At 61.5% G+C, this 461,373-nt stretch carries 377 protein-coding genes, 2 tRNA genes, 1 other RNA gene, 28 pseudogenes and 1 riboswitch (2 of these 409 cut by a window edge); of the genes and pseudogenes, 221 read left to right on the top strand and 187 right to left on the bottom strand.

The window, feature by feature from the left end; translation table 11 throughout:
• Positions 1–70, bottom strand: the 5' end (the start) of a protein-coding gene (locus tag BLW71_RS42785) for a DUF6566 family protein (protein WP_091800768.1). Its footprint begins 245 nt before the window's first position; only the first 70 of its 315 coding nucleotides appear in the window; the start codon lies at positions 68–70; the stop codon falls past the left edge of the window.
• A gap of 296 nt (positions 71–366) precedes the next feature.
• On the opposite strand from BLW71_RS42785, the gene BLW71_RS12520 reads away from it, so the two are divergent.
• Complete coding sequence (locus BLW71_RS12520; RefSeq protein ID WP_091796588.1) at positions 367–747, top strand: TraR/DksA family transcriptional regulator; 381 nt, start codon at positions 367–369, stop codon at positions 745–747.
• Positions 748–972: 225 nt separating this feature from the next.
• Here the strand turns inward: BLW71_RS12520 and BLW71_RS12515 are convergent, their stop codons facing one another.
• Positions 973–1,776, bottom strand: coding sequence for a family 1 encapsulin nanocompartment shell protein (locus tag BLW71_RS12515; protein ID WP_091796587.1), 804 nt, complete (start codon positions 1,774–1,776; stop codon positions 973–975).
• Positions 1,769–2,830 carry a Dyp-type peroxidase gene (locus BLW71_RS12510; RefSeq protein WP_091796586.1) on the bottom strand — a complete coding sequence of 354 codons (1,062 nt, stop codon included), beginning with the start codon at positions 2,828–2,830 and terminating at the stop codon, positions 1,769–1,771. The genes BLW71_RS12515 and BLW71_RS12510 overlap by 8 nt, the downstream gene beginning before the upstream one ends.
• Before the next feature lie 678 nt (positions 2,831–3,508).
• Between BLW71_RS12510 and BLW71_RS12505 the strand changes: the two genes are divergently transcribed.
• Positions 3,509–3,940 carry an ester cyclase gene (locus tag BLW71_RS12505; RefSeq protein WP_091796585.1) on the top strand — a complete coding sequence of 144 codons (432 nt, stop codon included), beginning with the start codon at positions 3,509–3,511 and terminating at the stop codon, positions 3,938–3,940.
• A 74-nt stretch (positions 3,941–4,014) separates the two neighbouring features.
• Here BLW71_RS12505 and BLW71_RS12500 read toward each other — a convergent pair whose 3' ends face one another.
• The 7 genes from BLW71_RS12500 to BLW71_RS12475 form a co-directional block, all read right to left on the bottom strand.
• The gene (locus tag BLW71_RS12500; RefSeq protein ID WP_286161988.1) at positions 4,015–4,239 is read right to left on the bottom strand and encodes a hypothetical protein; all 225 of its coding nucleotides are present in this window, start codon (positions 4,237–4,239) and stop codon (positions 4,015–4,017) included.
• A 257-nt stretch (positions 4,240–4,496) separates the two neighbouring features.
• Complete coding sequence (locus BLW71_RS40855; protein WP_143048329.1) at positions 4,497–4,688, bottom strand: hypothetical protein; 192 nt, start codon at positions 4,686–4,688, stop codon at positions 4,497–4,499.
• Between the two features lie 269 nt (positions 4,689–4,957).
• Entirely contained in the window at positions 4,958–6,043 is a 1,086-nt protein-coding gene (locus tag BLW71_RS12495; protein ID WP_091796584.1) for a lysylphosphatidylglycerol synthase transmembrane domain-containing protein, read from the bottom strand.
• A 59-nt stretch (positions 6,044–6,102) separates the two neighbouring features.
• Positions 6,103–6,627 (bottom strand): universal stress protein, encoded by a 525-nt coding sequence (locus BLW71_RS12490; protein WP_091796583.1) that lies wholly within the window; start codon positions 6,625–6,627, stop codon positions 6,103–6,105.
• Between the two features lie 256 nt (positions 6,628–6,883).
• Entirely contained in the window at positions 6,884–7,057 is a 174-nt protein-coding gene (locus BLW71_RS41620; RefSeq protein ID WP_177205021.1) for a hypothetical protein, read from the bottom strand.
• 130 nt (positions 7,058–7,187) lie between these two features.
• Positions 7,188–7,421, bottom strand: coding sequence for a hypothetical protein (locus tag BLW71_RS12480; protein ID WP_091796581.1), 234 nt, complete (start codon positions 7,419–7,421; stop codon positions 7,188–7,190).
• Entirely contained in the window at positions 7,336–7,578 is a 243-nt protein-coding gene (locus tag BLW71_RS12475) for a hypothetical protein (RefSeq protein WP_286162048.1), read from the bottom strand. The genes BLW71_RS12480 and BLW71_RS12475 overlap by 86 nt, the downstream gene beginning before the upstream one ends.
• Before the next feature lie 515 nt (positions 7,579–8,093).
• Here BLW71_RS12475 and BLW71_RS12470 point away from each other — a divergent pair.
• Together BLW71_RS12470 and BLW71_RS12465 are read left to right on the top strand one after the other, a co-directional pair.
• Positions 8,094–8,933 carry a sensor histidine kinase gene (locus tag BLW71_RS12470; RefSeq protein WP_177205020.1) on the top strand — a complete coding sequence of 280 codons (840 nt, stop codon included), beginning with the start codon at positions 8,094–8,096 and terminating at the stop codon, positions 8,931–8,933.
• 362 nt (positions 8,934–9,295) lie between these two features.
• Positions 9,296–10,015, top strand: coding sequence for a Crp/Fnr family transcriptional regulator (locus tag BLW71_RS12465; protein ID WP_091796578.1), 720 nt, complete (start codon positions 9,296–9,298; stop codon positions 10,013–10,015).
• 156 nt (positions 10,016–10,171) lie between these two features.
• Here BLW71_RS12465 and BLW71_RS12460 read toward each other — a convergent pair whose 3' ends face one another.
• Positions 10,172–11,674: a carbohydrate porin gene (locus tag BLW71_RS12460; protein ID WP_091796577.1), complete on the bottom strand. Its 1,503-nt coding sequence runs from the start codon at positions 11,672–11,674 to the stop codon at positions 10,172–10,174.
• Between the two features lie 1,327 nt (positions 11,675–13,001).
• Between BLW71_RS12460 and BLW71_RS41615 the strand changes: the two genes are divergently transcribed.
• On the top strand, positions 13,002–13,142 hold the full coding sequence (locus BLW71_RS41615) for a hypothetical protein (protein ID WP_177205019.1): 141 nt from the start codon (positions 13,002–13,004) through the stop codon (positions 13,140–13,142).
• 117 nt (positions 13,143–13,259) lie between these two features.
• Entirely contained in the window at positions 13,260–14,918 is a 1,659-nt protein-coding gene (locus tag BLW71_RS12450) for an NRAMP family divalent metal transporter (protein ID WP_091796575.1), read from the top strand.
• A 114-nt stretch (positions 14,919–15,032) separates the two neighbouring features.
• On the opposite strand, the gene BLW71_RS12445 is transcribed toward BLW71_RS12450, so the two are convergent.
• On the bottom strand, positions 15,033–15,341 hold the full coding sequence (locus BLW71_RS12445; protein ID WP_091796574.1) for a DUF4148 domain-containing protein: 309 nt from the start codon (positions 15,339–15,341) through the stop codon (positions 15,033–15,035).
• Between the two features lie 438 nt (positions 15,342–15,779).
• Here BLW71_RS12445 and groES point away from each other — a divergent pair, with 438 nt between their 5' ends.
• Both groES and groL read left to right on the top strand, forming a co-directional pair.
• Positions 15,780–16,070: a co-chaperone GroES gene (groES, locus tag BLW71_RS12440; RefSeq protein WP_007178996.1), complete on the top strand. Its 291-nt coding sequence runs from the start codon at positions 15,780–15,782 to the stop codon at positions 16,068–16,070.
• A gap of 54 nt (positions 16,071–16,124) precedes the next feature.
• On the top strand, positions 16,125–17,765 hold the full coding sequence (groL, locus tag BLW71_RS12435; RefSeq protein WP_091796573.1) for a chaperonin GroEL: 1,641 nt from the start codon (positions 16,125–16,127) through the stop codon (positions 17,763–17,765).
• 173 nt (positions 17,766–17,938) lie between these two features.
• Here the strand turns inward: groL and BLW71_RS12430 are convergent, their stop codons facing one another.
• Both BLW71_RS12430 and BLW71_RS12425 read right to left on the bottom strand, forming a co-directional pair.
• Entirely contained in the window at positions 17,939–18,799 is an 861-nt protein-coding gene (locus BLW71_RS12430) for a hydroxymethylpyrimidine/phosphomethylpyrimidine kinase (protein ID WP_091796572.1), read from the bottom strand.
• 404 nt (positions 18,800–19,203) lie between these two features.
• Positions 19,204–20,640, bottom strand: a pseudogene (locus tag BLW71_RS12425) (ISNCY family transposase).
• A gap of 597 nt (positions 20,641–21,237) precedes the next feature.
• On the opposite strand from BLW71_RS12425, the gene BLW71_RS12415 reads away from it, so the two are divergent.
• The 8 genes and pseudogenes from BLW71_RS12415 to BLW71_RS12380 form a co-directional block, all read left to right on the top strand.
• A complete protein-coding gene (locus tag BLW71_RS12415) occupies positions 21,238–22,263 on the top strand; it encodes an ISAs1 family transposase (RefSeq protein ID WP_091796571.1) in 1,026 nt (341 codons plus the stop codon).
• Between the two features lie 212 nt (positions 22,264–22,475).
• On the top strand, positions 22,476–23,750 hold the full coding sequence (locus BLW71_RS12410; RefSeq protein ID WP_091796570.1) for a lipopolysaccharide biosynthesis protein: 1,275 nt from the start codon (positions 22,476–22,478) through the stop codon (positions 23,748–23,750).
• A 331-nt stretch (positions 23,751–24,081) separates the two neighbouring features.
• Positions 24,082–25,167 (top strand): annotated as a pseudogene (locus BLW71_RS12405) (IS5 family transposase).
• Positions 25,115–25,549, top strand: a pseudogene (locus tag BLW71_RS12400) (IS21 family transposase); the annotation flags it as partial. The pseudogenes BLW71_RS12405 and BLW71_RS12400, both read left to right, overlap by 53 nt.
• Before the next feature lie 42 nt (positions 25,550–25,591).
• Entirely contained in the window at positions 25,592–27,133 is a 1,542-nt protein-coding gene (locus BLW71_RS12395; protein ID WP_091796569.1) for an IS3 family transposase, read from the top strand.
• Between the two features lie 18 nt (positions 27,134–27,151).
• Positions 27,152–27,412, top strand: a pseudogene (locus tag BLW71_RS12390) (IS21 family transposase); the annotation flags it as partial.
• 12 nt (positions 27,413–27,424) lie between these two features.
• Positions 27,425–28,192, top strand: a complete 768-nt coding sequence (istB, locus tag BLW71_RS12385; RefSeq protein ID WP_091796568.1) for an IS21-like element helper ATPase IstB — start codon at positions 27,425–27,427, stop codon at positions 28,190–28,192.
• Positions 28,193–28,280: 88 nt separating this feature from the next.
• Positions 28,281–28,529 (top strand): annotated as a pseudogene (locus tag BLW71_RS12380) (transposase); the annotation flags it as partial.
• 144 nt (positions 28,530–28,673) lie between these two features.
• Here the strand turns inward: BLW71_RS12380 and BLW71_RS12375 are convergent.
• The 3 genes from BLW71_RS12375 to BLW71_RS12365 all read right to left on the bottom strand — a co-directional run bounded on the left by BLW71_RS12375 (position 28,674) and on the right by BLW71_RS12365 (position 32,302).
• Positions 28,674–29,630, bottom strand: coding sequence for a glycosyltransferase family 2 protein (locus tag BLW71_RS12375; RefSeq protein ID WP_177205018.1), 957 nt, complete (start codon positions 29,628–29,630; stop codon positions 28,674–28,676).
• 207 nt (positions 29,631–29,837) lie between these two features.
• Positions 29,838–31,097: a SidA/IucD/PvdA family monooxygenase gene (locus tag BLW71_RS12370; protein ID WP_091796566.1), complete on the bottom strand. Its 1,260-nt coding sequence runs from the start codon at positions 31,095–31,097 to the stop codon at positions 29,838–29,840.
• Complete coding sequence (locus BLW71_RS12365; protein WP_091796565.1) at positions 31,076–32,302, bottom strand: carboxylate--amine ligase; 1,227 nt, start codon at positions 32,300–32,302, stop codon at positions 31,076–31,078. The genes BLW71_RS12370 and BLW71_RS12365 overlap by 22 nt, the downstream gene beginning before the upstream one ends.
• A 77-nt stretch (positions 32,303–32,379) precedes the next feature.
• Between BLW71_RS12365 and BLW71_RS12360 the strand changes: the two genes are divergently transcribed.
• From BLW71_RS12360 to BLW71_RS12350, 3 genes and pseudogenes are all read left to right on the top strand, one after another.
• Positions 32,380–33,357: an IS5 family transposase gene (locus tag BLW71_RS12360; protein WP_091796501.1), complete on the top strand. Its 978-nt coding sequence runs from the start codon at positions 32,380–32,382 to the stop codon at positions 33,355–33,357.
• Between the two features lie 445 nt (positions 33,358–33,802).
• Positions 33,803–34,152 (top strand): annotated as a pseudogene (locus tag BLW71_RS42250) (DUF2384 domain-containing protein).
• 250 nt (positions 34,153–34,402) lie between these two features.
• Positions 34,403–35,688, top strand: a pseudogene (locus BLW71_RS12350) (IS1182 family transposase).
• 265 nt (positions 35,689–35,953) lie between these two features.
• Here BLW71_RS12350 and BLW71_RS12345 read toward each other — a convergent pair.
• The 5 genes from BLW71_RS12345 to BLW71_RS12330 all read right to left on the bottom strand — a co-directional run bounded on the left by BLW71_RS12345 (position 35,954) and on the right by BLW71_RS12330 (position 41,117).
• A complete protein-coding gene (locus BLW71_RS12345) occupies positions 35,954–37,522 on the bottom strand; it encodes an amino acid adenylation domain-containing protein (protein WP_091796564.1) in 1,569 nt (522 codons plus the stop codon).
• A gap of 309 nt (positions 37,523–37,831) precedes the next feature.
• Positions 37,832–38,092 (bottom strand): hypothetical protein, encoded by a 261-nt coding sequence (locus BLW71_RS40845; RefSeq protein ID WP_143048328.1) that lies wholly within the window; start codon positions 38,090–38,092, stop codon positions 37,832–37,834.
• Positions 38,093–38,902 carry a DUF6875 domain-containing protein gene (locus tag BLW71_RS12340; protein ID WP_091796563.1) on the bottom strand — a complete coding sequence of 270 codons (810 nt, stop codon included), beginning with the start codon at positions 38,900–38,902 and terminating at the stop codon, positions 38,093–38,095.
• A 116-nt stretch (positions 38,903–39,018) separates the two neighbouring features.
• Positions 39,019–40,836 (bottom strand): serine aminopeptidase domain-containing protein, encoded by a 1,818-nt coding sequence (locus BLW71_RS12335; protein WP_091796562.1) that lies wholly within the window; start codon positions 40,834–40,836, stop codon positions 39,019–39,021.
• 2 nt (positions 40,837–40,838) lie between these two features.
• Positions 40,839–41,117, bottom strand: coding sequence for an acyl carrier protein (locus tag BLW71_RS12330; protein WP_091796561.1), 279 nt, complete (start codon positions 41,115–41,117; stop codon positions 40,839–40,841).
• Positions 41,118–41,910: 793 nt separating this feature from the next.
• Between BLW71_RS12330 and BLW71_RS12315 the strand changes: the two genes are divergently transcribed.
• The 7 genes and pseudogenes from BLW71_RS12315 (at position 41,911) to BLW71_RS42245 (ending at position 47,701) form a co-directional block, all read left to right on the top strand.
• A complete protein-coding gene (locus BLW71_RS12315) occupies positions 41,911–42,888 on the top strand; it encodes an IS5 family transposase (RefSeq protein WP_091796501.1) in 978 nt (325 codons plus the stop codon).
• Between the two features lie 709 nt (positions 42,889–43,597).
• Positions 43,598–44,574 (top strand): annotated as a pseudogene (locus tag BLW71_RS12310) (bifunctional aspartate transaminase/aspartate 4-decarboxylase); the annotation flags it as partial.
• Between the two features lie 113 nt (positions 44,575–44,687).
• Positions 44,688–45,314, top strand: a pseudogene (locus BLW71_RS12305) (aminotransferase class V-fold PLP-dependent enzyme); the annotation flags it as partial.
• A 103-nt stretch (positions 45,315–45,417) separates the two neighbouring features.
• Positions 45,418–46,563 (top strand): ISAs1 family transposase, encoded by a 1,146-nt coding sequence (locus BLW71_RS12300; RefSeq protein ID WP_091796559.1) that lies wholly within the window; start codon positions 45,418–45,420, stop codon positions 46,561–46,563.
• Positions 46,563–46,904 carry a hypothetical protein gene (locus tag BLW71_RS12295; RefSeq protein WP_143048327.1) on the top strand — a complete coding sequence of 114 codons (342 nt, stop codon included), beginning with the start codon at positions 46,563–46,565 and terminating at the stop codon, positions 46,902–46,904. The genes BLW71_RS12300 and BLW71_RS12295 overlap by 1 nt, the downstream gene beginning before the upstream one ends.
• 232 nt (positions 46,905–47,136) lie before the next feature.
• Complete coding sequence (locus BLW71_RS42780; RefSeq protein WP_353615885.1) at positions 47,137–47,277, top strand: transposase; 141 nt, start codon at positions 47,137–47,139, stop codon at positions 47,275–47,277.
• A gap of 36 nt (positions 47,278–47,313) precedes the next feature.
• Positions 47,314–47,701 (top strand): annotated as a pseudogene (locus BLW71_RS42245) (IS4 family transposase).
• A gap of 138 nt (positions 47,702–47,839) precedes the next feature.
• On the opposite strand, the gene BLW71_RS12285 reads toward BLW71_RS42245, so the two are convergent.
• The 4 genes from BLW71_RS12285 to BLW71_RS12270 all read right to left on the bottom strand — a co-directional run bounded on the left by BLW71_RS12285 (position 47,840) and on the right by BLW71_RS12270 (position 53,340).
• Positions 47,840–48,772 (bottom strand): hypothetical protein, encoded by a 933-nt coding sequence (locus BLW71_RS12285; protein WP_091796556.1) that lies wholly within the window; start codon positions 48,770–48,772, stop codon positions 47,840–47,842.
• Positions 48,773–50,007: 1,235 nt separating this feature from the next.
• Positions 50,008–50,802 (bottom strand): hypothetical protein, encoded by a 795-nt coding sequence (locus BLW71_RS12280; RefSeq protein WP_143048326.1) that lies wholly within the window; start codon positions 50,800–50,802, stop codon positions 50,008–50,010.
• Positions 50,803–50,840: 38 nt separating this feature from the next.
• Positions 50,841–52,373, bottom strand: coding sequence for a flippase (locus BLW71_RS12275; RefSeq protein WP_177205017.1), 1,533 nt, complete (start codon positions 52,371–52,373; stop codon positions 50,841–50,843).
• A 43-nt stretch (positions 52,374–52,416) separates the two neighbouring features.
• Positions 52,417–53,340, bottom strand: a complete 924-nt coding sequence (locus BLW71_RS12270) for a glycosyltransferase family 2 protein (protein ID WP_091796553.1) — start codon at positions 53,338–53,340, stop codon at positions 52,417–52,419.
• Positions 53,341–54,354: 1,014 nt separating this feature from the next.
• On the opposite strand from BLW71_RS12270, the gene BLW71_RS12265 reads away from it, so the two are divergent.
• The 9 genes and pseudogenes from BLW71_RS12265 to BLW71_RS12220 all read left to right on the top strand — a co-directional run.
• Positions 54,355–55,242: a polysaccharide deacetylase family protein gene (locus tag BLW71_RS12265; protein ID WP_091796552.1), complete on the top strand. Its 888-nt coding sequence runs from the start codon at positions 54,355–54,357 to the stop codon at positions 55,240–55,242.
• Positions 55,243–55,453: 211 nt separating this feature from the next.
• The gene (locus tag BLW71_RS12260) at positions 55,454–57,697 is read left to right on the top strand and encodes a polysaccharide biosynthesis tyrosine autokinase (RefSeq protein ID WP_091796551.1); all 2,244 of its coding nucleotides are present in this window, start codon (positions 55,454–55,456) and stop codon (positions 57,695–57,697) included.
• Between the two features lie 212 nt (positions 57,698–57,909).
• Positions 57,910–59,139 (top strand): hypothetical protein, encoded by a 1,230-nt coding sequence (locus tag BLW71_RS12255; protein ID WP_091796550.1) that lies wholly within the window; start codon positions 57,910–57,912, stop codon positions 59,137–59,139.
• Between the two features lie 57 nt (positions 59,140–59,196).
• Positions 59,197–60,405 carry a glycosyltransferase family 4 protein gene (locus tag BLW71_RS12250; protein ID WP_091796549.1) on the top strand — a complete coding sequence of 403 codons (1,209 nt, stop codon included), beginning with the start codon at positions 59,197–59,199 and terminating at the stop codon, positions 60,403–60,405.
• A 671-nt stretch (positions 60,406–61,076) separates the two neighbouring features.
• Positions 61,077–62,264 (top strand): DUF1972 domain-containing protein, encoded by a 1,188-nt coding sequence (locus tag BLW71_RS12245; RefSeq protein ID WP_286161987.1) that lies wholly within the window; start codon positions 61,077–61,079, stop codon positions 62,262–62,264.
• Between the two features lie 1,097 nt (positions 62,265–63,361).
• Positions 63,362–63,967: pseudogene (locus tag BLW71_RS12235) on the top strand (transposase); the annotation flags it as partial.
• Between the two features lie 320 nt (positions 63,968–64,287).
• Positions 64,288–65,471 (top strand): IS3 family transposase gene (locus tag BLW71_RS12230; RefSeq protein ID WP_091793237.1). Its coding sequence is split into 2 segments (ribosomal slippage): positions 64,288–64,552 and positions 64,552–65,471, totalling 1,185 coding nucleotides; the frame shifts between segments, so codons are not numbered across the junction.
• Between the two features lie 105 nt (positions 65,472–65,576).
• Positions 65,577–65,741, top strand: a pseudogene (locus tag BLW71_RS42925) (IS110 family transposase); the annotation flags it as partial.
• A pseudogene (locus BLW71_RS12220) lies at positions 65,740–66,000 on the top strand (transposase); the annotation flags it as partial. The pseudogenes BLW71_RS42925 and BLW71_RS12220, both read left to right, overlap by 2 nt.
• 43 nt (positions 66,001–66,043) lie before the next feature.
• On the opposite strand, the pseudogene BLW71_RS12215 reads toward BLW71_RS12220, so the two are convergent.
• A pseudogene (locus BLW71_RS12215) lies at positions 66,044–66,361 on the bottom strand (IS110 family transposase); the annotation flags it as partial.
• A gap of 227 nt (positions 66,362–66,588) precedes the next feature.
• Between BLW71_RS12215 and BLW71_RS12210 the strand changes: the two are divergent.
• The 9 genes from BLW71_RS12210 to BLW71_RS12170 all read left to right on the top strand — a co-directional run bounded on the left by BLW71_RS12210 (position 66,589) and on the right by BLW71_RS12170 (position 76,944).
• Positions 66,589–67,545, top strand: coding sequence for an IS110 family RNA-guided transposase (locus BLW71_RS12210; protein WP_091796547.1), 957 nt, complete (start codon positions 66,589–66,591; stop codon positions 67,543–67,545).
• Positions 67,546–69,734: 2,189 nt separating this feature from the next.
• Complete coding sequence (locus BLW71_RS12205; protein ID WP_006047743.1) at positions 69,735–69,905, top strand: rubredoxin; 171 nt, start codon at positions 69,735–69,737, stop codon at positions 69,903–69,905.
• A gap of 269 nt (positions 69,906–70,174) precedes the next feature.
• Positions 70,175–71,587, top strand: a complete 1,413-nt coding sequence (locus BLW71_RS12200; protein ID WP_091796546.1) for a FimL-related protein — start codon at positions 70,175–70,177, stop codon at positions 71,585–71,587.
• 251 nt (positions 71,588–71,838) lie between these two features.
• Entirely contained in the window at positions 71,839–72,417 is a 579-nt protein-coding gene (locus BLW71_RS12195; RefSeq protein ID WP_007178990.1) for a YqgE/AlgH family protein, read from the top strand.
• Entirely contained in the window at positions 72,414–72,854 is a 441-nt protein-coding gene (gene ruvX, locus BLW71_RS12190) for a Holliday junction resolvase RuvX (protein ID WP_091796545.1), read from the top strand. The genes BLW71_RS12195 and ruvX overlap by 4 nt, the downstream gene beginning before the upstream one ends.
• Complete coding sequence (pyrR, locus tag BLW71_RS12185) at positions 72,841–73,395, top strand: bifunctional pyr operon transcriptional regulator/uracil phosphoribosyltransferase PyrR (RefSeq protein ID WP_091796544.1); 555 nt, start codon at positions 72,841–72,843, stop codon at positions 73,393–73,395. The genes ruvX and pyrR overlap by 14 nt, the downstream gene beginning before the upstream one ends.
• Before the next feature lie 196 nt (positions 73,396–73,591).
• A complete protein-coding gene (locus BLW71_RS12180; RefSeq protein ID WP_012431924.1) occupies positions 73,592–74,617 on the top strand; it encodes an aspartate carbamoyltransferase catalytic subunit in 1,026 nt (341 codons plus the stop codon).
• 124 nt (positions 74,618–74,741) lie between these two features.
• Positions 74,742–76,022, top strand: a complete 1,281-nt coding sequence (locus BLW71_RS12175) for a dihydroorotase (RefSeq protein ID WP_091796543.1) — start codon at positions 74,742–74,744, stop codon at positions 76,020–76,022.
• 61 nt (positions 76,023–76,083) lie between these two features.
• A complete protein-coding gene (locus tag BLW71_RS12170) occupies positions 76,084–76,944 on the top strand; it encodes a lysophospholipid acyltransferase family protein (RefSeq protein WP_091796542.1) in 861 nt (286 codons plus the stop codon).
• Between the two features lie 128 nt (positions 76,945–77,072).
• On the opposite strand, the gene BLW71_RS12165 is transcribed toward BLW71_RS12170, so the two are convergent.
• Complete coding sequence (locus BLW71_RS12165; protein ID WP_091800762.1) at positions 77,073–77,951, bottom strand: symmetrical bis(5'-nucleosyl)-tetraphosphatase; 879 nt, start codon at positions 77,949–77,951, stop codon at positions 77,073–77,075.
• Positions 77,952–78,155: 204 nt separating this feature from the next.
• Here BLW71_RS12165 and BLW71_RS12160 point away from each other — a divergent pair, with 204 nt between their 5' ends.
• The 16 genes from BLW71_RS12160 to BLW71_RS12085 all read left to right on the top strand — a co-directional run bounded on the left by BLW71_RS12160 (position 78,156) and on the right by BLW71_RS12085 (position 96,875).
• Positions 78,156–79,067: a GDP-mannose 4,6-dehydratase gene (locus tag BLW71_RS12160; protein ID WP_091796541.1), complete on the top strand. Its 912-nt coding sequence runs from the start codon at positions 78,156–78,158 to the stop codon at positions 79,065–79,067.
• A 293-nt stretch (positions 79,068–79,360) separates the two neighbouring features.
• Positions 79,361–80,422 (top strand): dTDP-glucose 4,6-dehydratase, encoded by a 1,062-nt coding sequence (rfbB, locus tag BLW71_RS12155; protein ID WP_091796540.1) that lies wholly within the window; start codon positions 79,361–79,363, stop codon positions 80,420–80,422.
• A gap of 10 nt (positions 80,423–80,432) precedes the next feature.
• Positions 80,433–81,326 (top strand): glucose-1-phosphate thymidylyltransferase RfbA, encoded by an 894-nt coding sequence (rfbA, locus tag BLW71_RS12150; protein WP_091796539.1) that lies wholly within the window; start codon positions 80,433–80,435, stop codon positions 81,324–81,326.
• Positions 81,311–81,862, top strand: a complete 552-nt coding sequence (gene rfbC / locus BLW71_RS12145) for a dTDP-4-dehydrorhamnose 3,5-epimerase (protein ID WP_091796538.1) — start codon at positions 81,311–81,313, stop codon at positions 81,860–81,862. The genes rfbA and rfbC overlap by 16 nt, the downstream gene beginning before the upstream one ends.
• A gap of 7 nt (positions 81,863–81,869) precedes the next feature.
• A complete protein-coding gene (rfbD, locus tag BLW71_RS12140; protein WP_091796537.1) occupies positions 81,870–82,769 on the top strand; it encodes a dTDP-4-dehydrorhamnose reductase in 900 nt (299 codons plus the stop codon).
• Between the two features lie 103 nt (positions 82,770–82,872).
• Positions 82,873–83,784 carry a glycosyltransferase family 2 protein gene (locus tag BLW71_RS12135; RefSeq protein ID WP_091796536.1) on the top strand — a complete coding sequence of 304 codons (912 nt, stop codon included), beginning with the start codon at positions 82,873–82,875 and terminating at the stop codon, positions 83,782–83,784.
• Between the two features lie 46 nt (positions 83,785–83,830).
• Positions 83,831–84,613, top strand: a complete 783-nt coding sequence (locus tag BLW71_RS12130; RefSeq protein WP_091796535.1) for an ABC transporter permease — start codon at positions 83,831–83,833, stop codon at positions 84,611–84,613.
• Between the two features lie 13 nt (positions 84,614–84,626).
• Positions 84,627–85,373 carry an ABC transporter ATP-binding protein gene (locus tag BLW71_RS12125; protein ID WP_091796534.1) on the top strand — a complete coding sequence of 249 codons (747 nt, stop codon included), beginning with the start codon at positions 84,627–84,629 and terminating at the stop codon, positions 85,371–85,373.
• Between the two features lie 166 nt (positions 85,374–85,539).
• The gene (locus BLW71_RS12120; protein WP_091796533.1) at positions 85,540–87,990 is read left to right on the top strand and encodes a glycosyltransferase family protein; all 2,451 of its coding nucleotides are present in this window, start codon (positions 85,540–85,542) and stop codon (positions 87,988–87,990) included.
• Between the two features lie 44 nt (positions 87,991–88,034).
• Positions 88,035–88,967, top strand: coding sequence for a CgeB family protein (locus tag BLW71_RS12115; protein ID WP_177205016.1), 933 nt, complete (start codon positions 88,035–88,037; stop codon positions 88,965–88,967).
• Between the two features lie 407 nt (positions 88,968–89,374).
• Entirely contained in the window at positions 89,375–91,282 is a 1,908-nt protein-coding gene (locus BLW71_RS12110) for a rhamnan synthesis F family protein (protein WP_218157117.1), read from the top strand.
• A gap of 127 nt (positions 91,283–91,409) precedes the next feature.
• On the top strand, positions 91,410–93,308 hold the full coding sequence (locus BLW71_RS12105) for a rhamnan synthesis F family protein (RefSeq protein ID WP_218157116.1): 1,899 nt from the start codon (positions 91,410–91,412) through the stop codon (positions 93,306–93,308).
• Between the two features lie 54 nt (positions 93,309–93,362).
• Entirely contained in the window at positions 93,363–94,424 is a 1,062-nt protein-coding gene (locus BLW71_RS12100) for an NAD-dependent epimerase/dehydratase family protein (RefSeq protein ID WP_091796529.1), read from the top strand.
• Positions 94,425–94,788: 364 nt separating this feature from the next.
• On the top strand, positions 94,789–95,184 hold the full coding sequence (tnpA, locus tag BLW71_RS12095) for an IS66-like element accessory protein TnpA (RefSeq protein WP_177205015.1): 396 nt from the start codon (positions 94,789–94,791) through the stop codon (positions 95,182–95,184).
• Positions 95,181–95,432 (top strand): IS66 family insertion sequence element accessory protein TnpB, encoded by a 252-nt coding sequence (gene tnpB / locus BLW71_RS42775; RefSeq protein WP_091796527.1) that lies wholly within the window; start codon positions 95,181–95,183, stop codon positions 95,430–95,432. Before tnpA (BLW71_RS12095) ends, tnpB (BLW71_RS42775) begins: the two co-directional genes overlap by 4 nt.
• Before the next feature lie 259 nt (positions 95,433–95,691).
• Positions 95,692–96,875, top strand: a protein-coding gene (locus BLW71_RS12085; RefSeq protein ID WP_091793237.1) for an IS3 family transposase whose coding sequence is annotated in 2 segments (ribosomal slippage) — positions 95,692–95,956 and positions 95,956–96,875 — 1,185 coding nt in all. Because the reading frame shifts where the segments join, the coding sequence is not laid out codon by codon here.
• A gap of 382 nt (positions 96,876–97,257) precedes the next feature.
• Here BLW71_RS12085 and BLW71_RS12080 read toward each other — a convergent pair.
• From BLW71_RS12080 to BLW71_RS12070, 3 genes and pseudogenes are all read right to left on the bottom strand, one after another.
• Positions 97,258–97,587, bottom strand: a pseudogene (locus BLW71_RS12080) (transposase); the annotation flags it as partial.
• 43 nt (positions 97,588–97,630) lie between these two features.
• Positions 97,631–98,899 carry an IS256 family transposase gene (locus BLW71_RS12075; RefSeq protein WP_091796526.1) on the bottom strand — a complete coding sequence of 423 codons (1,269 nt, stop codon included), beginning with the start codon at positions 98,897–98,899 and terminating at the stop codon, positions 97,631–97,633.
• A 306-nt stretch (positions 98,900–99,205) separates the two neighbouring features.
• Positions 99,206–100,186, bottom strand: a complete 981-nt coding sequence (locus BLW71_RS12070) for an IS110 family RNA-guided transposase (protein ID WP_286161986.1) — start codon at positions 100,184–100,186, stop codon at positions 99,206–99,208.
• 149 nt (positions 100,187–100,335) lie between these two features.
• Here BLW71_RS12070 and istA (BLW71_RS12065) point away from each other — a divergent pair.
• The 4 genes and pseudogenes from istA (BLW71_RS12065) to BLW71_RS12050 all read left to right on the top strand — a co-directional run.
• Positions 100,336–101,077: pseudogene (istA, locus tag BLW71_RS12065) on the top strand (IS21 family transposase); the annotation flags it as partial.
• A 116-nt stretch (positions 101,078–101,193) separates the two neighbouring features.
• Positions 101,194–102,435, top strand: coding sequence for a tyrosine-type recombinase/integrase (locus BLW71_RS12060; RefSeq protein WP_286161985.1), 1,242 nt, complete (start codon positions 101,194–101,196; stop codon positions 102,433–102,435).
• Positions 102,432–103,373 (top strand): tyrosine-type recombinase/integrase, encoded by a 942-nt coding sequence (locus BLW71_RS12055; RefSeq protein ID WP_091796524.1) that lies wholly within the window; start codon positions 102,432–102,434, stop codon positions 103,371–103,373. Before BLW71_RS12060 ends, BLW71_RS12055 begins: the two co-directional genes overlap by 4 nt.
• Positions 103,366–104,361, top strand: a complete 996-nt coding sequence (locus BLW71_RS12050; RefSeq protein ID WP_091796523.1) for a tyrosine-type recombinase/integrase — start codon at positions 103,366–103,368, stop codon at positions 104,359–104,361. The genes BLW71_RS12055 and BLW71_RS12050 overlap by 8 nt, the downstream gene beginning before the upstream one ends.
• Before the next feature lie 70 nt (positions 104,362–104,431).
• Here BLW71_RS12050 and istA (BLW71_RS12045) read toward each other — a convergent pair.
• Positions 104,432–105,160 (bottom strand): annotated as a pseudogene (gene istA / locus BLW71_RS12045) (IS21 family transposase); the annotation flags it as partial.
• A 122-nt stretch (positions 105,161–105,282) separates the two neighbouring features.
• Here istA (BLW71_RS12045) and tnpC point away from each other — a divergent pair.
• The 3 genes and pseudogenes from tnpC to tnpA (BLW71_RS12030) form a co-directional block, all read left to right on the top strand.
• Positions 105,283–106,284 (top strand): annotated as a pseudogene (gene tnpC, locus BLW71_RS12040) (IS66 family transposase); the annotation flags it as partial.
• Positions 106,285–106,308: 24 nt separating this feature from the next.
• Positions 106,309–106,503: an IS66 family insertion sequence element accessory protein TnpB gene (gene tnpB, locus BLW71_RS40840; RefSeq protein WP_177205014.1), complete on the top strand. Its 195-nt coding sequence runs from the start codon at positions 106,309–106,311 to the stop codon at positions 106,501–106,503.
• A 231-nt stretch (positions 106,504–106,734) separates the two neighbouring features.
• On the top strand, positions 106,735–107,466 hold the full coding sequence (gene tnpA / locus BLW71_RS12030) for an IS66-like element accessory protein TnpA (protein ID WP_177205013.1): 732 nt from the start codon (positions 106,735–106,737) through the stop codon (positions 107,464–107,466).
• 55 nt (positions 107,467–107,521) lie between these two features.
• On the opposite strand, the gene BLW71_RS40835 is transcribed toward tnpA (BLW71_RS12030), so the two are convergent.
• Positions 107,522–107,932 carry an LbetaH domain-containing protein gene (locus BLW71_RS40835; protein ID WP_177204929.1) on the bottom strand — a complete coding sequence of 137 codons (411 nt, stop codon included), beginning with the start codon at positions 107,930–107,932 and terminating at the stop codon, positions 107,522–107,524.
• A gap of 718 nt (positions 107,933–108,650) precedes the next feature.
• Complete coding sequence (locus BLW71_RS12025) at positions 108,651–109,385, bottom strand: SGNH/GDSL hydrolase family protein (RefSeq protein ID WP_177205012.1); 735 nt, start codon at positions 109,383–109,385, stop codon at positions 108,651–108,653.
• A gap of 796 nt (positions 109,386–110,181) precedes the next feature.
• Between BLW71_RS12025 and BLW71_RS12020 the strand changes: the two genes are divergently transcribed.
• Both BLW71_RS12020 and BLW71_RS12015 read left to right on the top strand, forming a co-directional pair.
• A complete protein-coding gene (locus BLW71_RS12020; RefSeq protein WP_091796501.1) occupies positions 110,182–111,159 on the top strand; it encodes an IS5 family transposase in 978 nt (325 codons plus the stop codon).
• 429 nt (positions 111,160–111,588) lie between these two features.
• On the top strand, positions 111,589–111,987 hold the full coding sequence (locus BLW71_RS12015) for an acyltransferase family protein (RefSeq protein WP_177205011.1): 399 nt from the start codon (positions 111,589–111,591) through the stop codon (positions 111,985–111,987).
• A 96-nt stretch (positions 111,988–112,083) separates the two neighbouring features.
• Here the strand turns inward: BLW71_RS12015 and BLW71_RS12010 are convergent, their stop codons facing one another.
• Positions 112,084–113,061, bottom strand: a complete 978-nt coding sequence (locus tag BLW71_RS12010; RefSeq protein ID WP_091796501.1) for an IS5 family transposase — start codon at positions 113,059–113,061, stop codon at positions 112,084–112,086.
• 62 nt (positions 113,062–113,123) lie between these two features.
• Here BLW71_RS12010 and BLW71_RS12005 point away from each other — a divergent pair, with 62 nt between their 5' ends.
• The 3 genes from BLW71_RS12005 to BLW71_RS11990 all read left to right on the top strand — a co-directional run bounded on the left by BLW71_RS12005 (position 113,124) and on the right by BLW71_RS11990 (position 117,501).
• Positions 113,124–113,798, top strand: coding sequence for an acyltransferase family protein (locus tag BLW71_RS12005; protein ID WP_353615889.1), 675 nt, complete (start codon positions 113,124–113,126; stop codon positions 113,796–113,798).
• Between the two features lie 788 nt (positions 113,799–114,586).
• A complete protein-coding gene (locus BLW71_RS12000) occupies positions 114,587–115,636 on the top strand; it encodes a polysaccharide pyruvyl transferase family protein (RefSeq protein ID WP_091796519.1) in 1,050 nt (349 codons plus the stop codon).
• A gap of 275 nt (positions 115,637–115,911) precedes the next feature.
• A complete protein-coding gene (locus BLW71_RS11990; RefSeq protein WP_091796517.1) occupies positions 115,912–117,501 on the top strand; it encodes a hypothetical protein in 1,590 nt (529 codons plus the stop codon).
• Positions 117,502–118,202: 701 nt separating this feature from the next.
• Here the strand turns inward: BLW71_RS11990 and BLW71_RS11985 are convergent.
• Positions 118,203–119,303: pseudogene (locus BLW71_RS11985) on the bottom strand (UbiA family prenyltransferase); the annotation flags it as partial.
• A 364-nt stretch (positions 119,304–119,667) separates the two neighbouring features.
• Here BLW71_RS11985 and BLW71_RS11980 point away from each other — a divergent pair.
• From BLW71_RS11980 to BLW71_RS11965, 4 genes are read left to right on the top strand one after another with little or no spacing between them, the layout of a single operon-like run.
• A complete protein-coding gene (locus BLW71_RS11980; RefSeq protein WP_091796516.1) occupies positions 119,668–120,513 on the top strand; it encodes a glycosyltransferase family 2 protein in 846 nt (281 codons plus the stop codon).
• Entirely contained in the window at positions 120,510–121,466 is a 957-nt protein-coding gene (locus tag BLW71_RS11975; RefSeq protein ID WP_091796515.1) for a UDP-glucose 4-epimerase family protein, read from the top strand. The genes BLW71_RS11980 and BLW71_RS11975 overlap by 4 nt, the downstream gene beginning before the upstream one ends.
• 7 nt (positions 121,467–121,473) lie before the next feature.
• Entirely contained in the window at positions 121,474–122,505 is a 1,032-nt protein-coding gene (locus BLW71_RS11970) for an MraY family glycosyltransferase (RefSeq protein ID WP_091796514.1), read from the top strand.
• A gap of 5 nt (positions 122,506–122,510) precedes the next feature.
• A complete protein-coding gene (locus BLW71_RS11965; RefSeq protein ID WP_091796513.1) occupies positions 122,511–124,388 on the top strand; it encodes a polysaccharide biosynthesis protein in 1,878 nt (625 codons plus the stop codon).
• 375 nt (positions 124,389–124,763) lie between these two features.
• Here BLW71_RS11965 and BLW71_RS11960 read toward each other — a convergent pair whose 3' ends face one another.
• The 3 genes and pseudogenes from BLW71_RS11960 to BLW71_RS11950 all read right to left on the bottom strand — a co-directional run.
• Entirely contained in the window at positions 124,764–125,153 is a 390-nt protein-coding gene (locus tag BLW71_RS11960) for a GtrA family protein (RefSeq protein ID WP_091796512.1), read from the bottom strand.
• A gap of 3 nt (positions 125,154–125,156) precedes the next feature.
• On the bottom strand, positions 125,157–126,104 hold the full coding sequence (locus tag BLW71_RS11955) for a glycosyltransferase family 2 protein (RefSeq protein WP_091796511.1): 948 nt from the start codon (positions 126,102–126,104) through the stop codon (positions 125,157–125,159).
• Between the two features lie 172 nt (positions 126,105–126,276).
• A pseudogene (locus BLW71_RS11950) lies at positions 126,277–126,769 on the bottom strand (glycosyl transferase); the annotation flags it as partial.
• Positions 126,770–127,752: 983 nt separating this feature from the next.
• Between BLW71_RS11950 and BLW71_RS42235 the strand changes: the two are divergent.
• From BLW71_RS42235 to BLW71_RS11925, 5 genes are all read left to right on the top strand, one after another.
• Positions 127,753–128,067, top strand: a complete 315-nt coding sequence (locus tag BLW71_RS42235; RefSeq protein ID WP_286161984.1) for an integrase domain-containing protein — start codon at positions 127,753–127,755, stop codon at positions 128,065–128,067.
• Between the two features lie 54 nt (positions 128,068–128,121).
• Positions 128,122–128,631, top strand: coding sequence for a helix-turn-helix domain-containing protein (locus tag BLW71_RS42230; protein ID WP_286161983.1), 510 nt, complete (start codon positions 128,122–128,124; stop codon positions 128,629–128,631).
• 3,221 nt (positions 128,632–131,852) lie between these two features.
• Positions 131,853–132,836 (top strand): hypothetical protein, encoded by a 984-nt coding sequence (locus BLW71_RS11935; protein WP_091796509.1) that lies wholly within the window; start codon positions 131,853–131,855, stop codon positions 132,834–132,836.
• A 701-nt stretch (positions 132,837–133,537) separates the two neighbouring features.
• Positions 133,538–134,200 carry a nuclease-related domain-containing protein gene (locus BLW71_RS11930; RefSeq protein ID WP_091796508.1) on the top strand — a complete coding sequence of 221 codons (663 nt, stop codon included), beginning with the start codon at positions 133,538–133,540 and terminating at the stop codon, positions 134,198–134,200.
• A gap of 544 nt (positions 134,201–134,744) precedes the next feature.
• Positions 134,745–135,215 (top strand): hypothetical protein, encoded by a 471-nt coding sequence (locus tag BLW71_RS11925; protein WP_143048324.1) that lies wholly within the window; start codon positions 134,745–134,747, stop codon positions 135,213–135,215.
• 673 nt (positions 135,216–135,888) lie between these two features.
• On the opposite strand, the gene BLW71_RS40830 is transcribed toward BLW71_RS11925, so the two are convergent.
• Together BLW71_RS40830 and tnpA (BLW71_RS11920) are read right to left on the bottom strand one after the other, a co-directional pair.
• On the bottom strand, positions 135,889–136,206 hold the full coding sequence (locus BLW71_RS40830; protein WP_143048323.1) for a hypothetical protein: 318 nt from the start codon (positions 136,204–136,206) through the stop codon (positions 135,889–135,891).
• 393 nt (positions 136,207–136,599) lie between these two features.
• Positions 136,600–136,997 (bottom strand): annotated as a pseudogene (tnpA, locus tag BLW71_RS11920) (IS200/IS605 family transposase).
• Between the two features lie 164 nt (positions 136,998–137,161).
• Between tnpA (BLW71_RS11920) and BLW71_RS11915 the strand changes: the two are divergent.
• A pseudogene (locus BLW71_RS11915) lies at positions 137,162–138,117 on the top strand (IS30 family transposase); the annotation flags it as partial.
• 58 nt (positions 138,118–138,175) lie between these two features.
• On the opposite strand, the gene BLW71_RS11910 reads toward BLW71_RS11915, so the two are convergent.
• Together BLW71_RS11910 and BLW71_RS11905 are read right to left on the bottom strand one after the other, a co-directional pair.
• Entirely contained in the window at positions 138,176–138,544 is a 369-nt protein-coding gene (locus tag BLW71_RS11910) for a hypothetical protein (RefSeq protein WP_091796506.1), read from the bottom strand.
• A gap of 9 nt (positions 138,545–138,553) precedes the next feature.
• Positions 138,554–139,648, bottom strand: coding sequence for an integrase domain-containing protein (locus tag BLW71_RS11905; RefSeq protein WP_091796505.1), 1,095 nt, complete (start codon positions 139,646–139,648; stop codon positions 138,554–138,556).
• 2,173 nt (positions 139,649–141,821) lie between these two features.
• Between BLW71_RS11905 and BLW71_RS11900 the strand changes: the two genes are divergently transcribed.
• Positions 141,822–142,445, top strand: coding sequence for a hypothetical protein (locus BLW71_RS11900; protein WP_091796504.1), 624 nt, complete (start codon positions 141,822–141,824; stop codon positions 142,443–142,445).
• A 63-nt stretch (positions 142,446–142,508) separates the two neighbouring features.
• Positions 142,509–143,324 carry a nuclease-related domain-containing protein gene (locus BLW71_RS42225; RefSeq protein ID WP_286161982.1) on the top strand — a complete coding sequence of 272 codons (816 nt, stop codon included), beginning with the start codon at positions 142,509–142,511 and terminating at the stop codon, positions 143,322–143,324.
• On the opposite strand, the gene BLW71_RS11890 is transcribed toward BLW71_RS42225, so the two are convergent.
• Positions 143,261–144,361 carry an MraY family glycosyltransferase gene (locus tag BLW71_RS11890; RefSeq protein ID WP_091796503.1) on the bottom strand — a complete coding sequence of 367 codons (1,101 nt, stop codon included), beginning with the start codon at positions 144,359–144,361 and terminating at the stop codon, positions 143,261–143,263. The two genes, BLW71_RS42225 and BLW71_RS11890, sit on opposite strands and share 64 nt — an antisense overlap.
• Positions 144,362–144,632: 271 nt before the next feature.
• Here BLW71_RS11890 and BLW71_RS11885 point away from each other — a divergent pair, with 271 nt between their 5' ends.
• Entirely contained in the window at positions 144,633–146,180 is a 1,548-nt protein-coding gene (locus BLW71_RS11885) for a methyl-accepting chemotaxis protein (protein ID WP_091796502.1), read from the top strand.
• Between the two features lie 505 nt (positions 146,181–146,685).
• Here the strand turns inward: BLW71_RS11885 and BLW71_RS11880 are convergent.
• A complete protein-coding gene (locus tag BLW71_RS11880; protein WP_091796501.1) occupies positions 146,686–147,663 on the bottom strand; it encodes an IS5 family transposase in 978 nt (325 codons plus the stop codon).
• A 145-nt stretch (positions 147,664–147,808) separates the two neighbouring features.
• Here BLW71_RS11880 and BLW71_RS41610 point away from each other — a divergent pair, with 145 nt between their 5' ends.
• Both BLW71_RS41610 and BLW71_RS11870 read left to right on the top strand, forming a co-directional pair.
• Positions 147,809–148,201 (top strand): hypothetical protein, encoded by a 393-nt coding sequence (locus tag BLW71_RS41610; protein ID WP_177205010.1) that lies wholly within the window; start codon positions 147,809–147,811, stop codon positions 148,199–148,201.
• 1,425 nt (positions 148,202–149,626) lie between these two features.
• Complete coding sequence (locus tag BLW71_RS11870) at positions 149,627–150,361, top strand: Crp/Fnr family transcriptional regulator (RefSeq protein ID WP_091800751.1); 735 nt, start codon at positions 149,627–149,629, stop codon at positions 150,359–150,361.
• 63 nt (positions 150,362–150,424) lie between these two features.
• Here the strand turns inward: BLW71_RS11870 and BLW71_RS42220 are convergent.
• Positions 150,425–150,722: pseudogene (locus BLW71_RS42220) on the bottom strand (IS3 family transposase); the annotation flags it as partial.
• 47 nt (positions 150,723–150,769) lie between these two features.
• On the opposite strand from BLW71_RS42220, the pseudogene BLW71_RS42215 reads away from it, so the two are divergent.
• Positions 150,770–151,536: pseudogene (locus BLW71_RS42215) on the top strand (transposase); the annotation flags it as partial.
• Positions 151,537–152,190: 654 nt separating this feature from the next.
• On the opposite strand, the gene BLW71_RS11860 reads toward BLW71_RS42215, so the two are convergent.
• From BLW71_RS11860 to BLW71_RS11825, 8 genes are all read right to left on the bottom strand, one after another.
• The gene (locus tag BLW71_RS11860) at positions 152,191–152,925 is read right to left on the bottom strand and encodes an ABC transporter ATP-binding protein (protein WP_091796500.1); all 735 of its coding nucleotides are present in this window, start codon (positions 152,923–152,925) and stop codon (positions 152,191–152,193) included.
• A gap of 29 nt (positions 152,926–152,954) precedes the next feature.
• Positions 152,955–154,895 carry a branched-chain amino acid ABC transporter ATP-binding protein/permease gene (locus BLW71_RS11855; protein WP_091800748.1) on the bottom strand — a complete coding sequence of 647 codons (1,941 nt, stop codon included), beginning with the start codon at positions 154,893–154,895 and terminating at the stop codon, positions 152,955–152,957.
• 8 nt (positions 154,896–154,903) lie between these two features.
• Positions 154,904–155,779, bottom strand: a complete 876-nt coding sequence (locus BLW71_RS11850) for a branched-chain amino acid ABC transporter permease (protein ID WP_091796499.1) — start codon at positions 155,777–155,779, stop codon at positions 154,904–154,906.
• Positions 155,780–155,875: 96 nt separating this feature from the next.
• Positions 155,876–157,093 (bottom strand): ABC transporter substrate-binding protein, encoded by a 1,218-nt coding sequence (locus tag BLW71_RS11845; RefSeq protein ID WP_091796498.1) that lies wholly within the window; start codon positions 157,091–157,093, stop codon positions 155,876–155,878.
• Positions 157,094–157,318: 225 nt separating this feature from the next.
• On the bottom strand, positions 157,319–158,341 hold the full coding sequence (gene galE, locus BLW71_RS11840) for a UDP-glucose 4-epimerase GalE (protein WP_091796497.1): 1,023 nt from the start codon (positions 158,339–158,341) through the stop codon (positions 157,319–157,321).
• Positions 158,342–158,353: 12 nt separating this feature from the next.
• A complete protein-coding gene (locus tag BLW71_RS11835) occupies positions 158,354–159,502 on the bottom strand; it encodes a glycosyltransferase family 4 protein (RefSeq protein WP_091796496.1) in 1,149 nt (382 codons plus the stop codon).
• 36 nt (positions 159,503–159,538) lie between these two features.
• Positions 159,539–160,369 (bottom strand): glycosyltransferase, encoded by an 831-nt coding sequence (locus BLW71_RS11830; protein ID WP_091796495.1) that lies wholly within the window; start codon positions 160,367–160,369, stop codon positions 159,539–159,541.
• On the bottom strand, positions 160,366–161,628 hold the full coding sequence (locus BLW71_RS11825; protein WP_091800745.1) for an oligosaccharide flippase family protein: 1,263 nt from the start codon (positions 161,626–161,628) through the stop codon (positions 160,366–160,368). The genes BLW71_RS11830 and BLW71_RS11825 overlap by 4 nt, the downstream gene beginning before the upstream one ends.
• 292 nt (positions 161,629–161,920) lie before the next feature.
• On the opposite strand from BLW71_RS11825, the gene BLW71_RS11820 reads away from it, so the two are divergent.
• The 5 genes from BLW71_RS11820 to BLW71_RS11800 all read left to right on the top strand — a co-directional run bounded on the left by BLW71_RS11820 (position 161,921) and on the right by BLW71_RS11800 (position 167,755).
• Entirely contained in the window at positions 161,921–163,315 is a 1,395-nt protein-coding gene (locus BLW71_RS11820; protein ID WP_091796494.1) for a phosphomannomutase/phosphoglucomutase, read from the top strand.
• Positions 163,316–163,545: 230 nt separating this feature from the next.
• Positions 163,546–164,547: a lipopolysaccharide heptosyltransferase I gene (waaC, locus tag BLW71_RS11815; RefSeq protein WP_091796493.1), complete on the top strand. Its 1,002-nt coding sequence runs from the start codon at positions 163,546–163,548 to the stop codon at positions 164,545–164,547.
• 49 nt (positions 164,548–164,596) lie between these two features.
• On the top strand, positions 164,597–165,481 hold the full coding sequence (kdoO, locus tag BLW71_RS11810) for a Kdo hydroxylase KdoO (RefSeq protein ID WP_091796492.1): 885 nt from the start codon (positions 164,597–164,599) through the stop codon (positions 165,479–165,481).
• Between the two features lie 82 nt (positions 165,482–165,563).
• Entirely contained in the window at positions 165,564–166,880 is a 1,317-nt protein-coding gene (waaA, locus tag BLW71_RS11805; RefSeq protein ID WP_091796491.1) for a lipid IV(A) 3-deoxy-D-manno-octulosonic acid transferase, read from the top strand.
• Positions 166,881–167,137: 257 nt separating this feature from the next.
• Positions 167,138–167,755, top strand: a complete 618-nt coding sequence (locus BLW71_RS11800) for a Fic family protein (protein ID WP_286161981.1) — start codon at positions 167,138–167,140, stop codon at positions 167,753–167,755.
• Positions 167,756–167,759: 4 nt separating this feature from the next.
• On the opposite strand, the gene ureG is transcribed toward BLW71_RS11800, so the two are convergent.
• The 15 genes from ureG to urtA form a co-directional block, all read right to left on the bottom strand.
• Entirely contained in the window at positions 167,760–168,413 is a 654-nt protein-coding gene (gene ureG / locus BLW71_RS11795) for an urease accessory protein UreG (protein ID WP_091796489.1), read from the bottom strand.
• 11 nt (positions 168,414–168,424) lie between these two features.
• Positions 168,425–169,105 (bottom strand): urease accessory protein UreF, encoded by a 681-nt coding sequence (locus BLW71_RS11790; RefSeq protein WP_091796488.1) that lies wholly within the window; start codon positions 169,103–169,105, stop codon positions 168,425–168,427.
• Positions 169,092–169,781: an urease accessory protein UreE gene (gene ureE, locus BLW71_RS11785; protein WP_091796487.1), complete on the bottom strand. Its 690-nt coding sequence runs from the start codon at positions 169,779–169,781 to the stop codon at positions 169,092–169,094. Before ureE ends, BLW71_RS11790 begins: the two co-directional genes overlap by 14 nt.
• 2 nt (positions 169,782–169,783) lie before the next feature.
• Positions 169,784–171,490, bottom strand: a complete 1,707-nt coding sequence (gene ureC / locus BLW71_RS11780) for an urease subunit alpha (RefSeq protein ID WP_091796486.1) — start codon at positions 171,488–171,490, stop codon at positions 169,784–169,786.
• Between the two features lie 55 nt (positions 171,491–171,545).
• Positions 171,546–171,851 (bottom strand): urease subunit beta, encoded by a 306-nt coding sequence (locus tag BLW71_RS11775; protein ID WP_091796485.1) that lies wholly within the window; start codon positions 171,849–171,851, stop codon positions 171,546–171,548.
• A 35-nt stretch (positions 171,852–171,886) separates the two neighbouring features.
• Entirely contained in the window at positions 171,887–172,189 is a 303-nt protein-coding gene (gene ureA / locus BLW71_RS11770; protein ID WP_011487082.1) for an urease subunit gamma, read from the bottom strand.
• A 175-nt stretch (positions 172,190–172,364) separates the two neighbouring features.
• Positions 172,365–173,168, bottom strand: coding sequence for a transporter substrate-binding domain-containing protein (locus BLW71_RS11765; RefSeq protein ID WP_091796484.1), 804 nt, complete (start codon positions 173,166–173,168; stop codon positions 172,365–172,367).
• A gap of 261 nt (positions 173,169–173,429) precedes the next feature.
• Positions 173,430–174,485: an acyltransferase family protein gene (locus BLW71_RS11760; protein WP_286161980.1), complete on the bottom strand. Its 1,056-nt coding sequence runs from the start codon at positions 174,483–174,485 to the stop codon at positions 173,430–173,432.
• Between the two features lie 83 nt (positions 174,486–174,568).
• Positions 174,569–176,257, bottom strand: coding sequence for a hypothetical protein (locus BLW71_RS11755; protein ID WP_091796483.1), 1,689 nt, complete (start codon positions 176,255–176,257; stop codon positions 174,569–174,571).
• Between the two features lie 393 nt (positions 176,258–176,650).
• Positions 176,651–177,532, bottom strand: coding sequence for an urease accessory protein UreD (locus BLW71_RS11745; RefSeq protein WP_091800739.1), 882 nt, complete (start codon positions 177,530–177,532; stop codon positions 176,651–176,653).
• A 116-nt stretch (positions 177,533–177,648) separates the two neighbouring features.
• Entirely contained in the window at positions 177,649–178,341 is a 693-nt protein-coding gene (gene urtE, locus BLW71_RS11740; protein WP_091796481.1) for an urea ABC transporter ATP-binding subunit UrtE, read from the bottom strand.
• A gap of 45 nt (positions 178,342–178,386) precedes the next feature.
• The gene (urtD, locus tag BLW71_RS11735) at positions 178,387–179,250 is read right to left on the bottom strand and encodes an urea ABC transporter ATP-binding protein UrtD (protein WP_091796480.1); all 864 of its coding nucleotides are present in this window, start codon (positions 179,248–179,250) and stop codon (positions 178,387–178,389) included.
• Positions 179,247–180,431, bottom strand: coding sequence for an urea ABC transporter permease subunit UrtC (gene urtC, locus BLW71_RS11730; RefSeq protein WP_091796479.1), 1,185 nt, complete (start codon positions 180,429–180,431; stop codon positions 179,247–179,249). Before urtC ends, urtD begins: the two co-directional genes overlap by 4 nt.
• Before the next feature lies 1 nt (position 180,432).
• Positions 180,433–182,094: an urea ABC transporter permease subunit UrtB gene (urtB, locus tag BLW71_RS11725; protein WP_091800736.1), complete on the bottom strand. Its 1,662-nt coding sequence runs from the start codon at positions 182,092–182,094 to the stop codon at positions 180,433–180,435.
• 201 nt (positions 182,095–182,295) lie between these two features.
• Complete coding sequence (urtA, locus tag BLW71_RS11720; RefSeq protein WP_091796478.1) at positions 182,296–183,594, bottom strand: urea ABC transporter substrate-binding protein; 1,299 nt, start codon at positions 183,592–183,594, stop codon at positions 182,296–182,298.
• A 309-nt stretch (positions 183,595–183,903) separates the two neighbouring features.
• Between urtA and BLW71_RS42210 the strand changes: the two are divergent.
• Positions 183,904–184,012 (top strand): annotated as a pseudogene (locus BLW71_RS42210) (aminotransferase class III-fold pyridoxal phosphate-dependent enzyme); the annotation flags it as partial.
• 82 nt (positions 184,013–184,094) lie between these two features.
• On the opposite strand, the gene BLW71_RS11715 reads toward BLW71_RS42210, so the two are convergent.
• The 6 genes from BLW71_RS11715 to BLW71_RS11690 form a co-directional block, all read right to left on the bottom strand.
• On the bottom strand, positions 184,095–185,303 hold the full coding sequence (locus BLW71_RS11715) for a DUF3443 domain-containing protein (protein ID WP_286161979.1): 1,209 nt from the start codon (positions 185,301–185,303) through the stop codon (positions 184,095–184,097).
• 311 nt (positions 185,304–185,614) lie between these two features.
• Entirely contained in the window at positions 185,615–186,064 is a 450-nt protein-coding gene (locus tag BLW71_RS11710; RefSeq protein WP_091796477.1) for a DUF2844 domain-containing protein, read from the bottom strand.
• Positions 186,065–186,210: 146 nt separating this feature from the next.
• Complete coding sequence (locus BLW71_RS11705; RefSeq protein WP_091796476.1) at positions 186,211–187,563, bottom strand: DUF3443 domain-containing protein; 1,353 nt, start codon at positions 187,561–187,563, stop codon at positions 186,211–186,213.
• A 15-nt stretch (positions 187,564–187,578) separates the two neighbouring features.
• Positions 187,579–188,046, bottom strand: a complete 468-nt coding sequence (locus BLW71_RS11700) for a DUF2844 domain-containing protein (protein WP_091796475.1) — start codon at positions 188,044–188,046, stop codon at positions 187,579–187,581.
• Positions 188,047–188,317: 271 nt separating this feature from the next.
• A complete protein-coding gene (locus tag BLW71_RS11695) occupies positions 188,318–188,641 on the bottom strand; it encodes a rhodanese-like domain-containing protein (RefSeq protein WP_091796474.1) in 324 nt (107 codons plus the stop codon).
• Between the two features lie 65 nt (positions 188,642–188,706).
• Positions 188,707–189,360, bottom strand: a complete 654-nt coding sequence (locus BLW71_RS11690) for a protein-L-isoaspartate O-methyltransferase family protein (protein WP_091796473.1) — start codon at positions 189,358–189,360, stop codon at positions 188,707–188,709.
• 281 nt (positions 189,361–189,641) lie between these two features.
• Between BLW71_RS11690 and BLW71_RS11685 the strand changes: the two genes are divergently transcribed.
• The 6 genes from BLW71_RS11685 (at position 189,642) to BLW71_RS11660 (ending at position 196,581) form a co-directional block, all read left to right on the top strand.
• Complete coding sequence (locus BLW71_RS11685; protein ID WP_091796472.1) at positions 189,642–190,721, top strand: LacI family DNA-binding transcriptional regulator; 1,080 nt, start codon at positions 189,642–189,644, stop codon at positions 190,719–190,721.
• Positions 190,722–190,724: 3 nt separating this feature from the next.
• Positions 190,725–192,212 carry a sugar ABC transporter ATP-binding protein gene (locus BLW71_RS11680; RefSeq protein ID WP_091796471.1) on the top strand — a complete coding sequence of 496 codons (1,488 nt, stop codon included), beginning with the start codon at positions 190,725–190,727 and terminating at the stop codon, positions 192,210–192,212.
• The gene (locus BLW71_RS11675; RefSeq protein ID WP_091796470.1) at positions 192,193–193,206 is read left to right on the top strand and encodes an ABC transporter permease; all 1,014 of its coding nucleotides are present in this window, start codon (positions 192,193–192,195) and stop codon (positions 193,204–193,206) included. The genes BLW71_RS11680 and BLW71_RS11675 overlap by 20 nt, the downstream gene beginning before the upstream one ends.
• Before the next feature lie 99 nt (positions 193,207–193,305).
• Complete coding sequence (locus BLW71_RS11670) at positions 193,306–194,268, top strand: substrate-binding domain-containing protein (RefSeq protein WP_091796469.1); 963 nt, start codon at positions 193,306–193,308, stop codon at positions 194,266–194,268.
• Between the two features lie 79 nt (positions 194,269–194,347).
• Complete coding sequence (locus BLW71_RS11665; protein ID WP_091796468.1) at positions 194,348–195,397, top strand: sugar phosphate isomerase/epimerase family protein; 1,050 nt, start codon at positions 194,348–194,350, stop codon at positions 195,395–195,397.
• Between the two features lie 32 nt (positions 195,398–195,429).
• Positions 195,430–196,581, top strand: coding sequence for a Gfo/Idh/MocA family protein (locus tag BLW71_RS11660; protein WP_091796467.1), 1,152 nt, complete (start codon positions 195,430–195,432; stop codon positions 196,579–196,581).
• A gap of 39 nt (positions 196,582–196,620) precedes the next feature.
• On the opposite strand, the gene BLW71_RS11655 is transcribed toward BLW71_RS11660, so the two are convergent.
• The 3 genes from BLW71_RS11655 to BLW71_RS11645 form a co-directional block, all read right to left on the bottom strand.
• Positions 196,621–196,881 (bottom strand): hypothetical protein, encoded by a 261-nt coding sequence (locus tag BLW71_RS11655; RefSeq protein WP_091796466.1) that lies wholly within the window; start codon positions 196,879–196,881, stop codon positions 196,621–196,623.
• A 235-nt stretch (positions 196,882–197,116) separates the two neighbouring features.
• On the bottom strand, positions 197,117–198,286 hold the full coding sequence (locus BLW71_RS11650) for an ABC transporter substrate-binding protein (RefSeq protein WP_091796465.1): 1,170 nt from the start codon (positions 198,284–198,286) through the stop codon (positions 197,117–197,119).
• Positions 198,287–198,320: 34 nt separating this feature from the next.
• Complete coding sequence (locus BLW71_RS11645) at positions 198,321–199,262, bottom strand: CysB family HTH-type transcriptional regulator (RefSeq protein WP_091796464.1); 942 nt, start codon at positions 199,260–199,262, stop codon at positions 198,321–198,323.
• A 219-nt stretch (positions 199,263–199,481) separates the two neighbouring features.
• Between BLW71_RS11645 and BLW71_RS11640 the strand changes: the two genes are divergently transcribed.
• From BLW71_RS11640 to BLW71_RS11600, 10 genes are all read left to right on the top strand, one after another.
• The gene (locus tag BLW71_RS11640; RefSeq protein ID WP_091796463.1) at positions 199,482–201,161 is read left to right on the top strand and encodes a nitrite/sulfite reductase; all 1,680 of its coding nucleotides are present in this window, start codon (positions 199,482–199,484) and stop codon (positions 201,159–201,161) included.
• A 22-nt stretch (positions 201,162–201,183) separates the two neighbouring features.
• The gene (locus tag BLW71_RS11635; RefSeq protein ID WP_091796462.1) at positions 201,184–201,723 is read left to right on the top strand and encodes a DUF934 domain-containing protein; all 540 of its coding nucleotides are present in this window, start codon (positions 201,184–201,186) and stop codon (positions 201,721–201,723) included.
• The gene (locus tag BLW71_RS11630; protein WP_091796461.1) at positions 201,720–202,466 is read left to right on the top strand and encodes a phosphoadenylyl-sulfate reductase; all 747 of its coding nucleotides are present in this window, start codon (positions 201,720–201,722) and stop codon (positions 202,464–202,466) included. The genes BLW71_RS11635 and BLW71_RS11630 overlap by 4 nt, the downstream gene beginning before the upstream one ends.
• Positions 202,467–202,576: 110 nt before the next feature.
• The gene (gene cysD / locus BLW71_RS11625; protein WP_091796460.1) at positions 202,577–203,539 is read left to right on the top strand and encodes a sulfate adenylyltransferase subunit CysD; all 963 of its coding nucleotides are present in this window, start codon (positions 202,577–202,579) and stop codon (positions 203,537–203,539) included.
• Between the two features lie 21 nt (positions 203,540–203,560).
• Positions 203,561–204,874: a sulfate adenylyltransferase subunit 1 gene (locus BLW71_RS11620; protein WP_091796459.1), complete on the top strand. Its 1,314-nt coding sequence runs from the start codon at positions 203,561–203,563 to the stop codon at positions 204,872–204,874.
• A 54-nt stretch (positions 204,875–204,928) separates the two neighbouring features.
• The gene (gene cobA / locus BLW71_RS11615) at positions 204,929–205,684 is read left to right on the top strand and encodes a uroporphyrinogen-III C-methyltransferase (protein ID WP_091796458.1); all 756 of its coding nucleotides are present in this window, start codon (positions 204,929–204,931) and stop codon (positions 205,682–205,684) included.
• 673 nt (positions 205,685–206,357) lie between these two features.
• The gene (locus BLW71_RS11610; protein WP_091796457.1) at positions 206,358–209,042 is read left to right on the top strand and encodes a type VI secretion system Vgr family protein; all 2,685 of its coding nucleotides are present in this window, start codon (positions 206,358–206,360) and stop codon (positions 209,040–209,042) included.
• A complete protein-coding gene (locus tag BLW71_RS11605; RefSeq protein WP_286161978.1) occupies positions 209,039–209,728 on the top strand; it encodes a hypothetical protein in 690 nt (229 codons plus the stop codon). The genes BLW71_RS11610 and BLW71_RS11605 overlap by 4 nt, the downstream gene beginning before the upstream one ends.
• Positions 209,725–210,234: a hypothetical protein gene (locus BLW71_RS40815; protein WP_143048321.1), complete on the top strand. Its 510-nt coding sequence runs from the start codon at positions 209,725–209,727 to the stop codon at positions 210,232–210,234. Before BLW71_RS11605 ends, BLW71_RS40815 begins: the two co-directional genes overlap by 4 nt.
• Positions 210,235–210,266: 32 nt before the next feature.
• The gene (locus BLW71_RS11600; RefSeq protein ID WP_091796456.1) at positions 210,267–210,518 is read left to right on the top strand and encodes a PAAR domain-containing protein; all 252 of its coding nucleotides are present in this window, start codon (positions 210,267–210,269) and stop codon (positions 210,516–210,518) included.
• A gap of 281 nt (positions 210,519–210,799) precedes the next feature.
• Here the strand turns inward: BLW71_RS11600 and BLW71_RS11595 are convergent, their stop codons facing one another.
• The 5 genes from BLW71_RS11595 to lptF all read right to left on the bottom strand — a co-directional run bounded on the left by BLW71_RS11595 (position 210,800) and on the right by lptF (position 215,898).
• Positions 210,800–211,012 carry a hypothetical protein gene (locus BLW71_RS11595; RefSeq protein WP_091796455.1) on the bottom strand — a complete coding sequence of 71 codons (213 nt, stop codon included), beginning with the start codon at positions 211,010–211,012 and terminating at the stop codon, positions 210,800–210,802.
• 392 nt (positions 211,013–211,404) lie between these two features.
• Positions 211,405–212,966, bottom strand: a protein-coding gene (locus tag BLW71_RS11590; protein ID WP_091796454.1) for an IS3 family transposase whose coding sequence is annotated in 2 segments (ribosomal slippage) — positions 211,405–212,528 and positions 212,528–212,966 — 1,563 coding nt in all. Because the reading frame shifts where the segments join, the coding sequence is not laid out codon by codon here.
• Between the two features lie 299 nt (positions 212,967–213,265).
• Entirely contained in the window at positions 213,266–213,637 is a 372-nt protein-coding gene (locus tag BLW71_RS11585; RefSeq protein ID WP_091796453.1) for a sirohydrochlorin chelatase, read from the bottom strand.
• Positions 213,638–213,648: 11 nt separating this feature from the next.
• Positions 213,649–214,797: an LPS export ABC transporter permease LptG gene (lptG, locus tag BLW71_RS11580; protein WP_011487122.1), complete on the bottom strand. Its 1,149-nt coding sequence runs from the start codon at positions 214,795–214,797 to the stop codon at positions 213,649–213,651.
• Positions 214,798–214,800: 3 nt separating this feature from the next.
• Positions 214,801–215,898, bottom strand: coding sequence for an LPS export ABC transporter permease LptF (lptF, locus tag BLW71_RS11575; protein WP_091796452.1), 1,098 nt, complete (start codon positions 215,896–215,898; stop codon positions 214,801–214,803).
• A 137-nt stretch (positions 215,899–216,035) separates the two neighbouring features.
• Here lptF and BLW71_RS11570 point away from each other — a divergent pair, with 137 nt between their 5' ends.
• The 3 genes from BLW71_RS11570 (at position 216,036) to BLW71_RS11560 (ending at position 218,890) form a co-directional block, all read left to right on the top strand.
• On the top strand, positions 216,036–217,562 hold the full coding sequence (locus BLW71_RS11570; protein WP_091796451.1) for a leucyl aminopeptidase: 1,527 nt from the start codon (positions 216,036–216,038) through the stop codon (positions 217,560–217,562).
• Positions 217,563–217,620: 58 nt separating this feature from the next.
• Positions 217,621–218,037: a DNA polymerase III subunit chi gene (locus tag BLW71_RS11565; RefSeq protein ID WP_091796450.1), complete on the top strand. Its 417-nt coding sequence runs from the start codon at positions 217,621–217,623 to the stop codon at positions 218,035–218,037.
• A 94-nt stretch (positions 218,038–218,131) separates the two neighbouring features.
• Positions 218,132–218,890: a DUF2486 family protein gene (locus BLW71_RS11560; RefSeq protein ID WP_091796449.1), complete on the top strand. Its 759-nt coding sequence runs from the start codon at positions 218,132–218,134 to the stop codon at positions 218,888–218,890.
• Positions 218,891–219,068: 178 nt separating this feature from the next.
• Here the strand turns inward: BLW71_RS11560 and BLW71_RS11555 are convergent, their stop codons facing one another.
• Positions 219,069–219,407, bottom strand: a complete 339-nt coding sequence (locus tag BLW71_RS11555; protein ID WP_091796448.1) for a c-type cytochrome — start codon at positions 219,405–219,407, stop codon at positions 219,069–219,071.
• Between the two features lie 110 nt (positions 219,408–219,517).
• On the bottom strand, positions 219,518–221,191 hold the full coding sequence (gene ilvD / locus BLW71_RS11550; RefSeq protein ID WP_091796447.1) for a dihydroxy-acid dehydratase: 1,674 nt from the start codon (positions 221,189–221,191) through the stop codon (positions 219,518–219,520).
• A gap of 173 nt (positions 221,192–221,364) precedes the next feature.
• On the opposite strand from ilvD, the gene BLW71_RS11545 reads away from it, so the two are divergent.
• Complete coding sequence (locus BLW71_RS11545; protein ID WP_091796446.1) at positions 221,365–222,351, top strand: LysR family transcriptional regulator; 987 nt, start codon at positions 221,365–221,367, stop codon at positions 222,349–222,351.
• Positions 222,352–222,478: 127 nt separating this feature from the next.
• Positions 222,479–223,384: a prolipoprotein diacylglyceryl transferase gene (gene lgt, locus BLW71_RS11540; protein ID WP_091796445.1), complete on the top strand. Its 906-nt coding sequence runs from the start codon at positions 222,479–222,481 to the stop codon at positions 223,382–223,384.
• Between the two features lie 112 nt (positions 223,385–223,496).
• Here the strand turns inward: lgt and BLW71_RS11535 are convergent, their stop codons facing one another.
• The 5 genes from BLW71_RS11535 to BLW71_RS11515 form a co-directional block, all read right to left on the bottom strand.
• Complete coding sequence (locus BLW71_RS11535; RefSeq protein ID WP_091796444.1) at positions 223,497–224,228, bottom strand: SIMPL domain-containing protein; 732 nt, start codon at positions 224,226–224,228, stop codon at positions 223,497–223,499.
• Between the two features lie 187 nt (positions 224,229–224,415).
• Positions 224,416–224,874 carry an EVE domain-containing protein gene (locus BLW71_RS11530; protein WP_091796443.1) on the bottom strand — a complete coding sequence of 153 codons (459 nt, stop codon included), beginning with the start codon at positions 224,872–224,874 and terminating at the stop codon, positions 224,416–224,418.
• A gap of 143 nt (positions 224,875–225,017) precedes the next feature.
• Positions 225,018–225,199, bottom strand: a non-coding RNA gene (ssrS, locus tag BLW71_RS11525) — 6S RNA.
• 135 nt (positions 225,200–225,334) lie between these two features.
• Positions 225,335–225,649: a cell division protein ZapA gene (locus tag BLW71_RS11520; protein ID WP_091796442.1), complete on the bottom strand. Its 315-nt coding sequence runs from the start codon at positions 225,647–225,649 to the stop codon at positions 225,335–225,337.
• On the bottom strand, positions 225,646–226,002 hold the full coding sequence (locus tag BLW71_RS11515; protein ID WP_091796441.1) for an ATPase: 357 nt from the start codon (positions 226,000–226,002) through the stop codon (positions 225,646–225,648). The genes BLW71_RS11520 and BLW71_RS11515 overlap by 4 nt, the downstream gene beginning before the upstream one ends.
• 207 nt (positions 226,003–226,209) lie before the next feature.
• Positions 226,210–226,466, top strand: a riboswitch (cobalamin riboswitch).
• A 91-nt stretch (positions 226,467–226,557) separates the two neighbouring features.
• Between BLW71_RS11515 and BLW71_RS11510 the strand changes: the two genes are divergently transcribed.
• The 6 genes from BLW71_RS11510 to cobC are packed head-to-tail and all read left to right on the top strand — an operon-like array spanning position 226,558 to position 232,852.
• Positions 226,558–228,429 carry a TonB-dependent receptor domain-containing protein gene (locus BLW71_RS11510; protein WP_091796440.1) on the top strand — a complete coding sequence of 624 codons (1,872 nt, stop codon included), beginning with the start codon at positions 226,558–226,560 and terminating at the stop codon, positions 228,427–228,429.
• Between the two features lie 39 nt (positions 228,430–228,468).
• On the top strand, positions 228,469–229,533 hold the full coding sequence (locus tag BLW71_RS11505) for a FecCD family ABC transporter permease (protein WP_091796439.1): 1,065 nt from the start codon (positions 228,469–228,471) through the stop codon (positions 229,531–229,533).
• Entirely contained in the window at positions 229,533–230,369 is an 837-nt protein-coding gene (locus BLW71_RS42205) for an ABC transporter ATP-binding protein (protein WP_286161977.1), read from the top strand. The genes BLW71_RS11505 and BLW71_RS42205 overlap by 1 nt, the downstream gene beginning before the upstream one ends.
• A 36-nt stretch (positions 230,370–230,405) precedes the next feature.
• The gene (gene cobT / locus BLW71_RS42200; RefSeq protein WP_091796437.1) at positions 230,406–231,467 is read left to right on the top strand and encodes a nicotinate-nucleotide--dimethylbenzimidazole phosphoribosyltransferase; all 1,062 of its coding nucleotides are present in this window, start codon (positions 230,406–230,408) and stop codon (positions 231,465–231,467) included.
• 33 nt (positions 231,468–231,500) lie between these two features.
• Complete coding sequence (locus tag BLW71_RS11490) at positions 231,501–232,277, top strand: adenosylcobinamide-GDP ribazoletransferase (RefSeq protein WP_091796436.1); 777 nt, start codon at positions 231,501–231,503, stop codon at positions 232,275–232,277.
• Positions 232,262–232,852: an alpha-ribazole phosphatase gene (gene cobC / locus BLW71_RS11485; protein WP_091796435.1), complete on the top strand. Its 591-nt coding sequence runs from the start codon at positions 232,262–232,264 to the stop codon at positions 232,850–232,852. Before BLW71_RS11490 ends, cobC begins: the two co-directional genes overlap by 16 nt.
• A gap of 28 nt (positions 232,853–232,880) precedes the next feature.
• Here the strand turns inward: cobC and BLW71_RS11480 are convergent, their stop codons facing one another.
• The 4 genes from BLW71_RS11480 to cobU are packed head-to-tail and all read right to left on the bottom strand — an operon-like array spanning position 232,881 to position 236,413.
• On the bottom strand, positions 232,881–233,792 hold the full coding sequence (locus BLW71_RS11480; RefSeq protein ID WP_091800728.1) for a cobalamin-binding protein: 912 nt from the start codon (positions 233,790–233,792) through the stop codon (positions 232,881–232,883).
• A 59-nt stretch (positions 233,793–233,851) separates the two neighbouring features.
• Positions 233,852–234,931, bottom strand: coding sequence for a threonine-phosphate decarboxylase CobD (gene cobD / locus BLW71_RS11475; RefSeq protein WP_091796434.1), 1,080 nt, complete (start codon positions 234,929–234,931; stop codon positions 233,852–233,854).
• A complete protein-coding gene (cbiB, locus tag BLW71_RS11470; RefSeq protein WP_091796433.1) occupies positions 234,924–235,859 on the bottom strand; it encodes an adenosylcobinamide-phosphate synthase CbiB in 936 nt (311 codons plus the stop codon). Before cbiB ends, cobD begins: the two co-directional genes overlap by 8 nt.
• Positions 235,859–236,413, bottom strand: a complete 555-nt coding sequence (cobU, locus tag BLW71_RS11465; RefSeq protein WP_091796432.1) for a bifunctional adenosylcobinamide kinase/adenosylcobinamide-phosphate guanylyltransferase — start codon at positions 236,411–236,413, stop codon at positions 235,859–235,861. The genes cbiB and cobU overlap by 1 nt, the downstream gene beginning before the upstream one ends.
• Before the next feature lie 274 nt (positions 236,414–236,687).
• Here cobU and BLW71_RS11460 point away from each other — a divergent pair, with 274 nt between their 5' ends.
• Positions 236,688–238,148: a cobyric acid synthase gene (locus tag BLW71_RS11460; RefSeq protein ID WP_286162046.1), complete on the top strand. Its 1,461-nt coding sequence runs from the start codon at positions 236,688–236,690 to the stop codon at positions 238,146–238,148.
• A gap of 143 nt (positions 238,149–238,291) precedes the next feature.
• Positions 238,292–238,708 carry a DoxX family protein gene (locus BLW71_RS11455; RefSeq protein WP_091796431.1) on the top strand — a complete coding sequence of 139 codons (417 nt, stop codon included), beginning with the start codon at positions 238,292–238,294 and terminating at the stop codon, positions 238,706–238,708.
• 79 nt (positions 238,709–238,787) lie between these two features.
• Here BLW71_RS11455 and BLW71_RS11450 read toward each other — a convergent pair whose 3' ends face one another.
• Positions 238,788–239,207 carry a PaaI family thioesterase gene (locus BLW71_RS11450; RefSeq protein ID WP_091796430.1) on the bottom strand — a complete coding sequence of 140 codons (420 nt, stop codon included), beginning with the start codon at positions 239,205–239,207 and terminating at the stop codon, positions 238,788–238,790.
• Between the two features lie 210 nt (positions 239,208–239,417).
• On the opposite strand from BLW71_RS11450, the gene BLW71_RS11445 reads away from it, so the two are divergent.
• The gene (locus tag BLW71_RS11445) at positions 239,418–240,056 is read left to right on the top strand and encodes a ParA family protein (protein WP_091796429.1); all 639 of its coding nucleotides are present in this window, start codon (positions 239,418–239,420) and stop codon (positions 240,054–240,056) included.
• A gap of 184 nt (positions 240,057–240,240) precedes the next feature.
• Here the strand turns inward: BLW71_RS11445 and panD are convergent, their stop codons facing one another.
• The 4 genes from panD to BLW71_RS11425 form a co-directional block, all read right to left on the bottom strand.
• Positions 240,241–240,627 carry an aspartate 1-decarboxylase gene (gene panD / locus BLW71_RS11440; protein WP_012432059.1) on the bottom strand — a complete coding sequence of 129 codons (387 nt, stop codon included), beginning with the start codon at positions 240,625–240,627 and terminating at the stop codon, positions 240,241–240,243.
• A 51-nt stretch (positions 240,628–240,678) separates the two neighbouring features.
• Complete coding sequence (panC, locus tag BLW71_RS11435; protein ID WP_091796428.1) at positions 240,679–241,512, bottom strand: pantoate--beta-alanine ligase; 834 nt, start codon at positions 241,510–241,512, stop codon at positions 240,679–240,681.
• A gap of 187 nt (positions 241,513–241,699) precedes the next feature.
• The gene (locus tag BLW71_RS11430; RefSeq protein ID WP_091796427.1) at positions 241,700–242,569 is read right to left on the bottom strand and encodes a segregation and condensation protein A; all 870 of its coding nucleotides are present in this window, start codon (positions 242,567–242,569) and stop codon (positions 241,700–241,702) included.
• 4 nt (positions 242,570–242,573) lie between these two features.
• Positions 242,574–242,759, bottom strand: a complete 186-nt coding sequence (locus tag BLW71_RS11425) for a DUF3460 family protein (RefSeq protein ID WP_007175923.1) — start codon at positions 242,757–242,759, stop codon at positions 242,574–242,576.
• A 576-nt stretch (positions 242,760–243,335) separates the two neighbouring features.
• Between BLW71_RS11425 and BLW71_RS11415 the strand changes: the two genes are divergently transcribed.
• Together BLW71_RS11415 and BLW71_RS11410 are read left to right on the top strand one after the other, a co-directional pair.
• Positions 243,336–245,171 carry an autotransporter assembly complex protein TamA gene (locus tag BLW71_RS11415; protein WP_091796425.1) on the top strand — a complete coding sequence of 612 codons (1,836 nt, stop codon included), beginning with the start codon at positions 243,336–243,338 and terminating at the stop codon, positions 245,169–245,171.
• Between the two features lie 28 nt (positions 245,172–245,199).
• Complete coding sequence (locus BLW71_RS11410) at positions 245,200–249,504, top strand: translocation/assembly module TamB domain-containing protein (protein ID WP_091796424.1); 4,305 nt, start codon at positions 245,200–245,202, stop codon at positions 249,502–249,504.
• 106 nt (positions 249,505–249,610) lie between these two features.
• On the opposite strand, the gene metG is transcribed toward BLW71_RS11410, so the two are convergent.
• Both metG and BLW71_RS11400 read right to left on the bottom strand, forming a co-directional pair.
• The gene (metG, locus tag BLW71_RS11405) at positions 249,611–251,743 is read right to left on the bottom strand and encodes a methionine--tRNA ligase (RefSeq protein ID WP_091796423.1); all 2,133 of its coding nucleotides are present in this window, start codon (positions 251,741–251,743) and stop codon (positions 249,611–249,613) included.
• A gap of 389 nt (positions 251,744–252,132) precedes the next feature.
• Positions 252,133–252,786 (bottom strand): YiaD family glycine zipper/OmpA-like lipoprotein, encoded by a 654-nt coding sequence (locus BLW71_RS11400; protein ID WP_091796422.1) that lies wholly within the window; start codon positions 252,784–252,786, stop codon positions 252,133–252,135.
• Between the two features lie 349 nt (positions 252,787–253,135).
• Here BLW71_RS11400 and apbC point away from each other — a divergent pair, with 349 nt between their 5' ends.
• The 5 genes from apbC to BLW71_RS11375 all read left to right on the top strand — a co-directional run bounded on the left by apbC (position 253,136) and on the right by BLW71_RS11375 (position 258,943).
• Positions 253,136–254,224, top strand: coding sequence for an iron-sulfur cluster carrier protein ApbC (gene apbC, locus BLW71_RS11395; RefSeq protein WP_091796421.1), 1,089 nt, complete (start codon positions 253,136–253,138; stop codon positions 254,222–254,224).
• Between the two features lie 141 nt (positions 254,225–254,365).
• The gene (locus BLW71_RS11390; RefSeq protein ID WP_007175917.1) at positions 254,366–254,899 is read left to right on the top strand and encodes a superoxide dismutase family protein; all 534 of its coding nucleotides are present in this window, start codon (positions 254,366–254,368) and stop codon (positions 254,897–254,899) included.
• A 367-nt stretch (positions 254,900–255,266) separates the two neighbouring features.
• Positions 255,267–255,836 carry a dCTP deaminase gene (dcd, locus tag BLW71_RS11385; RefSeq protein ID WP_007175915.1) on the top strand — a complete coding sequence of 190 codons (570 nt, stop codon included), beginning with the start codon at positions 255,267–255,269 and terminating at the stop codon, positions 255,834–255,836.
• 87 nt (positions 255,837–255,923) lie between these two features.
• The gene (locus BLW71_RS11380; protein ID WP_091796420.1) at positions 255,924–258,209 is read left to right on the top strand and encodes an arginine/lysine/ornithine decarboxylase; all 2,286 of its coding nucleotides are present in this window, start codon (positions 255,924–255,926) and stop codon (positions 258,207–258,209) included.
• A gap of 2 nt (positions 258,210–258,211) precedes the next feature.
• Positions 258,212–258,943, top strand: a complete 732-nt coding sequence (locus BLW71_RS11375; RefSeq protein WP_091800722.1) for a lysozyme inhibitor LprI family protein — start codon at positions 258,212–258,214, stop codon at positions 258,941–258,943.
• Between the two features lie 36 nt (positions 258,944–258,979).
• Here the strand turns inward: BLW71_RS11375 and BLW71_RS11370 are convergent, their stop codons facing one another.
• Positions 258,980–259,906 carry a bestrophin family protein gene (locus tag BLW71_RS11370; protein ID WP_091796419.1) on the bottom strand — a complete coding sequence of 309 codons (927 nt, stop codon included), beginning with the start codon at positions 259,904–259,906 and terminating at the stop codon, positions 258,980–258,982.
• A gap of 70 nt (positions 259,907–259,976) precedes the next feature.
• A complete protein-coding gene (locus BLW71_RS11365; RefSeq protein ID WP_091796417.1) occupies positions 259,977–260,819 on the bottom strand; it encodes an EamA family transporter in 843 nt (280 codons plus the stop codon).
• A 190-nt stretch (positions 260,820–261,009) separates the two neighbouring features.
• Here BLW71_RS11365 and gcvA point away from each other — a divergent pair, with 190 nt between their 5' ends.
• Both gcvA and BLW71_RS11355 read left to right on the top strand, forming a co-directional pair.
• Complete coding sequence (gcvA, locus tag BLW71_RS11360) at positions 261,010–261,930, top strand: transcriptional regulator GcvA (RefSeq protein WP_091796415.1); 921 nt, start codon at positions 261,010–261,012, stop codon at positions 261,928–261,930.
• Between the two features lie 544 nt (positions 261,931–262,474).
• The gene (locus BLW71_RS11355) at positions 262,475–263,626 is read left to right on the top strand and encodes a porin (protein WP_091796413.1); all 1,152 of its coding nucleotides are present in this window, start codon (positions 262,475–262,477) and stop codon (positions 263,624–263,626) included.
• Positions 263,627–263,769: 143 nt separating this feature from the next.
• Here BLW71_RS11355 and BLW71_RS11350 read toward each other — a convergent pair whose 3' ends face one another.
• From BLW71_RS11350 to BLW71_RS11330, 5 genes are all read right to left on the bottom strand, one after another.
• The gene (locus BLW71_RS11350) at positions 263,770–266,595 is read right to left on the bottom strand and encodes a 2-oxoglutarate dehydrogenase E1 component (protein WP_091796411.1); all 2,826 of its coding nucleotides are present in this window, start codon (positions 266,593–266,595) and stop codon (positions 263,770–263,772) included.
• 493 nt (positions 266,596–267,088) lie between these two features.
• Positions 267,089–268,630, bottom strand: a complete 1,542-nt coding sequence (locus BLW71_RS11345; RefSeq protein WP_091796409.1) for an efflux transporter outer membrane subunit — start codon at positions 268,628–268,630, stop codon at positions 267,089–267,091.
• Positions 268,627–269,703, bottom strand: a complete 1,077-nt coding sequence (locus tag BLW71_RS11340; protein WP_091796407.1) for an HlyD family secretion protein — start codon at positions 269,701–269,703, stop codon at positions 268,627–268,629. Before BLW71_RS11340 ends, BLW71_RS11345 begins: the two co-directional genes overlap by 4 nt.
• Before the next feature lie 11 nt (positions 269,704–269,714).
• Complete coding sequence (locus BLW71_RS11335; protein WP_091796405.1) at positions 269,715–271,340, bottom strand: MFS transporter; 1,626 nt, start codon at positions 271,338–271,340, stop codon at positions 269,715–269,717.
• 104 nt (positions 271,341–271,444) lie between these two features.
• A complete protein-coding gene (locus BLW71_RS11330) occupies positions 271,445–272,119 on the bottom strand; it encodes an antibiotic biosynthesis monooxygenase family protein (RefSeq protein WP_091796403.1) in 675 nt (224 codons plus the stop codon).
• A 422-nt stretch (positions 272,120–272,541) separates the two neighbouring features.
• Between BLW71_RS11330 and BLW71_RS11325 the strand changes: the two genes are divergently transcribed.
• The gene (locus BLW71_RS11325) at positions 272,542–273,474 is read left to right on the top strand and encodes a LysR family transcriptional regulator (RefSeq protein WP_091796401.1); all 933 of its coding nucleotides are present in this window, start codon (positions 272,542–272,544) and stop codon (positions 273,472–273,474) included.
• On the opposite strand, the gene mug is transcribed toward BLW71_RS11325, so the two are convergent.
• Entirely contained in the window at positions 273,435–273,965 is a 531-nt protein-coding gene (gene mug / locus BLW71_RS11320) for a G/U mismatch-specific DNA glycosylase (RefSeq protein ID WP_286161976.1), read from the bottom strand. The two genes, BLW71_RS11325 and mug, sit on opposite strands and share 40 nt — an antisense overlap.
• Entirely contained in the window at positions 273,962–274,987 is a 1,026-nt protein-coding gene (locus BLW71_RS11315) for a GlxA family transcriptional regulator (protein ID WP_091796397.1), read from the bottom strand. Before BLW71_RS11315 ends, mug begins: the two co-directional genes overlap by 4 nt.
• Positions 274,988–275,495: 508 nt before the next feature.
• On the opposite strand from BLW71_RS11315, the gene BLW71_RS11310 reads away from it, so the two are divergent.
• The 7 genes from BLW71_RS11310 (at position 275,496) to BLW71_RS11280 (ending at position 283,646) form a co-directional block, all read left to right on the top strand.
• A complete protein-coding gene (locus BLW71_RS11310; RefSeq protein WP_091796395.1) occupies positions 275,496–276,074 on the top strand; it encodes an AraC family transcriptional regulator in 579 nt (192 codons plus the stop codon).
• Between the two features lie 76 nt (positions 276,075–276,150).
• A complete protein-coding gene (ilvB, locus tag BLW71_RS11305; protein ID WP_091796393.1) occupies positions 276,151–278,016 on the top strand; it encodes a biosynthetic-type acetolactate synthase large subunit in 1,866 nt (621 codons plus the stop codon).
• 122 nt (positions 278,017–278,138) lie between these two features.
• Entirely contained in the window at positions 278,139–278,438 is a 300-nt protein-coding gene (locus tag BLW71_RS11300; RefSeq protein ID WP_091796391.1) for an ArsR/SmtB family transcription factor, read from the top strand.
• Between the two features lie 231 nt (positions 278,439–278,669).
• Positions 278,670–279,107 (top strand): MarR family winged helix-turn-helix transcriptional regulator, encoded by a 438-nt coding sequence (locus BLW71_RS11295; protein WP_091796389.1) that lies wholly within the window; start codon positions 278,670–278,672, stop codon positions 279,105–279,107.
• Between the two features lie 39 nt (positions 279,108–279,146).
• On the top strand, positions 279,147–280,694 hold the full coding sequence (locus BLW71_RS11290; RefSeq protein ID WP_091796387.1) for an efflux transporter outer membrane subunit: 1,548 nt from the start codon (positions 279,147–279,149) through the stop codon (positions 280,692–280,694).
• Between the two features lie 44 nt (positions 280,695–280,738).
• The gene (locus BLW71_RS11285; protein WP_091796385.1) at positions 280,739–281,992 is read left to right on the top strand and encodes an HlyD family secretion protein; all 1,254 of its coding nucleotides are present in this window, start codon (positions 280,739–280,741) and stop codon (positions 281,990–281,992) included.
• A 94-nt stretch (positions 281,993–282,086) separates the two neighbouring features.
• Positions 282,087–283,646 carry a DHA2 family efflux MFS transporter permease subunit gene (locus BLW71_RS11280; protein WP_091800719.1) on the top strand — a complete coding sequence of 520 codons (1,560 nt, stop codon included), beginning with the start codon at positions 282,087–282,089 and terminating at the stop codon, positions 283,644–283,646.
• Positions 283,647–283,688: 42 nt separating this feature from the next.
• Here BLW71_RS11280 and BLW71_RS11275 read toward each other — a convergent pair whose 3' ends face one another.
• The 5 genes from BLW71_RS11275 to zwf all read right to left on the bottom strand — a co-directional run bounded on the left by BLW71_RS11275 (position 283,689) and on the right by zwf (position 290,281).
• Complete coding sequence (locus tag BLW71_RS11275; protein ID WP_091796383.1) at positions 283,689–284,222, bottom strand: cytochrome b; 534 nt, start codon at positions 284,220–284,222, stop codon at positions 283,689–283,691.
• Positions 284,219–285,280, bottom strand: coding sequence for a catalase family peroxidase (locus tag BLW71_RS11270; RefSeq protein ID WP_091796381.1), 1,062 nt, complete (start codon positions 285,278–285,280; stop codon positions 284,219–284,221). The genes BLW71_RS11275 and BLW71_RS11270 overlap by 4 nt, the downstream gene beginning before the upstream one ends.
• A 755-nt stretch (positions 285,281–286,035) precedes the next feature.
• The gene (locus BLW71_RS11260; protein ID WP_091796378.1) at positions 286,036–287,952 is read right to left on the bottom strand and encodes a bifunctional transcriptional regulator/glucokinase; all 1,917 of its coding nucleotides are present in this window, start codon (positions 287,950–287,952) and stop codon (positions 286,036–286,038) included.
• The gene (gene pgl / locus BLW71_RS11255) at positions 287,930–288,637 is read right to left on the bottom strand and encodes a 6-phosphogluconolactonase (protein WP_091796376.1); all 708 of its coding nucleotides are present in this window, start codon (positions 288,635–288,637) and stop codon (positions 287,930–287,932) included. The genes BLW71_RS11260 and pgl overlap by 23 nt, the downstream gene beginning before the upstream one ends.
• A gap of 180 nt (positions 288,638–288,817) precedes the next feature.
• On the bottom strand, positions 288,818–290,281 hold the full coding sequence (gene zwf, locus BLW71_RS11250; RefSeq protein WP_091796374.1) for a glucose-6-phosphate dehydrogenase: 1,464 nt from the start codon (positions 290,279–290,281) through the stop codon (positions 288,818–288,820).
• Positions 290,282–290,825: 544 nt separating this feature from the next.
• Here zwf and BLW71_RS11245 point away from each other — a divergent pair.
• From BLW71_RS11245 to BLW71_RS11230, 4 genes are all read left to right on the top strand, one after another.
• Complete coding sequence (locus BLW71_RS11245; protein WP_091796372.1) at positions 290,826–292,073, top strand: ABC transporter substrate-binding protein; 1,248 nt, start codon at positions 290,826–290,828, stop codon at positions 292,071–292,073.
• Positions 292,074–292,273: 200 nt separating this feature from the next.
• Positions 292,274–293,212: a carbohydrate ABC transporter permease gene (locus BLW71_RS11240; RefSeq protein WP_091796369.1), complete on the top strand. Its 939-nt coding sequence runs from the start codon at positions 292,274–292,276 to the stop codon at positions 293,210–293,212.
• Positions 293,202–294,059, top strand: a complete 858-nt coding sequence (locus BLW71_RS11235) for a carbohydrate ABC transporter permease (protein WP_091796367.1) — start codon at positions 293,202–293,204, stop codon at positions 294,057–294,059. Before BLW71_RS11240 ends, BLW71_RS11235 begins: the two co-directional genes overlap by 11 nt.
• 103 nt (positions 294,060–294,162) lie before the next feature.
• A complete protein-coding gene (locus BLW71_RS11230; protein WP_091796365.1) occupies positions 294,163–295,278 on the top strand; it encodes an ABC transporter ATP-binding protein in 1,116 nt (371 codons plus the stop codon).
• Positions 295,279–295,356: 78 nt separating this feature from the next.
• On the opposite strand, the gene BLW71_RS11225 is transcribed toward BLW71_RS11230, so the two are convergent.
• Entirely contained in the window at positions 295,357–296,274 is a 918-nt protein-coding gene (locus tag BLW71_RS11225) for a LysR family transcriptional regulator (protein WP_091796363.1), read from the bottom strand.
• Between the two features lie 122 nt (positions 296,275–296,396).
• On the bottom strand, positions 296,397–297,056 hold the full coding sequence (locus BLW71_RS11220; RefSeq protein ID WP_091796361.1) for a glutathione S-transferase family protein: 660 nt from the start codon (positions 297,054–297,056) through the stop codon (positions 296,397–296,399).
• Between the two features lie 283 nt (positions 297,057–297,339).
• Here BLW71_RS11220 and fliD point away from each other — a divergent pair, with 283 nt between their 5' ends.
• Positions 297,340–298,848: a flagellar filament capping protein FliD gene (gene fliD, locus BLW71_RS11215; protein WP_091796359.1), complete on the top strand. Its 1,509-nt coding sequence runs from the start codon at positions 297,340–297,342 to the stop codon at positions 298,846–298,848.
• 96 nt (positions 298,849–298,944) lie between these two features.
• Here fliD and BLW71_RS11210 read toward each other — a convergent pair whose 3' ends face one another.
• From BLW71_RS11210 to trxB, 3 genes are all read right to left on the bottom strand, one after another.
• A complete protein-coding gene (locus BLW71_RS11210; protein WP_091800716.1) occupies positions 298,945–299,565 on the bottom strand; it encodes a trimeric intracellular cation channel family protein in 621 nt (206 codons plus the stop codon).
• Between the two features lie 13 nt (positions 299,566–299,578).
• A complete protein-coding gene (locus BLW71_RS11205) occupies positions 299,579–300,337 on the bottom strand; it encodes a Smr/MutS family protein (RefSeq protein ID WP_091796357.1) in 759 nt (252 codons plus the stop codon).
• 179 nt (positions 300,338–300,516) lie between these two features.
• Entirely contained in the window at positions 300,517–301,518 is a 1,002-nt protein-coding gene (gene trxB, locus BLW71_RS11200; protein WP_091796355.1) for a thioredoxin-disulfide reductase, read from the bottom strand.
• Between the two features lie 345 nt (positions 301,519–301,863).
• On the opposite strand from trxB, the gene BLW71_RS11195 reads away from it, so the two are divergent.
• Both BLW71_RS11195 and lolA read left to right on the top strand, forming a co-directional pair.
• Positions 301,864–304,176, top strand: a complete 2,313-nt coding sequence (locus BLW71_RS11195) for a DNA translocase FtsK (protein WP_091796353.1) — start codon at positions 301,864–301,866, stop codon at positions 304,174–304,176.
• Between the two features lie 422 nt (positions 304,177–304,598).
• Entirely contained in the window at positions 304,599–305,336 is a 738-nt protein-coding gene (lolA, locus tag BLW71_RS11190) for an outer membrane lipoprotein chaperone LolA (RefSeq protein WP_091800713.1), read from the top strand.
• An 81-nt stretch (positions 305,337–305,417) separates the two neighbouring features.
• Here lolA and BLW71_RS11185 read toward each other — a convergent pair whose 3' ends face one another.
• Positions 305,418–306,338, bottom strand: coding sequence for a LysR family transcriptional regulator (locus tag BLW71_RS11185; protein ID WP_091796351.1), 921 nt, complete (start codon positions 306,336–306,338; stop codon positions 305,418–305,420).
• Between the two features lie 172 nt (positions 306,339–306,510).
• Between BLW71_RS11185 and speB the strand changes: the two genes are divergently transcribed.
• Positions 306,511–307,500, top strand: coding sequence for an agmatinase (gene speB, locus BLW71_RS11180; RefSeq protein WP_091796349.1), 990 nt, complete (start codon positions 306,511–306,513; stop codon positions 307,498–307,500).
• Between the two features lie 94 nt (positions 307,501–307,594).
• On the opposite strand, the gene cytX is transcribed toward speB, so the two are convergent.
• A complete protein-coding gene (gene cytX / locus BLW71_RS11175) occupies positions 307,595–308,911 on the bottom strand; it encodes a putative hydroxymethylpyrimidine transporter CytX (RefSeq protein ID WP_091796347.1) in 1,317 nt (438 codons plus the stop codon).
• A gap of 358 nt (positions 308,912–309,269) precedes the next feature.
• Here cytX and BLW71_RS11170 point away from each other — a divergent pair, with 358 nt between their 5' ends.
• From BLW71_RS11170 to BLW71_RS42920, 5 genes and pseudogenes are all read left to right on the top strand, one after another.
• Positions 309,270–310,583: a replication-associated recombination protein A gene (locus tag BLW71_RS11170; protein WP_091796345.1), complete on the top strand. Its 1,314-nt coding sequence runs from the start codon at positions 309,270–309,272 to the stop codon at positions 310,581–310,583.
• Between the two features lie 101 nt (positions 310,584–310,684).
• Entirely contained in the window at positions 310,685–311,980 is a 1,296-nt protein-coding gene (serS, locus tag BLW71_RS11165; RefSeq protein WP_091796343.1) for a serine--tRNA ligase, read from the top strand.
• Positions 311,981–312,141: 161 nt separating this feature from the next.
• Positions 312,142–312,231, top strand: a tRNA-Ser gene (locus BLW71_RS11160).
• A 181-nt stretch (positions 312,232–312,412) separates the two neighbouring features.
• Entirely contained in the window at positions 312,413–312,829 is a 417-nt protein-coding gene (locus BLW71_RS11155) for a hypothetical protein (protein WP_286161974.1), read from the top strand.
• Positions 312,830–312,857: 28 nt separating this feature from the next.
• Positions 312,858–313,575, top strand: a pseudogene (locus BLW71_RS42920) (Shedu immune nuclease family protein); the annotation flags it as partial.
• A gap of 8 nt (positions 313,576–313,583) precedes the next feature.
• Here the strand turns inward: BLW71_RS42920 and BLW71_RS42770 are convergent.
• A pseudogene (locus BLW71_RS42770) lies at positions 313,584–313,688 on the bottom strand (recombinase family protein); the annotation flags it as partial.
• 506 nt (positions 313,689–314,194) lie between these two features.
• Here BLW71_RS42770 and BLW71_RS11145 point away from each other — a divergent pair.
• The 4 genes from BLW71_RS11145 to BLW71_RS11130 are packed head-to-tail and all read left to right on the top strand — an operon-like array spanning position 314,195 to position 320,289.
• Positions 314,195–316,705 carry a type VI secretion system Vgr family protein gene (locus BLW71_RS11145; RefSeq protein ID WP_091800707.1) on the top strand — a complete coding sequence of 837 codons (2,511 nt, stop codon included), beginning with the start codon at positions 314,195–314,197 and terminating at the stop codon, positions 316,703–316,705.
• Positions 316,706–316,758: 53 nt separating this feature from the next.
• Entirely contained in the window at positions 316,759–319,656 is a 2,898-nt protein-coding gene (locus tag BLW71_RS11140) for a calcium-binding protein (RefSeq protein WP_091796341.1), read from the top strand.
• A gap of 15 nt (positions 319,657–319,671) precedes the next feature.
• Positions 319,672–320,028, top strand: a complete 357-nt coding sequence (locus BLW71_RS11135; RefSeq protein WP_091796339.1) for a lysozyme inhibitor LprI family protein — start codon at positions 319,672–319,674, stop codon at positions 320,026–320,028.
• A gap of 9 nt (positions 320,029–320,037) precedes the next feature.
• The gene (locus BLW71_RS11130) at positions 320,038–320,289 is read left to right on the top strand and encodes a PAAR domain-containing protein (protein WP_091796337.1); all 252 of its coding nucleotides are present in this window, start codon (positions 320,038–320,040) and stop codon (positions 320,287–320,289) included.
• A gap of 164 nt (positions 320,290–320,453) precedes the next feature.
• Here the strand turns inward: BLW71_RS11130 and BLW71_RS11125 are convergent, their stop codons facing one another.
• Complete coding sequence (locus BLW71_RS11125) at positions 320,454–320,660, bottom strand: hypothetical protein (RefSeq protein WP_091796335.1); 207 nt, start codon at positions 320,658–320,660, stop codon at positions 320,454–320,456.
• 344 nt (positions 320,661–321,004) lie between these two features.
• On the opposite strand from BLW71_RS11125, the gene BLW71_RS11120 reads away from it, so the two are divergent.
• Positions 321,005–321,589, top strand: a complete 585-nt coding sequence (locus tag BLW71_RS11120) for a hypothetical protein (protein WP_286161973.1) — start codon at positions 321,005–321,007, stop codon at positions 321,587–321,589.
• A gap of 178 nt (positions 321,590–321,767) precedes the next feature.
• Here the strand turns inward: BLW71_RS11120 and BLW71_RS11115 are convergent, their stop codons facing one another.
• The gene (locus BLW71_RS11115; RefSeq protein ID WP_091796331.1) at positions 321,768–322,787 is read right to left on the bottom strand and encodes a helix-turn-helix domain-containing protein; all 1,020 of its coding nucleotides are present in this window, start codon (positions 322,785–322,787) and stop codon (positions 321,768–321,770) included.
• 195 nt (positions 322,788–322,982) lie between these two features.
• Here BLW71_RS11115 and BLW71_RS11110 point away from each other — a divergent pair, with 195 nt between their 5' ends.
• The 7 genes from BLW71_RS11110 to BLW71_RS11085 all read left to right on the top strand — a co-directional run bounded on the left by BLW71_RS11110 (position 322,983) and on the right by BLW71_RS11085 (position 328,016).
• Positions 322,983–323,345, top strand: coding sequence for a hypothetical protein (locus BLW71_RS11110; RefSeq protein ID WP_177205006.1), 363 nt, complete (start codon positions 322,983–322,985; stop codon positions 323,343–323,345).
• Between the two features lie 92 nt (positions 323,346–323,437).
• On the top strand, positions 323,438–323,614 hold the full coding sequence (locus BLW71_RS41590; RefSeq protein WP_177205005.1) for a hypothetical protein: 177 nt from the start codon (positions 323,438–323,440) through the stop codon (positions 323,612–323,614).
• A gap of 43 nt (positions 323,615–323,657) precedes the next feature.
• Positions 323,658–323,924, top strand: a complete 267-nt coding sequence (locus BLW71_RS11105; RefSeq protein ID WP_091796329.1) for a transposase — start codon at positions 323,658–323,660, stop codon at positions 323,922–323,924.
• A 201-nt stretch (positions 323,925–324,125) separates the two neighbouring features.
• Positions 324,126–325,427: an NAD(P)/FAD-dependent oxidoreductase gene (locus BLW71_RS11100; RefSeq protein ID WP_091796327.1), complete on the top strand. Its 1,302-nt coding sequence runs from the start codon at positions 324,126–324,128 to the stop codon at positions 325,425–325,427.
• Entirely contained in the window at positions 325,424–326,278 is an 855-nt protein-coding gene (locus BLW71_RS11095) for a DUF1365 domain-containing protein (RefSeq protein WP_091796325.1), read from the top strand. The genes BLW71_RS11100 and BLW71_RS11095 overlap by 4 nt, the downstream gene beginning before the upstream one ends.
• Before the next feature lie 12 nt (positions 326,279–326,290).
• Positions 326,291–327,502: an SAM-dependent methyltransferase gene (locus tag BLW71_RS11090; protein ID WP_091796323.1), complete on the top strand. Its 1,212-nt coding sequence runs from the start codon at positions 326,291–326,293 to the stop codon at positions 327,500–327,502.
• A gap of 1 nt (position 327,503) precedes the next feature.
• The gene (locus BLW71_RS11085; protein ID WP_091796321.1) at positions 327,504–328,016 is read left to right on the top strand and encodes a chalcone isomerase family protein; all 513 of its coding nucleotides are present in this window, start codon (positions 327,504–327,506) and stop codon (positions 328,014–328,016) included.
• 42 nt (positions 328,017–328,058) lie between these two features.
• Here the strand turns inward: BLW71_RS11085 and BLW71_RS11080 are convergent, their stop codons facing one another.
• The 3 genes from BLW71_RS11080 to BLW71_RS11070 all read right to left on the bottom strand — a co-directional run bounded on the left by BLW71_RS11080 (position 328,059) and on the right by BLW71_RS11070 (position 331,642).
• A complete protein-coding gene (locus BLW71_RS11080; RefSeq protein WP_091796317.1) occupies positions 328,059–329,129 on the bottom strand; it encodes an alpha/beta hydrolase in 1,071 nt (356 codons plus the stop codon).
• A gap of 88 nt (positions 329,130–329,217) precedes the next feature.
• Positions 329,218–330,543, bottom strand: a complete 1,326-nt coding sequence (locus BLW71_RS11075) for an Nramp family divalent metal transporter (RefSeq protein WP_091796315.1) — start codon at positions 330,541–330,543, stop codon at positions 329,218–329,220.
• Positions 330,544–330,664: 121 nt separating this feature from the next.
• Positions 330,665–331,642, bottom strand: a complete 978-nt coding sequence (locus BLW71_RS11070; protein ID WP_091796313.1) for a ferritin-like domain-containing protein — start codon at positions 331,640–331,642, stop codon at positions 330,665–330,667.
• Positions 331,643–332,045: 403 nt separating this feature from the next.
• On the opposite strand from BLW71_RS11070, the gene map reads away from it, so the two are divergent.
• The 6 genes from map (at position 332,046) to BLW71_RS11040 (ending at position 336,545) form a co-directional block, all read left to right on the top strand.
• Entirely contained in the window at positions 332,046–332,831 is a 786-nt protein-coding gene (gene map / locus BLW71_RS11065; protein WP_091796311.1) for a type I methionyl aminopeptidase, read from the top strand.
• Between the two features lie 172 nt (positions 332,832–333,003).
• On the top strand, positions 333,004–333,537 hold the full coding sequence (locus BLW71_RS11060; protein ID WP_091796308.1) for a GNAT family N-acetyltransferase: 534 nt from the start codon (positions 333,004–333,006) through the stop codon (positions 333,535–333,537).
• Between the two features lie 341 nt (positions 333,538–333,878).
• A complete protein-coding gene (gene minC, locus BLW71_RS11055) occupies positions 333,879–334,721 on the top strand; it encodes a septum site-determining protein MinC (protein ID WP_091796306.1) in 843 nt (280 codons plus the stop codon).
• 102 nt (positions 334,722–334,823) lie between these two features.
• Positions 334,824–335,639, top strand: coding sequence for a septum site-determining protein MinD (gene minD / locus BLW71_RS11050; RefSeq protein ID WP_006048490.1), 816 nt, complete (start codon positions 334,824–334,826; stop codon positions 335,637–335,639).
• 14 nt (positions 335,640–335,653) lie between these two features.
• Positions 335,654–335,908: a cell division topological specificity factor MinE gene (minE, locus tag BLW71_RS11045; protein WP_091796304.1), complete on the top strand. Its 255-nt coding sequence runs from the start codon at positions 335,654–335,656 to the stop codon at positions 335,906–335,908.
• Positions 335,909–336,233: 325 nt separating this feature from the next.
• Positions 336,234–336,545 carry a YXWGXW repeat-containing protein gene (locus tag BLW71_RS11040; protein WP_091796302.1) on the top strand — a complete coding sequence of 104 codons (312 nt, stop codon included), beginning with the start codon at positions 336,234–336,236 and terminating at the stop codon, positions 336,543–336,545.
• A gap of 236 nt (positions 336,546–336,781) precedes the next feature.
• Here BLW71_RS11040 and BLW71_RS11035 read toward each other — a convergent pair whose 3' ends face one another.
• Positions 336,782–338,308 carry a chloride channel protein gene (locus BLW71_RS11035; RefSeq protein ID WP_091796300.1) on the bottom strand — a complete coding sequence of 509 codons (1,527 nt, stop codon included), beginning with the start codon at positions 338,306–338,308 and terminating at the stop codon, positions 336,782–336,784.
• A gap of 210 nt (positions 338,309–338,518) precedes the next feature.
• Here BLW71_RS11035 and waaC (BLW71_RS11030) point away from each other — a divergent pair, with 210 nt between their 5' ends.
• Positions 338,519–339,523 (top strand): lipopolysaccharide heptosyltransferase I, encoded by a 1,005-nt coding sequence (gene waaC, locus BLW71_RS11030; protein ID WP_091796298.1) that lies wholly within the window; start codon positions 338,519–338,521, stop codon positions 339,521–339,523.
• 536 nt (positions 339,524–340,059) lie between these two features.
• Positions 340,060–340,197 (top strand): hypothetical protein, encoded by a 138-nt coding sequence (locus BLW71_RS41585; protein WP_177205004.1) that lies wholly within the window; start codon positions 340,060–340,062, stop codon positions 340,195–340,197.
• A gap of 35 nt (positions 340,198–340,232) precedes the next feature.
• On the opposite strand, the gene BLW71_RS11025 is transcribed toward BLW71_RS41585, so the two are convergent.
• The 5 genes from BLW71_RS11025 to BLW71_RS11005 all read right to left on the bottom strand — a co-directional run bounded on the left by BLW71_RS11025 (position 340,233) and on the right by BLW71_RS11005 (position 345,660).
• Positions 340,233–340,412, bottom strand: coding sequence for a hypothetical protein (locus BLW71_RS11025; RefSeq protein ID WP_091796295.1), 180 nt, complete (start codon positions 340,410–340,412; stop codon positions 340,233–340,235).
• A 201-nt stretch (positions 340,413–340,613) separates the two neighbouring features.
• Positions 340,614–341,921 carry an MFS transporter gene (locus tag BLW71_RS11020; protein ID WP_091796293.1) on the bottom strand — a complete coding sequence of 436 codons (1,308 nt, stop codon included), beginning with the start codon at positions 341,919–341,921 and terminating at the stop codon, positions 340,614–340,616.
• A gap of 488 nt (positions 341,922–342,409) precedes the next feature.
• Complete coding sequence (locus BLW71_RS11015) at positions 342,410–342,871, bottom strand: energy transducer TonB family protein (protein WP_286162044.1); 462 nt, start codon at positions 342,869–342,871, stop codon at positions 342,410–342,412.
• Between the two features lie 431 nt (positions 342,872–343,302).
• Positions 343,303–344,709 (bottom strand): argininosuccinate lyase, encoded by a 1,407-nt coding sequence (gene argH / locus BLW71_RS11010; protein WP_091796287.1) that lies wholly within the window; start codon positions 344,707–344,709, stop codon positions 343,303–343,305.
• Positions 344,710–344,847: 138 nt separating this feature from the next.
• Positions 344,848–345,660, bottom strand: coding sequence for a helix-turn-helix transcriptional regulator (locus BLW71_RS11005; RefSeq protein ID WP_091796285.1), 813 nt, complete (start codon positions 345,658–345,660; stop codon positions 344,848–344,850).
• A gap of 169 nt (positions 345,661–345,829) precedes the next feature.
• On the opposite strand from BLW71_RS11005, the gene BLW71_RS11000 reads away from it, so the two are divergent.
• A complete protein-coding gene (locus tag BLW71_RS11000) occupies positions 345,830–346,582 on the top strand; it encodes a class I SAM-dependent methyltransferase (RefSeq protein ID WP_091796283.1) in 753 nt (250 codons plus the stop codon).
• Positions 346,583–346,701: 119 nt separating this feature from the next.
• Here BLW71_RS11000 and ppc read toward each other — a convergent pair whose 3' ends face one another.
• Positions 346,702–349,941 carry a phosphoenolpyruvate carboxylase gene (gene ppc, locus BLW71_RS10995; protein ID WP_091796281.1) on the bottom strand — a complete coding sequence of 1,080 codons (3,240 nt, stop codon included), beginning with the start codon at positions 349,939–349,941 and terminating at the stop codon, positions 346,702–346,704.
• Between the two features lie 402 nt (positions 349,942–350,343).
• On the opposite strand from ppc, the gene hemC reads away from it, so the two are divergent.
• Genes hemC through BLW71_RS10980 form a run of 3 tightly spaced genes read left to right on the top strand, consistent with a single transcriptional unit; the run spans position 350,344 to position 354,553 of the window.
• Positions 350,344–351,342: a hydroxymethylbilane synthase gene (gene hemC, locus BLW71_RS10990; RefSeq protein WP_091796279.1), complete on the top strand. Its 999-nt coding sequence runs from the start codon at positions 350,344–350,346 to the stop codon at positions 351,340–351,342.
• Positions 351,342–353,360 carry a fused uroporphyrinogen-III synthase HemD/membrane protein HemX gene (hemDX, locus tag BLW71_RS10985; RefSeq protein ID WP_091796277.1) on the top strand — a complete coding sequence of 673 codons (2,019 nt, stop codon included), beginning with the start codon at positions 351,342–351,344 and terminating at the stop codon, positions 353,358–353,360. The genes hemC and hemDX overlap by 1 nt, the downstream gene beginning before the upstream one ends.
• A 2-nt stretch (positions 353,361–353,362) precedes the next feature.
• On the top strand, positions 353,363–354,553 hold the full coding sequence (locus BLW71_RS10980) for a heme biosynthesis protein HemY (protein WP_091796275.1): 1,191 nt from the start codon (positions 353,363–353,365) through the stop codon (positions 354,551–354,553).
• Between the two features lie 171 nt (positions 354,554–354,724).
• Here BLW71_RS10980 and BLW71_RS10975 read toward each other — a convergent pair whose 3' ends face one another.
• Positions 354,725–355,189, bottom strand: a complete 465-nt coding sequence (locus tag BLW71_RS10975) for a hypothetical protein (RefSeq protein WP_091796273.1) — start codon at positions 355,187–355,189, stop codon at positions 354,725–354,727.
• Positions 355,190–356,072: 883 nt separating this feature from the next.
• Positions 356,073–358,049, bottom strand: coding sequence for a hypothetical protein (locus BLW71_RS10970; protein WP_143048320.1), 1,977 nt, complete (start codon positions 358,047–358,049; stop codon positions 356,073–356,075).
• Between the two features lie 81 nt (positions 358,050–358,130).
• Between BLW71_RS10970 and BLW71_RS10960 the strand changes: the two genes are divergently transcribed.
• Positions 358,131–359,501: an IS30 family transposase gene (locus BLW71_RS10960; RefSeq protein WP_091793389.1), complete on the top strand. Its 1,371-nt coding sequence runs from the start codon at positions 358,131–358,133 to the stop codon at positions 359,499–359,501.
• Positions 359,502–359,530: 29 nt separating this feature from the next.
• Here the strand turns inward: BLW71_RS10960 and BLW71_RS42765 are convergent, their stop codons facing one another.
• The 3 genes from BLW71_RS42765 to BLW71_RS10945 are packed head-to-tail and all read right to left on the bottom strand — an operon-like array spanning position 359,531 to position 362,344.
• Positions 359,531–359,680: an AAA family ATPase gene (locus BLW71_RS42765; protein WP_091796266.1), complete on the bottom strand. Its 150-nt coding sequence runs from the start codon at positions 359,678–359,680 to the stop codon at positions 359,531–359,533.
• A gap of 45 nt (positions 359,681–359,725) precedes the next feature.
• The gene (locus BLW71_RS10950; protein ID WP_091796264.1) at positions 359,726–360,448 is read right to left on the bottom strand and encodes a hypothetical protein; all 723 of its coding nucleotides are present in this window, start codon (positions 360,446–360,448) and stop codon (positions 359,726–359,728) included.
• Positions 360,449–362,344: an SIR2 family protein gene (locus tag BLW71_RS10945; RefSeq protein ID WP_177205003.1), complete on the bottom strand. Its 1,896-nt coding sequence runs from the start codon at positions 362,342–362,344 to the stop codon at positions 360,449–360,451.
• Positions 362,345–363,149: 805 nt separating this feature from the next.
• On the opposite strand from BLW71_RS10945, the gene BLW71_RS10940 reads away from it, so the two are divergent.
• Positions 363,150–364,043, top strand: coding sequence for a hypothetical protein (locus tag BLW71_RS10940; RefSeq protein ID WP_143048319.1), 894 nt, complete (start codon positions 363,150–363,152; stop codon positions 364,041–364,043).
• Positions 364,044–364,337: 294 nt separating this feature from the next.
• Here the strand turns inward: BLW71_RS10940 and BLW71_RS10935 are convergent, their stop codons facing one another.
• From BLW71_RS10935 to BLW71_RS10925, 3 genes are all read right to left on the bottom strand, one after another.
• Complete coding sequence (locus BLW71_RS10935) at positions 364,338–365,657, bottom strand: MFS transporter (protein WP_091796259.1); 1,320 nt, start codon at positions 365,655–365,657, stop codon at positions 364,338–364,340.
• A 154-nt stretch (positions 365,658–365,811) separates the two neighbouring features.
• Positions 365,812–366,570: an SDR family oxidoreductase gene (locus BLW71_RS10930; protein ID WP_091796257.1), complete on the bottom strand. Its 759-nt coding sequence runs from the start codon at positions 366,568–366,570 to the stop codon at positions 365,812–365,814.
• A 51-nt stretch (positions 366,571–366,621) separates the two neighbouring features.
• Positions 366,622–368,061 (bottom strand): aldehyde dehydrogenase family protein, encoded by a 1,440-nt coding sequence (locus BLW71_RS10925; protein ID WP_091796255.1) that lies wholly within the window; start codon positions 368,059–368,061, stop codon positions 366,622–366,624.
• A gap of 253 nt (positions 368,062–368,314) precedes the next feature.
• Between BLW71_RS10925 and ppa the strand changes: the two genes are divergently transcribed.
• Positions 368,315–368,842: an inorganic diphosphatase gene (gene ppa, locus BLW71_RS10920; RefSeq protein WP_091796253.1), complete on the top strand. Its 528-nt coding sequence runs from the start codon at positions 368,315–368,317 to the stop codon at positions 368,840–368,842.
• 272 nt (positions 368,843–369,114) lie between these two features.
• The gene (locus BLW71_RS10915; RefSeq protein WP_091796251.1) at positions 369,115–371,214 is read left to right on the top strand and encodes an FUSC family protein; all 2,100 of its coding nucleotides are present in this window, start codon (positions 369,115–369,117) and stop codon (positions 371,212–371,214) included.
• Between the two features lie 30 nt (positions 371,215–371,244).
• Here the strand turns inward: BLW71_RS10915 and BLW71_RS10910 are convergent, their stop codons facing one another.
• Positions 371,245–371,571: a GIY-YIG nuclease family protein gene (locus BLW71_RS10910; RefSeq protein WP_091796249.1), complete on the bottom strand. Its 327-nt coding sequence runs from the start codon at positions 371,569–371,571 to the stop codon at positions 371,245–371,247.
• Between the two features lie 9 nt (positions 371,572–371,580).
• On the bottom strand, positions 371,581–372,750 hold the full coding sequence (locus tag BLW71_RS10905) for a GNAT family N-acetyltransferase (RefSeq protein WP_091800703.1): 1,170 nt from the start codon (positions 372,748–372,750) through the stop codon (positions 371,581–371,583).
• Positions 372,751–372,883: 133 nt separating this feature from the next.
• Between BLW71_RS10905 and BLW71_RS10900 the strand changes: the two genes are divergently transcribed.
• Both BLW71_RS10900 and glnK read left to right on the top strand, forming a co-directional pair.
• A complete protein-coding gene (locus tag BLW71_RS10900) occupies positions 372,884–374,572 on the top strand; it encodes an NAD+ synthase (RefSeq protein ID WP_091796247.1) in 1,689 nt (562 codons plus the stop codon).
• Between the two features lie 136 nt (positions 374,573–374,708).
• Positions 374,709–375,047: a P-II family nitrogen regulator gene (gene glnK / locus BLW71_RS10895; protein WP_006048444.1), complete on the top strand. Its 339-nt coding sequence runs from the start codon at positions 374,709–374,711 to the stop codon at positions 375,045–375,047.
• Positions 375,048–375,310: 263 nt separating this feature from the next.
• Here glnK and BLW71_RS10890 read toward each other — a convergent pair whose 3' ends face one another.
• The 5 genes from BLW71_RS10890 to BLW71_RS10870 form a co-directional block, all read right to left on the bottom strand.
• The gene (locus BLW71_RS10890) at positions 375,311–376,462 is read right to left on the bottom strand and encodes a porin (protein ID WP_091796245.1); all 1,152 of its coding nucleotides are present in this window, start codon (positions 376,460–376,462) and stop codon (positions 375,311–375,313) included.
• A gap of 589 nt (positions 376,463–377,051) precedes the next feature.
• Positions 377,052–377,831 (bottom strand): ABC transporter ATP-binding protein, encoded by a 780-nt coding sequence (locus BLW71_RS10885; protein WP_091796244.1) that lies wholly within the window; start codon positions 377,829–377,831, stop codon positions 377,052–377,054.
• A 45-nt stretch (positions 377,832–377,876) separates the two neighbouring features.
• Positions 377,877–378,590, bottom strand: coding sequence for an ABC transporter permease (locus tag BLW71_RS10880; RefSeq protein ID WP_091796242.1), 714 nt, complete (start codon positions 378,588–378,590; stop codon positions 377,877–377,879).
• The gene (locus BLW71_RS10875; protein ID WP_091796240.1) at positions 378,587–379,276 is read right to left on the bottom strand and encodes an ABC transporter permease; all 690 of its coding nucleotides are present in this window, start codon (positions 379,274–379,276) and stop codon (positions 378,587–378,589) included. The genes BLW71_RS10880 and BLW71_RS10875 overlap by 4 nt, the downstream gene beginning before the upstream one ends.
• Before the next feature lie 300 nt (positions 379,277–379,576).
• Positions 379,577–380,353: an ABC transporter substrate-binding protein gene (locus BLW71_RS10870; RefSeq protein WP_091796238.1), complete on the bottom strand. Its 777-nt coding sequence runs from the start codon at positions 380,351–380,353 to the stop codon at positions 379,577–379,579.
• A gap of 612 nt (positions 380,354–380,965) precedes the next feature.
• Here BLW71_RS10870 and BLW71_RS10865 point away from each other — a divergent pair.
• Positions 380,966–381,676: a pirin family protein gene (locus BLW71_RS10865; RefSeq protein WP_091796236.1), complete on the top strand. Its 711-nt coding sequence runs from the start codon at positions 380,966–380,968 to the stop codon at positions 381,674–381,676.
• A 171-nt stretch (positions 381,677–381,847) separates the two neighbouring features.
• Here BLW71_RS10865 and BLW71_RS10860 read toward each other — a convergent pair whose 3' ends face one another.
• Positions 381,848–382,393, bottom strand: coding sequence for a Spy/CpxP family protein refolding chaperone (locus BLW71_RS10860; protein WP_091796234.1), 546 nt, complete (start codon positions 382,391–382,393; stop codon positions 381,848–381,850).
• Between the two features lie 220 nt (positions 382,394–382,613).
• Between BLW71_RS10860 and BLW71_RS10855 the strand changes: the two genes are divergently transcribed.
• Together BLW71_RS10855 and BLW71_RS10850 are read left to right on the top strand one after the other, a co-directional pair.
• On the top strand, positions 382,614–383,339 hold the full coding sequence (locus BLW71_RS10855) for a response regulator (RefSeq protein ID WP_091796232.1): 726 nt from the start codon (positions 382,614–382,616) through the stop codon (positions 383,337–383,339).
• Positions 383,323–384,642, top strand: a complete 1,320-nt coding sequence (locus BLW71_RS10850) for an ATP-binding protein (protein ID WP_091796230.1) — start codon at positions 383,323–383,325, stop codon at positions 384,640–384,642. Before BLW71_RS10855 ends, BLW71_RS10850 begins: the two co-directional genes overlap by 17 nt.
• A 122-nt stretch (positions 384,643–384,764) precedes the next feature.
• On the opposite strand, the gene BLW71_RS10845 is transcribed toward BLW71_RS10850, so the two are convergent.
• Both BLW71_RS10845 and BLW71_RS10840 read right to left on the bottom strand, forming a co-directional pair.
• Positions 384,765–385,031: a double-stranded DNA-specific endonuclease gene (locus tag BLW71_RS10845; RefSeq protein ID WP_007175813.1), complete on the bottom strand. Its 267-nt coding sequence runs from the start codon at positions 385,029–385,031 to the stop codon at positions 384,765–384,767.
• Positions 385,032–385,175: 144 nt separating this feature from the next.
• Entirely contained in the window at positions 385,176–386,867 is a 1,692-nt protein-coding gene (locus BLW71_RS10840; RefSeq protein WP_091796228.1) for a sensor domain-containing diguanylate cyclase, read from the bottom strand.
• A 709-nt stretch (positions 386,868–387,576) separates the two neighbouring features.
• Between BLW71_RS10840 and BLW71_RS10835 the strand changes: the two genes are divergently transcribed.
• Together BLW71_RS10835 and BLW71_RS10830 are read left to right on the top strand one after the other, a co-directional pair.
• On the top strand, positions 387,577–389,328 hold the full coding sequence (locus BLW71_RS10835) for an ABC transporter permease (RefSeq protein WP_091796226.1): 1,752 nt from the start codon (positions 387,577–387,579) through the stop codon (positions 389,326–389,328).
• Between the two features lie 19 nt (positions 389,329–389,347).
• The gene (locus BLW71_RS10830; protein ID WP_091796224.1) at positions 389,348–390,694 is read left to right on the top strand and encodes an ABC transporter ATP-binding protein; all 1,347 of its coding nucleotides are present in this window, start codon (positions 389,348–389,350) and stop codon (positions 390,692–390,694) included.
• A gap of 121 nt (positions 390,695–390,815) precedes the next feature.
• Here the strand turns inward: BLW71_RS10830 and BLW71_RS10825 are convergent, their stop codons facing one another.
• The 3 genes from BLW71_RS10825 to BLW71_RS10815 all read right to left on the bottom strand — a co-directional run bounded on the left by BLW71_RS10825 (position 390,816) and on the right by BLW71_RS10815 (position 393,343).
• On the bottom strand, positions 390,816–391,385 hold the full coding sequence (locus BLW71_RS10825) for a hypothetical protein (protein ID WP_091796222.1): 570 nt from the start codon (positions 391,383–391,385) through the stop codon (positions 390,816–390,818).
• Positions 391,382–391,960 (bottom strand): hypothetical protein, encoded by a 579-nt coding sequence (locus tag BLW71_RS10820; protein ID WP_091796220.1) that lies wholly within the window; start codon positions 391,958–391,960, stop codon positions 391,382–391,384. The genes BLW71_RS10825 and BLW71_RS10820 overlap by 4 nt, the downstream gene beginning before the upstream one ends.
• A 324-nt stretch (positions 391,961–392,284) precedes the next feature.
• Positions 392,285–393,343, bottom strand: a complete 1,059-nt coding sequence (locus BLW71_RS10815) for a sigma-54 interaction domain-containing protein (protein WP_091796218.1) — start codon at positions 393,341–393,343, stop codon at positions 392,285–392,287.
• 372 nt (positions 393,344–393,715) lie between these two features.
• Here BLW71_RS10815 and BLW71_RS10810 point away from each other — a divergent pair, with 372 nt between their 5' ends.
• The 6 genes from BLW71_RS10810 to otsA all read left to right on the top strand — a co-directional run bounded on the left by BLW71_RS10810 (position 393,716) and on the right by otsA (position 398,469).
• Positions 393,716–394,033: an ElaB/YgaM/YqjD family protein gene (locus BLW71_RS10810; protein ID WP_091796216.1), complete on the top strand. Its 318-nt coding sequence runs from the start codon at positions 393,716–393,718 to the stop codon at positions 394,031–394,033.
• A 47-nt stretch (positions 394,034–394,080) separates the two neighbouring features.
• Positions 394,081–394,350, top strand: coding sequence for a hypothetical protein (locus tag BLW71_RS10805; protein ID WP_091796214.1), 270 nt, complete (start codon positions 394,081–394,083; stop codon positions 394,348–394,350).
• A gap of 307 nt (positions 394,351–394,657) precedes the next feature.
• Positions 394,658–396,058 carry a sigma-54-dependent transcriptional regulator gene (locus BLW71_RS10800; RefSeq protein WP_091796213.1) on the top strand — a complete coding sequence of 467 codons (1,401 nt, stop codon included), beginning with the start codon at positions 394,658–394,660 and terminating at the stop codon, positions 396,056–396,058.
• A 135-nt stretch (positions 396,059–396,193) separates the two neighbouring features.
• Entirely contained in the window at positions 396,194–396,463 is a 270-nt protein-coding gene (locus BLW71_RS42190) for a hypothetical protein (protein WP_091796211.1), read from the top strand.
• 153 nt (positions 396,464–396,616) lie between these two features.
• Positions 396,617–396,829: a hypothetical protein gene (locus BLW71_RS10790; RefSeq protein WP_091796209.1), complete on the top strand. Its 213-nt coding sequence runs from the start codon at positions 396,617–396,619 to the stop codon at positions 396,827–396,829.
• Between the two features lie 212 nt (positions 396,830–397,041).
• Positions 397,042–398,469 (top strand): alpha,alpha-trehalose-phosphate synthase (UDP-forming), encoded by a 1,428-nt coding sequence (gene otsA / locus BLW71_RS10785; RefSeq protein ID WP_091796207.1) that lies wholly within the window; start codon positions 397,042–397,044, stop codon positions 398,467–398,469.
• Positions 398,470–398,617: 148 nt separating this feature from the next.
• On the opposite strand, the gene BLW71_RS10780 is transcribed toward otsA, so the two are convergent.
• The 5 genes from BLW71_RS10780 to BLW71_RS10760 form a co-directional block, all read right to left on the bottom strand.
• Positions 398,618–400,075 carry an MFS transporter gene (locus tag BLW71_RS10780; protein ID WP_091796205.1) on the bottom strand — a complete coding sequence of 486 codons (1,458 nt, stop codon included), beginning with the start codon at positions 400,073–400,075 and terminating at the stop codon, positions 398,618–398,620.
• A gap of 125 nt (positions 400,076–400,200) precedes the next feature.
• Entirely contained in the window at positions 400,201–400,704 is a 504-nt protein-coding gene (locus BLW71_RS10775; protein ID WP_091796203.1) for a YbhB/YbcL family Raf kinase inhibitor-like protein, read from the bottom strand.
• A 162-nt stretch (positions 400,705–400,866) separates the two neighbouring features.
• Positions 400,867–401,313, bottom strand: coding sequence for a very short patch repair endonuclease (locus BLW71_RS10770; RefSeq protein ID WP_091796200.1), 447 nt, complete (start codon positions 401,311–401,313; stop codon positions 400,867–400,869).
• A gap of 54 nt (positions 401,314–401,367) precedes the next feature.
• Positions 401,368–402,648, bottom strand: coding sequence for a DNA (cytosine-5-)-methyltransferase (gene dcm, locus BLW71_RS10765; protein ID WP_091796198.1), 1,281 nt, complete (start codon positions 402,646–402,648; stop codon positions 401,368–401,370).
• Between the two features lie 290 nt (positions 402,649–402,938).
• Entirely contained in the window at positions 402,939–403,265 is a 327-nt protein-coding gene (locus BLW71_RS10760) for a hypothetical protein (protein WP_091796196.1), read from the bottom strand.
• A gap of 176 nt (positions 403,266–403,441) precedes the next feature.
• Between BLW71_RS10760 and BLW71_RS10755 the strand changes: the two genes are divergently transcribed.
• From BLW71_RS10755 to BLW71_RS10745, 3 genes are all read left to right on the top strand, one after another.
• A complete protein-coding gene (locus BLW71_RS10755; protein ID WP_074763400.1) occupies positions 403,442–403,633 on the top strand; it encodes a CsbD family protein in 192 nt (63 codons plus the stop codon).
• Positions 403,634–403,843: 210 nt separating this feature from the next.
• A complete protein-coding gene (locus BLW71_RS10750; RefSeq protein ID WP_091796194.1) occupies positions 403,844–404,065 on the top strand; it encodes a hypothetical protein in 222 nt (73 codons plus the stop codon).
• 234 nt (positions 404,066–404,299) lie between these two features.
• Entirely contained in the window at positions 404,300–405,007 is a 708-nt protein-coding gene (locus BLW71_RS10745; protein WP_091796192.1) for a glutathione S-transferase N-terminal domain-containing protein, read from the top strand.
• A 326-nt stretch (positions 405,008–405,333) separates the two neighbouring features.
• On the opposite strand, the pseudogene BLW71_RS41580 reads toward BLW71_RS10745, so the two are convergent.
• A pseudogene (locus tag BLW71_RS41580) lies at positions 405,334–405,456 on the bottom strand (cysteine hydrolase); the annotation flags it as partial.
• Positions 405,457–405,699: 243 nt separating this feature from the next.
• Here BLW71_RS41580 and BLW71_RS10735 point away from each other — a divergent pair.
• Positions 405,700–406,773: an acyltransferase family protein gene (locus BLW71_RS10735; protein ID WP_091796189.1), complete on the top strand. Its 1,074-nt coding sequence runs from the start codon at positions 405,700–405,702 to the stop codon at positions 406,771–406,773.
• Between the two features lie 208 nt (positions 406,774–406,981).
• A complete protein-coding gene (locus BLW71_RS10730) occupies positions 406,982–408,010 on the top strand; it encodes a methyltransferase domain-containing protein (RefSeq protein WP_091796187.1) in 1,029 nt (342 codons plus the stop codon).
• A 66-nt stretch (positions 408,011–408,076) separates the two neighbouring features.
• On the opposite strand, the gene BLW71_RS10725 is transcribed toward BLW71_RS10730, so the two are convergent.
• The 3 genes from BLW71_RS10725 to BLW71_RS10715 form a co-directional block, all read right to left on the bottom strand.
• On the bottom strand, positions 408,077–408,286 hold the full coding sequence (locus tag BLW71_RS10725) for a hypothetical protein (protein WP_091796186.1): 210 nt from the start codon (positions 408,284–408,286) through the stop codon (positions 408,077–408,079).
• Between the two features lie 78 nt (positions 408,287–408,364).
• Positions 408,365–409,108, bottom strand: coding sequence for a YoaK family protein (locus BLW71_RS10720; protein WP_091796184.1), 744 nt, complete (start codon positions 409,106–409,108; stop codon positions 408,365–408,367).
• 175 nt (positions 409,109–409,283) lie between these two features.
• Positions 409,284–411,200, bottom strand: coding sequence for a TonB-dependent siderophore receptor (locus BLW71_RS10715; protein WP_286161972.1), 1,917 nt, complete (start codon positions 411,198–411,200; stop codon positions 409,284–409,286).
• On the opposite strand from BLW71_RS10715, the gene BLW71_RS42185 reads away from it, so the two are divergent.
• Complete coding sequence (locus tag BLW71_RS42185; protein ID WP_286161971.1) at positions 411,160–411,744, top strand: hypothetical protein; 585 nt, start codon at positions 411,160–411,162, stop codon at positions 411,742–411,744. The genes BLW71_RS10715 and BLW71_RS42185 overlap by 41 nt on opposite strands.
• Positions 411,745–411,787: 43 nt before the next feature.
• Here the strand turns inward: BLW71_RS42185 and BLW71_RS10710 are convergent.
• Both BLW71_RS10710 and BLW71_RS10705 read right to left on the bottom strand, forming a co-directional pair.
• Positions 411,788–411,862 (bottom strand) — tRNA-Arg (locus BLW71_RS10710).
• A gap of 250 nt (positions 411,863–412,112) precedes the next feature.
• Entirely contained in the window at positions 412,113–412,304 is a 192-nt protein-coding gene (locus BLW71_RS10705; RefSeq protein ID WP_007175738.1) for a rubredoxin, read from the bottom strand.
• A 351-nt stretch (positions 412,305–412,655) separates the two neighbouring features.
• Here BLW71_RS10705 and BLW71_RS10700 point away from each other — a divergent pair, with 351 nt between their 5' ends.
• Both BLW71_RS10700 and BLW71_RS10695 read left to right on the top strand, forming a co-directional pair.
• Positions 412,656–413,057, top strand: coding sequence for a DUF4399 domain-containing protein (locus tag BLW71_RS10700; RefSeq protein WP_091796180.1), 402 nt, complete (start codon positions 412,656–412,658; stop codon positions 413,055–413,057).
• A gap of 192 nt (positions 413,058–413,249) precedes the next feature.
• Complete coding sequence (locus BLW71_RS10695; protein ID WP_091796178.1) at positions 413,250–415,187, top strand: ATP-binding cassette domain-containing protein; 1,938 nt, start codon at positions 413,250–413,252, stop codon at positions 415,185–415,187.
• A gap of 55 nt (positions 415,188–415,242) precedes the next feature.
• Here the strand turns inward: BLW71_RS10695 and BLW71_RS40805 are convergent, their stop codons facing one another.
• Entirely contained in the window at positions 415,243–415,479 is a 237-nt protein-coding gene (locus BLW71_RS40805; protein WP_143048318.1) for a hypothetical protein, read from the bottom strand.
• Between the two features lie 54 nt (positions 415,480–415,533).
• Between BLW71_RS40805 and BLW71_RS10690 the strand changes: the two genes are divergently transcribed.
• The 3 genes from BLW71_RS10690 (at position 415,534) to BLW71_RS10680 (ending at position 420,722) form a co-directional block, all read left to right on the top strand.
• Positions 415,534–417,519: a DNA topoisomerase IV subunit B gene (locus BLW71_RS10690; RefSeq protein WP_091796176.1), complete on the top strand. Its 1,986-nt coding sequence runs from the start codon at positions 415,534–415,536 to the stop codon at positions 417,517–417,519.
• A gap of 64 nt (positions 417,520–417,583) precedes the next feature.
• On the top strand, positions 417,584–419,908 hold the full coding sequence (gene parC, locus BLW71_RS10685) for a DNA topoisomerase IV subunit A (RefSeq protein WP_091796174.1): 2,325 nt from the start codon (positions 417,584–417,586) through the stop codon (positions 419,906–419,908).
• Positions 419,909–420,263: 355 nt separating this feature from the next.
• The gene (locus BLW71_RS10680) at positions 420,264–420,722 is read left to right on the top strand and encodes a CopD family protein (protein WP_012432243.1); all 459 of its coding nucleotides are present in this window, start codon (positions 420,264–420,266) and stop codon (positions 420,720–420,722) included.
• A 170-nt stretch (positions 420,723–420,892) separates the two neighbouring features.
• On the opposite strand, the gene BLW71_RS10675 is transcribed toward BLW71_RS10680, so the two are convergent.
• The 6 genes from BLW71_RS10675 to BLW71_RS10650 all read right to left on the bottom strand — a co-directional run bounded on the left by BLW71_RS10675 (position 420,893) and on the right by BLW71_RS10650 (position 428,730).
• A complete protein-coding gene (locus BLW71_RS10675; RefSeq protein ID WP_091796172.1) occupies positions 420,893–422,101 on the bottom strand; it encodes a chromate transporter in 1,209 nt (402 codons plus the stop codon).
• 159 nt (positions 422,102–422,260) lie between these two features.
• A complete protein-coding gene (locus BLW71_RS10670) occupies positions 422,261–424,621 on the bottom strand; it encodes a bifunctional diguanylate cyclase/phosphodiesterase (protein ID WP_091796170.1) in 2,361 nt (786 codons plus the stop codon).
• 487 nt (positions 424,622–425,108) lie between these two features.
• Positions 425,109–426,026, bottom strand: coding sequence for a PhzF family phenazine biosynthesis protein (locus tag BLW71_RS10665; RefSeq protein ID WP_091796168.1), 918 nt, complete (start codon positions 426,024–426,026; stop codon positions 425,109–425,111).
• 201 nt (positions 426,027–426,227) lie between these two features.
• Complete coding sequence (locus BLW71_RS10660; protein WP_091796166.1) at positions 426,228–426,692, bottom strand: RidA family protein; 465 nt, start codon at positions 426,690–426,692, stop codon at positions 426,228–426,230.
• Between the two features lie 67 nt (positions 426,693–426,759).
• Positions 426,760–427,956 carry an aminotransferase-like domain-containing protein gene (locus BLW71_RS10655; protein ID WP_091796164.1) on the bottom strand — a complete coding sequence of 399 codons (1,197 nt, stop codon included), beginning with the start codon at positions 427,954–427,956 and terminating at the stop codon, positions 426,760–426,762.
• 72 nt (positions 427,957–428,028) lie between these two features.
• Positions 428,029–428,730, bottom strand: coding sequence for a VOC family protein (locus BLW71_RS10650; protein ID WP_091796162.1), 702 nt, complete (start codon positions 428,728–428,730; stop codon positions 428,029–428,031).
• Positions 428,731–429,004: 274 nt separating this feature from the next.
• Between BLW71_RS10650 and BLW71_RS10645 the strand changes: the two genes are divergently transcribed.
• Together BLW71_RS10645 and htpG are read left to right on the top strand one after the other, a co-directional pair.
• Entirely contained in the window at positions 429,005–430,459 is a 1,455-nt protein-coding gene (locus BLW71_RS10645) for an aminotransferase-like domain-containing protein (protein ID WP_091796160.1), read from the top strand.
• Between the two features lie 164 nt (positions 430,460–430,623).
• Entirely contained in the window at positions 430,624–432,528 is a 1,905-nt protein-coding gene (htpG, locus tag BLW71_RS10640; RefSeq protein WP_091796158.1) for a molecular chaperone HtpG, read from the top strand.
• Between the two features lie 124 nt (positions 432,529–432,652).
• Here htpG and BLW71_RS10635 read toward each other — a convergent pair whose 3' ends face one another.
• On the bottom strand, positions 432,653–432,922 hold the full coding sequence (locus BLW71_RS10635) for a hypothetical protein (protein ID WP_177205001.1): 270 nt from the start codon (positions 432,920–432,922) through the stop codon (positions 432,653–432,655).
• Between the two features lie 273 nt (positions 432,923–433,195).
• Here BLW71_RS10635 and BLW71_RS10630 point away from each other — a divergent pair, with 273 nt between their 5' ends.
• From BLW71_RS10630 to BLW71_RS10595, 8 genes are all read left to right on the top strand, one after another.
• Positions 433,196–435,004 (top strand): tetratricopeptide repeat protein, encoded by a 1,809-nt coding sequence (locus BLW71_RS10630; protein ID WP_091796154.1) that lies wholly within the window; start codon positions 433,196–433,198, stop codon positions 435,002–435,004.
• 48 nt (positions 435,005–435,052) lie between these two features.
• On the top strand, positions 435,053–436,876 hold the full coding sequence (locus BLW71_RS10625; protein ID WP_091796152.1) for a tetratricopeptide repeat-containing glycosyltransferase family protein: 1,824 nt from the start codon (positions 435,053–435,055) through the stop codon (positions 436,874–436,876).
• Positions 436,877–437,047: 171 nt separating this feature from the next.
• Positions 437,048–437,731, top strand: a complete 684-nt coding sequence (locus BLW71_RS10620) for a chorismate--pyruvate lyase family protein (protein ID WP_091796150.1) — start codon at positions 437,048–437,050, stop codon at positions 437,729–437,731.
• A complete protein-coding gene (locus BLW71_RS10615; RefSeq protein WP_091796148.1) occupies positions 437,731–438,204 on the top strand; it encodes a DNA-deoxyinosine glycosylase in 474 nt (157 codons plus the stop codon). Before BLW71_RS10620 ends, BLW71_RS10615 begins: the two co-directional genes overlap by 1 nt.
• On the top strand, positions 438,201–439,133 hold the full coding sequence (locus BLW71_RS10610) for a class I SAM-dependent methyltransferase (protein ID WP_091796146.1): 933 nt from the start codon (positions 438,201–438,203) through the stop codon (positions 439,131–439,133). The genes BLW71_RS10615 and BLW71_RS10610 overlap by 4 nt, the downstream gene beginning before the upstream one ends.
• 432 nt (positions 439,134–439,565) lie before the next feature.
• Positions 439,566–439,805 carry a DUF3311 domain-containing protein gene (locus BLW71_RS10605; protein ID WP_091796141.1) on the top strand — a complete coding sequence of 80 codons (240 nt, stop codon included), beginning with the start codon at positions 439,566–439,568 and terminating at the stop codon, positions 439,803–439,805.
• On the top strand, positions 439,805–441,355 hold the full coding sequence (gene mctP, locus BLW71_RS10600) for a monocarboxylate uptake permease MctP (protein ID WP_091796139.1): 1,551 nt from the start codon (positions 439,805–439,807) through the stop codon (positions 441,353–441,355). Before BLW71_RS10605 ends, mctP begins: the two co-directional genes overlap by 1 nt.
• A 177-nt stretch (positions 441,356–441,532) precedes the next feature.
• Entirely contained in the window at positions 441,533–442,654 is a 1,122-nt protein-coding gene (locus tag BLW71_RS10595; RefSeq protein WP_091796137.1) for an FUSC family protein, read from the top strand.
• 115 nt (positions 442,655–442,769) lie between these two features.
• Here BLW71_RS10595 and BLW71_RS10590 read toward each other — a convergent pair whose 3' ends face one another.
• The 5 genes from BLW71_RS10590 to BLW71_RS10570 form a co-directional block, all read right to left on the bottom strand.
• On the bottom strand, positions 442,770–443,186 hold the full coding sequence (locus BLW71_RS10590) for a VOC family protein (RefSeq protein WP_091796135.1): 417 nt from the start codon (positions 443,184–443,186) through the stop codon (positions 442,770–442,772).
• A gap of 249 nt (positions 443,187–443,435) precedes the next feature.
• A complete protein-coding gene (tal, locus tag BLW71_RS10585; RefSeq protein ID WP_091796133.1) occupies positions 443,436–444,389 on the bottom strand; it encodes a transaldolase in 954 nt (317 codons plus the stop codon).
• A 292-nt stretch (positions 444,390–444,681) separates the two neighbouring features.
• On the bottom strand, positions 444,682–445,902 hold the full coding sequence (locus BLW71_RS10580; RefSeq protein WP_091796132.1) for a benzoate/H(+) symporter BenE family transporter: 1,221 nt from the start codon (positions 445,900–445,902) through the stop codon (positions 444,682–444,684).
• Between the two features lie 48 nt (positions 445,903–445,950).
• Positions 445,951–447,126 carry a vWA domain-containing protein gene (locus BLW71_RS10575; RefSeq protein WP_091796130.1) on the bottom strand — a complete coding sequence of 392 codons (1,176 nt, stop codon included), beginning with the start codon at positions 447,124–447,126 and terminating at the stop codon, positions 445,951–445,953.
• 112 nt (positions 447,127–447,238) lie between these two features.
• Positions 447,239–448,081: an AAA family ATPase gene (locus tag BLW71_RS10570; protein WP_007175711.1), complete on the bottom strand. Its 843-nt coding sequence runs from the start codon at positions 448,079–448,081 to the stop codon at positions 447,239–447,241.
• Positions 448,082–448,541: 460 nt separating this feature from the next.
• Here BLW71_RS10570 and BLW71_RS10565 point away from each other — a divergent pair, with 460 nt between their 5' ends.
• Together BLW71_RS10565 and BLW71_RS10560 are read left to right on the top strand one after the other, a co-directional pair.
• Positions 448,542–448,910, top strand: coding sequence for a c-type cytochrome (locus BLW71_RS10565; RefSeq protein WP_007175710.1), 369 nt, complete (start codon positions 448,542–448,544; stop codon positions 448,908–448,910).
• A 58-nt stretch (positions 448,911–448,968) separates the two neighbouring features.
• Positions 448,969–449,352, top strand: a complete 384-nt coding sequence (locus tag BLW71_RS10560; RefSeq protein WP_091796128.1) for a c-type cytochrome — start codon at positions 448,969–448,971, stop codon at positions 449,350–449,352.
• Between the two features lie 129 nt (positions 449,353–449,481).
• Here BLW71_RS10560 and BLW71_RS10555 read toward each other — a convergent pair whose 3' ends face one another.
• The 3 genes from BLW71_RS10555 to rsxB all read right to left on the bottom strand — a co-directional run bounded on the left by BLW71_RS10555 (position 449,482) and on the right by rsxB (position 451,588).
• Positions 449,482–449,916: a DUF1841 family protein gene (locus BLW71_RS10555; protein WP_035551992.1), complete on the bottom strand. Its 435-nt coding sequence runs from the start codon at positions 449,914–449,916 to the stop codon at positions 449,482–449,484.
• Positions 449,917–450,084: 168 nt separating this feature from the next.
• Positions 450,085–450,729 carry an endonuclease III gene (gene nth / locus BLW71_RS10550; protein ID WP_091796126.1) on the bottom strand — a complete coding sequence of 215 codons (645 nt, stop codon included), beginning with the start codon at positions 450,727–450,729 and terminating at the stop codon, positions 450,085–450,087.
• Positions 450,730–450,748: 19 nt separating this feature from the next.
• Positions 450,749–451,588, bottom strand: coding sequence for an electron transport complex subunit RsxB (gene rsxB / locus BLW71_RS10545; RefSeq protein WP_091800700.1), 840 nt, complete (start codon positions 451,586–451,588; stop codon positions 450,749–450,751).
• A gap of 225 nt (positions 451,589–451,813) precedes the next feature.
• Here rsxB and BLW71_RS10540 point away from each other — a divergent pair, with 225 nt between their 5' ends.
• Positions 451,814–452,446 carry a TetR/AcrR family transcriptional regulator gene (locus BLW71_RS10540; protein WP_012432273.1) on the top strand — a complete coding sequence of 211 codons (633 nt, stop codon included), beginning with the start codon at positions 451,814–451,816 and terminating at the stop codon, positions 452,444–452,446.
• A gap of 115 nt (positions 452,447–452,561) precedes the next feature.
• On the opposite strand, the gene BLW71_RS10535 is transcribed toward BLW71_RS10540, so the two are convergent.
• Both BLW71_RS10535 and BLW71_RS10530 read right to left on the bottom strand, forming a co-directional pair.
• Positions 452,562–453,839 (bottom strand): polyhydroxyalkanoate depolymerase, encoded by a 1,278-nt coding sequence (locus tag BLW71_RS10535; protein WP_091796124.1) that lies wholly within the window; start codon positions 453,837–453,839, stop codon positions 452,562–452,564.
• Positions 453,840–454,019: 180 nt separating this feature from the next.
• Positions 454,020–455,900, bottom strand: coding sequence for a glycoside hydrolase family 15 protein (locus tag BLW71_RS10530; RefSeq protein WP_091796122.1), 1,881 nt, complete (start codon positions 455,898–455,900; stop codon positions 454,020–454,022).
• 228 nt (positions 455,901–456,128) lie between these two features.
• On the opposite strand from BLW71_RS10530, the gene BLW71_RS10525 reads away from it, so the two are divergent.
• On the top strand, positions 456,129–456,374 hold the full coding sequence (locus tag BLW71_RS10525) for a hypothetical protein (protein ID WP_091796119.1): 246 nt from the start codon (positions 456,129–456,131) through the stop codon (positions 456,372–456,374).
• A gap of 231 nt (positions 456,375–456,605) precedes the next feature.
• Here BLW71_RS10525 and BLW71_RS10520 read toward each other — a convergent pair whose 3' ends face one another.
• Positions 456,606–456,758 carry a DUF3096 domain-containing protein gene (locus BLW71_RS10520; protein ID WP_073429502.1) on the bottom strand — a complete coding sequence of 51 codons (153 nt, stop codon included), beginning with the start codon at positions 456,756–456,758 and terminating at the stop codon, positions 456,606–456,608.
• Positions 456,759–456,990: 232 nt separating this feature from the next.
• Between BLW71_RS10520 and BLW71_RS10515 the strand changes: the two genes are divergently transcribed.
• Positions 456,991–458,283 carry a lactonase family protein gene (locus tag BLW71_RS10515; protein WP_177205000.1) on the top strand — a complete coding sequence of 431 codons (1,293 nt, stop codon included), beginning with the start codon at positions 456,991–456,993 and terminating at the stop codon, positions 458,281–458,283.
• Between the two features lie 118 nt (positions 458,284–458,401).
• Here BLW71_RS10515 and BLW71_RS10510 read toward each other — a convergent pair whose 3' ends face one another.
• On the bottom strand, positions 458,402–461,373 hold the 3' portion of the coding sequence (locus tag BLW71_RS10510; RefSeq protein WP_091796109.1) for a DNA translocase FtsK. Its footprint extends 1,471 nt past the window's final position; 2,972 of the gene's 4,443 nt are visible here — the last part of the coding sequence; the start codon falls outside the window, past its right edge; it ends in the stop codon at positions 458,402–458,404.

The raw sequence follows: 461,373 nt of genomic DNA, 5'->3' as shown, positions 1-461,373 counted from the left end.
CGCCGCGCTCGTTAAGTTCAGGCCGCACCACGATTTCAAACTCGCCGTAAGAAACTGTGCATATTGGCATCGTTTTCTCCTTTGCAGCGTTCGTGATCGGCATCCGCCCGCATTCAGCGCGCATGCTTCTCAGAAGAAGCCATCATGCCGCAATTCCATCATGCCGACAGCGGGATATTCGGCCTGAACGGCAAAGCGCCGCGCGCATGCCGTCAATCGCTCCCATCGGCGAAGCCCAGCTTCACTTGGGCATGACTTGCTCGTAGACTTCAAGACGAGAAGCTGAATGGCCACGCATTTCGGGAGTTGGGTGAGTGACGCTTCACGCTACCGCGTGCAAAGCGAATCGACGCAAGGGAGAGAATCATGGCGGAGCAACAGGGTGAGTTGAGTGAGGGGTTCATCGCGCAGCAGTGCGAGCGCCTCGAGGCGCTTCGCCGGGAACTGCTGGGCGGGGAGGAGAACACGCTCGCCGACGAGCAGGCAACGCAGGACCAGCATGGCGATGAGGCGGAGGAGTACGAGGACGAAGCGCAGTCAATGGCCCAGAAGGAGGTCAACCAGGCGCTGCGTGACGTGAACGACCACCGCATCGCGGACATCGAGCGCGCGTTGCAGAAGATCAAGGAAGGCACCTACGGGCTTTCCGACGGGAGCGGTCTGCCGATACCGAAAGCTCGGCTCGAAGTTACGCCGGAAGCTATTTTCACTGTCGAGGAACAGAGTCGCCGCGAGGCCGGCAAATGATGGCCTTCCGGTGATACGTGTCGGTTCGATCCGCCAATGCTTAACACTGGAAAATCAATATTCCCTTCTGCGCAGTCCGTTCATAAAATGCATGGACGGATTCAGGGTTCGTTATGCTAACCATGATGTGATTGAATCACTGCGCAGAGGAAGGCGCTGAATGCCGGACCAGAACGGCATTCAGCCGGGTGAGGCCTTACCGGAACATCGAGCCGCTCAACCTGCTCATTCCACCTGCGTCACTGAAACCGATGCTTCGCTCGTCAGCATCAAAAATGTCAGTGTTTCGCGCAGATAAAGTCGCACCACGGTGTCCGTATGGCTCGTGTAGCCGATAGACAGGTCTTCGCCGAGGTGTAACTCGAAGTCGCCGCCGCGTGTGGACAGCACGCTGCCGCCGGCGAGCGCGGGTGCCCAGATGATGTCGCCGTTCACAATCCGCTTGATGTGCTCGATAACCGGATAACCCTGGTCGCGTGCCTCGCCCAATGCGGTGTACGCATCGGCGCCGAGCAGCACGGAATAGGGGCCGTCCACGCCGGCGAGCCGCAGTTGTTCGAGAGCGTTACTGATGGCGTTCGGATAGTCGCTAACGTCGGCCGGCAGGGCGAGCGGCGGATTGGACGAACCATCGCGAATCCCGCCGATGCCCGCAGCCTGATAGCCGTCGAAAATCGCGCGGTCTTCGGCGTAGGCGAGTTGTTTTGCTGCTTCTTTCGCGGGCTGCCAGTCAGCATCTTTCGCGCCGCGCACGACACTGTCGATTGCCTCGCGCTGCAATTCGAACGGCACGGTCAACTCGACGAGGCTCTTGACCTCCGCCAGTTTCGCCACGACGCCCTGCTGCGGCGCGGCGATCGCGGTCTGATGCCCGGTGCCGACGCCCGACAGTTCGGTGCCGCCAGGACCCTTGACGTCGACCACGCGACGGCCGGCGACGCTGCGTCTGAAGGTGCGCGCCACTTCGTCTTCGATCTGCGACCAGGCAGCACGGGAGATTGGGGCGAGCTCGCGATGCAGGTTACTCATATTGGGACGTTCCCTTGAGAGAGCCAATGTTCAACGAGCCGGCTTCATGCGGCTCTGCGGACGAAGACGTATCGGTCTGCTGTTCGACATCGGCAGCAGCGGCGGTTTGTGGATCGCGGTCTGCGAGTTCTTCAAGCAGGGTCGCCGACGGGACGAAGAAGAGGCCGCCGGTCACCGCGCGGCTATAGTCGAGCAGCCGGTCGTAATTGCCCGGCGGCCGCCCAACGAACATGTTTTCCAGCATCTGCTCGATCGGCGCGGGCGAGCGGGCATAGCCGATGAAGTAGGTGCCGAACTCGCCCGAGCCGGGTTTGCCGAACGGCATGTTGTCGCGCAGTATCTTCACTTCCTTGCCGTTCTCGGTGAGGGTGGTGAGCGAACTGTGCGAGCAGGACGGTTTCACCGCTTCGTCGAGTTCGATGTCGGACAGTTTCGTGCGGCCGATAATGCGTTCCTGAGTCTCGACGGAAAGCGCGTTCCAGCCCGTCATGTCGTGCAGGTATTTCTGCACGACAACATAACTGCCGCCCTCGAACTCCGGATCTTCGTCACCGATCAAGGTAAATTCATTGGCGGCGCGACCCGTCGGGTTTTCCGTGCCGTCGACGAATCCCACCATGGCGCGCATATCGAAGTAGCGAAAACCGTGAACTTCGTCGATCACGGTGATTGCGTCGCCGAGTGCGCCCAGTAGCTGCGTGGCTAGCTCGAAACAGAGATCCATGTGGTCGGCGCGAATATGCAGCAGCACGTCGCCCGCCGTGCCGACTGCCCGGCGCTCACCCGAGCCGAACTCCCGGAACGGATGCAGGGAGGCGGGCCGAGGGGCGCCGAACAGGGTGTCCCACGCGTCGGAGGCGAAGGCGCACACGCACGACAGATTGCCGGCGGGAACCCGCTTGCCGACAGAGCGCACGAGAGCGGCGACGTCGCCGCACCATGCGCGTACCTTTTCTGCCTGGTCGTTGCGGGCTTCGATCGTCGCGACGATAAAGATCGCGCTGCGGGTGACGTCGTTACAAATGGCTTGCGGCTCTGGGATGTCGTTGGGCATCGGGTTGGGTATGAATGGATCGTTGCGAATTCCGACAGCAGTACAGCGAATGCTTTTCCGACTGCGCGATTGCCTGCTCGAGGCAAGCGGGAATCTTTGGTTCGAATGACTGAAGCAGGTTGGCTGTTGTACCGCTTCGCGCGACCATTTAGCCTCACCTCACCAGGATGAGGAGCACCAGTGCGCGACGCAGTTGACGTTCACGATTTTCACAGATCTTATACCGCCCAGGCTGTTTATGAAACTTCATCAAGGCTTTGGCGTTCAATTTCTATGAGCGTGTTTTGTCGGTATCGCATTGCGACGTTAATACTCGTTTCCGATGCTTCATATCGCATTCGGCGCCTTCTCATTCTCTGTCACATCATTATCATGCGTTCATTCCGGGCTTAAGGCTGCATGTCGATCAGGAAGAATACCTTCTTTCTTCTGCGCTTGTCTTTTAGGTGCCATGCGCATCCATTTCAGGGCGGTTGAGCAAGCGAGTATCTCTAATGCCGCACAAGCAGGCCCTCAGGAAAGCATTCGTGTCGCGACTATCACTGTTTCGGCAAGACAGATGTGTCGCGGGCATTTGCACTGCCATGTCCGCTCGCCGGCACGTCGCTGAATTAGACAGGGAAAGCGTGTAGTATCGTCAGTCGACGCTTTACCGCACATTCGTCAGGAGTATTGGAGATGACCTTGCCCGCCGATGAACTTCTTGTTCGTCAAGCGATTGAAGGGTTCTATCGCGCATTCGAGCAGAAGAGCGTTGCCTTGCTGCGGCAGGTCGTTACGCCTGATTGGGAATATATTCCCGAGCCCGTCGGCGCTATTGCGGGACCGGACCAGATGGTGCAACTGTTCTACGACATCGCTAAAGCGCTGCCCGATATGAAGGTGACTATTCTCGACGTGCTCGTTCATGGCGACCGCGTAGGCGTTCGCGCGGAGATCAGCGGCACTCAAACCGGAACACTGCTTGGCATTGCGGCGAGTTCTAAACACATCAGATTCGCCATTCACTCTTTTCACCAGATGCGCGGAAGTCTGATTGCGAAAACGTGGCACCTAGAGGATTGGCTATCCGTGTTCCGGCAACTTGGCACGTTACCGCCAACTCTGTGAGGGGCGTTCAGTTCGCGGAGAGGTGCGTCGTTGAGTGCACTACGCTACCGGTACAAAGACTGCGTACGCTGCCTTCAGGATCGGCGCGTCGCGTCGTCTATCTGGTTGATCATCGACAGCAGGCGCGTCACTCTGCGAGCGCCATCGGGAAGCAATGACTGAGCGGTTTCGAGTGCGGTAATACGCTGGCGCCAATAGACCATGCCGAGCGCACTATTGGCAACGAGTTGCGGCAATATGTGTTCGAGATGAACGAGATCTTGTTCAAGCTGATGGTGCGACACATCGGTCCTTTGCATGGAGGAGAGTCTCCGCAATACTGATGTTTCGGCCAATGTCGGACCGGTCCCTCCGCCGCTGCGCGCACAGAGCCTTACTGCATAACGTGGTCTGATTTCGCGACCATCTCATTCTTATTCAGTCAGCCTGCTTTTCACTTTCCCACTGGAACTTGACGATACCTGTAATGGGATACTGTGATGATTAACATCATCCCGACTAGAACGCCCCACATAGCTGTGGTCATCTTTCCCTCCTCAACTTTGGCTGACCGGGATCAACTGTCTGCCAACGCCACTGAATAGCGCCACTTGCTCGCGTTGGAATCAATGCGAGCGTCATTGATGCGCCGTTGTTCCGCGCGTGCCCGGTCCGCCTGTTCGAGCAGAAGTGCTTGTGCCTGACGAGACAGAGCATATTCGCTCATCGTGCCGCTCGTACGTGGTGCAACTTTGATTTGTGATCGCATGGTCATTCCAGAACAAGGGGCGCCGAACGCGACCCGTACACTGACTGTATACCCTTCGGTCGGCGCAAGCACGCTTTCATTTACAAAGGTTGCAGCCGCAACGGTCAGACCCCACTCCTGACTGCCGCGAAATGCAGGCACTTTCGCCGTTTATGACGATTCGTAGCCCGAAGTGAGCTTTCGAATAGGATCGCCGGCGAGGCGTCCGCACCTGTTTGCGCCAGCGTACCGCGAGTGGGATCGCTGATTTCGCAAGCGAGCGGGGCCGCCTACTGAAGCCGGATCTCCCGGCGCGCCAGCCAGATGCCGGGCAGCATCGGCAGCCAGAAGGTCAGGGCGCGCAACAGAAGCGTGGCGGCGAGCGCCGCTTCCACCGACACGCCGAGCAAACTCAGCATGCCCACGGAGGTGGCTTCGAAAGTGCCGAGGCCGACCGGAATCGGACCGATGGTGGCCACCATCGACGCGATGATGAAGCTGACGAATACGACCCAGAACGGCGGCACTTCGCCGATCGCATGGAACGCGAGCCAGAGCGTCAACGCATCGAATACGAAGATGGCCAGTTGCAGCCCGACGGTTCGCAGTAGCAGGCGAGGGTTGTGCAGCAGCAGCGTGGGCGCGTCGGTCAACTGCCGAAGCAGGGTGGTGACACCCAGCCATTTGCTGAGCCATGCGATCGGCGCGCGTTGCCCCCATTGTTTGAGTCCCAGCACGGCAGCCGGTACCGCCACCGTGATCACGACGAAGATCGCCACCCCTGCGATCAGTGCCATGTTCAGCCGATGCTGCAGCCACAGCATGCTTGCGCTGGCAAGCACGACGAGCAGGTAGGCGATGTCGTAAGACACCATGCCGACCAGCATGGCGGCCATCGCGATTCCGCCTGGGACATGCCGGCCGCTGAGACCGCGCACCACCAGCATCGTGCCGCTGATGCCGCCGCTAGGCAGCACCTGATCGGTGAATACCTTGGCGATGCCCAGTGGAGTCAGGGTGCGTAGAGACAGCGGATGTCCGGCTTCGCGCAATGCCTCGCGCCACACGAACGCCGCGCTGACATAGGTGCCGCACTGAAGCGCAAGCGCGACCAGCATCCACCCGGGGCGAGCAGAGCGGATCAGTTCGGCCATCTTCTGTAGTGAGCCGAGGTGCAGCACCACCAGAACGACCGCGATACAGCCCGTCAGCCCGACGATCCAGAACATGACGGAGCGCAGCCGCGATGTTTTGCCGAGCAAGCCGGGAGCGATGCGCACGAGGCCGGTCTCGACGCCGGGCTTCGCCGTGGGCGGCAGTTCGCCGCTTTCCGGCATGAGCGGGGCGCTGGCGGCGCGGTGCTGCGGAGTACTCATGGGTCGAGACGCCATAGAGGGCCGTGCGGTCCTGGCTTGTCGCAGTGACCGCGCCGCGGTTAGCGGCGCAATTCGTACATCGCCGCGGCGACGTCGGCGTGTCCGTGTCTGGCGGTCGGCGCGACGGTGGTTTGCGCTTGCCGGCTCGGCACCAGCAACACCGGCAGGTGCGCACCGCGCACGACACGTTCGGCCACGCTGCCCAGAACCATGCGCTTGAATCCCCGCCGCCCGTGTGTGCCTAGCACCAGCAGGTCCGCATTGAATTCGTCGGCCGAGATGCGGATCCGTTCCGCGATGTCTTCGCCGATCGGTGCGACGTCGACGATCCTCGGCTCGCCGGCCACGTTTTCATGCTTCATCCGCGCCAGAGCGTCCGCGAGCAACCGCTGGCCTTCCTGCATGCAGGCGTCGCGCAAGATGGTCGGATCGTAGCCGGACGCGTCGTATGGCATCAGTGGGTTGTCGATCACATAGAGCGGCTGCAACTGTGCGCCATTGTCGCGAGCGATTTGCAGCGCGCTGGCGAATGCATGTTCGGACGTCTCGCTGCCGTCGATCGCTACCAGAATGCGTTGATACATGTCGGCCTCCAGGAATTGGCCAGGATGGCGAGCCCCGCCGTGGGATTGGATTGTCTGCGCTCAAAGCGCCGCAGCGTGAACCTTGCCGTCGACGATGACGCATTTCTTCCGACAGTTTATTCCGCTGGCCCCGGTCTGAACATCGGCAGCGTAACAGCCGGTCGGAACCCGTCAGAAGTTTGATGTCGATCAGCTTTTGCACGGGGGCATCGGGCGCTGCATCGTGCACGCCGAGGTCCGAAAGTGCGGCGGCGCGCTACTTCAGATTGTTGAGCTCGGCACGCGCTAGCGTCTCGACGGATTCCCATGCGAGATCTTCACGTTCGAAGACCGTGTCGAGTTCGATGCGCTCGCCGCCCTTCGATGCGCCCTTCGGAAGGATACGTACACTTGCCACCCAGCCATCGGCTATATGATCCTTGACGCTCATGTACGCGTCGTGTGTCGTGCTTGAAATGATTCTTTCTGCCATAGCGCCGTCCGTCTGATTGAACGATAGCCATACTGGTTGTCGTCCGTGCTGGTTAAGGCTTGCGGGTCACCGATAAGCGTCGGCGCTGCTACATGCCGAATTTATGCTCCGCAATGTATTTGTCGCCATAGGCAAGTGCGGCCGCATAGCCTTCCTCGCTCGTCGAAAAGATGCCGACCTCGTAGTGCTTATCCGCTGAAGGAAGCGTGCCTTCCACCGCATGCCGAAGGTGAAATTTAAATGTGCCGTCCTGCAGTTCCAGGCATTCGGGAGTGAATGTGTGGATGCGCGCTTGATATAACTTCTGAATGTTTTGCCTCATGACCTGCTCCTGCCTTTGGTGCATTTAAAGCTTTTCGCTTCCAATCGATCCGGTGCTTTCCGGATTCGACGAGAGCCGCGGTCCGCGTGGCGCCCCAGTCCGTTGGAAGTTGTTTGGCTTTGCCGCCAGACCACCTATCGCGGGTCTGCACGACCAGATAGCGAATCGCCCCGTCGGCGTCGTCGTAGATGACATCCGATACGTGACCGACGCTGCGTTCGCGGTTTCACGCACGCCCCTCGAACCACCACGCTACGCGTCCGCACGCAGAAATGCGGTACGACAACGTACAGACGGCTGTCTATGTTCGAACGCACAATCCATGTTGATCGTCACAGACACAGCCGTGCAGTCGGACAGGCATACTCCCGCCGACTGATGGGGATTACCAGGTGTCTTTCCCTTTTGGGGCTCGACCGGATTCCATGTCAATCGGTCGCTCTTGCCGATCTGAACGCCACCGTACAGACTTACCGAACCGCATTTGCGATGCTGTTCTTTCAACCTGCCCACCGCCCGCGGATTTCTGAATCGTGTCAGGCGAGGCAGGCACTAGCGAACCGCGCGGTGCCGGTGCCTTGCAAGCAGCCCTGCTGCTTTCCCTGAACACTCGGCCGATACGCATCTCGCTTTGCTCTTCGTTGCCCAATGGGCCGCGAAATGGGGATCAACATGTCAGCACATCTGGCGTCCACCGAATTCTCTTCGGTTGGTTCTGCATTGAACTGTCTGGTCGTGACCGACGCGATGATGAAGCCAGCTAGCCGTGCTTCCGCGGGTGGCTTCCTGACGGGAGCGTATGCGACGGAGCAACCTGTCGAAGCGGCACCATTGAGCAATGAGATTCTGGCGATGGTGGCGCACGAGTTGCGCGGTCCGTTGACGCCGCTTCGGATGGCCAGCGAGTTGATCCGCAGCGCCTCGGCCGAACGTCCGGAGATACTCCGGCTGATCGATATGATCGATCGGCAGGTCAATGGAATCGCGCGGCTCGCGCAGGATTTGATGGATGCAACCCGCGTCGATCGGGGCGCGCTCCGGCTCAACAAAGTCGATCTGGAGATTGCCACCCTGCTCGCTGACAGTTGCGAGATTACGGCCGCCGCCGCCACGGCAAAGAATCAGGCTTTTAGCGTGTCGATTCCAGACCGGACCTTGCGCGTTGAGGGTGACCCCGTGCGTTTGACGCAGGCCGTCAGCAACCTCTTGCACAACGCGGTGAAATACACGCCGGCGCGCGGCAATATACGCATGACCGTGCTTGCCGAGGGAAACAACGTTGTCATCAAAATCAAGGACGATGGGACGGGGATCTCGCCCGTCCTGCTGCCGCACATTTTCGAGTTGTTCGCGCAATCCAGCAGAACGATCGCCTTCAGCGCGGGCGGCCTTGGCATTGGCCTCGCGGTTGTGAACGCGATTGCTCAAGCTCACGGCGGGGCGGTTTCGGCAGCGAGCGCAGGTCCGGGGCAAGGCAGTGAGTTCACGCTCAAGCTGCCGATCGTCGCGTAGTCACGTCTGGCAGCAGGTCTTTTTATGTCAGCGTATAAGTGAAGCGCGCGATCGCTTTTCAGCCTGTGAACTGAGGTTGACGGGCGAGCGGGGGCGTCATTCTCGAAGTTCGTGCGATGCGCGTCCACGGTTGCGCCGTCATGCGGTGTCACGCCAGGGCGCGGATCTGCGCCGTCATCTCGACGCGACTTATAATCCATTACATATGGGCCAGACTTCGGGCGCGTGAAGCTTGCCGCCCGTTTTCGTGCTTCGGCACTGTCCGTCAAGGCGTTGGAGCATTCCTCCTTCTATCGATATTTACCGTCAGGAAATCGTCGGCGAAAGCGGCGCGGTTCCGGGCGAGCTGCGGAGAGTGCGAAATGGCCCAAGGTCATCAAGAAAACGAAAATCATCTGCTGGCCGTGCTGCCTGACCTCGAGTGGGAGCGACTGGCGCCGCATCTGGTGCTCGTGGATATGCCGCTTGGCAACGTCGTCTACGAATCGGGCGATCGGCTCAATTACGTTTATTTTCCGACCACCTGTATCGTGTCGCTGCTGTATGTGATGGAGGACGGTGCATCCGCCGAAATCGCGATCGTCGGCAATGAAGGGCTCATCGGCATCGCGCTTTTCATGGGCGGCGAGACCACACCCAGCCGGGCAGTCGTACAAAGCGCAGGCAAGGCTTATCGCCTCGACGCCCAGATACTGAAAGAAGAATTTCATCGCGCCGGCCCTGTGCAGCGCCTCCTGCTGCGCTATACGCAGGCGTTGATCACGCAGATGGCGCAGACGGCAGTCTGTAATCGACACCACTCGATCGATCAGCAGTTGTGCAGGTGGCTTCTGCTCAGCATCGACCGCCTCTCTTCAAACGAACTGAAGATGACGCAGGAACTGATCGCCAATATGCTGGGCGTGCGCCGATCCGGCGTCACCGAGGCCGCGCTGAAATTGCAGGACGCGGGGTTGATTCGCTACAGCCATGGTCATATCGAGGTGCTGGACAGGCCCGGACTCGAAAAACGTGTGTGCGAATGCTACGGCGTGGTGAGGCGCGAATTCGACCGGCTGCTGCCCGCTTTGAAAGCGTTATGAGGAACGCGGTCATTCGTTTTCAGATTGCCAAGGGATTTCCCTGACGACGGCCGCGCTCCGGCCTGGCCAGGTCGTCGTGCACGTGCTTTTGGGGTGTCATCCTTCTGGACCCTCGCGAGTGTTTCGTACAACGCGGAAGGTCCCAATTGCAGCGGGTCAGAACACGATAGTGGCGCGCACGCCCACGACCGCTTCATTGCCGACCCGCTCCGAAGGTTTCTCCGGATTCGGGATGCCACCCGCCGGACGGAACGCGTATTGGAAGTCGGCCTGCATCTGCCACCACGGTGTGACCTGAAACTGGTAGGTCGCCTCAATGATGGTCTCGGCGCTGCGCGACGGATAGCCCGGCGTGGTCAGAGAGGCCGTGTCGCTGGCAAGGCCCTGCGCGTGTGAGCCGATTTTCGCGTAGCCCACCGCCAACCCAACGATGTCGTTGTCGCGTCCTTTGAACGGCGCCTTCAATGTCACGCCGGCGTTCACGCCAAGGTCAACCAGGTTACGGTCACCCGGCGCGCCCATGATTCTGGCAAACACGCCGACCGATTGCGGACTGTCCGCGCTCGGGCGCCAGATCATCTGGTCGGCAACGGCGTAGAAACTGTAGTTGCCCCGGTGACGCTGCGGGACACCCGTGGTCGCCGGGCTCGCAAGCGACACACCAGTGTTGTCGAGGCGCTGGTCGGCGAATTGTCCGGTGTTGTACCAGAAGCCCAGCTTGTAGGTGCCGGGGAGGCCGGCAGATTTCCGGTCAGAAGGGTCAGACGGTGCCGGGTTGAGCGCGTACTGCACTTCACCAATGAACAGCGCGCCGTTATGCAGGTTGAAGTTCGTGCCGTGACTGTTCTGTTTCTGCGGGTCGCCGACATCACTGCCCGCGGGGTTACCGTCGAACACGCCGGCCAACACTGTCCACGAGTCGGACGGTTTGGCGCGTACCCGCAAACCCAGTGACGAAAGCGGGTAAGCCGGGCCACCCGCCGGCATGTCGACCGAGGGGAGCACGGGCCATCCGAATGTCGCGTTCATGAACGGCGTCGCGAACTGGCTCACCATGAACTCCTGGTCGAGACTTTGCTGACCGACTTTGACATCCACCTTGCCGCCGGACAGCGATTGCTGATACCAGAGTTCCCACAGGCGGGTCGTCGCATCGGCTTCGATGCCGCTCGCACTCTGCAGCGTTAGCAAATTGCGCTGGGTGAGGTTGGTGCCATGAATCTGCAGTGCCGAAACGTTGAACGTCCCACCCGGCAGCCCGAACGCCCTTTGCGTATCCACCACGACAGCAAGTTGCGTCAGCCCGTCGTAGGCGCCACCGCGTTTGACGCCTCCGGAGAGGTTATTCAAGTACTCGCTGGTTTCTTGCAGACTTAAGGTTACACCGTGGTCGCCGAGCCAGGGCCGCAAGCCACCCATGTCACCGAAAAGTGCCGCACGGTCCCAGAAACCGGTCGGCGCCGGCGGGGTTTGTTCCGCCTGAGTCGCGTCCGTTGCGAGCGGCGAAGACGACGGCGCGGACTCGGCCGGCGTCGTGGCAGGCGAGGCTTCGCCGCTCGCCTGGGCCAGCGCGGGCTGCACAATGCCGAGAGAGAGCAGGCAGGTCAGGCTGAGGGGCGCGCTGAACATCAGCAATGTGGTCTTGAGGGTTTTCTTCATAACAAGTGGAGTCGAGATTGTCAGGCGGATCAATCCGCTTATTTGATCGATATGACGCACCATGTGAGGCAGGGCCGTGACCGGCCCTGGTTCAGGAGAACCACCAGCTCAGCCGTAACGAGCGCCCAAGTTCATTGCCGACAGAGGAAGTGCACAACATCGCGACCAACGCGAAAGCAGCGACCGTGACGGCGACAATCGCGTACCCGATAGGCGTGAGGGGGTTGCCTGTATAGGTGCCCGAAGTGCGGAACGCACGGCTATTTTTTCGGCCCGGCATGCCGCTGCCGAAAAACGTAACGAATGATTTGATGAACATAAGCGCACCCCCGTCCTGCCCGGCCAAGCCGGGCGACGTGTGACGACGTGACTGCGTCTCGCAAGCGGACTTGCGATAAGCGGCCAAACAAAGGGAGCGTGCTACTGACAGACCGGCGCAAAACCAGTCAGTAAATGAAGCGCGCTAACCCGACAAAAGCGAGTTAGCGGCGAAGGAGTGATCCTGCGGCGGCTATCTCGCGGTGACTTCGCCGGCCCGGGCCGGCATCGTACTTTCACTACTAGAGCATGTGTCCACGCGGGACTCCTTTTGATGAGACGGGCGGATTGTATTCGGCACGCGTGGCAAACGGCAAGTAAAAAAACCGTAACGAAAAGCGCACTCCGAATCTGCCGCCAATACAGCGGGCAAACGGTTCTGCTTCACATCCGCAGAAGCAGGCATTTTCTTTCGTATGCCTGTCGTTCCTGTCATTCGGAAAGGCTGAGTGGTGCGGGGAAATTATATTGGTGATGCTTAGCAAATCATGTTGACTTTGGATTAAGGCGCCGCCTAAAATTCGCGCATCTTCACAAATGGGGCTAATGCCTTGGACACCTGCAGTAGTCGACCTTCGAATAGTTTCGCTGCCTGACCGGCAGGACGTCCGCGCTCTCTTTTCCCAGCCGCCGTCTTGCCTTCAGGCAGACGGTGCGCGCCGTAGTATCCCTCTCCCGTGCACCTTGATTAGCGCCATGTGGACGCAGCGTTTGTGCGCGTCTACATGGCACCGCGCCGCGAGCGTTGGCTCGTGGCAGCGTTCGTTCGTGCCTGTTCGATTCAGGCGAGAACCAACGCGTGGATAAGCACGCGTGTCGCAAGCACGCGTACCAGAACGCCGATAAGGAGCCGCCATGCCGGACAGTGACAGTTATCCCTTATGCCACTCACCTTTACCTTTGCCTGAGGAAAGCGAGTAGACGTTCGTCGATGCGCGCATAGTGCGCCCGACCTCCATGTCCGCTGGCTTTCCGAGAACCGCGTTGAGCCAACGCCTGGAGAAATATCATGAACTTCGGCCTCCTTCTGTCGAAACTGCCGCACGTTGAAGAGTCGCGCGTCCACTACGACGCCATGCTGGCGCTGCATGCCAATGAACCGCACAGGTTCGCTGCATTCTGGCAACGCCTCAAAGCTCTCGTTTCGTAAGCCACTGCGCTATTTCTGCCATACCCACGCGGCTCCGTCGTTCGACGGTGCACGCCCAGACGTATGGCCGAGGCGCGCAATTTCCTTTTAATAATCAGAATGGGGAAAGAAAACAAAATGGCCACTCCAGCTAACGTTTCACCGCCACGCAGCGCCGTGCTTGACTCTGCGCACATTGGCGACATCAAGGGTGCGTTGGGCACCATCGCCCACCACGACACTGCGCCGCGCACCAACTGGTGGGCACGCTTGCGTACGCTGCTTGCCATTCTCGGCCCCGGCCTTATCGTGATGGTCGGCGATAACGACGCCGGCGCCTTTGGTACGTACACCCAGGCCGGACAGAACTATGGGACCACCTTGCTGTGGACCATGCTGCCACTGGTGCCAGTCCTCTTCGTCAACCAGGAGATGGTGCTGCGACTCGGCGCCGTCACTGGTGTCGGCCACGCGCGCCTCATCTTCGAACGATTCGGTAAATTCTGGGGCGCGTTCAGCGTTGTCGACCTCTTCATCCTGAACGCGCTCACTATCGTGACTGAGTTCATCGGCATTACCTTCGTGCTCGAATTCTTCGGCGTCTCCAAGGTTCTGGGCGTCTGCATTGCTGCGGCGCTGACCATGGCTGCTGTCAGCACAGGCAATTTCAGGCGCTTCGAACGCTTCGCCCTGGTGCTGTGCCTGCTGAGTCTCTTGCTGGTGCCCGTGCTGGTGTCGGTTCACCCGCCGGTTGCCCAGATGACGCGAGACTTCCTGATTCCCAACTGGCCTGCCCACTCGAAACTGAGCGACGTGATGCTGCTCGTCATCGGCATTGTCGGTACTACCGTCGCGCCGTGGCAGCTGTTTTTCCAGCAAAGCTACATAGTCGACAAACGCATCACGCCGCGTTTCATGAAGTACGAAAAAGCAGACCTGTGGATTGGCATTGTGTTCGTGCTGATCGGTGCGGTGGCGATGATTTCGTTCTGTGCCGCGCTGTTTGCCGGGAAGCCCGAGTTTGGCAATTTCACGGACGCGGGTGGCGTCATCGCCGGCCTGGACAAATACGTGGGGCGCACGGCGGCCGTCATCTTCGCCGTGGCGCTGCTCGATGCCTGCATCATCGGCGCGGCGGCGGTATCGCTTTCGACCGCATATGCCATCGGCGACGTGTTCAAGATTCGCCACTCGCTTCACCGCGGCGTGACGGACGCGAAGGGCTTCTACCTGGTGTACTTTGCCATTGTCATGCTGGCTGCGGCGCTCGTTCTGATTCCCGGAAGCCCACTCGGACTCCTGACTGAAGCCGTGCAAACGCTTGCTGGCGTGTTGCTCCCCAGTGCGACGGTGTTCCTGCTGCTTCTGTGTAACGACAAGGCTGTGCTGGGTCCGTGGGTCAATTCGAGGAAGCTGAACCTGTTCACGGGCGCCGTCATCTGGGTTCTGGTGATGCTGTCGATCATCCTCACCGCTTCTGTCATGTACCCAGATATCTCCGGCCAGACCATCCTTGAGGTGCTCGGTGGGGGCACGCTGCTTGCGATCGCGGGCTATGCCGCAACGACCGGGTTTCGCAAGCTTCGCCAGGAGCCGGCGGATGGCGAAACTCACAGCGACGTGTCGGGCGATCCGAAGGAGGCCCGTGACACGTGGCGCATGCCACCGTTGAACGAGTTGCCGGCGCCGCGGCTGACGTTGTCCAGCCGCATCTGGATGAGTGTGCTGCGCGGCTATCTCATCGTCGCTGTCTGCCTCGTCATCGCTAAAGTCGTGCAGATGACCCTGCTGCGGTGAGCGAACCACTTCGCGTCGGCGAACGTCCGTTAAGCGTCGTGAACGGCAGACTTTTTCGCTTCGCGAGGTCGGCCAAAGCGCGTCGGGTGAACTAACGCTCAAACGAACTGGCCGTCAGGCGGGCGGCGCCTGCTGGCATTCCGCCTGGAACCAGCTGTCGACCTGGCGCTGTGCCGCTTGTAGATCCTCCGGGTAGTGCGGGTCGAACCACGGTGACGGGTCGTAGCCCGCTTTCCTGAGAGCTGCCAGTTCGCTGCGGTTTCGCTCCGCGGTCGGAGGGGCGTTGTTCTTGAGCGCGGCCAGGTCACGGCACTGCGATGTGCTCAGATGCGCTTCGCTTTGCGGGATGCTGCCCGCCGCGCAGCCAGCGAGCAACAAAGCCAGCGCGGAAAACGTCAGCCACTTTTCCGGTAGGTTTTCCATGTTGCGTCTCCTTCCATTCAATCGTCACAATGCTGCGGCGTCGAACGGCTGAAGCGACTGCCGTGTCGGCGGGGAGCTTTGCGTACGACCTGGTTAGGGCTTTCCCTGGGGAAGCCGCCGTAACGCGCGGTCGAATGCAGTTATTCAGGGCATTGCGTTGCACTGCTCACGCGATACGGGTGATAACGATTCGTTCCTAAGTCTCTGTTTTAGCGGAAAATCGCCGGTCGAGGCGCGGTCCGGATGTGCATTGGGAATGCACGCTCAGCGAACAGCGTTCAAAGTTAACTGAATCTCCGCACCCTCCCTTCTTGAATTTGTCACCACCCGTCCATATAATTAGCACTCGCTGCACGAGAGTGCTAACAACATCGCCGGTTGGCTCAGCCAGCCGGGTTTTCTCAGCGTTCTTCAGTCTCAATCAAGAGAGGAGTATGTATGAACCTTCGTCCTTTGCATGATCGCGTGATCGTCAAACGTCTGGATCAAGAAACCAAGACTGCGTCGGGCATCGTGATCCCCGAAGCCGCAGCGGAAAAGCCGGATCAAGGCGAAATCCTGGCAGTCGGCCCGGGCAAGCGTGACGATAAGGGTGCCCAGATCGCACTCGACGTGAAGGTTGGTGACCGCGTTCTGTTCGGCAAGTACGCAGGCCAGACCGTCAAGGTCGACGGCAACGAACTGCTCGTGATGCGCGAAGAAGACATCATGGCCGTGGTGCAGAAGTAAGCGCAAGCCGCTACTTTTCCCGGTCATATCCCAAAGAATTCAAGGAGTTAGAAGATGGCAGCTAAAGACGTCGTATTCGGTGATTCCGCCCGTGCCAAGATGGTTGAAGGCGTGAACATCCTCGCGAACGCTGTGAAGGTCACGCTGGGCCCGAAGGGTCGCAACGTTGTGCTGGAACGCAGCTTCGGCGGCCCGACGGTCACCAAGGACGGTGTGTCGGTCGCGAAAGAGATCGAACTGAAAGACAAGCTCCAGAACATGGGCGCGCAAATGGTCAAGGAAGTGGCTTCCAAGACCAGCGACAACGCAGGTGACGGCACCACGACCGCAACGGTCCTGGCTCAGTCGATCGTCCGCGAAGGCATGAAGTACGTTGCATCGGGCATGAACCCGATGGACCTGAAGCGCGGTATCGACAAGGCTGTGACGGCCGCAATCGAAGAGCTGCGCAAGATCAGCAAGCCGTGCACGACCAACAAGGAAATCGCACAAGTTGGCGCGATTTCGGCAAACAGCGACTCGTCGATCGGCGATCGTATCGCTGAAGCGATGGACAAGGTCGGCAAGGAAGGCGTGATCACCGTCGAAGACGGCAAGTCGCTGCAAGACGAGCTGGACGTTGTCGAAGGCATGCAATTCGACCGCGGCTACCTGTCGCCGTACTTCATCAACAACCCGGACAAGCAAGTCGCCGTGTTGGAGAACCCGTTCGTGCTGCTGCACGACAAGAAGGTGTCGAACATCCGTGATCTGCTGCCGGTCCTGGAACAAGTCGCTAAGGCTGGCCGTCCGCTGCTGATCATTGCAGAAGACGTCGAAGGCGAAGCACTGGCAACGCTGGTTGTGAACAACATCCGCGGCATCCTGAAGACTGTTGCTGTCAAGGCTCCGGGCTTCGGCGATCGTCGTAAGGCCATGCTGGAAGACATCGCGATCCTGACCGGCGGTCAAGTCATCGCTGAAGAAACCGGCCTGACGCTCGAAAAGGCAACGCTGGCTGAACTGGGCCAGGCGAAGCGTATCGAAGTGGGCAAGGAAAACACCACGATCATCGACGGCGCTGGCGAAGCTGCGAACATCGAAGCACGTGTGAAGCAAGTTCGCACGCAAATCGAAGAAGCAACGTCGGACTACGACCGTGAAAAGCTGCAAGAGCGCGTTGCCAAGCTGGCAGGCGGTGTTGCAGTGATCAAGGTCGGCGCTGCGACCGAAGTCGAAATGAAGGAAAAGAAGGCACGTGTCGAAGACGCACTGCACGCAACGCGCGCAGCTGTGGAAGAAGGCATCGTGGCAGGTGGCGGCGTCGCGCTGATCCGCGCACGTACGGCTATCGCTGGCCTGAAGGGCGCTAACGCCGATCAGGACGCAGGTATCAAGATCGTGCTGCGCGCGATGGAAGAGCCGCTGCGTCAGATCGTCACGAACGGTGGCGAAGAAGCCAGCGTCGTGGTGGCAGCAGTTGCTGCTGGCCAAGGCAACTACGGCTACAACGCAGCAACCGGCGAGTACGTCGACCTGGTCGACGCTGGTGTTGTCGACCCGACGAAGGTGACGCGCACGGCGCTGCAAAACGCAGCTTCGGTCGCAGGTCTTCTGCTGACGACCGACGCAGCTGTTTGCGAACTGCCGAAGGAAGATGCACCGATGGCTGGCGGCATGCCCGGCGGCATGGGCGGCATGGGCATGGACATGTAATTCCGGATTGGGCCTCGTTTCGGGGCCCGGTTGGGAGCACATGGGGAAGCGCGCCGCGAGGCGTGCTTCCCAAAAGAAAAAACCCGCACACAATGCGGGTTTTTTTATGGGCGCTCGCCGTAGACTCAGGCGCCCGGATTACTGAACGCGGCCGGCGAGCCGCGTGCTGGCGCTCAATGCCGCGCTTCGCCCGGCGCCGCGTCCTTGCCCGCCGCGGGCGGCGTTTCGTCGTCGCTGCTGCGCGCCCAAAAGAAACGGTCCGGCATATACGCGCCCATGCCCGGCCGGAACGCGTTGCGCACGGCCTGGTACAAATACTCCTGCGCCTCGCGCACGGCTTCAGCAGGCTCCTGGCCGTTCGCCAGCAACGCGGCAATCGCCGAGCCCAACGTATCCGTCAGCCCCATGATCCGGTGGCTGCCACGGTCCCACATGTCCTGACGCAACTGGCCGTCTTCGCTGAAAAGCGTGTTGACGTGGCGGTGCGTGCCGGTCTCCGTCGACAGAATATATTCGCAGCCTTGCGACAGCAGATGCGAGATGGCGGCGTCGAGGCTCGGCGCCTCCGCGTCGCCGTCCGGCTGGGCGAGCGCGAGCAGCGTGGCCGCGTCGGCGACCAGCAAGGTGGTTTGCGGCGCCAGCAGATCGGCGATTGCTTCGCGCAGTTCGTCAGCGGAGAGGACGTGCTCGTCGTCGAGCGTGAAGTCGGGGGCGAGAATCAGCGGAATATCGTCGTAATCGGCGACGACTTCGGCAATCGCGCTCACCACTTCCGCGCGAGTGCAGGCCCCCACCTTGAACGCGGCGATTGGCATGTCTTCGAGCAGCATGCGGGCCTGGGTCGCGACCTCTTCGGGGTCGAGCCCGGTGACTTCGTCGCAGCTCGCCGAGTCACGCACGGTGTAGCCCGTCAGCACGGAGACGCCGTGGCAGCCCATGCTGGCAAGGGTCATCAGGTCGGCTTGCAGGCCGGAGCCGCCGGTGGGATCGGAAAGGCCGAAGGTGAGGACGATCGGAGGCGTATCGCTGGGCATGAAGATTGATAAAAAAGAGCTGAAACTGGGAGCAAAGGGTGCGCAATCACTTCAATTATGCGGCCTAAACCGCCGCTGGGGCGTTTTTTTGCGTTCTTCGGGGGGCGAAAGCGCCGGAGGCGCAGGCTAGAGGCATTCCATCACATACAAGTCGGCGTGAGCAGCTTGTAAACTATCGCGGCTTGCCGTTTACTCTTGATTTTTGCACGACGCGCGAATGGCACAAGCAACGGAGAGTCAGGCGGCAATGGAATTCGGGCGTGTCGAGGCCAGTCTGAAGTGTCGTAGCGGCAGCCAAGTAGAAGTGTCGTATCTGGCACCGGTTTCTGCTTTTGTCATTACCGGGTTGAGGTGCCATGCAGCGTTGAAGGAATTGACTGAACAGGCAGGGCGCGTCAGTCCATTCAGTGGGTGCTTGCAGACCGCGGCTTCGGTTTGTGAACCTTGACTGCGATCGTGACCGGCTCTGCCGCCACCTGCTTGAGTGCGGCACTGATGTCGGCACGCGTGAACTCGCGCTGCTTCTTCGTGCCGGGCTCGCGCTGGTTGAGTTCGGCCGGCAGCCCGCGGTTCGTGCGCGACGGTGAACCCGACGCGCGCCGATCATCGCGCTGCGTCTGCAGCGCCTAGGAGACCTGCAGCGCGTGCCCCAGCCGTTTGTGCTCGATCACCGCGCCCTGGTCGATCTCCGACAGCCTGTCATAGGGCATGCAGGGAAGGGCCGTGTCGTTCGCCCTGGCCTCGATCCGCCCGTCCGGATACTCCCACACCTCGATATACCGGTGAATGAGTTTGCGGTTGGCGACCGTGTCTTCGAGCAGATACATCACGCGGTCGTACCGTACGGTCAGTGACTTCGTCACGCGCCGCAGTTCGCGCCACGTCAGCAGCGTGTCCAGATTCTCGTCGTCACGCAGCGGCCTGTGCGCATCGAACGTGCTCTTCGGCGGCCTGGCAAAGTGGGCGTTATAGGCCGCGATGAAGGCGGGCGCATACGCGTTGGCCGCCTCAACCGTGCTGATCCCGTGCAGCCGCATTTCCTTCACCAGCCGGTCCTGCAGCGTCAGGTGGGCGCGCTCGACGCGGCCCTTGGCCGGACTGCTGTTCGCGCAGAACGTATCGATGTTCAGCTCGTACATCGCCCGGCCAAAATGCGTGCCACCGCGCTCACCGTTCTGCGTATGCGTCGGCCGGAAGACGCTCGCACGGTCGCTATAGAATGCCACCGGTTTGCCGTAACGCTCCAGGTAGCCGCGCGTCGCCTCGAAGTAGCTGAACGTCGATTCGGTGGCCATGAAGTGCAGCGCCATCAGCCGGCCGGTCGCATCGTCGACGTACACCAGCAGCGTGCACTGCGGGGCCCGCGCCTCGAACCACGGATGCTCACTGCCGTCGATCTGCACCAGCTCGCCGACACCCGCCCGCCGTGCGCGAGGCTAATAGATCTTCGGCGGGCGCTGCCGGCGCGGGATCCACAGCCCGGCATCGGTCATGAGGTGCCGCACGGTTTCAGTCGCCAGCCGCAATCCGTGGCATTCGGCGAGTTTCTCGCAGGCCAGCGTCGGACCAAAATCGGCATAGAATTCACGGATGAGGGTCAACGCACGATCCGCCACACCGGCCGGCAACTGATGATTGCTGGTGCGCTCACGTCGGCGGGAAACCAGCCCGCGTGCACCTTCGGCCCGATACCGGTTAGCCAGACGCTCAATCTGCCGCCGGCTGAGCCCCAGACGTTCAGCCTCACGCCAGGGCATCAGCCGTCCGTCGACGACCGACTGGATCGCCCTTAACCGGTCTACCTCGCGCATGCTCATGGTGATCATCCCGGTACGGTCCATGATCGGCTCCAGCCATCGCCAGTGGAGCTTCAGCATGAGCCCGGAGAGGCCCGACTGCGACATCTCTATTTAGCTCAGATGCGACATTACTACTTGGGGCTAACAGGGGGTATCGATCTGGGCGACAAGCGCTTGAACCAGCGGGCAATCCTGCTGGCCGAACCACCGCCGGGGGAATCCTGCTGCCAGCAGTGCGCGCGCGTGCGGTGGCTGGGCCGCGACGGCAGCAGCTTATCGGTCTTTCGCGCAAGACAAGCTGGAATGGACCGACATCGTGGAGCTGCACTGGCAGTCCTCTGCCGAGCGGATGCGGGCATGCGACGTAGTGCTGTGCCTAGATGACACGAATGAGTTGATCTTCAACGGTGAGGACATAGTGCAGGGCCGGAGCATCAAAAGTCAATTACTTTCAACGAACAACGTGAGGGGGTTGTAAACCGCGAGTAACCGGCGTTTACTGTCGATTTTTCGGGGACGACAGATGCGCAAGGAAGTGGCTGCGCTGGTGGCGACGTTTGCAGACTTGCCGGACCCGCTGGTGATTGGACGCTGCGATCACGATTTGCTGGATATCGTGGTGCTGGCACTGTGTCGGTGATGTCAGGCGCCGAAGGCTGGGACGACATCGAAGACTGGGGTGTGGAGCGCCTGGCATGGCTGCGCCAGTATCTAAAGCTGCGTAACGGTATTCCAGGTCACGACACAATCCGGCGAGTGTTTGAGGCGCTGTCGCCTGCGGCGCTCGAAAGCCGGTTTGTCGAATGGGTCCAGGGCGTATGTGGTGCTGTCGACGGACGGGTGATTGCAATTGATGGCAAGGCGTTGCGCGGCTCGCGTTCGGTGGCGCGCGACACCCGTGCGCTGCACCTGGTGTCGGCGTATGCGGCCGAGATGGGGCTGACGCTGGGACAGCAGCCGTGTCAGGCCAAATCCAACGAGATTGAGGCGATCAAGGAATTGCTGCCGGCACTGGCGCTCGAAGGTGCAGTGGTGACGATCGATGCGATCGGCTGTCAGACCGAAATCGCCAGGCGGATCGTCGACGGCGGCGGCGATTATGTGCTCGCCGTCAAAGACAATCAGCCGACGCTGGCCACCGCGCTGCGCGAGTTCTTCGCCTGCCTGAATCAACCCGGCTATCCGTCACGGCCATGCGATACCCACGAAACCGTCGACAAAGGCCATGGCCGGTTCGAGACGCGCCGCTGCGTGGTGGTGGGCGAGCTCGCGTGGCTCGACGCCATCGAATTACGCGCACGCTGGCCGAATCTGCGCTCGGTGGCACGTATTGAGTCCCAGCGCGAGACGCACGGCCAAGTCCAGACCGAAACGCGCTACGTGATCAGTTCGCTGCCGGCCGACGCCCCGCGCATCATGTACGTCGCACGTACCTACTGGGCTATCGAGAATGGCCTGCATTGGTGCCTGGATGTCACCTTTGGCGAAGACGCCAGACAGATCAGGTTACGCAATGCCGCTCTGAATTTCTCCTTCCTGCGCAGGCTTGCCATCAACCTGTTCCGTGCCGATTCATCGCGCGCGCTCAGCCTGCCCCGAAAGCGTAAAGCCGCTGCCTGGAATCCCGACTACCTCGCACAGGTCTTGAAATTACAGCCGATTTGATGCTCCGGCCCTGGCCTGACAGCGGCCATCGTGACAAAGTAACCAGGATAAGCTTCAGCCGGCGAGCTTATTCCCGTCATGCGTTCGGTTCCGAACTGGGCCGGGGTTGGCCCGGACGTAAACTACTGCCGAGCGTTCCCTTCCTTTCGAGATATCCGAGACTCAAACCGTGAGCAGACGCATCGACTCAGGTGAACGCTGGAGAGGTGATTTTGAAATCGATCTGGCGACTCCTGCTTTCCTCGATTACCGGTGTTGCATGCGAAAAACTCGTGGGTGCGGCGGCGGCCATTGCCGGCAATCATCTTTTCGCCAACTTCTACGGACCACGCCTATTTGGGGAGCTGCAGTTCGCGCTTTCCCTCTCCTCTGTCGTTGGAAGCATAGCGCTAGTGTTTAGCGCGCAGGCGGTGGCGCCCATGCTCGGCAAAAGTTTGCGTCTCCGTCATCTTGTTTTCTATCGAACCTTCCGGCTGCGTCTCAGTTCGACGCTCAGCGTGATGCTCCTGTTCGCCGTGGGAGCCTGCCTCATCATGAACCGCACGAGTGCAGAGTTCGCGGTCGTCGCCGCCATGCTGCTCATCGTCGAACCCTTTGCTGTCGGTACCCTGATGGCCTACGCGGAACGGCGGCCGTGGACCGCCACTCGCGCCAGAACGCTGGCGAGCGGTGTCAGGGTGCTTTGGCTCTACGCTGCCGCACATGTCTCGGCGGGAGCGGTCGTTGCATCGGTGGCATGGCCGATCGAAGCTTGTATTGCTACGCTGGGTCCATTCTACCGTTATCGCAAGCTTGCCTTCCGGGCGCCGAAGTCGCTCCGTGGCGACAGCGCGGTAAAGCAGGAGCTGCTCGTGCGCGGCGTCAAGTTCTGGCCGGCGATCGCGGTAGGTGTGCTGATTCTCCGACTGGATCGCATTCTGCTCTCCGTGTTGATGTCGAAGGCCGATCTGGGAATCTATTCCGCTGCTGCGTCTCTGGTAGAGCAATGGAATTCGGTTGGCGCGGCCCTCGCTCTGGCACTCGCCCCGAGTATGGTATTTATCGCCAGAAACGAGGCGCAGTTGCGTGCAAAGGCACTGAGGCTGGCTCTCTATCTGGTCTTGCTGGCTGTTTTCGCGTTCATCTGCAGCCTCGCTGTCGGTCACGCCGCCTTCTTGATGATCTATGGCGAGAGCTTCAAAGCCGGGGCGCCCGTGATGATTTTCTCCACGGGATGTTCAATCGTTGTATTCGCCGACGCCGGGCTCACCACATGGCTGATTGCCGCTCGCCGCTATCAGATGATTCTGGCGAAGCAGGGGCTGACGCTAGGGGCGATCCTCGCCTCGCCCTTCGTGGTGCCGCACGCAGCGGTCATGTATGCGCCCGCTACAGCGACTGCCTTGGCGATGGCTATCTTTTGGTGCGCGGTGCACGGGCGCAACGCGTATCGGGCAAGCCGGCTTTCCACTGCCGCAGTGGATTCGCTTCCGCGGACCCGTGGCTAAGGCCTGTCGCGAGACAGCCTCAACACGAGATTTGCATGATGAGAACCGCCGCGTCGCGGCTGCTGACGGTTGTCATCGTAAAGCATTTCGGTGCTGATATATCCGAAGCGCCCCATCGCCACGCCCGTATTGGTGTGCTAGTTGTCCCACGTCGAAAAGACCGGTAGGAAAAACGGCTCTGCGCGTGCTCGACCTGTGCAATTCTCGCGTCCATTGGATACTCTTGGGGACTCAGTCGAGCACTAGCAGGCTGCGGAAATACCGACGCTGATGAGTCAGCGGATGAGACGGCTGAAACATTATTGTGATGAAGCCCTAACCCCGAGAGATGATGCGCGGCGCTGATACCTTCACCGAGAGCCTGTTCACGATGCGCAAGCTGGAAGACTTTGTTCCCGCGAGTCACCCGCTGCGCGCGATTCGCAAGATGGCCAATGCTGCGCTGGCGAAGATGGAGCCGTTGTTTGCCCGCATGTACGAGGCCGACATCAAAGGCGGCCGGCCCAGCATTGCGCCGGAGAAACTGCTGCGGGCGATGCTGTTGCAAGTGCTCTACAGCGTGCGCTCCGAACGACAGTTGATGGAGCAGGTCCAATATAACCTGCTGTTCCGCTGGTTCATTGGGCTGTCGATGGACGACAGCGTGTGAGTGCCGACCGTGTTCACCAAGAACCGGGAACGGCTGATTAAACATGACGCGGTCATCGAGTTCTTCAATGAGGTGCTGGCCATTGCACAGCAGAGGGCGTGGCTATTAGGCGAGCACTTCAGCGTCGACGGTACGCTGATCCAGGCCTGGGCCGGCCATAAGAGCTTTGTGCGCCGTGACGATGACGACCAGGCCAACGGCGATGTGGGCAACTTCAAAGGCGAGAAGCGCAGCAACGACACCCATGAGTCGAAGACCGATGCCGATGCACGACTCTATCGTAAAGGCGGCGCAGCCAGTGAATTGCGCTACATGGGCCATACCTTGAGCGACAACCGCCACGGTCTGGTGGCCGATGCCGTGGTGACGATCTCTGATGGTTATGCTGAGCGCGAAGCCGCCAAGGTCATGATTAACGATGCCAGACAGGCGCTCGATGCCCCGGCCTGTGAGATCACGCTCGGAGCTGACAAGGGCTATGACGCCCAGGAATTCGTGGAGACCTGTGTGGACATGAAGGTCACGCCGCATGTGGCGCAGAATAAGTTGCGTATTTCGGACGAACGTGACCGGCCGTTTCGGGATGGTGACCGGCGATTTCGGCAACGTGACCGGGCATTTCGGGAACGTGACCGAGCGGACCGGAAGGCAGGATTGGCGTTGCGCATGACATCAACTACGTGGACTATGCTCGCCGGCTTTTGCCGGAGAGAGCATGCCCGCGCACCGGATGAACATGCGCATGATCAAGGACGTTTTACGACTTAAATTTGACGGCGGCTTCTCGCACGATCGGATCGCCGCGTCACTGGGCATATCCAAGGGTGTGGTCGCGAAGTACATAGGACTGGCCGGTGCCGCCGGGCTGGACTGGGCAAGCGTCTGCGATATAGACGAAGGCGACCTCGAGCGGCGGCTTCTCGGCAAGCCCACGGGGCCAGCAGGCTACGCCCAGCCCGACTACGGACGCCTCCATCAGGAGCTGCGTCGCAAGGGCATGACGCTGACGTTGCTGTGGGAGGAGTACCAGGCCGAGTTCGCGGACCGGCAGACCTACCGCTATACGCAGTTCTGCGAGCACTACAAGGCGTTCACGAAACGCCTGAAGCGCTCGATGCGTCAGATTCACCGCGCCGGCGAGAAGCTGTTTGGGGGGAGGCGGACAAATTCTTGGACTACCTGGAGGTAGTTCATGTTCTCATACGAAGCTCGCATTCGAGCGGTTCGACTTTACTTGAAGCTGGGCAAGCGCATCGGAGCCACCATTCGGCAGCTGGGCTATCCGACCAAGAACTCTCTCAAGGCCTGGCATCGCGAATATGAGCAGTGCCATGATCTACGGGCGGGCTATGTCCGTTCGAGGCCGAGGTATTCGGATGAGCAGAAGAAGGTGGCCGTCGATCATTATCTGAGCCATGGCCGCTGTGCTGCCGCAACTTTGAGGGCGTTGGGTTATCCGAGTCGCGAGACGCTTGCAGCCTGGATCGAAGAACTGTGTCCAGATATCAGAAAACGTATTGTTGGCCGAGCCGTTGGTAGCGTTCCAAAGTCGCAAAAGGTGAAGCAGGCCGCAGTCATCGAGCTGTGCACCAGAGAGCAAAGCTTACGCGTGGTTGCCGAGAAAGCCGGTGTGAGTCGGCCAACACTGTATAACTGGAAGAACCAGCTACTCGGTCCAGAGGTTCCAGCATCTATGAAACGCAAAAAGAAACCAGCATCGGACCATGAGCGTGCGCAGCTGGAACAACAGGTCGAATCGCTTCAACGCGACATCCGACGGCTGCAGCTTGAGCACGATATCCTGAAGAAGGCGAACGAACTGATAAAAAAAGGGATGGGCATCAACCCGCAACTCCTGAGCAACCGGGAGAAGGCGAAGCTGGTTGATGCCCTGAAGCAGACCTATGCGTTGCCAGAATTGCTAGCCGCTTTGGGTCTTGCCCGTAGCTCTTACTTCTATCACCGTGCACGGCTGTTGGTCGCTGACAGGCATGCTGACGCGCGTCGCGTCATCGCGGACATCTTCGAACTCAATCACCGTTGCTACGGTTATCGCCGGATTCGCGCGGCATTGATCAGGCAGCGGGTCTTCATCTCGGAGAAGGTAGTGCGTCGTTTGATGCGACAGGAAGGTCTGGCCGCCGCCACGACCAGGCGATGTCGCTACGGCTCCTATCGTGGAGAAATTAGTCCCGCGCCGGAGAACATCATCAATCGTGACTTCTACGCCGCTGCTCCTAACCAGAAATGGCTCACGGACCTTACCGAATTCCAGATCCTGGCCGGCAAAGTGTATCTGTCGCCGGTTATCGACTGCTTCGATGGTCTCGTTGTGAGCTGGTCAATCGGTACGCGCCCGGACGCCGAACTCGTCAACACCATGCTGGATTCGGCAATCGAATCAGTGGCTGGCTGCAAGGAGCGGCCCGTAGTTCACTCGGATCGTGGTGCGCACTATCGCTGGCCAGGATGGCTCTCGCGTATGCAGTCTGCCAGACTGACTCGCTCGATGTCGCGCAAAGGATGTTCGCCGGACAATGCTGCCTGCGAAGGTTTCTTCGGCCGCCTCAAGACAGAATTGTTCTATTCTCGTGACTGGCGAACCACGACCATTGATCAATTCATCGAGACCGTTGACTCGTACATCCGCTGGTATAACGCAAAACGGATCAAGCTCTCGCTCGGCTTCCTCAGCCCCGTCGAATACCGGCAAAGTCTTGGAATCGTGGCATAACTCAGTCCAAGAAAATAGCCGCACCCCCAAATGGGGAGTATCCATCCGACGCTGACACACGGCTATCGGGCGTGCCTCGGATTGCTCTCGCTCTCACGTCGCTATGGCCGAGAACGTCTCGAAGCCGCCTGTGCGCTAGCACTGGAGCTGGGTGTGCACCGTTACCGCCACGTGCGCGACATCCTGATCAACAACCGCGACCGCGCTGCAGTGGCAACGCCTGCCGACTGGATCAGCCCGAGCCACGCGCATCTACGCGGCCCCGGCTACTACCAATAAAGAAAACCCACCATGATGATGCAACAGACACTGACGCAACTGCGCACCCTGAAGCTGGACCGCTTCGCTGACGGCCTGGAAGAACAACTGACGCAGCCCGGTGCGGCCAGCCTGAGCTTCGAGGAACGCCTGTCACTGCTGGTCGACCGGGAAGCCAGCTGGCGCGATGATCGCCGTCGTAGCCGACTGCTCAAGCAGGCGCGCCTCAAGTATCCGCAAGCCGCCATTGAAGATCTCGACACGCGTGCTGGCCGTGGCGTCGATCCGCGCTCACTCACGAGTCTCGCGCTCGGTGACTGGGTCGAAGCCGGCTACAGCCTGCTCATCAGCGGTCCAACCGGCGCTGGGAAGTCGTGGCTTGCGTGCGCCCTGGCCCAATACGCTTACCGGCGCGGGCATTCGGCGTTGTATCTACGCGTGCCGCGACTTGGCGAGGAGCTTCGCGTTCTGCACGGCAATGGCGGCTTCACAAAATGGCTGCTGCAGGTCGCCCGCGTTGACGTGCTCCTGCTGGACGATTGGGGAATGGCTCCCCTCGACGCGATGGTCCGAAACGATCTGCTCGAGATGATCGATGACCGCTCGGCGGGAAAGGCGACCATCATCACCAGCCAGTTACCGATTGAGCACTGGCATGGATGGATTGGCGACGAGACCATCGCCGACGCAATGCTCGACCGCCTCATGCAGCGTCATCACCGGATCACGCTCACCGGTGAATCCCTCAGAAAGTCATCCCCTAAACCCAGCGTCCTGGAGCCCGAACTCGACCAGAACTAACAAGAAAATCTACAATCAACACCGCGCAACGCCCAACCCCGCCGAATCGGTCACGTTCCCGAAATCGGCGGTCACGTTCGCCGAAATACGCAATAAGTCGGGACGCCATTCGGCGGAGCCGGATGCGATTGCCCAAAGCGCGGGCTACGCCATCTCGCAGCAAAAGCGCAAGCTGATCGAGCAGGGATTCGGCTGGGCCAAGACGCATGGGGGCATGCGTCAGGTAATGGTGCGCGGCCTGAAGAAAGTGGATCAGATATTTGTGCTGACGATGGCGGCGTACAACCTGGTTCGTATGCGCACCTTGGGACAAATCCGTGCGAATGAGGCGCAATAAGCTAAATCGGGGCTAAAAACGGCACCGACCAACCACCAGAGACGGGAATCGGGTAATCAATTCCCGGATGGTGAAAAAAACGACTACAGCTTCCCCTTCGGGAGGAAAGCCGCTCGTGATTGCTTCGGGTATTTCCGCAGCCTGCTAGGCTGAAGCGCCTGTCAACACACGCTTGCCGACGTTCCTGAAGAAAGCGCGCGCGGCAAACCACAGGCAATCCCGCCGCCTGTGCTTTCCCAGTGCCAGTGCCAACAGAGCGATCTTGCAGAAAGTCTGCGTATAGCGCCATAGATCCGGGAGCCGGTCGAGGTGGGGCCACAGGAAGAAGCGTAGCAATTGCGGATCGATCTTCACGCCGGCATCCGCCCAGTTGTGCAATGCGATGGAAAGGTGTGCGCGCCGCTGTTCGTCACGTCTGGCCTCGCTGATCTGCGAAGCATGCATACGGTGCCGGATCAGCGGCGTGCCAACGTTTGAAAACCTTCCATGTCGCGCCAGCAGCGACCATAGCCGATAGTCCTCTGCGCACTCGTAGGTCGACTCGTACCATAGTCCAAGCTGCCGTAGCGCATGCCCGCGCATCATGACCGTGGGATGGCCGAAGCATGGACCGAACAGCAGGTACGCCTTACACATGAGATCGCTGCGAGGAAAACGTACCCGGCCCGAGTACGCGCCAAACTTGATCGAATCACCGCCGCAGGCGACGAGCGTAGGGTCACCTGTCAATTCGCCGAGCTGGATCTGGAAACGGCCTGGCACAGCGATGTCGTCCGCGTCCATGCGGGCGATGAACTCCCCTCGCGCCTTTTCCAGACCAAAGTTCAACGCAGCGACGATTCCGCGGTTAGGCGTGTTGTAAAGAATAATCCGTGAATCGCGCTGAGCATGCGCGTCCACGATCTTTCGCGTACCGTCACTCGAGCCATCGTTGATGACCAGTAATTCCAAGTCGGAAATGGACTGTACGAGGATCGAGTTGATGGCCTCGTCGATGTACTTCTCGCCGTTGAATACCGGCATGACGACAGAAATGTAGGGCCTCTTCTCGGCTGGCGATTCCAGTTGCTTCAGCGACGGTTCGTCAATTGCCGGCTTCATCGCTTTCTCCGTGTTTTTTCGCGAGTCCGGAAGACTCGCGCCTGGTAACCGCTGCAGCGCGGGGAGACCCAGTGACCGGGCCACGTACAGGTCGATATTCACTCGTACGTTTCTCGACAGTTGAAATGCCACTTGCTCTGTCATGGGCATGGATTGTACCCATCATCGCATGCTGGAAATTTTCGCCTTGAATCCTCGAGTCTGATTTTACTGCCCTACGGGATTGACGGCGGAGTCACCGGCGGCCGAACTGCTATTCAAGCGCTTCCTCGCGTCCTTTCTGTACGCTTTTGTGATATGCCGTGTGACTCGCGGCGCCGCGTATTTAGACCCATAAATGAAGCGCATGGCAGGACCAAAGCTGTACGCAGAGGCCGGACCAATGATATAGAGTCCACGCATGGTGGATTCGAAATCGCGAGTCAAGTCCGGCACCCCGTCGGCCGCCGAAATTGAGTCAATGATTTCCCTGGAAAGGAAGGTGTGCCGTCTGATATCGGTCTTGAATCCCGTGGCGGCAATCACATGATCCGCAGCAAGGGTCGACTCCTTGTCTTCACTCTTTACACGCAAAATCACCCGATCGTTGTCAACACAGGCGTGACGCACTTCGCTGCCGAGCAGCACTTCGATTCTGTCGACCACCCGGTCACGAAGCCACCACGCACCCGAGGGACCCCAGGAAGTCTCCACGATTCTCTTGCGCCGCTGACGATCCAGCATGCGAAATAAAAAGGGATATTCAGAAATAATATGAGAACGCCATCCGGTGCCGAGCCCCCCGTCGGGACTAAGTAGCCGTGATATCACTCCCCGTGTGTGATTCGGCTTGCTGTTCCAGGTAACAGACGAATCCCTTACAAGAACGCGAGTTCGGGCGCCAGTCTCGTGAAGAAGCGCCGCTAGTCCCAGTGCTGACTGGCCGCCGCCAACGACCACGATGTCCTTTTCTTTGGCCCAGCTTAGGCTGCCGTATATGCCCGAATGGGACAGGTACTGTTTGGGAAGCCCTTGGAGCACCGCCGGAGTTTGCTCGAAGCCCTTGAGACCTAAAGCCATCGCGACTCTGCGTGCCGTCAATGCGGTGCCGTCACTCAGGCTTAGGTGAAACAATCCTTCAGCATGGTGCATGTTGCACACGTCTACCGGCCTGACGTGGCCAACCAGATGTTTTTGAAACCAGAGCGCATAGTCCACAAACGTTTCCAGTGGAAAGTACATGCCCACCCGCTGATATGGAAGACCATGCTGCCGGCAATAATCCGCCACCGTGTAAGCCTGTGTGGGTGCATTCAGACTCGAAGCAAATGCCTCCGAGCGCATCAACATGCCTGGCGGCATGACCTCCTTCCAGGCTTGCATCGGCTGTCCAAGGATATGATGAGGGACGCCAGCCGCGCTCAGATACGCCGCGAGGGATAAACCATACGGCCCCGCGCCAATGATTACGGTATCGGTCGATGGCATTCATGTCTCCCTTCGAGGCTGTCCTGACTGGCGATAGTCTGGTTTCGTTTATTCCACCGCCGCAAAAACCGCTGCAGCGGGTGGTCAAGGCAGTAAAACTTCAGAGCAGGCAGAGGATCACCCCAACGAAAGTAGCCATCCAACGTTTTTGCGCCAGGAGTCAGTAGGTCAAGTGGCGGCGTGTCGACGATTGTGGCTCGCCACACCAAGGGCGCGCGATTGAATGGTTCGGACAAGGGCGGAAGTCCCAATTCGTGGCGGTACGCGGCTAGTGGAATATTGACCCCGCATAGAGTGGCAATTTCGCCCTGCCAATCGGTTCTACCCACGGTGGGTTCGATCATGACAAACCTCTTGTGCAGATCGTCCCATTTGTACTCCATGCTGCCCATCCCATCCATGCCGGCCTGTTCTGCAAAGGCCAATGTCATGGGTTCAAGAATGTCGCGCGCTTCGGGCGCCGCAACGCACGTTGCCGTACTGCCTACATCGCGCGGATAGCAAGAGAGCTTGCGACCGGTAAAAATGCCGGCGACGTGGCCATCGGCACCGCGATAGAACAGCGTGAAATAGATGCTGCTTTCCGGGCCTTCTATCCATTCCTGGGCGACGATTCCGCCTGGCGTGATCAGCATGGTGCTCGCACGGTCCAGCGCGTCGTCCAGCGAACCGACCCGGACCGCTCGCTCCTTGTGTCCGCTCAGCACGTTTCGTTTATCGTCTGGTTTGAGCACACACGGATAACTCAGTTGACCCAGAAGGCCCAGATCGGATCGGTTCTCGAGAATGGCGGTACGAGGAACCGGAAAGCCATGCAGCAGTGAAAAGGCGTGAAACGACGCCTTGCTGCTCAAACGCTTCACGGTTTCGTCGACTGGGATACGGAAACGAAACCACTTCGAGAGTACGTGCCGATTTTCCGAAACCGAGTGAACGGCTTCTTCGGCAGTCAATATCAGCACGGGACGATGATCGAACTGCTTGCCGAGCTCGATCATATCTTCGACGAACTCCGGCCCGGTAAAGCTTCTGATGACACGGCTTCGGGCATAGCGCGACCATAGGGCAGCCCGGTTGCTATTGGTATCTACAGCGACAATTGGTAACCGCTGTCGGGCAATCGATCTCACCACTCCCAGCCCATTCAGTTCGCCTCCGATAATGACTGCGGCCACCCTGTTATCAGAAACGTACGCGCTGGACATGAGATTGGTTCCTTTGTTCGTTCTAAGGCTACGCTGAAAAAGGTCAACGGCATTGGGCGTTCAATCGTTAGATGTGCATGAAACAACAGACCCTTGCGATGGCGGCCGATCAAGGCGCCGGATTTGAACAGTACCGTCGGCCAACCAAACGCGATGTGTTCCTTGAGACGATGGAGCAGATCGTGCCGTGGGCGCAATTGTGCGAGGTTGTCGAGCCGTACTATCCGAAGGGTCAAGGCGGTCGCCCGCCAGTGGGTCTGGAGCGCATGCTGCGCATGCACTTTGTGCAGCACTGGTTCAACCTGGCGGATGAGGCGTGCGAGGAGGCGCTGCTGGACAGCACCGCATTGCGGCGATTCGTCGGGATTGACCTGGGGCGCGAGCGGGTTCCCGATGGCACGACGCTGTTGAAGTTTCGCCGGCTGCTGGAGCGCAACAAGCTCGGCGAGCAGTTGTTCTCCAAGGTCGGCGAAGTACTGCAAGGGCATGGGCTGAAGGTTGGCACCGGCACGATCGTGGATGCCACCATCATCGGTGCGCCCAGTTCCACGAAGAATGCGGACAAGGCACGAGACCCCGAAATGCATCAGACGAGGAAGGGCCAGCAGTGGTACTTCGGCATGAAGCTGCACATCGGTGTGGATAGCCAGACGGGACTGGCACACAGCGCGGTAGTGACGGCGGCAAACGTGCATGACAAGCATCCGCTGCCGGCGCTACTGCACGGCGACGAGCGGCGTGTGTACGGCGACAGCGCCTATGCGAGCCAGAAGGAACTCATCGCCAGCAAGGCGCCGAAAGCGAAGGACTTCACCAACCAGCGTGTGCGCAATCGCAGTGGTGAAGTCGATGAAACCAGGCGCTCGAAAAACCGCAACAAGTCGAAGATTCGTGCCCGGGTCGAACACGTCTTTGCGGTGGTCAAGCGGCTGTGGGGCTTCGGCAAGGTGCGCTATCGCGGCCTCGCGAAGAACGCCACGCGTGCCTTTACTGCACTCGCGCTGGCCAACATCTACATGAGCCGCGCGCGGCTGATGGCACAGGTGCGTCCATAAGCAGCCGAAATGGGTCGAGAGCCCCGCTTGCCAGGCCCTTCAGGGCCGGGAAATCGAACCGGTCGCATCGCTGATCTCACATTCCGGAATTCAGCATCAAGCTGTCGGCGAAAACGGTGGCTTCTTCAGCGTAGCCCTAAGCCTATCCTCTGCTCACAACGTCATCGGTACGCAAACGCACATTGCGAATTACCCGGGCGTCCGTGGGTTCACTGTTATACGTTCATCGCCTCGCCCCGATGCAACAATCGGCGGCGGGCGCTCATACTCGCAAGCGGCGTGTCGTTTCCGATCACCTAGATGTTCACGGCAAGATCTCGACTGATCGGTGCGCTTGGCACCCTCTGATTTCTCATCGCTTCTCTGCTACTATTGTGTGCGGAGCGTCATTGATGAGCCCCGAACTGTTCTTCGCCCGAACGCCGGCGCCAGCTTCGAGCAGTTTATGGCGTCTCTGCGTGATCCAGACAGCGCTGCGTCAATCGTGTCCGCACGTCGCTTTGGCGAGGCTCTTCATATTGACCTGCAGACGCTCGCTCAGCAGGCACTCGTGCATCGCAATACGCTGAGCCGTCGCCCGCCTCCGAGCGTGTCCAGCGATTTCTGCGGGAAGCACTTCGCGTTATCCAGGCGGCCACCGATATCTCTGGTGCCGTCAATCAGGCGCTCTTCTGGTATCGAAACGAGCCATTAGCTGTTTTTGACTACAGGACTGCAGAACAGCTGGTATCGGATGGCCGCACTGACGACCTGCTTCGCTACGTTTTATCTTTCGAAGCAGGCGCGGCAGGATGATCCTTAAAGGAATTTCCCAAGTGACGGCATATCGCATGCACGTTCCGAAGTGGGCGGTTGCACCGACACTGGAAGACGGCGTTCCGTATATCCGCGTCGCAGACTTTCCGGGAAATAAGCTGAACACTTCGGGCATAAAGTAGACTAGGAGTCTGCGCGGCAGAAGTTGCGCGGTCATCCGATTGCCTGTTGTAAGTGTTGTCGGCAGATGACGACGAGCTAACTTCCCTACGATCCACAACAGCAGTTCCTGCTGCCCCATGCGCTGCAAGATTGGCTGCCTGAAGGCCACCTTGCTTACTTCATCAGCGATACGGTCGACTCGCTCGACCTGTCCGCCTTCCACGCGCGGTATGCCGGCGGCGGTGCGCGCAACCAGCCCTTTCATCCGGCGATGATGGTCAAGGTGCTCGTTTATGGCTACGCGACCGGTGTGTTTTCCTCGCGCAAGCTGGCCAGGAAGCTGCATGAGGATGTCGCGTTCCGGGTCCTGGCGGCGGGCAACTATCCGGCGCACCGGACGCTGTGCGACTTCCGCGCCTTTCACCTCAAAGAACTGTCGGACTTGTTCGTGCAGGTGGTGAAACTGGCCAGGGAGTGCGGCCTGGTTAAGCTCGGCACGGTCGCGGTCGACGGCACCAAGATCAAGGCCAACGCATCGCGCCATAAGGCGATGAGCTACGAGCGGATGAAGAAGCTCGAGCTTGAGCTGAAAGAGCAGATCGACGCTCTGCTGGCAAAAGCGAAGGCGGCCGACGTCGCCGAGAAAAATGAGCCGGAGCTGGATATCCCGGCCGAGATCACGCGGCGCGAGGATCGCCTGGCGGTGATTCGCGCTGCACGCGCACACCTGGAAGAGCGCCAGCGTCAGACTGATATCGCATCGCGCGCGGTCGCAGTGACGACGATGCGCCGCCGGACGCCGACGCAGAGCCGAAAAAGAAGTCGCGCTTCAAGTACAAGTTCGGCGAGCCGAAGCCCGACGCACAGGAAAATTTCGCCGATCCGGAAAGCCGGATCATGAAGCATGCCGGCGGCGGCTTTGACCATTCCTACGACGCGCAAGCTGCGGTCGACGAGGCTGCCCACATCATCGTCGCGGCCGAACTGGGCAACAGTGCCGCCGACAGCGGCCAATTGCCAACCGTTCTTGCTGCCGTGCTGCGCGACGCCGGCGCCGATCCCAAGCAAGTCCTTGCCGACGCGGGCTACCGGGCGGAAGCGACGTTCGAACAATTGCGCGAGCATCCGGCCGAGCTGATCGTGGCGCTCGGACGCGAGGGCAAACAGGACGCGAAGATCGATGCCAGCAAGCGGCCGCTGTGCGCCGCGATGGCTGAAAAATTCACGTCTGCCGAAACACAGGCCGCCTATCGCAAACGCAAATGGCTATCCGAGCCGCCAAACGCCTGGGTAAAAAGCGTGTTCGGGCTCCGCCAATTCAGCATGCGCGGACTGGCCAAGGCCCAGGCCGAGTGGAAGCTCGTCTGCACGGCGTTGAACCTGCGCCGAATGGCGAAAATGATGTACGCGTAAGCCCCGAAAGAAGGCCATTTTACGCAATATCGTCGTCGATCACGGCATTCTTTGGCAGGTCGGCGCGCCAAACCGAAGGCGGTCGCGATGCAGGACGCTGCGGCGTCCCGCTGTCAGCTCAAAACTAGTCTGCCGCGCAACCTCCTAGGCTCCTACTCGTCTTGTCCGTTGACCGTCCGACTATCGTCAACGCATGGGTGTCATGCATCGAGTACGACGGCTGCAGCGTGACTACTACTCTGCACTGGGGTCCAGTGCATAAACGTCATGCGGTGACATCGCCGCGTGCACACTGTCCGGCGAGTGCCTTTCTGTCGATTTTACCGTTCACTGTAAGCGGGAACGCGTCAATGACAACGATCCGTTGCGGCACCGCGTAGACCGGCAAGCGCTGCCGGCACGCCCGCAGAACAACCGCGATCTCAAGCTGGGGGTTTGTCACGAAGGCGACGAGGCCGGTTGCTCGCCCGACTTCGTCGAGCGGCCAGGGGACAACCGCGCACAGCGCAGCATGGCTGGACGCTTGCACGACATGTTCGACTTCTTCTAGCTCGAGCCGGTTGCCGCGAATCTTTACCTGCGTATCGAGACGTCCCTGAAACACGATTCCGTGTTGCGTCGTTGCGCGCGCGGCGTCGCAGGATCGATACCAGCGATGCGCACACAGACCCGGATAAGTCTTCGCAATGAACCTTCTATTGCCGGGTTCGTCAGTCGACAGATAGCTGCCAGCAAGCTGCGGGCCACCAATCAGCAATTCGCCCGTCTGCTCCGTAGCTACTGGTTCGAGCTGGGCATCCACGATCAGCAGTTCCACCCCCGGGAGCGCCCAGCCAATCGGGATGACCGTGTGCTGCGGGTCGTCGAGAAGTTCGGTGGTGACCTCGAAGCACGTGCTGGCGATGGTCGCTTCAGTCGGCCCGTACATGTGCAGGAGCCGGCCGTTCGGCGTGGCCCGCATCCACGCCTGCGCCAGCGAGCGAGGCAACGGCTCGCCGCCGAACATCGACACTCGAAGACTTGGGAATGCACCCGGTGTCAGCTTGCGCATTTGCTGCATGAAGCCGGCTACTGAAGGCACGCTATTCCAATGTGTAATCTGGTGAGTCTGGATGAAGCCAGCGTTATAGACGGGATCGACGGTTTCAGGCACGTACAGACAGCCGCCGTTCGCCCAGCAGACGAACATGTCGTGCACGGATGGATCGAAGCTCAACTCGCATAGCTGCACATAACGCGCATCGCGCACTTTATCGACCAGTTGCAATTGGCCCTTCACATACGCATCGGCATTCGCATGCGTGATCGGCACACCCTTCGGTGCTCCCGTTGAGCCCGACGTAAAGAGTATGTAAGCGATGTCGTGCAGGGCGCCCTGATGTTGCACATACGGCGCGGCTGGCAGCGGCGAAAGAGCGGGGGGCAGATGCGATTCGTCCGCGTCTTCGTCGAGCAGGAAAATTTGTGGGCGTTCGTCGAGCAAGGACAGCACTTCATCGAGTGACGCGGCGCAACCCCGATCGACCAGCATCAACGGCGCACCGGACCGCTCGATGATGGCTGCGATCCGCGTAGCCGGCATCTTTGGGTTGAGTGGCACATAGGCCATACCGGCGTCGAGAATTCCCAGCACGCCAACATAGGCGGCGACGCTGCGATGTCCAAACAGCAAACATCGGCCCGTGTCGCCGCTCCGTGCAACCGCTGCCAGTCCCGCAGACACGCGACGTGCCCGAGTTTCTATTTCGCTGTAGCTGTAAAGACGCTCATCGAGCCATAACGCAGGGCTGTCCGACCGGTCCGTAGCAGAATCGAAGAAGTAGGATTGCAACATCTGATGGACTCCGTAGCACACAAATTCTGACCATTTTTTAGTAAGGCAATCGAAGCCCACCAAGGGGAGTCAGTCGGCGTTTCGCCTTGCCGACGTCGTCTTCCAATGTTTTGAGCATATTTCCCGCGCTACGAGGCGGTCAAACTGGTCCACATGCGAGCCAGAAGGGTTTGATGCATCTATAAGCATGCCTCAATGTTCAATCTCCAATAGATCAGTTCATGTTGTGTTATTTAATTAAATCATGGAATACAACGCTGCGCTTGAGTCTCAACGTTATTGATTTGCAATGGTGCGATCTGTGCGTCATCAAACCAAACCGGCCTGAAGAAACCATGTCCGGACGGGGTGAGTCTGCCGCAGAAGATCAGGCGGCGGGAAGATCGGCTGGCAGATGACTGGCAGCCGCGGGTACAGCAGATCGTGAGTGTCTCGCGAACGGTCGAACGCCGAAACCGCACTGGCGGCTGGGATTGCAGCAATTAGACGGCGTTGTAGGTCAGCACCACCGCCATAAGCGCTGCAACCTGCCAGATGGCCATGCGGCGCAATGCCTTGAATTTCGAACACTTACGACGTTGCTCCTGCGGAAGGAGAAGTTAACAACCCTAGAGCCGTCGCCGCGGATGTTTGCCGCGCATCGAAATCTTCATTCCCAAGCAATTTAGACTTGAGTTCTTCGATGCGATCTTCTATGCGAGTCGCTTCGCTAGGCGGCAATAGATCGCCCACGCCGCGCAGATAGCATTCGAGTTCGTGGATGCGAATACCGAGCGCCCCTGATTGACGGTCAATGAATGAAATATCGTGTGACGCGATCGACCGAATGACAAAAATCGGTACATCGGATCGCATAGGGAAAATCATTTGCGAGTGAGCACCGCGAACGGCGCTTAGCGGATGGAATTCGCCAAGCATCAATCCAGCGTTCATATAAAACGGCTTCAACATCGAGTGCGCGCAGTCTATGAACTTGTAGTACGACTCCTCCCGAAGATTTCTTGGAAAGACGCACAGCGATAGCAGATCCGAGCGTCCCGATATGTTCCCGGCAACCCTGTTAAAAAAGTATGTCAAGCGCATCATGACGTCGATGAATACATCGAAGCTCATCTCGCCGACATCTAATGCACAGAAGTGCATTGCCCTCGCTTCGTGGGCGGGCCGCGCAAACGGGCAAACCGGCCCCCTGCGCCCCAAATCGGGATGCGGTTGCATGATGAACCGCTGGATCCATGCGAGTCCGGCCCCGAAAGTCGCGCGAAGAGGCGCGTCCGAAATCGAGTCGATCTCGGTGGACGGGCATATCGATCGCTCTATTTCCAAGAGCGCTCTGGCCGTCGCCCCTTGTATTAGGTCGAGCTCACTAATATCGATCACTTTGGGTCACCGACTAATGTGGATCATGATTGCTTCTGAGAAGCATGCTGGCGAGCTATCGCCTGTTCCGTTGATAATCCGACGGCAAACGCCACTCCGCGTCGGATTGCAACCCCTTACGGCGAACATCCATCAGCTTCGGTCCATGCCACGGGCCTAGGTACCGGCGTGCCGGCATCGAGCGCCCTCTCGCGCAAAAATTCCTCGCAATGAGCCATCACGACGTTACGCGCTGTGTGCGAGAACAACGAGTGATCCACTCCCTTGAAAATCTCTACCGTAACGTTCGTCAGCTTTTCGAGTTGGCGACCGCCCGGTCCAAAATGAATCTCGAGCTCATCGCGCCCCGCATCGAGCGAACCATACACCAGCGACGTTTGCACGCCCTTGCGCTCAAGGCCCATGATGAAGTGGCGGATCTCACCAGTCGAAGTATTGATGCCAAACCGGCCTTCGAACGGACTCATGGCGACCGAAGTCAGGCGCGCGTTCCAGCGGCGTGCCAGCTCCTTGGCCTTCACTAGCCCATTTGCGCGTCCGGTAAGCAGCCGGAGCACCTTATGGGGGCTGCGGAACGCACGCCAGTACGCCCGATTCGATTCGAAAGGGAGAGCGCCCGGCTTCGTTTGTGGGGCGCCCCATAAGAAAAACGGCAAGTTAACCAACATGCAGCCCACCACACGAGGATGCGCTAACGCCGTGTGAATGCCGACGTATGCACCCGAGCAGACGCCGAACATGACGACTTCCCGGTGTCCGGCCGCCATCAGCCATTCCACTCCTGCTGTCGCGTCGGTGACCGAATGTAGGGTGTATTCGGCTTCCAGCGTCGGCGCGTTTTCGTGACGAAGACTATCGCCGATGCCGCCAAGATCCATGCGTAACGAGGCGATTCCTTGCCCGGCAAGCCGTCGCGCCATCAGTACGGCCAGCCGTCCGTCGCCGATGCGATGACTGGCCCCGGCATTGACGAACAGCACAGCGGGAGCGGACTCGAGCGCGCAGCGCGGCTGGCAAAATACGCCGACATAGCGCCCGTCTCCGAAGACAACTGGCGTTTCATGACCGGCCGAAAAATTGATCCGTGCGTCGGCGGCCGGAGCAAGTATCTCAACAGCGGGCGCCGCCATCGTCCCGGACGGGAAGCCGAGCCATTCGAGCGCACTGTCGAATGCTCGCTGGGGGGGGGCGCTAAGCCGAGCGTCGACCAGGAACTTGTCGTACTCAGGAAAAATCTGAACGTCTGCTCTCGCACCGTGACCGCGGTAACGCTCGACCAGCTGGTTCATTGATACGCTGTCGCAAATATCATGCAGCAACACGCGGGGCGCGGGGGCCCGCGCGCGGTGGACGAGGTTGACCTTAGCGAGTTGCTCGAGCGTGTCGGTGTACAGCTGAAATCCGAACGCGCCCACGGCGCGCCCGTAGTCGTACGGCTCGGCGCTTTCGCTACCCATTGGGGACTTGAGCCAGCTTTGATGCTGCATGCCCAGTTCCCGTATATATCGCTTGCCAGCGATGACGGGCACCATCAAAACCAGGCTATCGACGCCGTCCAGTTCTTCGGCCGCCAGGACGGCCAACGTCGCTCCTAGACGCAGCCCGCACAAAATCAGGCGTGTCACGCCGGTCGTGGCCCGCAGATACTGCGCCGCAGCCTTGACACTATCGATCCATGTGCGAAAGCGCTGCGGGTCTTCCTCATTACCGCCCGAATCTCCGGCTCCCGGATAGTCGAAGCGAATAACCGGAATCCCGCAGAACACCGTCAATGCAATGGCAAAGTCGCGCCAGCCGCGGTGGACGCATAGCGCGTCGTAGCCGAACGGGCTGCACAGCACGACGCCCGTCGTGGCGCTGCGGCTTGCCGGCAGGTGCAGCCACCCGTAGCAGCAACCAAAGGTGACTGGCCTCATCGTAGGATTGCCTGCCATGGTTATGGCCGCGCAGCCACGGACTCCCGGCGTGCGGCCAACTTCTCCGGTACGAGCGGAGCAAGCGCGCACGCGATCGAATCGATACATTGAAACAGCTTAAACGTAATCAACTCGCCAGGTACTTCTATGCCCAAAGCGTCTTCAACGGCCAGCATCACACGGACCGTGCCGAGCGAGGACAATCCAGCGGCGTAAAGGTCGTCCGTGTCGCTCAATGTTTCGACCGGCACGTCAAGGCACGCGGTTTCGGAAAGAACTCGGCGCAACTCGGCTTTCATCTTATCCCCTTTAACAGGCCGTTGAAATATCCGTCGTTGATGCGCACGGACGCAATACGACGGATGCAGATTTCGCACAGGCCCTCGATACATCGCTTGACGAATTCGTTTTATGGCCTTTCCCCGAGCATATTTCCCGCGCTACGAGAGTCTCAGTGTTATTGATTTGAATGGTGCGATCTGTGCGCCATCAGACCAAACCGGCCTGAAGAAACCATGTCCGGAAGGGGTGAGTCTGCCGCAGAACATCCGGCGGCGGGAAGATCGACTGGCAGCGATGGCCGCCGCTAGGCTCAAGATTGCGGCGCGGGCTGGACAAGATGCGAGAACGCAACCTAGCACATTGGTCACGCTGCACGCGAGACTGGACGCCAGTCGGCGCCGTCACCCTCGATGCGGAGCGCGAGTCAGTCGTCACGATGGCCTCGCACGCCAGATTTAAACAGCCGTTGGCTGCATGACTGAGGCGACAAGTACCTTGGCACACGCCGCTACGAATGGAACAGGTCATCGACGATGCGCCGCCCCCGCGCTATAACCACCCATGAGCGCATCCGCTTCGCTGCGAAATGGCTTACCTCGGGATTCCCCAAAACGCAGCGGCGGAAAAACGGCTCCTGCGGCACCCGCCTTGCAGATCCTCACTACCGCCAGATATCCGACTCTTCCCGTAGCGGTGCACCCGCCCTTCCGAGTGAAGTCTGCCTCAACGGCCACTTCGACGTCGAAACCTTGATATTAGGGCTACGCTGAAAAAGGTCAACGGCATTGGGCGTTCAATCGTTAGATGTGCATGAAACAACAGACCCTTGCGATGGCGGCCGATCAAGGCGCCGGATTTGAACAGTACCGTCGGCCAACCAAACGCGATGTGTTCCTTGAGACGATGGAGCAGATCGTGCCGTGGGCGCAATTGTGCGAGGTTGTCGAGCCGTACTATCCGAAGGGTCAAGGCGGTCGCCCGCCAGTGGGTCTGGAGCGCATGCTGCGCATGCACTTTGTGCAGCACTGGTTCAACCTGGCGGATGAGGCGTGCGAGGAGGCGCTGCTGGACAGCACCGCATTGCGGCGATTCGTCGGGATTGACCTGGGGCGCGAGCGGGTTCCCGATGGCACGACGCTGTTGAAGTTTCGCCGGCTGCTGGAGCGCAACAAGCTCGGCGAGCAGTTGTTCTCCAAGGTCGGCGAAGTACTGCAAGGGCATGGGCTGAAGGTTGGCACCGGCACGATCGTGGATGCCACCATCATCGGTGCGCCCAGTTCCACGAAGAATGCGGACAAGGCACGAGACCCCGAAATGCATCAGACGAGGAAGGGCCAGCAGTGGTACTTCGGCATGAAGCTGCACATCGGTGTGGATAGCCAGACGGGACTGGCACACAGCGCGGTAGTGACGGCGGCAAACGTGCATGACAAGCATCCGCTGCCGGCGCTACTGCACGGCGACGAGCGGCGTGTGTACGGCGACAGCGCCTATGCGAGCCAGAAGGAACTCATCGCCAGCAAGGCGCCGAAAGCGAAGGACTTCACCAACCAGCGTGTGCGCAATCGCAGTGGTGAAGTCGATGAAACCAGGCGCTCGAAAAACCGCAACAAGTCGAAGATTCGTGCCCGGGTCGAACACGTCTTTGCGGTGGTCAAGCGGCTGTGGGGCTTCGGCAAGGTGCGCTATCGCGGCCTCGCGAAGAACGCCACGCGTGCCTTTACTGCACTCGCGCTGGCCAACATCTACATGAGCCGCGCGCGGCTGATGGCACAGGTGCGTCCATAAGCAGCCGAAATGGGTCGAGAGCCCCGCTTGCCAGGCCCTTCAGGGCCGGGAAATCGAACCGGTCGCATCGCTGATCTCACATTCCGGAATTCAGCATCAAGCTGTCGGCGAAAACGGTGGCTTCTTCAGCGTAGCCTTAGTATGTGCGGCTCATAGGGTCGCCCAGGCGCTTGCAGGAGCAGCAGGCAGCGACGAACTGAACATCCGGCAGCGCGCATCCATGTTCATTCAGGAGTGGGGCGGGCTGGAGGCTTTCGGACTGCCGGCGGTCAAGCGGCTAGAGGCTCAACTGCGCGCGCTCTCGATGCAGATCACCTACTTCAAACCCCACGCATGGATTGCAATACCGGCACTTCGCCATGTCGCCGGAGAGCTGCGCCATGCGGGCCTGCTCTCCCGTCGGGACATGCCGTCGATCTTGAACCAATTGCACGCGCCGCTACCGCCCCGACCTCTCCTCGACGCGCAGGTTCGTCCCCAAGGAATTCGACGGCCACTTGAGGCGCCGAACGCTTATTGGGCAGAAGCCGAAAAGCTGTGGTATGACCAAGTCGGCGACGATGTTGCGGCTTGGGCAGACCGTGCCAATGAGCATGTCGTGGGTGAGGTTTCGCGATTCAAGATCTTTGAAGCAAGGCGCGCCGAGTATCGGCTTTACCGCATCCGAGCGCCTCGACTTCGGGGCGATGGCGACGCCTTTGGGGACTGGTATCAGCGGAACGTCGTCAATGTCGAAGCCACGGTGGAAAGCGGCTGGCAGTATTCGAAAAAGGAACTCGACAAGCTGCGCGACCCGAAGGTGAAGGCGTTCTTCCTCGTGAACCCGAGCAACCCGCCTTCGGTGAGATGGACGATGAGAGCCTTCAATACATCGCCGACATCGTCAAGGAACGCCCCGATCTGATCCTGTTGACCGACGACGTGTACGGCACCTTCGCCGACGACTTCGTCTCGCTGTTCGCGCTCGCGCCGAAAAACACCATCCTCGTGTACTCGTACTCGAAGTATCTCGGCGCGACCGGCTGGCGTCTCGGCGCGATTGCGACGCATCGCGACAACGTGCTCGACAAGCTGATCGCCGAGCTGCCGAAGGACACGAAGAAGCAGTTGCACGAGCTTTATGAATCGATCACGACCGAACCGGACAAGCTCAAGTTCATCGATCGGCCGGTCGCCGACAGCCGCACTGTCGCGCTGAATCACACGGCGGGGTTGTCGACGCCGCAGCAGGTGCAGATGGTGTTGTTCTCGTTGTTCGCGCTGTTGGACACGCCCGACGCGTACAAGAATGCGTTGAAGCGTCTGATCCGCAAGCGCAAGCAGGCGCTGTACGAACAGGTCGGTATTTCGTTCGAAGGCGACGATCCGAACCAGGTCGACTACTACACCATTCTCGACATCGTGTTCCTCGGCAAGCGCATGTTCGGCCGTGAATTCGTCGACTGGCTACTGAAGAACACCGAGCCGTCCGAATTGCTGTTCCGCCTCGCGCGTGAAGCGCGAGTCGTGCTGTTGCCGGGACGCGGCTTCGGTACGCAGCATCCGTCCGGACGGGTGTCGCTGGCGAATCTGAACGAGTCGGACTATCGGCAGATTGGCCGCGCGATGCGCAAGCTGATCGAGGAGTACGTCGAGCGTTATAACGCGGCAACCGGCAAGAAGCTCGATAAGACCAAGGTGAAGTGACAAACTCCTTGCGCAATTGCGCAGATCGGTGAATGATCGGACGAACGGCCCCGCCAGTGTCATTGCTGGCGGGGCCGCTTGTCACTTTGCGTCCTGACGTTCACGTACCGATCATGCCGACTTCATCCTCCCTCTCCGTTTCTACCGCAGTGCCTTGTCCGGTTGTCGAATCGCCCGACGCCATTCTTCCGGAAGAGCCGTTACTGATGATGGGCGCCGGCCCCGTGCCGATTCCCGCGGCGGTTGCTAGGGCCAATACGGTGGTGATCAATCACCTGGGCAGCACGATGGTGAAGGTGATCGGCCAGGTGAAGACTATGGCGCGCTACGTGTTCCAGACGAATTCGAAGTGGGTACTCGGCGTAGCCGGTCCGGGTTCGGCCGCGATGGAAATGGCGATCTCCAATCTCGCGTGGGAAGGTACCCACGTGCTAAGCATCAAGAACGGGTTTTTCAGCGAGCGGATGGCGGAGATGGGGCGGCGCGTCGGCGCGCGCGTGACGACCCTGGACTTCGCCGACCGTTCGGTGGCGACTCTCGAGCAGATTGCTGAGGCGATCCGCCGCGAGCGCCCGGAGATTGTGACGGTAGTGCAGGGCGAGACGTCGAACACGGTGTGGAATTACCACTTGAAGGACATTGCCGCGCTGGCGAAGGCCGCGGGCGCGTTGGTCATCGTCGATGCGGTGTGCACGTTGAGCACGATGCCGCTGGAGATGGACGCGTGGGGGATCGATGCCTAGGGCCGGAGCGCCAAAACCCGCTTACAAGCAATGAGTTATAGCAACGAGTTGTAAACTTGGCGGAAAACGCGTTTACTTCTGGTTTTTCAGAGTAGCGCAAATGAGCCTGGGAAAACATCTGAACAGTCTGCTGTCGGCAATAGAGGATCCCCGCGTCGTTGGACGAACGTGGCACAAGTTGATCGACGTTCTGTCGATTGCGCTGTTCTCTGTGCTGGCCGGCGCACAAGGGTGGGACGAGATGGAAGAATGGGGGCTTGCCAACGAAGCGAGGCTTCGGCAATACATCGAATTGCCCCATGGCATCCCGGGGCACGACACCATCCGACGGATCTTCGAGGTGCTCGATCCGAAGCAACTGGATGCGTGCCTGCTGAATTGGGTAGGCGAGGTGTGTCCGGATCTTCATTCGGTCATCGCAATCGACGGCAAGAGTGTGCGTGGTTCGGGCTCGCACGGCAAGGGTGTGCGTGCCTTGCATAGCGTGACGGCCTACGCGAGTCTAAGTTGGATGGTGCTGGCGCAGCAGCGTTGCGAGGAGAAGTCAAACGAGATCACTGCCATTGAAGCTCTGCTGCCCGTCCTGTCGCTCAAGGGCAACCTGGTAACCATAGACGCCATCGGCACTCAGGTGGCCATCGTCCAGAAGGTCACTGAGCGTGGTGGCGACTATCTGCTGGTTGCGAAGGATAACCAGCCCGGTCTTGCTCAGGCCGTTGAAGACTATATGCGACTCGGCAAAGCCCGCGATTGGGCGCACATGAATCCATCGATCTCTGAGACGCTGGATAAAGGGCATGGTCGCCTTGAAACCCGTCACTGTGTCGCAGTGGCAGCGCCGGACTATCTCAGCGAACTGGACCGCTGGCCCAGGCTTAAGAGCCTGGTGCGTATTGAGCGGACACGCGAGATCGCGGGCCAGGTCAGCTCGCAGACGCAGTACCTGATCAGCTCCGCAGCACCCGACGCCAAATACGTACTTGAGGCGAGCCGCATGCACTGGGCCATCGAGAATGGTTTGCATCATTGCCTTGACGTGACCTTCCGCGAGGACGCCAGCACCGTGCGCTCGCGCAATGCGACGGCCAATTTCGCCACTTTGCGCCGCATCACTTTGAATTTGCTGCGCATGCGGCCCGAATCCGGTAAGAAAAAGCGCAGCGTGGCCGCACGTCGCAAGGTCGCCGGCTGGAATCCCGACTACTTATTTGAGTTACTCCAGCTCACGCGACTTCCCAGAATTTGATGCTCCGGCCTTGGGACATAGTGGGGCTGGGGCCGTTGTCGTATGAAGCGCAGCTCGGCATGTACGTTCACGCGACCTGCGCGGTCACGCCGCAGCGTGAACCGTTGGGCGTGTTGACCGCCTGGATCTGGGCGCGTGAGCGCCACCGCGCCGGTGGTGTGCGTGACGGCGAGAAGGAAAACACGCGCTGGATTCAAGGATGCGAACGATTGGCCGAGCAGGCGGCCGATCCGCCCGGCACGCAGTTGGTACGCGTTGCGGACCGGGAGTCGGACATCATCGCACTGATACGCCGAGCGCACGATCTCGGCTGTCTGGCGGACTGTCTGTTTCGCGCCTAGCGCAATCGCGCGTTGGCCGAGGGCCAAAGGCTCTGGGATTGCGCCACGCAAGCTGAAACGCTCGGTGAAATCCGTTTCGCGTTGCCTAGTCGCCAGCGACAGCAAGCGAAGGAAGTTCATCAGCAAATATTGAGTCGGCGGATCGATCGGCCCGGTGCCCAAGGCGGTGAGGTGTCGATCAGTTGCCTGGTCGCGCGCGAAATAGACGCGCGGCCGGCTTGACACCGATCGAATGGCGCTTGCTGACCAATCGCGACGTGCCGGATCTCACCGAGGCCGCGCGGCCGATCGATTGGATTGGTATCGCGCCCGCTGGGAGGTGGAAACCTTCTTTCATGTGTTGAAGAGCCGTTGCAGAGTCGAAGCGCTATAGCTGAGCACGATCGAGCGCATCGAGCGGGCACTGGAGATGTTCATGGTGGCGGCGTGGTGCATCGCTCGTCTCATGCGGTTAGGCCGCACTTGCACGAACCTCGATGCCGGACTGCTGTTTGAGCCCAATAAAAGGAAGGCCGCCTTCATCCTGAACAAGAAGCCCCGACAAACCGCCGCAGCTGAATGAACTGGTACGGCTCGTCGCCATGCTCGGCGGCTTCCTCGCGCGCAAAGGCGACGGCGAGCCTGGCGTCAAAACCATCTGGCTAGGCACGCAGCGAATAGTAGACTTCGTTGCTGACATCAGATCAGATACAGGCGCGAGGTTGAGCACCACACTTGCTTGTAATGGAATGGGCTTGAAGTTCGCCTTGTCCCGGACAATTATTCTCATAGTCGCGGTCGGACGATATCTCTGCTGACATTGTATGATCGGACGAATCCCAGCTCATCTACCCTTTGGGACTGCGTGAACCGCCCCGGGGCGGTTCAGCGCCAACTGTAGTCCTCTCAAAAAACGCCACTTAAGAAAGTGGCGTTTTTCATGATGCAAGCCTAAATCAGATAACCGTAGCTGCCAACGCTGCCGATGGTTTCTGGATCGAGGTGAAGGTAAAGGTCTGCCACTCCGTCGTCAGAAAGACGAAGCGTCCTTGGCCAACGCCAGTGTTGTTGGGCCATTGCGCGGTCATAGACTGCCACCAGTCGGCGCCAAGGGACAGAATGAAACTCGTATTGATGTTCGGATCGGTCGCGCCGGCCGGAGAGCTGATTCTGGCTTCGACTGTAACGACAACACCTTGCGTCCCTGCAGGAATTGGTACTCTATTGGGCGGAACGAACTGAAATGCCTTGGTCGGATCGAGGCCTAAAGTCGTTACCCCGCTCGAATTTGAAATCTGCGAGGGAAAGTCGGTGTTGCCCGCAAAGGTCGGGAGGTTCAGTGCGCCACCAATCGAGCCTTCATTCTGCACCAGGGTCAGCTGGCCGGATGAGTTCAGGACATAGGTCTTGAAATTACGCAGCTGAGCCGTATCTGCCGTCGCTGTGGTTCCTGGCCCGGCCGCAAACTGAATCTCGCCCCAGCTAGTCATCGCCGTGAAGTCGGACGGTGGCGTGGGCTGCCAAATGACAGGAGCCGCGGCCCAGTCATAGCTTAGCGGAACACCGTTCGGATTAGCCTCATGAGCCATCAGCATCTGCGCAGCCGCTTCGCCGACCGTGCTTTGCAGGGTACCGGTAGCTGCGGTGCTGGAGCTGGCTGCGGCAGGCGCGCTGGCGGAAGAAGTGGGGGAAGTAGAGCTGGCGCCCCCGCTACTCTTTCGCCAGCGATTGGCAACTGCATCGGGATTAGACGAATCGCTGCCGCCACCGCCGCACGCGGCGAGGACGAGAGCACCGCCGCCCGCGACGAGTGAGGTCAGAAATTTGCGACGCATTGCGATTCGGGGGGCGACTGCGGTGTTTATAACTTGCTTGTTGTTCAGAAGCATTAATCTTTCCAATTGGTCGTGCGCTTTTGCCGGGGCGAACCCAGTCCTGCGGCATCAGCCGCACGCACGTTTCTCTAAGGCGGGAGAGACCGACGCGGAAAGACAGATCGCAAACGTTTGCGCTGTCCCGCGCTCGACGGTCGCGCGCGGCGACCCCGAAAGGCATCTCGGCGAATACAGACGAACTACGGGATTGGAGTAACCAGATATTCCGGAAGCACTCACTCACCTCGCGTCTCGATGGGACCCCCGGCGGGCCGATGAGGCACTGAGCAAAGTCGGTAGAACTTATCGACTTGTATTAATAATATCTGAAGAGATCGGCAGTTTCTACCGTGACGTTGTTACACGATGTACGTTTGTAACTTGTTATTGTTAGGAATCATTTTAATTTCGCCTAAAATTTTAGTTTTAGTTCGGGGCGCGCAAGCTAATTCATTTATTTACTATTGTTAGTATAATATTAAGATATCCTACTGGATTTGTAGTCGGCGGGAGCGAATCCAATTCGTATGACGAATTGTTATAAAGAAACGGCCGTTCGCGTGCTGGATGAGCTGTCGGTCGTAATCCATCCACCCGTAAGGCATGTGCGCGACCATCCGCGCCGATGTAAAAAATGGGTTTTAAGCAGACAATATAGCTGTATAAGCCGAACGTATTTTGGTCGGGCTTTCATGTAGTCGCGGGCTAATAATCATCTGATGTAAGCGAAAACCGAGCACAATCAATCAGGTTGCCAGAACCAGTCGATGTGACCGAGAAATGACACTTTGTAAGCGGGTTTTACAAAAATTTTTTTTTTAAAACCCGCGGCGCTCTTGCCGACCCACGCCAGCAGATCAAATGCGCGGTATTAACCATGGGTGGTCATTGACGAATGGCGAACGACATTTCTGCGGGGAAGAGTCAAGCTCGCCGGAGCAATGCCTACAAGATAATCGGCAGGAGAAGCGGATTTCGCGTTGTCTCCGCTTACGGATATTTGCGGCGTGATCGTCTACGAACATTCGGCCGACGCCAATTCTTTCGGAACAACCCGCCGTTGCTGCGCTGACGGTACAGACATTGTCTGTCCAATAATCATCAGCTCGGCGCACACATCTCTTTGCAGCATCGTTTTTAAACGGTGCGCAGGTCATTGGGACACCCGCCGAGGCAGGGTCGCCCCGATGCCACAAGGCTCGATAGCCGCTAACCGAATCCTGCCATTGCGATCTGAAATAACGCGAGTCTTAACACTGGATCTCTGTAGAAAGAATCCGCGCGTCCTCACGAGTGATCGTCGTCATCGTGAAGCATTTCCACTGCGTACCGACATATTCGAAACGTCCCTCTCCAACGCCAAGATTCGTACGGTAGTTGTCCCACTCCGAGTCCATGGCGAGCCAATAGTCAGCCCCTACCGAGAGGACCAATCGCTTGCTCAGGTCCGCAACCTTGCTCCCCGGCTCAGGATCAAGCTTTGCCTCTAGTGTCACAATCACGCCCCGAACCGCTTGCGGGTCAATTGCCGCTCTGGCGGAGGCCGGCCAAAAATGAAATGCGGCGAACGGGTTCGTGGTGACGACTGTATTGCCCTGTTGGTCGCGCCCAGTGTTGGCTTGTGTGTGCCGATTGTACTTATAGTCGGTCCTGAACTGGGCGCCATCGAACGAGTTCTCCGACTGGACAAGCTTCAGTTTTCCAGATGTCGTGAGCACGTAAGTTCTCAGGTTTCTAAGCGATACACGTAGGCTGATCGGATCGGTACCACTGGCACGAAATATCTGGCCCCACCCCGTCATGGCGCGAAAGTTACGCGCCGTAGCGCTGATGCCGTAAACGACGGGCTGGGTCCGCCAGTTATACGATGCAGGAACTCCATACGGTATGGCTTCGTGCGGAATCTTCATCTGCTGCACCGCCTTTCCGATAGTGATCGTGAGCGGTGCGGCATCATCGGCCAGAGCAGCAGGGCTCGTCATCATCGCGAGACATGCTGCGCCTGTGCTCACGAAGCCTGGGAAAAGATTCCCTGAATGTTTCATGTGAATCTCGGTCATCAACACAACACGAAAAGTTTGTCTCAGGCTTCAGTCTTGTCGATGCGCTTATTGTGGATCCGTCGCGCAATCATGCCTAGCGCGCGCCTGGCCATCTGTCGCAATAGGGCGCGCTCCGTCTCAAGAAGTGCATATCGATAGAATGCGAGCGACAGCACCGCGAGACATATCGCGCCGTAGACCACTCGCCAGCCTATGCCGTCAACTAAGATCGCTCCGCCCACGGCCAGTGTTTGCAAGGTGCAAACCAGTGCTAGCCGCCATATCGCCCCGATGGGCACGCTGGCCACGAAACCGCTCACCCACAGCAGCAAAACGAGGTCTAGCAACATCCGTAGACTCCAGATTACCGCCGCGCCTTCGATGCCATACCGTGACAGCATCCATTGCAGGCAGAGGATATAGACGGGCAGTTCAATGAGGTGCAGTATGGCGGTAATATCCGAGCGTCCATTCGCCTGAATTAGGTTCGACGGTACTTTCGCGAGACTATTGACCAGCAATCCGAGAGCAAGCACTTGGAGTACGAACGCGCTTTTCTGCTCGAAAACCGGTCCCAGCCAGAGACGTAAAAGCGGATGTGCGACGATGACGATGACCAGCACGAACGGAAATACGCAAGCGGTCATCAGTTTCGTGCCGAGGCTCATCATCTCCTCTCCCGCCATTCCGTCTGCGCTGAGCGCAAGCCGCTTCGACATCAACGGGAACAGAACGCCCAGAATACCTTCGGAAATGAAGTTCAGCCGGAACACCAGCTCGTAGGGCGTCGTGTAGAACGCGACAACCGCGGCGCCGAGGACCGAACTGATAAAAAACCTGTCCATGTACTCCATGACAGGGGACAGCATGTTAGACAATGCCGTCCAGCCGCCGTAGGAGAGCAGGTCCTTCAGGTTGACCGCAGTTGTGTGCGTCGAGTTCGACGACGGCAACTCCCTGTACACCGCCACGGCATAAGCCAGCGTCGACGCTGCGCGTCCGACAAGCAGCACAGCCACCATCGCGTCCAGTCGCACTGAGAATGGCAAAACACATACAGGCCCGACGAAGGTCCAGATGCCTTGCAGGACGCGAACGCCGTTGGTCACGTCAAAGCGTTGAAATGCCTCGAGGACGCCACGCAAGCCACTCGTCAACACAACGAGTGGAATGGCGAAACCCAGCATGAGGAACGAGCCGCGTGTCTCATTCAGATAGGCAGGCTTGACCTTCAACCAGGCAATGAATGCATCGTTGAAGAAAAGCACCATGACAGGTCCGATCAGACTTATCAGAAACATCATGATTAATGCACTGCGGACTATGGGCTTGACCTCGTGAGGTCGACCGCTTCCCAAGCTACGCGAAACATGCAGCGTGAGGGATCTCCCCAGGCCGAAGTCGAAAATCGTTAGATAGCCGATTACGGTCCATGCGATTGTTAACAAACCGAACCGTTCGGTGCCTATCCGGCTGATCACGAGCGGAATGCAGACAGCTCCGACCACGAAGGGAAGAAGGGGGCCGCTAATGTTGTAAATCAGATTCTTGACCAGCGAGTGAGGTGAGGACATTCGGATATCCCAGAAGTTCAGATCCGGTGGTGACGACATGCATTCAGAACCGGTTCAACAGGATCCCAACACGGGTGAGAACATTGTCCAGTCGGTTCTGCATCACAATTTCGCTCGACAACGCGAGCGCGATTCGCGGACGCAGACTGCGCTTCGCGCGGAGCGTGAGTTCCATGAGGCGGCGCTTGTCGCCTGACAGGTATTGGCCGTATAGCGCAAGGAAAAGTCTGTTCTGCTCAGACGGAAATCTACCGTTTAAACCCCTGAAAGTGCGCTCATAGCGCATCCTGATTCGCCCAAGAATGTTGGTCCACGCGCCTACCTGATTGTTTCCGTGCTGCCGGTATTTAATTGCAGAGCGGTCGTCGAAAATCACGCGACCGAACGCCGATACCGCGAGATAACACCACCAGTCGTGCATCAGGATTTCGCGCACCGACTCGGTCGAGATCACCAGATCTCGGGCCGACCGGTTCATGACGCCGGTGCATCCATACACGATGTTTTGAAACAATGCGTTCTTGAAGCTGATGTCCCTGAACAGTCTCTTCGTAAACCCAATATGGCGCAGACCTTCATCTACTACCTCCAGCTTTGAGCAATAGAGCAACGGTAGATGGCTGTCTCCTTCGGCACGTAACGCTTCCACTGCATTGGCAAGCTTGCATGGCTCCCAGAAGTCGTCTTGATCGGAAAACGCGAAGTAATCGCCTGAACTATCCGCCTGCTTTAGCGCGGTCAGGAAGCTTCCGGCTACGCCCCGGTTATCGCCGGCGATCCAATGGACGTTTTCGTGGCGCGAAGCAAAGTCGCGTACGATAGACATGGTCGAGTCGCGTGACCCGTCGTCCCTGACCAGCAGCGTAATGTTCACGTCATCCTGCGACAGGATGCTGTCTAGTTGTTCGGCAAGATATTTTTCGCCGTTGTAAGTAGATAGTATTACGGTTACCCGATCTTTGAGCATTGTGTTTCCGCTCCACCGATTTCATTGGACCATTGTGCACACAAATCCGAAATTGCCAGACGCGAGTTCGCCCGACTCCCGTTCAAATCGTCAATATTCGTATGACATAAAACGAATGTCTGGCAATCCGAAGTCTCTGCGCGGGAAGTAGTGTTGTTTGATCAACTCTGCCAGACCCGCTAAGGGATGCTTCATGTTGATCTGCTCGCGCTGGGGATGCCGGAAAGAGGTCGTCATTACAGCGTCTCTCGGACCCATCCCCGCCTCGTTGGAATTGGCAGGATTCAACCTTCGAGTTGCTAGGTTCCTGCAACCCATTTCGATATCAGCACCTTGCTGTTCAAGCCTCGGTGGATTGTCAGATCAGACCTGGTGCTTTGGGCAGAAACGTAAAGTGCCGCGTAAATGGATTTGACGGGGACGGGTGCGAATCTTTGCGTCTAATCGCTTGTATTAGAGTGGGTTGTGCAGTCAATTTTTAAATGAGTGTAGTGGTGGACACAACCTCTTTCAGTGCGCTCGCGCACAGTGCCGGATGAAGCGATGGGTAGCGACTACATCGACACGTTATACAGTCTGCAACGTACGTCGACCAATCTCTATTGCCTGTCTGCTTCCCTTGGCACTGTGCGTCAGCGCACTGAGAGAGATGATGCCCGCTGCTAGAATCGACTCCTAACTTCTGTGTGTAACGAGTGCAGGGGTAACCGATCCGGCAGGAAGACGCACTATCCGGACTTGTCATATTAATCCGCGCGACACTCGGCATACCTGCCGAAATGCACATACGTGCTCGGGAGGATGACTTCGATAAAAGGCTTCAGCGTCATCATCATCGCCGTCCGGCGCGCGAGGCACATCGGGAAGCTGTTCCGCGATAACGTCGAAATGTGACTGGGATGGGTGCAGCGGGTTCCTCGAAAAATACGGCCATCAATTCTGCCGACCGCAAGGGCGCGCCGCGTCGCTTGGGCATGCCCGTGCGTATCAGGTTATCTGTCATCAGAAAGGGCAATGACGATGGGAAAGAAGGCGGTTCTAAAGGAAGCCCTTGTCCACCTCGTGATCTGGATAGGCCTTGCACGTGCGGCGCGCATGCTGCTATGGCGTGACCGTGTCGCGATACTGCTCTATCACGATCCCGATCCGGCGACCTTGGATCGGCACCTCACGTACCTCAGCAAGTTTTGCGACCTCGTACCGCTTGAAGATTTTAGCCGACCGGGAAAGGGCCGTCCGCGAGCGGCGATCACGCTCGACGACGGGCATGAGGGCAATGCCAAATTGTTGCCGATTTTCATTAGACATAAGGTGCGTCCCACAATTTTTTTATGCAGCCGTATTGTTGGCCGGCCCCGCATGCACTGGTGGATGCATCCGGGCGCTGAACGCGCGGGCCTCGAGCGCCTGAAGCGACAGTCGAACGATGCACGCGTCGCGGAACTAGAGGATGCGGGTTTTCGCCAGGACGGCGACGATCGGGCGACCGGGCTAACAGTCGGGCAGATCGAGCAAATGCGGCCCTTCGTGGACTTTCAGTCGCACACGCGATTTCACCCGATTCTCACGCAGTGTGATGACACCGAATGTGCCGAGGAGATTGCCCGCTCGAAGCACGAGGTGGAGGCGCTCGTGAAACGCCGCTGCGAGCACTTTGCTTTTCCTAACGGCAACTATGGCCCGAGAGAGATTGAATTGGTAAAAGCGGCTGGGTACAAAACTGCGCGCACGTGCGACATCGGCTGGAACGATCAACTGACCGACCCGTTTCGTCTGCGGGCGATGATTATCGGCGATGAGGCGTCGATCGCCATGTTCGCGGTTCAATTGACGGGTATTCCGCGCTTGCTCAAGTACGGGTTTCGCAGCAAGCGATGGGACGGACGTTTTCCGCAATTTTGATCGCGGTTGAAGCGGTGGTCGGCAAATGTGCACCTTCGCGCAGTTCCTCGGCGCGTACGCAGCTAGAGTGTTACTGGCAATGCAATAGTCGGACTTGTGGGCGGGTTCGGGCTGCGCTGCGAAATCGTCGCGGCGAGCTAGTGGTCGGGTAATCGACGGATTGAACCAGGGCGCCTGGGTGCGCTATGGGTTGTGTTCTGATGAGGTTCGGATGAAAACGAAAGTCCAGAAGCATGTCCAGCAACGTCCGTCGACCGACGCAATCGACTTTCTCTCTGCTATCGATTCCGTGCTCGATCACAAAAGGTTGATTGCAGCCGCAACTATCGGTGTTTTTCTGATTGGCTGCGCATACGCGTTTCTTGCGCCTCCAGTCTATGAGGCAAATGCGTTGATCAAGGTCGCTGATGCCGACAAGCAGCCGCCGGCGTCAGCAGATACGCTGAGTTACTACGTTGCGCCCACTTTCAACGACAACGCATCGGCCGAAGCCGCGATTCAGGTTATCGGGTCGAGGCACATCGTTGCGCAGGCGGTGGCCAACGATAAGCTCTATATAAACGCGGCGCCGCACCGTTTCCCACTGATCGGGCTGGCGATCGCCCACTACACCGATGGCCTTTCTGATCCAGGACTATTAGGGCTTGGAGGCTACGTCTGGGGCGGTGAGAATATCAAGGTGGGTGCTTTTGATGTTCCCCAAAAATTTGAAGATAAGAAATTCACCGTTCGTGCGCTTGCCGATGACCGCTACGACCTGGTTGGTCCCGGACTGGAGTTCAGTGTCGTTGGACGCATTGGCGTGACGGAGCGATTCGGCACGAAAGCGGGGCCACTTACCGTACGCATTGAGTCCATACACAGCAGGCCGGGAGGTGAGTTTATCGTCACCCGAAACTCTGAACCCGTGCTGGTAGAGGAACTGCAAAAGAAGCTCAAACTTGCCGAGGCGGGCACGAAGACGCACGTGGTTAAGCTGTCCATGCAGGGCACCGACCCAATAGTTCTGGCCCGAACGGTCAAAGAGATCTCCGATCTTTATGTGAACTGGAGCAACGAGCGCAAGGCCAGACTGGCGCATGATGCGCTCGCCCACATTAGCGAAACGTTACCGGAGATGGAGAGGCAGGTCACGAATTCGGAAACCGCGTACAACAATTTTCGCGATGCGAATGGGATGCTCGATCTCAGTGAAGAGGGGCGACTGTTACTGAAACAAATCGCGGATAACAATGCCGCGCTGCTCGAACTTAAGCGCAAGCGTCAGGCGCTATCCGCAACGTTCGCTAGGGGGAACGCGAACGTCGTGGCGGCGGACCAGCAGATTGACGCAACCCAGCGCGCAATCGATGCGCTGAATGTCCGCGTGCGCGCCATGCCTCAGACCGAGCAGGGTGCGCTGCAATTGATGCGCAATGTTCGCGTCAACACCGACGTGTATGTTGCGATGCGCAAGTATGCGGAAGAGATGCAGGTTGTGAGCGCCGATAAGGCGGGTTCGGCGGAAATCATTGATCCCGCAGAAGTCCCTGCCCGTCCCGTCAGGCCAGTGAAGTGGCTGATTATGCTCGGCTCGCTCTTGCTGGGCGCCGTGGTTGGAGGGGGGGGGGCCATAGTGTGGGATCGGTTGCGCCGGGGCGTGACAGATACCGATGAAATTGAATCTGCAAGCGGATTAAATGTCTATGCGACGATTCCGGTGAGCGACAGGCAGGAAGAGATCATGCGCAGGGCTGACCGGGATTTGCCGCAGCAGCTGCCTCTCGCGGCAAGCTATCCGCGCGATCCCGCCATTGAAAGTCTGCGCATGTTGCGATCCGCCATCCAGTTGTTGTTGCTCGGCGCGCCGAACAACGTGATCATGCTCGCGGGCCCGCTACCCGAGATAGGGAAGTCGTTTCTCGCAACTAACCTCGCGACGGTGCTCGCCGCGGGGGGCAAACGGGTGCTGTTGATCGATGGCGATCTGAGAAAGGGGCAACTCTACCGGTATCTCCGCGTTCCAAAGAGTGAAGGGCTCAGCGAGGTGCTGTCGGGTCACAGGCGGTTCGACGAAGTCGTCACACCGGGAGGAACGCCCAACCTCGATCTTCTTCAGACAGGAAGCTACCCGGCAGCCGCTGCGGATCTACTGACGACGGGACGCTTCAGCGAGTGCGTTCGGGATGCGTCGCGGGCTTATGACATTGTCCTGATCGACACACCGGCGGTACTGGCTGTGTCCGACGCAGGCATGATGGCTCCAGTCGCCGGGTCGGTTTTCCTGGTTGTGCGCTTTGCGGACACGCTCGTCGGTGAAATCGATGCAACGATTAAGCGTCTTGGCCAGGCCGGCGCTCGCATCAGCGGGATCGTGCTTAACAGGGTGAAGGTGCGCAGTAGCAACTACGCAATGGCGAGGCGGTACGGCACATATGCCAAGGTTGCGCATCACTACGATTCCAGTGCGGAGTGAACGGCTCTGCGATGGGTCAGCCGCGATTTACCGCTCGCAGGTAATCCAACGGTCTAGGCGAATCGGGCGACGTCCACATTCCAACCGTCCGGGCCTGGATTCGTCTTCCGGCGGTGTCGGTTGGACCGCACAAGTGTCAGAGTAAAGCTTACGCCAGAGGGGCGCCGCGTCCCCGCGCTATCTGGCCTGCGTCATATTTCTTCGGAGATGGAATGAATGTGAGATCCGTCAGTGGGGAGTACGCGCGGAGCGGCTTCTCCTACCAATCGCTTTTGCTTTGGGAATTCAGCTACGTAGCGATTCTCCTGCTTTGGGCCTTCACGGGTCAGGCTGACGCCCTGAAGCTGGTCGCCAACGGGTTCGCATTTGCAGTGGTATTGCGGGTCGGCGTGGTGTTGCTCGCGCAAACCAGCCGGCTCGATCGTGCCTCTTGTGTCCTGATGTGCTTCGTCCTTTTTTTCGCAGTGGCCAATCTGATTGTCAACGTCGGTGAGGCGCAAATCGGCGAGACCATCAAGATACTGTCCATTTTCATGTTCTACTTTGCGGGGCAAACAACCGACGAAGAATACTTCGAAAACACCCCTAGCTTCTCGCTAGTTGCGCTATTTGTTGCGGTGCCTGTACTCAGTGCACTCTTCGATTTGTATCGCGGGGGCGCGGCGCCGAACAGCGAACTCAACGAACAAACGCTCTCCTTCTTCGCGAACCGGAACAACGCGGTCGCGTTTACTGTCATCAGTTCATGGACATTGATGCTTGCGGGCGTCAAGCGCTGGCTCATCGTTGGTTATCTCGCCGCGTGCGTACTCGCGTTCAAGACGTTAGGCGCATTGATGGCCATCGCGATGGCACTCTATCTCGTCTATCCCGGTTTCAACATACTGCGTAACCTGATCATCGGAGCCGCAGTCGCAGGGTTCTATGTCAAATTTGACGATGACCTCGAGATACTGGCGCGGGCGAGCAATGCATGGCGCTCGCTCAATAGTGTGCTAGCGGAGTCAAACGGAGTCTGGGGCCTTAGCAGACTGGACTACGGGCAGATCTACACTGCCGCTGGAACGAGCGACATCTCGCTGATCTTCCGGCTGAAGCACTGGGTCAATCTAATAGGCCTATACATGGATGGCCCACTGGTCAATCAGATTTTCGGTTTTGGTGTTGGGAGCAGCGTGGAACTCACAGAGCAGAAGCTTGTGCCACACAACGACTATCTCAGATTCTTTTTTGAGCTCGGTCCTGGATTGTTAATTTGCTTCGTTTTACTGAATCTTATGATTTTGAGAAGGATTGGCGCGCATTTTATATCAATCCCCGCGATCTTTCTTTTTATTTATTTCTTCTCGGACAATCTGGTCAACAATTTTCTGGTGATGTCGTTTTTCTATTTCACAGCAGGCGCCATATCCAGCAGCGCACGGCGCTCCCGAGTTAACTAGTCCGATGACATGCGTGGCACCGAAAGTTGCCGACGCAGATGAAGCGTTGAGGGAATAATGAACACGCAATTGAGTGTCTTGAACGTGTCGCAGAATCACTTTGTTAGAGGTGGGTCGGATCGGTATTTTCTGTCGCTTGGCGATCTTCTTTCACGACAGGGGAATCTTGTGGTCCCATTTTGTGCAAGGAGCGAAAAGGACCAGCCATCGGAGTGGTCAACGTACTTTCCGCCGGGGGCAGATTTCGAGTCGCCGTCGGTACTGGACGTCCTGAAGTATCATTATTCGCCGGCTGCAAAAAACAATCTCCGGAAGCTCGTTTCCGGTAACCGGTTCGATATTGCCCACCTCCACATTTACTACGGCAAGCTGACTTCGTCAATTTTGCCGGTACTAAAGGACGCGGGCATCCCGATAGTTCAGACCGCGCATGACTACAAGCTGATATGCCCAGTATACAGTTGCAGCCGTGGCGGGAAGGCCTGCGAGGAGTGCCGCGGGAAAGAATATTGGCGAGCGATGGTGTATAAATGCAATCGGGGTTCGTATCTGCGAAGTGCGATATCGATGTCGGAGTCGTACGTCTCCCGATGGTTAGGCAGCGTCGATACGATTGACAGGTTTATCGCGGTAAGTCAATTCAGCGCTGCGCGGATGGGTGTGAACGGAATTGATCCGAGCAGAATCTCCGTCGTACCTAACTTCATTGACGTTGAGCAGTTCACGCCCCAAACGGAAACCGGGCGTTACTTTGTTTACTTTGGGCGGATTGAGCATTCAAAAGGGATAGGGACGCTAGTCAAGGCATTCATGCAACTGCCAGATATCCCACTAATGGTGATCGGGGAGGGAGGTTTGCTTCCCGAGGTTCAGGCACTGGCTGCCACAAGCCCCAACATCCACTTTGCCGGATTCAAGAACGGCTCAGAACTATATTCGTTGGTCGGGCAGTCCGTTGCATCGATCCTGCCGTCGGAATGGTACGAAAACTGTCCGATGGCCATTCTCGAAAGCTTTGCTTTGGGGCGGCCAGTCATTGGTACACGTATTGGCGGCGTACCGGAATTAATCTCGCAGGGCGAAGATGGCTACCTTATCGATCCGGGAGATGTGGATTCGCTTTGCGCGGCAGTACGGGGACTCTGGGAGCGGCGCGGCGACCATGAAATGGGCCGGGCAGCGCGACGCAAAGCGGAGCATGAGTTCTCCTCCGAAATACATTATCGGCGAATTCGAGACGTGTATGACTCGCTTCGTGGCACGTAGAGTGAAGGGAGCTGGAGGTGCCGCTTGAGGGGGGCGGATTTCCCTTTCGAGCTTTTGCGCGCAAGGAGAGCGTGGAATAGCTCGGCACGCTTTGGCCCCGGCGAAAGCGGTTTCAGACAGGCTTTGCGGGAACCCTAGACGCACCCGCAGCGACAGACCCAACTGATGTCGCTCGCGAGACGCTCTGACTGTGCGCCGTAGCGATTTCGACTTCTTCGTCGCGTAACCCTATGCAACGGCGTTATGGGAACGCAATATGCGTCGCTTTCTGCTGGTGCGAATTTTGTCGTGATACCTGACTCACGCGTCTCGCAATGCACCGAGACGAATTTAGTTTGAGCGTCTGATAGCGCACACAGAAGGAAGTCCGCGCAGGCATATCCTTGCAACAGGATCGATGTCAGAACTTGGCGCGCTCATGCGCTCGTAGATGTCAACTAGCTGAATGCTGTCGGCGCATCCATAACCAACGCCCGATCAACGGTGGCTTAAAAACCGAACACCTGCTCAATCTCGCCGCGAGGGCCCAAATCGCAGGCGAGGCGCGTCGTTTCTTACAGCAAATAGCAATGATCATCGGGTCAATAGTCAGCGTTTTGCGATTTATCCGATGTGAGTTGCATTTGTTTGATTTCCGTTTCGCGAATATTGTTAATGTTTAGTAATACGAATTGTTTGATCTGATTTTCGTGCAAATCCACGATGGAGAAGAGTCGATGAGAGCAAACAAGTCCCTTGCAATTCTCGGTACTCGAGGTATTCCCGCGTGTCACGGTGGATTTGAAACATTCGCAGAGCGACTCGCCCTTCACCTTACGCAGCGCGGCTGGGATGTCACGGTCTATTGCCAAGGTGACAGCGCCTTGGGGAATCGGGTCGATGACTCATGGCGTGGCGTTCATCGGATCGTCTTGCCAGTGAAGCGCGAGGGAGCTGCAGGGACAATAGAGTTCGACTGGGCCTGCGTGCGAGACGCAGTCAAAATGCAGCCGGGCGTTGCCCTGACGCTCGGCTACAACACGGCCATCTTTTGTGTGTGGATGAGACTGCTCGGTGTAAAGAATGTGATCAATATGGATGGTCTTGAATGGCGGCGTGACAAATGGCGCCCGCACGAACGGGCGTGGCTATGGCTCAACGAGCGTATTGGCTGTTTGGTCGGCAATCATCTGATAGCGGATCACCCGGCCATAGCTGACCACTTAGCGACACGCGTGCGTCGCACAAAAATTTCGACTATCACCTATGGTGCTGATCGCATTGAGAAGGCAAATGAAAAGCTCTTGGGCGATCTCTCATTGTCTCCTTACAACTACGGAATCTTGATTGGAAGGCCAGAACCGGAGAATTCGATATTGGATGTTGTGCGGGCGTTTTCGCAAAGAAAGCGCAACGCAAAGCTGGTTGTGCTGGGGAAATATGAGCCGACTAAGCACAAGTATCATCGCGAAATTATGGATTCAGCAGGGAGCGAGGTGCTCTTTCCGGGGGCAGTCTACGACACGGAGACACTGCGCTCATTGAGATTTCACGCGCGGTTTTATCTTCACGGCCACAAGGTAGGCGGCACCAATCCGTCGCTTGTGGAGGCGCTCGGCGCCGGTAATGCGGTGATTGCACACGACAATGTCTTTAACCGCTGGGTTGCCGGAGTGGGCGCCCGATATTTCTCGTCGCAATCTCAGTGTGCGGATCATATCGGCGAACTCCTGGCTGACGATGCCGATCTGGCGAAGATGCGCGCGAGCAGCATCGAACGGTTCTCAAACATGTTTGAGTGGAGCGGAATTCTGGAAGAATATGAGGGCTTGCTCGTGCAATATTGCCGCCCAGAAACTGCACCCGCTGCGACTCTTTAGCTTACGGGCGAACTCGGATTGCAATGCGCAAGGTAAGGCTGTAACAGCGATCGCTAGTATCAATGAGAGCGTGGAAATGGGGCCTGTCATAATGAAGAAGTGAATAGCCTTCCGCCGCGGCGGGGATTTCGTCGCGTTCACGAAATCCGTGATGCGGCTTGGCATTGGAGCGACGACGAACGTTGGTGCATCCGTCGCAATCGCACAATCTTCTTTCGCACTACGACCTCTGTTTTCACCTGCGCCGTCAGGGCCTTGGTACTCATGGTTTCTCAGACTTACTGCATGGGTATCCGGATTCGCGAAGGCGTGCGATCTGGATGCGCTACCCGATCCGCTGCTTTCCGAAGACGTCCCCGCCTGTGCCTCGCTCCCATCGCCCTCGTGTTCCGTCCCAGAAATAGACTTAGATAATTTTGGATTGTTCTATGATCGAGTCGTCATCGACGGGAGCCGATCATGGGACGCAATGGGATCGAGGTTATGGTGAAGTAACGGGAGGGGAACAGTTGCTATCCATGAGTCGTTCGCGTTCATTGCCTCATTCTCTGGTGTGTCGGGCAAAGATTGTCCTGATGGACGCTGGCGGTTACACGACCAAAGAAATTGCGATGCAAGGCGAAGTGACGCCGACGGCGATCACACACTGGGAGAATCCGTTTGTCGCTCAGGGGTTTTGCGGGTCTACATGATAAATTTTGCCTAGACCGACCACGCACGCATGACGACGAGGCGGTCGCGAAATTACTGGCCAAGGTGTTGCGTGAGAAGCCGGACGGTGCGACGCACTGGAGCGCGCGTTCTGCGGCTGCGCATACGGCAATTTCGAAGAGTTCGGTTGCCCGCTACATGTCGCTCTTCAATATATAGTCCCATCGTTCAAAGAGCCTCAGGCTGTGTATTGAGTCGGACCTGAACAATCTTCAAAGCCTTGCGGTGTGAGGCTTTGAACCGCAAATACCGTTGTGGGAATTGCAGGAACCTGGCACATTTACGCGTGAATCCTGCATTTTTCGGCGAGGCGCGATGGGCCGAGGCCGTGTAAAAACGCGTGTGATCACCTAGACTGAATCAACCTGCTGAAACGAGAGGCGCAGATGGGGCGATTTGTCGAAGGTGCGGAGCGTAGTCAGACCACACTATTGCCAGAGTGTCTCGATGACTTCATCGCTGAAGACAACACTGTGCGGATTGTTGACGCATTCGTCGAAGAACTCGAACTGGCGTCCCTCGGATTCGAAGGAATCACGCCGGCGAGCACCGGCCGACCTTCTTACCACCCGGGTGTGCTGCTCAAGATCTATATCTACGGTTATCTCAATCGGGTGCAGTCTAGCCGACGCCTGGAGCGGGAGTGCCAGCGCAATGTTGAATTGATGTGGCTGATCGGCCGGCTTGCGCCAGACTTCAAGACGATTGCCGAGTTCAGGCGAAGCAATGGCGAAGGCATTCGCAACGTGTGCCGTCGCTTCGTGATGATATGCCGGGACCTGAAGCTGTTCACACAAGCGGTCGTCGCCATCGACGGCAGCAAGTTCAAGGCGGTCAACAGCCGCGACAATAACTTCACGCCCAACAAGTTTGCACGACGTCAGGAGCAGATCGAGCAAAGCATCCAGCGTTATCTGGACGCGCTGGAGACCGCCGATCGCACCCAACCAGCCGAGGTAGAAGCGAAGACTGTACGGCTACGGGAGAAGATCGAGACTGAACCGCCCCGGATTTTGTGGAGGCACCAACTCTTGAGAGTGATTCATCGGGTTTTGCCCGACCCCGAAGGAAGAAGCGCACGACTGCTGCGGGCAGATCCGGGAAGGAACACGATGACGAGGCAGCGGTGGTCGAGGTCGGCCCATTATCTCATTATCTGGTGCACTGAGCCCGTTTGAGAGTTGGACCCGCAACCCTGCGAGCACCCCGAATTGTGACCGAGGGCGCGAGTCGCCCTGCCGGAGCACGCTGAGCTTGCCCCCGAAAAACGAATCCCTTGCTGAGCAGGTAAACTCAAGCAAGGAGAAGAACGATGACAAGCAAGGCAAAGCGGGCACAGTACACGCTCGAGTTCAAGCTGGAAGCGGTACGACTGGTCAAAGCCGGGCAAAGCATGGCAGCAGTGGCGGCGACACTGGGTGTGGTTGAACAGACGCTGTACAACTGGGTGAAGGCTGACCGGGAAGGCAAGCTGGCGGGCGCAGGCACGAAGCCTGTGAGCCCGGAACAGATGGAGCTGGCGCGGCTGCGTGCGGAGGTAGCGCGCCTGAAGATGGAGCGAGACATATTAAAAAAGTGCGCAGCGTACTTCGCGAAGGAATCGATGTGAAGTACGCGTTCATCGAGCACAATCGACGCCGCTGGCCAGTCTCGGTCCTATGCGAAGTGCTGGAAGTCAGTCCCAGCGGATATCATCAGCGCCGGCAACGCACCGCGCACGACAAGCCGCACCGTAGCCGCGTAAGCAACGATGCGCTGCTCGCGCAAGTCAAGGCGATTCACATGCAGGTCAAGGGCGAATACGGCTGGCCTCGCATGTGGAAGGAGTTGCTCACGCAAGGCGTGCGCGTGGGCAAAGAACGGGTTCGCAAACTGATGGCGCAGCATGGCATTCGAGCCCGCCACAAGCGCAAGTACATCGCGACGACGAACTCGAACCACGATTTGCCGGTGGCGCCGAATCTGTTGGAGCGCGACTTCACCGCTAACGCACCGAACCAGGTCTGGACGACCGACATCACGTACCTGGCGACAGCCGAAGGCTGGGTCTACCTCGCGGCCATCATCGACCTGTTCAGCAGGCAGGTGGTGGGCTGGTCGATGCAGCCGCACATGAAGGCTGAACTGGTCACGGACGCATTGCGAATGGCGTGGTTCCGGCGTCGCCCTGACGCCGGCGTAATCGTGCATAGCGACAGGGGCAGCCAGTATTGCAGCGGCCTGTTTCAGGACGCGTTGAAGGCCTACGGCATGCGTTCGTCGATGAGCCGACGTGGAAATTGTTGGGATAACTCGCCGACGGAAAGTCTATGGGGTTCGCTGAAGGTAGCACGCATGCACGGACGACACTTCCCCACCCGGCGGGCAGCAATGGATGAGGTGATTGACTGGCTGGGTTTTTACAACGCGCGCCGGTTACATTCAACGCTCGATTACGTCAGCCCCATGACATTCGAAAAGAACTGGTTCGCGGCTCATAGAGGCGAAGCCGCATAATTCACCCAGCTATGGGATTCGTCAAACGGGGGCAAGGTCACGCTTACCAGATTCCGATACCGAGGGTTGTCGCCGCTGCTAACCTCTATCGTGCAGGAGGGCAGCATGCAGGTACTCTATCCGCGCTGTGCCGGGCTGGACATACATAAGGACATGATCGTCGCCTGCGTTCGTTGTATGTCTGCGCCAGAGCACCATGAAGTGTAGAGCTTTCGCAGTACCACTGAGGGATTGCTGGCGCTGTCGGACTGGTTGAGCGTCCATGGCTGTGATTCCCTTCTTCGCTTATCCCCCCGAGGTGCGTCGAATCGTTTATACGACCAACGCGATTGAGAGCATGCACATGCAGTTGCGCATGATCGTCAAGAACCGCGGTCATTTCCCCAGCGACGAAGCCGCCAGCAAACTGCTGTATCTGGCCTTGCGCAACATCGAAAAGGATTGGAAGATGCCGCCTATCACTTGGCGGCAAGCTGTCAATCATTTCGCCATTCTGTTCCGCGAGCGATTCACCTTCGCCATGAGCTGAGATTTTTTAATCGACCTCAGCACACAAAATTCCTGACACCTCCCATGGCCGGGCGAGACGCCACCTGGCAGATCCCCTCAGCGTCGAGAAAATCGTTCTTGTTGCTCTTCACGAAAGGCCGCACGTAGTGCGGCGAAATGAGTTTCGCCTGATGTCCGAACGTAGCAAGCTTGCGCGCCAAATGATCAGCGCCGGCACAGGCTTCCGTGACAACCTTGCAGGCGTGAAACGTGGCGAAGAACTCGACCAACCGTTTGCGATTCACCTTCTTGCGAAACGCCGCCTTTCCGCGTCGGTCCTGACCGTGAAGGTGAAACGAATGCTTGCCCAAATCGATTCCAACCAGCGTCACACTTTGCATGATGGGTCTCCAGAAACAAAGCACCCTACAGCGTAACTCGCATGTAGGGTGGGAGTGACCATCTTGTATCTTTCTGCTCACGGACGGCGGTCATGCAGCCTGATAACCATCATGGGCCAGAAAGCCCGTTAATGAGCATTCGGCGCATGACTGCTACCGTTCTTCGATAAGCCCGAACAGTTGCTTGAATTCGAATTCGCATTCACAAGAATGGGATCCGGGGAACCATGTCTGAAATAATCGCTGTCGGAATTGATGTGGCGAAAGCCACCCTTGATGTCGCCTTCGGAGTTGCAGGAACCGTCATCACCTATCCCAACACACCAACGGGCCATGAAGAGCTGCTCACCGCCCTTGCTGAGTGCCACGTTGATCTTGTGGTACTGGAAGCCACAGGAAGCTACGAGGTGGCGGTTGGTTGCGCGTTGCAAAGCGCCAGCTACGCAGTTGCTATCGTGAATCCCCGGCAAGCCCGCGACTTCTCGAAGGCAATGGGAAATCTCGCGAAAACCGACCGGATTGACGCGCGTGCTCTGGCGCAGCTTGCCCAGGTGCTTGCGCAGCGAAGCGACAGGGACAAGATAGTCAAAGTCCTGCCTTCGCCGCTGCAGCAGGAGCTTCAGGCCCTCGTTGCCCGTCGTCGCCAGATCGTCACATTGCTGACATCAGAGCGACAACGACTTGGAATCAGCCACGAAGCCGTGCGCGGCAGTCTAACCGCCGTCATTGACTTTCTTCAAGCTGAGCTCAAGGCTATTGAAGCTGCCCTGGCGAAGCACGTCAAGGCGCATCACACCGGTCTGGTCGAACTGCTATCCAGTGTTCGCGGAGTAGGCCCCGCTACCGTCGCCACGCTGATCGCCGATGTGCCAGAACTTGGCAAGCTGACGCGGCGTGAGGTCAGTGCGCTGAGCGGGGTAGCGCCCTTCAACCGCGACTCGGGAGCGTTTCGCGGCAAACGAATGATCTTCGGCGGCCGTGCCGCTGTCAGGCGCATGTTGTACATGGCGACGTTAGCGGCCGTACGCTTCAATCCGGTAATTGGGGCTTTCTATCATCGGCTCGTCGCCACCGGCAAGCCGAACAAGGTTGTTCTGGTTGCCTGCATGAGAAAGCTGCTGACTATCCTCAACGCCATCGCAAAAACAGGAAAGCCGTGGGATGAATCCATCCACACGGCTTGACTGGTAAGACAGTTGCTCACTATTCCTGACACCTCCCACAGCGTTGCCGCTGCAGCCTCCCCTAAGAACCGTACGTGCAAGTTTCCCTGCATACGGCTCAAGCATTCCAAAATCACACGGAAGTTTGACCGGCACTCTCACGTTAGCACCTGCGCATTGTCTTGCCAAGGTTCTTCCGCTGACGCGGAGGGCGCAGACACCGCTAACGTTGCTCTCTCATGCTTCCCTCTATGAAGTCTTTCGGCAGCTTTACGCTGGAACACCGGACGGAAGTCTGCCCGCTGTCGCGTGGGGTGATGTTGCAACCCCTATCTGGACCATTACAGTCCGGCTTTCGCTTTTTCCGTCTTCTAATACCCACACAGTCAACGACTCACCTTGCGGTTCGTCTGCCACGAGGGCAACTATACGGGCTTACCACGTTCCCGCTTCATCACACGACCGGGTTAGGGTCCGCCTTTCCGCTGGCGGGTATTTCGACGACATGCTCCGGCCTATGAACGGAGCATCCACCCGCGCACCGTTTTGGTAAATGCCTGACAGCAGCTTTGGCACCCTCCTTATGACAACGTTTATCAGCGATTCACATGTGTTATCCACACCGGCCAGCCTTGCGTCTCAGCCCCGTCGCTGCTCAGAGCCTCTACGCGTCATCTCACGGCGACGCATACAGATGGACTACGTTGTCGGAAGAGCTTCATCCCGCATCGTTACCAACGCAAGATGCCTTCCTAGGCTACCGCTGGTCGTACAGCGGGTCCGCTATCGTACGAACATGTTCGCGCGATTGGACAATGATGAAGCGGACACGCGCTGCGCTCGCCACCGACAAGCCTCGTGCTTCGTGTCGCACCATAGGCGTAAGACTACCTCAAAATATAAGCGTTACCTCGTGTCCGCTTTCGCGGGGGCCGGCCCACAACCATCCACGCATATCGCTATGCCACGAGATCGGGAAATTCCTTGCTAATTCGGATCATGACTGCGACGGGGGCGAGAATCGTGCCGTGACTGGCTGGCCAAATCCTCAATTATCGAGCAGTGAAGCTGGTAACGGGGGCGTATGATTGCGTCCGGAACGGCACCGCAACCTTGTCCGCTGCGCTCAATGCAGCGAGTTGGGAAGGCATTGCTCAATCCATCGCGCCTCCGGCAGCAGGAATTTCCGGGGTTCCTCGGGCATATTGACTAGGTGGTGCCGGTCAACCTCGACGTGCATCGGGTCTTCGACAACTACGCGACACAAAAGCATCCGAGGGTCAGTGCGTGGCTCGCCCGGCGTACGCGCTACCACAGCATTTCACGCTGATCTAATCGAGTTGGCTGAATCAGATTGAGCGCTTATTTGGTCTGATTGCGCCGCAGGCGATCCGTCGCGAGCAATTCAGAAATGGGCGCAAGCTCTTTGCCAGCCTCGAGCGTTATGCCGAGCAGTACAACGAGTACAAGCGGCCGTTCGTATGGACCGCAACAGCCGATTCCGTTCTTCAGGAAGTGGCTCGGCTACGCGACGTTATTTCTGGGACGGAACATTAAGGAGCGAAAGAAGTGTCTTCCTGTCCCGAAGCTGCGGTGGAAGCCGCAGATCGGCATTGACGTGCCATGATGAATTTTCGAACGTTCATCAACACCATAAAGGTGGCTCTCTTTCATTCTCTGGGCATCCAGGTTAGGTATGGAAGAGCGCGGGTGCCGGAAAACGCGCGGAACTGGCTGCCGGTTGTGCTGGCATAGGCGGGCGGCTTTCCTTCGGTATCGATGGTGTTGGCCACCCTAAAATTACCGCTGCCCTGCGCGCCAAGGATCACTATCCCGCCCGATGGCGCCTAAGGCGCATGTCCGTAGCGGCCCATCCGCAATGGGGGCGACCTCGATCAACTAACCTTAAGGATTGGTTGCTGTGGCCAAAGTAGGTCGGACCGTGGAAATGCAAGGCTGACGATATCCTTGGGCGCAAAGCCCGCCATGCGAGGCGAGGTCGTATCCAGCAGATTCCATCAAGTCGAGCGGACGCCGTCCCGCACAGAAGTCAATGTATAAGACTGCAACCACTCGTACCAGCCAAAACATCGAAACCCTGCCTTGCGGAACGGGAGGTGTTCATACACGTGTGTCATGCTAGGCATTGGGGCGGCAACACGGTACCATCATGGCTCCCGTTTCCACGGACTCTACGACGCGACACAAGAATGGAATATCAAAGCTGGATGTGCCTGATTTGCGGCTGGATTTACGACGAAGAAGCCGGTTTGCCGGACGAAGGCATTGCGCCGGGCACGCGCTGGGAAGACGTTCCCATTAACTGGACCTGTCCGGAGTGCGGTGCGCGCAAGGAAGACTTCGAGATGGTCCAGATCTGAAGTTCGGGGGCGGCCGGCATGTCGGCCTTGGGGGGCGCGCCGCGTGTCTGCGGCGCGGCGTTGGCAGGTGTTTCGCGGCCAGCGCGTCGCGCCGGATCGAACGCGCGAGGCGTGCTCTGAAGTGTGCCCCAATGCGTCGATACGGAACGTCCTTGGGCGCGCCGTGTCGCAACGTTAGTCTGTCATTGTCCTGTCGCCGGTTCGCGCGTTAGCCGATCAGTCGGCGCGCGGCGCGAAGCGACGGCCCGTCAGCTTCGTGTCGCCTGCCCATGACCCTTCGATCCGCTGCACCCGTTTCCTTCGACGCTTTGCCGAATCCGCGCGGCGGCGCCGTCCGTCCCGCCGAACTCGCCCTGGCCGAGGCGCTGCTGGCGTTCGAACAGCACAGCGAGAGCACTTCGGCGCTGCTGCGTGCATCACATGCATTGCGTGGAGCCGGCTGGCTCAGCGCGCAGCGCTTCGCCGACGCGCTGGTGCGGCTTTCTCCCCTCGCGGAGGGCGACCCGTCCGACGCGGCAAGCGCGCGGCCCGTCTTCGGCGCGGCTTTACGCGAGTTCCGCGGCGCGCTGGAGCGTCACAATCTGCGCGAGCTGTCCTGCTCGCCCGTTCTGTTCAACCATTACCGGTCACTCTGCACGCACCTGTCCGAGCACACGCCCGGCACTACCGTCGCGTTCGAAGATCTCGCGTTGACCGCGCGGCCGGTGCCGCCCGTCTCGCTTCACGCGCAGTCCGCTGACCAACTGGCGCATCTACGGGCACGCTATGAGCGCGCGCTCTTGCCGGTGCTGCGCTCGCAGGCGAATACCGGCAGTGCGGCGGCGCTTGCCGTCACCAACGCGGCGCTCGACGAACTGGACGCCGTTTTCAGCGAACTGGCCGGCCCGGATCCCTACGATTTCTGGCGCCTCGCCAAGGCCTGCGCCAAGGCCTTGCGGGTCAGCGGCCGGGCCGCGGCGGAAACCGACGCGCGGCGTTTCTACGCGCGTTGCAATCTCGCGCTGGCCGATCACGCGCGTGGGATCCAGCTTGCGCCACGCTCTCTCGTGCGCGCCACGCTCGCGCTGCTGTGGCGCGATTACGCCTTGTTTGGCGCCGCGGCGGAAGACGCCGATCAGGTCGAGGTGCTGCACGACTATGGCTTGACGGTGGACTGGCACGTCGCGGGCACCCAGGCTTCGGAAATGCTTTGGGAGGCGGGTGCGGTACAGGCGCAGGCGATCAGCGCGACCCGCAGCGCATTGACGCGCGAATTGGGCGTGCTGACCGTCAATGCGAACGCGTACGAAGATTTTCTGCAGACGGCGGACGCCTCGATCGCCGCGCTGACCGAGCATGCCCGTGCGGCCGACCAGCCGGAGAAGGCCGACCCCAGCGAAGCGCTGCAAGCCGGCGACGCCGCCTACCGTCTCGGCTCCGCCGCGTGCGCGCTGGGTCTCGGCCATGTCGCGCTGCTGGCCGACGCGCTGGGGCTCGCGTGGCGGCGTCGCGCGCATGCCGGTGTGTCGACGCCCGCGGTGCGCGCCCATGTGATCGTCGGCGCACCGGCGGCGAGCACGCTCGAGCAGGCCGCGGAGGCGCTGCGTGCCACGCTGCACAAAGTGGCGGCGGGTGTCGCACCGGCTGGCGGAAATGCCGCGCTGGCCGCGTTGACCCGTTCGATCGAACAGGGCGGCGCATGAGCGGCCGCCGTCGCAGGTTCGGCGCGCTGGCCCATTGGTAAGCGCCTGCACCGGGCCGCCATGGCGCAACCCGGCGGCACGCAACAGCCGTGCCGCAAAACAGCGCGAAGCCGCACCGTGGCGAGCGCCCGCGTGCGTGATAGAGTGCAACTTGATTCGCCGTCGATGGCTCGCGGCACGCTCCATGGCACACATCGCGGTTCCACGCTCAAAGCCCGCCATCCTGCATCGTCTTTGCTAAAATCCGAACTATGTCCAAGAGTACCGATCGCATCAATCTGACCAACCAGTTCCTGATCGCCATGCCGAACATGGCGGATCCGACGTTTTCAGGAACGGTGGTCTACCTTTGCGATCACAGTGAGCGCGGCGCGCTCGGCCTCGTGATCAACCGGCCGACCGATATCGACCTGCAAGCGCTCTTCAGTCGCATCGATCTCAAGCTCGAGATCGAACCCCTTCTCCATGTGCCCGTGTATTTCGGCGGCCCGGTGCAAACCGAGCGCGGCTTCGTGCTGCACGATCCGAAAGACGGCAATGCGTACACCTCGTCCATGTCGGTGCCGGGCGGTCTCGAGATGACCACGTCGAAAGACGTGCTCGAAGCCGTGGCGAGCGGCACGGGTCCCGAACGTTTCCTGCTCACGCTCGGCCATGCCGGCTGGGGGGCGGGGCAGCTCGAAGAAGAGATTTCGAAAAACGGCTGGCTGACGGTCGAAGCCGACCCGAAAATCGTCTTCGACGTGCCCGCCGAAGAGCGTCTCGAAGCCGCATTGGCGCTTCTCGGCATCAACCTGTCCATGCTCTCGGGCGAGGCGGGTCACGCATGAGTCTGCCGGCCGGACGTGAGGCGACGCTGCTTGCGTTCGACTACGGTGAAAAACGCATCGGCGTGGCGGTCGGCAATTCGCTGACGAAGAGCGCGCGGCCGCTCGTGATCGTGCAGAATCGCAGCCGCGAATACCGGTTCGAAGCGGTCGGCAAACTGATCGCCGAATGGAAGCCGGACGCCTTGATTGTCGGCTTGCCGATGTATCCGGACGGCACGCCGCACGAAATGACGCAACTCGCGAGGCGCTTTGGCAATCAGCTGAACGGCCGCTTCAATCTCCCGGTCACGTGGATCGACGAACGCTATTCGTCGGTCGAGGCGAAGGCGGAAATCCGCGCCGGCAACGGCCGCGCCGACATGCTCGACGCCGAAGCCGCGAGCATCATCCTCCAGCAATATCTAGACGGACTTTCCGACGATCATGAGTTCCATTGACGCCGAAGCGCTTTATCGCGCGTTGCTCGACCAGATTCGCGCGGTGTACGGCGACAGGCTCGGCGCCGCACAAGACGGCGCTGAAGGCGCCGTGCTGGCCGGCATCTATAGCGGCGGCGCGTGGCTTGCCGAACGGCTAGCGAGCGACCTGAACCTGCCGAGCTTCGGCGTGGTGAACGTTGCGCTGCATCGCGACGATTACGCGAAGAAGGGCCTGCATTCGCAGGCAAGCCCGACCTCGCTGCCGTTTTCGGTCGACGGCCGCCATATCGTGCTGGTCGACGACGTGCTGTACACCGGCCGCACGATTCGCGCGGCGCTCAACGAGCTGTACGACTACGGCCGCCCGGCGTCGGTCGAACTGGCGGTGCTCGCCGATCGTGGCGGGCGCGAATTGCCGGTGGCGGCGCGCTTTGTCGGCGGCGTGGTGAACGTTCCTGCCGACGCCACGCTCGTGCTGGCCCGCACGGACGGCGGCGAAGCAGGCGGCGCGCCTCATTCGCAACGTTTTACTTTTCACACAGAAGCACGCGTCGATTGAATGCGGCGCGAGGTGCGCGAGGCGCGCATCGAAGCCGTGGCCATTGGCGCATCGCATCGAGCCATCACACGCCACGCAAACTGGATTTTTCGAGTCGGTCGCCGCAGCCTCGCGCGCGAGGACCGGTTCGGGATCATCACACGCAGTCAGCATCGACACCGATCACGTTGAAGCCCGTATTTGAAGCAGGTAAATCATGAACACCGCCACCCAGGCTCCCAAGGATTCCGCCGATAGCGCCACCGAGCGCTTCCGTTATGGCTTCCTGAAGGGCAACCCGCAGCTCACGAAAAACGGCGAGCTCAAACATCTGTTGTCGATCGAGGGCTTGCCGAAGGCGATCGTCAATCACATTCTCGACACCGCCGACCAGTTCGTCAGCGTGACCGATCGCGAAGTGAAGAAGGTGCCGCTATTGCGCGGCAAGTCGGTGTTCAACCTGTTCTTCGAGAACTCGACGCGCACCCGCACCACCTTCGAGATCGCGGCGACGCGTTTGTCCGCCGACGTGCTGAATCTGAACATCAACGCGTCGTCGACCAGCAAGGGCGAGTCGCTGCTCGACACGATCAACAACCTCTCGGCAATGCACGCCGACATGTTTGTCGTGCGCCACGCGTCGAGCGGCGCGCCGTATCTGATCGCCCAGCATTGCGCGCCGCACGTGCATGTAATCAACGCCGGCGACGGCCGTCATGCGCACCCCACGCAGGGGCTGCTCGACATGTACACGATCCGCCACTACAAGAAGGATTTCACAAAGCTGCGCGTGGCGATCGTCGGCGACATTCTGCATTCGCGGGTCGCGCGTTCGGACATTCACGCGCTGACCACGCTCGGTGTGCCGGAAGTGCGCGCGATCGGTCCGCGCACGCTGCTGCCGGGCGGCCTCGAACAGATGGGCGTGCGCGTGTTTCACAACCTCGACGAAGGCCTGAAGGACGTCGACGTGATCATCATGCTGCGTCTGCAGAACGAGCGCATGAGCGGCGCATTGCTGCCGTCGGCACAGGAGTATTTCAAGAGCTGGGGCTTGACGCCGGAGCGTCTCGCGCTCGCCGCGCCCGACGCGATCGTGATGCATCCGGGCCCGATGAATCGCGGCGTCGAAATCGATTCGCAAGTGGCCGACGGCCCGCAATCGGTGATTCTGAACCAGGTGACCTTCGGCATCGCGGTGCGCATGGCGGTGATGGGGATCGTCGCGGGCAATCACGACTAATTCCGAAAGACGCGGTGCGCCGTCACGCATGGGCGTCACGGCGCGGCGTCCCGAAAGCACAGTGCGGACACGCGGCATATCACGCGGAACGTAGCTGAACGTTAGGCTGAACATAAGGCAGCGCATGAAGATTCATATTCAAGGCGGCACGCTGATCGATCCGGCAGCGGGCACCGAACAGCAGCAGGACATTTTTATCGCAGCGGGCAAGATCGTCGCCATCGGCAACGCGCCCGCGGACTTCAACGCGGCGAAGACGATCGACGCCCGCGGCCTCTGTGTCGTGCCGGGGCTGGTCGATCTGTCCGCGCGTTTGCGCGAACCAGGCTACGAACACAAGGCGACGCTCGAGTCCGAAATGGCCGCGGCGCTCGCCGGCGGCGTGACGAGCCTCGTCTGTCCGCCGGACACCGATCCGACGCTCGATGAACCGGGCCTCGTCGAGATGCTCAAGTTCCGGGCGCGCAATCTGAACCAGGCGCACGTCTATCCGCTCGGCGCGCTCACGGTCGGCCTCAAAGGCCAGGTGATCACCGAGATGGTCGAGCTGACGGAGGCGGGTTGCATCGGCTTTTCGCAGGCCGACGTGCCGGTGGTCGATACGCAGGTGCTGATGCGCGCGCTGCAATACGCGAAGACCTACGGCTACACCGTGTGGCTGCGTCCGGTGGACGCGTATCTTGGCAAGGGCGGCGTGGCCGCGAGCGGCGCGCTGGCGTCGCGATTGGGGCTGTCGGGCGTGCCGGTGTCGGCGGAAACCATCGCCCTGCACACCATCTTCGAGCTGGTGCGCGTGACGGGCGCGCGGGTGCATCTGTCGCATGTCTCGTCGGCGGCGGGCATTGCGCTGATGCGTGCCGCGAAGGCGGAGGGCTTGCCGGTCTCGTGCGATGTCACCGTGAATCACGTGCATCTGATCGACCTCGATATCGGTTACTTCGACGCGCAGTTCCGGCTCGATCCGCCGCTGCGCCAACAGCGCGATCGCGAAGCGATCCGCGCGGGTCTGGTCGACGGTACGATCGACGCGATCTGCTCCGACCACACGCCGGTCGACGACGACGAAAAGCTGCTGCCGTTCGCCGAAGCGACGCCCGGGGCGACCGGCCTGGAGCTGTTCCTGTCGCTGACGGTGAAGTGGGCCGACGAAGCGGGCGTGCCGCTCGCCAAGGCGCTGAATCGCATCACCACGGCGCCGGCCGACGTGCTCAAGCTGGAAGCGGCGGGGCGTATCGCCGTGGGCGGCGCGGCCGATCTCTGCGTGTTCGATCGCAACGCGCATTGGCGCGTCGAGCCGCGTGCGTTGAAGAGCCAGGGGCACAACACGCCGTTCCTCGGCTACGAGTTGCCGGCGCGCGTGCGTGCGACCATCGTGTCCGGTCACGTCGCATTCGAACAGCGCTAATGTCCGCAGCATTGGGCCGTTCAGCGGCCCCCTCATTGGCTCGTTAAGGAACGCCCCGACCATGAAGCTCGCGTTACGCAAGGCCCGCCTCGTCGCTCATCTGCTGCACGGCATGTGGATCGTGGCGACGCGCTTTCCCAAAGCCGGCGCCGACGTGCGGCACGCGCTCAATCGCGAATGGTCGCTGAAGATGTTGCGCCTGTGCGGCATGCGGCTCGTCGTGCATAACGATAGCGAGCGGCTCGACCGCGGCGCGCTGGTGGTCGCCAACCACATTTCGTGGATCGACATTTACGTGATCAACGCGTGGCGTCCCACGCCGTTTGTCTCGAAGGCCGAAATCCGGCAATGGCCGGTGGTCGGCTGGCTCGCGCAGCAGCTGGACACGGTGTTCATTCAGCGCGAGAAGCGTAGCGACACGAAGCGGATCATGCACGAACTGTCCGACCGTCTCGGTGCAGGCGAATTGATGTGCGTGTTTCCCGAGGGCACCACTTCCAATGGACTCGCGGTGCTGCCGTTTCACGCGAACATGTTTCAGGCTGCCGTGTCGGCGTCCGTGCCGGTGCAGCCGCTGTGCATCATGTATGAGGACGCGCAGGGCCGGCAGTCCACCGCGCCGGCCTATATCGACGATCTGTCGCTCGCCGATTCGTTGAATCTGCTGCTGCGTGGCGGACCATTGACCGCGCATGTCTACGTGGGCGCGCCGCTCGCGCCGGGCGCGGACCGTCGCACGCTGGCGGCGGAGGCGGAAGGCGTGATTGCGCAGGCGTTGCGGCAGATGCAAAGCGGCGCCGCGGTGAGCGGCGCGGTGATCGTGGAGCGGGGCGCCACACCCGCCTCCACGGTAACGTCGATCGAACTGGCCGACCAGACGAATCAGGTTAGTGAGGTCGATCAATCAGGGCGTTCGGCCTAACGGCGTTGGGCCGGGTCGCTGCGCTTATGTGGCGCCCTTGGTTGGCGCGCTCAATTGCCGCTCCTGGTTGTCTTCCTCACTTGTCCGCGCGTCATTGTGGCGCTTAGTGGCCGTCCTTAGTGACTGCCTTAGTTGCCGCCGCCCGGCGCGCGACAGTTATCACAATCGACCTGCGTCAGCGTGCGTTCCGCGGGATTCCGCGCGAGTCGCACGGCAGACAGTTTTTCACCCCACACGCAGCCTGAGTCGAGTCCAATCAGGTTGTCGCGCAAGGTCAAGCCGAGCGCGGCCCAATGACCGAACACGACCGTCACGTCGGCAGTCTCGCGCGACGGCACATCGAACCACGGCATGCAACCGGGCGGCGCCGCGTTCAGGCCGCCGCTGCTGCTGAAATCCATCGTGCCTTCGGCGTTGCAGAAGCGCAGTCGCGTCAACGCGCTGCACGTCAGGCGCAGGCGCTCGATGCCCTTCAGTCCCGGCTTCCACCGGTTCGGCTCATTGCCGTACAAACCGGCGAGCGTTTCCTTCCAGTTCGGCGCGCGCAGGGCGCGCTGCAATTCGTCGGCGAGTTCGAGCGTCATGGTCGCATCCCACTGCGGCAGAACGCCGGCATGGACCATCAGCATGCCGTTGTCGAAGTGGGCGAGCGGACGGTGCCGGACCCATTCGAGCAGGTCGGCGGCATCCGGCGCGGCGAGAATCTCGTCGATCGTGTCGCCTTTCTTCGACTTGCGAATCCCCGCCGACACCGACAGCAGGTGCAGATCGTGATTGCCCAGCACCGGCACCGCGCGCTCGCCCAGCGCGATCACGTCGCGCAGCGTGGCGAGCGACTCGGCGCCGCGGTTGATCAGGTCGCCCGCGAACCACAGCGGCGTGCCGGCCGGCGGCGCGGCCTTGGCGAGCAGTTGCTGGAACGGCGTGCGGCAACCTTGCAGATCCCCGAACGCGAGCGGGACCGGGTGCTGGGCGGAGGAAGCGGAAGACAGAGTGGCGGGTGTCATCGAGGAAGTGAGTGCGGTTTGATACATGCTGTTACGCACAAGGCGTGCCGCGTTGGGCGGTGCAGCATGCTAGCGTGACATAATAGCCCGTTTGAAGTGCCCGTATCGCGTCAGGCGGCGCAAGACGCCGCCGGCAAGCGCCCCGGCGAACGGCGCGCGCGATATTGCAGCACAACACGATGACCCTCGTGAACGGAGAACAGCATGTCGTCTTTTCATGCGCAGCAACCTATCCGTACGCTCGTAACCGGCGCGAGCGGCTTCACTGGCCGCTATCTGGTCGATAACCTGCTCGGCCGAGGCCACACTGTGATCGAAACGGTCGCCGGGCGCAACGAGCCGGAAACGCCCACTCGCGTGAGGCTCGACATCACGTCGCCGGACGCCTGCCGGCGCGCGATCGAGATTGCGCGCCCCGACTACATCGTCCATCTGGCTGCAATCAGCTTCGTGGGCCATAACGATCCGCTCGACTTTTACCGCGTCAACGTGCTCGGCACGCTGAATCTGCTGGAGGCGTGCGCCGCCGTGGGTCACACGCCGCGCAAGCTGTTGATTGCGAGCAGCGCGAACGTCTACGGCAATGTGACGAGCGACGCGATCGACGAGAGTTTTCCGGTCACGCCGGTCAACCACTACGCCGCCAGCAAGGCGGCGATGGAAACAATGGTGCGGACCTGGTTCGACCGGCTGCCGATCCTGATCGTGCGGCCGTTCAACTACACCGGCCGCGGCCAGGCATCGAACTTCCTCGTGCCGAAGATCGTCGAGCACTTTGCGCGCCGTGAACCGTCGATTGAACTCGGCAATATCGATGTTGCGCGCGATTTCTCCGACGTGCGCTACGTGGCGAGCGCCTATGAAGCGCTGCTCGACTCCGAAGCCGCCGCCGAGACGGTCAATGTCTGTACCGGCACTCCCTTCACATTGCGCGAAATCCTCTCAGCGGCAAGCGACCTGACCGGCCACGAGCTCGAGATCCAGATCAACCCCGCCTTCGTGCGGCAAACCGATGTGAAGATGCTGGCCGGATCGCCCGCAAAGCTGCGCACGCTCGTGCCGGAGGTCGAGGCAATTCCGTTCATCGACACGCTTCGTTGGATGTTGGCGGCTTAACTGGCGCAATCGGTGGTGTTTGCGGTCATCTGCCGTCATCTTGCGCTGTAGCGCCGCGTCATGCCATCCCGTGCAAGTCAGTGGAAACCAAACTTGTCAAGCTGTTTCAAGTTGTTAGGGGTGTGGTTTTTGCCCCGGGCGGCTTTATAATTGCGGCTTCATAAGATCGGTGTTTGAGCGCCTGCCGCTGTGCGAAGGGGCTGCGTAGGGCGCTGACAAGAATGGGATACCCAACGCGGGGCGTGGATCGGCGAACCGATTCGATCTGGCACCAACATCTAGAAGGTAATTTCATGATCCTGGTAACGGGAGGTGCCGGCTTTATCGGCGCCAATTTCGTGCTCAACTGGCTCGATTCGTCGGACGAAGCGGTGCTGAATATAGACAAGCTGACCTACGCCGGCAATCTGGGTACGCTCAAGTCGCAACAAAACAATCCGAAGCACATTTTCGTGCGCGCGGATATTTGCGATCGCGCCGCGCTCGACGCGCTTTTTGCCGAGCACAAGCCGCGTGCCGTGCTGCACTTTGCCGCTGAAAGCCATGTGGACCGTTCGATCCACGGCCCGGCTGATTTCGTACAGACCAACGTGGTTGGCACCTTCACGTTGCTCGAGGCCACCCGTCAGTACTGGAATACGCTCGGCGGGGATGATAAGGCCGCGTTCCGCTTCCTGCACGTCTCGACCGACGAAGTGTTCGGCTCGCTGTCCGCTACCGATCCGCAATTCTCCGAGACCACGCCGTACGCGCCGAATAGCCCTTACTCGGCCACCAAGGCGGGTTCCGACCATCTGGTGCGCGCCTACCATCATACGTATGGCCTGCCGGTGCTGACCACGAACTGCTCGAACAACTACGGTCCGTACCAGTTCCCCGAGAAACTGATTCCGCTGATGATCGCCAACGCGCTCGGCGGCAAGCCGCTTCCGGTCTATGGCGACGGTCAGAACGTGCGCGACTGGCTGTATGTCGGCGACCATTGCAGCGCGATCCGCGAAGTGCTCACGCGCGGCACGCCGGGCGAGACGTACAACGTCGGCGGCTGGAACGAGAACAAGAATCTCGAGGTCGTGCATACGCTGTGCGACCTGCTCGATCAGTTGCGTCCGAAGGTCGGCGCTTCGTATCGCGACCAGATCACCTATGTGAAAGATCGTCCGGGCCACGACCGCCGCTATGCGATCGACGCCCGCAAGCTCGAACGCGAACTTGGCTGGAAGCCGGCGGAAACATTCGAGACGGGCCTCGCGAAGACGGTCCAGTGGTATCTGGACAATCAGGCATGGTCGGACGAAGTTGCCTCCGGCGACTATCGCAAGTGGGTTGAGACCAACTACGCGCAGCGCGCGTAAGGGCACGGCAATGGCGCGCAAAGGCATTATTCTGGCGGGTGGATCGGGCACACGCCTGTACCCGATTACGCATGTAGTCTCCAAGCAGTTGCTGCCTGTGTACGACAAGCCGATGATCTACTATCCGCTCTCCACGCTGATGGTGGCGGGCATTCGCGACGTGCTGATCATTTCGACGCCGCAGGACACGCCGCGCTTCGAAGCGATGCTGGGCGACGGCAGCCAGTGGGGCATGAATATCCAGTACGCGGTTCAGCCGTCGCCGGATGGGCTCGCGCAGGCGTTCATCATCGGCCGGGATTTTGTGGGTAACGATCCGTCGGCGCTGATTCTCGGCGACAACATTTTCTATGGCCACGATCTCGCGAAGCAACTGGAACGCGCGAATGAGAAAGAGGACGGTGCGACGGTGTTTGCGTATCACGTGCACGATCCGGAGCGGTACGGCGTAGTCGAATTCGACAAGCAGTTCCGCGCGCTGTCGATCGAAGAAAAGCCGGTCAAGCCACGCTCGCACTACGCAGTCACGGGCTTGTACTTCTACGACAAGCAAGTGTGCGATATCGCGGCGGACATCAAGCCTTCGCCGCGTGGTGAGCTTGAAATTACCGATGTGAATTCGCGTTATCTCGCCAACGCCGCGCTCAATGTCGAGATCATGGGCCGCGGTTATGCGTGGCTCGATACTGGCACGCACGATTCGCTGATCGAAGCCGCGACGTTCATCGCGACTCTGCAAAAGCGCCAAGGTCTGGTGGTGGCGTGTCCGGAAGAGATTGCCTACCGTCGGCAGTGGATCGATGGCGAGCAACTGCTTAAGCTCGCTAAACCGCTCGCGAAGAACGCTTACGGGCAATATTTGCAAACCATTCTTACGGACCAAGTCGCATGGCCATCCAAGTAACCGCAACGGCATTGCCCGAAGTCAAGATCATCGGGCCGAAGGTGTTCGGCGACGCGCGCGGCTTCTTCTACGAGAGCTTCAACGCGCAGGAATTCTCCGAGCAGGTCGAAGCCGGCGTAGAGTTCGTGCAGGACAACCATTCACGTTCCGCGAAGGGAGTGCTGCGCGGGCTGCATTACCAGATCCAACATCCGCAGGGCAAGCTCGTGCGCGTGGTCGAAGGCGAAGTGTTCGATGTCGCTGTCGATATCCGCAAGAGTTCGCCGAATTTCGGCAAATGGGTGGGGGTGAATCTGTCGGAGGAAAATCACCGTCAGTTGTGGGTGCCGCCGGGTTTCGCGCACGGCTTCGTCGTGCTGTCGGAGTCGGCGCAGTTCCTCTATAAGACCACGGATTACTGGTATCAGGCTCACGAACGCAGCATCGCGTGGAACGACGCGGACATAGGCATCGAATGGCCGATCGACTTCGAGCCGCTCCTCGCCGCCAAGGATGCCGCGGGCAAACGCCTGTCCGAAGCCGATTGCTTCGAGTGAGGACGCCATGAGGACGCCTGAACAACGCACCATTCTGTTGACTGGCATCAACGGTCAGGTCGGCTTCGAACTGGCTCGCAGCCTGCAGGGTCTCGGCAACGTAGTCGCGCTCGATCGCAACGGCCTTAACTTGAGCGATCTCGACCATATCCGCCGTGTCGTGCGTGAGATAAAGCCCGCGCTCATCGTGAATCCGGCTGCGTACACGGCCGTCGACAAGGCCGAGACTGACGTCGACGCAGCCATGCGGCTGAACGCCGAGGCCCCCGGCGTGTTGGCCGAAGAGGCGAAGAAGCTCAACGCCGCGTTGGTTCACTACTCGACGGACTATGTATTCAACGGCAAGAAGGACGGCGCGTATGTCGAAGACGACGCCGTCGATCCCCAAAACGTCTACGGCAAGAGCAAGCGCGCGGGTGAGCAGGCGATCGCGGCATCGGGTTGCGATCATCTGATTTTCCGCACGAGCTGGGTATACGGCACACGCGGCAAGAACTTTCTCCTCACCATGCTGCGGCTAGGGGCGGAGAAGGACGAGCTCAACGTGGTCGCGGACCAGATCGGCGCGCCGACGTGGTCCAACACCATTGCGACGTTAACCGCGGGCGTGCTGTCGCAGGCTCGCGCCGCGGATGAGAGCGATACGCGCGACTGGTGGCAGCGTCACAGCGGCGTGTATCACCTCACCGCATCCGGGGCGACGTCGTGGCATGGCTTCGCGGAAGCGATTTTCCGTCTGTCCGGTCTTGAAAAGAAGACCAAGGTCAATCCGATTCCGGCATCGGCCTATCCGGTTCCGGCGGTTCGTCCTTCGAATTCACGCATGTCGAACGAGAAGCTATCGAAGGCCTTCGGGCTGAAGGCGCCGGAATGGGACCGCGCGCTGCAGCTTTCCCTCGAGCGCTAAGTGCCATTGCCGAACGGTCCGCTCATGGTGGCGAAGATTTCCGGTCTCGCCACTTCCGCCGGTGATGGCTTGGGGATGCTCCCTCTTCGACGCAATTCACAGAATGCGTCAGCGCGTTGTGGCTGAGGCGCGCGGAGTCGGCATCGTCGTCGTGTTCTATCACCCCGACGACGACTGCATCAGGCGCGCGAACCGCTTCGCCGAGTTCGGCCTGTGCGTCGTGATCGACAACACAGAGATTCGCCGCAGCGCCTCGGATCTAGGGCTACACGATAGGGTGGTTTATCTGCCGAACGGAGGGAATCGTGGCGTCGCCACCGGCATCAACCAAGGCGTCGCGCAACTGCTCGAACGCGGTTGTTCATGCGCGCTGATCTTCGATCAGGACAGCGAGCCTTCCGGCGAGTTGCTCGCTGGGTTGCCGGCACTGCTCGAGCGTGAGGTGAGCTCGGGGCGGCGCGTCGCGTTGATCGGCCCGGCTTACGACGATGCGCGGCTCGGCGGCACGGCGCCGTTTGTGCGGTTCCGGTTTCCAGGGCTCGAGCGAATCGAGCCGGCCGGGATCGAACTCATCTCCGTGGACTTCCTGATCTCGTCGGGATCGTGCATCAATCTGTCTGCGTGGCATGAGATCGGTCCGATGGACGACGCGCTTTTCATCGATTTCGTGGATCTAGAATGGTGCGTGCGGGCGCGAAACAGGGGATACGAGACACTTGGCTCCCCCACCTTGCACCTCGCGCACTCTCTCGGGGGTGAGCCCATCCGCGTGCTGGGACGGGCGTATCCAAGTCATAGCCCGCTGCGTCACTACTATTTGTTTCGCAACGCGACGGCGCTGATTCTCCGCGGCTATATGCCATCCGCGTGGAAATGGAGCGAACTGGTGAAGCTGCCCGTTCGGCTCGTGATTTACGGTGGCTGGCTTGAGCCGCGCGGGCAGCACCTCAAGATGGCGCTGCGCGGCATGTGGCACGGACTCATCGGCAAGCTGGGCGCGTTCGAACAACCCTGAACGCGCGCTGCTACAGATGAACAATGAACTTCGTTGAAAGGTCGCAATGTTAAGACAAAGTACAGAAGACTTGATTCAAAGCCTCGGCTCCTGGCGGCTGTGGACGCTGCTAGGCTGGCTGGAAGTGCGCCAGCGCTACGCGCGCTCGCGTGTGGGTCCGTTCTGGCTAACGATCAGTATGGGCGTGATGATCGGTTCGATCGGCTTGGTGTACGGGACGCTGTTCGGCCAGTCGATGGAAGATTACTTGCCGTTCCTTGCCGTCAGTCTCGTGATGTGGGGCATGTTCGCGACGACGGTGACCGAAGGCGGACTGGCCTATATCAGCAGCGGCCAGTTCATCCGGCAGGCCTCGACGCCGAAGCTCATCTACGTTCTGCAAGTGGTGTGGCGCAATCTCGTCATTCTGGCGCACAATTTCGTGATCGTAGTTATTCTGCTTGCCGCATTTGGCGTGAAGAGTTGGGAGACGCTGCCGCTGTTCTTGCCTGCGCTCGTGCTCTACATTCTCAACGCGATGTGGATCGCGATGGTGGTCGGCCTGCTGTCCGCGCGCTTTCGCGATCTGCCGCAGATCATCAACGCGCTGATTCAGATTGCGTTCTATATCACGCCGATCATCTTCCGCCCGAAGGCGCTGAGCCGTTTCACCTTCCTTGTCGAGTGGAACCCGCTTGCCTATCTGATCGACCTGGTGCGCGCGCCGCTGATCGGGCAGTTTCCAAGCGCACAGACGTGGGGAATTTGCCTTGGCATGGCCGCCGTGGGCTGGCTGCTGGCGATGTCGTTGACCGGCCGTTACCTTAAGCGCATCCCGTACTGGGTGTAACAGAGAGCAGAACATGGCATTTATCGAACTCAAGGGCGCGACGCTCGACCTGCCTATTTACGATGTCCGTGGCCGCTCGCTGAAGAAAAAAGTGATGCGCATCGGCCGCAGGAACACCATCGCGGAAGACAACGACGGCGTGATTGTCGTGCGTGCGCTCGACAACGTCGATCTGCGCTTCGAGAAGGGCGATCGCGTCGGCCTTATCGGTCAAAACGGTGCGGGCAAATCTACGCTGTTACGCACGATGGCGGGCATCTATGCGCCGACCTCCGGCACCGTCAGCAGCAACGGCAAGATCGTGCCGCTGCTCGACATCAGCCTCGGCATGGATGAAAACTCGACCGGCATGCAGAACATTCGTCTGCGCGGGCTGTTGCTCGGCATGTCGGATAGCGAGATTCGCGAGAAGCAACAGGCCATCGCGGAATTCTGCGAACTGGGCGACTACCTCGACCTGCCGCTGAGGACTTATTCGAGCGGTATGCGTGTGCGTCTCGCGTTCGCTGTTTCCACCGCCGTCGACGCCGAGATCCTCCTGCTCGACGAAGTGATGGGCGTGGGCGATGCCTCGTTTATGCACAAGGCGCAGGACCGCCTCGCCGATCTGCACAGCCGCGCGGAAATCGTTGTGCTCGCGATGCACTCGAATCCGGAGATTCGCCGAGTCTGCAACAAGGTACTGTGGATGGAGCGCGGTCGCGTTCGTGGCTTCGGTCCGATGGAAGAAGTGCTGTCGCAATACGAAGCGACGTCGTAACCCCCGTCATACGAAGGGAATCGTCGTGGGCGCCGGCGGATCGTCGGGCCAAACCATCAAACGGAGAGCGGCCTGCCCGTCTCGCCTGAACGATAACCGACCCAGACGCCCATCTGGTCGCCTTGGAGCTTCGAATGGCAACCAGGTGTGCTTCCCGAGATACCGCATGAATGACCATTCATTTCGGGTTCTGCTATTCGATACGAAGTACAGAAACCCGAATCACTACATCTGCCTGGCGCTCTTCAGCGCGCTGCAGCGGCATCCGCACGTCGCGTTCGTCGCGAAGGCCGAGCCGCTCGACGCGGTCGCCGTGGCGGCGAAGAATGGGTGCAATCTGTTCATCGCGTTCGATGGAGAGGAACTGGACGAGGTGCTGTGCCAGCGCGTAGCTGCAGTGTGTGGGCGTTCGATCCTGTGGGTCACTGAAGACCCCTACGAGCTGGAAGTCAATCTGCGTCATGCGCGGCTGTTCGATCTCGCTTTCACGAACGATTCGTCGAGCGTCGCCGCTTATGGCGCGAAGGGGCGCCACTTGCCGCTCGCGGGCGCGGTGGAGTTTCATTCGTTCCCCTTGCAGCCCGCGGATCGTCCCCTGCGCTACGATCTTTTTTTCGCGGGCACGGCTTGGCCGAATCGAAGCGCTTTCGTGCGTTCGATCCTCACCGGGATGCCAGGGGACTGGAAGTTCAAGCTCGCACTGCCAACCAATCCGTTTCTGCCGCCGCACGGCGTGGACTTGCCCGAAAGCACCCTGTCGTGGCGTACGCCGCCGCCGGAATTCGCGCGCTTTGTGAATCGCAGCGCGATTACGCTGCTGCTGCCGCGCGTGTTCTCGGCGTCAGTCGGCGGGCGCGAATATGGGGAGACGCCGCCACCGCGTCTGTTCGAAGCGGCGCTAGCGGGCGGCGTGCAGATGGTGCACGACTCGCTGCGCGAAGTCGCGCGATCCTTCGAGCCGGACAAGGAGATCATCCTTTTCTCGTCCACGGCGGACTTCATGACGAAAGCGACCCGCGTGATCGAGGACCGCTCGTATCGCGATTCGATTGCCGAGGCGGCGCGCAAGCGCGCGCTCGCCGAGCACACTTACGACAGGCGCGTCGATGCGATCCTGGCTGAAGCGCGCGGCATCGCGCGCAGCACGCCGTGCGTCGACACACAAAAGCCGCGTACGCTGATGTTCGTGGTGCACAACGTGGTGAGTTTCGGCAATTTCGGCGGCATTGAAGTGTATCTCGAGCGCATTCGCACGAAGCTCGGCTCGGACTGGAAGGTGCTGTTCTACCTCCCGGGCGAAGGCGCGCAAGCGCGCGAGGCGCGCGTGTTTTCCGACGATTACACTGAGATTCAACGCTACCGGGTGAACGAGGCATTCAATGCGGACATGCTGACTTCGCCCGCACAGGAGCAGGCGTTTCGGCGCGCGCTGCTGGAGCAAGGCGTCGATCTGGTCCATTTCCACCACTTCATCGGGCATGTCCCGTCGCTGGTCTACGTGGCGTCCTGTCTGGGCGTGCCGATTGCGTTCACCGCCCATGATTTTTTCCCCGTCTGCCACGAGTTCAACTTGCTTTCGTTCAAGCACGAGTTCTGCGGGGCGCCGGACGTTTCCATCTCCCAATGCGATGTCTGCCTGTGGCAGAAGCATCGCATCGCGCCCGGTTCCCAGACGCGGCGGCGAGCCTTCTGGAACGATGTGATGCGCCGTTGCGACCTCATTGTCTTCAATACGGAATCGACGCGCAGCATCTACGCGAAGATGCTGCCCGCGGTGCGGCAGCACGAGCGTGCAGTCATCCTGCCGGTGCCGGTGCTGGACGGCCCGGTGCGCGTGCGGCAGCACTCATCGTCGACGAAGCTGAAAATTGCGATTCTTGGCAATGTGACGCAGCAAAAGGGCGGTGACTTGATCGGACGCGCGTTGCCGATGCTCGCCGATGCGCCCGTCGAGTTCCACGTGTTCGGCCGCATCGATTTTAGTTACGGGAATCTCGTGCGTGCGCAGAAGCTTGGCAACGTGATCGTGCATGGTTCATATTCCGCGGATGCGCTTCCCGATGCGCTCAAGGAATGCGACGCGTCGCTGCATCTGTCCATTTGGCCGGAGACGTATTGCCTAACCTTGTCGGAGGCGTGGCAACAGGGGCTCGTGCCGATCGTGAGCGATATCGGCGCGTTGGGCGAACGGGTTCAGCACGGGGTGAACGGCCTGAAGATCGCGCCGGCCAGCGAAGGACAACTCGTGGACGTCGTGCGCCGTCTCATCGACGAGCCCGAATTGCTTGACACGCTGCGCGCGGGAATTTCCGAACAGCTATATGCAAGCCTGTCGCCGCATGTTGAAGCGTTGCGCCACGCCTATAGCGCGCTGTTGCGCACGCGGCAGCCTGAGGTCTATGCGGCGGCGGAGATTAAGCATCCGGGCCTTGCCGACATGGGCATCGTTCTGCCGTCGACGAAATGGCACGTCGGTGTAAACGAAAGGCCTGGCGTGAGCGAGTCGTCCGCCGCCCGGCTCATCTTCAAGGCGCGCCGGCTCGCGAGCGTCTATCGCTCGCACGGGCTGAAGCAGACGCTCAGGCTCGTCGTGAACCGCGTGCGGAGCCGCGTATGAGTAGCACCATGCGAGTGCTGGTCTGCGGCGCGTCGCCGGACTCGGTGAACAACAACGCCGTCCTGCGAGGATATGTCGGCGATGGCTTTCGTTCACTAGCGCAGGTGAGCGCGGTGCGTATCTGCTCGCTTGAGACCGCGGAGCAGACCGCGCGTGATTTCGAGCCGCATCTCGTTCTGGTGTTCGGCTCGTGCATGCCTTCGACGTCGCACTATTTAGGGCTTAAGGAAGTGGCGCTCGATACCGGGGCGTGCCTCGCATTCTGGCTTCACGACGATCCTTACGAATTCGATTTCTCCTACAAGATTATTCCGCTCGCGGACATCATCTTCTCGAACGATCGCTGGACAGCCACGCACTATGCGCATCCGTGTGTTCATCATCTCCCGCTTGCTGCGGACTCGGCGGCGCACGTGCGCCCGTGGAATCCGCAGAAGGCGCGCGATGTATTCTTCTGCGGCGTCGGCTTTCCGAACCGGGCTGCATTGCTGCGCGACTGCGCGCGGGCGCTGGCGCCGTTCAAAGTGTCGGTGTTCGGATCAGAATGGCCAAAGGACACGCCTTTTGCCGAAAATCGGCGCATCGCCAATGACGAATTACCCGACTGGTGCGCCGGTTCTCTAGCGACGCTGAATCTGGGCCGGCGTTTCAACCTCGCCAATAGCCGGTTCAACCTCGAAGCGTCGACACCCGGACCGCGCACCTTCGAAGCGGCGGCGGCCGGGACCGTGCAGTGCTTCTTCGTCGAGAGCCTAGAGATCGAGCGCTACTACGAGGAGGGCAGTGAGATCCTGCTTTTTGACACGCCAGTCGAATTGCGCAGACACGTAGAGATGTTACGCGACGACCCGGCGCGCGCGAAGTCGATAGCCAGTGCCGCGCGAGATCGGACCCTACGTGACCATATGTACGCGAATCGTTGTGCACGCGTGTTGGAAGTCGTGGTCTCGCATGGGACGGTTGAAAACAACCATTAGCAGCACCGCCGATTGCGAGCCAACTTGCAGGCTTGCACGATACTAGGGTTTGCGACCGCTGGACGCGGATGTGTGCAGTTATCATCCGTGGGGGCAATCGCAGTAGAATAGTGCCCCAAATTGGCTGCAGTTTCGACTTATGCACTTCGAGGTTGCGGTGAGTCACAGTGGGCGGACGGTCGAACAGTGGCGATACAATCGCAAGCTCGTTCGCGTCACGGATACGCGCGCAATTGCGCATATTTGGCGAGAACGATAGGCAGTGCAACGCACTACTTGCCGGTGGAGAACCCTTGCTTTTCGCCAGATGTCGCGGTTCACATCATGCGGGACATAGAATATTCAGCATCCTGCATTACGGATAGACAATGAACGCTGGGTCAAACAACACTATGCGCCGGATATGTTTGTTTTCGTTCTACGACGAGCAAGGATTAGTCGACGATTACGTCATCTTTCTGTTGAAGGAGTTGGGTGGGTTCGTCGAGAAGATCATATTTTTCTCGAATGGTCCGCTGTCGAAGGAGGGTGAGATCGCGCTGCGCGGCGTGGTTCACGAGGTGGTGTTGCGTCCGAACGAAGGCTTCGACGTTCTGGCGTACAAGGAAGGACTGGAGAAGATCGAGTTCGACCGCGCGGGCCGCTACGACGAAGTGTTGATGGTGAACCACACGTGCTATGGGCCGGTGTATCCGTTTGCCGAGTTGTTCGAGGAAATGAGCTCGCGCGAGTGCGATTTCTGGGGCATCACGGCGCACCTGGAGATGACGCCGAATCCCTTCACGGGCCACGGCAAGCTGCCGTATCACCTGAACACGAATTTCGTTGTGGTGCGTGGCGACATGCTGCGCTCGCAGACGTTCAGGCAGTACTGGGAGCGGCTGCAGGGCAGCAAGACGTACGAAGAGGCGATTCTGAGCCACGAGGCGGTGTTCACGGAGTACTTCACCAAGCTGGGCTACGTGTGCGAGACCTATCTGGACAACGCGCGCTATGGCACGCACTACCCGGCGATCCTGGGCATCGACGAGACGCTGATTGATCGCAGCCCGCTGGTGAAGCGGCGCGCCCTGTTTCATGATCCTCGGTTTCTGGAGCACTACTCGGCTGACGTGCCACGCGCGCTGCACATTCTGGAGCAGACATCGGACTACGACCGGTCGATGATCTGGCGCAACATCGTGCGCTCGGCGGAGTTGCGCACGCTCAACACGAACGGGGCATTGACGAGCGTGCTGCCCGACGTGCGGATCAAGCAGAGCGATACGCCGGCCAGTTGCGGACGTATCGCGCTGTGCGTGCACGTGTACTACACGGAGATGCTCGACGAGATACTGGCGCTGGCCGACACGATTCCCTGCGAGTACGACTTTGTCGCCACGACGGAGACCCAGGCGAAAAAGGAGATCATCGAGGAAACGGTGAGCGGACGCAAGAACGTCGGCGAAGTGATCGTGCGAGTAGTTGAACAGAACCGTGGGCGGGACATGTCGGCGCTGTTCCTCAGTTGCCGGGACTTGTTCGTGGGCGACCGCTATGAACTGGTGTGTCGCCTGCACACCAAGAAGACGCCTCACTTGGCTGCGGGGCGTAGCAACATCTTCAAACGGCACATGTTCGAGAATCTCCTGAACAGCCCGGGCTACACGTCGAACGTGATTGACATGTTCCACGACAATCCATGGATCGGCATGGCGATCCCACCGGTCATTCAGTATTCGTACGGCACGCTCGGGCATTCCTGGTACGGCAATCTGCCCGCAGCCACGAAACTCACCAAGCTACTCGACCTGTCAGTGCAATTCGATACCGACACGCCGGTCGCACCGTATGGCGGCATGTTCTGGTTCCGCCCGAAGGCACTGCGCAAGCTGTTCGCGAATCGGTGGAAATGGACCGATTTTGAACCGGAGCCCTATCCAATGGAAGGCACGCTCGGCCACGCGCTCGAACGTCTGATGTGCTATGTGGCGCAGGATGCGCGCTACACCACGCAGCAGATCCTGAGCCCGCGGCATGCGAGTTGGGGCTACGCGGTCCTGGAATACAAACTGCAAAAACTCTCCGCGTTGTTGCCCAACGGGGAGTTCAATTGCCAGTGCACGCTCATGGCGCAGTGGAAAAGCGCAGCCTATCCGCTGACACGGTCATCAGTAGATCGGCCGGCGTTGTCGCCGCAAGTCGGGCCGCCGTCGTCGGTTCGCCGCGCATTCCGAGAGTTGCTGCGCGCGACGAAGCGCTCCATTGCATTTCGTTCGCCGCGTGTCGCGAACGTATTGCGTCCCATCTATCGCGGGACCATCCGGCGGCGATGAGACGCACCGGGTTCTAATCGGGAAGACTCGTTCGACTCGCCCAAAAAACGTTGCACAAAGGAAGTTACCGGTGACACCAAGTAATCCAAACCAACTCCAGCTGAAGGCGACTATGCGCCGGATATGTTTGTTTTCGTTCTACGACGAGCAAGGATTAGTCGACGATTACGTCATCTTTCTGTTGAAGGAGTTGGGTGGGTTCGTCGAGAAGATCATATTTTTCTCGAATGGTCCGCTGTCGAAGGAGGGTGAGATCGCGCTGCGCGGCGTGGTTCACGAGGTGGTGTTGCGTCCGAACGAAGGCTTCGACGTTCTGGCGTACAAGGAAGGACTGGAGAAGATCGAGTTCGACCGCGCGGGCCGCTACGACGAAGTGTTGATGGTGAACCACACGTGCTATGGGCCGGTGTATCCGTTTGCCGAGTTGTTCGAGGAAATGAGCTCGCGCGAGTGCGATTTCTGGGGCATCACGGCGCACCTGGAGATGACGCCGAATCCCTTCACGGGCCACGGCAAGCTGCCGTATCACCTGAACACGAATTTCGTTGTGGTGCGTGGCGACATGCTGCGCTCGCAGACGTTCAGGCAGTACTGGGAGCGGCTGCAGGGCAGCAAGACGTACGAAGAGGCGATTCTGAGCCACGAGGCGGTGTTCACGGAGTACTTCACCAAGCTGGGCTACGTGTGCGAGACCTATCTGGACAACGCGCGCTATGGCACGCACTACCCGGCGATCCTGGGCATCGACGAGACGCTGATTGATCGCAGCCCGCTGGTGAAGCGGCGCGCCCTGTTTCATGATCCTCGGTTTCTGGAGCACTACTCGGCTGACGTGCCACGCGCGCTGCACATTCTGGAGCAGACATCGGACTACGACCGGTCGATGATCTGGCGCAACATCGTGCGCTCGGCGGAGTTGCGCACGCTCAACACGAACGGGGCATTGACGAGCGTGCTGCCCGACGTGCGGATCAAGCAGAGCGATACGCCGGCCAGTTGCGGACGTATCGCGCTGTGCGTGCACGTGTACTACACGGAGATGCTCGACGAGATACTGGCGCTGGCCGACACGATTCCCTGCGAGTACGACTTTGTCGCCACGACGGAGACCCAGGCGAAAAAGGAGATCATCGAGGAAACGGTGAGCGGACGCAAGAACGTCGGCGAAGTGATCGTGCGAGTAGTTGAACAGAACCGTGGGCGGGACATGTCGGCGCTGTTCCTCAGTTGCCGGGACTTGTTCGTGGGCGACCGCTATGAACTGGTGTGTCGCCTGCACACCAAGAAATCCCCACAAGTAGCCGCGGTGCAAGGCAATCTATTCAAGCGTCACCTGTTCGAGAATCTCCTGAACAGCTCGGGCTACACGTCGAACGTGATCGACATGTTCCACGACAATCCATGGATCGGTGTCGCGGTGCCCCCGCTCGTGCACATATCGTATCCGACCATGGGCCACGCCTGGTTCGGAAATCGTCAACGCGCCGAGGAGGTTGCCGCTTTACTTGGTGTCAAGGTGCCGTTCGATCAGGATACCCCCGTCGGCGCCTTTGGCACGATGTTCTGGTTCCGCCCGAAGGCGTTGCGCAAGCTGTTCGCGCATCCGTGGAAATGGACTGACTTCAATGCAGAACCGCGACATGTCGATGGTGGCCTCGCGCACGTGCTTGAGCGCCTCGTCTGCTATGTCGCGCAGGACGCGCGCTATACCACCCAACAGATCCTGAGCCCGCGGCATGCAGGTTGGAACTACGCGATGCTGGAGTGGAAGCTGCAAAAACTGTCGTCGATGATGCCCAACGGCGAGTTCAACTATCAGTGCTCGCTGCTGGAACAGTGGAAAGGCGCAGGCTTCCCGACGTCTTCCACGGGCGCGTTGGGCCTTCCGCCAATGGGAACCTCGTCGGTGCGCCGGTCATGGTACGAGTTTCTCCTTTCGATCAAGCGGGCGGCCGCGTTCCGATTCCCCCGCGCGTTCAGGGTGCTTCGGCCTGCTTACAGGACCGTCACGCGGCGCGGCCGCTGACGTTCGGCCATCGTGGGCCACGGATATTTCACGCATTACACAAGGATGAATAGCATGACACGAATTTGCCTCGTAACGGGCGGAGCCGGTTTCATCGGCTGCGCGATTTCGCCGCTGCTGCTGCGCCACTTCGATCGTGTAGTCGCAGTGGACAACATGCATCCGCAGATTCACAAGACGGCGGACCGTCCGGAACGCCTGGATCCGGGTGTCGAACTGATCGTCGGCGATGTGACGTCTGCGCAAACATGGGACTCGCTGATGCCGGCGCTCAAGCCGCACACGATCATCCACCTCGCGGCCGAAACCGGTACCGGCCAGTCGCTCACGGAGTCTACGCGCCATGCTATGGTCAACGTCGTGGGCACAACGCAAATGCTCGACGCGCTGGTGCGGCACCTGGCCATGCCCGAGCGCATCGTACTGACGTCGAGCCGTGCAGTTTATGGTGAGGGCGCATGGCAAGACGCGTCCGGCACAATAAGCTATCCGGGACAACGTTCGGCAGAAATGCTCGAACAGAAGATCTGGGATTTCCCCGGCCTCAAGTGCCTACCGTTCGAAGCCTCGCGTACGGAGCCGCAACCGACGAGCGTTTACGGTTCGACCAAACTCACCCAGGAGTACATTCTGCGCGCGTGGGCTCAATCGTTTGGCGTGAAACTCGGCGTGTTGCGCCTGCAGAACGTCTACGGACCGGGTCAGTCGCTCAGTAATCCTTACACGGGAATTGTGTCGTTATTCGCACGGCTCGCGCGTGAAGGCAAGAGCATTCCGCTCTATGAGGACGGCGAGATCGTCCGCGACTTCGTATACATCGATGATGTTGCGGCTGCCGTGACATCCATCGCGACCATCGATCCGCTTGCCGCGCACACGGCATACGACGTCGGCTCGGGCGAAGCGACCACCATCCGCCAACTGGCGACCTTGATCGCGGGCATTTACGATGCGCCCGCACCCGAGGTAAATGGCATGTTCCGGAACGGCGATGTACGTGCGGCATCGTGCAACATCGAGCGAAGCCGCAAGGAGCTTGGCTGGCAACCAGAATGGTCGGCGGAGCGCGGCGTGAAGGCTTTGTGCAAATGGATCGACGAGGCGGCCACGGGATGAACGCAAGAGCAGACACGCACTGATGAAAAAACTCGGGTATCTGAGAGCAATCGCCGCGTTGCTGATCGTGATCTGGCACGCTAGCTACCACCTCTGGGACACACGTGGCCCCGATGTGACGCTGGGACCGGACGCCAGCCGTGTTGACCGGCGCGCTTGGCGACGCATCGTTCTTCGTCGTCTTCGGCTAATTGATGTCCACGCTCGCCGGGCGCAACAGCGTCGGCCAGTTAATGCTGTACCGGATTATCCGTATCTATCCGATCTATTGGATCGTAACCGTCCGACTCTGACCGTATAGACGCCTGATGAAGGCGAAGCCATGCTTTCCCGGGGCAAATGTGACTGTGTCCACAAAGGAATCATGGACAGAGTGACTGAATTCACCGAAATCAAAGGCGCCCGGAAGTATCGCCGGCGTACCGTGGACGAGAAACGGCAGATTGTCGAAGAGACGTTATCCGGCGGACGTTCAGTGGCGGAGATTGCATGCAGTCACGAATTGAAGGCGAATCAGTTGTTCGACTGGCGCAAGCAGTATCTGGATGGACGACTTGGCGTGAACGGTCGCGAATGCGCGTTGCTGCCGGTCACCGTGAATGAGGCCGGCGACAGCGGCGTGGGCGAACCGGCAGCATCTACGCCATCGGCACCGGCGCCCGGCAAGATACGCATCCAGTTGCCACGAGGCGAGATACACGGTGAAGGGAGCGTCGATCCCGACACGCTGCGCATGGTGATCCAGTGCCTGAGCCGATGATTGGTTCGTTGGCAAACACGCGTATCTGGGTTGCCGCCGGATTTGCGGATATGCGCTGCGGCTTCGACGGCCTGGCCGCGAAGGTGCAGACCGTGCTGGCGAAGGATCCATTCTTATGTGACGGCGCCCATTATGTTTCGCGTGAGCCTAGCGAGGCAGCGGGGCATCAGAATCCCAGGCATTTCCGCCACATAATTTTTGAGCATTCAATCTCTCTTGACGCGCTAATTTTCCGGCGTCTGTCATAGGAGGGAATGATCATGTTGGAGTTCTATTATCAGTACCCCAGAGTCCTAAATCGCTTACGCGCTGGCACGCTTGGTGGCGAGATTGATCGCATCGCCGCCCGGCTGTCAGAGACGGGTTACAAACCCGCGTCTACCAAGGTCTACCTCGCGCGTATCGCGCAATTTGACCGATTCTTGAGTCAGGTCGGGTGCAAGGTGAGCTTGCCCCCGAAAAACGAATCCCTTGCTGAGCAGGTAAACTCAAGCAAGGAGAAGAACGATGACAAGCAAGGCAAAGCGGGCACAGTACACGCTCGAGTTCAAGCTGGAAGCGGTACGACTGGTCAAAGCCGGGCAAAGCATGGCAGCAGTGGCGGCGACACTGGGTGTGGTTGAACAGACGCTGTACAACTGGGTGAAGGCTGACCGGGAAGGCAAGCTGGCGGGCGCAGGCACGAAGCCTGTGAGCCCGGAACAGATGGAGCTGGCGCGGCTGCGTGCGGAGGTAGCGCGCCTGAAGATGGAGCGAGACATATTAAAAAAGTGCGCAGCGTACTTCGCGAAGGAATCGATGTGAAGTACGCGTTCATCGAGCACAATCGACGCCGCTGGCCAGTCTCGGTCCTATGCGAAGTGCTGGAAGTCAGTCCCAGCGGATATCATCAGCGCCGGCAACGCACCGCGCACGACAAGCCGCACCGTAGCCGCGTAAGCAACGATGCGCTGCTCGCGCAAGTCAAGGCGATTCACATGCAGGTCAAGGGCGAATACGGCTGGCCTCGCATGTGGAAGGAGTTGCTCACGCAAGGCGTGCGCGTGGGCAAAGAACGGGTTCGCAAACTGATGGCGCAGCATGGCATTCGAGCCCGCCACAAGCGCAAGTACATCGCGACGACGAACTCGAACCACGATTTGCCGGTGGCGCCGAATCTGTTGGAGCGCGACTTCACCGCTAACGCACCGAACCAGGTCTGGACGACCGACATCACGTACCTGGCGACAGCCGAAGGCTGGGTCTACCTCGCGGCCATCATCGACCTGTTCAGCAGGCAGGTGGTGGGCTGGTCGATGCAGCCGCACATGAAGGCTGAACTGGTCACGGACGCATTGCGAATGGCGTGGTTCCGGCGTCGCCCTGACGCCGGCGTAATCGTGCATAGCGACAGGGGCAGCCAGTATTGCAGCGGCCTGTTTCAGGACGCGTTGAAGGCCTACGGCATGCGTTCGTCGATGAGCCGACGTGGAAATTGTTGGGATAACTCGCCGACGGAAAGTCTATGGGGTTCGCTGAAGGTAGCACGCATGCACGGACGACACTTCCCCACCCGGCGGGCAGCAATGGATGAGGTGATTGACTGGCTGGGTTTTTACAACGCGCGCCGGTTACATTCAACGCTCGATTACGTCAGCCCCATGACATTCGAAAAGAACTGGTTCGCGGCTCATAGAGGCGAAGCCGCATAATTCACCCAGCTATGGGATTCGTCAAACGGGGGCAAGGTCAAGGATCCACGCTCAATCAATTCAGATTTGGTCGAACGCTTTCTCGATCGTTGCATAAATCGGCGCCAACGCCTCAGCTCGCAAACTGCGATACGCCACCTGCTCCAGGTTGTTTCTGGATCGTCGATCAGGCATCACGCAGAACCGCAGTGTTTGGACTCAGAGGTCCTGCGCGAATATGTTAGGTACCTACAGGACGTCCGTGGTTTGCGGATCAAGACGCGCGAGGGACTGATGCTCGGTAAGCGCACGGCGAACCCATCTTGAACGAAGCGGTATAGCACGTGAGGATAGTGTCCACCAGGATAGTGGACTGACCCCCAGAAGTTGGACGGTTAGATGGCTACGCCTGACCGAATTGAGTCCGATATTTTACGGGACTCATGCCCTGCAGTTTTAGCTTGATACGGTCATTGTTGTAGTACCGGATATAGTCCTTTATGCCGACCTCCAGCTCGTCAAGATTATCAAATTTGTTGAGGTAAAAGAACTCCGCTTTGAGGGTGCCGAAGAAGCTCTCCATGGCGGCATTGTCATAGCAGTTGCCCTTGCGCGACATGCTTTGTGTGATCGAACGGTTCTCAAGAAGGCGCCGGTACACCGCCATCTGATATTGCCAGCCCTGGTCGGAATGCAAGATTGGCTTGTCGCTCTGCTTGAGCCGCCCGAATGCGGAGGTGTCAGGAATTTTGTGTGCTGAGGTCGATTAAAAAATCTCAGCTCATGGCGGAGGTGAATCGCTCGCCGAACAGAATGGCGAACTGATTGACCGCTTGCCGCCAGGTGATAGGCGGCATCTTCCAATCCTTTTCGATGTTGCGCAAGGCCAGATACAGCAGTTTGCTGGCGGCTTCGTCGCTGGGGAAATGACCGCGGTTCTTGACGATCTTGCGCAACTGCATGTGCATGCTCTCAATCGCGTTGGTCGTATAAACGATTCGACGCACCTCGGGGGGATAGGCGAAGAAGGGAATCACCTGTTCCCATTGGCGTTGCCACATGGCCGCGACCGTGGGGAATTTCCTGCCCCATTCGCTTTGAGAGAAGGCTTGCAGCGCCGCCTCGGCGGCTTCGGCGGTAGCGGCCTGATAGACCGGCTTGAGCGCGGCAGCCAGCGGCTTACGGTCCTTCCAGCTCGCCAGATTCAGCGAGTTGCGGATCAGATGCACGATGCAGGTCTGAATCCGGGCGGCCGGATAGACCGCCTCGATCGCCTCCGGGAAGCCGCGCAGACCGTCAACCACCGCGATCAGAATGTCGTGCAGGCCACGATTCTTCAGTTCGTTGAAGACCTTCAGCCAGAACTTGGCTCCCTCGGTTTGCTCGATCCACAAACCCAGCACTTCCTTGCGGCCGTCGGCGCGAATGCCCAGCGCCAGGTACACCGCCTTGTTTTTGACCGTGCCTTCGTCGCGAATCTTCAGCCGCAGAGCGTCGAAATACACGATCGGATACATCGCCTCAAGCGGTCGTTGCTGCCATTGCTCGACTTCGGCCAGCACTTCATCGGTGACGGTGGAGATCAGGTCGGGCGACACTTGCAGGCCGTACAGCTCCAGCAAATGGCCCTGTATCTCGCGCACGCTCATGCCGCGCGCGTACATGCTGATGACGTGATCGTCGAAGCCCGGCAGCCGGCGCTGATATTTGCCCACCAGTTGCGGCTCGAACGTCGCCTGCCGGTCACGCGGAATGTCCAGATTCAGTTCGCCGTTGGGCGTGATGACCGTCTTGCGGCTCGTGCCGTTGCGGTGGTTGCCGGCCTTGCCTTGCCCGGGCTCGTTCTCCAGGTGATGCGTGAGCTCCGCCGCCAGCATGCGCTCAGCCAGTTGCTTCTTCAACTGCCCGGCCAGGCCCGATTCGCCGAGAACCGACTCGGCGTCCTTGTTCTGAATCTGCGCCAGCAATTGATCAATCAGCTCGTCGGGGAACAGCTTCGGCGCCTTCGGGTTCTTGCTCTTCTTGTTCACGGTTGCTTCGGTCATAGAACGTTGTTTCCGCTATCGTCTCATGACCTCGGCACACTAAATCTATGGTCACTCCCATTTTTGCAAGGCTGGTTTTTGATGTAGTGGATTGGCTTGCGTAAATCTATCCGGCGTCGTTGTGGAGATAGCTCTCCGCGCCACGATGAGAATCGCGCCTGGTGATCCTGAAAAAATCTTCGGCTTCGGAAGCCAATTTAGTGTTCAGGTTGTCCGCCAGGCCGGTGTGCCATTCACGTCATCAAATTTCAGCGATCGCAAAACCAGGTGGGTGCACTTCGGTAAAATATATGCGGAGTCCGATGCTCAGCTTGCCATCGAATTCGCTCCCGCATTGAACGTGGTGTGGCGCGTAGCGAGAGCCCAGGCCGTTCGTGCCAGCTTGTTGGCCAACGCACAGGCCACCACGTTGGAATGTCGGCGTGCAAGCATGGCGCGAGCCCATTCGGCCAGGCGGCCGGATTGCCGCTCAAGCCGTATCATGTAGGCTCTGGCGCACTGCACCAGTAGACGCCGAATGTTCTTGTCACCTCGCTTGCTGATGCCTAGCAGGTTAGCCCGGCCCCCTGTGCTGTACTGGCGAGGCACCAGTCCGATGGAGGCAGCAAAGTCCCGGCTGCAGGCGTACTGCTTGCCGTCGCCCATCTCGGCCGCGAGCATGCTGGCCGTGACAGGACCGACACCGGGAATAGACAGCAGGCGCTGACCGAGGTCGTCGTCAGCGAGCTGCCGGACCAATTCCCTGTCGATCTCACCGATCTGTTCGCTGAGGTACTTGAAGTGCGCATGTAGTCTCTCAAGGATCGAGATCAGGCGTGCAGGCAACGAATGCTCGGCAAGCACTGAGGGTAGACGGGCGATAACGGCGTGGCCAACCGGTAGGCTGATGCCGAATTCAAGTAGGAAACCGTGTATCTGGTTGGTCGTCTTCGTGCGGTCGCGGATCAGTGATTCGCGTACCCGATGTAATGCCGCTAGCGTTTGCTGTGATTCGGTCTTTGGCGTAACGAACCGCATGGACGGGCGCGATGCCGCCTCGCAGATCGCCTCGGCGTCCACGAAGTCGTTCTTGTTGCTCTTGACGAACGGCCGCACGAATTGCGGAGAGACGAGTTTGACCTGGTGCCCAAAACTGGTCAGTTTGCGTGCCAGGAAATGCGCACCAGCACAGGCTTCCATGACGACGGTGCACGCATGGAAGGTGGCAAAAAACTCGACGAGCTGCTTGCGGCTTGCCTTCTTGCGAAACACCGCTCGACCGAGCTGATCCTGACTGGGCGGCGACAATTGTCTTGGCCGGTCGTTGACGATTGTTTTGGCCGGTGGTGAGGAGTTGGAGGCGGCGTAGCCGCCGGAGACGACGAACCACCGGCGGCGCCAGGTCGACGGGGCTTTAGGATGGGCTGATCGAAGCTTAAATAAAAAGCGGTCAGCTCATGTCTGGAACCCGCATTACCGACCAACAGGTTCGTCTCTACATGAACAAGCGCAAACACCATCCGCAGGAAGTCGCGGCCGCCAAGACCGGCATCAGCGTGCGTACGGCACGCCGCATCGAGCGCGATGCCACGTTGCCCTCCCAGAAGCCACGCCAATCATGGCGGACCCGCCCTGATCCCTTCGTCGACGTATGGGACAGCGAAGTCGTACCGTTGCTGCGCAACGCGCCCAACCTGATGGGCATCACGATCTTGCGCAAGCTGCAGGATGATCACCCGGATCGATATCCCGATAGCATGCGTCGCACGCTGGAGCGACGTATTCGCCAGTGGCGGGCACTCGAAGGGCCTAGCCTGGAGGTGTTCTTCCCCCAGGAGCATCAGCCCGGCGTGCGCGGACTGTCGGACTTCACCGATATGAGCAAGCTGTGCGTGACGATCGGCGGCGCCCCGTTCGGCCACCGGCTGTATCACTTCGTACTGGCGTTCTCGCGCTGGGAGTATGCGAACGTTGTTGAGGGCGGCGAGAGTTTCGAGGCCCTCGCTGCGGGATTGCAGAACGCGCTATGGCAGGCGGGCGGCAGCCCGCACGAACATCGCTCTGACAGCCTGTCGGCCGCCTTCAAGAACTTGCAGGAGCAGGAGGACTTCACGACACGTTATGCGGCGTTACTCGACCATTACGGCATGGAGGGCACGCGCAATAACCGCGGCCTGGGCCACGAGTATGGTGTGGTAAAAAAAATGTCGCGGTGCCTCTTAATGACCCTGTATTGCCTGTCAGATTCACGCGCCCATGGCGACATAATTTCAGGCTGATACTGATATTCCACTGATCAACATTGGGGGAATATCATGTTTGAGACTCTCTTTACGCGTCCGCATGTTCTTGCTGCCCACACGCTCGCGCCCTGCGTGGAATCCAGGAAACGCTTCCTCGTACATTGTCAGGAACTGGGTTATCCGCCTAAGTCGATCCGCAAGATCGCGTGGGTCCTGCTGGTTTTTTCGCAGAGCATGGATCTGTCCCGCCCGCGGTTAATAACGCACGAGGAAATCGCGTTTGCGGTTGACCACCGGATTCGTCTCGTTCGAAGTGAGCGCACGAACGAGTCCCGCAGCTCGCGGCTTCTGTTCATCCATACCGCCACGGCCTGGCTGTGTTTTCTGGGGCGTCTGGAGGAACGGCATCCCACGAGAGAACCATTTGTTCGCTATGTCGAACACTACGTCGATTTCATGCGCGACCAGCGAGGACTCTCTCCTGCTACGATTTCAAACTGTCGTGATGAGATCGGTCATTTTCTGGCGATGGTCTGCCGCCCTGACAGGGCAATTGATGCTCTCACTATCCACGACGTCGACACCTACCTCGCGTACCAGGGCAACCATGGCTGGTCCAGAGTGTCATTGCACGCGCTTGCGAGCACGCTGCGCAATTTCTTCCGGTATGCAGAAGGACAAGGCTGGGCTACCAACGTTGCGTGCGGCATTGAAGCACCCGTAGTGTATAGGGAAGAGGGTTTGCCGCTCGGGCCAGATTGGGATGACGTGCAAAGATTCGTCGCCAGTTTTGTCGGCGACAGTGCGATCGATCTACGCAACCGTGCGATGATCATGCTGCTGGTTGTCTACGGACTGAGGCGCGGCGAGGTGGTACTGCTCCGTCTGGAGGACATAGACTGGTGCGGCGAGATCCTTCATGTCCATCGTCCCAAGCAGCGTTGCACACAGCAATATCCGCTGGTGGCAACAGTTGGGAATGCCATTCTGCGTTACCTGAAGGAGGCGCGTCCACGAAGCGCTCATCGTGAGCTGTTCCTGTCGGTTGAGGCGCCGATCCGACCGTTGTCACCTGCGCGCGTAAGCGACATTGTCCGATCGCGTCTCGCAGTGCTTGGCATCGACATCCCGCGGCGTGGCGCACATTGCCTGAGGCATGCCAATGCCCGGCACTTACTCGATGCTGGTTTTGCCCTGAAGGAGATCGGCGATCATCTCGGCCATCGCAGCGCTTCGTCGACGAGAACCTATGCGAAGGTTGACCTGAGCGGACTGAGGCGTGTGGCCGAAATCGATCTGGGGAGTTTGCTATGACGCTCTCCGAAGTTGTCGCCCAATACGTGCGCCACAAACGGGCATTGGGCATGCGCTTTGATTCCGAAGCGGCCACGCTTGCCTCATTCTGCCGCCGGGTTGATGGCAACATTGATGTGACGTCGGTCACGCTCAGGCAGGTACATGACTTCCTGACTGGCAACAGGCCGCTGACTAACCATTGGCGCAAGAGAAGGTCGGTACTTGACTGCCTGTTTCGTTTTGCCCTCTCGCGTGGGCATGTCTCGGCTTCTCCACTTTCTCCCTACAGTCCGGAATTGCCGCCACCGCTGATACCCTATATCTATTCGCAGCAGGAATTAAAGCGCCTGCTCGACGTGGCTCCGGCGGCATGCAGTCCATACGGTCTGCTGGATGCATATGTTTTGCGTGCACTCATTCTGATTCTGTATGGCGCTTGCCTGCGCCATGGCGAAGCCTTGCGGCTAACCATGCAGGACGTCAATCTCGACGAAGCCGTCCTGCACGTGCACGAGAGCAAATTCTATAAATCGAGGCTGGTTCCGCTAGGCGCAGATCTGAATAGTGCGATGCGAACCTATGCCCGGCAACGCAACCAGAGATTTGGGCAGGCACCGGCTGCGCCGTTCTTCTGTTTCCGCGATGGTCGCCCTGTGACCCAGAAAGCTGTGTGCAAGGCCTTTCAGCGACAGCGCGTCCTGGCACACATCCAACGCGAAGGCAGTGCGTCCTGCCAGCCGAGGCTGCATGATTTGCGGCACTCAGGCGCAGTGCACCGGCTAATCGCCTGGTATCGCGGTGGCGTGGAGTTGCAACTGTTGTTACCGCAACTGGCCACCTATCTCGGCCACATCGATCTCGCGAGCACCCAGCGCTACCTCACTCTGACGCCCGAGTTGCTGAATGAAGCTGGCACGCGCTTTGAAACTTACTTCCTTGAGGTGCATCATGAATAACTCATCCCTGCTGGGTCCGTGGATCCGGCGGTTCCTGATCGAGTATCTGGTGGGCGAACGTAACCTTGCCATCAATACGCAAAAAAGTTACCGCGACATGCTCATGCTGTTGCTTCCGTATCTGGCCGCCAAGGTCGACAAACGGATCGACCGCCTGAGCGTTGATGATCTCTCCGCGCAAATGGTCCGCCTGTTCCTGACGCACATGGAAGAACAGCGCCACTGTATGGTGAGCACGCGAAATCAGCGGCTCGGCGGCATCCATGCGCTGGCTCGTTTCATCGGCGAACATGCACCGGAATACATCGAATGGTGGGCACAGATTCATCTGATTCCCGTCAAGAGAACCAGTCGGCCGGAGATCAGCTACCTTAGCAGGCAGGAAATGGACGCCCTGCTCGCAGCCTCTGACATGAATACAGCACAGGGGCAGCGCGAACATGCGTTACTGCTCTTCATGTTTAATTCAGGAGCGCGTGCAAGCGAAGCCGCGCAGCTCAGGATTGGCGACATTGACTGGCACACGCGTTCGGCCAGCATCGTCGGCAAGGGGAACAAACATCGCCGCTGCCCGCTCTGGAAATCCACAATCGAGGCGTTGCGCTCACAGACTGAAGGCAGGGCCGCCGCCGAACCTGTGTTCCTCAACCGGTTCCACCAGACGATGACGCGCTCCGGCATTCATGCTCTGGTGAAGCGCTGCGCTATTCGTGCTGCAGCCAGCGCGCCGTCACTCGCCGGCAAGAATGTGCACCCACATGTGATCCGGCATACAACCGCTTCGCTACTACTGCAGGCCGGTGTCGACATCAATACGATACGCGGCTGGCTTGGGCACGTGTCTTTGGAGACGACCAACATCTATGCCGAGATCAACCTGGAAACAAAGGCGCGGGCGCTGGCGACATGCGAAGTGGAAGGCAATGCCGAAGTACAAAAACAATGGCGTGATCAGCCCGACCTGATGGCCTTCCTCCGCACCCTGTAGCCGAATAATATGTGCTGTTCGATTTCCGCAAAGACGCTGCCTTGGCCTCGTTGGTTATCGACCAGCACATTTTTTTTACCACACCATACTCCCAGCCTGCCGCCCGGTTACAGAAATCCGGCTCGAACAGGTAGTGACTGCACATCGCTTCGAAGCGCGCGTTGACTGCACGCTCCTTGCCGCGGCCGACCTTGTCCACGGCAGTCTTCATGTTGTCATAGATGCCGCGCCGGGGCACACCGCCGAATGCGGCGAATGCACGCGCGTGCGCGTCGAACAGCATCTCGTGACTCTGGGTTGGATAGGCGACGAGCCAGAACGCACGGCTGGCATTGAGTTTGACGTGGGCGACCTCCAGGCGCCGCCGCAGCCCGCCAATGAAGGCATATTCGCAGCTCCAGTCGAACTGGAAGGCTTCGCCGGGTTCGAAGGCGAGTGGCACGTAGGCCTTCCTGCGCGGGGCTTCGGCCTGCTCCTCGTGCCAGCGCCTTACGAACGCGCTGACGCGGCCGTAGCTGCCCGCGTAACCCTCGCCGCGGATCGCCTCGAACATGAACCGCGCGGTGCGCCGGTCGCGCTTCGGGCGATGACTGTCCGCCCGCAGCCAGCCCGTCAGTTGTGCGGCCCATTCGTCGACGACGCTCGGGCTGACGCGCTTTGGATACTTTGGCTCGACAGCATCGGTCTGCCGCAGCCAGCTGCGCACCGTGTTTCGGGACAGGCCCGTTCGCCTCGCAATCTCGCGCAGCGGGACCTTCTCGCGGAAATACATCCGCCTGATCTTGGCCAATATGCCCACCGTGATCACCTCTGTATCCCCTGCTCAAAAATTGAGCAGGATATTCAATCACGTGGGTCAAAATTCGATGAAAATTACGGCCCTCAGTGGGTCAGTTCTACATGGACATCAACACTGCCGGCAAGTACGTCGATGGAACACCGCTATACCGGATGGCAAACGCATTAGGGCGCGCCGACATCGAAGTCGGACGCGGCACGCTGGCAAACTGGATCATCCGGCCAGCTGAACTGCACTATAGCCGGCTCTACGAGGCCTTGCGCAAGACGCTGCTGTCGCAGTCGTTGATTCATGGTGACGAGACAACGGTGCAGGTACTCAAGGAGCCTGGCCGTGTTGCGCACAGCACATCGTATATGTGGGTCTACCGCAGTGCCGAAGATTGCGCGCAGCCGGTCGTGCTGTTCGACTACCAGCCGGGGCGCGGGCAGGAATATCCTCAAGCGTTTCTCGTCGGCTATGAAGGCCTGCTGATGACGGATGGATATGCCGCCTGGCGCACGCTCGAAGGCCCCACGCACTTCGGCTGCCTGGCTCACGCACGTCGAGCCTTCGTCGACGCGCTCAAGGGCATGAAGAAACCGGGCGGCCGTGCCGCGCAGGCGCTGGAATACTTCAAGGCGCTGTATCAGGTCGAGGCACTCGCCAAAGCCGATCTGCCCGAAGGCGAGACACGCGTTGACTGCACATACCGGTTGCGCCAGCAGCACAGCGTGCCACTACTCGAAGCGTTCAGAAAATGGCTGGACGAACAGGCGCCGCAGGTCCTGCCAGAAAGTCTGCTGGGCAAGGCGATCTCATACACGCGCAACCAGTGGACGTATCTCTGTCGCTACGTGAGCGACGGGCAGGCACCCATCGACAATAACGTCATCGAGCGAGACATCCGTCCATTCTGTACAGGCAGGGCTTCATGGATGTTCAGTGACACGGTTGCCGGCGCGAAGGCGAGCGCCATGATCTACAGCCTTATGCTGACCTGCAGGGCTTGCAAGGTTGAACCCTACGCCTACCTCGTGCACGTACTCACGCAATTGCCACAGCGCGCACAGGATGCCGACGTGACCGACCTCTTGCCCTTCAACTTCGCAAAGCTCACCGCCACCGTCACTCCTCGAGCTTGATCTGCCCGACGCATTGAGAGCACCTTGCTCACCGATGTGTTCTCGTCCGGCGCACCCACCTTCGCGCACGTTTCCAAACTCGGTGTGCTAGATCACGCGCTTACGGTCTTTGGTGCCGCGCGTCCTCATCACGCCTACCTGTTCGCCAATCGCCGCGCCACCCGCATGAAGGTGCTGGTCCATGACGGCGTCGGTATCTGGCTCGCGGCGAGGCCCTGAACAGGGGCCGCTTCGTGTGGCCGCAGGCCGGACTGGGCACCCAGCAGTCAATGACGCAGGAGCAACTCGCCGCCCTCGTGCTGGGGTTGCCCTGGTGTCACTGACCGGCGTTATGGAGCCATTCCGGGATCGGCGTATTGGCGCCACCTGATGATCGGCGGTAAGCGCCTCGTTTCGACCGTTGTTGAGTTAAACGTGTAGAGACGCGATAGTGGCTCCCACCATTTTGAAGTGGCGGGAATCATTTTGGCACCAGAAGAGAAGACCATCGTGGGCACCCGCAAGAGCCGCCCGAACCATAGTGACGAGTTTCGACACCAGCTGGCTGTGGCTGCATGCGAACCGGGCGTGTCTGTCTCGAAGCTTGCGCGTGAACATGGCATCAACGCGAACATGCTGTTCAGGTGGTGGCGCCGGTACCAGGCAGAGCGACAGGCCGAAACGACCAGGCTGATTCCGGTGACAGTGGTAAGTGATGTATCCACCGACATTGTGCCCGCGGCATCAGCCGAAGCGGCAGTGATGAAGTCGGGCGCGCCCACCGGAACGATCGAAGTGCGAATCGGTCGAGCGGTGATCAGGGTGGATGGTGTAGTCGACGCCGAAGCGTTGCGTACGGTACCACTTTCGTTTCGCAGTGGACGTTGCCGTTCGTCGTGCCTGCAGTCGTCGGAGCGGCATGCCGACCACGTCGCGTTCCTCCTTGGAATCGTGCCATGCAGGTACGGCGCAATGCAAGTGGAAGCCGAAATCCAAATGAGTCTGGAGCCGCATTCGCGCGGCGCTAGTACAAATGTATGTCGTGGATGCTCGTGGCTTTCGCGTCAGATCGAATGCGCTAATAAGTCCAAGAATTCTCGCACGTCTCGACTTTTCTCCAAAAGCGGATTTAACTTCTCCGGTCCGTGTTCCCACCAGCGAGAGCTAAGCAACCGCTCAATCAAGTCAATTTCGAAACGATAACGAAGAATGCGCTGTGGGTTACCCACAATAACTGCATAAGGGGGAACGTCCTTCGTCACGACTGCGCCTGCTCCGACAATTGCTCCGGTGTGTATCGTGACGCCGGAGAAATAGTCGCATTTGCACCGATCCAAACATCATTTCCGATAACAACATCTCCTTTCCAGCGGTTGGAAGGATTTATCTGGTGAAGCGTCGTACTTGTGGACAGCGAGAGCTTAGGATGCTCTCCTCCAAGTATGAACGTTGCGCCATGCGCAATCGAGCAGAAATTCCCAATCATAAATGTACACGGAGCGCCCCAATAGTAGACCGTTGGGCGGTTCACATGGCTATGATGTCCGACGGCTATTTTAATTTCTTGGACGGGGAAAAAGAAACTTTCATCAGTAGATGGCTCCTGTATTTCCGCGGCCACCTGCATGTTCGGACTTTTCTTTGAGAAGAACTTGGATAGTGCCGTCATTTATGCGCACCTACGAAAGTCAAGGCATTCCGGTTAAGCAGCGTTGTGTCGGCCGACCTGGCATTGTACGGCGTCACACTGCAAAAATTCGCCATACTACACCTGCTTGTACAGGCTCGGTGATGCCCGAAGATCATCGTCAGTGCCGATAGCGCGCACCGAAAACGCCGATCTAGGCACTCATCTTTCGAGGTCAATTTCGCACTTTGTCGGGTCGGCGTGTGACCCGGCTATGGCTCTTTCGGGGCATCATCCACTGTGCCAATTCGCCGAACCTCTGAGCAGCACGAGCGCGTCAATCTTTCTGAATGCGGACTGTCGGCTAGGAAATCGTCCAATCCCAAGCTGCGCAGCTTCCTGTCACACATCGCTTTCTTCTAATTGAGTTCGGCAGCTTTCCGGCTGCGAATCGAGCGAAGCGGGGACTGTGCAAACGACTCCCGCTGCCCTCCGCCACCGCACTCGCGGGGGATTGATTGGTTGATTGTTCCCAAAAGCCCTTAGTTCCGCAAAAAGGGTCCGTTTCCGCAGATTCTTCAGCGAGAGCCTCAGTTTGTCGCCGCGCCGGTTGCGTCGTCGCGCCTGCAGCCGTTGCCGATTTCACCAAGCAGCAGCTTGCCCGTCATCCAAACGCCTTCAGCTGCCCCCGCAAGACGGCAGCAGCGTTGCGACGTCAGGCTTGCAGGGCGACATCTACTGCGGAAGCTGATCGACAGGATCAGTTGCTCCTGATCTTTTGGATGAGCGGAACAAGTGCTTGCGCGGTATTGCGGGCCTTGATGGCATAGCCGTTTGCCGAAGGATGCACGCAGTCAGGCAGCAGCGTTTCCCAATAAGGATTGGTCTTGAACGTGTCGTACTGCGGGACCAACACGACATTGCGCTCAGCGGCGACCCTACGCATCACAACGACGTACGCATCGAGATTAGGTCGTTTGTTATGGCAAACCGGGTTTGGCTCCTCCAACACTGGAATTTTGCCGGCCGATAATGTTTCATTAATGAAGGTGTTGAGGTAGCCCTTGAACTGGTCCGTCGTTCCCGCCATCGAGTGATTCGAAACCACGATCTTTGCCTGAGCACGCTCCAGCAGGGTCGGATACGAGTGCGGATATTGCGGGTTCCCGCCTGCCAGCATCTCTGCAAGATCCGAGGACGGGACGCCCGCATTGATTCCGGTCACCGCTCCGGCGCCAAACCCATTTTTGTCGTTCAGCAGCGCTGACACAACAACCGGCTCATTGCCGGTAACGTTTTGGCAATTCGGGTTCGCGCAGGACATCACGTCAGATCCGTACATCGTACTGTCGCCCTCGAACAGAATTCCTACGGTTGCGACAGGCGGCGCAGATGTCGGAGGCATTGCTGTCTGATCCACCGGATCGGACGACCCGCCGCCTCCGCTAGATGCCATCACAAGCATTCCGGCCAAGGACGCGACAATTGCCTTCATGATTGCTCTCTTCATATTTTGACTCCGCAGGATTCTAGCAGTCGTGTAAACAGGTATGTAAGTGACTCATTTTATTCAGTCGATTATCGACATTTTCAGAAATGTCCAGACATTTCCAGGGATTTCCATGAATTTCCAGGCATTTTCCGACATTTTCCGACGTCTCAAGGCGGCCTGAATGTCTAACGCTATTGATCTGATCGAGCGCGCTGCGTCTACCGCGTGTTAAAGCAAACGGTTCTATCGCGTCATGCGCGCCCACAGGCTGATGCGCTGCCGCGGCGAAAGAGCAAGCAGCGCAAAAGAAAAGGGCAAGTGGTATGCGAGTGACAGGAATCCTATCCGCTGGCGGCACTGCTTAACGCAATGGGCTCGGCTCGCAGCACGTTCCATCGTTGACGCAAGGCGCAGGCGTCAGGTGTTCGGCGAGCGCAGATAAAGGCGAAGATAGGCGGTGTATGAACATCATCGCGGGCGCTGCGACTATCGACGTATTCCTGTGCGCTTCGGCAGGCTGGTCAAGTGATCAGTTCTGGGCGCGAAGGACCAATTCGAATTCTTTCAAATGAACGGGAGGGTTCGGATGAGTTGAAAACGTCGGCTGCAGCGTCACTCACGGCTGCAGTTGTCCGCGAACGCCAACTCGGCTATGGAGAGCTTCTTCGCGGTGCTATTGAAGTGCGAGTTCATCCAGCCGAACCGCTTCAAGTGCATCGCGCTATTTCGAATTGGTCTGCGACGCTAAGGCTACGCTGAAAAAGGTCAACGGCATTGGGCGTTCAATCGTTAGATGTGCATGAAACAACAGACCCTTGCGATGGCGGCCGATCAAGGCGCCGGATTTGAACAGTACCGTCGGCCAACCAAACGCGATGTGTTCCTTGAGACGATGGAGCAGATCGTGCCGTGGGCGCAATTGTGCGAGGTTGTCGAGCCGTACTATCCGAAGGGTCAAGGCGGTCGCCCGCCAGTGGGTCTGGAGCGCATGCTGCGCATGCACTTTGTGCAGCACTGGTTCAACCTGGCGGATGAGGCGTGCGAGGAGGCGCTGCTGGACAGCACCGCATTGCGGCGATTCGTCGGGATTGACCTGGGGCGCGAGCGGGTTCCCGATGGCACGACGCTGTTGAAGTTTCGCCGGCTGCTGGAGCGCAACAAGCTCGGCGAGCAGTTGTTCTCCAAGGTCGGCGAAGTACTGCAAGGGCATGGGCTGAAGGTTGGCACCGGCACGATCGTGGATGCCACCATCATCGGTGCGCCCAGTTCCACGAAGAATGCGGACAAGGCACGAGACCCCGAAATGCATCAGACGAGGAAGGGCCAGCAGTGGTACTTCGGCATGAAGCTGCACATCGGTGTGGATAGCCAGACGGGACTGGCACACAGCGCGGTAGTGACGGCGGCAAACGTGCATGACAAGCATCCGCTGCCGGCGCTACTGCACGGCGACGAGCGGCGTGTGTACGGCGACAGCGCCTATGCGAGCCAGAAGGAACTCATCGCCAGCAAGGCGCCGAAAGCGAAGGACTTCACCAACCAGCGTGTGCGCAATCGCAGTGGTGAAGTCGATGAAACCAGGCGCTCGAAAAACCGCAACAAGTCGAAGATTCGTGCCCGGGTCGAACACGTCTTTGCGGTGGTCAAGCGGCTGTGGGGCTTCGGCAAGGTGCGCTATCGCGGCCTCGCGAAGAACGCCACGCGTGCCTTTACTGCACTCGCGCTGGCCAACATCTACATGAGCCGCGCGCGGCTGATGGCACAGGTGCGTCCATAAGCAGCCGAAATGGGTCGAGAGCCCCGCTTGCCAGGCCCTTCAGGGCCGGGAAATCGAACCGGTCGCATCGCTGATCTCACATTCCGGAATTCAGCATCAAGCTGTCGGCGAAAACGGTGGCTTCTTCAGCGTAGCCCTAAATCAATTACTGCAACCACGAACGAATCCGGCTCGAACAAAAGGGCTAAGTCCCGTGCAATTTAGGAATTAATTCGTGGCCGTCCAGACTTTAACTGTCCATTTCGTAAGGTCAGTTCACGACCTTGGCGTTTCCATTTCTGGTCAATCCCGGTCTATACTCCGAGCCAGATCAAAGTTGAAGGGCCGGTAAAAATGTCCGCACCTGTAGTCTCAAACCCACTCCCGTGTGCTCTCGTAAAACCTCTGGAAGTCAGAAAATCCACTCCCACGATTACGAACATCCAGGCGTTGCGTGGTTTTGCTTCCCTCGTCGTGCTTCTCGGGCACGCGATCCTGGTTCGCGGCGGTATGGGGTTCGATCACCTGATGCCGTTGATGGGTCCCTACGCGTCCGCGGCTGTTGACGTGTTCTTCGTCATTTCGGGATTCATCATCGCGACCGTGGCGATGAAGGCGGCAGACGACTCAGTTTCGAGCCGCGGAACAATCGCCTGGAATTTTGCGGTCAAACGCTTCTCGCGGATCTTCCCGGTGTACTGGGTCGTGCTTGCGCTGACGGTAGCGCTCGGGTCTTACGTCGCCTACTCGCCGCCTTTTGTCGAGCGCAAGCCCCTATGGGAATTGATCTTCCTGACCACGCATATTAAGGCTACGCTGAAGAAGCCACCGTTTTCGCCGACAGCTTGATGCTGAATTCCGGAATGTGAGATCAGCGATGCGACCGGTTCGATTTCCCGGCCCTGAAGGGCCTGGCAAGCGGGGCTCTCGACCCATTTCGGCTGCTTATGGACGCACCTGTGCCATCAGCCGCGCGCGGCTCATGTAGATGTTGGCCAGCGCGAGTGCAGTAAAGGCACGCGTGGCGTTCTTCGCGAGGCCGCGATAGCGCACCTTGCCGAAGCCCCACAGCCGCTTGACCACCGCAAAGACGTGTTCGACCCGGGCACGAATCTTCGACTTGTTGCGGTTTTTCGAGCGCCTGGTTTCATCGACTTCACCACTGCGATTGCGCACACGCTGGTTGGTGAAGTCCTTCGCTTTCGGCGCCTTGCTGGCGATGAGTTCCTTCTGGCTCGCATAGGCGCTGTCGCCGTACACACGCCGCTCGTCGCCGTGCAGTAGCGCCGGCAGCGGATGCTTGTCATGCACGTTTGCCGCCGTCACTACCGCGCTGTGTGCCAGTCCCGTCTGGCTATCCACACCGATGTGCAGCTTCATGCCGAAGTACCACTGCTGGCCCTTCCTCGTCTGATGCATTTCGGGGTCTCGTGCCTTGTCCGCATTCTTCGTGGAACTGGGCGCACCGATGATGGTGGCATCCACGATCGTGCCGGTGCCAACCTTCAGCCCATGCCCTTGCAGTACTTCGCCGACCTTGGAGAACAACTGCTCGCCGAGCTTGTTGCGCTCCAGCAGCCGGCGAAACTTCAACAGCGTCGTGCCATCGGGAACCCGCTCGCGCCCCAGGTCAATCCCGACGAATCGCCGCAATGCGGTGCTGTCCAGCAGCGCCTCCTCGCACGCCTCATCCGCCAGGTTGAACCAGTGCTGCACAAAGTGCATGCGCAGCATGCGCTCCAGACCCACTGGCGGGCGACCGCCTTGACCCTTCGGATAGTACGGCTCGACAACCTCGCACAATTGCGCCCACGGCACGATCTGCTCCATCGTCTCAAGGAACACATCGCGTTTGGTTGGCCGACGGTACTGTTCAAATCCGGCGCCTTGATCGGCCGCCATCGCAAGGGTCTGTTGTTTCATGCACATCTAACGATTGAACGCCCAATGCCGTTGACCTTTTTCAGCGTAGCCTTAACTCGAACATCATGGCTGCATGGTCGCTGGCGTTCGAGGTTTATTTCTATGCCGTCGTGATGATCGCGCTGCTGATCTCACCGAAGCGCGTTCTGTGGGTGCTCTCGGGCTGGTCGGTCGTATCAGTCGTGCTTGTGCTTTACAACTACTACACAGGGGAGAGGTGGGGGAACATCTTCCAACTCACGTTCCTCGTCTTTGAGTTCATATTCGGGATGGTGATCGCGGTGCTGATTGACCGAAAGGTGTATCGCTACGCGACGAGCTGCGCGATCTTTGGTCTGACGGGCCTCCTGCTCGGCGTGGAAGCGATGCAGCTCAAGGGCTGGCCGGAACACGTGCACATGTGGGTGCACGCTGTGTATGTCGGAATCCCGAGCGCGTTCCTCGTTTATGGGATTGTCGCGCTGGAGATCGATAAGGGATGGCGTGTCGCGCCGTTCTGGACTCGCTTGGGGGACGCGTCGTATTCGCTCTACATCTGGCATCAGTTCCTGCTTTATACAATGCTCAAGATCTGCGAGAAGTTCGGCCTTTTCAACTTCGTCCCCGGCCCGATCATGCTCGCATTCTGGCTCGGTATCTGCTGGATCGTGGGTTTCTGGAGCTATCGACGCATCGAGATACCGGCTCAGAACGCGATCAATGGACGGCTGACGCGGCGCCGTCCGAAGTTAGCTTAAATACACATGGCGGTGTCGAACTCTGGTTCTTGCAGACCGACACGCCATGACTTCCATTCGATCGACCCCTTCGAATAGGATTCTCGTATTGGCGGGCCATCCCCTCCTTGCACGCTCTGCCTTTGATCTCAAGATTCAGGTAATCGAGGTGTGCACCCTTCAACTCCGCCGCCTTCACTGCGTGATTCCAGTAGATTCAGTTCGTTTTCGCTCGGATATTAGCAGAGGGCGGACGGTTGCTAAGAGCGGCGCTGCAAGCCATTGGTCGCCAAGGGCGCAAGGTGGTTTCTGAAGGCGTTTCGTCAGGCATCGAAAACTTCCCAAACCCCATCGAAAACTTCCCAAACCCGTCCGACAAGGAGCGGAGAAGTTTTTGCCGTTTATTGGTTCGATACAAGCACCGTACAGCCCAAGCGCTGGTGCCTTCTGTAATGCGAGGCGTCCATTGCGAAGACACGTCCATACTGTTCCGTGGACCCATGGGAACCGAGCGGTATGCGCTGCCGCACAACACCATGCGGTTCAGCACGATGGACCGCCGGGTTGGCACCTACTATCGCCGACAGCGGCATCGAACATGGTAGCGACTATGGCGCCTAGCTGCTGCCGCGCATCTCAAATCGAGAGACGGCCGAATACCACCTTGACGCTTTTGCCTGCCCGGGGCCGCAAACCCGGTGGATGTTTCGAGCCGAAGCTCGCAACCTTGGGTACCGGCTCACCAGCCAGCATGAGCGGAAAGGGATGGCATAATCATCCGAATTCGCAACTCAACGGGAGTACTTTCAATGACGCGTATGAACATCCTCATCAGTTCCAGTCGGCAGTGGAATCCCGGAGATGAGTTCATTCGCAAAGGTGTCGAGCGACTGCTGGGGGATATCTTGGGGCCAAACCACAACTGGCTGCTCTGGAATCGTAATCCCGACCTTTTCATGGACCGGTGGACCGACGGCCGAATGCGGACAGATTTTCTGACCAATTCCATGCGTGACCCGGCACTTGACGTTGTCGATCTGGTTGTCTTCGCCGGAACTCCGGAATGGTTTGGGCAGCCAGTCGAGCGAATTTACCGCAGCCTGCTGACGCAGCCGCGAGTTCCAGTGCTAGTGTTGGGCGCCGGCTCTGGCGCCGCTATGCCGCAACTCGCGCCGCATGAAGTTGAGGTCCTCGACCGCGGCAATGTGTTCATCTGTACGCGAAGCGTTGATCTCGCGGAATGTCTCAATGCCCAACTATCGACGCCAAAAGCGGTCCCGCTGCCGTGCCCCGCTTTCTACAGCGTCGGCGAGCCGGGTGTCCTGCCTGATCGCCACCGCGTCGGCGTCATTGTGCAAAGTTCCGGGACACCGAACCAAAACGTTGGAGAGGAGCTCGTCCAAACCCTGATTTCGGCCTTGCGCGCGGCACAAGGCAAAATCGATCTTGATATCGTGAGTCTCTATATCGACGAGCATATGCGGTTTTCGCGGTTGGGTCTGGAACATGCTTGCGTTTATAGCTACGAGCCAGATCATTTGCTTGCCCAGATTTCCGGTTATTCAACGATCATTTCAACTCGGTTGCACGGGGCTATTGCGGGGCTGTCTGCGGGCGTTCCATCGATTCTACTGGCAGAGGAAGGCAACTTCAGGCTACGTAGCACAGAAAAGCCGTTCGGAAATTTGCTCCCCATTCTGACCGTTCAGGAAGCGTTCCGCGTCGCGGCCGAAAGCTCGCCTGAAGAAACTCGCCGACAATCGACTGAAATTCTGTCATTCAAGAAAAGCGCGTACGAAAATCTGAGGGGTAAGTTGAGGGATTTTCTTGCCGATGCTATTCCTGGTCGGTTGTCTTAAGCGGCTCTGTTCGAAATGGGCAGGCTTGCGGCCTGCGGGTTGACCAGCGATTAGAAACAATGCAGAGCAGCATGGCTGCGATGTTAATCAGCCGCGTGAACGTCGCATCGCCGTACGAACTCGATTCGGATCGCTCGTTGCGTGGCAACTGCGTGGAAATGCACCGCGCCCACGAATCACCGATCGTTGCGCCCAAGCCGGTTCGAAGAGCTTCCCGCGCGTTTTACGCGCTTCGTCGTTTCACGCGTTTTGTCTAATAGAGGCATAAAAGCATTATGAGCATCCTGGAAGCGATTCCCGTTGTTGCTGAATTTTTTTCCTGCGAGGAGGCCGATCCTGATTCGTGGCGCTCGGGGCTCCATTCAGGCAACCTTGGTGACATCCTTTACTCGTTGCCAACGTGTCGGGCACTCGACATCAACCATCTTATCCTTAACGTATGCGCTGACCCGGCTTTTGGGGGGCGCGTGCTCAGCGAGCAGGCTACTAGAGCACTTGTACCGTTGCTGCTGGCTCAAGGGTTCATTCTGCGCGTGACGATCATCAAGTCGGGCGTTCCTTGGGAATATGCAAACCCACGCGATCTGGGTGTCGATTACGTCCTGGACTCGTTCCGGGCCACTTTTACAAATCCCTGGTTGCATCTGGTATATGCCCATGCTGTGCCATTCAACCTTATGGTAGATGGCGCGCGACCGTGGATTACGATAGACGGAGAGGCGCCGCAGCTAGGAATAAATCAACAACCCTATATTGTTGTAAGCCTGACAGGTCGCTATCGCCGGTACGATCACGCCTATTATGAGTATCTCTTCCGCGATGTACCTGCGGATCGGGTGTTCTTCGTTGGCGTTGGAAACGATCAGATTGAAAGAAGGAACATTGGCGGAACGGTATTTCAAACAACAGATTTTGCGGACTTGGCCAGACTTCTGGCGAACGCGGCCCTTTTCATTGGAAACCCATCGTTCACATATGCATTGGCCGAAGGGCTCAAGGTGAATCGACTTGTTGAGGTGCCTGAAGACAACAATGTCTATCCGCTGGATGGATCAGGCTCGCTGCTTCATATGTCCGCTCCGGAGAACGTGCGGGCGAAAATTTTCGAAGCGTTGCAATTGGAGGATTACCCACAAGTTGCATTTGAAAACGCAATACCGGGATATGTGCTTGCGAATATGCCGTATGTGCAACTGCTTTTTGATACCGGCTCGGGATTCAACGAAATTGAATCAATTGCTGCGCCGGTCGTTAAAGGCCGGCGCCAATATGTATTCAACAAGTTCCCGCAGGATGCGACCATCCGGACGCTGCGATTTGATCCACTTAACGATCATACCGTCGTGCGGATCAACCACATAAAATTGTCGAGCCAAGCGGGCGAGCAGACGCTCAACGCCGTTCCTTTAAATGCTACGCATGTCGATGCTTCGGAATTATATTTCGCACATATCGACCCGCAATTCCTGATCGACGTTCCGGAGCAGTTTCAAACCGGGATCAAAGAAATTATCGTCGACATGGAGATCATTGCTCTCGGGCCGGCGGAGGCCGCCAATAGATTATATGCTTGTCATTTCGAATCGCTGGCTGCGGCGCGTTGCCAATTGGCGACGGACCTGGGCGCAATATCGGCGAAGCACTCGCAATTGACGATTGAAAGAGACCAGTTGGCTACAGAGCGAGCTCATTTAATAACAGAACGAGAGGTGTTGGTGGTGGAGCGAGGCCAGTTATTGACCGAGCGAGGCGGGTGGGGAGTCGAGAAAAACCGGTTGCTAGTTGAACGGGACGAGATTTTGAGAAGCCGTTCGTGGCGCATAACAGCCCCCCTACGCTGGTTGGTCAGGCGGTTCATGACCTGATGGATGAGTTGTGACTTTGTTCCCGCCGGGTTGGGCAATGGTGCTGATGTTGGCTGGGGTGGGCATCGACGTGCGCTGGCAACGGCAACGATCCCCGATCCGCAAAAACTCTACCGGCACTTGCCCTGACCACAGCCACGCCGAATGTCGCTGCGGCACGATGCGGATCGAGGTCGGACGCAAGCTTGCGAAGTGCTGGTCAGGACTTGAGGACATCAACTCTGCAAAGTCATCGGTGTTTCTAATCAGTGGCGAAACTAGAAAACCGGCCGCTCCCATCGACGGAATGTATCGATATGACTCTGTCCGACCGTCCGCGAATGACAATTCGATGTGCACCTCGGGTGCCGCGAACAGTATGTTCACAACACGCCCCGCGAGCGAAGGTATCAGGTTGAGCCTCGCCCACACGGGAGCATTTTCGGCCGGAACCGCAATATTCTGGCCGGGCATAGTGTCTACGCGCTCAATGGGCTTAAGCGAAGCGGGTGCCGCGACTCGGCCTTTGCGAAGAATCGCGTAGTCGCCCAAACGCTCCTGGACCGAATAGGTGTTGATCAGTGTTAGCCAGCTTAGACCGTCTTCCAGTGCCGGCAACCGCTCGTCGATAGTAAGCGCTAGTTTTCGCGCACCTAGCTTCTGCGTTTAAGAGAGTTCACGATTGCGTCCGCACCCCCCCCTTCTGGGGAAATTACGGGCGGCATTGACAGCAGTTCGGCGTAGCGCTTCACGAGCGCGAGGCTCAGGAAGATGAACATCGAGAAGGCGAGCAGCCAGAAAGTCAGTTGCGCGTCGACCGCCGCGGTGCCGGCGATGATGCGCATCGTGTACAGCATGGCCAGCACCACCACGTCGACCATCACCTGGCGCTTCAGGAACGTGGAGTATGCGAGCGTCAATACGTAATAGCCGAACAGCGCCGCGGTGAATTGCCAGGGCAGGAATAGCCACGCCGTGACGAACGCGACCACCAGCAGGACAGGAAAGAGCGCGAGTCCCCATGTGAGGGGCAGTGCGCCGGACGCCAGCGGACGTTTGCGTTTGACCGGGCGGTGACGGTCGTCCTCGAGATCGAACAGGTCGTTAAGCACATAGACACTCGAGGCGCACAAGCCGAAGGTGAGAAGCGCCAACAGGGCAGCGAGCGTCAGTTCAGGCGACGACAACTTATGCGCGGCCAGCAGCGGCAAGAAGATCAAAAGATTCTTCAGCCACTGACGCAGGCGCAGCGATTTGGCCCAGGTCTTCGCGGCGGGAGGACACGATTCGATCACCCGCTCCACGTTGCCGATCTTACGGGCGGCGCGCTCCACGCCATTGGACGGATTCACCACGTACGCGCGGTCGGCGGATTCCCAGACCGCTATGTCGTCATGCGAATTGCCTACATAGTCGAAGCCTTTTTCGCCGTACTCGGCGACCAGCGTATCGCGCTTGTTGTGAGCGGACAGGTTGGTGCTGCAGTTCGTTGCGAACGTCCTGTCCAAAATGCCGAGATGGGCGGAGATGGCTTGCGCGTAACGTTCGTGGCTTGCCGTGACCAGCACCGGCGAGCGGCCGGCGTCGCGTTCACCCTTCAGCCATTGCAGGACAGTGGCGTCGTAGGGCAGCACGGCGACGTCCACGTTCGTCGCGTCGGCGAGGCGCGCTTTCAAACCCGGCCTGCCGCCGCGCGTGAGCCACAGCAGCGGCTCGTAAAAGCGTTGCGGGGCTGCCTTCAGATAGGCAAATCCGGACTCGATCAGGATGTCTGAGCGAATCAATGTGCCATCAAGGTCGACGACGAGTGGTCTACCGCGCATTCATTCTGCCCTGAGGGCGGTTGTCGGATTTATCGGACGGACGGCTGCCGCCTGTGGCGCTGAGCTGAAGACCTAAATTTCGTCCAGTTACTAACGGCCGGAGTTTGGCGACGTTACTTTACTATTCCGTGATAGCGCGCACAACCTTGCGGATAAGGTGCCTGATTCCGAGGAGGCCAGCCGGATCAAACCCTATTAAAGGGTTTGATGAAATGGCGCCGGGCGTAACAAAGGGAAAGATGGGTTGCCGAACAGCGAAAATTTGAGCAAACTGCGGGTCTGTTGCGTCCACGCAACGTCGACTTTTTCGAAGTGTCTACCGAAGTGCCCATTGAAGTGCCCACAATAAGGCACGCAGTTCCACATGAAAGAAACGCGAGCTCTGCATCCCTTATCCGACGGATTGTCCGTGTCGGTGGTGGTCTATCGCCCGGATACAGAACAGTTAGTGTCCACGCTCACGGGGCTCGCCGCCGCGTGCGATGCGCTGCACGCCAGCCGGCCCCGACTGCCAGTGACGTTGTATCTGGTCGACAACGGTGGTCTGCCCGACCTCCCGGCTGCGCTGGAGGAACTCCAGGCTCGGGGCATCGTTTGCACGATCATCGCGGGACAGGGCAATGTAGGCTACGGCAGGGGCCACAATCTGGCGATCGAGCACAGTGTCAGCCGTTATCACCTGGTGCTGAATCCCGACATCGATCTGGCAAGCGACGCGCTTCGCGAAGCGCTCGATTTTTTCGATGCACACCCCGAAGCGGGCCTTATCACGCCATGGATCGGTGACGAGCATGGCGAGCAGCAGTTCTTGTGCCGACGGTACCCCACGTTGCTCGATCTGTTTGTACGCGGCTTTTTGCCCTCGGGAATGCGTCGACTGTTTGTCCGCCGACTCGCCCGCTACGAGATGCGCGACCGGATCAATGCGCGCGACACAGTGTGGGATCCACCGATCGTCAGCGGCTGTTTCATGCTGTTTCGCATGACGGCCTTGAAGCAGCTGGCGGGCTTCGACGCCCGCTATTTCCTTTACTTCGAAGACTATGATCTGAGCCTTCGCGCGCATGACGTCACCCGCGTTGTCTACACGCCCGCGGTGCGCGTGTTGCATCACGGCGGCGGTGCAGCGCGCAAAGGCTCTGTGCATATCCGCATGTTCATGTCTTCGGCGTACAAGTTCTTTGACCGGTTCGGCTGGAAGTGGCTATGAGCCGGGTGCTCGTTACGGGAGCCAACGGCTTTGTCGGCCGCGCGCTGTGCCGCGCGTTGCGTGACTCCGGCAACACGGTCACCGGCCTTGTACGGCGGGAGATGCAGCGCGAACGCGGTGTGGACGAATGGGTCGACCCTAGCGTGAATTTCGCGGGCATCGACGCAGGTTGGCCTGCGACATTGCAAGTGGATTGCGTCGTGCAGCTGGCGGCGCGTGTGCATGTCATGCTCGAGGACGCCACCGATCCAGAGGCTGCTTTCCAGGCGACCAATGTCGAGGGCACGCTGCGTGTCGCGCGCGCCGCGTGGCGGCACGGCGTGCGGCGCTTTGTCTTCGTCAGCAGCATCAAGGCGATGACCGAAGCCGATTCGGGCCGCCCAGTGCGCGAAGACGATCCGCCGGCGCCGCAAGATCCGTACGGTCGCTCGAAACGCGCTGCCGAAGAAGCGCTGATCCGGCTGGGTGCGGAGACTGGCCTCGAGATCGTGATCGTGCGCCCGCCGCTGGTCTATGGTCCTGATGTGCGGGCTAATTTCCTGAGCCTGATGAGCGCCGTGTGGAAGGGCGTACCGCTGCCGCTCGGCGCGCTTCGCGCAAGACGCAGCCTCATCTACGTCGACAATCTCGCGGACGCTTTGGTGCATTGCGCGACCGATGCGCGCGCGGCCGAGCAGTGCTTTCACGTCGCGGACAACGACGCGTTGACGATCGCCGAACTGGCGCGCGCGCTTGGCCGCCACCTTGGCCGGCCGGCGCGCTTGCTGCCCGTGCCCGAGAGCTGGCTGCGCCTCGCCGGCCGCCTGACGGGGCGTACGGCGCAAGTAGACCGGCTCGTCGGCTCATTGCAGCTCGACACCAGCCGGATTCGCACGGTGCTGGGCTGGCAGGCGCCGCATTCCACCGAAGAAGGGCTGGCCGCGACAGCCCACTGGTACCGATCCACGCATTGAGGCACGCATGCTGATGTCCCCTTCCACGATGCCGGGCTGGACGACCGTGATCCTGATCGCGCTCGGCTCCGCTTGCGCCTGCGCGGCGATCCTGTGGACGCTGCTCAGGACCGGCCTCGCGTGGCGTCTGGCCACCGACATTCCCAACGACCGCTCGTTGCACACGCGGCCCACGCCGCGGGTGGGCGGCTGGGGCATCGTTCCGGTGGTGGTCGTCGCGACGCTGATCGTTGCGCCGCACCTCTGGCTTGCCGCGCTGTGCGCTGCGGTGCTGGCGGCGGTCTCGCAGATCGACGACCGGCGCGGACTGCCCGCGCGGGTCAGGTTCGCCGCGCACCTGGCCGCGGTGGCGATCTTCGTCTGGGCGCACCCCGCGCCTGCGCCGCTGTGGCTGCTGGCGACCTTGTCGTTTTTACTGCTCTGGCTGGTCAATCTTTACAATTTTATGGACGGTGCGGACGGCCTGGCCGGCGGCATGACGCTGTTCGGCTTCGCGGGCTACGCCGTTGGGGCCGCGCTCACCGCGCATCCATCACCAGAGCTCAGCTTGGCTTCGGCCGCCGTGGCAGGCGCTGCCGCGGGTTTTCTGCTCTTTAACTTCCACCCCGCGAAAATCTTCCTCGGCGACGCCGGATCGATTCCGCTCGGCTTTCTGGCGGGCGCTTTCGGCTATTGTGGCTGGAGCGACGGCGTCTGGCCGATCTGGTTTCCCGCACTGGTTTTTTCGCCGTTCATCGGCGACGCTTCCGTCACGCTGTTGCGACGGTTGTTGCGCGGCGAGAAAATCTGGCAGGCGCATCGCGAGCACTATTATCAACGCATGGTCCAGTACGGACTTGGGCATTCGAAGACAGCCATCCTATGGTATGCAGTAATGGCGGCTGGTATAGTACTTGCTGTCGTGTTGCTTGACTGGTCTTCGGCCCTTCAATGGTGTAGCGTGGGCGTATGGGTGATCGTGCTGGTATTGATTGGTATCGGAGTCGATTCACGCTGGCGTCGATTCCGGATAGCAGATTCCGAACAACCTGAGGTGTGACGCCGATGTTTCGACACAAAGCCTCATGGCTATCATTTAGCGCTTTCGCCTTCGACCTTTGCGCAGTCGCAGGCGCTTGGCTCGCGGCATACCTGATCCGCTTCAATGGTTACGTTCCGATTGAGTTCTGGTCCGGCGCCGTCCGAACCCTGCTCTGGGCCCTCCCTGTCTACGGTGTGATGTTCCGCATCTTCGGCCTATATCGGGGCATGTGGGTGTTTGCGAGCCTGCCGGACCTGATGCGCATCGCGAAAGCGGTGCTGGCCGGCGCTTTCGTGATGATGATGGTGGCGGTCATGGTCCAGCCGCACCCGATCATTCCGCGCTCCGTGCTGGTCGTCTCTCCGCTTCTGCTGTTCCTCGCCATGGGCGGCTCACGCGCGCTTTATCGCGCCTCCAAGGAGTTCTATCTATACGGCGGCCTGGTCGGGCAAGGCAAGCCGGTGGTGGTGCTCGGCGCGGGCAACGCGGGCGCGAGCCTGGCTCGTGAACTGTCGCGTTCGAGTGAATGGCGGCTGGTGGGGCTGCTCGACGACGATCCGGCCAAGCAGGGTCGCGAGATTTACGGCTACAAGGTGTGGGGGCCGATTAGCGACCTGCAGCGCTGGGCCACGGACATGAAGGTCGAGCACGCTATCATCGCGATCCCGTCGGCATCAGTGGATGCGCAGCGTCGCGTAGCGACCTTGTGCGTGCGCGCCGGTGTGCGGGCCATGGTGCTGCCCGCGCTGACCACGCTAACGCAAGGTGAAGCGTTCCTGTCGCGCGTGCGTCAGATCGATCTGGAAGACCTGCTGGGGCGCGAGCCGGTACGCATCGACATGCCGCACGTCGAAGCGCTGTTGAGCGGCCGCGTGGTGATGGTGACCGGCGCGGGCGGCTCGATCGGCTCGGAGTTGTGCCGGCAGATTCTGCGCTTCGAACCTGCTCAGTTGATCGCGTTCGATCTGTCCGAGTACGCGATGTACCGTCTCACGGAAGAGTTGCATGACCGTTTCCCGAAGCTCTCCGTGGTGCCGGTGATCGGCGACGTCAAAGATTCCTTGCTGCTCGACCAGGTGCTGTCGCGCTATACGCCGCACATTCTTTTTCACGCTGCGGCCTACAAGCACGTGCCGCTGATGGAAGAACTGAACGCGTGGCAGGCGGTGCGCAATAACGTGCTGGGCACGTACCGTGTCGCGCGCGCGGCGATTCGCCATGACGTGAAGCACTTCGTGCTGATCTCCACAGACAAAGCGGTGAATCCGACCAACGTCATGGGCGCGAGCAAGCGGCTCGCGGAAATGGCTTGCCAGGCTTTGCAGCAGACCAGCACGCGGACGCAGTTCGAGACTGTGCGATTCGGCAATGTGCTCGGCAGCGCGGGCAGCGTCATTCCCAAGTTTCAACAGCAGATCGCGAAGGGTGGGCCAGTCACGGTCACGCATCCTGAGATCACGCGCTTTTTCATGACGATTCCCGAAGCATCGCAACTCGTGCTGCAGGCGTCGAGCATGGGGCATGGCGGCGAGATCTTCATCCTCGATATGGGCGAGCCGGTCAAGATCGTCGATCTGGCGCGCGACTTGATCCGCCTGTATGGTTTCAGCGAGGAGCATATCCGCATCGTATTCACGGGCCTGCGTCCTGGCGAGAAACTCTACGAGGAACTTCTGGCCGACGACGAAGCGACCACGCGCACGCCGCATCCGAAACTGCGCATCGCGCAGGCGCGTGAAACGCCCGACAATCTTCTCGACGAACTGCTGCCGTGGCTGATGCAACATCGTGTGCCGAGCGACCAGGAAGTGCGCCGCGATCTGCGGCGCTGGGTGCCGGAGTATCAGCCGGCTGCCGCGCCGGCGTTGCATAGCGTGGCACCGGCCACGCGGGCTTCCTGAATGGCAAAGAAAAAAGTCATGGTGTTCGCCGGCACGAGGCCGGAAGCAATCAAGGTCATTTCGGTCATGTAGGCGCTGCGCGCAGCGCTCGAACATTTCGACACCTGCCTTCTCAGTCGGGCAACACTGTGAGATGCTGATGCGGGACTCGCCGACTTCGGCATGACACCCGGTGCGAGTGTCGACGTGATGTCTGTTCGGCGACTGCACCGGGGCCGAGCAGATAGTCTCCATTCTGAAGTCCATGTCTGTGTTTGACTAGGACGCGCCCGTCTGGACGCGGCTCGCCGCCATGTTTTGACGGCGGCGCGGCACAGCAAAACGCAGCACGAGCGATAGGCGACGCGCAAGTCGTCCGGCAGCCAGACCTCGGCGTCAATGCTGTGCACGAAATACCCACAGCTTCGCGAAGGCAAAGTTGACGAACATCCCGGCGATGGACCCTGCGCCTACGGCGATGAGTGGAGCGATCGGCACCTTCGGCAGGAACAGCAGGGCGACCACGTAGCTTCCGTAGTTGCATCCGCCGCCCACGGACATGGCGGCGAGATAGCGTAACCACTCACGCCAGAGCGAGCCGGTCCGCTTGACCTCGAAAGTCAGCCGACGGTTGATCTGCCAAGTCGTGAAGGCCGCGCAAAGAAACGAGACGACGCGACCGGCGTAAGCCCCAAGTCCGATCGCCAGTGCCACGTACAGCACGCCGGCGTCCACCAGAAAGCCGATAGCGCCGGCGATGGCGAACCTGAAAAATTGGGCACGCATGGACTAAGCTCGTTCCCGCTTGTGTGGCGCGGGGATGCCGAGGTACACCAGTCGCTTGACCTCAATTCGGCCACGCGTCACGGTGTCAAGAACAAGGCCGCAGATCAGCAGGATGGCGCCGAGCAACATCAGCGCCGTGCTGAGGAGCGCGGTGGGCAGGCGCGGTACGAGCCCGGTTTCCATGTAGGTTCTGAACACCGGAATGGACAGCAAGATAGATAGCAGTGCACAGATCGTGAAGCCGACCGTGAAGAACGCAAACGGCTTCTCGTTTTTCACCAGCTTGAAAATGGTCATCAGAATGCGGAAGCCGTCCTGATAGGTGTTCAGCTTGCTCTCGGAACCCTCCGGGCGCGAGATGTAGCGGGTGGGCAGTTCGGCCACGGGCATCCGCATGCCGAGCGCATGCACGGTCAATTCCGTTTCGGTCTCAAAGCCCGATGCATGTGCCGGAAACGACTTTGCGTAGCGGCGCGAAAAGACTCGGTAGCCCGACAGCATGTCCTTGAATGTGCGGCCGAAAATCGCCGCCACGCATTGCGTCAGCATCACATTGCCGAAGCGGTGGCCGAGACGATAAGCGGCCTGTTCGTCGGTGACGCGCGAGCCGACAACCATGTCCAGCCGCTCCTCGACCAGCTTGCCGACCAACGCGGGAGCGACGGACGCGTCGTACGTTGCATCTCCGTCGACCATCACGTACACATCGGCCTCCACGTCCGCGAACATGCGGCGCACGACGTTGCCCTTGCCTTGCAGTGGCACCTCGATGACTTCCGCGCCCGCTTCGCGCGCGACACGTGCCGTGTCGTCCGTCGAATTGTTGTCGAACGCGATGATGGATGCCTCAGGAAGCGCGCGTCGAAAATCGCGGATCACCGTGGCAATCGTCGCTGCCTCGTTGAAGCAGGGAATTACGATGGCGACGGTGCCTAGATTGAAGTCTTGCATTGGCAATTATGTCCTGGTTTGACGGTCGAAAGTGCAGCGTACTAATCTTCGCCGACTGCATAACCCGTTGCGGAAGTTGGGCGCATTGGCGAATGGCTCAATGGTAGCGCATACGAAAATTGGCTCTCTCCCGTCGCAACGCGAAGCGAAAGACACGCATTCGAGTGCTTTCTTAATGCCATTTGGCATTCCGCACCACCGTCCACCGCGGTGACTCGAAGCACACGATACTCATGTAGAGCCAGACATTTGTCCCGAGGCGAACATCACCACGAAACAGAACAGATGCAGCGTGTGCGGCGACGTCAACGACTTACGCCGCGTCAGTTCATGCGCGGTGCGCGCACCGCCCCCAAGCGCATCAGCCGCGTTTAGACGAGCATATGCAAATGCTCGCCCTGGGGAATGCCCGGCGACATGCCGCGAATGAATTTCTTCCGGTAGATCGAGAAGCAGGTCTCGAAGATCGGATATGTAAAGAGCAGCACCGGATACCACGCCGACCTTCCGATCGCACATGTCCGCTTAATCGGTAGTTCGGCGAGCATCGCGCGATTGAAGTATGCGCCGCCGTCGCCGAGAAAATCATGGCGACCGGTAGTTTAGATGAGCAAGCTCATCATCGCACCCATCAGGATCAGTGACGCGGACACTGTGCCACGGTCGTGCATCTAGCAACGCCATATACCCAAGCCCGTACCACCTATCCGCGTCACTGACGCATCGACCTGAGTGCAACGCACTCCATTCCTAAGTTAGTCGCCTGTTGGGCGCCCAATTCTCGCCTCGTAGCGGCGCTACTGACAGCCTGGCATGTCTCGTGGGGAAACTGAGTCTTCCACGACACGTAGTGAGGCTGGTTTCTTGACCAAAATGCAAATCCTGTACTGACTGAGAACAAATTAGTGCAGACATGGCGAACATCCAAATTTCCTTTCTGTCAACGGCAGACAAGCCAAGCCTGACTCACGCGATCCGGTATCAATGCGACGGCGGTGAGCAAGCTTCCCAGACGGGAAATCACTTGCACTTTATGTGCGGATTTCTTATCCCCTTCCTGTCGGCACACGCAGCCGAAAAACAAAAGCGCAAGAAGAATTGCTTGGCTCGACAGGCGTGCACCTGCGGTCAGGTAGCCTTGCCTCGGCCGAGGCCGGACCAAGGATCGTCAGGCGACAGTGCTTCCCTGAGCCGGGTGAACCAACTCTCTGATCTCTAAGATCCCGGAAAGCAAAGAGTGCAGTTCCGCACCAACCCGCGGCGCCCTTTTGATAGGGGAGAACGCCCTTTTCGCCAAAGACGACAGTGAAGATCCAAGTTAACTTCTCGGCTCTGACGGAAAACGCCAGACTCCCTCAGCGGCTCACGAACGAACTTACCGAACTCTTTCAGCGACACTTGTCGAAAGCGCATAGCAAAACCCGCGTTGCATCCCATGCGATATCAATCAAAACCCAGAAGTACCGCGTCCAAAGTCTCATTGCAGGGTTCCGCGAACTTCGCAAAGGCGGCTTCGCGATCCAGTCGCCATGGAATCTCGCAGAGAAACACATCGGTTAACTTGTGAACCTTTGGGTTAACGAAAAAGGAACAATCGCCCGGGACGGTCGAGAACAAGCTGACATATTGGCGCACGCTCGCCGCGTGGATGAAAAAGCACCAATTCGTAGGCACAGTAGACGACTACATCAAGCGTCCCGAAGGGTATCGTCGCTATTACGTTGCTCAGGAAGACAAGTCATGGTACGCGGCGAAGGTCGATCTCGATGATGTGATTGCACGGCTATGCCGACGCGACCGGTGGGTCGCGATCCAAGTGGAGCCTCAGGCAGCATTTGGCCTGCGTGCACAGGAAAGCATTCTGTTGCGTCCGTTGCAGTGTCTTCGCGTTTCGGGCCACCTTCACGTGATTGATGGCACCAAAGGCGGACGGTCGCGTGTCGTTCCAATCGATGCGGAGTAGCAATAGGAGGTGCTTATCCGTGCCGCCAGGCTCTCCAACCCCCGCACAGGGTCAATGATCCCGGAACCGTGGCCACTGAAGAAGTGGTACCGCCATTTCTACCACATCTTGCAAAAGGAGCGGATTACGCGCGGCGCCAAGGGCGTTACGGTTCATGGACTGCGCCACGCTTACCTGCAAAGGATGTATGAAGAGGTAACCGGCGTACCGACGCCGATCAAGCGGCCCGATCATCGCCCTGACCCTGTGCTCCACCAGGCGGCGATGCAACGGCTTGTTGAGGCGGCAGGACATAGCCTCGCGGCTAAGGCTACCGCATACGTTTCGACATTTGCCACCGTTGAACGTCTTTCCAGGCCCGTCGTTTCTCCCGAAGAGGCGATAGCGGCCGTTTTTGCCGCAAGCGGCAACAAGTCCGACGCAGCCAAAAGCCTCAACATTTCCAGGCAAGCCCTTTATCGAATCCTCTGGCGAAGTGCCCCAATCGGCCGGCAGCGCCGCTCGCGCGCGAGGGCTCGATCGTGTTGGGCGAAATACACCGCGGCTCTGATCACTGACTCATAAAGGAGACTATTGCCGATCTGTATTGAGTTGTTGACTTGGCTTCCTTGACACAGCCGGGGCATGACGGCGGCGGCCCGACCGCGTCATGGCCAGCGCCGCTACAGTGAGCGAGCGGCCAGCTAAATCGGATGTCTTCTGTGAATGACCGGAGCGGTTATTTCACGGATGCGGAGGGATGAGACCTTTTGCGGTCGAACTGGCGGGTGTGAAGTGTTAGACGGACGGTTTGATCCGCGGCGTGGACGCAACTGATCATGTCGGCCGCAACAATCATGTGAGCACATGCAGGTGCGCTGCTTGAGGCTATCCAATGCGTGTCCCTTCCGATAATTGCCGCGCTTTACTTCCTAGGGACCAAGGTCTGACGAAGCTCGGTACGGCTCGCGACGCACGTGAAGAAGCCGCGGTATTCTTCACAGAGACGCCAACGGGAAAGCCAGATCTCGGATGAATATAACCAACTGGTGTGCGCGCAAATCTCACGTGCGCCCACGTGCGCCACGGCCGATCTCTTCGGTGTTTCGTTGCGTGCGCTCTACTGGTGGCTAGCGCGCACAGCAAGCCAGGGCAGTTGGGACGGGATTGCCGGCTAGCAGGTCCTGCAAGGTGCAATGGTCAGTTACCGAAGACGTTGCCCGCCGTGCCCGGCAGGCGGTACGGGGCAGCTGCTCTGACCTCGAGAGCGGTGGTCGAACTGTGCCCATATCGGAACCTTGGCCCTCCGCTTGCTCCGTGCTCGACCCGAAGTTGCGGCGTGTCATCAGCCGATCGAAAGAACCCCGAGCCGACTCGCGTTGCAGCATTCAGTTACAGAAGCTGGGCGAAAGACGCCGAAAATCGCCCTCTTTATCTCAAAGTCGCCGTAACGCGTTATAGCCTGGAACGTTGTCCGTTAAACAATTCCCAGTTTCAAGCCTCGGTGCGTCCGGCTTAAATGAGATCGTTACCTCTCGGGACGGTAATCCCGCGTGATGATCACTGTGCGCTGTTGCTGGGCGGCTCCAACGGATGAAAGCTACCGTTGGATAGCGGCGTCAGCCTTCATCGCGTCGGCATCATCGAGCCTCCTGGGAATTCGTTGACCCGGCGCTGATCAATTGCGAAGCTTCCGTGCGAGGCTGCCGGTTCGGAAATCTTGCGAGCAACTTCGTCTGGCTCCCACGATTTGCCGCTCATTTATCTTCATGCCGCAATGGTCTGCTTGTCGGCAAGCCATCGTTGTAGCTTCGGACAACATACCTGGCAGGATTTCGCGCGTTCTTATCCGCCTGCCAGCGCTTTGCCTTGCCACCGTTCCCCCGATGCGCGCAGCAGCCGTCATGGCGCAGTGTGCCCGTTGCAGTCCAAAGCTCCAGGCATTGCAGCCGAATAGCGGGTATCTTCGTTGATGACCGGTCGCCTCAAGGAACCCGTCCGCTATCTCACACTTTTCGAGTTCGCCGGAATGGCAGTATTTCTCACCGGCTGTCTCATGCACGTCCTGATGGTCATGCGGGGCCGTCGCATGGTGAGTCGCTGCCGCCAGCATGCTGACGAGGAGCAGATTGCATCAGGCACGAACCTTTTCTCGGCAGCGGCTCTGCGCTACCGACGGATGACTGTCGCTCCACCCGCGTCGTTGAAAGGCCTGTCAACATCGTCACCATTGCTGAGTCTCGTCGCCGAATCGACTCTACGATAACCACTGTTGACACAGAGAGGGGTCGTAACCAAGGCCTCCGCCGAATGCGGACGCAAGGAGTCGCCCATGACCGAACGATTTCGCGCACGCGTGCATCATCCCGCGCGCGTATTTATGCCGGTTCAGGCAATCCTCGGATATCCGAATCGATACGCGAGAGAGCCCGCAGTGGCGGAACATCGCCAGAAGTTTGTCGATTTTTCGCGAAAGCTGCGTGCCGTGCTCGCTTCCCTACTTGGGGAGTGCTACTCCCTGCGCGAAGACCGGACCGTGTTGACGATAAGCGGGTTTGCGCGCCCGATGTTCAGGGCGACTGTGTCGTCTTGTCCGACTTTGGTGTGTTGTCATTACACATGTCCAATGGTCGGGGCGCGTGTCGCGGGGCCTGGATGCTGACAGATTGCACGTCGTGACGGAAACGGGAAAATCGGAGACGCATCCCTGTCCCCTTACATACGCCGCGCCCGCCGTTCACTTCCTGAGTTTACTGCCAGCCGAATTCCGGTGTCCGATTGAAACTATCGCAATTATCGACAACGAAATGAGCGAGGTCGGATTCGGCGTCACCTCACTGCTCAAGTTAAGTGAGTTCCATCGCTTCCTTCGCGTGAGGCGCGAGCGCGCCCGCGGGAAAATACCAGTATTTCGCGGCCTTCGTACAATGGGCGAACGCCTACGTACTGGTTGCCGACCAGTGACAGGCACCGGCCCGGCGCAACGCGGCTGCCGGCGCACGATTGAGAGAGAGAAGTGATGTCAGACCCGTTTTCAGGTATTTGCGGCAATTGCCGTTTCCTGATCGTGTAGTTGAGTGTGAAGACGGGTCGCCGCGGCTTGCGATGCAAGCGGCATCGGTTGGGCGAGCATGCCGGGTTCTGGTGCAGGAGAGCTGCCGTTGCGGTCGATCCGGCTGCGCTGATGCATGGCCGTGAACCGCGACTTGCATATGTCACGAGCGGCGCGCGCGACGCGGATTTGCGAAATTCGCGCGCTTGATCAGTCAATCCGTTTTTCGAAAATCGCTCTGTTTTGTCAAGCAAAACAAGGCGATGCAGTCAGTCCACCAGTGGCGCCTCAGGCTATAACACGTTTCACGCGGCGGTGCTTATCCGGGAGGCACACGCCCCAGGTCGAAGAAGCGCAGAGCCCACCAATCGTCGAAAACTGGGGAAAGCGGCGGTGTGGTGCGAGGGCGATATGCCTGCGGAGCGGCTAAGCGACGCGAGACGCTCGTCTCGGGCGAAAGGTAGCAACCTAGCGCCGTCAAAAAAATCTATTCGGCGGTTTCGGGATGAGGTCCAGACGCGTGATCCCTTCGCGTGACAGGCGGGCAGCGCCGTTCATCGCCGCCCGCAGGTCGTGCCTGCGCCCGGGACGCGCGTGAATGCGTGACGATTCTTTATAGCCGCTTATTGTCCTTTTTTTTCGAAAGCGATACGTTTTTGCACTCCATTCCGTCGTCATTCGCGCGCAGAGTCGCGTATCGTTAATACTGTGGCTGCGGAAGACTGCGGTACCAGGCCAAGTGTGAGATAGGACTATGACCCATAATGGACTGCTTCGACCAGTCAAAAAACGCAGTTGCTACCTTATTGCGTTTCTCTATGAAAAGGGACTCGCTGAGGGAAATTGGACGACGCAGGCGGGCGCGTTGAACGCGCTGGGCGTCAGTCGGGCGGAACTGTCGTTGGCGCTTAAGTTGGATGTATTGCCAGACGGGCTGATGGAGTTGTTCGAAAGGCCTGCTGAGATAACCCCTTATTCGGTGCGCGTTATACGCGAGGTTATAGCGCGAGATGGCCTTGAAATCGTGGGTCAGCGAATTGGGCAGCATGTTGCCGCTGGCAGCAAGTTTTCAGGCAGGGCGGTGCTTGCGATGGTAAAAGGACAAGTGTCCGCGTCGAAGCGAGCATTGCCCTGGCCCCGCGAGTCTGAGAATCGAATCCTGAAAAGGACGCTAGACTTACCCAGGACCATCTCCGACCGATATCATCTCGGTGTTACCAGAGGGGAATGGACCAGTTACAGCGGTTGCTCCCGTGCGCTCAATATTTCCCGAAAGAACATACGCGACGCCGTGTACATCAAAGCGCTCAGGGACAGTCTACCGGCTCTTTTCAGCGAGACTGAACTGACTTTCGCCGTCGGAAGGAAACTCCTTGCGCTTGACAAAGAGTGGGGCAGAGAAGCGCTACTGCAGCGAGCGAGAGGTGTAAGGTCTGAAGTGAAAGGGGCCACCGCCGAAACCGTTCTTCGGGAGTTTAACGGCGAGAACGTCCAGCCATCAGACTTTTCTCGTGTGCGCATCAGGAAGGGCAGGGGAACAAAGCGACTCATTATTGAGTGCGACCACGCAGAATTCCTCTTCCGATACCGTCGCGAATTGGAGATCGCAATTCGCAGCGTTGTGAAGAAACTTACCGTGAGTCCCGGGGCTATCGAGTTGGCCCGCTTCCTGCACAATCATCCCGGCTTCAAGAAGGCGCAGAGTTCCCGCGTATCAAAAGCGCATTCCAGGCTTTGATCGCCCCTGGTCTCAAGGGTGCGACAGCGCGTGCGCGCAATCCGAATGCGGAATAGTTGACGACCTTTCCTCTGGCAGCTTTGTGCAGTCGAAGGTATGGCGTCTTCATTGGAGCTGTGTTCTCAAAACACCGCCCTGGCTGCGGTCTCCGCGTCGATCTGCCCCAATCCTGCCTGCTTCACAGGCGGCACATTCCTATCCTTCGTTGGGTCCACATTCACGCTGCCGCTCGTCACGGATTAAACGCTAACGGCTGCTGCCCCGTGGCAGATAACAAGGCTGATGAAGACCGCGCTTCAGTTGCTTCCTTTTACCGCAGCGTTGCCTTGACTTCCGACTGCACATGGCATGCTGAAGTTACTGAAACTTGTTCTACTCAGCGATGTGACTTATGCCAGCGGTCGGTCAATCGACCGTGCGAACTCGCCAACCTTCGAAGTCCACGACCTGATGGACAACCTCAGGATTGCAGCACCTGGAGACTTTGGTTCGCTACTTCATCGACGCGTGTGACCATGATCGCAGATGGAGGTGGAGTAGATCGTATCAGGCGGGCTGTTCTGCACAAATCGAACGTACGGCACACATTGTCCCACGCGCTTCAGTCAATACGTTTGCAATACTAATGAGACATGTATGGCATACACGCAGGCCGGAGGTGAACTTTTGGCCGACGCTCTGCAGTCAACGAAAGGAGAAAAATGGAACATGTTAAGGCCTTGCTTTCTCTCTCGGCACAGGATGCCTCAAATGACGCTTCCTGCTATCGAGATCTGATGAAAAATCCGAAAAAATTGGGTGGCAACCGCGATGGGTGGATCGCGCATCGACGTCGTTTGTGTTTGCCGTTAGCAAAACAGGTTGCGTCGACACTGAAGGCAATGTCTGACGGTGCATTCGTTGTACGCCGCGGAGTAGTACTGGAGCACGCACCGGGCACGCTCAATCCGGTGACCTGGGTAGATTGTCTTGCTGTCTCTCCCTTCGGAGTGTTCGTCATCGACCAGTACGATTGGATCGGAACTGTAAAGCGCTCGATGAACGAAAACGAACTTCTCGTGCGTGAAAACTCTGGCGTCGTCTGCGTTAAAACTTCTCCGTTGCGACGGGCAAAGCCGGCTCTGCGACACCTGCGGCCGATACTCGGCGAATACAGCTGTCCGGTTGGGTGCATCGCCGTATTTGCTGACCAGAATTGCGCGCTTGACCCCACGTTGCCGGAAACAATCCTGCAAGGTTCCGAGCTGCACCATTTTATGCGCACACGCTTGAACCGCTTCCGCGACAGTCACTTTCGACATCTCGACTCCAGGATGATCGCCGCACATTTGCAATGGCGCTGCGCGGACTGGGGGAACCGTTGATGCATGCACAGCGGTGCCAACAAAGCCAAATGGCGAGGGAAAACGCGTTGTGAGCGACAACCAGGGGCGCACCGGTATCGGAGGCCGTATCGTGAATCCGGCGGCGTTGATCGGCAGGTACGCTTTTCATCGGGCTACGCGTCTGCCGACGGGTGCGGATCCTAGCTAGCACAAGCACGCTCTCGACGACATCTGCTGTCTCGTTGCGCGGGGAAAGGCGCCCTCTTTTTCGCAGCTTTCCACCCGATGAATGACATGGAGGAGGCTATATTTCTTGCACACCCCGCGTTTTCTAACGCATCGACCCGGAACGAGCGGAACCCTTCCATGGGGCGTCGTCCTTGCTTCCTAAGCCTCCTATGCGAAGGTGCCTCTCGGCGCCCCCTTTTTTCTCCCCGCTGGGACCATTACTCATGATCTCGTAAGGGTCCGGAACGCGACAGCGTTCTCTATGGAGCAGCGTCTTTCTTGTGTTGTGAAGCGTCGTCGGCTGATCGGGTTTTCGGACCCGGTCATTAAACTAATTTTCATCATGGAGTGGTTCATGGAAATAGTCGTTGTTGAACTGTGCTACGAAGGAGGGACTGTTCTTACCGATCGCGTCCTGTTAGATCGCGAATCAGCTGAGGTAACTCTGCCGCCGCGTTTGTCATCTCTTATGGAAATTCTCGATCAATCCGATCAGCGTAAATCGTTCATGGCGGAATGCGGCAGCGTTCGATTCCCGGTGGAGCATGATCGGGAGGGCGGCTATTTCATTAACTTCGATGCCGCTTCCCGTAAGAAACGTTCTTCTGGTGTTGAGCGGCCGGTTTCGCCGACAGCCGGGCAGCGGAAACTTAACGGTCGTTTCGCACATACGCTCAGCGCGCTTGCGGTAGTTGGCGCATGCTTTGAAATGGTAACCGCCGACCGTTTGAACTGGGCATCCCTTCTTGAGCCCGTCATACTTCTTTTATTGGCGGTAGTATTGTTCATTGTCGGGCATCGGAGCTTTGGCGTCGATAGCCTTTAAGAATAGTCGTCCTCGTTGGGCTATCACGCGCTGATTGTCGCAGTTCCCCATAAGTTCAGTGTGTATGTTGTCGCCAAACAGATGGCTGTCAGTAGAGCCGCACTTCGGGTGCGGCTCATCCGCAGTAATGCCGCTAGATGGTTACTCGCGGCTGCGATGCGCCTGAGACTGGCATCCCCAGGTTCGCGGCTACGAAGCCCGTTATTCTGATGACGACACCTTTGACGTCCGCGATCCCGGCAGGCAATCGACGAGCTCGCCCATACTGTGCTTTTCCCCCGTGGCTGAACGCTCCGTTGCTCGAATTCATTTGGTGCGGGCGCGAAACATCAGGCAATCGCGGTCGCATGTGCACCAACTTAAGCTGATATCAGGATGCGAAGCATCATCGGGCGCAAGTGTGCTCATCTTCTCCGGGATCGGCTATTTTGCGCTCATCAGCTGATGACGGTGGTTGATTCTTCGTGTTTGTGACAGGCGGTACAGGCGCGGCTCGATGCTTCTGGCGCGCAATGTCCGGTCATGCAGTGGGGCAGCCCTCCGGCGGCAATGCCTCGCATGCCGCAGCGGTGCTTGTCCACATCGTGCACCATACTCACCGGGGTAAGAGGTAATGGATGAGGACAGAAGTGCAACACAAATGCCGTTAGCCTCCGGCATTCAGAAGGTTACATTAGGCTCGGAATTGATTTGAGCGACGACCAGCGAAGGGACTTAAAATTATCGTGCGTTTTTCAAGACAGGCGCGTTCGAAACCGAAGGAGATAAGCATGGCTGCGCGAATGTGGTCAGCAAAGGACAACCAGTCGTCAGGAAATTGTTGCGAAACAGGAGGGCTTGGCATGCGCGCCGGTTCTTTCGTATGCAAGCATTGCCAGGCCGCGGTTTTCATATTCGCCACCTCATACTCGAGAATTCTGAGGGAAGTCATATCGGGTTCGAGGATATTTCCGGCTTTCATCGAATGCAAAGCATGACAAACAGTGCGCATTCTCTATTTTCGAAAGCCTCGCTGTGAGGGGCACCCGCTCGCAAGGCTTGATCGAAATGATCAGTCGAGAAGTATATTGCTTTCGGCTCCTGGCAATCAACGGTAATCGAGGGACGACGCGAGCGGCATTGTCAGAAGCAGTCACGGAGCCTTCCGATGCGACTACCTGTCGGAGTTTTTCATTTTCAAGTAGTCCAAATCGATTGTTGTGAACCTACCTGAACACAGCCAGGCCCGTCATTAGATTACGGTCCGATTGCGGGGCTATCATACGTTAATAAGCCGGTCGAGGCTGGTCTTCAGCGGGGCGGCCGTTGATCTAGTGCGCGTCAAACCTCGCCCCTTCAGGGCGGGGAAAGATAGCGCGGACGGCATAGCCGTCCTTTGGAGTGCTCAGTGCGGCGTTCGCTGTTGCTCGATGTATTGACGGATCACTGCAATGGGAGCGCCTTCCCAGCTACCTTCGAAAAGGATGGTGACCAAAGCGCACCTCCTGACAATTTGCGCCGGATGCTCGGGTAGTTCTTCTTTCGGAGCATGCGGCTCGAAACGCCCCTCAGGCTGTTCACCAGCGCCGATACGGCGACCTTGGGTGGATAGTTCACCAGCAGGTTCACATGGTCGTGTTCGCCGTCGAACTCGACTAGCTCGGCCTCGACGGCGGTGGACACGCTCGCAAACACAACGCGCATATCGTCGAGGATATCTTTCGTGAAGACGCCACGCCTGTACTTGGTGACAAAGACCAAATGCACGTGTATCAAGAAACCGCAGTGGCGTCCGTGTCCTATGTCGTTACCAGTGTTCGTAGATCAAATTATATTCGCGACTATGGAACGACTCTAGTTCTTCAAATTCGAGGGCTCGATCAAATCTGAAGTGCAACACCTTCCTCGTGGAAGGTGCGTACGTGCAAAAAAGAAGAACGTACCAACGGCTTCAGCCTGAAAAGCGCATGACCGTTGCAAGTATGAAGCGGCAGGGTTCGAGTGTTCGGGCCATGGCCCGAACACTCGGGCGCGCACTATCAACTGTGAGCCGCGAGCTGACCAGAAACACGTGTGTTCTGCCGTGCGCTATGCGTCTGCGCCGGCACAGTCGCTCAGCGCGAGCCGGCGTGAGGCTACGCGCCCATGTTCCAAGCTGCACCCTCAAAGCGTGTCGTGGCGCGTCGTACTCACCCTGCTGGAATGGAAGTGGTTGCCCCAGCAGATCTCAGGTACCCTCAAGCGCATGTGGTCCAACGATCCGACCCAGCACGTCTCGCACGAGACCATCTACACCGCCATGTATGCCCAGCCACGCGGTGAACTGCGCCTCCAGCTGACAGCCTGTCTGCGCCACGGCCACAGCACGCGTATGTCACGCAAGCGTGGCACTGACTGGCGCGGCCAGATCCCCGACACGGTGAGCATCCATGTGCGCCCGCCTGAGGTCGGGGACCGGATGATGCCCGGTCACTGGGAAGGCGACTTCATCAAGGGCGCCGGCAACCAGTCTTCCGTCGACGTGCTGGTTGAGCGCACAAGTCGCCTGGTGCTGCTGGTGAATATGGAAGACGCCACCGCCGCCTCGGCACTGGCGGGCTTCACTGCCAAACTGAATTCGATCGCCGCCCCACTGCGCCAGAGCTTAACCTACGACCAGGGTAGGAAATGACCCGGCATCAGGTGCTTAGCGCCGCCACCGGCGTGTGCGTGTACTTCTGCGATCCCCACAGTCCATGGCAACGCTGTACCTGCGAGAACACCAACGGGCTGCTGCGGCAGTATCTGCCGAAGGGCACTTCACCTCTCGATCTACAGTCAGGACGAACTCGATGCCATCGCCGACAGCCCCAACTGCCGCCCTCGCGCTACCCATGCATTTGATTCGCCATTCGAGGTCTTCGAACGTATGCTTGCAACCGCTGCGATAATCTCAGCTTCCATTCATTACCCGCTGTTGCGCTTCACCTTTGAGACCGCCGTCAAATACAAAGCGTTTTTGCGAACCGATACTTACCATTCTCATCATTGGCAAGCCGATGACGTTTGACGCGAACACTGAGTCCAGTTAGCTGGTTGTGGAGGAAACCGGATTCCAGCAGCACCATCCTGATGCAGGTGATTTCCAGGAGAAGCAGCTCAACATCAACGCATTGCTTCGAGCGCGCTTCGACAAAGCCTGCAAGCAAGGCCACATCAAGGTCCTGCAGCCGGAATGGATACGACGGGTACGGAGCAATGGACTGTTCAAATTGGAGCCAGACCTTGGCCATGATGGCGCGCATCATGTCGTTGCATCCGATCTTGTCGGCGCAACGCTTGACCTGCTCCAAGAGCGAGGAATCGGACATGGACGTCTCTCAAGTGGAAGGATGCTGCTCCATTAACGCGTCGTCTGCCGGACATGCCAAATCGTGCGCCCCATTGGGTTGGCCGATAGGATAGCCGCTTAGCGCGCCATGTCGGCGTTTTGCCAGAAGGCGCGCTGTCGCCCGCGGTAGTTTGCTCGGTGGGCGGCGACGATCGGCTTCGATATTGTGCAGCGATATATGCCCCTCGAACCTCTCCCGGATCGGCTGGCAGTAGTGTCCAAGAATCATCTGGATGCGGGTAGGGCCGTGTCCAAGCGATTCGCTGAGTTCCACCAAAACCTCGTAGGGGGCCATTTCCGCCTCCAGCATTTCGACTGCATTCTTGAGCGCATACGTGTAACGAAGTGAATGAAAGCTGATTGGCCCGACCATACCAGCCCGGCGGAGCAGTGCTTTGAGTCGATTCATTGCTGATCTGAGCGTCTTGCCGTTGCCAGTAATCAATTCGAGATTGTATTCGCGAGCGTACGCGAGCGCGGAACGGATTGCTTCGATCGTCTGCGGGCGCTCGCTCTCGATGATCCGCACTTGCCTCGGCCTTGCGTTTTTCGAGCCACGCATCAGCGGAAGCGTGGAATCGCCGCGCACGAGTGCGTCAAGCCACATTCCGAGATCGCGTGCACACATCAGCGCCTCCTTGCGTCGAAGGCCGAGATGCAGTGCGAGCGATATCATGTGCATGAGCCCTTGGTCTATCCCTTTCGCTCTGCCGATCAACTCGTCAATTTCAGTCGGGTTCAGGGCCCGCTTTGTCCCTTTCCTTACTCGTCGAACGAGTTGAAGTTCCTTGTTGTTGCACACCTCGTCAATGTTCCGGCCGGCAAGGCGTGATGTGACACGAACAGCCGAAAATATGTTCGCAAGGGTGCCCGCGGTTTTGCCCTGCGCCATGCAGTATTGGGCATAGGCATGAATCACCCATTCCGGAATTTCACTGACCGATGCGCGTAGTTCCCCTAGCTGCCTGGCAAAGCGCAAAAGGCCTGTTGTATCGAACCGCCTGTTCTGCTGAGTTGCAAAGCTGCCTCCTGCTTTTTTGCTGCTTACTGCGGAATTGTGTATGGCCTTTGACATCATGCTCATGAGCTAGCTCCCGGCTGTGACCCGCATGTCAACTCATGTTCGCCCGCGGGGGGAGGCAAACACGGCCCCAGTCACGATGAGCTCGTGACAGATCCGGAATACGTTCGGATGTCTGCAATGACGGGCTTGGCCGGGGCGGGGCGAGCGCGTACGTAAGCAATTGAATTCGGGGAGAGGGCCGGGTAATGCGTTGAGCTGTGGGATCCGGTTACGGATAGGTCCTTGGTGAAAGCAGGTTCTGGATGGAAAGTGGAAGCCCGCGAAGAGGAATTGCGTCAATGCGGGAGCGGTGAGTGGCGGGTGTCTGACAAAGACACTCCTTCTGCACCCGTCATGGGAGCAGACGCCGCGATTGGAGCGCTTGCGGCCTTCATCCGGAGATGAGTGAATCGCAAGGTTTGTCTTGATGGATACAGCGCTGTATATCGCAAGGAGAAGATGCTTCCTCGACATCGGGATGACATTGGCGGCATGGCCGCGTCACGAACACCGCTCGTATCTGTGGCGTAGGCGTCAGGGAGCGAATCCCTGGTACGTTGAAAAGACTCGCCTGTACGGAACTTCCGTTGGCGAGCGATCACTTACCGCACAGGCGGTAACTGGTCGCGACGCGACACCGACTGCGCGTGCTGGCCTGAAAGAGTGAGAGAGGCACCACGCGAATGACGCTGTGGGAACTTCTTGCTTTGGAAAAGGCTCTGGCTCGATTGAGCCGTGCACGCCCGATTCATGTTGATGCTGCTAACACGAACTTGGCAAAGTGCTTTGCTTCGCCGTGAGGCTGAGCAATGCTTGTATAGAAATTGGGCTAAAACCCCCCCAACCCCCAGCAAGGGGGGTAATGGTCGATGCTCGTGACGTGAGCGAACGGTACTGCAATCATTAGAACATAGCTGCAAAGATAGCAAAAGGGGGGTGTCGCTTTCGCACAAAAAGCAGGTCGCCGCAGCATGGGCAACGTCCTCGAGTGGCCCACGACGCAACACTATGTGGTGACCTTCGATCGCACACCAGTCCACGGTCGGCGATTACGTTCGGCCCGCATCCTGGCGCGCTTCCTTGCCTGACCAACGGGTTGGCGGCGTACGTCACTGCGAATGGGGGACGAGAGAGATTCTGTTGTCTGGCCAACGCAGATTTGAGCAATCGTTGAGCGAATCGTAGTCAGTCGGTGACAGCCGCATTGTCTCAGCGCGGTACATCAGTGGGGAGTAAGGTGGCCGCCACGATCGACGCAAACAGCGTGGCCGCGTCCGCGAAGTGCTCCAACGAGAAATTGGCCGATCCGCGCAGTGCTCTGAAAAGTCGTCCTTTCCTCGCGGCCTGAAGGCTGAATATCGCGGGCTACGTGAGCGTCAGTGTGTTCGCGCTCAGATGGGGGGCCGTCTGGAATACGGTAATTCGCGTGTCGGCCGGTAGGTCGTCGGCGCATGCGGCCGTGCGAAATCCCGGTCACCGATGCTATGGCCGCAATGTGGGCAGTGCAGTTCTCTCCGGTGCAACGCGACGGCGCGTGGTTGCGGTTCCCTCTGGGACGAAGCTGCGACCGATGAACGTCGCGCAATGAGCTGCCTCCTCTGCCGGCGCGCACCACGGTCCATCATCCAGCCCATGCCTACAAACATTACATTGAGTCCAAGTAACGGCCATGCGATGTCCATGCTGGCTCCCCGCTGTTTCGGTGTGTCGAGCATAGCATGGGTACCGTGAGCCGCCGGCTTGCCAGTTTTGACGGCGTGGGGGTATATTCACGCCTGCGTCCACAACGCATCGATCTTGCACTGCCATAGCCGTCCGTATTTTGCGATCGGCCTGTCGGCAAGGCCGTTCGCCCGTACGCCTCTGGTTGGCTCTCTGGACACTGTACGCGCTCCTTGGCACTGTGAGTTTTAGTGCCTGTCTTTCGGCTGTCCCTCCTCCTTCCTTTTTTTCTTCTTTGCGAACTTCTGACGGCCATCCCAGTCCAGGCGGCGTGTAGCGTCGGCCGTTCCAACTTCACCTCTGACTGCGTCTCGATGGCATCTAGCCATCGTCTGCACACTTCCTTGCCCGTGGCGCGCGCGGCCCGATAAACAGCGCACTCAAACGGCAGCGCGCTCGCCGCGCCGCTGAACGCCGGTCGGTGCCGGTGTGGCATCGACCAAGTCACGGAATCAATACAAGGAAAACAAACATGTGCATTCTTTACGAATACCGGTACGTGATTGCCTGCAGCAGTCTGCTGCATGAATTCAGGCGGGAATTCCGCAGGCTTGCCCGGGGCCGTGTCACGTCGACGTATGATTGGCGCACTCGGGCCAAGGATCCTGTGCCGGCTGAAACCCAATGCCGGCGGGTGGCGGAGGTATTGGCGGGTTTTGAGGCGCTGCGTGCCAGCGGGTATGCTTTACAAACACCGTGGAACTTCGGCAGCAAGCATTTGAGGGTCCTCATCAATCGCTGGTCCACGCAGCGGCTGACATCTGAAGAGGCGGCCGAGAGGCTCGAGCATTGGCGACAGTTTTTGCAATGGATCCGAAAGCGCCAGCTCATCGCTTTACTGAGTGCGCCTCTCACCGTGGGTGCGTCGAGTGTCGAGAGTAGACATGTCCAATGCTCGCATGCGGCAGCCTACTCGCGACCAGACATACCGATGCTCACAAGCGATAAGGCCATGGAGGCCCTCACGGAACACCGTGGCGACCTGCGCAAGGCGGCCCGCGCGCTGGGGACAACCACGCATTCTGTCTGTGAGGCCCTGAACGATGGTCAGCCACGAGAAAAGCGGCTTCCTCCCGGGCTCACGATCCTGACCTGATGCTTGACTTCCCGTAGCGCTCGACACGCTGGTTTCACCTACATAAACAAAGGAGAAGCCAGCATGCTGATTCACACTATCTTCGGGCTTGCGAGTGCATTGCTGTATGCGTATCTGAGCTTTAACGATAAACGGTCGGCTAAAGAGGAAGTTCGAGAAGCGCGGGCGGCCTCTGCCCGAGGGCGGGGGGGAGAAGGAGAGAGGGAGGTGTCAGCCGAGCTGCGCTGGCACCTCACGCGTTTGTGCGGCGAAAACTGGGAAGTATTGGATGGTCTCGTTCTGATTCATGCGCCGGGGAGCACCTTTCCGACTGCTGAAATCGATCATCTGGCGATTACGCCGTTCGGAGTCTTCGTGGTCGAAACAAAGCATTGGGCTGGTGTGGTCACACACGGTGAGACCGATGACACGTTGACGCTCACGACGGTTGACGGACAGCGGTGTGTGCGTACCTCGCCAATGAAGCAGAATGCGGCGAAGGTGCGGTTTTTGCGCAAACTGCTTCCGCCGCGGCTGTGGATCGTCGAAGGGCTCGGTGTCTTTTCGCATGACGCGGCAATGGTGGCACCCACGCTTCCAACGGCGCTGCTTGAGCGTAGTGAACTTTACCGGCACCTGCGGGTGCGACAGCAGCAGTTTGCGCGCACGGGGACAGGGCGCCTGCCCGTTCGCAAGATAGTTGACGCGATCTTGCAGCATGCAGACACGCGCCCGAGGCTCTCGTTGAACACCGACAACGAATCCAGGAGGGCCGCTCGCGCGGCCAAGGCTAGTCCTGACCTAACACTGCTGACACGAGGAGGGGTGAACTGTGCTCACCGTCTCCTCTTCCTGACCACCATCCACCGTGGTGACTTGAACCGCACGATACTCACGTAGAGCCAGACATACGTCGCGGCGAACACTACCACGAAGCAGAACAGATGCAGCGTATGCCGCCAGAACAGCGTGGCCGGCACGACCGCGATCAGACACAGCAGCCACAGGTACGGCGACGTCAGCGAGTTACGCCGCGTCAACTCGCGCGCGGTCCTCGCGCCCACTGCCCAGCGCATCAGCCGCTTATACACCAGCATGTGCAGATGCACGCCGTCGGGGATGCCGGGCGACATGCCGCGAATGAACTTCTTCCGGTAGATCGAGAAACAGGTCTCGAAGATCGGATACATGAACAACAGCACGGGGTACCAGGCCGACACGTCGCGATTGCGCATCACCAGCATGATCGACAGTTCGGCCAGCATGAAGCCGATGAAATAGGCGCCGCCGTCGCCGAGAAAGATCAGCCCCGCCGGGAAATTCCAGATGAAGAAGCCGAGCACCGCACCCATCATCATGAACGACGCGGACAGCACGATCGGATCGGACACCTGGAACGCCACGTAGGCGAGCGAGGCGAACATCATGAACGCGACCATCGAGGCGAGGCCATTGAAGCCGTCGATGATATTGATTGCATTGGCGAGGGCGGCAACCGCCAGCACCGTCACCGCGCAGGAGATCACCGCATACGAGAGCAGGAAGTCGAGCGGCGGCACGCTGATGCGCGTCACGGCGATATTCAGGAGGAAATAGGCGAGCGCGGCCGCCGCCATCGTGCAGACGAGCCTCGCGAGCGGCGACACGCGCTTGGTCAGATCTTCGACCAGCCCCGAGCCGAAGGCCGGCATGCCGCACGCAATCAGCCCGAGAATGCCACCTGACACGGCCGGGTAGGCGTGATGCAACTGCACGGCGGAGACGATCAGCCCGAGCAGAATCCCGGTCCCGCCGATGCGCGGCACTGGGCGCGCATGGAATTTCTGCACGCCGGCCAGATCGGTGTCGGTGGAGAATTTTTCATGCAGATGCGCATAGCGCACGATCAACAGCGTGATCAGCAGAGAAACGAGAAAGCCGAGCGCAAAACTAAGCATGAAAGTGGGCCTGAGCGAAGACGCCGAATTATACAAACGAAACGCCCGCTGCCTTGAAAAGCGGCGGCTCGGCACAATTGCGCGACGATCCCAGATAGTGAGGCGCAAACTGCCCGCAAACGCCCGCCAGTCATGGATTTCACCTATCTAGCGGGGGCTGCAGGAGGTCGTTAACCTGGATGCGGCGAAGTGTCATTCACGCGTAAAAAAACAGCGCATGCACCTGCCAACCTGTTTTTCGCCGCCGATCGCAAGACGTTCCGGAGACCCAATGCTTAATAACATCACAATTCGTGGCGGCCTGACGCTGGTGATCAGCGTATTTGTCGCTTTCCTGCTGACAGTGATCGGTGTCGGCTACGGCGCGCTCAAACTCGCCAACAGCAGCCTCGACGACACGCAGCGCAGCGCGGCCGCGCTGTCTCATCTGAAGGCCAGTTCCGAAAAGCTGTTGCGAGTCCAGCTTGCGCTGGGTTCTTATCAGACGCTCTTTAGTGTCGGCAAGCAGACTGATGAACTGTTGCCGGCCGCGCACAAGGTGCTGGTCGAATCGAACAAGGACTTCCGCACCTACATGTCCAGTCCGTTTGCCAACGACAACGAACGGAAGCTCGCGCAGAGCGTGGAGCAGGCGCGCAGCGCGCTGGTCGATAAGGCGATCGAGCCCGAGTTCAAGGCGCTGGCCGACTTCGACTTCAATACCTTCCGCAACATTCAGGGCGAGACGGCGAACGGCTTTTACGCCGCCTATTCGAAAGCGATCGACGCGCTCGAGCGTTCCCAGGTAGACAGCGAGCATCAGCAAGCTGAAACGGCGGCGCAGCGGTTCCAGATCGCGACGCTGCTGTTCGCCGCGATCGGCGCAATCGCGATCGTGATCGGCGTGGCGGCGCGCATCGGTTTGTCAGCGGCGCTGATCAAGCCGGTCAACGCGACTGTCAAGCACTTCGAACGTATCGCGGCCGGCGATCTGACGGTTGCCATCAAGGTCAAATCGCGCAACGAGATGGGTCAATTGCTGTCAGCGCTGACGAAGATGCGCGACGGCCTCGTCGAGACAGTGTCGAAAGTGCGTGGCAGCACGACGGCGATCACGCAGGGGGCGAACGAGATTGCATCGGGGAACGCCGATCTGTCCTCGCGCACGGAGCAGCAGGCGGCGGCCCTTCAGCAGACCGCTGCGAGTATGGAGCAGTTATCGGCCACGGTGAAACAGAACGCCGACAATGCAAAGCAGGCCAACCGGTTGGCGCATGGCGCGCTCGACACCGTGACACGCGGGGGTAACGTGGTGTCACGAGTCACCGAAACGATGGATGGAATCAGCGAGTCGTCGCGCAAGGTGACGGAAATCATCGGCATGATCGAAGGCATTGCGTTTCAGACCAACATTCTGGCGTTGAACGCGGCGGTCGAAGCGGCGCGGGCCGGCGAACAGGGGCGCGGATTCGCCGTGGTGGCCTCGGAGGTGCGCAGCCTTGCACAGCGCTCGGGAGCGGCAGCGAAGGAAATCAAGGAATTGATCGGGGAATCGGCCGCCAAGGTTCAGGAGGGCGCATCCCTTGTATCGGACGCGCAAAAGACGATTCACGAAGCCATGAGCGCCGTCGAACGCGTGACCGGCGTGATGAACGAGATCGAGGCGTCCGCGCTCGAACAGAGTGACGGTATCGAGCAGGTCAATATAGCGGTCTCGCAGATCGATGAAGTCACGCAGCACAATGCTGCACTCGTCGAAGAAGCTGCTGCTGCGGCGAAATCGCTGGAAGAGCAGGCGACGATATTGCGCGACGCAGTGGCGGTGTTCCAGATCGCTTGATGCAAAGAGGCCGCGCTCCTTGGGCGCGGCGTCATACCTGAAAGCGGATATTGTGGTGCGATTCCGACGGTAAAGCTCAATTATTAATAAGCCTTGCTAATCATCCAATCTGCCAATGCCACGCGAGCGGGTGATGCGCAAAAGCCCCGGCAGTGCATCATCCACTGGGTGGCAGCACTTTTTCCCGGCGCGCGTGCGCGATCCGGAAATTTGTTCCATTCATTCGGTAAAGGTGTCGAAATGCTGCCTATGCGCGAATGCACAGAGCAGTGCATTGCATTCGGGGATATTGTGTGTAGATTGCCAGTTGGGAAGTGTCCTCGACAATGGCAACGCGCACTGTGCGCATCAACCACCGACTACAGTTAAGGCTACGCTGAAGAAGCCACCGTTTTCGCCGACAGCTTGATGCTGAATTCCGGAATGTGAGATCAGCGATGCGACCGGTTCGATTTCCCGGCCCTGAAGGGCCTGGCAAGCGGGGCTCTCGACCCATTTCGGCTGCTTATGGACGCACCTGTGCCATCAGCCGCGCGCGGCTCATGTAGATGTTGGCCAGCGCGAGTGCAGTAAAGGCACGCGTGGCGTTCTTCGCGAGGCCGCGATAGCGCACCTTGCCGAAGCCCCACAGCCGCTTGACCACCGCAAAGACGTGTTCGACCCGGGCACGAATCTTCGACTTGTTGCGGTTTTTCGAGCGCCTGGTTTCATCGACTTCACCACTGCGATTGCGCACACGCTGGTTGGTGAAGTCCTTCGCTTTCGGCGCCTTGCTGGCGATGAGTTCCTTCTGGCTCGCATAGGCGCTGTCGCCGTACACACGCCGCTCGTCGCCGTGCAGTAGCGCCGGCAGCGGATGCTTGTCATGCACGTTTGCCGCCGTCACTACCGCGCTGTGTGCCAGTCCCGTCTGGCTATCCACACCGATGTGCAGCTTCATGCCGAAGTACCACTGCTGGCCCTTCCTCGTCTGATGCATTTCGGGGTCTCGTGCCTTGTCCGCATTCTTCGTGGAACTGGGCGCACCGATGATGGTGGCATCCACGATCGTGCCGGTGCCAACCTTCAGCCCATGCCCTTGCAGTACTTCGCCGACCTTGGAGAACAACTGCTCGCCGAGCTTGTTGCGCTCCAGCAGCCGGCGAAACTTCAACAGCGTCGTGCCATCGGGAACCCGCTCGCGCCCCAGGTCAATCCCGACGAATCGCCGCAATGCGGTGCTGTCCAGCAGCGCCTCCTCGCACGCCTCATCCGCCAGGTTGAACCAGTGCTGCACAAAGTGCATGCGCAGCATGCGCTCCAGACCCACTGGCGGGCGACCGCCTTGACCCTTCGGATAGTACGGCTCGACAACCTCGCACAATTGCGCCCACGGCACGATCTGCTCCATCGTCTCAAGGAACACATCGCGTTTGGTTGGCCGACGGTACTGTTCAAATCCGGCGCCTTGATCGGCCGCCATCGCAAGGGTCTGTTGTTTCATGCACATCTAACGATTGAACGCCCAATGCCGTTGACCTTTTTCAGCGTAGCCTTAAGCCAATAGTCATGCAGAGCTCCTCAGCGGAAATCCCTGCGGCCTACCAAGTGATTATTCGTGTGTCTTTTGTGGTGCAGGCCCTTCCTGGATGGCCTTCTCCTTTTACGCGTTCAAGGGTGGCAAGCTGGCCGGAAACGGATTACCGATTATCGACAAACGCTTCAGCCTAGGGGCAGGGAAGCTTCGCGACTATATGAACGTTACAGGCAACCCGGATGCCAAGACTTTCCTTCCGTGGCTCGAATGCGAACGCTTCGACGCGGTGTTTGGCGACATCCGCGAGTCTGGTGCGCCGCATAAGAAAATTGCAGCGGATCCCAACGGCGCGCCACTGCCCTCGGAAGGTGGCCAACTGCTCACGCTTGCCGCCGAGCACCTAATCGCTCACCTCGTCGAACATTTCGACGTCGACGCGCTGCGTGGACATGAAATCTACACGATCCGGCGCGGTAAAGACGGGCGGTTCGAGATCGCCCATTAGGACACGCGAAAACCAACGGTACGCCGACTCGTCACTAGCGACACCGTTGTGATGAATCTGGGCGGCTCGCAGCGCGTCGAATAAGTCGATCAGCTGGGGTCGTACGGTAAACATTCCACGGCCGGGAAACGGCGTCATTATTCGCACATCGGACGATCTGCTTCGGCTCACGAAGCAGCAACTGGTGGACACTTTCGCACCCGTTTTCGCCCCGCCCACAGCCCGGCGAACGAACCGGGTAACGATCATCGACGGCTCGCGTAGCGCGTTCCCAATGACAGAGCGCCTTACGATAGATCTTGGCGGGGTTGGCTTGGACGGAACCTCAATCTTCATCGCTCGCCCGTTAGGCTGTTTTCGAAACCGAGGACGAAGCGCGTGCGTGGGACTACACGGTTGACCCGGCAAGCGATATCTGCGAGGCTACGAGGCGCGTCAATCGCTTGAGTGGTCTGCGTTGCCGTGCGTTCGAGACCGCATGTTCCGTCATGTCTCACGGTTGCGAAGCCGGTACGAAGCCGCACATTGAATTGATCGACGCAGCCTCCAGAGAAGCCGCGCAAGCCCGCGCCGCGATTTGTCCGGCCGCACTCATGTGCGGTGATTCATGGTGCACGCTACCGGCCCAACATGTCCGCGCTGGTCGATCACCGATGCGCGACAATTCTGTTTCAGTATGGCCAGGGAGAAATCGAGGCCGACAAGTTCGGGCACCCGCACGACATCTGCGGTAATGCAATACTCGGATCATTCGCACTTGGCCCCGGTGGTGACTTTCGGCCTAACTGGGAGGTCAGGAGCGGAGCCGCATCCGACGGATGAAGCTACGACGTCTGGATCTTGCATCACGATAATCTTGGCCAGCGGATTCTGGCTGGCGTTCTCAACACGCTGGCTTGCAAGGCCGTGACGCAAGAAGCGGAAATGACCTCGACGGCGCACGACGACAGACATGCGAGCGGCCGGTCAGGCCGCGGGCGCGCCAACCATGCTGTTGACCGACCGCCATCATGCGTGGGTCAGAATGGAGGCGAAATCTGGGAGAATAGATATCCTTAATAAATTGGACGTGATGCCATCTGAAACTGTGTTCAGCACACAATTCTGATAACGTCGAAGTCTGCCCGATCTGCTACAAAGCGGTTCGCGTAGGGTGTAAGAAGGAATGCTCAGCGCAAATAATTCATCAATATTCCGCCTTTCGTGCTGAGTATTCCGCCAGTGTTATTGGCGTGACATTCTTTGCAGGTTATGCTGCACTGCGACATCGAAAGCAACGCAATGACCGGTGCGAAGCGTTGATCTTCTCCATTACCGATTCAGTTTGCTGACCTCGCAAGTGAGGAGACGTGGTTCGTCATTGCCTCCTCGATTCAAGTGGAGGCCCGCCGTCCGCGAGCCTGCGATACTTACGTGAGGAAGATGATGCCGACGCATCAGTCATACCGCCGTGGTAACTGTCTGTTAGAGGCGCTCCCAACGCATGAATGGGAGGCGCTTGCTCCTCATTTCGAACTTGTCGAGTTGACGCCGGGCCAAATGTTGTCGAAATCCGGTGAACTTGTACGAACCGTCTATTTTCCAGTCACAGCAATTATTTCACTCTTACAGACCATGGAAAACGGCAGTTCGGTTGAGATCGCCGCAATTGGCAGGGATGGTACGACAGGCGTGCCAATCCTGACGGGCGGAGACACCATGCCGGCCAGTGTCCAGGCCCAATGCCGGGGATTCGCCCATCGAATAAGCGCAAAGGCGCTGCGCGATGCGTTGCAAAACTGCGCCTCCCTGCGTTCCGTGATGCTGCTGTACATGCAGGCCCTCCTCACCCAGGTCGCGCAGACTGCGGCGTGCAATAGGCTGCATCGACTGGACGAGCAACTGTCCCGGTGGCTGCTGGTCGATATCGATCGTTCGGGCACAAGCGACTTGCACGTTACGCAGCAACTCATTGCCGACATGCTCGGCGTGCGTCGTGAAGGCGTGACTGAGGCGTCCGGCAAGCTTCGTGAATCCAATCTTATCGATCACAGTCGTGGCCGTGTTCGGATCCTTGATCGGACCGGACTCGAGGCGCGCTCATGCGAATGTTACGAGATCGTGAAACGCGAATTCGACCGGCTACTGCCGTGTACTAACGCGATGGAAGTCGTCCGCTGACGTTTGCCGCAATTACAATCTGAATGAGCTTCCCTCGGGTTTTCGCGTTCCACAGGTCCCGAGTTATGCAGCGGCATCCTTGGTCTGCTGAGCTCTGGTCCAGCCGCGCAGAAACTGAACCAGCGATACGAAGCCGAACGACGAATGACAACGACTGCTTATATAAAACACTTTTAGTATTCAAATTAGTCCGCCATCGCTTCCTCATGGGGCCCGAAGTATTTCGCATGGACGCGCTCGTTTTTCAGGCTGGTAAAGGAGCTTTCCACCGGCGCGTATCCCAACAATTTCCTTTGTGGCTCATTGAGCATCGCATAGCATATTCAGTTAGCTTTGATTGCAAGCCGTGACTCGCATATTGGGGGGATTCAACCGGTCGTTGCAACATCTCCAAAACGGAGGTGTTGGATGGGACGGCCACGGGGTGGACCTCGGGACAAGCCTAGCAGTCTATGGTGCCATAGCCTGCCAGGCCCAGGCGTCAATCAGTTGGAGACCACGCAGGCGTTTCGGAAATGCATTGCCGAGGGTGTGGAGAATGACACTGCGGCGTTGGCATGCGGCGTATCCCGATCGTTGCGGCCAAGATTTTTCGCGAAGCCGGTGGCATGCCGCTGATTGAGCTGGTGCCTCGCTCGGGCCGCTATCCATCATTCACGGAACGTGAGGAGATCGCGCTGCTGTGGGCGCAGGATCACGGGGTTCGACAGATTGCATGAAGGCTAGGTCGGTCGCCGTCAACCATCTCGGGCGAATGCGGTACGAACGCAGCTACACGCAGTGGTACGCTGACCTATCGGGCAATCCTTGCACAGTGGAAGGCAGAACGAGCTGATGAGCGACCGAAAACCGCCAAACTCGCGGGATACAAGCGGCTAAGAACATACGTGCAGAACCGACCAGCCGGAGCTGTCGCTGATTCGCAAGGCAGGCCGATTCGGGGGGGCAACGTACCATGGAAGGGGCGACGACATGTCTGTCGGACGAACCGGCGCTGCGGCACTTGCTGGAGTCCAGGACAAATCAGTCACCGATTGCGGGTTGACTTTCCTGTTGATGGGTCTATGCGGATCTCCCACGAAGCCATATATTAGGCGCTTTACATTCAGGGCCGGGGCGCTTTACGGCAGCTAGCTGTCGGCGGGTTTGCGCACCGGGCATTCCGTGTACCACGCTGATCCACAGCAGGGCGCTGAACTCTCGCGATTTCACGATCAGCGCCCGCGCCGTGGCGGTGGTGAGGTCTATGAGGTTCGGCAGGAACCCGCCGGAAGGCGAAAATTCAGGGGAAACTCACCTATCGGTGCACTAATATTCTCGATGACCATGCATGGACCCGTGCGGACATCCGAAGCGGGCATTGCGAGCGCACAATGGGAGGTGATGCAGCCCGGAGATGCCGGCGGGAGGCTGTGCCCCGCGGCCTAACTGGCAGCGTGGATTGACCTTGGCGTGCACCTCTTCCCGCCTTACCGAGCCAGCCTGATCGGTTGGCTGGGGCCCCATCATGCCGACCGACGGAGCGTTGTCCACTCGTGCCGACGTGCCGAACCGCCAGACGGACAGCGGTGGTGGGCAATCAAACCAGGCCTTAAGATGGAGGGTGGATCATCTATGTCCGTGCGGCGGTTGCACAGAATGGGCACGGCGATCCGCTGCTGCTTTGGCGGCGTGTCGCCCGTGCCGGGCTGACAGTGACGGAAATCTCCGGCGGCCACGCCGACCTGATCGTCGAACCCAACTTGCAGCTCGTGGCGGCAGAACTCGACCGCGGTCTCGCGAGCTTATGACTTCGATTAACGCGCTATCCACCGGAATCCGCGCGCGCCTCAGTGACTCGCGCCCAGATACGCCGCCTTCACCGAAGGATCGTTGCGCAACTCCGCGGCGGGCCCATGCGCCGCGATCCTGCCGTTCTCCAGCACATAGCCATAATCGGCCACATTGAGCGCGGCAGCGGCGAACTGTTCGACCAGCAACATGGTGACGCCCTCGCTTTTCAGATTCCCAATGATCCGGAACACCTCTTCGACCAGAATAGGCGCGAGTCCCATTGACGGTTCGTCGAGCAATACCAGATCCGGGTTCATCATGATCGCGCGCGCCATGGCGAGCATCTGCTGCTCGCCGCCGGAGAGTGTGCCGGCCAGTTGATGCCGCCGTTCCTTGAGCCGCGGAAACATCTCGATTGCACGCTCCAGATCGGCCTTCACGTCACCGCGAGGCCGCGCGGAAGTCAGGCGGGGGAACGCGCCCAGCATGAGGTTGTCGGTCACGCTCATGGTCGCGAACACGCGTCGGCCTTCCGGCGAATGCGCGAGTCCCAGCCGCGCAATGCGGTGCGATTCCAGAGCGTCGATACGCTTCGCGTCGGCGCCGACGCCCATCGTGATCTCGCCCGCACTCGGCCGGATCATGCCGGAGATCGCCCGCATGGTCGTCGTTTTGCCCGCGCCGTTCGAGCCGATCAGCGTGACGACCGAAGCCTTCGGCACGTCGATCGAAATGCCGTGCAGCACTTTGACCTTGCCGTAGCCCGCATGCAGATTTCTGATCGATAACATGTCTGTTCCTGTAGTGGCGCCCGGCGGGCTCACGCCGCCTGACCGGCAGGCTGGCCGCCGAGGTAGGCTTCGATGACTTTTTCGTTAGACTGAATATCGGCGGGCTTGCCTTCAGCAATCTTCTGCCCGAAGTCCAGCACCGAAACCCGGTCGCATACGCTCATCACCACGTCCATATGATGCTCGATCAGCACGACGGTAATGCCGTGATCGCGCACCTTGCGAATGATCGCGACCAGCTCCTTGATGTCCGGCGCGGTGAGTCCGGCGGCCGGTTCGTCGAGCAGCAGCAATTGCGGATCGAGCGCGAGCGCCCGCGCGATTTCGAGCAAGCGCTGTTTGCCGTACGGCAGGTTGCGCGCTTCTTCGGCCGCGACATTGTCCAGGCCGACAAAACGCAGCATGCCGAATGCGCGCTCGCGGGCGGCGCGTTCCTCGCGCCGGTAGCGCGATGACATCAGTCCGACGTCCGCGAGATTCGCGTTGAATGTGTGATGCAGGCCGACCAGCACATTCTCGAGCGCGGTCATTTCGCCGAACAGTTGCACATTCTGGAACGTGCGCGCAATACCGGACAGCGCGATCTGCGACGAGGTTTTCCCCGCGAGCGATGCGCCGCGATAAGAGAGCGTGCCCGCGGTCGGCACATAGATGCCGGTCAGCACGTTCATCATCGTGCTCTTGCCCGAGCCGTTCGGTCCGATCAGCCCGTGAATCGTGCCGCGTTGCACGGTCAGATCGACGTTGTTGAGCGCCTTCAGTCCGCTGAACTGCATGAGGATGCCGCGCAGTTCCAGAATGTCTTCCGTGCCCCCGGCTTGCACCGCCTGAATCGCATCGCCGCCAATCGTCGCCGGTTTCGTGGTGTCGACGGTGACGGTGCGGACCCGGCCATGCGTCACGATCTTGCGCACGAAGCCGACCACGCCATCCTGCAGGTAATACACGACGAGCAGGATCATCAAGCCGAATATGGTGAGCCGCCAGTCGGCGAGTGTGTCGATCCGGTAGGAAAACGCGGCAAGACCCACCGTGCCCAGAACGGGAATCGCAACTTTGCGCGGCGTGGACACCTTACGCGCCAGCGCGACGCCCGCACCGATCACGACGACCGCCGCCAGCACCGAGGCGACAGTGCGGAACATGTCGATGTCGTCGAGCAGTTTCGGCAACAGGACGATGATCGCCGAGCCGAGCAGCGCGCCGGTGCGGGTTTTACGGCCGCCCATGATGATGGCGAGCAGGAACAGAATGGTCAGCTCGAAGTTATAGGTGTTCGGCGAGATGTACTGCTCGGAATACGAATAGAGGCAGCCGGCCAGCCCGGCAAACCCCGCGCTGATCACGAATGCATAGACCTTGTAGCGGTACACCGACACGCCCATGCAGTCCGACGCGATCGGACTGTCGCGCAACGCCTCGAACGCGCGGCCCAGATGCGATTTGAGCACGCGATGCACGACGATCAGCGAGGCAACCAGTAGCGCCGCGACGAGCCAGTAATATTCGACCTCGTTCATCGGCCGGCTGCCCAGTGAAGGCTTTGGAATCTTCACGCCCATCGGCCCGTTGGTCAGAAAATCCATCTCGTTGATGAGAATCTGGATGATCGTGCCGAACGCAAGCGTCACCATCGCGAGATAGGGGCCGGACACGCGCAGCGCCGGCAGCGCGAGAATCGCGCCGAAGCCCGCAGTGACCAGGATCGCCAGCGGCGCGGTGACGAAGAACGGCATGCCGAGTTTGAAGAACAGCACGCCGGCCGTGTACGCGCCTACGCCGAACAGACCGGCGTGGCCGAGCGACACCTGCCCTGTATAACCGACCACGATATCGAGACCGAAGAGCAGGATCGCGTAGATCATGATCGTCTCGAGCAGATGGATGTAATACGGATTCCCCGACAGCACGGGAAACACCGCGAGCGCGATCAGCGCCAGTGCGGACGCAATGAGTTTCTTGGGATTCACGGCGGTCCTCACACTTTCTTGATCGAGGTCTTGCCGAACAGGCCGGCAGGTTTCAACGCGAGCACGATCAGCAGCAACACGAGCCCGGGTACGTCCTTGTAGCCGGTGGAGAGGTAGAAGCCGGTCGTCGTCTCCGCAATGCCGAGAATGACGCCGCCCACCACGATACCCAGTCCGCTCGACAGTCCGCCGATAATCGCCACCGCGAATGCCTTGAGCCCGAGCACGGCGCCCATCGTCGCGCCGGTCAGCGTGAGCGGCGCGATCAGCACGCCCGCAAAGGCCGCGGTCAGCGAAGACAATGCGTACGAGAACGTGATTACGAGGCCGGTATTGATGCCCATCAACGCCGCGGCGTCGCGGTCGTTCGCGGTAGCGACCACCGCCTTGCCGAAGATCGTCTTGCGGTTGAAGAACTCGACCGCCAGCATCATGACGAGGGCGCCGCCGACTACCAGCAATTCCATCGGCAGTACATTGGCGCCGAATATTTTCAGCGGTGCTTCCGGCAGCGGGGAAGGGAAGCGCAGATCGTCGCGGCCCCAGACGTTCTCGGCGACGTTCTTGAAGATAATGCCGAGTGCGATCGTCGACATGATCCAGCCGAATTCGGATTTGATCTTGATCGCGGGCCGCACCCCGATCCGTTCGACAAACGCGCCTTGCAGCAGACCGAACACGCAAACGAGCGGGATCATCAGCCAATAGTTGACGCCGAGTGTGACGAGCGTGAGGCCGACCAGTGCGCCGAGCATCAGCGCGTCGCCCTGGCCGAAGTTCAGCGTGCCGGAGGTCGCGAACGTGAGTTGATAGCCGAATGCGATCACGGCGTAGATCATGCCGAGCGCAATGCCGCTATAGATGAGCTGCAGAAGAATGGCCATCGTCGAGCGCCCTGGAATTCACCGGATATGAAGCAAAGCCGCGCCCGCCTTCAGACGGGTGCGGCTCCGTAGCAAGCTGCTGCGCTTATTTCAAACTCAGTTCGCGGAACTCGCCTGCTTGCTGCGCAACTGCCCGCCGCCTTTGCGGTCGGCATCGTACGCGTAGACCACGCGGCCGCCCTTGACCTCGCCGACCACTGGCACGTTCGAGCTGATCGCTTCGTGGTCGTCGTGCGTGAACGGCTTGTCGTAGACCATCACGACGCCTTCCACCTTGGTGTTGAGGCTTTCGAGCGCGGCGCGCACCTTCGGGCCGTCGGTCGAGCCGGCCTGGGTGATCGCGGCGGCCAGCAGATAAACCGAGTCGTAGCCTTGCGCGGCGGAAACCGGCGAGTCGATGCGGTTGTTCTTCGGCTTGAATTCCTTGAGGTATGCGTCGATGAAGGCTTTACGCTTGGGCGTGTTCGCTTCCTGAATGAACGTTTGCGGCATGCGCGCGCCTTCGCCGTTGGTGCTGGCGTTGTCGATGTAGTTCGCCATCGAAAGCGTCCAGCTGCCGATCAGCGGTACTTTCCAGCCGAGCTTGGCCATGCCGTTGGCGATCTGCGCGAGTTCTGGTCCGATCCCGTATGTCAGCACCGCTTCCGCTCCGGCCTCTTTGGCCTTGAGCAGTTGCGCGGTCATGTCGACGTCCTTGATATTGAATTTCTCGACGGCGACAGGCTTCACGCCTTTGGCGGCGAGCGCCTTTTCGAGGTCTTCGCGGCCGAGCTGACCGTAGTTGGTCGAGTCGGCGAGAATCGCGACCTTCTTGAAACCGCGTTTGGTCACGGCTTCTTCGACAATCATCGGCGCCTGGATGCGGTCCGCGGCGGCATTGCGGAACACGTAGTTGTCCGGCTGGTCGGTGAACTGCTTCGTCACGATGCTACCCGTCGCGACGTTGTTGAAGACGGGAATCTTCGCTTCCTGGAAGAAGCGCTGCGAGGCGAGCGCGACGCCGGTGTTGATGTAACCGACCACCGCCACGACTTTTTCCTTGTTGATCAGCTCTTGCGCGATCTGCACGCCGCGTTCGTTTTTCGCCTCGTCGTCGCGTTCCACCAGCACGATCTGGCGGCCGAGCACGCCGCCGGCCTTGTTGATTTCGGCGGTGGCAAGGCGCACGCCGTCGCGCATGCTGACGCCCATCGAAGACGAGCCACCGGTGAAAGGTCCATCGACGCCGATCTTGATCGGATCCGCCGCGTAGCTGACATTGGTGAGGGCACAAAGCGCGAGCGCGCCCACTACGCTCTTCAAGCGAATTCCCATAACTGTCTCCGTAGCATGTCTTTTCTTGCACGAAGCCTCGATGCGGGCCCGTGCGCCCCGATTCGAACGTTCTTAGGAAGCCTGACCGTCTGACGGTGAGCCAGTATAGGAAGCTGTAAAGGGTTAGTAATATTCGGAATTACCCGCTTGGTGCAATCCCTCAATCGACGGCGGCGGCGCTCCTGCCTGGCGACGCCTTCGCGCCGCCGTCGACTTTGCTTCGACTCAGGCGAATCCGTGCGGATTCGTGGATTGCCAGCGCCAGTGATCCGCGCACATCCGCTCGATGCCGAACTGCGCGCGCCAGCCAATGATCTTCTCGGCGGCGGCCGGGTCGGCGAAACAGGAGGCGACGTCGCCCGGGCGGCGCGCCACGATCTCGTAGGGCACCGGCCGTCCGGCGGCTTTCTCGAACGCCTTGACCACGTCGATCACGCTATAGCCCTGGCCCGTGCCGAGGTTCACGACGAAGCTCGCGTCGCGCGTGACGAGCGCGTCGAGCGCGGCCAGATGCCCGCGCGCCAGATCGACCACGTGGATGTAGTCGCGCACACCGGTGCCGTCGGGCGTGTCGTAATCGCCGCCGAACACGCGCAGCTTCTCGAGCTTGCCGACCGCCACCTGCGCGACATAAGGCATGAGGTTATTCGGAATACCGGCGGGATCTTCGCCGATCAGGCCGCTCTCGTGCGCGCCGACCGGGTTGAAATAGCGCAGCGTGGCAATGCGCCACGACGGATCGGCCACTTCCAGATCGCGCAACACCTGCTCGGCGATCAGCTTCGACTGGCCATACGGATTGGTGGCCGACAGCGGGAACGACTCGTCGATCGGCGAGCTTTTCGGCACGCCGTACACGGTGGCCGAGGAACTGAACACGAACTGCTTGACGTTGCGGTCGCGCATCACGCCGAGCAGGGCCAGCAGGCTGCCGACGTTGTTGCTGTAGTACTCGATCGGCTTGGCCACCGACTCGCCCACTGCCTTCAGCGCGGCAAAATGAATCGCGCCCGTGATCGGGTGGGCGTCGAAAATACGGTTGAGCGCCGCTTGGTCGCGCGCGTCGGCTTCGTAGAAGGTCACCGCCTTGCCGGTAATCTTTTCCACGCGCCGCAGCGATTCGCGGTTGCTGTTCACGAGATTGTCGATTACCACGACGTCGTAACCGCCGTTCAGCAGTTCGACACAGGTGTGCGAGCCGATAAAGCCCGCGCCGCCCGTTACCAGAATCGTGCCCTTCGTGGTCATGCTGTTGCTCCGTTAAAGTAAAACGCCCGTCATTTTTTGCACCAGGTCCTTATACGTTTCGACGACCACGCGCTCGTCGAATTCTTCCGCGACTTTCTTTCGGCCGCGTTCTGCCATGGCCCGGCGCTCGGCGCCGCTCATGTCGAGCATGCGCGCCAGCGTGGCCGCGAGGCTTTCTGCATTGCGCACCTCGCACAGCAAGCCGTTGACGCCGTCCGCCACCACCTCGCGGCAGCCCGGCACGTCGGTCGTGACGATGGGGCGGCCCATGGCCGACGCTTCCATCAGCGTGCGCGGCACGCCTTCGCGATACGACGGCAACACTACGCAATCCGCATCGGCGATGAAAGGCCGCACGTCATGCGCTTCGCCAAGATACTCGATGACGCCTTCCTGTTCCCACGCCGCCACTTCTGCGCGCGTAATCGCACTGGGATTGTCGACACCCACCGGGCCGAGCAGTTGGAACCGCGCGTGCGGATAACGTTCACGCAGGCGCCGTGCGGCTTCCACGTATTCGGCCACGCCTTTGTCCCACAACAGCCGCCCGATCAGCACGAAGCGGTAATCCGCCCGCTCGGGCAAGGGTGTGAAGACGAATTGGTCCAGATCGACGCCTTCGCCATGCAACAGTCTTGCGCGCTCAGGATGCACTAACAAATTCTGTTCGACAAATGCGGCCTGATCGTCGCGATTCAAAAACCATATTTCGCGCGGGAAACGGAACGCGAAACGGTACATTTTCTTGGCTACCTGAGCGGCGCGGCTTTGCTGGATGAACACGTAGCCCAATCCGGTTGTGACCGCAACCGATTGCACGCCCGCCAGCTTCGCGGCGATCGAGCCATAAATATTCGGCTTGATCGTGTAGTGGAACACCACGTGCGGGCGGATCGTGCGGTATTGCCGATAGAGCGCGTACAGCGTGCGCAGGTCGTCGCGTGGATTGGTGCCCTTGGAGGCGACCGGCAATTCGATGCAGCGGCAGCCCATGGCGGCGAGCAGTTCGAATGTGCGGTCGCGCGGCGCCAGCACCGTCACGTCGACGCCACGTCCGACCAGCATACGGATCAGCCCTTGCCGATACGTATAGATTGCCCAGGCGGTGTTACAGACGAGTGTAATGCGCAACGCGGGCGTCGACTTCAAGGCAGGCTTCATGCGGGAACGAACTCGGCGGTCAATTGGGGGAATGATTCAGTGGCTCGCGCGCGGCGTGAGCAGGCTGCGCTTGATCCGTTGCAGCGCGCGGTAAGGCGTCACCAGATGCAGCAGATTTTTGGCGAGGCCCAGCCAGTCGTATGGATTGGCCGCGTTGAAGTAGCGCAGTTGCAGCCGCAGCGTCGAATTCACCTGGCGGCGCCGTTTGGTCGCGCTAATGCCACCTTCGTTCAGCTCGTAATAGAGCCCGAGCTCCGGCAGGTTCGCGCAGTCGTACTGCTCCATGAGTCGCACGAACAGATCGAGGTCCTCGGCGGAGCGGTACTCGGCGCGGTAGTTGCCGACCGCGCGCACGGCGTCGATGCGCAGCATCATCGAAGGGTGCGCGAGGCATGAGCGGAAAAAGCGCAAGCGGCGGATCGCGTCCGGTTCGGCGGGCGGCGTCAGCATGAAGAGCGGTTTGCCTTCGCGAGTGACGACTTGCGTCCACATGCCGAGGCCGGCCACGCGCGGATGCAATTCCATGAACAGGCGTTGTTTGGCAAGCCGCTGCGGCACGCTGCGGTCGCCCGCGTCGATGCGCGCCGCATAGCGAAAGCCGCGCTGGGCCAATGCGTCGATGCCGGTTTGCAACGCGCGTTCAATGCCGCCGTTCTGCGCCATGCGCAGCACTTCGATCTTCATATTGGCGATGGCCGGCGCGACGATCGGCGGCGTGCTGCCGTCGTCGACGATCAGCACATGCACCGGCGCGCTTTCACTGAACGACGCGAGCGTGAGGTCGACATCGGCCTGGCCGTTGTAGGCGGGAATCAGCACCGCGACGTCGTCGAGGGTCATTTGCGCGGTGGCGGATGCGTTCGTCATGGGCGCAATTTGAAACGAATGTAATAAAGATTAACCGACGCGGCCGCCAGATAGCCGGCCGCCAGACCCACCAGCGCGCCGTAAGCGCCAAGCCGTGGAATCGCCAGCAGATTGACCACGAATGCTATAGCCAGCGCCAGCAGCCACTTCGAGAGCAATACGAACTTGGCCTGATACTTGAGCACGATCAGATTGCCGATCGCTTCGATGCCGGCCGGCACGGACAGCCACACGGCCCAGCGGAAAATCTCGATCGCGCCTTCGAACTGCGGCCCGAACACGCGGCGAATGATGATGCCGGCCAGCAGATCCAGCACGAGCGCGCCGCCCACCATCAGCGCGGCGGTCATGGCGGTGAGCCGCCACATGTTGCGGCGCAACTGGGCTGCGTCCTGCACCCGGTAGACGAAGGCCGGCGCGATGGTCTGCGCGAGCATCAGCGCGAGCGTGATCCAGTTCTCGTTCAACTGCTGGGCGGCGGAATAACGACCGAGGTCGGCAAAGGAGATCGCCCGTTCGAGCATGAGCCGGTCCAGTTTCAGGAACAGATACATACAGATCAGGCCGAGCCAGAACACGGTGCCCGCACTTGCGAAGTGCTTGAAGAGCGCACGGTCGACATGCCAGCCGAGCTTGCCGCCATGTCGCCGCATGTAATAGAACACGAGGATGGCGCCGATGGCCGCCGATTCGAGCGCCCACAGCCAGCCGAAGCGCGCGGGCGTGGCCGCGGCGCGCACCAGCAGATACACCAGAGCGGCTTTCAGCACCGCGGTGCTCATACTGGTGAGCAGCTGCGGCTTGCTGTAGGTCATGCTTTGCAGCCACGCATTGATCACGCCGACGAACGGCTCGCGAAACAGCATGGTCACAGCGAGGCCGGCGAGCATCGCGCCGACCAGCGGCTCGAACACATGCAGGGCAATGCCGAGCCAGGTGAGCAGCAACGCCGCGGCGGAGACCGATATGCGCAGCGCAAACGCACTGCCGAGCACGGTTCCGAGTTGCGCCGGCGGCCGGTTGACGATGGTGGGCACGAGTATCTCCGCGCCGCACACCCAGGTAATCGGTGAGAGCACCAGCAGCAGCGTATTGGCGTATTGCCATTTGCCGAAGACGTCCGGCCCGAAGTAGCGCGCCAGCAAGCCGCTGATCGCGATCGCCACGCCGATCTGCGTGAGCCGTTCCAGTCCGAGCCAGACGATATTCGTGAAGGCGCGCGTGACGTCCGGATTGGCGAAGCGTTTGAGCGTCAGCATCCGCTTGACGCTCGGCGATCCGCTCGCATCGTTCGCGCCGATCGCGCGGGTGGCAACGATGGCACGAATGACCCGAGCGGCGCAGTGCGCGCGTTTGCCCACCCAGCCGACTGTCGCGGCAACTTTACAATTGGAGGGCGTCTAAGCATTAGAATGGTGTTTTAAGGCTGGTCCGAAAAGCGCAATTATAAGTTGGAACCGGATCGCTTCCGGCAAGGGCGCATCGCTGTGTTTTACCGATTTGTTATCGGTGCGCCGGTCAAAATTTTCCATTGCACGCAAGTGAGCCAACATGATCTCCAAATCTATTTTCAAGGCATATGACATTCGCGGTGTAATCGGCAAGACGCTCGACGCCGACGCAGCGCGTTCGATCGGCCGCGCGTTCGGCAGCGAAGTGCGGGCGCAAGGCGGCGACGCCGTGGTGGTCGCGCGTGACGGCCGCCTGTCGGGTCCCGAACTGGTCCAGGCTTTGTCGGACGGCCTGCGTGCGGCCGGTGTCGACGTGGTCAACGTGGGCATGGTGCCCACGCCGGTTGGTTATTTCGCGGCCAGCGTGCCGTTGCAGCTCGACGGCGGCGAGCGCCGCGTCGATTCGTGCATCGTCGTGACGGGTAGTCATAATCCGCCGGACTACAACGGCTTCAAGATGGTCTTGCGCGGCGCGGCCATTTACGGCGAGCAGATTCTCGCGCTGCATCAGCGCATCGTCGACGAGAACTTCTCTGAAGGCAGCGGCACGTACACCGAGTACGACATCGCCGACGCCTATCTCGATCGCATCGCGAGCGACATCAAGCTCGCGCGTCCCATCAAGATCGTGGTCGACACCGGCAACGGCGTCGCCGGCGGCCTCGCGCCCAAGCTGTTCAAGAAGCTCGGCTGCGAACTGGTCGAACTGTTCACCGAGATCGACGGCAACTTCCCGAACCATCACCCGGACCCGGCTCACCCGGAAAACCTGCAGGACGTGATTCGCGCGCTGAAGGAAACGGACGCTGAAATCGGCTTCGCTTTCGACGGCGACGGCGACCGCCTCGGCGTGGTCACCAAAGACGGCCAGATCATCTATCCGGACCGTCAGCTCATGCTGTTCGCGGAAGAAGTGCTGTCGCGCAACAAGGGCGCGCAGATCATTTACGACGTGAAGTGCACGCGTAACCTCGCCAAGTGGGTGAAGGACAAGGGCGGCGAGCCGCTCATGTGGAAGACCGGCCACTCGCTCGTCAAGGCGAAGCTGCGCGAAACCGGCGCACCGCTCGCCGGCGAAATGAGCGGCCACGTGTTCTTCAAGGACCGCTGGTACGGTTTCGACGACGGCCTGTACACGGGCGCGCGCCTGCTCGAAATCCTCACGCGTGTGGAAGATCCGAGCAAGCTGCTGAACTCGCTGCCGAACTCGAACTCCACGCCGGAACTGCAACTCAAGCTCGAAGAAGGCGAAAACTTCGAACTGATCGCGCGCCTGCAGCAGAGCGCGAAATTCACCGGCGCGGACGACGTCGTGAAGATCGACGGCCTGCGTGTCGAGTATCCGGACGGATTCGGTCTCGCGCGTTCGTCGAACACCACGCCGGTCGTGGTGATGCGTTTCGAAGCCGATAACGACGCGGCGCTCAAGCGCATTCAGGAAGACTTCCGCCGCGTGATCCTCGCGGAGAAGCCTGACGCGAAGCTGCCGTTCTAAACGCTGAAGCGGCGGCGCGGTTCGAAGTGAGCCGGTGCTGTCGTCGAACGCGGCGCGGGTTTCTTTTACCGCGCCGCGTTTTTTCATGCGATTTACATGTAACGCGCTAGAATTGCCGTCCTCGTGAGAAAACGCCGAGTTTCTCACCTCCTTCGAGGGCCCGGCGCACAGCGACGGGTTCGAGGGCTCTCTCAACGCATCTTCGGGCCGGATAGCCGGTTTTCCCACTCTTGAGCGTGCAAAAGATATTGATCGTGAGGGTGTCGTCACTGGGCGACGTCGTTCACAACATGCCGGTGATTGCCGACATCCGACGCCGCCATCCCGAGGCTCAGATCGACTGGCTCGTCGAAGAAAGCTTCGTGGGGCTCGTGCAACTCGTGAGCGGCGTGCGGCGGGCCATTCCGGTGTCGCTGAGGCGCTGGCGCAAACGCATTCTGTCGCTCGACAACTGGCGCGAGATCGGCGCCTTCCGCCGTGCGCTCGCCGCCGAAAATTACGATCTCGTGATCGATTGCCAGGGGCTGATCAAGACCGCGTGGGTCGCGAGCATGGCGCGCGGGCCGCTGGTCGGCCTCGCGAACCGTACCGAGGGCGCGGGCTTCGAATGGCCGGTGCGCTTCTTCTACGACAAGCGCGTGCCGATCGAGCCGCGTACACATGTGGTGGAACGCACGCGCCAACTGGTGGCCGCGGCGCTGAACGACCCGGCGCCGCAACCCACCGACGACATCGACTTCGGTCTCGACACCGGCCGGGCAGCGCTGGCGTTGTCTGAAGCGAACCTGAACCTGCCGGTGCCGTACGTCGTGTTCGTGCACGCCACCTCGCGCGCCGACAAGCAATGGCCGGATACCGCATGGATCGAACTGGGGCAGTCGCTGGTGCGGCGCGGCGCGTCGATCGTGCTGCCGTGGGGCAGTGAGGAGGAGCGCGCCACCAGCGAGCGCCTCGCCAAAGAATTCGGCGCCGCGGCCATCGTGCCGCCGAAGCTCTCGTTGCCGGCCGTGGTCGGCCTGATCGAAGGTGCGGCCGCGACGGTCGGAGTTGACACAGGTCTCGTTCACATCGCCGCGGCGCTGAAGCGCCCGACCATCGAGTTGTACAATTTCGCCACCGCGTGGCGCACCGGCGGCTACTGGTCGCCGAACGTCGTCAATCTCGGCACGGCCGGACAGCCGCCCACGCTGCAACAGGTGAAGTCGGCACTCGCGGGCTTCGGCCTGCTGTAACACGTCCGGGGCGCTTCGCCTTGCGCTCCAACCGTTTTCAAGGGCGACCATGAACGAAACCCAGATCATCGAAGTAGCGAACGCCGACTGGCACGGACGCAATCTGTCCGTGCCGCGCGAGACGCTGCTCGCCGGCGTCGAACGCGGCAAAGTACTGTATTTCCCGAATCTGCGCTTCGCGATCGAAGGCGGTGAACAGGCGCTGCTCGACCCCGCGCTTGCCGACCCGAACCGCAAGAACATCAGCCTCGAACCGAATGGCGGCGCGTTGCACGGCGTGGCCGGCGACGCCGTTACGCAATCGGCGGTGCGCGCGTTGATCGCGCGTTATCAGGCCAACGCGCGCACGCTGGTCGACGGGCTCTTTCCCGAATACAACGGCAGACTGCGCGTGGCGCCGACCAGCCTGCGGCTGCATCAGGTGGAAACGCGCGAGACCTCATGGCGCAAAGACGACAGCCGTCTGCATGTAGACGCTTTCCCGTCGCGGCCGAATTACGGCGAGCGCATTTTGCGCGTGTTCACCAACGTCAATCCGCATGGTGCGCCGCGCGTGTGGCGAGTCGGCGAACCATTCGAAGACATGGCCAAACGCTTCCTGCCGCGCATCAAACCGCAGATGCCGGGCTCGGCATGGCTGCTGAACCTGCTGCACGTGACCAAATCGCCGCGCAGCGAGTACGACCATCTGATGCTGAATCTGCACGACGGCATGAAAGCCGATCTCGAGTATCAGAAGTCGAGCCCGCAGGAGACCATGCCGTTTCCGCCCGGCAGCGTCTGGGTGTGTTTCTCGGATCAGACTTCACACGCGGTGATGTCCGGCCAGTTCATGCTGGAGCAGACCTTCTTCCTGCCGGTCAAGGCAATGGCGCAGCCCGAATGCGCGCCGCTCGGGATTCTCGAACGCCTCAAGGGCAGGGCGCTGGTTTGAGCGCCGCGGTCCAGTTGCGGGTTTTCCGATCGCCGGTTTCGCTCAGCGCGCCGGCTCGCGCTTTCAGACTGGCGGAGCGCCAATGCTGAGGGCGATCTATCAAGCACTCTGGTGGATCATCGCGCCGCTGGCCGTGTTGCGTCTGTTGATCCGCTCGCGCAAGGAACGTGGCTATCGCGAGCATATCGGCGAGCGTTTCGGCTATTCGCGCGGCCGGCTGCCTGAGGACAACGCGCCGTTGATCTGGGTGCACGCGGTGTCGGTGGGCGAGACGCGCGCCGCGCAACCGCTGATCGACGCGCTGATGAAGGCGCGTCCCGACGCCCGCATTCTGTTGACCCATATGACGCCGAGCGGGCGCGCCACCGGCGAGCAGATTTTCGGCGACCGTGTTTTGCGCGGCTATCTGCCGTACGACATGCCGCACGCGGTGCGGCGGTTTTTGCGGACGTGGCGGCCGTCGCTCGGTCTGGTAATGGAAACCGAAGTGTGGCCCACGCTGATCGACGAATGCCGTCGCGCGGACGTGCCATTGGTGCTGACCAATGCGCGGATGTCGGCGCGCTCGTACAAGCGCGCGGCCAAGTTCGGCAATGCGACCAAAGACGTGTTCGGCGGCTTTGCACGCGTGCTGGCGCAAAGTCCGTCGGATGCCGAGCGGCTGACCGCGCTCGGCGCGCGCAATGCGGCGGTGCTCGGCAATCTGAAATTCGACATGACCACGCCGCCGGAGTTGGCGGCGCGCGGGCATGCGTGGCGTGCGGCGATCGGCGCGCGTCCGGTGTGGGTCGCGGCCAGCACGCGCGAGGGTGAAGAGGAACTGGTGCTGCAAGCGTTCGCGGCGCTCGGCATGAAAGAGGCGCTGCTGATTCTGGTACCGCGTCATCCGCAACGTTTCAACGAAGTCGCGGGGCTGGTCGAGAAGGCCGGGCTGCGGCTCGAACGGCGTTCGACGTGGGCGCCGGATGCGAAGGTGGCGTCGGCGGCACATGCGAGCGGCGGGGTGGCGGCTTTGCCCGCGGGCGTCAACGTGCTGCTCGGCGATTCGATGGGCGAATTGGGCGCTTACTATGCCGCTTCGGATCTGGCGTTCATCGGCGGCAGTTTGTTGCCGTTGGGCGGGCAGAATCTGATCGAGGCGTGCGCGGTCGGCGTGCCGGTGCTAATTGGGCCGCACGTGTTCAACTTCACGCAGGCCACCGCCGATGCCGTGGCGGCGGGCGCCGCCGTGCAGGTGCAGGACCCGGCCGATCTGGCGCGGGCATTGCGTGAGTTGTTCGGCGATAAGGCCCGGAGGCTGGCCATGGGTGGCGCGGCCTCGGCGTTCGCCGCGCGCCATCGCGGCGCGACCGCGCGAACCGTGGATGTGTTGATGGCGTTGTTGCCGGAAGTGGAGTGAGGAAGGCCGACCGTGAAACGCGGCGCTGGGTTTATCGCTTCGAGCGTCGATAAATAATATATTCTCCGAAGGTCGGGCCGGTCTGTTTCCAGCCCTGTGACTCAAACGCTTTATCACCGCCTGCAATGACGCTTCTCACCGACCTCGGTTTTCAATGGGACCGCACCGCGATTCCGCAAGACATTCCGACTCATTCGATCAAACGGGTCTGCTTCCGTTTTCATCGAATGCTGCCGGAATTCGTGTGGGATGCGAGTGTGCTCGAAGGCAATCCTTTTACGTTTCCAGAGGTCAAGACGCTGCTTGACGGCATTACTGTCGGTGGCCGGAAGATTTCTGATCAGGAGCAGGTTCTGAACCTCGCGGAGAGTTCAAAGCACCTGCTCGCGATCGTGCAGAACGGGCGGTTTGCACTCGACAAGACCACGTTCTGCGACTTGCATCGCCTTGTCGCGCGTAACGAGGCTCTCGAGTGGGGCGTCTTCCGCGGGGAGGGGGAGGAAACGCGATACACGCCCGACGTCGCATTGGGCGAGGCAGGACGCCATACTCCATTAGCGACATTGCCGGGTGCGCCGGAACTCAACCGCGTTTTTTCCGCGGGCACGCGTGCACTGACTGATCACGTCTCCAACGCCTTTGAGCGCGGTTGCGCTTTTTTCCTCTTCGGCGCGTTGCAGCAGTTCTTCTTCGACGGCAACAAACGCACCTCACGCTTCATGATGAACGGCGTGCTGATGGCGAACGGTATCGACGCGATCAGCGTCCCCGCGCAACGTGCGGCCGACTTCAACGAAAAAATGGTGCGTTTTTATCTATCGAAGGACGGCTCCGAAATGATGGCATTCCTGCTTGAATGCCATCCGGGCGAGTGAAGCTTCACACCTTCAACAACCCCTTCTTCTCGATAAACTTCACCACCTCATCCAACCCGTCGAGCGCCTTCAGATTGGTCATCACGAAGGGCCGCTCGCCGCGCATCTTCTTCGCGTCCGAGGCCATTACTTCGAGATTCGCGCCGACCATCGGCGCGAGGTCCGTCTTGTTGATCACGAGCAGATCGGACTTGGTAATGCCGGGGCCGCCTTTGCGCGGAATCTTCTCGCCGCCCGCCACGTCGATCACATAGATCGTCAGGTCCGACAGTTCCGGACTGAACGTCGCCGCGAGGTTGTCGCCGCCCGATTCGATAAACACGATATCCGCATCCGGAAAGCGCGTCAGCATACGGTCGACAGCTTCGAGATTGATCGAGGCGTCCTCGCGAATCGCCGTATGCGGACAGCCGCCCGTTTCGACGCCCATGATCCGCTCAGCGGGCAACGCGCCGGCCACGGTCAGCAGACGCTGGTCTTCTTTCGTATAGATGTCGTTGGTGATGGCGACGAGGTCGTACTGTTCGCGCATCGCCTTGCAGAGCATTTCGAGCAGCGTGGTCTTGCCCGAACCGACCGGACCGCCGACGCCCACGCGCAGCGGCGGCAGTTTCTTCGTGCGGACGGTCGAGTGGGCGGAATGATGAGGTGCGTTCATGATGGATCGTGTTATGAGCGAAAGAGTCGCGAATACTGCGACTCGTGGCGCGCCGACAGAATGCCGAGCTGCGGCGCGAAGGTGTTGATGTTCTCGGGCGATGTGGCGAGAGCGCGCGTCACGGCGGCGTCGATTGGCTCGCGCAGCGCGACGATGATGCGTTGACCGGCGAGCTGTCCCAGCGGCACGGCTTTCAATGCGGCGGCCGCCTGGTTTTCGACCCAGCTGAAGGCGTAGGCGGCGAGGGCGGCATCGACGGCTGCGTCGTGCGCGTAAGCGGCGAAAGCGAACGCGGTGGGCTGCGCGAGCGGTGTCATCGAGGCGAGCGTCGCGCGCCGGTCAGCGTCGCCCCATTCGAGCGACGCGCACAACTGCCGCAACGACCAGCCCATCTGTTCCGTTTCGCGGCGCAATTCCGCGGATTCACGGCTTGCGAGGAATTCGCTGTTGGCAACGCGCAAGCCTTCGGCGTCATGCGCGCGCCAGCGCTCCATCTGATGCGCGAGGAACGGCAGTTCGCCATGCGCGAGCACGTCGGTCAAGCCGCTGACGATCCACGCGCGGGCGGAATCCGCATCGGTGATCAACTGCGCTTCGATGGCGGCTTCGAGACCCTGCGAGTAGCTGAATGCGCCGATCGGCAACGCCGGTGACGCCAGATGCAGCAGCGCCGTCAGTTCAGCGATGCGCATGATGATGGTGATGTCCGTGGCCGCACGATTCGTCGTGGACGTTATCGCCGTGATCGTGGTCATGATCGTGCGCATGGTCATGGCCGTGATCGTGCGCATGCGAATGCTCATGCGCCGCGTGACTATGCCCATGTTCATGGTCATGCGAATGCTCATGCCCATGATGCTCGCCGAACACCTGCTGCGCGAGCGCGTAGTCTTCGGCAAAGGTCTCGTCGTGACCATGTTTATGGCCGCCGCCATACGCGCCGGATTCCGGCTGGAATGGCATCGAAACCTGATCGACCGTTGCGCCGATGCGCTTGAGCATATCGGCCAGCACCGGATCGTATTCGAGCTTCAGATAATCGGTGCCGACTTCCACCGGCGTATGACGATTGCCGAGGTGATAAGCGGCGCGAGTCAGAGTCAGCGCATCTTTCGCGCGCACGTAGAGGACCGTTTCAGGTGCCGCGACGACGCGCACGAGGCCGCCGTCGTCGGCGATCAGCACGTCGCCGTCTCGCAGCACGGTGCCGCGCGGCAACACCAGCGCGACTTCTTCGCCGCTGTCGAGCGTGGCCGCGAGCCGGCTCTTGCGCCGGTCGTCGAACGCCAGCGTCAAGGTCGGCGCGCGCTTCACCAGCACGGGCGCGAGCTTCAGATGCGGCACAATCAGTTTGTCGATGGTACGCATGGTCAGAACAGGAAGTAGCGTTGCGCCATCGGCAGCACGGTGGCCGGTTCGCAGGTCAGCAACTGACCGTCGGCGATCACCTGATAGGTTTCCGGATCGACGCTGATCGCCGGACGCCACGCGTTGTGGATCATGTCTGCCTTCGAAATGTTGCGGCAGTTCTTGACCGCAACGATACGCTTGTTCAGACCATAGCGTTCGGCGACGCCGGCGTCCGCGGCCATCTGCGAGACGAAGGTGAGCGACGTGCGCCCCAATGCGCCGCCGCGCGTCGCGAACATCTCGCGATAGTGCACCGGCTGCGGTGTGGGGATCGACGCGTTCGGGTCGCCCATCTGCGCCATCGCGATCATGCCGCCCTTGAGAATCAGCGACGGCTTGATGCCGAAGAACGCCGGCTCCCAGAACACCAGGTCGGCCCACTTGCCCGGCTCGATCGAGCCGACTTCATGCGCGATGCCGTGCGTGATCGCCGGGTTGATCGTGTACTTGGCGACGTAGCGCTTGGCGCGGAAGTTGTCGTGCCGCGCGTTGTCTTCGGGCAGCGCGCCGCGTTGCACTTTCATCTTGTGCGCCGTCTGCCACGTGCGAATGATCACTTCGCCCACCCGGCCCATGGCCTGCGAATCCGACGACAGCATGGACAGCGCGCCGAGGTCGTGCAGGATGTCTTCGGCGGCGATGGTCTCGCGGCGAATGCGCGATTCCGCAAAGGCGATGTCTTCCGCAATCGACGGATCCAGGTGGTGGCACACCATCAGCATGTCGAGATGCTCTTCGAGCGTGTTGACGGTGTAGGGGCGCGTCGGATTGGTCGAGGAGGGCAGCACGTTCGCTTCGCCGCATACCTTGATGATGTCCGGCGCATGGCCGCCGCCCGCGCCTTCCGTGTGATACGTGTGGATCGTGCGGCCCTTGAACGCGGCCACGGTCGCTTCGACGAAACCCGCTTCGTTCAGCGTGTCCGTGTGAATCGCGACCTGCGTGTCGGTGTCGTCCGCAACGGAGAGGCAGTTGTCGATCGCGGCAGGCGTCGTGCCCCAGTCCTCGTGCAGCTTCAGCCCGATCGCGCCCGCGGCGATCTGCTCGAGCGCCGGTTGCGGCTGGCTCACGTTGCCTTTGCCGAGAAAGCCGAGGTTCATCGGATAACCGTCGGCCGCTTGCAGCATGCGTTCGAGATGCCACGGACCCGGCGTGCAGGTGGTTGCGTTCGTACCCGTGGCTGGACCCGTACCGCCGCCGAGCATCGTGGTCACGCCGCTCGCGAGCGCTTCTTCGATCTGCTGCGGGCTGATGAAGTGAATGTGCGTATCGATGCCGCCCGCCGTCACGATCAGGCCTTCGCCCGCGATCACTTCGGTGGAGGCGCCGATCGCGATCGTCACGTTCGGCTGGATGTCGGGATTGCCCGCTTTGCCGATCGCGGCGATGCGGCCGTTCTTGATGCCGATGTCGGCCTTGACGATGCCCCAGTGATCGAGAATCACCGCATTCGTCACGACGGTATCGACCACGTCGGCATGCACGCGTTGCGACTGGCCCATGCCGTCGCGAATCACTTTGCCGCCGCCGAATTTCACTTCTTCGCCGTAGGTGGTGAAGTCGCGCTCGACTTCGATCAGCAACTCGGTGTCGGCGAGGCGCACGCGGTCGCCGGTGGTGGGGCCGAACATTTCCGCGTATGCGCGGCGGCCAATGCGTAATGTCATGGTGTGGGTCCGGAAATGAGCAGGGCGGTTCAGGCGAAGGAGCGCGCGTGGCGCATCACAGCTTGCCCATCACCTTGCCGTTGAAGCCGTAGACGACGCGATCGCCCGCCAGTTCGACCAGTTCGACGGTGCGCTCCTGACCGGGCTCGAAGCGCACGGCGGTGCCCGCCGCGATGTTCAGGCGAAAGCCGCGCGCAGCCTCGCGATCGAACGCGAGTGCCTCGTTCACTTCGTAAAAGTGATAGTGGGAGCCGATCTGCACCGGACGGTCGCCGGTATTCGACACGACCACCGTGACGGTCGCGCGGCCCGCGTTGAGCTCGTGTTCGCCGTCGTCGATGAGGAGTTCGCCGGGAATCATCTGGGCTTGCCTTATGGGATGGATGATCTCTGTGATCAGGGAATCGGGTGGTGAACGGTGACGAGCTTGGTGCCGTCGGGGAACGTCGCTTCGACCTGGATGTCGGGAATCATCTCGGGCACGCCTTCCATGACGTCGTCACGGGTGAGCAGCGTGGTGCCGTAGTGCATCACTTCGGCGACGGTCTTGCCGTCGCGCGCCGCTTCCATCAGCGCGGCGGTGATGAAGGCGATCGCTTCCGGGTAGTTCAGTTTGAGGCCGCGTGCGCGGCGCCGTTCGGCAAGCAGCGCGGCGGTGAAGATCAGCAGCTTGTCCTTCTCGCGAGGTGTCAGCTTCATCGAATGTATGCGTAGGGTTGCAACGGTTGTGGCGGCGGTCCTCGTCGGGACCGGCTGCGACAATGATAGGCGCTGCGCGTCATGGCTGCGATCAGGTGCGAGGCACGGGATGCGTCCATGACGAATGCAATGCCGGATAAGCCGGTCACGGTATCAATTTCGCCTAACGGCACGCTTACAGATCGGTCGGCAGCGGCGCGCTGAACCACTTCTTCGACATCGTGTTGAGCGTGCCGTCCTGCTTCGCCTGTGCGATGGCCGCGTTCACTTTTTGCTGCAGGCGCGGCTCGTTCTTGTTCATGCCGACGAAGCACGGCGAATTCTTGATGACGAACTTCGGTTCCGGGCGGCGCGGCGGATTCTTCGCGAGGATCGCGGCCGCGACGATGTTGCCCGCGGCGATCAACTGCACCTGGCCCGAGAGGAACGCGGCGATCGTTGCGTTGTTGTCCTCGAAGCGCTTGATGGTCGCGTTCGGCGCCATTTGCGTGAGACCGATCTCTTCCAGCGCACCGCGGGTTGCGCCGACTGTCTTGCCGGTCAGGTCGGCGGGGCCGCTGACCTTGATGTCGGCGGGACCGAACACGCCCTGGTAGTACGGCGCATAGGCCGTCGAAAAATCGATCACCTTCTCGCGATCCGGCGTTTTGCCGAGCGACGAGATCACCAGATCGACCTTGCCTGTTTGCAGATACGGAATACGGTTGGCGCTATTGACCGGCACGAGTTCGAGCTTCACGTTCATCGACTTCGCGAGCAGGGCGGCCGTGTCGATATCGTAGCCTTGCGGCTTCATGTCCGCGCCGACCGAACCGAACGGCGGATAGTCTTCCGGCACGGCGACTTTCAGCACGCCGGCCTTGGCAATGTTATCGAGTGTGTCCGCGTGAGCGGCGGGCGCTTGGATGGCGAGGGTGGGCGAGAGCAACAATGCGGCGAGCCAAGCGCGACGCGCGGGGCGGAGAGTCGATCGTGTCATGTTCTGTGAGCGGAGGTGGTGGTAGCGAGCCGGTCGGCTGCCGTCAGGGTGCGGCAGCATCGTGGGGGATTTTTATGCAAGGTATGTGCCATGGCGGTGCAGCATAGGCTGGCGGCCGACGGAATAACGGGCGCACGTAATTGAAGCGGCGCGACGCGCCAAATTGGTGCAAACCTCGTCTTACGAAGGTGAAAGGCGGCGAGCGCAATGATCACGCGCTGCACATGCTCGATGCTGCGACGACTATCCCGATGACGCAAGTCACGCACGCGACTTGACCGCCTTGCCTGGACTCTGCGCCGCGAGCCCCGAAAACTGCGCGTCCTCGCCCGGTGCCGCCGCCGGCTCCCCGAAGCCTGCCCAGGCGGCGATTCCCAGGCGTCGCGTCACTAGATACATCGCTACCGGCACTGTGAGACCGGTCGCAATACCGAGCACAACGTGGACAACCGGCTGACTGATGCCGAGCGCCAGCAACGCATTCCAGGTCGAGGCGATTGCCAGCACATGCAGCAGATAGACCGGCTTCCACGACGAGCCGAGCGAGACGATCCAGCGCGAGCTGCGCCATAGTCCGAGGCATCCTCCTACCGAAATGGCCGCGGCGATACCCAGGAAACTCGCTGGCAGCGAGTATGGGTTCATGTAGTCGCCAAAGCGTTGTCCTACGATAGCAGCGGCTGCAAAGGCAATTGCCGTTGCCGGCGCGACGAGAAGGCCGGGCGTGCGCTTGCCATGCCGGTTCCATCGGGAGCCGAACAGCACGCCGGATAGAAAGAACACAAGGCCCCAACACGTCATCGTGACGATGCCCCAGTGACTGCGCGTGGCGACTATCGCGCCGACAACGATCAGTGCGGAAATCAGACAGCGATTCGCCACCGTCAAGGCGTGCCGGGATGTGCTGGACCGTGGCCATACGGTGAGGCACGTCACGATCTGGCAGACGAAAAGCGCGTAGAGAAACCAGAATTGTCCGACGGGCGCCCATGCCAGACGAGTCAATTCGATCTGCTGGAGCGCGTACCCTCGAGATTGAGCCACGAACCACTGCACGCCCGTCTGCACTATCGACCAAAGCAGATAGGGATAGAGAACGGTCAGGGCAACTGATTTCAGGAACCGGCCGCGTGAGTGCTGCAAACACGCAACCGTACCCAGGCCGAGCAGGAAGAAGAGCGTCGGGTATCCAAGCGTGCTCGCGGCGTACTGAACGACCTTCAGGAGGCGGGCTACATGCCCATCCTGCAGAAAACCGGCATCGCCGACTCTGCGAATGGCATCGGCGCACACGATCGCAGTGATGGAAATTGCCATGCCGCCTCTGATGCGCTCGTCTCTCACCATTTGCTCGATCGGATTCATATTTGCGCGCAATGCGGGCGGTTCTTCGGGGCGTGCTAAAGCTGCACGTCGAAGATCACGCACCAGTTGTCCAGACGCATCGATTCGCGGCCGTCGTTAAACCGGATCGCGTCGCCCTGTGAATCTCGCAGATTGCCACGCGGGCCGTACCGGCTGCCCGCGACGCCGACACCATTGAAGGCGTACTCCACGTGCGTACCGGCGGGGATCGGTGATTGGGCGGCAATTCGTACCTCGTCGGGTCCGGTGATGGATACCGAACGGATCGGCAGCAAGTTACCCGAAGGCAGGCGCAGTGCGAAACCGTAGTCCGAATTGCCGGCGACTTGCGTCGTGTCCCACCTGAGTGGCGGCGCGGGGACATTGAAGCGCAGCGTGGCCGTGGTGCCCTCGCGTTGCCAGGTCAGCGGCTCGAGGGGTTTCCACGTCTCGCGGTCGATCAGAATCCGCTTCAGGACCAGGCCGTAGTAGGCGCCCATCCATTCGGTGCTGCGATTGTCCGTGTGTCCGCCGTCCACGTATCGAAAGAGATACATTGGCACCGCCAGATGGATGTGCGGATCTTCGTGGCTGGCCGCGAGGAGGGCGAGCGCGATATGCGGGTACTGCTGATCGAAACGGCGATTCGTGGCCACTTGATAGGTGATCATCTCGACGTCCTGCTTCTGTCCGGTCAGTGCCTTGGCGTTCCGATCGACGTCGGCCCGCAGGGTCCTGAGCTTTGCGACATAAGTTGGAATGGATGTCTGGCTGGAATCATCGGCTTCCCCTTGCGTCCATGTGATTGCGCCGACGCCGTACGTCTTGCCTTGGGCGTCCGCAAGCCGTTTTCCCTGAGCGATGTCGCGCAAGAGCCGTGTGTAATAGCGTCCTGGTGCCGACAGCGTCGCAATGTCCATGGAGCCTTCACCTGGTGCCGACCCAACGAACTGGTAGGGAAGCTTTGCGTGATCTTGCAGGTTCTCCTGTTCGATCAACTGCGTGGCCATATTCAGCGTCCCGCTGGTGGGCGTCTCGGCTTTGTCGCCCCATTGAGTCTCGATGAGCGGCACGAACTGCCTGTACGCAACCTCGACGCCTCCGTCCTGGACGCCGTCTTGAGCGCGCACGCCGCCAATGAAGCGCAGTGACGAATAACGCTGATGGATGGACAAAACGGGCTTGTTAAAAAAGCCCTGGCTGAGCGATTGGCCGTAGGTAATGACGTGTGTGATGTCCCAGGGTGCTGCGCCGTGCGGAATCCATGTCGAATAAGCGGGCTCGATGCGACCATCGCCGGAGCCGGACTGCGTTGTGTCGAAGATAGTCGTTGTGGCCTGCGCGCTTGCGGCTAACACTTTCTGGACTACCCAGCCGCCGGCAGAAGACGAGAGAATGAAATGGACCTGACGGCCGGGGCGCCCATCGGCGTTCTGGATCACCACGCTCGCCTGAGAGCCGTCGACTTGCACATGGTAGGTTTCGGGCAGCGCCGTCAAACGCTCGCAGGCCGTGGCAGTCGACACATGCAAAAGCTGTTGAAACAGACCTTTCATATCCGCGAGGGCGGCGGCTCCGGCGCCGCATGTTGCGCGCTTATATCGCCACAGCGGGTCGAACTTGTCTCTCCACGCGTGCAGAGCGTTTTCGATGCCGGGATTTTCAGCAGAAATGGCGACGCGACTATCCTGCTGCGAACAGGCGCAGCATACGATTGTTAGCAGGACGAGGAATACGACACGCATGGGTTCATCCTTAGCGTTCAACTGCGCGAACGATTGTAGGAGGATTGCCTCATGCGCTCTGTGCGACCACGCACCTAGGAGCCCGAATGGACAGCAGAGGAGCCCCGATGAAAGAAACGGACTCAACCAAAGACGACCGCGACGGCGCGCGCAGCGCCGCCGGAAGAATGACTGCTGTGTCACAGACGGGGAATGTGCGAGAACCCAGATTCCAGATGCACCACTACCGTGGCTGCGCGGGAGACCCGCTTATAAGCTGGCGGTTCAAAGCCGCTTTCTTTGCTTACTTTCTTTGCGGCGGCAAAGAAAGTAAGTGCCGCCCCGCACAGGGGCAACGCTAATAGACCGCGAAGAAATCAAGAAAGGCCCAAAAACCAAAAAAACCCACCAAATTCAAGTCGCCCAAATCCGCAAAGGCACAGCCCCAACCCCATGCACGACCGGCCGCAACTGAAGCCAGCACTGAGTCAAAGCCTGCTGCAGCGTCTCCATAGACCGCGAGACAGCGCGCACGATCACCACCCCTGAGGTCACACAAGAAGCCGCACCTCTAAGCGAGCCACTAAACGACAACTGAGCGGTCAAAGCTTCAGCGAGCGCATCATCGCAAGCCGCGCCGACCGCCCAAAGCGTTCCATAAGCAGGAAATCCGGCGAGCCCCTGAGCCGCATCGCGCAGCGAGTCATTCGCCGAGAGGCTGGCCCGCTCGAGCCAAAGCAACTCGCCGTTAGCGCCAACGATCCGCGACAGCGAACGCAAGCTCCCTTGTGACCACCGCTCACCGGCAGCCTGCCGTCCGAGTTGAGTTGCATCCCATCCCAAAGCCGTGGCACCCTCACCGAGCGTCAACGAAAAATCCAGCTTCGCATTAGCCTGATCGAACACGATATTGTTTTGCGGCAGCCAATCGAGCTTCGCCCGCGCGCCGACACGCACATCGATATGCTGTTGCGCTTCACGCCCATTGGACTTGTACCACTTGGTCGCCCCAGGCGTGGTAATGACAGCATGCGCTGCGTCGCCAACCGCAACATCAATAGCGAGCTCATCACCGCCCGCGATCCCACCAGGCGGATGCACGATCACCGCATGACAAACGCCATATCCTTCCGGATAGAGCGGCCTTTGAACCCGCAAAGGCCCATCATGCAGCCGATGCTTGAGCGTAGTCCGCTCGCCATCCCTGACAAAACCGAGTTCAAGGCGCGCGCGCCATTGCGAATGCGCGCCGGCTTGCGCGATAGCGAGGGTAGCGTGATTTTCGTGAAGCGACATGCGAATGAAATGCGACCAGACGGAGAACAGCAAAACGTGCCTGCGCACGTCAGACAGCGCTCAACCACGCTGCCACAGGATGCGTCGAGAATAGCACGCGCGGTGCGTGACGCCGCTCACACGGCGATCAGCGTGCGCACGCCATCGGCATCCATATTGGCGCCTTCGCCGCCCGCGATGATCTCGCCGCGGCTCATCACCCAATACCGATCCGCGATCTCTTTGGCGAAGTCGTAATACTGCTCGACGAGCAGCACCGTCATGCCCATTTCCTCGACCAGTTGACGCAGCGTGCGGCCGATATCCTGAATGATCGAAGGCTGAATGCCCTCGGTGGGCTCGTCGAGAATCAACAGTTGGGGATCGCTCATCAACGCGCGGCCAATGGCGAGCTGTTGCTGCTGCCCGCCGGAGAGATCGCCGCCGCGCCGGTTGCGCATATCCTTTAACACCGGGAACAGTTCGTAGATACGATCCGGGATCTTCTTGGGCGCCTTCTTGCTGGCGGCGCCCACCAGCAGATTTTCCTCGACGGTCAGCCGCGGAAAGATATCGCGGCCTTGCGGCACATAAGCGAGGCCTTTTTCCACGCGCGAGTAGGTCGGCAGTTTGGTGATCGGCGCGCCGCGCCAGGCGATCGAGCCGCTTTTCGTCTGCACGACGCCCATCAGGCAGCGCAGCAGCGTGGTTTTACCCACGCCGTTGCGGCCGAGCAGGACAGTGAGTTTGCCGTCGGGCACGGTGAGCTTCACATCGCGCAGGATGTGGCTGCCGCCGTAGTACTGGTTCAGGTTTTCTACTTCTAGCATGTCCGTTCGACCCTTTGTTTCACCGTCCCGTTTGCGAGACCCGCTTCACCGGCCCAGATAAGACTCGATGACCGTCTCGTCGCGCTTCACTTCGTCGAGCGTGCCGTGAGCGAGCACACGCCCCTCGGCCATCACCGTCACCTTGCCGGTCGAGCCTGATAGCGCCGCCACGAACTCCATATCGTGCTCGACGACCATCATCGAGCAGGTGCCGCGCAGATGATTGAGCAATTCGGCTAACTGCATGGTTTCGTCGTCGGTCATGCCGGCGGCCGGCTCGTCGAGCAGGAGCAGCGCCGGTTGCTGCATCAGCAGCATGCCGATTTCGAGCCGTTGCTTCTGGCCGTGCGACAGTTCGCCGGCCAGACGCCGCGCCTCGCTCTCGAGGCCGATCAACGCCAGCGTCTCTTCAATGCGCGCCTGTGCCTCGCGGTCGAGCCGCGCGCGTAGCGACGCCCACCAACCCTTGTCGGCCTTCATCGCCAGTTCGAGGTTTTCCCACACGGGATGCTGTTCGAACACCGTGGGTTTCTGAAATTTGCGGCCAATGCCTGCACGCGCGATGGACGGCTCGTTCATGCGCGTCAGATCGATCGACTGGCCGAGAAACACCTTGCCGGAATCCGGCTCGGTCTTGCCGGTGATGACGTCCATCATGGTCGTCTTGCCGGCGCCGTTCGGACCGATGATGCAGCGCAATTCGCCGGCGTCGATCGTCAGCGTCAACGCGTTCAATGCACGAAAACCGTCGAAGCTCACGGTCACGTCTTCGAGATACAGGATCGTGCCGTGCGACACGTCGATCTCGCCGGGCACGACCGCGCGGCCCATGCTCGCCACACCGCTCAACGAGGTTTCAGCGGGATCTTCCGGTAACGCCAGATCAGGAACCATCGGGTTTTCGTTCATGAGCGGTTCCTTTTGCGCGTCACGAGTTCGATCAGCCCCATGATGCCGTTCGGCAGGAACAGCGGGACCAGCACGAAAATCAGACCGAGAAAGAACAGCCAGTATTCAGGGAAGTTCGCCGTAAAGAAGCTCTTCGCGCCATTCACGGCGAAGGCGCCGATGATCGGGCCGATCAGCGTGCCGCGTCCACCCACGGCAACCCAGATCGCCATTTCGATCGAGTTGCCCGGCGACATCTCGCCCGGGTTGATGATGCCGACCTGCGGCACGTACAGCGCACCGGCGATGCCGCACAACACGGCGGACACCGTCCACACGAACAGCTTGTAGGCGAGCGGGCTGTAGCCGAGGAACATCAGGCGCGTTTCGCCGTCGCGCACCGCGGTTACCACGCGGCCGAGCTTCGAGGTGACGATGGCGCGCGCGCCGAGGAACGCGAGGATCAGCACGGCGAACGTGATCAGCAGCAGGGCGGTGCGCGTGCCCGGATGCGTGATCGGAAAGCCGCCGATGCGCTTGAAGTCGGTAAAGCCGTTATTGCCGCCGAAGCCCGTCTCGTTGCGATAGAACAGCAGCATCGCGGCGAAGGTCATGGCCTGCGTGATGATCGACAGATACACGCCCTTCACCCGCGAGCGGAACGTGAAAAAGCCGAACACCCACGCGACCACCGCCGGCACCAGCACCACCAGCAGCAGCGCGTAGCCGAGATGCTGCGTGCCTTGCCAGTACCACGGCAGTTGATGCCAGTCGAGAAACACCATGAAGTCGGGCAAGTCGCTGCCGTATTTGCCTTCGTGGCCGATCGAGCGCATCAGATACATGCCGATCGCGTAGCCGCCGAGCGCGAAGAACAGCGCGTGCCCGAGGCTCAGAATGCCGCAGTAGCCCCATACGAGATCGAGCGCCAACGCCGCGATCGCGTAGCACATGAACTTGCCGGTGATCGTCATCGCGTACGCGGACAGATGCAGCGCGCTCGTCTCCGGCACCACCAGCGTGGCAAACGGCACGCCGAACCCGAAGACGATGATCAACGCGATCAGCGCAAGCCACGCGCGCCGCGACAGCAGCGCGGGGCGTGGCGGCAGGCCGAGCGCGAAGCCCGCTTGCGCTTCGCGACCGGCGAGCGCGCCGCCGCCGCTTGCGCCGACGTGAGCCGATGAAGTTGCAGATGTCATCTCATGCCTCCGCGCTACGGCCCTTGAGGGCGAACATGCCCTGCGGACGCTTCTGGATGAACAACACGATCAGCACGAGTACCGCGATCTTCGCGAGCACCGCGCCCCAGAACGGTTCGATCGCCTTGCTGATGAGCCCGAGGCCGAAGCCGCCGATCACCGTGCCGGCCAACTGGCCGACGCCGCCCAGCACCACGGCCATGAACGAATCGATGATGTAACTCTGGCCGAGGTCCGGTCCGACGTTGCCGATCTGCGAGAGCGCACAGCCGCCCAGACCGGCAATGCCCGCGCCGAACGCGAACGCATACGAATCGACCCGTGCGGTCTTCACGCCGACACAGGCCGCCATGCGCCGGTTCTGCGTCACGGCGCGCACGAACAGGCCGAGCCGCGTCTTGGTGAGCACGGCCCACGCGATGCCGACCACGATCAGCGAGAACGCGAGAATCGCCAGCCGGTTGTACGGCAGGATCAGATTGGGCAGCACGGTGACGCCGCCGCTCATCCACGCCGGGTTGACCACCTGCACGTTCTGCGCGCCGAACAGCATGCGCGTCGCCTGAATCAGGATCAGGCTGACGCCGAAGGTGGTCAGCAGCGTTTCGAGCGGGCGGCCGTACAGATGCTTCAGCACCAGCCGTTCGAGCACGATGCCCACCAGCCCCGCGGCGACGAACGAGGCCGGAATGGCAAGCAGCGGATACCAGTCGAACGCGCCGGGCGCGAAGCGCTGAAAGAGGTTCTGCACCACATAGGTCGCGTACGCGCCGATCATCAGGAATTCGCCGTGCGCCATGTTGATCACGCCGATCAACCCATAGGTGATGGCAAGGCCCAGCGCGGCGAGCAGCAGCACGCTGCCAAGCGAGAGGCCCGCGAACAGCGTGCCGGCGATCTGGCTGCGGCGCTGGATCGCGTCGAGTTCGTCAATGCCGCTTTGCGCGGCGGCGCGCACGCGGTCGTCGGCTTCCACGAAGGTGCCGTCCGGCTTCTTCGCGACGATCGGCCGCAGCAGCTCGTTCATGTCGAGGTCGTGGCGCGCGGCGACCAGTTGCACGGCTTCGAGGCGCCTGGCGGGGTCGGCGTCGTGCAGCGCGGTCATCGCCCACAAAGTGTCGAGGCGCTTCTTCAGCGCGGGATCGGTTTCCTTTGCGCGAGCTGCGTCGACGAGCGGTTTGATCGACGGATCCGGGTTCTGCAGCAGCGCGATGATCGCGGCTTCACGTGTCGCCTTGTCCGGCGAATCGAGTTGCAGGCCCGACAGCGCGCCGGCCACTTTCGAGCGCAGCAGATTGTTCAGCGTGACCGGCTGGGCATCGCCCGCGGCGACGGTCTTGCCGGTGACCGCGTCCTTCGCGGTGTCGCCGTCCTGCAGCAGCACGGCGCCCGAATCGGTGGCGAGCGCGCTGTCGTCGGACAGCGCCTTGAGCACCGCCATCGACTCTTTGTCGTGATTGGCGATCAGTTTGTCGATGGCGGCGGATTTCGCATCGAAGTCGTCGCCGGCAAGCGGCGCCACATCGGCTTGCGTCAGCGCGAAAGCGCTCAGCGGTGCGCCCGCGAGGAGCACGAGCGCGACACCGGTCACGCCGCGCTGCGCGAGCCGCAGCGACAGTTTTTGCGCCAGTGTTCGTGTGGACCTGAGAAATGAGAACGCCATGGTGGCCTTTGAAGAAAAACCGGCGGAGCGGCGCGGCATGTGGGCAAGCGCCGCAGCTGCGCCGTCGAATTGCCGCGCGCGAAAGTCGTGCCGTCGGGACGGCGGATCACGGCACGAACGCAGGCGCGGTCGGCGCGCCTGTCGCGGGATTGCATCGGCGTGCCATGCCGGCCGACGTCGCCGTCACGGCACGCCTTCCTGTCAGGCGACGCGCGAACGCTTCAGGAACGCCGGGATCGAGCTGACCACGTCCGGCTTGCTCGAATTGCCGGCAATGAACGGGCTCCACGGCTGCGCGCGAATCGCGGTCTTGGTCCGCCACACCACGTTGAACTGGCCGTCGGCGCGCACTTCGCCGATCATCACCGGCTTGTGCAGGTGGTGATTGCCGTCCATTTCGAGCGTGAAGCCCGAAGGCGCCGCAAACGTCTGGCCGACCATCGCCACGCGGACCTTGTCGACTTCGGTGCTCTTGGCCTTCTCGACCGCCTGTTTCCACATATGGATGCCGACGAAGGTCGCTTCCATCGGGTCGTTGGTCACGCGCTTGGTGCCACCCGGCAGGTTGTTCTGCGCGACCCATGCGGCCCATTGCTTCTTGAACTTTTCGTTGGCCGGGTTGCGCAGCGACATGAAGTAATTCCACGCCGCGAGGTTGCCGACCAGCGGCTTCGTATCGATACCGCGCAACTCTTCCTCGCCGACCGAGAAGGCGACCACCGGCACGTCAGACGCCTTCAGCCCCTGGTTGCCGAGTTCCTTATAGAACGGCACGTTCGAGTCGCCGTTCACCGTGGAGATCACCGCGGTCTTGCCGCCTTGCGAGAAAGTCTTGATGTTCGCGACGATGGTCTGGTAGTCGCTATGGCCGAACGGCGTGTAGACCTCCTGAATGTCGGCTTCCTGGACGCCCTTCGACTTGAGGAACGCGCGCAGGATCTTGTTGGTCGTGCGGGGGTACACATAGTCGGTGCCCAGCAGGAAGAAGCGCTTGGCGCCGCCGCCTTCCGCGCTCATCAGATATTCGGTCGCCGGAATCGCCTGCTGATTCGGCGCTGCGCCCGTGTAGAACACGTTGCGCGACATTTCTTCGCCTTCGTACTGGACCGGGTAGAACAGCAGGCCGTTCAGTTCCTCGAACACCGGCAGCACCGATTTGCGCGACACCGAGGTCCAGCAGCCGAACACCACGGCGCACTTGTCCTGCGTGATCAGCTGACGCGCTTTCTCGGCGAAGAGCGGCCAGTTCGATGCCGGGTCGACCACCACCGGCTCCAGTTGACGGCCCATCACGCCGCCGTTCTTGTTGATGTCCGCAATGGTCATCAACGCGGTGTCTTTGAGGGAAGTCTCCGAGATCGCCATCGTGCCCGACAGCGAATGCAGGATACCTACCTTGATCGGGCCGCTACCCGACTGCGCATGGGCGAACGGAACCTGACCAGCAAGCGCCAGCGCGCCCGACATGGAGCCGAACTTCAACAGACTGCGACGTTTCATGTATATCCCCTTGCCATTGATGGTGACTGTTTATGGGCGTCGATTTCAGCCAGCAGGGCTTATCCCGCATGACTTGCCGCTTGTGTACTGCAAGCCACATGCCATGCAGTAAATTCGACTCGAAGGTCGTGCATGGCATGCTGCATCGCGGCTACCGGCTGGCCGGTTCATGCGGATTGCGGCGCGAAATTGGTGCAGGATCGAACCATGCGCCTCGTTCAGGTGCGCGCCGCGCCGCAACGAAGCGTGCGTATCCGCCAACGGGCGTCGACGGTGCATCTGCGCCGCGCCTTTGTGCATGCGCCGTCGCGCTATACAGGCGATATCCTGGCGTTCTCGCCGCCGTTGATCGTCGAGGAGGCGCAGATCGGGGAGATCCTGTGGGGCGGTGGCCGAGGTGTTGAGGGAGGTGGACTAGTAGCGCGGCGTTTCGGAGACCGCGGTATGAAAGAAGGCCGGCGATTTGCGGGGCGCCAGCCTTATCGATTAGATCGCCGAGTTCAGAACGCGACGAAGGGGCCAGTCTGCGCGCCGACCTGGGTGCCGTTCAAAGCGGTGTAGACGTCGCGGCCGAAGAAGAACGGCAGGCCCCAGATAAAGTAACTGGAAAGCGACGTATAGACGGCCAGATCGTCATGCGCTGCGTATTGGCCGTTCATCAGGTTCGCCGTATTGGCTACCTGGAACGGTACGGTTGCGGACGCCGCCGCTCCGCTGTTGGGTTTGAGTATGGCGGACAGGCTGAGTGCGGTCGACGGCGTGTAACGTCCCCACGAGTCGAACGGGATCGAGCGATCCTGGAAAGTGTTCGTGTTCGACCCGCTATCCATCACCCCCCTTCCGAACAGCGAGCCCTTGTACGCCGTCGTGAAGAAGCCGTTGCCGTCGAGCGCAATGATATTGGCATTCGACGACAGCCTGTTGTTCTGTTGCGTGCCAATGCCGAACACCAGTTCGCCGGTGGCGCTTGGCTGGCCGCCCGCAGGCAGGGCAGGCAGACGGATGATCGTGCCGTTGTTGTCCGAAGTGAAGTTGGCGACGGGGTTCATGACCTGCGTGTCGAGCGGCACGCGTGTGCCTTTGCACGAACCCGTGGACGGACAGTAGTAGTAAGTGGCCGACAAGGCATATTGGGCCGCGAGCGGAAAGTCGCGTACCGCGGAACTGATGCCGACCACGCCATTGGCGCCGAGATCGGTCACCGTGCCGATGTTCCCGAGCCCCACCGATGCGCAATCGGCGGGCGTGGCATACGCGCTGTCGCCGATCACCTGGATCGGCAGGTTGCCTGCTGCCTTGGCGCCGATCGTTACGTCGGCGCGCCTGATCGGCCCCCACGCATAACCTGACGCAAACTGCGCGCATTGGGCAATCGGGGCTGCGCTGGTGGGATCGTCGGTGGCGCCGGTTTGCGCCGGCAAACGACCCGAGAGCGCCGGGCCCAACGCGCTCGCCAGCACACGCACGCCTGCCGAACCGGTGTCGACCAGCATGTGGTCGATCGTTGCGCATTGGCTCGCGCCCTGCACACTAGGGATGCAGATGGTGACGGTTACGTAGGGCTGGTTGGCGTAATTTCCCGTCCATCGTTCGACGGTGATCGGGACGGTGTTGACGTCGGCCGATGGCGATGGCGTTGGCGATGGCGATGGCGATGGCGTCGGAGTTGGAGTCGGAGTTGGAGTCGGAGTCGGAGTCGGACGCGGCATCGGAGTGGGCTTCGGCGCGGGCGTCGGTGCCGGGCTGGGAGTCTGCGTGGGCGTTGGGCTCGAAGCGGAGCTCGGCGAAGGCGCGGGACTTGGCGTCGGCGCCGGATTTTGTGCAGGCGACGGAGCAGGGCCCGGCGTCGGCGAGACCGGCGCCGGGTTGCCCTTGTCCTGCATCGCATTCGAGTCACTGCTGTCGCCACCACCTCCACCGCCGCAGGCGGACAGAACGACACTGGCAGTCAGGATGGCGAAACAAAGGGATTGGTTGAGTGTTTTCATGTTTCTTGTGATTCGTGGCTCGACCCGCTGCTTCATTGCAGATCTTCCACGCGAACATTGGCGGGGACGAGGCGCGGCAGGAATGCCTTGCCGGACGCGTGCCCCGGCGCGCCTGCCGACTCGATCTGGAAGTCGCCATTGCGCTCGATCAACGGACCCGTGCCGCGAGCCCGCACTGCGCTGGCGGCAACCGCGCTGGGGAAATAGCTGCCGAGCAACGCGCTCATATCCGGCCGCACCGGGCCGTCCCACGTGACCGCAAACACGACGTTCGACGGCAGCACGTATTCGCGCACCGTCACACCATTGGGGTCACGCGACGGGCGCACGGTATAAGGCATGGAAGCGGAAGCAGCGTTAGAGCTCGCCGCGCGGAGCAACGGTTGCGGCGTCGCCCCTGCATTGGGCGCACCGCCCAACGCCGCATAAGACGCGAGCGGTAACAGTGCCGCAGCGGCCAGTGCGACCTTCACAAAATTCATCACATTGCTCCACGAAAACAGGTCGGAGCATGGTGCCAGCGGGGCGTTATTGGGATTGCCGGAAAAGTCTGAATGAAAAATCGGAAATGGCGTAAGGAGGCGCTACGCGAGAGCAACGCCTCCTGTCTCAGTTGGCTGCTCAGTCGTCAGAACGCGACGAACGGCCCAGTCTGGTTGCCGACCTTCGCGTTTCCAATCACGGTGTAGACGTCGCGGCCATAGAAGAACGGCAGCCCCCACAAGAACATATTGTTGTGGCTATTCGAGAAGTACTGACCAATGTTGTTAAACGCTGCGTAACCGCTCGCCATGAGACTGGCGGCGTTGCCGACCGAAAATGGCATCTGGAGCGGCGAGCCTTTTCCGTTGGTGGGGTCGATGGTGGCGCTCAGGTTCAACGTGCCCGTCGGCGTGTATAAGCCGGCGGCGGATACGGGGATGGCGCTATCGGGGAAAGCGTAGCTCAAGGTGCCGCTGTCGATCGCGCTGCGATTGAACACGCGCCCCTGGTACTGGGTCGTGAACGTGCCGTATTTGTCCACTGCAACGACCGTGGCATTGGCCGGCAACGCATTGTTCGGCTGCGTGCCGACGCCGAACACCAATAGACCCGTAACGCTGGCCTGGCCGCCAGCCGGCACGGCAGGCAGGCGGATGACCGTGCCGTTGTTGTCCCTCGCGAATCCCGCAACCGGGTTCATGACTTCCTGGCTCGCCTTCACGCGCGTGCTGATGCAACGGTTTTGCGACGGGCAGTAATAGTAGTTGCCGGGTATCGCGGTGGTTACGGCGTCCGCGGAATCGCTCGTGAAGTTGTCGATGCCGAGAATGCCGTTCACCCCCATGGCGTCGAGGGCGGCGCCCATGTCGCCGCCGCCGTGCGCGACACAATCGTCGGGGACGGCGAACGCACCATCGGAGATCAGCTGGATCGGAATATTACTCGCCGTCTTGCTGCCGATCGTAATGTCCGCGCGTTTGACCGAACCCCACGTGAAACCCGAGGCAAACGGCATGCATTCGACTATCGGCGCGGAGCCGACCGGATCGTCGACCGCGCCCGCTTGCGTGAGCAACTGAGGCGCCAGCGTGGGGAGTGCGCGGGCTGCAATGCGCACGCCGGTCGAGCCGGTATCGACCAGCATCTTGTCGACGCTCACGCACTGGCCCGCGACCTGCGCGCTCTGGGCGCCCGGCACGCAGACCGTAATCGATGCGAACAGCCGGTTCACGTTGCCCGTCGAGGCGTCGACGCTAACCGGCACCGTGTTGTCGCCGGTGGCCGGGGGCGTCGCGTTACCCGAATTGCCGGAGTTGCCGGAACCGCCTGAGCCGTTCGGTGGTGGGATCCAGTCAGGGGTGGCGTTCCAGCCGATCGAGTTGCCGCTCTGGTTGCCGCTGGCGTTTCCGCCGCCGCCGCATGCGGAAAGCGCGACTCCCGCAATGGCCGCCGCCAGGCAGAGTGTCTTCTTCAATGTGTTCATGGTTTGTTTTCTCATAGCTCGACGCGTGCCCTATTGCAGATCGCCCGGACCGACGCCGGCGGGCATCAGGCGAGGCAACCAGGCCATGCCGCTGAAGCGCCCGAGGCGGCCAGTGGACTCGACCCGGAAATCGTCGTTGCCGTCGACCAATGGCCCGGTGCCTCGCGTGCGGCTTTGCGCGGCGTTGACGAAGTTCGGGAAATAGCTGCCGAGCAGCGCTGCCATATCAGGACGAATGGGACCGTCCCACGAGACCGCGAACACGACGTTGCCGGGCAGGACGTATTCGCGAAGGGTCACGCCGTTGGCGTCGATTGACTGGTGCAGGGAGTAGCGCGCTGCGTTCGCTGGTTGAACTGGCGTCGCGACGGCGGACTGCGGTACGGCGCGCAGCAGTGGCGCAGAGGATGTGCCGGCGGACGGCGCACCGCCCAACGTTGCATGCGAGATAAGCGGCAGCAAGGTTGCGGCCAGCATCGCGATCTTCAAAAATCTCATCACATTGCTTCCCCAAAAAAGGTCGAAGCATGGTGCCTGTGAGATGTTCAGGAAACCGTATGAAATTTCCTAAGAGAACGCGCGAAGCAGCGCAATGAAAGCGTGACGTTAGCTCTGCGCCAAAGGGTGCAAGCTGGAAGCGGGGAAAGCGGGAGAAGCAAAAGAAGCGCACAAAGGCCGTTGGCCCGTCCGCGTAACGCGAAAGCTCGCAAGCCAGTATTAGAGCAGCCGTTCCTCACGGCCGCACTAACACCTCATTGCGGCTGATTGATCAGTAGGTCGGAACGGACGGATCCACCTGACGCGACCACGCGTCGATTCCGCCTTGCAGATTGAACACGTTGGTATGGCCGCGCGACTCGAGGAACATCGCGACCTGGGCACTGCGCGCGCCGTGGTGGCAGACGCAGACGATTTGCGCGTCGTCGTCGAGTTCTTCGCTGCGCGCGGGAATCTCACGCATGGGGATCGACACGGCGCCGGCGATGGACGCCGTCTGGATTTCCCACGGCTCGCGCACGTCGAGCAGGACGGGCGCGGGACGCGAGGTGTCGGCGAGCCATTCGGCGAGCGCCGGAGCGGTCAGGTTTTGCATCAGCAGGACATCCAGTTCAATTCAGAGGACGGCGGCCATGCCGGCCGTCCGGATCAATGCGTCAATCAGAACTTGAAACGCGACGGCTGCACCGCGTTGATGAGCGGCTCGACATACGTTTCGAACACGTCGGCAATGCGGTACTGCTTCTCGTCGATACGCGTAATGATCTGCGCCTTCATGACCGGCGCGGTGCCGACGAACGCCGCCAGACGGCCGCCGATCTTCAGTTGATCGAGAATTTCCTGCGGCAGTACCGGCAGGCCGCCCGACACGCAGATCACGTCGTACGGCGCGGCGCCGGCCCAGCCGCGCGAAGCGTCGCCGGTGGCGACTTCGGCGTTCAGCACACCGTTGGCGATCAGGTTGGTTTTCGCCAGTTCCGCCAGTTCGGGTTCGATGTCGACCGTCAGCACGTGCTGCGCGCGGTGCGCGAGCAACGCGGCCATGTAACCCGAGCCCGCGCCGATTTCGAGCACGCTTTCGTGTTTCTTCACCGCCAGTTCCTGCAGCACGCGCGCTTCGACGCGCGGCGCCAGCATGTGCTGACCGGCCGGCAGCGGCACTTCGAAATCGACGAAGGCCAGGTCGCGATAGACGGTGGGGACGAAGTTCTCACGCTTGACGATCGACAGCAAATTCAGCACGTCCTGGTCGAGCACTTCCCAGGGGCGGATCTGCTGTTCGATCATGTTGAAACGCGCTTGCTCGATGTTCATGGTGGATTCGGCTCTGTGGTTTGGCGAGTTTGCGATGTGCCACTGACCGGGGGCCTCGCACGACAACTCGGCACGCAAGGCACGTCAGGGTAACTGCGGGATTGTACCAAATGACCATGCCGATTCGCGCTCGGGCGGGCAGGGCGCCGCCCGCCGCCACACCGGAATGCGGCGCTGCGGGGCCACGCCGCCCCCCGTGTTAATCCCTAGCGATCGGGCCTTGCGCTTCCCTCATCGATCGCTCAAAAATGTAATCGATTACATTTTCGAGGCATGTTCACTTGTCCAGATCGACGTCCAGCAAGGCTCCCGCAGTGGTGTCCGAGGCGCGTCCCCAGCCCGGCGGCCGGCCGGCGCGCGGCGCGGCCGAAGGCATTTCGATTGCCGGCGTCGCCGAGCAGGCGGGCGTTTCGGTGGCCACGGTGTCGCGCGTGCTGAACGGCCACGAGAACGTGCGGCCCGCCACGCGCGACAAGGTGCTGGCCGCCATCGACGCCAGCGGCTACCGCGTCAACGAACTCGCGCGCAACCTGCGCACGGCGGAGAGCCGCCTGCTGCTGACCATGGTTCCGGACGTGGGCAACCCGTTTTACGCGGAGATCGTGCGCGGCATCGACAGCGTGGCCCGCCAGCACGGCTACTTCATGTTGCTGTGCGACACGGGCGCCGATCCGGGGCGCGAGCGCAGCTACTTCGATCTGCTGCGCCGCCGCCGCGCGGACGGCGCGATCTGTCTCGATCCGGCCACCATCCAGCAGGCGCTCGGCGAGGCGTCGAGCGCGCTGCCGTGGGTTGCGTGCTGCGAGTTCGACCCGGCAATGGGCGTGCCGTACGTGGGCATCGACAACTACCGGGCCGCCGGCGACGCCGTCCGGCATCTGCTCGCGCGCGGCCACCGCCGCATCGGCCTGATCAATTCCGATGTCGATTACCTGTACGCGCGCCAGCGTCAGCAGGGCTATCTGGATGCGCTGACCGAAGCGGGCATCACGCCGGACGAATGCTGGCGCATGAACCTGAACAGCCTCGATTACGAAGCGGGCGCCTCGGCCGCGGCCACGCTGATGAATCAGCCGCACGCGCCGAGCGCGATCTTCGCGGTCTCGGACACGCTCGCAATCGGCGTGATTCACGGCTTGCGCAGCGTCGGCAAGCGTGTGCCCGACGATATCGCGGTGGTCGGCTTCGACGATATTTCGCTTGCCGCGCAGATCGATCCGCCCCTCACCACCATCGCGCAGCCCATGCGCGAGCTGGGCGAAACCGCCGCGCGGCTGTTGCTGCAGCGGCTCGCCAATCCGTTGGCGAACGTGCCGGGTGTGCTGTTGCCGCACCGGCTCGTGATTCGCGGGAGCGCCTGAGTCATGAGCCTCGCGATCCGTTTCGACGATATCCGCAAAGACTTCGGCCCTGTGCGCGTGCTGCACGGCGTGAGCTTCGATCTCGCGCCGGGGCGCATCTACGGACTGCTCGGCGAGAACGGCGCGGGCAAATCGACGCTGATGAAAATCCTCGCCGGCTATGAAACCGCCACGTCGGGCAGCTTGTTGGTCGACGGCCACCCGCAGCAGTTCACCGGTTCGCGCGATGCCGAAGCGCAAGGCATCGTGCTGATTCACCAGGAGTTCAATCTCGCCGAGCATCTGACGATCGCGCAGAATATGTACCTCGGCCATGAAAAGAAGCGCGGCTGGTTCGTCGACGATGCGGCGATGAACACCGAGGCCGCCCGTTATCTCGCGCAGGTCGGTCTGGAGAAAGCGCCGGACACGAAGGTGCGCGAACTGATCGTCGCGGAAAAGCAGATGGTGGAGATCGCCAAGGCGCTCTCGCGCCGCGCGCGCCTGCTCATCATGGACGAACCGACGGCGACGCTCACGCCTTCTGAAACCGAGCGCCTTTTCACGCTGATGGCGAAGCTGAAGGCCGACGGTGTGACCATCATCTACATTTCGCACAAGCTCGACGAAGTGGAGCGCATTACCGACGAAGTGATCGTGATGCGCGACGGCCGCTTCGTCGCCCGCAGCGAAACCGCCGGACTCGCGCGGCAGCAGATGGCGAACCTGATGGTCGGGCGCGACGTGTCCGACATGTTCCCCGAGAAAATCACCGTGCCCGCCGACGCGCCGGTCGCGCTGAAGGTTCAAGGGCTCGTCGTGCCGGACTGGGTGGAGGACCTGAGCTTCGACGTGCGCGCGGGCGAAGTGCTCGGTTTCGCGGGACTGGTGGGCGCGGGCCGCACCGAGGCGTTCGAAGCGATCATCGGCCTGCGCAAACGCACGGCGGGTCGCATCGAGATCGCCGGCCGTCCCGCCGATCTGACAAGCCCGCGCGACGCGATGCAACACGGCCTCACCTATCTGAGCGAGGATCGCAAGGGCAAAGGCCTGCACGTGAACCTGAGCCTGCAGGACAACGTCACGCTGATGACGCTCGAACGCTACGCGCATCCGCTGCTCGACATGAAGGCGGGGCGCGCCGCGTTGACGAAAGCCGTGAGCGAATTCGGCATTCGCACCGGCGATCTGTCGAGCCGCGCGCGCATGCTCTCCGGCGGCAATCAGCAGAAGCTCGCGCTCGCCAAATTTCTGCAGCCGGAGCCGAATGTGATCGTGCTCGACGAGCCGACTCGCGGCGTGGATGTCGGCGCGAAACGCGATATCTATTTCCTGATCCATCGTCTCGCCGCGCAGGGCCGCGCGGTGATCGTCATTTCATCCGAACTGATCGAGCTGATCGGCTTGTGCCACCGCGTCGCCGTGATGCGCGCGGGACGCCTGCAAGCCACGCTGACGCTCGAGCATCTGACCGAAGAGGAGTTGATCGCCCATGCGACCGGCACCCACTGAAGCCGTCCAATCCGGCCGCGCGTTGCGCTTCGCGCATCGGCTGTATGCGCTCGGTCCGCTGGTTGGACTGATCGTGCTGTGCATTGTCGGCACGCTGCTCAACCGCGATTTCGCCACGCTCGACAACATGATGAACGTGCTCACGCGCACGTCGTTCATCGGCATCATCGCGGTCGGCATGACCTTCGTGATCATCTCGGGCGGCATCGATCTCTCGGTCGGCTCGATGGCGGCGCTGATCGCGGGCAGCATGATCTGGCTGATGAACGGACTTGCGGCGGGCGTCGGCGGGCATACCTTCCCGCCGCTGATGATCCTCACACTCGGCATCGTGTTCGCGCTCGTGCTCGGCGGGCTGTTCGGCTGCGCGCACGGCTTGCTGATTACCAAAGGGCGGATCGAGCCGTTCATCGTCACGCTCGGCACGTTGGGCATTTTTCGCGCGGTGCTGACCTGGCTCGCCGACGGTGGCGCGCTAACGCTGGATAACGCGCTTTCCGACCTGTACGGCCCGGTCTATTACGCGAGCCTGTTCGGCGTGCCGGTGCCGATCTGGGTGTTTCTGGTGGTCGCGGCGGGCGGCGCGCTGATTCTCAACCGCACGGCGTTCGGCCGGCACGTGCAGGCGATCGGTTCGAACGAACAGGTCGCGCGCTATGCGGCGATTCGCGTCGACACCGTGAAGATCGTCACCTACGTGCTGCTCGGCATTTGCGTGGGCGTCGCCACCGTGTTGTATGTGCCGCGGCTTGGGTCCGCCACGCCGACTACCGGTTTGCTGTGGGAGCTCGAGGCGATCGCGTCGGTGGTGGTCGGCGGCACGGCGCTCAAGGGCGGCGAAGGGCGCGTGATCGGTACGGTGATCGGCGCGATCCTGCTGTCGGTGATCGCGAACATTCTGAATCTGACCAGCATCATCAGCGTGTATCTGAACGCGGCGGTGCAGGGCGTGGTGATTATCTTCGTCGCGTTCGTACAACGTGGACGGCGGTAGCAGTGGTGCTTCAGATTGTGCTTCAAACTGCGCTTCAAACTGCAGTAACGGTGAGTTGAGATCGGGGCGCACGAACGCCTCACACAAGGAGACATAACCATGAAGCAGGTCCTTCGAGCGGTCGGCGCCGGCATGCTGGCGTTGGGAATACTGGGAACGGCGAATGTCGCGCGCGCCGATGAAAAAGTCACGCTGGGCGTCGCGATTCCAACAGCCGACCACGGTTTTACGGGCGGCATTGTCTGGTGGGCGAATAAAGCCAAGACCGATCTGGAGAAAGCGCATCCCGATCTGAAAGTGATCGTGAAGACCGCGGCCGGCGCGCCCGAACAGGCGAACCAGTTGCAGGATCTGGTGACGGTCAACAAGATCAACGCGCTCGTGATCTTCCCGTTCGAATCGGCTTCGCTCACGCAACCGGTCGCGCAGGTGAAGAAGAAAGGCGTGTACGTGACGGTGGTGGATCGCGGGCTGACCGACACCAGCGCGCAGGATGCGTATGTTGCCGGTGACAACACCGCGTTCGGCAAGATCCCCGCCGAGTTTCTGGCCAAGGAGCTGGGCGGCAAAGGCAACATCGTCGCGCTGCGCGGCATTCCGACCACGCTCGACAACGAACGCTGGACCGCGTTCACGACCGTGATCAAGAACTATCCGGACATGAAGATTCTCGACGCCAAGTACGCGAACTGGAATCGCGACGACGCGTTCAAGGTCATGCAGGATTACCTGACGCGCTTCAAGCATATCGACGCCGTCTGGGCCGCGGACGACGACATGGCGGTGGGCGTGATCAAGGCGATCGAACAGGCCAAACGCACCGACATCAAGATCGTGTTCGGCGGCGCGGGCTCGAAGGGCATGGTGAAGAACGTGATGGACGGCGCGCCGATGATCAAGGCGGACGTATCGTATTCACCAAAATTCATCTACGACGCCATCAAGCTCACCGCCGAAGCTCGCCTGAAGGGCGAGAAGCTGCCGCCCACGACGATCATTCCGTCGGTGCTGATCACGAAGGAAAACGCGCAGCAGTTCTACTTCCCGGACTCGCCGTTCTGATCCCAGCATCCGGGGCGCGCTGCCTGATGTCGTGCAGTGGGCGGCACGGCGCGCGCGCCCCCGTTCGAGGAGCCGTACGATGAAAACCATCCAAGGGCCGGCTATCTTTCTCGCCCAGTTCATGGGTGACGAGGTGCCGTTCGACAACCTCGCGCATCTTGCCGAATGGGCCGCGGGTCTCGGCTTCAAAGGGATTCAGGTGCCGTGCGACAGCCGCCTGATCGATCTCGAACAGGCGGCGTCGAGCCAGACCTATTGCGACGAGTTGCGCGAGACCGTGGACAACTTGGGCGTGACGATCACCGAACTGTCGACGCATCTGCAAGGACAGCTCGTTGCCGTGCACCCGGCCTATGACGCGCTGTTCGACGGCTTTGCCGCGCCGCAGGTGCGAGGCGATCCGGCCGCGCGCACGCAGTGGGCGATCGAGCAGATGAAGCTCGCGGCGAAGGCCTCGCAGCGTTTGGGTTTGACCACGCACGTATCGTTTTCCGGGGCGCTGGCGTGGCCATATCTGTACCCGTGGCCGCAGCGGCCGGCCGGTCTCGTGGAAGCCGCGTTCGACGAGCTCGCGCGCCGCTGGACGCCCATTCTCGACGCGTTCGACGCAGCCGGCGTGGACGTGTGCTACGAACTGCACCCGGGCGAAGACCTGCACGACGGCGTGACCTTCGAGCGTTTTCTGGATGCGGTCAAGCAGCATGCGCGCGCCAACATCCTCTACGACCCGAGTCATTTCGTGTTGCAGCAACTGGACTACCTCGCGTTCATCGACATCTATCACGAACGCATCAAGGCGTTCCATGTGAAGGACGCGGAGTTTCGTCCGACCGGCAAGCAAGGCGTGTATGGCGGCTACAGCGGTTGGGTCGAACGTGCGGGCCGGTTCCGCTCGCTCGGCGACGGCCAGATCGATTTCGGCGCGATCTTCTCGAAGATGGCGCAATACGATTTCCCCGGCTGGGCCGTGCTCGAATGGGAGTGCGCGCTGAAGCATCCGCACGACGGCGCGCGCGAAGGCGCGGAGTTCATTCGCCGCCACATCATCCGCGTGGCCGAGCATGCATTCGACGATTTCGCCGGAAGCGGTGTGGACGCCGCGCAGTTAAAACGCGTGCTCGGCATCTGACGGCGGCGAGCCAACGCAAAGGAGCGGGGACGATGGCACAACGAAGGCTCAGGCTAGGGATGGTCGGCGGCGGGCAGGGCGCGTTTATCGGCGCGGTGCATCGGATCGCGGCGCGGCTCGACGATCGGTTCGAACTGGTGGCGGGCGCGCTGTCGTCCGATCCGCAACGCGCGCAGGCGAGCGCCGCCGAGGCCGGCATCGCGCGCAGCTATGTTGACTGGCGCGAGATGGCGCGCGCCGAGGCCGCGCGCGATGATGGCATCGACGCGGTGGCGATCGTCACGCCGAATCATCTTCACGCACCAGTGGCGACGGCGTTTCTCGAAGCCGGTATCCATATCGTGTGCGACAAGCCGCTGGCGATTTCACTGGCCGAAGGCGAAGCGCTGGCCCAACTGGCTCACAAGAAGAACAAGCTGTTTGCGTTGACGCATACGTATTCGGGCTATCCGTTGGCACGTCATGCCCGCGAGTTGATCGAACGAGGCGAGCTCGGCGAGATACGTGTGGTGCAGGTCGAATATGCGCAGGACTGGCTGGCGGAACCGATCGAAACGAGCGGCACGAACAAGCAGGCCGGGTGGCGCACGGACCCGGCGTTAGCGGGTCCGGCGGGATGTCTCGGCGATATCGGTACGCATGCTTATCACCTTGCTGCGTTCGTCACGGGCATGACGCCGCATGCGTTGGCGGCGGAAGTGCATACCTTTGTGCCTGGACGCCGCATCGACGATCACGTGCAGGCCATGCTGCGCTATCCGAACGGCGCGCGCGGCATGCTATGGGCGAGCCAGGTGGCGAGCGGCGCGGAGAATGCATTGCGTTTGCGCGTGTATGGGACGAAGGCGGGTTTGAGTTTCGACCAGGAGAATCCGAACGAATTGTGGTTCACGCCGTTGGGCGGCGAGGCTGAGCGCCTGACGCGAGGGCGCGTGAAGAGCGCGATCGCGGCGCATGCGACGCGTGTGCCGCCAGGGCATCCCGAAGGTTATCTGGAAGCGTTCGCGCAGTTGTACAAAGACGCGGCGTTGCAGATCGAAGCGCTGGACGCGGGGCGCGCGTTGCCCGCCGAAAGCCGGTTGCTCACGACGGTGGAAGACGGAGTGTCGGGTTTGCGCTTTATCGAGGCGATGCTCGCGAGTAGCGCGGCGGATGGGCAGTGGCGCGAGATTGGCAACGCGTGAGGCGTTGATACGGCTATGGGCGCGGAGCAGTCGCCCCGCTCAACCGCCCTTGCTCTTCTTGATCTGCTCTTCGAACGCGATATCCAGCTTGCTCGCCTTGCGCGGCTTCGGCGGGCCGAAAGCGTCGACGAATTTGACGAAGTCGTCGAGCGTCAGCGGGTCGGAGACTTTCTTGTCCGTGCCGCTCGATTTGTCGACCAGATAGAACAGGCCGCCAGAAAGGCTGATCGCGGCGAACTGCGGATTGCCGCTGCGCGTTTTCAGCCGCTCGACGGCGTGGATGGCTCGGGTGGTGCGCATGGTGTGGGACTGCTGATCGGGGAAAGACTGCTACTTTAGCAACTTCGTCGGCCGAACGCGCCAGCGTCTCGGTCTCGCCGCCTGGTTGCGGGCGGAGCCGCAAGTTGCGCCGCAGCCTGTTCGCACGACTTTTGTGCACCGTGGACGGCGCCGCCACGTGTATCGGCGCCGACCACGTCATCACGCCGCGGACACCTGCCGCCCGGCGGCACGGGCGGCGGTCTCACTGCATGGCTTACTGGCTCAAATAAACGAACTTGCCGTTCCTGATCACGCCCATCACGCTCGCGCGTTGATCCAAACCTACGTGATCCTTCGCGCTTGTGTTGACCACGCCGTTCGGCACGACCAGTTCATGCGCATGTTCCAGCTCGTCACGCAGCGCCGTACGAAACGCCGGCGTGCCCGGCTGCGCCGTCTTCAGCGCACGGGCCACGGCATCCTGCAAGCGCGGATACACACCCGCCGCGTCGCCCGCGAACTGCGTCACGCTGCCCGGGCCGTACTTCGCTTCATATTCGTTCGTAAAGGCGAGCGCCGCTTTCTTCGCCGGATGATCGGCCGGCAGCGTGCGCGCCACCACGACCGGCTGGGTCGGGAACAGCGTGCCTTCCACGTCCTTGCCGCCCAGCTTGATGAACTCGGGCGTCGCGATGCCATGCGTCTGATAGATCGGGCCTTTGAAGCCGCGCTCGATCAGCGTGCGTTGCGGCAGTACCGTCGGCGTGCCGGCGCCCGCGATCAGGATTGCGTCCGGCTTGGCGGCCATCAGCTTCAGGATCTGGCCGGTCACGCTCGCGTCGGTACGGTTATAGCGCTCGGTGGCGACCAGCTGGATATGGCGCAGCGCCGCGAACTTGCTGAACTCGTTCAGCCAGCTTTCGCCGTAGCCGTCCGCGAAACCGATGAAACCCACTGTCTTCACGTTGTGGTTCGACATGTAGCGCGTCATCACGTCGGCCATCGCGCTGTCGGTCTGCGCCATCTTGTAGGCCCACACCTTCTTGCCTTCCTGCGGCTCGACCACGCTCGCCGAGCCGATCAGCGTGATCATCGGTGTCTGGCTCTCGGCGACCGGATCGAGCGCGGCCATGGCCGCCGGCGTGATGTTCGGGCCGACGATCACGTCCACGTGGTCTTCGTTGATCAGCTTGCGGATGTTGCGCACGGCGGCGCCCGGGTCGGAGGCGTCGTCGAGGAAAATGTAGTCGGCTTTCTGGCCGGCGATGGTGGCGGGCCACATCAGCATGGCGTTCTTGCTGGTGATGCCGATCACGGCCGCCGGGCCGGTGCTCGACAGGTCGATGCCGACCTTGATGTCGGCGTGGGCAGCGGTGGCGAGCAGGAGCGCGCCAAAACCTAAAGCGGCGGTGAGGCCGCTGAATTTTTTCTTATACGACGTCATCAAAGGGTCTCCGTAGCAGGAAGCGGTGGTGATATCAAAGTTCGTAGGTCTCGTGTTCGCCCTTGAGCGCCTGCTCGATCAGCTTTCGGTTCATGCTCGGCGACAGCAGTTCGACGAGCGTATACACATAGCTGCGCAAATAGGCACCCTGTTTCAGCGCGACCCGTGTCACGTTGCTGCCGAACAGGTGCCCGACCGGCATGGCGCGCAAATGACGGTCGCGCTCGGCGTTGAACGCGATATCCGCCATGATGCCGACGCCCAGACCCAGTTCCACATAGGTCTTGATCACGTCGGCGTCGATCGCCTCCAACACGATGTCCGGATGCAGACCACGCAGGCGGAACGCCTCGTTGATCTTGGTGCGGCCGGCGAACGCGTTGTCGTAGGTGATCAGCGGATACTGGGTCAGATCATCCAGCGACAAAAGTTTGCGGTCGAGCAGCGGATGATCCGGTTGCATGACGGCCACGTGGTGCCACTGGAAGCACGGCAGCGAGACCAGCTCCTTATAGTTGGAGATCGCCTCGGTGGCGATGCAGAGGTCGGCCTGGTCGTGGATCACCATTTCGGCGACCTGAGTCGGGCTGCCTTGCAGAATCGAAAGGTGGACCTTGGGAAAGCGCTTCTTGAATTCGGCGATCGCGGCGGGCAGCGAGTAGCGCGCCTGGGTGTGGGTGGCGGCGATCACCAGATTGCCCTGATCCTGCGCCGCGTAATCTTTACCGACCCGTTTGAGGCTCTCGACTTCCTGCAGAATCTTCTCAACCGACTGAAGAATGATGCGCCCCGGCTCGGTCAGCGAGCGCACCCGCTTGCCGTGTCGTGTGAAGATTTCCACGCCGAGCTCGTCCTCCAGCTCGATGATCGCCTTCGAAACGCCTGGCTGGCTTGTAAACAGGGCTTTCGCGGCTTCCGTCAGGTTGAAATTCTGCCGCACTGCCTCTCGGACGAAGCGGAACTGGTGTAGGTTCATATATAACCCCTCCGCATATCAAAAGAATTTTTTAGTCGTTTGAAATATAAGGCGAGTTTATTACGATCTGTCCATCTTTTTCAATATGGATATCTGTGTTTGTCATAAGCAAATGAGCGATGGGTCTAAACGTTCATCTGCGGCTGCTGACAAAGAGAGGTATTCAAGGCGTGGCGGAACCGGACCGCTGCGTATCACTGCAAAAATTGGGGTCCCCGAATGTACCAATACGATCAGTACGACCAGACCATCGTCGATGAACGGGTCGCGCAGTACGCCGATCAGGTTCGCCGCCGCTTGTCGGGCGAATTGAGCGAAGAGGAGTTTCGTCCGCTGCGCCTGCAGAACGGCCTGTATATGCAGCGTCACGCGTACATGCACCGCATTGCGATTCCGTACGGCAACCTGCGCAGCGACCAGATGCGCGTGCTCGCGCAGATCGCGCGCGAGCATGACCGCGGTTACGGCCACTTCTCGACGCGTTCGAACATCCAGTACAACTGGATCAAGCTCGAAGAAACGCCGGAGATCCTGCGCAAGCTCGCCGCGGTGCAAATGCACGGCATCCAGACTTCGGGCAACTGTATCCGCAACATCACCGCCGACCAGTTCGCAGGCGTGGCGCCGGATGAAGTGGTCGATCCGCGTCCGTGGGCCGAAATTCTGCGTCAATGGTCGACGTTCCACCCCGAATTCGCGTGGCTGCCGCGCAAGTTCAAGATCGCCGTGTCCGGTTCGAAAGAAGACCGCGCTGCCGTGCAGATTCACGACATGGGCGTGTATCTGAAGAAGAACGAGCAGGGCGAGCTGCTGGCCGACATTCTGGCCGGCGGCGGCATGGGCCGCACGCCGATCATCGGCGCGATCATCCGCAAGGACCTGCCGTGGCAACATCTGCTGACGTATTGCGAAGCCGTGCTGCGCGTGTATAACCGCTACGGCCGCCGCGACAACATGTACAAGGCGCGGATCAAGATTCTCGTGAAGGCGTTGAGCCCGGAGAAGTTCTCGGCGCAAGTCGAAGAAGAATGGCAGCACCTGAAGGACGGTCCTTCGACGCTTACGCAAGCCGAAGTGGATCGCGTGTCGCAATACTTCCAGCCGCCGGTCTACGAAAAGCTCGCGGATACGGACGCTTCGTACGAAAAGCATCTGCTGGAAAACCGCGCGTTCGCCCGTTGGGTCGAGCGTAACGTTCGTCCGCACAAGGTGTCGGGCTATGCTTCGGTGACCTTGTCCTTGAAGCCGACCACGATCGCCCCGGGCGACGCAACGGACGCGCAGATGGAAGCGGTCGCCGATTGGGCCGACGAGTATTCGCTCGGCGAAGTCCGCGTGTCGCACGAACAGAACCTGATTCTGGCCAACGTCAAGAAGCGCGACCTGTTCGCGCTGTGGGAAAAGGCCAAGGCGCAAGGTTTCGCGACGCCGAACATCGGTTTGCTGACGGACATCATCGCGTGCCCGGGCGGCGACTTCTGCTCGCTCGCGAATGCGAAGTCGATTCCGATTGCGCTCGCCATCCAGGAGCGTTTCAACGATCTGGACTACGTGTACGACCTGGGCGACGTCTCGCTGAACATCTCGGGCTGTATCAATGCGTGCGGGCACCACCATATCGGCAACATCGGCATTCTGGGCGTCGATAAGGACGGCTCGGAGTGGTACCAGGTGACGCTCGGCGGCGAGCAGGGTACGGGCGCTACAGGCGCGCACCTCGGCCGCGTGATCGGCCCGTCGTTCTCGGCGGAAGAAATGCCGGACGTGATCAGCAAGGTGATCGATACGTTCGTGGAAAACCGCCACGAAGGCGAGCGCTTCATCGAAACGTATAACCGCATCGGCATCACCCCGTTCAAGGAACGCGTGTACGCCTCGCGTCAACCGGCTCACGCGTAACCGCGAAAAGGATACTGAACAGATGGCTTCTATCATCAAGAATCGCGCGATCGTCAACGATGACTGGACGGTCGTGCGCCCGGCGGAAGACGGCACGCTGCCCGCGGTGAACGAATTGCCCGCAGGCAAGGTGCTGGTGCCGCTCGCGTTGTGGCAGGCTCAGCGTGATGCACTGAGCGCTTCGCGCAGTGCCGCTGAAATCGGCGTGTGGCTCGCGCCGGACAGCGAGCCGGCGGATATCGTCGCCGACTTCGACAAGATCGCGCTGATCGGCGTGGATTTTCCGGTGTTTCGCGACGGCCGCGGCTATAGCATTGGCCGCCTGCTGCGCGAGCGTTACGGCTACAAGGGCGAACTGCGCGCGATCGGCGACGTGCTGCGCGATCAGCTCGCGTTCATGTTCCGTTGCGGCTTCGACGCTTACGCGCTGCGCGCCGATAAAGACTTCGACGACGCGCTCAAGGCGTTCGACGAATTCAGCTTCAACTACCAGGGCGCGGTGAATTCGTCGCCGCTGTTCCGCCGCCGCGAAGCCGGCGACTTGGCGAAGGCTTCGGCATGAGCGAAGTCCAAGCCCTCACGCCGGAACTCGCCGCGAAGGTCGAGCGCCTCGATGCGCTGCTCGATTCGATCGCCGCGCGTCACGAGAACGTGAAGCTCGCTAGCAGCCTCGCAGCGGAAGACATGCTGCTCACGCACGCGATTCTCTCGCGTGGCGTGAAGATCGGCATCTTCTCGCTGAACACGGGCCGTTTGCATGCGGAAACGCTCGGCATGCTCGATCGCGTGAAAGAGCGCTACGGCTACGACATCGAACAGTTTCATCCGCAAGCTGCGGCGGTCGAGGAATACATCGGCTCGCACGGTCTGAACGCATTCTATGAAAGCGTCGATCTGCGCAAGCGCTGCTGCGAAATCCGCAAGGTCGAGCCGTTGAACCGCGCGCTGTCGGATGTCAGCGCATGGGTCACGGGCCAGCGTCGCGAGCAATCGGTGACGCGTGCTGAGTTGCATGCTGAAGAGCATGACGCCGCGCGCAACATCGCCAAGTTCAATCCGCTGACTGACTGGACCGAGGCCGAAGTGTGGGCCTACCTGAAAGCGTTCGACGTACCGGTCAATCCGCTGCATGCGCGCGGTTACCCGAGCATCGGTTGCGAACCGTGTACGCGCGCCGTGCGCCCCGGCGAAGATAGCCGGGCAGGGCGCTGGTGGTGGGAGTCGCGCGATACGAAGGAATGCGGACTGCACATCACGACGATTACGCCGATCGCGGTCGAGCGTGGCGCGGACGCCCAGGCCTGAAGTTTCAGCGAACGGGCCTTGGCTTTTGGCCCGCACGCCGCACATATCGATTTGAATACTTCCGCGACGCGAGCAACCGCTTGCGACGCGAACCAACGAAGGACCCAAACATGAGCACCACGCTCGATTCCACTGTCAATGCACCGCTCGCCAACACGGCAGACCGGATGGATCACCTCGATTGGCTCGAAGCCGAGTCGATTCACATCCTGCGCGAACTGGTTGCCGAGTGCAGCAAGCCCGCGCTGCTGTTTTCGGGCGGCAAGGATTCGGTCGTGGTGTTGCACCTCGCGCTGAAGGCCTTCGGTATCGGCGCGAATCGCAAGACCGTGCTGCCGTTTCCGCTCGTGCATATCGACACCGGTCACAACTACGAGGAAGTGATCGACTTCCGCGATCGTCGTGCGAAAGAGATCGGCGCTGAACTCGTGGTGGGTCATGTCGAAGATTCGATCAAGCGCGGCACGGTGCGTCTGCGCCGTGAAACGGATTCGCGCAACGCCGCGCAAGCCGTGACGCTGCTCGAAACCATCGAACAATATGGCTACACCGCGCTGATCGGCGGCGCGCGCCGCGACGAAGAAAAGGCCCGTGCGAAAGAACGGATATTCTCGTTCCGCGACGAATTCGGCCAGTGGGATCCGAAGGCGCAGCGCCCCGAACTGTGGAGCCTGTACAACGCGCGTCTGCATAACGGCGAACACCTGCGCGTGTTCCCGATCTCGAACTGGACCGAACTCGATGTGTGGCAGTACATCGCCCGTGAAAAGCTCGAACTGCCGTCGATCTACTATGCGCATCAGCGCGAGATCGTGCGCCGCAATGGTCTGCTCGTGCCCGTCACGCCGCTTACGCCGATGCGTGAAGGCGAAGTCAGCGAATCCGCGCTGGTGCGTTTCCGTACCGTCGGCGATATCAGCTGCACGTGCCCGGTGGAAAGCGATGCGGATGATCTCGAGAAGATCATCGCCGAAACGGCCGTGACCGAAATCACTGAACGCGGCGCGACGCGGATGGACGATCAGGTCTCCGAAGCCGCGATGGAACAGCGTAAGAAGCAGGGTTATTTCTAAGCACACGAGGGCAATGCAATCATGAGTATTCATCAACCAGAAGACCTCGGCGTGCTGCGTTTCATTACCGCGGGCAGCGTCGACGATGGCAAGAGCACGTTGATCGGCCGCCTGCTGTACGACAGCAAGGCTGTGCTTTCAGATCAACTCTCGGCACTGTCGCGCGCAAAGAATAAGCGTACCGTTGGCGATGAAATCGATCTGTCGCTGCTGACGGACGGCCTCGAAGCCGAACGCGAGCAAGGCATCACGATCGACGTCGCATACCGTTACTTCGCGACGGCGAAGCGCAAGTTCATCATTGCCGACACGCCGGGTCACGAGCAGTACACGCGCAATATGGTGACGGGTGCATCGACCGCCCACGCAGCGATCATTCTCGTCGACGCGACGCGCGTGACGTTTGTGGATGGCGTCGCGCAACTGCTGCCGCAAACCAAGCGTCATAGCGCGATCGTCAAGCTGCTGGGTTTGCAGCACGCAATCGTCGCGATCAACAAGATGGACCTGGTCGATTACAGCGAGCAGCGCTTCAACGAGATTCGCGACGCGTATGTCGAACTTGCGCGTCAACTGGGCTTGAACGATGTGCGCTTCGTGCCGGTGTCGGCGCTCAAGGGCGACAACATCGTGACGGCGAGCGAAAGCATGCCGTGGTACGCGGGCGAACCGCTGCTCGACCTGCTCGAAGCGCTGCCGGTCGAAGTACCGACGGGCCAGGCGTTGCGTTTCCCGGTGCAATGGGTGGCGCGCCAGGACGGCAGCCAGGCCGACGATTTCCGCGGCTACATGGGCCGTGTGGAAGCCGGCGAAGTGAAGCTCGGCGATACGATCGTCGTGTTGCCGGCCAATCGGGAAGCGACGGTTGCAGAGATCATTGCGCCGGTGCCGGGCGGTACGGCTGCGGTGGACCGCGCGTTTGCCGGTCAAACGGTGACGATTCGTCTGGCGGAAGACGTCGACGTGTCGCGCGGCGACACCTTCGTGCTGCGCGAAGCGGCGCCGGAGCCGGCGAAGAAGCTGGAAGCCGACCTCTGCTGGTTCGACGACACGCCGCTGTCGACGCAACGCAAGTATCTGTTGAAGCAGACCACCAACACGGTGTTTGCGCGGATCGGTGCGATCAAGGAAGTGCTCGACGTGCATACGCTGTCGCAGGCGACCGATCGCAAGGAACTGACGATGAACGATATCGGCCGTGTGGCGCTGACGTTGCAGAAGCCGTTGGTGTGCGACGTGTACGACTCGCATCAGGGCACGGGTGCGTTCGTGCTGATCGATGAGGCGACGCATCATACCGTTGCGGCTGGGATGATTCGGGCGTTTTCAGCTTAAGCGCTTGGCACGTCACTGCGTCGTGCTGGCGACCTAACGGACAGGTTTAGGCAAATGGGTAAGGTTTATCTGATCGGCGCAGGGCCGGGTGCTGCGGACCTGATTACGGTGCGTGGCGCGCGGTTGCTCGGTTTGGCTGATGTCGTGCTGCATGATGCGCTGGTCGAGCCGGCTATGTTGGACTATGCGCCTTCGCATGCGCGGCGGATTGCTGTTGGGAAGCGTTGTGGGCAGTTGTCGACCGCGCAGCAGTTCATCAATAAGCAGATTGTGGATGCTGCGATGGAGCATGACGTAGTGGTGCGCCTTAAAGGCGGGGACCCGATGTTGTTCGGGCGCGCTGATGAGGAGATGCGGGCGCTCGAGGCTGCGGGCATCGAGTATGAGGTTGTGCCTGGGATTACGGCTGCTCTCGCGAGTGCTGCTTCTTTGAAGCGGTCGCTGACGTTGCGGGGGGTGTCGCGCAGCGTTGCGTTGGCTACTTTTAGTCGGGCGCCTGGGTCTGAGGAGATTCGCGAGCAGGTTAACGCGGATTCTCTGGTGTTTTATATGGGCCGGGATAGTGGGGTTGAGATTGCGCAGCAGTTGATTGAGGCTGGGCGGTCTGTTGCCACGCCTGTGGCTATTGTTGAGGCTTGTTCTACTGCGCGGGAGCGGATGCTTTCGCTTACTCTTGAAGAACTGGCCGCCGGCGATGCGCAGAAGTGGGTCGATGCTTCGCAGCCTAGTTTGCTGATGATTGGCGAGGCTTTCGCTGCGCGGCAGGGTGCGGTGGTTCGCTCCGCGGATGGGTTGTTGGTCGCGGCTTGAGGTTCTTCGGTTCTTCTTCTCTTGGCTATTTTTGCTGCTGGCTTGCGGTGTTGGCCTTTTCTTGAGTTCGTGTCGGTCTATTAGCGTTGCCCCTGTGCGGGGCAACATCGGGGAAATCCCCCGCCCCCGCAAACCCTTGTCTGGTAACGCTCATAGCGTTTTCATGATGACCGGAGAAAAATTCCCCTGTTCGTTAGGGGAGCCGTAGGGGAATTCTTGCGGGAAATTCGGGGCGGTCCGCTGGACCCGTGGCGCCGGGCTGTCGTCCCGTTCTTCAGGCGGACGGCGCCCCCCGCGCCGTCGCCATGACCCGCGTTCAGGCTGACCGGCGTCAGACCCCCCTCGGTTCTCCGCCTGCCGCGTCTCTCTTTACGGCCCGCCTATGTGCGGGTCGCATTTTTTCAGCGCTCTGGTTCCCGCAGCCGCTGACATGTCACCCGCCCGCACGGGCCAGATTCACCTCAGGAGATTATCCGCGCCGGGCAATCCGTCGTTAATCACTAACGAGGTTATGCGGCGTACCTATCAAAATATTCCCCTTGACGAATTTTTACAGCAGTCCTACAGACGTGCGACTTCCACGCTTTGATAATAAAAAGGTCAATTTTGAGCGAGAGAAGGCATATGAAGTCATGCGGACGACGGTTGTGCCCGGCCACCCGAAGGAGGCGCCGTGTTTAGCCCGACCGAATGGAGCACGCTGAAAGTGTCCTGCGATGCCTTTCCGGTCGAGCGCGGCCGCCCGGTGCTGTTTCCCGTGCGGCTACGGGGCACGGAGGCACTCGGCAAGCTGTACAGGTACACGCTGGACATGGCGACAACCTACACGCCGACCGCTACCCGGCTCGACCCCGACAGTAATGTGTCCACCGAGAAGCTGGCCGGCAAGGAGGCGACCATCTCGATCGAGTTTGATGGCAAGGGTAGATTGCCCTTCGGGGTCGCCAGCTATGGAGGCGCTGTCAATGTCGGCGCTGGCGTGAGGAAAATTTCGGGGATCATCAGCAAGGCCGAGCTGACCGGCTTCGATGACCGGCACCTGTACTACCGCCTCGTTGTACGTCCCGCGCTGTGGCTGACTACGAAGACATCGCGCAGCCGCATATTCCAGAATCTGAACGTGCTGGATATCACCGCCGAGGTGCTGCGCGACTATCCGGTTGTGTATCGCATGAAGGAGAACGCGTTCCGGCTCAAGGATGGTTACCCGGAACGCGACTTCGTGCGTCAGTTGTGGGAATCCGACTTCGACTTCCTGACCCGCCTTTGGCGGGAATGGGGGCTATATTACTTTGAGGATGACGAAGGGCTCATACTGTGTGACTCGCCCCATTTGCATCAGACCCACGGGAATGCTTACGACTCGATACGCTATCAGGAGCCAGGCGCGGGCCGCATAGACGAGGAATATATCTCCAGCTTCAAGGCGGCGCACCGCCCCACGACCGCGAAGGTGAGCGTGGTCGATTACGACTATACGCGTGGACGTCAGCAACTGGTCGAGGATCACGACGCATACGGCGACCTGTACCGGGCAGAAGAACGGCACTGGGGCGACTTCTCGCAGCCGCTTGCCGGCGCAAGGGGGCTGACTGGTCAGCCTAACCGTTATCTTGAGGAAGCCCGCTATCTCGCGGGCGTGCGCGCCTATGCGCTTTACTCGCGCAATTCGCGTCTCAGAGGCAGGGGTAACCTGCTCGGCCTGAAAACAGGCAGGACATTCGTCCTCACGGATCACCCTGTGCCAAAGCTGAACGCTGGGTATCTGGTCGTGTCCACGACGATTGATATTCACAACGCGAGCGGGGCGACGAGGTCGGCCGGATCGCCCGATGAACACCCGTTCCAATGCGTGACCGACTTCGTGGTGCAACCGCGTGACCGGTTCTTCAGGAACAGACCGAAGAAGAAGCCGCGCTGCCACGCGGAAACGGCGGTCGTGGTCGGGCCGAAAGATCAGGCTATCTACGTCGATGAATACGGTCGGGTAAAGATCAATTATCTGTGGGACGTGGACGGGCCGAGAGACGAGCGCGCAAGCTGCTGGGTGCGTGTGTCATCGTCATGGCAGGGTCAGTCGTTCGGCTCGATCTTCATCCCCCGTATCGGCGACGAAGTGACGATCAACTATCACGAAGGCGACCCGGACAAGCCCTATATCGCGGGCCGCATGGTCAACCGGCTCAATCAGCCGCCGTGGAAGCTGCCGGCCAATCATGCACTGAGCGGCACACGCACGCGCGACCTCGCCGGATTGCAGGCCAACCAGATCGTCGCCGACGACACGCCCGGCAAACTCCAGGTACAGGTCAGCAGCGATCACGCGCAGTCGCGCCTTGTGCTGGGTCATAACACGCGCATCGATGGCAACGAGGGGCGCAAGGAGGAACGCGGCGAGGGGTGGGAACTGGCGACGGACTCATGGGGCGTTGCGCGCGCAAACAGGGGGTTGCTGCTGACCACGGAGACTCGATCGGGGGCCACGGCGCCAGTGAAAGACATGGGCGAAACGGTGCAGCGACTCACGCAGGCGCGCGAGTTGAATGAGGACCTGGCGCAGCTTGCGCAGCAGCACAAGGCGCAGGATGCACGGGCGAACCAGCGCGATGCAACGCAAACAATCAAAAAACAGAACGATGCACTCAGGGGCGGCACGCTAACCCGTGACAATCCGTCGCCGGAAATGAACCGCCCCGACCTGCTTCTGGCGAGTGCAGCGGGCCTCGCGACAACCGCGGCGGATAGTACGCACCAGGCCAGCATGAACGATCACGCAGTCACGGCAGGCCGCGACTACAGTCTGTCCGCAGGGCGTTCGTACCACGCTTCAGTGAGAGGGTCGATTTCGCTGTTCGCGTACCAGGACGGCATGAAGTTCATGGCGGCCCGAGGCCGGATTGACATGCAGGCACAGGGCGACGAGATGGGACTAGCCGCATTAAAGGACGTGACGGTCACTAGCACCAATGGACGGGTTGTTATAACCGCCGCGAAGGAAGTGTGGATCGGCGCGGGTGGCTCGTATATCCAGATCAACGGCGACGGAATTATCCACGGGTCGCCGGGGCCAATCTTTGCGAAAGGCGCATGGTGGGACGTACTGAGGCCTGATACAAAGCCGGTGCCTATGCCATCTTTGCCTTCTTCCGATGAAGAAGTTATCGAACAAAGCTTCAGCTTATTGCACGACGGAGTTGGACCCGTGGACGGATACCGCTACGACCTTTACAGCGATGGGAACGATCTTCATACGAACAAAGGTGAATATTCTGACGGTGAAACGGTGAAGTTTTTCGGGCAGTCTCCCCTGAAACTTGTTACGTGGATTGCGCGAGACTCGGCAGGGAAGGATGCATGACCGACTCCAACTCTTTGAGCACTTCACCGCCGGCCGATGGACCCACATCCCCGAGCGCACAGGCTTCGCCGCAACCAATCGATGCCCAGACAAGGCTACTTGCAGCGATGGCTTATGGAGAGGCATCTTTACAGGACAATGCCGATGAAATGATGGCTATTGCTAGTGTGCTTAAACGACAACGCGACGCCCGTGGTTATTCCGACATGTCTACGTTTGTGAAAGGCGAGCCGTCGTTTTCATTCGTCGTCAGTGATGGTAATGCCCGCTACAACAAGCTGATGAAGGCGACAAATGACAAGATAGCCAGCGACCCTGCCATGCGGGCCGCGATCGCTGCTGCACGCAATGCACTGGCTGATGGCCCGGATAAATCGAATGGCGCTTATTTTTGGGATGGTGCCGATATCAAAAAAAATTACTCAAATCATTTTAAAGTGAGACAGGGAGTTGCGATTACCTATCCGAGTCATAATATTTACAATATTAAAGATTCGACTCGGCTCGTAATTCTGTATAGGACGACGAAAATAAAGAATAAAAAAACGCATACGGTGACAATTAAAAAGGATGAAATGGGGCGATACGACCATGTCTACGACTCGACGGCCGGCCTTGGCGGTACGATTTTCTGGAAATTTAATCAGCAATACATAGATACCACCGGCGCGAAGGAATACAAATGAAATGGATTGCTCTCGCTGTGTTGGCAGGTCTCATTGTGTCCGGCGCGAATTGCGCCGCTCAACCAAACGAAAGTTTAGTGAACAGTTGCCTACGGGCGGAAACGATAGTTCCCTCTGTAACAGTTGTAAGTCTCAGTGCTGACGAGATTACGCGAGAAGATAAATACGTCGATGGTTTCGATGCACTCTATAAGTTCGAATATCGCGGTTCCGATGTCGGCTATGCGGAGAATAAAAAAGATCAGGCGTTAATATACCTTGGCAAACTCTACCGACTATCCATGGCGCGACCGCTGGGAGATAGTCACGGAATAAAGCCTGGCCCATTCAATCCAGCACTGGCGCAGTGGAGCATTGCAAGCGGAAATAATAAAGAATTTTTTTGCGTAAGTTTTAATTTTGATGGCTTGGGCCGAAGCGGAAATTTTCAAAATGTCCGCGGTGGCTATTTATTGGATGCTGCAACAAAATCTTTATATTTCGTCGTTCGTGATATCCGGAAGTAATATTCAAGTCTTGTTTAAACGGGAATTAATGAATGATCGACCTTATCCGACTCGGAGACACCACCGACCACGGCGGCAAAGTTATCACCGCCTCTCAAACCATGCGTTACGCCGGACGACCCGTCGCCCGTAAGGGCGACCTCATAGAGTGCCGGCTGCACCCCGACGTCGAGCCGAACATGATCCTCGACGGTGACGAGAGAATCCGCGATCACGGTACGCCCGTCGCGCGTCAGGGTCATCGGGCCACATGCGGATGCACTCTTGTTTCCAGCCTGGTTTAGCGGCTGTGAGGATAGGAGCAAAGGAGACGGCGGGAGAACGTGGGAGACGAACATTTGAAGCGGCGCGCGTCAATTGTCAAATTTCGACACAACGCCACTGGTTGAAAAGCAACTGTGGTTGAATGGGCTCGCTGGTCCGCGACAGGGGCAGGCATGAGCAGGCGGGTGTTTCTCCCTTTGACCGCCTGCGGAGCCTGAAAGTCACGCGGGCCAGCGTCTACCTATTTTCCAGAAAGACAGGGCGCGAATAATCGCGCCTCTCTATCAAACGCCCTTCGACTTCACTCAGGCAGTAATTGCGGTTGCAATCCGTCGGCCGCCTTGAGAACCTTTGCCCGCGCATCGTCGTCCAGCAAGATCAGATTGTCGGTCGCGATCAACGCGAACATGATGTCTTCCGCGTCCGCGACGCGGCTGAATTTTTCTGCAAAGGTGACAAGCTCCCGAGCCAGATCGGCACATTGCCGGGCTCGTTCCGTCTTTCCCGCCGGCATGTACCTTTGCACTGACTGCGACGGCACCCTGACAAGGGCTTACGGCTTACGGCTTACGGCTCAAAGTCCGAACGCGAAACTCGGGCCGCGAATGCGACGTAAGACACAACGTATGAGACTTACTTGTTTGATATTCCTGTTGCGCGACGTGAGCGCTGGCCGGGAACGTGGATTGATTCGGCGCCAACGCTTCTCGACGCGACCACGCTTAGGACCGTTGGCAATCGTAGCGACCGGAGGTCTTCCAAGGTATCTCGCCGAGGCGAAGCCGACGGCACCCGTCACCCGCAGAAAATCTCACTGGTTTTGAGCAGACCGTTCCGACGAGCGCGGAGCGTGAGGCGGGAAGAATGAGCGCCTTGCGGCGCGTGTCAAGGTACTTGTCGCCTCAGTCATGCAGCCAAAGGCTGTTTAAGTGTGGCGTGCGAGGCCATCGTGACGACTGACTCGCGCTCCGGATTGAGGGTGACTGCGCCGATTGGCGTCCAGTCTCGCGTGGAGCGTGACCAGCGTGCCGGGTTGCGTTCCCGCGCCTGGACATACACCTCGTGACGCGCCGCGAGGATCGCGTGATCGTCGCCGTCATGGCGCTGCGCCGGACTGACGTAGCGGATGCTGCTGTGACGGTGGTCGAAGTTGTACCAATGCACGAAGTCGCTTGCCCAGTTGCGTGCAGCATTGAGATCGGCGAAGCCCGTGTTGGGGAACTCCGGTCGGTACTTGGCCGTGCGGAACAACGCCTCGGCAAAGGCGTTGTCGTCGCTGACGCGTGGGCGCGAGTACGAGGGCTTCACGCCAAGCCAGTGAAGCATGGCCAGCACGGTCGTGGCCTTGAGCGTGGAGCCGTTGTCTCCGTGCAGCACCGGCTTGTCCGCCAGAGTAGCGATGCCCTCGGCCAGCGCTGTGCGCCGCACCAGATGGGCAGCATGGCTGGCATCGTCGCGCTCGTGCACCTCCCATCCGACGATCTTGCGGCTGTACAGATCGAGGATCAGGTACAGGTAAAACCATTGACCGGCGACCTCAGCGGGTAAATAGGTCATATCCCAACACCAGACTTCCCGTGGTGCGCCAGCGATGTGCGTGGTCGGCGGTCGGCCAGCCCTGGGTGCTTTGGCCCGGCCCCGATGTGTGGTTTGCCCGTGCTCGCGCAGCACGCGGGCGAAGGTGGATTCGCTGGCGATGTACACGCCTTCATCAGCCAGCATGGGCACGATGCGCGCAGGAGGCATATCGGCGAAGCGCGACTCGTTGGCCACGCGCAGCACCTCGGCACGCTCGGCGGCGCTTAGCGCATGTGCCGGTTGCGGGCGTACCGCATGGGGCCTGCCATCGCCCGATACGAGGCCCGCGCCGGTATTCCAGCGCTGCAGCGTGCGCACGTCGATGCCGGCCGTGTCGCAGGCCAGGCGCAGCCGTGCGCCGGCCTTATGCGCGGTGTGGATATCATGAGCCAGCGACTGGCGATCTTCGAGGCCGATCATTCGTCCTCGCCCGTGCTGAAGATCGCCGCGACTTTTTTTGATAGGACCAGCAACGCGGCCGTCTCAGCCAACGCACGGTCCTTGCGCCGCAACTCGCGCTCGAGTTCCTTGATGCGACGCCGGTCCTGCTGGGTCTGCTGCGGGCTGGCACGCGCCTCCTCGGGCTCGGCCAGCGCCTGCGTGGCGCTTTGCCGCCAGGAGGCCAGCTCGTGCGGATACACACCGTTGGTGCGGCACCATGCGCTCCTGGCAGCCTCATCCATCGCAGCGGTCGTCAGCACGGCGTCGAATCGGGCCGCCGCTGTCCAGGCCCGCTCGCGAGCGGGCCTGGACAGCGCATCACTGCGCCAGCGCTCCAGCGTCCCCACCCCCACGCCAACCTCACGTGCAACGTCTTCCAAAACCGCGCTCTCCGGCGGCAGCAACCGCGCAACAGCTCTGTCCTTGAATGCTTGTCCGTATTTTGCCAATTCGTTTTCTCATCATCGCCCCCGGTTCATCGATTGTATTGGAGCGACAAGTATTCTGACGCGGGGGGCTTGTCACGAAAGTGGAGTGTGCGAGGGCGCGGATTCCAGATGCACCACTGGCGCGGCTGCGCGAGAGACCCGCTTAAGAATTAGCGGTGTGAGCCGCTTTCTTTTGCCTACTTTTCTTTGCGGCCGGCAAAGAAAAGTAGGTGCCGCCCCGCACAGGGGCAACGCTAATGGACCACAAAGAAATCAAGGAAAGGCCAACGCCCCACGAGGGACAAACAGCCAAAACCCAATCAAACCTGCCGCAGACAATACTGAGCCACAGCATCCAAAACCGCCTCATTCTCACCCACAGCAACAGCGCATTTAATGAGAACAGAAGGATGCAACGCCTGGCATCGCTCAATGACAAGAGGCAGATCCTGCCTAACGTGCCCACCTTGCCCAAAAAACACCGGCACAACGGTAACCACATCACAGCCCTGAGCGACAAGCTCACCCAAAGCCGAAGGCAAATCCGGCTCCATCAACTCAAGAAACGCCAACGCCACTGGCCGTGCGCCAGCAGAAGCCTCCCGCAACTTGACAGCCAACCGCTCAAACGGCTCCCGCCACCGCACATCCCTAGCGCCATGCCCAAACAGAACGATACCGTGCATAGCCATAGCGTCCGCTCCTAATGCCGATCAACCCACTTCAACCCAACCAACCCAAGCACCAGATAAACCAACCCAGGCGTAGCCGCAGTCAAAGGCGCAGGCCAGGTATTCAACGTGCCGATATGCGAGAACAACGTGTTGAATAGCTGAAAACTCATCCCCAGCATAATCCCGCCGAAAACCTTCATCCCGACGACACCCGCCCGCGTATGCAGATACGCAAACGGCAATGACAAAACCAGCATCACGAACACGGCAAACGGATAAAGCAGCTTGCGCCACAACGCAATTTCATACCGCTGCGTATCCTGGTGATTCTCGGTCAAATGCTGGATATACCGGAACAGATTGAACATCGACATCCGATCCGGCGACACCAGCAGCACCGAGAGAATCTGCGGCGTCAATTCCGAACGCAGCGAATACTCCGGGACCGCAACTTCCTTCGCACGATAAACCGGATTCAACGCGTCAGCGGGCGTCCCCGGAGGAGGGGGCACATCAATCAATTGCGTATCGGTCACGCCAGTCAACTGCCAATGCCCCGGCGGCTGATACTTGCCACTTTTCGCGGTCCGCACATTGGAGAGCCGGAATTTCGAATCGAATTCGTAGATGCGCACATTGCTGATCGTCGCATCCGGCTTCAATTCGCCGACGTTTACGAACCGCGTGACCTGCTCGCCATCCGCGCGCGCCGTCAGCGTATCTTTCACCCACACGCCCGACTCGAAATTACTCGACACCGAAGACCCCAGCGCCTCGAGCCGCACACGCTCCGACAACTGATCCGTGTACGGACCAACCACTTCGCCGATCAGATAAGTCAGCAAAACCAGCGGAATGCCAATCTTCAGCAGCGAGCGCAGCGACTGATTCGTCGCAAGCCCGGACACACGAAAAATCGTGTACTCCGAATTCGCCGCCATCTGCGCAAACACATAGATCGCGCTGATCAACGCGGCGACCGGAATGATTTCGTAGAAACGCGACGGCGTCTGCAACGCGACCCGCAACACGGCGTACTGAAACTTGTAGTTGCCGTGCCCGACCGAATTCAATTCGTTGATCAGGTCGAAGAAAAAGAACAGACCCGAAAACGCAAACAGAATAAAGATGAACGTGAGATAGATCTGACGCGCGAAGTACCTTTCATAGATGCGCATCGGTCAGGCTCCCTGCGAACGGCTGAACATTGCCCGCGTGAATAGCGGCCGGTTGCGCACGCGCAGCCAGAAAATGAACGCGACGATCGCCGCGACGATCACATGCAGGCCGACCAGCCCGACTGGGAACGACATCTTACCCTGCTCGATCCACGACTGCACCACGTTCAACAGATTCGAATACGTCAGATAGATGAGCACCGCCATCACCAGATTGATGGTGCGGCTGCGCCGCGGGTTCTGGTGCGCGAGCGGAATGGCGAGCAGCATCAGGTTGAGTGCAATCAGCGGCAGCCCCGCGCGCCACGCGAACTCGGCGAGATTGTCGTTGGTGGGATTGCGCAGCAGCGTCAGCGTAGGCGTGCCGGTGGTGCTCGGCGTATTGACGACCGGCTGGCTCTGGATCTTCACGCCATAGCGCTCGAATTCCATGATCCGGAAATCGGGCTGGCCCGGTTGTCCGTCATAACGGCGGCCGTTTTCCAGCACGACGAAGCGATCGCCGTTCTTACGCGTTTCCGTATGGCCGGTCTTCGACACGACCACGTTGACCTTGCCGTTTTCCGTGCTGGTCACGAACACGTTTTCCACACGCGCCTGGTCGGGCGACATCTTCTCGATGAAGAACACACGGTGACTCGTGGCCGATTCGCGGAACTGACCCGGCGCGAGCAGCGAGACCTCGTCGCGTTGCTGGAAGCGCGCGCGGATCAGCTTGCTCTGCTGGTTCGACCACGGCCAGCCGACGAACACGAAGAAACAGATGAGGATGATGATCGGCGTGGCAAAAATACCGATCGGCTTGATGAATTGCGTCAGACTGACACCCGACGAGAGCCACACGACCATCTCGGAGTCTTTGTACCAACGGGTCAGGACGAACAGGATCGACACGAACAGGGTCGCGACGAGCATGATCGCCAGGTAGCCGATCACGGTCAGGCCGATCAGGACCAGCACGTCGCGCGGGTCGATCTCGCCTGAGGCCGCGAAGCCGACGATGCGGATCATCATCGTCGTCAGCACGAGCGTGAGGAGAACCATGAACACGGCACCAGCCGTATACGCGAGTTCGCGCTGGAGGGAGCGTTCGAAGATCATTATTGATGATGAGAGGGGGCGCTCTCAGTGGCGCACGGGTTGCTTCCCGTCACACCTCCGGTGCAGCCGCCGCGGGAAAAATAGCGGATAATTGCGGCTTTCATCCTAAGCCCAGATTTTATCCGAGGACAAGCGCGATGGACTTTAGCATAAAAGCCTGTGATTGGACCAAAGGCTCGTCAAACGGTTTCCTGACTGGAAAATCCGATTGCATCGTAATCGGTGTGTTCGAGTCGCAAACCCTCTCGGGCGCGGCTCTCGAGATCGACGCGGCCACCAAGGGCCTGTTGACCCGCATCATCAAGGCCGGCGACATGGACGGCAAGGCCGGCACCACGCTATTCCTGCACGAAGTGTCGGGCATTGGCGCTTCCCGCGTGCTGCTGGTCGGCCTCGGCAAGCAGGACGCTTTCAACCAGAAAGCCTACGGCGACGCCGCACGGGCCGCCTGGCGCGCGCTCTTGTCCACCAAGATCGTCCAGGTCACCTTCACGCTGGCGCAACTGCCCATCCTCGAGCGTTCGGCGGATTGGGCGGTGCGCGCGGCGATTCTCGCGCTGCGCGAGCTGACCTACAAGTTCACGCAGATGAAGAGCAAGCCAGACACGTCGGCGCGTGCGCTGAAGCGCATCGTCTTCAGCGTCAACACCGGCGACGAGAAGGCCGCCAAGCTGGCCGCGAAGCAGGGCGCGGCGCTGGCCAACGGCATGGACCTGACGCGCGACCTCGGCAACCTGCCTAGCAACGTCTGCACGCCGACCTACCTCGCCAACACCGCGAAGAAGCTCGCCAAAGACTGGAAGCTGAAGGTCGAAGTGCTGGGCGAAAAGCAGTGTGAAGCGCTCAAGATGGGCTCGTTCCTGTCGGTCACGGCCGGCTCGGTGGAACCGGCGCAGTTCATCGTGCTGCAGTACCAGGGCGGCGCCGCGAAAGCCGCGCCGGTGGTGCTGGTGGGCAAGGGCGTGACGTTCGACACGGGCGGCATTTCGCTCAAGCCGGGCGAAGGCATGGACGAGATGAAGTACGACATGTGCGGCGCCGGTTCGGTGCTGGGCACGTTGCGCGCCGTCGCCGAAATGGGCTTGAAAATCAACGTGGTGGGCATCATTCCGGCGGTGGAGAACATGCCGTCGGCTACGGCCACCAAGCCGGGCGACATCGTCACCAGCATGAAGGGCCTGACGATCGAAGTGCTGAACACGGACGCCGAAGGCCGCCTGATCCTGTGCGACGCGCTCACCTATGCGGAGCGCTTCAAGCCGGCGGCGGTGATCGACATCGCCACGCTCACGGGTGCCTGCATCATCGCGCTCGGTCACCACAACAGCGGCCTGTTCTCGAAAGACGACGCGCTGGCGGGCGAGTTGCTCGACGCCTCGCGTGAAGCGTTGGACCCGGCCTGGCGCATGCCCCTCGACGACGAGTATCAGGACCAGCTCAAGTCGAACTTCGCGGATCTGGCCAACATCGGCGGCCGTCCGGCGGGCAGCGTGACGGCGGCATGCTTCCTGTCGCGCTTCACCGAAGCCTATCCGTGGGCGCACCTGGACATTGCGGGTACGGCATGGAAGAGCGGTGCGGCGAAGGGCGCAACGGGCCGTCCGGTGCCGTTGCTGGCGCAGTTCTTGATCGATCGGGCCGCGGACGGTCGCGCCGCGCAATGACGCAATGCAGTAAAGATGCAGGCCCGGCTGCCCAAGCAGACGCCGGCCGGAGCCGCCGATGACGAGAATCGACTTTCACTCGAACGTCGGCGATTCGCTGCTGTATGCGTGCCGCCTGATCCGCAAAGCGTATCAGGCGGGCCAGCCGACCATCGTGCTGGCCGAGCCGGCGCGCCTGAAGGCCTTCGACGAACAGTTGTGGACCTTCTCGCCGCTCGACTTCGTGCCGCACTGCATGGCGGGCACGCCGCTCGCCGCGCAAACGCCGATCGTGCTGGCTTCCACCCTCGACGACGTGCCGCATCATCAGGTACTGCTCAATCTCGGCGCCACGGTGCCGGCGCAATTCGCGCGCTTCGAAAGATTGCTGGAAGTGGTCGGTAACGCACACGAGGAACTCGCTGCGGGCCGCGAGCGCTATCGCTTCTATCGCGATCGCGGCTATGCTTTGAACAACTACAAGCAAGGCAGCTAGGTCCCATTCGGTCCGTGTCGCGCGCGTGTCTGGTCTCAGGCATTCGGCGGGTGCGCGGCCTGCCTCGGCTTCGACTCAAACACGGAGAGCGCACGTGTCCGATCCCAACGACGATTCGATCCCGGTTCTGCACGAGATTCTCGTGCAGGGTCATCCTGCGCAGGCGCGCCAAGCGTCGAGCGGTGCCGACGAGTTCGGCGCGCCGCGTGAGCCCAGTTTCAAGGCGGAGCCGGTGTTGGCGCCACAGCCGGTGCTGACGCCTGAGCAGATCAGGTCCGCCGAGCCTGTGCATGCGGCCGAGCCAGTGCATGCGCAAGAGCCAACGTTGGCACCTCAGCCGGTGCATGCACAAGAACCCGGGTTGGCACCTCAACCGCATGTGCCGGAAGACGTCGCGCACACGCCGCAGCCGGCGCATCCGGCCGACCATCACCCGAAGAAGCGCGCGCGGGCGCATCACCCCGCCCAATCTCGGCACGCGCATGACGACGGCTTCGTGCCGTCGGCTGGCGTGTTCGATCGGGCCGAGCCGGCCACGCCGCTGGAGGCAGGTTCGACGGTGCCGCCGGATATCGCCCGTGAAGGCGTCGGCGAGACGCCGCTGGAGCTGGACGCCGATGTCATCGCCGAACGTCTGCGCAGACGGGTCGCGGGTTTCCTGGCAGGCGACGGAAGAAGCATCATCGAAGATCGTTGCCGCGAGACCTTGCATGCGCACACAGGGTGGCTGATCGATCAGATCACGCGCGAAGTGGCATTGACGCTGGAAGAGGAAATGACCAGCTGGGTGCGCGAAGCGGTGCTGGAAGAGATTGCGCGCCGCGCCTCGGCAAGGCCTGACGGTGCGGCGTGAAGCGCGGGTGCGCTCTGAGCAAAAGGGCTTGACGGTGTAAGCGAAGGGCGGGCACGCAGAGCGGCGCCTGCGTGTAGCGTTTGATGGTCGCGTCTGCTTGTCGGGTCTGCTTGTCGCGTTTGCCTGTCACATCGCTCACGAGCGAGACGCCCATAACTGATCAGCGTACCCAAACAGTTTATTTGAGCGTCAACACCCAGCCAGCCAGCGTGGCCGCTTGATCCGGCGTGAGTTGGGTATTCGCGGGCATCGGCACCACACCCCACACGCCCGTGCTGCCGTCCAGAATCTTGTGCTTCAGATAAGTGGCGGCGTCTTCACGACTGGCATATTTCACGGCGACATCGTGCAACGCCGGTCCCATGAAGGAGCGCGTGACCGAGTGGCAACTCATGCAGTTCTGTTGCTGGGCCAGCGCGAGGCCCGCAGCCTCGGCATGCGCCGCCGGACTGCCGGCACTCAACGCAGCGCCCAGCACGACGGCGGCGGCAAGCGCTGTGTGCGACATTGATTTCATTCTGGTCTCCGTCGGTGCGGGTGCCCGACTCGTGGTGCCAGCATTATAAAAGGAAAGGGGCGCACGGTTTCCCGCACACCCCTTTCGCTTTTACGTAGCTTTGCGCGTGCTCAGCCCGTTATCGCGCCCTTGTTGGCGGGCAGCGCCAACGCGAAGTACTTCGCCAGCACGCCGCGCGTGTACCGCGGCTTCGGCTGCTGCCATGCGGCACGGCGTCGCTCCAGCTCGGCGTCGTCGATATTCAGTTGCAGCAGCAGCTTGTGCGCGTCGATGGTGATCGAGTCGCCTTCCTGCACGAACGCGATCGTGCCGCCCACGAAGGCTTCCGGCGCGACGTGACCGACCACCATGCCCCACGTGCCACCGGAGAAGCGCCCGTCGGTGATCAGGCCCACGCTCTCGCCGAGCCCCTTGCCGATGATCGCCGAAGTCGGCGCGAGCATCTCCGGCATGCCGGGGCCGCCCTTCGGGCCGAGGTAGCGCAGCACCACCACGTCGCCCGCGACAATCTTGTCGGCCAGAATCGCCTCCAGCGCGCTTTGCTCGTCGTCGAATACGCGCGCCGGGCCGGTGATCACGGGGTTCTTCAGGCCGGTGATCTTGGCGACCGCGCCGTCCACGGCCAGGTTGCCCTTCAGGATCGCGAGATGGCCTTCCTTGTAGAGCGCCTTCTCGATCGGGAAAATCACCTGCTGATCGGCGCGCGGCCTGGCCGGCACGTCCTTCAACTCTTCCGCGAGGGTTCTGCCGGTGATCGTGATGCAATCGCCGTGCAGCATGCCTGCGTCGAGCAGAATCTTCATGACTTGCGGAATGCCGCCGGCCTTGTGCAGATCGGTCGCCACGAACTGGCCCGACGGCTTCAGGTTGCAGATCACCGGCACCTTCTTGCGCATGCGCTCGAAGTCCTCGATGCTCCATTCCACTTCCGCCGCATGCGCGATGGCGAGAAAGTGCAGCACGGCATTGGTCGAGCCGCCGGTGGCCATGATCACGGCGACGGCGTTTTCGATCGACTTGCGGGTGACGATGTCGCGCGGCTTCAGATCCTGCTTGACCGCTTCGACCAGCACGCGAGCCGATTCGGCGGCCGAGTCGACTTTTTCCTGATCCGGATTGGCCATCGTCGACGAATATAGCAGCGACATGCCGAGCGCTTCGAACGACGAGCTCATCGTGTTGGCGGTGTACATGCCGCCGCACGACCCGGTGGAGGGGCACGCGTTCTGTTCGACCCCTTCGAAATCTTCCTGCGACATCCGGCCGGCGGTGAATTCGCCCACGGCTTCGAACGACGACACGATGGTCAGGTCGGTACCCTTCCAGTTGCCCGGACGAATGGTGCCGCCATACACGTAAATGCTCGGCACGTTGGTGCGCAACATGCCGATCATGCCGCCCGGCATGTTCTTGTCGCAGCCGCCGATCACGACCACGCCGTCCATCCACTGGCCTTGCACGCAGGTCTCGATGCAGTCGGAGATGACTTCGCGCGACACCAGCGAGTACTTCATGCCTTCGGTGCCCATCGACATGCCGTCCGAGATGGTCGGCGTGCCGAAGATCTGCGGATTCGCGTCGGCGCCCTTGATCGCGGCGACGGCGGCATCGGCGAGGCGCTGCAGGCCGGCGTTACACGGCGTGATGGTCGAGTGGCCGTTGGCGATGCCGATCATCGGCTTGTCGAAGTCGGCCTTTTCGTAGCCTAGCGCGTAGTACATCGAGCGATTCGGCGAACGCGCCACGCCTTGCGTAATGTTCTTCGAACGACGGTTGTATGCCATGGGAGCTCCAGTCTGTTTTGTTTTGATCCGCGCTGCGGGTTCTGCCTTGCCGGCGTGGGTGGCCGGCTGCATCCGTCCAGTGTAGTTCGCACGCGTCGTGCAAGGACGCAGTTTTGCAAAGCGCGTGTCTAATATATTATTCATGCTTCATTAGGTCGCAAAACGTATTACCCATGTTGCCAGCCATCCCCGACCTTCGCCAGTTGCGCTATTTCGTTACCGTCGCCGAAGAAAAGCACTTCGGCCGCGCGGCCGTGCGTCTTTCGATGACGCAACCGCCGCTCTCGCAAGCCATTCGGGCGCTGGAGGAGACGCTCGGCGTCGCGCTGTTCGCGCGCACCAAGCGCTCGGTCGAGCTGACGCCGGTGGGCGCCGATCTGTTGCCCGAGGTGCAGCGCTTGCTGGCGAGCGCCGAGGGGCTGCGGCCGCTCGCGCAGAGCCTCGCGCGCGGCGAGGCGGGCGTGCTGTCGCTTGCTTTTGTTTCGACGGCGGACTACGGGCTGCTGCCGCTCTTGCTGCGCGATTTCGGCGTGCGCCATCCGCGCGTGCGGCTGGAGCTGACCGAGGCCACCAGCGACGTGCAGGTGGACGAACTGGTGGCCGGGCGCATCGACGCGGGCCTCGTGATCGCGCCGCTGCCGTCGCGCCATGCTGCGCAGTTGTCGTGGCTGCCGATCGCGCGCGAACCGCTGGTGATCGCCATGTCGACGGAAATGGCGGCGCGCGTGGCGAGCGTTAGCGGCAGCCGTGACGACCCGAGCGCGGAATGGCTCGACACCCCGATCAGCCTGCGCGATGTGGCCGACGCACCGCTCGTGATCTTCCCAAGACGTCTGGCGCCAGGCTTTTATGACATCATTATGGATTGCTACGGCGTGGCGGGCCTCGCGCCCCGGATCGGCCAGGAAGCGATCCAGATGCAGACGATCGTGAGCCTCGTGTCGGCCGGCATGGGTGTCGCACTGGTGCCGCAATCTTTGCGTAATCTGCGCCGCACCGGTGTCGTGTACCGGCCGCTGTCCGAGTCGGTGCCCGCCATCGAGACGGGGCTGGTCTGGCGCACGGCGGAGGTGAGCCCGGTGCTGGCGGGCTTCATCGAGATCGTGCGCTCGCATGCCGCGACCGTCGAGGCGCCGCTATCCGCCGCGCCGCGCGTTTAGAAGCGTTTTCGCGAACGCATCGGCGCCTGGACCGTCCAACGCATGCACCGCAAGGTGCGGGCAGCGCCGCCCACTATTACAAACCCAGAAAACCCGCTTCTGAACCTGAACTGCCCATAACAACACGATGCTCATTCACCCGAATTTCGACCCCATTGCCATTCATCTGGGGCCGCTCGCCGTGCGCTGGTATGGACTGATGTACCTCGTCGCGTTTATCGCGGCGATCGTCGTCGGCCGGCTGCGGCTGCGTTTGCCGTATGTCGCCGCGCAAGGCTGGACCGCCAAAGATATCGACGACATGCTGTTTTACGGCGTGCTCGGCACGATCCTCGGCGGCCGGCTCGGCTACGTGCTGTTCTACAAGGCGAGCTTTTATTTCGCGCATCCGCTCGACATCTTCAAGGTGTGGGAAGGCGGCATGTCGTTTCACGGCGGCTTTCTCGGCGTGACGCTCGCCATGGTGCTGTTCGCGTATCAGCGCAAGCGCTCGTGGCTGCAGGTCACCGACTTCGTCGCGCCGATGGTGCCCACCGGCCTCGCCGCGGGGCGTCTCGGCAACTTCATCAACGGCGAGTTGTGGGGACGCGTAACCGATCCGAGCGCGCCGTGGGCGATGCTGTTTCCGGGCGCCGCGCCCGACGACGCCGCGTGGCTCACCGCGCATCCGCAACTGGCCGCGCAATGGCATCTGAACGAAGTGTTCGCGCAATATCACATGCTGCCGCGCCATCCGTCGGAACTGTATGAGATCGCGCTGGAAGGTGTTGCGCTGTTCTTCGTGCTGTTCTTCTTCTCCCGCAAACCGAAGCCGATGGGCGCGATTTCCGCCGTGTTTCTGATCGGCTACGGCCTCGCGCGCTTCACGGTCGAATTCGCGCGTGAGCCGGACGACTTCCTCGGTCTGCTGGCCATGGGGCTTTCCATGGGCCAATGGTTGTCGCTGCCGATGATCCTCGTCGGTATCGGCGTGCTGGTGTGGTCTTATCGACGCGCGCGCCGTGAACCGGCGCAAGCGGTCAGCGCGAGCTGATCTGATCGGCTACGGTTTATCGTAGCGAGCGACTAAATGAAAAAAGCCACGGCGTGCCGTGGCTTTTTCTTTGGCTGCCGCGAAGCAGCCCTTCTAGCGTGAGTGAGCGGCGTTACTTCATCTGCACCGAACCCGACACATTCACCGTCACGGTCGACGTGCCGCCTTCAATCGGCACCGGCGCCGAAGCCTTCGCGTCGGCACCCATGGCGCGCGCGCTCATCATCATCATGGGACGCGGCATCACGCCGTTGTGGCCGACGTTGACCTCGCGAATCGAATAGCCGCTATAGCCGAACGCCTGCGCGGACGATGCGGCCTGCTCGCGGAACGACTTGATCGCCTCGCCGGTGAGCTTCTGCTCGGCCGCGCGTTGTGCTTCAGGCGAGAGCGAGAATTGCACGTTGCCGACCTGCATGATCGACGCCATTTGACCCGCGAGCTTCGACGCCGCGGCGAAGTCGTGCGATTCGAGCACGATCTCCGTGCGGCCGCGCCACGCGGAAATGCGCCCGTCACGATCCGTTGTCGGATAGATCGAGAACGAGCCCGTGCGGGCGGTCACGCCGCTCACACCCTTGGCCTTTTGCAGCGCCGAATCGGCGCGCTGATTCAGCGTTGACGTGAGCGCCGACGGATCGCTCGCTTCCTGCTCGTAGAACAGCGTGATATCGACAACGTCTTGCGGTACTTCTGCGCTGGCCTGCGCGTTCAGCGACAGCACACCTGCCGGCTGATACTGCATCATGCCTTGCGCGCGGGCCATGGCCGGCGTCAGGGCGAGCGCGGCAGGCGCGGCGCATACGAGAGCGAAAGCGAGTGCACGTGCGGTGTTTTTCGTCATTATTGGACTCCTTGCTTGAACAGGGGTTGTGCACGATCGGAGCAAGCGCCGCGCAGTGGCACGGCGTTTGCGAGTCCGTTAGGCGGTTGTAACCCGAGCTTGGTTCCCCGCTTTGACGTTGCTTTAACGTTTGCGCCTGCGTGAATACGCGGCGCGCATCAACTATCACGCGAGTTGTCACGCAACCTCAGGCGAGCCGCCTGGTGATGAAGCGCCATTCGGCTTCGGTCACCGGCGTGATCGACAGGCGGTTGCCTTTAGCGAGCACGCGCATGTCCTTGAGTTCGTCATGCTCGCGCAGCGTGGCTAGTGGAATCAGCGGGATCTTCTTCTTGAACACCACGTCGACGAGCACCCAGCGCGGCGATTCCTGCGAAGACTTCGCGTCGTAGTACGGACTCTTCTTGTCGAACTGCGTGGGGTCCGGATACGCGGTGGACGATACCTCCGCAATGCCCGCAATACCGGGCTCGGGACAGCTCGAGTGATAGAACAGTACGCCGTCGCCGACCTGCATCTGGTCGCGCATGAAATTGCGCGCCTGATAGTTGCGCACGCCGGTCCACGGCAACGTGCGATGCGGTGCGTTGGCGAGATGATCGATGCTTGCCTCGTCCGGTTCGGACTTCATTAGCCAGTAGCGCATGAATCGAATTGAACGTAGTTGAACGTTAAGGGTTTGAAGATGCGGAAGAAATCGGCGTACAAGAAGCAGCGCGCAAAAACAGCGCGCAAAACTGGCACCCAAAGAAAAACGGCACCGAACCGAAGTCCGATGCCGTTCTAAATAAGGTCCCCGCCTTAGCCGCTAGGCCGGCATCCTGAACCGGGGGTTCAGAATTGGTCGCAGTTAGCAACACTTCGGGTACATCAGACAGAGTGACGCGCACACCCGTGCTACAAATTTCCGCAACCGTGCACATGGCATTGGTTCAAGGAATATATGACCTTGGCGAACCAGGCAGGGAAGCTAAACCGATAAAGCTAAATCACGAAAACGACCGATTGAACTCAAACGTTTGCAGAATCTTGGACGCCTTGTCCTCACACACTCCGTTTGAATCCGCCGCCGATCTCAGGACCGGCCGCACGATAACACACGTTACTTACTGCATGCTGTACTGCTGAATCACAGTACCTAGTTGTTCGTTCATTTGATGCATTGTACGCCGGATTTCCTCAGCGGGAAATGCTTCTCCGTGTCTCACGCTCGATTGCAGCCTAAGCAGTTCCGATGCCAGCGACAGCGCAGCCATGACAGCAATGCGATCCGTGCCGCGCACGTTGCTGTTGTTACGGATCTTCGACATTTCGGCGTCGACGCGTGCGACCGCTTCAAGCAGCGCGCCTTCCGTTTCCGGCGAGCAGGCGAGGCGATAGGGCACGCCGAGAATCGATACTTCGATCTGCTTGGTGGTCATGCATTTTCTCCGTGGCGGGTCTCGTCGCTCTGCGCTTCGACTTCGTGCGGGGCGGGCTCGAGCAGATCGAGCTGGCTGTCGGGCTCGCTGTTTGCGCGGGCACGCGGCAGCTTTTCGAGGATCGCATTCAGGCGCACCTGGGCGTCGTCGATCTTTGCCGACAGCGCGTCGCGTTCCGCCTGCAGCGCATTGCGTTCCTCGCGCAGCATTGCAAGTTCCGTGCGCGTGGCTTCGACGTCGGCGCGCGATTGGGCGAGCTGCTCTTCGAGCGCGAGTCGCGCTTCATTGTGGCGTTGGCTGATCGCGATCAGCTTGCCGATATTCTGTGAAAGTGTTTCGAGTTCGGTGAGCATGTGCTGCGTCCTCTAAAGACATCGCATTTTAGCGCGGAATGTCGCAGGTTCCGACAATTGTCTCGTTTCGAGACGTAACAACATTGCTTTGTGCAGGCTTTTATCGACCATATGATGAAAAAGTACTCGCGCGTCGGACAATAGCCTGCACTTAACAGAACGGTAGTCTGCGGTCCCACTCATTCTTGACGGACCCCGAGGCCGCTCCTAAACTGGCCGCACTCTGGTGCCCGCGTGCGCTTTTCAACGGCGCGCGCAGTTAAACGGGAAGCAGGGGGCGCGGTTCGCCAGAACGCGCCAACCTGCGCTGCCCCCGCAACGGTAAGCGACCGCATTCGTCATGCAAGTCGATCCTGATCGCGTGTTGGAAGTTCAACTCGCGAGTGTGCCACTGCGCGTCACGCGTGGGAAGGCGGGATCGATATGTCGTCAGCCCGGATACCGGCCAGAGGGAGAGGCACGTCACGCGCGAAAATGTTAAATACGCGGGCGCCTCGTTACGCATCGGCCTGCGGGGAAGCAGGCCGCGCACGCTACCCACAGGACTTTCACCCCATGCTGTCCCCCATCGCTCGTGCGGCGCTGCTTGCCTTCGCGGGCCTGCCGATCGTCGCGCACGCGCAAGCTGCACCTTCGTCTTCTGCGTCGGCGGCTGATGCGTCGCCCGCGGTATTGTCACCGATCGTGGTGACCGCCGAGCGCGGGCCGCAGGCACTCGCCGATGCGATCCCGCAGACCGCGCTGTTCGACCAGCAGGATCTCGCCGACACCACCGCGACCGATCTGCCCGGCCTGCTGCAACTCGCGCCAGGCGCGCAAATCTCGCGTACAGGTGGCCCCGGTTCGACGACGAGCCTCTTCCTGCGCGGTGCGTCCTCGACGCAATCGCTGCTGCTGATCGACGGCGTGCGCGTCGATTCGGTGAGCCTGGGTTCCGCGCAACTCGCGCAGATTCCGCTCGACCAGGTCGATCACGTCGAGGTGGTGAACGGCAACGTGTCGGCGTTGTACGGTTCCGGCGCGATCGGCGGCGTGGTGCAGGTGTTCACGAAAGATGGCGGCGACCATCCGCCGCGTTTCAATTTTTCGCTCGGCTACGGCAGCTATCACACGCAGACGCAGCAGGCGGGCGTGAACGGCGCATTGGATAAAGACGGCAAGACGACCTTCAGCATTTCGCTCGCGCGCTCGAAGGACGACGGCTTTTCATCGCTCAATCCGCGTGAGGCGCCCGGCGCCAATCCGAATGCGAACGGCTATCTGAACGAGAGCATCTCGGCCTCGTTGCGTCACAAGTTCAACGACAAATGGGATGCCGGGGCGAGCTACTTCCAGTCGAACGGCAACAACAGCTACGACAACGCGTACGGACTGCCGACCGATCTGAACAACCTGTATAGCAAAGTGCGCCAGGTCTCGGTGTTCGCGAACGGCAAGCTGACCGACTGGTGGACGACTCACTTCATCGTCTCCGAAGGCGACGACCGCAGCGTGTCGAACACCAACGGCGTCTATAACGGCCGCTTCGATACCGACAATCGCCAGTACACGTGGCAGAACGATTTCGCGCTGGCCGCGCAGCAGAAGTTGCAGGTCGGCTACGAGCATCTCGACCAGAGCCTCGACTCGGATACGTTCGCGGCGCCCAACCGGCATGTGGATTCGGGCTTTGTCGGCTATACGGGGCGCTTTGGGCGCAACCAGATTCAGGCCAACGTGCGGCGCGACCAGTATTCCGATTTCGGCGGAGCGAACAGTTACTATCTTGGCTATGGCTTCGACATCACCAGCCATTGGAAGGTGAGTGCAAGCTACTCGGATTCGTTTCGCGCGCCGAGTTTCGACGATCTGTACTATCCGCTCAGCGGCAATCCGTCGATTCAGCCGGAGCGCAGTCATTCGATCGAAGCCGCGCTGCAGTACGCATCGAATGCGCTCGGTGTGATGCGTCTCACCGCATTCCAGACGCGCTATTCGAATCTGATTGACTACGAGCAGGTAACGCCCGGCATCTATCTGGCCGAGAACGTCGGCCATGCGAAGGTGCAGGGACTCGAAGGATCGTGGAGCGGGCATGTCGGCAAGACGGACGTGCGCGCCTCGGTGACGCTGCAAAACCCGGTCGACCTCGACAACGACGTCGACCTCGTGCGGCGCGCGCGGCGCTTCGGCTCGCTGACGGTGAACCGGAGTATCGCCGGGTGGCGCGTCGGCGGCGAATGGATCGTGAGCGGCCCGCGCGACGACAGCAGCGGCAAGCTGGGCGGCTATGGCGTGGTGAATCTGTCGGCGCGCTACAACATCACGAAAGCATGGTACGTGGCCGCGCAAATCCAGAATCTGTTCAACAAGGACTATGAAACGGCCTACTCGTATAACTCGCCGCGGCGCGGTGCGTATCTCACGGTTGGTTGGCAGCAGCAGTAGTGGGCACGCCTTGTTGAGACTGCGCGGATGAGCCGCTCTATGAGCCGATCCACTAGCCGCCACTCGGGTTCGATGCCCGCAACGCTGCGCGTGATGAGCGCGAAGCGCGCGGCCGTGATCTGGCTCGCGCTTGCCGTGATCGCGCTGGCGGTGCTGATGGCGTCGCTCGCGTTGGGGAGCGTCTCGCTCGCGCCGATGCGCGTGCTGGCGGCGCTGATGCCCTCGCATGCGCCGTCTGGCGGTGCCTCCGATCTGACTGCGGAGATCGTCCGCACGCTGCGTTTACCGCGCGCGGTGGCCGGCTTTGCCTGCGGCGCGTTGCTCGCATTGGCCGGCGCGCTGCTGCAGGTGCTGTTGCGCAATCCGCTCGCCGAACCCTATGTGTTGGGTGTGTCGGGCGGCGCCGCGACTTTCGCGCTCGTCGCGATGATCGCCGGCTGCGCATGGTGGATCGTCGACGCGAGCGCCTTCGCCGGCGCCTTCGTGTCGATCCTGCTGGTGCTCGGCCTCGCGCGCCGCGAGTTGTGGCGCGGCGAGCCGCAGGACACATCGCCGCGTTTGCTGTTGACCGGCGCGGTGATCGCCGCGGGTTGGGGGGCGCTCATCACCTTGCTGCTCAATCTCGCGCCCGACAACCGCTTGCGCGGCATGCTGTTCTGGCTCACGGGCGACCTCAACGGCGGCGCGATGCCGTGGACGGCGCTCGCCGCGCTCGTCATCGTGCTGGTTGCGATCGTGCCCGCCGCGCCGCGTCTGAACGTGCTGCTGCGTGGCGACGCCGCCGCGCAGGCGTTAGGTGTCGCGGTCATGCCCTTGCGTTTGCGCGTATATCTGGTGGCGTCGCTGGCGGCGGCCGCGGCGGTGACGACGGCGGGCACCATCGGCTTTGTCGGACTGGTCGTGCCGCACATGCTGCGGCTCGCGTTCGGCAACGATCAGCGCATGCTGCTGCCGGCCGCGGCGCTCGGCGGCGGCGTCGCGGTGATGGGCGCGGACCTGATCGCGCGCACGGTGATTGCGCCGGCGCAATTGCCGGTTGGCGTGATCACCTCGATTATCGGCGTGCCGGTGTTTCTGTGGATGCTGTTGCATAGGCGCCGATAATGCAAACCTTCAACGCATCTCAAGCCACACTCAGCGCGCAACATCTGACCTTGCGTGCCGGCGCGCGCACTTTGCTCGACGCTTTCACGCACACGTTCTACGAAGGCGAGATCTGGTGCGTGGCCGGACCGAACGGCGCGGGCAAGACGACCTTGCTCTCCACCCTTGCGGGTCTGTTGCAACCGTCGGCGGGCCATGTCGAACTCGACGGCGTGCGCGTGGCCGACTGGCCGCCGCTCGCGCTCGCGCAGCGCCGCGCGCTGATGCCGCAAAGCGCACCGGACGCATTCAGCGCGAGCGTGTTCGATATCGTGATGCTGAACCGCTTTCCGCATCTCAGCGGCTGGGGCTGGGAGCGCGAGGCCGATCGCGCAGCGGCGCATGCGGCGCTGGACCTGCTGGGCCTCGCCGCCTTTGCCACGCGTGATGTGCTCTCGCTCTCCGGCGGAGAGCGTCAACGCGTGGCGCTCGCGGCGGTGCTGTGCCAGGACGCGCCGTTGCTGCTGCTCGACGAACCGTTGTCGCATCTCGATCTGCATCATCAGATCGACTGCCTCGAGGCGCTCGCCGCGTGGACGCGCGAGCCTCGGCGTACCGTGATGTTTTCCTGCCACGACCTGAACCTCGCGCGCCGCTTCGCAACGCATGCGCTGCTGCTCGACGGCGCCGGCGGCGTTTATGCCGGACCGGTCCGCGACGTATTGACGCCCACGCTCGCAAGCCGGGCGTTCGGTTACCCGTTGATCCTGATTCGCGACGGCGAACACGAGGCGCTGATTCCTGCGCAGCGCGCCCGTCACGAATCACCTGCCGGTCATGACACAGCCGCAGGCTGATTGCTTCATCCCAACATACTCTTTGCAGACACGCTTATGACTTCATCGCCACGCTTGCCCGGACTGCCCGAAGTCGAACCGCTCGATCAAACGCTGCGTGCCGAGCTGCAGCACATCATCGATACCAAGACCAAGCCGCCCGGCAGTCTCGGCCGGCTCGAAACGCTCGCGCGTCAGATGGGCCTGATTCAGCGCACCACGCATCCCACCGTGACACGTCCGGCGATGATCGTTTTCGCCGGCGACCACGGCGTGGCCGACGAGGGCGTGAGCCCGTATCCGCAAGCGGTGACCGCGCAAATGGTCGCCAACTTCCTCGCGGGCGGCGCGGCGATCAATGCATTGAGCCGCGTATCGGGCATCGAGCTCGAAGTGGTCAATGCGGGTATCGCGACGCCGCTGCCTTCGGTGGAAGGACTCGTCGACATTCCGATTGCGGCGGGCACGCGCAACTTCGCGCGTGAACGGGCCATGACCCGCGACCAGGCACTCGCCGCCATGCAAGCGGGCGCGGCGCGCGTGCGGCATCACGCGGCGCTCGGCACCAATGTGATCGGCTTTGGCGAGATGGGCATTGCGAATACGTCGGCGGCTGCGTGTCTGATGAGCCGCTTGTGCGGCGTGCCGATCGACGAATGCGTCGGCCGTGGAACGGGTCTCGACAACGCGGGGCTCGCGAGGAAGCGCAACGTGCTGGCCTCGGCGCTTGCGTATCACCCGATGTCCAGCGATCCGCTCGACGTGCTCGCCACTTTCGGCGGCTTCGAGATCGCGATGATGGCGGGCGCCTATCTCGCGGCGGCCGAGGCACGCATGACGATTCTCGTCGACGGCTTCATCGCGGGCTCGGCCTTGCTGATCGCCGACGCACTCACGCCGAGCGTGCGCGAGTACTGCGTGTTCGCGCATGCGTCGAACGAAGCGGGGCATCGTCGCATGCTCGATCATTTCGGCGCGCTACCGTTGCTCTCGCTCGATATGCGGCTCGGTGAAGGCACCGGTGCGGCGCTCGCGGTGCCGCTGCTGCGCGCGGCAGTGGCGTTCGTCAACGAGATGGCGAGCTTCGAATCGGCCGGCGTCGCGAATCGCGATGCGTGATCGTTCGGACAGACACGCTCGCGCGGCCCAGTCATGAACCCGCTCACGGAGTTGCGCTATTTCTTTACGGCGCTCGGCTATTTCACGCGCGTGCCGGTGCCGCGCTGGGTCGGCTATGAACCGCATTATCTGAATGCGGCGGCGCGTTATTTTCCGCTCGTCGGCGTATTGATCGGCGGATTGAGCGCGCTGGTCTATCTCGCCGCGCTGCACGTATTGCCGGCTGGCGTGGCGGTGCTGCTCTCGATGGCCGCGTCGCTCATCGTGACCGGCGCGTTCCATGAGGACGGTCTCGCGGATTGTGTCGATGCGTTCGGTGGCGCCTATACGCGCGAAAATGCATTGCGAATCATGCATGATTCGCGCATCGGTGCTTTCGGCGCCATCGCGCTCGTGATTGCGTTGGCATTGAAGTGGCAAACGCTCGCCGCCATGCCGCCGATGCGTGCCGCAAGTCTGATGATTGCCGCGCATGCGGCGAGCCGAACGTGTGCGATCAGCTATCTGGCCACGCTCGACTACGTGCGAGCCGAAGGCAAAGCCAAACCGGTGGCGCAACGCCTGAACGGCGGTGCGCTGGTGTGCGCCGCGCTATTCGGCCTGCCGTGGCTGCTGTGGCCGAACGGACTCGCCGCGCCGGACTGGCGCTTCGCGGGCTCGGCGCTGGCGGTTCTGGTCGTACTTCGCATGGCAATGGGCCGTTATTTCGTCAGACGCATCGGCGGTTATACCGGCGACTGCCTCGGTTTCGCGCAGCAAATTTTTGAGTTGAGCATTTATCTGGTGGGGCTGATATGGATATCGTCCTGATTCGTCATCCCGCGGTCGCGCTCGATGCGGGCGTGTGTTACGGCCACAGCGACGTGGCGCTCGCCGAAGCTGCCGAGGTGTCGTCGACAGCGCTCGCCTTGAAGCTCGCCATGTTGCAGGTGCCCGCGCCACGCGTGCTGTTGTCGAGTCCTTTGAAGCGCTGCTCGGCGCTGGCTGCCGAGATGGCGAACGACTTCGGCTGTGTGATCAGTCACGACGATCGTCTGATGGAAATGAACTTCGGCGATTGGGAGGCGCAACGCTGGGACGCCATCGATCGCGAGCTACTCGACGACTGGGCGGCCAACTTCGAACATGCGCGTGCGCACGGCGGCGAGAGCGTGGCGCAGTTCGTCGCGCGGGTGCGGGCATGGCTCGACGCCTTTGCGCTCACGCGCGAGTTGTCGCCCGCCTATGTGGTTACGCACGCGGGCGTGATGCGGGCCATCGCGTCGATCGTGCTGGACGTGCCGCTGGAGCGCTGTCTGCGATGGTCGCTCGATATGAGCGGCATCGTCTGGTTGCGCAGAAACGATGAAACGCAGCACTGGTCGCTGGTGCGGTGGAATGCGTAAGTCGTGCAGGGCGCTGATCGCCCTGGCATCATGGCGTGGCGGACCTTCTGCGTGAGCGCGCCACGTCGAGGTCTTCGCACATTTGCTTCGCGCCTTGCGCGATGCGTGGTGCCGGGCGGTTGATCAGATCGCCGTCGATCGCAAAGAGGTTGTTGTTCGCCACCGCGGTCAGGCTCGGCCACGCTCGCCATGCGCCGAGTTGCGGCAACGTGGTATCCGGTTTCGTCGCGCCCGGTGCTGCGGTGACGATGGCCTCCGGATTTGCCGCGAGCACCGCTTCGGTCGAGACGGTCGGCACCAGCGGTTCGAGTCTCGCGAATACATTGCGGCCGCCGCACAGCGCGATCACGTCGCTGACCATATGCTCGCCGTTGAGCGTCATCAACGGTTGATCCCAAACCTGATAGAACACGCTGACGGGCGGGCGGCTCGCATACCGGCTGCGCAGCGCCGCGATGTCCTGGCGGTAGGCGGCCGCCGCGGCATTCGCCACTGGCGACGTGCCGAGCAATTGTCCAAGCTTCGTCAGCGACACGGCCACGTCGTCGAGATGGTGCGGTTCGCTGAAGAACAACGGAGTGTGCATTTCGCGCAGGCGATCGAGCTGACGCTGCGCATTGCCGTGCCGCCACACCACGATCAGATCGGGCTTCAGCGCGACGATGCGCTCCAGATCGAGCGCCTTGTTATCGCCGACGCGCGGCAACTGTTTCGCTTCCGGCGGATAGTCGCTGTACGACACCGCGCCGATTACCTTGGCGCCGCCGCCCGCCGCATACAGCAATTCGGTGAAGTGCGGCGCGAGGCTGATCACACGTTGCGCGGGAGCGGGCAGGGTGACGGTCGCGCCGGTGTCGTCAGTCACTGAGATGGCGGCAAACGCATGCAACGCGTAGCTGAAGAGCGCAGTGATGAGGGTGAAGCGGACGAGTCGGTTCATCGGGCGAAAATGCGGCAGACGTTTGACGAGCGTGGCAAGAATGCGAGGTCTGTGCAGCATCAACCCGCTCGCGTGGGATCGATCTCTCGAACGGCGTCGCGCAAACTCTCGTTAAAGCGGGTCCATTCGGTCTCGCTCGCAGGCAAGCCGAATCGAACGCTGCCCGAGGGCATGAACAGACGCGTCCACACGCCGCGCCGCGCCAGCGCTTCATGCAAAGCGGCGGCGCGTGCGTCGACGGACCATGCGAAGAGCGGCGTGCTGCGCGTGTCGAAACCTTGCGCATGCAACAGGCCGACGAGGCGCGCGCTTTCGGCGTCGAGCCGGGTTCGCATGCGCCGTTGCCACACTTCGTCGGCAAAGGCGGCTTTAACGGCGTGACGGGCCGGGCCACTAACCGTCCACGCGCCGAGCGTATTGCGCAAACGTTCGAGTAGCGCGGGCGTGCCGAGCACGAAACCCGCGCGCACGCCCGCGAGGCCAAAGAACTTCCCGGGCGAGCGCAGCACGAGCAGGCCGTCACGATACGTGCTCGCCGTTAGCGACGCCGCCGGCATCGTATCCGCGAAGGCTTCGTCGACCAGCAGCGTGCCGCCGCGCGCGCTCAACTGGGCATGCCAATGCAACAGCCTGGCGGCGCTCAAACGGGTAGCGGTCGGATTGTTCGGATTCACGACGACTGCATGCGTGAGCGCGTCGGGCAACGTTTCGTGAGAGACGTCGAGCACCATCGTCTGATGGCCGGCGCGTTCGAATGCGGGCGCGTATTCGCCGTACGTGAGCGGCGCGATGCCAACCCGTGCACGCGGCAGCAGCGCGGGCAGTGCGCGAATCGCCGCCTGGCTGCCCGCAACCGGCAGCACGTGCGCGGCATCGGGTGCGCCGTAGTAGCGCGCGGCGCAGGCGGCGAAATCGTCGCCGTCGTCGGGCAGGCGGCGCCACGCGTCGGCGGGAACCGGTGGGACCGGATAGCCGTGCGGATTGATACCCGTCGACAGATCGAGCCACGCTGCGTACGGAATGCCGTAGCGCCTTGCCGCTTCGTGCAGGTTACCGCCGTGCGCGACGGTGTCGATTGCGGTGGCCCTTTCGGTCGGCTCATTGGCTTCGTTCGCACAGCCGTTCAGTCGATCAAACATGGAACGGCACGCTCAGCAACGCCAGCACGATCAGCACGGCAAGCCAGAGAATGACCGTGCGCTCGACCAGCATCAACGCGGCGTTCACGTCGCCGGCGTTGGCCGCGTGTCCGAAGCCGAGTGTCGGCCGGTATTCGACGGCGCCGTGATACACCGCCGGGCCGCCGATCATAACGTTCAGACTCCCCGCGCCGGCCGCCATCACCGGTCCGGCGTTCGGGCTGTCCCAGCGCGGCGCCTGGTCGCGCCAGCAGCGCCACGCGGTGTGCGTGTCGCCGAGCAGCGCGTAGCTGGCGGCGGTCAGTCGCGCGGGAATCCAGTTGAGCACGTCGTCGATACGCGCCGCGGCCCAGCCGTAGCGCAAATAGCGAGGCGTGCGGTATCCCCACATCGCGTCGAGCGTGTTGGCGAGACGAAACCCGAGTGCGCCCGGGCCGCCCGCGATGGCGAACCAGAACAGCGCGCCGAAGATCGCGTCGTTGCCGTTTTCGAGTGTGGATTCGACGGCGGCGCGTGACAGCGCGCCTTCGTCCGCATGCTCGGTTTCGCGCGAAACGATGCGCGCGGTCAGCAGGCGCGCCTGGGGTAGGTCGCGCTGCGCCAACGCCTGCGCGATCGGCGCAATGTGATCGTGCAGACTGCGCGCGCCGAGCGCGAACCACAGCAGCGCGATATGCACCGAGCAGGCCGCGAAAAACGGCAGCACGGCAACCAGACACCAGGCGATCAGCACCGGCGGCATCACGGCTAGCGACCACGCCAGCAGACCCTTGAGCCGCAAGCGCCGGCCGGTGTTGTAGCGCGTTTCGAGACGCAGCGCCCATTTGCCGAATCCCACCAGCGGATGAGCGATGCGCGGCTCGCCGAACCAACGGTCGACTACCACGCCCGCGGTGGCCAGCGTCACGAGAAGCGGGAGCGAGAGCATTACGCGTGGCTCGCGGTTTTCAACGCGAGCGGCAAACCGGCGACCATCATCGTGGCTTGCGTGCTCAGCGCGGCGATGCGCTGGTTGAGCCGCCCGAGTTCGTCGACGTAAAGACGCGTGGCCGCGCCGAGCGGCACGACGCCCAGGCCGATTTCGTTGCTGACCACGATGACCTTGCCTTTGGCGTTGACGAGCGCCGATTCGAGCGCGGCGACGCGTGCGTGATATCGATCGACCGGCATGGCGTCGCCTTCGGGCGGACAGAGCAGGTTGGCGAGCCACAGCGTCAGGCAATCGATCAGGATGCAGTGGCCGGGCGCGTCGCATTGCGTCACCGCGCCGGCGAGATCGACGCCAGCTTCGACCAGTTGCCAATGCGCCGGACGCCGTTCGCGATGGTGGGCGATGCGCGCGTTGAATTCGGTGTCGTCCGACGTGGGCGCGGTGGCGATGTAGGTGACGGGCAGGGCGCTGCCGGTGGCAAGCTGTTCGGCGTGCACGCTCTTGCCCGAACGGGCGCCGCCGAGAACGAAGGTGAGGTCGCGGGAAGTCATCGCGTGATTGTACCGGCGTGCAGTGCGGGCGGGCGCGATGGGATAATGCCGCCTTCCATGCGTAGCGCGGCAGTGCATGCGGCCGACGCTGCGCGGCTCCTTACGGGCACGCGCTGATGCCTGGATGAAAACGCTCGGCTGGCGCCCCGCATGAGCGCTGCGTTGCCGCCTGCTTCATTGTCTTGCTTCATTATCTGTCTACCGCCAAACCCGACACTCCGTGACCACCACTTCGACCTCGCATGACGCCGTATCCGTGCCGCGCGGCACGCTGATGATCCAGGGCACCACGTCCGATGCCGGCAAGAGCACGCTGGTCGCCGGTTTGTGCCGGCTCGCGCGCCGCGCCGGGGTGCGGGTCGCACCGTTCAAGCCGCAGAACATGGCGCTCAACAGCGCGGTGACCGTGGACGGCGGCGAGATCGGCCGCGCTCAGGCTTTGCAGGCGGTGGCCGCGGGCATTGCCGCGCACACCGATCTGAACCCCGTGCTGCTCAAGCCGACCAGCGACCGCGGCGCGCAGGTGATCATCCACGGCAAGGCGCGCATGAATCTCGACGCGCGTGCGTATCACGACTACAAGCCCGTCGCCTTCGAAGCGGTGCTGCAATCGTATGCGCGTCTGCAGGCGGCGTACGACACGATCTTTGTCGAAGGCGCGGGCAGCCCGGCCGAAATCAATCTGCGCGACCGCGATATCGCCAACATGGGTTTTGCGGAGGCCGTGGATTGCCCGGTCGTGCTGGTGGCCGATATCGATCGCGGCGGGGTGTTCGCCCATCTCACGGGCACGCTCGCTTGTCTGTCGGCGAGCGAGCAGGCGCGGGTGCGCGGTTTCATCATCAATCGCTTTCGCGGCGACATCAGTTTGCTGCAACCTGGTTTGGACTGGCTGGAGGCGCAGACCGGCAAGCCGGTGCTCGGTGTCGTGCCTTACCTGCACGGTCTGACGCTGGACGCGGAAGACATGCTGCCGCCCGAATTGCGCGCGGCGCACAGTGGCGGCGCGGCGCGCATGCTGCGGGTGGTCGTGCCGGTGCTGCCGCACATCAGTAATCACACGGATTTCGACGCTTTGCGCGCGCATCCGCAGGTCGATTTTCAATACGTGCGAAGCGGCACGCCGTTGCCGCCGGCCGACCTGATCATCCTGCCGGGCTCGAAGAACGTGCCCGGCGACCTGGCATTTCTGCGTGCGCAAGGCTGGGATACGGTGCTGCAAAAGCACTTGCGCTATGGCGGCCGGGTGATCGGCATTTGCGGCGGCATGCAGATGCTGGGGCGCGAAGTGGCCGATCCGCATGGCGTGGAGGGCGCGCCGGGCACGTCCGCGGGACTCGGCTGGCTCGATTACTCGACGGTGCTCACGCGCGACAAGACGCTGAAGAACGTGACCGGCCGCCTCGCGTTGCCCGGCTCGCCCGACGTGGCCGGCTACGAAATCCATATGGGCGAGACTCACGGGCCGGCGCTGGACACGCCCGCTGTGCAACTGGACGACGCGCGGGATGCCCGCCCCGACGGCGCGATCTCCGCCGATGGCCAGATTCTCGCTACCTATGTTCACGGCCTGTTCGACACACCGTCCGCCTGTGCCGCGTTGCTCGCGTGGGCCGGTTTGAGCGATGCCGAGGCAATCGATTACCCGGCGTTGCGCGAGGCGTCGCTGGAACGCCTCGCGGACACGCTCGCCGAGCACCTCGATCTGCCGAGACTTTTTGCTGCGATTGGTTGATCAGGATCAACGAGGAAGGGTGGATTAAATCCTATTGGGAAATAATCAAAGCTTGGGTGGTGGTTTTTCGCTTCATATGGTTCGAATAGAGTGCTCACATCGACGGCCGTTTTCCGCGCCGTCTCTCTCTTCGAGGACCTGTCATGAACCCGAACCGTTCCGCCGATCTGGCCGCTCTACTCCTTCGCGTCGCCCTGGGCGTGCTCTATCTCGCTCACAGTCTGCAAAAGATTTTCGTCTTCACGCTGCCGGGCACGGCGCAGTTCTTCGTCTCGCTGGGCTTGCCGGGCTGGCTCGGCTATGTGACGGCATTCGTCGAACTGTTCGGCGGCATTGCGCTGCTGCTCGGCGTGCAGGTCCGCTGGGTCGCGCTCGTGCTGCTGCCGTTCATGCTCGGCGCGATGTCGCAGCATCTTCAAAATGGCTGGGGTTTTGCGTCGCCGCACGGCGGCTGGGAATATCCGGCGTTCTGGGCGGTGACGTTGGTGGTGCAGGCGCTGCTCGGCGGCGGGGCGCTGTCGTTCGCTGGGGTGAAGGCGCCACGGGCGGTGGCCGCCTGAGCGGTTAGCTGGATCGTTAAAAAGGCACGCGCCGAAAGGCCGCGTGCCTTTTTTCATGGCGCCGTCCTAGCGTCGCCCATCAATACAACACGATTTGCGTACACCGGAACAACGCCATCGTCTTGCCCTTCGGATCCGTGACCGTGGCGTCCCACACCTGCGTGCTGCGTCCCAGATGCACGCTCTTCGCGACCGCTCGGATCGTCCCCTCGGTCGCCGTGCCGAGAAAATTGCTTTTCACCTCGATGGTCGTGAAATTGCGCGCCGTCTCTGGCAAATGCGCGAGGCAGGCGTAGCCGCAGGCGGTGTCGGCGAGGCCGATCACGGTCGCGGCATGCAAAAAGCCGTTTGGCGCGAGCAACTCCTTGCGCACGGTCAATTCCGCGATCAACTCGCCTTCGTCCAGCGACAGGACATGCACGCCCAGCAGGCCGGGCAGCGAGCCTTTCTGGCGTTCGTGGAGGCGTTCGACGGTGTATTCCGGGCGCAGTTTGCTCATGAGATTCGGGTCCTCGTTGGATAAATCGGCAGCGCACGGTGGCCAATTAGCCGTCAGGGGGCTTCGGCCAACGTGCATTTGTCGATATTATCAACGGCTGGATCGGCAGGTGTGCCTGAAAACCGGTCCGGTTCCGGGCACACTTGCGCATGTCAGAGCAATACGCGGCAAACCGGCTGGCGGGGCCCAGCCTTCTTTCCGGGAGAATTCATGACGGTGATCGTGGTGGCGAATCCGAAGGGCGGCGTGGGCAAAAGCACGCTGTCGACCAATCTGGCCGGCTATTTCGCCGCGGCTGGCGAATGGGTCGCGCTGGCGGACCTGGACAAGCAGCAGTCCGCGCACGCGTGGCTGTCGCTGCGGCCCGACACGCTGCCGGCCATCGAGACCTGGGAAGTCAATCTGGACGAGCCGGTCAAGCCGCCCAAAGGGCTGGAGCACGCTGTCGTCGACACACCGGCCGGCCTGCACGGCAATCGCCTGAGCATCGCGCTAGATCTGGCCGACAAGGTGATCGTGCCACTCCAACCGTCCATGTTCGATATTCTCGCCACTCAGGAATTCCTCGAGCGGCTGGCCAAGGAGAAGGCGGTCAGAAAAGGCGCCATCGAAATCGGTGTGGTCGGCATGCGCGTGGATGCGCGCACGCGCTCGGCGGAGCAACTGCATCGCTTTGTCGAGGGGCTGAAACTGCCGGTGCTGGGTTTTTTACGCGACACGCAGAATTACGTGCAACTTGCGGCCCACGGGCTGACTTTGTGGGACGTCGCGAAAAGCCGTGTGGAGAAGGATCTGGAGCAGTGGCAGCCGATCGTCGAATGGACTAGCGGAGCCGGCAAGAAGGGTTGAGGCGGCAGGGCTGGTGGCCGCGCCGCCTGCCGGATCAGGCCGTACAGGCAGTGAATTCCCTCGCGGATCGCCTGCGGGGCAGGCGTGTCAGCGAACTGCAGAGCGGGACGATGAAGCTAGGCTACGGCGCTGAACGAAAGAGCTGGACGACAGCGCTGAAAGAGCGAGCTGAACGACAGAGCGTTCAGGTCCAGTTCTGCGTCGGCACGTGATCGCGGCTGCCTTTGATCTTGTTGTTGTCGTCCACGAATACCAGGTCTGGCTTCCAGCCGGCCTTCAGTTCCGCTTCATCCACCACCGCGAACGCCGCGATGATCACCAGGTCGCCCAGCTGCGCGCGCCGCGCGGCCGAACCGTTAAGCGAGATCATGCCGCTGCCGCGCTCGCCCTTGATCGCGTAGGTCGAGAAACGCTCGCCGTTGTTGATGTTCCAGATGTCGATCCGCTCGTTTTCGACGATGTTCGCCGCTTCCAGCAAATCTTCGTCGATCGCGCACGAACCCTCGTAGTGCAGTTCGCAATGCGTGACCGCGACGCGGTGGATCTTCGACTTCAGCATGTTGCGTTGCATGACCAATCCTGTGTGATTTCTTATGCGTGTCGACGTCTGTCCAAGACGACTTCAGATTTCGAGGTTGTCAATAAGACGAGTGGCGCCGAGCTTGGCGGCAGCCAGCACGACCAGTTCCTCGTTCGCGTCTTGCGGACCCGGCGGCAGCAGGTTCGAACGCTTGCGCACCGCGATGTAGTCGGGTTGCCAGCCGCGCGCGGCCAACGCCGCCATCGCCGCCTGTTCGATCTTCCTGAAGTCGCGCTCGCCGCCGAGCACGGCTTCGCGCACGCGGTTCAGTTCAGCGGCCAGCACCGGCGCCTCGGCGCGTTCGGCGGCCTGCAGATAGCGATTGCGCGAGCTGAGCGCGAGGCCGTCGGCGTCACGCACGGTTTCGGCGGCGATGATGTCGGTGGGCAGCGCAAACTGGTTGCACATGCGGCGCACGATCATCAACTGCTGGTAATCCTTCTTGCCGAACACCGCGACGCGCGGCTGCACGCACGACATCAGCTTCATCACGACCGTGCACACGCCCTGGAAGAAGCCCGGCCGGAATTCGCCTTCGAGGATGTCGCCCAGATCGTGCGGCGGATGCACGCGGTACTCCTGCGGCTCCGGATAGAGGTCTCGCTCCGTCGGCGCGAACAGCACGTAGACGTTTTCCTTCTGGAGCTTTTCGATGTCCGCTTCCATCGTGCGCGGGTATTTGTCGAAATCCTCGTTCGGACCGAACTGCAGCCGGTTGACGAAGATGCTCGCCACGACCGGATCGCCGTGCTGACGCGCGAGACGCATCAGCGACAGATGGCCCTCGTGCAGATTGCCCATGGTCGGCACAAAGGCGGTGCGATTCTGGCCGCGCAACTGGTCGCGCAATTCATGGATCGAGCTGATGACTTTCATGATCGGACAGGGATTTCCTCGCGCGGCGCGAGACTGGGTGGACGCAAAACCCTAAGGAATCGCGCGGGCCGCCGCCTCACTGGTAATGACAGGTTCGGAGCGCGGGATTGTAGTGGATTTGAGCGGCTGCCGCACCGAAAAGAGGCTTACTCTCCCGTGCAGCGGAATTGTGCCCCGTTTGAGGGCCTCAGGCGGGCAGGTAGGCGAGGCGCACATAGATCGGCGCGAATGGTTCCGCCTGGGTGATTTCGACGAGCGACTCGCGGCACAGTTCGAGCACGGCGATGAAATTCACCACCACCACCGGCACGCCTTTGCTCGTGTCGAACAGGTCGGAGAACTCGACGAAGCGGGCGTTTTGCAGTTGCCGCAGGATCGAGCTCATATGCTCGCGCACCGAAAGCTCTTCGCGCGAAATCTTGTGATGCTGGACCAGCTTGGCGCGCTTGATCACGTCGGCCCACGCGGCGCGCAGGTCTTCGCTGTTCACGTCGGGAAAACGCGGCGTGATGCTTTGTTCGATATAAACCTCGGCGCGCAGGAAATCGCGCCCGAGCTGCGGCAACTGGTCGATGCGCTGCGCGGCGAGCTTCATCTGCTCGTATTCGAGCAGGCGCCGCACGAGTTCGGCGCGCGGATCTTCGGCTTCCTCACCGCTGTCGGCCTTTTTCACCGGCAGCAGCATGCGCGACTTGATCTCGATCAGCATCGCGGCCATGAGCAGATACTCGGACGCGAGTTCGAGATTGGTCTGGCGCAACTGGTCGACGTAGCCGAGGTACTGCACTGTGACGTCCGCCATCGGAATGTCGAGCACGTTGAAGTTCTGCTTGCGGATCAGGTACAGCAGCAGATCCAGCGGTCCTTCGAACGTTTCGAGAAACACCTCGAGCGCATCCGGCGGAATGTACAGATCCGTCGGCATCTTGAAGAGCGGCTCGCCGTACAGGCGTGCAAAAGCAATGCCGTCGACGGTGTCGGGTGTCGAATCGGTGGCGGGCGCGGCGAGCGCGGCGTCGGCCGGCGGTGCGCCGTGTGCCTCGTCGGCGTGACTCACGCGCTTAGAAGTTTTGATAGTACGAGTAAGGCGTCTGCTCTACGCGCGAGGCTTTCTGCTCGGCGCGTTCTTCGAGATCGATCGGCTGTTTGTCCCACAGCAGCGCGCGGCCGCGGCGTTGTTCGGCTTCCAGATTGGGTTTCTGTTGCTTGAGCTGGTTCAGGAACTGGGTAATGTCCGATTGATACATGGCTCGACGTCCGTGGTATGGGAGTTGGCGGCTGCCCGGCGGTCATTCGCCAGACACCACTGCTATCCGATAATTTTACCGCATGCGCGGCGCGCGGTCGAAAAACGGCGGCGGTGCCGGGCGGCCGGCGCGCCAGAATGTCCGGAACCCGTGCGGCGCGGCGGGCGTCAAAGGCGGGCGCGTCGCCGGCAGGGCGGCTTGGAAGCGGCGTTGGGTACGCGTCGAGGTGGCTTTGCGGGGCGGCGTTGGGTTCGCGTTGAAGTGGCTTGGAGGCGGCGTTGAGTTTGCGTCCAAGGTGGCTTCGAGGCGGCCTTGAGTTTTGCGCCCACGGTCGCCAGGAAGCGGTGTCATCGCTGCGGTATCTCCGTCCTATCCATTGCTTTCACCTGACGCGGGCGTCAGGGTGCTGTGCGGCGAGTCGCGGCGCGCGCGAACCGGACGGGGAGGCCCGCCCGCACGCCGCGGACGCATTTTTAGAGATCTCGCGGCAGCGCGCCGATGTGGTCAAATAGCGAGCTTCGGCCGCCGCGGCGCGCCCGAGCGATAAATTTCATCAACCACGGCCGGAGGTCCTGTTTGGCGGGGTGTGCGATCGACAAGCCGCGGCTGCGGCGCGGCAAGGCCGGTGACGGGCATGGGCTCGTCACGCCCATGCGGCTCTGGCTGCGCGCGTGGCTGGCATTCGGCCTCGTCATGCTGACGCTGGCGGCCGGCAATGCTCATGCGGCGAAAGCCGCGGCCAGCTACAAGGTCGATATCGAAGCCACGCCGCGCGCTCTGCGCAAACTGCTCGAAGCCCATCTGGATATCGCGCGTTTCGCCAAACGTCCCGATATCAGCGACGACCAGTTCGAGTTTCTGATCACCGCCACGCCTCAGCAGGTGCGTGATCTGGCTTCCACGCAGGGCTATTTCACGCCGGTCGTGCGCACCGACGTGCGCACCGTCGACGATACGAAACGCGTCACGGTGAGCGTCGATCCCGGCCCGCAAACCCTCATCACGTCGATTTCGCTGTCGTTTCGCGGGCCGGTGCTGACCGAGGATCCGGCGCAGGAGAATGCCGCACGCTTCGCGTTTTCGTTGCACGAAGGCGATCCGTTCTCGCAAGGCGAGTGGGACGACGCGAAAAATGCGTCGCTCAAGGCCTTGCAGTCGCGCCGCTATCTGGGCGCGAAGATTTACCACTCGGAGGCGCGCGTCGATCCGCGCACGCACGAGGCGAAACTGTCGGTTACGTACGAAAGCGGGCCGACCTTCACGATGGGCAAGCTCGACGTATCCGGCACGCGGCGCTACCCGGAACAGATCGTCGACAATGTGAACCCGATTTCGGTGGGCGATATTTACGACGTGCAGCGCGTCGCCGAATTACAGCGCCAGTTGCAAAACACGCCGTACTACGCAAGCGTCGCGATCGACGTGGATAGCGACCCCGCCAAACCGGTCGAGACGCCCATGCACGTGAAGGTGTCGGAGTATCCGTACAACAGCATTCGCGGCGGCGTAGGCTATTCGACGGACAACGGCCCGCTGGTCCAGGGCGCCTATTCGTACCTCGACACGTTCGGCAAAGCGTGGCCGTTCACGGTCCAGGGCCGCGTCGACCAGGTTCAGCAATACGGGCAAATCGAACTCTCCATGCCACCGGGGCAGCGTGCGTGGACCAACAGCATGTTGGCGTCCTACACCACGACCGACGTTTCCGATACGCGTATCTACAGTATTCGCGGCGGCGTGCAGCGAGCCCGGACCTCGCAATTCATCGACTACAACTACGCGCTGCTGTTCTATCAGGACCGGCTCGATCAGAATTCGGCCGCGCCGACTACGAGCCGCGCGCTGGTGCCGTCCTGGTCGTGGACCCGGCGCAACACCGACGACCCGCTGTTCCCGCGCAAGGGCAACCTGATTCACGTCGAGGCAGGCTTCGCGGTCAAAGGCGTGCTCACCGACCAGACCTTCATCCGCGGCTACGCGCGCGGCCAGCAGTATCTGCCGATCGGCAAGGAAGACCTCGTGCTGATTCGCGCCGAACTCGGCGGCGTGTTTACGAGCGGCAGTTCGAGCGGTATTCCGGCGTCGCTGCTGTTTCGCGCGGGCGGTTCGAATTCGGTGCGCGGCTATAGCTATCAGAGCATCGGTAATAACGTCGATGGTTCGGTGCTGCCCACCAAGTATCTCGTCACGGCGACCGCCGAATATCAGCATTGGTTCAACCACGACTGGGGCGCGGCCGCGTTCTTCGACGTCGGCACCGCTACCGACACGTGGGGCGAAAAAGTCTTTTATCCGGGCGTAGGCGTTGGGGCGCGCTGGCGCAGCCCGGTCGGCCCGGTCAACGTCGATGTCGCCTACGGGATTCGCAACAGGAGCGTGCGACCGTACCTGACGCTCGGCATTGCCTTCTGATGGAAACCTGCTTCTACATGATCCCCGCATGACCACGGACGTTTCCGCCCAACCTCCCGCGCAGCCGCCCGGCGCTCCACCAGGAGAGCCGCCCGGACAGCAGCCGCCACCCGAGCCGCCGAGGAGGCGCAGGCTCGGCCGGCTGCTGCTGAAAACATTCGCGTGGACGGTGGCCGTGGTGGTGCTGTTGCTGGCGTTGGCGGTGGGTTTGCTGTACGGCGCGCTGACGACCGAGCGCGGCACCGCCTATGCATGGCAGGCGGCGGTGAAGCTGCTGGGCGGCAAGCTGAGCGGCACGCTCGAAAGCGGTGCGCTCGCCAACGGCCTGCAATTGCGCCAGGTGCGCTGGCGCAGCCTCGACGGCAGCGGCACCGATATCCAGATCGACCGCGTGGCGGGCCGCTGGGCACTCACGCGCGAACCGTGGCGGTTCACCATCGAGTATCTGCATGTCGGCACGGTGGACGCGCGCATCGGCGCATCGTCGTCGAGCAGCGGGCCGATGAAGCTGCCGCAAGACTTGCGCTTGCCCATGCAGCTCGACGTCCGCGATGTCCAGCTCGACAAACTGCTGCTGCATCAGGGCGCGTCGACAACCGAGTTGTCGCGCTTCGTGTTCCATGGCCGCAGCGACGGGCGCCATCACGAGGCCGCGATCGAGCGGCTGGATACGCCGTTCGGCGCGGTGACGGCGGCGGCCAGACTCGACGGCGTGCGGCCGTTTCCGCTGAGCGGGGACGTCGGCTATTCGGGCAAGGTCAACAACGAGGCGGTGCAGGTGGGCGGCCATCTGAGCGGCTCGCTGGAAAATCTCATCGCTGAACTCGATGCGAGCGGCATGAAGCTCGCGGGTCACGCGAGGGTCGAGGCCGAGCCTTTCGGCGACGTGCCTTTACAGCGCGCCACGCTGACTTTCGATCACATCAACCCGCAGGCCTTTGCGCCCGGCGCCCCGCAGGCCGATCTGGCCGTGCGGGCGGAATTGCAGCCGGTCGGGCAGGGTGCCGACGTGGCGGGGAAGAGCGAGGCGGGTGCGGCCAGCACGGCACAGCCTCCCGCTGCCGCAAGCGGCAAACACGGCGCTCAGTCTCACGCGTCCGGCAAAAGCACCGCCGGGTTCGCGGTTGCCGGGCATGTTTCGATCGTCAACGCCAAACCCGGCGCGATCGACCAGAACCTGCTGCCGCTGATCGACGCCAACGCGGACGTGCGACTCGACGCCCAGACGCAGCGTATCTCGAACCTGAACGTGCGCCTCGTGAAGAGCGCCACGCTCACCGGCGGCGGCGCGCTGAGCGGCAAGCGCGGACAGTTCGATCTGCGGGTCGCCGGGCTCGACCTGAACGCACTGCAAGCGACGGTGCGGCCCACGCAGCTTTCCGGTCCCATCGGCATCCGCCTGAACGACGACGTGCAAAGTCTCACGCTCGACCTGGCCGACCCGAAAGCGGCGCTACGTGCCCAGGGCAAGATCACCTTCGATCCAGCCCGCATGAGCTTCAACAACGTGCGCATCACGTCGGGCAAAGGCCGCATCGATCTATCCGGCGCGCTCAAGCACGACGCGAATTCCACCTACAACGTGAAAGCGCAACTGACCGATTTCGATCCGTTGACGCTGGCTTCGCAGATGCCGGCGCGCACGCCGGTGGCCGGCCCGGCGCCGGCGGCGAGCAGTGCGAAAAAGAGCGCAAGCGCGGAGGCCGCGGCGCAAGCCGGCAGCACCGCCGGCGCGAAAAGCGCCGCGCCCGCTGACAAAGCCGCCGCCGCCGTGAAAAACACCGCGAAGGCGGCGGTCAAAACGGAAGTGGTCCAGCGCAAAACGCCGGCGCCGAAACGCGGCGCGCCACCTGCCCGCAAGATCGAGGCGCGCGTGAACGGCACGCTCACCGCGGCCGGCATGCTCGGGCCGGTCTTCACGACCAAGGCCGACTTCAAGCTCGGCCCGAGTGTGTACGACGGCCTGCCGCTAACCGGCGGCGGCACGATTCAACTGGCGGGCTCGCGCATTCTGCCGAGCCGCGCGAACCTCTCGGTGGCGGGCAACCAGGTGGATCTGCAAGGCAGCTTCGGCGCGCGCGGCGACCGGCTGAAGTTTCGCGTCGATGCGCCGGAACTGGAGCGCCTCGGCTTCGGCCTCGCGGGACTCGTCGCTGCCGATGGCGACATCACCGGCTCGTTCGCGCATCCGAATGTGGTGCTGAACTACAAGGCGGACAGCGTGGTGTTCAGCAGCAACCGCGTCGGTCATGCGGAAGGGCACGCTGAATTGCGCGACGGCGCGAACGGCGCGCTCGTCTTCACCACCGACGCGCGCAATCTCAGCGCGGGCGGCGTCGATCTGAGCACGCTCACGGCGCGTTTGTCCGGCACGCGCGCGAATCACACGCTCGAGGCCGCGGCCACCGGCAAGCTGCAGGACCGTCCGCTCGATCTCACGCTCGCCGCCAACGGCAAGCTGACCGAAGCGCGCGACGGCACGCGCTGGGACGGCACCGTCACCCGCCTGCAGAATCGCGGCACGCCTTCGCTGAATCTGGAGTCGCCGCTCGCCGTCAGCGCCGGGCCAAGCCACCTGACGCTCGGTGCAACGAGGCTCACGCTCGAAGGCGCGGTACTGAGCCTGAAAACCTTCGCCTTCGACCATGGGAAGATTCAGTCGACGGGCAGCCTGACGGGCATTTCGGCCGTGAGGTTGCAGGATCTGCGGCGCGAGATCACCGGTGAGCCGCCCGTCGTCAAAACCGATCTGGTGTTCGACGGCGACTGGGACTTCGCGCTCGGCAGCACGGCGAGCGGCCATATCCAGCTGAAGCGCCGCAGCGGCGACGTCACAGTCGAAATCGGCCGGGGTCTCGCTTCGCTGGGTATCACGGATATCACCGCGCGCGCCGAGTTCAGCGGCGGCAATCGCCTCAACGCCACCGTGCACGCGCAGGCGAGCCGCATCGGCGTGATCGACGCGGATGCGCACACCACGCTGGTCATGCGCGACGGCTTCCTGACCGTCAGCGAAGAGGGCGCGCTGACCGGCAATGTGAATGCCAATGTGCCGTCGCTGAAAACGACCGGCGGCCTGTTCGGTCCGAGCTATCTGCTCGACGGGCACCTCGCGCTCAAACTCGCGCTCGGCGGCACCGTCGCCAAACCGAACCTGACCGGCTCGCTGCTCGGCGAGGGCCTTTCCGCGACGATGGTCGACCAGGGCGTGCAGTTGAAGGACGGCGTGGTGCGCATCGCGTTGTCGCACAATCTGGTCGACTTCCAGCAGGTCGAATTTCATGGCGCGAGCGGCACGCTGCGCGCAACGGGCCGCGTGCGTCTGGACGGCGCCGAGCCGGACCTGACTGCGAGCATTGTTGCGGACAAGCTCGAACTGTTCGCGGCGCCGGATCGTAATCTGTCGCTGTCGGGCAGCGCGAGCGTAGCGAATGGCGGGACGCTGGGCGGTATGGAGATCAACGGCAAATTCATGGTCGATCACGCGTTGTTCGATATGCCGGAGCAGTCCGCGCCGAAGCTCGGCGACGACGTGGTGGTGGTGCGTCCCGACGGGTCGGTGGCGGGCGAACGGACACGGCCCGTGGCGGGCACCAACAAGCCGATCGGCCCGTTCGCGCCGCGCGCCAATATCGACATCAACCTCGGCAACAGCTTCCGTTTCCGCGGGCAGGGCGCCGATCTGGGCCTGAGCGGCACGATCACCGCCATGAGCGCGCCGAATCTGCCGCTGCGCGCGGTGGGGAACGTGCGTGTCACGCCGGGTTCGACCTACACCGCGTTCGGCCGCAAGCTCAACATCGAGAACGGCTTTTTCACGTTCAACGGTCCGGTGGCCAATCCCGGCATCAACATCCTCGCCATGCGCCGCAATCAGCAGGTCGAGGCGGGCGTGCAGGTCACGGGCACGGTTCAGTTCCCGACCGCGAAGCTGGTGTCGGAGCCGAGCGTGCCGGACAACGAAAAGCTCTCGTGGCTGCTATTCGGTCACGGCACGGATCAGGGCAACAACCTGGGTCAGCAGAGCACCATGACCACGGCGCTCGCGTTGCTCGGCAGCGCGAGCGGCAAGCGGATTGCGCAGACCTTCGGGCTGGACGAGTTTTCGATCGGCCGAAGCGAAGTCGGACTGACCGATCCGCAAGTCGTGATGGTGTCGAAGGCGATCAACGAGTGGCTCGTGATCGGCTACGAACAGGGGCTGCAATCGGCGAGCAATGCGATCAAGGCGACGGTCAACCTCACGCGCTACTGGTCGGTCGCGGCTTACGGCGGCACGTTCGACGGCGTCGATCTGCTCTATACGCGTCGCTTCGACCGGATCCGTTGGTGAAGCGCGTAATGCGGACTTGAACCGCCGCGCCCAGGCAAAAAAAAACGGCACGCCCTTTGGAGCGTGCCGTTTTCATTCGTGCCTGCGGCGTGAGCCGCCGCGCGCTTTACTTCACGCGCATGCCCGGCTTTGCGCCGCTATCCGGTTCGAGCACGTAGAGGCCCGGTTCGGCTTTCTCATCGGTCGCGGAGGCGGCCAGCACCATGCCTTCGGACATGCCGAACTTCATCTTGCGCGGCGCGAGGTTGGCCACCATCACCGTCAGCTTGCCGACCAGTTGCTCCGGCTGATACGCGGACTTGATGCCCGAAAACACGTTGCGGGTTTTCTCCTCGCCGACGTCGAGCGTGAGTTGCAGCAGTTTGTCCGACCCTTCCACCGCCTTGCAGTCGACGATCTTCGCAATCCGCAAATCGATCTTCGCGAAGTCGTCGATCGAGATGATGCCGGGCGTTTCGTCGTTAGCCGCGGCCGCTTTGGCTGCCTTCGATTTGGACTTGGCGTCGGCCGGCGCGGCGGCTGCCGGCGTAGCTTGCAGCGAGTCACGATTGGCCGCGATCAGCGCTTCGATCTGCTTCGGATCGACGCGCGTCATCAGATGCTTGTACGCGTTGATCGGCCGGGTGGAACTGAGCGGCACGTTGGCGTCCGCCCACACCAGCGGCTCGATGCCGAGGAAGCCTTCGACCGCTTCGGCGAGCTTCGGCAGCACCGGCTTGAGCGCCAGCGACAACAGGCGGAAGGCTTCAATGCTCACGGTGCACGTTTCGTGCAGCGCGACGCCGTTCGCCGGGTCTTTGGCCTGATCCCACGGCTTGGCCGTGTCGACGTACGCATTCACGGCGTCGGCCAGTTCCATGGTCTGACGCAGCGCGCGGTTGTACTCGCGGGCTTCGTAGTTCGCGGCGATTTGCGGCACGGCGGCGCGCAACGAGGCGAGCAGCGGATGCTGCATCGCGCTGTCCTGCACGCGGCCGTCGAAGCGCTTGATCAGGAACCCGGCGGCGCGGCTCGCGATGTTCACGTACTTGCCGACCAGATCGCTGTTCACGCGCGCCTGGAAGTCGTCGAGGTTCAGGTCGAGGTCTTCCATCGTGCTGTTCAGCTTGGCCGCGAAGTAGTAGCGCAGCCATTCCGGATTCAGGCCCGTTTCGATCACGCTTTGCGCGGTGATGAAGGTGCCGCGCGATTTCGACATCTTCGCGCCGTCCACGGTCAGGAAGCCGTGTGCGAACACGTTGGTCGGCGTGCGGTGGCCCGAAAACTCGAGCATGGCCGGCCAGAACAGCGTGTGGAAATACAGAATGTCCTTGCCGATGAAGTGATACTGCTCGGCCTTCGAACCCTTGCGGACCCACGCGTCGAAATCCAGACCGCGCTTTTCGGCGAGGTTCTTGAAGCTCGCGTAATAGCCGACCGGCGCGTCCAGCCACACGTAGAAATACTTGCCCGGCGCGCCCGGAATTTCGAAACCGAAATACGGCGCGTCGCGCGAGATGTCCCAGTCGGCAAGCTTGGCTTCGCCGGCGTCGCCGAGCCACTCGCGCATCTTGTTGGTGGCTTCCGGCTGTGCCAGACCGCCCACCCACGCGCGCAGGAAATTCTCGCAACGCGGATCGGAGAGACGGAAAAAGTAGTGCGTCGAGGTCTTGCGAATCGGCGTGGCGCCCGAAACGACCGAGTACGGATTGATCAGTTCGGTGGGCAGATAAGTCGAACCGCATACTTCGCAGCTGTCGCCGTACTGGTCTTTCGCGCCGCACTTCGGGCATTCGCCCTTGATGAAGCGATCCGGCAGGAACATTTCCTTGACCGGGTCATACGCCTGTTCGATGTCGCGCGCGTCGATCAGGCCGGCTTCCTTGAGCGCCAGATAGACGTTTTCGCTGAGAACGCGGTTCTCTTCGGAGTCGGTCGAATAGTAATTGTCGAACGAAATCCCGAAGCTGTCGAAATCGCGCTTATGTTCCTGCCAGACGCGGTCGATCAACTGCTTCGGCGTGAGACCCTCTTTCTCCGCGCGCAGCATGACCGGCGTGCCGTGCGTGTCGTCGGCGCCAACGTAGTAGACCTCGTGCCCGTGCATTCGCAACGTCCGGACCCAGATGTCCGTCTGGATATATTCGACCAGATGGCCAATATGGATTTGCCCGTTCGCATACGGAAGGGCCGACGTGACGAGAATCTGGCGGCGGCCTGAGGGCGCGCCTACGGAGAGATCGGTTGCGGGTGCTGACATAAGGATGATGGGAGCCTGCGGTGGGACGAAGGGTTGATTCTAGCAGGGGAGGCACCCGGCGCGGGGCGGGCCGGGTGGGGCGCGGCCTGAGTCGTTGCCGGCCAGGACGGTATGTGCCCGGGAGGACTACCACCGTGCGTAAACCGAGCGCCCAAAAAAAACCGGGGCTATTAACCCCGGAGCAACAACGACAAGAGGAGAATGGTGACGCGGCGGCATCGCCAGCCACGTACCGTAAAGACAGACAGCGGATTTTCCGCAGAGTTCGAAATTTTTTTCGTTCTCGTGCGAGATTCCTTTCTCCCGCCTTCCACGGCTTTCTCAAGCAGAGCGCTCGCCGACGGTGCAGCTCCGGCGAGCGGTTTCCTCAATCTCCCCAAGTTCTGTGCTTATTGCGTGGCGTGCTGGGCCGTGGCGCGCAGATAGATTTCCACGCGGCGGTTTGCGGCACGGCCGGCTTCGGTGTTGTTGTCGGCGATCGGCTGGGTTTGGCCCATGCCTTGTGCCGACAGGCGCTGCGGCGCGACGCCGCGCTGGCCCAGGTAGCCCGTCACGCTTTCGGCGCGGTTGACCGACAGCGTCTGATTGTAGGCCGGCTGGCCCGTGCTATCCGTGTGGCCGACCACCTGAGCGATCAGTTCCGGATTTTGCTGCATGGTTTGCGACAGTTGGTCCAGCACCGGCGCGAACGATGGCTTGACTGCGTAGCTGTTGGTGTCGAACGTCACCGAGCTCGGAATGTTCAGCTTGAGCGAGCCGTCCGGTTGTTCGGTGATCTGCGTGCCGGTGCCCTTGGTGGCGCCCGACAGCTTGTTGTGAATGGCTTGCCAGTTGTAGCCGGTAATGCCGCCCACCGCCGCGCCGACACCCGCGCCGATCGCCGCGCCCTTGCCGCCGCCGAAGATGGCGCCCAGCGCCGCACCAGTACCGGCGCCCACCCCCGTACCTACCGCCGTATTGGTGCCCTGTTGGGTGGCGCAACCTGCCAGCAATGAACCGGCAACGGCAAAGACAGCCAGGCGAGTCATGATTTTTGCATTCATTTTTAAATCCTCTTGAGTAAAGCGAGTCAGGCAAAAAAGGCGGCGACAAGCGACCAATCTATACGGCGAACATGACGGCAGTAAAGCCGTCGGCTCGATAATAGGAGAAGTCCTACACCTGATTCAGCCTCGGTCCGACAGTGAAGAAGGGTCTTCCGGCAAGGCGTGGCGCCAGCCACTACAATGGTGGCTGAAGCACGCAGCGATGCGGCCCCATTGCGTTCCGCCTGCCCGAAGGGTGCCCGGCGCACCGGGTTTTCGCAATGCTGTCTAACAATTTCTTTCAAATTCCGGCGCGTGGCCGAGACTTCGATTCCGCTGCGCCGCAGGTGTTCCCCACGGAGTGTCAATGAGTATCGATCGGGCTTTGGTCGACGCTGCCCTCGCAGCCGTCGCTGACCCCAACACCGGCCGGCCGTACGCGGCGGCCAGGAACGTCAAGAACGTCGCCGTGCAGGGTGACACGGTTAGCGTCGAGGTGGTACTCGGCTATCCGGCCATGCGTCAGTTCGACGCTATCCGAGCGCAGTTCGCCGAAGCGCTGCGCGCCGTGCCCGGTGTGGCCGACGTGCAGGTGCAGGTGTCGCAGCAGATCGCGGCGCATACCGTGCAGCGCGGCGTGAAACTGTTGCCGAACGTCAAGAATATCGTCGCGGTGGCGTCGGGCAAGGGCGGTGTGGGCAAGAGCACCACCGCCGTGAACCTGGCTTTGGCGCTGGCGAGCGAAGGTGCATCCGTCGGCATTCTCGACGCGGACATCTACGGCCCGTCGTTGCCCATGATGCTTGGCATCGTCGGCCGCCCGGAGTCGCCCGACGAAAAGTCGATGAACCCGATGACCGGCCACGGCTTGCAGGCCAACTCGATCGGCTTCCTGATCGAGCAGGACAACCCGATGGTGTGGCGCGGCCCGATGGCCACTTCCGCGCTGGAACAGCTGCTGCGGCAGACCAACTGGCACGATCTCGACTATCTGATCGTCGACATGCCGCCGGGCACCGGCGATATCCAGCTGACCCTCTCGCAACGCGTGCCGGTGACGGGCGCCGTGATCGTCACGACGCCGCAGGATATCGCGCTGCTCGACGCGAAGAAGGGCCTCAAGATGTTCGAAAAGGTCGGCATTCCGATTCTCGGCATTGTCGAGAACATGGGCATGCATATCTGCTCGAACTGCGGCCACGAAGAGCATATCTTCGGCGCCGGCGGCGGCGAGCGCATGGGCAAGGAATACGGCGTCGACGTGCTCGGCAGCCTGCCGCTCGACATCGCGATCCGCGAGCAGGCCGACTCCGGCAAACCGACCGTGGTGGCGGACCCGCAGGGCCGTATCGCGGAGATCTACCGGTCGATCGCGCGCAAGGTGGCGATCCATATCGCCGAGCGCGCGCGCGACATGACGTCGAAGTTTCCCAACATCGTCGTGCAGAACACCTGAGAAAACGCCGGGGCGCTCTTGACAGCTCTTCGGACACGGGCCCAAGGCGTCTGTTTGCGCCTGGTCTCGCGGTATCATGTCGACTTCACGAGTTCGGCTCGGCGGCCGCAGGGGCGGCCACCAGGCCGGCAAGAGGATCGCATGGGAAAACGAATCGACGGGCAGGCGGTGCATGCGTTCATCGTCCTGGCTGCCACCAGTGTGCTGTTATGCGGCTGCAGCGCGTTCCTGAGACCACAGGAAAAACGCGCCGACGCGCAGCTGCTGCCCACCGTGGGCAATCAGGCGCGCGGCCTCGTCACGTTCATCGAGCGCTCGGACGGCGTGCAGGTGACCTACAATCTCGCGGGCATGCCGCCCAATAGCGACCACGCATTGCAAGTGCACGAACGCGGCGACTGCAATGCCGCGGACGGCTCCAGTGCGGGCCAGGTGTTCTCGCCGGCCGCCGAGCGTCTGAAAACCGGCGCGCGGGTCGAAGGCGATCTCGGCAACATTCACGCGGACGCGAACGGTGTGGCCACGGGCTTCATCGTCGCGCCGGACGTCTCTCTGGACGGCATCCGCTCGGTGCTGCAGCGCGCGGTTCTGCTCCATCACGACGCGACCGATCCGTACGCCTACCCGCAGCATGGCGCGGGCCCCGCGCTCGCTTGCGGATTGATTCGTCAATGAGTCGCCAGATCAGCCGCGAATGAACCGCGAACGCGCCGCACAGTCGCGGGCGGCGCGCCTCGCGAGCGCTCGGCAAGGCGGTCTCGAGACAGGCCCAGAAAGCGTTCCCGGCCCCACCCGCAGCAGCATTCTCACTATCGCGTAAAATAAGCGCCTTTCGTTCGGCTGCCCGGCCGGAGTGCCCGCCCTGGCCACGCTGCCACGGCATTCAGCCGGGAGCGTAGCGCGTCTGAACGGCATGCCGTCAGGGCCCGCACCCGCCAGTGAGCGCAGTGCGGGCGCGCACGCAGTTAGCCTCAAGTGACCCGGGACTTACCGGGTTGTTATCCGTCACACCCCTGTCATTCACGTCGAGCAGCGTTCACCTATGACTATCAAATCCGACAAGTGGATCCGGCGCATGGCCGAGTCGCACAAGATGATCGAGCCGTTTGCGCCCGATCAGGTTCGCGTCTCCGAAGACGGCCGGAAGATTGTCAGCTACGGCACGTCGAGCTACGGCTACGACATCCGCTGCGCCGACGAATTCAAGATCTTCACGAACATCAACTCGACCATTGTCGATCCGAAGAATTTCGACGAGAAGTCGTTCGTCGACTTCAAGGGCGATGTCTGCATCATCCCGCCGAATTCGTTCGCGCTCGCGCGCACGGTCGAGTATTTCCGCATTCCGCGCAGCGTCCTGACCGTGTGTCTGGGCAAGTCCACGTATGCGCGTTGCGGGATCATCGTCAACGTGACGCCGTTCGAGCCGGAATGGGAAGGGCACGTCACGCTCGAATTCTCGAATACGACACCTTTGCCTGCGAAAATCTACGCGAACGAAGGCGTCGCTCAAGTGCTGTTTTTCGAAAGCGACGAGATTTGTGAAACGTCGTACGCGGATCGCGGCGGCAAATACCAAGGCCAGCACGGCGTCACGTTGCCGAGAACGTGACGTCCGCAGCGTACTGAACCACCAGCCATACCGGGTGACCGCTGCAATTGACACAATGCAGCGGTCGTTCTTTTTGGAGAATCGCCCATGAAGTTTCGTTTTCCCGTCGTCATCATCGACGAAGATTTCCGCTCCGAGAACATCTCGGGTTCCGGCATCCGGGCTCTGGCCGAAGCCATCGAGAAAGAAGGCGCGGAAGTGCTCGGGTTGACGAGCTACGGCGATCTGACCTCGTTCGCGCAGCAGTCGAGCCGCGCCTCGTGCTTCATCCTTTCGATCGACGACGACGAACTGCTGCCGTACGTCGATAACGTGGTGGTGGAAGGCGAGACGCCGGAGCTGGCCGCCGCGATCGTCGCGCTGCGCGCGTTCGTGACCGAAGTGCGCCGCCGCAACGCCGACATTCCGATCTTCCTGTACGGTGAGACGCGCACCTCGCGCCACCTGCCGAACGACATCCTGCGCGAACTGCATGGCTTCATCCACATGTTCGAGGACACGCCGGAGTTCGTCGCGCGCCATATCATCCGCGAAACGAAGGTGTATCTGGATTCGCTCGCGCCGCCGTTCTTCAAGGAACTGGTGCAGTACGCGGACGAAGGCTCCTACTCGTGGCACTGCCCGGGACACTCGGGCGGCGTCGCGTTTCTGAAGAGCCCGCTCGGCCAGATGTTCCACCAGTTCTTCGGCGAGAACATGCTGCGCGCGGACGTGTGCAATGCCGTCGACGAACTCGGCCAGCTGCTCGATCACACCGGACCGGTGGCGGCTTCTGAACGCAACGCCGCGCGCATCTTCAGCGCTGACCACGTGTTCTTCGTGACCAACGGCACGTCCACGTCGAACAAGATCGTCTGGCATGGCACGGTCGCGCCGGGCGACATCGTGCTGGTTGACCGCAACTGCCACAAGTCGATCCTGCACGCGATCACCATGACCGGCGCGATTCCGGTGTTCCTCACGCCGACGCGCAACAACTTCGGCATCATCGGACCGATTCCGCGTAGCGAGTTCGAGCCGGAAAACATCAAGAAGAAGATCCTCGCGAACCCGTTCGCCCGCGAAGCCCTCGCGAAGAATCCGGAGCTCAAGCCGCGCATTCTGACCATCACGCAAAGCACGTACGACGGCGTGATCTACAACGTCGAGATGATCAAGGAAATGCTCGGCGACTGGCTCGACACGCTGCACTTCGACGAAGCCTGGCTGCCGCACGCCGAATTCCACGAGTTCTATCAGGACATGCACGCGATCGGCGCGGGCCGTCCGCGCATCGGCGCGCTGGTGTTCGCCACGCACTCCACGCACAAGTTGCTGGCCGGCATTTCGCAGGCTTCGCAGATCGTCGTGCAGGATTCGAAGAACAGCCGCTTCGACAAGCATCGTTTCAATGAAGCGTATCTGATGCATACGTCCACCAGCCCGCAGTACGCGATCATCGCCTCGTGCGACGTGGCCGCGGCCATGATGGAAGCGCCGGGCGGCACGGCGCTGGTCGAAGAGTCGATCGCGGAAGCGTTGGATTTCCGCCGCGCGATGAGCAAGGTCGACGCCGAATACGGCGACGACTGGTTCTTCAAGGTGTGGGGCCCGGAGACATTCGCCGAAGAAGGCATCGGCTCGCGCGAAGACTGGATGCTGCGCCCGAACGACGCGTGGCACGGTTTCGGCCCGCTCGCCGAAGGCTTCAACATGCTCGACCCGATCAAGGCGACGATCGTCACGCCGGGTCTGGATATGGACGGCGGCTTCGGCGAGTCGGGCATTCCGGCCGCGATCGTCACGAAGTATCTGGCCGAGCACGGCATCATCGTCGAGAAGACCGGGCTGTATTCGTTCTTCATCATGTTCACGATCGGCATCACCAAGGGCCGCTGGAACTCGATGGTCACCGAACTGCAGCAGTTCAAGGACGACTACGACAACAACCAGCCGCTGTGGCGCGTGCTGCCCGAGTTCGTCTCGCATCATCCGATGTACGAGCGCGTCGGCCTGCGCGATCTGTGCGAGCAGATTCACAGCGTCTACCGCGCGAACGACATTGCGCGTCTCACGACCGAGATGTACCTGTCGAGCATGGAACCGGCCATGAAGCCGTCGGATGCGTTCGCCAAGCTCGCGCACCGCGAGATCGACCGTGTGCCTATCGACGAACTCGAAGGCCGCGTCACGTCGATCCTGTTGACGCCGTATCCGCCGGGCATTCCGCTGCTGATTCCGGGCGAGCGCTTCAACAAGACCATCGTCAACTATCTGCGTTTCGCGCGCGAGTTCAACGAGCGCTTCCCGGGTTTCCACACGGACATCCACGGGCTTGTCGGCGAAACGATCAACGGGCGCATCGAATACTTCGTCGATTGCGTGCGCGGCTGACGATGCGGCAAGTGACGTCCCCGTCGGGCGCCCGCGCCGCGCGCCGCGTGGTTTGCGCGCTGTCGCTGGTCGCGGCGGCGGTATTCGGCGCGGCGTCGTTGCCGGCGCATGCCGAAGTCGCCGCCGCCGATCCGATCGATGCGTCGATGCGCGCGTGCCTCGCGCGCAGCGACATGTCGTCGACGGCGGGGCAGGTGCAGTGCATGGACAACGCGCGCATCGGCTGGAAGACCGCGTTGGACAATGCATGGCAGCAGCTTCAGCAGAAGTTGCCGCCCGCGCAGCGTAAGCAGTGGGAAAAGAGCCAGGCGAGCTGGCAGGCGTCACGCGACGCCGAGAAGCAGTTGCTGGCGGCGGTGTTCGCCACGACGCACGGCTCCATGTACGTGCTCGCCGAAGCCGATATGCAGTTGCAGCCGGTACGCGACCGCGCGCTTGTGCTGCGCAGCGCGGTTGCGAAGGCGAACGGGGGCGGCGATCCGCCGCGCCGGGTGCGTGCCTGCGGTGCGGACGCGCAGTGCGAACACGCCATGTTCGATCTGAACCGCTACTACCGCCGCTTGCAGTCGAAGATGCCGGCGCGCACGCGTCCCACGTTGACGCGCGCGCAGAAGGCGTGGACCGCGTACCTGAATGCCACGACGCCGGTGATCGACGAGCGCGGCCGCATCGATATCATCGGCGCGCGGGTGGCGACGCTCAAGCGCTTGTCGGAAACAGCCGGCAACAGTTGAGCGTGCGTTGGGCGGCGCGCTTCAGGTGAAGCGCGCTCAGTTGAGTATGTAGCCTTCGGCTTCCGGGTTCGGCAACGGGAGAGCCGGTTCGCCGAGCAGGTCGCGCATGGAGTCCTCGATCACCGTCGACATCATGTGAAGTGCGAGGTCGTTGTCGTCGGTGCCGAAAGGCTCTTCGATCTGCGACGCAATGGCTTCGTGCGCCATGAACGTGTACGCCACGAACACCGCGAACACGGGCGTGAAGATGCCGATGCTGTCCACCAGTCCGAACGGCAAGGACGCGCAGAAGAAATACACCGTGCGGTGAATCATCACCGAGTAGGCGAACGGCAGCGGCGTCGAAGCGATGCGCTCGCATCCGCCGATCACATTCGAAAGTCCATTCAAATTCCGATCGAAAGCGATGACCGCCATCGGATCGATCGCGCCTGCGCGAGCCTGTCGTTGCACCCATTCGCCAAGGTAGAGCATCAAGGTGGCCGGCTTGTAGCGCGACGCCATGACGCGCTCGAAAAGCGCTTGCGGCAGTCGTGCGGCGAGGTCTTCGCGCGGGTCGCTGTTGCGCAGCTGATGACGCAGCGCGTGGGGAAGGGCGCTGAGCGCGGTGAAAAATTCCCGGACGTCTTCTTTCGGCAACGGCCGGGATGGCAAGGTGAGCACCTGGCGGATGAGCGAGCGCGACTCGTTCAGCAGTTGTCCCCAAAGCTTGCGAGCTTCCCACCAGCGGTCGTAGCTGGCGTTGTTCCGGAAGCCGAGAAAAACCGCGAGCGCAATGCCGATCAAGGAGAACGGCGCGGTGGTGTTGAGATTCAGCGAGATCGGCAGCAAGTGGTCATGAGCCGCCACGGCCACGATCGAAATGCAGAAGATCAGAAAGAGCCGCGGGAGCAATCGCGGCAGGACTGAGCCCTGCCAGGCGAGCAGCATGCGAAACCAATGGAGATGCGGGCGGATGATCATTGGGGTGTTCTTTGCGCCTGAGGCCGCGGGATGCCTATTATCGCTTTTTTGTGTTTCGAGTTTTGCGGCTTCAAAGCCCCAGACAAACCGCCCCGGCCGCAACGATCACGCACGCGAGCCAGCGCTGTGCGCTGACTGTTTCGCGCAGCAACACCCGCCCGATCAGCACCGCGAACACCACGCTGGTCTCGCGCAACGCCGATACCGCGCCCATCGCGCCCGACTGCATCGCCCAGATCACGATGCCATATGCCGCGATCGACACCAGGCCACCGGCGAGCGAGGAGCCCACGGCCATCGGCGCCACCCGAACCGGTGCCCACAGCGCCGAGCTTCCGCGCATCGCGATGAACAACACGGGCATCAGCCAGTAGAACAGGAACATCCACGCGGTGTAGGCGAGTGCGCGGCCGTCCGATAAGCGCACGCCCATGCCGTCGACCACGGTATAGAGCGCGATCGTCGCGCCGGTTGTCAGCGCGGCCAGCGCACTCGCGCGCGATACACGCCCCCCCTGCAGCGCGATTGCGATGATGCCGCCGGAGATCATCACGATCCCGAGCGCGTGCAAGGGGCCGATCGCTTCGTGAGCGAAGAGCGCCGCGCCGAGCGTGACGAGCAGCGGTGATGAGCCGCGCGCGATCGGATACGCTTGCGCCAGATCGCTGCGCCGGTACGCCCGCACGAGGGTCGCGTTGTAGACGATATGCAAGAGCCCCGACGCGACGATATACGGCCAGGCCGCGCCGCTCGGCGACGGCGTGAACAGGACCACGAGCGTGGCGACCGCCGCGATGGCGATGCTCATCCACGTCATGGAGAGGAAGCGGTCCCGGTTGCCGTGCAGCATCGCATTCCAGCTTGCGTGGAGCAGGGCGGCAACCAGAACGAGACCGCCGGTATAACTGAGCATTGGGGCTCCAGACTCGAAAGGGTGCGGGAGATTGCGCGCCGCGAAAGGCAAGAAGTGGCCGTCCGATGTTCTCGCTGACCGTTTATGGCTGTCGCCGCTCAAATCGGCCGTGCAGCAAGCAGGATATCTATCTTGTCGTTCGTCAACAAACGAGATAAATTGGGTCGTCGTGTTAGATAAACTATCGTGAATGAAACGGGTTCTGCCTCCACTCAATGCATTGCGTGCCTTCGAAGCTGCAGGGCGGCTCGGCAGCTTCAAGGAAGCGGCAGCCGAATTGCACGTCACGCACGGAGCCGTAAGTCAGCACGTGCGTCTGCTCGAGGAGTGGCTGGGCGCACCGTTATTCGAACGGCACAACCGGCGTGTGGCGCTGACTCCCGCGGCGCGGGCGTACCTGGAGGAAATCGGTCCGTTGTTCGAGCAGTTGTCGCAAGCAACGGCGAGATATGGCTTCCCCGAAACGCTCTCGCGAACCTTGACCGTGAATGCGCCCGCCACGTTCACGCTGCGCTGGCTGGTGCCGCGACTGGCCTCGTTCCGCTCCGAGCATCCGGACGTGGAGGTCAACGTGGTGACCTCGAACGAGTCGGCGGAGAGTCTGAAAGATGTCTATGACATCGTCATCCGGGGTGGTCCGGATACGTTCTATGGCTATTCGATGCGGCCATTCCTGTCCGAAGAGCGGATCCCGGTCTGTAGTCCGGCGCTATTGCAGCGACTGCCGCTTCGAATACCCGACGATATGCGGCAGCATACGTTGCTGCACACGTCGAGTCTTCCGCGGCTTTGGCCGGACTGGCTGGCAAGCGCAAAGCTTCCCGAACTCAGGCCGGCTGCCGCGCTCACTTTCGACCATTTCTATCTGACGTTGCAGGCTGCCATCGACGGGATAGGCATTGCGATGGGGCCGACTGCGCTGGTATCCGACGATCTTGCAGCTGGCCGGCTTGTCGCGCCTTTCGCTGGGCCGCGTCTGCCGTCGCGGAGCTATTGCACCTATGTTCCGGATGGCAAGTCCGCCGACGACCTGGTCATGCTGTTCCGCTCATGGCTGGAACGCGAGGGAATGCGGTCCCAAACTGCGACGCCGTGCCAAAACGCGGACTAGTTGAGCGATCTGCCGGCAGAGTGTCCGGCTTTCTCAAGCGCACTCGCAACGAGTAGGCGCGAGGTGCGACTCGATTATCAACTCATGGTATCCGACAGCGCTGTCTGACGCATGGCTCGCGTCGATGCGGACGACGGCCTTGTCCGGGAATGCCGCTCATTAGCCTTCATAGTCGATCGCGGAATGGTGAAGTCCGTGTCGCAAACTGGAAGGGTCTGTTACGCGGCATAGATGAATCGCAGTAACCCGGTTCGCGCGAAGACTAATGAGAATCTGTTTTCTTGCGCTTTGCAGTGCAGAGAGGATGAGTGGCTGGTCAAGCGAAAAGCGCCACCTGTCAACGGTTTTCGCAACATATCCTGTTCCAGTAAAGTAATTAGGATGCCGTTATATAAAGTCGTCACGACGCCGTCGTCAAAAAACCAATAACACGATCGGTGATTTGTATATGACAAGAGATCAGTTCCGCTGCAGCGGACAGACTTCTAGCATCGACTCCCTCTGACGGCACAACTCGCACCGTCACCATTTCCCGGAGTCAACTTTGACCAAGAAGCTCTTCCTGGGCGCTACTGTCGCGGCCAGCCTGATCGCTCCGCTGGCGCATGCCCAGAATTCAGTCACACTTTACGGCCTGATTGACGCCGGCATCATGTACACGAACAACGTCAAGAAAGGCTCAAGCGCAGGCTCTCTCATTCAGGCGACGAGCGGCAACATCAACGGTAGTCAGTTCGGCCTGCGCGGCAACGAGGATCTCGGTGGCGGACTGCATGCGATCTTCGTGCTCGAGAACGGCTTCAACATCCAGAACGGCAAGCTCGGGCAGAACAACCGCCTGTTCGGGCGGCAGGCTTACGCCGGTATCGATGCGGCTCAGTACGGCACGCTTACACTCGGCCGCCAGTACGACTCGGGTGTCGACTTCGTCGCGCCGCTCTCCGAGGTGGCGTCGACGTTCGGGAAGACGGGCTTCGCGCACCCATTCGACAATGACAACCTGGACTACTCCGTGCGCATCAACAACGCCGTCAAGTTCAATAGCCACAGCATTGCGGGGTTGAAATTCGGAGCGCTTTACGCGTTCTCGAACAGCACGGACTTCAGCTCGAATCGCGCCTACAGTGTCGGTGCAAGTTACGGCAACGGACCGTTGAACTTTGCCGCCAGCTATTTGCAGATCAATGGATCGAATAGCACCAACACATCGGGCGCAATCGACACGGCTGAATCGACAGCCAACGGCACCGGTGGATTCGTGCTCGGCGCGGATGTGCAGCGTGTTGCCGCCGCGGGTCTGAACTACGGGTTTGGCCCGGCCGTACTTGGCTTCGTGTATTCCCACAGCCAGTACCAAGGCACGAAGTCATTCGGGTCGGCCGGTGGCACGGTGCGCTTCGACAATTTTGAAGTCAACGGCCGCTACGCACTGACGCCGGCGCTGAAGCTGGGTGCCGCTTACGTCTACACCGACGGTCATGCCACTCGCACGACGACCTACGGCGCAGACCCCAAGTGGAATCAGGTCAATGCGCAACTGATCTATTCACTCTCGAAGCGAACCGATATCTACGCGGAAGGGATGTTTCAGCATGTGAGCGGCAAGCAGTACGTTGCGTTTATCAATACATCGGGCGGCGCGTCGTCGACTGCAAACCAGGTGGTTGGAACCGTCGGATTACGAACCCGGTTTTGAGGGGCTCAGCGAGGAGGGCGGCACGCGGTGAAGATGCATCGTGATCGAAAGTCAGGGGCACGAGAATTCACATCCGCGCCCCTGTGAGCTTGCCAGCGAAGGCGAATCAGCGACATCGTCTCCGATTCGCCTTCACGGTCGCCTTACTCCTCAATAGCCGCATGCAGGAATTTTTCCTGACGCGCGGCATGCATCGACCGGTAACCCGGTGCAGTCGATGCGGTCGCCTCCGGCCCGATATAGCGCAGCGCTGCGGGTGCCTTCACAATCTCCAGCAGCGGTTCCAATACAAAATTCCACGCACCCTGGTTTTTCGATTCTTCCTGACACCACACCACATCCTTCAGATTCGGATACCGCTCCAGTTCCGAACTGATCCGCTTTCCAGGGAACGGATACAACTGTTCAACGCGAATCAACGCGATATTGTCTTTCTGGGCCTTGCGCCGACGCTCCAGCAGTTCGAAGTAGACCTTGCCCGAGCACAGGATGACCCGGTCGACCTTGGACGCTGCTTCCTGGGTAGGCGACTCGCCAAGAATCTCGTTGAATCGGCCTTGCGCGAGATCCTCGAGGTTGCTGACAGCCTCAGGGTGGCGCAGAAGCGACTTCGGCGTCATTACAATGAGCGGAATGCGATCACGCAGCACGGCTTGCATACGCAACAGATGGAAGATCTGAGCCGGCGTCGTGGGCTGCACAACCCGCATGTTTTCCTGGGCACACAGTTGCAGATAGCGCTCGAGTCGGGCGGACGCGTGTTCCGGACCTTCGCCTTCCTGACCATGTGGAAGCAGCATCGTCAAACCACTGTGTTGCCCCCACTTTGCAGCGCCCGCGGACAGAAAGTTGTCGATCACAACCTGCGCGCCGTTCGCGAAGTCGCCGAACTGCGCTTCCCACATCACGAGCGCGTTTTGTCGAACAACCGAGTATCCGTATTCGAAGCCCAGCACCGCGGCTTCCGACAGAACCGAGTTGGTGACCGAGAATCGCCCCTGGTCATCCGACACGTTCTCCAGCGGCACGTAGGTGCCCTCTCCCCGAATCGACCGCTTCTGATCGTGAAGCACCGCGTGGCGATGGCTGAACGTGCCCCGTTCACTGTCCTGCCCACTCAGACGTACATCGATTCCGGCGGAAAGCAGGGAAGCGAAAGCGAGATGCTCGGCCATACCCCAATCTAGTGGACGCTTGCCTTGCGCCATCTTGCGGCGGGCGCTCATCACTTTCCCAACGAGCGGATGCAGCGCATATTGCCCAGGTACGCTCGTGATCGTCAATGCGAGCTTCTGAACGAGATCTGGCAACGGAGCCGAGTAATAGATGCGGTCGACGTTTCCATCGAGCAACTGCGGCCAGGTCACCTCTTCGCTCTTTGTATCAACCGGCTTCTTCTCTTCGTTGGCTTGCGCAGCGTCAAGATGCTCACGGTAATCGTGGACATATCTCTCCACGTCTTCCGTCGTCACGACCCGTTCGTCCACGAGCTTCTTCGCGTAGAGCGTGCGGACACCCGGATGACCTGCAATGGAGCGATACATCAACGGTTGGGTGATGTTCGGCGTGTCCTGTTCCTGGTGACCATGACGGCGGAAGCAGACCAGATCGATAACGACGCTCTTCCCGAACATGGCGCGAAAATCGATCGCGAGGCGCGTCGCGGCAACCACTGCCTCGGGGTCGTCGCCGTTCACGTGCAGGATCGGCGCCTCGATCATCTTGGCAATGTCGGTGCAATAGAACGACGAGCGGACATCGCGCGGATCGGACGTGGTGAAGCCGACCTGGTTATTCACCACCACATGGATCGTGCCGCCGGTGCCGTAGCCTCTGGTATTCGACAGGTTCATCGTCTCCATGACGATACCTTGCCCTGAAATCGCAGCGTCCCCATGAATCTCCACTGGCAGGACCGCAGCCGCGCCTTGCCCCAATACTTCGGCGCGCGCGCGCGCGATCCCTTGAATAACCGGGTTTACAATTTCGAGGTGCGAAGGGTTGAACGCCAGCGTGACTTCCGCCGGCCCGGTTGCAGTCGGGAGCAGGCCGGTAAAGCCCTTGTGATATTTGACGTCACCTGCCGGGAGAAGATGCGCGGTTTTTCCGTCGAACTCGTCGAACAACGCGGCCGGCGGCTTTCCGACAATATTGACGAGAACGTTCAGTCGCCCACGGTGCGCCATGCCGAGAATCGAGCTTTTGATACCCTTGGTGGCGCCGTATGCAACCAGCTCATCCAGCAGCACGATGAGCGACTCGCCACCCTCGAGCGAAAAGCGTTTCTGACCGACATAGCGGGCATGGAGGTATTTTTCAAGGCCCTCGGCTGCTGTCAGCCGTTCGAGGATGTGCAGCTTGTCGCCGGTATCCAGGGTCGCCTTCGCACGCGAAGACTCGAGACGCATTTGCCACCAGCCACGCTGATCGGGATCGGCAAGATGCATGAACTCGGCGCCCAACGTCCCGCAATACGTTTCTGTGAGCGCCTGCACCAGATCGCCGAGCGTCGCGTCTTCGTCGGAGAAGTAAGTGCCGGACATGCTGAACTTCGTGCTCATGTCCGCGTGGGACAGATCGTAGAAGCCCGGGTTCAGATCACGCACCGGCGCCGGCGCGCTCCAGCGCAGTGGATCGAGATGAGCATTGCGGGTGCCGACCATGCGATAGGCCGAAATCAGTGCCTGCACCGCGACTTGCTTCTGCGCGAACCGGAGTACGTCGTCCTCCGAGCGTCCTCCGGTCCGCACCTGTCTGGCCAACTCGACAAAGCGCGATACGACCGGTGCGTGCGCAACGTCGCCTGCGTCTGATCCATCCACCGCGGGCACGCCTTGCAACGCGTCGAAATAGCCTCGCCATTCATCCGACACTGTGTTCGGGTCGGCAAGGTATGCCTCGTATTGCTCCTCGACGTAAGGAGCGTTGCCTCCAAACAGGAAGGAGGTACTGCGATTGCGCATCATCATGATGACTCTGTCCTCAGCCGGGACCATGCCCGATATCCGCCACGAATTTACCCAGGGCAGCACCCGTTTCCGCCTTGGCCACGCCAAAGCTTTCGCAGGGACACGAAGACAAAACTTGGATGCGAAACGAGGTGAGATTCCACGCCACGTAATTCGCGTCAACTTGTGCAAGACCCCGTGACTCATGCCACCAGGTCCCTGTGCCCGCCAGGACCAGCAGTCTCCTGACTGCTGGTAAACACAGTCTATGTTTTGCGGGTCCTTTCCGACGCTTCAACTGTGATGGTTTTGGGACACTCTTCGTTGGTTCCCGGCCACGACGCCAGGGCTTCCAGAATCTCGTATGTGTGCAAGGTCGAGCTGGTTCGACGCGAGATCGAACCGCCAGAAACGGCGTTCAATCTCGCCCGATGCGACGCTTCGGCTCTGCACAGGCGCGCAGTGAGAACACGCCAGGCCGACGCTCATCACTCAGCAGTCGGCCGCGCTCCAATCAACGCGACGCCTGGGGGTTGGCGTAAGTGGACTCCCAGCCGCCGCCCAGCGCTTTGCAGAGGGTGATCAGGTTCGCGGCTGCGCTCGCCTTGCTTTGTTCCAGGTTGCTCTCGCCGTCGAGCAGTTGCTTCTGCACGTTCAGCACGTCGAGATAGTCGAGCGCCCCGGCCTTGTAGCGCTGCTGCGCTATCGAAAGCGCGCGCTGGTTGAGCGCAACCACCGTCGTCAGTTTGTCGCGGCGCAGCTGCTCGGCATCGTAGACGACAAGCGCATCGTCCACTTCGCGCCAGGCGTTGAGCACGGTGTGTTTGTATGCGACCGCGGCTTCCTGTTGTTGTGCCTCGCGCAGGTTCAGTGTTCCCTTGAGGCGGCCGCCCTCGAAGATCGGCATCGTAATGGAGGGGCCGACAACAAACTGTCCGGACGCCCAGTTGGCAAGACTCGAAAGCTGAAGACTCTGAAAGCCCGCGCTGCCATTCAGCGATATGCGCGGATAGAAGTCGGCTTTTGCCATGCCGATCGACGCCGTGGCCGCATGCAACTGCGCCTCCGCCTTGCCGATGTCTGGTCTGCGTTGCACCAGTTCAGACGGAAAGCCGATCGGCACCTGTAGCGGCAAATCGGGCACGTCGCGCGGTTCGGCGAGCGTTTGCCGAAGCGCGCCTGGCTCCTCGCCGAGCAATACGCCAATCGCGTTGATCGTGGTCTCGCTTCGCGACTCGAGTGTCGGAATCAGACTTTCGATCGACGCCACCTGCGCGGATGCGTTGGCCACGTCGAGATCCGTCGTCACGCCTTCATGCGCGCGTACTTGAGTGAGCTTCGTGGCGTTGCGAGCAATCTCCAGATTCTGTCTCGCGATCCGCAGCAGCGACTGGGTGTCGCGCAACTCGATATAGTCTCGCGCGAGTTCAGCACGAGCAGACAGCAAAATTGCGTTCCGGTCCTGATAAGAAGCATCCGCCAGCGCGGACGCGGCTTCGACACCGCGTCGAACTCCGCCCCAGATATCGATTTCCCAGGACGCGTCGAAACCGGCTTGATAGAGGTTGTATGCCGGCGAACCTTTGGAGCCCGGCAGCGGCGCCACGCCAAGCGGCGCGCTGCCCGAAGCGGATTGCGGCTGGGATTGGGTCGGGCTGACGCCGAGCAGCGACAGAATGCCATTCGGACTTCCGCGTTCGCGGTTGTACGAGGCTGCACCGTCTAGCGTCGGATATTCCGCTGCCCCCGCAACGCGCTGTTCGGCCCGGCTTTGCCGAAGGCGTGCCGACGCCGCGGCCACATCGAGGTTCGCATCGGCCAGTTTCTGTTCGAGCGTGTTCAGCGTGGGGTCGTTGAACAGCGTCCACCAATCGGGATTGAATCCGGCCTCGACGGCCTTGCTCGAGGCTTGCGCGGATTGGGTGCGCTCAAAGACCTGCGCGGGCGTCGACGCCTTTGGACGTTCGAAATCCGGTCCAACGGTGCAACCCGCTATCACCAGACACGCCAGTATCTCCAGCGCCAACACGCGGAAGGAAAAGTCGCTCGCATTCATTTTCTATCTCCCGCCTCCGCCAACGTGTCGGCGTGCTGACCGACGGCGACTTCCGTTTCGACAGACAGCCCCACGCTCAGCGCGGACGCCGCCTCCTGGCCTCGGTCGATGGAGATCTTGACAGGCACGCGTTGGACCACCTTGGTGAAGTTGCCCGTCGCGTTATCGGGTGCGATCGGCGCAAAGCTCACACCGGTTGCGGGAGCAAGACTATCGACACGGCCGCGGATCACAACGCCAGGAAAGCTGTCGACCTTGATCCGCACACTTTCGCCGGGCCGCATGTGGGTGATCTGGTTTTCCTGGAAGTTGGCGACAACGTAGGCGTCGGAAAGTGGCACGATCGCGAGAATCGTCGCGCCTGGCGTCACGAATGCGCCGACTCGCGCGGAACGCCGTCCGACCTTGCCGTCCACCGGCGCATGAATCTCCGTATACGACAGGTTGAGCTTTGCCTGCTCGAGCGCCGCCCCGGCGCGTGCAAGCGCGCCGGCTGCCTTATCGCGCTGGGTGCGCAGCACGTCCAGGTTCTGCTCGGTCGATGCCAGCACGGCCCGATCGTGCGCCTCGTGCGCGAGTTGCTCGGCGAGCGCGCTCGACGTGTGCTGTTGTTCCTGCGCAGTCCCCGCACCGGCTTCCGAGAGGTTCTGGTACCGCGCGGCGTTGGCCCGTGCGAATTCGATCGACGCGTCGTCGGCCTTGAGCGTTGCGCGCGCCTGCTCGACGAGCGAGGGCTGCCGCGCGATCTCGGCGTCGTAGTTCGCGACGGCGGCCTGTGCCGCGGCCACGTCTGCCTCCGCACTCATCAAAGCGGCCCGGAAGTCGCGGTCGTCGATACGGACCAGCAATTGCCCCGCTTTGACTGCCTGGTTGTCGTTGACGAATACGTCGGATATCTGGCCGGCGATACGCGGCGCCACGAGGGTGAAATCGGCCTCGACATAAGCGTCGTTGGTGGATTCGGTATTCGAGCCACCTGACAGGCTTGAGCAAGCCCATGCGCCTACGCCGACCGCGACGACCAGCGCGGCGATACGAACGATTTTGAGGGGAGATCGAGCAATGGTTGACATGATATCGGCCCTTAATGGGAAGAGGGCGGCGTAGTGCTCCACGGCGGGTAAATACGCACGGGCAACACTGGCACGAGGAAAAGAAGCGCGATGGCCACACCAGCCATCACGCGATAGAGATCCGCCGAGGTCAGTACCACTGCCTGCTCGTGGATCCGGTGAGCGAGTTCGCCGAGACTGTGAGTCGCGTCGACACTCTGGCTGGTCACGAGCGCGTGGTTGCCTAAATGGTCCACGAGCATGTTCGAGTGAAGACGTTCGCGATGCGTGCCCAACCCTTCGATGAGCGCCGTCGCCACGGCGGCGGAAAATGTCTTGAGCGAGTTGAACATGGCTGAAGCGAATGGACCGTCGGTCGGCGCCAGGCCCGTCGTGACGCCCATCAGGATCGCGAGGATCACCATGGGCTGCGCGACGATCTGTATGGATTGAAACCAGTAGAAGTTGTCGCGGATCCACTCGGACGTGATGAAACTACCCATCAGGCACGTGGTGATCATGAGAGACAAGCCAATGGCCATGACCCAGCGGTGGTCGACCCGCCGCAGGTTCAGGACGGCAGCCGTCAGAGGCAGCGCGATCAACAGCGGGAGCGCGACCAGCAACGACAAGGGGGCGGTCTGCAGCGGCCGGTAGGCGTGAACCCTGGCGAGATATTGGCCGGGGATGGCCGCCACGCCGACCAGCAGTATGACCGCGCCCAGGAGTGTCGTCAGTCCATGCGCGAAGTTTCTGCGCGACAGCAATTGCAGCTTGAAGAAAGGCAGCGGGTGAAACCACTCGTTGACAAGGAATGTGGCGAACAACAGCGCCCCGCCAATAAACATCACGCGAATGAACCCGGAGTCGAGCCAATCGAGACGATCACCTTGTAGAAGGCCGATCACGAGCATGGCGACGGCCGGGAATCCCGTCAGAAAGCCGGTCCAGTTGAATGCGCCGAGTCGTTCGAGTTTGAGCGGATCCGCCGGAAGCCCTTGCTGGATCGCCACGCAGCTGACGATGCCAAGCGGCACGATTTGCCAGAAGGCCATTTGCCAGCCGACGTACTCGGTCCACAAAGCCGCGAGCGGTGTGCCGAGCGCCGGTCCGAAGGTGGCCGTGAGCGCGTACCCGGCGAGTCCGTATAGTTTTACTTTCGGCGGAAGATAGCGCAGCGCCACGATGATCAACATCGGGGGAAGGCATCCGCCGGCCATCCCCTGAAGAACGCGCAACACATAGAGCGAGAGCAGGTTCGGTGCAAAGGGGCAAAGGATGCCGAGGAACATCGTGGCGATCACCGCGGCGATCGTAAACCGCTTGAGCGTGAAGGTGATTCCGAACCACGGAGCGAACACCATCGTAGCCACGTTAGCCGCTTCGAACAGGGCGGTCAGCCAGGTGCCGTCGTCGTGACCGATCGAAAGCGCGCCCTGGATATCCGCCATCGACACGGCAGTGACCTGCTCGTTGAGAATAGCCAGCAGCGACGCGAGCAGCATGCCGACGAGGCCGGTGGCGAGTCGAAGCGAAAGCGCGGATTGACGGGGCGTCGGCTGCGCAGGAGCCGCTGTCCCGGGCACGGCGGCGGGCGCTTGCGACCGCTCGACGATCGGTGCGTGCGCCTCAATGCTCGAAGGATTGCCAGTAGTCATAGGGGCCTCGTTGCTGCTCATGTTCGATAGGCTATCTAAGGATTGGCGCCGGAACTGGTATGAGAGAGAAGATGCCAGGACCCGCGCTCAAACGAATCCAATCCTCACGGCTTACGCTGTACCTCTTCAAAGTATTGCGGCGCTTCGCGGCGATCGAACATGCCGTATTCGCGGACAATACGGATACTCCGCCGGCGCGAACCATCCGCCGTTTGCGCAGCGCGTTCGAATGCTTCAACCGCCGCCTGGTCTTGCCAAGTCACCACCACGATCACGTCGCCGGGTGTCATCAGTGCGTCGAATACGTCCCATGAAACGAGGCCGGGCGCGTTCGTATCGACGCCAAGCGACTTCGCCACTCCTTCTGCGCCGGTCTGCTTGAGCCACGCCGGCGAGCACTTCGCATCGAGCAGCGTCACTGCGGTGCCACTGCCCGCTTCAGTGACATCCAGGCGCTGCTCGCGCAACACCTGTCCGGCGGGCAGCTGGTTATCGCTGACTACCTGGCCAATGCGCAAGCGGTAGTCGGCAAATACGCGGTCACGCGCGGCTTGTTGTATCTTGTGGTGCGCCGTCGTGGTGCGCCAGCGCACGAGCGATTTCTCGTCGCGCCAGCTCGACAGCGAAAGAAGCCATCCTTCGCGCGTGAGACTCGCATAGCGGTTGTTATCGATAAACCCTTCGATCTTCTCGAGTTCAGGCCGCAACATTTTGGCCATGCCGAGGTAGGCGTCGAACTGTTCGGGTTTCGGGTTGACTTCAAGCATTGCGGAGAACATGAGGACCTCTTACATTGAGTTGGCAATACGACGCGACGTGTCGAATGGAATGCGCGCCGCGGGCGCCTTTGGCTGATTCGTTGCGGCATTGCAGATAGCAGGCGCGTGCAGTCATTGTGCAGGATAGGCCGATTAATCGGAGTCCAGGCTAGTTGAGTATTGGGCCAATGAATTGGCGATTTTTGCCAATCGGCAATGAATCGCCGGATAACCCTCACTGCCTGAAAGAGTCTCTTTCGAAGCGGTGAGGCGATTGATTCGGTATGGAAAATATGAGCGGGCGTTTTTTCAAATGTGGAAAAAATCTGGCCTTGGACAATTTGTGTCGTCTTTGAGCCATTCGGCGACGCGGCTCGTTACTATGCGGATCACAGCGCATAGAATCACGACGTGTTGGCGTGGTGACAAGGGTAGGAAGCGGAATGGAAAGATTGCGTGAGATGGAGGTATTCGTTGCCATCGTCGATCGAGGCAGCTTTACCGGTGCGGCCGAAAAATTCAGCATGTCAGCCGCAGCGGTTTCGCGAGCGGTCAGTGCGCTGGAAGCGCGTCTCGGCACGCACCTGCTCGCCCGCACGACCCGCTCGGTTCGTCCGACCGATGCGGGCATGACATACCTTGAAGCCTGCAGGAAGGTGCTGGACACCATCACGGACGCGGAATCGATCATCGCAGCCGACCAGCTCAATCCCGTCGGTACGTTGACCGTCTCCGCGCCGGTGCTGTTTGGCCAGCGCTATGTCGCTCCTCTGGTCAACGCCTTCGCACTGCGTTATCCGGACGTCAACATCAATGCCGTGTACGTCGATCGAACTACGCGGCTCCTGGAGGAGGGGGTGGATATTGCGATTCGCGTCGGCCACCTTGGGGACTCCTCGACATTCGCCATACCTTTGGGATTCGTGCGGCGTTGCACGTATGCCGCGCCCTCTTATCTGGCGAGGCATGGGGAACCTCTTCACCCCAGAGATCTGACCCATCACCACTGTGTGTCTTTCACCGGCGTCTCGCTTCCACTCGAGTGGGTGTTCAACGAAAATGGTTCGAGATTGCCCGTCAGATTCCGGCCGCGGATGATCGTCGACCTTGGCCCCGCTGCCGTTCTCGCGGCCGTCGAAGGTGTGGGGATAATCCAGTTGCTGTCGTATCAGGCGGCTCCCGAGGTGCTCGAAGGCAAGCTCCAACCTGTCCTGACGTCATTCGAACCCGAGTCGATCCCGGTGAGCCTGCTTCATGTCGAGCGGCGAAGCAGCAGCGGCAAGATTCGCGCGTTCGTGGATTTCGTTACGGAGACCTTACGCAACAACACGCACCTTCAAGGCGTGGACGTGACTGCGATACGAACTTCCCGGTAAGCGGACACGAGTGCATCAAGGTCGAAGCCCCTGTTCAGTCCGCTCGGATTGGGCAATACCCACGCGCATGCGCCGCCGAATGGCTCTGTTTGTCGCCCCCAATCGATAGAGCGTCTGCCGGAGATCGCGGCAAGCGCCATCTTTCCTAGGAAAGCGACGTGCCGTGGCGCGTACCGTTCGACCTTCCGCCGGAAACCATCGCCGGCCAGTTCGATCTCCGTTCGCACAAGCTCGTCGGCACGCGCCGTCGGACGTGAAACCACCGTGGTGAGACCGTAGCCATATCGAAGAACCGTGGAGTCGTCTTCGGGCTGAATCTGTTCGGGAGTGAAGCCTGCGAGATGCATGACCCGCCAGAAGCGATTGCCTCGGCCTGCAAAGTGGTGACCCGTGGATGCCGCACGAATGCCTGGATTGATTCCGCAGAAAACTAGCGTCAAGCCTGGTTCAAGGAGATCGGGAAGAGCCTGAGGGTAGCCGCCGTCGGTCACGAATGAGACAGTCCTTGAAAAGGGACCTGCTTGTCGGCACCGTTGGTTCCCCATCGCTGCGTGGCTGTCTCGCCGCGAAATCGCTGCCGATATTGTTTCGGTGTCACCGCGAGCCGCCGGGAGAAGGTGGTGCGCATATGCGTGGCGCTACGGAAGCCGCATTTGAATGCGACGGTCTTCAGCGGGGCATCCGAGTCTTCGAGCAACTTCCTCGCCGTGTCGACGCGAACCTGCTCGACAAATACGGACGGCGTCACCTTTGCATGCTTCGCAAATAATCTGGAGAAGGTCCGCCGGCTCACGGCAACCGCGCTCGCGAGTTGTTCGATGGATAGCGCATCGGCTATATGCTCGGTCACATACCGGTGCACTTTGCCGATAATCGGATCTTCGTCCCGGCCGGTGCCAATGTATGGACTGTACTGAGACTGGCCGCCTTCCCGCTGGATATAAACCACGAGGCGTTTCGCGACACGCACCGCCAGCTCGTGTCCCCAGTCTTCCGCGACTAGCGACAGGCACAGATCGATGCCGGACGTCACGCCTGCCGACGTAAAGAGGCGTCCGTCTCGAACGAAGATCTTGTCGGGCTGCACACAAGCCTGCGGAAATTCATTAGCGAGACGGCCCGCGTCCGCCCAATGCGTCGTCACTTCCTTGCCGTCCAGCAGTCCCGCATGCGCAAGCACGAATGCTCCATTGCAGACAGAGCCAAACCGCGTCGCGTCGCGTGCCTGACTCTGCAGCCACGCCAGAAAGTCACTGGAAGGCTGAGCATTGGGCAATTGGGGACCTCCTGCGATCAGAAGCAGATCCCATTGCGTGTCGAGGTCCATATAGCCGAACGGTACGTAGAGCTGCATTCCGTTCGAGCAGGTCACGCCGCCGGCCTGAAGACCCACCAGGGAGACTTCATATCTCTGTTGTTCGGGGAGGATCGTGTTGGCTTCCGCGAACACGTCGAGAGGGCCCGCAACGTCGAGCGCCTGAACACCATCGAATATGACAATGGCGACTTTCATGCCGTGACCTTCATGGAGTGAGTAGGCCCGTCTCCGATACCTGCGATTCGATTGGCTTTACCTGAAAGAGCGGGCCAAGCCTCTCAGCCTCTACTGACGAGCGGTAACCGAGCTTAACGCAACAGGCGGAAAACAGGGATGCACAGGGCGGTAACTCACTTTTGCGTCCAGGTTACAAAACAACCGGGTTCGAGCAATGCCAAACGGCCATGGACCCTCCGGACGCAGCGCAACATAACGCAATACGAGCGACAACATCACCACGTTGGCGCGGTTGGCCCAAATCTCACGTGGATTGGCCCAGCATGGCGACAAGCACGTGTTTCCTCTGCCGTGCCGGCTCATTAGACTGGTTCACCAGCCTGACGAAGGGCACGCCGCCGGGAAAACAGGCAGCCATGGACGGATTTGTCACGCTGAAGGAACGCCATACTTCGCACGCCTCGCCGGGCCTGACGCGGCGGGATGCGCGGCGCTTATGTTCAGTGAATTCACGGAGTAACGGAGCATGCATGTCGCGATGATGCTGTACGCCGGATTCCGGCTGCTCGAAGTGACGGGGCCGATGGATATCTTTCACGAAGCGAACCGTCTGTGCGGTGCAACGTTGTACGAGCAGCATCTCGTGGGACCGTCGCCGGGGCCCGTCATGTGTTCGAGCGGGGTAGCAGTCCGCACGACGGAGAGCCTGCTGGATGCACATGCTGCTTTCGACATTGTCGTGGTCCCCGGTTGTCCGGTTCTCGGGTCGAGCCTGGAACATCGTGAATTGGTGGATTGGCTCAGGAATGCCGGACGCGGAGTGCGAAGGCTCGCATCCGTGTCCAACGGGGCGTTTCTGATCGCGCGCGCCGGCCTTGCTGATCATCGTTTGTTGACCACGCATTGGCGCGACGCGCAGCGTCTGGCCATCGAGCATCCGTTCGTACACGTCGCGAGCGATCAAGGTTGTCTGAAGGACGGCAATCTGTACTCGTCATGTGGCGTAAGTGACGGTATTCAGGTGGCCTTGGACCTGGTCAGGGAAGACCTTGGCGAAGAGTTCGCCAGAAGCATTACGAAGTCATTGTCGAGGCGCCGCGAATGAGCGCCAACTGGAAAGGAAGTTGTTCTTTGATTCTGGCTGCTGCTCCTGTCAGCGCCGATTTGCCCGCGAGCGAACCATGAGCCGAAACCCAATCATTACTTCACACGCCGATCTGACGTCGGCGAATGCGACCGAAACGCTGTCGGGCGCGGACATCATTCTGCGCGTGCTCGCCGAGCAGGGCGTCGACACACTCTTTGGATATAGCGGCGGGGCGATCTTGCCGACCTACGACGCGGTGTTTCGCTACAATGAAATGAACGCGGCCCATGTGGAGCGTCAGATCAAGTTTGTCGTACCTGCCAATGAACAGGCCGCGGGCTTTATGGCGGCAGGTTATGCGCGAGCCAGCGGAAAAGTCGGCGTGTTCATGGTGACGTCGGGGCCGGGTGCGACAAACGCAGTGACGCCGATCGCCGACTGTAACGGCGATTCGGTGCCTGTCGTGCTCATCTGCGGGCAGGTGCCACGTGCCGCGATCGGGAGCGACGCGTTTCAGGAGGCGCCCGTCTTCAACATCATGTCGGCGTGCGCGAAGCAGGTGTTTCTCGTCACCGATCCGTTGAAGCTCGAGCCAACACTGCGAACCGCATTCGAAGTTGCCCGCACCGGCCGGCCGGGTCCGGTCGTGGTGGACGTGCCTAAAGACATCCAGAACTGGACGGGGCCCTATCATGGGCGAGGCACACTGCATTTTCGCGGCTACTCCGATCGGCTGCGCATGGTGGCTAAAGGCGCACGGTTGGAAAAGACCAAAGCTGCCGACTTTTTTGATCTTCTGCGGCAGAGTGAGCGGCCGCTGCTTTATGTCGGCGGCGGCGTGATCACGGGGCGTGCGACTGCGGTGCTAACGGAGTTCGCCGAGCGCCACGGCATTCCAGTCGTGACGACACTCATGGGTCTTGGCGCCATATCTGCAAAACACCCGCTGTGTCTCGGCATGCTCGGCATGCATGGGGCCGCCTGCGCGAACTACGCCGTTGAAGACTGCGATTTTCTCATTGCTGTGGGCGCCCGATTCGATGATCGCGTCGCCGGTGGACGGCCTGACTCATTCGCTCCCGGTGCGCGCCATGTCGCGCATATCGATATCGACGAGGCGGAGATCAACAAGGTCAAGCGTGCGCACTGGACTCACGTGGGCGATGCTAAAGATGCCTTGCTGTCTTTGCTCGAGCACAGTCCGGCGAAGCAGTCGTCTTCTGGCTGGCTCGACCATGTGATGGCGTTGAAGCAGACCTTCGGAATGAACTACGACCGCAAGAACCTTGCGATTCAACCGCAATGGGTTATCGAAAAGCTCAGCGAAATCACCGGCGGACGAGCGATCATCAGCACGGGCGTCGGCCAGCATCAGATGTGGGCCGCGCAGTTTTTCGAGTTCGTCGAGCCTCGAAGCTTCCTGACATCGGGAAGCATGGGGACGATGGGTTTTGGGCTGCCCGCGGCGATTGGTGCGCAACTGGCGCGACCGGATGCGCTCGTGATCGACATCGACGGCGATGGAAGCATCCGGATGAATGTCGGCGAACTGGAGACGGCAAGCACGTACGGCATTCCCGTCAAGGTACTGCTGCTCAACAATCGCGGTGACGGAATGATCCGGCAGTGGCAGCGTCTCTTTTACGACGGGCGAATGTTTGTCAGCGACAAGGCGCTCTATCGCAAGGACTTCGTGATGGCGGCACAGGCCGATGGATTCGAGTTTGCCCGTCGCGTCGAGGCGCTGTCCGAACTCGAGCACGCGTTGCGGGCGTTCGTTAGATTTAAGGGACCGGCCTTCCTGGAGGTGATGATCGACGAGAACGCCGATGTGTTTCCGATCGTAGGTCCGGGGCAAAGCTACGCGACGATGAATACCGGTCCCTTTATCCCGTCTCGAACCGGGGAGGGGACACCCATTCAGAGCGTAGGACGAAAAAGTGCTGCGGACATGTTCTAACGAAAAGGGCGCCGGTATTCCAAGGCGTGACACGACCTTGGCCGCGATCGCGATAGGTGAAGCATTTCGTCCCTACCCGTCGCCTGGTTGAGCAGCTTCTATCGAGGCGTTTTTCGAAAGCTATGGTTAACGAGAATTTGATTCATAAGGCACTTGCAAACCCGTTCCGGCGCGAGATTTTGCGGTGGCTAAAGGCCCCCCGCGAATACTTCGCGCAAGGCTACATCGATCTCGATTGCGGGGTGCCGGCGAACGCAATCCTCGCGCGCAGTGGGCTATCTCAATCGACCGTCTCGGCGCACGTTGCGGCATTGGTCGCGGCGAAACTGCTGGTGTCGACCCGGGTTGGTCAGTGGATGTTTCTGTCGCGAAACGAAGACGTCATTCGCGCCTTTGCGGAACAGATGAGGTTGCATCTATAGCCACAGCGTGTGTCGACCGAAGTGCCGCCCACCTTGGCAGGCTCGCTGCCGTGCGGCGCTTCGTGCTCGCTTCTATTGCGACTGCCAAACCCGCGAGGCGGATTCGTACGGAGAAACGCCCGCTTCAGGACTCTTTGCCCCGGATTGACCCCCCAAAAAATATTTCCGCACTCCAGTTGACAGTATCTGACGTTGCAGATAGTGTTGAGTCTGTCGATTGAGGAGCGCAAGATGAACCACTACACGAAGGACAACTTCCGGGCGGAGCAGAGCATTGGCCTTGCGCTCACCAAAGCCCGCAACGTTCTGGTGGCGGAAATGGACAATGCCTTGAAGGACCTGGATATCACCTCCCCGCAAATGGGCATCCTGTTGTCGCTCAATGGCGGGGTCGCTTCCACGCCGTTTGAGTTGTCGAAGTTGCTGGGCGTCGATACCGGCTTGATGACGCGTTTGCTCGACAAGCTGGAAGACAAGGGCTTGCTCGAACGCTCGCGCAGCCTGGAAGATCGCCGGGTAGTCAACCTGACGCTGACGAAGAAAGGCAAGCAGGTCGCCGCACAACTGCCGGAAATCGCACCTGGCGTCCTGAATGGTCGTCTGAAGCACTTTACGAAGCAAGAGTTCATCGAGCTGGGCCGCCTGCTTAACAAATTCCTTGAGGACTGAGCGGCATTTTTTTTACCTATATATCTGACAGGTCAGAAAATGAAATCGCAATTAAATGGAATGGCGCTCGGCAGGCGAGTGGCGAAGGCTAGCGTTTCCGTGATGTTCGCCGCCGTGTTGTCGGCGTGCGCGAACTACGCCGGCATTACGAGCGACAAGCAAATGACGCCGCCGCAAACGCTCGCTACCCAGCAGAGCATTCCGTCGGACGACGGACATTGGCCGGCCGCCGATTGGGCCGACCAGTTTGGCGACGCGCAGTTGAAAGCCCTGTTGGCAGAAGCCCTGGAAGGCAGTCCGTCGCTCGCTCAGGCGCGCGCCCGTGTGGCGGCCGCCGCCGCTTATACGGAGACGGCGAAGGCGAGCACGCTGCCGAATGTCGGCGCCAGCTACTCGTTCACGCGCCAGCAGTATTCGGGTAACGCTCTGGTCCCGCCGCCGTATGCCGGCTCGTGGCAATCGGAAAACAAGGGGCTGCTGTCGGCCTCCTACGACCTCGATCTGTGGGGCAAGAATCGCGAGGCGCTCAAGGCTGCCATGTCGCAGTTGCAGGCGAGCGAGGCGGATGCCGAGGTCGTCAAGCTGACGCTCACCTCGGCTATCGCCCGCAACTACAACCAGCTCGCCCGCCTGTACGCATTGCATGACATTGCGCAACAGGAAGTCGGGCAGCGCGAACAGATCGACCGCATCACGGCCGGCCGTATCGCCAGCGGGCTGGATACCGAAGTGGAGCGCAAGACCGCGCAGGCCAATCTGGCCAGCAGCCGGGCCGCGCTGGCTTCGCTCGACGGCAGCATTGTCACGACGCGCTATCAGCTGGCCGCGCTCCTCGGCGCGGGACCGGACCGTGGCCTGTCGATCGCCCGGCCTGCACTCGGTATCGGCGACGAGGTGCGGTTGCCCGATAACGTGCCGGCCGACCTGGTGAGCCGCCGCCCGGATCTTGTCGCGGCCCGCTGGCGTGTCGATGCGTTCACGCACGACGTGAAGGAAGCGAAGGCCGAGTTCTACCCCGACATCAACCTGAGCGCCGCGATTGGGCTCGATGCCTTCGGTTTCGGCCGCTTTCTGACCGCTGCGAGCCGCACCGTCAGCGCGGGCCCGGCGATCCATCTGCCGATCTTCGACGGTGGCGAACTGCGGGCGCAACTGAAAGGGCGATACGCGGACTTCGACAATGCGGTGGCCGGTTACAACCAGACGCTCGTTACGGCGCTGTCGGAAGTTGCCACGCAGTTCGCCGAGATCCGTTCGACCGACGTCCAGCTCGGCGATGCGCAGGCCGCCCAGGAAGCGGCGCGCAGTGCCGACCAGTTGGCGCTCACGCAATACAAGGCCGGCCTCACGAACCAGCTCACGGTGCTGAACGCCGATACCAACGCGCTCGCCGCCGACCAGGCGGTCGCCAACCTGAAGATGAACCGCCGCGATCAGCAGATCGCGTTGGCTGCGGCACTCGGAGGCGGGTATGTCGACACCGCTGCCGCCAGCCCAGGAAACCCGAACGCAAGCTCGAGCGCCAACACAAACACAAACGCAAACGCAACCGCAACACAGATCAGCCCAGTCGTCGCCGCGCGCTAATGCGACTGTCGCGACCCCTTCATATACTGCCAGGAGTGATTGAAATGAGCGATACGACCGCCGCCGAGCGCACTACGGCGCAAGCAGAACCCGTCGAGGTTGAAAAGCCCCGCAAGCGCAAGCTGATGCTGGCGCTCCTTGCGGCCGCCGTTGTCGTGTCAGGCGCTGGCTATGGCGCTTACTATTTCACGGTGGCGCGCTTCTACCAGTCCACCGACGACGCGTACGTGAGCGGCAATCTCGTGCAATTGACGCCGCAGGTTAGCGGCACGGTGGTCGCAGTCAACGCCGACGATACGCAGGTCGTCAAGCAGGGCGACCCGGTGGTGACGCTGGACGCCGCCGACGCAAAGATCGCGCTGTCGAACGCGGAGGCGACGCTCGGTCAGACAGTTCGGCAGGTGAGCGGGCTGTACGTGAACAACGATTTCTACGCGGCAAATATCGCGCAGCGCGAGGCCGATCTGCTTCGCGCCAACGACGACCTGAAACGCCGTCAGGCGATTGCGGGAACCGGCGCAGTGTCGGGCGAAGACATCGCCCATGCCCGCGACGCCGTCAGCTCTGCTCAAGCCGCGCTCGACGCCGCCCGCCAACAGGCCGAAGCGAATCACGCGCTGACGGACCGCACCACGATCGAACAGCATCCAAACGTGCAGGCTGCGGCATCGAAGGTACGGGACGCCTACCTGAACTATGCGCGCAATACCTTGCCCGCGCCGGTCACCGGTTATGTCGCGCGGCGTTCGGTACAAGTGGGCCAGCGCGTTGCGCCCGGCACGCCGCTGATGGCCATCGTGCCGCTCAACGGAGTCTGGGTGGACGCGAACTTCAAGGAAGGCCAGCTCACGCACATGCGGATCGGCCAGCCGGTCACGCTCACGGCGGATGTCTACGGCTCCAGCGTCGAATACCACGGCAGGATAGAGGGCTTTTCGGCCGGCACGGGCGCCGCCTTCGCGGTGCTGCCGGCGCAGAACGCCACCGGCAACTGGATCAAGGTGGTGCAGCGCCTGCCGGTGCGCGTGCTGCTCGATCAGCGTGAACTCGATGCGCATCCGTTGCGGATCGGTCTGTCGATGCAGGTCGATGTGGATACCCATGACGAGTCGGGCACCCAACTCGCCGCGGCCACGAACACGACGTATCGCACGGATGTGTTCGCCCAGTATGGTGCGGCTGCCGATGCGGAGATCGCCCAGATCATCGCGCAGAACATGCCGGCCTCGCGCGTCGCCGCATCAGCCGCGCCGCAAAAGACCGTCGCGCACCGCGACGCGTCACGCCATGCCGGCTGAAAGCAGTAAGCGCGCAAATTTTTTTATCGAATTAGCTGACTGGTCAGATAGCTGGCGGCGACCCTGATCCTCGCATCTCAAGATGGGTGATGAAATGAATCAATCCAATCCCGCTTCACTTGCGCCGCTGACGGGCGGCAAGCTGGCGCTGGCGACGCTCGCGGTGGCGTTGGCCACTTTCATGAACGTGCTGGACTCGTCGATCGCCAACGTCGCGATTCCGACCATCGCGGGCAACCTCGGGGTGTCGGTGGACGAAGGTACATGGGTGATCACGCTGTTCGCCGCCGCCAATGCCATTTCAATTCCGCTGACCGGCTGGCTCACGCGGCGCGTCGGGCAGATCAAGCTGTTTGTCGGGGCGATCCTGTTGTTCGTGCTGTCGTCCTGGTTGTGCGGTATTGCGCCGAATCTGCCGGTGCTGCTCGCCGCGCGGATCGTCCAGGGCGCGGTGGCGGGCCCGCTGATTCCACTGTCGCAGGCGATCCTGCTCGGTTCGTATCCGAAGGAAAAGAGTTCGACCGCGCTCGCGTTATGGGCGATGACCGCCACCGTCGGCCCGATTGCCGGCCCGGCGCTGGGCGGCTGGATCACGGACAGCTACTCCTGGTCGTGGATCTTCTACATCAATATCCCGGTGGGGCTGTTCGCCGCCGGCGTGACGTGGGCGATCTACCGCGATCGTGAAACGCCGACCATGCGTCTGCCGATCGATAAGGTCGGACTGCTCTCGCTAATCGCCTGGGTCGGCTCGTTGCAGGTGATGCTCGACAAAGGCAAGGATCTCGACTGGTTCAACTCGCCGGTCATCATTGCGTTGACCGTGTTCTCGCTGGTCAGTTTCGTGTTCTTCCTGATCTGGGAGTTGACCGAGAAGAATCCGATCGTCGATTTGAGGCTCTTCGCCGGGCGCAACTTCCTGGGCGGCACGGTGGCGATCTCGGTCGCGTATGCGGTGTTTTTCTCGAACCTGGTTCTGTTGCCGCAATGGATGCAGGAGTATCTGAGCTACCGCTCGGTGGATGCCGGGCTCGTCACCGCGCCGCTCGGTATCTTCGCCGTGCTGCTCGCACCGGTGATGGCCAGAATCATGCCGAAGTCCGACGCCCGCGTGCTCGCCACGCTCGCGTTTCTCGGTTTCGCGGCCGTGTTCTTCATGCGCTCGCGCTATACGACCGGTGTCGATACGTTCACGCTCGTAATTCCTACCTTGCTGCAAGGCATTCCCACCGCGCTCTTCTTCGTGCCGCTGACTTCGATCATTCTGTCCGGCCTGCCCGCGGACAAAATTCCCGCGGCTGCCGGTTTGTCGAATTTCGCCCGGGTTTTTGCGGGCGCCGTGGGCACGTCATTGTTCAGCACGGGTTGGAACGATCGCACGATCCTTCACCATGCACGCCTTGCCGAGCAGAGCAGCGTCAACAATCCGACCTTCGTGGGAGGGCTCGACTCGCTGCACGGCATGCTTGGCGGCAGCACGCAACAAGCGCTGGCGGCGTTTGAGAACTCGCTCAACGGCCAGGCGGCGATGCTCGGTCTCAATGACATCTTCTGGCTCTCGGCAGTAATCTTCATCGCGATCATTCCACTGATCTGGTTGACGAAACCCGGCAAGGGTGGTGGCGGGAGTGCCGCGGCCGCTGGTGCGCACTGAGCCGGGGGCTCGCCGACCAAAGCTGACCTGCGTTGGCGGCCCTCAACGCCAGGGCGCCATCGCCTGGAAAACACCGTCACGCCTGACCAGCGCGTGCAGAAGCGCCGCTGCCAGATGAAGCACGATCAGCGCAAAGAAACACAGCGCGAGCGTTCTGTGCGCGTTCCACAGCAGCGTGTGCAACGCATCGCTATGCGGCAGGAAGGAGGGCAGATGTATCCCGAACACCACGACGGGATAGTCCGCGGCCGACAGCATGCCCCATCCGATCAGCGGAAGCCCGATCATCAGCAGGTAGAACGCGAGATGCGACAGGCGGGCGGCGAGTTTCATCGGTTCCGGCATCGACGCCGGCAGCGGCGGCGCGCCACGCACGAATCTCACCACCAGGCGAATCAGCGCCAGCACAAGAATCACGATACCCAGCGGCTTGTGGATGGACACCAGCGAAAGATAATCCGGGCGAATGGTGGACACCATCCCGACACCGATAAATAGCATCGCCAGAATGCAAATTGCCATGAGCCAGTGAAGAGCGCGCTGCAGTGGTGTAAAGCGATCGTGGATCGGGGTCATTGCGTGGCTCCTTCCGCCGGATGGCGCGGATAGTCCTTCTCCTCGGCGGTCCGCCGGTTGAACGATACGGAATAGGCGGCCGAGCGCGCGGCGGGAAACGGGTCGTCCGACACATGCATGCCTGACGGCAGCACGGTGGGATCGAAGTTGAGATCGCGACATGGCCCGTCAGCCTCGGGTTCGATGGCGTTGACCACCAGCGTGCCGGCCTCGACTTTATGGCGATCTTCAGGCCAGGCCTTGCTGGGGTCCGCGGTCGGGTCACCGGGGTTGGCGACCGTGACGACCATCGTCCAGCGTTGCGGCGCGCTGTGTACCCGCTGCGTAATATCCGCGGCGAGGAAGTCGGCGGCGCGCGCCTTCAACTGGTCGGCGGGCACGGTCTCGGGTTGCGCGGCGGGCACGAACGACCAGCGCACGGCCTGGTCCTGGTCTGCGGCGTTGGTGAAGATAAAGCTATTGAGACTGTTATACCGCTCCTGCGCATAAGAGCCCGTCCAAGGCGCGCTGCCGGCCCACGCGACAAAAGCACCGAACTCCGGATGCGCGGCGGCAAAATTCTTCATGGCGTCCGGGTCGCTCTTGTCGGCCGAGGCTTGAAGCAGGCCGTAAAAGGCCTGCGGCGTGGCGACCGGGAAGACGGGAGCGTCGATCATTGCCGTACGCCATTCGCTGCCATCCGGTGCGACGATGCGCAGACTCAGGCCGCGCACCCGAACGGTGGCGTCCGGGGCCTTGGGATCGGCCGTAGCGAGGTTGAAACGTCCCGTGACCGGATAGGAGCCGGACGCGAGCATCGGGGCCTTGGACAAGGCCGCAGCCGCGCCATTCGAGTCGAAGGTGCCGGTGAAGCAGATGCCCTTGGCGTGATTGCGCCGGAAGCCGAGAGCCGCGCCGCCCGGCGGCGCTAATCCGTTGACGATCTTTGCGGGCGTCAGGCGTCCCGGCGAGAGCCAGCCGGCCGTGAAGGCGAAGGCCGCGACCAGTGCGGCCACGACGATTGCAATCAGGACCAGCGAACGGAATGTGGACGCACTGGAAGTTGGTCTGTCGGCCATCGATCTCTCCTGATCAATGATTGGCTGAGAGGAAACCTAACGAGGTGGCGACAATAGTGCCATTGTTCTATCGATTTTGCTGAGAGGGGTACCCGGCGACGCAACGCGCGAAAAACCCGCTGCGAGCGGCGAGCTTCGCGCGGGCGCCTGGCTCAGTCACGCGCGCCACATGGCAAGTGCGACGTAGGCGAACCCCTACAACGCACGATGTTCGGCTACGTCATTCTCGGGCTGCTCTGATTTAACTTCGTGAGTGCCTATCCAATACTGAATTCACGGACCTGTGGAGCGAATGTCCTCCTCAGCCCAACTGGAATTCAGGAGCACGACATGAATGCCGACAGCCTTTCCTTGCGATCTCTCGTGGATAAATGGCTTGCGCCAACGCGTTCGATGCCCGCGCGGGTGACGCAGATTGGCCGGTTGCTCGCAACGCACGGTCGCTATGTGCGACTGGAAGGTTGCACTTCGAGCGGGCCGCTGACGATCGTGTTCTTCCGGCATGACAACGGCTCATGGTTTGTGTTTCCGCCCGCCCCCGCAGCGCCGGCCATGTGTGGGCATGTCTTCGTGCTGCCGTTGGAATGTTCCGCGCCATTTGCCATGAGTCGCGGCGACCGCGTTCAACACTAGCAATACGCGGCACATTGGTGCAGCGTCGCTCAAGGGCGACACTGACCGACCACTATGACTTCAAGGACAGGCGAGCACCGCGGGCAACAACTCACTCCCACGGCGCAGCCCATTTCCCAACGTCAATCCCGCGCCGAAGAAGCCGCGCCGTGGCTCAGCCAGTCCAGCACGGCGGTCGCATCGTCATCCGCACCCTGGCGCGCCTTCGCGACCGTTTCCGCCACATCCGCGCTAGGCACGGCACGACGAATTGCCACGCCGACAGCCAGGATATCGATCATCACCAGATGCAGAATCCGCGAAATCATCGACAACTGCGACTCGCGAATTTCAATGTGATCGGTTTCGAGCGCGACGGTGGCCCGCTTGGCCAAAGGCGTATTGCTCGACGTAATCGCGATCACCTTGGCGCCGGCCTGCATGGCTACATCCAGCACGCGCAGCAGTTCAGGCGCGCGCCCCGACTTGGACACCGCAACGATCACATCGCCCTTGCCGAGCAAGGCCGCCGACGCCGCCTGCATGTACAGATCGCCGTACGCAATCGTTGGGATGCCGAAACGGAAGAACTTGTAATGCGCGTCCTGTGCGACGATGTTCGAATTGCCGAGACCATAGAACTCGATACGCCGCGCGCCGTTCAACAGGTCGATGGCCCGCTCGACGTGCTCGAAATTCAGGTGCTCGCGCAACTGCAAAATCGCGGACACGGTGTTGTCCAGCACCTTCGCGCCGAAGTCCGTGGCCGTGTCGCCCAGATGCACCTGGCTGTGGCTCACCGGAATCGTGCCGGTCAAGCCCGTTGCCAGCTTCAGCTTGAAATCGGACAAGCCCTGGCAGCCGAGCGAACGGCAAAAGCGGATCACGGTAGGCTGGCTCACGTCGGCCTTGCGCGCGATATCGACAATCGGATCGTTGATGATCGAACGCGGATGATTCAGCGCGAGATCGGCCACGCGGCGCTCGGCCGGCGTCAACGCATCGCGCATCTGGCGAATCCGCTCGAATACCGCCGACGAACTGCCGCCCGCGCGGTTCGACAACTGCTCGGCGAGAATCGCGGAGACGCCGAGAAACGCCGGATATTCAGCGGTAATCACATACGTCGGCACGTTTTGCAGGTAGGCCTCGAAGCGGCCCTTGGCTTCGAAACGCTTGCGAAACGACGAGCGCGCGAAGACCTCGCCGAGTCGCGGCACCACGCCGCCGCCGATATAGATGCCGCCCAGCGCGCCGAGCGTCACCGCGATATTGCCCGCGAAGGTGCCGAGAATGCCGCAGAAGACGTCGACGGATTCGGCCGCGAGCGGCTCGCCTTCCAGCGCGCGCTTGACGATCTCGATCGTGTCGACATTGGCCGCCACGCGCTTCTTGTCGCGGCCCGCGAGCGCGCGGTAGATCACTTCGATGCCGGGACCCGCGGCCACACGTTCGAACGACACGTGCGACCACTTCTTGCGCGCGTATTGCAGCACGATGTCTTCGCGTTCATCGGCCGGCGCAAAGGTGGCGTGACCGCCTTCACTGCCGAGCGCGATCCAGCGGTCGTCGGCGGGAATCAGGCCGGACACGCCCATGCCGGTGCCCGGGCCGAGCAGGCCGATCACGCTGTTTGGACGGCGCGCGCCACCGCCCACCTGCACGCGTTGCGCATCGGTGAGGCCGGGCAGGGCCATGGCCAGCGCCGTGAAGTCGTTCACCACCAGCAGCGTGTCGAAGCCGAGCGCGCGGCGCGTGGCTTCGATCGAAAAGCTCCAGTCGTGATTCGTCATGCTGACCTGATCGCCGTCGACCGGGTTCGCAATCGCGATCGCCGCATGATTCACGCGGCCGATCTTGGTGTCCTTCAGATACTTCTTGATGACTTCGGCAACGCCCGGATAGTCCGCGCACGGATAGACCTTCACCGAGCCGATTTCGCCCGGGCTCGTCTCCAGCGCAAAACGCGCATTGGTGCCGCCGATGTCGGCCAGGAGCCTCGGTCCATCGGCGTGCTGGCCCGCGCCCGGAACAGCCTTAGTTTGCACACCAGTAGACATCGAGTCTCACTCCCTTGTCGTTCGCCAACTGTGAGATGGCATTTTTTTGTAGCGCAGCGGTGGCGGCGTTCAGCACGTCCATTTTGCGCGGTCCGGCGATCAGCAAAAACAGATGCTTCACTTCTTTCAACGCGGATAGCGACCAGCTTACGCGCGCATGCGGCGCGCTGCCAGGGTGCACGGCGACGAAGCGCTCGCGGGTGGTGATCGCATGGTCCCATTCGGGCGCATCGGCAAAGATCGACGCGGTGTGGCCGTCTTCGCCCATGCCGAGAATCGCGACGTCCGGCGCGACGCCAAAGCGCGGGTCGGCGTTCAGCGCGGCGACGTGCGCGTTCAGTTCCTGCGTGGTGTCCGTGAGCGGCCAGAAGGCCGCGTTTTTCGCGGCGTTCTGCAACAGCGTGGCGTGCACCAGTTGCGAGTTGCTCGCGCTGTCCGTTTCCGGCACCCAGCGGTCGTCGACCAGTGTCACGGCAATGCGTGCCCAGTCGAAGGTTTGCGTGGACAACGTCTGCAGAAACGGGCGCGGACTGCTGCCGCCGGACACTGCAAGCATTGCGGGGCGCGCGCCGGTGGTTGACCCGGCGGCCTGTGCGGCGAGCGACGCATGTAACGCGTCGCCAACCGCTTTCGCCAACGCGTCGGATTGGGCGCGTTGATCGTCGAAAGCGTGAAGCTCGATCACTTCTCCTCCGTGCTGCTTTCTTGTTGGATCTGCGGAATGTGCCGTACTGCTCTCACGCGATGCCTGCGAGGTGGATGACCTGCAGGCGCCCTCGTGATACCGGCGCCATTCCGTTCAGTTCGTCGGTGGGTCTTGCAGGCGGCGCGTCATGTTCCGTGGAATACGACATGCCGCCGTGATTCAATTCTCTTCTTCGAGCCAGCAGGTGCCATGCTGCGCCAGCATCGCGCTCGACGCAGCCGGTCCCCACGTGCCCGATGCGTACGGCTTGGGCGGCTTGTTCGATACTTTCCATTCGTTCAGGATCGGTTCGACCCAGCGCCACGCGGCTTCCTGCTCGTCGCGCCGCACAAACAACGCGAGGCGGCCGTTGATCACGTCGAGCAGCAGACGCTGATAAGCCTCCATCTGTCCTTCGCGGAAGAACTGGTCGAACGCGAGGTCGAGGTGGACGCTGGCGAGGTTCATGCCTTCGCCGGGCTGCTTGGCGAGACAGTAGAGGCGAATGGTTTCGTTCGGCTGCAGGCGGATTACGAGGCGGTTCGCGCCGGCACGCAGCGCGGAAGCGCCGAGCGCCGAATGCGGCACTGCACGAAAGTTCACCACGATCTCGGCAACGCGATCGGCGAGGCGCTTGCCGGTGCGCAGGAAAAACGGCACGCCGGCCCAGCGCCAGTTTTCGATCTCGACCTTCAGTGCGACGAAAGTTTCGGTCGTGCTGTCCGGCCTGACGCCGGACTCCGTTGCATAGGCCGGCACCGCGGTGCCGCGAATCACGCCCGAATGATACTGGCCGCGCACGGCCACCTTGCCGATGTCGCGTGGGTCGATGGGCTTCAAGGCGCGCAGCACGCGCAGCTTTTCATCACGCACCGAATCCGAATCCATGGAGTGGGGCGGCTCCATCGCCACGATGGAAAGCAGTTGCAGCAAATGGTTCTGCACCATGTCGCGCAGGGCGCCGGTGTTGTCGTAGAAGTCGCCGCGCGCTTCCACGCCGAGTTCTTCGGCGATCGTGATCTGGATGCTTTCAACCCACTCGCGGCGCCACAGCGGCTCGAATAGGGCATTGCCGAAACGCAGCGCCAGCAGGTTCTGCACCGGTTCTTTACCGAGGTAGTGGTCGATGCGATAGATCTGTTCTTCGGCGAAGATTTCACCGACTGCATCATTAATTGCGTTGGACGACTTGAGGTCATAGCCGAGCGGCTTTTCCAACACGATGCGGGCGTTCTCGTTCAGTCCCACCGACGCGAGCGCATGGCAGATCGGCACGAACAGCGACGGGCCGGTGGCCAGATAGAACACGCGAATGCCAGGCAGATCCTGAATGGCGTCGCGCAAGTGCACGAAGTCTTCCGCCTTGCCGAGGTCGATATTCACGAACTCGATGCGGTTCAGAAAGCCCGCCCACGCCGTTTCGTCCACACCGTTCTTCGACACATGTGGCTTGACGTGTTCGTTCACCCACTGGAGGTACTCGCTGCGATCCGCCGCGTGCCGGGCCACCGCCACGATCTTGCCACTGTCGGCCAGCATGCCGCCTGCACGGTGTGCTTCAAACAGTGCCGGCAGGATCTTGCGCATCGACAGATCGCCGGTTCCGCCGAAGAGAACGAAGGTGAAACTTGAATCGGTTTGCATGAGTCTCCGTCGATGTCCTGGGGCCGCCGAAGTTGAACAGTTGAGCGACCGTAGTCCGATAAAATTTTTTTTGACACTGAATTGTAGTTTAACTACAATCCAAATCAAGAGGTAACGCTAATTCGATGAAAAAAGCGTGCGCTGCAAGTCCAGATGCGCGTTTTCCCGAATCGGCAGGCGTCCCCTGCATGTTAACGGACATTGCGTGTCGGTACGCGCCAGCACGCCCTGCGGCCCTTGTGGAAAGCCGGGCAGTTGAGCGGCTTTCCGTAATGGTCGGCACCAGGTTGACGTGCAAGGCACCTCGAGTCTGCCGCGCGCGACGCGGGCAGGCAAAAATCAAAAGAGGAGACAGTCAGTTGCATCCCGAACCACTCATCTCTTGAGCTTCCAGCGGCCGAAAATCGGTCCGCCGGCACATGCCTCGCGCATGCGCCCGACCGTGCTCGATCGCCCAGTGTTTTGCCTGTTTGAACCAACCACAGCACCCTGGCGACATCAGGGGCCATTTGTTTTTTGTTCAGGTGTCTGGAGGAGATAAGCAATGAAATTTCGCGCGATCATGGGCGCTTTGTGCGCCGCAGGTCTGATGTGTGGCGTCTCGGCCGTTCAGGCTGCCGAGTCGATCGAAGTGTTGCACTGGTGGACTTCGGGCGGCGAATCGAAAGCCGTCGGCGTCCTCAAGGACGACATGACGAAGCAGGGTTACACGTGGAAGGACTTTGCGGTTGCGGGTGGCGCCGGCGCGGCTGCCATGACGGCACTCAAGACGCAGGTGATCTCGGGCAACGCGCCGAGCGCTGCGCAGATCAAGGGTCCGCTGATCCAGGACTGGGCGCAGCAAGGCGTGCTGGTGCCGATCGACTCCGCCGCGGGTGACTGGAAGAAGAACCTGCCGCCGGAAATCGACAAGATCATGCACGCAGACGGTCACTACGTCGCCGCACCGTTCTCGGTGCACCGCGTGAACTGGCTGTACATCAACAAGGCAGCGCTGGACAAGGCAGGCGGCAAGGCGCCGACCACGTGGCCTGAGTTCTTCGCCGTGGCCGACAAGATGAAGGCCGCGGGCATCCAGCCGATCGCGATGGGTGGCCAGCCGTGGCAAGACCTGACGCTGTGGGAAGACGTCGTGCTGTCGCAAGGCGCGGACTTCTACAAGAAGGCGCTGGTCGACCTCGACGAAAAGACGCTGACTTCGGACAAGATGGTCGGCGTGTTCGACACGGTCCGCAAGATTCAAGGTTACTTCGACGCGGGCCGCACGGGCCGTGACTGGAACCTGGCAACGGCCATGGTCATCAACGGCAAGGCCGGCATGCAGTTCATGGGCGACTGGGCGAAGGGCGAATTCGCCAACGCCGGCAAGAAGTCGGGCTCGGACTACATCTGCGCCGCTGTGCCGGGCACGGAAAAGTCCTATACGTTCAACGTCGACTCGTTCGTGTTCTTCCAGCAGAAGGGCGCGAAGGCGGCAACGCCGGGTCAGCTCGCACTGGCCAAGACGATCATGTCGCCGGAGTTCCAGGAACAGTTCAGCCTGAACAAGGGTTCCATCCCGGTTCGTCTGGGCGTGTCGATGGCCAAGTTCGACGACTGCGCGAAGAAGTCGTACGCGGATGAACAAGTGGCGATCAAGTCGGGCGGCTACGTGCCTTCGCTGGCACACGGCATGGCGCAACCGGATGCAGCAGCCGGCGCGATCTCGGACGTGGTCACGAAGTTCATGAACTCGCAGCAGGATTCGAAGAGCGCGGTTGCCGCGCTCGCGAAGGCAGCGAAGACCAAGTAAGTGAAGTGAATGATGCGGCGCGCCCGGCGGTTCATCAACGGGCACCGGGCGCGCCCTTCACGTCGCTGATTGCCGGGGTGGAAGTCCTGGCATTGGCAGGCGGCTTCAGCCTGGTTTCATAGAGTCACACCTATGCCGTTGCGGCCTCGCGTCTTCCGGCGCGAATGTCCTAGCGGCACAGTTTCAGCAGGAGTCGAGTAGTGACTGCTTCTATCAGCGGAAACGGGAAAACGGCCTCCGTCACCCGCCGCGCGTCGCCCATGGCGGCCCTTGCCGATCGCTGGATTCCGAAGCTGGTGCTCGCACCCAGCGTCGTGATCAGCCTGATCTTCGTGTATGGCTTCATCGCCATTACCGGCTATCTGTCGCTGTCCAATTCGCGACTGATGCCTCGTTATGAATTTGTCGGTCTCGACCGTTATCGCGAACTGTTCGATAACGACGTGTTCTGGACGTCGGCTGCGAACCTCGGCTGGTTCGGCATCCCGTTCATCGGTATCTGTATCGGCCTCGGTCTCTTTCTCGCGATCCTGCTCGATCAGCAGATTCGCAATGAAGGCGCGCTGCGCGCCGTGTTCCTGTACCCGATGGCGCTGTCGTTCATCGTGACGGGTACGGCATGGCAATGGATCATGACGCCGAGCATCGGCCTCGAGAAGGTGTTTCACGACTGGGGCTGGACGAGCTTTTCGTTCAGCTGGCTGGGCGATCCGGACAAGGCGATTTTCTGCGTCGTGATCGCGGCCGTGTGGCAGTCCACCGGCTTCGTCATGGCGCTGTTCCTGGCGGGCCTGCGCGGTGTGGACGGTGAAATCTTCAAGGCGGCGCAGATGGACGGCGCGGGCTTGCCCACCATCTACCGCAAGATCGTGATTCCGAGCATGCGCCCGGTGTTCTTCTCCGTGCTGCTGATTCTCTGCCACATCACGATCAAGACGTTCGACCTGGTGGTCGCGTTGACCGCGGGCGGTCCGGGCACGTCGTCGTCGCTGCCGGCTATTTTCATGTACACGTTTTCGTTCAATCGCGGGCAGCTGGGCGTCGGCGCGGCATCGTCGATGATGATGCTCGCCACTGTCGTGGCCGTGCTCGTGCCGCTGATGTATCTGGAATCGAGGAGCACCCGCAATGCAGCCTAAGATGACGATCAGCCGTGCCGTCATTTACGCGGCCTTGATTCTGTTTGCCCTGTATTTCCTGTTCCCGTTGTACGTGATGCTGTCCACGTCGTTCAAGGACATCGATCAGCTGCGCACCGGCAACCTGCTCACGCCGCCTACGCACTGGACCGTCGAGCCGTGGATCAAGGCGTGGAGCGGCGCCTGCACGGGCGTGCGTTGCGACGGCATGCAGCCGTTCTTCATGAACTCGGTGCGGATGGTGATTCCCGCCGTGCTGATCTCGTCGATCATCGGCGCGTTCAACGGTTATGTGCTCACGCATTGGCGTTTCCGTGGCGCGGATCCGATCTTCACGATGATCCTGGTCGGCTGCTTCATTCCGTTCCAGGCGATCCTGCTGCCGATGGCGCGTTTCGAAGGATTTCTCGGCCTGTCGAACACGACCACCGGCCTGGTGGTGGTGCACGTGATCTACGGTATCGCCTTCACCACGATGTTCTTCCGCAACTTCTACGTGAGCATTCCGGCTGAACTCGTGAAGGCGGCGCGTATCGACGGCGCGGGTTTCTTCACGATCTTCACGAAGATTCTGCTGCCGGTTTCGCTGCCGATTTTCATGGTGTGCCTGATCTGGCAATTCACGCAGATCTGGAATGACTTCCTGTTCGGTATTGTGTTCTCCGGTGTCGATTCGATGCCGATCACGGTGGCGCTGAACAACCTCGTGAATACCTCGACCGGCGTAAAGGAATACAACGTGGACATGGCCGGCGCGATCATCGCCGCACTGCCCACGCTGCTGGTGTACATCATCGCCGGACGCTATTTCGTGCGCGGCCTGACGGCGGGCGCAGTGAAGGGCTAGACGCCAGGCTCAACCATCCGAGCGCGGCGGCTTCTGTTCGATTCGAAGCCGCCGTCACCCGAAGACGTTTTCAAGCAGTACCAGAGACAAGAGGATTCACAGCATGGCAAGCCTTTCCATCCGTGACGTGTACAAAACTTACCCGAACGGGGTGCCGGTCCTGAAGGGTGTCAATATCGACATCGAAGACGGCCAGTTCCTGATTCTCGTCGGCGGTTCGGGCTGCGGGAAGTCGACGCTACTCAACATGATCGCCGGCCTCGAAACCGTGACCAAGGGCGAAATTCAGATCGACGGCAAGACGGTGAACAACCTGTCGCCGAAAGATCGCGATATCGCGATGGTGTTCCAGTCGTACGCGCTGTATCCGTCCATGACGGTGCGCGAGAACATCTCGTTCGGTCTGAACATCCGCAAGGTGCCGAAGCAGGAGCAGGCGCAGATCGTCGACCGTGTGTCGAACACGCTGCAGATCACGCACCTGCTGGATCGCAAGCCGGGGCAACTGTCCGGCGGCCAGCGCCAGCGCGTGGCCATGGGCCGTGCTCTCGCGCGCGATCCGGTCATGTTTCTGTTCGACGAACCGCTGTCGAACCTCGACGCGAAACTGCGTATCGAGATGCGTTCGGAAATCAAGCTGCTGCATCAACGCCTCGGCACGACGATCGTCTACGTGACGCACGATCAGATCGAAGCCATGACGCTCGGCGACCGCATCGCGGTGATGAAAGACGGCATCGTGCAGCAGTTCGGCGCGCCGCAGGAAATCTACGACTCGCCGTCGAACCTGTTCGTGGCGGGCTTCATCGGCGCGCCGCCGATGAACTTCATCCAGGGCAAGCTGGTCGAGCAGGGCGCGGGCGTGGCGCTCGAACTGGATACGGGTGTCGCGCGCACGGCGCTGAACCTGCCGTTCGACTCCGCGAAGGTGAAGTCGCACGTTGGCCGTGACGTGATTCTCGGCCTGCGTCCGGAGCGCATCACCGACGCGCGTGGCGCGCACGGCGACAACGCGAAGCTGCAGCCGATCGAAGTGAAGGTCGACGTGATCGAGCCAACCGGCCCGGACACGCTGGTGTTCGCGCAGGTCAACGGTAAGCGGATCGTGAGCCGCGTGCACCCGGCTTCGAATCCGCAACCGCTGACGAACACGACGCTGCTGTTCGATACCTCGAAGGCGGTGCTGTTCGATCCGACCAACGAAGAGCGGATTGCCTGAGCGGAAAGTCTGGATCGAGTTTGAAGAAAGCCCCTTGCGCTGTGAAGCGCAAGGGGCTTTCTGTTTTGCGGACGCCGCTTACTGGTCCGTAATACGCAGATCCGGATTGTTGCGCGCCAGTTCGGTCACCCACTCGATAAATGCGCGCAGCCGCGAACTCAGATTGCGGCGGTGCGCGTAGAGCACCGATAACGGCGTACCGGGACTCGTGTAGGTGGTGAGGATTTCCTTCAACGCGCCCTGGTTGATCAGATCGGAGACCATGAAGCGCGAGGGCTGGATGATGCCGTGGCCGAGCACGGCCGCGCCGATATACACGGAGCCGTCGTTCACCGCGAGCACGCTCTTCAACGTGACCTTGGCGATTTCGCCGTCCACTTCGTATTCGAACGGGAACGTCTTGCCCGTGCGGGCGGACACGTAATTGACCGCGCGGTGCTCGCTCAACGCTTCGAGCGTGGTCGGCTCGCCGTATTTCTCCAGATACGCCGGCGACGCGCACGTGACGATGCGCGCCTGGCCGATCCGACGTGCGACGAGACTCGACTCTTCCGGCGTGCCCATGCGGATCACGCAGTCCACGCCATCCTGAATCAGATCGATGTTGCGATCGGCGAGGCCGAGCCGCACATCGATCTCGGGGTATTGCCGGTAGAAATCATCGAGCGCGGGCAGCAGCAGCGCGCGGGCCAGCGTGCCGGACGTATCCACACGGATCGTGCCGGCCGGATTTTCGCGTTTGTTCGACAGCGACGATTCGGCGTCGACGACTTCGGCGAGAATGCGCACGCAGCGCTCGTAGAACAGCGCGCCGTCTTCGGTGACGCTGACCTGGCGCGTCGAACGGTTCAGCAGACGCACGCCGACATGTTCCTCCAGCGCCTGGATGGTGCGGCTGACTTTGGCGCGTGGCAGGTCGAGCGACTCGGATACTTTGGTGAAGCTGTTCGCCTCCACCACACGCGTAAATATCTCCATCGCTTCGAAACGGTCCATGTTTTGCCTTATGAGTGATTGCCGGAAGTAGGTTTCGAAGTGAAGTGTATAGGTTGGAAAAATTGTTGTCGCATAGGCTGAGAGTCGGCCGCCCGCACAGCGCCTCTGCCGGGCCGTCGTGCTCAATCCCGATCCGGCGCGCCGAGCGGGAAAAACGCGCGATAGGGGCGCGCTTCATCCACCGCGCGCGCGAACGACGGCCGCGCCAGCAGCCGCTTGCGGTAAGCGAGCACGTGCGCAAACGCCGGGCCGATGGCGTGCGTCCAGTCGGCATAGAAGAGGAATGGCGCGGCGCCGCAATCGGCGAGGCTGAAAGTGTCGCCGGCGGCCCATTCGCGCTCCGCCATCACTTTGTCCAGCCAGCCGTACGCGGTGTCGAGCATGGCGCGCGCCTCGGCTACGGCGCGCGGGTCGCGCTCCGGCTCCGGGCGCATGCTGTCGTAGACGATCTTCTGCTGCGGCGTCGAAATGTAGTTGTCGAAGAAGCGGTCCATGCCGCGCACTTCCAGCGCCGCGCGGGCGTCGGCCGGCACGAGCGGCACGGGTCCGGGATGATAAAGGCCCAGGTATTCGATGATGATGCTCGCCTCCATCACGGTCCGGCCGCCGTCCACCAGCAGCGGAAACCGTTTGATCGGCCAAAGCGCGGCGAATTCGGCCATGACTTGCGGGTCGTCGTGCGCGAGCAGGCGTAATTCGAATGGCATGCCGTTCTCGTAGAGCGCGGTCAGGACCTTCTGGCAGTACGAGGAGAACGGATGGGCGTAGAGCTTCAGGGGCATCGTGTCACCTTGAGCGGTTGATATTGCTGGGCGCGCTGCGCGCGGTGACGGCCTGATCGACCGTTTACTTCACGACGAACGGCGGCGCCGCAAATCGACAGCCAAGAGGATCTATCAGCCGGCATTCGCTACGACAAACCGTCACAAAACTATGAAGAAAGATGGTGTAACATTTGAAAACTTTGTAAGAGACGCCGACGTGACCGGATAAATGGTGCGACAGAAGCAAGCTCGGGGCGTCACTCAAATCAACAACGAATAATTCGACGCACGGGGGCTTCAGATGTCTACGATCACGTCTTCGGTCAATAGCGCGACCTCGAACGCGCAGAGCCAGGTTCAGCAAGCGGCGCAATCCATTATCAGCGGTTCGACCGGCAACTCGTCGATGGACGTGGCGTCGCTGGTCTCGGTGCTCGTGAACGCCAAAACGGCGGGCCAGGCGGCGGCGCTGCAAGCAAGGCAAACCAGCGACAACACCACCTTATCCGCCTACGGCGCGCTGACTTCGGCGTTGTCCGCGTTGCAGGCGGCGCTCAAGAATCTGTCTGACGGAACGACGTTGTCCACCTTCGCGGCTACCGCGAGCGCCAAGGGCCTCGACCCGAAAGCAGGCCCGGGCGCCGTGGCCGGCAGCTATACGATCGATGTCACGCAGATCGCTTCGTCGCAAAGCCTGTCTTCGGCGGCGTTCGGTGCGGCCACGCAGCTCGGCACCGGCACGCTCACCATCTCGGTCGGCGGCAAGTCGATGGATGTCGTGATCGACAGCACCAACAACACCTTGAGCGGGATTGCCGGCGCGATCAATAAAGCGGGCAAGAATCCCGGCGTCACGGCAACGATCGTGACCGGTACCGGCGGCGCGCACCTCGTGTTGCGCTCGGCTAACACCGGCTCGGCCAACACGATCAACGTGGCCACCAACAACGTGCAGAACGATGCGGGCCTGTCGAGCCTCGGCGTGACCTCGACGCCCGGGGCGAACGGCGCGCCGTCCACGATCGTATCGTCGGATGCCGGCCGAGCCTGGCGGCAGAGTGAAGCCGCGCAAGACGCGTTGGTCACCATCGGCGGGATCGCGGCGCGCAGCGCCAACAACGCCGTCACCGATGCGATTTCCGGCGTCACGCTGAATCTGTCGAGCGCGTCGGTCAACAACCCGCAGACGCTGACCATCGCGCCGGACACCACCGCGCAGAACACGGCCATCACGAATTTCGTCAATCTGTACAACACCGTTGTCACCACGATCGGCAAGCTGTCCTCGTACGACAAATCGTCGAAGACGGGCGGCGCGCTGCTGGGCGACTCGACGTTGTTGACGGTGAAGAACGCGCTGGCTTCGATCGTCAGCGGCGGGGTTGGCCAGGGCAGTTCGGTGGTGACTCTCGGCCATATCGGCATCGCCCTCAAAGGCGATCCGGCGGACGGTACGCTAGTCGTGGACAATGCGAAACTGACTACCGCGCTCAACACAAGCTCTGCGCAGGTTGCCGCGTTGTTCAATTCGACCAATGGTATTGGCGCCAAATTGAACAAGAGCATTACCGAGTTCACGCGCACGGGCGGCATTATCGACACGCGCAACTCTGCGCTGAATGCCGACCTGAAGAGCGTCACCGCGCAGCAAAGCAAGTTGAGCGACTACGCCACGCAATTGACGAAGCAGTATCAAAGCCAGTTCACTGCACTGAATACGTTGATGGCGACCATGAACAACAACTCGGCGTATCTGACGGCGTTGTTCGGCGGCTCGAAGAGCGCGGGCGCGCTGGCGACCAACAAGTAGGTTTGAAGGGCGGGGCGGCGGCCGTTCGCGGGCGGTACGCCGCGGGTCGAGGCGGGCCGTGCCGCCCGCTGGCTCGTGCGGCAGATCGTGCGGCAGCTAGTGCGGCAACCGCACATCAAGCCTGAACGTCACCAGCCTCGCAAGAAGGATAAAGGCGGTGGCGATCAGCACGCTATACACCGTGTCGAAGTCGAAGTAATCCATCAGCACATACAGCCAGCAGCCGACGAACGCGCAGGTCGCATACGGCCGCGAGTCACGCAGAATCAGCGGCACCTCGTTGCACAGCACGTCACGAATCACGCCGCCGAAAACCCCCGTCAGCACGCCCATCAGCACCGAGGTGAACCACGGCATTTGCGCGTCGTGCGCGATCGATGTGCCGGCGATGCTGAAGAGCCCAAGGCCGATCGCATCCGCGACCAGCAGAACCCGTTCGGAAAGCAGACGCGAGGTCATTTTCAACAGCATCGGCGCGAACAGCGACATCACGAAGATCGCGATCAGATAGCCCTGATGCTCGACCCAGTAAAACGGCCGCCGCTCCAGCAGCACGTCGCGCAACGTGCCGCCGCCGAAGGCCGTGGCGATCGCCACGAGAAACGTGCCCACGGTATCGAGCCGGCGGGTTCTGGCTTCGATGAAACCGGAAATGGCGTATGCAAAAATCGCCAGCGCCTCCATGAGGGTCAGCGCGAGGGTCAGCCTCGGATGGATCACCGCGGCTCCGTCAGGGTCTGGTATGAGCCGGCAACGCGCCCGGCTGCAGCAGCACGACCACCGCGCCGGCGCCGCCGTCATGCGGGCGCGCCTGGCAGAACGCGATGACCTCGGACTTCTGCACGAGCCACGCGCGTACTTTGCCTTTCAACACCGGCTCCTTGCCGATGGATCCCAGACCTTTGCCGTGGATCACGCGCAAACACCGCAAGCCGCGCTTCACCGATTCGCGGATGAACTCCGCCAGCGCCTCGCGCGCTTCCTCGCGCCGCATGCCGTGCAGGTCGATTTGCGCCTGCACGATCCAGTCGCCGCGGCGCAGTTTGCGCACGACTTCCTGGCTCACGCCGGGGCGGCAGTAGGACAGCGTCTCGTCGGTGTCGAGCAGAACTTCGGGATCGTACTCGTCCGAGATCGCTTCGTGCAGCACGGCTTCTTCGTCGAGTCTGGTTTGCACCGGCAGCGGTGGCGGCGGATTGCGCGGCAGCGTGGCGCGCGGCGGCACGGCTAGCGGCGCGACCGCTCCAATCTCGCGGCGAAACAGATCGGCGTCCGCCGATGCTTCGCGCTGCGCGGCCGCGGCGGCCGCCTTTTCGCGCTCGCGCCGTTGCGTGTCGACTTTTAGCGCGTCGCGCAATGCGCCGAGGCCGGCGAGACCGGCGGCCGGGTCCACCTTCGGCTTGACGGCGGGCGCAGCCGGTTCGGGCGCGGGCCGCGCGGCGGCTCGCGCGCGCTTCGGTTCGCTCGGATGGGGCTGATTCTTCGGCATAGGGGTAAGACACGCAGAAAAGTGGATCGGTCGCGCGACGCTTGCTTGCGACCGGAATGCAAAAAGGCCGCCGGCTTGTCAGCCGCGGCCTTTCTTCTGACAGGCGGCCGGGCTAAACCCGACCGCTATTTTACCGTTGCGCCAATCTTTCTGACCGGCTCGCTGGCCGGCGCGGCTGATTAACGCTCGGCTTCCTGGCTCATGGCGTGTTCGCCGACCATCTCGTCGATGGTTTCCAGATACCGTTGCGCGTCGAGCGCGGCCATACAGCCCGTGCCCGCGCTGGTGATCGCCTGACGGTACACGTGATCCTGCACGTCGCCCGCGGCGAACACGCCCGGCACGCTGGTGGCGGTCGCAAAACCATTCAGGCCGCCCTTGGTGATGATGTAGCCGTTCTTCATCTCCAACTGGCCCGCGAAAATATCCGTGTTCGGCTTGTGGCCGATCGCGACGAACAGGCCCTGCAGCGCGATGTCTTCGGTGGCGCCCGTTTTCGTGTTCTTGATGCGCAGACCGGTCACGCCGGACTGGTCGCCGGTCACTTCTTCGAGCGTGCTGTCCCACTTGATCTCGACCAGGCCTTCCTTTTCCTTCGCCAGCAGACGGTCGATCAGGATCGGCTCGGCGCGGAACTTGTCGCGGCGATGGATCACCGTCACCTTCTTCGCGATACCCGACAGGTAGAGGGCTTCCTCGACCGCGGTATTGCCGCCGCCGATCACGGCCACATGTTGTTGCTTGTAGAAGAAACCGTCGCAGGTGGCGCAGGCCGACACGCCCTTGCCCATGAACGCTTCTTCCGACGGCAGGCCGAGGTACTGCGCCGAGGCGCCGGTCGAGATGATCAGCGAGTCGCAGGTGTATTCGCCCGAATCGCCGATCAGGCGGATCGGTTTCTCATCCAGCTTGGCCGTATGGATGTGGTCGAAAATGATTTCGGTGTTGAAGCGCTCGGCGTGCTCCAGGAAGCGCGCCATCAGTTCCGGGCCTTGCACGCCGTTGGCGTCGGCAGGCCAGTTTTCGACGTCGGTCGTGGTCATGAGCTGGCCGCCTTGAGCGAGGCCCGTGACGAGCACCGGCGCGAGGTTCGCGCGCGCCGCGTAGACCGCAGCCGTATAGCCGGCGGGACCGGAACCGAGAATCAGAACCTTGGCGTGTTTCGTGGAAGTTGCGGGCATGATCGAATCCTTTTACGGCGCCCGGCTCGCCCATGCGAGGCCGCGCGACTTGAGCTGAAACTATAGTTGGGTATCAGTCCGGCATTATAAAGGGCGAGGCGCCGGCCCGCTCCATGAAGCTTTCCGATCGCACCGATAGCGTCGCCTCGCACCCCGCAGCGCCTTTCTGTGGCCAAACGGCCAAGTTACCGTCATTTACAGCCTCGCGCGGGACACTGCGTTTACAATAGGCCGGATCGAAGTTCCCGGAAGCCGGGATCGGGCCCGAAGCCCCGCCGGTCGAGGTTCGGCCACGGTTCAGGCAACTACCCGGACCGGGAATCGGGCACACACGCAACAGGATCAATGGCAAAAGCTCCCTATTCCGCGAGCGCGCAGGCATTGCCGCACCGCATGTCGCGCCTTTTCACCGAAATCCGCTGGATCCTGCAGGTGGCGCTCGGCGTCTTCCTGCTCATGGCGCTCGTCAGCTATAGCCGGCGCGATCCGAGCTGGACCCATGCCGCGCAGGTCGACCATATTGCCAACTGGGCGGGCCGCGTCGGCGCGTGGACGTCGGACATCCTGCTGCTGCTGTTCGGCCTGTCTGCCTACTGGTGGATCGTGCTGCTCGGCCGCCATATCTCCGCGAACTACAAGCGCATCACCCGTCACGAGGAAGAGCAGGAAGACGTGCCGCGCGAGAGCTGGCTTGCCGACGCGTTCGCTTTCATGCTCGTGCTGCTGGCGTGCGACGGCATCGAGGCGTTGCGCATGTGGTCGCTCAAAGTGCAGTTGCCGCGCGCGCCGGGTGGCGTGATCGGCGAGGCCGTTGCGCGCGGCGTGTCGCATGCACTGGGTTTCACGGGCGGGACGCTGGCGCTCTTGATCGTGCTCGGCATCGGCCTGTCGCTGTATTTCCGTTTTTCGTGGCTGTCGGTGTCGGAGAAGGTCGGCGAATCGATCATTTCCGCGGTGACCTTCGCCAAGCTGCGCCGTGAGGCCGGCCGTGACCGTAAGTTGGGCGAAGCGGCCGCCGTCAAGCGCGAAGGCAAGGTCGAGAAGGGCCGCGTGCGGATCGAGGAACACGAGCCGGTCATGATCGTGCCGCCGGTCGTCACGCCGGCCAAGTCGGAGCGCGTCGAGAAGGAGCGGCAAGTGCCGCTCTTCACGGACCTGCCGGGCGATTCCACCTTGCCGCCCATTTCGCTGCTCGATGCCGCGCCCGCCGCTCAGGAAACCATTTCCGCGGATACGCTGGAATTCACGTCCCGTCTGATTGAGAAGAAGCTCAAGGACTTCGGCGTCGAAGTGAGCGTGGTCGCGGCGTATCCGGGCCCGGTGGTCACGCGCTATGAGATCGAGCCGGCCACGGGCGTGAAGGGCAGCCAGATCGTCGGTCTCGCCAAAGACCTCGCGCGTTCGCTGTCGCTCGTGTCGATCCGTGTGGTCGAAACGATTCCGGGCAAGAATTTCATGGCGCTGGAGTTGCCGAACCAGCGTCGGCAGACCGTGAGTCTCTCGGAGATTCTCGGCTCGGCGGTGTATGCGGATGCCGCGTCGCCGCTGACCATGGGCCTGGGTAAAGACATCGGCGGCAAACCGGTGTGCGCCGACCTCGCGAAGATGCCGCACTTGCTGGTGGCCGGTACCACGGGCTCGGGCAAATCGGTGGGCATCAACGCGATGATCCTGTCGCTGCTCTACAAGGCGAGCGCCGATCAGGTCCGCATGATCCTGATCGATCCGAAGATGCTGGAAATGAGCGTCTATGAAGGCATTCCGCATCTGCTGTGTCCGGTGGTGACGGATATGCGCCAGGCCGGTCACGCGCTGAACTGGGCGGTCGCCGAAATGGAGCGCCGCTACAAGCTCATGAGCAAGCTCGGCGTGCGTAACCTCGCCGGCTACAACAACAAAATCGACGAAGCCGCCAAGCGCGAAGAAAAGCTGCCGAATCCGTTCAGCCTCACGCCGGACGATCCGGAACCGCTCACGCGCCTGCCGAACATCGTCGTGGTGATCGACGAACTGGCCGACCTGATGATGGTGGTCGGCAAGAAGGTCGAAGAGCTGATCGCGCGCATCGCGCAGAAGGCGCGCGCGGCCGGCATTCACCTGATTCTGGCGACGCAGCGTCCGTCGGTGGATGTGATCACCGGTCTCATCAAGGCCAACGTGCCGACGCGGATGGCCTTCCAGGTGTCCTCGAAGATCGACTCGCGCACGATTCTCGACCAGCAGGGCGCGGAATCGCTGCTCGGCATGGGCGACATGCTGTATCTGCCGCCGGGCAGCGGTTTGCCGGTACGCGTGCACGGCGCGTTCGTGTCGGATGAGGAAGTGCATCGCGTCGTCGACAAACTCAAGGAGCAGGGCGAGCCGAACTATATCGAAGGCATTCTCGAAGGCGGCGTGACGGGCGAGGGCGACGAAGGCTCGGCGGGCGCCGGGGGAACCGGATCGGGCGACGGCGAGTCGGACCCGTTATACGACCAGGCAGTCGACGTCGTGCTGAAGAACCGCCGCGCGTCGATCTCGCTGGTGCAGCGGCATTTGCGCATCGGCTATAACCGCGCGGCGCGCCTGCTCGAGCAGATGGAGAATTCGGGCGTGGTCTCGGCCATGTCATCGAACGGCAATCGCGAGATTCTGGCGCCGGCGCGGGAAGCGGAATAAGCCGACGGGCAGCGAGATCGCAGCGAGGCGGCGAATATTCTCGCCCCGGCGCGGCAGCGCGGATTGACCGACGGCAGCGAGTTCGCAACGAAGTGGCGAATGCACTGTCGGCGGCGAGACGCGGACGCCTCGTTAGCGTCGCCACAAGGAAAGCAAGCCACGCGTCGCGGCGTTGAGGCGTCGCTACCACTGCGAAGGCTCGTTTGGCGAGCCATGCTTTGCGTCTGTGAAGGGCCGGTCGCTACCCTAAGGCTCGTTTAAGGCGAGGTGGCTAAGCTGCCCCTACACGCTTGGGTACGGCGAATGGGACGCAGGCTCGCTGGCATCGCGGCAGCCCCTCGCCAATGGTCGCGCAGGCATCGCCCAATGCGCAAGCAAGCGGTCACGACCGCTCAACGAATTCAATCAAGGGAGAAAACTATATGCAGCTATTCGCGCAGCAGCACGCTCGAGAGAAGGCTCAATCCGGCCGTTTCGGCCAACTCGCGCGGACCCTCGCGCGTGGCGTGGGCAGTGTGGCGATCGGCGCATCGGTGCTGTTCGCATCGCAGGCATTCGCGAGCGGCACCGAGCAGCTGAAAGCGTTCGTCGCGCAAGTGCATTCGGCGCGCGGCACCTTCGTGCAGCAGGAAGTGCGGGCGCCAAGCAAGGCGCAGCAGGGCGCGAGCGGCACGCTGTCCACCACGGGCACCGGCAAGACCGGCACGTCGAGCGGCACCTTCACCTTCGCGCGCCCCGGCAAGTTCATCTGGCAATACGAGAAGCCCTATGCCCAACTGCTGCAAGCGGACGGCGACAAGCTCTACGTGTACGACAAGGATCTGAATCAGGTGACAGTGCGTAGTCTCGGTGGCGCGCTCGGCGCGAGCCCGGCGGCGATCCTGTTCGGCAGCAACGATCTCGACAAGAACTTCACGCTGCGTGACGCGGGTGTGAAGGCCGGCATCGACTGGCTCGAACTGACGCCGAAGGCGAAAGACACGCAGTTTCAGCGCGTGGGCATCGGCTTCAAGGACGGCAATCTCGAAGCGATGGAATTGCACGACGTGTTCGGCAACGTCACGCTGCTGACCTTCTCGAACATTCAGAAGAACCCGCCGCTGCCGGCCGACGCGTTCAAGTTCACGGTGCCCAAGGGCGCGGACGTGATCAACGGCTAAACCGCCTGCGGGTGGCATATGACAGGCAGAAAGCCGCGCTCCGTGCGCGGCTTTTTTCATGGCGGGCCGCTAGCGTTGCCGCTACTCATCCACCTGCAAAACCTGCACGGGATGCGCGGCCTTCATATCGTCGATAAACGCTTCGACAATATCCGTGCGATGCTGCCGCGCGCGCGTGACCATATGAAACGCCACGCGGTAGCGCATCTGCGCGGGATTCAGCGCCGCGAGCAACCCTTGCTTGACGAACGGCGCCGCGAAATGCCCCGGCAGATAGCCGAGGTGATGCCCGGAGAGCACCAGCATCGCGACCGCTTCCATGTTGTCGGCGACGGCGGTGACATTCTGCGGCGTGGTCGAGCTTTCGGCTTCGGGCAGCGGATAACTGCGCCACGCCCACTCGTGCTGTGCAGCCTCGGCTGGCGGCACCTCGCCCGCTTGCGCGAACAGCGGATGCCCTTTCGCGCAATAAGCGAACTGATCTTCCGCGAACACCTCGGTATATTCGAGTGATGGCACGCGGTGCCAGAAATAGCCGATGCCAATCTGTATCCGCCCATTGAGCAGCAGTTCTTCTAGTTCACCCGGCGAGCGCACCAGAATCGAAAACCGCACCGATTGATCGCGTGCCCGGAACCGTCCGATCGCATCGCTGATGCGCGCGCTCGCCGACACCGGCGTGTGGCCGATCATGCCGATGTCGAGCGTGCCGACCAGCTTGCGGCCCACGTTGCGCGCCTGCATGCCGAAGTTGTCCACGGCCGACAGCAGCGCGCGGGCGGCGTCGATGAACTGCTCGCCGCGCGCGGTCAGGCTGAAGCCGCCGCGGCCGCGCTCGCACAACCGGTAGCCGAGGCGCGTTTCAAGTGTGGCAAGCTGCGTGCTGATGGTCGACTGGCCGACGTTGAGGGTCGCCTGGGCCGGCGACACGCCGCCCGCGTCGACAATGGCAAGAAATACGCGTATCAGCCGCAGGTCGAGATCGGTGAGTTGGGAGAACATGGGACGTCAGGATACATCGCCGGGAATCAATGTGAAGTTTATTCTGTTGCTATTTTAACTTCTGGGAAACTGCTCAAGAATCGAGATTCGCCCGGCAAGGTGCGGTTCAGATGCTTCTTCTCGGCCGGTCTGCAAGATTTTGCTTGCTGCCCTTTTTCATTGCCGAGACACGATGAATACCTCTTCCTTCATTAATCCCGAAGCCGGTGAACGGCCGCAGCCGCTGTCCGGCAACGCGATGCCCCGCTGCGGCGGCATTGCGACGATGATGCGGCTGCCGAACGTCGGCTCGGCCGAAGGGTTCGACGCCTGCTTCGTCGGCGTGCCGTTCGATCTCGGCACCTCGAACCGCACCGGCGCGCGCTTCGGGCCGCGCCAGATTCGCAGCGAGTCCGTGCTGCTGCGCCCCTACAACATGGCGACGCGCGCCGCGCCGTTCGATTCGCTGCGCGTGGCAGATCTCGGCGACGTCGCGATCAATCCGTACAACCTGCACGATTCGATCGCGCGCATCGAAACCGCGTACGACGAAATTCTTCAGCACGATTGCAAGCCGATCACGCTGGGCGGCGATCACACCATCGCGCTGCCGATCCTGCGCGCGATTCATCGCAAGCACGGCAAGGTCGGCCTGATTCACGTGGATGCGCACGCCGACGTCAACGACACCATGATGGGCGAGAAGATCGCGCACGGCACGCCGTTCCGCCGCGCGGTGGAAGAGGGCTTGCTCGATTGCGATCGGGTCGTGCAGATCGGTTTGCGCGGCACAGGATACGCGGCGGAAGACTTCGACTGGTGCCGCGATCAGGGCTTCGAAGTCGTGCAGGCCGAAGCCTGCTGGAACCAGTCGCTCGTGCCGCTGATGGCGCGTGTGCGCGAGCGCATGGGCGACGGCCCGGTATACATCACGTTCGACATCGACGGGATCGATCCGGCTTTTGCGCCTGGCACGGGCACGCCGGAAATCGCCGGTCTGACGGTGCCGCAGGCGCTTGAAATCATTCGCGGCTCGCGTGGGCTGAATATCGTCGGCTGCGATCTGGTCGAGGTCGCGCCGCCGTACGATCCATTCGGCACGACCGCGCTGCTCGGCGCGAATCTCGCGTTCGAATTGCTGTGCGTGTTGCCGGGCGTCGAGTATCGGGCTTCCACGCGTTGAAGTGAGCTCGCTACGTCTGGCAATGAAAAAAGGCCTGCATTTGCAGGCCTTTTTGCGTTTTTGAGAGTTTGCCGCGACTACCGTGCCTCAAGACTCACGCATACGCCGTCTTGCGCGCTGACACGAACGCCAGATAGCACACCGCGCCGATCACCAGCGCCGGCAAGGTCGCGCCGAGATTCGGCAGCCACTGGTTGATCGCCTGATACGCGGCGATGCCGATGGCCCACGCGAGAAACGCGCTCAGATGCCAACCGCCCGAGAAGCCGTAACGGCCACGCACGTCGGCGAGCGCGGTCACTTCGATGCGGCGCTTGCGCAAGATGAAGTGATCCACCAGCACCACGCCGAACAGCGGCGCGAACACCGAGCCGATCAGCAGCAGGAAGTTCTGATACTTCGCCATCGGCACGGCCAGGGCGATCAGCGTGCACAGCGCGCCGAACGCCGCCGACAGAATGGGCACGCTGCCGCGCGTCCAGAACGTGCCTGTCGACACCGCGGCGGAGTGAATGTCGGCGAACGCGTTGTCGACTTCGTCGATCAGGATCAGCAGCAGCGCGAGACCGCCGCCGGCTTGCGCCAGGGCGCCCGTCAGCAATGCATCGCCGCCGCCCGCCGCTAGGCCGTAGATCGCGCCGAGCGCGTAAAACCAGATGTTGGCGATGCCGTAGCCGAGCAGCGTGCCACGGAACGTTTCACCGGGACGACGGCCGAAGCGCGTGTAGTCGGCGATCAGCGGCAGCCACGACAGCGGCATGGCCACCACCAGATCGATGGCGCCGCCGAACGACATCTCGCCCGTGCCGGGGCGGCGCATCAGCGCGGCCAGATCGTGTGTGGCGAGCAGATTCCACGTGAGCCACGCCGCGCCCGCGAGCAGCAGCCAGATGCCCCACGTGCGCAGAAAGCGCCGCACGAACGAGAGCGGGCCGCTGATCGCCAGCAGCGTCGCGAGCAAGCCGAAGATCACGGTCCAGATGAGCGGCATGGAGAGGCCGAAGGCCTGCTTGGCGAGGGCGTCGGCGGAATCGCGCATGACGATCACTTCGAACGAGCCCCAGCCGACCAGTTGCACCGCGTTCAGCACGGCGGGCACCGACGCGCCGCGCACGCCGAGCGTCGGGCGCAGCGACGACATCGCCGCGAGCCCCGTATCCGTGCCGATCACGCCGGCCAGCGCCAGTAGCACCACGCCGATCACGCTGCCGATCACGATCGCCAGCAACGCGTGCGGCAACGACAGCCCCGGCACCAGCAGCGCACCCGCTTGCGCGACCAGCAGGCCGATGCCGAGCGAAAACCAGAGCGCGAACGCGTCGCCGGTGCGGAACGCGCGGCGCGCATCGGGCACCGGCGTGAGCGGCGCGTAGGTGGAACCGGCGTCGCCGGCGATTGGATCTTGTGCCATCTGGTCTTGTCCCTGTTGGTGTTGCTTGCCGACTTGCCTGCGAAGTTGCGTCGGCGGTTGCGTTTGCTGTTATGTCCGCGGTGGGGCTTCGCTTGCGTGTCCGGTTGCGCTGTGCTGTTGCTCGGTCTGCTTGCGCCGTCCTCTTGTGTCGTCCGTCCGCGCTATCCATTTCCGGATTTTTGCACGGCCTGCGCCACCCGAGTCGTCCCCGCGCGTCGCGCGGCCTCTTCGTCCGGGCGCCGTCACTGTCATAATGCAGGACGTTGCCCGCACTTTCGCGTGCTGGCGTGGCTCACCGGCAGTACGCCGCCTTCACACGAACCGCGTCCGGAAAAGCCGAGATTATCCCCAAAACGTCATGTTTGAAGAAACCCGTGCCAATGTTCCGCTCGCCGAACGCCTGCGGCCCCGCAATATCGACGAAGTGATCGGCCAGAAGCACCTGCTCGGCCCGAACAAGCCGCTGCGCGTCGCATTCGAATCCGGCGAAGCCCATTCGATGATTCTCTGGGGCCCGCCCGGCGTCGGTAAAACCACACTCGCCCGGCTCATGGCCGATGCCTTTCACGCTGAGTTCATCGCGCTGTCCGCGGTGCTCTCGGGCGTGAAGGATATCCGCGAGGCGGTCGAGACCGCGCAGATTCATCGCGCGAACGGGCATCAGACGCTCGTGTTCGTCGACGAAGTGCATCGCTTCAACAAGAGCCAGCAAGACGCGTTCTTGCCGCACGTCGAATCGGGGCTGTTCGTGTTCGTCGGCGCGACGACCGAGAATCCGTCGTTCGAAGTGAATAGCGCATTGCTCTCGCGTGCTGCCGTTTACGTGTTGAAAAGCCTGACAGACGAAGAGCAGCGCGAATTGCTCGAGCGCGCGCAAAAGGAACTCGGCGGCCTCACCTTCACCGACGAAGCCCGCGACGCGCTGATCGGTTCTGCCGATGGCGATGGCCGCAAGCTGCTGAACAACCTCGAAATCGTCGCCCGGGCGGCTTCGCAGCAGAAAACCACCGAGATCGACGGCGCCTTGCTCGGCAGCGCGCTCGCCGAAAATCTGCGCCGCTTCGACAAAGGCGGCGACGCATTCTACGACCAGATCAGCGCGCTGCATAAATCCGTGCGCGGCAGCAGTCCGGACGGCGCGCTGTACTGGTTCTGCCGCATGCTCGACGGCGGCGCGGACCCGCGTTATCTGGCGCGCCGCATCGTGCGCATGGCGTGGGAGGATATCGGTCTCGCCGATCCGCGCGCCGCGCGCATCGCGCTCGACGCCGCCGAGACCTACGAACGCCTCGGCACGCCCGAAGGCGAACTGGCCCTGGCGCAGGCCATCATCTATCTGGCGGTCGCGCCGAAGTCGAATGCCGGGTACAACGCCTATAACGAGGCGCGCCGCTTCGTCGGCAAGGATCAGTCGCGCGGCGTGCCGGTGCATCTGCGCAACGCGCCGACCAAGCTGATGAAGGAACTCGGCTACGGTCACGAGTACCGCTACGCGCATGATGAACCCGATGCGTACGCGGCCGGCGAGACCTATCTGCCGGAGAACATGCGCGATCCGCATTGGTACGAGCCGACGCCGCGCGGTCTGGAGGGCAAGATCGGCGACAAGATGGCACGTCTGGCCGAACTCGACGCGCAGTGGCGCAGCGAAAACAAGCCGAAGAAAGGTTGAGGGTTGGCGGCGGCATTCACACGCTGACCATCTAACGCACCGGCCGCGCGCGCCGGTGCGCTAAAATCCCACCTTCATACAACGAACACCCGCCCCATCCCATGCTCGACATTCAGCTGCTGCGCAAAGACCTCGACGGCGTCGCCAAGCGCCTCGCCGACCGCGGCTATACCCTCGACGTGGCGGCCTTCACCGCGCTCGAAGCGGAACGCCGCGACACCCAAACCCGTACCGAAGAAATGCAGGCGCGCCGCAACAGCCTCTCCAAGCAGATCGGCGCGATGAAAGGCAAGGGCGAGGACACCTCGGCGCTGATGGCCGAAGTGGGCGGCATCGGCGACGAGATGAAGGCGTCGGCGGCCAGGCTCGACGATATCCAGAAGCGTCTGTCGGACCTGCTGCTCGGCGTGCCGAACCTGCCGCACGAAAGCGTGCCGATGGGCAAGGACGAAACCGAAAACGTCGAAGTGCGCCGCTGGGGCACGCCGCGCCAGTTCGAATTCGAGGTGAAGGATCACGTCGATGTCGGCACGCCGCTCGGGCTCGACTTCGAGACCGGCGCGAAGCTCTCGGGCGCGCGTTTCACCCTGCTGCGCGGCCAGATCGCGCGGCTGCACCGTGCGTTGGCGCAGTTCATGATCGACACGCACACGCAGCACCACGGCTATACGGAGGTCTACACGCCGTATATCGTGAATCCGGAAATTCTGTACGGCACCGGCCAACTGCCCAAATTCGCCGACGATATGTTTCGCGTCGAGAAGGGCGGTGAGGAGAACACGGTCACGCAATATCTGATTTCCACATCGGAAATTTCGCTGACAAACACGGTGCGCGACAGCATTCTCGAAGCGGACGCGCTGCCGATCAAGCTGACCGCGCATTCACCGTGCTTCCGCTCGGAAGCGGGCTCGTACGGCCGCGACACGCGCGGTCTGATCCGCCAGCATCAGTTCGACAAGGTCGAGATGGTGCAGATCGTCGCGCCGGAAGCGTCGTACGACGCGCTGGAACAGATGGTCGGCCACGCCGAGACGATTTTGCAGAAGCTGGAACTGCCGTACCGCGTCATCACGTTGTGCACGGGCGACATGGGCTTTTCGGCCGCCAAGACATACGACCTGGAAGTGTGGGTGCCGGCGCAGAACACGTATCGCGAAATTTCGAGCTGCTCGAACACGGAGTCGTTCCAGGCTCGCCGCATGCAGGCGCGTTATCGCAATGCGCAGGGCAAGCCGGAACTGGTGCATACGCTGAACGGTTCGGGTCTGGCCGTGGGCCGTACGCTCGTGGCGGTGCTGGAAAACTTCCAGAACGCCGATGGTTCGGTCACCGTGCCGGCGGCATTGCGTCCGTATCTGGGTGGTCTGGAACGGCTGGAATTGCCGACTGCCTGATTCGAGCGCGGCTGGCCGCCAAGCCCCTTTGAAAAATTTTTGACGAGGGGCTTGGAAAAGCAATTCAGCTGTTCTATAATCTTTCTCTCCCAAGCAACGACCCGCTTGGATCTGACGAAGCAGCGACCTCGGCAACGTGGTTATTGCAAGTTGGAAGACCCGGAAAGGTGGCAGAGTGGTCGAATGCGCTGGACTCGAAATCCAGTGTACCTTTAGGGGTACCGTGAGTTCGAATCTCACCCTTTCCGCCAAATTTAAAAACCCCGCAGAATGAAAATTCTGCGGGGTTTTTGCTTTGCTGCTCACGAATCGACTATCAAAATAGTTTCGTGCATCTAGGGGGCGTTTGCTGCACGTTAACCGCTTCGTGCATGATTCCCGTTCCTGCGTGGGTCAAGCGTGACGCGATTGACCATCATTTTTCGGATGCTTATGAAATCCCTTTTTGCCGTTGCGCTTCTCGCTCTGCCTTTGGCCGTCCATGCGGAAGTGACGAGTGAAACGTTTTGCTTCAGTTCTGGCGGTGCCAAGTCAGTCAACTTCGAGATGCGCACGTATTACGATTCGTCCAGCAAATTCTCGGCCGGATTCGTCAGATACCAGAACGCGAAGCAGCCGATCCCGCTTGTGCTCGCCAATTCTGCAAGCGACACGCTCGAAAAGAATGCGTCAGATCAGGAAACCACGACGTGGATCGAGGTATTCAGCGGACAAGTGTCCGGCGAGTACGAAATGATCACTCAAGGAACGGACGTGTCCTCCATGGTCTACACCAGCAAGAAGAAAAATCAAAAGATTGGATTCCTGCTTAATACCGGTGCGATGGCGCCGGGTAGTTGCAAGTGGTAACTCGTCTAATGCGCAGACTAGGCATGAGTCATGGTTCCGACACGGTCCACAAGCCGGCGTAATCGTGCATAGCGACCCATGGTAGCCAGTATTGCACCGGCCTGCTTCAGGACACGTTGAAGACCTGCGGCATGCGTTCGTCGATGAGCCGACGTGGAAATAGTTGGGATAATCCGCCGACGGAAAGTCTATCGGTTTCGCTGAAGGTAGCACGCATGCACGGACGAAACTTCGCCACCCGGCGAGCAGCAATGGATGAGGTGATTGACTGGTTGGGCTTTTGCAATGCGCGCCGGTTACATTCAGCGCTTTTAAAAACTCATGGTCTGATCAGTGCCGTATCGTTTGGCGAGATCAAAACCCACGCGACGCCGCTCCTCAAGCCTGTTGCCAGCCCCTATCGCAAAGAGTGTTGGCAAATCTCCGATGAGCTCGCGGGAGCAATCGCACAAGTACAGCGCTCAGTGCAGGTCTCTCTCGCCAACATTCAATCGCGGCTTGACGTAAAAGGCGAAGATGGCGCTCCGACGGGGGAAAGGTTATTTCTCTATCAGCCTCGCTCGTTCCTAGTCATTGGTTCGCTTGCGGAATTTCGGACGCAGCACGGGATCAACGAAGAGAAGTATTCGTCATTTGAGCTTTTCCGCAGAAACGTGACTGCCCCCGAAATCATCACCTTTGACGAACTTTTCGAGCGGGCGCGATTTATAGTTGAGGCCGGGGAGCGCAAACGCCCCGCTGTGTGAGAGTCTGGCTAACGTGGGTCGTCATGATCAGCGCATGCTCGCTTTACTGTCGCGGTCCCGACGCCAAACTTTTCCGCAGTTTCGCGGATGCTTGCGCCCGTTTCGGCGCCGCCGCACTTATAGCGATATTTCCCGTTTATCGTCATCGGGTACCGCATTGTTGCTCGGGTCGGCAACCATCCGCCTGCTGACGTCGGCCGTAATGGGCAAAAAAGCCTGTTTTGCCATTGCTGAATTATCAAGGTTTCAAGGAAACGTGCAGATACGTTTTTGTGATTTTTCATCAAAAGGCAACCGGGTCATTTCGTCCTCATGGAGTCAACCGTGCTTTCCCATTTGACAAGGTTTAACCTCGCGCCAATATGGCGCGGGTTACCGGGTTTCGATAAAATCCGGCGTACGCCCAATGTGGCAATGTCACTGCCTGATTGTCACTTTATGCGGCATGGGTAATTGAATCTGAGAATATGCAAGTTCAGGATTCGCCTTTTCCTGCATGATTGGATTTAACGGACCTAATCCCCGAAGCTTTCGTCTTCGGGTGCCGTTATTTACGAAGTAAACAGGCTGGCCCGCGTTGAGTGGCGGCCGTATGCGTTTTCCATACACGGGGTTCGGCATGGCTTACGAAGTGCTGCAGGGTGCGCTGCGCGCTGGATATACGCAGGTGGGTCGGCTGAACAGGCTCGACACGCCGCTCGGCGAGGACTGGCTCGTACCGATGTACGTGAAAGGTTCGGCCCGCCTTGGGGGCAATTTCGAATTCACTGTCGATGCCGTGTCGGCGTATGGCGAAAAGATCAAGCTTGGCGCGCTCGTGCTGAAGGCGGTCACACTGTGGATTCAGCAGAACGACGGCAGCTATATGTCGATCCACGGTTACGTGCAGCATGCCCGTCGTCTGGGAAGCGATGGGCCAATGACGTATTACCAGATTCAGTTTTCATCATGGCTGAGCTTTCTCAAGCTCAGCAGTGACTGCCGCGACTGGCAGGAAGCTGACGGCAGGCAGATTCTCGCCGATGTGTTCGCCAAGACCCCGCAGGCGCAGGGCCAGTATCGCTTCGATCTGCGCTCGCCGATCCGCTCGTATTCGCAACGGGTCCAATGGGAAGACGACTGGAACTTTGTCTACCGTAGCATGGAAGAGGTCGGTATCTTTCCGCGCTTCGAATTCGCGAAGGATGGCAAATCGCACACCGTCGTCATCATGGACGATCTGTACTTTGTTCCGCCGTTGCCGGAACAGGTGGTGAAATTCAGCCGTTCGGGTACGAGCGAGGAATTCGATGGCCTGACACAGTGGAGTGAGCAGCAGGATACGCAAAGCGAAGCGATTACGACGAACACGTTCGACTACATGCGACCTGACCTGCCGAAGGAGGTTAGCTCCCCCGCGTTCAATCAGGACGAACTGCCCGCGCAGGGTGAGAAGTACATCTATACCGGCGGGTACTCGTGGTCGGACAGCGAGATGGGTGAGACGCAGGCACGCGTTCGCGCGGAGGAAATGGCAAGCCGCTCCAAACGGTACTTCGGCGTCGGCAGCCTGCGATGCGCGCTGCCCGGCTACTGGTACAGGCTCGATGGCCACCCCGTCCACGACAGCGAACCAGCAAACGAACGTGAAATGGCGATCATCGCCGTCGACTGGCTGATCCAGAACAACGTGCCAGATATCGAGGCCCTCGCGCGGTTCCCGCGGAGCCTGCGCGCCGAAATCGAGCAGGCGCGCGCAGCGGGCGCGGGATCGACCGTTCGCCACACGGACGGCAGTGCGGGATTCTTTCAGGTAGAGATCGAAGCACAGCGACGGCGCGTACCGTTCCGCAGCCCACTCACACATCAAAAGCCCGAGATGCATCTGCAGACGGGCATCGTCGGCACGCCGGACAACGAAGAAATTTTTATCGACTCACTGAACCGCTCGAAGGTCTGGTTCTCGTGGAGTCGCAAGGGTCGCAACGAACGTGCGTCGGCGTGGATACGCGCTGCGATGCCGGATGCGGGCCAGCAGCGCGGCGGCCATTTCGCCTTGAGGAAGGGAGACGAAGTGCTCGTCGGTTTCGTGAACGGCGACTGCGACAGGCCAGTGATTATCTCAAGGCTGCACGGGGGCGCGACGAAACCGGTCTTCCACTCGCACGGCCTGTTTTCCGGGCATCGCTCGAAAGAGTATGGCGGCGATGGTTTTAACGAAATCCTGATGGATGACGCCAGCGGGCAGAATCGGCTGAGTTTGTACTCAACGAGTTACAGCACTGGCCTTCACATGGGGTATCTGATCCAGCATACGGATAACACGCGCGGCCCGTTCATCGGGACCGGTTTCGATCTGAGGTCGGGAGCGTATGGCGCATTGCGCGCCGAGCAGGGCATGGTCATTTCGACGCAGCCTGTCGCAACGCAGCCGCTGAACGTGGCGGCGACCACCGGGCAACTGGCGGGCGCGGAGGCCGTCCTCGAAACCGTCTCCAAGTCCAGCGAAACGAACCGGGGCGAGAGCCTGCAGGACGGCCACGACGCACTCAAAACCTTCACCGACGCGACCCAGCACAGCGTGGCGGGCTCGGTAGGCAAGGGTGGCCGTACGGCGGGCGGCGGCACGGGCAACGCGAACGGCTTCTCGAAGCCTGTCATGGTGCTGTCCAGTCCTGAAGGCATTGCGGCGAGCACGCAGCAGTCGGTCCACCTGACGGCCGACGAGCATATCAACACCGTCGCGCGGAAGAACGTCATTCTAGCGGCGGGTAAATCTCTGCTTGCGAGTGTGATGGATGGAATCAGCCTCTTTGCGCAGAACCTTGGCATCAAGCTGATCGCGGCGAAAGGAAAGGTTGATATTCAGGCGCTCAGCGATGCGATGAATCTGCTCTCGCAACTTGATCTCAAGGTCGAGAGTGCGACGGGGCGGCTGGTTCTGACGGCCAAAACGGAAGTGTGGATTGGCGCGGGCGGTTCGTACATCAGCATCAAGGGTGCAGGAATCGAGAACGTCACGACCGGGCACATTCTGGAACGCTGCGCATCGTGGGACAAGCCGGGTGGTGCGAGTGCGACGAACCTCGACCCGTTGCAGGCGACCCCTGTTGCGACGAAGGGCGGCCGCGGCCTGAGATTTTCGGGTTGACCGAAAGCCGTTCAATGTACGTCACGCAGAAATAATAACGGGAACCGAGCCCCATGAGCAATTCGCATCACGGCGCGCATCATGCAGCGACCCCCCAGCAGGCCCCAGCTGCTCCGGCCGCGCCTGCCACACCTGCTGCACCGAACTACATTCCATTGAAATGGAGCTTTCCGTTCGCCCCCTCCAACAAGGATGACGGGGGCGATCCGATGACCTACATGAAGGCGCTCGGCAACGCACAGGGCGGTTTCTATCCGCTCGGCGCAAACGGTCTGTGGCATGGCGGGATTCACTTTGACGGACTAACGGCCAACGCACTGAAACAGGACGGCGGCATCCGTGCGATAGCGGACGGGGAAGTCGTCGCGTACCGGCTCAATTCGAAATATCCCGAACTCCAGTATCAGGACAAACGCACCTCGTTGTATTCGACGGGCTTCGTGCTGATTCGCCACAAGTTGCAACTTCCGCCGCCGCAGCCGAAACCGGATGCCGCTCAGTCGGGTGCGGCCAACGCGCAAGGAGGATCAGGTCCACAGGGGGCGTCGAGTACGCCCCCTGCTCCTGCTTCCCCCGGCACGGCAAGCGCCCCGGCAGCAGCGAGCACGCCGACAGCCCCTGCACCACCTAAGCCTCCTGCCGCAGACACGCTCGTGTTTTTCAGTCTGTACATGCACCTGATGGACCACGTCGCGTATCAACTGGCGATGGAAGTTGCGCAGGATTCAGGCTCAATGCCTGATGCAAACGCGCCGCACATTGAACCCATGCCTTACTGGGAGGGTGACCGGTACTACCGTGTAGGCGAGAAGGCGAAGGACAAGCAGGAAGTACCGAAGCCGAAGACGCCTACACCTGATGCGAATACCGACGAAATCGGGGCACTCATCAAGAACAATTTCCAGCTACCGGCGACGCAACCAGGTGACGCCGAGAGCACGCTACCTGTGGCGCCTGCTACCGGTATTCGCGTGCGCGATTCGGCAAACGGCAAGATTATCGGATTGCTGCCTGCGGGATCGGAGCTGACCGTCTCGGAGACCGAGAGATCCGACAAGCCAGGCTGGAAAAAAATTGCGACGATCAAAAGCGGTACCCCCGTCGGGCCAGTCGTCGGGCAGGACGCTTCGCCGCATGCACCGTACGGCTGGGTGTTCGTCAATGAACTTGATATTGTGATGGACCCCAAGCCGCTCGATCAGGTGGTGGTGCTCAAGACACCATTCCCCGTGAAGGCCGGTACGGTCGTCGGTCATGTCGGTCAGTATCAGGAATACACGGATTCGAGCGCCATGCCGCCGAAGCCCGCGCATCCGATGCTGCACCTCGAAACGTTCGCCGGGCCGGACTTGCAGGCTTTCATCGCAAGAAGCAAGGAGCGGGTCAAGCAGTTGCCGGAGATGAAGACATTTCTGGAAATCTCACCCGGTGCGATGCTGGTAACCGAGCTGCCAGAACGTGACCAGACGCTGCAACAAATCGGCCTGAAGCTGGTGCCGGTCGGCACCGCTCAGGGTTCATGCTGGGTGAAGGTCCAACCGAAGAGCGCCCCGCAAGCAACACCCGCTCAGGCGCATCCAGCCCATCCGGGCGGACCTCACCATCAGCAGGCGCAGTCGTTCGTAAATTTCGGGACGCCGTTATGGGTTGATGCGAGTGTGGCAGGCACGGTCACGACCGCTGTCGTGCAGGGCTGGAAAGACTTTCCGTTGAAGGTGGCGAATGCGAAGGGACCCGGTGCAGATTTCCGTGATGTATTCCGACGCATCGACCTCGACAAGCTTGGTGAGCAGAATGTCGCGAGGGACGATAAGGGTCAGCATTGGTGGAACATCACGATTGGCACGAAGGACGGTGCAACGCGTCAGGGATGGGTATGCGAGAAAGACCATCCACTTACGCGCATGTGCGGTCCGTGGGACTGGCCCGGCTTCGAACTCGTGGACAGCAGCAGCATCAAGCCGATCGACATGTTCAAGCGCTACCTGTACGTTACGCAGCAGTTGATCCAGGGAGAGGACGAATCGGAGTTCAAACCAAGCATGTCGCTGGTGAACGCTGGCGAACTCATCACGAAGCTGGAAAAGGCGATCGACACGAGTCGCGACGGCAAGATAACGGCGCAGGAATTGAAGGCCGCGCAGCAGGTGCCATGGCTCGCGGAGGCGCTTTCGCATCTGGTGGTACGTTGCGAAAGCGAATGGGGCGGAGGTCCAAGCAAGTGGGATGAACTGTCGCCGCTGATGAAGGAGCTATTGTGGCTCTGGAAAAGCGAGCTTGAGCGGATCGGCGAGCTGCAATGGTGGGAACAGGTGACGGGTGTCGAGGGGTTTCCGAAGGAGCCGACCCCGTGGCACTTTCATCCGATTGGGTTGATCGGGAATTTCATTAATTCGGTTGATAAAACAAGGCTTCTTGTATTATCCGAACAGGATGTGGATGATCTGATTAAAGTTACGGCAACCGAGGTTGCATTGAGCCTGGATGACGACAATTTGGGCAAGCAGGCCGGTGCAGTTGTCGACACTATTTTAAACCGCCGGATGTCTGGGCGCGAAAATTGGAGCACAATTAGAGGCGTAATTAACGAAAGGTGGCAATTTTCGGATATTAATGCTCCGAGACCAAGTGCTTATGGAAGCGTGCAGAATGTGCCTGACAGTCGGGTTTCTCCGAGAGTAAGGTCTCTGGTTGTCGCTCATTTACAAGATCGTGCTAACGGCGGTGTTTCCCTGGTTGGAAATAACCTGAGTTATGCAAATCCATATGCTTTAGACGAAGCCTCGGACGCAACAAGAGCATGGGTTGAAGATGTCATCCATCAAGCAAACATTAGTGGGTATAGGTATGGAGCGGGACATGCAGTTCATGTGCATGGGACAACGCAAGGACTGATGTCTTCTAGGCCAGAGCCTTATACGATAGAGCTTCCAGAGTCATACAATCGTTAGTCTGTTGAGGGTGTTATGAAAAAGATCATTTGCTTGATAATTTTGCTGTTGCCTTTGAGTTCATTTGCCAAGACGTGCGCCGACGGCGGGAATGTCTATGATGATTTAGCTTGCGCTGATCGCGCTCTGGATAGCTCAAAAAGAGATTTGAATGAGATTTATAAAAAAATATATGCATCTACGCAATACAAGGATGAGTTTGAGCAATCACAAAAGGCATGGCTTAATTACAGAGAGAAGCAGTGCAATGGTTATATTGCAGCCGAGGCCTCGCAATCTCAAGGTGCGGGTTCCGGCTTAATTACGAAAGACTGTCTTGTCGCGATCACTAAACAGCGGGTTGATTATTTGAAGACTCTTCTCGAGAAATAGCAGGTTGATATGATGAACCTTATCCGCGTCGACGATGACACCGACCACGGCGGCAAGGTGCTAACCGGCTCAACGACGATGCAGTACGAGGGCCGCTTCGTCGCGCGCAAAGGCGATCATGTGTCGTGTCCACGGCATCCCGATGTGTCGCCGAACGTAATCGAGGAAGGTGATACTTCGATGACCGACGGCGGCATCCCGATCGCGAGGGACGGCCATCGTGCCACATGTGGCTGCCACCTGATTTCGAGCTTGACATGACTGTGACTGTGACAGGATTAGTACCGTTCATTCGGTGATTTCGGGTTGATCGTACTAGTCGAGGCGTGCGTACTTACTCATAACGATATTGAACGCGAATATGTATATAAATATGTCGGTGACCTGCGACACGTGATGTCAAGATGAACATGCGGGTTGGAACGTCAAATCGCGATGTACAGCCCTTTCGCTTTTGCTGTGAGTCGTGTTGTTCTCCAATTGACTTCACGGTTGGCCTTCACGCCGGCCAGGGGAAAGACTTCACAGGGGCACGCCAAATTCGGGCTCATGGTCCCTTCGATGACAAGACGAATCTCGTGGACCTTCACCTCGATTTTCCAGTCAAGTTTGGCAAGTACATTATGGGCCATACCTCAGGCTCCTCCCCGGGCCAGTCACCACTCCACCTTCCCCAGCCGGTCAGCGGCAGTCACCATCGCGCGCGAACCACGATGCATGTCTCATGCGCATATCCACCACCCGTCGCACGCCGCGACATTCCAATATCTCCCTGGTTCATCCCGCAAACAAAGCGCCGTGCTCTCAATTTCTTACGCACTCGCCATGAGGCTTCTCCATGACCAATGTAAATATCCCGCTGCCGACCGTCACACACGACCCAACTGGAAATCGGAACGACTTCATACCGCAACCCCCTCCAGCAGTTCCCCCTGGCCGGTACTTGCACTTCGACGATCGAGGGAACTTGCGGAGCATGAGTAGCTTCGACGGCAACGGCCGGCATGCTCAGGAAACCATCGGTTCGGACGGGAGCAGGTACTTCGTCACCACCACCGATCACGACACGCAGTTCCATCTGATCAACCCCAGAGACCCGGCGACGGGAGACCGGCTCCACTACGACTTCACGATGGCCGGCGCCGACCCGCAAGGATCCGCAATTCCTCCCCCGAATCCGAAAGCCGGGTCACCGACCACCTTCACTCATTACGACAATGGCAAGGTGAAGGACATCTACGTACCGCAAGCGACTCCATCCGTTGCACCGGGCAAGTATGTGCAATTCGACAAGCAGGACGACCTGGCGGGCATGGATATATTTGATGGCAACGGCAGACACGTGTTTCAGGAAACCTTCGCCCCGGACGGGAGCACGTACGCCGTGATCAACGACGACAAGGGCTCGTGGATCCACCTGTTCTGGCCCAGGATTGATGCAAATGCGTCAGCCGCGAAAGGAGTCGAGGTGGACCTCAATTCGGGACGCGGTGTCATGGACTTCACGATACCCGGTCGGGACGCCGCCGAAAGCGGCACGCAGGCAGGCAACCGGCGTTGAACCAACGCGCCTGTTAGAGAATTGCCGTGGACCGCGATGGTCCGCTCAATCGGCGCCACGCGGTAGCGGTCGAAACGGAGGCACGCCGATGCGCACTCTGCCCGCATCGTCATCGAGAGAATTGCAGCTCAGCTCAACTCCGCTAAAGCATGGGCGGTTCTGACGCCCAGCCATCAAGTCACGCCGCCGAATAAAGCCGCTCGCATTCGCGCGTCACGACGCCGTAGCATTCGCAAACCTGCTGTTCCAGCGCGGCGCGGTCGATCACTTCAATGTGCCCGCGGTTATAGCGGATCGCGCCAGTCGCTTCCAACTGCTTCGCGATCTCGGTCACATTCCCTCGACGCACACCCAGCATGTTCGCGATCAATTCCTGCGTCATTTGCAATTCGCTGCTGTCGAGGCGGTCCAGACTCAGCAGGAGCCACCGGCAAAACTGCTGTGCAATCGAATGATGGCGATTGCAAACGGCAGTCTGAGCCATCTGCGTAATCAGCGCTTGCGCGTAACGCAGGAACAGTCGCCGGATATAGCCGCCGCGCGCGAACTCCTCTTTGGCGAACTGCGCGCTGAGACAGTACGCGTCCCCCGCGTTCTGGACGACCGCCCGATTCGAAACGGTGTCTGAACCCATGAAAACCGCCACGCCGAGCAGCCCGTCGTTGCCGACTACCGCAATTTCGGCCGACTCGCCGTTCTCCATGACGTGCAGCATGGAGATGATCGCCGTGGTGGGCAGATAGACCTGAGTCAGGCGCTCGCCAGGTTCATACACCACTTTTCCAAGCGGCAGGGAAACGGGAGTGAGGTGCTGCATGATTCGCTCCCGCTCCTCGTCGGGCAGGTGCGCGAGCAACTGGTTGGCCTCGCGTGGCGGCGGGACGTCGCTCGAAGGAGCGGCCGCGCGATCCCTTGCCTGCATGCCGCGCGACACACGCTCAGTCAGGACGAGATGCTGCTTCGCCAGTTCGTCGCGGTTCTGTTCGGGCAACAGGCTGAGCACCGCCGAGCGCAACTGGTCATGTCCTAGCGCATCGAGGATTTTGAGCTTCGTGAGCGTGCCCAGATCGCTCTTGCCCGTGCGCCATGCCGAAATCTGCGCGCGCGTCAGCCCGAGGCTTTCGGCCAGTTGAGCATCGCTGCCGAACTCGCCCAGCCGTTTCACGTCGTCGTACAGCGCGTGCCAATCGAATGTCATTGGATGCGGGCAGAAAGGATTGTCAAATACATTTGACGCAGGTAAGGTGGTATGAAATACTGCCTCACGATAGAAACGACTAAATAATCACGTAAAAGTGACAATAAGGGTTATAGCACAGGGTCACGCGCGCCATGTATGCAGCGTGTCGGCGGACCTGTCCAGCTTGCCTTCAGGGTTAACCGGAGCTTTCGCTTGAGCGAGTTCACATCGTATGTGCGGCTGCCGCATGCGCCGGCAGCCGACGTTTCCCTCACCATTGCCTCCGAAGCAATCGACAGCGCTCAGTTCGCCGCGCGTCAGGTCGAGTTCATACGCCACGTGTTCGGGTACATCGCTTATCTGCGCGAGCAGGCAAGAGAAACGCCGGTGTCCGACGCTTTCTTGCCGGCATTTGTCACGCTGCTCGAAGTGCTGCAGCTCAACGCGCCGGTCGAAGCAGATCAATGCGCGGCGCAGCTTATCCGGATCTTGAAGGTCACGTTTCCCGATCTCGATTTCGAAGCGGCACAGATTCTGGAACCGTCCATTGCGAACGGCAAACGGCCTGACGCATAACCCATCCTGGCGTTCGCGTTCCGTCATTCGGCCATAGCGGCGCGCGCATTAGCCAATCCCGTTTTCTCCCCTAACGGTGATGTGAGTCGCACATGGTCTCTCAAGATCAGGACGATAAACCTGGCGAAGTGAAAGCAGAGCGGCGCGGTACGCTTGCGTTTGCCAATACGACTTTCGACGATGTGCTGATCTGGGTAGGCACGGCCGCCGCGATCCTTCTCATGATGGCGTTCGTGGTTGGCGGTTGGTGTCTGGACAGAGCGATATGACGTGACGTCGCCAGGGCGTAAAGCATTTCTTGTCGAGTTCTAGATGCCGCATATTCCTTTATCAGACGAAGATTGGGCCAAGATCGAGCACCTGTTTCCCCATGTCGCGAAAACAGGTGTCGGGCGGCCACGGCGCGATCCGCGCGGAATTCTCAACGCGATATTCTGGATCACGCAGACAGGCGCCAAATGGCATCACCTGCCTGCGCACTATCCGCCTGCCCAGAGCTGTTACATCAAATGGCTCGAATGGAGACGAGCCGGCTTGATGTCGAAAGTCATGGAAACCTTGAACGAGACCGTCTCCTGACGCTGCAACAGGCGCCCACGGGCGCCGGCCGCGCCGATGCCCGGCAACTTCAGTAGAGGCCATGCCCGGCAACTTCGCTTGTCCGCAATTTGCCCCGCCTTTGCATCCAATTCCGCCCTCGCTGCGTAAATCCCCTCAAGGACGCGCAAGCCCCGCCACACTCCACTAACCGACCGCGCGCCCCCAACAGGAGACGCGCCCATGACCCATTCCGCACCGACCTCACCACTACCGCGCGGCTCGCGGGTCGCGGTCATCGGCGCCGGTATTTCGGGTTTGGCCAGCGCCTATCTTCTCGCGCGCAACCATCGTGTCTCGCTGTTCGAATCGGCCGGCTACCTGGGCGGCCACACCAACACAGTGGACGTCTCACTCGAAGGCCACACGCATCCCGTCGACACCGGCTTTCTGGTGTTCAACGACCGCACCTATCCGAACCTGATCGCGCTGTTCGATGAACTGGGTGTGCGCTCGCACCCGAGCGAGATGACCTTCTCCGTCTCGCTCGACGAAGGGCGCCTCGAATGGGCCGGCACCAGTTTGAACACGGTGTTCGCGCAGCGCCGCAACCTGTTTTCGCCGACCTTCATCGGCATGTTGCGCGACATCATGCGCTTTAACGGCAGCGCGCAACGCAACCTCGAACTGGCGACGCAAACGCGCGCGTCGATGGGCGAATTGCTGACGCAAGGCGGTTACGGCGGCGCGTTCCAGCGTCAATATCTGCTGCCGATGGCCGCCGCGATCTGGTCGAGCGCCACCGCCGATATCCTTGCGTTCCCGGCCACGACGTTCTTGCGCTTTTGTCTGAACCACGCGTTGCTGCAGGTGAACCGCCGGCCGCAGTGGAAGACCGTGGTCGGCGGCGGCCGGGAATATGTGCGGCGCATCGCCGGCACGCTCGACGATGTCCGTCTCGGCACGGCAGTGCGCGGCGTGCGGCGCGATGCCGACGGCGTGGACGTCTTCACCGACAGCGGCACCGAGCGCTTCGACGCACTGGTGCTCGCCACGCATGCGCCGACCACGCTGCGCCTGCTGGAAGACGCCGATCACGACGAGCGCGGCGTGCTCGGCGCCGTGCGCTATCAGCCGAACGTCGCGGTGCTGCACACGGACACGAATCTGCTGCCGCGTCGTGAGCGCGTGTGGTCGGCGTGGAATTACCTGGGCAGCCGCGGCGTCGACGGCACGCATCCGGTGTGCGTGAGCTATCTGGTCAATCAGTTACAGCCGCTGCCGTTCAGGACGCCGCTCGTCGTCACGCTCAACCCGGTGGCGCAGCCGGCGCCGGGCACCGAACTGCGCCGCTTCATCTACGATCATCCGCTGTTCGATCTGGCTGCCATCGACGCGCAGCACCGTCTGCCTTCACTGCAAGGCAAACGCCGCACCTGGTTCGCGGGCGCGTGGACGGGCTATGGTTTTCACGAGGACGGTCTGAAATCGGCGCTGCGCGTGGCCGCGGATTTCGATGCATCGCCGGCATGGGCCAAGCTATGAAACCGCCGAGCGATCACGACAGCGACGCCGCTCCAGCAGCCTGGCTTTTGACCGGCAAGGTGATGCACGAGCGTCTGCGGCCGAAGCATCATCGCTTCATCTACCCGGTGTTTTACGTGCGCTGCGATCTGGATCGGCTGAACTCGCTCGAGAGCGGCTGGTTCGGCATCGACCGTTGGCGGCCGCTCAGTCTCTATCAGCGTGATCACGGTCCGCGCGACGGCAGCGACCTCGCCACATGGATGCGCGCGCAACTATCGGCTGCCGGCATCGCGGAAGCGAACGGCCGGATCTGGCTGCAAGCTTTCCCGCGCGTGTTCGGCTATGCGTTCAATCCGGTCAGCTTCTGGTTTTGTCACGATCGCGACGGCCGGCTGCGCGCGCTGCTCGCCGAAGTGCGCAATACATTCGGCGAGCGCCACAGCTATCTGTTGAGCGCGGAAGGCAACGCGCCGATCACCGCCGACACGCGGCTCGTGTGCAGGAAAGTGCTGCACGTGTCGCCGTTTTGCCGCGTGGAAGGGGGCTACACCTTCCGCGTCAAGGAAGCACGCAACAGCGCGTCGGTCTCGATCGACTATCGCGACGCGGACGGTTTGCTGATCCGCACCGCACTGGGCGGCCGCCTGACGCCACTGACACGCGCGAGCGCGCTCGCCGCGCTGCTGCGCCAGCCACTGCTGACGGTTGGCGTGGTCGCGAAAATTCACTGGCAGGCCTTGCGCCTCGCACTCAAAAAAGCGCCGTTCTACGGCAAGCACCCCGCGCCGGGCCGTACCGCCGACGCGCCCACCGATCATGCCGCAGCCGGCCAACCCACCGCCGCTGCGCGCCCCGTTTCATCCGATTGAGGAGATTTCGTCATGGCGCTTTCAAGAACCCTGAGCGGGCACCAAACCGCCCCCGCGTCAGGCCGTCTGTTTCTCTCCTTGCTCGAAAGGATCCAGGTGGGGCATCTGGTCCTGATCACCCCCGACGGGCAACAACGAGTGTTCGGCGATCCGCATGCGGCGCCCGGCGCGCGCCTGGAGATGCATGACTGGCGCGCGTGCGGCGCGATTCTGCGCAAAGGCGATATCGGTTTCGCCGACGCATGGCGCGCTTTCTGGGTCGATACGCCCGACCTGGCCGCGCTGCTGCGCGTCGCGATCCGTAACGAGCGAGCGCTGCAACGCACGGTGTATGGCGGCTGGCTCGCGCAACTCTGGTACGGGTTGCGTCACAAGCTGAGGCCGAATACGCGCTCGGGCAGCCGGCGCAATATTCACGCGCACTACGATATCGGCAACGCGTTTTACGCGCAGTGGCTCGACCCGACCTTCACCTATTCGAGCGCGGTGTTCGACGACAATTTCCATCAATCGCTCGAAGACGCGCAGCATGCAAAATACCAGCGGATCATCGATACGCTCGGTTTGCGCGAAGGCATGCGCATTCTGGAAATCGGCTGCGGGTGGGGCGGTTTTGCGATGCACGCGGCACGCCTGGGCATTCATGTGCATGGCGTGACGATCTCGCCGGCGCAGCTCGAATTCGGCCAGAAGCGCGTGAGCGAAGCCGGCTTGAGCGAGCATGTGCAACTCGAACTGCGCGACTACCGCACCTTGACCGGGCAGTACGACGGCATCGTTTCGATCGAAATGTTCGAGGCGGTCGGCGAAAAATTCTGGCCGGCGTACTTCCGCATTCTGCGCGAACGTCTGCGGCCGGGTGCTCGCGCGCTGGTGCAAACCATCACGATCGATGACTCGCACTTTGCCGCTTATCGCGCGACGAGCGACTTCATCCGCGAGTTCATTTTCCCGGGCGGCATGCTGCCGAGTCCGCAGCGTTTTGCTCAGGCGGCGCGGCGTGGCAAGCTCGCCACTTCCACGTCGCTCGCATTCGGGCGCGATTACGCGGAAACGCTGCGCCGCTGGCGCGCCGCGTTCGAAGCGCAACTCGACACGATCCGCACGCAAGGTTTCGACGAGATTTTCGTGCGGACGTGGCGGCTGTATCTGGCGTATTGCGAAGCCGGTTTCGACGAGGGCCGCACGGACGTCATGCAGTTCGTCCTCTCGAAGGCGGACTGACGTGCGCTCGCTCGCGGCACTCGTGCTGGTGTTGTGGGCAAGCGCGGCCTGCGCCGACTGGCGCGCCGACGTAGAGACCGCGAAACTCGTCGGCGAGGGCGATTTCAGCGTGCTCGGCTTTCGGCTCTATCGCGCGCAAATGTGGAGCGAACGCGTGCCGGTCGATTACGATGAGCGCTTTGCGCTGCATATCGTCTACGCGCGCGGCATCACACGCGAGCGCCTCGCAGATACCGGGATCAGCGAGATCAAGCGCCTGGCGGGCGCACCGATTCCGGTCGATACGTTGGAGCGCTGGCGCGCGAACATGCTGCGGGCCTTCGTGGACGTCGGTCCCGGCGACCAGTTGAGCGCGGTGTTTCTGCCGGACAAGGGCGTGCGTTTTTATGCCGGCGAGCGCATGACCGACGAAGTCGACGATCTCGCGTTCGCGCGCGCTTTCTTCGGTATCTGGCTCGATCCGTCGACGCGTGCGCCCACTTTGCGCAAGCAATTGCTCGGCACGGCGCAGTAGCTTCGCGCTGCATTAGGTCACGGCTCACCGCACGGGCTGCGCTTATTCGTCGTGGCCCAAGTTGCTTTGCTTTTGGCAATCGGCGCCGCCAACGGGTGTCGATGCAGCCGGCAGACCGCCACACGGCGCCGTGGATGCTTTCGCGCGTTGCCGGCGTATCTGATAAACGTTGCTCTGCGCGATGGCAGAGGCGGGCAACGATTGCACACCGCCGGCAGCGTCATGCGAACGCCGCGCCTGATTCATCGCCTGTGCGTCGATAAACGCACTGGTATCGTCGAGCACTGGCGCAAAGCTCCGCAAAGGTCCCGCCATCGCGCCCACCAGCAGCGCATGCCCGACCCGCGGGTAGTGTTTCACTTCCACGTCCGTGTCGCCCGAAGCACGCAGCTTCGACGCGAGCCGGTCGGTGTTGCCCGGATCGACGGTCGTATCGCGCTGGCCTGCGGCGAGGAACATGGGTGGTTCATCGCCTTCCACGAAATTGATCGGCTGGCTCGCGGCGCGCAACGCGGGCGGGAAGATTTCTTCGAGCGTGGCGTCCTTCAGCGGCAGAAAATCATAGGGCCCGGCAAGGCCGATCACACCGCTGATGTCGCGCTTGCTCATTTGCTGCGCGGCGAGATAGCGGCCGTCGGTAGCGAGCAGCATGGCGATATGCGCGCCCGCCGAGTGGCCCATCAGAAAGATCCGCGACGGGTCGCCGCCGAATTCGGCCGCGTGATCGCGGGCCCAGCGCACGGCGGTGGCGGCATCGTCGACAAAGCCGGGGAACGCCGTGTCGGGCCACGTCCGATAATCCGCCACCACGGCGACGAAGCCGCGCGAGGCCAGCGCCGCGCCGACGAACAGATAGCTGCTGCGCGAGCCGTTCTGCCAACTGCCGCCGTAGAAGAACACCACCACCGGCCGGCCGTGCGAACCAGCCGGCGCCACGCCGGCGGTGGGCATATACACGTCAAGCCTCTGGCGCGGCGCATTGCCGTAGACAAGGCCGTTCTCGGCCCGAAAACTCTTGTGCGATACGGCGGCGTTGAGCACGCCTGCCGCGCTGCAGCCGCCGAGAGCGGCGAGCGCCAGCGCGGCGGTCAAGGTCAGCAGGCGTCGTGGCATGAGAGTAGGGTCCGTCCGAAAAGATTCGTTCGAACAATGTACGCAACAACCCCGCAACCGGATGCAGTCCTGCCAGGGTCCTACGGGCTCATCCGGCGTGAAACAGCGGCCACGGCGAAATGCCGGCCAGCTGCAGCAGCAGGATGAGATTGAGCGCCAGCACCACGATCGTGCCGAGCACGGCCGCCACGGTCGTCGCCCGGCGATTCCGGTAGCGGCCCATCAGATCGCCGCGCGAGGTGAACCACACCAGCGCGATCATCGGCACCGGCAGGGCGATGCTGAGCACCACCTGGCTGAGCACCAGCGCGCGCGTTGCGTCGACGCCGCAGGCCACCACCACGAAGGCCGGCACCATCGTAATCAGCCGGCGCGCCCACACGGGGATATGAAAGCCGACGAAGCCCTGCATGATCATTTGCCCGGCCATCGTGCCGACCACCGAACTCGACACGCCCGAGGCGATCAACGCCGCCAAAAAGAGCCCCGCAGCGGCGCCGCCCAGCAGCGGCGTGAGCGTGCGCCAAGCGGTCTCGATGCTGGCGATCTCCGGATGCCCGGCATGAAACGCGCTCGACGCCATGATCACCATCGCCATGTTGATCAACCCGGCCACGCCGAGCGCGGCCACCACTTCGATATTCGAGAATCGCAGCAGCCTGGCACGCTCGCCTTCGTTGCGCGGCTTCACGCGATTCTGCGTGAGCCCCGAATGCAGAAAGAGCACATGCGGCATGACCGTCGCGCCGATAATGCCGACCGATATCGTGAGCGCGTTGCTATCGGGCATGCTAGGCGTGAACGTATGCGCGACCACTGACGGCCAATGCACCGGCGCGATCAGCAGCTCGGCGAGATACGACAGTCCGATCACACCGATCAGCGCCGCGATCGCCAGTTCGAGCGGCCGGAAGCCGCGCTTTTCGAATTGCAGCAAGCCATAGGTGACGGCTGCGGTGATCAGCATGCTCGGCACCATGGGTAGATGCGTAAGCAACGAAACGCCGATCGCGCCGCCGACGAACTCAGCAAGATCGGTGGCCATTGCCGCGATTTCGCTGATGCCCCACATTGCGAGCACGTAGCGGCGCGGCAGCGCCGAGCGGCATAACTCGGCGAGATTGCGCCCGGTCACGAGACCGAGTTTGGCGGAGAGCGACTGGAACAGCATCGCGACGACGTTCGCCACCGCCACCACCCATAGCAGCGAATAGCCGTAACCGGCGCCCGCCTGAATGTTGGTGGCGAAGTTACCCGGGTCCATGTACGCGATCGACGCCACCACCGCGGGCCCCACGAACGGCAGCGCCGCACGCAGACCGCGGCGTCTTCCCGCCAGCGTTTCGCGAATGTCGAAACAGGCCTGCTCGGTGAGGGTCTGCGCCACGGCACCCTGACTGATCGCTTCGTTCATGACTGCTCCTGTACGTCGTCAAGCGTTCAAGGCAATGCAAATGAAGGCCGGCCAACGGGTGAGCGCGATCGTCATCGCGGCAACCCGTTGCCGATGCAACCGGCCCGTCAGGCTACGTGTTTCAGGCGCTCATGTTGAGCGAACCGTTCACGCCATTCGGGAAGAAGCCACCTTTGGTCGCCGCCGAACTCGTCAGATAGACGATGTTGAGCACGTTGCTGTAATTGCGGCTGAACGCGAGCCCGTTGGTGTCGAGCGGCACGATGTTGGACGTGCCGGCGGTTGTTCCCGTGATGCCCTGATCGTCGTGGCCGTTGTGGTCGAGGCTGTCGCGTGCGGCAGAAATTGCGTTGGCGGCGGTGACGAGACTTGTCATGTCGATCCCTTTCGAATACAGCACGGTTCGCACCAGGCCGGCGTGATAGGCCTCGGCCGCGAGAATGCCGGCCGCCGCCTCGAGGAACGTCTTGTTGGTGATGAGCGGCGAGGCGCCTTTATAAGCCGTCACGCCGACGTCTTCGAAAATGAACGCGCCGAGCAGGAAGTTGTTGTCGCTGGCATACGGATTGAACGCCGTGCCCGCGGGTACGAGTCCCGCAGCGCGCGCCGCGTTTGAGAATGCGCCGTTCGGATCGGTGCCGCCGATGTCGATCGAGGGCATGGCAACCGCCGCCGACCCCAACGCGCTGCGCAGGAAGGTGACGTGCTCGCGCTCGTCGTTGGCAATCTCGTTGGCGTACGCTTTGACAACCGGATCCTGGAACGGCACCTGCTGCCCCGCGATCACCGTGCCCATCGTGCCGACACCGGTGGTCATGCTGGCGGCGAGTCCGGCGCCCGTCGTCGCGTACGTATAGAACTGCGATTCGAGGTACTCCAGGTTCAGCGCGAAGTTCAGGATCTCCGCATCGGTCGGCGCGCTCTGGGCCGACACGCTCGATCCCGAACCGCCGCCGCACGCGCTGATCAGCGTGCCGCCGACGAGTCCCAGACTCAAGCCTCCGGCGTTGCGAAAGAACTGTCTACGTTGCAGGCGCCGCTCGACGCGTCGATCGAATGCATCAATAAGGGATGCTGATTTATTGCTGGACTCCGACATGGCGATGCTCCTCAAATGGTTCGCTGTCAGTGCCGCGGTCTTGTGCCGAATACGCGTGGACAAAGGCCATCCACGCGATGCAACGACGCAAATCGCGGACGCAAAGAGGCCCCCGTTCTTCTGAGAAGAACTAAACGATGCAGGGAGAAGAGCGAGTCCTCAAACGCCTTTACGGAACGAATCTGCCGCTAGATGCAAACCTCGCAAAGGATTTCTGTGTGCGTTCGCAGCATGATGTGCGCTGAGGGTGGCAAGCGGTAGCGGCGGCGTGTCTTGCCGCGTGACAGTTGTGCTTCAGCGCGGCCAGTTTCGCGCGGCTCGCGCAAGCCCTGCCGCGATCCTCTGTACAATTGGCCGATCGATTGAACATCGACCTCCCATTCGACCCATATCGACCGAATTCATGGCCATTACCTACAAGACTCCCGACGACATCGCCAAGCTGCGCATTTCCGGCCGCCTCGCGGCCGACGTACTGGCAATGATCGGCGAGCACGTCAAGGCCGGTGTCTCCACTGACGAACTGGACGCACTGTGCAACGACTACATTGTCAATACGCAAAAGTCGATTCCGGCAAATGTCGGCTATTTGGGATTTCCCAAGACCGTTTGCACCTCGGTGAACTCGGTGGTGTGCCACGGCATTCCGAATCGCGGCGAGATCCTGAAAGACGGCGACATCATCAATATCGACGTCGCAATCATCAAGGACGGCTACTTCGGCGACACGAGCCGCATGTATTGCGTGGGCCAGCCGAGCACGGTGGCGCGCCAGTTGATCGACACGACCTATGAAGCGATGCTCGCCGGCATCCGCGAAGTGAAGCCGGGCGCGACGCTCGGCGACGTGGGCCATGCGATTCAGAAGATCGCGCAGCGCGACGGCTTCTCGATCGTGCGCGACTACTGCGGGCACGGTATCGGCAAGGTCTACCACGAAGATCCGCAGGTGCTGCATTACGGCCAGCCGGGGCAGGGCGTGCGTTTGAAGCCCGGCATGGTCTTCACGATCGAGCCGATGATCAACGCCGGCCGCGCCGGCACGGCCGTGCAGCGCGACGGCTGGACCGTGGTCACCAAAGACCGTTCGCTGTCGGCGCAATGGGAACACATGATCGCCGTGACCGAAGAGGGCTACGAACTGCTGACGCCGTGGCCGGACGGCACCGGCAGCTACGAAGCGCCGTGAGCGTGTGAAGGTCGTGCCACCTCTGGCCGCGAGGCCGAGGCGGGCGCGCGAAATGCTGCGGAGTTTGTCCAGGGCTCCGTGCGTGCTCCCCACAATCCGGTAAAGAATGATTTGACTCTCGCGCCGGTTCGGTTAAAGCTACGCCTTAGGGTTTCAAGGGGTTTTCGTCTGCATGAGTCCGTCATTGACCGTTCGCCGTATCGCCGCTGATCAGGGCGCCGTTTTCCGCGAACTCCGTACCGCGTCGCTGCGAGAGGCACCGTATGCCTTCGGCGCCACGCTCGAGGACGCGTTGTCGGCCGACGCCGCCAGCTTCGACACCACCGCCGCGGATCATGCGGTTTCCTTTACCGTCACCACTTTCATTCTTTACACCGAGGGCCATCCGGCCGGACTGATCGAAGCGCATTTCGACGACACCGCGGCGCGCCGCGCGTTCGTCTGTGAGTTGTGGGTGGCGCCGGCCGTGCGTCACCTGCGTGGCGGCGAGTTGCTGGTCGATTCGGCCGCCGCGTGGCTCGCGAATGAAGGCGCTACCGAAATTTACGCGTGGGTCGCCGACGCCAATCGCAATGCCATGCGCTTCTACGAGGCGCTCGGCTTCGGTCCGACCGGCGAGCACCGGCGTGTGGCACGTGCGCCGGATCAGGCTGAGAGTTTGCTGGTGCGCCACGTGCCAACCACCTCGCAGGTGTTTCAGCAGTGATCCCGCGAGCGGCGCGTCAGCCTGCCGCTCGATTCCCATTCGTGTCTTCTGAGCGCGCGTCGCCGGGTCATCGGGGTGAAGCGCGGTCTGCGTGGTCGCCGTGTTGACCCTTTCACGGGTCACCTCGTTGCCCACCTCGGTGACCTCTTCACGGGCCACGTCGTTGTCCACCTCGTTGGCCACCCCAGCGGCCACCTCGTTGCCTGCTGCAAAGCCGTGGCGGCTCTACCGGATGGGCTGCCCATGGCCGCATCCTCATCGCGTCGGTCCGCTCTCCCGGCAAAAAAGCTGGCCGCGCGCGTCGACGCCTGTAAAATACGCAAAAATTTTTGCCGAACGCTATGTCGCCCAAGAAATCGCCCTTTTTCGAACTTCGCAGCGGCTCTGTCGACACGCTCCTGTTCGTGGTCAAGACAACCGACCTCGACGCCATGCGTGCCGAATTGACCCGGCGCTTCGAGGCGACCCCTGAATTTTTCGCTAACGACGTCGTCGCAATCGACGTGCGGCGCCTCGCCGAGAACGAACGCGTGCCGCTCGCCGACATCGCGCAACTGCTCGACAGCGTGCGCATGCGGCCGGTCGGCGTGGTCGCCAACGCGCAGCAGGCCTGGGCAGCGGAATCCGCGTTGCCGCTGCTCGAAGCACGCGACCGCCGCGGCGCCGCCGCTAAATCCGCTGACGAAGACAACGCCGCCGCTGCGGCGCCGGCTGTTACCGCCGCAACGGCCACGCCGCCGTCGGACCTGTTCGAAGCCGCCGCGCTCACGCCGGAAGGCGGCACGCCGGCTTCGGCCGCCGCCGTCGAGCCGGCTCCCGCCGCTGAGCCGGTGCGTCTTGCCACTTCGTCGCAAACCATGGTGGTGGACAAGCCGCTGCGCTCCGGGCAACGCATTTACGCCAAGGGCGACCTAGTCGTGCTCGGTCTCGTGAGTTACGGCGCGGAAGTGATCGCGGAAGGCAACATCCATATTTACGCGCCGTTGCGCGGCCGGGCACTGGCCGGTGTGCAGGGCAATCACGACGCGCGCATTTTCTGCACGTGTCTCGAACCGGAACTCATCTCGATCGCGGGCATCTATCGAACGACTGAGAACCCGCTGCCGGCCGACGTGCTCGGCAAGCCGGTGCAGATCTGGCTCGAAGAAGAGAAATTGATGATCGAACCGCTGCGGCTCACGTAATCGACGTGAAGCGTGCTGCCTCGATCCATTGCGGCACGCGGCGTTTCACGGCAAATATGGCCGCACATAATTGATGAATTTGACGAACACAAGGTAAGGGTAATGGCAAAAATCATTGTGGTGACTTCGGGCAAGGGTGGCGTGGGCAAGACGACCACGAGCGCGAGTTTTGCATCAGCCCTCGCTCTGCGTGGCAGCAAAACCGCCGTGATCGACTTCGACGTCGGCCTGCGTAACCTCGACCTCATCATGGGTTGTGAACGCCGCGTGGTGTATGACCTGATCAACGTGATCCAGGGTGAAGCGAACCTGAACCAGGCGCTCATCAAGGACAAGAAGTGCGAGAACCTCTTTATCCTGCCGGCCTCGCAGACGCGTGACAAGGACGCGCTGACCATGGAAGGCGTCGAGAAGGTCATCAACGACCTGATCGCGATGGACTTCGAATTCATTGTTTGCGATTCGCCGGCCGGTATCGAATCGGGCGCGCTGCTCGCCATGCATTTCGCCGACGAAGCGTTGATCGTGACGAATCCGGAAGTGTCGTCGGTGCGCGACTCGGACCGCATTCTCGGCATTCTGTCGTCGAAGACCAAGCGCGCGATCGAAGGCAAGGAGCCGATCAAGGAACACCTGCTGATCACCCGCTATAACCCGAAGCGCGTCAGCGAAGGCGAAATGCTGTCGCTCACCGACATCCAGGAAATTCTGCGCATCGACCTGATCGGCGTAATTCCGGAATCGGAAGCGGTGCTGCACGCATCGAACCAGGGCTTGCCGGCGGTGCACCTGGACGGCACCGACGTGGCCGAAGCCTATAAAGACGTCGTGTCGCGTTTCCTCGGCGAGCAGAAATCGCTTCGCTTTACCGACTACCAGAAGCCCGGGCTGCTGCAGCGCCTCTTCGGCACCAAGTAAGGGGAGCGCACGTAATGTCGATTCTTTCGTTTTTGCTGGGCGAGAAGAAGAAGTCCGCGTCGGTAGCGAAGGAACGCCTGCAGTTGATCATCGCGCATGAGCGCGCCGGCGGCCATGCGCCTGCCGATTACCTGCCTGCGTTGCAACGCGAACTGGTGGCCGTGATCTCGAAGTACGTGAAGATTTCCAATGACGATATTCGCGTGAGCCTCGAACGCCAGGACGATCTCGAAGTGCTCGAGGTCAAGATCGAAATACCGCAGGCCTGATTGTTCAAGGCCTGTCTCTTCCCGCAGCCGGTTTCATGTGACGCGCTGCGCGCTTCGTTGCGTTGCGTCTGGATGACGTAACGCGCGGTGGCGCGCGAGCGCGCCGGCTCGCGCCGCTACGCTGTTCCTCTTCGTTGTTCCGGCTGCCTCGGTCATTGGATTCGCATGCAAGTACGTTGGCTGCTTTGGCGCGGGCGTTTGCCGTGCGTCGAAATAATCCGTTGCACTTCAGCGTGCGGCGTTACACGCCCACAGTCAGCCGCTGCGTCCCCTCACGCATTAAACCGGTAACGCCGCTTTCGGTGTTCACCTACAGAGGGACAACATGAACAAGACCTTTCGTTTGCTGCTCGCCAACACCGTATTGATCGCTGCCGGCGCGGCCTCCGTGGCCTCGGCGTCGGCCGCGGAAGTCGTCGTGATCGCGCCGTCCGCGCCGCCGCCGGTGCGCTACGAAGCGGCGCCGGCGCCGCGCGTCGGCTATGTGTGGGATCGCGGCCATTGGCGCTGGGACCATGGCCGCTATGTGTGGATTGGCGGCCACTGGCAAGCCGAGCGCGTCGGCTATCACTGGGTGCCGGGCCACTGGGTCGCGCACGGTCCTAACTACCACTGGGTCGAAGGCCACTGGGCATAACGCCACGGGCTTGAATCATGCGCGTCGCGGCACGCCAGATGCCGCGCGCACCGCTCCTTCCATCTCGACGACGCAGGCGCCGTGTACGCACTCGGCGTAGCGGCAGCCCGCGCGCTTCAGGAAACCCTTGTGATGAAAAAGAATCTGCTTCTGATAGCCGTTCTGGCGGTCATGCTGGCCGGCTGTGTCGTCGTGCCGGGCCGGCCGTTGTATGTGCACGCGCCGGGTGTTGTTGTCTACTGACGCGGTGCGGTGTTGCCCTTGCCTTCGGTGCGAGGGTCTTCGTCGACTTCCGCGTTGCTCGAGCCGGGCGCAAGGGCTTCGGGTGCTTCGGCTCCGGGTGCTACGACTTCGGGCGAATTGGCTTCAGGTGCTTCGCCTTCGGGTGCTTTGACTTCAGTCGCTTCCACTTCAGGCGTTCCGACTTCAGGCACTTCCGGCACCGATACGGGCGCCGGCTGCGGCAGCGGCGCCATATAACGCGCCGCCAGCGACTCATACAACGGCGGCGCGAACACCCGCGACACGCGGCTCGAAATCAGCGCAGTGGCCATCAGCGAGATCACCAGCGCATGGCCGTTGATCATCTCCATCACGATCACGAACGAGGTGATCGGCGATTGCGTGACGGCGGCCAGATAGCCGACCATGCCGAGCGCGATCAGCATGGGTAAATCCATCGAGCCGAACACCCCGTGCAGCAGATTGCCGAAGCCCGCGCCGATCGACAGCGACGGCGCGAAAATGCCGCCCGGAATGCCCGGCAGGTATGAGCTGACCATGGAGATCATCTTCATGAACGGATAGAACACCGACAACTGCGCGTGCCCGTCGAGCAAGCCGCGCGCTTCCGCGTAACCGCTGCCGAAAGTCGTGCCGCCCGACATCAGACCGACGACCGCGATGACCAACCCGCACAGCGCCGCGAACGTAACGGGACGTTCGCTATGCAACTGACGCAGCGGCTCCGGAATCCAGCGCGCGGTGTTCAGCAGCAGCCAGCCGAACGCGCCTCCCGCGAGGCCGGTGACGACCGCCGTGAGCAGCACGGCAAGCGCCATCAGATCGGGGAAGTGCGCGCCGATCTGAATGGTGCCGAAATAGGTGTAATTGCCGTTCAGCCCGAGCGCGATCACGCCGGCGATGATGATCGCGGTAATCAGCACGCCACTCGTGCGTGCCTCGAAACTGCGCGTCAATTCCTCGATCGCGAAGACGATCCCGGCGAGCGGCGTGTTGAACGCGGCGGACAAGCCCGCCGCCGCGCCGGCCAGCACCAGTTGCCGTTCGATCAATGCGTTCGAGCGCGGATAGAGCCGCCGCAGATTGAACATCAGCGCGGCTCCGACCTGCACGGTCGGACCTTCGCGGCCAATCGTGAAGCCGCCGAGAATCGCCAGAAACGACACGGCGATCTTGCCGAACAGAATCGGAAACGACAGCAGCCGCGCGCCGTATTCGCCGGGTTTCGAGTGAAGGATGGCGATGACCTGCGGAATGCCGCTGCCTTCGGCACCGCGGAAAAACTTGCGTGTGAGCCAGACGGCCAGCGCGCCGACAGCGGGCGTGACGATCAGTGGCGCCCACACATGCTCGTGTTGAAGCAAGCGGAATTCGCCGTAACCCCAGTCGATCAACCTCGCGTACAGCACGGCGACGAGGCCGACGGCGATCGCGCCGAGCCAGAAGACGCCGTATTGGCGCCAGAGTCGTCGTGCGCGGCGAACGATGCTGGACGAGCGAAGCGGAAGTGGCACGGACATGGGCGAGTGCTGGCGCAAAGGGGCCAGTATAAGGCGCGCGAGGCCCATAAATCGGTGTGAAAGTATTTTGAAATGGTGTAAAAGGCTGCGTGTATGGCTCCGACGTAAGCCCCCGTATTAATGACCGACGTCCGCGCTGCGCGGTTCGGTAAAGGTTGTCCCTTCCGTCGGCTAAAATGTCTTGATGTTCGAACAACTCACAGGTCTTCAATGAAGCGCGTCCTTATCGTCAAGGTCACTTCACTCGGCGATATCGTGCAGGCTCTGCCCGTCGTCGCCGATATCAAACGCGCGTTTCCCGGCGTTCAGGTGGATTGGGCCGCCGACGAAGCATTCGCCGAAGTGGTGCACTGGAGCGTGAACGTGGACCGCGTGCTGTGCGCGCCGTTGCGCCGCTTCAAGAAAGCGCGCCGTTGGGCCGATTTCAAATCGATCTGGGCGTCCATCGCCGAATTGCGCGCGTATCGCTACGATTTCATCATCGACATTCAGGGCGTGTACAAGAGCGCGATCATCGCGTTTCTGGCACGCTCGTCGCGGCGCATCGGTTATCAGGCACCGGACCTGGGAGAGCGCGGCGCCGCGTTCGCTTATACCGGGCGCTTCGGCCGGCGTCCGAAGTGCAACGCGTGGCATGGCATGCGGATCAACGCGGGCGAGGCGCTCGGCTATCAGATAGAAGGGCCGGCGGTGTTCAAGCTGCGTTTGCCGGAGGCTGGGAAGCTGCCGTTCGCATCGACCGGTAAGCCGGTCGCGGCGTTCTTTCACGCCACGTCGAAAGACGACAAGAAGTGGCCCGTGGGCCATTGGGTTGCAATCGGCCGCGAGTTGACGCAGCGCGGTTTTCAACTGGTGTTGCCGTGGGGTTCGGAAGGCGAGCGGCTCGAAGCGGAGCAGATCGCATCGCAATTGCCGGGCGCGACCGTGTTGCCCAAAATGAGCGTCACCGAAATCGCGCAGATGATCGACGCGTGCGCCCTCGTGATCGGCACCGACACCGGCTTCGTGCATCTCGCGCATGCGCTGCAGAAGCGCACGGTGATGATCTTCGTGGCGACCCCGCCGGCGCACTACGGCATCGAATCGCCGTTCCGCTCCATTTCGATCGGCGACGGCAAGTCAGTGCCGTCCATCAGCGACGCGCTCGAAGCGATTGACTACGTTCATACCGAGCCGCATGACGTGGCCGTGCAGCACGGCTCGACCGCTGCCTGAGCGCAGCGTGCGCGGTTTTTCTCACGCAATCGTTTGCTCGAAAAGAAAAGAGGCGTGACTTACAGTGCCCAAACCAATGAGCGCTGCCTCGTAACGCCTCCAAAAAACGCCCGCGTCGGGGAACAGCGGGCGGAGAGGAATCGTCGCAACAGGCGCCGCGCATTACACGCCTGTTAAATCTGTCGCTTTTCGTTGAGTGCCTAATTGCCTACGCAGCTAATTCGCGCGTCGTGCGAAGGCGTTACCGCTGTGCATTCGTTTCGCCGCAAGCCGGGTCGCGTTTGCAGTTTGCATTGCGTATGCGCTGCCAGCAAGGGCCGCGCCGCCCCGACACATTCAAACCAGTATAGGCGGTGTTTTCCTCTGATGTGAATTCGTCTGGAGCCCACACGGAACGCAGTGTGTTGCAGGCGACGATCATGTAACACCTTCGTGATCTTCCCTTACAAATGGCAACGCTTGCGCGAGGCGCCGTCGTGTCCAATCGAGTCATTCGGGGTTTCGGCTCGAATGAATCTGACTCGATGGAGAACAAAATGAAACGTTTAGTCTTGAGCCTGATCGCAGGCACGCTGCTCGCAACGGCACTCGGTGGCTGCATCGTCGCACCCGCACCCGGCTACTACGGCGGTGGTGGTGGCTACTACCATCACGGCGGCTACTACTACCGATAAGGTTTCCTGCTGAGGGCTGCGGCCCTCAGCGCTTGTCAGGCCAGCAGCATTTCAAACGCGACGACCGCGGCGATGGCCGCGGCATTCGCCGCCAACGCTTCGACGACAATGCCCTTCCATGTCGCAGGACGAAAGCGCAATGCAAGCAACAATGAACCTAGCAGCGCCAGCGCAATGATCATCACGATATCCGCGTTGTGAAGATGAATGTTCATGCGTGCCTCCCTGCTCGCCATAGGGTTATTTGAGTCGAGTATAGGCATGTCAAAAAGACGCGCAAGGCAGGGAATTTACTCAGGAATGCTCGGTAAGCGGCGGGTGTGAAGCGGGGGCGGTGGATGCCGCCGCAGCAGCGCGAGAATTGCACTCTGCAGCGGCATCGGGGGGAGAAGCGGGCGCCAAGGCGGCGCCTGTCGTTACATCAAGCGTGTATCGCGCGTTTCACGCATGCACAGCACGCCGATCATGCTGACCGCCGCAGCGATCGACACATACGCGCCGACCCACGGCAGCCCGCCGCGCGCGGCGAGCATTTGCGCGATATACGGCGCCACGGACGCACCGAGAATCCCGCCGAGGTTATACGACACGCCCGCGCCGGTATAGCGCACGTTGGTCGGGAACAGTTCCGGCAGCAGCGCGCCCATCGGCGCGAAGGTCACGCCCATCAGGAACAGCTCGATGACGAGGAACAGCAGCACGAGCGACGTCTGTCCGCTGCCGAGCAGCGGCGCCATCGTGAAGCCCGACAGGATCGCCGCGATGATGCCGACGATCAGCACCGGCTTGCGTCCATAGCGGTCGGCGGCCCAGGCCGACAGCGGCGTGGCGAGCGCCATGAACACCACGGCTATGCACAGCAGGCCGAGGAATGTCGGACGCGGAATGTGCAGCACGGAGACGCCGTACGACAGCGAGAACGTGGTGGCGTTATAGAAGAGGGTGTAGCAGACCACCATCGCAAGCGCGCCGAGCAGTGTCGGCACCCAGTGTTGCGACAGCAGCGTGGCGATCGGCACCTTGACGCGTTCCTGGCGCTCGATCGCCGCCTGGAATGCCGGGGTCTCGGCGATTTTCAGGCGCACGTACAGGCCGAGCGCGACCAGCACGGCGCTCACGAGGAACGGCACGCGCCAGCCCCAGCTGCGGAATTGCTCGTCGCTCAACGAGAGCGCCAACGCGAAGAACAGGCCGTTGGACGCCAGAAAGCCGATTGACGGCCCGAGCTGCGGGAACATGCCGAACCAGCCGCGTTTGCCGGCCGGGGCGTTCTCGGTGGCGAGCAGCGCCGCGCCGCCCCATTCGCCGCCGAGGCCGATGCCTTGGCCGAAACGCAGGATGCACAACAGGATCGGCGCGAGGCTGCCGATCGAATCGTAGCCCGGCACGAAGCCGATCAGCGTGGTGGATACGCCCATCACCAGCAGCGACGCGACGAGCGTCGATTTACGGCCGATGCGGTCGCCGAAGTGACCGAACAGGAACGAGCCGATCGGCCGCGCCACGAAGGCGATGCCGAACGTGACGAAGGCCGACAAGGCCTGAGCCGTCGCCGAGCCATGCGGGAAAAACACCGGTCCGATGACGAGCGCCGCGGCGGTCGCATAGACGTAGAAATCGTAGAACTCGATCGCGGTGCCGATAAAGCTCGCGAAGATGATCCGCGAACTCTTGTTCTGCCCGGCCGCGTTGGGCTGGGCCGCGGAAATCGGCGAAGTGGACATGCAGGGTCTCCATGTGTCGTGATGCCGTAAAGCGCCCCGGTGCGTGAGCGGGCGGTGCGCGTGAGGGGCGGCATCTTTGTTTGGGTTCGCGCCTCGCTTCTCGCGCGGCCGGTGGGCGGTCACGTGGGGTGCGGGCGACTAAGCGACAGCTTACAACGGCAACCGGCAAAGTCAGCCCGCGAACGCGGCCACACCAGGGGAATAACCAGGCGGGATGTGGGCGGCCAGCAAGCCGAGGCGGCCGGTGCGGCGCAACGCACTGACTATGTGGGATCACGGGGCGCGCGTCGTGCATCAAGCAGGCGGCGCTCGCGGATGGCGCGGGCGGCGGCCGCAATCGGACTCTTGCCGCGCCGGCGGGTGAGCGGGCGGCGTGAGCCGTGCCGGAAGGCTCCGGCGCAGGGAATCGGAAAATTATAGCGAGCGCGGCGGCGGCGCAGCAAGGCGGCTGCGGTTTGGCCGCGTGCGTTGCGAGAGTTTAAGCGCGTTCAATCGATGGTTAGTGCTTGCGGCGAAGCGAGTTCGCGGAGCTGGAATTTGCCGTCGTCGTTGAAGAGCCAGTCTTCGAAAAGCTCGAGCTGACCGCGGCCGTTCAGCAATTTGCCGGGCGGTTGCGGCAGCGGTGCGGCGCGGCGCAAGGTGGCAAGCGCGGTGCTCTCGGCTTCGTCGTCGCCATTGGTGCGGTACACCGACGACTGCACTACGTGACCGTTGCGGTCCACCGTGAACGAGACCACGACGAGCGAGCGGAGCATGGCTTGCGGCGTGCCGCGCAGCACATAAGACGGATTGCGTTCGATGATGCGTCTGGCCACGGCATCGCGATATTGGTCCAGCGTCGCGCTGTTGACGGCGGCCGCGGGTGTCGAGACGACCGGGTGGGGCGGCGGCGTAATGGTGCAGCCGGCCAGCGCGATGCCCAGCGCTGCGGCGAACAGCATGCCGCGCATAGGCGCCTGCCAGGCGCTGAAGCCTGATGCACGGCGTGCAGTGAGGCGGCGAAGGTGACGTGTGCGGGTGAGCATCGTCGTTGGAGAAAACATGGGGCAGGGTCTAACTTGATGGTAGTCAAAATACGCCAGGAAGCAATTGGCGTTCGCCCGGTGTTCGTGGCCGAGCCCCTGTAATAGCCTGAAATATGAGCGGATTGGTGCGCGGCGAAAACACGCCTACACTTCGATGGCCTCTTTCGAGAGGCATCGGTGGAAGTCTTTCATTTAGCCCGCTTCGCGCGGGCTTTTTCTTGTGCGCAGCGGAAAAACAAAAGGCGAACCCGATAACGAGTTCGCCTTTCTGTTTGCAAGCCGCAAGCCCTACGCAAGAAGGTGCGCAGCAATTAATGAGCACATGTCGCTGGCTCACTGCATGCCGTGCGCCTCCCTTACTTCAACGCTTCACGCGCCGCCTTCACCGCTGCGAGCACCTGCTCCGGCGCTGTGCCGCCCGGATGATTGCGGCTCGCCACCGACCCTTCCAGCGTCAGATACGAAAACACGTCTTCGCCGATCAGATGCGCGACGTTCGGCAGCTCCTTGCGCATTTCTTCGAGCGTCAGATCCGCCAGGTCGCAGCCGCGATCCGCGCACACGCGCACGGCGAGCGCCACCGCTTCGTGCGCGTCGCGGAACGGCAGGCCGCGCTTGACCAGATAGTCGGCCAGATCGGTTGCCGTCGAGAAGCCTTGCAGCGCAGCGTCGCGCATGGCTTGCGGCTTCACCGAAATACCAGCGACCATTTCCGCGAAAATGCGCAGCGTATCCGCAACCGTATCGACGGTATCGAACAGCGGCTCCTTGTCTTCCTGATTGTCCTTGTTGTACGCGAGCGGCTGGCCTTTCATCAGCGTGAGCAGCGCGATCAGATGACCGTTCACGCGGCCGGTCTTGCCGCGCGCGAGTTCGGGCACGTCCGGGTTCTTCTTCTGCGGCATGATCGACGAACCGGTGCAGAAGCGGTCGGCCAGATCGATGAAGCCGACGCGCGGGCTCATCCACAGCACGAGTTCCTCGGAGAAGCGCGAGATGTGCGTCATGACGAGCGCCGACGCCGCCGTGAATTCGATCGCGAAGTCACGGTCGGACACCGCGTCCAGCGAGTTCGCGCAGATGCCGTCGAAGCCCAGCGTCTTCGCCACCGCGTGGCGGTCGATCGGATAGCTGGTGCCGGCGAGCGCAGCCGCGCCGAGCGGCAGACGGTTCACGCGCTTGCGGCAGTCGATCATGCGCTCGGCGTCGCGCGAAAACATTTCGACGTAGGCGAGCAGGTGGTGGCCGAACGTGACCGGCTGCGCCACTTGCAGGTGCGTGAAGCCCGGCATGATGGTCGACGCGTTCTTCTCCGCCATGTCGAGCAGGGCCGTGCGCAATTCGGTGAGCAGGCCGCCGATCCGGTCGATCTCGCCGCGCAGCCACAGGCGGATATCCGTCGCGACCTGGTCGTTACGCGAGCGGCCGGTGTGCAGGCGCTTGCCGGCGTCGCCGATCAGCGCGGTCAGGCGTGCTTCGATATTCAGGTGCACGTCTTCCAGATCGAGTTGCCACTCGAACTCGCCTCGCTCGATTTCACCCTTGATCTGCGCCATGCCGCGTTGGATCGCGGCGAGGTCGTCGGCGGCGATGATCTTCTGCGCGGCCAGCATCGAGGCGTGCGCGAGCGACCCTTCGATATCGACGAGCGCCAGACGCTTGTCGAAGAAAACCGACGACGTGTAGCGTTTGACGAGCTCCGACATCGGCTCCGAGAAGCGAGCCGACCAGGCTTCGCCTTTTTTGTGCAGTTGGGACGTCATGGTGTTGGGCAGTTAAGCGGCAGTTGAGCGAGCGGTGAGGAGGCTGACGGCGCGCATGCACGTACCGTGCGAAGCAGCCGCCTAAGCGGAGAAAGACAGGGATTTTAACACCGGCGGGGCGTCAAGCCAGTTCATCGCCTACTCACGCACCAGCACCACGAGCTTCAAATCCTCCCGATGCGCCGGCTTGAACGTGATCTGGTCATACACGATGCGGCCCTCGCGCGGATGGTTGAACTCGCGCCGTCCGCCTTCGCGGCCGCCCACGTCCTGCGAGGCCCAGAAGCGCGCGAACGCGTCGCTCGCCGCAGTGAGCGAGTCGATCAGCCCGCGCGTGGGCGCGTCGTTCAGATGGCGGATCGAGTCGGCGCGGAATTCGGCGGCGAGCCGCCGCGCGCGCGTTTCCCAATCGACGATCAGCTCGCGCGCGGCCGGTTCGGTGAACGTGTAGCGCAGCAGATTGCGGTCGTGCGCGCCATCCAGCCAGCCCACGAACAGGTCGGCGGCGCGCGCATTCCACGCAAGCGCATTCCACTGACGGTCGAGCACGTAGGCCGGCGCGTTCACGAGTTGCACGGTTTCCAGCAGGGTGGCGGGGGCGTCGGCGGCGGCCGGATCGGGCTCTGCCGGGTCGCGCTGGGCGGCCAGTTCGAACAGATAGGCCCGCTCCGCGCGCGACAGTTGCAAGGCCACCGCGATGCGCGCGAGCGCCTCGGCGGAAGCGGAAACCGGGCGTCCCTGTTCGATCCACGTGTACCAGGTGGGACTCACGCCGCACAGTTGCGCGACTTCCTCGCGCCGCAGTCCGGGCGTGCGGCGGCGCGGACCGGGCGGCAGGCCGACCGCTTGCGGCGAAAGCCGCTCACGGTGCGCGCGGATGAAGTCGCCGAGCGCGCGGGCCGGCGTGGCGTCGAGCGGTGGCGGGTGGTCGGCGGAAGACGGCGTGGTCATTCTGAGCGGGCGGTTGGTGTTGGGCCGGCGAAGCGCAGGGAGGTAATAGAGATACCAGAATAATTGCTTAACTTGTACTGGTACACGGCGGGCTCTATTGTAGCGATGTAGCGGCTGGAACGGCACGACGCCTGCCAGCGCTACCCGACACCCCTAACCGGAGCCTTCCATGAAGCATCACGATCAGGTCGCCGACGCCTTCGGCTCGACCGCCGCCGCTTATCTGACGAGCCCGACTCATGCCACCGGCGCCGATCTGCGGACGCTGGCCGAAGCGATTGCGGCGACGCCGGATGCGACGGTGCTCGACATGGGCTGCGGCGCGGGCCACGCGAGTTTCGCGGTGGCGCCGCACGCGAAAGCGGTGGTCGCGTACGACATCGCGCCGCCAATGCTGGCGACGGTGGAGGGCGCCGCGAAAGAGCGCGGCCTCGGCAATATCCGCACGCAGCAGGGCGCGGCCGAGGTGCTGCCGTTCGCCGATCATTCGTTCGACTGGGTGATCAGCCGGATGAGCGCGCATCACTGGCACGACGTGCCGCTCGCGCTTGCCGAAGTGCGTCGCGTGCTGAAGCCGGGCGGCAAGGTGCTGTTTATCGACATCGCCGGCAGCGATCATCCGCTGCTCGACACGCATATTCAGGCGATCGAGTTGCTGCGCGATGCGTCGCATATCCGCGATTACCGCGCCGACGAATGGCTCGCGTTATTCGCCGCGGCGGGTCTTCAGGCATCGATTCGCGAGCGTTGGCGCATCGATATCGAGTTCAGCTCGTGGGTGGCGCGCATGCGCACGCCGGAGCCGCGCGTGGTGGCGATTCGCTCGATGTGGGCGTCCGCACCGGATGAAGTCCGTCAATATTTCGATGTGCAGGAAGACGGCTCGTTCAAGCTCGACGCGCTGATGATCGAGGCGCAATGAAAAAAGCCGGGCGCGACGTTATTCGTCGCGCCCGGCTTCTGCAGTTAGCCCAATGCAGCAGTCAACCAGGCGCGCCCCAACGTGTGCACTCAGTTGCCTGCCCTTAACGGCCTGCGCGCTTAGCCCGTATTACGCAGGCCCGCCGCAATCCCGTTGATGCTCAAATGAATCCCGCGCCGCACGCGGGCGTTGGTGTCGCCCCCGCGGTGACGCTTGAGCAACTCGACCTGCAAGTGATTCAGCGGATCCAGATACGGGAAGCGGTTCTTGATCGAACGCGCGAGCAGCGGGTTCTCCGCGAGCCGTTCGCTCTTGCCCGTGATCTCCGACAACACCTTCGACGTACGCTCCCATTCCGCGACGATCCGCTCGAACACGTGCTTGCGCAGCTTCTTGTCGGACACGAGCGCGGCATAGCGCGAGGCGACCGCGAGGTCGGTCTTCGCCAGCACCATGTCCATGTTCGACAGCAGAGTCGAGAAGAACGGCCACGTCTTGTGCATTTTCCGCAGAAGCGAGAGACGGCGCGTGCGCTCGGCGTCGCTCGGCGCGCCGTCCAGATACGCGGCCACCGCGCTGCCGAATCCGTACCAGCCGGTCAGCAGCAAACGGCATTGGCCCCACGAGAAACCCCACGGAATCGCGCGCAGATCTTCGATCTTGCGTTGCTTCGGATCCTGCAGTTTGCGCGAAGCGGGACGGCTGCCGATATTCAATTCGGCAATCTCCGCGATCGGCGTCGACTCGAAGAAATACTCCTTGAAGCCGGGCGTTTCATAGACCAGCGCGCGATACGACGCCATCGCCGCATCGGACAACTGCTGCATCGTTTCTTCGAACGCGGGCAGTTGCGCCGGGGCGATGCCGTGCGGCAGCAACGACGCTTCGAGCGTCGCGGCGACCACCGTCTCCAGATTGCGGCGGCCGATCTCCGGATTGCCGAACTTGCTGGCGATCACTTCGCCTTGCTCGGTCAAACGGATCTGGCCGTCAACAGTGCCCGGCGGCTGCGACAGAATCGCCTGATAGGTCGGGCCGCCGCCACGGCCGACGGTGCCTCCGCGTCCATGGAACAGACGCAGCGTCACGCCGCGTTCGTTGAAGAGCGACACCAGCGCGAGTTCGGCGCGGTACAACTCCCAGTTCGACGTGAGGAAGCCGCCGTCCTTGTTGCTGTCCGAGTAGCCGAGCATCACTTCCTGCTCGTTGCCCTGATGTTCGATCAGCGCATCGACGCCCGGCAGCGCGATCAGATCGCGCATGATGTGAGGCGCGTTACGCAAGTCGGGGATCGTCTCGAACAGCGGGATCACCATCAGGGCCGCCTGAGCCGGATCGTTCGCGTTGCCGAGGCAACCGCGCAGCAGGCCGGTTTCCTTTTGCAGCAGCATCACTTCCACCAGATCGCTCACCGTCTCCGTGTGCGAAATGATGTAGTTGCGCACCGCGCGCGCACCGAATTTCTCGCGCGTGCGGCGGGCTTCTTCGAGCACGCCGAGCTCGCTCTTCACGAGGTCCGAGTACTCCGCGAATGGCAGACGCAACGGACGCGGCTGCGCCAGCTCCGACAGCAGCACGGTGAGCTTGTCCGCTTCGGAGAGCCCCGCATAGTTTTCTTCGACGCCCGCGCGACGCAGCAGCTCGGTAATCACCGCTTCGTGAACGTCGGAGCTCTGACGCAAGTCGATGCTCGCCAGATGGAAGCCGAACACTTCGGCGGCGCGCGCGAGCGGCGACAGACGCGGGGCGGCGAGCGGCGCACCGTGATGCTCGGCGAGCGAATCGATTAGCACGTGCAGGTCGCGCACGAATTCGGACGAGTCCGCGTAAGGCTTGGCGCGAATCGGCGCCGCGCCGCGGCCCGCGCTGCGCACCGGCACGCTGCCTTCGCCGAGACGCACGCGCGCGCTTGCCGCCAGCCGCGTGTACATGCCGATCAACGCGCGGCGATACGGCTCGTCCGTGCGATGCGGCGACTGGTCGGGCGAGATCTCCGCGAGTTCCTTCAGGGCGTCGCTGGCGCCGGCCAGCAGGTTCGACACCGACAACTCGGCGCCGAGCTTGTGCACCTGTTCCATGTAGTGCTCGAAGATCACCGCGGCCTGGCGGGTGATCGCGTTTTCGAGCGTTTCGGCCGTGACGTTCGGATTGCCGTCGCGGTCGCCGCCGATCCAGCTGCCCATCTGGAAGAACGGCGGCAGGCGCGCTTCGAGGCCGTGCTCGGCGAGCGCTTCTTCGATATCGGCGTAGAGCGCCGGGATTTCTTCGAGGAAGGTGGCGCGGTAGTACGACAGCGCGTTTTCGATTTCGTCGGCCACGGAGAGACGCGAATCGCGCAGCATGCGCGTTTGCCACAGCGACGTGACGCGGGCGCGCAGCATCGCTTCGTTGTGCGCGCGTTCGCGGTCGGTCAGTTGCTGGTCGCGTTCGGCGAGCAGGCGCGCGACATCGTGCTGCGCGTCGAGAATGCTCTTGCGCTGCACTTCGGTCGGGTGCGCGGTGAGCACCGGCACGATCAGCGCGTTGTTGAAGAACTCTTGCAGGACCGGCGTGGCGGCCGCGCCCGCTTCGACGAGGCGCTCGAGCGAGTGCGCAATCGTGCCCGGCTGCGAGGTCGAGCCGGCCAGCTCGTGAATCCGGTGACGGCGATTGCGGTGGCGGTCTTCAGCAATGTTCGCGAGATGCGAGAAATAGCTGAAGGCGCGCACCACGCTGACCGTCTGTTCCGGGCTCAGCGAGCGCAGCTTCTTGTCGAGCGTCTGCGCGGCGGCGCTGTCGTCTTCGCGGCGAAAGCGCACGGCCGTCTGACGGATCGTTTCGACGACGTCGAACACCGCGTCGCCTTCCTGCTCGCGCAGCACGTCGCCGAGCAGGCGTCCCAGATAACGGATGTCCTGGAACAGCGGATGGTCCTTGTCCTCGCGCGTGCGGCCATTGCCTTTCGGCGCGGGCGCGGCGGTCTGCTCCGTCACGGCTTGCAGCGTGGGCGCTTGCGCGGCTTTCTCGGCCTTCGCGGTCTTCGGTGCGGCGACGATCTTGACCTTCGTGGAGCCGGCCTTGGCCGATTTCTGTGCCGGAGCCTTGGATGCGGGCTGCGTTGTCTTGTTCGCCGTCTTATCCGTTTTGACAGCCTTCACAGCCTTGTCCGACTTGACGGGCGTGGACGTTTTGGCGGGCTTGCCGGCTTTGGCGGCGTTAGCAGCCTGCGCGGCTTTGCCGGCGCGTTTGGCCGGAGCGGGCTGACTGGCGGTAGCAGAAGCGGCGGCTGAAGCGGTGGGCGCCGCGGCGGCGTCGGCCGCTCGAGCGTTGGGCGATGCAGTGTTGCGGCGGGCAGGGCGCGCCGGTCCGGAAGACGTCACGATGGGTTTCCTCAGGGAAGCCAGGGTCTGTTGAGTGATGAACTGCTACTGCGGAACTGCACTATGAACTGCAACGTGAACAGCAAGTGAACTGCAAGAAGCGGTCTGCGCCGATGGCGATACGCCTGAGAGGAACTGCGCGCCTTCATGCTGCCGTGCATTTGCACGACGCCCAGGTGAAGCGCTTGCGGCACGTTGCGCCGCATTGCATCATCCCGCATGCCGGAGCACGGTGCGCGAACGACCGTGCTTGAACAGGCGGGGTCTGGGCCGACGCGCGCCGCGCGAAGCCCGTCTCCTCCATCGATACCGCTTCAGCACGGCGCTCCACTGCGTCTTGAGACGCGAGAGCGCGTGCTAACATTGATTGTTATTACATCCCGTCATTCGATCAGCAAGCTAATGAACACCGAGACGTTTTCCACGCCACCCCACACGCTTGTGATTGCGTCGCGAGAGAGCCGCCTGGCCATGTGGCAAGCGGAGCATGTGCGATGTGCGCTGCACAAATTATATCCATCTTGTGACGTAAAAATCCTCGGAATGACAACACGTGGCGATCAAATTCTCGATCGCACTTTGTCGAAGGTTGGTGGTAAGGGCCTCTTCGTCAAGGAACTGGAAGCCGCGTTGGCCGACGGCCGCGCCGACCTCGCCGTGCATTCGCTCAAAGATGTGCCGATGGCATTGCCCGAGGGCTTCGCGTTGTCCACGATCATGGAGCGCGAAGACCCGCGCGACGCGCTGGTCTCCAACACGTACGACTCGCTTGCCGCGTTGCCGGAAGGCGCCGTGGTCGGCACCTCCAGCCTGCGCCGTGAAGCCATGCTGCGCATGCGCTATCCGCATCTCGAAGTGCGGCCGTTGCGCGGCAATCTGGACACGCGTCTCGCCAAACTCGATCGCGGCGATTACGCGGCGATCATTCTGGCGGCGGCTGGTTTGAAGCGTCTGGGTCTCGGCGAGCGCATTCGCGCGTTGCTCGATCCTGAAGACAGCTTGCCCGCAGCGGGGCAGGGCGCGCTCGGCATTGAGATTCGCGCCGACCGTGCGGACCTCGCGGCATGGCTCGCGCCGCTGCATCACGAACACACGGCGGCCGCCGTCGAAGCAGAGCGCATGGTCTCGCGCGCGCTTGGCGGCAGTTGCGAAGTGCCGCTCGCCGCGTATGCCACCTGGCACGACGGCGCGCTGCATCTGCGCGGCATCGTCGCGACGCCGGACGGCCAGCGCGTGTTGAGCGCGCACGCGTCGGCGCCTGCGCCCACCGTCGAGCATGCGCTCGCGCTCGGCCAGGAAGTCGCGGACGCGCTCGCGCAGCAAGGCGCGATGGACATCGTTCGCGCACTCGGCACCGCCGGCGGCGCCGCTGCGGCGGACAGCGCGGTGACCGGCGAGTGATGGCGGCCGATACTCCCGGCAACGCATCCCCAGCCGTCGACAAGGCGGCGTTCACGGTCGTGATTACACGACCGGCCGGTCAGTCGAACGAACTGATCGCACGGCTCGCCGAAGTGGGCCTCGCCACGCTCGACTTTCCGCTGATCGACGTCGCACCCGTCACGGACGACGCTCCCTTGCGCGCGGCGCTGAGTTCGCTCGAACGCTATGCGCTCGTCGTATTCGTGTCGCCGAATGCCGTCGATCATGCCTTCGCCCACAGCGACACGATCTGGCCGCATGCGTTGCCGATCGGCGTGGTCGGTCCCGGCAGCGTGCAGGCGCTGGCGCGCCACGGCGTGAGCGCGCCGGCGTACAACGTGATCAGCCCGCCCTCGGGCGCGGATGAAGAAGCCGCGCGCTTCGATTCCGAAGGCCTCTTCGCGGCGATCGACATGGCGCTCGGCGCGACGAACCTGGAAGGCAAGCGCGTGCTGATCGTGCGCGGCGACGGCGGCCGCGAGTGGCTCGCCGAGCGTCTGCGTGAAGCCGGCACCGAAGTCGAGACCGTCGCGGCGTACCGGCGCCTCGTGCCGGAACCGTCGATAGGCGGCTGGGCGCGCGTGCACGAACTGCTCGCGGGCGAGCCGCATGCGTGGCTGCTCACCAGTTCCGAAGGCGTGCGCAATCTGCATGAACTGGCGCAAGACCACCTCACCGTCGACGAAATCGTGCAGCTCAAACGCGCCACGCTCGTCACGCCGCATCCGCGAATCGCGCAGACCGCGCGGGCATTGGGTTTTGATAGCATTAGGGTGTCCGGCGCGGGCGATGAGCGCATTGTCCGCACCCTGCTTGCCGCCGTCCCGACCGTAGTTCAACCGGTACCGTCCAACCCGGCTCATTCACCGGCTAAATCACGCATGACTGAAACGAACGCATCCACGAACGCTTCACCCCAGCCTGCCGCGACCACTGCGTTGCCGCCGAATCCACCCTTCACGCCCTACGAAGCGCAAAAGCGTTCTAGCGCGAGCGGACCGCTGCTGTGGTTTGTCGTCGTGATCATTGCTTGCGCCGCGGGCGTGGGCGGCTATGCGCTCAATCGCAAGGTGGAGCGCACTGAGCAGCAACTCGTGCAGCGCCAGCAGGCAAACGACACGCAGACCAACGAGCTGCGCATCAAGACGGACCAGGCGCTCGCCACCGTGCATCAATCGGACTCGCAGGTCGCGCAACTGGAAGGCAAGCTCGCCGATGCGCAAAGCGCGCAGCAGGCGTTGCAACAACAGTACGCGGATCTCGCGCGCAATCGCGACGACTGGACGCTCGCCGAAGTCGGCCAGATGCTCTCCGCCGCGAGCCAGCAGTTGCAGCTCACCGGCAACACGCAGCTCGCGCTGTTCGCGCTGCAAAGCGCCGACACGCGCCTCGCCGCGTCGGACAGCCCGCAAGCGGTTGCCGTGCGCAAGGCCATCGCGCAGGACATCGACAAGCTGAAGGCCGCGCCGTCCACCGACCTCACGGGTCTGGCCATCAAGCTCGACAACGCGATCGACCACGTGGACGATCTGCCGCTCTCCGGCGAAGCTCCGATCCCCCATGCCACGCCGCAAGCCGCAACGTGGGCCGATACGGCCAAGGTGGCCGCGGCCACCGGCGAGCCGCGCTGGAAGGTGTGGTGGCGCGAGGTGAGCACCGGCATCGGCCAGCAGTTGACGAGCCTCGTGCAGGTGCGCCGTATCGACAATGCCGACGCGATGCTGGTCACGCCCAATCAGGGCTACTTCGTGCGCGAGAATCTCAAGCTGCGCTTGCTGTCCGCGCGTCTTGCCTTGCTCTCGCGCAACGAGACTACGCTGAAGTCCGACCTGCTCGCGGCGCAGAATGCGCTGACGCGCTACTTCGACAATTCGTCGAAGAAAACCCAGACCGTGAGCGATCTCGTCAAGCAGGTGCAGGCGGGCTCGGCCGCGGTTGAACTGCCGAATCTGAGCACGAGTTTGCAGGCCGTCAATCAATACCGGAGCCGAGGTTAATCATGGCGATCCGGGGACTTCTATGGCTTGCATTGCTGTTCGCCATTGCCGTGGTGCTGGCGGTGGTGGGACGCTTCGATATGGGGCAGGTGCTGCTGATCTATCCGCCGTACCGCGTGGACATGTCGTTGAATCTGTTCGTGGTCGGACTGGTTGTGCTGTTCATCCTGCTGTATGCGTTGCTGCGCATCTTCCGCAATATCTGGCGCATGCCGCAACGCGTGGCCGCGTATCGCGCGCGTTCGCGGGTCGCGAAAGCGCATGCCGCGCTGCGTGATGCGATCGGCAACCTGTATGCGGGGCGTTTTTCGCGCGCTGAAAAGGCGGCCAAAGATGCGCTCGCGAATGGCGACAACAAGGGCGCGGCCGGTTTGATCGCGGCCACGGCCGCGCATCGCATGCATGAATATGCGCGGCGCGACGAATGGCTCGCGCAGATCAACGAAGCCGACTGGCAGGACGCTCGCCTGATGGCCACCGCCGACATGCGCGCGGATGGCCGCGACGCGGACGGCGCGCTGACCGCGCTGACCGAAATGCAGTCGCAGGGCGCGCGGCGGATTCACGCGCAGCAGATCACGTTGCGCGCGCAACAGCAGTTGAAGAACTGGGGCGAGGTGCTCAAGCTCGTCAAGACGCTGGAAAAACGCGAAGCGATTCATCCGGCCGTGGCGGTGCGCTTGCGTCAGATCGCGGCGGAAAACCTGTTGCGTGACCGGCGCCACAATGCCGACGCGCTGCTGGAGTTGTGGAATTCGCTGTCGGCCACGGAACGCCATTCGCCGCGTCTCGCGGATCTCGCCGCCGAGTTGCTGGTGGCGCTGAACCGTCCGCAGGAAGCGCGCAAGATCGTCGAGGAAGCGCTGGCGCAAAACTGGGACGCGCGTTTGCTGCGCCGCTATCCGGATACGGCGGGCGGCGACGCGTTGCCGCTGATTCAGAAGGCCGAAGCGTGGCAGAAGGATCGTCCGGAAGATGCGGACCTGATGTTCGCGCTGGGTCGCTTGTGCCTGCATCAGCAACTGTGGGGCAAGGCGCAATCGTTCCTCGAACGCGCGCTGAAACTCGCGGACAACGAGACGCTGAAGATTCGCTCGCATCGCGCGTTGGCGCGTTTGCATGAACAGCTCGGCGATACGGAGAAGGCGAGCCAGCATTATCGCGAGAGTGCGTTGGCGATGAATATTGTTTGAGGGTTTTTGGGGCGGCGTGCGGGTTCTTGGTGCGCTGCTTTGAGAGCTTGAGACGGCTGGTTCTAGTTCATGAGTTGATGTGTTGATGGCCGCAGCGGATGCTGCGGCCATTTGTTTTTGTGCTGGCGGTTGCCTGTTAGGCGAGGCTCGATTTGATCGCTTGGTGTGGTCTTAGTGCGGCGCGGTGGACGGCTGTTGCACGGTTGTGGACGGCGACTCGATCACGCTCTTCGTGGAGGGCTTTTTGCGGGGCGACGCTTTCGTTGCTTCGATCGACGCCTCTGCTCGCTGCGACGCTTTAGTCAGTAAGTTCGTCGCATGCTGCGCTGTGAGGCGGCTGCGCGCGACGCCCTTCGCGTCGAGTGCAATCACCTGGAACAACTCGCGGTCGTATTCGAGATCCTGCTGATACTGCTCGGCCGTGTCCACCAGCAATTCGAGCAACGTCTGACGACGCTTTCTTTCGTCGTGTGTAATCGCAGGATTTCTAACTATCGATGACGCCAGTGTGATCAAAGTGTCCAGTTGACCCAACTGCCGGTCGCATAAATCGAACGCGGAAAGGGCAAGCTTTTCGTACTGGAGTGCGTCGACGGGCGGACGCGAAGCCGGTTGAGTTTTGACGGGCCTGGTCATGGTGCGATCTCCTTGTTGGTGGGGTGGATCGCCCGGACACGCTTCTTTGGGGGGAGGGTGAGCGGGCACGAAGTAGGGTTAGCAGACCGGCGTTGAAACCAAAACCGGCGAGCCTTGCGGCTCCCCCACCAAGGCCCGCCCATAGAAATCGAGCGCGCAGAGGTAGACGCACAACCTGCCTGAGCAGGTGTGCGGGTTTCAACGTTTAGGCTGCTAAACCTAGTCGATGGGTGTTTCCCAGCGACTTGGTAATTATAAGGGAGTGGGGCTGTCTTGGATTTAGTGTTGGGGGGTAAATGTTGGGATTGGCTGAAGGGATAAGGATGGGTGGGGCGGGAGAGTATTGATCGGTGCTTTTGCCTTCCTAGCTCAATTCCGTAGACGGCTGACTGCCCTTTGTAATTTGCAACGCTCTGATTGACACGCCATTTTGAGTGCTTTGATTCGAAACCTCAGAGGACTGAAGTACTTGATTCAGCCAACCAACGCGACGCGGCGCCTCTTTTCGCTTTCGGCTACAACAGTTCTTGGTGACTTCCCGTGAGCCCGCTAGCGCCGCCTAGAACTCTTGTACTGGCGAAATCACCGATTTCCCACCTCGCCGAAGGTGCAACGATACAGGTCATTCAACCTAGCGGGACCAGTCGGCCAAGGTAGTCGGATCAAGCAGATATACGCTCTGCACCAGCACCACTGGCGGCGGTCGTGCGCCCACCGGCTTGAATCAGCGACTACTGACTATTGTTGACCGTGGACGCGTTGCGAGATTTTAGGCCCGTGATCTTCCGAGGCCGCTATTGTGAGCGGAGGCCTCGCAGAGCGGCCCTTGTCGGCGGGGTCAATTCGCAACGTTTGGGTGGCCGGCAGGTTTTGCCGGCTGATATCAGGGCGCGCGACGACTGAGCTGGGTGTTTAACCAATCTCCAAGCTCAACTCGCGAATGCATTTGCGTCTGCGAAGCGCGAGCGTCGTATACCTGCATTTGCGGACCGTGTTCCGGCGACCATTCCTGAATCTCGATCACCCTCATTGTTTTGCCACGAGGTGGCAAGAGGTATTCGACAAGTCTGTTCGTCAGGTCCTCATGATGGCTGGTCACGATAACTTGGCGGTAATACTCCTCGGAGCTTGTATATGCCAGTTGTCGTAAAATCCCAGCCGCTGGAATGAGCTGTCCCATGTCCAAGGCTGTCGTGAAGTCGTCGAACCCAAGGAGTGGCGCTGAAAGTCGGTCTCTCAGTGCGTAGCTTAGGCAGACAGACCAGCACACAGCAAGCTGTGTACGTTGGCCTGTTGAGAGACTTCGATACCCTGGCCCGTCTGCTGAGGCGAATTGATAGGCGGTTGACTTGCCTCTGCCCGAACCTGGCTGTAATTGGATGGGAAGAAATTCGGTTGGAAAGTGAAAGCGGGCAAGCAATCTGTTCAGGGTCACTAATAGCGTTCCGAGCTGGCGGTCATCAATGGCCGAGTTCAGGCTAAAAATGCTTTCCTTGCCGAGGCCACGCTTTAAGGTTCTTTCTGCCTCGGACATAAGTTTGTCGGCCGCAGTGAAGTTCGCTTTGCTCGCCGCATTTGCTAGCTGCTGATCAATCTTACGTTCTGTCTCGGCCCACGCTGCGGCGGCCGTCGAAAGGCGGTGCAGTGATCTGAAATGTTGATTTAGGCTGGAAGCTTTTTCATTGCGGCGACTAAGAACCTTTTCGATCCGCGACGCGAGCTCGCCGACAGTGCTAGCACCACGTGCCTCAGATTGTTCGGACAGTGCTAGGACGATTTCGCGTAGTCTTATTCGCGTCTGCAGTTGCTCGATCTCGGTGCTTACGGCTGCTAGTTGCTCGCTACACCTGAGTTCGCTTTCCCGCATCGCTTGGGCGACAGGTTCCAATCGCCTCATCATGCCTCTGATTTCGGCATCCGTTTTCTTGAGCCAATGTTGAATGAACTCGCGGTCCACCTGCGGACCGAGGGAAAGTCGCTCGAGCGTATCGAGCCACCGTGCAGAGCGCTCCGGAAAACTGTTGAAAAACGACTTCAACGAATCGTCACCGATTTCTATGATCGGTCTGCGAAGACGCAGCTCATTTAGTTCGTGTCGGAGCTTGGCTGCGTCACTCTCCAACGCGGCTAGCCTCTTTACGTAGTTTGCATTCCCGTCGCTTGTGGCCAAAATCACGGCGTCGTCATCAACGACCACCCCTGTTTCATTAGGAGCGGGGGGCACCCACCGAATCGGGATATGCGCTGGAGCGAGTTGGAGCGCCGAAAGTTGTAAGGGAGTTGCCGAAGAGGACTGGAAGTCTGGCCTGTGCCTTACCTCAGTCTGTCTACGGAGTTTGTCGAGTTCCACTGAGATAGCCAACAAAAGATCAGCTGGAGTATCGCCAGATGTTCCATCGTCGAGTGCGAGTTCGCTCTCGGTGTCGACCTGAAGCATCTTTAGAATATTGCGCAACTGGCTTTGCCAATGGTTGACCAGATTGCCGCCTTGCAGGAGCAGGTTTTGTTCGCTGCGGATGCGCGAAGCCCACAATTCGCCGCTTTCTGCATAATCAGCCAATTCACTTCTGGCGAGCTCAAATTCCTGCGCGGCTTGTCGGCGACTCCCATCGACGTCAAAGTCTCGGACAAGCAGTCTTCGTCTGGCTTCAGTTAAATCACTCTGCGTAACCTCTAAAGCCGCTTTTATCTCGTCCCACAGTCGCGAAGTTGGCGAAATGATACTAAGGATGTCTTCGGAATTCTCGGGCGACGCAAGTCCCTCCGGAAAGAAGAAGTGTGCTCTCTCTAGAAGATTGCCATGAATGCGCGCCGTGGGTATTGACGACAAAGAAATCGTTCTTGCAGCGACACCTTGCATAGAGATGGAGCCTTCATTGCGACCCTTGCACATTGGGCGGATTCAACTGGTCGTTGCAACATCTCCTAAAGGAGGTGCCAAATGGGACGAGCACAGGGTTGGGGTTCGGAACAGACAGGAAGACCAATAATGCAATCGCCCGGCAGGCCAGGTGTCAATCAGCGAGATACAAAGCGAGCGTTCTGGACTTGTGTCGCGCAAGGCATGGAGAGCGAGGCTGCGGCGCGCGCGTGTGGCGTGTCCCAACCTTTGGGGCCAAGATGGTTTCGTGATGCAGGCGGAATGCCGCCGATCGAGCTGACGCCGGGCACTGCGCCTTATCTGTCTTTTTCTGAACGCGAGGAAATTGCGCTGCTACGGGCGCAGGATTGCGGGATCCGTGAGATCGCGCGAAGACTGCAGCGCTCACCTTCGACCATCTCGCGCGAGTTGCGCCGTAATGCTGCAACCCGTAGCGGCACATTGATATACAGGGCGACAGTTGCTCAGTGGAAAGCTGAGCGGGCCGCGGAACGTCCGAAAGCTTCCAGACTGACCAAGAACGATAGATTAAAGAATTATGTGCAGAGTCGATTGGCGGGAGCGGTCACCGATTCAGAAGGCAGGCCGATTGCCGGACCCAACGTACCATGGAAAGGACGACGGCAAGGCCGCCGCGCGGACCGTCGTTGGGGCACCTGCTGGAGTCCCGAACAAATCAGTCGACGATTGGAGGCCGACTATCCAGAAGACCAATCCATGAGAATCTCTCACGAAGCCATCTATCAGGCGCTTTACATTCAGGGCCGTGGCGCTCTGCGCAAGGAGCTTACTGCCTGTTTGCGTACGGGCCGTGCACTTCGTGTGCCTCGAGCCAGGACGCAACAGCGAGGAAAGCATTTCATTACTCCGGAGGTCATGATCAGTGAACGTCCGGCTGAGGCTGATGATCGTGCCGTTCCGGGTCACTGGGAAGGTGACCTGATCATCGGCCTTAATCGATCCGCAGTGGGTACGCTGGTCGAGCGGACTACCCGCTATACAATGTTGCTCCATCTCCCACCTATGGAGGGACATGGCACTGGCGTGCGGGCCAAGAATGGGCCACCCTTGGCGGGTCATGGAGCGGAGGCCGTCCGCAATGCCATAGCTGCGAAGATCGTATTATTGCCTGAGCACTTGTGGCGATCGCTCACATGGGATCAAGGCGCAGAGATGGCCCAGCACGTGCAACTTCGAATCGATACGGGTCTGGAGATCTATTTCTGCGATCCTCAAAGCCCATGGCAACGCGGGACCAACGAGAATACGAATGGTCTGTTGCGTCAATACTTTCCGAAAGGCACCGACATCAGCCGGTACACGCAGCGCGAACTTGATGCCGTCGCAGACGCACTAAATTGCAGACCGCGTAAAAGCCTTGGATGGAAATCACCAGCAGAAGCACTAAGAGATCTACTACTTGCGTCATAAGCATTAGGTGTTGCAACGACCCCTTGAACCTAAGTTGCTTCGCCCGACCCCTTGAGTAATTCGGTCTGACCATTCAGAAGCATATCAAGCGCAAGAAGTATGCTTGTCTTTCCAACTCCATTCTTTCCTGAAATCAGGACGAGGTCGGCGTCGAGGTCAAGCGTATGTTGTCCCGACAAACCCTCGAAAGTTTTCTAGGGTGAGGTGTCTGATTGGTCTCGTTGTCATTCAAGGCTCCTGGCGCGATCTCCGCTTGTAGAGGTCAACAGACGTTCTGCAGGAGCGACGACGTCGTACCTAAGCCATTCGGAGGCACCGCGCTGCGCCACCGTTGTTCCAATTGGTCCGCCAGCACGCAGAATTCCATCTTCGTTATATGCTTTGAGGACTCGCAAGCCAAGTTGGCGCGTCAAAACTGCTCGGTCGGGCTCTTCCTCGACACGGCGCGCAACCGATTCGAGATATTCCCGGTCGGTTAAACTCTTGAGTTTGTACGCGTGAACGTGAATGGCGGTTGCATCGATCAACAAAGAGGTCAACGTTTCAGCGTCGACAATATTTGCCCGAGCGAAGCGGCTTTTAGTGAACGGCTGAATCGAAAAAGCTCCACGCAGCGAATCTTGGTTTCCCGCCATCTCGTGCCACTGGGGGTAGTTCAATTCGTCGCATTCCACAAGGAGCGTGAGCGGTGTTTGATACCCGTAGGCGGACAGTGCATCACATAGATCGCATAGCTCATCGCGAAGCAAGCTTAAGTTGTGCTCGTACTGTTCGACGGCGATTTTGCCTTCGATTGATCGCGCATGTACAACGATCATGATTGGGGAGACATAAAGTCTTGTCCAGTTTAGCCAACTGTGACTGCCGAGATGTACCTGACTAACGTCTGTTTCCAGAATATCGCTAGATAGTGAGTAGGTGGCTAGGAGTTCGTTTGACGGACCCATTTAGATCCTCCGTTCAAAACTTGGGTTTCGCCGAATACTCAAATCGAGTCTGCGGCGATATTTGGTGGGGAATGATATGGCATCCGCCAGATGGTCTGCTGCCTCAGCAATCGATCCAGCTCGTGTAGAAGTAGGAAACAGCGCGCGCCAGTCGACGCGTGTGATTACCACCGGAACGATCTCCGAACCTTGTTTTAGGTAGATGCGCCGCTCTCCCAATTGGCGCACCTTTGCTCCCGCCGCGCCAACGACCAATTCCAGACGTTGTACAGGCGTAGACTCACAGATCATTTCGTCAAACTGACGAACGCTAGGCTGAGTATTTCGGCTGATATAGAAGCTCGCCGTTCCACCGACGCCACTTGACCGCACTTCAATCCGTGCATCTGGCGCGAGACTCACTTCGTCCCATATGCGATGACTTGAATCACCGATTCCCGTGTTTTCGTCCCGCGCGCGTGCTTGAGCGATTTGGAGCAGTTCAAATATAAGTGCCATTTCTGCTATAAGACTGCTGTGGTCGTTGATCGCACAATACTTGGTGGGCGCGGTTGAGCCGAGCCGAATATGGGTCAAGCAGCGAGTCAACCATGGGCGACGTGCCATTCTAGGGTCGTCTGTCGATTCCAAGGATACTAGCCAATGAGGCGGGCTTCCCGGGTTCGTCAGTTGGCTTTCGGTGCAACTGTCGAGCTGAGCGGCAAGCAGGACGAGCAGTCTATCTGCGTCAGGAACAGCTGCTGTAAATGCGGCGTTTTGGCTGATTGCGGCGGCGCGCAACTTTTTCGACACGAGCCGCGCGTAGACAGCTTGAAATATGTCTCGCCATAGGTCATCAGCCGGCAGGCAGTCTGGAACCGTCTCGGGTTCGTCGGACGATGTAAGTGATTTTGCACGCTGGTAGGGACCGAGTACAAGGTCAGCCCCGTTCGTGGGGATGCCGGACCACCAAGTCGAAAAGCCGTAGACCAGTTGCATCTGCTGGAAGCTGGGATTGTGTTCGTAGGTGGTGACCACAGGAGCGTTCGCCGCCTCGTAAAGGGGTTGCGGCTGCCCGTCGTTTCGAAGTCCGAGTCCAGAAAATTCCTCAAGAACCTGCTGCAACGTGTGAACCACTTGTGGCTCGTCACTACCAAATCCGATGGTGACGAGTGCGGCGCTACGCACCTTGGTTCGAAAAAAATCCGCAGCCCACTTGCGTTTTCTCCAGTCCTGAAGTTGAGATGCTGTCAATAAGATATCTGCTGCATGCGTACAACATTCTTTGAGTTGTGCGGCACAACCATTGATCTTGTAGGCTTTCAGAATGTGAGGGGTGTCCTCGCCTGGATGCCACTCCGCGTTTAGCGCCGCGCTTTCGGCGAAGGTATCCAAGTCGTAGATCCGACGGATGACCGTGTTGGAAGACAGGGTTTGGGAACCCAGCCACGTGTTGAGATACGCTCGTTCAAGATTGCAGTCGTAGTTAGTCGTCACCAGCTCGGAAATCAACCCTTCTCGGACAAGGAAGGCCAGATAGTAGTGAGCAGGCGTCGGATCCAGGTCCGCGAAATCACGGATTTGAAGCACGTCAGCAAGTTTCCAATAGGCTTCGTCATTACTCTGCGGGTATTCCCAAAGGAATGTTTCACAGCTCTTTGTTAGCTCGCTTCTCTCTTTAGCCAACCGCAAGTCACAGAGTTTGCAACTCAGCTTGGAGAACACTTCAAACACGATCTTTGGATTTGATAGGTGTTCGGAAAAGCGTTCTGCACATTTTTCGCAAAATACAAGGGGGCCACGCGATTCGCCCATGAGCCTCTTCATGCGTAATTTCAGCGTAGCGTTGACGACCTTGTCGACCATTGTAGGAAGCTTGTGCCCGTCCCAGTAAGCGCCTCGCAGGGTTGAGTTCATCGAAATTCCCGCTCCAATAAGCGGTACGCATCTGCGATGCAGTATTCGATCTACTACATATCGAAAAGCGCTACTAGATGTGTTGTTCATCAAGTCAAAAAAGTGGGTCGTCGCCTCTCCTGCGACGGAGATGCAAAGACGGCAGTGGTAGGGCACTCGTCTGGCACGTTATGATAACGGCGAAATCCAGTCCAAGTAGTGCTTTTATACGATGCCCGATTAGCGATCGGCTACCTATATGGTTGAACCGAGGACCGAAAGACACTCCTCTCGAAATGGACTTCTCGATATTTTGGAAGGCTGATTGGTAACTACGCCAAGAGTCTCGGTCGGGTGGCATCGGTGCAGCGTCGCCTAGTGCCCGGCGCTGATCGACTGGCGTGCATCGAAGAAGCCAGTCATTGTGGCCCAAAGCGGCACCTTGAGCCACGAGTCCGATTTGCATTCTAGGCTTGCTACATCTTTTAAACTCCGTACCCTTCACATTAGTCGCCGCACCCGCTGTGCTTGTGTCGAAGCTTTATATGGATGTCGGTTTATGGTCGGAATAACTGAGCAGAGTTTGTTGTATCTTCACGCAGCCTCGCGACGTGACGCATGGCGTGATTTTCTATTTTTTATGGTTCGTTGCCTCCGGAGACCGGAGCGCGGCAACTTACCAATCTGACAGGGAGTGGACTTGATAACAATACCGCAGGTCGCAGAGTTGCTAAACCAACGCGCTAACGGATACGAGGTCGGCAGGCTTCAGCACCTTCGTGTAAAGCTCAAAGATAAGAAGCGTTTGCCGTCACAGAAGTTATTTATGCCAGCAACAATCTCCGACGACTGGGCTTTCCATTTTGGTGGGCGTGCGGAATTGCAGTTCAATATAGGCATGGAAGAGAGCGACGGGAAGAAGTACATTCGTCATGGCGTTGCCTTTTCCTTGGAACCGAGCCAAACCCTTCCAAGTATCGACACCCTGTTGCCTAAAATGCGGTTGTTCAACGAATTTATCAGGACGGAGTTTAAAGCGCCTGCAGATTTTAGAATTTGGTACTTCCGAAAAGGTGTCCGTTCGAAAACCCTTCCTGTCGCGCCCCTCCCACACGAACTGTTTCAAACGGGTACCTTCGTGTTCATGGGTGCGCTTTCCCCCGTTGACCAATTGGACCTTGACAGAATTCTTCGGGACTTCGACTTGCTTCTTCCGCTCTACACTTTTGTAGAGTCAGGTGGGAAACTTCCTCCTGACAAAGACTCTCCCATCGGCTTCAACTTCCGACCTGGAAATCGTGTTAAAAGCTCGTGGGCGAGTGCATCGCTGCCGGAGCGACAACTTTCAATTGAGCTGCGCCATAATGCATTGCAGTTAGCGCTCTATGCAGAACTCTGTACCGAGTACGGGCAGGAAAACATTGGGACCGAGATATCGAACGGCAGCGGAGGTCGAATTGACGCAGTCGCTCGAACCGATGATGGCTATGTTTTTTTTGAGATAAAAGTCGGTCATTTTCTGAAAAGCTGTATTCGCGAGGCAATTGGCCAGTTATTGGAATATTCTTATTGGCCGGGCGCGTACTGTGCTAATGAACTCGTCATCGTCGGCGAAGCAGCGCTAGATGAAGGGAGCGGTCGATATATCGAGACGCTGAAAAATAGATTGAACTTGCCAATCAGCTACCGCCGAGTGGAATTGGGTGAAGAGGTGTTGTGATCACACATTCTGTGCGAGGCATACTCCTCGCGTGACGGCGGCCTCTGCTACGGAGTCAGGGAGATGACCGCGGTGCGCGTCCGTTTGGTATCTTCAATGCTTGAGATCATAGCCTGAAGGGTTATTCGCCATTGCCAAGTAGCCATAGTTGGCCGACCGTTGCCTTACGTCCAAGGCAGCAACCGGCCAACATTTGTCCACATTAACGTATTCAATGGTGAAAATGGTCGCTTCTTCGCAAACTAACGAACAGCCTCAGCAGTAAATAACCCGCTAAGGCTCGCGCCTCACCCCTCACTTATTCACCATCTTCGCCGGCACACTAACCGCCAGCAACCCACCCAGCACCATAAACGCCGCCAGCATATACATCCCCGAATCATTCGCAGCCGTCGCCTGCTTAAGCCACCCCACGGCGTAAGGACTCAAAAACCCCGCCAGATTCCCAATCGAATTAATCATCGCGATCCCAGCAGCCGCGCCAGTCCCCGCCAAAATCGCCGTAGGCAAACTCCAAAACAACGGCAGGGTAGTAAGAATCCCCATCGTCGCAAGCGTAAGCGAAGCCATCGCCAACACAGTGTTATGCGTCCACACGACAGAAAGCACCAACCCAATCGCCCCCGCAAACGCAGGCAGCGCAATATGCCACCGCCGCTCCCGCTTCCGGTCCGCACTACGCGACACAAACACCATCGCCACCACAGCCCCCGCGAACGGAATCGCCGACAGCAACCCGATCATGAAAGCATCCGTCACCCCAGTCGCCTTAATAATCGTCGGCAACCAGAAACTCACCCCATACAACCCCATCACAAACGAGAAGTACGTCAGACTGAGCATCAACACCCGCCCACTCGTGAGCACCTGACGAATCGGCATGTCATGCTTGGTCGCTTCCTCCGCGGACACATGCCGCTCGAGCATCTCCTGCTCTTCCTTGGTCAGCCACTTCGCCTTCGAGATCCGATCGTCCAGCATGGCGAACACCATGATCCCGACGATCACCGAAGGAATGCCTTCGAGCAGAAACAGCCACTGCCAGCCATGCCAGCCGTTCAAGCCGTTAAAGGTCTTCAGGATATAACCCGACACCGGCCCGCCGATCACACCCGACAACGCAATCGCCGTCATGAACCACGTCGTCATGCGACCACGCCGATGCGACGGATACCAGTACGTCAGATAAAGAATGATCCCGGGAAAGAACCCCGCTTCAGCCAGACCGAGCAGAAAGCGCATCACATAAAACATCGTCGGCGTAGTCACGAACATGGTCAGCATAGAGATCACGCCCCACGACACCATGATCCGCGCAATCCACACCCGTGCGCCGACCTTATGCAAAATCACATTGCTCGGAATCTCGAAGATGAAATAGCCGACAAAGAAAATCCCCGCGCCGAATCCGTACACCGCATCGCTCAGCCCAAGATCGCTGGTCATTTGCAGCTTGGCGAAACCGACGTTGACGCGATCCAGATACGCGACCACGTAACAGAGCATCAGAAGCGGCGCGAGCCGCCAGGTGACCTTGCGGTAGGTGGCCTCTTCGAAAGTGGAAGGTGGCGCACCCGCGCCGGGATGGTGGAGCGGATTTGCGGGACTAGCCATGGTGTCTCCTCTTTTCTTGTGGAATTGAAGTACCGCCGTCGATCGATTCTATCCGCGCTCAGTGCTTTGCACGACGAATCGATACCGGGGGAAAACACTGACTGCGGCGAGGGCGGCGCAGCGGCCGCCCTCGCTAGAATGGCCCGGCGCGGCGCTACACGCAGCGCCCGCCGTCCACTTCGAGACACACGCCGGTGATGAACTCCGCCTCGTCCGAGGCCAGATAAAGCGCAGCGTTGGCAATATCCTGCGGCGTCGAGAAACGCCCGAGCGGAATGCCGGCGAGAAAGCGCTGGCGATTTTCCGGCGTATCTTCCACGCCCATGAATTCGGACAGCAGCGCCGTCTCGCCGATCACCGGATTCACGCAGTTCACCCGAATCCGGTCCGGACCCAGCTCGACCGCCAGCGACTTGCTCGCGATAATCACCGCGCCTTTGCTACCGTTGTACCAGACGAGCCCGGGGCGCGGCCGCACACCCGCCGTGGACGCAATATTGATGAAGCAGCCGCCGCCTTGCTCGCGGAAATACGGCACGAATTCCTGCACGCTCCAGTAGATGCTTTTCACGTTCACCGCGTAGACGCGGTCGAATTCGGCTTCCGTGACTTCCATCACCGGCTTGTTGCGATGCGTGGTGCCGGCGTTGTTGACGACGATCTGCACGCTGCCGAAGTCTTCGAGCGCGGCCGCGCGCAGCGTCTGCCAGTCCTCGCGCTGGGCGACGTTGCCCGCCACTGCGATCGCCTTGCCGCCGGCCAGCGCGATTTCGCTCGCCACGCGCTCGGCGGCCGGGCCGTTCAGATCGTTGACCACCACGTTCGCGCCTTCGCGCGCGTAGGTCTTCGCAATGCCTTCACCGAAACCCGAGCCGCCACCTGTGACGATGGCTGTTTTACCTGTCAACCGCATGATGTCTCCGTTGTTCGTTGTGGATGGTGATGCCAGTGCGTGCCGCGCCCGCTAACCGTGCCGGATGGCAATGGTCTTCAGCACGGTGAACCCATAGAGCGCTTCGAAGCCTTTTTCGCGTCCGTGGCCCGAATGCTTGACGCCGCCGAACGGCAATTCCACGCCGCCGCCCGCGCCATAGTTGTTGATGAACACCTGGCCGGAGCGCAGGCGGCGCGCGAGCCGCATCTGCCGTGCGCCGTCGCGCGTCCAGATACCGGCCACCAGACCGAATGGCGTGCCGTTGGCGAGGTTCAAAGCTTCGTCTTCATCGCTGAACGACATGGCGGCCAGCACCGGTCCGAAGACTTCGTCGCGCGCGAGGCGGTGGCTCGCGGGCACGTCGCGCAACAGCGTGGGCGCCTGATAGAAGCCCGCTTCCGGCGCTTCGGGAATCACCTCGCCGTGCGCCGCCATGGCGATGCCGTCGTGTTGCGCATCGTTGAGGAAATCCCACACGCGACGCTGCTGTTTCGCGCTGATCAGCGGCCCGCAGTCGAGGTCGGCCTGCGAAGGGCCGACGCGCAACGCGTGAAACGCGCTGCTCAGCCGGTCGAGCAAAGGCTCGTAAATGGCCCGGTCGATCAGCACGCGGCTACCCGCCGAGCAGGTCTGCCCGGCGTTTTGCACGATCGCCGACACCAGCACGGGCAGCGCGGCGTCGAGGTCCGCATCGGCGAAAACGATTTGCGGCGATTTGCCGCCGAGTTCCAGCGTGACCGGCACGTGATTCTCGGCGGCCATTTGCGTGACGAGCTTGCCGGTATCCGGCGAGCCGGTGAACGAAATGTGATCGATGCCCGGATGACGCGCGAGCGCCGCGCCGGCTTCATGGCCGTAGCCGGTGACGATATTCAGCGCGCCGGCGCGTAAACCCGCCTCGGCGGCGAGTTCGGCGACGCGCAGCACGGACAGGCACGCATCTTCGGCCGGTTTGACGACGCACGCATTGCCGGCGGCGAGCGCCGCGCCCACGCTGCGCCCGAAAATCTGCATGGGGTAATTCCACGGCACGATATGGCCGGTCACGCCGTGCGGCTCGCGAATGGTCAGCACCGTATAGCCGGTCTGGTAAGGCAGCGTTTCGCCATGCAGCTTGTCCGCCGCGCCGGCGTAAAACTCGAAATAGCGGGCGAGGGCGGCGGAATCGCCGCGCGCCTGCTTGAGCGGCTTGCCGGTGTCGCGAGCTTCGAGTTGGGCGAGTTCCTCCTGGCGCGCGGCGACCAGCATGGAAAGCCGGTACAGAATGCGGCCGCGTTCGGCGGCGCTGGCTTGGCCCCAAGGGCCTTCGAACGCGCGGCGCGCGGCGTGCACGGCAGCGTCGATATCCGCCGCGGTGCCGCGTGCGAGTTGGGTAAAGGGTTGGCCGTCAGAGGGATCGAGTACGGCGATCGTCTCGCCGCCTGATGCGGCGGACCATTCGCCGCCGATGAAATGCCGGGCTTCTTCCATGCAGGCTCCTTGAGATGTCACGAGCACCGCGCGGCGGTGACGTGGTGTTCACAAACGAGAGGCACAATCGAGAGACGCCCGACGATTATCACCCCGATGATACGAGGGATGCCATTAGGTGATTGGCTATAATGGCGTATTAAGCACTGTCCGGCCGCAGCGCCGCTGCTCGAGGCGAGTTTCACGTTGCATCCCCTTCGAGCAAGCGCGCCGCACGCCGTGTTCCGAATTCCATCCCGACCAGAGAGCGCTCATGAGCTTCAATAACGTCCCCGCAGGCAAAGACCTTCCGCAAGATTTCAACGTCATCATCGAAATCCCGGCGCAAAGCGATCCGGTGAAGTACGAAGCCGACAAGGAAACGGGTCTGCTCCACGTCGATCGTTTCATCAGCACGGGCATGCGCTATCCGGCTAACTACGGCTACATTCCGCAAACGCTGTCGGGCGACGGCGACCCGGTCGACGTGCTGGTGATCACGCCGTTCCCGCTGCTGGCTGGCTCCGTGGTGCGTGCCCGCGCACTCGGCATGCTGCAAATGACCGACGAATCCGGCGTGGACGCGAAGCTGGTTGCCGTCCCGCACGACAAGGTCTGCCCGATGACCGCCAACCTGAAGTCGATCGACGACGTTCCGTCGTACCTGAAAGATCAGATCAAGCACTTCTTCGAGCAATACAAGGCGCTGGAGAAGGGCAAGTGGGTGAAGGTCGAAGGCTGGGCGGATATCGACGCCGCGCACAAGGAAATCACCGAAGGCGCGGCGAACTACAAGAAGTAAGCTGCGTTACGTTTGGTGGGCAAAAAACCGCGCGAGCCTGCAAGGGCCGCGCGGTTTTTTCATTTGCAAGTCGAAGCGGGAGGGCGGCGCGTTACATAGTCTTTAGAAAGGGCGCATAGACGCAGCGCATCGATTGGATGAACCGAATGCATTTTTATAATTAGGGGTAAACCCTTATCATGGAGCAGCCGCCCGTGCTGACCTTGTTGCGCCGGCTTTTCTCGATGCGCTGATGCGGCGCCAATCCCTGTTCTTCTGAGCCCACCGTCCGGATGCTGAATCGCAAGTCCAACCCGTCGTCGTCTTCGCAGCGCTGGTCGAACTGGCTGTATGCCGTCGCGAGCGCGATCTACCGCAAGCGGCCGGTCTGGATGGTGTCGTTCTCGACGAGCGAGGCCAGTCTGTCGGAAGGCTTGAGAGCGGCTTGCGCATCCACGGCCATGCTCGCGCTCGGCAATGTGCTGCATGAACCGATGTTCGCGTGGGCCGCCATTGGCGCCTTCTGGACCTGTCTCGCCGATGCCGCCGGCTCCAACCGCGCCCGCTTTGCATCGATGATGGGCTTCGCGGTGCTGTCCACGCTGTGCGGTGGCTTGACCTCTTTCGCGTCCGCAGAGGGAACGGTGGTCGCCGCGCTCGCGGTGCTGCTGTTCACGAGCCTCGGCGCGTTCGGCCGGATCTGGGGCGCGGCCACGTCGCAGGTGACGATTCTCGTGGCGACCGCGTGCGTCGTGATGGTCGACCGGCCGATGCATGATGTGCGGCAAGGTATGGCGTTTCTCGGTATCTACCTGGTCGGCTGCCTGTTCGCTGTCGCGCTGAGTCTGACGGTCTGGCGCATTCATCCGTTCGGCACGAGTCGCTCGACGCTGCGTGCCGTCTATCTGCGTCTGGCCGATATCGCGCTGGATAGCGCGCGGCTGCTCGAACGGCGCGCGGCGCGCGGCGAGTGGGCCACGCATGCCGCGAAGTTTCGCGCCGATGCCCGAGCCGCGCTCGAACGCTCGCGCAAAGTGCTGGCGCGGGTGCCCGCTTCGAGAACCGGCGGCCGCGAAACCTACGACACGCTGCTCGGCTTGCTCACCGATGGCGAAGCGTTGTTCGCTTATCTGATCGCCGTGTCCGGCGCCTGTGAGCGAGCGCCGGATAACGCATGGCGCGCGAAACGCGCGGCGCGACTGCTGGCCGTGATGGGCGACTTGTTGCGCGACATCGGCGCGGCCGTCAACGATGCGCAGTGGGAACGTCTGACTGCGTTGCAATTGCGCTTGCGGCGCTTCGCGAAGCGGCTCGAAACCGCGTTGTCAGAACCTGTGTCACTAAAGTCCGATTTCGAACTGGTCGACTTCGCGCCGGTGTATGCGCAGCCCGAAGGTTGGCGCGACAGCGCGACGCGCCTCTTCACGCGCATCTGGGCTACGTTCAAAGCGAACCTGTCGGTCGAATCCGTCGGCTTGCGGCATGCGGCCCGCGTCGGCGTAACGACCTCCGCCGGCTTTCTCGTGATTCGCGCGCTCGGGCTGCCGTTCGGCTACTGGGCGACCATGGCGACGCTGCTGATCTTGCAGCCTTCGATTGCCGCGACTTGGCCGCGCAGTATCGAGCGGGCGGCGGGCAGCATCGTCGGCGGCGTGTTGGCGGCGGCGATCGGCTACGCGATTCATTCGCCGCTCGGCATTTCCCTCGCGGTGTTTCCGCTGGTGATGGCGACCATGGCGCTGCGTCCCGTCAGCTACAGTCTGTTCGTGCTGTTTCTCACGCCGACCTTCGTGCTGGTGGCCGACTTCGCGACGCCGGGCGCCAGCGAATTCGTTTATGCGATCACGCGGCTCGGCAACAACGTGCTCGGCTGCGTATTGGCGCTGCTGGCCACGTTCTATCTATGGCCGACGCGCGAAAAGATCGACTATCGCGCGTATCTGGGCGAAGCGGTGCGCGCCAATCTCGCGTATCTGCGAGCCGCGCTGGCGTCGCCTCGCCGCAGCGAGAAGGATATGGAGCGCTTGCGCCGGGCTGCCGGTCTGGGCAGCAATAACGCGGAAGAAGCGATCGGCCGGATGCGCCTTGAGAAACTCGAGGACTCCATGGCCGATACGGTGACGCTGACGGTGCTGAGCGTGTTGCGCAGGATGGCCGGCACCGCGACGCAACTGCGGCTGAGTACGAACCGGCGCGATACGCACGACGAACTCGACGCTTGGATCGCGACCGTGAGCGCGGATATCGATGCCGCGTTGGATCGGACCTTGCGGCCGGTGCGTCACGCGCTGCCGGCGCGGGATGGGCTGACTTCGCTGGAAGCGGATGCGGTGGGGGAGCTTGCGTTGATGCATCGGCTGCTGAATGAGCGGATGCGGGAGGCGAGGGGGTAGCGAGCCTGAACGAAGCCGAACGGCCCTCGTTCAGGACGCGCCGGTCACCTGCTCCGTCGCCTCATCAACAACCGCTTCAGGCTCCGGCAACGGCATCACAGACTCAAGCGTGCGCAATCCCGCCGCCAACGCCCGCTTCTCCGACGCCGCGAGCCGCTTGACCCAATACTCGGCGCGCGACGCGCTCGACCGGTCCGTCAATTCAAACGACGCCAGCACGCGCAACGGCTTGCGCGAACGCGTATAACGCGCGCCTTCGCCGCTGACGTGTTTGTCGAAACGCGCCTGCACATCGACGGCAATGCCGGTATAAACGCTGCCGTCCGAGCATTCGAGCAGATAAAGAAACCACGCCATAAACGCGCTTCAGCCTTTGAACGGATTGTGTTCGCGCAGCTCATCCACATACGCGTGGATGCTGTTCTTTTCGTTGTCGAGAAAGTGGCCGACCGCATCCGCGAAAGCAGGGTGGGCGAGCCAGTGCGCCGAGCGCGTCACCGTGGGCAGGAAACCGCGCGCCATCTTGTGTTCACCCTGCGCGCCGCCTTCAAACGCGCCGAGCTTTTCCTCGATGCAGAATTCGAGCGGCTGGTAGTACGCGGTTTCGAAGTGCAGGCACGGCACGTGTTCGAGCGCGCCCCAATAGCGGCCATACAGCGTGCCGCCGGTTTTCGCGTCGCGCTGATACACCACGAGCGAACTCGCGATCGGCTTGCCTTCGTATTCGGCGATCACGAGCAGCAGATTCTCCGGCATCGACGCGCCGATCATCCGGAAGAAATCGAGGTTCAGATACGGACTCGAAAAGTGCTCGCGATATGTCTGCCGATAGCACTTGCTGAAGAAACGCCAGTCCGCGTCCTGAATGTCCTCGCCGCGAATCCGGCGCATCGTCACGCCGGCCTCCTGCACTTTGCGCCGCTCGGCGCGAATGTTCTTGCGCTTCTTCTGTTCGAGCGTGGAGAGGAAATCGTCGAAGTCGCGGTAGCCGTCGTTCAGCCAGTGAAACTGCACGCCTTCGCGTTGCATCATGCCCATGTCGGTGAGCGCATTGGCTTCCGTTTCGGTGGGAAACAGCACATGCAGCGACGACACGTCGGCCTGCTCCGCGAACGCCATCAGCGTGGCCGCCAGATGCTTGAGCGCATGCGTATCCGCCGATAACAACCGGTTGCCTTGCACGGGCGTGAACGGCACCGCGCACAGCAGCTTCGGGTAATACGGCAGACCGTTGCGCTTGTAGGCGTCGGCCCAGGCCCAGTCGAACACGTACTCGCCGTACGAGTGCCCCTTCAGGTACACCGGCGCGGCGGCCACCAGCTTGTCCGTGCGCGGGTCCGTCAGCGTGACGAATTGCGGCGCCCAGCCGGTATCGGCGACCGCGCAACGGGTCGCATGCAGCGCGCTCAGGAACTCGTGCCGCAAAAACGGCGTGGGCTGCGACTGCTGGGCGAGGAGGGCATTCCATTCGGCGGCGTCCACCTCGGAGGGCGACGCCAGAATGCCCGTGCGATAATCAAAGCGTTCCTGGTTCAATCTGTGTGACTGTTCCCAATGAGCGGCGCGGCGCATCAGGCGCTACGTCGTTCGTTTATCCGATTTGTCCATTCCGTCGAGCTAACCAGCCGCGGTACTCGCAAGCCACGTCGGCTTGCCTGTCGATCCTGCCATGAAGACCCGAATCGCTCTTGCCCAAATCAATGTCACCGTCGGCGACTTCGCCGGCAATGTCGAAAAGATTGTCGCCGCCGCGCGCACCGCGCACAACGGTGGTGCGAAGCTGCTGATCGCGCCTGAACTCGCGCTCTCCGGCTATCCGCCCGAAGATCTGCTGCTGCGTCCCGCGTTTTATGCCGCGAGCGCGGCGGCGCTGGCCGACCTCGCTGTGCAACTGAAACCGTTCGCCGGCCTGCATGTGATCGTCGGCCATCCTTTCCGTGACGTGGCGCACGGCCATGGTAATGCAAACGCGCCGATCGAGCGCGGCGTGCCGCCGGTCGATACGTTCAACGCGGCGTCGCTGATCGTGGATGGCGAAGTGCGCGGCACGTATCGCAAGCAGGATTTGCCCAATACCGAGGTGTTCGACGAGAAGCGCTACTTCGCGTCCGACCCGCAGCCGTTCGTGTTCGAACTCGACGGCGTGAAGTACGGCGTGGTGATCTGCGAGGACGCATGGCATGCGTCGGCGGCGCAAATGGCGAAAGCGGCGGGCGCGCAAGTCGTGCTGATTCCGAACGGCTCGCCGTATCACCTGAACAAGGAAGCGGTGCGTTTCGACATTCTGCGCGCGCGGATTCGCGAGACCGGCCTGCCGATGGTCTACGTGAACATGGTCGGCGCGCAGGACGAACTGGTGTTCGACGGCGGCTCGTTCGTGCTCGACGCGCAAGGCGAACTAGTCGCCAAGATGGCGCAGTTCGAGGAAGCGACCGCGATCGTCGAATTCGAAAACGGCAAGCCGTTGCCCGCGGCGATCGCGCCGGATCTGTCGATCGAGGCTCAGGTTTATGCGGCGCTCGTCATGGGCGTGCGCGACTACATCAACAAGAACGGCTTTCCGGGCGCGCTGATCGGGCTGTCGGGCGGCGTGGATTCGGCGCTGGTGCTGGCCGTTGCGTGCGACGCGCTCGGCGCGGACCGCGTGCGCGCGGTGATGATGCCCTCGCGCTACACGGCGGACATTTCCACGACGGACGCCGCCGAGATGGCGCGCCGCGTCGGCGTGCGCTACGACGAAATCGCGATCGCGCCGATGTTCGACGCGTTCCGCAGCTCGCTCGCGGAGGAATTCGCGGGCCGCGCCGAAGACGCCACCGAAGAAAACATTCAGGCGCGCATTCGCGGCACCTTGCTGATGGCGCTGTCGAACAAGTTCGGCTCGATCGTCCTGACCACCGGCAACAAGAGCGAAATGGCGGTGGGCTACTGCACGCTTTACGGCGACATGGCCGGCGGCTTCGCGGTCATCAAGGACATCGCGAAGACGCTCGTTTATCGGCTGTGCCACTACCGCAACCAGGCGACCACCTTCAGCAAGCAGGACATCATTCCCGAACGGATCCTGACGCGCGCACCGTCGGCGGAACTGCGCGAGAACCAGACCGATCAGGACAGCTTGCCCGAGTACGAAGTCCTCGACGCGATCATGCGCATGTACATGGAAGAGGACCGCTCGCTCGCCGAAATCATCGCGGCGGGCTACGCGGTGGAAGACGTGAAACGCGTCACGCGCCTCATCAAGATCAACGAGTACAAGCGCCGCCAGGCGCCGATCGGCATTCGCGTCACGCATCGCGCGTTCGGGCGCGACTGGCGTTATCCGATCACGTCGCGCTACACCGAACCGGTGGAGTGAGCCGCGCCGAACCCTCGGCCGATCGCTGCGGACTCAACCAAACCACGCGCCGGATTGCCGCAACGCATCCGGCGCGGCGTAGAATAAAAATCATCCATTTCCCTTTCACTCTTCCAGACACGAGACGAGGTCCGCCATGAAGCGCATCACTGCAGTCATCAAACCGTTCAAACTCGACGAAGTGCGCGAGGCGCTCGCTGAAGTCGGCCTCACCGGGCTGACGGTGACCGAGGTCAAGGGTTTCGGCCGGCAGAAAGGCCATACCGAGCTCTATCGTGGTGCAGAGTACGTGGTCGACTTTCTGCCGAAAGTGAAAATCGAAGTGGTGGTGGCGGATAACCAGTGCGATCAGGTGATCGACGCGATCATTGGCGCGGCGCGCACCGGCAAGATCGGCGACGGCAAGATTTTTGTCGCCGACGTGGAGCGCGTGATCCGCATCCGCACCGGCGAAGAAAACGAAGCAGCGGTTTGAGAGCCGCCTGACTTCGCCGCCTCGAAGCAGGGACCGGGCGCGGCGGAATCAACCCACTGCGCTCACAAGCGCGACGTGAGCCGAGTCTGCACCTTAGCGGTGCGCCAAGGCAGAAGGCAAAACCGTCCGCTCAAATAAAAAACGGTGCGATACCCTTTCGGACATCGCACCGATACGCGCCTCTCGCAGCAGCGTGAAAAAGATTCTCTTGAAGAATTCTTGACTACACCCCGGAGGAAGTTCCTCCGGGGAACACCGTTCGATTAGAACGAGTGTTGAATACCTGCGTACACGCCAGTCTGGCTGTGACCCGGCAGCGGATTGTCCGTGCTGGTTGCCGTACCTGCGTTGTTGGCATTCAGGCCGTAGTTAGCCGTCTTGCTGTTTTGCGTCGTTGCAACCTGGAGGTCCAGCAGCGTGCGCTTGGACAGGTTGTACGAGCCGCCGACCGTGTAGATCGTCGCATTGCCCGCGCCATTGTTGCCGTTCACGTGGTAGACCGCAGCGATCAGCGCCGCTGCCGGCGTTGCTTGCCACGTCACACCGCCCCATTCGTGATCGAGCGTGGTCGGCTGGCCCGGCAGAACGTTCTGTGCACCTGCCGAACGAACAGCCTGGTAAGCAGCCTGAATCTTGAACTGACCCAGGAACACGTTCACGAGAGCCGAGTATTCACGCGATGCTGCGAACACGCCGTTACCGATGTTGGCCGTATTGACCGCGCTTGCGTTCGGGCCGTACAGGGTGCCGTTAGCCGGATTGCGGATTTCGTCGTAAATACCGCGAACCTGGAACAGCGAGTTCGTGTAGGTGACTTGTGCGCCAGCTTCGCGACCTTGAGCGGTCGTGCCGTTGCCGTTCCAGCTCGTTGCGTTCGACAGCGCGTATTGACCGTAGAAGTCAAAGCCCGCGATCTTCGGCGACTGGTAAGCGAAGTTGTTGCTCGATTGCGGCCAGTTGCGGCCACGCACCAGCGATGCCGACGACCAGTTCGATTGACCGAACGGGTCGAAGTCCCACACGCCGTTCGAGATGTACAGCATGCGACCCATCGTGAACGTACCGTACTGGTCGTTCGACAGGCCGACAGTTGCCCAACGATTGAAGAGACCGCCGCCGCCAGGGCCTGCACCCGTCATGGTGTTGAAGGAGCCTTCCAACTGGAACAGGACCTTGTTGCCGCCACCGATGTCCTCAACGCCCTTCAAGCCCCACAGGCTGGTACCCCAGTCGCCGCTTTCAGCGCGCCAGCGGTTCGTGCTGCCAGTTGCCTGACCATTTGCACCCACGCCTTGCGGAACGCCCGTCATGTACTCAATACCGGCGTCAAGGCGGCCGTACAGCGTCACGCTGCTTTGGGCGTGCGCAACAACACCGGCTGTCATCAGCGCAGCGGCGAGCAAAGCTTTCTTCATCTTCTCCTCCATACCCTGTCAAAAAGTGAAACCCAGTACTGCGAATGGTGCTCGGCCGCGAGTTGCGCCGAACAGAAATCGGTACCAGGGAGATTAGCGGGTGGATTGGGTCTCCTGCCGTGACGTGTAGCCTTGGGGCTATCTGGTCGTCATGCCGATCCCTCGCCGACCGGTTCTCCTCTGTGCTTTGAAGTAAAACTACTTTTAATGAACTTTGTTTTGCTACTTTGGTTACTAATTTATCAAAAATACACTTCACTGGGAGAAGAAATTAGTACCTGCCTCGATCGATGTCTCCAAATTGCAATAAGAATGTGCGGGACGGCCCGTCGCAACACCGGCGAAAATCGTGAAAACCCTTATGCGACAAGGGAATCACGGTTCGGCACGGGTAGCGTTAAGGATTGCCACTATTGACGCCTTAGATGCGGCAGAGTAGGGCGAAAAGGAGGGAGTTCGAGGCAGGCGGAGGCGGATTTCGTGGCCGAAAACGCCGGAATGCACAGGTCACCGAAACAAAAAAGGCGCCGGTAAGCGCCTTGTAATACTACTTCGACTACAGCCCAGATAATGGGTTATTCGTGCGCCGTTATTTGAGGCTGCCGGAGAGGAATTGTTTGAGCCGTTCGCTCTTCGTGTTCCTGAACACTTCGTCGGGATGGCCTTCTTCTTCCACGCGGCCTTGATGCAGAAACATCACGTGATTCGACACGTTGCGCGCGAACGCCATTTCATGCGTGACGACGATCATCGTGCGGCCTTCTTCGGCGAGCGTCTGCATGACCTTGAGCACTTCGCCGACCAGTTCGGGGTCGAGCGCGGAGGTCGGTTCGTCGAACAGCATCACATCCGGATGCATGGCCAAGGCGCGCGCGATCGCCACGCGCTGCTGCTGGCCGCCCGACAGATGCGACGGGTACTGTTTTTCGAGGCGCGGCGCGAGCCCGACCTTTTCGAGGTATTCGCGCGCGCGCTCTTCGGCTTCCTTGCGCTTCAGTCCCAGCACGTTCACGGGCGCCTCGATGATGTTCTCGAGCACGTTCATGTGCGACCACAGGTTGAAGTGCTGGAACACCATCGACAGCCGGGTGCGCACGCGTTGCAGCTGCTTCGGGTCCGACACGCGCAACGCGCCGTTCTTGCCGATCTGCGTGCGGACTTCTTCGCCATCCACGAAGATGCGGCCGGAGTTCGGCTGTTCGAGGAAGTTGATACAGCGAAGCATCGTGCTCTTGCCCGAACCCGACGAGCCGATCACGCTGATCACGTCGCCGGCATTGGCCCGGAGCGACACGCCCTTGAGAACTTCGTTGTCGCCGTACTGTTTGTGAAGCTCATCGACGAAGAGCTTTTGCTTCTTGGTGTTCATCTGAATCCTTGGGCGTGCTGACTTACTGAGGCGCGGTGCCTTGGGTTACTTGCCTTGCGGCCGCAGGTAAGCGAGCCAGCGGCGCTCGGCGCGGCGGAACAGCCACACGAGCGCGAACGAAATGCACAGATAGAGCAGGGCGGCGATACCGAACGCATTGAACGACTGATACGTTGCGGAGTTAACGTCGCGCGCGATCTTGAGGATGTCCGGCACGGTCGCGGTAAACGCGACGGTGGTGGCATGCAGCATCAGGATCACTTCGTTGCTGTAGTACGGCAACGCGCGGCGCAATGCCGAAGGCAGAATCACGCGCCGGTACAGCGTGAACGACGACATGCCGTAAGCGCGTGCCGCTTCGATTTCTCCATACGGCGTCGCCTTGATCGCGCCGGCGAAAATCTCGGTGGTGTACGCGCAGGTGTTCAGCGTGAAAGCGAGCAGCGTGCAATGCATGCCGTCGCGGAAGAACGCGTTGGTGAGCTCGTGATTGCGGATGATCTCGAGGCTGTACAAGCCGGTGTAGCAGAGCAGCAGCTGCACATACAGCGGCGTGCCGCGGAAGATATACGTATACAGCCACACGAGACCGGCGAGCCACTTCTTCTTCGACACGCGGGCTACCGAGAGCGGAATCGACAGGCAGAAGCCGAGCCCGATCGACACCACCAGCAGCCACAGCGTGATCGCCACGCCGGTGATGCGGTAGCCGTCGGTATAGAGGTAATTGCGCCAGTATTCCTGAATGATCTCGATCATAGATCCGCCTTTCGCACGCCGGTCGAGTAACGCTTTTCGAGGTACATCAGCACGAAGTTGGACACTGTGGTGATGACGAGATAGATCGCCCCTGCGAACAGGGTGAAGAAGAAGAACCGCAGCGTGCCCTTGCCCGCGTCCTGCGAAGCCTTGACCACGTCGGCGAGGCCGATGATCGACACCAGCGCGGTGGCCTTGACCATCACCTGCCAGTTATTGCCGATGCCGGGCAGCGCGAAGCGCATCATTTGCGGGAACATCACGCGGGTGAACACCTGCCAGCCGGTCATGCCGTAAGCCGAGCCGGCTTCGAGCTGACCGCGCGGCACGGCGAGAAACGCGCCGCGGAAGGTCTCGGTGAAGTACGCGCCGTAAATGAAGCCGAGCACGGCGACGCCGGCCACGAACGGATCGATGTCGATCTGATCCCAGCCGAGCAGGTCGGTCAGGTTGTTCAGCCAGATCTGGATGCTATAGAACAGCAGCAGCATTAACACCAGATCGGGCACGCCGCGCACGAGCGTGGTGTAGACGGTGCCTACGCCGTTCGAGATGCGGTTTTTCGACAGTTTCGCCGCCGCGCCGAGCAGGCCCAGCACGAAAGCGAACGCCAGCGACAACACCGCCAGTTTGACGGTTTGCCAGGTGCCGTTGAGGAGCAGCGGGCCGTAGCCTTGAAGGAACATAGGGGGTCCTTGACGATGCGTTTGCGACACACCGCGAAAGACGCGGCCAACTCTGCACCGCGTTTGCCGCGAGCTGGTGGCTCGCTGTGACCTGCGGCGCACAGCGCACCGCTGTGCAAATCATGACTGCATGGCCGTTGCCGGTCTTGCAGCGCGCTTTTCGACTCTTGGGGTGAAGCTACGGGTGAATCTACTGCCGACTGTATTACGAAGCCTCGCGAAAGCCCATGCGGGCGTGCCCCGAGTTTCGTGGGTGCTGCTTCCGGTGCCCAGGCTCAGTGTCCGGGCACCGGTCCGGACTCAATGACCAGGATAGATGTCGAAGTCGAAGTACTGCTTCTCGAGCTTCCTGAACGTGCCGTCCTGATGAACCTGCGCCAGCGCCTGGTTGAACATCGCCTTCAGCTCGGCGTCGTCCTTGCGCAGGCCGATGGCCGTGCCTTCGCCGATCGTCTTCGGATCCTTCACTTCGGGGCCGGCCCAGCCGAAGCCTTTGCCGCGCGGCGTCTTCAGAAAGCCGGCGTCGGCCTGTACTTCGTCCTGCAACGCGGCGTCAAGACGCCCCGAGGCGAGGTCGGCGTACACCTGATCCTGATTCTGGTAGGGCACCACGGTCACCCCTTTGGGCTCCCACCAGACCTTGGCATACGCTTCCTGCGTCGAACCCTGCTCGACGCCGACGCGCTTGCCCTTCAACGAGGCCGCCGTGGGCAGCAGCGGTGAACCTGTCCGGGCGATCATGCGGGCGGGGGCGTCGAACAGCTTGTCGGAGAAGTCGATCTGCTCGCGGCGCTTGTCCGTGATGGTCAGCGACGACACGATCGCGTCGAACTTCCTGCCCTTCAACGCGGGAATGATGCCGTCGAGATCCTGTTCGACCCACACGCATTTCACGTTCATCTTCGCGCACAGGGCGCGGGTCAGGTCGGCGTCGAAGCCGACCACCTGGCCGTTGGGGGCCATGGATTCGAACGGCGGATAGCTGGCGTCCACCCCGATTCGCACGGTCTTCCACTCTTTGGCCATCGCGCCGGTGGCCATGACCGCCAAGGCCACGCACAGTGCGAGCTTCTTCATGTTTCTCCTGGGTCAAACTGATCGTCGTGGTGCTCCGATCTCGACGACCGCCGGTTCGTGGCCGGCCGTCGCTATTCTAGGCGGTCAAAATTGTCGCGCCGCCCGCTGATCCTGCTTCGCGGCGAGCCGCGTCCATTTGATGCCGCGATGGAGTCTGGCGCGGGTCTGGAACCCGCCGCTCATCCATCACGGTCCGCCGTGGCGGGCCCGCTGACGTGCCTTCGGCGCCCACGCAATCTCGAAAAGCGCGGTATTTTACCCGAACAGGGACGGGGCGCCAGTGCGGGGCGCCTGCGGCGGTGAACTGGCGGGTGCGGACGTTGTGCGAGCGCGACGCTGCTGTTCTTTGTAGACCGTGACCGGTCGTGCTTGCCACGAAACCGCGACGCGTGGGTCTCGCGGTCTGCGGGGCGCGTGGCGCAATTCAGCCCAGATTCGGCCTCGCAATCGCGCTATGACGTACCCTGCGCAACAACGAAACAGCGACGCCCACCGCCAACTGAGCCGATTGCACTCATTGATGAAACGATCCGGTGCACTCACGCCGATTGTTTAGCGCAGGCTCTGCCCATACATTCTCGACATCGCCATTTACTCACCGGGAGTTCCTCCATGTTCGAGATTCGCCGCTCCGAAGAACGCGGTCACGCCAACCACGGCTGGCTCGACTCGTATCACAGCTTCTCGTTTGCCGACTACCGCGATCCCCAGCACGTCCACTTCGGCCCGCTGCGGGTCATCAACGAAGACCGCATCGCCGGCGGACAGGGTTTCGGCACGCACGGCCATCGCGACATGGAGATCGTCACGTATGTGCTCGAAGGGGCGCTGGCCCACCGCGACAGCATGGGCAACGGCTCGACCATCCGTCCCGGCGACGTGCAGCGCATGAGCGCCGGCACGGGCGTGCAGCACAGCGAGTTCAACGCGTCGCAGGACGAACCGGCGCACCTGTTGCAGATCTGGGTGATTCCGCAACGCGCGGGCGACCAGCCGGGCTACGAGGAAAGGCGCTTCGACGCCGCCGACAAGCGCGGCCGTCTGCGCGTGGTCGCTTCGCCCGACGGTCGCGACGGCTCGGTGACGATTCACGCGGATGCGTCGATTTACGCGGCGCTGCTCGATGGCGCGGAAACGGCCACCTTCGCGCTGCCCAAAGGCCGGCTCGCGTACGTGCATGTGGCGCGGGGCGCGGTGACGGTGAACGGCGAAGCGCTGCGCACGGGCGACGCCGCCAAGCTCAGCGAAACCGACACGGTGACACTGGAGAAGGGCGATAACGCCGAAGTGCTGCTGTTTGATCTTGGGCCGCTGAACGGCTAAGTCGCAAGCTGCCGGCTAGCGTGGCCGTCTTCGCATAAAGGACGATCGACGCGCGCGCTGCGAGCCCGCTGTGTAACAAAAGAAACGCCACGGAAGGCAACCTCCGTGGCGTTTTTGCATCTGGCAGAGCAGGCGGCCGCGCCAGCCGCTTGCCTGCCGTGAACTGTCTACTTACTGATTGGCCGCAGGCGCCGATGCCGGCCCCTTGCGATGCTCCCAGCGCTCGTGCATCTTTTCATGACGCGACTCCATCTTCGCAAAGCGCTGTTTGAGTGCCGTGCTGACGGTGGTCTTCTGCTGGTCGTTCAGGCCGTTATAGAACTTGAGCCACGCGTCCGTGGTTTGCTGACGCAGTTGCGTGTCTTTCTGCTCGACCTGCTGGTGTGCGGCGGCCATGGCGTTCAGGTCCAGAATCGGCTGCTGCTGCGCGGCCTTGAACTGGTCCTTGATCTGGTCATGGTTGGCGCGCATGGCCTCGTGGTTCTGCTTCATGGTGTCCAGCGCGGCTTGCCACTGCTTTTCCTGATCCGCGTTCAGCTTCAACTGGTCGTGCAGTTGAGTCAGTTCCTTCATGAAGTGGCCGTGCCAGCCGCCGGGACCGCCGGGGCCGCCGGGCCCGCCATGGTCAGCGGGTTGTGCGGCATAAGCAGCGCCCGCGCCGATGGCGAGAGCGGTGGCGGCAACGGCGAGAACGCGCGACATCTTTTTGGTGGACATGTGAGACTCCCTGTAATGGAATAGCCGACGATGCAACCGGTTAAAGTGAACGGCCTGCATTCGGTAAGACACAGCGTAGAGAACTGCGCGATTGGCTGTGTTACGTGGCTGGACGCGGACGTTACGGCACATTACGCATGCCTTTCACCGTAACACCCGGTAACCCTTGAGGCCCGTCTGAAATCGAAAACCCTTCCTGCTGCGCGTTAAACTTCATCCCATGGCTACTCAAATACTTGTTGTCGACGACGACGTCGAATTGCGCGATCTGCTGCGCGACTATCTGGCCCGTCAGGGCATCGAAGTATCGGTGCTGCACGACGCGGGCTCGCTCGAGCGCAGGCTCGAACGCGAGCGTCCCGATCTGATCGTGCTCGACCTGATGATGCCGGGCGTCGACGGGCTCACCGCGCTGCGCAAGCTGCGCGCATCGGGCGACGACATCCCCGTGATCATGCTCACGGCGCGCGCGGACGACGTGGATCGCATCGTCGGTCTGGAGCTCGGCGCGGACGACTACCTCGGCAAGCCGTTCAATCCGCGCGAGTTGCTGGCGCGCGTGCAGGCGGTGCTGCGCCGCCGCCGCACGCTGCCGTCGGCGGCGGCGCCGGAACAGCGCGAGCCGTTCAACTTCGGCCGCTTCACGCTGGATTTCCAGTCGCGCACGCTGCATCTGGAAGACAAGCCGCTCACGTTGTCGGGCAGCGAATTCGCGCTGCTGAAGATTTTCGTCAATCACCCCATGCGCACGCTCACGCGCGAGCGCCTGCTCGAACTGCTGCACGGTCCGGAATACGACGGCACCGACCGCGGCATCGACGTGCAGGTCTGGCGTCTGCGCCGCATTCTCGAAACCGACCCGTCCACGCCGCGCTTCATTCAAACGGTGCGCGGCCGCGGCTACGTGTTCGTGCCCGACGGCGAACAGCATGCGCCGTCCCATTGATTCGCTGTTCGGACGGCTGGCGCTGCTAGTCGTCGCGGTCCTGCTGCTGTCGCATTTCGCGTGGTACTCGCTCATGCGCCTCGAGCGCAGTCAACTGCAAACACGCTACGCGGTCGAGGAAGCCACCTTCCTCGTCGACGCGGTGCGTCAGCACGTCGCCCGAACACCGGATCAGCCGTTGCCGTCACGCGTGAAGCTGGTCGATCCGGCGAGCCCGGAAGTGCCGCCGGAGAGCGCGGACATGCCGCCGCCGCTCGAACGTTTCGTCGAAGACGTGCGCGACCGCATGCCGTCTGGCACGCAGGTGCGCGTCGGTGTGCCGGGCCTTCCGCCCACGCTGTGGGTGCGTGCCATCTCCGATCGCAGCTGGATCGTGGTGCCGGTGCAGCCGTTGCGCACGCCGCGCTCGCTCGATCGCACGGTGTTGTGGCTTGCCATCATTTTCTCGTTCGCGGTCATGGCGGCGCTCTTCGCCGCGTGGGCGCTGCAGCAGCCTTTGCGCTCGCTCGCCCAGGCGGTGGCGCGCTTCGGCCGCGGCCTGCCGGTGCCGCCGGTGCCGGAGCGCGGCCCGCGTGAGTTGCGTCAGCTGACCCACGGTTTCAATCAGATGGTCCAGGAAGTGGCGCGCACGGAGAACGACCGCGCTGTCATGCTCGCAGGTGTCGCGCACGATCTGAAAACGCCGCTGGCGCGTTTGCGGCTGCGCGCCGAGATGATGGACGAAGTAAAGGTGCGCGACGGCGTGGTGCGCGACGTCGATTCCATGACGCATATCGTCGACCAGTTTCTGGTGTTTGCGCACGACGGCGCCGATCGCAGCGAGCCCGTCGAAGTGGACGCACAGTGCGAGCGCGTAGTGCGCAGTTATCGGGCGGTGGCGTCCGGCGCGCCCACCGTGCAGACCGAACTCAACGCGGGGCCGGCGTTCCTGTTGCCTGCCGCCACGCTCGACCGGATTCTGTCGAACCTGCTCGACAATGCGCACGCGTACGGCGCCCCGCCGATCGTCGTGGCCACGGCGCGTACTGCGCAAGGCTTCACCTTGTCGGTGAGCGACAACGGCGGCGGCATCGCGGCGCAGGATCTGATCAACGCCAGCCGGCCCTTCGTGCGGCTCGATCCGGCGCGCGGCGGCAACGGCCATAGCGGCCTGGGGCTCGCCATTGTCGAGCGCTTGGTGCGGCGTGCGGGCGGGGAATGGGAAATCGGCAACCACGGCGGCCGTGGTTTGCGAGTCTTGATGAGCTTTCCGTTCGAAGTGTTGCCGCGGGTAGCAGCAACCTCGGAGAATGCCTGGTCGTGAATGGCGACTGGCGACTGGCGATTGGCGACTGGCGATTGACGGCGCGGCTCGAACTTGAGCCGCCCGCACCGCGCGCCGCGATTTGAACGCAAGGTTCGCAGGCGCGGCCAGACGGTGGCGCGCTAATCTGAAAACAACGTATTCAGCGCATTCGCCGCGTCGCTATCCACGGTATTCCACGTCACCGTTTCGGCTTCGAAAATGTAATGCGTGGTGTATTTGCCGAGCCGCGCCAGGATCTCCTCCTGTATCAGTTCCGGCGCCACGTCCAGCTTCAGATACCACGCGGTGGACGACAGGCGCGTCTGGAACGCGCCGTATTCGGCCAGCAGATGGTCGAACGCGTCAGCATCCTGATCGCGACAGACGATGACCAGATTTCCCTTCATGCGAATCTCCGTAAGAGCGGTAGCGGCAACCTCGATATCAAGGTCGATCATACCTGCTTCACTACGAGACGCCCGAAGGCGGATCTTGCGTTGAGTCAGTTTCTTGCGTACTGGCCGAGGCGCCGGCGGCCGTCGGCGAGCGCGTTACCAGACGTTGGCCACGGTGCGGGCGGGCGGCGCGGTGTCGTCGGGCGGCAAGGCTTCGGTGCGGTCGCGACCGCCCGATTTTGCCGCGTAGAGGGCCGTGTCGGCGCGGCTCATGATGCGCTCGGGCAGATCGTCGGGCGAGAGTTCGGTGATGCCGATGCTCACGCTCAAGCCCACGGAAGCGGGCAACTTCGGCGAAGGCATTGCTTTCAGGCGCAGCCGCAGGCGCTCGACGACTTCGCGTCCGCCGGCCAGATCCGTGGCCGGCAACAGCAGGCCGAACTCTTCGCCGCCCAGCCGGCCGATCGCATCGGCGCCGCGCAACTCGGCGCGGCAGGTGTCGACGAAATGCTCCAGCGCACGGTCGCCGGCTGCGTGGCCGAAGCGGTCGTTGATCTGCTTGAAGTGGTCGAGGTCGGCGATCGCCATGCACAACGGCTCGTTGCTCACGTGCGCGCGCTCGATCTCATGACGCAGCAAGTCGAGGAAGTAGCGCCGCGACAGCGCGCCGGTCAGCACGTCGTGACGGGCCTCGGCCGAAAGCAGCGTGTTGGCGGATTGCAATTGTTCGGCAAGATCGCGGGTCGCGCGATGGTGGCGCCGCTCGCGCACGTACGACACCGTGATGACCCACGCCAGCGCGACCGTGCCGGCCAGCGTGAGGAACACCAGCAAATGATCGCGCTTGTGATTGCGCAGCAGTTCCGGCCAGGCCGCGAGCGGATCGACCAGATGCGCCGACAGCCCGGAGTTCAGGCCGCCGCGCGCCTGATAGAGCGACGGCACGGGGCGCTCGGACATGCCGAACAGTTGTCCGGCCACGGCGGACGGCACCCACGGCGCCTGTTCGCGCACCTGGGCGTCCACCCTGATCTGGATGTCGGGGAAGCTGTCGCGCAGATAGATGGTCTTGCGCTCGGCGGGACTCATCTGCGCGACGCGTGAGTTCGGCAACGCGCGGCCTTCGAGCGCGCTGTTGTGCGCCATGATGATGACGCCGTTGTCGTCGGTGACGAAGGTGCCGGCATGCGCGACCCAGTGGCGCAGCCGCGCGATCCCAACCTTGGCGACGACCACGCCGACCAGCAGACCGTCCGCATAAGCCGGCGCGGCAATGAAAATGCCGGGCTCGCCGCTCGAGCGTCCCACGCCATAGGCTTCGGAGAAAGCGCCGAGCAGCGCGTTCGTCAGGTAGCCGCGCACGCGCATGTCGGTGCCGACGAACGAGCGCTCGGCCGCGAACGGGTTGTTGATCGAGTTGCTGGAGGCGACGCAGATGCCGTTTGAATTGACGAGCCAGATCTGGTCGAGTCCGGAGAAACCTTGTGCGTCGTGCAGGAAGTTGCTGACGGCGGTCATCTTCGCGTCTTTTAGCAGCGCGGCGCGCAGGGCGGGTTCCGTCGTTTGGTCGTTCACGGCATAATTCTGGGATTGCACCAGAGCGCGCTGGACCACGTCCATTTCGGCCATGGTCGCGGGGATGGCCCGAGACATCGCGAGGTCGCTGGCGATCACTTCCGCCATGTTGTCGACGATCGACGTGGACATTTGCCGCTGCGCACGCAGGGCCGCGTCCAGCTCTTGCTGTACCATCCGGTCCGCGACCATGCCGGCCACGAACCAGCAAACCAGTACGATCAGCATGAAGCTGACCGGCCCGGTTGCCTGGCGCAAGGTTGTCCTGTTCATCGACTCTCTGATCCGTCTGGCTGTGACATGCAACTAGCTCATTCGTGGCAGCGCGCCGGCGCTGTTTCGCCCCTGCGCAAGCGCTCGGCAAAACGCCGCCGCTGTGGCCCGGGATAAATCGACGGCAGGCGTCGTCTTCTGATTTTAACCGTCATGGGGCCAGACGCCATTGTTATTGCGGGAAAGCGAACTACCCGCACCGCGCCCATCAGGTTCTTAACGGCGGCCCGGCCGGTTTCTTAATGGCAGTACGGGTTTTCCGGGGGCCGCCGATGCGATCCGGGTCGCCGCTGCCCCGGCTGAAGATGTGGCCTGCGCGCGACGACGAACGGCCTGCCGCTTGACGTGCGCGCGCGGCCCTCAAGGACGATAGCGGCACGTCCCCCGTTATTTATCGCGATTTACCGCGAAAGGTTGTGCCTGAAACATAGGATGGTGTAGTGTCGTGCCGTCCAAAACAAGGAAAGCTCGCCAGCCTACGGGCGGCGCCCGCGGCGACAGGAGTCGGGTTTGAGGGTTGCGGTCCTGGGCGGCTCGTCCACGGACACATCCTTCACCGGTCCACGTGTCTCCAACGCTAACGATTTACCGCGCACACGCGTTTTGCCATGCCTGATTTCCGCTTTCCGGACCGATCTTCAGACCGCCGCGCCGAAGCCGCGGCCTCCTTGTTGTTTGCGAACTGCTGGCTCGACGGGGAGGGCATCTGATGGATTTCAGCTTCAACCTCAAGCGCACTGCCAATGCGTCGGCATGGCGGGTGCTGCCCAATCGCTGGGATTTCGTCGCCTTCCCGCTGATCATCTGCGTGATCGCCATGGCGGCGATCGGTTTTCACGAGACCTTGGCGCCCATGTCGACGCTCAAGACTCAGACCATCTCGCTCGATCCGGCGAATCTGCCTGAGTACGCCATGCGCACTACGCTGCGCATGCTGGCGGCCATGGTCGCCTCGCTGATCTTCACGCTGGTGTACGGCACGCTGGCGGCCAAGAGCCGCCGCGCCGGGCTCGTGCTGGTGCCGATTCTGGACATCCTGCAGTCGGTGCCGGTGCTCGGCTACATATCGTTTACGGTCACCTTCTTCCTCGCATTGTTTCCCGGCCGTGTGCTCGGCGCCGAACTGGCGGCGATTTTCGCGATCTTCACGAGCCAGGCGTGGAACATGACGTTCAGCTTCTATCAGTCGCTGCGCACGGTGCCGCGCGATCTCGACGAAGTGTCGCGCGGCTTCCACCTCACTTCATGGCAGCGCTTCTGGAAACTGGAAGTGCCGTTTTCGATGCCGGGCCTCATCTGGAACATGATGATGTCGATGTCGGGCGGCTGGTTCTTCGTGGTGGCCTCCGAAGCGATCACGGTCGGCAACCGCACGATCACGCTGCCGGGCATCGGCGCGTATCTGGCGCAGGCGATCTCGGACAAGAACCTGCATGCGATCGGCTGGGTGATCCTCGCCATGACGGTCGTGATTCTCGCGTACGACCAGTTCCTGTTCCGGCCGCTCGTCGCGTGGGCGGACAAGTTCCGCATGGAAAACACCAGTTCGGGCGACGCGCCGGAATCGTGGCTTCTCGATCTGATTCGCCGCACCCGCCTGATCCACCGGCTGCTGGTGCCGCTCGGCTGGATGTTCGCGCGAGCCGCGCGCGTGCCGTTGCGGCTGCCGGCCATCCAGGGGCCGCGCTTCCAGATCCCGCAGATGCAGAAAAGCTCGCGCGTCGGCGATATCGTATGGGCGGCGCTGGTGCTGCTCACCACCGTCTACGTGGTGTACCGCGTCTTCATGTATGTGCGCACCGGCGTCTCGCTGGATGAAGTCTGGCACGTGTTCGTGCTCGGACTCATTACGCTCTTGCGCGTGGTGGTGCTGATCGCGCTGGCCTCGGTCGTGTGGGTGCCGGTTGGTGTGCTGATCGGCTTGCGCCCGGCGCTCGCCGAGAAGATCCAGCCGCTCGCGCAGTTTCTCGCCGCCTTCCCGGCCAATCTGCTGTTCCCGGTGTTCGTGATCGCGATCGTGCGCTTCCACCTGAACCCGGACATCTGGCTGTCGCCGCTGATCGTGCTCGGCACCCAGTGGTATATCCTGTTCAACGTGATTGCCGGCGCGACCTCGTATCCGAACGACTATCGCGAGGCGGCCAAGAACTTCCATATCCGCGGCTGGCAGTGGTGGCGTCAGGCGATTCTGCCGGGCATTTTCCCGTATTACGTCACGGGCGCGATCACCGCGTCGGGCGGCGCGTGGAACGCGAGCATCGTCGCGGAATTCGTGCAGTGGGGCGACACCAAAGTGGCCGCGCACGGCTTGGGCGCTTACATCGCGCAGTCCACCGCCGCGGGCGACTATCCGAAGATCATCGTGGGCATCGCCGTGATGTCCCTGTTCGTGACACTGTTCAACCGCCTGCTGTGGCGTCCGATGTACGCCTACGCCGAAGCCAAGCTCCGGCTTGATTGAAATTTGAAGGCAAAACGCGATGCAAAATCCTAAAGCTGCTATGACCGCCGCGCCGATCCAGACGCCGCCGAAGCCGCCGCGCCTCGGCGAAGAGATCCTGCGCGTCAAGGACGTGTGCCGCGGTTTCAACAAGTCGCAGGGCGAACTGCTCGTCCTCGACGACGCGAACCTGTCGCTGCGCGAAGGTGAGATCGTCGGCTTGCTGGGCCGTTCGGGCTCGGGCAAGTCGACGCTGTTGCGCATCATCGCCGGTCTGATCGAACCGACCGATGGCGAAGTCACGTATATGGGCAAGCCGCTCAACGGTCCCGCAAAGGGCGTCGCGATGGTGTTTCAGACCTTCGCGCTGTTCCCGTGGCTGACCGTGCTGCAAAACGTGGAAGCGGGCCTCGAAGCGCAAGGCGTCGGCGCGAGCGAGCGGCGCACGCGCGCGCTCGCCGCGATCGACCTGATCGGTCTGGACGGTTTCGAAAACGCTTATCCGCGCGAACTGTCGGGCGGCATGCGCCAGCGCGTCGGCTTTGCGCGCGCGCTGGTGGTCGACCCCACGCTGCTGCTGATGGACGAACCGTTCTCCGCGCTCGACGTGCTGACCGCCGAAACGCTGCGTACCGACCTGCTCGATCTGTGGACGCAAGGCCGCATGCCGATCAAGGCGGTGTTGATCGTCACGCACAACATCGAGGAAGCGGTGTTCATGTGCGACCGGATCCTGGTGCTGTCGTCGAATCCGGGCCGCGTGATCGCCGAGATCAAGGTGCCGTTCAAGCATCCGCGTAATCGTCTCGACCCGGCGTTCCGCCGGCTGGTGGACGAGATCTACGCGAAGATGACCGCGCGCCAGACCGACGAAAAGACCAAGAAGGGCCTCGAGCTGCACAGCTGGTTGCCGCATGTATCGACCAACCTGATGGCCGGTCTGATCGAAACATTGGCCGCGGCGCCGTACCACGGCCGCGCCGACATGCCGGAAATCGCCCGTTCGCTGCATCTGGAGGTGGACGATCTGTTCCCGGTCGCCGAAGTGCTGCAGCATCTCGGTTTCGCCGACGTGCGCGAAGGCGATATTTTCCTGACGCCGCCGGCGCGCGTGTTCGCCGAGTTCGGCACGCAGGAACGCAAGATGATGTTCGCCGAGCATCTGCTGCGGCATGTGCCGCTCGCCGCGCGAATCAAGAAGGTGCTCAACGAACGGCCGGGGCATCGCGCGCCGCGCGTGCGCTTCGAACAGGAGCTGGAGGATTTTCTGTCGGACAGCGCCGCGGAAGAGACGCTCGACGCGGTCATCAACTGGGGTCGTTATGGCGAGATCTTCTCGTATAACGACCAGACCGAAATCTTCAGTCTGGAAGACGTGGAGTCTTGAGCGCGCTTGAGTAGCGCGCTTGAGTAGCGCGTTCGAGCTGATCGGTTTGAACGTCGCGCCTCGCGCCGAAGCGAAAGAGGAACGGTAGGGGAGACCCTGCCGTTTTTTTTTTGCCGCGCGCCTATTGCAGATTGCCCCAGCGCTGAACGGCCGGTTCAGCGGACGCCCACTTCCAGCCCTTGTCCTGTTGGCACGCGCTCGCCGTGTACCAGTCCTCATGCGCGCTCGGGCCGTCGCCGTCCTGCACCGAGAACACGAATTCCTTGCAGAGCGCGAGGGCCGAGCCGAATGCGCGCGTCACGCGAACCTGGCCGTGGCCGTTCTCGATCGGCAGCGTGTGCTTGACGGCCCAGGGGCGCGTCTCGCCGACCGGCATGGCGCCAGCCAACGCGGCGATCATGTTCTGCTGATCGGTGTGCATGGTGCGCATATAGTGGCCCACCGCCTCGTCGGTCGCCGCCTGTACGGCAATACCGACACCGATGCCGATCGCCGGATTGGACGTCACGAGACCCGACGCGACACCGGCCGCCGCGCCGCTTGCCGCGCCCACCGACGAGCAGCCGCTCGTCATGACACTCGCGCCGACGCACAGCGCGCCGGCCAGCACGAGCCGCAGCCGGTTGCCGGACCACGTAGCGAGGCGCACGCGGCGCGCCTTGAGTCCAGCCGTATGCGAACGCGCCGTCATTGCAGCGCGCCCCAACGTTCGGTGGCGGGTTCGGCCGATGCCCATTTCCAGTTCTCGCCGTCGCGGCAGATCGAGGCGACATAAAACGCGCTGCTGGCCGGCACATTCTTGGTGGCGGTCTGGTCGACGGAGAAGACGATTTCCTTGCAGTTGAGCGCGCCCGTGCTGATCATGCGGCTGACGGTGACGCGGCCGTGTTCGTCGTCTTCGATCGGCACAGAGTGGGTGACGCTCCATGGCGCCACTGCGCCGACGTCGAGCGGCCCGGCGATTTTGGCGATACCGTCCTGCGTATTCGTGTGAACCACGCGCTCCGAATACTGCACGCCGGCCCGCGCCGCGGCGACCGCGCCGAGGCCGATGCCGGTTGCGACGGCCGCGTTGTTCGTCACTTTTGCCGCGAGCGCGGCGCCTGCGATACCGGCGCCGGCGGTGGCGCCTTCAGAGTAGAGCGAGCTACAGCCGCTCAACGCCGATGAGATCGCCACGACGAGAGCAACGAGTGCCGTGGCGTTGGGACGACCACGCCCGGCGGATTGTTTTGCCCATTCGGCCCAGACCATACTTTTTTGCATTTCCCTGTCTCTGCTCCTGCAAGTGCCTTTCGTTCACGCTCGATAAACACCGAATGAACGAATAACACGCGTTCCCCACCTGGCAATGCGTGTGCCGCATTTTGCAGGATGCTATTTGTAATTGGCAGAGGGAAAATGCAAGCAATTGCAAAAGATGGTGCGAGCAAAATCGGTTTCTGTTTGGCACAGATCGATTTTGATTGGTGGTGCGAAGGGATTGGATTCGGAATTCGACGCGCGCAAGCAAGGGCTTTTTGCAAGCGCTGTCAGATGCACGATGCCGGTACTCACGCGGCTTTTCCACGTGAGTACCGTGTCACGAAGTTATTGCTCGGACTCGTCTTCCGCGCTTTCGTCGCCGTATGCGCTCAAACGGTTGTACAGCGTCTTGAGACTCACGCCAAGTGCTTTGGCCGCACGACGTTTGTCGCCGCCGCAATATTTGAGCGTGCCGAGAATGATCTGTTTTTGCGCGTCGGCGAGCGGCGTGCCGATCCATACGCTCATCGCATCGCCCTGGGTCATGGGCTTTTTCACGCGCGACGCGAGATGCGGATGCGGCAGCTCCACCGTCTTCTCCGCGAGAATGAAGGCGCGATACACCGCGTTCTTCAACTCGCGCACATTGCCCGGCCACGACCAGGTGCGCAGCGTTTCGATCGATTTTTTGCTGAAGCTTTTGCTCGTGCCTTCCTGCTGATTGAGCAGCGCGAGGAAGTGCTGCGCGAGCAGTTCGCGATCGTTCTCACGCTCGCGCAGTGGCGGCGCGCGTAGCGGGAAAACCGCGAGCCGGTACATGAGGTCTTCACGCAGACCGTTTTCCTTGACCGCGACCGCCGGGTCGCGATTGGTCGCGGCGATCACGCGCACGTTGCCGCTGATCAGGTCATTGCCGCCCACGCGATAAAAGGTGCCCGTTTCGAGCGCGCGCAGAAGCTTGACCTGACGCACCGGCGCCATTTCGGTAATCTCGTCGAGGAACAGCGTGCCGCCGTTCGCATGTTCGAAGTAGCCGATGCGGCCCTGCACCGCGCCAGTAAAACTGCCTTTTTCGTGGCCGAACAGTTCGGCTTCGATGAGTTCGTCGGGAATCGCGCCGCAGTTCACGGCGACGAATGGCGCGTCCTTACGGCCGCTTTGATCGTGAATCGTGCGGGCGATCAATTCCTTGCCCGTGCCCGATTCGCCGATGATCAGCGCGGTCGCGTCGGTGCCGGCGACGCGTTCGATCTGCTCGTACAGATCCAGCATCACCGGCGACGAGCCGTACAGCAGGCCGTACGACTTCAGTCCCGCGATGCCGTCCGCGACGCGCTGCTTCGCCTGTGCCGAACCATTGCCGCCGGCGGAGACGGCGGGCGAGTCCAGGTCGATTGACGCCATAAACGGGGGTCCTGTGCAAATGTGTTCGTTGTTGCGGCGCGCAGGCCTGGGAACGAGATAAACCAGTCAAGCCGCTATCTCTCAAAGATTGATTTAACCACTTTGGCACCGTTTTCGGCAATCGATGTGAAGGCCTGCGGATACATTCGTTTCTGGTCGGTCGAAAGTCCCTGGCGCAGCGACCGCCTTGGGATTTAAGGTCAAAGTTACCGGGCACGGTGTTTGCGAATTCCACCCGACACGCGTGTGCTTTTTCTCGCGATCCGATGCCATTCGATGGCTCGTCACTGCGGGTGGCGCTTGCCGATCCGCAGGCCCGGCAGGCTCGCCGGAAAGCTCACGCGAACGCCGAACTCAGACCAGGAGTGAATGATGACTGACACCACGCAACAGCTTGCACTCGGCGGCCAGAAGATTGTCGAAGATCTGCGGGTGCTGCTGAAGGACTCGGAAGAAATGCTGCGGCTTGCCGCCAACGTGCCTGGCGAGGGCGTCGACGCGCTGCGCGACAAGCTGGGTACGCACGTCGAAACCCTGCAATCGGCGCTGGGCGACGCGCAGCAGAATGCGCAACGTCGTTACCGGACAGCCACCGTCAATACCGAACGCTACGTGCGCCACAACCCTTGGCGTTCGATCGGCATTGCCGCGGGCGTCGGCTTCGTGCTCGGCGTCCTGACGACGCGCTAAACGCGCGTTCCGGTACCAATCCGCTTCATGAAGACAAGGAGTTCACGATGGCACGACCTAAAATCGGCATCTTCGGCGCGCTGATGGCGCTCGGTGGCTTTCTGGCTATCCGTTATGTGCAGCGCAGCCGCGCGGCTCAGATTCCGGTGGCGCGTGAATTGAGCCGTTGGGAAAACGAAGGCGGTACGGTGGCGGCGCCGGCAACCCCCGCGGCCAATGCGGCTCCGGCGGCCGATGTGAGCCCGGGCGCGCATGGCGCCAACGGCTCCGCGTATCCGAACGGCAACGGCGGCGCATGGCCGTTTCCTCGCAGCTGACGGCACTGTTTAAACAGCGTCGCCGGTGTGCCGCCCTAGCGGGCGGCGCCCGGGTGCCTTGTTAATTTTGCCTCGATAAAGCCGTATAATAGGTAAATAGACAACAATGTCGGTTTATACCGGGGGTTTTGGCTCGATATTGTTGCAATATTGAATCAAGTCGGTGGTTGGCGTGTTTCGTTCAGGTTGGTGGGCGCTCACATTGGAGCACCTGGCAGCCCGGCAAAGCGCCAGGCCGTCGGCGCGCTTTTAAGCATGCGCCTTAGCATGTATTCCCACACCCACGCTTGCAGGCTTTCGAGACGCGATGCCACATGTACTGATTGTCGATGACGATGCCGGTACCCGCGAGGCGCTTTCCGCCATCATCGGGGAAGACGGCCTGACCACTGCCACCGCGGGCGATTTGCGCGAAGCGCGCATTCAATTGGTCCGGCAGATGCCGGACGTTGTCTTTACGGACCTGAAGCTGCCGGACGGCAGCGGGGTCGATCTGTTCGAAGATCTGGATCCGCGCTCCGGCGTGGAAGTGATCGTGATTACCGGCCACGCCACGGTCGAGTCGGCGGTCAACGCGCTGAAAATGGGCGCCACCGACTATCTGGTCAAACCGATCAACATGCAGCGCGTGAAGGCGATCCTCTCGCGCCTGCCGCGCGCCGGCGACCTGAAAGCGGAAATCGGCACGTTGCGCGGCGAGCTGCGCCGCATGGGCCGCTTCGGTCTGATGCTCGGCAATTCGCCGGCCATGCAGGAGGTCTATGACCAGATCGGCCGCGTCGCGCCGACCGCGGCTTCGGTCATGCTGGTGGGCGAGTCGGGCACCGGCAAGGAAGTCGCCGCGCAGACGCTGCACCAGCTCAGCTTGCGCCGTAAGCACGCGTTTCTCGCGGTGAACTGCGGCGCGATTTCGCCGAACCTGATCGAATCGGAGATGTTCGGCCACGAGCGCGGCTCGTTCACCGGCGCGGACCGTCAGCACAAGGGTTATTTCGAGCGCGCGAACGGCGGCACGCTGTTCCTCGACGAAATCACCGAAATGCCGATCGAGTTGCAGGTCAAGCTGTTGCGCGTACTGGAAACCGGCATGTTCATGCGGGTCGGCACGACCAAGGAAATCGAAACGGACGTGCGCCTGATCGCGGCGACCAACCGCGATCCCGAGCAGGCCGTGCTGGAAGGCAAGCTGCGGCTCGACCTTTACCATCGGTTGAACGTGTTTCCGATCAGTTTGCCGCCGTTGCGCGAACGCGGTAAGGACGTGGAACTGCTGGCGCAGGCTTTCCTCGACGAACTCAACGAACGCCACAGTACCAAAAAGCATTTCCCCGCAGCCGTGAAGGACATGCTGATGTCGTACCCGTGGCCGGGCAATGTGCGCGAGTTGAAGAACTACGTGCAGCGCGCGCACATCATGTCGGGTTCGGATTCGGACAGCACGGCGACCGTGCCGCTGCAGATCACGCTGTCCAAGCCCGCAGCCGGCACCGCGATTACGATTCCGTTCGGCACGTCGCTTGCCGAAGCGGACCGTCAACTGATTCTGGCGACGCTCGAGCAGTGCGGCGGCGTGAAGACGCGGGCCGCCGAGATCCTCGGCATCAGCCTGAAGACGCTGTACAACCGCCTCGTCGAGTATGGCAACGACGCGCGCGAAGACGGCGATGCCGCCGACGAATCGCGCGCACTGGGCGGCGCGGACGCTTAATCGTCACTGCGTGTCAGCGGCGTGCCACCCGCGCCGCTGACACCGTTCACCACCGCCGATGTGATCCTGCCGGGCGCATCCGTAACGGCACAGGCCTTGCTGCATTCCGTTGGAACGCAAACGAGGATACACAACATGCCGGAATACGCTGCCGCTCCCGTGCTTCCCCTGCCGATGCATGCTCACCGCCCCGAGCCGATCGAGCCGCCATCAGCTCCTCCGATTGCGCCACCGAGTCCCGGCGAGCCCGACACCATTCCTGTTCCGAGTCCCGATCCGGGGCCGCAACCGATCGAACCCATCGAACCAGTCGCTCCGCCGATTGGCGATCCGCCGCCGCAGCCCACGCAAACGCCACAAGCCAGTCAGGGGTGGCCGTCACCGTCGCCACGCATGCAACTCTGACGCGTTCCGTGCGTTGCGCCACAGTCCGACGTCGAGAATTTATGTACTTGTTACAAAGCCGGCGCATCTTTTACCGGCAAATTACCTTGGCGGCCCCTAGACTGTATTGATGCCGCAAAACTGGCGGCAGGCTTCCCCTTGGAGGCGTGGATCATGAGACATCCAGCACTGCGACGTTCAGCGCGTCATTCGAAGCGCGATTCCCGGCCGGGCGGCAGCAAGGACAGCGCGACGGCGTCGCCCGATCCGGCAGGGCAGAACCGCGTCGCGCCCGATGCGCCGCCAGACGGCGAGCACAACCAGGGCGGCGTGCGGCCGGAAGGGCTTGAATATCAGCGCGACCTGGGCTCGGAGCAGGACGCCTGAGACGGTTCGACGACCGGTAAGAGGCGTTCCGGTTTCGTCAGATAAAGCAGAAAAAATTTCTTCGTGGCGGAGCGGCGCTGCGCGTTTTTGCTCGCTCGTCACATTTGCATACATTTTTATTTCCAACATCTCAAAAAACGGCACGCGACTTGCATGCACCTTTTTGGCACATATCCGTATGCAACGAAACAACTGAACTAGGTGGAGCACCAATGAGCAGACTGATCGTGGTATCGAATCGTGTCGCGCCGACCCAGGAAGGCCGTCCCGCAGCGGGTGGCCTCGCTATCGGCGTGCTGGACGCGTTGAAGGAAACCGGCGGAGTCTGGTTCGGCTGGAGCGGCGAGACGGTGAGTGAGCCGAGCGCTCCGGTGATCGAGAAACAAGGCAACGTGACGTACGCGACGGTGGGCCTCACCAAGCGCGACTACGACCAGTATTACCGCGGTTTTTCCAATGCGACGCTGTGGCCGACGTTCCACTATCGCAATGACCTGTCGCGCTACGACCGGCAGGAATATGCGGGCTACCAGCGTGTGAACGCGACGCTCGCGAAGCAACTCAAGGAGTTGCTCAAACCCGATGACATCATCTGGGTTCACGACTATCACCTGCTGCCGTTCGCGCGTTGTCTGCGTGAACTGGGGGTGAAGAATCCGATCGGCTTCTTCCTGCATATTCCGTTTCCGGTGCCGGAAGTATTGCGGACCATTCCGCCGCACGAAGAACTGGTCAAGGCCATGTGCAGCTATGACGTGATCGGCTTCCAGACGGAGGCGGACCGCCAGTCGTTCGTCGACTTCATCGAGCGCGGCCAGCACGGCACCTCGAGCGAGGACGGCATGGTGCACGCGTACAACCGCTTCCTCAAAGTGGGCGCGTATCCGATCGGAATCTATCCGGACGCGATTGCCAAGGCCGCCGAACAGTTCACCGACCGTAAGCCGGTGCGCAGCCTGCGCGACGGCATGCGCGGGCGCAAGCTGATCATGAGCGTGGACCGTCTCGATTATTCGAAGGGTCTGGTGGAACGCTTCCAGGCCTTCGAGCGGCTGCTGCTGAACGCGCCGGGTTGGCACGGTCGCGTGTCGCTGGTGCAGATCGCGCCGCCGACGCGCGCGGACGTGACGACTTACCAGCGGATTCGGCAAACGCTCGAGGGCGAAGCCGGCCGCATCAATGGCCGGTTCGCGCAGCTCGACTGGACCCCGATTCAGTATCTGAATCGCAAATACGAGCGCAATCTGTTGATGGCGCTATTCCGCCAATCTCAGGTCGGCTACGTGACGCCGCTGCGCGACGGCATGAATCTCGTCGCGAAGGAATATGTCGCCTCGCAGGATCCGGCCGATCCGGGCGTGTTGGTGCTGTCGCAATTCGCCGGCGCCGCCGAGCAGTTGCCGGGCGCGCTGGTCGTCAATCCGTTCGATCTGTCGCAGATGGCCGAAGCGCTGGAGCGCGCATTGTCGATGCCGCTCGCCGAGCGACAGGCGCGGCATGCCGACATGATGGCGCCGATGCGCGAGAACAATCTGTCCGTCTGGCGCGATACATTCCTCGCCGATCTGCGCAACGTCGCGACGGCCTCTTCGGTGGCCGCTAAAGCGGTAAAGCTCGCTGACGTGACCGCATCGTCGTAGCCGGATTAGCGGCCGCGCGGCTTGCGGTTGCGCTGCGCGTGCTGGTCACGTCGCTGAATCAATGTGATGGTTCTGGATGAGAAGAAGGGCGCGAATCGCGTGGTGCGAAACGCGCCCTTTTTGCATGGCTGCGTCCGAACGACTCCGGTCAAGCATTCAGGCCGCTTGCGCGATGCCCCGGCTGCACCACCCGCATCGTGCTGATCACGGCGGCGAGTGCCGAGAAGCACGCGGCGACATAGAGCGCGATGGTCGGCCCGTGTTGCGGCGCAACGCCGAAGATCAGCGCGACCAGCGCCGCGCCGAGCGTCTGCCCGGTCAGGCGCGCGGTGCCCAGCATGCCGCTCGCGCCGCCGCTGCGCTCGCGCGGCGCCGAGGACAGCATGGTGCGATTGTTCGGCGACTGGAAGATGCCAAAGCCCGCGCCGCACAGCGCCATGCGCCACGCAATCTGCATGGCGTCGGGGTGCGCGCCGAGTGTGGCGAGCAATATCAGCCCCGCCGTCATGGCGGCCAGCCCGACGCCGCCCAGCCATCCCGACGACACCTTGTCCGACAGGAAGCCCGCAATTGGCGCCGCGATGATGATCACGGCCGGCCAGGGCGTCATGAGCAGCCCGGTTTCCACCTGCGACAATCCCAGCGTTTCCTGCAACAGAAAGGGCAGTGATACGAAGGCGAGCATCTGCGCGCAGAACGAACAGACCGAGGTCCCGATCGAAAGCGCAAAGATGGGAATCCTGAGCAAATCGACCGGCAGCAGCGGCGCCGGCTGCGTCAACTGACGGCGCACGAAGAAATAGCCGATCACCACGGCCGCAATCACTTCGATCGCGACGTAGCCTACGCGCTCGCCGTGGCCGAGTCCGTCGACGGCAAAAATCAGCAGGCCGAATACGAACGCGTTCATCACCGCGCTCAGGTAGTCGTAGGGCGATTCGTGGCCGCGGTTCATCGGCAGCGCCTTCAGGCCGCCGACAATGGCCGCGATGCCGATCGGCACGTTGATCGCGAACAGCCACGGCCACGAGGCGACGGCGAGCACGCCGGAAGCGACGGTCGGCCCGACCGCCGCCGACACAGCGACCACCATCGCGTTGATCGAGACGCCGCGCCCGAGCTGACCGGGCGGATAGATCATGCGCACCAGCGCCGTATTGACGCTCATGATGCCCGCGGCGCCGAAGCCTTGAATCACGCGAGCGAGCGCGAGCGTCGGCAGCGAAGTCGACATTGCGCAACCGAGCGAGGCCACCGTGAACAGGATCAGCCCACCGAGGTAGATGCGCCGGTAGCCGATGCGATCGCCGAGCGAGGCAAGCGGCAGCAGCGAGATGGTGATCGCGAGCTGATAGGCGTTGACGACCCAGATCGAACCCGCGGCGCTAGCGTGCAGGTTGCGCGCGATAGTCGGCAGCGCCACGTTGGCGATCGCGCTGTCGAGCACCGCCAGCGTGAGGGCGAGCGCAATGACCAGCATTGCCCAGTAGCGCTGCGGAACCGGCAGGCCTTGTTCGGTGTTGTCCGATAACGCGGTGTCGGGGGCGAGTGTGTCGGCCGCTTCGGGGGGAAGGGCGCCGTCCTTGCGCGATGGTTGTGCGTGCATCGATTGTTCGAGTTGTAGGGGAAGGCTCAGCGGTCACGCGACGAGTCACGCGCGTTGCGCGCCGCCATCGAAACAGCCGGCCGTCGCAACGACGATGCCGGCGCGCCGGCATCGCGTCTCGCGCATTATTTGAGTTCGTACAGGCCGGTATGAGTGGTCGAGTCGAGTTCGTTCAGATGCGTCATGAAACGCGCCACTGCGTTGGTGGTGTCCGCGTTGATCGGCAGATGCGGCACCCGCAGCGCGTGCAGACGGAAGATGTAGCGGTGCGCCTTGTCGCCACGCGGCGGCGCGGCGCCGCCGAAGCCGACCGTGCCGTAATCGTTTCGCACCTGCAGCGCGCCTTGCGGCAGCAACGAGCCGTCCGCCTTGCCGGCATTGCGCGGCAGCGAGCGGGCGTCGGCCGGAATGTTCACCACGACCCAGTGCCAGAAGCCGCTGCCGGTCGGCGCGTCGGGATCGTGAACGGTCAGCGCGAAACTTTGGGTGTCGGGCGGCGGCGCTTCCCACTGCAATGCCGGTGAGATGTTTTCGCCGTCTACGCCGAACGCCTTGTCGTGATATTCGTGGGCTTTCGGCATGAAGCCGTTGGTGGGAAATTCGTCGGACCAGAGACGGAATTCTGCCATGATGTGCCTCCCTTCTTGAGTGGTTCTGGGATGGTCGGGGCGAGTGGCTGTACAACCGCTTTGGAGCGCCGAGCGCCACGTATAAGTGCCCCGAGTTAGCCAATCGAGTGTATCACCAGCGGGCTTCGCGTTCGTGCGCGCAGGACGGACTACAAGCGGCTTTCAGCCGCGTTCCTCGAAGCTCGGCGCGTCGCTCTTCAGCCAGTCGACGAGCCGCTGCAAGACCCCTTCGATATCGCGATTCGCGCCACGCAAAGCGCATTCCCACACCACGGCGACGCGCCAGCCGCTCGCGAGGAGCGCCGCGCGAACCTTGTCGTCGTTGCTGCGATTGCGGCCGATCTTGTCGCGCCAGAACTCCGGCCGCGTTTGCGGCCATTTGAAAAGACGACAGTCGTGGCCATGCCAGAAACAGCCATGCACCAGCACGACAGCGCGGTAGCGCGGCAACACGATATCCGGGCGTCCCGGCAGATCGCGCGCGTCAAGGCGGAAGCGGAAACCCTGGCGATGCAGCAGGCTGCGGATCAGAATTTCGGGCTTGGTATTGCGCCCGCGGATGCCGGACATCATCCGGCTGCGCGTCGCGCTATCGACGATATCCACCATGTCTAGCGCCGCGCCGGTGCGTCGACAAGCCGCCCACGCACACCTATTGATCGCTCACGCGTACAGCGAGAGAGTTTGCTTCGAGCCATGGCGTGTTTCCTCGGCGAGCAGGGTTTGCACATGCGGCAGCATGATGCGCGCCACTTCGCGCATGACCGGCATCACGACGCTGTTGCCGAACTGTCGGTACGCCTGCGTGTCGCTCACCGGGATTCTGAAGGTATCGGGAAAGCCCATCAGCCGCGCGCATTCGCGTGGCGTGAGGCGGCGCGGCCGCAGCGCCTCGCCTTGGTAGACGAGGATTTCCGAGCCGTCCTTGTGATAGCGCGCCGACAGCGTGCGCGTCACGCTGTTCGGATAAGCCATGCCGAAGCCGAAGCCGTTGCCCGCCGCGCGGTGTTTCTCCGCGTAGTTCTGCAGATAGGTCCAGAGGTTCGGCGTAAGCGTGTACTTGGGTTGCACGCGTCGGCTCGCGTGATCGAAGAAACGGTCGTGGTCCCACGGCAGCACCGGTTCGCTGCCGTCCGTGCGATGCAGGATCGAGCCGAGGCGCGGGCCGTTGTCCGGCAACTGCAGATCGTCCCACGAGAACGAGGTTTTGCCGCGAAACCCGACAATGATGATCCGCTCCCTGTGCTGCGGCGTGAAATGCTGGCCGTCCACCACGCGATAGTGCACTTCGTAGCCCAACTCGTCGCGCAAGGTCTGCAGGATTACGTCGAAGGTGCGGCCCTTGTCGTGCGACAGCAGATTCTTAACGTTTTCCAGCAGGAATGCGGCGGGGCGCTTTGCCGCGATAATCCGCGCGACGTCGAAAAACAGCGTGCCCTGCGTGGTGCACTCGAAACCATGCGGCCGGCCGAGCGCGTTCTTCTTGCTCACGCCGGCGATCGAAAACGGCTGGCATGGGAAGCCGCCGAGCAGCACGTCGTGGCTCGGCACTTCTTCAGCCGGAAACGAGACGATATCGCCGATCAGCGCGTGCTCGCCGCCGCTCGGGTAATTCTCGCGATACGTCTTGGTCGAAAAGTCGTTCCACTCGCTGGTAAAGACGCAGTCGCCGCCATGCGCCTCGAAGCCCATGCGAATCCCGCCGATGCCGGCGAACAGGTCGATAAAGCGGAACTGGGCGCTGTCGCCCGCGCTGCGCCTCGCTCGCGCCCGGTTTTGCAGCAGGTCGCGCAAGGCGGGTTCCAGCATCGCCGGGCAGGGTGTTTCGCCTTTTTCCCAGCGACGCACCGTCTTGATGTCCTTGCCGACATGCGCGGCGATTTCGCGTTGAGTGAAGCGGGCGCGCGCTTGCTGGAGCAATGCGAGCGGTGCGGCGAGGGTCACGGGTGTCCTTGCTGGGAATTTTTGCGGACATTATGACCTAAGGTCGTCCCATTTCCCTATTTTTTGCATCGCTTGGGCAGAAAATTTCCAGCAACGGCACGCATTGTCCACGGGAGGTCCGCGCCTAAATGCGGCTGTCACAGTTGCGCGTGTAAGCTTCCAGCGTGACGCAAAATCCCTGCGTTGCGACGTGTTGAGGCCGCGACATGGTTCGCGGCCGTTTTTTTAAGTCGTGAGCAATGGGGATACGGCCGGCCCGGAAAGGTCGGCGTTTTCAGGCTCGCAGCGCCTCAGGCAGTGTGGTGGGCGCTGGCCGGATAGGGTGGCGGAAAGAGGGCGGCGGAGGCCGGGGCCAGTGCGTCCCATGCCAGTTGAGGTTCGGCCTGGAACTGGTCGAGCTGAAGCAGAAGGCTGTCGACCGCGCACAGTTGTGCGTGAGACAGATTGTCGGCGTCGAGCAACTGGTAGAGGCGCTTGCGCCAATATGCGGCCGACAGGATCGGCCCGCCCAGATCGCCGTGTAAAGACGGCCGCATCACACGCGCAATGTGCGCAATGTCCCGATCGATCAGTGCAGCTTGGGACGACCCCGAAAGCGTAATCAGTGTACGGTCCATGGCTCCTCCATGGCACCCTTTACGGCAGACTGTGCCGGGACTTTAGGGTTTTTTTAAAATATTTTTTTACGGTGCTCCTTGGGGCAGATCGCTGCCGTGATGCCTCGGGCACACCCGTTGCTGAATACGGGTACTGGCGTAATCTCGCGCCGGCATTCCAAATAGTGGAGCCGAACATGAACAAGGACCAGGTGAAGGGTGTGGCCGAGCAGGTCAAGGGCAAGGTCAATGAAGCAATCGGCAAGGCCACGGACAATCCGGGCAAGGAATTGAAGGGCGACCTGCAACAAGGCGCTGGCAAGGTGCAGAAGGCCTATGGCGACGCTAAAGAAGACGCCAAGGACAATGCGAAGCGCAACGCGCCGTAATCGGCTGCGACCAGATTGACGGAAAAGGCGCCTCGGCGCCTTTTTCCGTTTCTGAGCGGTGCCTTTGACCGTGAACGTCTTGTCTTGGACAGTGGGCTATCGTGCCGATGGCGATTTTCGCCTGGGAGTAACCCGGGGTCGGCACGCGGAGCATTCCGCACGCGGAGCGTCGCCTTTAGACTTGGCGCATCCAACACGGAGACGGCGCCCATGACACCCGAGAAAATTCTTTCGATGTTCGAACGGCAATACCTGGAGGGCAAGACGCCCGTCGATCTGGAGCAGACTTGCGCGAGTTTTGCGAGTTGGCTGGCGGTGGCGTGGGAGTTGCTCGACGCAGAGCAGAAGACGCTGCTCCTGACGATCGGCGCGACTCTGTGGCGTGAAGGTTATAACTTGCGCGCCGGCGCGGCGACGAAGGATTTGTGGTGAGTCGCGCCTCGCGAGCGTTGCTGCGTTAGCGGTGCGGTGCTCGCAATACGTCGACGCACGTGCGCGCCGTGCCGGCGTGGCCTCTGAGCAGCGCGCCGACGCGTTGTACCAAGTCGGTTTATATTTGACGATCCCGCGTTGGTATTTTGGGCGCCGGTCCTCCAGCCGGCGCCGAAGCCCGATGCCTCATGCCCCTATCAGGCCGCAACATTCGCACAAGGGTTACATCGTCACATGACCGATCTATCTGCTTTTCCGATCACGAATAAATGGCTTGCTGAGCATCCGGACCGGATTCAGCTCTACTCGCTGCCTACGCCCAATGGCGTGAAGGTGTCGATCATGCTCGAAGAGACGGGTTTGCCGTATGAACCGCATCTCGTGCGCTTCGATACGAATGATCAGATGACGCCGGAGTTTCTGTCGCTCAATCCGAACAACAAGATCCCCGCGATCATCGATCCGAATGGGCCGGACGGCAAACCGCTGCCGCTGTTCGAATCCGGCGCGATCCTGATCTATCTCGCGGACAAGAGCGGCAAGTTTATTCCGCAGGACGCCGCCGGCCGCTATGAAGCGCTTCAGTGGGTGATGTTCCAGATGGGCGGAATCGGGCCGATGTTCGGGCAGGTGGGTTTCTTCCACAAGTTCGCCGGCAAGGAGTATGAAGACAAGCGTCCGCGCGATCGTTACATCGGCGAAGCGAAAAGGCTGCTCGGCGTGCTGGATCGGCAACTCGAAGGACGCGACTGGATTCTCGGCGATATGTACTCGATCGCCGATATCGCCACCTTTCCGTGGGTGCGCAATCTGATTGGCTTCTATGAGGCGGGTGAGCTCGTCGGCATTCAGGATTTCCCGAACGTGACACGCGTGCTGGCGGCATTCGTCGCGCGACCGGCTGTCGCGAGGGGTCTGGAGATTCCGAAGCGGCCCGCGTAGGCGAGTCGTGAGGCCGGGCGGGGGGGTGGCGTCCGGCCGTGGTTTAATGAAGTCACCGCGCGAGTTGCGTTAGGTCTCAGTACCCATTGGTCTGCTTCGAGACCGGCGGTAGTGGGCAGCAACTCGCGCTGGGCGAGTTGCCCGGCTGCTCTGTCAGGGTAAAGCGCCAAGTGTTATGGTTGAGCAGGGATCATTAGGATGCCAAATATAAAATTCCCTTGCCGAATTATGTGTCGCTTTTTCGGTGGTCAATAGGAGTACGTCGGCCGTACTCATCACCGACCCAAAGGTGTCTGGTATGTCGGCGTGAATTTCGACTTGCCGGCTATCGGCAGCGAGCCCGTGAAATATTCGTTCTGGAAGTCGATCAACAGCAACGCCGTGCGGCGAGCGATGAGCGAGGCGGGGGCGCAGGCATGCGGGATGCTACACAGTGTTCGGTTGGACATGCAGTTCTCTTTGATGGTGGTCGGAAAGGAACCGGGTCTAGGGTAGGGGACGCATCGCAACAACGCCGCGGGCAGGACTAAGTCTGAGCGTGATTTGCGCAGATCGCAGCTCGTTTTCTCGTCTTGAAGGTACTCGCTGACTGGCTGAATCGTTATAGCGTCAGCCTTACCAAATATCTCAAGAAATCATTGATTGTCGCTATCCGCGTAGCGGGATAGTCGCCGCACACTCCGGAATAGGTCATGGATCAACCGCAGCATCTTCGGATTGCCGGGCTCGACGGCCTGCGCGCACTGTCCGTCATAGCGGTCTTTCTTGCGCATACTGGCCTTGCGGGTGTGGTGGGAGGCGGATATGTCGGCGTCGATGTATTTTTCGTTTTGAGCGGCTACCTCATCACAAGCTTGCTCGTAACGGAGCATTCGCGCACCGGGCGGATCGATTTGCCGGCTTTTTATTGGCGGCGCGCCCGGCGCCTTTATCCCGCTTTGTGTCTGATGCTGGCCGGCGTCACACTCTATTGTCTGATATTTCCCGTTGCCTTCAGGGTTGGGTGGGAAGTCTTACCGGCTTTCTTCTACGTGATGAATTGGGTTCGTGCGCTCGGGATCTACGACGCTCATCTCACCGGACATGCATGGACATTGGCAGTGGAGGAGCAGTTTTACCTGGTTTGGCCGCTGATTCTGCTGGTTGTGTTGAAATTCTGGCCACGTCGCGCCTTGATCACGTTTGCCCTTCTGACCGTTGCGGTGATCTTTTGGCGCTCGTATCTCATCTCGCTTGATCTTTCCATGGCCCGCATTTATTGCGGCTTTGATACTCATTCCGACGGGCTTCTGATCGGCGCTTTGCTGGCAGTGATGCCTCGCCGATGGGCAGTCAGGGCCGGGAAGTTGTGGCCGGTTGCTGCTGTGTATCTGTCTTTCGTATTGCTCAGCGAAACCGGCATTGAGTTTTCGTTGCGAGCGGTGGGATATCCCCTGACGCCATTGGCCGCGGCATTCATCGTCGCGAAGGTCGTCACGCAACAGCGCTCCGCTCTAGTGAGGGCGCTCAGCATTGCGCCGCTAGCGGGGTTCGGTCGTGTTTCGTACGGCTTTTACCTCTGGCATTACGTTGTGCTGCAGTCGATGCTCTACGGCGGGTACGAAACCATGGGCGCATTTTTCGGTGGATTTTCTCATCCCAGAATCGCCATGGTGACGATCACATTCGGTGTGTCAATCGCACTGACCCTTTTCTCGTGGTTTGTCATCGAAAAGCCGGCCATGCGATTGCGTTTCCCTTGGAGGCGCAACGTGGCGATGGCTTGAGCCGATGGCACGGACGCGAGCTTCACGCTCATGAGCGTACGAGCCTCGCCAAATGGGCGGCGTTTATCGCGTATTCGGCTACGGATAGTCGGGCGACTACCCTTCAATTGTTTAGTTTTTGTGTAAGGCAATAGAGATTGTTTTATTCGCCGGTCGGGCAAGGCATGGTAAGTTGCGTGATGGTCGGCCCATTGCAGAGAGGTGGTTCATGAATCTGGTTACGACGCTTCGCCGCGGGCACCTTCTGAAACACATCGATCTGTCGGGCGTCGGCCTGGAGATTGGGCCGTATGATCAGCCGACCGTCTTCAAGTCTGAAGCAGACGTTCGGTATCTGGACTGGAAAGATAAAGAGCAACTGGTGCAGGAGTGTACGCATCCTGACATGATCGTCGACATACCCGATATCGATTATGTGGTTCATTCGAATCGGTACTGCGACTATATCGCCGATAAGTTCGACTACATTATCGCGAATCATGTGATGGAGCATGCGCCGAACATGATTCAATGGCTGTCCGATCTGTGCGACATGATGCAGCCGGGCGGCGTTCTGTTTCTCGCGCTGCCGGACAAGAAGTTCAGTTTCGACAAGTACCGCCAGGATACGGCGCTGAGCCATTTTGTGGCCGAGTATCTGGCGGGCGTCGAGGACATTCCGCGCGAACATCAAATCGAATGTGAAATCTACTACGACGAAGCATTCGTCAACAAGCCGATGCATGTGGCGGATAAGCTGGATATGAACCGCATCATGGAGAAGCTGAAGGCGCCTCCGCATGTCGGCATTCACAGCCATGTTTTCGAAAGCGGTACGATCGTGTCCAAGGTTTTGAAGCCTATCCTCATGATGGGTTTCGTGGAATTCAATCTGGTCGACTTTGTGCCTGCGCGCGGCGAGACCGGCGGAGAGATGATCATTGTTCTTCGCAAAGAACCGCCTCGCGTGGAACTGGCGACCGAAGAGTTCTACAGTGCCGCGGTGGAGACGACGCATACGTCGAACACGGCTGACACCGTTGACGCGGTCGCCACGGCGCAGCGGCTGGCCGATGCCGAGAAAGCCGTTACGGAATTGCGCGCGAGGCTGGCAGTGATGCAAGAAGAAATCGCATCGAGGACGTCGACGATCAGTGCGCTCGAGTCGTCCACATCCTGGCGAATCACCGCACCGTTGCGCGCCGCGGTGACAAAGCTTCGAGGGCTCGGCTCGGGCGGGCGAAACGTCTCGTATTGAGGGGCCACGTCGAAGCGATTGCTGTACGTTCGCCATGAGACATCTTCGACCGGCCGCTGTCAGTTGTCAGTGCAAATCCGCAGGGTTGCCGCCCATCGCTCGATAAAGATCGCGCACAAACTCTTCGCTGATCACGTCCCATTCCGGTGAGGCATAAAGCACGTCCTCGGGGTTCTTCTTGCCCTGCGCGTGCCGCAGTGTGCGCACGGTCAATTCGAGGGCCATCGCCTCTTCATAGAGAGGGTGGCCGGGGCGGAGGCGGTCGTCGTTGTCCATGCCTGATTTTCGGCAGCCGCCGAACAAACTTTAGATGCAGCCTCGCAAGCGAGCATCGAATGGCCGCGTGGCGCTTGTCTAAGCCCGATAGGCGCGCATGTCGTCGACGATTGGGACAACGGCAAGAGTAAGAAGGACGATCGCGAGAGGAATGGTCGACACAAATCCCAAGTGCCTGAAGCCTACAGCGCCGGCAACGCCGCCCCCGAGGAACGACAGCAACAAGGATCCGAGAAGTGCCAGTTTCTGGCGATCGCCTCGGACCGGGTTACCGGACGCACCACCGAAATTCCAGTAAAACAGCTTGCCAAGCTCGATGCCAATATCGGTTACCAAACCGGTGACGTGCGTCGTCCGAATCTCCGCCTTCGAAATTTTGGTGATCATGGCGTTCTGCAGCCCCATGACGTAGCAGAGAAGACAGACTGTAGCCGGGACGAATAGCACACGGTGCTTCTCCAGATTCGAGCCGAGCAAACCGAAGAGTAGAAGCAGTGACGCCTCGAGCATCAATGGCATTGCATACTGGCTATGCAAGTGCTTGCGGTGCCCCCAATTGATCAGGATCGCCGAGGTGGCCGCTCCGACAAGGAAGGACATTAAGGAACTGAATCCAGCCACCACCACGTCGATGTCGCCAAGCGCGAAGTTATCGGCAAGCGACGACACGATGCCGGACATGTGTGACGTGTACTGACCCACAGCAAGGAATCCGCCGGCATTGGCCGCCCCGGCGACAAACGCGAGCGAACGCCCAAGCCGGCGATTGGTCTCGTCGTTGCGCTCTGGCTTGGTCAAACCGCGAAGGTAATTGATGGGCATGTGATTACCCTCGGTATCGGCGCTCGGTATCGGCGATGTGGCCAAGACATGTTGCGTAGGTGTGAGTCGATGCTAACACGAAACTATGCTGATTCTTCTGGCCTGGCGTCGCGCGTTTGGCCTCTGTCAAGCTGACGGCCGCAGTAGGGTAATCGACCTCGGCGCATCGCGACACTCAATAGCTGTATCCCAGTGTGAGCATCACGGAGCGATCGTCGCCAAGCGCCACGGCGTTGCTCAAGCCACCCGTGTAGTAGTGCTTGTTGAAGACGTTGCTCACACGCAGCGCGGCGCGCCAGCGCGGCGCCGTGTAGCCCACGCCCACATCGCTGACCACGAAGCCCGGAATCGTCATGCCGTACGCGTAGAGATTGCTCTGGCCGCGCACGCCGCCGTTGATTTCCCAGCGATACAGTTCACCCGGCAGCTTGTAGCGCGCGAACACATTGAAGCTGTGGCGCGGCACGTTGTTGATGCGTTCGCCGTCGGTCGAAGGTGTCTGGCCGCCGTCGTCGGCAATCACGGCCGACGTGTACGCGTAGCCGCCCGTCACGCTCAGATGATTCGTCGGCGCGGTATTGAAACTGAATTCGAAGCCGCGCGAATGCTCCTCGCCCACAGCGATGCTGTAGCCGTCGTTGTTCGGATCGTCTTCGAGCACGTTGCGTCGGCGCAGATCGAACGCCGCGACCGTCACGCTCGTGCGGCCCTTCTCGATGTCGAACTTCACTCCCGCTTCCCACTGCTTGCCCGTTTCCGGATCGAACGCGTTGCCGTTCACGTCCGCGCCGCTGTTCGGATAGAACGATGTCGCGTAGCTCACGTACGGTCGCACTCCCGGATACAGTTCGTACATCAAGGCAACCGAGCCGGTCGTGGCGTTCGAAGGATTGCGGCTGCGCGTGTCGGTGAGTTCGTTGAGCACATCGCTCGACGCGCTGTCGTAGCGCACGCCTGCGAGCACACGCCAGCGCTGGCCGAGCGCGATCTGGTCGCGCGCATAGAAGCCGAGATCGCGGATCGTCGTGTATGTATGCGTTTTCGGCTTGGACGGGCAGGTGATCGAGCCCGTGTAGACCGGGTCGTACATGTCGATCGAGCCGACCGTGCAGGTGGTCGAGGCGGCATCCTCCCGGCCGCGCATGTAGTCCATGCCGAAGGTGAGTTCGTGGCGGCCGAGCGCGGTGTCGAAGGTCTTCTGCGCGTTGTTGTCGAGCGAGATCGTGTCGCCGGACCATTGAGAATCAGTGGCCGTGCGGTTCAGCGTGTAGCCGTTCGAGGCGACCTTGCCGTTGGCGACCAGCTGGCCGCCGAGTGAGAACTGTTGCCAACGGAAGTTCTGATTCACCGTCCAGCCCGAATCGAAATGATGCGCGAAGGCGTAGCCGACGCGCGCCTCGTGACCCGAGTACGGCTGCTGATCGGGCTCGCCGGTAAAGGTGCTGCGCGCGAGGCTGCCGTTCTTGTTCGCGAGCACCGAGCCGGACCACGGCAGGCCTTGCTGGCGGATGTAATTGCGTTCCTGGTAGCTCGTCAGGATCGTGAATTCCGTGCGCGGGCCGAGATCGAGTGATAGCGACGGCGCGATATAGCGATTGCGCGACCAGACGTAGTCGGTGGCGTCGTTCGAGTTCATCGCAAGCGCGTTGATGCGGAACGCGGCCTTGCCGTTTTCCGAGAGCGGCGTACCCATGTCGACGCTACCCTGGTAGTAACCGTGGCTGCCCGCGGTGACATCGACGTCGGCGAAGGTATAGGTTTCCGGGCGCTTGCTGACCATGTTGACCATGCCGCCAGGCAGCACGAGCCCGGAGAGCAGCGTGGCCGGACCCTTGAGCACTTCAATCTGCTGCAGGCCGAAGATCTCTTCAGCGAAGCGGTTGTTGATGGCGGTGCGCAGGCCGTCGAGATACACCGAATCCGACGCCGTCTGGCCGCGAATGATGAAGTCGTCCCAGCCGCGTCGGCCATATGTGCCCGAGATGACGCCTGGCACGTCGTGCAACGCGTCGTTGAGCGTCTGGGCCTGTTGCGCGTCCAACAGGTCGCGCGTGACGACGCTGATCGATTGCGGCGTTTCGTTCAAGGGCACTGACGATTTCGTCACCTGGGCGGAGGCGGGCATGTCGAACGCGGTCCCGGACACGCCGCTCGCGGTGATCTTCACGACGGGCAATTCGGCCGGGTCAGCCGGGTTTTGCGTACTGCCCGTACTCGCGGGCATGGTGGCGGATTTGCCGGTGCCGGTTTTCGGTGCGTTTGAGGTGGTGCGACTCGCGTCATCCGATGCGGCGGCTTGCGCGAAGGCGAGCGTGGGCGCCGCGGAGAAGGCAATCAGAAGTGCGGCATGGATCTGGCGGAAGCGCATCGAAGAACCCTTGTCGAAATGCGAATCATTATTAATTGAGTCGCGAATCCTACTACGGGTTATTCCCTACAATCAATGCGTGTTGTATCGACGCGAATATTTAGCGCGCTTGCGTTTTATTGGCAAAGCGGTGTTGTTGCCGTACCCGGTCTTGGCCAGCGATACGGATAGAGACGGTCATGACGCTATTGAGACGAAAGGCGGTCATGGTAGGGACACCCGTTGGTACGTTTCTGGGTGCGCCACGGATACCAATGATGCCTTGTGAGGCTTGCTGGGCAAGGGTTTCGGCCGAATTGCCGCCGAGTTCTTGGTCCCCCTGACAGGAATCGAACCTGTATCTAGCGCTTAGGAGGCACTTGTTCTATCCATTGAACTACAGGGAGAGGACCAAACCGGAATGATCACCGCAATCCTGCTGCCGGACAAGGTCCGCGAGGATCGGACGAGTTCAGGTTCGCCAGCGAGCGCAGAGTATATCAAACCCGTCCGGGCGCGAGGAGAGCAGCAACCGCGCTACGGCGCCGTCCCCTAAAGCAAGCGGCCCAGCAGGTTTAACCTGCTGGGCCGCCGCGAACCGCCGACTTCCTTGCGCAGCGGACTACCGCCGCGAGCGAACAATCCGGTCAACCCGCTTCAGAACTCCACCACCGCGAACTCGGCCTTGCCCACGTCGCACAGCGGGCAGCGCCAGTCTTCGGGAATCGCGGCGAAGCGCGTGCCCGGCGCAATACCTTCTTCGGGCAAGCCTTCTTCCTCGTTGTAGATCCAGCCGCAAATGAGGCAGACCCAGCTCTTATATTCAGTCACTTCAATTACTTCGCTCACGACGTACTCTTTTCCAATTCAATGCAATGATCCACGCAGTCTGCCCCTTTTTTGGGCATGGTGGCGACCCGCAATATTACCGGAATTTGTCAATCCGGCAGAAAACTAGCGATGCGGCAGCGCCGCAAAGCGCTCGACAATGCCCGGGACAACCCGGACCCCATAGGGTGAACCGCGGGACGAACCGCGTCACACACTCCGTGTATGCTCTGATCCGCAGCTGGTCTTTTAGACCGGCGCGCCGGGGTGCCCGGCATGAATTGCGACGATCGGCCTCAGGTTACTGAGCGCACCGTCGTCGCCGACCTGGCCCGCGCACGACTCTCGTTTCCCAAAAAAGGAGAAAAAACGATGCTTAAAAACACATGGTTGGCTGGTGCGGTATTGGCCGGATTGCTCGCGGTATCCGGCGTGGCGCAGGCCGCAAGCGTGTCGTTCGTCCAACCGGCGGACGGCGCGACGGTCAGCAATCCCGTCCACGTGGTGTTCGGCGTCGACGGCATGAAGATCGCGCCGGCCGGCACGATGACGGAAGGCACGGGGCACCATCATCTGCTGGTGGACGGCAAGCCGCTGCCCAAGGGCGAGGTCATCCCGGCAAACGACAAGTCGTTGCACTTCGGCAAGGGCCAGACCGAGACCGATCTGACGCTGCCGCCGGGCGACCACACGTTGACGCTGCAATTTGGCGACGGCGCGCATCGTTCGTATGGTCCGGAATTGAGCAAGACCATCACCGTGCACGTGAAATAAGACGCCGCACGAGACGGCCGGGCGCGCGCCAACGCGCTCCGGCCATGCCAGCCGGCTTTTTCGCCCTATGCAGCGGTTTTTTCGCGTCTGGCAAGCCGGCCATTCGGCCTATCTCTTCCGGCAGACAGGCAGCCGCCCGCGCGCCCGGTACAATGGGCAGTTCCGACTCATCGCTGTCTTCTCCAATTCTCCATGTCGCTTTACACCATTACCGGAGCCCAACTGGCCTTCGGTCACGTCGCGTTGCTCGATCACGCGGATTTCTCTCTCGAAGCGGGCGAGCGCGTCGGGCTGATCGGCCGCAACGGCGCGGGCAAGTCGTCGCTGCTGAAGATCGTCGCCGATCTGACCAAGCCTGACGACGGGCTCGTCACGCGCCAGCAGAATCTGACCACGGTTTATGTGCCGCAGGAGCCGGAGTTCGACACGGACGACACGGTATTCGACGCGGTCGCCGCCGGCCTCACGCACGCTCGCGCGCTGCTGGACGAATACGACGCGGTCGCCAACCAGCTCGCCGACGAGCCGGAAGGCGCCGAGCACGACGCGCTCATGGCGCGCATGAACACGCTGCAGTCGTCGCTGGACCATTCGGACGCCTGGAACTGGAGCACGCGGGTTTCGACCACGTTACAGCAGATCGGCCTGAACGGCGAGGCGCGGGTGGGTTCGCTGTCGGGCGGCATGCAAAAGCGCGTCGCGCTGGCGCGCGCGCTGGTCGTGCAGCCCGACGTGCTGCTGCTCGACGAGCCGACCAACCACCTCGATTTCGACGGCATCCGCTGGCTCGAAGACCTGCTGGTCTCGCTGCGCGCGGGCCTGCTCTTCATTACCCACGACCGCGCGTTTCTCGACCGCGTCGCCACGCGCATCGTCGAGCTGGATCGCGGGCGTTTGCTGTCGTATCCGGGCAATTTCAGCGCCTACCAGACCAGGAAGGCGCAGCAGCTCGAAGTCGAACAGGTGGAAGCGGCCAAGTTCGACAAGCTGCTCGCGCAGGAAGAGGTGTGGATTCGCAAGGGCGTCGAAGCGCGCCGCACGCGCAGCGTCGGCCGGATCGCGCGGCTCGTGGAGATGCGCAACCAGCGCGCGGAACGCCGCAACGTGCAGGGCAACGTCAAACTCGACGTCGGCCAGGGTGAGAAGTCCGGCAAGATCGTCGCCGAATTGACCGACGTGACCAAACGCTACGGTTCGCGCACGGTGGTCGACAACTTCACCGCCACGGTCATGCGCGGCGACAAGATCGGCTTTGTCGGCCCGAACGGCGCGGGCAAGACCACGCTGCTCAAGATAATCCTCGGTGAACTGGCGCCGGACGAAGGCACGGTGCGCATCGGCACGAATCTGCAGGTTGCGTATTTCGACCAGATGCGCGCGCAGCTCGATCTGGAAAAGAGCCTCGCCGATACCATCAGCCCGGGCAGCGAGTGGGTCGAAGTCAACGGCCAGAAGAAGCACGTCATGAGCTATCTCGGCGACTTCCTGTTCGCGCCGGAGCGCGCGCGTTCGCCGGTCAAGTCGCTGTCGGGCGGCGAGCGTAATCGCCTGCTGCTCGCGCGTCTGTTCGCGCGCCCGGCCAACGTGCTGGTGCTGGACGAACCGACCAATGACCTCGATATTCCCACGCTCGAACTGCTCGAAGAACTGCTCACGGAATACGACGGCACGGTGCTGCTCGTCAGCCACGATCGCGCGTTCCTCGACAACGTCGCGACCTCGGTGATCGCCTCGGAAGGCGGCGGCAAGTGGCGCGAGTACGTCGGCGGCTTTACCGACTGGCAGATCCAGCGCGATCGCTCGCAGCAGATGGCGCTGGAAGCGCAGAAAGAAGCCGGCAAGGAAGCGGGTAAAGACGCGGCGCCGGCCAAAGACAGTTCCGCGGGCCGCAATACGCAACGTGCCGCGAAGCTGTCGTTCAAGGAGCAGCGCGAACTGGAGGCGCTGCCGCAGAAGATCGCCGCGCTTGAAGCGGAGCAGAAAACGATCGGCGCGCAACTCGAAGACGGTTCCGTATTCGCCAAAGATGCGCAGGAAGGCACGCGCCTGACCGAACGCTACGCCGCGATCGACGAAGAACTGCTGATCGCGCTCGAGCGCTGGGACGAGCTGGAGAACCGGCGCAAGTGACGTGTGGGGGCGAGGCGGGACTGCGCGGCGTCACCGCCGCCCCTTATCCAGACGGCTATTCCCGCGTGTCGCGAATTGCCGCCCGGATCGAAATCAGTAAAATACCCCGCGAACAGGCTTCCCCGGCGTTCGCCCCCGCGTCGACGTTGCCCGGCCTGAGGGCCGGCTTCGAGCGGCCGTCGAGCGCGTCAACCGGAAGCCAGGCGACAAAACAGCTTGCCCGCACCACGGGCACCCCACCTAACCCCATTGTTTCGTTTCGCTTTTTTTGAAAACTCAACGCATTGTCCACGGACCTGTCCACAGCTCCTGTGGACAACGATGAACCGACGCATCCGAGTCAACCATGTCTACGAAAAAGCCAAACGCCGCGTATAGCGAAGCGTCGATCAAGGTGTTGAAGGGTCTGGAGCCGGTCAAGCAACGGCCCGGCATGTACACCCGCACCGAGAATCCGCTGCACATCATCCAGGAAGTTATCGACAACGCGTCGGACGAGGCCCTCGGCGGCTACGGCCGGCAAATCACGGTCACGCTGCACGCCGACCATTCGGTCTCGGTCGAAGACGACGGCCGCGGCATTCCATTCGGCCTGCATCCGGAAGAAGGCGTGCCGGTCGTCGAAATCGTGTTCACGCGCCTGCATGCGGGCGGCAAGTTCGACAAGGCCGCCGGCGGCGCGTACACGTTCTCGGGCGGCTTGCACGGCGTCGGCGTGTCCGTCACCAATGCGCTGTCCACGCGCCTCGACGTGACCGTGTGGCGCGAAGGCAAGATCGCCGAACTGAGTTTCGCCAATGGCGACGTCGCCAAGGAACTCGAAGTGCGCCCCGCGGCGAAGGGCGACAAGAAATCCGGCACGCGCGTCACCGCGTGGGCCAATCCGAAGTACTTCGATTCGCCGAACCTGCCGCTCGGAGAATTGCAGCGTCTGCTGCGCTCGAAAGCGGTGCTGTTGCCGGGCGTGGAAGTCACGCTGATCAACGAGAAAACCGGCGAACAGCAAAGCTGGAAATACGAAGACGGTCTGCGCGGCTATCTGCTCGAAGGCATGAACGGCAGCGATCTGCTGATTCCGCTGTTCGAGGGCGAACGTTATGTCGAAAACTCGCGCGCGAGCGAGGAGACTTTCGCGGAGGGCGAGGGCGCCTCGTGGGTCGTCGCGTGGAGCGAAGAAGGCCCGCTCATGCGCGAGTCGTACGTCAACCTGATTCCGACGCCCGCGGGCGGCACGCATGAATCCGGCTTGCGCGACGGTCTGTTCCAGGCGGTGAAGAGCTTCGTCGAGCTGCATAACCTGCAGCCGAAGGGCGTCAAACTGCTCGCGGAAGACGTGTTCGCGCGCGTGTCGTTCGTGCTGTCGGCGAAGGTGCTCGATCCGCAATTCCAAGGGCAGATCAAGGAGCGCCTGAATAGCCGCGACGCGGTCAAGCTGGTGTCGTCGTTCGCGCGGCCGGCGCTGGAGTTGTGGCTGAACCAGCACGTCGAGCACGGCAAGAAACTCGCGGACCTCGTCATCAAGCAGGCGCAGGCGCGCACGCGTGCCGGGCAGAAGGTCGAGAAGCGCAAGAGCTCGGGCGTCGCCGTGTTGCCGGGCAAGCTGACCGATTGCGAATCGACGGAAATCGGCCGCAACGAACTGTTTCTCGTCGAAGGCGACTCGGCGGGCGGTTCCGCGAAGATGGGCCGCGACAAGGAATATCAGGCCATCCTGCCGCTGCGCGGCAAGGTGCTGAATACGTGGGAAACCGAGCGCGACCGGCTGTTCGCCAATAACGAAGTGCACGACATTTCGGTGGCGATCGGCGTCGATCCGCATAGCCCGGACGACAAGGTCGATCTGTCGAATCTGCGCTACGGCAAGATCTGCATTCTGTCGGACGCTGACGTGGACGGTTCGCACATTCAGGTGCTGCTGCTCACGCTGTTCTTCAAGCATTTCCCGCAGTTGATCGAGCGTGGTCACGTGTGCGTGGCGCGCCCGCCGCTGTTCCGGGTCGACGCTCCCGCGCGGGGCAAGAAGCCCGCGCAAAAGCTGTATGCGCTCGACGAAGGCGAACTCGAAGCGATTCTCGACAAGCTGCGCAAGGACGGCGTGCGCGACACGCAGTGGTCGATCAGCCGCTTCAAGGGTCTCGGCGAAATGAGCGCGGAGCAGTTGTGGGACACCACCATGAACCCTGACACCCGCCGTCTGACGCCCGTGGCGCTCGGCGAACTCGACTACGACGCCACGGTCGCGCGCATGACCATGTTGATGGGCAAGGGCGAAGCGGCGTCGCGGCGCAGCTGGCTGGAAGAAAAGGGCAACGAAGTGGAAGCGGATATCTGAGCGCTTTTTAAAGTGCACTCACTCCGCACCAAAACTTCACGCCAAACACGGATACGGAATCTAGATGGACGACGATAACACTCTCGACCTTTTCACCGAGCCGCCGCCCCCGGAAGGCGACTTTCTTACGCTCGGCAATTACGCGGAACGCGCGTACCTCGACTATGCGGTGAGCGTGGTCAAGGGCCGCGCGCTGCCGGATGTGTGCGACGGGCAAAAGCCGGTTCAGCGCCGCATCCTGTTCGCGATGAATGACATGGGCCTCTCCGACAACGCGAAGCCGGTCAAGTCGGCGCGCGTGGTCGGCGACGTGCTCGGCAAGTATCACCCGCACGGCGACCAGTCCGCGTACGACGCGCTGGTGCGCCTCGCGCAAGACTTCTCGATGCGCTATCCGCTGATCGACGGTCAGGGCAATTTCGGTTCACGCGACGGCGACGGCGCGGCGGCCATGCGGTACACCGAAGCGCGCCTCACGCCGATCTCGAAACTGCTGCTCGATGAGATCAATCAGGGCACGGTCGATTTCATGCCTAACTACGACGGCTCGTCCGAGGAGCCGAGGCTGTTGCCGGCCCGCTTGCCGTTCGTGTTGCTGAACGGCGCGTCGGGCATCGCGGTGGGTTTGGCCACGGAAATTCCGTCGCACAATCTGCGCGAGGTGGCGGCTGCAACGGTTGCGATGATCCGCAATCCGAAGATTTCGCACGCGGAATTGATGCAGCACATCGCCGGGCCAGATTTCCCGGGCGGCGGTCAGATCATTTCGAGCGACACCGAAATTTCCGCCGCGTACGAAAGCGGCCGCGGCAGCCTGAAGGTGCGGGCGCGCTGGAAGATCGAAGAACTCGCGCGCGGCCAGTGGCAACTGGTGATCACCGAATTGCCGCCGAATACCGCGGCGCAGAAAGTGCTCGAAGAAATCGAAGAGCAGACCAACCCGAAGATCAAGCTCGGCAAGAAGGCGCTCACCCCCGAACAGCTGCAAACCAAGCAGACCATGCTGGCGCTGCTCGATGCCGTGCGTGACGAGTCCGGCCGGGACGCACCCGTGCGCCTCGTGTTCGAACCGAAGTCGAGCCGCATCGACCAGACGGATTTCGTCAACACGCTGCTCGCGCATACGAGCCTCGAATCGAACGCTTCGCTCAATATGGTCATGGTCGGCGGCGACGGCCGGCCGCGTCAGAAGGGCTTGAGCGAAATCCTGCATGAGTGGATCGCGTTCCGTTTCGCGACGGTGACGCGCCGCACGCGTCATCGTTTGACGAAGGTCGACGACCGGATTCACATCCTCGAAGGCCGGATGATCGTCTTTTTGAATATCGACGAAGTCATCCGCATCATTCGCGAGTCGGACGAACCGAAGGTCGCGTTGATGGCCGCGTTCGGCTTGTCCGATCGCCAGGCCGAAGACATTCTTGAAATCCGCCTGCGTCAGTTGGCGCGGCTCGAGAAGATCAAGATCGAGAAGGAGCTGGCAGAACTGCGCGACGAGAAGGCCAAACTGGAAGAACTGCTCGGCAGCGAATCGGCAATGAAGCGCCTGCTCATCAAGGAAATCGAGGGCGACGCCAAGCAATACGGCGACGAGCGCCGCACGCTCATCCAGCAGGAAAAGCGCGCAACGTTCGAAGCACGCGTGGTCGACGAACCGGTTACGGTGGTGGTGTCGCAGAAGGGCTGGGTGCGCGCGCTGAAGGGCCACGGGCTCGACGCGGCGGGCTTTACCTTCAAGGCCGGCGACGGGCTGTACGCGGCCTTCCAGTGCCGCACGCCGGACACGCTGGTCGCGTGGGGCAGCAACGGCCGCGTCTATTCGGTTGCGGTCGCCACGTTGCCGGGCGGCCGTGGTGACGGCGTGCCGGTCACGTCGCTGATCGAACTGGAGTCGGGCAGCCATCTGATGCATTACTACGCGGCGTCCGCGGATCAGGCGTTGCTGCTCGCTTCGAGCAACGGCTTCGGCTTCATCGCCAAGGTCGGCGACATGGTGAGCCGCGTGAAGGCCGGCAAGTCGTTCATGACGATCGACGCGGGCGCCGCACCGCTCGCGCCGATGCCGATGCTGCCGGATGCGACGCACATTGCGTGTCTTTCCTCGGGCGGGCGCCTGCTGGTGTTCGGCCTTGACGAGATGAAGACGCTCTCCGGCGGCGGTCGCGGCGTCACCTTGATGGCGCTCGACGACAATGAAACGCTCGCGCAGGCGCTCGCCATCAACAACGCGGGTGTCGTGTTGATCGGCACGCGCCGTGGCGGCCGCGTGGATGAAGAAAAGGTGAGCGGCGCGGCGCTCGCGCCGCATATCGGCAAGCGGGCGCGCAAGGGCCGCACGCCCGAGAGCAAGATGAAGCTCGAAGGCATGCGTCCGGTGCTGGCCGTTTAACAAAGCTTGACGAAGGAACACGGCGAGCGTCTGCTAGCATGCGAGGCGCTTGTCGTGCGCAGTATCAAATCGGGGCGCAGCCTGGCCATTGCGGTGGGCATGCTGCGATAACAACTACAACACGACGTGAAAGCCACGAGTGCAGCGGAACTGCGTGCGGACTGCGTGGTCGAATGGGCTCTCAAGAAAACGCCGGGTCGTCGCGCGTTTTCCGCCCCGTAGAAAGTCCCCTTGGGGGATTGCCTTCGCCCGGGGGCCTGGCGCGAGGCGCCGGGTTTGAGCGCATTTCATTCAATAGCCGCTGCTAACAGCACTCTGCACAAGCGGTGTGGCGTCGTCGGGAGAGGAAAACAACATGAACAAGGCTATCGAACTCGCACTCTTTCTACATCTGCTCGCGGTTGCGGTGTGGGTAGGTGGAATGGTGTTCGCCCATTTCTGTCTGCGTCCGGCGATTGCCGATCTCTCGCCTCAATTACGCTTGCCGTTGTGGGAATCGGTGTTCGGCCGCTTCTTCAATTGGGTCGCCGCGTCAGTGCTGGTGATTCTCCTCACCGGCGGATTTCTGCTCATGCAATTCGGCGGCGGCCATGCCACCTGGCCGCTGCATGCCATGGCCGGTCTCGGCATCGTGATGATGCTGATCTTCGGGCACATCCGGTTTGCCGTGTTCCCGCGCATCCGTCGCGCGGTGCAGGCGCAGAAATGGCCGGATGGCGCGCGGGCAGTCGGCACGATCCGTCGTCTGGTGCTGATCAATATCGTGCTCGGCGTGGTGACGATCGGCGTTGCGGTGCTGTCGCGCGGCTTCTGAACCCGCTACTCTATTTGAAATCCGCTAGCCGCGCAGCGACACTGCCGCGCGGCTTGCGGGCATCAAGCACGGTCTTCTCCGCACACGCCGCCGTCTATATCAGCTCGCCATACGCGAGCCACAGCCCGCACACCGCAGCTACGGTCCTGTACACCGGCGCACACCGCCGTCTAAATCAGCGCGCCGTACGCGAGCCACAACCCGCACACCGCAGCCACCGTCCCGTACACCACGTACACCGGCACCTTCAGCTTCGCGAAGCACATGCCGGAGAACAGCGCGGTCATCAGATAAACCGGGCTGAACGGCACATGCCCGGCAATGCGAAGCACGGCCACCGCGAGAAACGCGGTAGTAACCGCGCGCAGCATCCGCATGCCGTGCTCGAATCGCGGATTGGCCTTCAACTGATGCAGATGCCGTTGCGCAAGCACGACGAGGCAACCCGACGGCACGAATAGCGCGAGCGTGGCAATCAGCGCACCCACCCAGCCATCCACCAGATAGCCGAAGAACGGCACCACGTTTAGGAGCGGCCCGGGCGATAACGGCGACAACGAGAACGCCAGTGTGAAGTCGTTATCGGAGACGCCGATCGCCGGCGTGACGAACAGCGTCTTGAGCACCGGCAACGCCGAGAAGCCACCGCCGAACAGGGTCATGCCGGCGCCGGCGAGCCGCGGCCACAACAGCGCCAGGTCATAGCGATGCGGCAGCGGCAGCGCGAACAGCACGAGGAATCCGCACAGGGCGGTCAGCATCTGCCAGTCGCCACGCGCCAACGAGACGACAAGAGGCGCGTTGCGAACCGGGCTCACCAGCCAGCCGGTGCCGAAGGCCGCGCCCAGCATGAGGACATACGCCGCCGGACTGTGCGCATAGAAGAGCGCCACGCAACCGAGCACCGTCGCGAGCCATTCGAGCTTGCCGCGCACCAGCGCGCGCGTCTGCTTGTACCAGGTGATCGCGATCAGCGTGGCCAGCACGACGCTGAAGTGATTGAGCAAGGTTTGCGAGGCGGCGGCGCGCACGAGCGGCGTGCGGTAGAAGATCGCGAACAGCGTCATCAGCATGAAGAAGGGCAGTACGCTGGCAATGCCCGCGATCCACGCGCCGGCGCGTCCACGCAGCGCATGCCCCAATTGCACGGCGACATTGCAGCCCACCGGGCCGGGCACCATCCAGGCGAGCGCGATCAGATCGGAGAACGCGACGCGCGAGAGGCGGCCTTTGCGCTCGACGTAATGGTTTTCGAGTTGCGCCATGAGGGCGAGGCCGCCCCATGACAACGCCGACAGGCCGAACACGACTCGGAACAGCGTCCATAGCGGTTCCCGTTCCCCTCGTCTGGCAGCATCCTGGCTCGTGGTCGTCTGCATGGCGCCGCAAGCGCCCGGCACGCGGGCGCCGTCCTGTGAGATCTTCTTGGTGATTCGACGCGGCCGGCAGCGGCATCGCGCTGTGACCAGTACAGCGAGAATGTAGCGGGTTTGCGGCGTCGCGGGTAGATCATCCGCGACCCGTGCGGCCCGTGGCGTTCAGGTGCCAGTGCTGGACACGCTGGTGGTGCTGTCGGCTTCGTGCCCGGCGCGCCGGGCCGGCACGGTTAACCCGCAGACGCCGAAGCGCTCGAGCAGCGCCGGAATCGCGTCCACCGGCACGGGACGCGAGAACAGGAATCCCTGCGCCTCGATATGGCCGAGCGCGGCGAGCCAGGCAATCTGCTCTTCGGTCTCCGTACCTTCGACCACCACCGTGAGCCCGAGCGAGCGCGCCAGGTTGACGATCGCGGTGACCATCACGCAGACGCTGCGGTCGCCGGGAATTGCCTGGATGAACGAACGGTCCACTTTCAGCGTGTCCACCGAGAAACGGTTCAGGTACGACAGCGACGAGTAGCCGGTGCCGAAATCGTCGAGCGCGATGCGCACGCCGAGGCGCTTCAACGCGAAGATTTTCTCCGAGACGAGCTCCGGATATTCCATCATCGCCGTTTCGGTGATTTCAAGTTCGAGGCGGCGCGCGGAAATGCCGCTTTCCTCGATGGCGTGCGAGATGGTCTCGTACAGGTCGCCGCGCCAGAATTGCACCGCCGAAATGTTCACCGCGAGCGACAGCGTGTCGTAGCCCTGTTGCTGCCACAGCGCAAGTTGACGGCAGGCGGTTTCGATCACGAAGTCGCCGATCGGCACGATGAGGCCGGTCGATTCGGCAACCGGAATGAACTCGTTGGCCGGAATCAAGCCGTGCTGCGGATGATTCCAGCGCACCAGCGCCTCGAAGCCGGTGATGCAGCGGCGCGTCAGATCGATCTTCGGCTGATAGGCGAGGAACAGTTGCCCTTCAGCGAGCGCCACGCGCAATTGCTGCTCCCACTTCATCAGATGATCGGCGCGATGCGACAGTTGCGGTGAGTAGAACTGATAGCAGTTTTTGCCCGCGTCTTTCGCGCTGTACATGGCGAGGTCCGCTTTTTTCAGCAGGTCGATCTCGCTTTCGTTGGCCACCGAGTAGAGCGCGATGCCGATGCTCGCATGCAGCACGAACGAACTGCCGCGAACTTCGAACGGTTTGTCGAACGCTTCGGCTGCGGCTTCGGCCAGCTTGACGGCGCGCTTCTCGACGTCCTCGCCCTTGATCACGACGACGAACTCGTCGCCGCCGATGCGGCTCAACGCGCCGCCGTCGGCCACCGCGGCGGCGAGCCGCGAGGCTGTCATTTGCAGCACGATGTCGCCGGCGTTGTGGCCGAGCGTGTCGTTGACGGTCTTGAAGTTGTCGAGGTCGATAAAGAGAATCGCGAGGTGGCCGAGATTGGCCGGCTGCGCGACGTCGTGCCGCAGGCTTTGCAGCGTCGCGTAGCGATTGCGCAAGCCGGTGAGCAGATCGTATTCGACGAGGTGAGTCATCTCGCGCTCGCGGCCGAGCAGCTTGCCGATCAGGCCGGTCGCCACGGCAAAGAAGCTCAGCATGGCGAGCGAGATGAAGCCCGCCATCAGCAGATAGACGTTGCGCGTGTGGTTGTAGTCGGCGAATTCTTCCGCTTGCGACAAGCCCACCAGCACACCGAGCGGATAGCCGTCGATATGCCGGTACGACACGATGCGCGTGACGTTGTCGATCGAATCGACGTAGGTGCCCGACACATGCTCCGAGGTCGGATAGGAGCCGCTTGCGGAGAAGGCGCCGCTCGCGGTGTCGGCGGTGCCGGTGCGGCGCGCGAGCACGGCGCCGTTGTCGGAGATCACCGCGATCACGCCTTCACGGCCAATCGCCGCGTTGTTATAAAAATCGCTCGTGAAATAGCTGGGGTCTTCGGAGACCACCACGACGCCCGCGAACGAGCCGTCCGGATGATTCAAACGCCGTGTCATCTGCAAGGTCCAGTGGCCGGACACGCGGCCGAGCACGGGCTTGCTGATATACAACTGATCGTCGTTCTCGTGTTCGTGGACCTTGAAGTGTTCGCGGTCGGACAGGTCGATGCGCTTGGGATTGAGTTCGGCCGTGTTGGCGATCAGCGTGCCGTGCTCGTCGATCAACGAAACTTGCACGAGCGTTTCGCTTTGCACGACGCCTTTTTCCACCGTGCTCGCGAGATCGAAATGATTCGGCGTTTTCTCGAACTCGAACTTGACGAAGCGGGTGATCTGGTCGACCTGGTGAATCGCCTTGACCGTGTGCTGTTCCAGTGCCGCGGAGAGAATCGCAGCAGAGGCCATGGCTTCACGATAAGTGGCTTCCTTCTCGACCGACAGGCGCGCGAAGATCACCGTCCAAAGCAGGATCAGGACCAATATGCCGAGCGCGGGAATGGCGAGAAACGCGCGACGGCGCGACACCGCGGGGTCGCGGCGGGATTTGGCTTCGCGCTGGTCTGAGAAGCGGGACTGGCTCATCGGGCGGCCCGTGCCTGGGTGCCGGCCGGTAACAAACGCGCGAGAATTGACTGCGCTAGATTCATGGGTGGCTGCATGGTGACCAAGGTGCCGGGACTGCTGCGCAGAAGAAAGGAGCGTGGCGCCGTGCCTGACCATCCGCGGGTCATCGGGTACGTTTCGATATTACTTAATGCCACTGGATTAAGGAAGGGTCCGGGCATCGGGTATACGCGGGCGCGGCAAGCCGCCCCATGGGGCGAATCTGGCAGCCGGCTTGGACCGTCTTGAAGGCGCGGTGTAGCGGTCGTATTCGAGTATTTCATCGGCAATCGGCGCTCCGGCGCTTCGGCATTCAGGTGTGCCAGGCCTTTCCCCATGCACCGCGCATTCAATCGTGCGCACGATGCGGCATTCTGTGGTCGAGCGTGGCAAGGCGGGGTGGACCCCGGCCTCGTTACGGTTGCGAGCCGGTGTCCACGTTCGCGCTACGCAAGTAGCGCGCCGGTCAGGGCAGGCGGAAGGTACCGTCGACGATCGTCACCGACGAACCGCCAACCCATGTCTTGCCGCGTTGCCGAAGGGGGCTTCCCTCGGGGCGTGCATCGTCGTAGTGCACGCACACCTGGCCGGCACGGCCTAGCGCGGTGCCTTGACGCACCGAATAATGCGCGCCGGGGCGCAACTGCTGGGCGCTCAGGAGGCCTGCGAGCGCCGCGTTGGCGCTGCCGGTGACAGGGTCTTCACCCACGCCGAAGCTGCCCCCGGACATCAGGCAGCGCACCTCGAAGGTGGCCGGGCCATCGGCCTCGTGCGGGCCATAGACGGCGAGCCCGTGGGTATTCACGGAACGCACGATCTCGGATAGTGCGGCGGCATCGGGTTCCAGCGCAAGGCACTCGCGCGCCGAATTGACGCGCACCACGAGCCACGGCGCACCGTTGTCGACCGCGCAGGGTGCCGCGCTGAAATCGATCGCATCGCTACGCAAAGCCGCAGACAGCGCCGCGTAGCGATCCTCGCCAAGCGGCGTGACGCGCCCGGGCGGCGCGGCGAAGGCCCACGCGCCGAGCGGCTCGGACAGTGCCTCCAGTTCGACGAGCCCTACGCCGCACTGCTGCACGAGCTTGCCGGCCTGCTTCGGCTGATAGCCGCTTTCGAGCAACGCGTGCGCGGTGCCGAGCGTCGGATGACCGGCGAACGGCAATTCGCCATGCGTGGTGAAGATGCGCACACGATAGTCGGCGGCCGGGTCGGTGGGCTTCAACAGGAACGTTGTTTCCGACAGATTGGTCCAGTGGGCGATGGCCTGCATCTGATTCGCGTCGAGTGTGTCGGCGTCGAACACGACGGCAAGCGGATTGCCTTTGAACGGCACCGACGTGAATACGTCGACCTGTTTGAAACGGACAGTGTGGGCGGGCATGGGGCGCGGTCCGGCGAATCAAACGAATGGATAGGGTTGGCGGATTCTATCCGCTGACGGCGGAACGATCTACCTCACCACAAATGCAAAACGCGCCGCGGGTGGCTGACACCTCGCGACGCGTTTCGTTGCGCACTGCGCCGGGCGAACCGGCAGCCGTTGCGAGCCGCTCCTGCCATGCGGCTCGCGGGTTCGAGCGGGTTACTCCACTTCGGCGATCAGCTCGATCTCGACGCACGCGCCGAGCGGGATCTGCGCGACGCCGAATGCCGAGCGCGCATGCTTGCCACGTTCGCCGAACACATCGGCGATCAGTTCGGACGCGCCGTTGGTGACCAGATGCTGTTCGGTGAATTCGAGCGTCGAGTTGACGAGACTCATCAGCTTGACGATGCGCGTGACGCGGTTCAGGTCGCCCACATGCGCGTGCAGCGTGGCGAGCAGGTCGATGGCGATGGAACGCGCGGCGGCCTTGCCTTCCTCGGTGGTGAGGGTGGCGCCGAGCTTGCCGACCCAGACCTTGCCGTCCTTCTTGGCGATATGCCCGGACAGGTACACCGTGTTGCCGCTTTGCGCGCTCATCACATAGGCGGCTGCCGGCGCGCCTGCGCTCGGCAATTCGATGCCCAGTTGCTCGAGCTTGTCGTACACATTCGTTTGAGCCATGTTGTGTCCTTGATCAGTAGTGAAGTTCGGTTGACGCGAGGCGGGCGAAGACCGCGCTAAAAAACGCTCAGATCTTCGCGCGAATCAGCGCGGCGAGCCGCGACACACCTCCGTCGATCTTGGCCGGCGGCACCGTGACGAACGACAGACGCAGCGTGTTGTGTTGCGCCTCGTTCGCGAAGAAGGGGCCGCCCGGCACGAACGCGACGTTCTGCGCGACCGCTTCTTCGAGCAGCTTCATGCTGTCGATCTGCGCGGGCAGATTCACCCACACGAACATGCCGCCTTCCGGGCGGTTCCAGCTTACGCCTTCCGGCATGTAGCGTTCGAGCGCGGCCAGCATCGCCGCGCATTGATCGCGATAGAGTTCGCGAATGGTCGGCACGTGCGTGTCGAGAAAGCCGTCCTTGATCACTTCGTACACGATGCGCTGGGTGAAGCTCGGCGTGTGCAGGTCGGTGGCTTGCTTGGCTTGCACGAGTTTGAAGATCAGCTCTTCGGGCGCGATGATGTAGCCGACCCGCAGACCCGGCGCCAGCACCTTCGAGAACGAACCGAGGTGGACGATATGGTCCGGCGCCATCGACAGCATGGTGGGCAGTGGTTCGCCCGCGTAGTCGAGCGCGCCGTACGGATCGTCTTCAATGACCGGGAACGGCGCGGTCTTCGCGAACTCGGCGAGCGCGCGGCGGCGTTCGACCGGCAGGCGGCGGCCCGTCGGATTCTGGAAATTGGGCTGGGCGTACAACAGGCGCGCGCCGGCGGTCAGTTCGGGCGTGAGCGCTTCGGGGATGAGGCCCTGGTCGTCGGTCGGCACTTGCACGTAACGCGGCTCGTACATCGAGAACGATTGCAGCGCGCCGAGGTAGGTCGGCGTTTCCACGAGTACCGGGCTGTCCGGGCACACCAGCACTTTGCCGAGCAGGTCCAACGCCTGCTGGGAGCCGGTGGTGATCAGCACCTGGCTCGGGCGAATCTGTGCGCCGTTGACCGAATAGCGCTTCGCGATCCATTCGCGCAGCGGCAGGAAGCCTTCAGTCGCGCTGTATTGCAGCGCCGCGGCCGGCTCGTCGCGCAGAATGCGGTCGGCTGCCGCGCGCATGCGTTCGGCCGGGAAGGTAGCCGGCGAGGGTAAGCCACCCGCGAACGAAATGACTTCAGGCCGCTCCGTGACCTTCAGAATCTCGCGGATCGCCGAGCTCGTGAGCTTGCGTGCGCGTTCGGACAATTGCCACGTGGGGGCTTTCAAGTCGCTTTGGTCCATGGTCTCCTCTGCTGGTACTGGAACCGGTCAAAACTTCGATTATCGCGCGAGTCGGCGACCCGCGCGCGCTGCTTATTTAAGGGTCCGTAGACCGTCGGGTGTTTCAAACTCGGCGACGAGCGCCGGCGCGCCTTCCGTGGACTGCAACTCGATCAGATGCGCCGCACCCAGCCACCGCAGTTGCGCCGCCACCGTCTCGGCTTGCGGATGCACGCCCTTCAGGGACTTTAGCGTGATGCCCGTTTCCGGCAGCACCGCCGACGGATGCCGCACCGTGTCCCACTGAATCAGCGAGGGCAGCACACCGTCGCCGACGCCTTGCCAGGCGGGGAATGCGCCGTCGTCGGGCACGGTCAGGCCCCAGGTGAAATCGCCGCGCGTCATCGGAATCACCGGAGCAATGCGCTGCGGATACTGCGCTTGCCACGTCGGGAGGTGTTTCGGCCGCTCGACCCGGGCGACCCAGTGCGACAGATACGGCCCGTTTTCGAGCCGCGCGTGCGTGGCCGGGTCGTCGAGGGCGAACAGGCGGGCGCGCGGCGCATCGCCGCCGGCCGGCGCATGGTCCGGCGACGCGGCCAGCGGATCGATCGCGATCACTTCCAGATACACGCCGCCCCACAGGTTCAGCAGGCGGTTGTGCGTGCGCATCAACGGATGCGCGCCGCCGCCGGCCGGGGCGACGCCAAGCGTGTCGGCGACGTACTGCGTGCCCTCGTCGAGGGTGCGGGCGGAAATCACGAGGTGATCGAGGCGGAGCGGGTGAGCAGTCATGACGGATCGAGGAAACGGTTTCTGCGGTAAACCGGTACGTGCCGGGTGTGGCGGCAGCGTTGCCGGGGCCGTAAGCATAACCGTTTGCCGGATCGGCGGGCCATGCGGATGGCGTTTCGGCAGGGTATTGCCGGATCACGCGTGGATCCCGGGATGGCTCTCTAAGCGCCGCCGGACTGCGTCCCATCCTTTGCTTATCTCAAATGTAGCGGCGCCCACCGGCACAGTAACGGTACAATCGATTCGATACTGTTCGGTACAGTTGGAGCCCGTTATGTCCGTCCCGCTTGCCCAGATTCCCGCCCCGCACGACACCGCGTCGCTGACGCTGGTGGAGCAGCTCGTCCAGTGGGCGCGCCGTCGTATCGAGGAACGCGTGTTCCGCCCCGGTATGCGCATGCCGTCGATCCGCAAGCTCGCGCTCGACAAGGGCGTGTCGCGTTTCACCGTGGTCGAGGCGTACGAACGGCTGGTGGCGCAGGGTTTTCTGGAGTCGCGGCGCGGTTCCGGATTCTATGTGCGCGAGCGGCTGGCCGCGGCGGCCTCCGCCGAGATTCATCGGCTCGCCGAGGCGGCCCCCGCGCCCGCCACCATCGACGTGGTCTGGCTGCTGCGCAACATGCTGCACACGGGCGCACGTCCGGAGCGCAGTCCCGGCCTCGGTTATCTGCCGGCGCGCTGGCTCGACGGCGATCTGATCACCAACGCGCTGCGCACTCTCGGCCGGCAAAGCGGCGCGCAAATGCTCGGTATCGGTACGCCGCAGGGCTTCCTGCCGCTGCGTCAGCAGTTGCAGACGCGGCTGGAAGAGTTGGAGATCGGCGCTTCGCCGGATCAGATCGTGATGGTGTCCGGCATCACCCAGGCCATCGATCTGATCTCGCGCATCTACGTGAAACCCGGCGATGCGGTGATCGTCGGCGATCCGGCGTGGTTCCAGATGTTCGGGCGCTTCGCCTCGCAGGGCGCGCGGCTGGTCGGCATGCCGTACACGCCGGACGGCCCCGATCTCGATGCGCTCGAGTCGCTCGTGCAGACCTGGCGGCCGAAAATGCTGGTGATCAATTCGGTGCTGCAGAACCCCACCGGCACGTCGCTCACGGCGGCCCAGGCGTTCCGTATTCTGCGTCTTGCCGAAGCGTACGACTTCATCGTCGTCGAGGACGATATTTACGGCGATCTGTGTCCGCCGAGCTATCCCGGCACGCGGCTCGCGAGCCTCGACCAGTTGAAGCGCGTGATCTACCTCGGCAGTTTCTCGAAAACGCTTGCACCGAATCTGCGGGTCGGCTTCATTGCCTGCTCGCCCGAGGTGGCAATCGCGGTTAGCGACCAGAAGATGCTGGTCGGCATGACGAGCCCGGAACTGAACGAGCGTGTCCTGTACAAGATCCTGACCGAGGGCCACTACCGGCGGCATGTCGAACGGCTGCGCGTGCGGCTCGACGGCGTGCGCGAGAAGTCCGTGCGGATGCTGGAGAAGACCGGGCTGAAGCTGTTCCTGACGCCGATGGCCGGCATGTTCCTGTGGGCCGACACGGGCGTCGATGCCGACGCGCTGGCGGCCGCCGGCCACGAAGCCGGCTTCCTGCTCACGCCCGGCAGCCTGTTCTCACCGCAGCAGTCACCGACCACCTGGATGCGCTTCAATATCGCCAACTGCGGTGACCCGGAGCTGGCGACGTTTCTATGCCGCTATCTCGACAGCGTGGCGCGGCGCGCCTCTTGAAACCGCGCCGGCTCGCCCCCAATTAGGCGGACGATCCGGCGTACCGCGGCTCGCGGCTCCGGTGGCCGGCCCACCGGCGGCCGGCGGCACGCCGGCGGGCAGCCCGCAACGAACGGCGCCGCGCCCGACTTGAACCCCATTCGCAACAGAGAGGAAGTCCGACCATGGCACAAGAAACCATGAGCTTTCAGGCAGAAGTGAAACAGCTTCTGCACCTGATGATCCATTCGCTGTACAGCAACAAGGAAATCTTTCTGCGCGAGCTGATTTCGAACGCGTCCGACGCGGCCGACAAGCTGCGCTTCGAAGCAATCGAAAACAGCGCGTTGTACGAGAACGATCCGAATCTGCGGATTCGCGTGTCGTACGACAAGGCCGCACGCACCATCACGCTCGACGACAACGGCATTGGCATGAGCCGCGACGAAGCGATCGCCAACCTCGGCACGATCGCGCGCTCGGGCACCAAGGAATTCTTCGGCAAGCTCTCCGGCGACCAGCAGAAAGACGCTGCGCTGATCGGCCAGTTCGGCGTGGGCTTCTATTCGGGCTTTATCGTCGCGGACAAGATCACGGTCGAAACGCGCCGCGCCGGTTTGCCGGCCTCGGAAGGCGTGCGCTGGGAAAGCGCGGGCGAGGGCGATTTCGCGGTCGAGCAGATCGAGCGCGCCGCGCGCGGCACGACCATCACGCTGCATCTACGTGCCGATGAAGACGAACTGCTGTCGTCGCATCGTCTGAAATCGATCATCCAGAAGTATTCGGACCACGTCGCGTTGCCGATCCTGATGCAGAAGGAAGAGTGGGACGCGGAAAAGAGCGAGATGGTCACGAAGGACGAAGACGAGACCGTCAATCAGGCCAGCGCACTGTGGACGCGTGCGAAGAACGAGATCACCGACGAGCAGTACAAGCAGTTCTATCAGCACCTTTCGCATGACCATCAGGATCCGCTCACGTGGACGCATAACCGCGTCGAAGGCCGCAGCGAGTACACGCAATTGCTGTATGTGCCGACCCACGCGCCGTTCGACATGTTCAACCGCGATTATCGCGGCGGCCTCAAGCTGTACGTGAAGCGCGTGTTTATCATGGACGACGCCGAGCAACTGCTGCCGGCCTATCTGCGTTTCGTGAAGGGCGTGGTCGATTCGGCGGATCTGCCGCTGAACGTGTCGCGCGAAATCCTGCAGGAAAGCCGCGACGTGAAAGCGATCCGCGAAGGCGTGACCAAGCGCGCGCTGTCCATGCTCGAAGAGCTGGCCAATTCGGATAACGAGGCGGACAAGGAAAAGTACGCCGGTTTCTGGAAGGAATTCGGCCAGGTGCTGAAGGAAGGCATCGGCGAAGACTTCGCCAATCGCGAGCGGATCGCGAAGCTCGTGCGCTTTGCGTCGACGCATACGGACACGCCGGAGCAGACCGTGTCGCTCGCCGACTACGTCGCGCGCATGAAGCCCGAGCAGACCAAGATCTACTACGTCACCGCCGACACCTGGCAAGCCGCGACCCACAGCCCGCACCTCGAAGTGTTCCGCAAGAAGGGCGTGGAAGTGCTGCTGCTGACCGATCGCGTGGATGAATGGATCCTGTCGTTCCTGAACGAGTTCGAAGGCAAGCCGCTGCAAAGCGTGGCGCGTGGCGACCTCGATCTGGGCGCGTTGAACGACGAAGAAAAAGAGGCGCAGGAAAAGGTCGGCGAAGAGTTCAAGCCGCTCGTCGAGAAGATGAAGGAAGCGCTGAAGGACAAGGCCAAGGACGTGCGCCTCACGTTCCGCCTGACCGATTCGCCGTCTTGCCTCGTTGCCGACGACGGCGAAATGAGCGGCTACCTGCAACGCATGCTGAAGGCCGCGGGCCAGCAAGCGCCGTCGTTCCATCCGATTCTCGAAGTGAATCCGGAACACGCGCTGGTGAAGGGGCTGCATGCGGACAGCGCGAACTTCGGCGACTGGTGCCATCTGCTGTTCGATCAGGCCTTGCTCGCCGAAGGCGGCGCGCTGGAAGACCCGGCGAGCTTCGTGAAACGCACCAATGCGCTGTTGCTGGCGCGCGCGAGCCAGGCGTAAGACGAGCCTGATTCCGCGGCGTTGCAATAACGCTTGTGGTTGAAAAATGCGCTGCTTCGGCAGCGCATTTTTTTTATCCGACGCGGCAATGTCAGAGCCGCTTCGGTGCTCTCAAGCCAGGGGCTTAACGCGCGGGAGCCGCTGCCTCCACATGACGTACTTGCGAGAGCACGCAGCCGGCCAATTCCTTTGCCTCGTGACACGCGGCATGATCGGCCAGCACTTTCGCCGCGAGACTGCCGATCGCCTTGCTGGTCTGTTTCGACGTGTGATGCTGCGCCAGTGCCGATCCCGCCAGTTCCTTTTCCAGTTGCGCGACACCCGCGCGCCGCAATACGACAGCGGCTAGATGAGCGATGCGGTCGGACGTTTCCTTCGATTTCGCAGTGTTCAAGTGTTGCTCCAAGTTGTGATGGGTTGATCTGATCGGCCGGTGGGGCTGCGCCCGGGCATCGGTCGAAATTAATTATGGTTAACTAAATAAACAGAAGCAATGGCATTAAATTGAGATTGGTTTGTGAGATGCCAATGCTCGGCTTTATCTTATGATCGCGCGATTTTTATTCGGAGGCTTAAAGGATTATTTGGCGATCTTTAAGCGCCGCTAGCACTAGATCTTATTTTTGCGACTACGCACTCGCCCGCGACAACCACGCTCCTCATTCCCATGCCCGATTCCGCCTTGGCCGTCCCTCCCGATTCTGTTCATCTCCTGTGGTCGATCCTGCGCGAGCAAGGTTTCGATGCCGCCGCGCGGCGCGCGGCCGAATTAGCCGCGGCAGGCGTCACGCCGCAATTGCATGCGGACCTGTGTGCGAGCGCGGCGCATTTCGAAGCGGCGTATCACAGCGCGTCGCAGGCGCAAGCGTGCGCGAACGGGGCGCGCCATGCCCGGCTCGCGCTGTTTGCCGACGCGCTCGGTCAGGCCGAGGCGGCGCAGCGTCACAGCGAGTTGGCGGTGGCCGCGCAGCCGCTCGAGGCGACGCTCGACTGGGTGGCCTGGCTGATCGATGACTGCGGCGCGCCGTCGGCGGCTGTACCCATGCTGCGTGTCTATGAGCGTCGAGCGCCGCGGGACGCGCGCGCGCCGTGGTGTTTGTCGATCGCGTTGGCCGCACTGCCCGGGGCGGACGCGCGAGCCGAGCGTCGCGCGGCGCTGCTGCGGGCCTATGCGCTCGACCCCGCGATCGATTCGGCCTTGCCGTTGCAACTCGCGTTGGCGTTTCGCGAGATTCGCGACTGGCCGGTGGTCGAGCGCGTCTGCCGCGAGAGTCTTGCGCGTCATCCCGGCGATGCGGAAATGGCGTGGCAACTCAGTCACGCTCAATGGCAGTGCGACGACCCGGCAGCGTCGGAGGCCACCATGCGCGCCATGGACGCCGCCGCGCCTGGCAATGCGGACGTGCTGGCGGCAATCGGCATGTATCTCGGCGAGCAGGCGCGCTATGAGGAGAGCGAAGCGGCGCTGCATGCGGCGCTCGCGCTCGATCCGTCGGGGGTGCAGGCCGCGGTCGATCTCGCCGATCTCGAACTGCGGCGCGGCGCCTGGTCGAGCGCGTGGCCGCGTTTCGAGGCGCGTCTTGCGCGCGAAGACCGCGAACAGAACAACGTCGTCAGTCTGATGGCGCGCTTGTGCCCGCGCTGGCGTGGTGAAGCGCTCGGCGGCAAGACGCTGGTGGTCCACAGCGAGCAGGGCAGCGGCGACGACATCCAGATGGTCCGCTTCATTCCGTTCATGGCCGCTCGCGTTCGCGACGAAGGCGGCCGGCTGGTGCTCGCCGTGCGTCGTGCGTTGCAACCGCTGTTTGCGCGTTTCTACGCCGATTGCGTGTCGATCGAAGACGGACCGCTCGGCTCGCCAGACTACGCGTTGCCGATGATGAGCCTGCCGCTCGTGCTTGGCCTCCATCCGGAGCAGATCCGCGGCACCCCGTACCTGCGGGCCGATGCAGCGAAGGTGACGGCGTGGCGCGAACGGGTCGGCGCACGCGCGCCCGAGGCGAAGTGGCAAATCGGCCTCGTCTGGTCGGGCAGCCCGACGCATCGGCGCGACGCCAAACGGTCGATCCCGCTTGCGGCATTGGCACCGCTGCTGGCGCTGCCCGATGTCGTATTCCATCCGCTCACGCCCGCACGCCATGCCGATGTGACGGCGCTCGCCGCGCAGGGTTATCACCTGTGCGACCTGACCGATGGCTACGAGCACGGTTTTGATGACGTGGCCGCCCATCTTGCCGCGCTGGACGCGCTGGTAACGATCGACAGCGCGCCATTGCATCTCGGCGGCGCATTAGGGCATCGCGTAGTGGCAATGCTGGATCACGTCTCGCACTGGTCGTGGGGCACGCAGGAGTCGCAGTTCTGGTACGACTCCGTCGATCTGTTCCGGCAGCCGCAGCCTGCACAGTGGGCGCCGGTGGTCGAGCGGGTGGCGGCGCATCTTGCGGCCATGATGTCACCGGACCAGAAAGCCTAAGCGGCGCAGACCATTGCAGATAAAGCAATTCACGCAACTGATTGATCGATGTTGATGCACGAAACAGATTTACTACTCAGCACTTCCTTCTCCGACGATGTCGCCGCAATCACCGCACATGCCGACGCCTGCTTCGCCGCGGGGCGTCATCTCGAAGCGATAGCCGACTACCAGCGGGTCCTCGCGGAACAACCGCAAAACGTACATGCGCTCCACCGTCTCGGCCTCGCATCTTTCCGTGTCGATCAAACTGAGCGGTCGCGCGAGTATCTCGATCTGGCATTGAACCTCGCGCCTGAGCGTGCGGATATCTGGGAGCACCGCGGCTTGATCGCCGCGCTGGGCGGCGAGCTGATCGCGGCCGAAGCGTTCTACCATCGCGCCATGAGCCTGGGCGGCGGCACCGCGAGCCTGCATCGCAATCTGGCCGACTGCCTGAAGCTTTCGATGCGACTCGCCGAAGCACGCGGGCACTACCTCGAAGCGCTCGAACTCGAGCCGGCATTGCATCATGCGGTGCGCGCGCTGGCGCGAATCAGTACGCAGCTCGAAGGTCATCAGCACGCAGCGGACTACTGGCTGCGTGCCTGGCGGCTCGACTCGACGCATCTGCCCGACGCGCTCGAATTGATTGCGGCTCTGTGGCAAGCGCAGCGCGGCGACGCGATCGACGGCGTGATCGCCGAGTTGCGCACGCGTTTCGCGGCGGACGCATTCGCGCTGCAACAGGTGGCTTACACGCTGAATGGCGTAGAGCGTTTCAGAGACGCGATCAGCGTCGCCATTCAGGGCATCGGCGTCGATCCGTATAACGGCTGGCTGCATCACAACGCGTCGTTTGCGTTCAACATGCTGGGCGAATTCCCGGCTATGCATGCGCATGCTGTCGAAGCCGCGCGGCTGATGCCCGATCATCCGCTGATGCAATTCAATCTGGCTGCTGCGCAATTGCGCGCGGGCGACTTTAAAAACGGCTGGAAGCAATACCGATGGCATGAGGCGTTGCCGGAAAATCGCGATCTGGCTCGCCCGAATTTTCCAGAGTGGCGAGGTGAGCCGGTGGCGGGTCGCCGCTTTCTGCTCGTTGGCGAGCAAGGGCTTGGCGATCAATTGCAGTTCTTGCGCATGGCCGACTGGTTGCATCGTCTTGGCGCGCAAGTGGATGTCTGGGTCGAGGTTCCGCTGGGCGAAGTCGCGCGTCTCGCGACGGGTGTGCATGCCGCGTGGACCACCGCGCCGCCCGGACCGTACGACTACTGGTGCCGCATGCTCAGAATGCCGGAGCCCATGAATCTCGATTTGCCGATGTTGCCGCTCGCCACATCTTATCTGCGTGCATCGCCGGCCCAGGCGCAGCGTTGGCGGAACCGCCTCGACGCCCTTGCGCCGGTCGGTGCGTGCGGCCCGTCTGCAAAGCGCGTCGGCATTGTCTGGGCCGGCAATCCGGCGTACGGGCTCGATCGCTACCGGTCCATTCCGTTGCCGCAATGGCTGCCGGCTCTGGAGCAAACCGGCGTGAGCTGGTTTTCGCTGCAAAAGGGCGAGGCGCAAAACGAGGCGGTGACGTGGCGCACGGATCTCGGCATGCACAGGCTTGGGCCCGAGATCGGCACGTTCGCCGATACGCTCGCGATCGTGCAGTCGCTCGATCTGGTCATCACGGTGGACACCGCGGTTGCCCATCTGGCCGGTGCGTGCGGCACGCCGGTCTGGGTGCTGGTGCCGACCTTCACGGACTGGCGCTGGATGACGGAGCGCGACGATAGTCCGTGGTATCCGTCGGCGCGTCTGTTCAGGCAGCGCGAGTTGGGACGGTGGGATACGTTGCTCGATGAAGTCGCGCGAGCATTGCGCGATTTTGTCGCTAGCTGAGAGCGTGGCGCGTTCTGGCGCGAGCAGGGCGGCGAAAAAGCGGAATGATCCGAAATCGGCAATCGAATCGAAGTGCTTCGCGACCCGCGTCGTAAAAGATGGAATCCGCTGAAGGAAAGGGCGTGCGCGGCGGGGAAGGGTCCGACGGCCGCGCCGTTATAATCCGACACCATGTCTATCCGTTTCGTTGCCGCCGACGCCCACTGGCGCGTCGCTCCGTTGCCCGGCTTGAGCGCCGCGCAGAAAGACTGGTTGACCCGTGGTGGTTCACTGACCGCGCATCTGCGTGCGCTCGGCGCTGTCGAGGTACGCGTGACGCATGAGGGCGTCGCGCTGCCGTGGGCCGACGAGAGCGCCGCGCTCGGTCTCGCGCCGCGCGCGCCGGTGTGGGTACGCGAAGTCGTCCTCGCGGTCGACGGCGTGCCGTTCGTGGCGGCGCACAGCATCGCGCCGCTCGCCGCGAGCGCCGGCGTCTGGCAAGCCATGCGGCGCTTGCGTACGCGGCCGCTGGCCGAGTTGCTGTATAGCGACAGCAGCGTGGCGCGTTCGTCGCTGGTGAGCCGCAGATTGACTGCGCGGCATCCGCTCTATCGCCTCGCGGCGCGCGCGGTCGAAGGCTTGCCGCCGCACGCGGTGGTCGCGCGCCGCTCGGTGTTCGAGCGCCACGGCGCGCCTTTGATGGTGACCGAATGCATGCTGCCGGCGCTATGGGCGCATCTGGCGGGCTTGTCTCACGCGAGCTGGTCGGACGAGTGGCTCGCGCATCCGCGCGTGCGCGAACACGGCCGTCCGCTCGAGCACACCGCATCGCGCGCGCATCCCGCCACGCGCGCGACCGACGAGCGGCGCCGCTGATGCTGCGCGGCTTTCCTCCCGTCGCCGCGGCGGATACGCATACGCTGATTCTCGGCAGCTTTCCCGGCGAGGCGTCGCTCGCCGCGACACAGTATTACGCGCATCCGCGCAACCAGTTCTGGCGGCTTCTCGGCACCGTGCTCGACGAACCGCTCGCCGAACTCGCCTACGAAGAGCGTCTGCGGCGCGTGCTGGCTCACGGCATCGGTGTGTGGGACGTGCTCGCCGCCTGTACGCGCGAAGGCAGTCTCGATGCGGCGATCCGCAATGCCAGTCCGAACGATTTCGCTTCGTTGCGCGAGCACGCGCCGAAGCTCGCGAAAGTCTGCTTCAACGGCAAGACGGCGGGCCGCTTCGCGCCGGTGATCGGCGCAGCGGGCTACGCCACCCTCGTATTGCCTTCGTCGAGTCCGGCGAATGCTATGCTCTCGTTCGACCAAAAATTGCGTCTTTGGCGCGACATCCTTACATGACGAAATTGATCAAGCGCGCTTCCGCTGAAGCGCGTGCCTTCCGCAACCGTGACGCTGACGCCACCGGCGGTCGTCCTCAAAAGCAGAACGAGCAGAAGCTCCCGCGTGGCAAGAAGAGCGCTTCGCACGACGAAGATCTGCACGACGCGCCGCAAATCGAAGCGCCGCGCAAGCCCCGTTTCGCGCCGGTGACGTTCTCGGAAGAGGGCGGCGTGCGCTTCCTGCATTTCGGCACGGAGTGGGTTCAAGGCGCGATGCGTTTGCGCAAGCCGGATCACATCGAACTCGAATACGCGCAGCAGATGATGGCCTGGCTGCTGTTCATCGAAACGCCCAGGCGCATCGTCCAGCTCGGTTTGGGCGCCGCGGCGCTGACCAAGTTCGCGCACCGCTTCCTGAAGCACGCGAAGGTCGAGGCGGTGGAAGTGAACCCGGCAGTCGTGGTGGCGGCGCGGACCATGTTCGAACTGCCGCACGACGACGCGCGTTTGAGCGTGCACGAAATGGATGCATGGGACTTCGTCAACGACCGCGCCAACCACGGCACGATCGGCGCGCTGCAGATCGACGTCTACGACGCGACCGCGCGCGGTCCGGTGCTCGACAGCGTCGGCTTCTATCGTGCGGTGCGCGCGTGTCTGACCGAAGCGGGCGTGGTGACCGTGAACCTGTTCGGCGATCATCCGAGCTTCGTGCGCAACATGAAGCGTCTGAACGAAGCCTTCGACGGCCGCGTGGTCGCGCTGCCGGAAGTGCACGACGGCAACCGCATCGCGATCGCGTTTTCGGGGCCGCCGCTCGAGGTCCCGTTCACGGCGCTGCAAACGCGCGCCAAGCTGATCGAAACCGAACTCGGTTTGCCCGCACGCAAGTGGATCAAGGGTTTGCAGGAATCGACCGGACAGACCGGCGCCGCGTTCTCGATCTGATCTGGCGTGCCGAAGCGGTCGGACTCGCACAAGCCGGGTCCGGCCCGAAGCAGCATAGAGGCGCAATTGCCGAGCTGCCTCTCCCTTCGCCGTTGCGCCCACGCGACGGTTGCCTGCAGCACCATCCATCGCGCATTGAATAGCCGGTCCGCGTCCCCGTGACGCGGACGGGCGGCCTGTCAGAGCCAGGCCGCACGGACTTTCCCGCGCCCCGCCTCATCGCATCGACAACGCCGATTCGGACACCCCGCCACCGACCCCGAAAGCACGGTCGTGCTCGGGTCGTCCCTGCTTGACCGGGCGTTCGCGGCTCCTATACTCTTTCGAAGCTTTCGGGGCGCCCGTTGGCATTCGCGAGGCGACCCCTCGCTGCGGGATCCACCACCCGTCAAACACGGGCCAACATTTCAATAATAGGGAAGAGGAGACGTCATGGCTCACGACGCCGACGCGAACAAAGCCAGCAAGCACTGGCTCTGGTTGCTGCTGTTGCCCTGGATCGCAATGATCTGGGTGCCGTCATATAACAAGGTCGAACCGGTGCTGTTCGATTTTCCGTTCTTCTACTGGTATCAGCTCCTGTGGGTGCTGATCAGCGCCGTCATCACGGCGCTCGTGTACTTCAAGACCAAGACGCGCTCGAATAGCCGTCCGCAAGGGGGCGCACGATAATGAACGCCACAGCAACTTTCGTCTTCGTTCTGTTTTTTATCGGCGTCACGATTCTCGGCTTTATTGCGGCCCATTGGCGGCGTGGCGACCTCGCGCATCTGGAAGAGTGGGGCCTTGGCGGCCGGCGCTTCGGGACCATCGTCACCTGGTTCCTGCTGGGCGGCGACCTGTACACCGCGTACACCTTCATCGCCGTGCCGGCGCTGGTGTTCGGTGCGGGCGCAACCGGTTTCTTCGCGCTGCCATACACGATCCTGATCTATCCGTTCGCGTTCGTCGTGTTCCCGAAACTGTGGAGCATCGCCAAACGTCAGGGCTACGTGACATCGGCGGACTTCGTGTCGGCGCGCTATGGCAGCCGGATGCTCGCTCTGGCGGTCGCCGTGACTGGTATCGTCGCCACCATGCCGTATATCGCGCTGCAACTGGTGGGTATCGAAGTGGTGATCGGCGCGCTCGGTTTCGACACCAAGGGCTTTGTCGGCGATCTGCCGCTGATCATTGCTTTCGCGATTCTCGCGGCCTACACGTACACCTCGGGCCTGCGCGCGCCGGCCATGATCGCGGTGGTCAAGGACATCCTGATCTACATCACGATCTTTGCCGCGGTCATCGTGATTCCGCCGCAACTGGGCGGCTTCGGCCACATCTTCAGCATCGTGCCGCCGGCCAAGCTGTTGCTGAAGGCGCCGGACGTCTCCAGCCTGAACGGCTACAGCGCGTACGCGACGCTCGCGGTGGGTTCGGCGCTCGCGCTGTTCCTGTACCCGCACTCGATCACGGCGGTGCTGTCGTCGAAGTCGGGTAACACCATCCGCCGCAATATGGCCATGCTGCCGGCCTACTCGCTGGTGCTCGGCCTGCTCGCGCTGCTCGGTTTCATGGCGCTCGCCTCGGGTGTGAAGGACATGCCGGAGTTCGCGCCGTACTTCAAGGCGTTCGGCCCGAACTTCGCGGTGCCGGCGCTGTTCCTGCATTACTTCCCGTCGTGGTTCGTCGGCGTGGCTTTCGCGGCAATCGGCATCGGCGCGCTGGTGCCGGCGGCAATCATGTCGATCGCGGCAGCGAACCTGTACACGCGCAACATCCACAAGGAGTTCGTCAACCGCAATATGACGCATGAGCAGGAGACCAATGTCGCCAAGCTGGTCTCGCTGATCGTCAAGGTCGGCGCGGTGGCGTTCATTCTCGGTCTGCCGCTCACGTACGCGATCCAGTTGCAGCTGCTCGGCGGTATCTGGATCATCCAGACGCTGCCGGCGATCGTGCTGGGTCTGTACACGCGCGTGCTCGACTATCGCGGCTTGCTGGCCGGCTGGGCGGTCGGTATCGCAACCGGTACGTGGATGGCGATTTCGCTGAAGCTGGCCGGTTCGATCTTCACGATTCACCTGTTCGGCATGGCGATTCCGGGCTACGCGGCGGTGTGGTCGCTGATCGTGAACCTGGTGGTGTCGGTGGTGGTGAGCCTGCTGGTGCGCGCGGCCGGCATGCAGCGCGCCGAAGACCGTACCCGTCCGGAAGACTATCTGGACGTGGTCGAAAGCTAAGCACGACTAGCTTGCCTCGTCCCGCTTAACGGGTTCGAGAGCTTGAAAAGCGCAGCGCCCGCAGACGAAAGTTTGCGGGCGTTTGTCTTGATGGCATTGTGTTGCCGATGTTTGTCTTGATAGGGCACTCCAGGGCAGGATAGCGGAACCATCCTTTACCGCATCGAGCGCGCCGCCATGGCTTCTGCCGATTCCCATACTTTGATTCCTCGCCGCTCGGCGTTCAGCCGGATGGTTCGCGCGGTGACGTCGCCGTACTACCGCTATCGCCATGCCAAGGTGCTGCATAGTCTGCGCGTCGGCGTGGCGATGCTGGTTTCGATTCTGGCGACCACCGGGATCGATATTCCGCACGGCATCTGGTCTTCGGTGACGCTGCTGGTGGTGATCGGCGGCTTGCAGCATCACGGCAACATCCGCAAGAAGGCGACCGAACGGGCGGCGGGCACGCTGCTCGGGGCGACAATCGGGCTCGGCCTGATCCTCCTGCAAAACCTGACCGGCTCGCTGCCGCTCACCTATGTGCTGATGTCGATCGTCGCGGGCATCTGCGCGTGGTTTGCGATCGGCTCGTCCGGGTATATCGGGCTCTTGACGGCCATCACCATGTGTATCGTCGCGGGTCACGGCGACAACCTGATCGACGTCGGCCTGTGGCGCACGCTCAATGTGCTGATCGGCATTGTGATCGCGTTGGCTTTTTCGTTTGCGCTGCCGTTGCATGCCACCTATTCGTGGCGCTACGGCATCGCGGCCAATCTGCGCGAATGCGCGCGTATCTACACGCGCCTGCTGGAAGGCGAGACGATCAGCGAGGAAGAGCAGGTCAAGCGCTTTCTTGCCATCAACAAGCGGCTCGTGCAATTGCGTTCGTTGATGCCTTCGGTGGCGAAGGAAATCGATGTGCCGCAAGCGAAGCTCGAAGAGATTCAGCGGCTGCACCGCTCGCTGCTCAGTTCACTGGAGTTGCTGGCCACCGGCCCGCTGATGCACGCCGACGCCGTAGCGCGCGCCGCCTATGCCAGGCAATGCGGCGAGGTGAGCGCCGTGCGCGCGATACTGCTGGCGATGGCGCGTGGTCTGCGCTTTGGGCGGGCGACGCATTTCGGCATTCCGGCCGCGTCGCCGCTCGCGCAGCGGCACGGCGACGCGGCGCTCAAACTGCCGGCCGAACTTCAGGGGCCGTATTGGCTCGGACAACGGCTTGCCGAACAGGTTGACCGGCTGCGCGAGCAGTTGCTGGAAACGGAGTCGAACTGGAACATCGAACGGAATTCGCGGATGCCGGTGAGGGGTTAGGCTGGTGGAACCGACGAGGCGGCCGCGCCGGGTGCGATGAACCGTACTGCGCGCGATAAACCGCACTAGGCACGATAAGACGCGCTCCACGAGAGCGCCCACCGCCTCGCCGCGCTCAACCTTCCGGCAGCGTCACCATCCACATCAGACCGAAGCGGTCCACTACCATCCCGAAGCCCTTGCTCCAGAAGGTCGGCTGGAACGGCATCATGACCTGGCCGCCATCGGCGAGGGCCGTGAAGTACTGTTCGGCGGAGGCCGTGTCGTCGGCTGTCAGCGAGAGGCTGAAACCGTTCATCGAGCCGGCAGCGGGATCGCAATGGCCGTCGGAGGCCATCCAGTCGGTCGAACCCATCCGCACGTTGGCGTGCATGATTTTCTCTTCGAGACCGGGGCGCGGCTGGTTTTTCGGATCGGGCGGCGCCTCCTTGTAACGCATCTTGAAGGTCACCTGGGCGCCGAGCTTCGCGCAGTAGTAGTCGAGCGCTTCTTCGCAACGCCCGTTAAAGAATACGTAGGGTTGAACCTGCATGATCGTCTCCCGGAATCGAGGTCAGTGGCACCGAAATCGCCCGCCAGGACTGGCGGGAAAGCACCCGTGAAGACGATTGTAGTCGCCGCTCAAACGGCAATTGTGACTATATGTCGTAGAGTGGGGCGCCGCACGCCACTGCCACACGCGGTCCTCGCAAACTCGCCGGTAAACGGCGCGCGGCCCTGAATCGTGAGATCCAGGGCCGCGAGTTCCGAGCGCCGGCGTTGAGCGCGGCGCGAGCGAGGCTTAACGCAGCGCGTCGATCAGCTTTTCCAGCTTGACCGCGTCCGCGGCGAAGGCACGGATACCTTCGGCGAGCTTTTCGGTGGCCATGGCTTCGTCGTTGACGAGGAAACGGAACGACGATTCGTCGACCGGCACGCGTTCAATGTCCGTATCCTTGGCGAGGTCCGGCGACAGCTTGCGCTCCACTTTTTCGGTGCTGTCCTGCAGTTTTTGCAGCAGATCCGGACTGATGGTCAGCAGATCGCAGCCAGCCAGTTCCAGAATCTGGCCCGGGGTGCGGAAGCTCGCGCCCATCACCTCGGTCTTGTAGCCGAACTTCTTGTAGTACGCGTAGATGCGGCGCACGGATTTGACGCCCGGGTCATTGGCGCCGCCGTCTTTGGCTTCGTCCCACGCGCTGCCGGCGTTTTTCTTGTACCAGTCGTAAATCCGGCCGACGAACGGCGAGATCAACTGCGCGCCCGCTTCGGCGCAGGCCGCGGCCTGGGCGAGCGAGAACAGCAGCGTCATGTTGCAGTGGATGCCTTCCTTCTGCAGCACTTCCGCCGCGCGGATGCCTTCCCACGTGGAGGCGAGCTTGATCAGCACGCGTTCGCGGCCGATGCCGTGTTCCTTATACAGCGCGATCAGTTCGCGGCCCTTGGCGATCGAGCCTTCCGTGTCGAACGACAGGCGCGCGTCGACTTCGGTCGACACACGGCCCGGAATGATCTTGAGAATTTCGGTGCCGAATGCGATCAGCAACTGGTCGATGATCGCGCCGACCGGCTTCGACGCGTGCGCCTTGACGGTCTTTTCGAGCAACGGCTTGTAGTCGTCTTTCTGCACCGCTTTCAGTATCAGCGACGGATTGGTGGTGGCGTCTTGCGGCTTGTATTGGGCAAGCTGCTGGAAGTCGCCGGTATCGGCCACGACGGTGGTGTATTGCTTGAGTTGGTCGAGTGCGGTTGTCATGTTCGAGCCTTCAGGGCGCTCGTGCGCCGTGGTTCAGGAGAAATGAGATCGCCGCCGGTCTGAAAGACAGATCAGTTCCGGCGGCCGCGGGTCACGCTGCAGCATTGCCCGCCATGTTGCCGGGAAACGCTGCCGGATGCTTCTATTCTATGGCGATCGCCTGATGCAGTGTTGACACTTGGCCACGGCAATCCGTTCAAACGGATTTCGAACGTCAGTTGCCCGCCACCGTTGATGTGACGACGTGCAGGGCATTGCCACCCATTATGCCGCCGCAGCGCACCACGGGCCCTCAGGCGCGCCGCGCGTTCAATACCAGTTGCGTCACCACGCCCGCCACCAGCCCCCAGAATGCCGAGCCGATGGACAGCAGCGTGAGCCCCGAGGCGGTCACCATGAACGTGACCAGCGCCGCCTCGCGCTGTTTCACGTCCTGCATGGCGTTGGTGAGGCCGCCCATGATCGAGCCGAACAGCGCCAGCGCCGCGACGGAGACCACCAGCGCCTTGGGCAAGGCCGCGAACAGCGCGGCGATGGTCGCGCCGAAAATGCCGGCGATCAGGTAGAAGATGCCGCACCAGACCGCGGCGGTGTAACGCTTGTCACGGTTTTCGTGCGCTTCAGGGCCCGTGCAGATCGCAGCGGTGATCGCCGCAAGATTGATGCCGTGCGAGCCGAACGGCGCGAGCAGCAGCGAAGCGATGCCGGTGGTCGAAATCAGCGGCGCGGAGGGCGTGCTGTAGCCGTCCGCGCGCAGCACGGCGATACCCGGCACGTTCTGCGACGCCATCGCGACGACAAAGAGCGGAATCCCGATGCTGACGCTGGCCGCCACCGAAAACGCCGGCATCGTGAACACGGGATGCGCCAGCGCGACGTGAAAGTGGCTGAAGTCGAGCAGCCCGAGTGCGCCGGCGGCCGCCGTGCCGACAATTAGCGTCGTCACGATCGCATAGCGCGGCGCGAGCCGTTTGACGACCAGATAGGTGAGGAACATGGTCAGCACGAGCGCGGTCTGGAACTGCGCGGCGCGGAAAATCTCGATGCCGATCTCGAACAGGATGCCCGCCAGCAAGGCCGAGGCGATGCCCGCCGGAATTTTCCTCATCAGCGTATCGAACCAACCGGTCAGGCCGACCAGGGTGAGCAGCAGCGCGCACACGATAAACGCGCCGATGGCCACCGCGTACGGCACATGCGGCAGCGAGGACACCAGCAGCGCCGCACCGGGCGTCGACCAGGCAATCACGATCGGCGCGCGATAACGCAGCGAGAGGCCGATCGTGCACACGGCCATGCCGATCGAAAGCGCCCAGATCCATGACGAAATCTGCGCATCGGTCAGATGCGCGGCCTGGCCCGCCTGGAACATCAGCACGAGCGAGCTGGTGTAGCCCGTCATCATCGCGACGAAACCGGCGACGATGGCGGACAGAGAGGTGTCGGCGAAGGGATTGAGGCGCCCAGGCGGTGTCGCGGCAGGGGACAAATCGGGCGATGACAGCGGACTCATGCAGATACTTTCTTATCGTGGAGGGTAAAGCGTGAAAACGTGACCGGACTATTTGCTCAGCGTGCGCATGGCGGTTTCGAGGCCGGCCAGCGTGAGCGGGTACATGCGGTGCCCGAGCACTTCGCGGATCGCGCTGACCGACTGCCGGTACGCCCACAGGCCTTCCGGTTCAGGATTGAGCCACGCGTGATGCGGGAAATGATCGGCGAGACGGCGCAGCCAGACCGCGCCGGCTTCGGCATTGTTGTACTCCACCGAGCCGCCCGGCTGCAACACTTCGTACGGGCTCATCGTCGCGTCGCCGACGAAAATCAGCTTGTAGTCGGGCGTGAATTTATGCAGCACGTCCCACGTCGGCATGCGCTCGGCGTGACGGCGGCGGTTGTTCTTCCACAGGAAGTCGTACACGCAGTTGTGGAAATAGTAGAACTCGAGATGCTTGAACTCGGCTTTTGCGGCGGAGAACAGTTCTTCGGTGCGCTTGATGTGATCGTCCATCGAGCCGCCCACGTCGAGCAGCATCAGCACTTTCACCTTGTTGTGGCGCTCGGGCACCATCTTCAGGTCGAGCCAGCCGGCATTCGCGGCGGTGCTGCGGATCGTGTCGGGCAGGTCGAGTTCTTCGGCGGCGCCTTCGCGGGCAAAACGGCGCAAGCGGCGCAGCGCGACCTTGATATTGCGCGTGCCGATTTCGACCTGATCGTCGTAATCGCGATAGGCGCGGGCTTCCCAGACCTTGACGGCGGTGCGGTTGCCCGCCGCGTCGCCGCCGATGCGCACGCCTTCCGGGTTATAGCCGCCATTGCCGAACGGCGACGTGCCGCCGGTGCCGATCCACTTGCTGCCGCCTTCGTGGCGCTCCTTCTGTTCGTCGAACAGTTCTTTCAGGCGCTCCATGAGCTTGTCGAGGCCGCCCATGGCTTCGATCTGCGCTTTCTCTTCCGGCGACAGATCGCGTTGCAGCTTCTTCTTCAGCCAGTCGAGCGGCACGTCGAAAGCGAGCTCCGAGGCCTGTGCGACGCCGTTGAAATACGCGCCGAACGCCTGGTCGAACTTGTCGAAATATTGCTCGTCCTTGACCAGCGTCATGCGCGCGAGATAGTAAAACTCGTCGAGCGACGGAGCGATCACGTTGGCTTTGAGCGCCTCGAGCAGCGTCAGGTATTCCTTCACCGACACCGGCAGCTTGGCGGCGCGCAGCGAGTAGAAAAAATCGATCAGCATGCTGGGTCCTCTGCGGGCTCGGGTGGTCAGGGCGGCGGTCGTTTCAATGGCGGCCTCGCGGCGACTGCCCGGCGCCCGATCAATGATCAACCGACGCTCAGTCGACGATCTTTCAACGGTTATTGCGGTTCATGAAGATCAGCCGCTCAAACAGGCTCACATCCTGCTCGTTCTTCAGGAGCGCACCGTGCAGCGGCGGAATGATCTGCTTCTGGTCGGACGAGCGCAGCGCTTCGGGCGGAATGTCTTCGGCGAGCAGCAGCTTGAGCCAGTCGAGCAGTTCCGACGTGGACGGCTTCTTCTTCAATCCGGCGACGTTGCGCAACTCGAAAAAGCTCTGCATGGCGGCCGCGAGCAGTTCCTTCTTGATGCCGGGATAGTGGACCTCGACGATCTGCTGCATGGTGACCGGGTCGGGGAACTTGATGTAGTGGAAGAAGCAGCGGCGCAAGAACGCGTCGGGCAATTCCTTCTCGTTGTTCGAGGTGATGATCACGAGCGGGCGCTGTTTCGCGCGGATCAGCTCGTGCGTCTCGTACACGTAAAACTCCATGCGGTCGAGCTCACGCAGCAGGTCGTTCGGGAATTCGATGTCGGCCTTGTCGATCTCGTCGATCAGCAGCACCGTTTGCTCCTCCGATTCGAACGACTGCCACAGCACGCCCTTGACGATGTAGTTGCGAATGTCCTTGACGCGTTCGTCGCCGAGCTGCGAATCGCGCAGGCGCGAGACCGCGTCGTACTCGTACAGACCCTGCTGCGCCTTGGTGGTGGACTTGATGTGCCACTGCAGGAGCGGCATGCCGAGCGCCGCGGCGACCTCTTCGGCGAGCATGGTTTTGCCCGTGCCGGGTTCGCCTTTGATCAGCAACGGGCGCTTGAGCGTCATCGCGGCGTTGACCGCGAGCTTGAGGTCGTCGGTGGCGACGTACTGCGATGAGCCTTCGAAACGCATGGCGAGATGCTCTTTTTCGGGGAAAAAGCCCAGTATAAGTCAGAAGGCCTGTTGGCCTGAAACCGGCTCGCGTAAGGTGTCACCCGCGGTGTCGCAGCGTGAAGCAAGGGTGCGCGCGGCGCGTGCGAGCGGCCCGGATGCTCGCCCGGCGGGCCCGGTGGGCGGGCGCGCCGGGCGGATCGGGTGGGTGCGGCGGCGAATGCCGTGGCGAATTGGTGCGCCGCTTCGGCGTGCGAAGGCGGCCGCCACGCGGCGCCGGTCAGGCACGGCGGAGCAAAGCGGCGCTAGGCGTGGTTTTGCGCCTGCCGGATGGGCCGCCGGCCCCGCGCGGTGGACGTTTGGCGCGGCGTCGCGGTACAATTAGCCCGATTTTTTTGGCCTGCGTGGCTACCCTATAAGAATAACGGCGCGGGCCGTTGCCTTTTGGTCGCCCGTTTCCCCTCAAGCCAGGTTACATGCTATGAATAAATTCGTTGGCAAACACGTCGTGATCGCAGCGCTGTCGGTGCTCGCGGGCTATGCGGCCAGTGCGCAGGCAGCGGATGTCGTCGGCAACGCTAAGGCGGGCCAAGGCAAGGTCGCGATGTGTATCGGCTGCCACGGCATCCCTGAATACCGCACGGCTTACCCTGAGGTCTACCGCGTGCCGATGCTCGGCGGCCAGAATCAGGCGTACCTCGAAAACGCCCTGCATGGCTACAAGAAGGGCGACCGCCATTTCGAAACGATGCGCGCCATTACCGCGTCGCTGTCGGACCAGGACATCGCCGACATCGCTGCTTACTACGCAGCGCAAAATTCCTCTTCGAAAAGCAATCCCGACAAGTGATCGGCTGCGGTCATCCATCCAGTCACTCGGCTATTAAATTCGCGGGATAGGAGAATTCATGAATAAGCCCCAACAGGCACTCCACACGGTGTTCAAGGCTGCATGCGCGTCGGCGGCAGTGATCGGTCTGATTGCAGCGAACCTCGCGCACGCCGCGGACGCCGGCAACGGCAAGGTGCTGGCGGACAGCCACAACTGCGCGGCTTGCCACGGCGTGAACCTGAACAAGCCGGTGAGCCCGGAATATCCGAAGCTCGCCGGTCAACATTCCGATTACGTGTACTGGTCGTTGCGCCAATACCAGATGGGCAACGGCAACCCGCACTTCGGTCGCAACAACGCGATCATGCAGGCGCAGGTGCAAAGCCTGTCGCAAAGCGACATGAAAGACATCGCAGCCTATGTCGAATCGCTGAACGGCGATCTGGTGCAGAAGAAGTAAGCGAGTCGCGTGGTTTGCGCGCGGCTTTTAGATTGAACAACACCCCGCCTCGGCGGGGTGTTGTGCTTTTGGAGGGGTGATTCGTGTGCGCGGTGTTGCGCGTCCGGTATTGCGCGTTCGGCCCCGGTCTCAGTCGCGCGTGGCGCGCCGCTCGATCCGTTGAAGATACGCGTCCGTGTCCGGCGGCGTGCCGGTGCGCTGCGCTTCCCAGATGGTTTCGCCGAGGCAGTCCATGATGGCGTGCTGTGCCTCGTGGGTCGAGCCGAGGCGCGCGGCGAGCCGCTCGTGCGCCGCGCGAATGCCGGGCGGCTGATCGATCGACAACTGTTCGGTGATGGCGAGATGCATCGACAGATGCAGGAACGGGTTGGTCTGGCCGCGTTCGGGCGAGTAGTCCTGCGCCTGGGCGGCGTCGCCGTCGGTCAGGTCGGCGTGATATTCGGGATGCTCGACGATCCAGTCGGCGGCGATTGCCTCCAGCGGCGTGAGAATTTCGCCTTGACGCTGCTTGCGCCAGGTGTCGGTGAAGAAGAGACGGACTTCGTCGCGGCTAGGATTGAACATCGTGGGACCGGTGCGTGGAGTTGGGGCGTGTAGCGTAAGTCGTTGAAGCGTCAGCCTATGAAGCCGACGAGGCAGGCCGTCATTTTACGCCGCGGCGCCGCGGGCTGCTGGGGCGCCCACGCCGCCGTGCCGCCGTGCCGCCATGCCGCCATGCCGGGCGGGCGACGCTCACAGGTCCGGCGCCGGTGTTTTCGGACGGAACTCGCACAGCGGTTCGATCACGCAATGCCAGCATTCCGGCCGGCGCGCCTTGCAGACATAACGGCCGTGCAGGATCAGCCAGTGGTGCGCATCCTGCCTGAATTCGGCGGGGGTGAATTTCTCCAATGCCGCCTCGACTGCGCGAACGTCTTTGCCCGGTGCAAGACCGGTTCGATTCGCAACCCGAAAGATGTGCGTGTCGACCGCGATGGTCGGATGACCGAACGCCGTGTTCAGAATCACATTGGCCGTTTTCCGGCCGACGCCCGGCAGACTTTCGAGCGCTTCGCGATCCTCGGGCACTTCGCCGCCATACTGGTCGAGCAGAATCCGGCAGGTGGCAATGACGTTCTTCGCCTTGGTGCGATAGAGGCCAATGGTCTTGATGTAGCCGGCCACGCCTTCTTCGCCGAGATCGAAAACCTGCTGCGGCGTGTTCGCGACCGGAAACATCTTGCGCATGGCTTTATTGACCGAGACGTCGGTGGCCTGCGCGGACAACAGCACGGCGATCAGCAGTTCGAACGGAGTGGTGTACTCGAGTTCGGTTGTGGGGTGCGGATTGAGACTCTGAAGCGTCTCATAGATGGCGCGGCGTTTGTTCGCGTTCATGCTCGGCGTGAAGGTGCGGTTAGCGCTTGTCGGACGGCGTGCCGGTGTCGTCGCCGGCGAGTCCGAGACGGCGGCGGCGTGCTTCGGCGGCGTCGATCTGGGCCTGGACGTCGGCGCTCACCTGTTCGGTGTTCAGCGGACCTTGGCCCTTGGCGGCCAATTCTTCCTTTTTCTTGCGGGCACGTTCGAGCGCGGCCTGGATGATCGCGCGTTTCTTTGCTTCGGCGTCTTCCGCCGCGGGCGCGGAGGATGTCACCGCAGCGCCGGCTCGCGTTGTTTCGGTAACCTGAGCAGCCGGGCTGCTGCCTGTGCGCCGCGCTGCGGCACGTGCCTCGGCGGCCTCACGTTCGCGGGCGAGACGCGCTTCACGCCGGTCATGGCGTTCGCGCGCGGCGTTGGCCTGGGCCTGGCTCCACGCGTCCCAACCGGTTGCGTTGCCGGTCACGGGCGGTAGCGCGATACAGTCGACCGGGCAGGGCGGCACGCACAGATCACAGCCGGTGCAAAGCTCTGCGATGACCGTATGCATCTGTTTCGGTGCGCCAACTATTGCATCGACTGGACACGCCTGCATGCACAACGTGCAGCCGATGCAAACTTGTTCGTCGATAACCGCCAACGGACGTGGCCGTTCGACGCCATTGGCGGAATTGAGCGGAATCACCGGTTTGCCGAGCAATGCGGCGAGCCGGGCGATGCCTTCGGCGCCACCCGGTGGACACTGGTTGTAATTGGCCTCGCCGCTCGCCACGGCTTCGGCATAGGGGCGGCATGCGGGGTAACCGCACTTGGTGCATTGCGTCTGTGGGAGCAGATCTTCAATGCGATCTGCGAGTGTTTTGATTTCTGTCACGGTCACGACGTGGGGCTTTTGGCTTGCGGCCGCACAGCTTGAACTAAATAGCACATTATCGCCGATTTCCCCAATTGCCATCCGCAATCCATGTGCCATAATCGAAGCGCTTTTTCGAAAGACCGCAGAAGGGTGTTCCCCCAACCAGCCCGTTCAGTGCTGTCGGTGCAAGGCCCGAGGAGAGGCCGGCGGCGCGATCCGGATAACGCGGCTCACGAAGACGATGCCACCATGAATCAGCCGAAAATCAAAAGAGATCCTGAAGGCACACGGCGCCGCATTCTGCTCGCGGCGGCCGAAGAGTTTGCAAATGGTGGGCTATTCGGCGCGCGCGTCGATCAGATCGCCCGCCGCGCGGAAACGAATGAACGCATGCTCTATTACTACTTCGGTAGCAAGGAGCAGCTTTTCACTGCCGTACTCGAGCACGCGTTCAGCGCGCTCAATGAAGCGGAGCGCACGCTCGAACTCAACGGCATCGCGCCGGTGGAGGCCATTACGCGTCTTGCGCATTTTGTTTGGGATTACTACCGCGATCATCCCGAGTTACTGCGTCTCATCAACAACGAGAATCTGCACGAAGCACGCTACATGCAGAAGTCCACGCGCATCCGCGAAATGATCTCGCCGATCGTCGCCACGCTTGGCGGCATTCTCGAGCGCGGCCAACGCGCGGGGCTGTTTCGCACCAATGTCGACCCGCTGCGTTTCTATGTCACGCTGTCCGGCATGGGCTACTACATCGTGTCGAATCGCTTCACGCTCGAAGCCACGCTCGGGCGCGATTTCAGCAGCGCAAGCGAGCGCAGTGAAGTGATTCAGATGAACACCGAGTTGCTGCTCGCGTATCTGTTGCGCAAGTAGGCTGCAGCGTCAATCGCGGGTGGAGGCTTCGGGATCCTCATAAACGACAACGGCCTCCGAAGAGGCCGTTGTTGCCGACTGGCTGTGCGTGATGCGCGTGCTGTGCGTACGCCGCTCAGGCTTCGACTCTTTCCTTCGCGACCTTCGTCACCTTGTTGTGCTCGAGGATGAAGTCGCGCAACTGCGGATAAATGATGGTGCGCCAACGGCGTCCCGAGAAAATGCCGTAGTGGCCGCACTTTTCCGCGGTGAAGTGACGCTTGTTTGCTTCCGGAATGCCCGTACACAGTTCGTGCGCGGCATAGGTCTGGCCGTCGCCGGAAATATCGTCGAGCTCGCCTTCAATCGTGAAGAGCGCGGTCTTCGTGATGTCCTGCGGTTTCACCCGTTCGCCGGAGACGTCCCACGTGCCTTCGGCGAGGCTGAACTCCTGGAACACCACGCGTATCGTGTCGAGATAGTAGTCCGCGTCCATGTCGAGCACCGCGTTGTACTCGTCGTAGAAGCGGCGGTGTGCTTCCGCGTCGTCTTCGTCGCCGCGCAGCAGGCTTTGATAGAAGTCCCAGTGCGACGCCGCGTGACGTTCCGGATTCATTGCCACAAAACCGGTGTGCTGCAGAAAGCCCGGGTAAACCTTGCGGCCGACGCCCGGATAATTCGGCGGGACCGTGAAGATCACGTTGTTCTCGAACCATTCATACGAATGCTGCGTGGCAAGCGAGTTGACCGAGGTCGGGCTCTTGCGCGCGTCGATCGGGCCACCCATCATGGTCATGGTGCGCGGCGTATCCTCGCCGCGGCTTGCCAGCAGCGAAATGGCGGCGAGCACGGGTACGGTCGGCTGACACACCGAGATCACATGCAGATTCTTCGCGCCGATGTGGCGGATGAATTCCTGAATGTAGGCGACGTAATCGTCCAGATGAAACTCGCCGGCCTCGAGCGGCACCATGCGCGCGTCGATCCAGTCGGTCAGGTAAACCTTGTGGTCTTGCAGCAACGTGCGCACGGTGTCGCGCAGCAGCGTGGCGTGGTGCCCTGACAACGGTGCGCATACCAGCACGACCGGTTCATCTTTCAATTGGATAACAGCGTCGCTGTCGTCCGCGAAACGCTTGAAGCGCATCAGGCGGCAAAACGGCTTCTCGATGATCGTCTGCTCGATGATCGGAATATTGTGACCGTCTTTGACAATCTGATGAAGATTGAACTCGGGTTTTTCGTAATCTTTACCCAGCCGGTAGAGTAATTCGTACCCGGCGGAGAGGCGCGTGGCGCCCGGCACATAGGCCAAGGGGCTGGCGGGATTCGCGAAGGATTTGGACGCGGCCTGAGCCCAGGCGGTGAGGGGGCTCAACATAGCCCGCTGGAATTCGTGCAGTTGGTAGAGCATGGGTGCTCCGTTTTAAGCGGTTCGCATGGGGCTTCGCAAACACGCGCAGGGCGTTGCGGCAGGCCAATTTGTTTGTGGGCACATTGTTTTTCGGCCGACAGTCTGATCGATCATATCGAACTAAGCGCAATTGTGCAATGCAGCAATTCGCGTGCAGCTGCCACGCAAACTGTCATTAAATCATGCTACTGGCGATGTTGCCGTGCCGCTATCGGGGCTTGCCGCAACATCAAGTTCTGTTTCTCCGGTGCCGTTATGGGGAGGTTGCCCTGTCGCCTGCGCCATCGCCTGTTCGTGCTTCATCAGGTTCAGGCCGGTATGCACGAGGGCCACATGCGAAAAAGCCTGTGGAAAGTTGCCCACCAGGCGCTGCGCACCCGGATCGTACTCTTCCGCGAGCAAACCGACATCGTTGCAGAGCGCGAGCAGCCGTTCGTACATGGCGATCGCTTCGTCGAGGCGGCCTTGCAGCGCGAGGTTGTCCACCATCCAGAACGAACACGCGAGAAACGTGCCTTCTCCTGGCGGCAGGCCGTCGTCGTATTCGGTGGTGCGATAGCGCATCACGAAACCGTCATGCATCAAGTCCTTCTCGATGGCCGCCACGGTGCCTTTGACGCGCGGATCTTGCGGCCGCAGAAAGCCCACCAGCGGCATCAACAGCACGCTCGCATCGAGCTGGTCGGTGCCGTAGGACTGCGAAAACGCGTTAAGCGCGGGATTCCATGCCTTTTCGCAGACTTCCGCATGGATTTGCTCGCGGGTGGCGCGCCATTCGTCGAGCGGGCCGTCGAGCTTGAACATTTCCGCCGAGCGGATGGCACGGTCGTAGGCGACCCATGCCATCACCTTCGAGAAGGTGAAATGCTGGCGGCCGCCGCGCGTTTCCCAGATGCCTTCGTCGGGTTCCCGCCAGATCGTGTCGAGGTGGGAGAGCAGCGCGCGCTGCACGTTCCACGCCGTGTCGTCCGCCTGCAGGCCACCGACCCGCGCGAGATGCAGCGCATTCATCACTTCGCCATAGACGTCGAGCTGGCGTTGGCCGACCGCGTTATTGCCGACCCGCACCGGTTTCGCGTCCTGATAGCCCGGCAGCCAGTCGAGTTCGAACTCGGGCAAACGCCGCTCGCCCGCGATGCCATACATGATCTGCAACTGATCCGGCGCACCGGCCATGACGCGGCCAAGCCAGGAGCGCCACGCGCGGGCTTCGTCGAAGTAGCCGCCGCGCATCATGGCGAGCAGCGTGATCGTGGCGTCGCGTAGCCAGCAATAGCGGTAGTCCCAGTTGCGGGTGCCGCCGAGTTGCTCCGGCAGCGAAGTCGTGGGCGCGGCGACGATACCGCCGGTCGGCTCGTAGGCGAGCGCCTTGAGCGTGATCAGCGAGCGGCGGATCGGCTCGGCCCAGCGTCCTTCGACCGTGCTGCGCGCCGACCATTCGAGCCAGTGGTTCTCGGTGCGCGCAAGCGACGTATGCGGGTCGCGCGCCGGCGGAATGCGTAGATGCGAGGGCGAATAAGCCAGTGAGAACGGCACCCGCTCGCCTTCGCTGACGGTGAATTCGGCGACCGTTTTCATGTCTTCGCCGCGCAACGCGACCGGTGTGCGCAACACGGCGGTATCGGGCCCGACGATCGCCTTGATGCCGCTGTCGTGCTTAAGGCGGTCGACCCACGGAATCGAGAAACCATAATCGAAGCGCAGCACGAGTTCCATCTTCATGCGCACCGTGCCGCGTTGGCCGACGACGATCCGCACCAGTTCCGACCAGCCATTGCCCGGCGGCATGAAATCGACCAGCGTGACGGCGCCCTCGGGCGTATCGAAATGGGTTTCGAGAATCAGTGTTTCGCCGCGATAGCGGCGGGTGACGGTGGGCGGCGTGTCCGAGACCGGCGAGATCAGCCAGCGGCCGTTGCCGGGCGTGCCGAGCAGCGCGGCGAAGCAGGCGCCGGAATCGAAGCGCGGCCAGCAGAGCCAGTCGACGGAACCTTCGCGGGAGATGAGCGCGGCCGTGTGGCCGTCGCCGACGAGCGCATAGTCTTCGATGTGTGCGGGCATGGGGAGCGGAGTCAGTATGGCGCGCGGCAAGGAGCGCCGCGCGTGTCGTTGTTCTTACCCGACTCGCGCGATGCGCTTTGGTTCACCGCACATTGCCGCGAAACGCGAGTTGGTAATCTGTCAAACGAATGCCTACAATCAGATTTCATGCCGACGCCCGGAGCATTCCGGATGATGGACCGGCCCCGCCCGTGGCGCATACAGACGCCGTTTCCGAGGACCAAAGCTATGCTGAACCCGTCGAAATCCGATTGCATCACGATTCTCTCGGCCGCCAGCGAGCTTGCCGACGATTCGATGTTGCCGCTCGATCACGGCCGGCTGGGCCTGAGCCGCAACGGCATGCTGGCAGCCGCCGCCTTTCTGGTCGAACGGGCCTGCTTCCGGCGTTATCAGGAAGGCGATGGCAATTATGCCGTGGGCGCTCTTTCGTTGCAGGGACGTCTGCGCCTCGACCAGCTTTCGAACGGCTGACCGCAGGCCTTCGTGGTCGGCGCGCCGCAGTAACCGCAATCTGATCGCGCTTGCGGCGAGGGTACACCGCTTCGCCGTGCCGCCGCGTTTTATCGCTTCCCTCGTGTTCACGTCTCCCGCGCACGTGACGTTGCGTCACGCCTTGTGTGCGCCCGCGAAGCGGAACGGCACCGGGCCGTGACTGCGCCCGGTAGTGCGTCTCATGCATGCGCAAGCGGGTGCCGCCCAGCCTCAGAAGTGCGAAGCCCCCACGCCGAAGATCCCAATGATGCCGATGATGATCAGATAGAGCGCGACGATGTAGTTCAACAGGCGCGGCATGACGAGAATCAGAATACCGGCGATCAACGAAACCAGCGGGCCCAAACTGAGTGTGACGTTCATGAAGACTCCGTAGAGTGAGACGCGATTGAAAAAATGCCCCGTCAGGCGGGACAATGGCTACTTATGCTGCGGCTCGACGTATCCACTGGATACCGCCAGCCGCATTAACAGCATGATCCGACACAACGCTTTTATACTTCTTTCGATAAGAACAACGCTCGACCGATGGCGCGGCAGACCAGAGACACTCTTACAACCGGTTCAACCCAATAACGAATGAACAGGAGGTCATATGCTTCGTCGTCACCGGGCCGCGACGCGTGCCGTTGCAGGTTCTCACCTGCCTGCTGTTGATGGCACTTCACAACGCGCGGGGCAAGCTGCTCCGTCGCGCTCCGCCCGCTCGATAATAAAAGGTTTCGCGCTCATGGTCTCGATTGTTGCTTCGCACGCGTTTGCGCAAGATTCCGGCCCGGTTCCCGCCGACGGTGTCTACGACATGCTGGTCGGCACGTACACCGGCGCCAGGAGTGAAGGCTTGTACGTCTATCGCTTCGACACGAAGACGGGCGAAGCGACGCGCGTCTCGGTCGCGCAGACGGTCAATCCGTCGTATCTTGTGGTGAGCCGCGACCGCCGTTTCGTCTACGCGGTCAACGAACTGCCCGGTGACAATGGCCCGGCCTCCCAGCGCGGCGGCATCAGCGCGTTTCGATTCGACGCCGCGAGCGGCCAGCTGACGTTCCTCAACAAGGTGTCGGCGGACGGCAATGATCCGTGCTATCTGAGCCTCTCGCCGGACGGCAAATATCTGCTGGCCGCGAACTACTCAGTGGCAGCCGACCCGGGCGGCAGTTTCGCCGTGTTTCCGTTGCAGGCCGACGGCCAGGTCGGCGCGTCCGTGCTCACGGTGCATCACGAAGGCGGTGGTCCGGTGAAGGGCCGCCAGGACAATTCGCACGTTCACTCCACCGTGTTCTCGCCGGACGGCCACTATCTGTTCGCGCAGGATCTCGGCGCGGACAAGCTGTACTCGTACCGCTACACACCTGATGGCAGCCGCGGCCTGTTCGGCCCGACCGACTGGCGCTACACCCAGGAGAAAGCGGGCACGGGGCCGCGCCATCTGGTGTTCGGCGCGGACGGCAAGCACGCGTATCTGACCAGCGAACTGGCCGCCACGGTCAGCACGTTCAATTACGACGGCGGCAAGCTCACGCAGGTGCAGACCGTGCCGCTGACCGAGCCGGGCTTCAAGGGCGCGGTAGGCGCGGCGGCGATTCATCTGTCGCCGGACGGGCGCTTTCTGTATGCCACCAATCGCGGCGACGCGAATGAGATCGTGATCTTTTCGGTGGACCCGACCAACGGGCATCTCAGGAAGATCGGGCATCAATCGAGCCTCGGCAAGTCGCCGCGCGAATTCGCGATCGATCCGACCGGCAACTGGCTGATCGTCGGCAATCAGAATAGCGATACCGTGTATGTGTTCAAACGCGATCAACAGAGCGGTTTGCTCGAAGCGAATCCGAAGCACTTCGAGCTTGGATCGCCGGTGGATTTCAAACTGGTCTCGCCGTCGTAAGCGATGACGAAGCGTGTGATTTGACTATGTGCGCTGAATAAAAATGCGGCCGCTTGTTGTTCAAGCGGCCGCATTTTTTGCGGCTGGCTTTACGCGAGCGATGGCCTGCGATAGTGGTTCACTCCGCCGGCCCAGGCGCCAGCACTTCACGGCTACCGTTGATGCCCATGGCGGACACGAGGCCCGCCGTTTCCATCTGTTCGACGAGACGCGCCGCGCGGTTATAACCGATGCGCAACTGGCGCTGCACCGAGGAGATCGACGCGCGCCGCGTGCGCACCACGAAGGCGACCGCCTCGTCGTAGAGGGGATCGGCCTCCGCGTCCGGCGATTCGCCGAACAGGTCTTGCGCTGCGCCGCCCTCGGTGGCCGGGCCGTCGAGAATGCCTTCCTCGTACTGCGGCTCGCCGAACTGCTTCAGATACTCGACGATCCGATGCACTTCCTCGTCGGCGACGAACGCGCCGTGTACCCGTTGCGGGTAGCCCGTGCCGGGCGGCAGGAACAGCATGTCGCCCTGGCCCAGCAGCGACTCGGCACCCATCTGATCGAGAATCGTGCGCGAGTCGATCTTCGACGATACCTGGAACGCCACGCGCGTCGGAATGTTCGCCTTGATGAGCCCCGTGATCACGTCGACCGAAGGACGCTGCGTCGCCAGGATCAGGTGGATGCCGGCGGCGCGCGCCTTCTGCGCGAGCCGCGCGATCAGTTCTTCGATCTTCTTGCCGGCCACCATCATCAGGTCGGCCAGCTCATCGATCACGACCACGATCAGCGGCAGCGGCGCGAGCGGTTCGGGCGCTTCCGGCGTCAGCGAGAACGGGTTGCCGAGCTTCTTGCCCTTGGCTTCGGTGTCGCGGATTTTCTGGTTGAAACCGGCCAGATTGCGCACGCCGACCGCGGACATCAGGCGGTAGCGCTTTTCCATTTCGCCGACGCACCAGTTCAGCGCGTTGGCGGCCAGCTTCATGTCGGTGACGACCGGCGCGAGCAGATGCGGAATGCCTTCGTAGACCGATAGCTCCAGCATCTTCGGATCGATCATGATGAGGCGTACTTCCTCGGGCGTCGCCTTGAAGAGCAGCGAGCAGATCATCGCGTTGATCGCCACCGACTTGCCCGAACCGGTCGTGCCCGCGACCAGCATGTGCGGCGCCTTCGCCAGATCGGCGACCACCGGATGGCCGGTGATGTCCTTGCCCATGGCGAGCGTCAACTGGGAATGCGAGTTCTGGTAGACGCTGGCTTCGAGAATTTCGGACAGGCGGATGGTCTGGCGCTTGGCGTTCGGCAATTCCAGACCCATGCAGGTCTTGCCGGGAATCGTCTCGACCACGCGGATGGATGTCAGGCCGAGCCCGCGCGACAGATCCTTCATCAGACCGACGATCTGACTGCCGCGCACGCCAAGCGCCGGCTCGACTTCGAAGCGCGTGATGACCGGCCCGGCCGACGCGCCGACAACGGTCACCGGCACCTTGAATTCCTGCAGACGCTGTTCGATCAGCAGGCCGGTTTCGATGAGCTTTTCTTCGGAGACCGGTTCGACGTCGATGTCTGCGGGCGCGAGCAGGTCGAGCGTGGGCAGTTCGACCATCGAAGCCGCGGGTGCGCGGAACTCGAAGCCGTTGGTGGGGCTGTGGCCGCGCAGCGGGGGGCGTTGGACGGTGGGTTCGGCGGCCCCGGTGGATGGGGGCGCGGTTGTGGTCGGTGCAGCGGGGGGTGTTGCGTCGAGTGGCTTTGCGTCGAGCGGTGCTGCCGCGAGCGGTGCGGATGCTGCTGGCGCGAAGGCGGCCTCGTTGACGCGGTCTTCCACGGCGACCGGTTCGTCGGCAACGACATCGGATGCCACGGGCGCGGCGTGAACCGCGAAGCCCGGAAAGCGAACCACGTTCGATGCCTGCACCACGATGGTGGGTGGCGGCTCTGCGGCTGCTGTGTTGTCAGCGTATGCGGTGGCCGGCGATTCCGACGCGTGCGGCACGATGCTTTGCGGCAGCATTGCGGCCGATGCGTTTGGAACGTGCTCGGTGGTGGGCGAGTTCGACGCATGCGACGCTACGTTGAGTGGTGGCATTGCTGCGGTTACGTTTGCAGCGTGCGTGCTGGTTGACGCGTCCGATGCCTGGGTCGCGTCCGGCAGGGCAGGGGAGTCCACGGCTTCCATTTGGACCGGTGCAGTGGATTCGTCAAGGCGCGCTCCGCTCAGCGACGGCATGACGTCATGCGTCGCCACGGCTTCACTCGACGCGGCAACGCTAGCGACAGCCGGCCCGCTCGACGACGAAGCCGCGTGTTGCGCCAGGACGGCATCGAGTTCGGCTTCCCAAGGCGCGAGGGTTTTATCGAACACGACGGAAGCGACCGGGGCATACGCCGGCACAGCGGATGGCGGCTCGATGACCGGTGCGGCTGCTTTAACGTGTTCGGTGGCCGCGGATGTAGTTGGCTGCCCGGCAACCTCAGATGCGATGACTTCTGAATGATCCGCCGGCTGGCTAGGCGTTTGCGCGACTTCAGCTGTCGGGCTCGCGTGGCTGTCGGCGTGAGGTGCCAGCTGCGCTGAGTCGTCTTCGAGCGGCGGTTCGTCCGCGTGAGCTTCGCTCGCTTGCAACTGCGCCGCGAAGATCTGAAACGGCGTAGGTGTAGCAACCGATGGCACATACTGCGACGCAGGCGCAGGCGCAGGCGCAGGCGCAGGCGCAGGCGCAGGCGCAGGTGCAGGTGCAGGTGCAGCCGCAGCCGCAGCCGCAGCCGCAGCCGCAGCCGGAGCCGCAAACACAGGCTCGACTACGGGCGCCGCCGTCAACGGTCGTTGAATGATCGGTGGCTCGATCGGCCATTGCACGACGGGCTCGTGCCTGACCTCCAGCGGCACTTCGATCGCGGTTTCCGTGCGCGTCGTTTCGATCGGCGCTTTTACCGAGTCGTCAGCCGATGCACTTTCCACAACGTCGAACGAAGGCACAGCCTCGTCCGGCGTCAATGGCATCAAAGGCGTCTCGAGTACCTCCGCTCGCGCCATATCCCCGCCCGATGGCCGAACCTCGAACGACCCCAACGCGTCCGGCGCGCTCGTGACTTTCG

The organism is Burkholderia sp. WP9 (genome assembly GCF_900104795.1).
Classification (GTDB): domain Bacteria; phylum Pseudomonadota; class Gammaproteobacteria; order Burkholderiales; family Burkholderiaceae; genus Paraburkholderia.
The sequence above is the reverse complement of the archived record's forward strand: the minus strand, read 5'-3'. Positions and strand labels throughout refer to the sequence as shown.

What these genes read in the sequence shown, in the direction of transcription:
- BLW71_RS11115 (WP_091796331.1), bottom strand. Translation starts at nt 322,787, where the DNA reads ATGACATTCGATTGGCACGCGCTGTACGACGACGTGAAACGGCTGGGC.
- tal (WP_091796133.1), bottom strand. Translation starts at nt 444,389, where the DNA reads ATGACAACCGCACTCGACCAACTCAAGCAATACACCACCGTCGTGGCC.
- BLW71_RS11620 (WP_091796459.1), top strand. Translation starts at nt 203,561, where the DNA reads ATGAGTATTCATCAACCAGAAGACCTCGGCGTGCTGCGTTTCATTACC.
- BLW71_RS11635 (WP_091796462.1), top strand. Translation starts at nt 201,184, where the DNA reads ATGGCTTCTATCATCAAGAATCGCGCGATCGTCAACGATGACTGGACG.
- cobU (WP_091796432.1), bottom strand. Translation starts at nt 236,413, where the DNA reads ATGACTTCCCGCGACCTCACCTTCGTTCTCGGCGGCGCCCGTTCGGGC.
- BLW71_RS11830 (WP_091796495.1), bottom strand. Translation starts at nt 160,369, where the DNA reads ATGACGAACGCATCCGCCACCGCGCAAATGACCCTCGACGACGTCGCG.
- BLW71_RS10645 (WP_091796160.1), top strand. Translation starts at nt 429,005, where the DNA reads ATGTCCGTCCCGCTTGCCCAGATTCCCGCCCCGCACGACACCGCGTCG.
- BLW71_RS11370 (WP_091796419.1), bottom strand. Translation starts at nt 259,906, where the DNA reads ATGATCATCCGCCCGCATCTCCATTGGTTTCGCATGCTGCTCGCCTGG.
- BLW71_RS11715 (WP_286161979.1), bottom strand. Translation starts at nt 185,303, where the DNA reads ATGCCGCGTCCGACTCCGACTCCGACTCCAACTCCGACTCCAACTCCG.
- ilvB (WP_091796393.1), top strand. Translation starts at nt 276,151, where the DNA reads ATGAGCCGAAACCCAATCATTACTTCACACGCCGATCTGACGTCGGCG.
- BLW71_RS11980 (WP_091796516.1), top strand. Translation starts at nt 119,668, where the DNA reads ATGAAAGAAACGCGAGCTCTGCATCCCTTATCCGACGGATTGTCCGTG.
- map (WP_091796311.1), top strand. Translation starts at nt 332,046, where the DNA reads ATGGCCATTACCTACAAGACTCCCGACGACATCGCCAAGCTGCGCATT.
- BLW71_RS12315 (WP_091796501.1), top strand. Translation starts at nt 41,911, where the DNA reads ATGAAACAACAGACCCTTGCGATGGCGGCCGATCAAGGCGCCGGATTT.
- htpG (WP_091796158.1), top strand. Translation starts at nt 430,624, where the DNA reads ATGGCACAAGAAACCATGAGCTTTCAGGCAGAAGTGAAACAGCTTCTG.
- minE (WP_091796304.1), top strand. Translation starts at nt 335,654, where the DNA reads ATGTCGATTCTTTCGTTTTTGCTGGGCGAGAAGAAGAAGTCCGCGTCG.
- BLW71_RS11835 (WP_091796496.1), bottom strand. Translation starts at nt 159,502, where the DNA reads ATGAAGCCTGCCTTGAAGTCGACGCCCGCGTTGCGCATTACACTCGTC.
- BLW71_RS10975 (WP_091796273.1), bottom strand. Translation starts at nt 355,189, where the DNA reads ATGACCAGGCCCGTCAAAACTCAACCGGCTTCGCGTCCGCCCGTCGAC.
- rfbD (WP_091796537.1), top strand. Translation starts at nt 81,870, where the DNA reads ATGAGGACGCCTGAACAACGCACCATTCTGTTGACTGGCATCAACGGT.
- BLW71_RS11300 (WP_091796391.1), top strand. Translation starts at nt 278,139, where the DNA reads ATGGTTAACGAGAATTTGATTCATAAGGCACTTGCAAACCCGTTCCGG.
- BLW71_RS11825 (WP_091800745.1), bottom strand. Translation starts at nt 161,628, where the DNA reads ATGCTGACGCTCAAACGCTTCGCCAATCCGGACGTCACGCGCGCCTTC.
- BLW71_RS11120 (WP_286161973.1), top strand. Translation starts at nt 321,005, where the DNA reads ATGAGTAGCTTCGACGGCAACGGCCGGCATGCTCAGGAAACCATCGGT.
- BLW71_RS11690 (WP_091796473.1), bottom strand. Translation starts at nt 189,360, where the DNA reads ATGAACATCGAGCAAGCGCGTTTCAACATGATCGAACAGCAGATCCGC.
- BLW71_RS11545 (WP_091796446.1), top strand. Translation starts at nt 221,365, where the DNA reads ATGTTGCCAGCCATCCCCGACCTTCGCCAGTTGCGCTATTTCGTTACC.
- ureG (WP_091796489.1), bottom strand. Translation starts at nt 168,413, where the DNA reads ATGAACGCACCTCATCATTCCGCCCACTCGACCGTCCGCACGAAGAAA.
- BLW71_RS12280 (WP_143048326.1), bottom strand. Translation starts at nt 50,802, where the DNA reads ATGAAACATTCAGGGAATCTTTTCCCAGGCTTCGTGAGCACAGGCGCA.
- hemC (WP_091796279.1), top strand. Translation starts at nt 350,344, where the DNA reads ATGAACACCGAGACGTTTTCCACGCCACCCCACACGCTTGTGATTGCG.
- BLW71_RS11260 (WP_091796378.1), bottom strand. Translation starts at nt 287,952, where the DNA reads ATGTCTACTGGTGTGCAAACTAAGGCTGTTCCGGGCGCGGGCCAGCAC.
- BLW71_RS12075 (WP_091796526.1), bottom strand. Translation starts at nt 98,899, where the DNA reads ATGACCGAAGCAACCGTGAACAAGAAGAGCAAGAACCCGAAGGCGCCG.
- BLW71_RS11285 (WP_091796385.1), top strand. Translation starts at nt 280,739, where the DNA reads ATGAGCGATACGACCGCCGCCGAGCGCACTACGGCGCAAGCAGAACCC.
- BLW71_RS41590 (WP_177205005.1), top strand. Translation starts at nt 323,438, where the DNA reads ATGGTCTCTCAAGATCAGGACGATAAACCTGGCGAAGTGAAAGCAGAG.
- BLW71_RS11310 (WP_091796395.1), top strand. Translation starts at nt 275,496, where the DNA reads ATGCATGTCGCGATGATGCTGTACGCCGGATTCCGGCTGCTCGAAGTG.
- BLW71_RS10755 (WP_074763400.1), top strand. Translation starts at nt 403,442, where the DNA reads ATGAACAAGGACCAGGTGAAGGGTGTGGCCGAGCAGGTCAAGGGCAAG.
- BLW71_RS10625 (WP_091796152.1), top strand. Translation starts at nt 435,053, where the DNA reads ATGTTGATGCACGAAACAGATTTACTACTCAGCACTTCCTTCTCCGAC.
- urtA (WP_091796478.1), bottom strand. Translation starts at nt 183,594, where the DNA reads ATGAAACGTCGCAGTCTGTTGAAGTTCGGCTCCATGTCGGGCGCGCTG.
- BLW71_RS11060 (WP_091796308.1), top strand. Translation starts at nt 333,004, where the DNA reads ATGAGTCCGTCATTGACCGTTCGCCGTATCGCCGCTGATCAGGGCGCC.
- BLW71_RS10760 (WP_091796196.1), bottom strand. Translation starts at nt 403,265, where the DNA reads ATGGACCGTACACTGATTACGCTTTCGGGGTCGTCCCAAGCTGCACTG.
- BLW71_RS11095 (WP_091796325.1), top strand. Translation starts at nt 325,424, where the DNA reads ATGAAACCGCCGAGCGATCACGACAGCGACGCCGCTCCAGCAGCCTGG.
- BLW71_RS10875 (WP_091796240.1), bottom strand. Translation starts at nt 379,276, where the DNA reads ATGTTCCTTCAAGGCTACGGCCCGCTGCTCCTCAACGGCACCTGGCAA.
- BLW71_RS11000 (WP_091796283.1), top strand. Translation starts at nt 345,830, where the DNA reads ATGAAGCATCACGATCAGGTCGCCGACGCCTTCGGCTCGACCGCCGCC.
- BLW71_RS11325 (WP_091796401.1), top strand. Translation starts at nt 272,542, where the DNA reads ATGGAAAGATTGCGTGAGATGGAGGTATTCGTTGCCATCGTCGATCGA.
- BLW71_RS10840 (WP_091796228.1), bottom strand. Translation starts at nt 386,867, where the DNA reads ATGAACAGGACAACCTTGCGCCAGGCAACCGGGCCGGTCAGCTTCATG.
- BLW71_RS10565 (WP_007175710.1), top strand. Translation starts at nt 448,542, where the DNA reads ATGAATAAATTCGTTGGCAAACACGTCGTGATCGCAGCGCTGTCGGTG.
- BLW71_RS11660 (WP_091796467.1), top strand. Translation starts at nt 195,430, where the DNA reads ATGGCACAACGAAGGCTCAGGCTAGGGATGGTCGGCGGCGGGCAGGGC.
- BLW71_RS10900 (WP_091796247.1), top strand. Translation starts at nt 372,884, where the DNA reads ATGAAGACCCGAATCGCTCTTGCCCAAATCAATGTCACCGTCGGCGAC.
- BLW71_RS11860 (WP_091796500.1), bottom strand. Translation starts at nt 152,925, where the DNA reads ATGTTATCGATCAGAAATCTGCATGCGGGCTACGGCAAGGTCAAAGTG.
- BLW71_RS11270 (WP_091796381.1), bottom strand. Translation starts at nt 285,280, where the DNA reads ATGGCCGACAGACCAACTTCCAGTGCGTCCACATTCCGTTCGCTGGTC.
- BLW71_RS11230 (WP_091796365.1), top strand. Translation starts at nt 294,163, where the DNA reads ATGGCAAGCCTTTCCATCCGTGACGTGTACAAAACTTACCCGAACGGG.
- BLW71_RS10945 (WP_177205003.1), bottom strand. Translation starts at nt 362,344, where the DNA reads ATGAACTCAACCCTGCGAGGCGCTTACTGGGACGGGCACAAGCTTCCT.
- BLW71_RS12480 (WP_091796581.1), bottom strand. Translation starts at nt 7,421, where the DNA reads ATGAGGCAAAACATTCAGAAGTTATATCAAGCGCGCATCCACACATTC.
- BLW71_RS11480 (WP_091800728.1), bottom strand. Translation starts at nt 233,792, where the DNA reads ATGAACCGACTCGTCCGCTTCACCCTCATCACTGCGCTCTTCAGCTAC.
- BLW71_RS10610 (WP_091796146.1), top strand. Translation starts at nt 438,201, where the DNA reads ATGACGAAATTGATCAAGCGCGCTTCCGCTGAAGCGCGTGCCTTCCGC.
- BLW71_RS12505 (WP_091796585.1), top strand. Translation starts at nt 3,509, where the DNA reads ATGACCTTGCCCGCCGATGAACTTCTTGTTCGTCAAGCGATTGAAGGG.
- BLW71_RS11890 (WP_091796503.1), bottom strand. Translation starts at nt 144,361, where the DNA reads ATGCTTAGTTTTGCGCTCGGCTTTCTCGTTTCTCTGCTGATCACGCTG.
- cysD (WP_091796460.1), top strand. Translation starts at nt 202,577, where the DNA reads ATGAGCACCACGCTCGATTCCACTGTCAATGCACCGCTCGCCAACACG.
- BLW71_RS12060 (WP_286161985.1), top strand. Translation starts at nt 101,194, where the DNA reads ATGTTTGAGACTCTCTTTACGCGTCCGCATGTTCTTGCTGCCCACACG.
- BLW71_RS10735 (WP_091796189.1), top strand. Translation starts at nt 405,700, where the DNA reads ATGGATCAACCGCAGCATCTTCGGATTGCCGGGCTCGACGGCCTGCGC.
- groL (WP_091796573.1), top strand. Translation starts at nt 16,125, where the DNA reads ATGGCAGCTAAAGACGTCGTATTCGGTGATTCCGCCCGTGCCAAGATG.
- BLW71_RS11960 (WP_091796512.1), bottom strand. Translation starts at nt 125,153, where the DNA reads ATGCGTGCCCAATTTTTCAGGTTCGCCATCGCCGGCGCTATCGGCTTT.
- BLW71_RS10745 (WP_091796192.1), top strand. Translation starts at nt 404,300, where the DNA reads ATGACCGATCTATCTGCTTTTCCGATCACGAATAAATGGCTTGCTGAG.
- BLW71_RS11900 (WP_091796504.1), top strand. Translation starts at nt 141,822, where the DNA reads ATGTGCATTCTTTACGAATACCGGTACGTGATTGCCTGCAGCAGTCTG.
- BLW71_RS11675 (WP_091796470.1), top strand. Translation starts at nt 192,193, where the DNA reads ATGCGACCGGCACCCACTGAAGCCGTCCAATCCGGCCGCGCGTTGCGC.
- BLW71_RS10700 (WP_091796180.1), top strand. Translation starts at nt 412,656, where the DNA reads ATGCTTAAAAACACATGGTTGGCTGGTGCGGTATTGGCCGGATTGCTC.
- BLW71_RS10525 (WP_091796119.1), top strand. Translation starts at nt 456,129, where the DNA reads ATGCTGAACCCGTCGAAATCCGATTGCATCACGATTCTCTCGGCCGCC.
- BLW71_RS11185 (WP_091796351.1), bottom strand. Translation starts at nt 306,338, where the DNA reads ATGTTCTCCCAACTCACCGATCTCGACCTGCGGCTGATACGCGTATTT.
- BLW71_RS11490 (WP_091796436.1), top strand. Translation starts at nt 231,501, where the DNA reads ATGAACCCGCTCACGGAGTTGCGCTATTTCTTTACGGCGCTCGGCTAT.
- ilvD (WP_091796447.1), bottom strand. Translation starts at nt 221,191, where the DNA reads ATGGCATACAACCGTCGTTCGAAGAACATTACGCAAGGCGTGGCGCGT.
- BLW71_RS10660 (WP_091796166.1), bottom strand. Translation starts at nt 426,692, where the DNA reads ATGGCTCAAACGAATGTGTACGACAAGCTCGAGCAACTGGGCATCGAA.
- BLW71_RS11530 (WP_091796443.1), bottom strand. Translation starts at nt 224,874, where the DNA reads ATGCGCTACTGGCTAATGAAGTCCGAACCGGACGAGGCAAGCATCGAT.
- BLW71_RS11775 (WP_091796485.1), bottom strand. Translation starts at nt 171,851, where the DNA reads ATGATTCCCGGCGAACTCCTCATCGACGACGGCGAACACGAGCTCAAC.
- BLW71_RS11330 (WP_091796403.1), bottom strand. Translation starts at nt 272,119, where the DNA reads ATGTTCTCCGCAATGCTTGAAGTCAACCCGAAACCCGAACAGTTCGAC.
- BLW71_RS11630 (WP_091796461.1), top strand. Translation starts at nt 201,720, where the DNA reads ATGAGCGAAGTCCAAGCCCTCACGCCGGAACTCGCCGCGAAGGTCGAG.
- BLW71_RS11235 (WP_091796367.1), top strand. Translation starts at nt 293,202, where the DNA reads ATGCAGCCTAAGATGACGATCAGCCGTGCCGTCATTTACGCGGCCTTG.
- fliD (WP_091796359.1), top strand. Translation starts at nt 297,340, where the DNA reads ATGTCTACGATCACGTCTTCGGTCAATAGCGCGACCTCGAACGCGCAG.
- hemDX (WP_091796277.1), top strand. Translation starts at nt 351,342, where the DNA reads ATGGCGGCCGATACTCCCGGCAACGCATCCCCAGCCGTCGACAAGGCG.
- BLW71_RS12365 (WP_091796565.1), bottom strand. Translation starts at nt 32,302, where the DNA reads ATGTCCAGCGCGTACGTTTCTGATAACAGGGTGGCCGCAGTCATTATC.
- BLW71_RS10880 (WP_091796242.1), bottom strand. Translation starts at nt 378,590, where the DNA reads ATGATCGAGATCATTCAGGAATACTGGCGCAATTACCTCTATACCGAC.
- BLW71_RS40815 (WP_143048321.1), top strand. Translation starts at nt 209,725, where the DNA reads ATGAAATGGATTGCTCTCGCTGTGTTGGCAGGTCTCATTGTGTCCGGC.
- BLW71_RS11935 (WP_091796509.1), top strand. Translation starts at nt 131,853, where the DNA reads ATGACCCATAATGGACTGCTTCGACCAGTCAAAAAACGCAGTTGCTAC.
- kdoO (WP_091796492.1), top strand. Translation starts at nt 164,597, where the DNA reads ATGAACGAAACCCAGATCATCGAAGTAGCGAACGCCGACTGGCACGGA.
- panC (WP_091796428.1), bottom strand. Translation starts at nt 241,512, where the DNA reads ATGAAAGTCATCAGCTCGATCCATGAATTGCGCGACCAGTTGCGCGGC.
- BLW71_RS11765 (WP_091796484.1), bottom strand. Translation starts at nt 173,168, where the DNA reads ATGACACGATCGACTCTCCGCCCCGCGCGTCGCGCTTGGCTCGCCGCA.
- BLW71_RS12275 (WP_177205017.1), bottom strand. Translation starts at nt 52,373, where the DNA reads ATGTCCTCACCTCACTCGCTGGTCAAGAATCTGATTTACAACATTAGC.
- BLW71_RS10855 (WP_091796232.1), top strand. Translation starts at nt 382,614, where the DNA reads ATGGCTACTCAAATACTTGTTGTCGACGACGACGTCGAATTGCGCGAT.
- ureA (WP_011487082.1), bottom strand. Translation starts at nt 172,189, where the DNA reads ATGAAGCTGACACCTCGCGAGAAGGACAAGCTGCTGATCTTCACCGCC.
- BLW71_RS11645 (WP_091796464.1), bottom strand. Translation starts at nt 199,262, where the DNA reads ATGAACCTACACCAGTTCCGCTTCGTCCGAGAGGCAGTGCGGCAGAAT.
- waaC (WP_091796298.1), top strand. Translation starts at nt 338,519, where the DNA reads ATGAAGCGCGTCCTTATCGTCAAGGTCACTTCACTCGGCGATATCGTG.
- BLW71_RS11155 (WP_286161974.1), top strand. Translation starts at nt 312,413, where the DNA reads ATGAAATCCCTTTTTGCCGTTGCGCTTCTCGCTCTGCCTTTGGCCGTC.
- BLW71_RS11515 (WP_091796441.1), bottom strand. Translation starts at nt 226,002, where the DNA reads ATGCTCACCGAACTCGAAACACTTTCACAGAATATCGGCAAGCTGATC.
- cytX (WP_091796347.1), bottom strand. Translation starts at nt 308,911, where the DNA reads ATGGCACAAGATCCAATCGCCGGCGACGCCGGTTCCACCTACGCGCCG.
- BLW71_RS11225 (WP_091796363.1), bottom strand. Translation starts at nt 296,274, where the DNA reads ATGGACCGTTTCGAAGCGATGGAGATATTTACGCGTGTGGTGGAGGCG.
- BLW71_RS10775 (WP_091796203.1), bottom strand. Translation starts at nt 400,704, where the DNA reads ATGGCAGAATTCCGTCTCTGGTCCGACGAATTTCCCACCAACGGCTTC.
- BLW71_RS11910 (WP_091796506.1), bottom strand. Translation starts at nt 138,544, where the DNA reads ATGTCCGATTCCTCGCTCTTGGAGCAGGTCAAGCGTTGCGCCGACAAG.
- BLW71_RS11410 (WP_091796424.1), top strand. Translation starts at nt 245,200, where the DNA reads ATGACCACGGACGTTTCCGCCCAACCTCCCGCGCAGCCGCCCGGCGCT.
- serS (WP_091796343.1), top strand. Translation starts at nt 310,685, where the DNA reads ATGCTCGACATTCAGCTGCTGCGCAAAGACCTCGACGGCGTCGCCAAG.
- BLW71_RS10890 (WP_091796245.1), bottom strand. Translation starts at nt 376,462, where the DNA reads ATGAAGAAAGCTTTGCTCGCCGCTGCGCTGATGACAGCCGGTGTTGTT.
- tnpB (WP_091796527.1), top strand. Translation starts at nt 95,181, where the DNA reads ATGATTGGTTCGTTGGCAAACACGCGTATCTGGGTTGCCGCCGGATTT.
- BLW71_RS11335 (WP_091796405.1), bottom strand. Translation starts at nt 271,340, where the DNA reads ATGACTACTGGCAATCCTTCGAGCATTGAGGCGCACGCACCGATCGTC.
- groES (WP_007178996.1), top strand. Translation starts at nt 15,780, where the DNA reads ATGAACCTTCGTCCTTTGCATGATCGCGTGATCGTCAAACGTCTGGAT.
- trxB (WP_091796355.1), bottom strand. Translation starts at nt 301,518, where the DNA reads ATGCCCGCAACTTCCACGAAACACGCCAAGGTTCTGATTCTCGGTTCC.
- BLW71_RS11090 (WP_091796323.1), top strand. Translation starts at nt 326,291, where the DNA reads ATGGCGCTTTCAAGAACCCTGAGCGGGCACCAAACCGCCCCCGCGTCA.
- apbC (WP_091796421.1), top strand. Translation starts at nt 253,136, where the DNA reads ATGAGTATCGATCGGGCTTTGGTCGACGCTGCCCTCGCAGCCGTCGCT.
- BLW71_RS11505 (WP_091796439.1), top strand. Translation starts at nt 228,469, where the DNA reads ATGAGCCGATCCACTAGCCGCCACTCGGGTTCGATGCCCGCAACGCTG.
- BLW71_RS12020 (WP_091796501.1), top strand. Translation starts at nt 110,182, where the DNA reads ATGAAACAACAGACCCTTGCGATGGCGGCCGATCAAGGCGCCGGATTT.
- rfbB (WP_091796540.1), top strand. Translation starts at nt 79,361, where the DNA reads ATGATCCTGGTAACGGGAGGTGCCGGCTTTATCGGCGCCAATTTCGTG.
- BLW71_RS11760 (WP_286161980.1), bottom strand. Translation starts at nt 174,485, where the DNA reads ATGGCAATTTCCATCACTGCGATCGTGTGCGCCGATGCCATTCGCAGA.
- BLW71_RS11565 (WP_091796450.1), top strand. Translation starts at nt 217,621, where the DNA reads ATGACGAGAATCGACTTTCACTCGAACGTCGGCGATTCGCTGCTGTAT.
- BLW71_RS11460 (WP_286162046.1), top strand. Translation starts at nt 236,688, where the DNA reads ATGATCCAGGGCACCACGTCCGATGCCGGCAAGAGCACGCTGGTCGCC.
- minD (WP_006048490.1), top strand. Translation starts at nt 334,824, where the DNA reads ATGGCAAAAATCATTGTGGTGACTTCGGGCAAGGGTGGCGTGGGCAAG.
- cobA (WP_091796458.1), top strand. Translation starts at nt 204,929, where the DNA reads ATGGGTAAGGTTTATCTGATCGGCGCAGGGCCGGGTGCTGCGGACCTG.
- gcvA (WP_091796415.1), top strand. Translation starts at nt 261,010, where the DNA reads ATGAAACGGGTTCTGCCTCCACTCAATGCATTGCGTGCCTTCGAAGCT.
- BLW71_RS12370 (WP_091796566.1), bottom strand. Translation starts at nt 31,097, where the DNA reads ATGCCATCGACCGATACCGTAATCATTGGCGCGGGGCCGTATGGTTTA.
- BLW71_RS10790 (WP_091796209.1), top strand. Translation starts at nt 396,617, where the DNA reads ATGAGACATCCAGCACTGCGACGTTCAGCGCGTCATTCGAAGCGCGAT.
- BLW71_RS41585 (WP_177205004.1), top strand. Translation starts at nt 340,060, where the DNA reads ATGAAACGTTTAGTCTTGAGCCTGATCGCAGGCACGCTGCTCGCAACG.
- BLW71_RS11025 (WP_091796295.1), bottom strand. Translation starts at nt 340,412, where the DNA reads ATGAACATTCATCTTCACAACGCGGATATCGTGATGATCATTGCGCTG.
- BLW71_RS11670 (WP_091796469.1), top strand. Translation starts at nt 193,306, where the DNA reads ATGAAGCAGGTCCTTCGAGCGGTCGGCGCCGGCATGCTGGCGTTGGGA.
- BLW71_RS12100 (WP_091796529.1), top strand. Translation starts at nt 93,363, where the DNA reads ATGACACGAATTTGCCTCGTAACGGGCGGAGCCGGTTTCATCGGCTGC.
- pyrR (WP_091796544.1), top strand. Translation starts at nt 72,841, where the DNA reads ATGAGTTCCATTGACGCCGAAGCGCTTTATCGCGCGTTGCTCGACCAG.
- BLW71_RS10575 (WP_091796130.1), bottom strand. Translation starts at nt 447,126, where the DNA reads ATGCTGATCGATTTTTTCTACTCGCTGCGCGCCGCCAAGCTGCCGGTG.
- BLW71_RS12415 (WP_091796571.1), top strand. Translation starts at nt 21,238, where the DNA reads ATGTCAGGCGCCGAAGGCTGGGACGACATCGAAGACTGGGGTGTGGAG.
- BLW71_RS10650 (WP_091796162.1), bottom strand. Translation starts at nt 428,730, where the DNA reads ATGACTGCTCACCCGCTCCGCCTCGATCACCTCGTGATTTCCGCCCGC.
- BLW71_RS11640 (WP_091796463.1), top strand. Translation starts at nt 199,482, where the DNA reads ATGTACCAATACGATCAGTACGACCAGACCATCGTCGATGAACGGGTC.
- BLW71_RS10670 (WP_091796170.1), bottom strand. Translation starts at nt 424,621, where the DNA reads ATGAGCCAGTCCCGCTTCTCAGACCAGCGCGAAGCCAAATCCCGCCGC.
- BLW71_RS11990 (WP_091796517.1), top strand. Translation starts at nt 115,912, where the DNA reads ATGAGCATCCTGGAAGCGATTCCCGTTGTTGCTGAATTTTTTTCCTGC.
- glnK (WP_006048444.1), top strand. Translation starts at nt 374,709, where the DNA reads ATGAAGCGCATCACTGCAGTCATCAAACCGTTCAAACTCGACGAAGTG.
- BLW71_RS10935 (WP_091796259.1), bottom strand. Translation starts at nt 365,657, where the DNA reads ATGGCTAGTCCCGCAAATCCGCTCCACCATCCCGGCGCGGGTGCGCCA.
- waaA (WP_091796491.1), top strand. Translation starts at nt 165,564, where the DNA reads ATGCTGAGGGCGATCTATCAAGCACTCTGGTGGATCATCGCGCCGCTG.
- BLW71_RS10800 (WP_091796213.1), top strand. Translation starts at nt 394,658, where the DNA reads ATGCCACATGTACTGATTGTCGATGACGATGCCGGTACCCGCGAGGCG.
- BLW71_RS12450 (WP_091796575.1), top strand. Translation starts at nt 13,260, where the DNA reads ATGGCCACTCCAGCTAACGTTTCACCGCCACGCAGCGCCGTGCTTGAC.
- ureE (WP_091796487.1), bottom strand. Translation starts at nt 169,781, where the DNA reads ATGCGTACCATCGACAAACTGATTGTGCCGCATCTGAAGCTCGCGCCC.
- BLW71_RS10860 (WP_091796234.1), bottom strand. Translation starts at nt 382,393, where the DNA reads ATGTCCACCAAAAAGATGTCGCGCGTTCTCGCCGTTGCCGCCACCGCT.
- BLW71_RS11955 (WP_091796511.1), bottom strand. Translation starts at nt 126,104, where the DNA reads ATGCAAGACTTCAATCTAGGCACCGTCGCCATCGTAATTCCCTGCTTC.
- BLW71_RS11280 (WP_091800719.1), top strand. Translation starts at nt 282,087, where the DNA reads ATGAATCAATCCAATCCCGCTTCACTTGCGCCGCTGACGGGCGGCAAG.
- BLW71_RS10675 (WP_091796172.1), bottom strand. Translation starts at nt 422,101, where the DNA reads ATGCAGACGACCACGAGCCAGGATGCTGCCAGACGAGGGGAACGGGAA.
- BLW71_RS11130 (WP_091796337.1), top strand. Translation starts at nt 320,038, where the DNA reads ATGATGAACCTTATCCGCGTCGACGATGACACCGACCACGGCGGCAAG.
- BLW71_RS10960 (WP_091793389.1), top strand. Translation starts at nt 358,131, where the DNA reads ATGGGACGAGCACAGGGTTGGGGTTCGGAACAGACAGGAAGACCAATA.
- BLW71_RS11425 (WP_007175923.1), bottom strand. Translation starts at nt 242,759, where the DNA reads ATGTATCAATCGGACATTACCCAGTTCCTGAACCAGCTCAAGCAACAG.
- BLW71_RS10825 (WP_091796222.1), bottom strand. Translation starts at nt 391,385, where the DNA reads ATGACGGCGCGTTCGCATACGGCTGGACTCAAGGCGCGCCGCGTGCGC.
- nth (WP_091796126.1), bottom strand. Translation starts at nt 450,729, where the DNA reads ATGAACGCGAACAAACGCCGCGCCATCTATGAGACGCTTCAGAGTCTC.
- cbiB (WP_091796433.1), bottom strand. Translation starts at nt 235,859, where the DNA reads ATGCTCTCGCTCCCGCTTCTCGTGACGCTGGCCACCGCGGGCGTGGTA.
- BLW71_RS42235 (WP_286161984.1), top strand. Translation starts at nt 127,753, where the DNA reads ATGAAAAAGCACCAATTCGTAGGCACAGTAGACGACTACATCAAGCGT.
- rfbC (WP_091796538.1), top strand. Translation starts at nt 81,311, where the DNA reads ATGGCCATCCAAGTAACCGCAACGGCATTGCCCGAAGTCAAGATCATC.
- BLW71_RS11275 (WP_091796383.1), bottom strand. Translation starts at nt 284,222, where the DNA reads ATGACCCCGATCCACGATCGCTTTACACCACTGCAGCGCGCTCTTCAC.
- BLW71_RS11075 (WP_091796315.1), bottom strand. Translation starts at nt 330,543, where the DNA reads ATGAACGAAGCGATCAGTCAGGGTGCCGTGGCGCAGACCCTCACCGAG.
- BLW71_RS11705 (WP_091796476.1), bottom strand. Translation starts at nt 187,563, where the DNA reads ATGAGAAAACAAACCATGAACACATTGAAGAAGACACTCTGCCTGGCG.
- BLW71_RS10870 (WP_091796238.1), bottom strand. Translation starts at nt 380,353, where the DNA reads ATGAAGAAGCTCGCACTGTGCGTGGCCTTGGCGGTCATGGCCACCGGC.
- cobT (WP_091796437.1), top strand. Translation starts at nt 230,406, where the DNA reads ATGACTTCATCGCCACGCTTGCCCGGACTGCCCGAAGTCGAACCGCTC.
- speB (WP_091796349.1), top strand. Translation starts at nt 306,511, where the DNA reads ATGAATACCTCTTCCTTCATTAATCCCGAAGCCGGTGAACGGCCGCAG.
- BLW71_RS11520 (WP_091796442.1), bottom strand. Translation starts at nt 225,649, where the DNA reads ATGACCACCAAGCAGATCGAAGTATCGATTCTCGGCGTGCCCTATCGC.
- galE (WP_091796497.1), bottom strand. Translation starts at nt 158,341, where the DNA reads ATGACCACGAAGGGCACGATTCTGGTAACGGGCGGCGCGGGCTTTATC.
- lptF (WP_091796452.1), bottom strand. Translation starts at nt 215,898, where the DNA reads ATGATCTTCGAACGCTCCCTCCAGCGCGAACTCGCGTATACGGCTGGT.
- BLW71_RS10725 (WP_091796186.1), bottom strand. Translation starts at nt 408,286, where the DNA reads ATGGACAACGACGACCGCCTCCGCCCCGGCCACCCTCTCTATGAAGAG.
- BLW71_RS11700 (WP_091796475.1), bottom strand. Translation starts at nt 188,046, where the DNA reads ATGAGATTTTTGAAGATCGCGATGCTGGCCGCAACCTTGCTGCCGCTT.
- BLW71_RS10720 (WP_091796184.1), bottom strand. Translation starts at nt 409,108, where the DNA reads ATGCCCATCAATTACCTTCGCGGTTTGACCAAGCCAGAGCGCAACGAC.
- parC (WP_091796174.1), top strand. Translation starts at nt 417,584, where the DNA reads ATGGACGACGATAACACTCTCGACCTTTTCACCGAGCCGCCGCCCCCG.
- BLW71_RS11650 (WP_091796465.1), bottom strand. Translation starts at nt 198,286, where the DNA reads ATGACGTCGTATAAGAAAAAATTCAGCGGCCTCACCGCCGCTTTAGGT.
- BLW71_RS12395 (WP_091796569.1), top strand. Translation starts at nt 25,592, where the DNA reads ATGTTCTCATACGAAGCTCGCATTCGAGCGGTTCGACTTTACTTGAAG.
- BLW71_RS10580 (WP_091796132.1), bottom strand. Translation starts at nt 445,902, where the DNA reads ATGAGTCCGCTGTCATCGCCCGATTTGTCCCCTGCCGCGACACCGCCT.
- BLW71_RS12205 (WP_006047743.1), top strand. Translation starts at nt 69,735, where the DNA reads ATGGAATATCAAAGCTGGATGTGCCTGATTTGCGGCTGGATTTACGAC.
- BLW71_RS12520 (WP_091796588.1), top strand. Translation starts at nt 367, where the DNA reads ATGGCGGAGCAACAGGGTGAGTTGAGTGAGGGGTTCATCGCGCAGCAG.
- BLW71_RS12465 (WP_091796578.1), top strand. Translation starts at nt 9,296, where the DNA reads ATGGCCCAAGGTCATCAAGAAAACGAAAATCATCTGCTGGCCGTGCTG.
- BLW71_RS11970 (WP_091796514.1), top strand. Translation starts at nt 121,474, where the DNA reads ATGCTGATGTCCCCTTCCACGATGCCGGGCTGGACGACCGTGATCCTG.
- BLW71_RS11315 (WP_091796397.1), bottom strand. Translation starts at nt 274,987, where the DNA reads ATGAAAGTCGCCATTGTCATATTCGATGGTGTTCAGGCGCTCGACGTT.
- urtC (WP_091796479.1), bottom strand. Translation starts at nt 180,431, where the DNA reads ATGACATCTGCAACTTCATCGGCTCACGTCGGCGCAAGCGGCGGCGGC.
- BLW71_RS10620 (WP_091796150.1), top strand. Translation starts at nt 437,048, where the DNA reads ATGTCTATCCGTTTCGTTGCCGCCGACGCCCACTGGCGCGTCGCTCCG.
- BLW71_RS10835 (WP_091796226.1), top strand. Translation starts at nt 387,577, where the DNA reads ATGGATTTCAGCTTCAACCTCAAGCGCACTGCCAATGCGTCGGCATGG.
- panD (WP_012432059.1), bottom strand. Translation starts at nt 240,627, where the DNA reads ATGCAACGCAACATGCTGAAGTCGAAGATCCACCGCGTCGCGGTCACG.
- BLW71_RS10655 (WP_091796164.1), bottom strand. Translation starts at nt 427,956, where the DNA reads ATGGACCAAAGCGACTTGAAAGCCCCCACGTGGCAATTGTCCGAACGC.
- BLW71_RS12025 (WP_177205012.1), bottom strand. Translation starts at nt 109,385, where the DNA reads ATGAAGGCAATTGTCGCGTCCTTGGCCGGAATGCTTGTGATGGCATCT.
- otsA (WP_091796207.1), top strand. Translation starts at nt 397,042, where the DNA reads ATGAGCAGACTGATCGTGGTATCGAATCGTGTCGCGCCGACCCAGGAA.
- BLW71_RS42230 (WP_286161983.1), top strand. Translation starts at nt 128,122, where the DNA reads ATGATCCCGGAACCGTGGCCACTGAAGAAGTGGTACCGCCATTTCTAC.
- BLW71_RS10680 (WP_012432243.1), top strand. Translation starts at nt 420,264, where the DNA reads ATGAACAAGGCTATCGAACTCGCACTCTTTCTACATCTGCTCGCGGTT.
- BLW71_RS12010 (WP_091796501.1), bottom strand. Translation starts at nt 113,061, where the DNA reads ATGAAACAACAGACCCTTGCGATGGCGGCCGATCAAGGCGCCGGATTT.
- BLW71_RS10730 (WP_091796187.1), top strand. Translation starts at nt 406,982, where the DNA reads ATGAATCTGGTTACGACGCTTCGCCGCGGGCACCTTCTGAAACACATC.
- BLW71_RS12445 (WP_091796574.1), bottom strand. Translation starts at nt 15,341, where the DNA reads ATGGAAAACCTACCGGAAAAGTGGCTGACGTTTTCCGCGCTGGCTTTG.
- BLW71_RS10930 (WP_091796257.1), bottom strand. Translation starts at nt 366,570, where the DNA reads ATGCGGTTGACAGGTAAAACAGCCATCGTCACAGGTGGCGGCTCGGGT.
- BLW71_RS11455 (WP_091796431.1), top strand. Translation starts at nt 238,292, where the DNA reads ATGAACCCGAACCGTTCCGCCGATCTGGCCGCTCTACTCCTTCGCGTC.
- BLW71_RS11605 (WP_286161978.1), top strand. Translation starts at nt 209,039, where the DNA reads ATGACCGACTCCAACTCTTTGAGCACTTCACCGCCGGCCGATGGACCC.
- BLW71_RS41620 (WP_177205021.1), bottom strand. Translation starts at nt 7,057, where the DNA reads ATGAGCGTCAAGGATCATATAGCCGATGGCTGGGTGGCAAGTGTACGT.
- BLW71_RS12255 (WP_091796550.1), top strand. Translation starts at nt 57,910, where the DNA reads ATGAATGTGAGATCCGTCAGTGGGGAGTACGCGCGGAGCGGCTTCTCC.
- BLW71_RS11655 (WP_091796466.1), bottom strand. Translation starts at nt 196,881, where the DNA reads ATGCGCACCACCCGAGCCATCCACGCCGTCGAGCGGCTGAAAACGCGC.
- BLW71_RS10830 (WP_091796224.1), top strand. Translation starts at nt 389,348, where the DNA reads ATGCAAAATCCTAAAGCTGCTATGACCGCCGCGCCGATCCAGACGCCG.
- BLW71_RS10925 (WP_091796255.1), bottom strand. Translation starts at nt 368,061, where the DNA reads ATGGAAGAAGCCCGGCATTTCATCGGCGGCGAATGGTCCGCCGCATCA.
- BLW71_RS11880 (WP_091796501.1), bottom strand. Translation starts at nt 147,663, where the DNA reads ATGAAACAACAGACCCTTGCGATGGCGGCCGATCAAGGCGCCGGATTT.
- BLW71_RS11930 (WP_091796508.1), top strand. Translation starts at nt 133,538, where the DNA reads ATGGAACATGTTAAGGCCTTGCTTTCTCTCTCGGCACAGGATGCCTCA.
- BLW71_RS11080 (WP_091796317.1), bottom strand. Translation starts at nt 329,129, where the DNA reads ATGCCACGACGCCTGCTGACCTTGACCGCCGCGCTGGCGCTCGCCGCT.
- rfbA (WP_091796539.1), top strand. Translation starts at nt 80,433, where the DNA reads ATGGCGCGCAAAGGCATTATTCTGGCGGGTGGATCGGGCACACGCCTG.
- BLW71_RS12250 (WP_091796549.1), top strand. Translation starts at nt 59,197, where the DNA reads ATGAACACGCAATTGAGTGTCTTGAACGTGTCGCAGAATCACTTTGTT.
- BLW71_RS12180 (WP_012431924.1), top strand. Translation starts at nt 73,592, where the DNA reads ATGAACACCGCCACCCAGGCTCCCAAGGATTCCGCCGATAGCGCCACC.
- BLW71_RS42225 (WP_286161982.1), top strand. Translation starts at nt 142,509, where the DNA reads ATGCTGATTCACACTATCTTCGGGCTTGCGAGTGCATTGCTGTATGCG.
- BLW71_RS11205 (WP_091796357.1), bottom strand. Translation starts at nt 300,337, where the DNA reads ATGCCGAAGAATCAGCCCCATCCGAGCGAACCGAAGCGCGCGCGAGCC.
- BLW71_RS40835 (WP_177204929.1), bottom strand. Translation starts at nt 107,932, where the DNA reads ATGACGGCACTATCCAAGTTCTTCTCAAAGAAAAGTCCGAACATGCAG.
- BLW71_RS11885 (WP_091796502.1), top strand. Translation starts at nt 144,633, where the DNA reads ATGCTTAATAACATCACAATTCGTGGCGGCCTGACGCTGGTGATCAGC.
- BLW71_RS10770 (WP_091796200.1), bottom strand. Translation starts at nt 401,313, where the DNA reads ATGGTGGATATCGTCGATAGCGCGACGCGCAGCCGGATGATGTCCGGC.
- BLW71_RS11870 (WP_091800751.1), top strand. Translation starts at nt 149,627, where the DNA reads ATGCCGACGCATCAGTCATACCGCCGTGGTAACTGTCTGTTAGAGGCG.
- BLW71_RS12500 (WP_286161988.1), bottom strand. Translation starts at nt 4,239, where the DNA reads ATGCAAAGGACCGATGTGTCGCACCATCAGCTTGAACAAGATCTCGTT.
- BLW71_RS10535 (WP_091796124.1), bottom strand. Translation starts at nt 453,839, where the DNA reads ATGCTCTACCAACTGCACGAATTCCAGCGGGCTATGTTGAGCCCCCTC.
- BLW71_RS10615 (WP_091796148.1), top strand. Translation starts at nt 437,731, where the DNA reads ATGCTGCGCGGCTTTCCTCCCGTCGCCGCGGCGGATACGCATACGCTG.
- cobD (WP_091796434.1), bottom strand. Translation starts at nt 234,931, where the DNA reads ATGTTTGATCGACTGAACGGCTGTGCGAACGAAGCCAATGAGCCGACC.
- BLW71_RS10815 (WP_091796218.1), bottom strand. Translation starts at nt 393,343, where the DNA reads ATGGCGTCAATCGACCTGGACTCGCCCGCCGTCTCCGCCGGCGGCAAT.
- BLW71_RS10520 (WP_073429502.1), bottom strand. Translation starts at nt 456,758, where the DNA reads ATGAACGTCACACTCAGTTTGGGCCCGCTGGTTTCGTTGATCGCCGGT.
- BLW71_RS11290 (WP_091796387.1), top strand. Translation starts at nt 279,147, where the DNA reads ATGAAATCGCAATTAAATGGAATGGCGCTCGGCAGGCGAGTGGCGAAG.
- BLW71_RS11595 (WP_091796455.1), bottom strand. Translation starts at nt 211,012, where the DNA reads ATGCCGGCGGGAAAGACGGAACGAGCCCGGCAATGTGCCGATCTGGCT.
- mctP (WP_091796139.1), top strand. Translation starts at nt 439,805, where the DNA reads ATGAACGCCACAGCAACTTTCGTCTTCGTTCTGTTTTTTATCGGCGTC.
- BLW71_RS12000 (WP_091796519.1), top strand. Translation starts at nt 114,587, where the DNA reads ATGACGCGTATGAACATCCTCATCAGTTCCAGTCGGCAGTGGAATCCC.
- BLW71_RS11220 (WP_091796361.1), bottom strand. Translation starts at nt 297,056, where the DNA reads ATGCCCCTGAAGCTCTACGCCCATCCGTTCTCCTCGTACTGCCAGAAG.
- BLW71_RS10570 (WP_007175711.1), bottom strand. Translation starts at nt 448,081, where the DNA reads ATGCGTTTCGAAGGCTCATCGCAGTACGTCGCCACCGACGACCTCAAG.
- BLW71_RS11350 (WP_091796411.1), bottom strand. Translation starts at nt 266,595, where the DNA reads ATGATGATGCGCAATCGCAGTACCTCCTTCCTGTTTGGAGGCAACGCT.
- BLW71_RS12260 (WP_091796551.1), top strand. Translation starts at nt 55,454, where the DNA reads ATGAAAACGAAAGTCCAGAAGCATGTCCAGCAACGTCCGTCGACCGAC.
- BLW71_RS11035 (WP_091796300.1), bottom strand. Translation starts at nt 338,308, where the DNA reads ATGTCCGTGCCACTTCCGCTTCGCTCGTCCAGCATCGTTCGCCGCGCA.
- BLW71_RS11755 (WP_091796483.1), bottom strand. Translation starts at nt 176,257, where the DNA reads ATGCGTGTCGTATTCCTCGTCCTGCTAACAATCGTATGCTGCGCCTGT.
- BLW71_RS12345 (WP_091796564.1), bottom strand. Translation starts at nt 37,522, where the DNA reads ATGTTGCAATCCTACTTCTTCGATTCTGCTACGGACCGGTCGGACAGC.
- urtE (WP_091796481.1), bottom strand. Translation starts at nt 178,341, where the DNA reads ATGCTAGAAGTAGAAAACCTGAACCAGTACTACGGCGGCAGCCACATC.
- BLW71_RS10540 (WP_012432273.1), top strand. Translation starts at nt 451,814, where the DNA reads ATGAATCAGCCGAAAATCAAAAGAGATCCTGAAGGCACACGGCGCCGC.
- BLW71_RS12195 (WP_007178990.1), top strand. Translation starts at nt 71,839, where the DNA reads ATGTCCAAGAGTACCGATCGCATCAATCTGACCAACCAGTTCCTGATC.
- BLW71_RS10845 (WP_007175813.1), bottom strand. Translation starts at nt 385,031, where the DNA reads ATGAAGGGAAATCTGGTCATCGTCTGTCGCGATCAGGATGCTGACGCG.
- BLW71_RS12460 (WP_091796577.1), bottom strand. Translation starts at nt 11,674, where the DNA reads ATGAAGAAAACCCTCAAGACCACATTGCTGATGTTCAGCGCGCCCCTC.
- BLW71_RS11665 (WP_091796468.1), top strand. Translation starts at nt 194,348, where the DNA reads ATGAAAACCATCCAAGGGCCGGCTATCTTTCTCGCCCAGTTCATGGGT.
- BLW71_RS11510 (WP_091796440.1), top strand. Translation starts at nt 226,558, where the DNA reads ATGCTGTCCCCCATCGCTCGTGCGGCGCTGCTTGCCTTCGCGGGCCTG.
- BLW71_RS10885 (WP_091796244.1), bottom strand. Translation starts at nt 377,831, where the DNA reads ATGAACACCAAGAAGCAAAAGCTCTTCGTCGATGAGCTTCACAAACAG.
- BLW71_RS12335 (WP_091796562.1), bottom strand. Translation starts at nt 40,836, where the DNA reads ATGGCAGGCAATCCTACGATGAGGCCAGTCACCTTTGGTTGCTGCTAC.
- BLW71_RS11570 (WP_091796451.1), top strand. Translation starts at nt 216,036, where the DNA reads ATGGACTTTAGCATAAAAGCCTGTGATTGGACCAAAGGCTCGTCAAAC.
- BLW71_RS11390 (WP_007175917.1), top strand. Translation starts at nt 254,366, where the DNA reads ATGGGAAAACGAATCGACGGGCAGGCGGTGCATGCGTTCATCGTCCTG.
- BLW71_RS11925 (WP_143048324.1), top strand. Translation starts at nt 134,745, where the DNA reads ATGGAAATAGTCGTTGTTGAACTGTGCTACGAAGGAGGGACTGTTCTT.
- BLW71_RS10810 (WP_091796216.1), top strand. Translation starts at nt 393,716, where the DNA reads ATGACTGACACCACGCAACAGCTTGCACTCGGCGGCCAGAAGATTGTC.
- BLW71_RS10865 (WP_091796236.1), top strand. Translation starts at nt 380,966, where the DNA reads ATGTTCGAGATTCGCCGCTCCGAAGAACGCGGTCACGCCAACCACGGC.
- BLW71_RS11365 (WP_091796417.1), bottom strand. Translation starts at nt 260,819, where the DNA reads ATGCTCAGTTATACCGGCGGTCTCGTTCTGGTTGCCGCCCTGCTCCAC.
- BLW71_RS10590 (WP_091796135.1), bottom strand. Translation starts at nt 443,186, where the DNA reads ATGCAGGTTCAACCCTACGTATTCTTTAACGGGCGTTGCGAAGAAGCG.
- BLW71_RS11905 (WP_091796505.1), bottom strand. Translation starts at nt 139,648, where the DNA reads ATGAGCATGATGTCAAAGGCCATACACAATTCCGCAGTAAGCAGCAAA.
- BLW71_RS10970 (WP_143048320.1), bottom strand. Translation starts at nt 358,049, where the DNA reads ATGCAAGGTGTCGCTGCAAGAACGATTTCTTTGTCGTCAATACCCACG.
- BLW71_RS11600 (WP_091796456.1), top strand. Translation starts at nt 210,267, where the DNA reads ATGATCGACCTTATCCGACTCGGAGACACCACCGACCACGGCGGCAAA.
- BLW71_RS11400 (WP_091796422.1), bottom strand. Translation starts at nt 252,786, where the DNA reads ATGAATGCAAAAATCATGACTCGCCTGGCTGTCTTTGCCGTTGCCGGT.
- BLW71_RS12050 (WP_091796523.1), top strand. Translation starts at nt 103,366, where the DNA reads ATGAATAACTCATCCCTGCTGGGTCCGTGGATCCGGCGGTTCCTGATC.
- BLW71_RS10750 (WP_091796194.1), top strand. Translation starts at nt 403,844, where the DNA reads ATGACACCCGAGAAAATTCTTTCGATGTTCGAACGGCAATACCTGGAG.
- BLW71_RS10530 (WP_091796122.1), bottom strand. Translation starts at nt 455,900, where the DNA reads ATGCCCGCACACATCGAAGACTATGCGCTCGTCGGCGACGGCCACACG.
- BLW71_RS10560 (WP_091796128.1), top strand. Translation starts at nt 448,969, where the DNA reads ATGAATAAGCCCCAACAGGCACTCCACACGGTGTTCAAGGCTGCATGC.
- istB (WP_091796568.1), top strand. Translation starts at nt 27,425, where the DNA reads ATGATGATGCAACAGACACTGACGCAACTGCGCACCCTGAAGCTGGAC.
- BLW71_RS11340 (WP_091796407.1), bottom strand. Translation starts at nt 269,703, where the DNA reads ATGTCAACCATTGCTCGATCTCCCCTCAAAATCGTTCGTATCGCCGCG.
- ureC (WP_091796486.1), bottom strand. Translation starts at nt 171,490, where the DNA reads ATGACATTACGCATTGGCCGCCGCGCATACGCGGAAATGTTCGGCCCC.
- BLW71_RS12160 (WP_091796541.1), top strand. Translation starts at nt 78,156, where the DNA reads ATGTCGTCTTTTCATGCGCAGCAACCTATCCGTACGCTCGTAACCGGC.
- BLW71_RS11070 (WP_091796313.1), bottom strand. Translation starts at nt 331,642, where the DNA reads ATGTCGGAGTCCAGCAATAAATCAGCATCCCTTATTGATGCATTCGAT.
- BLW71_RS12510 (WP_091796586.1), bottom strand. Translation starts at nt 2,830, where the DNA reads ATGCCCAACGACATCCCAGAGCCGCAAGCCATTTGTAACGACGTCACC.
- lgt (WP_091796445.1), top strand. Translation starts at nt 222,479, where the DNA reads ATGCTCATTCACCCGAATTTCGACCCCATTGCCATTCATCTGGGGCCG.
- BLW71_RS11170 (WP_091796345.1), top strand. Translation starts at nt 309,270, where the DNA reads ATGTTTGAAGAAACCCGTGCCAATGTTCCGCTCGCCGAACGCCTGCGG.
- BLW71_RS11140 (WP_091796341.1), top strand. Translation starts at nt 316,759, where the DNA reads ATGAGCAATTCGCATCACGGCGCGCATCATGCAGCGACCCCCCAGCAG.
- BLW71_RS10850 (WP_091796230.1), top strand. Translation starts at nt 383,323, where the DNA reads ATGCGCCGTCCCATTGATTCGCTGTTCGGACGGCTGGCGCTGCTAGTC.
- BLW71_RS11345 (WP_091796409.1), bottom strand. Translation starts at nt 268,630, where the DNA reads ATGAATGCGAGCGACTTTTCCTTCCGCGTGTTGGCGCTGGAGATACTG.
- BLW71_RS12285 (WP_091796556.1), bottom strand. Translation starts at nt 48,772, where the DNA reads ATGCTTCTGAACAACAAGCAAGTTATAAACACCGCAGTCGCCCCCCGA.
- BLW71_RS12375 (WP_177205018.1), bottom strand. Translation starts at nt 29,630, where the DNA reads ATGAAGCCGGCAATTGACGAACCGTCGCTGAAGCAACTGGAATCGCCA.
- BLW71_RS11295 (WP_091796389.1), top strand. Translation starts at nt 278,670, where the DNA reads ATGAACCACTACACGAAGGACAACTTCCGGGCGGAGCAGAGCATTGGC.
- BLW71_RS11375 (WP_091800722.1), top strand. Translation starts at nt 258,212, where the DNA reads ATGCGGCAAGTGACGTCCCCGTCGGGCGCCCGCGCCGCGCGCCGCGTG.
- BLW71_RS41615 (WP_177205019.1), top strand. Translation starts at nt 13,002, where the DNA reads ATGAACTTCGGCCTCCTTCTGTCGAAACTGCCGCACGTTGAAGAGTCG.
- BLW71_RS11105 (WP_091796329.1), top strand. Translation starts at nt 323,658, where the DNA reads ATGCCGCATATTCCTTTATCAGACGAAGATTGGGCCAAGATCGAGCAC.
- BLW71_RS11965 (WP_091796513.1), top strand. Translation starts at nt 122,511, where the DNA reads ATGTTTCGACACAAAGCCTCATGGCTATCATTTAGCGCTTTCGCCTTC.
- argH (WP_091796287.1), bottom strand. Translation starts at nt 344,709, where the DNA reads ATGACGTCCCAACTGCACAAAAAAGGCGAAGCCTGGTCGGCTCGCTTC.
- ruvX (WP_091796545.1), top strand. Translation starts at nt 72,414, where the DNA reads ATGAGTCTGCCGGCCGGACGTGAGGCGACGCTGCTTGCGTTCGACTAC.
- BLW71_RS12430 (WP_091796572.1), bottom strand. Translation starts at nt 18,799, where the DNA reads ATGCCCAGCGATACGCCTCCGATCGTCCTCACCTTCGGCCTTTCCGAT.
- minC (WP_091796306.1), top strand. Translation starts at nt 333,879, where the DNA reads ATGTCGCCCAAGAAATCGCCCTTTTTCGAACTTCGCAGCGGCTCTGTC.
- BLW71_RS11015 (WP_286162044.1), bottom strand. Translation starts at nt 342,871, where the DNA reads ATGCGCGGCATGCTGTTCGCCGCAGCGCTGGGCATCGCGCTGGCCGGC.
- metG (WP_091796423.1), bottom strand. Translation starts at nt 251,743, where the DNA reads ATGTCAGCACCCGCAACCGATCTCTCCGTAGGCGCGCCCTCAGGCCGC.
- BLW71_RS40830 (WP_143048323.1), bottom strand. Translation starts at nt 136,206, where the DNA reads ATGCGCACTGTTTGTCATGCTTTGCATTCGATGAAAGCCGGAAATATC.
- BLW71_RS12490 (WP_091796583.1), bottom strand. Translation starts at nt 6,627, where the DNA reads ATGTATCAACGCATTCTGGTAGCGATCGACGGCAGCGAGACGTCCGAA.
- urtB (WP_091800736.1), bottom strand. Translation starts at nt 182,094, where the DNA reads ATGGCGTTCTCATTTCTCAGGTCCACACGAACACTGGCGCAAAAACTG.
- BLW71_RS10690 (WP_091796176.1), top strand. Translation starts at nt 415,534, where the DNA reads ATGTCTACGAAAAAGCCAAACGCCGCGTATAGCGAAGCGTCGATCAAG.
- BLW71_RS10780 (WP_091796205.1), bottom strand. Translation starts at nt 400,075, where the DNA reads ATGCACGCACAACCATCGCGCAAGGACGGCGCCCTTCCCCCCGAAGCG.
- BLW71_RS12170 (WP_091796542.1), top strand. Translation starts at nt 76,084, where the DNA reads ATGAAGCTCGCGTTACGCAAGGCCCGCCTCGTCGCTCATCTGCTGCAC.
- BLW71_RS10695 (WP_091796178.1), top strand. Translation starts at nt 413,250, where the DNA reads ATGTCGCTTTACACCATTACCGGAGCCCAACTGGCCTTCGGTCACGTC.
- BLW71_RS12470 (WP_177205020.1), top strand. Translation starts at nt 8,094, where the DNA reads ATGTCAGCACATCTGGCGTCCACCGAATTCTCTTCGGTTGGTTCTGCA.
- BLW71_RS11245 (WP_091796372.1), top strand. Translation starts at nt 290,826, where the DNA reads ATGAAATTTCGCGCGATCATGGGCGCTTTGTGCGCCGCAGGTCTGATG.
- tnpA (WP_177205015.1), top strand. Translation starts at nt 94,789, where the DNA reads ATGGACAGAGTGACTGAATTCACCGAAATCAAAGGCGCCCGGAAGTAT.
- BLW71_RS10940 (WP_143048319.1), top strand. Translation starts at nt 363,150, where the DNA reads ATGCCAGCAACAATCTCCGACGACTGGGCTTTCCATTTTGGTGGGCGT.
- BLW71_RS12200 (WP_091796546.1), top strand. Translation starts at nt 70,175, where the DNA reads ATGACCCTTCGATCCGCTGCACCCGTTTCCTTCGACGCTTTGCCGAAT.
- BLW71_RS11555 (WP_091796448.1), bottom strand. Translation starts at nt 219,407, where the DNA reads ATGAAATCAATGTCGCACACAGCGCTTGCCGCCGCCGTCGTGCTGGGC.
- BLW71_RS11820 (WP_091796494.1), top strand. Translation starts at nt 161,921, where the DNA reads ATGATCTCCAAATCTATTTTCAAGGCATATGACATTCGCGGTGTAATC.
- BLW71_RS10915 (WP_091796251.1), top strand. Translation starts at nt 369,115, where the DNA reads ATGCTGAATCGCAAGTCCAACCCGTCGTCGTCTTCGCAGCGCTGGTCG.
- BLW71_RS11135 (WP_091796339.1), top strand. Translation starts at nt 319,672, where the DNA reads ATGAAAAAGATCATTTGCTTGATAATTTTGCTGTTGCCTTTGAGTTCA.
- BLW71_RS11380 (WP_091796420.1), top strand. Translation starts at nt 255,924, where the DNA reads ATGAAGTTTCGTTTTCCCGTCGTCATCATCGACGAAGATTTCCGCTCC.
- BLW71_RS12515 (WP_091796587.1), bottom strand. Translation starts at nt 1,776, where the DNA reads ATGAGTAACCTGCATCGCGAGCTCGCCCCAATCTCCCGTGCTGCCTGG.
- BLW71_RS11850 (WP_091796499.1), bottom strand. Translation starts at nt 155,779, where the DNA reads ATGGCCATTCTTCTGCAGCTCATCTATAGCGGCATTGCGCTCGGCATG.
- BLW71_RS11195 (WP_091796353.1), top strand. Translation starts at nt 301,864, where the DNA reads ATGGCAAAAGCTCCCTATTCCGCGAGCGCGCAGGCATTGCCGCACCGC.
- BLW71_RS12135 (WP_091796536.1), top strand. Translation starts at nt 82,873, where the DNA reads ATGCGTCAGCGCGTTGTGGCTGAGGCGCGCGGAGTCGGCATCGTCGTC.
- BLW71_RS10605 (WP_091796141.1), top strand. Translation starts at nt 439,566, where the DNA reads ATGGCTCACGACGCCGACGCGAACAAAGCCAGCAAGCACTGGCTCTGG.
- lolA (WP_091800713.1), top strand. Translation starts at nt 304,599, where the DNA reads ATGCAGCTATTCGCGCAGCAGCACGCTCGAGAGAAGGCTCAATCCGGC.
- BLW71_RS11100 (WP_091796327.1), top strand. Translation starts at nt 324,126, where the DNA reads ATGACCCATTCCGCACCGACCTCACCACTACCGCGCGGCTCGCGGGTC.
- BLW71_RS12175 (WP_091796543.1), top strand. Translation starts at nt 74,742, where the DNA reads ATGAAGATTCATATTCAAGGCGGCACGCTGATCGATCCGGCAGCGGGC.
- BLW71_RS12495 (WP_091796584.1), bottom strand. Translation starts at nt 6,043, where the DNA reads ATGAGTACTCCGCAGCACCGCGCCGCCAGCGCCCCGCTCATGCCGGAA.
- BLW71_RS11145 (WP_091800707.1), top strand. Translation starts at nt 314,195, where the DNA reads ATGGCTTACGAAGTGCTGCAGGGTGCGCTGCGCGCTGGATATACGCAG.
- BLW71_RS12130 (WP_091796535.1), top strand. Translation starts at nt 83,831, where the DNA reads ATGTTAAGACAAAGTACAGAAGACTTGATTCAAAGCCTCGGCTCCTGG.
- BLW71_RS12055 (WP_091796524.1), top strand. Translation starts at nt 102,432, where the DNA reads ATGACGCTCTCCGAAGTTGTCGCCCAATACGTGCGCCACAAACGGGCA.
- BLW71_RS11975 (WP_091796515.1), top strand. Translation starts at nt 120,510, where the DNA reads ATGAGCCGGGTGCTCGTTACGGGAGCCAACGGCTTTGTCGGCCGCGCG.
- urtD (WP_091796480.1), bottom strand. Translation starts at nt 179,250, where the DNA reads ATGAACGAAAACCCGATGGTTCCTGATCTGGCGTTACCGGAAGATCCC.
- BLW71_RS12295 (WP_143048327.1), top strand. Translation starts at nt 46,563, where the DNA reads ATGCTCCGGCCTTGGGACATAGTGGGGCTGGGGCCGTTGTCGTATGAA.
- BLW71_RS41610 (WP_177205010.1), top strand. Translation starts at nt 147,809, where the DNA reads ATGGCCTTCTCCTTTTACGCGTTCAAGGGTGGCAAGCTGGCCGGAAAC.
- BLW71_RS42780 (WP_353615885.1), top strand. Translation starts at nt 47,137, where the DNA reads ATGGCGCTTGCTGACCAATCGCGACGTGCCGGATCTCACCGAGGCCGC.
- BLW71_RS10595 (WP_091796137.1), top strand. Translation starts at nt 441,533, where the DNA reads ATGGCTTCTGCCGATTCCCATACTTTGATTCCTCGCCGCTCGGCGTTC.
- BLW71_RS12265 (WP_091796552.1), top strand. Translation starts at nt 54,355, where the DNA reads ATGACGATGGGAAAGAAGGCGGTTCTAAAGGAAGCCCTTGTCCACCTC.
- BLW71_RS11040 (WP_091796302.1), top strand. Translation starts at nt 336,234, where the DNA reads ATGAACAAGACCTTTCGTTTGCTGCTCGCCAACACCGTATTGATCGCT.
- BLW71_RS10980 (WP_091796275.1), top strand. Translation starts at nt 353,363, where the DNA reads ATGGCGATCCGGGGACTTCTATGGCTTGCATTGCTGTTCGCCATTGCC.
- cobC (WP_091796435.1), top strand. Translation starts at nt 232,262, where the DNA reads ATGGATATCGTCCTGATTCGTCATCCCGCGGTCGCGCTCGATGCGGGC.
- BLW71_RS10910 (WP_091796249.1), bottom strand. Translation starts at nt 371,571, where the DNA reads ATGGCGTGGTTTCTTTATCTGCTCGAATGCTCGGACGGCAGCGTTTAT.
- BLW71_RS12210 (WP_091796547.1), top strand. Translation starts at nt 66,589, where the DNA reads ATGTCTGAAATAATCGCTGTCGGAATTGATGTGGCGAAAGCCACCCTT.
- ppa (WP_091796253.1), top strand. Translation starts at nt 368,315, where the DNA reads ATGAGCTTCAATAACGTCCCCGCAGGCAAAGACCTTCCGCAAGATTTC.
- lptG (WP_011487122.1), bottom strand. Translation starts at nt 214,797, where the DNA reads ATGCGCATCTATGAAAGGTACTTCGCGCGTCAGATCTATCTCACGTTC.
- BLW71_RS11125 (WP_091796335.1), bottom strand. Translation starts at nt 320,660, where the DNA reads ATGGCCCATAATGTACTTGCCAAACTTGACTGGAAAATCGAGGTGAAG.
- dcd (WP_007175915.1), top strand. Translation starts at nt 255,267, where the DNA reads ATGACTATCAAATCCGACAAGTGGATCCGGCGCATGGCCGAGTCGCAC.
- BLW71_RS11710 (WP_091796477.1), bottom strand. Translation starts at nt 186,064, where the DNA reads ATGAATTTTGTGAAGGTCGCACTGGCCGCTGCGGCACTGTTACCGCTC.
- BLW71_RS42205 (WP_286161977.1), top strand. Translation starts at nt 229,533, where the DNA reads ATGCAAACCTTCAACGCATCTCAAGCCACACTCAGCGCGCAACATCTG.
- BLW71_RS10820 (WP_091796220.1), bottom strand. Translation starts at nt 391,960, where the DNA reads ATGCAAAAAAGTATGGTCTGGGCCGAATGGGCAAAACAATCCGCCGGG.
- BLW71_RS10555 (WP_035551992.1), bottom strand. Translation starts at nt 449,916, where the DNA reads ATGTTCAATCCTAGCCGCGACGAAGTCCGTCTCTTCTTCACCGACACC.
- BLW71_RS12125 (WP_091796534.1), top strand. Translation starts at nt 84,627, where the DNA reads ATGGCATTTATCGAACTCAAGGGCGCGACGCTCGACCTGCCTATTTAC.
- BLW71_RS12360 (WP_091796501.1), top strand. Translation starts at nt 32,380, where the DNA reads ATGAAACAACAGACCCTTGCGATGGCGGCCGATCAAGGCGCCGGATTT.
- BLW71_RS12300 (WP_091796559.1), top strand. Translation starts at nt 45,418, where the DNA reads ATGAGCCTGGGAAAACATCTGAACAGTCTGCTGTCGGCAATAGAGGAT.
- BLW71_RS11450 (WP_091796430.1), bottom strand. Translation starts at nt 239,207, where the DNA reads ATGAGCAAACTGCGCCCGGAATACACCGTCGAACGCCTCCACGAACGC.
- BLW71_RS11745 (WP_091800739.1), bottom strand. Translation starts at nt 177,532, where the DNA reads ATGTCGCTTCACGAAAATCACGCTACCCTCGCTATCGCGCAAGCCGGC.
- BLW71_RS11585 (WP_091796453.1), bottom strand. Translation starts at nt 213,637, where the DNA reads ATGGCTATGCACGGTATCGTTCTGTTTGGGCATGGCGCTAGGGATGTG.
- BLW71_RS11680 (WP_091796471.1), top strand. Translation starts at nt 190,725, where the DNA reads ATGAGCCTCGCGATCCGTTTCGACGATATCCGCAAAGACTTCGGCCCT.
- BLW71_RS11535 (WP_091796444.1), bottom strand. Translation starts at nt 224,228, where the DNA reads ATGACGAAAAACACCGCACGTGCACTCGCTTTCGCTCTCGTATGCGCC.
- BLW71_RS12330 (WP_091796561.1), bottom strand. Translation starts at nt 41,117, where the DNA reads ATGAAAGCCGAGTTGCGCCGAGTTCTTTCCGAAACCGCGTGCCTTGAC.
- BLW71_RS11845 (WP_091796498.1), bottom strand. Translation starts at nt 157,093, where the DNA reads ATGGGAATTCGCTTGAAGAGCGTAGTGGGCGCGCTCGCGCTTTGTGCC.
- BLW71_RS10805 (WP_091796214.1), top strand. Translation starts at nt 394,081, where the DNA reads ATGGCACGACCTAAAATCGGCATCTTCGGCGCGCTGATGGCGCTCGGT.
- BLW71_RS10630 (WP_091796154.1), top strand. Translation starts at nt 433,196, where the DNA reads ATGCCCGATTCCGCCTTGGCCGTCCCTCCCGATTCTGTTCATCTCCTG.
- BLW71_RS12165 (WP_091800762.1), bottom strand. Translation starts at nt 77,951, where the DNA reads ATGACACCCGCCACTCTGTCTTCCGCTTCCTCCGCCCAGCACCCGGTC.
- BLW71_RS11005 (WP_091796285.1), bottom strand. Translation starts at nt 345,660, where the DNA reads ATGACCACGCCGTCTTCCGCCGACCACCCGCCACCGCTCGACGCCACG.
- zwf (WP_091796374.1), bottom strand. Translation starts at nt 290,281, where the DNA reads ATGCAAACCGATTCAAGTTTCACCTTCGTTCTCTTCGGCGGAACCGGC.
- BLW71_RS12270 (WP_091796553.1), bottom strand. Translation starts at nt 53,340, where the DNA reads ATGCTCAAAGATCGGGTAACCGTAATACTATCTACTTACAACGGCGAA.
- BLW71_RS10515 (WP_177205000.1), top strand. Translation starts at nt 456,991, where the DNA reads ATGCTTCGTCGTCACCGGGCCGCGACGCGTGCCGTTGCAGGTTCTCAC.
- BLW71_RS12120 (WP_091796533.1), top strand. Translation starts at nt 85,540, where the DNA reads ATGAATGACCATTCATTTCGGGTTCTGCTATTCGATACGAAGTACAGA.
- BLW71_RS11695 (WP_091796474.1), bottom strand. Translation starts at nt 188,641, where the DNA reads ATGCAAAACCTGACCGCTCCGGCGCTCGCCGAATGGCTCGCCGACACC.
- BLW71_RS11790 (WP_091796488.1), bottom strand. Translation starts at nt 169,105, where the DNA reads ATGCGCATCGCTGAACTGACGGCGCTGCTGCATCTGGCGTCACCGGCG.
- BLW71_RS11020 (WP_091796293.1), bottom strand. Translation starts at nt 341,921, where the DNA reads ATGTCCACTTCGCCGATTTCCGCGGCCCAGCCCAACGCGGCCGGGCAG.
- BLW71_RS40855 (WP_143048329.1), bottom strand. Translation starts at nt 4,688, where the DNA reads ATGCGATCACAAATCAAAGTTGCACCACGTACGAGCGGCACGATGAGC.
- BLW71_RS10665 (WP_091796168.1), bottom strand. Translation starts at nt 426,026, where the DNA reads ATGCCCGCCCACACTGTCCGTTTCAAACAGGTCGACGTATTCACGTCG.
- BLW71_RS10950 (WP_091796264.1), bottom strand. Translation starts at nt 360,448, where the DNA reads ATGGGTCCGTCAAACGAACTCCTAGCCACCTACTCACTATCTAGCGAT.
- BLW71_RS11445 (WP_091796429.1), top strand. Translation starts at nt 239,418, where the DNA reads ATGACGGTGATCGTGGTGGCGAATCCGAAGGGCGGCGTGGGCAAAAGC.
- BLW71_RS42190 (WP_091796211.1), top strand. Translation starts at nt 396,194, where the DNA reads ATGCCGGAATACGCTGCCGCTCCCGTGCTTCCCCTGCCGATGCATGCT.